At 69.8% G+C, this 461,373-nt stretch carries 295 protein-coding genes, 4 tRNA genes and 1 pseudogene (2 of these 300 only partly in view); 185 read left to right on the plus strand and 115 right to left on the minus strand.

The genetic code is table 11. The features are described 5' to 3' along the window. The 11 genes from rplO to rplQ form a co-directional block, all read left to right on the plus strand. Positions 1 to 467: the 3' portion of a 50S ribosomal protein L15 gene (gene rplO / locus VZQ01_RS38300; protein WP_046714288.1), read on the plus strand. 61 nt of this gene lie to the left of the window's left edge; the window shows 467 of its 528 coding nt (coding positions 62-528); its start codon lies beyond the left edge, outside the window; its stop codon occupies positions 465 to 467. Positions 468 to 601: 134 nt separating this feature from the next. Continuing rightward, complete coding sequence (gene secY, locus VZQ01_RS38305) at positions 602 to 1,948, plus strand: preprotein translocase subunit SecY (RefSeq protein WP_046718097.1); 1,347 nt, start codon at positions 602 to 604, stop codon at positions 1,946 to 1,948. Between the two features lie 162 nt (positions 1,949 to 2,110). Beyond that, on the plus strand, positions 2,111 to 2,764 hold the full coding sequence (locus tag VZQ01_RS38310) for an adenylate kinase (RefSeq protein ID WP_074951662.1): 654 nt from the start codon (positions 2,111 to 2,113) through the stop codon (positions 2,762 to 2,764). A gap of 97 nt (positions 2,765 to 2,861) precedes the next feature. Beyond that, positions 2,862 to 3,620 (plus strand): type I methionyl aminopeptidase, encoded by a 759-nt coding sequence (gene map, locus VZQ01_RS38315; RefSeq protein WP_223747257.1) that lies wholly within the window; start codon positions 2,862 to 2,864, stop codon positions 3,618 to 3,620. Positions 3,621 to 3,810: 190 nt separating this feature from the next. Continuing rightward, on the plus strand, positions 3,811 to 3,990 hold the full coding sequence (gene infA, locus VZQ01_RS38320) for a translation initiation factor IF-1 (protein WP_426749021.1): 180 nt from the start codon (positions 3,811 to 3,813) through the stop codon (positions 3,988 to 3,990). Between the two features lie 76 nt (positions 3,991 to 4,066). Further along, positions 4,067 to 4,186 (plus strand): 50S ribosomal protein L36, encoded by a 120-nt coding sequence (rpmJ, locus tag VZQ01_RS38325; protein ID WP_074951669.1) that lies wholly within the window; start codon positions 4,067 to 4,069, stop codon positions 4,184 to 4,186. 51 nt (positions 4,187 to 4,237) lie between these two features. After that, the gene (gene rpsM, locus VZQ01_RS38330; protein WP_141327449.1) at positions 4,238 to 4,621 is read left to right on the plus strand and encodes a 30S ribosomal protein S13; all 384 of its coding nucleotides are present in this window, start codon (positions 4,238 to 4,240) and stop codon (positions 4,619 to 4,621) included. 60 nt (positions 4,622 to 4,681) lie between these two features. Further along, positions 4,682 to 5,122, plus strand: a complete 441-nt coding sequence (rpsK, locus tag VZQ01_RS38335) for a 30S ribosomal protein S11 (protein ID WP_141327448.1) — start codon at positions 4,682 to 4,684, stop codon at positions 5,120 to 5,122. Between the two features lie 72 nt (positions 5,123 to 5,194). Further along, a complete protein-coding gene (gene rpsD / locus VZQ01_RS38340) occupies positions 5,195 to 5,821 on the plus strand; it encodes a 30S ribosomal protein S4 (protein WP_015350163.1) in 627 nt (208 codons plus the stop codon). A 160-nt stretch (positions 5,822 to 5,981) separates the two neighbouring features. Beyond that, positions 5,982 to 7,004: a DNA-directed RNA polymerase subunit alpha gene (locus VZQ01_RS38345; RefSeq protein ID WP_141327447.1), complete on the plus strand. Its 1,023-nt coding sequence runs from the start codon at positions 5,982 to 5,984 to the stop codon at positions 7,002 to 7,004. A 191-nt stretch (positions 7,005 to 7,195) separates the two neighbouring features. Then, positions 7,196 to 7,615 (plus strand): 50S ribosomal protein L17, encoded by a 420-nt coding sequence (rplQ, locus tag VZQ01_RS38350; protein ID WP_046714281.1) that lies wholly within the window; start codon positions 7,196 to 7,198, stop codon positions 7,613 to 7,615. Positions 7,616 to 7,707: 92 nt separating this feature from the next. Here rplQ and VZQ01_RS38355 read toward each other — a convergent pair whose 3' ends face one another. From VZQ01_RS38355 to VZQ01_RS38365, 3 genes are read right to left on the minus strand one after another with little or no spacing between them, the layout of a single operon-like run. Beyond that, a complete protein-coding gene (locus VZQ01_RS38355) occupies positions 7,708 to 8,367 on the minus strand; it encodes a hypothetical protein (protein WP_223747258.1) in 660 nt (219 codons plus the stop codon). Positions 8,368 to 8,404: 37 nt separating this feature from the next. Continuing rightward, entirely contained in the window at positions 8,405 to 9,787 is a 1,383-nt protein-coding gene (locus VZQ01_RS38360) for a tetratricopeptide repeat protein (protein WP_426749022.1), read from the minus strand. Positions 9,788 to 9,803: 16 nt separating this feature from the next. After that, positions 9,804 to 10,592, minus strand: a complete 789-nt coding sequence (locus VZQ01_RS38365) for a lysophospholipid acyltransferase family protein (RefSeq protein WP_223747259.1) — start codon at positions 10,590 to 10,592, stop codon at positions 9,804 to 9,806. 237 nt (positions 10,593 to 10,829) lie between these two features. On the opposite strand from VZQ01_RS38365, the gene VZQ01_RS38370 reads away from it, so the two are divergent. The 3 genes from VZQ01_RS38370 to VZQ01_RS38380 are packed head-to-tail and all read left to right on the plus strand — an operon-like array spanning position 10,830 to position 14,386. Then, positions 10,830 to 11,444 carry a deoxynucleoside kinase gene (locus tag VZQ01_RS38370; RefSeq protein WP_426730968.1) on the plus strand — a complete coding sequence of 205 codons (615 nt, stop codon included), beginning with the start codon at positions 10,830 to 10,832 and terminating at the stop codon, positions 11,442 to 11,444. Further along, the gene (locus VZQ01_RS38375; protein ID WP_223747260.1) at positions 11,444 to 12,616 is read left to right on the plus strand and encodes a DUF2314 domain-containing protein; all 1,173 of its coding nucleotides are present in this window, start codon (positions 11,444 to 11,446) and stop codon (positions 12,614 to 12,616) included. The genes VZQ01_RS38370 and VZQ01_RS38375 overlap by 1 nt, the downstream gene beginning before the upstream one ends. Positions 12,617 to 12,670: 54 nt before the next feature. After that, positions 12,671 to 14,386: an FHA domain-containing protein gene (locus VZQ01_RS38380; protein WP_426746100.1), complete on the plus strand. Its 1,716-nt coding sequence runs from the start codon at positions 12,671 to 12,673 to the stop codon at positions 14,384 to 14,386. 261 nt (positions 14,387 to 14,647) lie between these two features. Here VZQ01_RS38380 and VZQ01_RS38385 read toward each other — a convergent pair whose 3' ends face one another. Further along, positions 14,648 to 15,556 (minus strand): DMT family transporter, encoded by a 909-nt coding sequence (locus VZQ01_RS38385; protein WP_426746102.1) that lies wholly within the window; start codon positions 15,554 to 15,556, stop codon positions 14,648 to 14,650. A gap of 101 nt (positions 15,557 to 15,657) precedes the next feature. On the opposite strand from VZQ01_RS38385, the gene VZQ01_RS38390 reads away from it, so the two are divergent. After that, the gene (locus VZQ01_RS38390; RefSeq protein ID WP_408890146.1) at positions 15,658 to 16,569 is read left to right on the plus strand and encodes a pseudouridine-5'-phosphate glycosidase; all 912 of its coding nucleotides are present in this window, start codon (positions 15,658 to 15,660) and stop codon (positions 16,567 to 16,569) included. A 25-nt stretch (positions 16,570 to 16,594) separates the two neighbouring features. Here the strand turns inward: VZQ01_RS38390 and VZQ01_RS38395 are convergent, their stop codons facing one another. After that, positions 16,595 to 17,080, minus strand: coding sequence for a free L-methionine (R)-S-oxide reductase MsrC (locus VZQ01_RS38395; RefSeq protein ID WP_141327440.1), 486 nt, complete (start codon positions 17,078 to 17,080; stop codon positions 16,595 to 16,597). A 102-nt stretch (positions 17,081 to 17,182) separates the two neighbouring features. On the opposite strand from VZQ01_RS38395, the gene VZQ01_RS38400 reads away from it, so the two are divergent. After that, positions 17,183 to 17,926: an SIR2 family NAD-dependent protein deacylase gene (locus VZQ01_RS38400; RefSeq protein WP_426746103.1), complete on the plus strand. Its 744-nt coding sequence runs from the start codon at positions 17,183 to 17,185 to the stop codon at positions 17,924 to 17,926. Positions 17,927 to 17,982: 56 nt separating this feature from the next. On the opposite strand, the gene VZQ01_RS38405 is transcribed toward VZQ01_RS38400, so the two are convergent. Then, a complete protein-coding gene (locus VZQ01_RS38405; protein ID WP_426749023.1) occupies positions 17,983 to 19,551 on the minus strand; it encodes a serine/threonine protein kinase in 1,569 nt (522 codons plus the stop codon). Between the two features lie 255 nt (positions 19,552 to 19,806). Between VZQ01_RS38405 and VZQ01_RS38410 the strand changes: the two genes are divergently transcribed. Beyond that, a complete protein-coding gene (locus tag VZQ01_RS38410) occupies positions 19,807 to 21,774 on the plus strand; it encodes an ABC-F family ATP-binding cassette domain-containing protein (protein WP_223747266.1) in 1,968 nt (655 codons plus the stop codon). A gap of 55 nt (positions 21,775 to 21,829) precedes the next feature. On the opposite strand, the gene VZQ01_RS38415 is transcribed toward VZQ01_RS38410, so the two are convergent. After that, a complete protein-coding gene (locus tag VZQ01_RS38415; RefSeq protein ID WP_426746104.1) occupies positions 21,830 to 24,073 on the minus strand; it encodes an ATP-binding protein in 2,244 nt (747 codons plus the stop codon). Between the two features lie 107 nt (positions 24,074 to 24,180). Here VZQ01_RS38415 and VZQ01_RS38420 point away from each other — a divergent pair, with 107 nt between their 5' ends. Then, entirely contained in the window at positions 24,181 to 26,577 is a 2,397-nt protein-coding gene (locus VZQ01_RS38420; RefSeq protein WP_408890149.1) for a transglycosylase SLT domain-containing protein, read from the plus strand. Between the two features lie 413 nt (positions 26,578 to 26,990). On the opposite strand, the gene VZQ01_RS38425 is transcribed toward VZQ01_RS38420, so the two are convergent. The 3 genes from VZQ01_RS38425 to VZQ01_RS38435 all read right to left on the minus strand — a co-directional run bounded on the left by VZQ01_RS38425 (position 26,991) and on the right by VZQ01_RS38435 (position 35,538). Further along, entirely contained in the window at positions 26,991 to 30,452 is a 3,462-nt protein-coding gene (locus VZQ01_RS38425; RefSeq protein ID WP_426746106.1) for an Ig-like domain-containing protein, read from the minus strand. A gap of 469 nt (positions 30,453 to 30,921) precedes the next feature. Next, complete coding sequence (locus VZQ01_RS38430) at positions 30,922 to 34,500, minus strand: Ig-like domain-containing protein (protein WP_426746107.1); 3,579 nt, start codon at positions 34,498 to 34,500, stop codon at positions 30,922 to 30,924. Between the two features lie 171 nt (positions 34,501 to 34,671). Continuing rightward, entirely contained in the window at positions 34,672 to 35,538 is an 867-nt protein-coding gene (locus tag VZQ01_RS38435) for an alpha/beta fold hydrolase (RefSeq protein ID WP_141330542.1), read from the minus strand. Between the two features lie 212 nt (positions 35,539 to 35,750). Between VZQ01_RS38435 and mltG the strand changes: the two genes are divergently transcribed. The 5 genes from mltG (at position 35,751) to VZQ01_RS38460 (ending at position 46,937) form a co-directional block, all read left to right on the plus strand. Continuing rightward, a complete protein-coding gene (gene mltG / locus VZQ01_RS38440) occupies positions 35,751 to 36,767 on the plus strand; it encodes an endolytic transglycosylase MltG (RefSeq protein ID WP_426746108.1) in 1,017 nt (338 codons plus the stop codon). A 237-nt stretch (positions 36,768 to 37,004) separates the two neighbouring features. Next, a complete protein-coding gene (locus VZQ01_RS38445; protein WP_426746109.1) occupies positions 37,005 to 39,908 on the plus strand; it encodes a CBM96 family carbohydrate-binding protein in 2,904 nt (967 codons plus the stop codon). A gap of 285 nt (positions 39,909 to 40,193) precedes the next feature. After that, positions 40,194 to 43,049, plus strand: coding sequence for a CBM96 family carbohydrate-binding protein (locus VZQ01_RS38450; RefSeq protein ID WP_426746110.1), 2,856 nt, complete (start codon positions 40,194 to 40,196; stop codon positions 43,047 to 43,049). A gap of 301 nt (positions 43,050 to 43,350) precedes the next feature. After that, complete coding sequence (locus VZQ01_RS38455) at positions 43,351 to 46,224, plus strand: CBM96 family carbohydrate-binding protein (RefSeq protein WP_426746112.1); 2,874 nt, start codon at positions 43,351 to 43,353, stop codon at positions 46,222 to 46,224. 173 nt (positions 46,225 to 46,397) lie between these two features. Then, positions 46,398 to 46,937, plus strand: coding sequence for a hypothetical protein (locus VZQ01_RS38460; protein WP_223747276.1), 540 nt, complete (start codon positions 46,398 to 46,400; stop codon positions 46,935 to 46,937). 60 nt (positions 46,938 to 46,997) lie between these two features. On the opposite strand, the gene VZQ01_RS38465 is transcribed toward VZQ01_RS38460, so the two are convergent. After that, positions 46,998 to 47,336, minus strand: a complete 339-nt coding sequence (locus VZQ01_RS38465) for a tellurite resistance TerB family protein (protein ID WP_426746113.1) — start codon at positions 47,334 to 47,336, stop codon at positions 46,998 to 47,000. Between the two features lie 90 nt (positions 47,337 to 47,426). Here VZQ01_RS38465 and VZQ01_RS38470 point away from each other — a divergent pair, with 90 nt between their 5' ends. From VZQ01_RS38470 to VZQ01_RS38500, 7 genes are all read left to right on the plus strand, one after another. After that, positions 47,427 to 47,936: a GNAT family N-acetyltransferase gene (locus VZQ01_RS38470; protein WP_223747278.1), complete on the plus strand. Its 510-nt coding sequence runs from the start codon at positions 47,427 to 47,429 to the stop codon at positions 47,934 to 47,936. A gap of 106 nt (positions 47,937 to 48,042) precedes the next feature. Further along, complete coding sequence (gene selA, locus VZQ01_RS38475) at positions 48,043 to 49,440, plus strand: L-seryl-tRNA(Sec) selenium transferase (RefSeq protein WP_223747279.1); 1,398 nt, start codon at positions 48,043 to 48,045, stop codon at positions 49,438 to 49,440. Further along, entirely contained in the window at positions 49,437 to 50,030 is a 594-nt protein-coding gene (locus tag VZQ01_RS38480) for an HNH endonuclease (protein ID WP_015350138.1), read from the plus strand. The genes selA and VZQ01_RS38480 overlap by 4 nt, the downstream gene beginning before the upstream one ends. Before the next feature lie 217 nt (positions 50,031 to 50,247). Continuing rightward, the gene (locus tag VZQ01_RS38485) at positions 50,248 to 51,198 is read left to right on the plus strand and encodes a P-loop NTPase (protein WP_370640343.1); all 951 of its coding nucleotides are present in this window, start codon (positions 50,248 to 50,250) and stop codon (positions 51,196 to 51,198) included. Continuing rightward, positions 51,195 to 53,081, plus strand: a complete 1,887-nt coding sequence (locus VZQ01_RS38490; protein ID WP_426746114.1) for a helix-turn-helix domain-containing protein — start codon at positions 51,195 to 51,197, stop codon at positions 53,079 to 53,081. The genes VZQ01_RS38485 and VZQ01_RS38490 overlap by 4 nt, the downstream gene beginning before the upstream one ends. 84 nt (positions 53,082 to 53,165) lie before the next feature. Further along, the gene (locus VZQ01_RS38495; RefSeq protein WP_046714254.1) at positions 53,166 to 53,429 is read left to right on the plus strand and encodes a hypothetical protein; all 264 of its coding nucleotides are present in this window, start codon (positions 53,166 to 53,168) and stop codon (positions 53,427 to 53,429) included. 10 nt (positions 53,430 to 53,439) lie between these two features. Then, entirely contained in the window at positions 53,440 to 54,474 is a 1,035-nt protein-coding gene (locus tag VZQ01_RS38500; protein ID WP_223747282.1) for an RluA family pseudouridine synthase, read from the plus strand. Here VZQ01_RS38500 and VZQ01_RS38505 read toward each other — a convergent pair. Further along, the gene (locus VZQ01_RS38505; RefSeq protein ID WP_223747283.1) at positions 54,455 to 55,765 is read right to left on the minus strand and encodes an HD-GYP domain-containing protein; all 1,311 of its coding nucleotides are present in this window, start codon (positions 55,763 to 55,765) and stop codon (positions 54,455 to 54,457) included. The genes VZQ01_RS38500 and VZQ01_RS38505 overlap by 20 nt on opposite strands. Before the next feature lie 3 nt (positions 55,766 to 55,768). Then, the gene (locus tag VZQ01_RS38510; protein ID WP_223747284.1) at positions 55,769 to 57,532 is read right to left on the minus strand and encodes a HEAT repeat domain-containing protein; all 1,764 of its coding nucleotides are present in this window, start codon (positions 57,530 to 57,532) and stop codon (positions 55,769 to 55,771) included. A 249-nt stretch (positions 57,533 to 57,781) separates the two neighbouring features. Between VZQ01_RS38510 and VZQ01_RS38515 the strand changes: the two genes are divergently transcribed. The 3 genes from VZQ01_RS38515 to VZQ01_RS38525 are packed head-to-tail and all read left to right on the plus strand — an operon-like array spanning position 57,782 to position 59,239. Then, complete coding sequence (locus tag VZQ01_RS38515) at positions 57,782 to 58,180, plus strand: hypothetical protein (RefSeq protein WP_223747285.1); 399 nt, start codon at positions 57,782 to 57,784, stop codon at positions 58,178 to 58,180. 8 nt (positions 58,181 to 58,188) lie between these two features. Then, entirely contained in the window at positions 58,189 to 58,755 is a 567-nt protein-coding gene (locus VZQ01_RS38520; RefSeq protein ID WP_408890157.1) for a hypothetical protein, read from the plus strand. A gap of 58 nt (positions 58,756 to 58,813) precedes the next feature. Then, positions 58,814 to 59,239 carry a hypothetical protein gene (locus tag VZQ01_RS38525; protein ID WP_223783735.1) on the plus strand — a complete coding sequence of 142 codons (426 nt, stop codon included), beginning with the start codon at positions 58,814 to 58,816 and terminating at the stop codon, positions 59,237 to 59,239. 52 nt (positions 59,240 to 59,291) lie between these two features. Here the strand turns inward: VZQ01_RS38525 and VZQ01_RS38530 are convergent, their stop codons facing one another. The 7 genes from VZQ01_RS38530 to VZQ01_RS38560 all read right to left on the minus strand — a co-directional run bounded on the left by VZQ01_RS38530 (position 59,292) and on the right by VZQ01_RS38560 (position 68,779). Further along, positions 59,292 to 61,754, minus strand: a complete 2,463-nt coding sequence (locus VZQ01_RS38530) for an OPT family oligopeptide transporter (RefSeq protein ID WP_426746115.1) — start codon at positions 61,752 to 61,754, stop codon at positions 59,292 to 59,294. Positions 61,755 to 61,915: 161 nt separating this feature from the next. Continuing rightward, a complete protein-coding gene (locus VZQ01_RS38535) occupies positions 61,916 to 62,803 on the minus strand; it encodes an RNA polymerase factor sigma-32 (protein ID WP_141329544.1) in 888 nt (295 codons plus the stop codon). Positions 62,804 to 63,403: 600 nt separating this feature from the next. Then, positions 63,404 to 65,461 carry a transglutaminase TgpA family protein gene (locus VZQ01_RS38540; RefSeq protein ID WP_223783734.1) on the minus strand — a complete coding sequence of 686 codons (2,058 nt, stop codon included), beginning with the start codon at positions 65,459 to 65,461 and terminating at the stop codon, positions 63,404 to 63,406. Next, complete coding sequence (locus VZQ01_RS38545; protein ID WP_426746116.1) at positions 65,458 to 66,426, minus strand: DUF58 domain-containing protein; 969 nt, start codon at positions 66,424 to 66,426, stop codon at positions 65,458 to 65,460. Before VZQ01_RS38545 ends, VZQ01_RS38540 begins: the two co-directional genes overlap by 4 nt. Beyond that, entirely contained in the window at positions 66,423 to 67,406 is a 984-nt protein-coding gene (locus VZQ01_RS38550) for an AAA family ATPase (protein WP_223747291.1), read from the minus strand. Before VZQ01_RS38550 ends, VZQ01_RS38545 begins: the two co-directional genes overlap by 4 nt. Before the next feature lie 90 nt (positions 67,407 to 67,496). Further along, entirely contained in the window at positions 67,497 to 67,817 is a 321-nt protein-coding gene (locus VZQ01_RS38555) for an STAS domain-containing protein (RefSeq protein WP_223747292.1), read from the minus strand. A gap of 224 nt (positions 67,818 to 68,041) precedes the next feature. Further along, positions 68,042 to 68,779 carry a lytic transglycosylase domain-containing protein gene (locus tag VZQ01_RS38560; protein WP_223783732.1) on the minus strand — a complete coding sequence of 246 codons (738 nt, stop codon included), beginning with the start codon at positions 68,777 to 68,779 and terminating at the stop codon, positions 68,042 to 68,044. Positions 68,780 to 69,080: 301 nt separating this feature from the next. Here VZQ01_RS38560 and VZQ01_RS38565 point away from each other — a divergent pair, with 301 nt between their 5' ends. The 15 genes from VZQ01_RS38565 (at position 69,081) to VZQ01_RS38635 (ending at position 87,286) form a co-directional block, all read left to right on the plus strand. After that, positions 69,081 to 69,239 carry a lmo0937 family membrane protein gene (locus VZQ01_RS38565; protein ID WP_143097068.1) on the plus strand — a complete coding sequence of 53 codons (159 nt, stop codon included), beginning with the start codon at positions 69,081 to 69,083 and terminating at the stop codon, positions 69,237 to 69,239. Continuing rightward, on the plus strand, positions 69,236 to 69,805 hold the full coding sequence (locus VZQ01_RS38570) for a hypothetical protein (RefSeq protein ID WP_046714240.1): 570 nt from the start codon (positions 69,236 to 69,238) through the stop codon (positions 69,803 to 69,805). The genes VZQ01_RS38565 and VZQ01_RS38570 overlap by 4 nt, the downstream gene beginning before the upstream one ends. A gap of 44 nt (positions 69,806 to 69,849) precedes the next feature. Further along, positions 69,850 to 70,935, plus strand: coding sequence for a HupE/UreJ family protein (locus VZQ01_RS38575; RefSeq protein ID WP_223783731.1), 1,086 nt, complete (start codon positions 69,850 to 69,852; stop codon positions 70,933 to 70,935). A 58-nt stretch (positions 70,936 to 70,993) separates the two neighbouring features. Then, positions 70,994 to 71,467: a hypothetical protein gene (locus VZQ01_RS38580; protein ID WP_074951744.1), complete on the plus strand. Its 474-nt coding sequence runs from the start codon at positions 70,994 to 70,996 to the stop codon at positions 71,465 to 71,467. 65 nt (positions 71,468 to 71,532) lie between these two features. Continuing rightward, the gene (locus VZQ01_RS38585; protein WP_223747295.1) at positions 71,533 to 72,303 is read left to right on the plus strand and encodes a hypothetical protein; all 771 of its coding nucleotides are present in this window, start codon (positions 71,533 to 71,535) and stop codon (positions 72,301 to 72,303) included. Positions 72,304 to 72,450: 147 nt separating this feature from the next. Beyond that, positions 72,451 to 73,125, plus strand: coding sequence for a 50S ribosomal protein L3 (gene rplC / locus VZQ01_RS38590; protein WP_074951747.1), 675 nt, complete (start codon positions 72,451 to 72,453; stop codon positions 73,123 to 73,125). A 368-nt stretch (positions 73,126 to 73,493) separates the two neighbouring features. Beyond that, positions 73,494 to 74,315, plus strand: a complete 822-nt coding sequence (locus tag VZQ01_RS38595; protein WP_223747296.1) for an outer membrane beta-barrel domain-containing protein — start codon at positions 73,494 to 73,496, stop codon at positions 74,313 to 74,315. A gap of 14 nt (positions 74,316 to 74,329) precedes the next feature. Then, on the plus strand, positions 74,330 to 75,589 hold the full coding sequence (locus VZQ01_RS38600; protein ID WP_223747297.1) for an outer membrane beta-barrel domain-containing protein: 1,260 nt from the start codon (positions 74,330 to 74,332) through the stop codon (positions 75,587 to 75,589). 25 nt (positions 75,590 to 75,614) lie between these two features. Then, positions 75,615 to 77,150, plus strand: a complete 1,536-nt coding sequence (locus VZQ01_RS38605) for a tetratricopeptide repeat protein (protein ID WP_426746117.1) — start codon at positions 75,615 to 75,617, stop codon at positions 77,148 to 77,150. A 212-nt stretch (positions 77,151 to 77,362) separates the two neighbouring features. Beyond that, on the plus strand, positions 77,363 to 81,016 hold the full coding sequence (locus VZQ01_RS38610; protein ID WP_426746118.1) for a tetratricopeptide repeat protein: 3,654 nt from the start codon (positions 77,363 to 77,365) through the stop codon (positions 81,014 to 81,016). After that, entirely contained in the window at positions 81,013 to 82,530 is a 1,518-nt protein-coding gene (locus tag VZQ01_RS38615) for a tetratricopeptide repeat protein (RefSeq protein ID WP_223747300.1), read from the plus strand. Before VZQ01_RS38610 ends, VZQ01_RS38615 begins: the two co-directional genes overlap by 4 nt. Before the next feature lie 181 nt (positions 82,531 to 82,711). Beyond that, complete coding sequence (locus VZQ01_RS38620) at positions 82,712 to 82,996, plus strand: hypothetical protein (RefSeq protein ID WP_063789782.1); 285 nt, start codon at positions 82,712 to 82,714, stop codon at positions 82,994 to 82,996. Positions 82,997 to 83,046: 50 nt separating this feature from the next. Continuing rightward, positions 83,047 to 85,128: a TonB family protein gene (locus VZQ01_RS38625; RefSeq protein WP_223747301.1), complete on the plus strand. Its 2,082-nt coding sequence runs from the start codon at positions 83,047 to 83,049 to the stop codon at positions 85,126 to 85,128. A 170-nt stretch (positions 85,129 to 85,298) separates the two neighbouring features. After that, entirely contained in the window at positions 85,299 to 85,901 is a 603-nt protein-coding gene (cglE, locus tag VZQ01_RS38630) for an adventurous gliding motility protein CglE (protein WP_141323891.1), read from the plus strand. A gap of 53 nt (positions 85,902 to 85,954) precedes the next feature. Beyond that, the gene (locus VZQ01_RS38635; RefSeq protein WP_426746119.1) at positions 85,955 to 87,286 is read left to right on the plus strand and encodes a hypothetical protein; all 1,332 of its coding nucleotides are present in this window, start codon (positions 85,955 to 85,957) and stop codon (positions 87,284 to 87,286) included. Between the two features lie 181 nt (positions 87,287 to 87,467). Here the strand turns inward: VZQ01_RS38635 and typA are convergent, their stop codons facing one another. From typA to VZQ01_RS38650, 3 genes are all read right to left on the minus strand, one after another. After that, entirely contained in the window at positions 87,468 to 89,315 is a 1,848-nt protein-coding gene (gene typA / locus VZQ01_RS38640) for a translational GTPase TypA (protein ID WP_223747304.1), read from the minus strand. Between the two features lie 205 nt (positions 89,316 to 89,520). Further along, positions 89,521 to 90,459 (minus strand): alpha/beta fold hydrolase, encoded by a 939-nt coding sequence (locus VZQ01_RS38645; RefSeq protein WP_223747305.1) that lies wholly within the window; start codon positions 90,457 to 90,459, stop codon positions 89,521 to 89,523. Further along, a complete protein-coding gene (locus VZQ01_RS38650) occupies positions 90,456 to 92,039 on the minus strand; it encodes a sigma 54-interacting transcriptional regulator (RefSeq protein ID WP_223747306.1) in 1,584 nt (527 codons plus the stop codon). The genes VZQ01_RS38645 and VZQ01_RS38650 overlap by 4 nt, the downstream gene beginning before the upstream one ends. A gap of 107 nt (positions 92,040 to 92,146) precedes the next feature. On the opposite strand from VZQ01_RS38650, the gene VZQ01_RS38655 reads away from it, so the two are divergent. Both VZQ01_RS38655 and VZQ01_RS38660 read left to right on the plus strand, forming a co-directional pair. Beyond that, the gene (locus VZQ01_RS38655; protein ID WP_223747307.1) at positions 92,147 to 93,154 is read left to right on the plus strand and encodes a cation diffusion facilitator family transporter; all 1,008 of its coding nucleotides are present in this window, start codon (positions 92,147 to 92,149) and stop codon (positions 93,152 to 93,154) included. 237 nt (positions 93,155 to 93,391) lie between these two features. After that, positions 93,392 to 94,759: an SH3 domain-containing protein gene (locus tag VZQ01_RS38660; RefSeq protein WP_426746120.1), complete on the plus strand. Its 1,368-nt coding sequence runs from the start codon at positions 93,392 to 93,394 to the stop codon at positions 94,757 to 94,759. A 553-nt stretch (positions 94,760 to 95,312) separates the two neighbouring features. Here the strand turns inward: VZQ01_RS38660 and VZQ01_RS38665 are convergent. Next, positions 95,313 to 96,770 carry an ELWxxDGT repeat protein gene (locus VZQ01_RS38665; RefSeq protein WP_426746121.1) on the minus strand — a complete coding sequence of 486 codons (1,458 nt, stop codon included), beginning with the start codon at positions 96,768 to 96,770 and terminating at the stop codon, positions 95,313 to 95,315. Between the two features lie 84 nt (positions 96,771 to 96,854). Beyond that, complete coding sequence (locus tag VZQ01_RS38670; protein WP_426746123.1) at positions 96,855 to 98,159, minus strand: hypothetical protein; 1,305 nt, start codon at positions 98,157 to 98,159, stop codon at positions 96,855 to 96,857. A 397-nt stretch (positions 98,160 to 98,556) separates the two neighbouring features. On the opposite strand from VZQ01_RS38670, the gene VZQ01_RS38675 reads away from it, so the two are divergent. From VZQ01_RS38675 to VZQ01_RS38685, 3 genes are all read left to right on the plus strand, one after another. Next, the gene (locus VZQ01_RS38675; RefSeq protein WP_426746124.1) at positions 98,557 to 99,459 is read left to right on the plus strand and encodes a TIGR02996 domain-containing protein; all 903 of its coding nucleotides are present in this window, start codon (positions 98,557 to 98,559) and stop codon (positions 99,457 to 99,459) included. Positions 99,460 to 99,488: 29 nt separating this feature from the next. Continuing rightward, entirely contained in the window at positions 99,489 to 100,973 is a 1,485-nt protein-coding gene (locus tag VZQ01_RS38680; protein ID WP_426746126.1) for a hypothetical protein, read from the plus strand. 111 nt (positions 100,974 to 101,084) lie between these two features. Beyond that, positions 101,085 to 102,314 carry a cytochrome P450 gene (locus tag VZQ01_RS38685; protein ID WP_426746127.1) on the plus strand — a complete coding sequence of 410 codons (1,230 nt, stop codon included), beginning with the start codon at positions 101,085 to 101,087 and terminating at the stop codon, positions 102,312 to 102,314. A 161-nt stretch (positions 102,315 to 102,475) separates the two neighbouring features. Here VZQ01_RS38685 and VZQ01_RS38690 read toward each other — a convergent pair whose 3' ends face one another. Further along, positions 102,476 to 104,065 (minus strand): hypothetical protein, encoded by a 1,590-nt coding sequence (locus VZQ01_RS38690; RefSeq protein WP_426746128.1) that lies wholly within the window; start codon positions 104,063 to 104,065, stop codon positions 102,476 to 102,478. A 240-nt stretch (positions 104,066 to 104,305) separates the two neighbouring features. Between VZQ01_RS38690 and VZQ01_RS38695 the strand changes: the two genes are divergently transcribed. Next, complete coding sequence (locus VZQ01_RS38695) at positions 104,306 to 105,403, plus strand: energy transducer TonB (RefSeq protein ID WP_426746129.1); 1,098 nt, start codon at positions 104,306 to 104,308, stop codon at positions 105,401 to 105,403. Between the two features lie 333 nt (positions 105,404 to 105,736). Beyond that, complete coding sequence (locus VZQ01_RS38700) at positions 105,737 to 106,567, plus strand: hypothetical protein (RefSeq protein WP_426746130.1); 831 nt, start codon at positions 105,737 to 105,739, stop codon at positions 106,565 to 106,567. Between the two features lie 49 nt (positions 106,568 to 106,616). Here the strand turns inward: VZQ01_RS38700 and VZQ01_RS38705 are convergent, their stop codons facing one another. The 3 genes from VZQ01_RS38705 to VZQ01_RS38715 all read right to left on the minus strand — a co-directional run bounded on the left by VZQ01_RS38705 (position 106,617) and on the right by VZQ01_RS38715 (position 109,008). Further along, positions 106,617 to 107,882 (minus strand): cytochrome P450, encoded by a 1,266-nt coding sequence (locus VZQ01_RS38705; RefSeq protein WP_426746131.1) that lies wholly within the window; start codon positions 107,880 to 107,882, stop codon positions 106,617 to 106,619. Positions 107,883 to 107,947: 65 nt separating this feature from the next. After that, the gene (locus VZQ01_RS38710) at positions 107,948 to 108,430 is read right to left on the minus strand and encodes a hypothetical protein (protein WP_426746132.1); all 483 of its coding nucleotides are present in this window, start codon (positions 108,428 to 108,430) and stop codon (positions 107,948 to 107,950) included. Between the two features lie 116 nt (positions 108,431 to 108,546). Beyond that, complete coding sequence (locus VZQ01_RS38715) at positions 108,547 to 109,008, minus strand: nuclear transport factor 2 family protein (RefSeq protein ID WP_426746133.1); 462 nt, start codon at positions 109,006 to 109,008, stop codon at positions 108,547 to 108,549. 80 nt (positions 109,009 to 109,088) lie between these two features. Here VZQ01_RS38715 and VZQ01_RS38720 point away from each other — a divergent pair, with 80 nt between their 5' ends. Further along, positions 109,089 to 109,691, plus strand: coding sequence for a TetR/AcrR family transcriptional regulator (locus tag VZQ01_RS38720; protein WP_426746134.1), 603 nt, complete (start codon positions 109,089 to 109,091; stop codon positions 109,689 to 109,691). Between the two features lie 63 nt (positions 109,692 to 109,754). Here VZQ01_RS38720 and VZQ01_RS38725 read toward each other — a convergent pair whose 3' ends face one another. Beyond that, the gene (locus VZQ01_RS38725) at positions 109,755 to 110,663 is read right to left on the minus strand and encodes an NAD(P)-dependent oxidoreductase (protein ID WP_426746135.1); all 909 of its coding nucleotides are present in this window, start codon (positions 110,661 to 110,663) and stop codon (positions 109,755 to 109,757) included. A 132-nt stretch (positions 110,664 to 110,795) separates the two neighbouring features. Here VZQ01_RS38725 and VZQ01_RS38730 point away from each other — a divergent pair, with 132 nt between their 5' ends. Continuing rightward, entirely contained in the window at positions 110,796 to 111,146 is a 351-nt protein-coding gene (locus VZQ01_RS38730; protein WP_223747324.1) for a winged helix-turn-helix transcriptional regulator, read from the plus strand. Between the two features lie 92 nt (positions 111,147 to 111,238). Further along, positions 111,239 to 111,415: pseudogene (locus VZQ01_RS38735) on the plus strand (lyase family protein); the annotation flags it as partial. Positions 111,416 to 111,516: 101 nt separating this feature from the next. Here VZQ01_RS38735 and VZQ01_RS38740 read toward each other — a convergent pair. The 3 genes from VZQ01_RS38740 to VZQ01_RS38750 all read right to left on the minus strand — a co-directional run bounded on the left by VZQ01_RS38740 (position 111,517) and on the right by VZQ01_RS38750 (position 115,384). Further along, positions 111,517 to 111,918 (minus strand): hypothetical protein, encoded by a 402-nt coding sequence (locus VZQ01_RS38740; protein ID WP_426749048.1) that lies wholly within the window; start codon positions 111,916 to 111,918, stop codon positions 111,517 to 111,519. A 66-nt stretch (positions 111,919 to 111,984) separates the two neighbouring features. Further along, on the minus strand, positions 111,985 to 113,262 hold the full coding sequence (locus VZQ01_RS38745) for a fibronectin type III domain-containing protein (RefSeq protein WP_426746136.1): 1,278 nt from the start codon (positions 113,260 to 113,262) through the stop codon (positions 111,985 to 111,987). 241 nt (positions 113,263 to 113,503) lie between these two features. Next, on the minus strand, positions 113,504 to 115,384 hold the full coding sequence (locus tag VZQ01_RS38750; protein ID WP_426746137.1) for a Vps62-related protein: 1,881 nt from the start codon (positions 115,382 to 115,384) through the stop codon (positions 113,504 to 113,506). Between the two features lie 277 nt (positions 115,385 to 115,661). On the opposite strand from VZQ01_RS38750, the gene VZQ01_RS38755 reads away from it, so the two are divergent. Beyond that, complete coding sequence (locus tag VZQ01_RS38755; protein WP_426746138.1) at positions 115,662 to 117,059, plus strand: FAD-dependent oxidoreductase; 1,398 nt, start codon at positions 115,662 to 115,664, stop codon at positions 117,057 to 117,059. Between the two features lie 420 nt (positions 117,060 to 117,479). Here VZQ01_RS38755 and VZQ01_RS38760 read toward each other — a convergent pair whose 3' ends face one another. After that, a complete protein-coding gene (locus VZQ01_RS38760; protein ID WP_426746139.1) occupies positions 117,480 to 119,264 on the minus strand; it encodes an ATP-binding protein in 1,785 nt (594 codons plus the stop codon). Positions 119,265 to 119,961: 697 nt separating this feature from the next. Here VZQ01_RS38760 and VZQ01_RS38765 point away from each other — a divergent pair. The 4 genes from VZQ01_RS38765 to VZQ01_RS38780 are packed head-to-tail and all read left to right on the plus strand — an operon-like array spanning position 119,962 to position 123,351. Further along, on the plus strand, positions 119,962 to 120,999 hold the full coding sequence (locus VZQ01_RS38765; protein WP_426746141.1) for a hypothetical protein: 1,038 nt from the start codon (positions 119,962 to 119,964) through the stop codon (positions 120,997 to 120,999). Between the two features lie 24 nt (positions 121,000 to 121,023). Continuing rightward, entirely contained in the window at positions 121,024 to 121,581 is a 558-nt protein-coding gene (gene rsmD, locus VZQ01_RS38770; RefSeq protein ID WP_223747330.1) for a 16S rRNA (guanine(966)-N(2))-methyltransferase RsmD, read from the plus strand. Positions 121,582 to 121,626: 45 nt separating this feature from the next. Continuing rightward, positions 121,627 to 122,109 carry a pantetheine-phosphate adenylyltransferase gene (gene coaD / locus VZQ01_RS38775; protein WP_046714191.1) on the plus strand — a complete coding sequence of 161 codons (483 nt, stop codon included), beginning with the start codon at positions 121,627 to 121,629 and terminating at the stop codon, positions 122,107 to 122,109. 51 nt (positions 122,110 to 122,160) lie between these two features. After that, on the plus strand, positions 122,161 to 123,351 hold the full coding sequence (locus VZQ01_RS38780; RefSeq protein ID WP_426746143.1) for a pyridoxal phosphate-dependent aminotransferase: 1,191 nt from the start codon (positions 122,161 to 122,163) through the stop codon (positions 123,349 to 123,351). Between the two features lie 52 nt (positions 123,352 to 123,403). Here VZQ01_RS38780 and VZQ01_RS38785 read toward each other — a convergent pair whose 3' ends face one another. Next, the gene (locus tag VZQ01_RS38785; RefSeq protein ID WP_426746144.1) at positions 123,404 to 124,225 is read right to left on the minus strand and encodes a hypothetical protein; all 822 of its coding nucleotides are present in this window, start codon (positions 124,223 to 124,225) and stop codon (positions 123,404 to 123,406) included. Between the two features lie 153 nt (positions 124,226 to 124,378). Between VZQ01_RS38785 and carB the strand changes: the two genes are divergently transcribed. Continuing rightward, positions 124,379 to 127,633: a carbamoyl-phosphate synthase large subunit gene (gene carB / locus VZQ01_RS38790; protein ID WP_141323461.1), complete on the plus strand. Its 3,255-nt coding sequence runs from the start codon at positions 124,379 to 124,381 to the stop codon at positions 127,631 to 127,633. 100 nt (positions 127,634 to 127,733) lie between these two features. Here the strand turns inward: carB and VZQ01_RS38795 are convergent, their stop codons facing one another. The 3 genes from VZQ01_RS38795 to VZQ01_RS38805 all read right to left on the minus strand — a co-directional run bounded on the left by VZQ01_RS38795 (position 127,734) and on the right by VZQ01_RS38805 (position 131,485). Further along, positions 127,734 to 128,138: a hypothetical protein gene (locus VZQ01_RS38795; RefSeq protein ID WP_141323460.1), complete on the minus strand. Its 405-nt coding sequence runs from the start codon at positions 128,136 to 128,138 to the stop codon at positions 127,734 to 127,736. A 314-nt stretch (positions 128,139 to 128,452) separates the two neighbouring features. Next, positions 128,453 to 130,252, minus strand: a complete 1,800-nt coding sequence (locus tag VZQ01_RS38800) for an SIR2 family protein (protein ID WP_223747333.1) — start codon at positions 130,250 to 130,252, stop codon at positions 128,453 to 128,455. A 24-nt stretch (positions 130,253 to 130,276) separates the two neighbouring features. After that, positions 130,277 to 131,485, minus strand: coding sequence for a type I restriction endonuclease (locus VZQ01_RS38805; protein ID WP_426746145.1), 1,209 nt, complete (start codon positions 131,483 to 131,485; stop codon positions 130,277 to 130,279). A gap of 292 nt (positions 131,486 to 131,777) precedes the next feature. Here VZQ01_RS38805 and VZQ01_RS38810 point away from each other — a divergent pair, with 292 nt between their 5' ends. Then, positions 131,778 to 132,935, plus strand: a complete 1,158-nt coding sequence (locus VZQ01_RS38810; protein WP_223747335.1) for a fatty acid desaturase family protein — start codon at positions 131,778 to 131,780, stop codon at positions 132,933 to 132,935. A 7-nt stretch (positions 132,936 to 132,942) separates the two neighbouring features. Here the strand turns inward: VZQ01_RS38810 and VZQ01_RS38815 are convergent, their stop codons facing one another. Next, positions 132,943 to 133,443, minus strand: a complete 501-nt coding sequence (locus VZQ01_RS38815; RefSeq protein WP_141323456.1) for a hypothetical protein — start codon at positions 133,441 to 133,443, stop codon at positions 132,943 to 132,945. Positions 133,444 to 133,571: 128 nt separating this feature from the next. Between VZQ01_RS38815 and def the strand changes: the two genes are divergently transcribed. The 3 genes from def to VZQ01_RS38830 all read left to right on the plus strand — a co-directional run bounded on the left by def (position 133,572) and on the right by VZQ01_RS38830 (position 135,872). Next, positions 133,572 to 134,186, plus strand: coding sequence for a peptide deformylase (def, locus tag VZQ01_RS38820; RefSeq protein WP_223747336.1), 615 nt, complete (start codon positions 133,572 to 133,574; stop codon positions 134,184 to 134,186). 118 nt (positions 134,187 to 134,304) lie between these two features. Continuing rightward, on the plus strand, positions 134,305 to 134,949 hold the full coding sequence (locus VZQ01_RS38825; protein ID WP_223747337.1) for a glutathione S-transferase family protein: 645 nt from the start codon (positions 134,305 to 134,307) through the stop codon (positions 134,947 to 134,949). Between the two features lie 74 nt (positions 134,950 to 135,023). Further along, entirely contained in the window at positions 135,024 to 135,872 is an 849-nt protein-coding gene (locus VZQ01_RS38830; protein ID WP_267700705.1) for an MBL fold metallo-hydrolase, read from the plus strand. Between the two features lie 232 nt (positions 135,873 to 136,104). On the opposite strand, the gene VZQ01_RS38835 is transcribed toward VZQ01_RS38830, so the two are convergent. After that, positions 136,105 to 136,698: an HD domain-containing protein gene (locus VZQ01_RS38835; RefSeq protein WP_426746146.1), complete on the minus strand. Its 594-nt coding sequence runs from the start codon at positions 136,696 to 136,698 to the stop codon at positions 136,105 to 136,107. A gap of 183 nt (positions 136,699 to 136,881) precedes the next feature. On the opposite strand from VZQ01_RS38835, the gene VZQ01_RS38840 reads away from it, so the two are divergent. Then, positions 136,882 to 139,083, plus strand: a complete 2,202-nt coding sequence (locus VZQ01_RS38840; RefSeq protein ID WP_426746147.1) for an MltF family protein — start codon at positions 136,882 to 136,884, stop codon at positions 139,081 to 139,083. Between the two features lie 16 nt (positions 139,084 to 139,099). Here the strand turns inward: VZQ01_RS38840 and VZQ01_RS38845 are convergent, their stop codons facing one another. From VZQ01_RS38845 to VZQ01_RS38885, 9 genes are all read right to left on the minus strand, one after another. Continuing rightward, positions 139,100 to 139,816 (minus strand): hypothetical protein, encoded by a 717-nt coding sequence (locus tag VZQ01_RS38845; protein WP_426746148.1) that lies wholly within the window; start codon positions 139,814 to 139,816, stop codon positions 139,100 to 139,102. 9 nt (positions 139,817 to 139,825) lie between these two features. Continuing rightward, positions 139,826 to 141,388 carry a DUF4139 domain-containing protein gene (locus VZQ01_RS38850; RefSeq protein ID WP_426746149.1) on the minus strand — a complete coding sequence of 521 codons (1,563 nt, stop codon included), beginning with the start codon at positions 141,386 to 141,388 and terminating at the stop codon, positions 139,826 to 139,828. Continuing rightward, positions 141,388 to 143,616: a DUF4139 domain-containing protein gene (locus VZQ01_RS38855; RefSeq protein WP_426746150.1), complete on the minus strand. Its 2,229-nt coding sequence runs from the start codon at positions 143,614 to 143,616 to the stop codon at positions 141,388 to 141,390. The genes VZQ01_RS38850 and VZQ01_RS38855 overlap by 1 nt, the downstream gene beginning before the upstream one ends. A 53-nt stretch (positions 143,617 to 143,669) precedes the next feature. Further along, positions 143,670 to 144,191, minus strand: a complete 522-nt coding sequence (locus tag VZQ01_RS38860) for an SCO6045 C-terminal-like domain-containing protein (RefSeq protein ID WP_426746151.1) — start codon at positions 144,189 to 144,191, stop codon at positions 143,670 to 143,672. Beyond that, positions 144,188 to 145,132, minus strand: coding sequence for an MbnB/TglH/ChrH family RiPP precursor modification enzyme (locus tag VZQ01_RS38865; protein ID WP_426749024.1), 945 nt, complete (start codon positions 145,130 to 145,132; stop codon positions 144,188 to 144,190). Before VZQ01_RS38865 ends, VZQ01_RS38860 begins: the two co-directional genes overlap by 4 nt. 2 nt (positions 145,133 to 145,134) lie before the next feature. Beyond that, a complete protein-coding gene (locus VZQ01_RS38870) occupies positions 145,135 to 146,031 on the minus strand; it encodes a TIGR04222 domain-containing membrane protein (protein ID WP_223783695.1) in 897 nt (298 codons plus the stop codon). A gap of 179 nt (positions 146,032 to 146,210) precedes the next feature. Further along, entirely contained in the window at positions 146,211 to 146,717 is a 507-nt protein-coding gene (locus VZQ01_RS38875) for a M15 family metallopeptidase (RefSeq protein WP_223783694.1), read from the minus strand. A gap of 138 nt (positions 146,718 to 146,855) precedes the next feature. Continuing rightward, complete coding sequence (locus VZQ01_RS38880; RefSeq protein WP_223783693.1) at positions 146,856 to 147,260, minus strand: MGMT family protein; 405 nt, start codon at positions 147,258 to 147,260, stop codon at positions 146,856 to 146,858. Positions 147,261 to 147,304: 44 nt separating this feature from the next. Continuing rightward, on the minus strand, positions 147,305 to 147,835 hold the full coding sequence (locus VZQ01_RS38885; protein WP_141323443.1) for an FHA domain-containing protein: 531 nt from the start codon (positions 147,833 to 147,835) through the stop codon (positions 147,305 to 147,307). Between the two features lie 183 nt (positions 147,836 to 148,018). Here VZQ01_RS38885 and VZQ01_RS38890 point away from each other — a divergent pair, with 183 nt between their 5' ends. The 4 genes from VZQ01_RS38890 to recG all read left to right on the plus strand — a co-directional run bounded on the left by VZQ01_RS38890 (position 148,019) and on the right by recG (position 152,843). Then, entirely contained in the window at positions 148,019 to 148,423 is a 405-nt protein-coding gene (locus VZQ01_RS38890) for a helix-turn-helix domain-containing protein (RefSeq protein ID WP_426744686.1), read from the plus strand. A gap of 29 nt (positions 148,424 to 148,452) precedes the next feature. Then, positions 148,453 to 149,001 carry an IS630 family transposase gene (locus tag VZQ01_RS38895; RefSeq protein WP_408891716.1) on the plus strand — a complete coding sequence of 183 codons (549 nt, stop codon included), beginning with the start codon at positions 148,453 to 148,455 and terminating at the stop codon, positions 148,999 to 149,001. 171 nt (positions 149,002 to 149,172) lie between these two features. After that, positions 149,173 to 149,691, plus strand: coding sequence for a transcription elongation factor GreA (gene greA / locus VZQ01_RS38900; protein ID WP_141323442.1), 519 nt, complete (start codon positions 149,173 to 149,175; stop codon positions 149,689 to 149,691). A 125-nt stretch (positions 149,692 to 149,816) separates the two neighbouring features. Then, positions 149,817 to 152,843: an ATP-dependent DNA helicase RecG gene (recG, locus tag VZQ01_RS38905; RefSeq protein ID WP_426746152.1), complete on the plus strand. Its 3,027-nt coding sequence runs from the start codon at positions 149,817 to 149,819 to the stop codon at positions 152,841 to 152,843. 6 nt (positions 152,844 to 152,849) lie between these two features. Here the strand turns inward: recG and VZQ01_RS38910 are convergent, their stop codons facing one another. Further along, positions 152,850 to 154,307 (minus strand): tetratricopeptide repeat protein, encoded by a 1,458-nt coding sequence (locus VZQ01_RS38910; protein ID WP_426746153.1) that lies wholly within the window; start codon positions 154,305 to 154,307, stop codon positions 152,850 to 152,852. Between the two features lie 116 nt (positions 154,308 to 154,423). Between VZQ01_RS38910 and VZQ01_RS38915 the strand changes: the two genes are divergently transcribed. The 3 genes from VZQ01_RS38915 (at position 154,424) to thrC (ending at position 157,065) form a co-directional block, all read left to right on the plus strand. After that, positions 154,424 to 155,065, plus strand: coding sequence for a protein-L-isoaspartate(D-aspartate) O-methyltransferase (locus VZQ01_RS38915; protein WP_426746154.1), 642 nt, complete (start codon positions 154,424 to 154,426; stop codon positions 155,063 to 155,065). Between the two features lie 102 nt (positions 155,066 to 155,167). After that, on the plus strand, positions 155,168 to 155,731 hold the full coding sequence (locus VZQ01_RS38920) for a hypothetical protein (protein WP_141323439.1): 564 nt from the start codon (positions 155,168 to 155,170) through the stop codon (positions 155,729 to 155,731). Beyond that, positions 155,728 to 157,065, plus strand: a complete 1,338-nt coding sequence (thrC, locus tag VZQ01_RS38925) for a threonine synthase (RefSeq protein ID WP_223747352.1) — start codon at positions 155,728 to 155,730, stop codon at positions 157,063 to 157,065. Before VZQ01_RS38920 ends, thrC begins: the two co-directional genes overlap by 4 nt. Before the next feature lie 67 nt (positions 157,066 to 157,132). On the opposite strand, the gene ribB is transcribed toward thrC, so the two are convergent. Further along, positions 157,133 to 158,284: a 3,4-dihydroxy-2-butanone-4-phosphate synthase gene (gene ribB, locus VZQ01_RS38930; protein WP_324289193.1), complete on the minus strand. Its 1,152-nt coding sequence runs from the start codon at positions 158,282 to 158,284 to the stop codon at positions 157,133 to 157,135. A 214-nt stretch (positions 158,285 to 158,498) separates the two neighbouring features. Between ribB and VZQ01_RS38935 the strand changes: the two genes are divergently transcribed. The 3 genes from VZQ01_RS38935 to VZQ01_RS38945 all read left to right on the plus strand — a co-directional run bounded on the left by VZQ01_RS38935 (position 158,499) and on the right by VZQ01_RS38945 (position 160,368). Further along, positions 158,499 to 158,837, plus strand: coding sequence for a hypothetical protein (locus VZQ01_RS38935; protein WP_223747354.1), 339 nt, complete (start codon positions 158,499 to 158,501; stop codon positions 158,835 to 158,837). Then, on the plus strand, positions 158,834 to 159,490 hold the full coding sequence (gene tmk, locus VZQ01_RS38940) for a dTMP kinase (protein ID WP_426746155.1): 657 nt from the start codon (positions 158,834 to 158,836) through the stop codon (positions 159,488 to 159,490). The genes VZQ01_RS38935 and tmk overlap by 4 nt, the downstream gene beginning before the upstream one ends. A gap of 140 nt (positions 159,491 to 159,630) precedes the next feature. Continuing rightward, positions 159,631 to 160,368: a competence/damage-inducible protein A gene (locus tag VZQ01_RS38945; RefSeq protein ID WP_223783689.1), complete on the plus strand. Its 738-nt coding sequence runs from the start codon at positions 159,631 to 159,633 to the stop codon at positions 160,366 to 160,368. A gap of 25 nt (positions 160,369 to 160,393) precedes the next feature. Here the strand turns inward: VZQ01_RS38945 and VZQ01_RS38950 are convergent, their stop codons facing one another. Continuing rightward, entirely contained in the window at positions 160,394 to 165,466 is a 5,073-nt protein-coding gene (locus tag VZQ01_RS38950) for a UDP-N-acetylglucosamine--peptide N-acetylglucosaminyltransferase SPINDLY family protein (protein ID WP_426746156.1), read from the minus strand. A 260-nt stretch (positions 165,467 to 165,726) separates the two neighbouring features. Between VZQ01_RS38950 and VZQ01_RS38955 the strand changes: the two genes are divergently transcribed. Beyond that, entirely contained in the window at positions 165,727 to 166,593 is an 867-nt protein-coding gene (locus VZQ01_RS38955; protein ID WP_426746157.1) for a DNA alkylation repair protein, read from the plus strand. A 39-nt stretch (positions 166,594 to 166,632) separates the two neighbouring features. Here the strand turns inward: VZQ01_RS38955 and VZQ01_RS38960 are convergent, their stop codons facing one another. The 3 genes from VZQ01_RS38960 to VZQ01_RS38970 all read right to left on the minus strand — a co-directional run bounded on the left by VZQ01_RS38960 (position 166,633) and on the right by VZQ01_RS38970 (position 182,993). Further along, entirely contained in the window at positions 166,633 to 167,937 is a 1,305-nt protein-coding gene (locus VZQ01_RS38960; RefSeq protein ID WP_223783686.1) for a hypothetical protein, read from the minus strand. Positions 167,938 to 167,968: 31 nt separating this feature from the next. After that, positions 167,969 to 179,995, minus strand: a complete 12,027-nt coding sequence (locus tag VZQ01_RS38965; RefSeq protein WP_426746158.1) for a non-ribosomal peptide synthetase — start codon at positions 179,993 to 179,995, stop codon at positions 167,969 to 167,971. Between the two features lie 202 nt (positions 179,996 to 180,197). Beyond that, positions 180,198 to 182,993 carry a beta-propeller fold lactonase family protein gene (locus tag VZQ01_RS38970; RefSeq protein ID WP_426746159.1) on the minus strand — a complete coding sequence of 932 codons (2,796 nt, stop codon included), beginning with the start codon at positions 182,991 to 182,993 and terminating at the stop codon, positions 180,198 to 180,200. A gap of 263 nt (positions 182,994 to 183,256) precedes the next feature. Here VZQ01_RS38970 and VZQ01_RS38975 point away from each other — a divergent pair, with 263 nt between their 5' ends. The 3 genes from VZQ01_RS38975 to VZQ01_RS38985 all read left to right on the plus strand — a co-directional run bounded on the left by VZQ01_RS38975 (position 183,257) and on the right by VZQ01_RS38985 (position 186,601). After that, positions 183,257 to 184,204 (plus strand): pirin family protein, encoded by a 948-nt coding sequence (locus VZQ01_RS38975; protein ID WP_223783683.1) that lies wholly within the window; start codon positions 183,257 to 183,259, stop codon positions 184,202 to 184,204. A 255-nt stretch (positions 184,205 to 184,459) separates the two neighbouring features. Next, positions 184,460 to 186,223, plus strand: coding sequence for an alpha-keto acid decarboxylase family protein (locus tag VZQ01_RS38980; protein ID WP_426746160.1), 1,764 nt, complete (start codon positions 184,460 to 184,462; stop codon positions 186,221 to 186,223). Positions 186,224 to 186,325: 102 nt separating this feature from the next. After that, positions 186,326 to 186,601 carry a hypothetical protein gene (locus tag VZQ01_RS38985; protein ID WP_223747364.1) on the plus strand — a complete coding sequence of 92 codons (276 nt, stop codon included), beginning with the start codon at positions 186,326 to 186,328 and terminating at the stop codon, positions 186,599 to 186,601. A gap of 76 nt (positions 186,602 to 186,677) precedes the next feature. On the opposite strand, the gene hutH is transcribed toward VZQ01_RS38985, so the two are convergent. Continuing rightward, positions 186,678 to 188,204, minus strand: coding sequence for a histidine ammonia-lyase (hutH, locus tag VZQ01_RS38990; protein WP_267700727.1), 1,527 nt, complete (start codon positions 188,202 to 188,204; stop codon positions 186,678 to 186,680). A gap of 108 nt (positions 188,205 to 188,312) precedes the next feature. On the opposite strand from hutH, the gene VZQ01_RS38995 reads away from it, so the two are divergent. Together VZQ01_RS38995 and VZQ01_RS39000 are read left to right on the plus strand one after the other, a co-directional pair. After that, complete coding sequence (locus tag VZQ01_RS38995; protein WP_141323427.1) at positions 188,313 to 189,590, plus strand: aspartate kinase; 1,278 nt, start codon at positions 188,313 to 188,315, stop codon at positions 189,588 to 189,590. Between the two features lie 4 nt (positions 189,591 to 189,594). Further along, positions 189,595 to 190,011: a ComEA family DNA-binding protein gene (locus tag VZQ01_RS39000; protein WP_408890204.1), complete on the plus strand. Its 417-nt coding sequence runs from the start codon at positions 189,595 to 189,597 to the stop codon at positions 190,009 to 190,011. 1,133 nt (positions 190,012 to 191,144) lie between these two features. On the opposite strand, the gene VZQ01_RS39005 is transcribed toward VZQ01_RS39000, so the two are convergent. Next, positions 191,145 to 191,276, minus strand: a complete 132-nt coding sequence (locus VZQ01_RS39005; protein ID WP_426749049.1) for a hypothetical protein — start codon at positions 191,274 to 191,276, stop codon at positions 191,145 to 191,147. A 397-nt stretch (positions 191,277 to 191,673) separates the two neighbouring features. Here VZQ01_RS39005 and VZQ01_RS39010 point away from each other — a divergent pair, with 397 nt between their 5' ends. Continuing rightward, positions 191,674 to 192,318 carry a hypothetical protein gene (locus tag VZQ01_RS39010; protein WP_426749051.1) on the plus strand — a complete coding sequence of 215 codons (645 nt, stop codon included), beginning with the start codon at positions 191,674 to 191,676 and terminating at the stop codon, positions 192,316 to 192,318. A gap of 168 nt (positions 192,319 to 192,486) precedes the next feature. Then, entirely contained in the window at positions 192,487 to 193,671 is a 1,185-nt protein-coding gene (locus tag VZQ01_RS39015; RefSeq protein ID WP_223747367.1) for a glycosyltransferase family 2 protein, read from the plus strand. A 60-nt stretch (positions 193,672 to 193,731) separates the two neighbouring features. Here the strand turns inward: VZQ01_RS39015 and VZQ01_RS39020 are convergent, their stop codons facing one another. Next, a complete protein-coding gene (locus VZQ01_RS39020; RefSeq protein WP_426746161.1) occupies positions 193,732 to 194,598 on the minus strand; it encodes a CHAP domain-containing protein in 867 nt (288 codons plus the stop codon). 134 nt (positions 194,599 to 194,732) lie between these two features. Here VZQ01_RS39020 and VZQ01_RS39025 point away from each other — a divergent pair, with 134 nt between their 5' ends. From VZQ01_RS39025 to VZQ01_RS39050, 6 genes are all read left to right on the plus strand, one after another. Continuing rightward, positions 194,733 to 196,424 carry a HEAT repeat domain-containing protein gene (locus tag VZQ01_RS39025; RefSeq protein ID WP_223747369.1) on the plus strand — a complete coding sequence of 564 codons (1,692 nt, stop codon included), beginning with the start codon at positions 194,733 to 194,735 and terminating at the stop codon, positions 196,422 to 196,424. A gap of 55 nt (positions 196,425 to 196,479) precedes the next feature. After that, positions 196,480 to 198,567 (plus strand): ATP-dependent helicase, encoded by a 2,088-nt coding sequence (locus tag VZQ01_RS39030; RefSeq protein ID WP_426746162.1) that lies wholly within the window; start codon positions 196,480 to 196,482, stop codon positions 198,565 to 198,567. A gap of 90 nt (positions 198,568 to 198,657) precedes the next feature. Next, positions 198,658 to 200,289, plus strand: a complete 1,632-nt coding sequence (locus tag VZQ01_RS39035) for an Hsp70 family protein (RefSeq protein ID WP_223747371.1) — start codon at positions 198,658 to 198,660, stop codon at positions 200,287 to 200,289. A 10-nt stretch (positions 200,290 to 200,299) separates the two neighbouring features. Beyond that, positions 200,300 to 200,725 (plus strand): SCP2 sterol-binding domain-containing protein, encoded by a 426-nt coding sequence (locus VZQ01_RS39040; RefSeq protein ID WP_046714145.1) that lies wholly within the window; start codon positions 200,300 to 200,302, stop codon positions 200,723 to 200,725. A 17-nt stretch (positions 200,726 to 200,742) separates the two neighbouring features. Next, positions 200,743 to 201,015 (plus strand): hypothetical protein, encoded by a 273-nt coding sequence (locus VZQ01_RS39045; protein ID WP_141332022.1) that lies wholly within the window; start codon positions 200,743 to 200,745, stop codon positions 201,013 to 201,015. A gap of 72 nt (positions 201,016 to 201,087) precedes the next feature. Further along, positions 201,088 to 201,159 (plus strand) — tRNA-Val (locus VZQ01_RS39050). 148 nt (positions 201,160 to 201,307) lie between these two features. Here the strand turns inward: VZQ01_RS39050 and VZQ01_RS39055 are convergent. Next, positions 201,308 to 202,291, minus strand: coding sequence for a TerC family protein (locus VZQ01_RS39055; protein WP_223747372.1), 984 nt, complete (start codon positions 202,289 to 202,291; stop codon positions 201,308 to 201,310). A gap of 352 nt (positions 202,292 to 202,643) precedes the next feature. Here VZQ01_RS39055 and VZQ01_RS39060 point away from each other — a divergent pair, with 352 nt between their 5' ends. The 7 genes from VZQ01_RS39060 to VZQ01_RS39090 all read left to right on the plus strand — a co-directional run bounded on the left by VZQ01_RS39060 (position 202,644) and on the right by VZQ01_RS39090 (position 212,126). Then, on the plus strand, positions 202,644 to 203,678 hold the full coding sequence (locus VZQ01_RS39060) for a carbohydrate-binding protein (RefSeq protein WP_223747373.1): 1,035 nt from the start codon (positions 202,644 to 202,646) through the stop codon (positions 203,676 to 203,678). A 237-nt stretch (positions 203,679 to 203,915) separates the two neighbouring features. After that, positions 203,916 to 205,514 carry a Rieske 2Fe-2S domain-containing protein gene (locus VZQ01_RS39065; protein WP_223747374.1) on the plus strand — a complete coding sequence of 533 codons (1,599 nt, stop codon included), beginning with the start codon at positions 203,916 to 203,918 and terminating at the stop codon, positions 205,512 to 205,514. Positions 205,515 to 205,812: 298 nt separating this feature from the next. After that, a complete protein-coding gene (locus tag VZQ01_RS39070) occupies positions 205,813 to 207,069 on the plus strand; it encodes a carboxypeptidase-like regulatory domain-containing protein (RefSeq protein WP_223747375.1) in 1,257 nt (418 codons plus the stop codon). A 372-nt stretch (positions 207,070 to 207,441) separates the two neighbouring features. Then, the gene (locus VZQ01_RS39075; RefSeq protein ID WP_223747376.1) at positions 207,442 to 208,026 is read left to right on the plus strand and encodes a hypothetical protein; all 585 of its coding nucleotides are present in this window, start codon (positions 207,442 to 207,444) and stop codon (positions 208,024 to 208,026) included. Between the two features lie 150 nt (positions 208,027 to 208,176). After that, positions 208,177 to 209,745, plus strand: coding sequence for an LVIVD repeat-containing protein (locus VZQ01_RS39080; RefSeq protein WP_426746163.1), 1,569 nt, complete (start codon positions 208,177 to 208,179; stop codon positions 209,743 to 209,745). 80 nt (positions 209,746 to 209,825) lie between these two features. Further along, complete coding sequence (locus VZQ01_RS39085) at positions 209,826 to 210,920, plus strand: hypothetical protein (RefSeq protein WP_426746164.1); 1,095 nt, start codon at positions 209,826 to 209,828, stop codon at positions 210,918 to 210,920. Between the two features lie 159 nt (positions 210,921 to 211,079). Then, positions 211,080 to 212,126, plus strand: a complete 1,047-nt coding sequence (locus VZQ01_RS39090; protein ID WP_223747379.1) for a ferritin family protein — start codon at positions 211,080 to 211,082, stop codon at positions 212,124 to 212,126. On the opposite strand, the gene VZQ01_RS39095 is transcribed toward VZQ01_RS39090, so the two are convergent. From VZQ01_RS39095 to VZQ01_RS39115, 5 genes are all read right to left on the minus strand, one after another. Continuing rightward, positions 212,104 to 212,979 (minus strand): hypothetical protein, encoded by an 876-nt coding sequence (locus VZQ01_RS39095; RefSeq protein WP_223747380.1) that lies wholly within the window; start codon positions 212,977 to 212,979, stop codon positions 212,104 to 212,106. The two genes, VZQ01_RS39090 and VZQ01_RS39095, sit on opposite strands and share 23 nt — an antisense overlap. 24 nt (positions 212,980 to 213,003) lie before the next feature. After that, a complete protein-coding gene (locus VZQ01_RS39100; protein ID WP_223747381.1) occupies positions 213,004 to 214,668 on the minus strand; it encodes a phospholipase D-like domain-containing protein in 1,665 nt (554 codons plus the stop codon). Between the two features lie 270 nt (positions 214,669 to 214,938). Next, positions 214,939 to 215,415, minus strand: coding sequence for a hypothetical protein (locus VZQ01_RS39105; protein ID WP_426746165.1), 477 nt, complete (start codon positions 215,413 to 215,415; stop codon positions 214,939 to 214,941). A gap of 193 nt (positions 215,416 to 215,608) precedes the next feature. Continuing rightward, on the minus strand, positions 215,609 to 216,391 hold the full coding sequence (locus tag VZQ01_RS39110) for a DUF4384 domain-containing protein (protein ID WP_223747383.1): 783 nt from the start codon (positions 216,389 to 216,391) through the stop codon (positions 215,609 to 215,611). Next, a complete protein-coding gene (locus VZQ01_RS39115) occupies positions 216,388 to 216,930 on the minus strand; it encodes an RNA polymerase sigma factor (RefSeq protein WP_426746166.1) in 543 nt (180 codons plus the stop codon). Before VZQ01_RS39115 ends, VZQ01_RS39110 begins: the two co-directional genes overlap by 4 nt. Before the next feature lie 210 nt (positions 216,931 to 217,140). Between VZQ01_RS39115 and VZQ01_RS39120 the strand changes: the two genes are divergently transcribed. Further along, on the plus strand, positions 217,141 to 217,971 hold the full coding sequence (locus tag VZQ01_RS39120) for a class I SAM-dependent methyltransferase (RefSeq protein ID WP_426746167.1): 831 nt from the start codon (positions 217,141 to 217,143) through the stop codon (positions 217,969 to 217,971). Positions 217,972 to 218,107: 136 nt separating this feature from the next. On the opposite strand, the gene VZQ01_RS39125 is transcribed toward VZQ01_RS39120, so the two are convergent. Next, positions 218,108 to 219,373 carry a carboxypeptidase-like regulatory domain-containing protein gene (locus VZQ01_RS39125; protein WP_426746168.1) on the minus strand — a complete coding sequence of 422 codons (1,266 nt, stop codon included), beginning with the start codon at positions 219,371 to 219,373 and terminating at the stop codon, positions 218,108 to 218,110. A 133-nt stretch (positions 219,374 to 219,506) separates the two neighbouring features. Between VZQ01_RS39125 and VZQ01_RS39130 the strand changes: the two genes are divergently transcribed. The 3 genes from VZQ01_RS39130 to VZQ01_RS39140 all read left to right on the plus strand — a co-directional run bounded on the left by VZQ01_RS39130 (position 219,507) and on the right by VZQ01_RS39140 (position 221,759). After that, on the plus strand, positions 219,507 to 219,737 hold the full coding sequence (locus VZQ01_RS39130) for a hypothetical protein (protein ID WP_426746169.1): 231 nt from the start codon (positions 219,507 to 219,509) through the stop codon (positions 219,735 to 219,737). A gap of 112 nt (positions 219,738 to 219,849) precedes the next feature. Next, positions 219,850 to 220,452, plus strand: coding sequence for a hypothetical protein (locus VZQ01_RS39135; protein ID WP_426746170.1), 603 nt, complete (start codon positions 219,850 to 219,852; stop codon positions 220,450 to 220,452). Between the two features lie 158 nt (positions 220,453 to 220,610). Next, positions 220,611 to 221,759, plus strand: coding sequence for a mannosyltransferase family protein (locus tag VZQ01_RS39140; RefSeq protein ID WP_426746171.1), 1,149 nt, complete (start codon positions 220,611 to 220,613; stop codon positions 221,757 to 221,759). 45 nt (positions 221,760 to 221,804) lie between these two features. On the opposite strand, the gene VZQ01_RS39145 is transcribed toward VZQ01_RS39140, so the two are convergent. The 6 genes from VZQ01_RS39145 to VZQ01_RS39170 all read right to left on the minus strand — a co-directional run bounded on the left by VZQ01_RS39145 (position 221,805) and on the right by VZQ01_RS39170 (position 236,072). Then, on the minus strand, positions 221,805 to 230,042 hold the full coding sequence (locus VZQ01_RS39145; protein ID WP_426746172.1) for an Ig-like domain-containing protein: 8,238 nt from the start codon (positions 230,040 to 230,042) through the stop codon (positions 221,805 to 221,807). 445 nt (positions 230,043 to 230,487) lie between these two features. Then, complete coding sequence (locus tag VZQ01_RS39150) at positions 230,488 to 231,024, minus strand: hypothetical protein (protein WP_426749025.1); 537 nt, start codon at positions 231,022 to 231,024, stop codon at positions 230,488 to 230,490. Positions 231,025 to 231,119: 95 nt separating this feature from the next. Continuing rightward, positions 231,120 to 232,250 carry a DNA repair protein RecN gene (locus VZQ01_RS39155; protein WP_426746173.1) on the minus strand — a complete coding sequence of 377 codons (1,131 nt, stop codon included), beginning with the start codon at positions 232,248 to 232,250 and terminating at the stop codon, positions 231,120 to 231,122. Between the two features lie 35 nt (positions 232,251 to 232,285). Then, on the minus strand, positions 232,286 to 233,371 hold the full coding sequence (locus VZQ01_RS39160) for a hypothetical protein (protein WP_426746174.1): 1,086 nt from the start codon (positions 233,369 to 233,371) through the stop codon (positions 232,286 to 232,288). Then, positions 233,368 to 234,618, minus strand: a complete 1,251-nt coding sequence (locus VZQ01_RS39165; RefSeq protein WP_426746175.1) for a glycosyltransferase family 2 protein — start codon at positions 234,616 to 234,618, stop codon at positions 233,368 to 233,370. The genes VZQ01_RS39160 and VZQ01_RS39165 overlap by 4 nt, the downstream gene beginning before the upstream one ends. A 239-nt stretch (positions 234,619 to 234,857) precedes the next feature. Further along, a complete protein-coding gene (locus VZQ01_RS39170; RefSeq protein ID WP_426746176.1) occupies positions 234,858 to 236,072 on the minus strand; it encodes a phosphatase domain-containing protein in 1,215 nt (404 codons plus the stop codon). 83 nt (positions 236,073 to 236,155) lie between these two features. Here VZQ01_RS39170 and VZQ01_RS39175 point away from each other — a divergent pair, with 83 nt between their 5' ends. Next, positions 236,156 to 236,962: a 4'-phosphopantetheinyl transferase family protein gene (locus VZQ01_RS39175; protein ID WP_223747393.1), complete on the plus strand. Its 807-nt coding sequence runs from the start codon at positions 236,156 to 236,158 to the stop codon at positions 236,960 to 236,962. Here the strand turns inward: VZQ01_RS39175 and VZQ01_RS39180 are convergent. After that, complete coding sequence (locus tag VZQ01_RS39180) at positions 236,934 to 237,719, minus strand: thioesterase II family protein (RefSeq protein ID WP_223747394.1); 786 nt, start codon at positions 237,717 to 237,719, stop codon at positions 236,934 to 236,936. The two genes, VZQ01_RS39175 and VZQ01_RS39180, sit on opposite strands and share 29 nt — an antisense overlap. Before the next feature lie 165 nt (positions 237,720 to 237,884). Between VZQ01_RS39180 and cysD the strand changes: the two genes are divergently transcribed. From cysD to cysC, 3 genes are read left to right on the plus strand one after another with little or no spacing between them, the layout of a single operon-like run. Beyond that, positions 237,885 to 238,790: a sulfate adenylyltransferase subunit CysD gene (gene cysD, locus VZQ01_RS39185; RefSeq protein WP_141328026.1), complete on the plus strand. Its 906-nt coding sequence runs from the start codon at positions 237,885 to 237,887 to the stop codon at positions 238,788 to 238,790. Beyond that, on the plus strand, positions 238,790 to 240,046 hold the full coding sequence (locus tag VZQ01_RS39190) for a sulfate adenylyltransferase subunit 1 (RefSeq protein WP_223747395.1): 1,257 nt from the start codon (positions 238,790 to 238,792) through the stop codon (positions 240,044 to 240,046). Before cysD ends, VZQ01_RS39190 begins: the two co-directional genes overlap by 1 nt. 7 nt (positions 240,047 to 240,053) lie before the next feature. After that, positions 240,054 to 240,605 (plus strand): adenylyl-sulfate kinase, encoded by a 552-nt coding sequence (gene cysC, locus VZQ01_RS39195; protein WP_046714122.1) that lies wholly within the window; start codon positions 240,054 to 240,056, stop codon positions 240,603 to 240,605. 7 nt (positions 240,606 to 240,612) lie between these two features. On the opposite strand, the gene VZQ01_RS39200 is transcribed toward cysC, so the two are convergent. After that, a complete protein-coding gene (locus VZQ01_RS39200; RefSeq protein WP_141328022.1) occupies positions 240,613 to 242,199 on the minus strand; it encodes an MBL fold metallo-hydrolase in 1,587 nt (528 codons plus the stop codon). Between the two features lie 216 nt (positions 242,200 to 242,415). On the opposite strand from VZQ01_RS39200, the gene VZQ01_RS39205 reads away from it, so the two are divergent. After that, complete coding sequence (locus tag VZQ01_RS39205) at positions 242,416 to 243,618, plus strand: aminotransferase-like domain-containing protein (protein ID WP_426746177.1); 1,203 nt, start codon at positions 242,416 to 242,418, stop codon at positions 243,616 to 243,618. A 6-nt stretch (positions 243,619 to 243,624) separates the two neighbouring features. Here VZQ01_RS39205 and VZQ01_RS39210 read toward each other — a convergent pair whose 3' ends face one another. Further along, on the minus strand, positions 243,625 to 245,118 hold the full coding sequence (locus VZQ01_RS39210) for an amino acid adenylation domain-containing protein (protein ID WP_426746178.1): 1,494 nt from the start codon (positions 245,116 to 245,118) through the stop codon (positions 243,625 to 243,627). Beyond that, on the minus strand, positions 245,115 to 246,251 hold the full coding sequence (gene pigA, locus VZQ01_RS39215; RefSeq protein ID WP_426746179.1) for a prodigiosin MBC biosynthesis dehydrogenase PigA: 1,137 nt from the start codon (positions 246,249 to 246,251) through the stop codon (positions 245,115 to 245,117). The genes VZQ01_RS39210 and pigA overlap by 4 nt, the downstream gene beginning before the upstream one ends. 209 nt (positions 246,252 to 246,460) lie before the next feature. On the opposite strand from pigA, the gene VZQ01_RS39220 reads away from it, so the two are divergent. From VZQ01_RS39220 to VZQ01_RS39280, 13 genes are all read left to right on the plus strand, one after another. Next, positions 246,461 to 248,662 carry a beta-ketoacyl synthase N-terminal-like domain-containing protein gene (locus VZQ01_RS39220; RefSeq protein ID WP_426749026.1) on the plus strand — a complete coding sequence of 734 codons (2,202 nt, stop codon included), beginning with the start codon at positions 246,461 to 246,463 and terminating at the stop codon, positions 248,660 to 248,662. Beyond that, positions 248,659 to 253,197, plus strand: a complete 4,539-nt coding sequence (locus VZQ01_RS39225) for a type I polyketide synthase (protein WP_426746180.1) — start codon at positions 248,659 to 248,661, stop codon at positions 253,195 to 253,197. The genes VZQ01_RS39220 and VZQ01_RS39225 overlap by 4 nt, the downstream gene beginning before the upstream one ends. Further along, positions 253,194 to 262,088, plus strand: coding sequence for a non-ribosomal peptide synthetase (locus VZQ01_RS39230; protein WP_426746181.1), 8,895 nt, complete (start codon positions 253,194 to 253,196; stop codon positions 262,086 to 262,088). The genes VZQ01_RS39225 and VZQ01_RS39230 overlap by 4 nt, the downstream gene beginning before the upstream one ends. Positions 262,089 to 262,127: 39 nt before the next feature. Then, on the plus strand, positions 262,128 to 267,554 hold the full coding sequence (locus tag VZQ01_RS39235; protein ID WP_426749027.1) for a type I polyketide synthase: 5,427 nt from the start codon (positions 262,128 to 262,130) through the stop codon (positions 267,552 to 267,554). Positions 267,555 to 267,561: 7 nt separating this feature from the next. Then, entirely contained in the window at positions 267,562 to 273,057 is a 5,496-nt protein-coding gene (locus VZQ01_RS39240; RefSeq protein ID WP_426746182.1) for a type I polyketide synthase, read from the plus strand. After that, positions 273,054 to 277,349, plus strand: coding sequence for a non-ribosomal peptide synthetase (locus VZQ01_RS39245; RefSeq protein WP_426746184.1), 4,296 nt, complete (start codon positions 273,054 to 273,056; stop codon positions 277,347 to 277,349). Before VZQ01_RS39240 ends, VZQ01_RS39245 begins: the two co-directional genes overlap by 4 nt. After that, on the plus strand, positions 277,349 to 278,449 hold the full coding sequence (locus VZQ01_RS39250) for a patatin-like phospholipase family protein (RefSeq protein ID WP_223747404.1): 1,101 nt from the start codon (positions 277,349 to 277,351) through the stop codon (positions 278,447 to 278,449). Before VZQ01_RS39245 ends, VZQ01_RS39250 begins: the two co-directional genes overlap by 1 nt. After that, positions 278,449 to 279,588 (plus strand): ArsA family ATPase, encoded by a 1,140-nt coding sequence (locus tag VZQ01_RS39255; protein ID WP_426746185.1) that lies wholly within the window; start codon positions 278,449 to 278,451, stop codon positions 279,586 to 279,588. Before VZQ01_RS39250 ends, VZQ01_RS39255 begins: the two co-directional genes overlap by 1 nt. A 2-nt stretch (positions 279,589 to 279,590) precedes the next feature. After that, positions 279,591 to 280,073 carry a hypothetical protein gene (locus VZQ01_RS39260; RefSeq protein ID WP_426746186.1) on the plus strand — a complete coding sequence of 161 codons (483 nt, stop codon included), beginning with the start codon at positions 279,591 to 279,593 and terminating at the stop codon, positions 280,071 to 280,073. 95 nt (positions 280,074 to 280,168) lie between these two features. Next, on the plus strand, positions 280,169 to 282,970 hold the full coding sequence (locus VZQ01_RS39265) for an SDR family NAD(P)-dependent oxidoreductase (RefSeq protein ID WP_426746187.1): 2,802 nt from the start codon (positions 280,169 to 280,171) through the stop codon (positions 282,968 to 282,970). Positions 282,971 to 282,990: 20 nt separating this feature from the next. Further along, complete coding sequence (locus VZQ01_RS39270) at positions 282,991 to 285,015, plus strand: RiPP maturation radical SAM C-methyltransferase (RefSeq protein WP_426746188.1); 2,025 nt, start codon at positions 282,991 to 282,993, stop codon at positions 285,013 to 285,015. A gap of 9 nt (positions 285,016 to 285,024) precedes the next feature. Further along, a complete protein-coding gene (locus VZQ01_RS39275; protein WP_426746189.1) occupies positions 285,025 to 290,499 on the plus strand; it encodes a type I polyketide synthase in 5,475 nt (1,824 codons plus the stop codon). Between the two features lie 21 nt (positions 290,500 to 290,520). Beyond that, on the plus strand, positions 290,521 to 293,358 hold the full coding sequence (locus tag VZQ01_RS39280) for a type I polyketide synthase (RefSeq protein ID WP_426746190.1): 2,838 nt from the start codon (positions 290,521 to 290,523) through the stop codon (positions 293,356 to 293,358). A 6-nt stretch (positions 293,359 to 293,364) separates the two neighbouring features. Here the strand turns inward: VZQ01_RS39280 and VZQ01_RS39285 are convergent, their stop codons facing one another. After that, a complete protein-coding gene (locus tag VZQ01_RS39285) occupies positions 293,365 to 293,628 on the minus strand; it encodes an acyl carrier protein (RefSeq protein WP_223747410.1) in 264 nt (87 codons plus the stop codon). A 108-nt stretch (positions 293,629 to 293,736) separates the two neighbouring features. After that, positions 293,737 to 294,732 carry a peptidylprolyl isomerase gene (locus tag VZQ01_RS39290; protein ID WP_426746191.1) on the minus strand — a complete coding sequence of 332 codons (996 nt, stop codon included), beginning with the start codon at positions 294,730 to 294,732 and terminating at the stop codon, positions 293,737 to 293,739. Between the two features lie 295 nt (positions 294,733 to 295,027). Between VZQ01_RS39290 and VZQ01_RS39295 the strand changes: the two genes are divergently transcribed. The 6 genes from VZQ01_RS39295 (at position 295,028) to VZQ01_RS39320 (ending at position 344,834) form a co-directional block, all read left to right on the plus strand. Further along, the gene (locus VZQ01_RS39295) at positions 295,028 to 295,801 is read left to right on the plus strand and encodes a peptidylprolyl isomerase (protein ID WP_426746192.1); all 774 of its coding nucleotides are present in this window, start codon (positions 295,028 to 295,030) and stop codon (positions 295,799 to 295,801) included. A 65-nt stretch (positions 295,802 to 295,866) separates the two neighbouring features. Next, entirely contained in the window at positions 295,867 to 296,763 is an 897-nt protein-coding gene (locus VZQ01_RS39300) for a peptidylprolyl isomerase (RefSeq protein ID WP_426746193.1), read from the plus strand. Between the two features lie 5 nt (positions 296,764 to 296,768). After that, positions 296,769 to 311,507: an RHS repeat-associated core domain-containing protein gene (locus tag VZQ01_RS39305; RefSeq protein ID WP_426746194.1), complete on the plus strand. Its 14,739-nt coding sequence runs from the start codon at positions 296,769 to 296,771 to the stop codon at positions 311,505 to 311,507. Beyond that, positions 311,504 to 311,833, plus strand: coding sequence for a hypothetical protein (locus VZQ01_RS39310; protein ID WP_426746195.1), 330 nt, complete (start codon positions 311,504 to 311,506; stop codon positions 311,831 to 311,833). Before VZQ01_RS39305 ends, VZQ01_RS39310 begins: the two co-directional genes overlap by 4 nt. 288 nt (positions 311,834 to 312,121) lie before the next feature. Beyond that, positions 312,122 to 312,508, plus strand: a complete 387-nt coding sequence (locus VZQ01_RS39315) for a hypothetical protein (RefSeq protein ID WP_426746196.1) — start codon at positions 312,122 to 312,124, stop codon at positions 312,506 to 312,508. Between the two features lie 247 nt (positions 312,509 to 312,755). Further along, positions 312,756 to 344,834: an Ig-like domain-containing protein gene (locus tag VZQ01_RS39320; RefSeq protein WP_426746197.1), complete on the plus strand. Its 32,079-nt coding sequence runs from the start codon at positions 312,756 to 312,758 to the stop codon at positions 344,832 to 344,834. 51 nt (positions 344,835 to 344,885) lie between these two features. Here VZQ01_RS39320 and VZQ01_RS39325 read toward each other — a convergent pair whose 3' ends face one another. Continuing rightward, positions 344,886 to 345,341, minus strand: coding sequence for a hypothetical protein (locus tag VZQ01_RS39325; RefSeq protein WP_223747414.1), 456 nt, complete (start codon positions 345,339 to 345,341; stop codon positions 344,886 to 344,888). 492 nt (positions 345,342 to 345,833) lie between these two features. On the opposite strand from VZQ01_RS39325, the gene VZQ01_RS39330 reads away from it, so the two are divergent. Together VZQ01_RS39330 and VZQ01_RS39335 are read left to right on the plus strand one after the other, a co-directional pair. After that, a tRNA-Arg gene (locus VZQ01_RS39330) sits at positions 345,834 to 345,907 on the plus strand. 547 nt (positions 345,908 to 346,454) lie between these two features. After that, entirely contained in the window at positions 346,455 to 347,993 is a 1,539-nt protein-coding gene (locus VZQ01_RS39335; protein WP_426746198.1) for a hypothetical protein, read from the plus strand. A gap of 231 nt (positions 347,994 to 348,224) precedes the next feature. Here VZQ01_RS39335 and VZQ01_RS39340 read toward each other — a convergent pair whose 3' ends face one another. The 9 genes from VZQ01_RS39340 to VZQ01_RS39380 all read right to left on the minus strand — a co-directional run bounded on the left by VZQ01_RS39340 (position 348,225) and on the right by VZQ01_RS39380 (position 358,233). Beyond that, positions 348,225 to 348,452: a hypothetical protein gene (locus VZQ01_RS39340; protein ID WP_426746199.1), complete on the minus strand. Its 228-nt coding sequence runs from the start codon at positions 348,450 to 348,452 to the stop codon at positions 348,225 to 348,227. Between the two features lie 2,081 nt (positions 348,453 to 350,533). Further along, entirely contained in the window at positions 350,534 to 350,968 is a 435-nt protein-coding gene (locus VZQ01_RS39345) for a hypothetical protein (RefSeq protein WP_426746200.1), read from the minus strand. Positions 350,969 to 351,735: 767 nt separating this feature from the next. Then, positions 351,736 to 352,950, minus strand: a complete 1,215-nt coding sequence (locus tag VZQ01_RS39350; protein ID WP_426746201.1) for a methyltransferase — start codon at positions 352,948 to 352,950, stop codon at positions 351,736 to 351,738. Between the two features lie 39 nt (positions 352,951 to 352,989). Continuing rightward, the gene (locus VZQ01_RS39355) at positions 352,990 to 354,468 is read right to left on the minus strand and encodes an FAD-dependent monooxygenase (RefSeq protein ID WP_426746202.1); all 1,479 of its coding nucleotides are present in this window, start codon (positions 354,466 to 354,468) and stop codon (positions 352,990 to 352,992) included. Between the two features lie 191 nt (positions 354,469 to 354,659). Continuing rightward, entirely contained in the window at positions 354,660 to 355,385 is a 726-nt protein-coding gene (locus tag VZQ01_RS39360; RefSeq protein ID WP_426746204.1) for a hypothetical protein, read from the minus strand. 781 nt (positions 355,386 to 356,166) lie between these two features. Then, the gene (locus VZQ01_RS39365; RefSeq protein WP_426746205.1) at positions 356,167 to 356,718 is read right to left on the minus strand and encodes a DUF1579 domain-containing protein; all 552 of its coding nucleotides are present in this window, start codon (positions 356,716 to 356,718) and stop codon (positions 356,167 to 356,169) included. A 112-nt stretch (positions 356,719 to 356,830) separates the two neighbouring features. Continuing rightward, positions 356,831 to 357,208: a hypothetical protein gene (locus VZQ01_RS39370; protein ID WP_267700777.1), complete on the minus strand. Its 378-nt coding sequence runs from the start codon at positions 357,206 to 357,208 to the stop codon at positions 356,831 to 356,833. Between the two features lie 314 nt (positions 357,209 to 357,522). Beyond that, positions 357,523 to 357,678, minus strand: a complete 156-nt coding sequence (locus tag VZQ01_RS39375) for an ATP-binding protein (protein ID WP_267700779.1) — start codon at positions 357,676 to 357,678, stop codon at positions 357,523 to 357,525. 135 nt (positions 357,679 to 357,813) lie between these two features. Continuing rightward, positions 357,814 to 358,233: a hypothetical protein gene (locus VZQ01_RS39380; RefSeq protein ID WP_223747423.1), complete on the minus strand. Its 420-nt coding sequence runs from the start codon at positions 358,231 to 358,233 to the stop codon at positions 357,814 to 357,816. 309 nt (positions 358,234 to 358,542) lie between these two features. Between VZQ01_RS39380 and VZQ01_RS39385 the strand changes: the two genes are divergently transcribed. The 8 genes from VZQ01_RS39385 to VZQ01_RS39420 all read left to right on the plus strand — a co-directional run bounded on the left by VZQ01_RS39385 (position 358,543) and on the right by VZQ01_RS39420 (position 366,554). Beyond that, positions 358,543 to 359,514 (plus strand): M91 family zinc metallopeptidase, encoded by a 972-nt coding sequence (locus VZQ01_RS39385; protein ID WP_223747424.1) that lies wholly within the window; start codon positions 358,543 to 358,545, stop codon positions 359,512 to 359,514. Between the two features lie 111 nt (positions 359,515 to 359,625). Continuing rightward, positions 359,626 to 361,152, plus strand: a complete 1,527-nt coding sequence (locus VZQ01_RS39390) for a Kelch repeat-containing protein (protein WP_426746206.1) — start codon at positions 359,626 to 359,628, stop codon at positions 361,150 to 361,152. A gap of 93 nt (positions 361,153 to 361,245) precedes the next feature. After that, positions 361,246 to 362,517 carry a CCA tRNA nucleotidyltransferase gene (locus VZQ01_RS39395; RefSeq protein WP_426746207.1) on the plus strand — a complete coding sequence of 424 codons (1,272 nt, stop codon included), beginning with the start codon at positions 361,246 to 361,248 and terminating at the stop codon, positions 362,515 to 362,517. 327 nt (positions 362,518 to 362,844) lie between these two features. After that, entirely contained in the window at positions 362,845 to 363,891 is a 1,047-nt protein-coding gene (gene mnmA, locus VZQ01_RS39400; protein WP_223747427.1) for a tRNA 2-thiouridine(34) synthase MnmA, read from the plus strand. 29 nt (positions 363,892 to 363,920) lie between these two features. Then, entirely contained in the window at positions 363,921 to 364,688 is a 768-nt protein-coding gene (locus VZQ01_RS39405) for a hypothetical protein (protein ID WP_141323298.1), read from the plus strand. A 77-nt stretch (positions 364,689 to 364,765) separates the two neighbouring features. Further along, the gene (locus VZQ01_RS39410; protein ID WP_223747428.1) at positions 364,766 to 365,131 is read left to right on the plus strand and encodes an integration host factor subunit beta; all 366 of its coding nucleotides are present in this window, start codon (positions 364,766 to 364,768) and stop codon (positions 365,129 to 365,131) included. Between the two features lie 135 nt (positions 365,132 to 365,266). Then, entirely contained in the window at positions 365,267 to 366,163 is an 897-nt protein-coding gene (locus VZQ01_RS39415; RefSeq protein ID WP_426746208.1) for an SPOR domain-containing protein, read from the plus strand. A gap of 28 nt (positions 366,164 to 366,191) precedes the next feature. Continuing rightward, on the plus strand, positions 366,192 to 366,554 hold the full coding sequence (locus tag VZQ01_RS39420) for a cupin domain-containing protein (RefSeq protein WP_046714085.1): 363 nt from the start codon (positions 366,192 to 366,194) through the stop codon (positions 366,552 to 366,554). Positions 366,555 to 366,596: 42 nt separating this feature from the next. Here the strand turns inward: VZQ01_RS39420 and VZQ01_RS39425 are convergent, their stop codons facing one another. Beyond that, positions 366,597 to 367,220 carry a hypothetical protein gene (locus VZQ01_RS39425; protein ID WP_223747430.1) on the minus strand — a complete coding sequence of 208 codons (624 nt, stop codon included), beginning with the start codon at positions 367,218 to 367,220 and terminating at the stop codon, positions 366,597 to 366,599. A gap of 94 nt (positions 367,221 to 367,314) precedes the next feature. On the opposite strand from VZQ01_RS39425, the gene VZQ01_RS39430 reads away from it, so the two are divergent. From VZQ01_RS39430 to VZQ01_RS39475, 10 genes are all read left to right on the plus strand, one after another. Next, complete coding sequence (locus VZQ01_RS39430) at positions 367,315 to 367,494, plus strand: ribbon-helix-helix domain-containing protein (RefSeq protein WP_046714083.1); 180 nt, start codon at positions 367,315 to 367,317, stop codon at positions 367,492 to 367,494. 28 nt (positions 367,495 to 367,522) lie between these two features. After that, positions 367,523 to 368,479 carry a UDP-glucuronic acid decarboxylase family protein gene (locus VZQ01_RS39435; RefSeq protein ID WP_223783748.1) on the plus strand — a complete coding sequence of 319 codons (957 nt, stop codon included), beginning with the start codon at positions 367,523 to 367,525 and terminating at the stop codon, positions 368,477 to 368,479. A gap of 71 nt (positions 368,480 to 368,550) precedes the next feature. Next, complete coding sequence (locus tag VZQ01_RS39440) at positions 368,551 to 369,492, plus strand: NAD-dependent epimerase/dehydratase family protein (RefSeq protein ID WP_223747432.1); 942 nt, start codon at positions 368,551 to 368,553, stop codon at positions 369,490 to 369,492. Positions 369,493 to 369,705: 213 nt separating this feature from the next. Next, on the plus strand, positions 369,706 to 371,517 hold the full coding sequence (lepA, locus tag VZQ01_RS39445; RefSeq protein ID WP_141323305.1) for a translation elongation factor 4: 1,812 nt from the start codon (positions 369,706 to 369,708) through the stop codon (positions 371,515 to 371,517). Between the two features lie 3 nt (positions 371,518 to 371,520). Then, on the plus strand, positions 371,521 to 372,777 hold the full coding sequence (lepB, locus tag VZQ01_RS39450; protein WP_223747433.1) for a signal peptidase I: 1,257 nt from the start codon (positions 371,521 to 371,523) through the stop codon (positions 372,775 to 372,777). A 74-nt stretch (positions 372,778 to 372,851) separates the two neighbouring features. Beyond that, positions 372,852 to 374,099: a signal peptidase I gene (gene lepB, locus VZQ01_RS39455; RefSeq protein ID WP_426746209.1), complete on the plus strand. Its 1,248-nt coding sequence runs from the start codon at positions 372,852 to 372,854 to the stop codon at positions 374,097 to 374,099. An 85-nt stretch (positions 374,100 to 374,184) separates the two neighbouring features. After that, on the plus strand, positions 374,185 to 375,078 hold the full coding sequence (locus tag VZQ01_RS39460; protein ID WP_426746210.1) for an aspartate carbamoyltransferase catalytic subunit: 894 nt from the start codon (positions 374,185 to 374,187) through the stop codon (positions 375,076 to 375,078). After that, positions 375,075 to 376,379, plus strand: a complete 1,305-nt coding sequence (locus VZQ01_RS39465) for a dihydroorotase (RefSeq protein WP_426746211.1) — start codon at positions 375,075 to 375,077, stop codon at positions 376,377 to 376,379. The genes VZQ01_RS39460 and VZQ01_RS39465 overlap by 4 nt, the downstream gene beginning before the upstream one ends. Then, positions 376,379 to 377,503: a glutamine-hydrolyzing carbamoyl-phosphate synthase small subunit gene (carA, locus tag VZQ01_RS39470; protein ID WP_223747436.1), complete on the plus strand. Its 1,125-nt coding sequence runs from the start codon at positions 376,379 to 376,381 to the stop codon at positions 377,501 to 377,503. The genes VZQ01_RS39465 and carA overlap by 1 nt, the downstream gene beginning before the upstream one ends. Positions 377,504 to 377,518: 15 nt before the next feature. Continuing rightward, positions 377,519 to 378,184: a DUF7986 domain-containing protein gene (locus VZQ01_RS39475; RefSeq protein ID WP_223747437.1), complete on the plus strand. Its 666-nt coding sequence runs from the start codon at positions 377,519 to 377,521 to the stop codon at positions 378,182 to 378,184. A gap of 19 nt (positions 378,185 to 378,203) precedes the next feature. Here the strand turns inward: VZQ01_RS39475 and pyk are convergent, their stop codons facing one another. The 3 genes from pyk to VZQ01_RS39490 form a co-directional block, all read right to left on the minus strand. Further along, on the minus strand, positions 378,204 to 379,604 hold the full coding sequence (gene pyk / locus VZQ01_RS39480; protein WP_426746212.1) for a pyruvate kinase: 1,401 nt from the start codon (positions 379,602 to 379,604) through the stop codon (positions 378,204 to 378,206). A 149-nt stretch (positions 379,605 to 379,753) separates the two neighbouring features. Next, positions 379,754 to 380,539: a bifunctional nuclease family protein gene (locus tag VZQ01_RS39485; protein ID WP_223783641.1), complete on the minus strand. Its 786-nt coding sequence runs from the start codon at positions 380,537 to 380,539 to the stop codon at positions 379,754 to 379,756. A 102-nt stretch (positions 380,540 to 380,641) separates the two neighbouring features. Then, complete coding sequence (locus tag VZQ01_RS39490) at positions 380,642 to 381,019, minus strand: hypothetical protein (RefSeq protein WP_194869028.1); 378 nt, start codon at positions 381,017 to 381,019, stop codon at positions 380,642 to 380,644. Between the two features lie 81 nt (positions 381,020 to 381,100). Between VZQ01_RS39490 and VZQ01_RS39495 the strand changes: the two genes are divergently transcribed. Further along, positions 381,101 to 382,915, plus strand: a complete 1,815-nt coding sequence (locus tag VZQ01_RS39495) for an AMP-dependent synthetase/ligase (protein ID WP_223747440.1) — start codon at positions 381,101 to 381,103, stop codon at positions 382,913 to 382,915. An 89-nt stretch (positions 382,916 to 383,004) separates the two neighbouring features. On the opposite strand, the gene VZQ01_RS39500 is transcribed toward VZQ01_RS39495, so the two are convergent. The 8 genes from VZQ01_RS39500 to aroF all read right to left on the minus strand — a co-directional run bounded on the left by VZQ01_RS39500 (position 383,005) and on the right by aroF (position 391,195). After that, a complete protein-coding gene (locus tag VZQ01_RS39500; protein ID WP_223747441.1) occupies positions 383,005 to 384,306 on the minus strand; it encodes a citrate synthase in 1,302 nt (433 codons plus the stop codon). A gap of 77 nt (positions 384,307 to 384,383) precedes the next feature. Then, the gene (locus tag VZQ01_RS39505; RefSeq protein WP_426746214.1) at positions 384,384 to 385,673 is read right to left on the minus strand and encodes a 3-phosphoshikimate 1-carboxyvinyltransferase; all 1,290 of its coding nucleotides are present in this window, start codon (positions 385,671 to 385,673) and stop codon (positions 384,384 to 384,386) included. Then, positions 385,670 to 386,740 (minus strand): 3-dehydroquinate synthase, encoded by a 1,071-nt coding sequence (locus tag VZQ01_RS39510; protein ID WP_426746215.1) that lies wholly within the window; start codon positions 386,738 to 386,740, stop codon positions 385,670 to 385,672. The genes VZQ01_RS39505 and VZQ01_RS39510 overlap by 4 nt, the downstream gene beginning before the upstream one ends. Continuing rightward, on the minus strand, positions 386,737 to 387,756 hold the full coding sequence (gene aroC, locus VZQ01_RS39515; protein ID WP_267700792.1) for a chorismate synthase: 1,020 nt from the start codon (positions 387,754 to 387,756) through the stop codon (positions 386,737 to 386,739). The genes VZQ01_RS39510 and aroC overlap by 4 nt, the downstream gene beginning before the upstream one ends. After that, complete coding sequence (locus VZQ01_RS39520; RefSeq protein ID WP_426746216.1) at positions 387,753 to 389,024, minus strand: shikimate dehydrogenase; 1,272 nt, start codon at positions 389,022 to 389,024, stop codon at positions 387,753 to 387,755. Before VZQ01_RS39520 ends, aroC begins: the two co-directional genes overlap by 4 nt. Further along, a complete protein-coding gene (locus VZQ01_RS39525) occupies positions 389,021 to 389,566 on the minus strand; it encodes a shikimate kinase (RefSeq protein ID WP_223747446.1) in 546 nt (181 codons plus the stop codon). The genes VZQ01_RS39520 and VZQ01_RS39525 overlap by 4 nt, the downstream gene beginning before the upstream one ends. 37 nt (positions 389,567 to 389,603) lie before the next feature. Then, positions 389,604 to 390,293 (minus strand): bifunctional demethylmenaquinone methyltransferase/2-methoxy-6-polyprenyl-1,4-benzoquinol methylase UbiE, encoded by a 690-nt coding sequence (ubiE, locus tag VZQ01_RS39530; RefSeq protein WP_141323327.1) that lies wholly within the window; start codon positions 390,291 to 390,293, stop codon positions 389,604 to 389,606. Continuing rightward, positions 390,290 to 391,195, minus strand: a complete 906-nt coding sequence (gene aroF / locus VZQ01_RS39535) for a 3-deoxy-7-phosphoheptulonate synthase (protein WP_223747448.1) — start codon at positions 391,193 to 391,195, stop codon at positions 390,290 to 390,292. Before aroF ends, ubiE begins: the two co-directional genes overlap by 4 nt. Positions 391,196 to 391,311: 116 nt before the next feature. Between aroF and VZQ01_RS39540 the strand changes: the two genes are divergently transcribed. The 6 genes from VZQ01_RS39540 to VZQ01_RS39565 are packed head-to-tail and all read left to right on the plus strand — an operon-like array spanning position 391,312 to position 399,007. Next, positions 391,312 to 392,622, plus strand: a complete 1,311-nt coding sequence (locus VZQ01_RS39540) for an isochorismate synthase (protein WP_426746217.1) — start codon at positions 391,312 to 391,314, stop codon at positions 392,620 to 392,622. Then, entirely contained in the window at positions 392,606 to 394,375 is a 1,770-nt protein-coding gene (menD, locus tag VZQ01_RS39545) for a 2-succinyl-5-enolpyruvyl-6-hydroxy-3-cyclohexene-1-carboxylic-acid synthase (protein WP_426746218.1), read from the plus strand. The genes VZQ01_RS39540 and menD overlap by 17 nt, the downstream gene beginning before the upstream one ends. Continuing rightward, a complete protein-coding gene (menH, locus tag VZQ01_RS39550) occupies positions 394,366 to 395,226 on the plus strand; it encodes a 2-succinyl-6-hydroxy-2,4-cyclohexadiene-1-carboxylate synthase (protein ID WP_223747451.1) in 861 nt (286 codons plus the stop codon). The genes menD and menH overlap by 10 nt, the downstream gene beginning before the upstream one ends. Then, on the plus strand, positions 395,223 to 396,146 hold the full coding sequence (locus tag VZQ01_RS39555; protein ID WP_223747452.1) for a 1,4-dihydroxy-2-naphthoate polyprenyltransferase: 924 nt from the start codon (positions 395,223 to 395,225) through the stop codon (positions 396,144 to 396,146). The genes menH and VZQ01_RS39555 overlap by 4 nt, the downstream gene beginning before the upstream one ends. Positions 396,147 to 396,155: 9 nt before the next feature. Further along, positions 396,156 to 397,316 (plus strand): mandelate racemase/muconate lactonizing enzyme family protein, encoded by a 1,161-nt coding sequence (locus VZQ01_RS39560; RefSeq protein WP_223747453.1) that lies wholly within the window; start codon positions 396,156 to 396,158, stop codon positions 397,314 to 397,316. Beyond that, positions 397,313 to 399,007 carry a class I adenylate-forming enzyme family protein gene (locus tag VZQ01_RS39565; protein ID WP_426746221.1) on the plus strand — a complete coding sequence of 565 codons (1,695 nt, stop codon included), beginning with the start codon at positions 397,313 to 397,315 and terminating at the stop codon, positions 399,005 to 399,007. Before VZQ01_RS39560 ends, VZQ01_RS39565 begins: the two co-directional genes overlap by 4 nt. Here VZQ01_RS39565 and VZQ01_RS39570 read toward each other — a convergent pair. The 3 genes from VZQ01_RS39570 to VZQ01_RS39580 all read right to left on the minus strand — a co-directional run bounded on the left by VZQ01_RS39570 (position 398,994) and on the right by VZQ01_RS39580 (position 402,990). Then, positions 398,994 to 400,682, minus strand: coding sequence for a DUF6311 domain-containing protein (locus VZQ01_RS39570; RefSeq protein ID WP_426746222.1), 1,689 nt, complete (start codon positions 400,680 to 400,682; stop codon positions 398,994 to 398,996). The genes VZQ01_RS39565 and VZQ01_RS39570 overlap by 14 nt on opposite strands. A 44-nt stretch (positions 400,683 to 400,726) precedes the next feature. After that, the gene (locus tag VZQ01_RS39575) at positions 400,727 to 402,475 is read right to left on the minus strand and encodes a DUF6311 domain-containing protein (RefSeq protein ID WP_426746223.1); all 1,749 of its coding nucleotides are present in this window, start codon (positions 402,473 to 402,475) and stop codon (positions 400,727 to 400,729) included. Positions 402,476 to 402,777: 302 nt separating this feature from the next. Continuing rightward, complete coding sequence (locus VZQ01_RS39580) at positions 402,778 to 402,990, minus strand: hypothetical protein (RefSeq protein WP_223747456.1); 213 nt, start codon at positions 402,988 to 402,990, stop codon at positions 402,778 to 402,780. A gap of 571 nt (positions 402,991 to 403,561) precedes the next feature. Between VZQ01_RS39580 and VZQ01_RS39585 the strand changes: the two genes are divergently transcribed. Beyond that, a complete protein-coding gene (locus VZQ01_RS39585) occupies positions 403,562 to 405,184 on the plus strand; it encodes a bifunctional 3-(3-hydroxy-phenyl)propionate/3-hydroxycinnamic acid hydroxylase (protein ID WP_223747457.1) in 1,623 nt (540 codons plus the stop codon). A 103-nt stretch (positions 405,185 to 405,287) separates the two neighbouring features. Here VZQ01_RS39585 and VZQ01_RS39590 read toward each other — a convergent pair whose 3' ends face one another. After that, the gene (locus VZQ01_RS39590) at positions 405,288 to 406,031 is read right to left on the minus strand and encodes a hypothetical protein (protein WP_074952194.1); all 744 of its coding nucleotides are present in this window, start codon (positions 406,029 to 406,031) and stop codon (positions 405,288 to 405,290) included. A 19-nt stretch (positions 406,032 to 406,050) separates the two neighbouring features. Next, a complete protein-coding gene (locus VZQ01_RS39595; protein WP_194869358.1) occupies positions 406,051 to 408,195 on the minus strand; it encodes a hypothetical protein in 2,145 nt (714 codons plus the stop codon). A 645-nt stretch (positions 408,196 to 408,840) separates the two neighbouring features. Between VZQ01_RS39595 and VZQ01_RS39600 the strand changes: the two genes are divergently transcribed. From VZQ01_RS39600 to rsmI, 17 genes are all read left to right on the plus strand, one after another. Beyond that, positions 408,841 to 409,155 carry a histidine kinase gene (locus VZQ01_RS39600; RefSeq protein ID WP_426746224.1) on the plus strand — a complete coding sequence of 105 codons (315 nt, stop codon included), beginning with the start codon at positions 408,841 to 408,843 and terminating at the stop codon, positions 409,153 to 409,155. Positions 409,156 to 409,333: 178 nt separating this feature from the next. Further along, complete coding sequence (icd, locus tag VZQ01_RS39605) at positions 409,334 to 410,632, plus strand: NADP-dependent isocitrate dehydrogenase (protein ID WP_267700801.1); 1,299 nt, start codon at positions 409,334 to 409,336, stop codon at positions 410,630 to 410,632. Positions 410,633 to 410,665: 33 nt separating this feature from the next. Next, positions 410,666 to 411,610 (plus strand): malate dehydrogenase, encoded by a 945-nt coding sequence (gene mdh, locus VZQ01_RS39610; RefSeq protein WP_141328680.1) that lies wholly within the window; start codon positions 410,666 to 410,668, stop codon positions 411,608 to 411,610. Positions 411,611 to 411,829: 219 nt separating this feature from the next. Beyond that, a complete protein-coding gene (sdhA, locus tag VZQ01_RS39615; RefSeq protein WP_267700802.1) occupies positions 411,830 to 413,707 on the plus strand; it encodes a succinate dehydrogenase flavoprotein subunit in 1,878 nt (625 codons plus the stop codon). Positions 413,708 to 413,790: 83 nt separating this feature from the next. Next, a complete protein-coding gene (gene sdhB / locus VZQ01_RS39620; RefSeq protein WP_426746225.1) occupies positions 413,791 to 414,597 on the plus strand; it encodes a succinate dehydrogenase iron-sulfur subunit in 807 nt (268 codons plus the stop codon). Positions 414,598 to 414,864: 267 nt separating this feature from the next. Beyond that, positions 414,865 to 416,025 (plus strand): ADP-forming succinate--CoA ligase subunit beta, encoded by a 1,161-nt coding sequence (gene sucC, locus VZQ01_RS39625; RefSeq protein WP_046714051.1) that lies wholly within the window; start codon positions 414,865 to 414,867, stop codon positions 416,023 to 416,025. A gap of 36 nt (positions 416,026 to 416,061) precedes the next feature. Then, positions 416,062 to 416,958, plus strand: a complete 897-nt coding sequence (gene sucD, locus VZQ01_RS39630; protein WP_141328676.1) for a succinate--CoA ligase subunit alpha — start codon at positions 416,062 to 416,064, stop codon at positions 416,956 to 416,958. A 30-nt stretch (positions 416,959 to 416,988) separates the two neighbouring features. Next, a complete protein-coding gene (gene ndk, locus VZQ01_RS39635; RefSeq protein WP_046714049.1) occupies positions 416,989 to 417,432 on the plus strand; it encodes a nucleoside-diphosphate kinase in 444 nt (147 codons plus the stop codon). 225 nt (positions 417,433 to 417,657) lie between these two features. Next, the gene (gene rlmN, locus VZQ01_RS39640) at positions 417,658 to 418,794 is read left to right on the plus strand and encodes a dual-specificity RNA methyltransferase RlmN (protein WP_426746227.1); all 1,137 of its coding nucleotides are present in this window, start codon (positions 417,658 to 417,660) and stop codon (positions 418,792 to 418,794) included. 89 nt (positions 418,795 to 418,883) lie between these two features. Continuing rightward, positions 418,884 to 419,147, plus strand: coding sequence for a 30S ribosomal protein S16 (gene rpsP / locus VZQ01_RS39645; protein WP_141328672.1), 264 nt, complete (start codon positions 418,884 to 418,886; stop codon positions 419,145 to 419,147). A 26-nt stretch (positions 419,148 to 419,173) separates the two neighbouring features. Further along, complete coding sequence (locus VZQ01_RS39650) at positions 419,174 to 419,458, plus strand: KH domain-containing protein (RefSeq protein ID WP_046714046.1); 285 nt, start codon at positions 419,174 to 419,176, stop codon at positions 419,456 to 419,458. Continuing rightward, a complete protein-coding gene (gene rimM, locus VZQ01_RS39655; RefSeq protein WP_141328670.1) occupies positions 419,455 to 420,018 on the plus strand; it encodes a ribosome maturation factor RimM in 564 nt (187 codons plus the stop codon). Before VZQ01_RS39650 ends, rimM begins: the two co-directional genes overlap by 4 nt. Beyond that, positions 420,015 to 420,758 carry a tRNA (guanosine(37)-N1)-methyltransferase TrmD gene (trmD, locus tag VZQ01_RS39660; RefSeq protein ID WP_223747466.1) on the plus strand — a complete coding sequence of 248 codons (744 nt, stop codon included), beginning with the start codon at positions 420,015 to 420,017 and terminating at the stop codon, positions 420,756 to 420,758. Before rimM ends, trmD begins: the two co-directional genes overlap by 4 nt. 121 nt (positions 420,759 to 420,879) lie before the next feature. After that, on the plus strand, positions 420,880 to 421,263 hold the full coding sequence (gene rplS, locus VZQ01_RS39665) for a 50S ribosomal protein L19 (protein ID WP_223747467.1): 384 nt from the start codon (positions 420,880 to 420,882) through the stop codon (positions 421,261 to 421,263). Positions 421,264 to 421,356: 93 nt separating this feature from the next. Further along, positions 421,357 to 423,252, plus strand: coding sequence for an AAA family ATPase (locus tag VZQ01_RS39670; protein ID WP_426746228.1), 1,896 nt, complete (start codon positions 421,357 to 421,359; stop codon positions 423,250 to 423,252). A gap of 46 nt (positions 423,253 to 423,298) precedes the next feature. Further along, on the plus strand, positions 423,299 to 423,670 hold the full coding sequence (locus tag VZQ01_RS39675) for a YraN family protein (protein ID WP_046714041.1): 372 nt from the start codon (positions 423,299 to 423,301) through the stop codon (positions 423,668 to 423,670). Positions 423,671 to 423,678: 8 nt separating this feature from the next. Further along, on the plus strand, positions 423,679 to 424,509 hold the full coding sequence (gene rsmI, locus VZQ01_RS39680) for a 16S rRNA (cytidine(1402)-2'-O)-methyltransferase (RefSeq protein ID WP_248543550.1): 831 nt from the start codon (positions 423,679 to 423,681) through the stop codon (positions 424,507 to 424,509). A 69-nt stretch (positions 424,510 to 424,578) separates the two neighbouring features. On the opposite strand, the gene VZQ01_RS39685 is transcribed toward rsmI, so the two are convergent. The 5 genes from VZQ01_RS39685 to VZQ01_RS39705 all read right to left on the minus strand — a co-directional run bounded on the left by VZQ01_RS39685 (position 424,579) and on the right by VZQ01_RS39705 (position 429,929). Further along, positions 424,579 to 425,886 carry a hypothetical protein gene (locus VZQ01_RS39685; protein ID WP_426746229.1) on the minus strand — a complete coding sequence of 436 codons (1,308 nt, stop codon included), beginning with the start codon at positions 425,884 to 425,886 and terminating at the stop codon, positions 424,579 to 424,581. A 96-nt stretch (positions 425,887 to 425,982) separates the two neighbouring features. Further along, positions 425,983 to 427,029: a M23 family metallopeptidase gene (locus VZQ01_RS39690; RefSeq protein ID WP_426746230.1), complete on the minus strand. Its 1,047-nt coding sequence runs from the start codon at positions 427,027 to 427,029 to the stop codon at positions 425,983 to 425,985. 75 nt (positions 427,030 to 427,104) lie between these two features. Beyond that, positions 427,105 to 428,529, minus strand: a complete 1,425-nt coding sequence (locus VZQ01_RS39695) for a sigma-54-dependent transcriptional regulator (RefSeq protein ID WP_223783627.1) — start codon at positions 428,527 to 428,529, stop codon at positions 427,105 to 427,107. 11 nt (positions 428,530 to 428,540) lie between these two features. Beyond that, positions 428,541 to 429,407: an encapsulin nanocompartment shell protein EncA gene (gene encA, locus VZQ01_RS39700; RefSeq protein WP_141332916.1), complete on the minus strand. Its 867-nt coding sequence runs from the start codon at positions 429,405 to 429,407 to the stop codon at positions 428,541 to 428,543. A gap of 45 nt (positions 429,408 to 429,452) precedes the next feature. Then, positions 429,453 to 429,929, minus strand: a complete 477-nt coding sequence (locus VZQ01_RS39705; protein WP_426746231.1) for an encapsulin nanocompartment ferritin-like cargo protein EncB — start codon at positions 429,927 to 429,929, stop codon at positions 429,453 to 429,455. A 104-nt stretch (positions 429,930 to 430,033) separates the two neighbouring features. On the opposite strand from VZQ01_RS39705, the gene murJ reads away from it, so the two are divergent. The 6 genes from murJ to VZQ01_RS39735 all read left to right on the plus strand — a co-directional run bounded on the left by murJ (position 430,034) and on the right by VZQ01_RS39735 (position 442,515). Beyond that, complete coding sequence (gene murJ / locus VZQ01_RS39710; RefSeq protein WP_223783626.1) at positions 430,034 to 431,734, plus strand: murein biosynthesis integral membrane protein MurJ; 1,701 nt, start codon at positions 430,034 to 430,036, stop codon at positions 431,732 to 431,734. Positions 431,735 to 431,971: 237 nt separating this feature from the next. After that, positions 431,972 to 433,966, plus strand: a complete 1,995-nt coding sequence (locus VZQ01_RS39715; RefSeq protein ID WP_223747475.1) for a S1 RNA-binding domain-containing protein — start codon at positions 431,972 to 431,974, stop codon at positions 433,964 to 433,966. Positions 433,967 to 434,069: 103 nt separating this feature from the next. Further along, positions 434,070 to 434,143: transfer RNA gene (locus tag VZQ01_RS39720), tRNA-Met, on the plus strand. 68 nt (positions 434,144 to 434,211) lie between these two features. Next, positions 434,212 to 434,285, plus strand: a tRNA-Met gene (locus VZQ01_RS39725). 496 nt (positions 434,286 to 434,781) lie between these two features. Further along, positions 434,782 to 439,854 carry a myxosortase-dependent M36 family metallopeptidase gene (locus VZQ01_RS39730; RefSeq protein WP_426746232.1) on the plus strand — a complete coding sequence of 1,691 codons (5,073 nt, stop codon included), beginning with the start codon at positions 434,782 to 434,784 and terminating at the stop codon, positions 439,852 to 439,854. A 333-nt stretch (positions 439,855 to 440,187) separates the two neighbouring features. Further along, positions 440,188 to 442,515 (plus strand): cation:proton antiporter domain-containing protein, encoded by a 2,328-nt coding sequence (locus VZQ01_RS39735; RefSeq protein ID WP_426749028.1) that lies wholly within the window; start codon positions 440,188 to 440,190, stop codon positions 442,513 to 442,515. Positions 442,516 to 442,528: 13 nt separating this feature from the next. On the opposite strand, the gene VZQ01_RS39740 is transcribed toward VZQ01_RS39735, so the two are convergent. After that, complete coding sequence (locus VZQ01_RS39740) at positions 442,529 to 443,587, minus strand: patatin-like phospholipase family protein (protein WP_426746233.1); 1,059 nt, start codon at positions 443,585 to 443,587, stop codon at positions 442,529 to 442,531. Between the two features lie 108 nt (positions 443,588 to 443,695). On the opposite strand from VZQ01_RS39740, the gene VZQ01_RS39745 reads away from it, so the two are divergent. Then, positions 443,696 to 445,351 carry an amidase gene (locus VZQ01_RS39745; RefSeq protein WP_426746234.1) on the plus strand — a complete coding sequence of 552 codons (1,656 nt, stop codon included), beginning with the start codon at positions 443,696 to 443,698 and terminating at the stop codon, positions 445,349 to 445,351. Positions 445,352 to 445,367: 16 nt separating this feature from the next. On the opposite strand, the gene VZQ01_RS39750 is transcribed toward VZQ01_RS39745, so the two are convergent. The 3 genes from VZQ01_RS39750 to VZQ01_RS39760 form a co-directional block, all read right to left on the minus strand. Further along, complete coding sequence (locus tag VZQ01_RS39750; protein WP_141323122.1) at positions 445,368 to 445,739, minus strand: DUF1330 domain-containing protein; 372 nt, start codon at positions 445,737 to 445,739, stop codon at positions 445,368 to 445,370. A gap of 207 nt (positions 445,740 to 445,946) precedes the next feature. Further along, complete coding sequence (locus tag VZQ01_RS39755; RefSeq protein ID WP_267700810.1) at positions 445,947 to 448,235, minus strand: zinc-dependent metalloprotease; 2,289 nt, start codon at positions 448,233 to 448,235, stop codon at positions 445,947 to 445,949. Positions 448,236 to 448,392: 157 nt separating this feature from the next. Further along, the gene (locus VZQ01_RS39760) at positions 448,393 to 449,097 is read right to left on the minus strand and encodes a 2OG-Fe(II) oxygenase family protein (protein ID WP_267700811.1); all 705 of its coding nucleotides are present in this window, start codon (positions 449,095 to 449,097) and stop codon (positions 448,393 to 448,395) included. Positions 449,098 to 449,290: 193 nt separating this feature from the next. Here VZQ01_RS39760 and VZQ01_RS39765 point away from each other — a divergent pair, with 193 nt between their 5' ends. Next, complete coding sequence (locus VZQ01_RS39765; protein WP_141323119.1) at positions 449,291 to 450,268, plus strand: methyltransferase; 978 nt, start codon at positions 449,291 to 449,293, stop codon at positions 450,266 to 450,268. A gap of 23 nt (positions 450,269 to 450,291) precedes the next feature. Here the strand turns inward: VZQ01_RS39765 and VZQ01_RS39770 are convergent, their stop codons facing one another. Further along, complete coding sequence (locus tag VZQ01_RS39770) at positions 450,292 to 451,380, minus strand: DNA topoisomerase IB (protein WP_426746235.1); 1,089 nt, start codon at positions 451,378 to 451,380, stop codon at positions 450,292 to 450,294. 181 nt (positions 451,381 to 451,561) lie between these two features. Between VZQ01_RS39770 and VZQ01_RS39775 the strand changes: the two genes are divergently transcribed. The 3 genes from VZQ01_RS39775 to VZQ01_RS39785 all read left to right on the plus strand — a co-directional run bounded on the left by VZQ01_RS39775 (position 451,562) and on the right by VZQ01_RS39785 (position 460,333). Then, the gene (locus VZQ01_RS39775; RefSeq protein ID WP_223751787.1) at positions 451,562 to 452,383 is read left to right on the plus strand and encodes a hypothetical protein; all 822 of its coding nucleotides are present in this window, start codon (positions 451,562 to 451,564) and stop codon (positions 452,381 to 452,383) included. 129 nt (positions 452,384 to 452,512) lie between these two features. Continuing rightward, positions 452,513 to 454,675 (plus strand): hypothetical protein, encoded by a 2,163-nt coding sequence (locus VZQ01_RS39780; protein WP_141323116.1) that lies wholly within the window; start codon positions 452,513 to 452,515, stop codon positions 454,673 to 454,675. Positions 454,676 to 454,819: 144 nt separating this feature from the next. After that, complete coding sequence (locus VZQ01_RS39785; RefSeq protein WP_426746236.1) at positions 454,820 to 460,333, plus strand: DNA repair ATPase; 5,514 nt, start codon at positions 454,820 to 454,822, stop codon at positions 460,331 to 460,333. Between the two features lie 51 nt (positions 460,334 to 460,384). On the opposite strand, the gene VZQ01_RS39790 is transcribed toward VZQ01_RS39785, so the two are convergent. After that, on the minus strand, positions 460,385 to 461,086 hold the full coding sequence (locus VZQ01_RS39790; RefSeq protein ID WP_426746238.1) for an expansin EXLX1 family cellulose-binding protein: 702 nt from the start codon (positions 461,084 to 461,086) through the stop codon (positions 460,385 to 460,387). Between the two features lie 164 nt (positions 461,087 to 461,250). Between VZQ01_RS39790 and VZQ01_RS39795 the strand changes: the two genes are divergently transcribed. Next, on the plus strand, positions 461,251 to 461,373 hold the 5' end (the start) of the coding sequence (locus VZQ01_RS39795; protein ID WP_426746239.1) for a hypothetical protein. It continues 450 nt past the right edge of the window; 123 of the gene's 573 nt are visible here — the first part of the coding sequence; the start codon lies at positions 461,251 to 461,253; its stop codon lies off the right edge, out of view.

Genomic DNA, 461,373 nt, shown 5'->3' on the forward strand with positions numbered 1-461,373 from the left:
GCCGCGGTCAGGGTTCCGGCCTGGGCAAGACGGCCGGCCGCGGTGGCAAGGGCCAGAAGGCCCGCACCGGTAACATGCGGTTCGAAGGCTTCGAGGGTGGCCAGAGCCCCCTGCAGCGCCGCCTGCCGAAGTTCGGCTTCAACTCCCCCAACCGCACGGTGTACGCGGTGGTGAACCTGTCGGATGTGGACACCCACTTCGACGCCGGTTCCACGGTGGATGAGGCCTCGCTGAAGAAGGCGGGTCTGGTGAAGGGCCGCTATGACGGCGTGAAGCTTCTGGGTCGGGGCGCGCTGACGAAGAAGGTGACCATCCGGGTGCACAAGGCCTCCGAGACCGCCAAGTCGGCGGTCGAGAAGGCGGGTGGCGCGGTGGACGTCCTTCCCCTGATGGCCCACAAGCCCGAGGCGGCCGCCAAGGCGCACGCTGGCAAGGGCGTCAAGGCCCCTCGGCAGCCGAAGGCCTGAGCATGTCCGACGCGCATCACTTGTCGGTGGTGCGCGTCATTTCGCTTGTGTAGGCTTCTGCGCCCCTTTCCCATCCGTGGAACAGGGGCGTTTTGTCGTCCTGGCAGAACCCTCACGAAGAGGATGGCTACCCCGTGGCTCTCAATGCCTTCGCCAACGTCTTCCGCATCGCGGAGCTGCGCAGCCGGCTCGCGTACACGCTAGCCCTGCTGGCCGTCTACCGCATCGGCATCTTCATCAACACGCCCGGCGTGGACCGGGCCGCGATGAACGCCTTCATGGACGCCCAGAAGCAATCGGGCGGTCTGGTCTCGCTGTTCAACCTCTTCTCCGGCGGCGCGCTGGAACAGATGTCCATCTTCGGATTGGGCATCATGCCCTACGTCAGCGCCTCCATCATCATGCAGCTCCTGGCGGTGGTCATCCCCAGCCTGGAGCGCCTGCAGAAGGAGGGGGCGGCGGGCCGGCAGAAGATCAACCAGTACACGCGCTACGGCACCATCGTCCTCTCCGTCATCCAGGGCATCGGCATCTCCCGCTGGCTGGCGTCGCTGGGGCGCTCGGACGCGGGGCAGAGCGGCTTCAACCAGGTGGTGGTGCCGGACGACAGCGTCTGGTTCACCTTCATGACGGTGGTCAGCCTGACGGCGGGCACGGCCTTCATCATGTGGCTGGGTGAGCGCATCACCGAGCGCGGCATCGGCAACGGCATCTCGCTCATCATCTTCGCGGGCATCGTGGCGGGTGTGCTCCCCGGCGCCAGCACGCTGCTGGACCTGACGCGGCAGGAGGTCATCGCGGTCGCCGAGGTCCTGGCGCTGCTGGTGTTCATGCTCCTCATCATCGCGGTGGTGGTCTACGTGGAGCGCGGCATGCGCCGCATCCCCATCCAGTACGCCAAGCGCATGGCGGGGCGGCGGATGTTCGCGGGCCAGGCCACGTACTTCCCGATGAAGGTCAACACGGCCGGCGTCATCCCGCCCATCTTCGCGGGCGCGGTGCTGTCGTTCCCGGCGACGCTGGGCACGTGGTTCCCGTTCCTCCAGGACGTGCAGCGGGCCATCGAAGGCAACCTGTGGATCTACAACGGGCTGTTCGTGCTGATGGTCATCTTCTTCGCCTACTTCTACACGGCGCTGACCTTCCGTCCGGATGACGTGGCGGACAACATCAAGAAGCAGGGCGGCTACATCCCGGGCATCCGCCCGGGCCGGCAGACGGCGGAGTTCATCGAGCGGGTGCTGAACCGGCTCACGTTCGGCGGCGCCATCTACCTGGCGGTCATCTGCGTGATTCCGTCGGTCATCAGCGGTCTGCTCAACGTGCGCTTCACGTTCGGCGGCACGGCGCTGTTGATCGTCGTGGGCGTGGCCCTGGACACGGTGCAGCAGATCGAGGGTCACCTCATCAGCCGCAACTACGAGGGCTTCGCGGGTCCGCGCGGTCCCCGCATCCGCGGCCGGGTGCGCGTGGCGGCCTGAGTCACGGCGACAACGTCACGGGCGCCTCTCCTCGTCGTGGGGAGGGGCGCCTCGTCGTTCCGGGGCGCAGTCATTCGAGTTATTCGGTGGTGCACATGGGGGGCGCGTGAAAGTTTCGTGGCTGACGACTTCCGTGCCTTCCTTGGGAGCTGAGAGGAGCACATGAACCTGATCCTGTTGGGACCGCCGAACGCGGGGAAGGGTACCCAGGCGAAGAAGCTCTTCGCCGACTTCCACATCCCGCAGATCTCCACCGGTGACATCCTCCGCAAGGCTGTGGCGGAGAAGACGGAGCTGGGGAAGGTCGCGGGGCCGCTGATGGCGGCGGGCCAGTACGTGCCGGACGAGGTCGTGATTGGAATCGTCGAGGAGCGCCTGAAGGAGGCGGATGTCGCTCAGGGCTTCGTCCTGGACGGTTTCCCTCGCACTCCGGGCCAGGCGGACGCGCTGGACAGGATGCTGGAGCGGCTGGGCAAGAAGCTCGACGCCGTCGTGTCGCTCGAGGTGCCGCACGAGACGCTGGTGAAGCGTGGCTCGGGACGGCGCGTGTGTCCGAAGGACGGCAGCGTCTACCACGTGGAGACGAGCCCGCCGAAGCGCACGGGCTTCTGCGACAAGTGTGGCGAGGGCCTGGTGCAGCGGCCGGACGACATGCCGGAGGTCATCGAGAAGCGCCTCCAGAAGTACGACGCCGAGACCAAGCCCCTGAAGAACTTCTACGAGAAGAAGGGCGTGCTCAAGAGCGTGGACGGCGTGGGCTCTCCGGAGGGCATCTACGAGGAGATCAAGGCCGCCGCGGGTCGGAGCAAGGCCTGATGGACGGACGGGCTGGCGAGCGGAGCTCGGGGGCTTGCGGTGCCTCGAGTCGCTGGCCACCCGTGTCCCGTGCAGGTGAGGTTGGCGCGGGACTCCGATGAGCCAGGTGGAGATCAAATCCCGGGAGGAGATCGCGCTCATGCGCGAGGCCGGTCGCATCGTGGCCGACGTCCTGGATGCGCTCGAGCAGGCCGTGGCGCCGGGCATCACCACCTGGGAGCTGGACGCGCTCGCGGAGAAGATGACCGCGGAGCGGGGCGCCAGGCCAGCCTTCAAGGGCTACCTCGGCTTCCCGTGTGTGCTCTGCGCCTCCATCAACGACGAGGTGGTGCACGGCATCCCCAGCCGGAAGCGGAAGCTGGTCGAAGGCGACCTGATGAAGCTCGACTTCGGGGTGTCGTACCGGGGGTGGTTCGGGGACTCGGCGCGGACGGTGCCGGTGGGGAAGGTGTCCCCGGAGGCGCGGTCCCTGGTGGAGACCACCCGGGAATCGCTCCAGAAGGCCATCCAGGCCATGAAGCCGGGCAACCGGCTGGGGGACATTGGCCACGCCGTCCAGCGGCACGTGGAGGCGCGGGGATTCTCCGTGGTCCGGGATTTCACGGGCCACGGGATTGGCCGCAAGCTCCACGAGCACCCACACGTGCCCAACTACGGGCAGGCAGGGGCGGGGATGAAGCTGCGCGCGGGCATGGTGCTCGCGGTGGAGCCGATGGTGAACGCCGGGACCTCGGACATCGAGATCCTGGAAGATGACTGGACGGCGGTGACGGCGGACCGGAAGTTGTCCGCCCACTTCGAGCACACCATCCTCATCACGGATGGGGGGCCCGAGGTGCTCACCCGAGGGCGTTGAGGACGGCCGGGACTGCGGGTGAAATAGGTCCTTGTTACGGTGGGTTGGTAGGAATCCGAGTTTTGCTGCGCGGGACGCTTGCCACTTGCGGACCAAAGTGCTACTCCGCCGCGCTTCCAAGAGGTTCGTGGTCCGGGAAGAGGTTTGACGCTTGCCGAAGGATGATTCCATCGAAGTTGAGGGGACGGTGATGGAGCCCCTCCCCAACGCGATGTTCCGTGTGGAGCTGGACAACGGCCACAGGGTGCTCGCGCACATCTCGGGCAAGATGAGGATGCACTTCATCCGAATCCTTCCCGGTGACAAGGTGAAGGTCGAGCTGTCTCCGTACGACCTGACGCGTGGACGGATCACGTACCGGGCGAAGTAACGAAAAGGGCGGCCCGCTGATGTAGGGGTGGGTGGCCCGCTGGCTTTTCTCTGTTCGAAGGAAGGAAGTTCGCTCCATGAAGGTTCGGGCGTCCGTCAAGAAGATCTGCGACAAGTGCAAGGTTGTCCGCCGCAAGGGTATCGTGCGCGTGATTTGCGCCTCCAACCCCCGGCACAAGCAGCGCCAGGGCCGATAGCCGCAAGGCTGTTGGCTTCAGACCAACTCCACTCCAGAAGGAAGACCGAAGATGGCTCGTATCGCCGGCATCGACCTGCCGCCCAACAAGCGCGCCGTGATCTCGCTCCAGTACATCTACGGGATCGGCAACAAGTCCGCGCAAGACATCATCGCGGCGGCGGGTATCGACCCCACCACCCGGACCAAGGACCTCACCGAGGATCAGGCTCGAAAGATCCGCGAGATCATCGAGGCCAGCTACAAGGTCGAGGGTGACCTCCGGCGTGAAGTGACGATGAACATCAAGCGCCTGATGGACCTGGGCTGCTACCGGGGCCTGCGTCACCGCAAGGGTCTGCCCGTCCGCGGTCAGCGCACCCACACCAACGCGCGCACCCGCAAGGGTCCGAAGCGTGGCATCGTCCGGGCGAAGCCGGCGGCTCCGGCTCGGTAAACCGCAGCGCTGGCGCCATGAGGCGCTGGCGTCGATCACCTCTCAGGAGCAGCAACTCACATGGCTGACGAGACCAATACTTCGGCTGCGGCGCCCACGGGTGCCGAGGGCGAGGCCCCGGCCGCGAAGAAGTCCAAGCGCAAGGGCAAGAAGAGCATCCTCAACGGCGTGGTCCACATCCAGTCCACGTTCAACAACACCATCATCACGATCACGGACGTGTCCGGGAACGTGATCTCCTGGTCCTCGGCCGGGGCGCGTGGCTTCAAGGGAAGCCGCAAGTCCACCCCGTTCGCCGCCCAGGTGGCCGCCGGCGACGCCGCCGCGAAGGCGATGGAGCACGGCCTGAAGAACGTGTCCGTGTTCGTGAAGGGGCCGGGCGCGGGTCGTGAGTCGGCGCTGCGCGCGCTGGCCGCCGCTGGCCTGAAGATCAACCTCATCCGCGACGTGACGCCCATCCCGCACAACGGGTGCCGTCAGCCCAAGCGTCGTCGCGTCTAAACCCTTCGTCCGGGTCGCCCCGCGTGCTCACGCGCGCCGGGGCGGCTCCAGATCATCTCCAAGGACAAGACCATGGCCCGTTATACCGCGAGCGCTTGCCGTATCTGCCGGCGCGAAAACCTCAAGATGTACCTGAAGGGCGACCGCTGCTACACGGACAAGTGTGCCATCGAGCGCCGCCCGTATCCCCCCGGCCAGCACGGCCAGGGCCGCGTGAAGTTCTCTGGTTACGGCGTGCAGCTGCGCGAGAAGCAGAAGGTCAAGCGCATGTACGGCCTGCTGGAGAACCAGTTCCGCGGCTACTACCACCGCGCGTCCGCCGCCAAGGGCAAGACGGGTGAGAACCTCCTGCAGCAGCTGGAGCTCCGCCTGGACAACGTGGTGTTCCGCATGGGCTTCGCGGACACGCGCAACGAGGCGCGCCAGCTGGTGCGTCACGGTCACTTCCAGGTGAACGGCCGCAAGGTCAACATCCCCTCGTTCTCCATCAAGCCGGGCACGGCCGTCGAGGTGGTGGAGAAGAGCCGCAAGGTGCTCCGCATCTCCGAGGCGCTGGAGACGGTGGACCGCCGTGGCGTTCCGCAGTGGATCGACCTGGACAAGAAGGCGTTCAAGGGCACGGTTCGCACGGTCCCCAACCGCGAGGACCTGACCATGCCCATCCAGGAGCAGCTCATCGTCGAGCTGTACTCGAAGTAATCGTCCACGCCAGGCGCAATCTGGCGCCTGGAAGTGGAACCCAGCGCCCTGGCCGACGAGGCCGGGGCGTCGTGCTTTATCGCAGTCCCCTACGTGTCCATCCTCCCGCCGTGCTGGTGGGTAAGTCGGTGGTGGCGCACGTCTTCAGGAGCCGTACACCATGGCAGATACGTTCGTTGCGAAGAACTGGCGTGACCTCATCAAGCCGCGCCGGATGGAAGTGGACCAGGACAGCCTGACGCCCACCTACGGCAAGTTCGTCGCGGAGCCGCTCGAGCGCGGTTTCGGCACGACGCTGGGCAACTCGCTGCGCCGGGTGCTCCTGTCGTCGCTGCAGGGCGCGGCGATCACGTCCGTGAAGATCGAGGGCGTGGACCACGAGTTCACCACCATCCCCGAGGTGTCCGAGGACGTCACGGACGTCGTGCTGAACCTGAAGGAAGTCCTCCTTCGGATGCACACGAACGAGACGAAGACGCTGCGCATCGAGGCGGAGGGCCCCAAGGAGGTCAAGGCGGGTGACATCATCGCCGACGCCGACGTGGAGATCCTCAACCCGGGCCACCACATCTGCACCATCTCCGAGGGTGGCAAGCTCCGCATGGAGCTGACGTGCCGCCGGGGCCGTGGCTACGTGCCGGCCAACTCGAACAAGGTGGCGGGCTCGCCCATCGGCACCATCCCCATCGACTCGCTGTTCTCGCCCACGCGCAAGGTGAACTACCAGGTCACCAACGCCCGCGTCGGTCAGGTCACCGACTTCGACAAGCTGTCGCTCGAGGTCTGGACGGACGGCTCGGTGTCGCCGCAGGACGCGGTGGCGTACGCGGCGAAGATCATCAAGGAGCAGCTGACCGTCTTCGTGAACTTCGACGAGACCGAGGAGCCGGTCATCGCCGAGGCGCCGAAGGAGGAGGCGAAGCTCAACGAGAACCTGTTCCGCTCGGTGGACGAGCTGGAGCTGTCGGTTCGCTCGGCCAACTGCCTGCAGCAGGCGAACATCAAGACCATCGGCGACCTGGTGCAGCGCACCGAGGCCGAGATGCTCAAGACGAAGAACTTCGGCCGCAAGTCGCTCAAGGAGATCAAGGAGATCCTGGCGGAGATGGGCCTGTCGCTGGGCATGAAGCTGGAGAACTGGCCGCCGAAGCAGGCCCCGGCTCCCGCGGCGCCCAAGGCGTAGGTCTTTCGCGGTACGTGGTACTTTCCCCGCGCGCCCGCGACATGGCGGCAGGCGGCGCGCGGCGGGAAGGAGCCCGGTGAAGTCCTCCGGGCTCGACGAGCAGTGGTGGGCCTCGTGTCGGGTCCACCCTTCCCACCCGGTACCTGATACGGCCGGAGTGGTGGGTCCCCACGGGGGCCCGGAGCACGACGATGCGTCACAGGGTAGGACAGAGGAAGCTGCACCGCACCACGAGCCACCGTCTCGCGATGCTGAACAACATGGTCACCTCGCTGCTCGAGCACCAGGCCATCCGCACCACGCTTCCCAAGGCCAAGGAGGCCCGGAAGCTGGCGGAGCGCATCATCACGCTGGGTAAGCGTGGTGGGCTCTCCAACGTGCGCCTGGCGGCCCGGACCGTGAAGGACCGTGACGTGCTGAAGAAGGTCTTCAGCGAGTACAAGGACCGTTACGCCAACCGCCCCGGCGGCTACACCCGCATCGTTCGTCTCGGCTTCCGCCGGGGTGACGCCGCGGAGATGGCCCTGCTGGAGCTGGTGGATCGGCCCGAGAAGAAGGCCGCGCCCGCCGCCGAGGCTCCTGCGTCCACCGAGGAGACCAAGGCCGAGTAACGGCCGCCAGCCGCGCCCCTTCGCGAGGAGGGGCCGGTGGCAACGCGAGGGCGCTCTTCCCGCTGGGGAGGGCGCCCTTCGCTTTTGCGGGGCTACTTCTTGGGGCTCAGCAGGCGCTTCCACTCGTTGCGCAGGTCCTCGGTGAGGTTCGCGCTGTCGTCGTGGCTGCGCATCTCCAGCGTCTCGAAGCGCAGGTCCGCGGGGGCCGCGCCGCTGGTGCCCATGAGCTGCTTGGGGGTGATTGTCATGAACTCCCCCGCGCCCACGGACGCCACCGCCGCGCGGTACTGGCCGTTGACGATGAGGGTGACGTCCTTCCACTCCTCCTTGCTCTCGTTCCAGATGGTGATGGACGGGCGGTCCAGCTTGTCGCTGAGCACCAGGCGCGCGTCCATGTCACCCGTCTGCACGGAGCTGCCAGGGCAGGCGATGGCGAAGCTCGCCGCCGTCATCACCAGCCACCCGGCGACGATGGAGGCCTTGTACTTGAAGAACCTGTCGCGGTTGCTGAAGTCCGCCGCGAACTCCTTGAGGACGGAGAGCGCGTTGAGGGCCTGATTGGAGGCCTCGCCCGCGAGCCGCTTGCCCAACGGCCCATCCTGCTTCGACTTCTCCAGCGGCGCGGTGCGCGCGGCGGACATCACACGCATGCCGGGGCTCGTCGGCGTGCGCGGCATGCCCGGATTCGTCGGAGTGCGCGGCTGGGAGCCCGTGGGGGCGGCCGTGCTCGGAGACTTGCGACCTTCGCTCATCGGAACTCGAAGTGTAGAGGGCCGGGCCCGTCGGTGGCTACTGGCCCTTGAGGCTTTGCAGCGCGCGCGAAGCCATTGCGTTCTCCGGCTGCGCTTCCAGCACCTTGGAGAGCCAGCGCTCCGCCTCCTCGGCCGCCGCCTTGCGCGCCTGCGGGCGCGTGGCCTTCAGCGTCTGCTCGGTGAAGAGCAGCCCCAATCGCAGCGTGAACTCGACGTTCTCCGGGTCCTTTTCGACCACGTGGCGCAGCTCGCGCTCGGCGGAGGGGTAGTCACCCTCGAGCTGGTACACGAGGGCGAGCTTGCCGCGCGCGGGGAGGGAGTCGGGCGTGAGCGACACCGCGACGGTGAACGCCTCGCGCGCCGCGGGCAAATCCCGCCGCTCCAGGTGCAGGTCTCCCAGGCGGAACCACGCCGCGTCCAGGAGAGGGTGCAGCGCGACGGCCTTCTCGAACGAGCCGCGCGCCGCGTCGGGGCGCTGGCGGGCCGCGTAGAGCTCGCCCAGGTACAGGTGGTTCTTCCCGTCGCGCGGGGCGCGCTCGATGGACTGCTTGAACTCGTCCACCGCGCGGCCCGCGTCGTCCAGGCGCTGATAGGCCAGGCCCAGCAGCGAGTGGAGCACCGCCAGGTCCGGGTAGTCGTGCAGCACCTCCTCGAAGGCGAGGATGGCGTGCTGCGGGGCGTCCAGGTCGTTGAGGTAGCGCAGGCCCTCTTCCAGCTTGGCCTCGGCGGCCTTGGGGATGCCTCCGAAGGGGTCGCTGATCTGCTCCATCAGCGCGCGCGCCGTGGCCACGTCCGCGGCCGAGGGGCGGCCTCGCACCACGACGCCGAGCGCCTCCACCGCGCCCGGGGAGTCCCCGGTGCGATGCAGCGCCTTGGCCAGCGGCAGGCGCCACGCGGTGCGCTCCGGCGCGAGCAGGGCCGCGCGGCGCAGCGGCTCCACGGCGGCGGGGTACTGCTCGGACTCGAGGCGGGCGACGCCCAGGCGGTAGTGGTACTCGGCCGTGTCCGGGGCGAGGGCGATGGCGCGCTCGAAGGCGGCCACGGCGGGGGCGCCGGCGTCCCTCGCGCGGGAGAACAGGGCCAGGCCCAGCATGTACTGGTCCACGGCGCGCTCACCCGTGGCGATGCGCCCCTGCAGCTCCTGGATCCACGCGTCCGCGCGGCCCGCCTTCACCTGGGCTTCCGTCAACGTGCGCGCGACATCCAGGTCCTCGGGGGAGCGGGCATGCAGGTCCGCGAGAATCCCGAGGGCCTTCTGGGGCTGGTTCTCCTCCAGGTAGGCCCGCGCGCGGGAGCGCTCGTCGGTGGGGGCCTCGGCGCCCGTCTTCGTGGCGGAGGTGTGGCCGCAGCCAGCGGCGAGGAGTCCCAGACCCAGCACGGCGGCGCGAGCCCAGGGGCGGAAGCGGAAGGCGGGAGTCATCGTCACGGAGCGTGTCTCAGGGAATGAGGGAGGCGTGGGCGGAGCCGACGCCCTCGTGGCCGGCGGAGGCGATGGCGTCCTCGCGGTCGCCGCCCTTGCCGCCCATCGCCAGGTTGTCCGCGATGATGGCCTCGCGCACGGCCCGGGCCAGGCCCTCGCGATCATTCTCCGCGAAGCCCGTGGTGTCGATGGGCTTGCCCACCCTCACGCGGATGGGGCCGGGGGTGATGTTCCAGCTGTCCTTGGGCATGAGGTCCCCGGAGCCCTCGATGGTGACGGGGCAGATGGGGACGCGGGCCTTGAGCGCGAGCGCGAAGGGGCCCTTCTTGAAGGGCAGCACGCGGCCATCCGAGGAGCGGGTGCCCTCCGGGTACAGGAAGATGCTGGTGCCCCCGCGAATCTTCGCCGCGGCCGCCTCCAGGGAGCTGATGGCCTTGGCGCGGTTGGAGCGGTTGATGAAGACGTGGCCGCCCAGCGCCAGGTACCAGCCGATGAGCGGCACCCACTTGAGCTGATCCTTGGCCACGAAGCGGAAGGGCACCGGCACCGCCATGAAGTGGGCCGGGATGTCGATGGTGGACTGGTGGTTGCCCACGTAGATGGTGGGGCGCTTGGGGTCCACGTTCTCCTGGCCGGAGACCTCCAGCCTCGCGCCACCGGCCCACAGGAGCACCGGGGACCACAGCTCGCGGACGACCCACAGCGCGCTCGAGGAGCGCAGCGTGACGAGCATCGCGACGAGGGTCAGGGGAAAGCAGACGAGCGTCCAGACTCCAGCGGTCAACATGCAGAAAAGCTTGCGCATCCCTCGGCCCCCTCCTCGGGGCCGGCTCGACGCCCAGGCAGAGGCCTGGACCCGAGGGCAGTCCCGCCGCGAGATGTCCTGTCCCGAACGTCCAGACGGGCGGCCGCACCCTGGGTGGTGGCGGCTCCCGGGACGTGGCGGGACGGTGAGGGCGGGGGCATGCACTTCTTCTACCACGAGCCTTCCGTACCTTGTTGCTGGTGTGCTCCGCTCGCCGGGGTTACAAGCAGGGGTGGCTTGGCCAGGAAAAAGTTCATCGCCATCGCGGGCAACATCGGCGCCGGGAAGACGGAGCTCACGTCCTTCTTGTGCCGGAAGTACGGGTTGACTCCGTCCTTCGAGCCCAATGACCAGAACCCCTATCTCGCGGACTTCTACAAGGACATGAAGACGTGGGCTTTCCGCTCACAGCTCTTCTTCCTCACGCACAAGTTCCGCCTCCACCGGGAGTTGGAGCGCACGTCGGGCACCGTGTTGCAGGACCGCACCCTCTACGAGGACGCGGAGATCTTCGCGAAGAACCTCCACCGCCAGCGGCTCATCGACAAGCGGGACTGGAAGACGTACTGCGAGCTGTACGAGACCCTCTCCGAGTCGCTGCGGCCCCCCGACTTGATGATCTACCTGCGCTGCCCGGTCCCGACGCTCAAGGCGCGCATCCGCCTGCGCGGCAGGTCCATGGAGAAGGACATCCCCACCCGCTACCTCCAGCGCCTCAATGCCCTGTATGAGGAATGGTTCGGTGCCTACCGGTTGTCTCCAGTGCTGGTGCTGGCCACCGACAAGCTCGACTACCTGACCAACCTGGTGGACCGCGTGGACCTCTTTCAGCAAATCGAGAAGCACCTGTGATGGAGGTCTACCTCCTGGCGACCGAGCAGGAAGGGCCCGTGCCGTTGGATGCCCTGCGGGCCTCGTTCGCGACCGATGAGGTGGAGTTCACCCCGGACGAGGATGCGCAGGGGTTCGTGCTCCGGGCGGACAGCTCGGAGGTGCGGGTCCGGCTGACCGTGGGCCCCCAGGAGCTGCCGAAGTTCAACAAGGCGGCCTATAGCGGCAGTCCGGAGGCCTTCGCCAGGCTGGGCAAGGCGCGCGCGTACTACCACCTGTCCCTGGAGCCCGGTGGGGCGCAGCCCACGCTGCCGGTGTTCGAGGCGCTCTGGGCGGTGCGCACGCTGCTGGAGCACGTGCCCGGCGTCCTGGTGGACCTGGCGGCCTACAAGCTGCACGAGCCCGAGGACGTGGTGGAGATCACCGAGCTGGACTTCGACATCCGGGACCACGTCCACCTGCACGCGGTGGAGGTGACCGAGGGTGACACCCCGCTGTGGGTGCACTCGCACGGGATGGAGAAGTTCGGGGCGAGGGATTTGGAGATCTTCCACCTGGCGGAGCAGGACCTGCTGCCGGCGGAGAGCTTCCTGCACGAGCTGTGCACGGACCTGGCCTTCGGGCAGGGGCCGGCCTTGCGCTCGCAGGTGGGCACCAGCGAGGGCCAGGCTTTCATGGTGGTGCCGTCGGAGGAGGCCCGGGCGAACCTGCTCGGCGTGCCGCTGGAGACCTTCGAGGGGCATGAGGGGCTGTTCCTCACGGTGGTGTCACCCCTGGGGCGGCACAACACGTCCCAGCTGTTGGCACCCTACCGGGAGCGCTTCTCGCAGGAGCCGGAGGAGCAGACGGAGTCCATGCGCCGCGAGGCCCAGGCGCTGCTGCCGGCGTTCCTGGCGCGCTTCCAGCGCCGGGGGCTGATGGAGCCGCTCACCTTCCTCGTGCGGGCGCCGTTCGACACCCACCCGGATGGGAACAAGGTGGTGGAGAACCTGTGGCTGGAGCTGATGGCCCGGGACGACGGCAGCCTCGTGGGCAAGCTGGTGGATGGCGCGGTGCACACCACGGAGTGGCGCAAGGGCGCCCACGTGGAGGTCGAAGAGACCCAGGTCAACGCGCTGGCGCTCAGCCGCGAGGGCCGGGCCCTGGACGAGTCCGAGATCCGGGCCCTGCTCAACGCGGAACGACCGATGTAGTGCGACGCGGCTCCGCTTGCCCGCGTCGTCCAGGGCGCTAGGCTCGCGCGCCGCATGCCCGCACTCCTGCTGCTCACCGGCCCGTCCGCGGGGCGCCATTACGAGGTGCTCTCGGACATGGCCATCGGCCGCAGCCCGTCCTGTGAAATCCCCCTGCGGGATGACCAGGTGTCGCGCAAGCATGCCCAGCTCACCGTGCACGAGGGGCAGGTCCGGCTGACGGACCTGGACTCGCGCAACGGGACACTCGTCAACGGCGCTCGCATCAGCGGGCAGGTGGTGCTGCAGCCGGGAGACCGCGTCCGCGTGGGCTCCACGATGGCCGTCTTCGAGCCGGCGCCGGTGACGCTGGTGGAGGGCGGGCCGACGTCACCAGGGCATGTGCCCATCGAGGAGGTGCTGCCTCACGTCGGCGCGGCGGCGGCGCTGTACTCGGCGGGCACCGCGCTCCTGGGCGCCACCAGCGAGGCCATGGTGCTGCGCAGGCTGGCGGACGAGACGGCGCGCGCGCTCAGCGCGGACCGGGCGGCGGCGCTGCTCGGGAGCAACACGGGCCTGCTCACCGCGGCGGTGTCGGGCGCGGACGCGGTGGCGGTGCCCCGCTCGCTCGCGCAGGTGGCGCTGGACCGCAAGGAGCTGGTGCAGGCGGAGACGGAGATGTGCGCGCCGCTGGTGGCCTCGGGGGGCATGCCGTTCGGCGTGCTCTATGCGACGCGGGCGGACTCGTCGTTCACCGGTGGAGAGGGACAGTTGCTCGCCGCGCTGGGGCGGTTGGGGGGCGAGGCGTATACGGCGGTGCGCTCGCGGGTGGAGGCGGAGGCGCCGGTGCCCTTGCTGCTCGGCACGTCCAGGCCGCTGCGCGCGCTCGCGGATGCGGCGCGACGGGCCGCCAACAGCGCAGCGCCAGTGGTGCTGTATGGCGAGCCGGGCACGGGCAAGACGCTGCTGGCTCAAGTCATCCATGCCCGCTCTCCGCGCGCGCTGGAGCCCCTGGTGACGGTGGACTGTCGTCTGCCACAGGCCGCCGTGGAGGAGGCCCTGTTCGGCCGCGCCAGCGCGCCGGGACAGCCTCCGGTGGCGTCCGCGTTGCTGCGCGCGGACCGGGGCTCGCTGCTGCTCCAGCACGTCGAGGCGCTGCCTCGCGCCACGGCGGAGCGACTGGTGCGGCTGCTGGCCCGGAGGACGGCCCCCGCGCGGCAGGGCGGCGAGGAGCCCGTGGACGTGCGGCTGCTCGTCACGTCGTTGGCGCCGGTGGCGGCGCTGGGCTCCAAGGGCGAGGTGGACGCGGCCCTGGCCCGGGCGCTGATGGGCTTCGAGCTGGAGGTGCCGGCGCTGCGGGAGCGGCGCGCGGATGTGCTGGCGCTGCTCGAGGGGTTCCTCGCGCGGGCCTCGCGTCGGGTGCGCCGTGAGCCTCCGACGCTGGGGCCCGATGCCCGCCGGCTGCTGACGGACTACCCCTGGCCCCACAACGTGCGGGAGCTGGAGCTCGTGGGCGAGCGGCTGGGGTTGCTGTACGCCGGTGCTCGCGTGGGCGCGCTGCACCTGCCGCCCGAGGTGCAGCAGGGCGCGGCGGCGAGTGATGCGCAGACGCTCCAGGCCCGTGTCGGGAGGCTCGAGCGCGACGCCATCGCGGAGGCGCTGCGTGAGGCGGGCGGCAAGAAGGTGAAGGCCGCGGCGCTGCTCGGCATCAGCCGGCCCACGCTGGACAAGAAGATCGAGGAGTACGGCCTGTCGGTGGAGCGCGGACGGCGAGGCGAGGACGGGCGCTGACGGCCGGCGCGGCTTGGTTTCCGGCCCCGCGCTGTCAATCCTCGACGCGAACCAAGGCGAAGGGCCTCAAGCGGGCCGCGAGCCGAGGACGGACGCGGTGCTGCCTCGAGGTGGAGGGGCGCTCAACGACTCACGGGTATCGCGATGTGGCTGGGGCCGAGGCTCCGCGGCTCACTCCAGCAGGCGCCCTTGCTGCCTCGGAACCCTCTCGGTCGCGCCGAGGGAACGGGAGATGCGTCGAGGGGCGTGATGCTCGTCCGCTCACTTCCTGCGGCTGAGCAGCACGCCCCCGAGGATGAGCACCGCGCCCAGGGCCTGGAGCCACGTGGGCCGCTCGCCGCGCACGCCCCACGCCGTGAGCGCCGCGACCACGGGCACGCCCGTGTTGTAGAGCGACGCGCGGGCGCTGCCGACCTGCTGCACGGTGCGGCCCCAGATGAAGTAGCTGAGCACCAGCGGCACCAGCGCCGAGTACACCACGCCGGCCCACGCCCCGAAGCCGATGCTCCCGACGTCCAGCGCGAGCACCTCCGGCACTCCCGCGAGCACCACGCCCGGCGCCCCCGTCAGCATGGTGATGGCGGTGATGCGCAGCGCCGACACCTCGTTGCCCACCGAGCGGATGCCCACCGTGTAGAGCGCCCAGCACGCGCACGCCCCCAGGATGAGTCCGTCGCCCAGTCGCGTCCCCATTCCCAGCGACGGGCCTCGCGCGGCGACCACCAGCACCATCCCCACCACCGCCAGCGACATGCCCATCACCAGCGGACGGCCTGGACGCTCCACGCCCAGCACCGCGCCCAACGCCGCCACCAGCACCGGCGTCACCGCCGTCAGCAGCCCGCTGTTCGCCGCCGTGGTGTTCGCCAGGCCCAGGATGAAGCACAGCTGGTACAGCGTGTTTCCCACCAGCCCCAGCGCCGCGAGCTTGAGGAACACCGGCCGGCTCAGCGGCTTCCAGCCCTCCACCACGAGCAGCAGCGCGGCCATGGCCACCGAGGCGATGGCGAAGCGCACCGCCATGAAGGCGAGCGGCGGAATCGTTCCCAGCGCCTCCTTCACCACCGTGTAGTTGGTGCCCCAGACAACGACGACACACAGGATGGCCACGTCGTTCGCGGAGAAGGTGCGAGGCGGCGCGGCGGGAGCGCTGGCGACAGTCGTGGACACGGCGCGCGAGGGAATAAGGCCCGGCACTCCCGCGTGCAAGCCGACGTTTCCGCGCGCGCCTGGCTTGTGCCCCAACGACAGCCATGGCTTAACCGCGCGTCATGGACCTACGCTTTTCGGACGAGGTGCGTCGCGCCCTCGACTCGCGCCAGCCTGTGGTCGCGCTCGAGACGAGTGTGGTGGCTCAGGGGCTTCCCTATCCGGACAACCTCGCCGCCGCTCGCGCCTGTGAAGAGGCCATCCGCCGCGCGGGCGCCGTGCCCGCCGCGACCGCCGTGGTCGATGGTCAGGTGTGCATCGGCCTGGAGGACGCGCAGCTGCGTCGGCTCGCCGAGGGCAAGGAGAAGCTGCTGAAGCTCGGCTCTCGTGACCTGGCCATCGCCGTGGCCACGCGCGCCACGGGCGGCACCACCGTCAGCGCCACGTGCGAGCTGGCCGCCGCGGCCGGCATCCGCGTCTTCTCCACGGGCGGCATCGGCGGCGTCCATCGGGGCGCCTCCGAGCACTGGGACATCTCGCAGGACATCGCCGCGCTGGCGCGCTTCCCCGTGGCCGTGGTGTGCGCGGGCGCCAAGTCCGTGCTGGACCTGCCCAAGACGATGGAGCTGCTGGAGACCGCGGGTGTGCCCGTCATCGGCGTGGGAACGCGCGAGCTCCCGTCCTTCCACAGCCGCGAGTCCGGCATCCAGCTGGAGCACAGCGTGGGGGACGTGGCGACGGCCGCGCGCATCGCTCGCGCTCGCTTCGAGACGCTGGGGCAGGGAGGGGTGCTCTACACCGTGCCGCCGCCGGAGGAGACGGCGCTGCCCAAGCACGAGGTGGAGCTGCAGATCGCCTCCACGCTGGCGGAGGCGGAGCGTCAGGGCATCCGTGGCAAGGACGTGACGCCGTTCCTGCTGCGCGAGCTGGGCAACCGCACGGGGGGCAAGACGCTCAAGGCCAACCTCGCGCTGCTCGCCAACAACGCCCGTTTCGCCGGGCAGCTCGCCGTGGCCTACGCGCGCGGGGACTGAGCCCGCGCGCCTGGGCCCGCGTCGTCTACTCCTGGAACCAGCGCATCATCGTCTCGAGCTCGCGGCGGTCCACCTCGTCGAAGGTGGACTTGCTCGCGGAGTCGATGTCCAGCACGGCGATGAGCTCGCGGTTCTTCCCGTACACGGGCACGACGATCTCCGACGCGGAGCGCGCGTCACAGGCGATGTGCCCCGGGAAGGCGTGCACGTCCGCCACCACCTGCGTCTCGCCCTTCTCCGCGGCCGTGCCACACACGCCCTTGCCGAACTTGATCTCCAGGCACCCCAGCGTGCCCTGGTAGGGGCCCACGCGCAGCAGCTTGCCCGGCGTCACCACCCGGTAGAAGCCCGTCCACAGGTGGCCGAAGGCGTGGTGGATGAGGCAGCTCATCGTCGCCATGCCGGCGATGGGGTCGTCGATACCCGCGAGCGCGGCCTTCACGTGCTGCTGAAGCTCCTCGTACGCCTGCGCCTTGGGAACCGCGGTCAGGTTCAGCGTGATTTCCGCCATGATGGGCTCCTCGAGCCAAGGGCTTGCGCACCCACGAGTCAGCCCCGGGTGCGGTCAACGTCCCGCTTCATAACCTGAATCCCATGTCGTGCAGGAGGCTCCATGGAAACGCTCCTTCTTGATGCCAATACCTGGCTGCTCGTCCTCACCGGCGCCGGTGTCTCCGCCGAGAGCGGAGTGCCGACCTTCCGAGGAATGAACGGGTTGTGGGAGGACCAGCCCGTGACGGAGGTGGCCTCGCCGCGGGGCTTCGCCAAGGACCCGATGCGGGTGTGGCGCTTCTACTCGCAGCGCCGGGCCGGAGCGGCCGACGTCTCGCCGAACCCGGGCCACGACGCCCTGGTCGCCTGGGAGCGCCACCTGGGAGACCGCTTCCTCCTGGCCACGCAGAACGTGGACGGCCTGCACCGCCGCGCCGGCAGCCAGCGTGTGGTGGAGATGCACGGCAACCTCTTCACCACCCGCTGCAGCAACCCCGACTGCACGCGCGCGCCCTTCCCGGACACCACCGTGTACGCGTCCGGCACCGTGCCCGGCTGCAAGGAGTGCGGAGCCCTGCTGCGGCCTCACATCGTCTGGTTCGGGGAGCAACTGGACCCCGACGACCTCACCCGCATCGAGTCCTTCGCCGTGAAGGCGATGCGCTCGGGCGGGCGCCTCGTCTTCCTCGCGGCCGGTACGTCCGGCGCCGTGTATCCGGCGGCGGGCATGGTGGACAACGTGCGGGCCGCGGGCGGAGAGACGTGGCTCGTGAACCTGGATGCGTCCGAGAACGCCTCCAGCTTCGAGCACTTCGTCCAGGGCAAGAGCGGTGAGGTGCTGCCGAAGCTGGGCCGGCTCGTCTGAAGCCCCCGTCGTGCGGCGCGGCTCCCCGTGAGGTGACGGGGAGCCCGGGCCACGACTCACTCGAAGACGTTGATCTCCTGCCCGGAGTTGGTCGGCCGGGTGGGGCGCGGCTTGGGCGGCGTGGCGGCGCGGATGGGCTCCAGCGACACGTCCACCGTCTGGCTGTCTCCCGCGACGCGGCTGAAGTTGAGCGAGCGCTCCTCCGACTTGTGGTTCGCCAGCCGGAAGGTGAGCTGGTGCGACTTGTCGCGCGGGAGCATCAGCTCGATGGGCGTGGTGCCGATCTGCTCCTCACCCTCGAAGATGGCGGCGCCCGCCGGCGACGAGTTGAACTTCACCCGGATGGACTGCGCCGCGGCCTGCGTGGGCGGCGTGTTCGCCGTCGTCGGCGGAGGGCTCGTGGGACGATCTCTCGGGACCTCGACGACCTGCGTGGGGGGCGTCTTGGAGCCGCCCTGGCCTCCGATGACCACCGCGGCGGCGATGCCGATCAGCAGCAGCGGCACCACCACGAGAGCCGCCTTCTTGCCCGTGGACATGCCCTCCGGCGCGGGGAGCTCGGGAGGCGGGGCCTGGACCGGCGCGGGGCGAGGCGGGCCCTGGCGGACGCGGCTGGGAGATGAGCCGCTGCCTCCAGGCACTCCCGCCTGGCTGCGGGCCACGACGACGTTGGACGGCGTGGAGCCCCGGCCCGGTGCGCCGCCGGCGCGAGACCGCACGCCACTGCCGCTGCCCGCGGAGGGACGTCCGGCGCGGCTGCTGGCCCGGCTGCCGCTGCCGCGCTCGTTGACGCCGGAGGAGGAGCCGCCGCTGGGCATCGCGTCGAACTGCTCGGGCGTCGCGTCCGCGACCGAGTCCATCATCGCGTCGATGAACTCCTGCGCGTTCTGGTAGCGGTCGTCCTTCTCGGGCGCGAGCGCCTTGCGGAAGAACGCGTCCAGCGCGGGCGGGACGGGGGCGCCCTGGCGCTTGGTGTTGACGGCGGGCACCTGCTGCGTGAGCGACGCGGTGAGCGCCTTGCGCACGGTGTTCGCGCCGAACGGCGAGCTGCCCGTGAGGCAGAAGTAGAGCACGCCCGCCATCGAGTACAGGTCCGAGCGCTGGTCCACGGACTCACCGCCGGCCTGCTCCGGCGGCATGTACTGGGGCGTGCCCAGCACCTGGCCGGTGGAGGTGAGCTGCTCCTCCTCCTCGGCCTCGAGCGCCTTGACCAGACCGAAGTCCAGCACCTTGACGAAGTCCCGCCCGCCCAGGTCCTGCACCATGATGTTGTGGGGCTTCAGGTCGCGGTGGACGCAGCCCTCGGCGTGCGCGTGCGCGAGACCCTGGGTGGCCTGCTCCAGGAGGCTCGTCGCGCGGCGCAGGGACATGGGCCCCTCTCGCTTGACGACCTCCTTGAGGCTCTCGCCCTGGAGCAGCTCCATCACGTAGTAGCAGGTGCCGTCGGGGGCGCGGCCGAAGTCGAAGATGGTGATGACGTTCGGGTGGCGCAGGCGGCTGGCGATCTCCGCCTCGCGGCGGAAGCGCTCGAAGAACTGGGGCGCGGCGGCGAGCGACGGGTTGAGCGTCTTGACGGCGACGGGGCGCTGCACCGACGTCTGAGTGGCGCGGAACACCATGCCCATGCCGCCCTGGCCGAGCACGCTCTCAATCTTGTAGCGGCCATCGAGCACCTGGCCGATGAGCTGGAGGCTCTGGCCTGCGCAGAGGTGGTCGACGCCGTCGGTGCTTCCGCAATGGGGACAGGGGGCAGCCATGTGGGGCCGGAGTATAGGCAGGCCCCGGGCGGGTCCGGAAAGGGGGCGTTGGGCCGCAGGGCCTCCGGGCAGGCATCTGCGCCATTTCCCGAGGCGCCGGAGGCTGTTACATCCCCGCCCGCCATGAGCCTCGTCATCGCCCAGGACCTCAGCCTCTCCTATGGGAAGAAGGTCCTCTTCGACAGCGACAACTTCACCCTCGGCCCCAAGGACCGTGTAGGCCTCGTGGGGGCCAACGGGACGGGGAAGAGCACCCTGATGAAGATTCTCGCGGGGGTGCTCCAGCCGGACTCGGGGACCTTGACGTACCGGCGCCGCGCGCGGTGGGGGTATCTGCCCCAGGAGATCGCCGGCCTGCCGGAGGGCACGGTGGTGGAGGCGGTGATGAGCACCGTCCCCGGGCGCGACTCGCTGGAGGTGCGCCTGAAGGACACCGAGGAGGCGCTCGCGGCGGCCACCGACGAGGAGGAGCAGCTCGAGCTGGCCCAGTCCCTGGCGGACCTGCACGCGGAGCTGGACGACTTCGAGAACCGCTTCGGGAAGCACCACGCCGAGCGCATCCTCAAGGGCCTGGGCTTCAGGGACCTGGACCTGGCCAAGCCCACGTCGGCGCTGTCGGGCGGCTGGCGGATGCGCGCGGCGCTGGCGGGCCTGCTGCTCCAGGACCCCGACTTGCTGCTCCTCGACGAGCCCACCAACCACCTGGACGTGCCCACGCTGGCCTGGTTCGACGGCTTCCTGCGCCGCTCGAACAAGGCGCTGGTGCTCATCTCCCACGACCGCGACTTCCTCAACCGGCAGATCGACCGGGTGGTGTCGCTGGAGCTGGAGGGCGTGCGCGAGTACGCGGGCAACTACGACGACTACAAGCGCCTGCGCGCGGAGGAGAAGGAGCTCCTGAAGGCTCGCGCCGAGAAGGTCGAGGCGCGGCGCGCGGAGCTGCAGGGCTTCATCGACCGCTTCGGCGCCAAGGCCACCAAGGCGAAGCAGGCGCAGAGCCGCGCGAAGATGCTGGAGAAGCTGGAGAAGGTGCACGTCCTGGAGGAGCGCTCGACGATGCGCTTCCGCTTCCCGGAGGTGGACCGGAGCGGTCGGGACGTGGTGACGCTGGAGCGCATCACCAAGAAGTACGGCGCGCAGACGGTGTACGACGGCCTCACGGGCCGGGTGGAGCGCGGGCAGCGCATCGCCGTGGTGGGCGCCAACGGCGCGGGCAAGACGACGCTCCTGAAGATGGTGGCGGGGGAGCTGGCGCCGGACACGGGCACGGTGACGCTCGGGCACAACGTGGTGGTGGGCTATTACGCGCAGCACCACGCGGACAAGCTCGACCGGCAGAACACCATCATCGAGGAGGTGCGGCCCCTGGCGGCGGACAAGCCGGAGAGCTACGTGCGCGGCGTGCTGGGCGCGTTCCTCTTCAGCGGTGACGACGTGGACAAGCCCATCGGCGTGCTCAGCGGTGGTGAGCGCGCACGCGTGGCGCTGGCCAAGCTGCTGCTGGTCCCCTCCAACTTCCTCTTGATGGACGAGCCCACCAACCACCTGGACCTGGACTCGTCCGAGATGCTGATTGAAGCGCTCAAGGGCTACGGCGGCACGCTGCTGTTCGTCAGCCACAACCGCAGCTTCATCAACGGGCTGTCGTCGCACGTCTGGGAGGTGGCGGAGGGCAAGCTGACCCCGCACCCGGGCAACCTGGACGACTACCTGTACCACCAGGAGCAGCAGCGACTGGAGGCGGAGGCCGCGGCGGCTGGCGCGTCACGCGGAGGGGAGAAGGTGTCCTCCGGGCCCGTTTCGGAGAAGGACCGCAAGCGACTGGAGGCCGAGGCGCGCCAGCGTCGCAGCGTGGTCGAGGGGCCGCTCAAGAAGGAGATCGCGAAGCTCGAAGAGCAGATCGCCAAGGTGGAGGCGGAGCAGAAGGAGCGCGAGGCGCAGCTCGCGGACCCCGTGCTCTACAACGACTTCGCGCGCGCCAAGCCGCTGATGGATGCGCACCGCGCGGGCAAGGAGTCGCTGGAGGACCTCTACGCGCGCTGGGAGGCGGCGCAGGAGAAGCTGGCGGAGGCGACGGCGTCGTTGGGCTGAGCCGTCCGTGAAACGCGGGTCCGCGCGCGGGCCGCGTCACCCCGCGACGTGAGCCTCAGCCGGCCTTGCGCTTCCGCTCGCGCTTGCTGGCGCGCGGGGCGGGGGAGGGCGGCTTGGGGGGCTCGCGCAGCTCCTCGGGCACGGGAATCGACTGGGAGATGCGCGTGGCCGGAGGCGGCGTTCCCGTTCCTTCCGGCAGCGCCTCCACGGGCTTCTCCACCGGCAGCGCGGGCATGCGGATGATGAACGTGGTGCCTTCGCCCGCCTTGCTCTGCACGGAGATGCTGCCTCCGTGGTTCTTCACGATGCGCTGACAGATGGCGAGCCCCAGCCCCGTGCCCTTCTGCTTCGTCGTGAAGAACGGCACGAAGATGTGCGGCTGCTGGTCCAAGGGGATGCCCGGGCCGGTGTCGGAGACTCGCACCTCCAACAGCTCGCCGCCCGCGTTGCGGAACTCACCGAAGCGCTCCGGCCGCTCCGTGCGCACCGTGATTCGCCCCTCGCGCGTGTCCAGCGCCTGCACCGCGTTCTGCACCAGGTTGATGAGCACCTGCTTGAGCTGCTCCGCGTCTCCGTCCACTCGCGGGAGCTGCAGGTCCAGCTCCACCGCCAGCGCGACGCTCGACGGCACGTCGTTCTGGATGAGGCGCATGGTCCGCGTCACCACCTCGTTCAGGTCCGTGGGCCCGAAGCTCTGCTTCATCGGCCGCGCATAGTCGAGGAACGCCGTCACCACGCCGTTGAGCCGGTTGACCTCCTCGACGATGACCTCCAGGAACTCGCCGTCCTCGCCCGGCAGCCGCCTGGGGTCCAGGCACTGCGCCGCGCCCTTGATGGCCCCCAGCGGATTGCGGATCTCGTGCGCCAGACCCGCCGCCATCTCTCCCAGCGCCGCCAGGCGATCCCGCTCCCGGATCTTCTCGTAGAGCTTCGAGTTCTCCAGCACCGTCGCCAGCTTCTCCGCCACCTCCAGGATGAGGGCGATCTCGTCGGACGCGTACGCCTCCGGCACCCGCTCGTCCCATAGGTTCAGGAAGCCGATGACCCTGTCGTTGCCCACCAGAGGCACGCTGATGCCCGCGCGCATCTGCACCAGCGCCGCGCGCGTGTCGTTCAACCGCTTGAGCTCGTCGCGATACCGGCGCCCCTCCACCGACTGGAGCCGCATCGTCGCGCCCCGGCGCTCCACGTTCTCCAGCAGCACCGCCTTCTGTCCGCTCGCCACCGCGAACAACAGGCCCCGCGCCGCAGCCGTGTCGAGGAACGCCACCGGCAACGGCCCGCGTGAGTCGAGCAGCCGATACCCGGGCCGGTCCTCCGCGAGCAGGTACACCGAAGAGTGCGTCACGCGCCCCGTCTCGTGCAGCGTGTCCAGCACCAGCGTGGCCAGCTCGGAGATGTCGATGACGTTCGCCATCCGCGCGCGCAAGGTCCCCAGCGCGTCCAGCAGCGCGAAGCGCTCGCGGAAGAAGATGCGCACCACCATCTCCTCCACCTTTGTCCGCAGCGGGTCCAACAGGATGAGGATGACGAAGGCCGCCACCACCGTGTTGAACAGGAACAGGCCCGTGTCCTCGTCCACCCACGCCGTCAACACCGTGAAGACGGCCGCGAGGATCACCGCCAGCACCGTCTGCGACGCAATCTTCCCCAGCAGCTCGTGCAGGTCCATCAGCCGCAGCCGCAGCAGCGTCTGCGCGAGGAAGAACAGGTACAGCGTCGTGAAGACCGGCCCCAGCGTCGGCAACGGCACCGAGCTGCCGATGAAGTCCAGCGCGGAGAACAGGATGCCCGCCGCCGCGCCGATGGCCAGGTACATCAGCCTCAGCTGCTCGATGCGCGAGTCGTTGCTGCGGACCCGGTGGAGCAGCAACGACACCGAGGCGAGCAGGGAGCCGTGCACCCAGACGCCCATGGCCACCCGGGCCCACAGCTTGTCAGCCAGGGGGGTGACCGCCACGGCCAGGCCCAGGAAGACCGACAGGAGGGCGAGCCGGCGGCCCACCAGGTGTGTTCCCTTGCTGACATCCAAGAACTCGAGGAAGAACCCCACGGCGGCGCCCGGGATGAGCGAGGCGACCAGGACGGTGATGCCCAGGGTGATGCGGTGCGCCCAGGGGTACGTCACCTCGGGGAAGAGGCTGTGGAAGAAGAACGAGAGGTAGTACCCGGCCACCGTCAGGGCGAAGACGGAGTACAGGGTGAGCACCTTGGGCCTGGCCGGGCGCAACAACATGGACACGCCAAGGGCGAGGCCGATGATGGATGCCAGCAGCGCGCTCTGAGTCCGGATGTCCATGGGCGGGCGGACAGTCTAACCTGTGACAGCCTCCGGAAATTTTCCATGCACCCCCGGTTGTCCTGGGGCGAGCCCGCGCCCACCTCCCAGGCTCCCCAGCCCCGCGTATGAAGCCCTTCCTGCCCAAGCTCGCCGTCATCGCCTCCGCGCTCATGCTGTCCGCGCAGGCTCCCTCGTCCCCGGCCCCCTCCGGGACGGAGGCCTCCGAGGCCCCCACGACCCACACCGAGAACGCGCCTCCGGAGGCGCAGCTCTCGCCGCCGCCGGACGCCGAGAAGTCGCCGCTGCCGCCTGGCTTCGTGGAGGTGTTCAACCCGGCCTTCCCCAACGCCGCGCCGCCCGCACCCGTCGTCCACCGGGGCCGCCGCTACGCGCTGGAGGACCTGTCGCCGTACTTCGGTGAGGGCAAGAAGAAGGAGGCCCGCGCGGCCTTCGACAAGGGGCACTTCGCCCGCGCCCGCGAGCTCTTGAAGGACGAGGGTGACAGCCCGCCGGTGCGCTACCTGCGCGCCCTGGCCGCGCTGCGCTCGGGGGACGAGGAGACCGCCGCGAAGGAGCTGGCCGCCCTGGCGCCGGACTACCCCGCGCTGAGGGACCGGTGCCTGACCCACTCGGGCGTGGCGCTGGAGGGGCTGCGCCGCTACGACGAGGCCGCGGTGCAGCTGGCCCAGGTGCCGCCCGAGTCACGGCTGTACGTGGACGCACGGCTGGCGCTGTCCCGGGTGCTGCGCAAGAAGAAGGACGCGGAAGGGGCCATGGCGGCGCTGGAGCCGCTCACCTCGCGCGCGGCGCCCAGCTGGGGGCGCAACGTGGGCGCCGAGGCGCTGATGGCCATCGCCGACATCGCCGCGGAGAAGAAGGACAAGGCCGCCGAGCGCGCCGCGCTGTGGCGCCTGTGGGGCGCGCACCCGTTGTCACCGCTGGCGGTCCAGGCCGACAAGCGGCTCAAGGGGCAGACGGCGCCGCTGGAGGCCCGGGTGGCTCGCGGCGAGGCGCTGGTGGAGCTGCACCGCAACAAGCAGGGCCTGGCGCAGCTGGAGCCGCTGCTCACGCAGCTGAAGCTCCCGGACGCGCTGGCGTGCCGCGCGCACTTCTCCTACGGCAAGGGCCTGCGCAAGGAGCGCGAGCACACGCGCGCCATCCAGATGCTGTCGCCCGTGGTGGAGAAGTGCACGGACAGAGACCTGCTGGCGCGAGCGCTGTACGTGCTCGGCTCGTCGCGCTCCATCGTCGACTCGTCGCGCGGCACGGAGACGTACGAGCGGCTGGCGCGCGAGTTCCCGGACCACAGCTTCGCGGACGACGCGCTCTTCTACGCGGCGGACCTGTACGTGAAGACGGGCCGTCCCAAGGAGGCGATGGCGCGGCTGGACGAGCTGGCGCGGCTGTATCCCCAGGGGGACTTCCTGGGCGAGGCGCTCTTCAAGGCGTACTGGATTGCGCGCACGAGCAAGGTGGAGGACGCGGGTCTGTCGTTCCTGGACCGCATCGAGCAGCGCTTCGCGCAGGCGGACGAGAGCTACGACGTGGAGCGCGCGCGGTACTGGCGGGCCCGCACGTTCCAGGACCAGGGCAACATCCAGGGCGCGGCGGAGCTGTTCGAGAAGATCTCCGTGGAGCACCCGGCGACGTACTACGGGCTGATGGCGCGCTCGCAGCTGTCCGCCCTGGACCCGCAGCGACTGGAGCGAATCTCTCCGGAGATCTTCGCGGTGCCGGCGGCGGCCAGTCCCTGGCCGCTGTTCGCGGGCCCGGTGGGTGAGGACCCGCACTTCCGCGCGGGCGTGGAGCTGTTGCGCCTGGGCTTCCCGGAGGCGGTGTCGTCGGAGCTGCTCGCGGTGAGCCGGACGAACCAGCCCGCGGAGGCCATCCGCTTGTTGGTGCTGGTGCTGCACGAGGCGGGCGATGAGCGCGCCGCGCACGCGGTGGCCCGGTTGGCGCTGCGCAAGGACCTGAGCGGACGCATCACGAGCGAGACGCGCGTGGTGTGGGAGGTGGCGTATCCCAACGCGTTCCGCGACCTCATCGAGAAGCACACGGCGGTGTCGGGCGTGGAGGCGGACCTGCTCCAGGCGCTGATGCGCGAGGAGAGCGCGTTGGACCCGAAGGCGCTGTCGTGGGCCGGCGCGCTGGGGCTCACGCAGCTCATGCCGTCCACCGCGAAGGGCGTGGCGCGCGAGCTGAAGCTCAAGCGCTTCACGGTGGACCAGCTGCTCCAGCCGGACCTCAACATCCGCTTCGGCGCGCACTACCTGGGCGGGCTGCTCAAGAAGTTCGGCGGGCACACGCCGTACGCGGTGGGCAGCTACAACGCGGGGCCGGGCGCGGTGAATCGCTGGCGCGCGGACAAGCCGGACCTGCCGCTGGACGCGTGGGTGGAGGAGATCCCCATCTCCGAGACGCGCGGCTACATCAAGCGCGTGCTGCGCTCGTACAACACCTACCAGCTGCTCTATGGCCGGGCGCCCAAGCTGCCCGTCATCAAGACCGCGAACCGGGAGTGAGGGCACAGCGGCTCGCTCACGCTGCAGGGCCGTGAGCGAGCATGGCGCGCCGCCAGGGGCGCGAGGGCACGTGGGGCGCATCCGTCGATCGCGTTGCTCGCAATCCGGTACGTGCTCCGGCGCAAGTGTGACTCCGCCATGGGCATCGGCCTGTCTGTCCGCGCAGTCGAAGCGGAGGCTGCCTGTGCGTGGCTGCGCCCCTCCGGCATCGGGTCACGACGCATCCAGGCCGGACGTCGCCGCGCCGACCTCCTCCTCATCCCAGGACCTTCGTCAACGCGCCCCCACGCCGGACCATCGCGAGGGCCCGAGGCCGATACTCAGTCGAGTCGCTTCAGGGCGCGCCTGATGGACGTGCCCTTGCTTCGCCGCGCGAGCCCCGCGCCAGCGCGAAGCACGCGAAGAGGACGGCTTCAGCCGGGTCGCTTCAGGGCGCGCCCGATGGATGTGCCCTTGTTCCGACGCGCGAGCAGCGTCAGCGCGAAGCACGCGAAGAGGACGGGGACGGAAGACGTGCCCGGTGACGCCGAGCAGCCACCGGATGACGGAGTCCTGGGCGGAGCCGGGGGCGCCTGCACTTCGATGCGCACCCGTCCCATGACGGTCTCGAGCCCGTCGGACGCCGTGTACGTGAACGACGCCTCACCCGCGAACGAAGAGCTGGCGCGATAGGTCAGCGTCGGCGCCTCCCCCGTGAGCGTGCCCGACGCGGGCGCCTGGGTGATGGCATACGTCAATGCATCGCCGTCCGGGTCCTCCGCATCCAGCACGATGTCGATGGACGCGCCCTGCGGGACGACGAAGGTCTGCTCCCGGATGACAGGGGCCTGGTTCCTCCGCTGGGTGACATCCATCGTCACCATCGCCGTCGCGCCGAGCGAGCCATCGCTGACGGAGAACTCGAACGAATCCTCCCCCGGCTCCGTTTCATCCGCGCGATAGACGAGGCGAGGCGGTGTGCCCGAGAGAGCTCCCCTCATGGGCTGCCGGGTCACGCGGTACGCCAGCGTATCGCCATCGATGTCGCTGCCCTCCAACATCACCTCGACGCTCCCCGCCGCGGACACCGTGAAGCGGCCGGCCCGGGCGATGGGGGCGTCATTGACGGGTGTCACCGTGAGCGACGCGGCGACGGGCGTCGAAGCCTGCCTGCCATCGTTCGCGACGAACTCGAAGGCATCCACGCCATGGAAGTCCGCGTGTGGCGTGTACGTGAGCCTCGGCGGTGTGCCCGTCAGCGTGCCGTGCGCGGGTTGCGCCGTGACGGTGAACATCAGCGGGTCTCCATCTCCATCCGAACCGTCGAGCACGAGCTGCGCCGCCGTGTCCTCCTGGAGTGAGAGCGTGAGCGCCTTCGCGACGGGGACATCCTCCTTCGATGTCACCGTCAGCGACACGGTGGTCTCATCCGAGGGCGCGCCACGGTCCCTGACGAGGAACCGGAACTGGTCCGTCCCATGGAAGTTCTCGTCCGGCGTGTAGACGACCTTCGGCGGCGTGCCCGTCAGCGTGCCGTGCGCGGGAGGCTCCGTGATGGCGAATCCGAGCGCATCGCCCTCCGGGTCCGTGCCCGTGAGCGTGATGGGCCGAGGCGTGTCCTCATCCAGCACGGCGTGTCCCGATTCGGCCTCGGGGCCCGCGTTGTAGGCGACCTCCCGCGTGTGGACCCTCGGTGCGGCGTGGGGCTCGCCCGTGAGTCGAGAGGAGACCAGCATGAAGTGCCCCGGGCCCACCGAGGCGATGCTCGAGCCTTGAGGCGCGTGTGGGTCCTGGTCCGGCGCCACCTCCATCAGGTCTCCCGAGGCTTCGCCCGAGGGCAACACGCGCCGGGCCCAGACCCGCCAGGGGTGGTGCCACGGTTCCCCGGACAGCCTGCTCACGATGCTGACGAGAAAGCCCTCTCCATCGAATGCAAGGTTCGGCGTGCTCGGACCCTCGAGCCCGGAGGCGAGCACCCGTGGCTCCAGGTCGAGGAGGGTCCCGGACCTGCTCACGCGCTGGCTCCGCACCGTCGTCTGCTCGCCCCAGACCATGAGGTGGTTCTGCCCGTCGAACGCCAGCCCGGGCCGGCTCACCAGGTCCTTGTTCGGCTCCCCGAGCACGAATCGCCCCGGTTCCAGGAGGAGTCCATCCTTGTCGACGCGAACTCCCTCCAGTTGATGGACCCCGTCTCCGAGGAGGTAGCGGTTCCAGATCACCATGAAGTCCGCTCCGTCGAATGAGACGGAGGGCGCGGCCATGACGTTCCACACGTCCGGCGTCAGGACGATGGGCTGAGGATCCAGGACCACGCCCGCCGCGCTCACGCGCGCCGCGAGGATCTGGTAGCCGCTCCCCCAGGTCACCAGGCATGCGCCACCGCCGCAGGCGACCTGCTGGTCCATGTTGTACTCGTACTCCGTCGAGATGGGGAACTCGGCTCCGAGCGCTCCGTGGCGAGGCGGCGGAATCCTCCGACCGTAAAGCTTGGGCTTCTGGGGCGTGGCGCGCTCGTCCTGCCAGACCACCAGGTACTGCGTCCCATCGAACGCGACGGTGGGGGACCGCTGGACTCCCACGGCGTCGCTGATGACGAAGCCTCCAGGCGTCAGCTCCGTGCCCGCCGCGCTCAGGAAGGTTCCATGGATGTCCTCGAACCGGGGCGTCCGGGTGCGGTTCGTCCAGACGACCAGGTACCCATGGCCATCCGTGGCGATGGCGGGGAAGGTCTGCGTATTCGTGGAGCTGCTGAGCCGCTGCTCTGATTTCAGGACGGTTCCCGACAGGCTCATCACCGAGGCCCACGTGTCCTGCTCATCACTCGCGTGGGAGGCGTCGTGCCACGCGACGAGCACGGAGCCCTGGCTCAGCGCCAGCCCGGTGGCCTGACGTGCTCCATCCACGGTGTTCCTCCGGAGGACGATGCTGGCCGGGGTGAGCACGGCGCCCGCGCGACTGATGCGCGTGGCGCGCAGGCCACCCGAGTCGTAGGGCTCGCCCCCCGCGTAGTCAGTCCAGGCCACCACGTGGTTCGTGCCGTCGAACGCCACGCCCACGGGCCGTCGGTCACCCGCGCCGGAGAAGAGTGTGACGGCGGTCGCCATCACGCCCGCGGCGCTCACGCGTGCTCCCATGACCGCGACGGCGGTGCGGTTGACGTCGTGGGCCTCGCTCCAGGTGACGAAGTACCCTTCGCCGTCTGAGTCGATGGCGGGATGCCCCAGGATGCGCCCCTGGGGCCGCTCCAGGAAGATGCGCTCGATGAGCGCGCCGCTCGCGTCCAGCCTCGCGCCCCAGAGGGCGTTGTTGGAGAGGAAGACCCCATTGGAGACGACGAGATACTCCGAGCCACTCCAGGCCACCCTCGCGTCACCCCCGTGGTACAGCTCGTGGCCGACGGGGGTCGCCGGGAGCCCGTCCAGGCTCACCCGGGTCGTGCGAAGCTGAGGCGTCTCGGAGGAGGCGACCTCCCGCTCGCCCCAGACGAGGAGGAGGTCCACCCCGTTGGAGACGAGCGTCACTTCGACGAACTCCCGATGGGACGCGGAGGGGGCGGGGACGATGACCTGCGGTGTGGCCTCGACAAGAGTGCCGTCCGGACGGACCCGGACGCTGTTGAGGAACGTTCCTCCCGTCGGGGCCTGGCCCACCCAGACGACGCGGTAGTTCGTGCCGTCGAAAACCACGGCGGGCGGATGCCGGGTCTCGCTCCCCGGCAGCGCAATCCCGAGCGGGTCCAACAGCTCTCCCGACGGACTCACGCGTGTCGCGCGAAGCTGGCTCGCGTTGCGTTCGTCCCGGTCGTCGATCCACACGACCAGGAAGTTCGTCCCATCCGACGCGGCCCTCGGTGTGGACTGCGTCCTGCGTGCGGGGCCGAGCTGCCGCGCGCCCACGTCGCGCTCCGATGAGAGGAAGGGCGGGGTGCCCTGGGCCGGAACCGGGTCCAATCCGTGCGATGGGGCCAGGAAGTGCCCGAGCTGCCCTGCGGACCAGGCGTCGTGCGTCGCGGTGTCGGGCCCGCGAGATACAGCCGCGCCGGACACATTCCTCGATGAGGTGGTGCCCCATGCAGGGCTCGGCCTCATGCACATCCCAAGACACACCATGAGCGCGGCGATGGCTCGCGCTCGCATCCACGATGAAGACATGTCTGACCTCGCTGGGAGTCGAGGCCGGGGGGGTGTTTCGTCGGTGGCACTTCAACCCGAAGGGGCGAAGGCGCTCATCACGGAATCATCATGACTTCCGCATGCGTGGGGCACCGTCGCGCCCGCGGGACGGCTGAAGCCAGGCTTCCATGCGGTGGGCTCGAATGCCGCGCGTGGGCCCGAAGCGACGCGGGCCCACGCATGACTCCCGGTTTCAGCCGAGGTGCTTCGTGGCGCGTGCCCTCACGAGGCCGAGGGCGCGCTGTCGCCGCGCGAGCAGAGCGAGGACGCCGAGCACCAGCATCAGCGACGGTGCGCCGCCGGACGACGAGCATCCTCCCGACTTCCCGGCGGGCGGATCCACCGGTCTGGCCAGAGACCGGATGAACACGCGGCCGGTCGCTGACTCCAGACCATCGCTGACGACGTAGGTGAAGGACACCTGGCCGGTGAACGAGTCGCTCGCCTGGAACCGCAGGTGGGGCGGCTCGCCGGACAGCGTGCCCGAGGCGGGCCGCTCGGTGAGCTCGTAGGTCAACACGTCACCGTCCAGGTTCTCGACGTCGAGCTCGATGTCGATGCTCTCGCCGGGGTTGACGGAGACCTGTTGATCCACGGCGAAGGGCGGCACGTTCAGGAACCGGACGTCGATGGTGACGGTGCCCGTGGCCACACGCTTCCCGTCGCTCACGGTGAAGACGAGCGACTCGTCCTCCCGGGCATGGGGGAAGGGTGTGTAGACGAGGTCCGGCGCGGTGCCGGTGAGCGTCCCATTCCGCGGCTGCGCCACGGAGTAGGTGAGCGCGTCTCCATCCACGTCGTGGGCCTTCAGCACGATGGCGACGGAGGCGTCCCGGTCCACGACATAGGACGAGTCCTCGGCGACCGGCGCGTCATCGATGGGATGCACGGTGATGCTCACCCGGACCCGCGCGGACTCGAGGCGGCCGTCGCTCGCGGCGTACTCGAAGAAGTCGGTGCCGCTGAAGTCCGGGTGCGGCGTGTACGAGAGATCCGGCGGTGTCCCCATCAGCGTGCCGTGCATGGGCGGCGGGCCGAGCAGATACGTCAGCGCGTCGCCGTTCTCATCCGTGGCCCGCAGGCGGAGGGTGACGCTCGTGTCCTCGTCCAACTCGATGCCGAGCGGCTCCACCTGGGGGGCCACGGGCGCGCGGAGGACCTTCACCCGGACGGTGGCGGTGCTCGCCATGCCCTGGGCATCGGTCGCGGTGAACTGGAAGCGGTCCTCGCCCCGGAACCCGGACTCGGGCGTGTACGTGACGTCGGGCGGCGTGCCCGTCACCGTTCCGTGCACCGGCCTCTCGCTGATGCTGAACGTGACGTCATCACCCTCCACGTCGCGCGCCGTGAGCGTGAGGTCGAGCGGCGTGCTCTCCACCAGGTCGAACGAGCGGTCCGTCACCTGGGGCGCGGTGTTGTAGTGGGCCTTGCGTGTGAAGAGCCGATGCGTGCCATGCGGCGGTCCCTCGAACCGCGAGTACGCCACGAGGAACTGCCCGCGCTTCACGGAGGCGCCCGCCGCGAAGGTGTCGCTCCACGGCGCGGAGGCCAACACCTGGGGCGTGCCCGGGGTGCTGTCGAACGCCATCGTCCGGGTGCCGTGAATCGTGTTGAGCGTGGAGCCCTCTGGAGGACGCGAGGCCCAGAGCACGAGCGAGGAGATGCCGTCGGAGACGACCGTCGGGCGCTGCTCGAGCGAGGACTCCACGGGAGACAGCTCCCAGGGCGTGGTGTCCAGCACGGTCCCACCGGGGCTCACGCGGGCGCCGCGGACCTGCGAGCCCTCCATCCACGCGACGACATGGTTCGTCCCATCGAACGCGACGGATGGAGCGCGCAGTCCCGGTGACTCTCCGCGAATGGGGAAGGAGCTGGCGGAGGGCAGATCGGGGGCCGCTGGCATCGGCTTGCCTTCGACGCGCCTGAGGTTCGTGCCCGTGCTGCCGAAGCCCGTGCTGTACACCACGAGGTAGTTCGTTCCATCGAAGGAGACCGACAGGTCCTTCTCCAAGGGGCCGCGCCCCAGGAGCCTTGACACAGCACCACTGGGCAGCACGGCGTCATTCGCGTCCACGTAGTTGCCGACGATGGAATCCCACGCAGGGTCGGAGGACGCGGAGTACCACGCCACGAAACACGTCTTCGGGCCGCACGCGAGCTGTGGTCGAGCGGCGGGAGACTCGAGCTGGCGGAGGCGGAACTCGGGGCTGACGGGGGCCCCGAACGCGGGGACCCGTCGCGCCATGACACTGACGGTGTCGGACACGGTCTCCGTCCAGGTCACCAGGAAGTTCGTGCCGTCGAACGCGACGGCGGGGTGTTGTTGGTCCCTCGCGGACTGGGTGATGGGAAAGCCGCCCGGTGTCACCTCGATGCCCGCGTCATCCAGGAAGGTGCCGAAGATGTCCGAGCCCTGCGGGAGCGCGTTCGGCTCGCTCCAGACCACCAGGTGGTGATTGCCACCCGCGGCCGTCGCGGGCGAGAGCTGGGTGTTGGACGACGACGAGACCAGGAGGTGGTCCGTCGCGAGCGCCCCCACGCTGTCCAGCCGCGAGGCGTGGAGGGTGATGCCGGGAGCCGCGAAGTCGCTCTGCCAGCCGAGGAGGAGGTCCGTGCCGGAGGCCGCCATCCCCTCCAGGAAGAGGTAGACGTTGCCCGGGTTCCTCCGCACGAGGTAGCTGTCGGCATCGAGCACCTCGCCCGAAGGAGCGACCCGCTTGGCGTGCACGCTGCTGACGCGTGCGCCGTCGATCGCCCGCTCGTCCTGCCACGCCACCACGAAGTTCGCGCCATTGAAGGCGACCTGCGGAAGGGGCTGGAAGGCGGGGTCATCGTTGATGACGAAGGGCGCACCGAGGACGCCCTGCGTGGCGCTGACTCGCGCGCCCAGGATGTTCTGTCTCACGCTGCCTTCCGAGTCCGGCTCGGACCAGATGACCAGGTGGTTCGTGCCGTCGAACGCGAACCGGGGGCTGCCAGTCCCCTCTGCGCCGGGCGCGCTGATGCGGAACGCGCTCCCCTGGGCCTCTCCACGCGCGTTCACCCGGACGCCCCAGACTCCCTGGGCCGCATAGACGATGAACCCGCCCTGGGGTGTCCAGGTCACTCTCGAGGACCCTCCCTCTCCCAGGTCCACGCCCCTGGGCTCGAGCACCGTTCCGTCGAGCTCCACCCGAGCCGCGCGAATGCGTCGTCCCGGCCCGCCGTCCGGTCGTTCGTTCCACACCAGCAGATAGCCATCTCCCGTGAAGGCCAGGCTGGTCAGCGTGGAGGTGCCGGGCCTCGGGCGGAGCAGCTCCCTGCCGGCCCAGAGCACCTGTCCATCCGCGCCCACTCGCGTGCCGCGGAAGGGAGCGTCGGTGATGCCGTCGAGCGAAGCGTCCTGCCAGACCACGAGGAAGCCCGTGCTGTCCCCGGCGATGGAGAGGCCCTGGTGATACAGCGGCACATGGGAGCCCGTGCTCAAGCGGATGCCCGCGGGGTCCAGCACCTCGCCCGAGGTGTTCAGCCGGGTCGCGTAGACCTGCGTTCCCTCTCCGCCCTCCCCATGGATGCCGTGGCGCGCGTCCACCCAGGCCGCGAGGTAGCTCGAGGTACCCCAGGCCAGGGCGGACTCGGTCTGGCTCAGGTGCGCCGGGCCCGTCCGGGTGGCCCCCATCGGCCGCTCCGTGGAGAGCTCGGGCCCCGACTGGGGCGTGGCACCCCACGCGCGCTCCTGTACGCCCGACACCCCGAGACAAAGGACGAACGCCGCGATGGCTCGCGTTCGCATCCGTGACGACCACATGATTGACCTCGAAGGGAGCCGAGGCCGGGGGGGTGTTCGCGTCGAGAACGGACGTCGGACGTCCGGGTCGCACATTAATTCCGGTCGGGTGCCGTTCCCTCTCGAGAAGACGACGGGCCGCGCGAACGGGGCGTGTCCGCGCGGCCCGTGGTGGCGTCAGCCCTGGATGAAGGCGAGCAGGTCCTCGTTGATGATGCCCTTGTTGACCGCGCACATGCCGTGGCTGAAGCCGGGGTAGACCTTGAGCTTCGCGCCCTTGACCAGGGTGGCGGTGAGCTTGCCCGCGCCCTCGAAGGGGACGATCTGGTCGTCATCACCGTGCATGACCAGCGTGGGCACGTCGAACTTCGCCAGGTCCGCGCGGAAGTCCGTCTCCGAGAAGGCCTTGACGGTGTCGTACTCGGCCTTGATGGAGGCCATCAGCCCCTGCATGACGAAGGTGTCACGAAGTCCCTCGGAGACCTTCGCGTTCGGGCGGTTGAAGCCGAAGAACGCCAGGCTCAGCTCGCGGAAGAACGACGCCCGGTCCGTGCGCACGCCCGCGCGGATGTCGTCGAACACCTTCATGGGGAGCCCGTTGGGGTGCCAGTCCGTCTTGAGCATGATGGGGGGCACGGCGCCAATGAGCACCGCCTTCGCCACGCGCGAAGTTCCGTGACGGCCGATGTACCGGGCCACCTCGCCACCGCCCGTCGAGTGGCCCACGTGCACGGCCTTGCTCAACCCCAGCGCCGAGGTCAGCTCCGCGAGGTCGTCCGCGAAGTGGTCCATGTCATGTCCGCTCCACGGCTGTGACGAGCGACCATTGCCCCGCCGGTCATGCGCGATGGTCCGATAGCCGCGGTCCGACAGGAACATCATCTGGTCCTCGAACGCGTCGGCCGACAGCGGCCAGCCGTGCGAGAAGACGACGGGCTGGCCATCCCGGGGGCCCCAGTCCTTGAAGTAGATCTGCGTGCCGTCGCGGGTGGTGAGGTAGCTGCCGGAGATCTTCCCGGCCCCTGTGGACGCTTGTGTCGCCATGGCGTGTCCTCGCGTTTCGGGTGGGTGCAACCGTCGCGAAGATGGGGACCTGAATCAGGGGACGCCATGGAACCCGGGCGCGCGGACGGACGGCGATTCGGGTGCCAGGCGGAGGGAGCCGACCAGGCTGGCCAGCAGGGGAGCGCCTGGGAGCGGACATCCGATGACACGGAAGGATGCAGGCCGCGTCGGCGGTGCTACCCTGCGCCGCGATGAAGAAAGTCCTCGCGGCTCTGGCAGTGGTCATCGTGTTGGCGGTGGTGGCGGGTGTGGGCGCCTTCGTGGTGATGGAGGGGGCGGTCAACAAGGCCGTCGCCGCTCCGGGTGCGCCCGTGGTGGAGTTCACCGTCCCCAAGGGAACCTCGGGCAGGGGCCTGGGCGGCCTGCTCGTCACGCAGGGGTTGCTCTCGGACACCAAGGTCTGGCGCTACCACCTGTTCCGTCGGGGTGGGTTTTCGCCCAAGGCGGGGCGTCATCCGGTGAGCCCGTCCATGACGGTGGCGGAGCTGGCCAAGGCGCTGGAGGGCAACCCGCTCCCGGACGACATCCCGTTCGTGGTGGTGGAGGGCTGGCGGCTTCGGGACACGGACGCGGCGCTCGTCGCGGCGAACCTCATCAAGCCGGGCGAGTACATCGCGGCGGCCAGCAACCCCAGCCGCTTCAAGGCGCCGTTCCCGCTGCCCGTCACCACGCTGGAGGGCTACCTCTACCCGGAGACGTACGGCATCATCCCCGGGGACGTGGACGTGGAGGACCTCATCCAGCGGCAGCTGGACGCCTTCGCCGCGCGCTTCTACACGCCGAACAAGGACGCCATCGCCAGGAGCGGACGCTCGCTGCACGAGGTGGTGGTGATGGCCTCCATGCTGGAGCGCGAGGAGCCGGTGCCCGCGCAGCGTCCCCTGGTGGCGGGCATCCTCTGGAAGCGCGTGGACAAGGGCTTCCCGCTCGGCGTGGACGCGACGTCACGTTACGTGCTGGCGCAGTGGAACGACCGCAAGGAGTTCCTCAAGCGCCTGCGAGACCCCGAGGACCCCTACAACACGCGGCACCGCAAGGGCCTGCCGCCGGGTCCCATCGGCGCGCCCACGGTGGAGTCGCTCCAGGCCGCCATGGCGCCGAAGCCGAGCGAGTTCTGGTACTACCTGCACGACGCGCAGAAGAACCTGCACCCCTCGCGCAACGCGGACGAGCACGAGGCGCTGCGCAAGAAGTACAACGTGTACTGAGCCTGGATGGCGCCCCCCTGCCGAGGAGGCGGGGGCGCGGTGCCTCGGCTCCATCTGTCCTCGGGTGGCCAATCGCTGGCGCACCTGTTGCTCAGCGACCTCCCTCGTTGAACACGAGGGAGAGGTGCCGTGCGGCGCAAGACAGTCGGGGCGGTGGGGTGGGGGCTGGGTGTGGCGCTCGGGCTCCTCGGTGGGTGCGGGCCTTCCCAACCTGGGGAACGGAGTTCCACTCCTCCGGTGGAGGCGTCCCCGGACACGCGCCCGGAGTCGAGTGACGAGGAGCTGGTCACCCGGACGGTGACGTTCGGCGCGGGCGCGGACACGCACGTGGTGGCGACGTCGCCGACGACGAGCTTCGGCTCCTCGCCCACGCTGGAGGTGGACCGCGCCCCCGAGTCGGAGGCCTACCTGCGCTTCTTCATCGAGCCCTTCACCGGCACGGTGACGACGGCGCGGCTGCGGGTCTTCGCGGTGGATGGCTCGGTCGATGGACCCACGGTGTACGACCCGCCCGGCGTGCGTTCCTGGAACGAGCTGACGACGTGGAGCAACCGCCCGGACTGGGGCGGGTACTGGGGCGTGGTCAGCGCGGGCGCCGTGGCCAGCGGCACCTGGATGGAGCTGGACGTCAGCGACATGTCCATCTCCCAGGGCAGCTACGTGGACGTGTTCCTGCGCGCGGACAGCACGGACGGCATGACGCTCGCGTCGAGCGAGCACCCCGACCCGGCCCTGCGTCCCCAGCTGGTGCTCACGTTGGAGTCCGCGTCGGACCATCCGCCGCCGCGCCCCGTGCCGCTGACGGTGTCCGGTGCGCCGGTGTCCTTCGCGCCGAGCGCGGACACGTTCGTCTCCGAGGATGCGCCGGGCTCCTCGGAGGGTGGCTCGGCGCGGGCGCTGCGCGTGGGCACGAGTCCGGGGCGCGAGGCGCACCTGCGCTTCTCCGTGACGGGGTTGACGGAGACGGTGCAGCGCGCGGTGTTGCGCTTGCGAGTGGCCGCGGACGGTACGGAGGGCGGTCCGTCCGTCTTCGGGACCCAGGGCACGTGGAGCGAGTCGGGCCTGACGTGGAGCACGCGTCCGGCGCGGGTGGGGGGCACGTTGGACCGGGCGCCGTTCCTCGCGCCCTATGGCTTCGTGGAGTACGACGTCACGAACCAGGTGCGTGGCAACGGGGACGTCACCTTCGGGCTGTATGGCAATTCCGGGGACGAGGTGACGTTCCACTCGCGCGAGGCCGCGGACCTGGAGCCTCGGCTGTTCGTGTGGGCGGGTGCGTCTCGGAGCGAGCCGGGCGATGACTGCATGACGCGACAGGAGGTCATCGCGACCACCATCCCTCCGCTCCATGACACGTATGCGACGCCGGAGACGCCGTCGACGACGTACCACCGCGAGGCCTCGTTGCGCGTGGATGGGGCACCTCGAGCGGAGGGCTTCCTGGACTTCGACGTGCAACTGGGCACGCAGCCCGTGCGCCGGGTGCTGCTGCGCCTGTATGCGCTGGATGCGTCGGCGAATGGACCGCAGGTGTTCTCGGCGCAGCCGTTCGACGAGGCGACGACGGACTGGGCCCATCGCCCCGTCGTGAGCGGGAGCGCCCTCGCGAACCTGGGCGCGGTGACGCGGGACTCCTGGGTGGAGATCGACGTGACCGATGTGGTGACGACGTCGGGGCGTCATGCCTTCGCGTTGGTGCCGGACTCGGCGGATGGGTTGCGCTTCGCCTCGTCCGAGGCCAGCGAGCGCGGCATCCTCGACGCCGCGCCCCAGCTCGTCGTCGTCAAGGACGCGGCGCCGCGCTGCTCGTACCGGGGCACCCGGCCCTCGGGGACGACGGCGTGGGTGAAGCAGTCCACGGCGGCGGAGGCGGAGCGCTCGCACCACACCGCGCCCGCGCCAGGCGGGGGCTTCGTCGTCCTCAGCCACCAGGAGCAGACGCGGGATGCCCCTCCGTCTGCCGAGCGGACGGACGTCGTCACGCTGCACCGCGCGGACGGGAGCGTCGTGTGGACGCGGGCCTTCACGCAGGCGCAGGTCTCCTTCTCGAGGGTGGCGGTGACGGCGCGGGGACACGTGCTCGCCGCCGGCTCCTACGCCGGGACACCGGACCTGGGGACGGGCGCGCTGCCCCAGGGCACCGGCATGTTCGTGCTGGAGCTGACGGCGTCGGGCGCGGTGGCGTGGGCGCGGGGCTACACCGCGTGGTTCCAGCGGGCCGACGAGCGGCTCGACAATCCGATGCAGGTGCTCGACCTGGCCACGGACGCGCAGGGCGGCGCGGTGCTGGTGGGCACCTTCTGGGGCTACACGGACTTCGGCGCCGGGCCCGTCTACTCCGGCAAGCCGTTCCCCTATGACGACACGTATCCGAACTCGTACGTGCTGAAGCTGGACGGGCAGGGGGGCTATCAGTGGGCGAAGCTGCTCCTGGCGGACACGCTGCGCGGCACGGAGGCGACGAGCGTGGCGGTGGACGCCGGAGGGCAGGTCACCGTGGGCGGCTGGGCGGGGAGGGCGACGGACTTCGGCGCGGGACCGGACGCGCGAATCGGTCCGTTCGTGGCGCGGTGGGACGCGAGCGGTGCGCTCGGCTGGGTGCGTGTCATCCCGGTCTACTTCAGCAGCCTGCGTGCCCTGGCCGTCATGCCGGACGGCGGTGTCGCGTTCATCGGAGACTTCGGTGGCCGCTTCGACTTCGCGGGCCAGCCCTACGCCAGCCGCGAGCCGGACGAGTACGACGGCGGGCCTCGGGACACGATGCTCGGTCGGCTGGGCGCCACGGGGGCGGACGTGGTGCTGCGCACGTTCCGTGAGCTGACGTTCCAGGACCTCATCGTGGACGCCCAGGGGCACCTGGTGACGACGCAGGCGGGCGGCGGGAGTCTGCTGGGCCTGGGAGACGTGGGCCCGTCGGAGTCGGAGGCGCCGTACCGGCCCACGGTGGCCAGCTTCACGGGCGCGCTGGAGACGCGCTGGGTCCGGGTGTTCGACCTGCTCCCGTCGAACCTCCTGCTCACGCCGCAGCCGGGCGGCATCCTCTTCACGGGAGACCTGGTCAGCGCGTTCGAGGTGGATGGCGTCTGGTACACGCCGACGTCACGCCGCTCGGACGTGCTGCACCTGCTGCTGCGGCCCTAGCGAGGCTCGAATCTTCGTTGCGCGGGGGACGGGCGCGGGCACCCACGGTGGGGCTCGCGCCCGCACGCGTTGGCGCACCTGTTGCTTTCCCATCGCAATGGCAGCACGCGAGGGAGAGATGACGTGAATCGGTGGACAGTGGGAGCCGTGGGTGGGGGTCTGGGAGTGGCACTGGTCTTCCTGGGTGGGTGCGGGGGTGCCCAGGAAGGTGTTTCGGTTTCACAGACGGAAGTCATCGAGCAGGAACGTGACGCGCTGGTCACGCGCACGGTGAGCATCATCGCGATGGCTGACACGCACGTGTCCTCCGCGCAGCCGACGTCGAGCTTCGGCTCATCACAGACAATGGTCGTGGGGCGCGCTCCCGAGTCGGAGGCGTACCTGCGCTTCTTCGTCGACCCCATCCCGGAGGGGCGCATCACCACGGCGAGGCTGCGGGTGTATGCGATGGAGGGCTCCTCGGATGGGCCCACCGCCCATGGGCCGGGCGTGTACCGGAGCTGGAACGAGGAGACGACGTGGAACACGCGGCCCGTGCACGCCACCTCGTGGCTCGCGACGTCGGCGGTGGTGCCGGATGGCTCGTGGATGGAGTTCGACGTCACCAACGTCCACGTCGGTCCCAACGCCTTCAATGACCTCTTCTTGAAGGCGGATGGGGACGACGCCGTCACCATCGCCTCCAGCGAGCATCCCGACCCCGCGCTGCGCCCCCAACTGCTGCTCACCGTCGAGAGCGCGCCGGACCACCCCACGAACCCGCTGGTGCCCCTCGCGGTGGCCACCCCTCCGCTGACCCTGGTCGCCGTCGCCGACACGTTCGTCTCCGCCGACGCGCCGACGTCGTCCGCGGGAGGCAGCGCCGACACGCTCGTGGTGGGCAATGCCCCGGAGCGCGAGGTGCACCTGCGCTTCAACGTCCAGGGGCTGCCGGAGACCGTGCAGCGCGCGGTGCTGCGGCTCCACCTGGGGTTCGACGGCACGACGGGCGGCCCGTCCGTCTTCGCGACCCAGGGCCCCTGGAATGAGGCGAGTGTCACCTGGAGGACCCGCCCGACGAAGACGGGCCGTGAGCTGGACCGCATGCCGTTCCTGGAGCCCTGGGGCTATGTCGACTACGACGTGACGGCGCACGTGCGCGGCAATGGGAGCGTGACGCTGGGGCTCTACGGGAGGTCCGCGGACGCGGTGACGTTCCACTCGCGCGAGTCCGACCTGTCGTCGGCGAATCCTCCCCAGCTCCTCATCTGGACGGGGACTCCCCGCGAGGCGCCGATGGATGCCTGCCTCACACGCCGCGAGCTCCAGACGACGACGGTGCTCCCGCTGCATGACACCTATGTCGACGCGCTCCACGGCACCCGGACGTTCCATCGCGAGGCGACGCTGCGCGTGGACGCATCGCCGGGAGCCGTCAGCTACCTGGACTTCGACGTGCAGCCGTTCCCGGGACAGGTCCGCCGTGTGCTGCTCCAGCTCTACGCCCTGGAGGCGACGGGCAGCGGCCCGCGCATCTTCAAGGCCCGGCCCTTCGACCCGTACACCATCAACTGGCACCAGCAGCCCACCACGCTCTACCCCTTCGGAGACCTGGGCCCGGTGAAGAAGGACCAGTGGGTGGAGTACGACGTGACGAGCGAGGTGACGGCGCCGGGTCGCCACGCCTTCGGGCTGGTGCCGGACTCGTCCGACGGGCTGAGCTTCGCCTCGGTCGACGCGCACTGGGGCTATATCCTGCACGCCGCGCCCCGGCTGGTCATCGTCACGGAGAGCGAGCCGTTCTGCTCGTATCGCGGCACGAACCCCGCGGGAGGGACGCTGGAGGGCACGCAGGCCGGCCGTCCGGAGGCCGAGCGTTCGAGGGACACGGCGCCCGTGCCCGGTGGCGGCTTCGTCGTGTTGAGCGCGGTGGAGCAGACGCTGGACAGCACGCCCTGGTCCTCGCAGACGGACGTCGTCACGCTGCACCGTGAGGACGGCGGCGTCGCGTGGTCGCGCGAGTTCGCCCAGCCGGGTGTGGAGCTCCGCAAGGTGACGGTGACGACGCTGGGCAACGTGCTCGTCGCCGGTGAGTACCGGGGCGCGCCGGACCTGGGCAAGGGCCCGCTGCCCCTGGCCGGGAACACGGGCCTGTTTGTGATGAAGCTGACGCCGTCGGGAGCGGTGGACTGGACGCGCGGCTACACCGCCTGGTTCGACGACGGCACGGTGCGCCACGAGAACCCGATGGCGGTGTTCGACCTGGCCACGGACGCGCATGGCAGCGCGGTGGTGACGGGCAGCTTCTGGGGGAAGACGGACTTCGGTGGCGGGGAGCTGCACTCCGGCAAGACCTTCCCCTACGACGACTCCCGCCCGAACAGCTTCATCGTGAAGCTCCAGTGGGATGGGGCCTATGCGTGGGCCAGGACCCTCAAGTCACCGGGCATCCGAGGCGCCCAGGCCACGGCCCTCACGGTGGACGCGCAGGAGAACATCACCGTGGGCGGCACCACGGGGCAGGGCATCGACTTCGGTGATGGCCCCGTCTACCGCAATGGCCTGTTCGTCGCGCGATGGAGCCCGAGCGGCGCCTATCAGTGGTCCCGGGTGATGGGCGTGAACCACTCCAGGATGACGGGGGTCGTCGTGCTTCCGGACGGAGGCGTGGCCTTCGCCGCGAGCTTCGAGGGAGGCCTCGTCTTCGGTGGGCGCACCTACCTCAGCAAGGAGCCGGACGAGTACGAGGGAGGTCCCTGGGACGCGGTCCTCGGCCGCTTGAGCGCCACGGGCGAGGAGGTGTCGCTGCGGCACTTCCAGCAGACGCCCGCTCACTCCAGCTTCTTCCACGACCTGGTCCTGGACGGTGCGGGCAACCTGGTGGTGTCGCTGGGGGGCTTCGGCGGGCTGCTCGGGCTGGGCGAAGTGGGGCCGCCGGGCGTCACCTCGCCGCCGCGTCCGACGGTGGCGAGCTTCACGGCCGCGCTGGAGCCGCGCTGGGTCCGCGTGCTCGACGTGCTCCAGTCGGACCTTCGCCTGACGCCCGCGGGCGAGGGCGTCATCGTCAGCGGTGACTTCGCGGGGGCCTTCGAGCTGGAGGGCACCTGGTACACCTCCACGGCCCAGCGCTCGGACCTGCTGCACTTCAAGCTCCGGCGCTGACCCGCAATCCCTGACGTGATGTTCGCGACCGCTCGGTCCGCTGACCGGGCGGTCGCATTTTCATGTCAATCGTAGACACTGCGAGTGGCCCAATGACTCGCACGCGTTGGCGCACCTGTTGCTTTCCCAATTCAGTGGCAGCACGCGAGGGAGAGGTCACGTGAAACGGTGGACACTTGGCGCAGTGGGTTGGAGTCTGGGAGTGGCACTTTTCTTCCTGAATGGGTGTGGAAGTGCCCAACCAGGAGCAGGGGTTGACCCGGAGACGGGGAGCCACGAGCAGGAGCTCGTCACGCAGACGGTGGCGATCGTGGCGGCGGCGGATACGTATGTGTCGGCGGCCTCGCCGGCGACGAGCTTCGGCTCGCAGCCGACGATGGAGGTGGACCAGTCACCCGAGTCGGAGGCGTACCTGCGCTTCTATGTCGCTCCGGTGGACGGCACCATCACCACGGCCCGGTTGCGGGTGTATGCCTTGGATGGCTCGGCGGACGGGCCCACGGCGCATGACCCTCGCATCGGGGGGCGGGCCTGGAACGAGCTGACGACCTGGAACACGCGGCCGACCCGGGATGGGTTCTCCGCGTTGAGCAGCGCGGGGGCGGTGGCCAGCGGCACGTGGATCGAGCTGGACATCACCGGGATGCACATCTCCACGAGCGCCTTCACGGACGTCCACCTGGTGGCCGACAGCACGGACGGCGTGACGATTGCGTCGAGCGAGCATCCGAACACGTCACTGCGCCCCCAGCTGGTCCTCACCGTCCAGTCCGCGGACGACCACCCCCCGCACCCCGCGCTGCCCATCACGGTGTCGAGCCCTCCGGTGGTCTTCTCCGCGAGCGACGACACGTATGTCTCCGCCGACGCGCCGACGTCCACCGAGGGCGGTTTCGCCACGGACCTGCGGGTGGGGCAGTCGCCCGACCGCGAGGTGCACCTGCGCTTCGACGTGCTGGGCCTGACGGAGTCGGTGCAGCGCGCGGTGCTGCGGATGCACGTGGGCCTGGATGGGACGACGGGGGGACCGGCGGTCTACGCCACGCAGGGGCCCTGGAGCGAGATGAGCGTCTCCTGGAACACCCGCCCCACGAAGGTGGGCGCGGAGGTCGACCGGCTGCCCTACCTGGCGCCATCCGGGTACGTGGACTACGAGGTGACGGACCTGGTGCGTGGCAACGGCAACTTCACCTTCGGCGTGTACGGGACGTCGGGTGACGCGATGCTCTTCCACTCGAAGGAGTCCTGGTCCGGGGGCGGAGGCCCGCGGCTGCTGGTGTGGACGGGGGCGCCCAGGGCCGCGCCGACGGATGCGTGCATGACGCGCCGGGAGCTGGTCTCGAAGGTGAGCGAGCTGCGGCACGACACCTATGTGAGCGCCGAGCGTCCGACGACGACGTTCCACCGCGAGGCGTCGATGCGCGTGGATGGCTCGCCGGGCATGAACGGCTTCCTGGAGTTCGACGTCCAGCTCGACGCGACGCCGGTGCGCCGCGTGCTGCTCCAGCTCTACGCCCTGGAGGCGACGGACAACGGGCCGCTGCTCTACCAGGCGCAGCCGTTCGACCCGGCCGCCGCGACCTGGCAGCACCCGCCCGCGGTGACGGACCTGGTGGGGGACGCGGGCGCGGTGAAGAAGGACCAGTGGGTGGAGTACGACGTGACGAGCGTGGTGACGGCCTCGGGGCGGTACGCCTTCGGGCTGCTCGCCGACTCCTCCAAGGGATTGAGCTTCGCGACGGGGGACGCGAGCGCGAAGGGGCTCCTGGACGCGGCGCCCCGGCTGGTCGTCGTCACGGAGAGCGCGCCGTTCTGCTCGTACCGGGGCACGCAGCCCTCGGGGACGACGGCGTGGGTGAAGCAGACGAACAACGCCTCGGCCGAGCGCGCGCGGGACACGGCGCCCGCGCCGGACGGTGGCTTCGCCGTCGTGGGCACGCAGGAGCAGACGCGGGACGGCGAGTCCTGGGCCGAGCAGACGGATGTGGTGACGCTGCACCGGGCGGATGGCTCGGTGGCGTGGCGACTGACGTTCGCCCAGCCGGGCGTGGCGTTCCGCAAGGTGACGGTGACGACGCTGGGCAACGTGCTCGTCGCTGGTGAGTACCGGGGCACGCCGGACCTGGGCAAGGGCGCGCTGCCCCGGGGCACGGGCATGTTCGTGATGAAGCTGACGCCGTCGGGCGCGGTGGACTGGACGCGGGGCTACACGGCGTGGTTCCGCATGGACGACGAGCTGCTCGACAATCCCATGTTCGTGCACGACCTGGCGACGGACGCGCACGGCAGCGCGGTGTTGACGGGCGGCTTCTGGGGGAAGACGGACTTCGGTGGCGGTGAGGTCGACTCCGGCAAGCCGTTCCCCTACGACGACGAGTATCCGAACTCCTTCGTCCTCAAGCTCCAGTGGGACGGCGCCTACCAGTGGGCGCGCGTGCTGAAGACGAACGCCATGCGGGGCACCCAGGCGGTGAGCGTCGCGGTGGACGCGCAGGAGAACATCACCGTGGGCGGCTGGGCCGGGCCGGGCACCGACTTCGGCGCGGGCGCGCTCGCGCGGGGTGGGGTGTTCGTGGCGCGCTGGAGCGTGACGGGCGACCACCAGTGGCACTGGCTGCTGCCGACGTCCTACGACACGGTGTTCGCGGACCTGTACCAGGTGGCGGTCTTGCCGGATGGGGGCGTGGCCTTCACGGGCGACTTCGACGGCCGCTTCACCTTCGCGGGCACCCCGTATGTCAGCGCGGAGCCGGACGACAACTACGACGGACCGCGCGAGGCCATCCTCGGCAGGCTCACCCCCTCGGGCGCGGAGCTGACGCTGCGGCAGTTCCCGCCGAGCGCGACGAGCTCCTATGGCCTGGGCTCGTTGGTCGCGGACGCCAACGGGAACCTGTTCACGGTCCAGGCGGGGCACGGCGGCCTGTTGGGGTTGGGCTCCGTGGGGCTGCCGGAGACGGTGGCGCCACAGCGACCCACCGTGGCCAGCTTCTCGTCGACGCTGCAGACGCGTTGGGTGAGGGTGTTCGAGCCGCTCCAGTCCCCCCGGCTGACGGCGGTGACGGGCGGGGTGGTGCTGACGGGGGACCTGGGGGGGGCCATCGAGCTGGATGGCACCTGGTACACGCCGACCTCCCGCCGTCTGGACCTGCTGCACGTCAAGCTGCGGCCGTGAGCGACGGGTGACTCCGGGGCTGTGACCGTCCGTGCTTGTCCGGGCGGGCGGTCACCTGCCCGGGGTGCGACGAGGCGAGCCACCTGTCCATTGGCGCGCGTTCGTCATGTTCGCGGGGGATGGTCTCTTCCTGCTTCCCGGGAGCGGGATTCGCGATATGGACGGAGGGGTACATGACTCCTTTCCCCAAGAAGCTCCAAGATCGTGCAGAGGCCCTCGAGGCCGCGGATGAGCAGCTCACCACGTTGGACGAGGACGGCCTGTTGGCCGCGCCCGTCGATATCTTCTCGATGCTGCGGGATGGCATCGACCTCCACGAAAACCTGAAGGACACCTCCCGGACGTTCGCCTCGAACGACTGCGTGGTGGTGACGGGGAACGTGGATGTGGAGACGCTGGTGTTGAAGGGGCCGGGCGGGATGCTCGTCCTCGGTGACCTGCGGGTCGGCACGGCGGAGCTGCACGCCAACGTGCTCGTGCTGGGGAACTGTGAAATCTCCGAGCGTGTCGTCGGACACGACGAGCCGCACACGCTCACCGTCCTGGGCGAGGTCCAGGGTGGCCGGGCGGAGATGCAAAAGCAGTTCATCATGCAGTTCCTCGGCGGCGGCAAGCTGACGGCGCTGGTCGACAGCGAGGGTGGCGCGGCGGAGCTGCTCGAGCTGCTGAGCGGCGCGGGCAGTGAGCTGGAGGTCGACGAGGTCGACCCGTAGTCGTCGTGCAGGCAGACCGCCGGGACGCGCAATGCGTCCCGGTGGCCCCGCTCCGAGGTGTCAGGCCGCCACGCCGAGCAGCTCGCGGAGCTGACGCAGCATCTCGATTTCGCTCGGGTGGATGTGCCCGTCGCTGGCGATGAGGTCATGCGCCGCTTCGATGACGGCCTTCGGGTCGGCCTTGAGGATGCCCAGGTTGGGCGCGGGCAGCGGCGTCCCGTTCTGCAGGCACTTCGCCAGCTGCTCCAGGTCCGGCAGGGGAACGCTCATCCCCCGGGCCGTGGCCATGATGTGGTCGATCTCCTCCCGGCTGACCCCCTCGTCTCCGCTGGCGACCTGGAGCAGCAGCTTGAGGACTTCAATCTGGAAGCGGGCGTCGGGGCTTGAGGCGGTGGACATCCTTGGTACATCCTCCGAGGTGGGCTCGCGAGTGGGCGCGACACATGTATCGCTCCTACAAGTGCACGGGCTTCGCGGAGAAAGCTTCTCATGAAAGTGGTGGAGACGGAGCGGCTCGTCCTGCGTCGGGTGACGCATGAGGACGCCGCCTTCATCCTGGGGATGTTGAACGAGCCCGCGTGGCTGCGCTTCATCGGAGACCGTGGCGTGCGCACTATCGAGGGCGCGCACGACTACATCACCAACGTACCCCTGACGCAGTACGCCCAGCTGGGCTACGGGCTGTACCTGGTGGAGGGCCGGCAGGACGGCGTGCCCATGGGGTTGTGCGGCCTGCTCAAGCGCGACTCGCTGGAGCACCCCGACATCGGCTTCGCGTTCAAGCCCGCCTACTGGAGCCAGGGCTACGCGCGGGAGGCCGCCGAGGCGGTGCTGCGCCACGCCCGGGAGGACCACAAGATTTCGCGCGTCGCCGCCATCGTCTCCAAGGACAACGTCAGCTCCATCAAGCTGCTGGAGCGGATGGGCCTGCGCTTCGAGCGGCACATGCGCCTGCCCGGCGCCACCGAGGAGATCAGCCTCTATCTGACGGCGCCGTGAGTCGAGCGGGGAATCCAGGAAGACGCCCGCGCGTGAGCGGGACGTCACCTGGCTGACACCGCCGCTGGCTTGGCGTGCGGGGCGTGCGTCTCCTAGACTCGCGAGCGTGGGCCCACCGTCGAACAGCGTAGACGGCGGGAAGAACGCGCTGCTGCGCGCACTCCCCTCCATCGAGCAGCTCCTGCGACGGCCGTCGCTGGAACCGCTGCTGTCTGGTGTTCCCCGCGCCAGGGCCGTGTCCGCGCTGCGGCTGGCCGTGGACCGCGTGCGCGCGCGCCTGCTCCAGGGCGACCCGCGCCCCTTCGACGACGCGGACGTGGGCGAGGCGCTCAGCACGCTGTCCACGCCGGGGCTGCGCGCGGTGCTCAACGCCACGGGCGTGGTGCTGCACACCAACCTGGGGCGCGCGCCGCTCGCGCCGGAGGCGGTGGCGCGGGTGGCCCAGGTGGCGCGGGGCTATTCGAACCTCGAGTACGACCTGGACGAGGGCGAGCGGGGCAGCCGCTACGCGCCGGTGGTGGGGCTCTTGCGTCAGCTCACCGGCGCGGAGGACGCGCTCGTCGTCAACAACTGCGCGGGCGCGGTGCTGCTCGTGCTGGCCGCGCTGGCGTCCGGCCGCGAGTGTGTCGTGTCGCGCGGGGAGCTGGTGGAGATTGGCGGAGGCTTCCGGGTGCCGGACGTCATGCGGCAGTCGGGCGCGCGGCTCGTGGAGGTGGGCACCACCAACCGCACGCGGCTGTCCGACTACGCGGCCGCGGTGGGCCACGACACGGGCCTGTTGGTGAAGGTGCACCGCTCCAACTTCGCGGTGGTGGGCTTCACCGAGGAGGCGAGCGTGGGAGCGCTCGCGACGCTGGGCCGGGAGCGCGGGGTGCCCGTGTTCCAGGACCTGGGTTCGGGGGCGCTGGTCCCCATGGTGGGAGAGGGGATGGGACAGGAGCCCACGGTGGCCGAGGTGGTCGCCGAGGGAGCGGATGTGGTGGCGTTCTCGGGGGACAAGCTGTTGGGCGGGCCGCAGGCGGGCGTGGTGGTGGGACGCTCGGCGTTGCTCGCGCGCATCAAGGCGCATCCGCTCACCCGGGCGTTGAGGGTGGACAAGCTGACGGTGGCCGCGTTGGAGGCCACGCTGGAGTTGTATCGGGACGGCAAGCCAGGGGCCGTGCCCACGTACAGACTGCTCGCCCAGTCGTCCCAGGAGCTGCGCGCCCGCGCGCTGCGGCTTCAGGACTTGCTGGCCGAGCAAGGCGTGAGTGCCCGAGTGGACGGGGTGGTGGGACAGGTGGGCGGGGGCGCCATGCCGCTGGCCCGGTTGCCTTCCTTTGCGTGCATCCTCAACGTGGGTGCACCGGAATCTTTCCTCGAGCGCCTGCGCGCCGGCGGGATGCCGGTTATTGGCAGGATCGCGGATGGCGAGGTGGTCCTCGACGTCCGCTGTCTCGCGGAGGAGGAGCTCAGGTCGGTCGCCGAAGCGGTGGCGACCGCAAGTCCCGGGAAACCACCATGATCAACAGCGCCGTCCTCGTACTCAACCGGTATTACCAACCGGTGCATGTCACGTCGGTGAAGCGGGCCTTCAGCCTGTTGTATCAGGGCGTCGCCAAGGCCATCGACGCGCAGTACCGGCTCTACGAGTTCGATGATTGGGCGGCGCTGAGCGCCACCAATGACTGCATCACCACCATCAACCGGACCATCCGCGTCCCCCGGGTGCTGGTGCTCAGCGCGTATGACCATCTGCCCCGAGGGCGGGTGCGCTTCTCCCGGCTCAACATCTACGCGCGCGACGCGGACACCTGTCAGTACTGCGGCAAGAACCTGCCGCGCAGCGAGCTGAACCTGGACCACGTCATGCCCCGCACGCAGGGGGGCAAGACGACGTGGGAGAACGTCGTGTGCTCGTGTGTGCCCTGCAATCTCAAGAAGGGGGGCCGCACGCCGGAGCAGGCGGACATGCGGCTCCTGAAGAAGCCGGTGCGCCCGCGCTGGACGCCGTTGTTCCGGGGCGCCACGCGCAAGGTGACGTATCAGGAGTGGCTGCCGTTCCTGCACCTGGCGGATGCCTCGTATTGGAACGTGGAGCTGCTGGACGAGTAGGGCGCCCGAGCGCTTGCTCACCGGCCTGCCCGGCGAACCCTGTAAAATGGGGTGTCGCGGGGGGAGTCATGGCTCGGGTTGATCCACGAAGTGGCCACGGATTGGCGGGGAGTCGACTCGGGCGGTAGGACGGGCTTTGATGCCCCTGCCCATGTCCAAATCCACGCGAGCGCCCCAGGCCGATGCCCGTGCCCTGGGGACCCCGACCGCCGAGCCGGTGGCCCCAGGGCCTGGCGGCGCTCGGCAGCGGCCCCGGCGCATCATCGCCGTGGGCGGTGGCAAGGGCGGCATCGGCAAGTCGATGGTGTCCGCCAACCTGGGCGTGGCGCTGGCCCAGGCGGGGCTGAACGTGCTGCTGGTGGACGCGGACCTGGGCGGAGCGAACCTGCACACGTGCCTGGGGGTGGGGCAGCCCGAGGCGACGCTGTCGGACTTCCTCAGGCGCAACAAGTCTCGGCTCGAGGACGTCATCGTCCCCACGGGGGTGCCCCGGCTGTCGCTCATCGCGGGCGCGCAGGACGCGCTGGACGCGGCGAACCTCAAGTACGCGCAGAAGCAGAAGCTGCTCAAGACGCTGATGGGCGCGTCGGCGGACTACCTCATCCTGGACCTGGGCGCGGGGACCAGCTTCAACACCATCGACTTCTTCATCCTGGCGGACCACGGGTTGTTGGTGGTGCTGCCGGAGCCGACGTCGGTGGAGAACGCGTACCGCTTCGCGAAGGCGGCGTTCTTCCGGCGGCTGCAGCAGATGGAGGCGGAGTACGGCATCCAGGACCTGGTGGACAGCGCGCTCACCACCCGGGAGGGCTCGCTGCGGACGCTGCATGACGTGCTGGCGCAGGTGCGCAACAAGGACCCGGTGGGTGCGGAGCGACTGGAGCGGGAGCTGTCCGAGTTCCGCATCCGGCTGGTGGTGAACCAGGCGCGCACGGACGCGGACCTGAATGTGGGTGCGGCGGTGGCCTCGGCGTGGAAGAAGTTCTTCGGCATCGCGATGGATGACCTGGGCGCCATCCGGTATGACGATGAGGCCTGGCGCGCGGTGCGCAAGCGGCGCCCTGTGCTCATCGAACGACCCGACGCCCCGGCCGCCCTGGCCATCCAACGTATCGCCTCACGACTGCTCGCCCTCGACGCGACCCCCGACCCTTCCTCGTCACCATGAAGCCTTTCGCGCAGCAGACCTATTACGAGCTCCTGGAGGTCCCGGTCACAGCGCCCATGGAGGAGATTCGCGCCGCGTACTCCCGACTCATGGAGCTGTATGCGCCGGACTCCATCGCGGTGTACGCGCTGGTGGAGCCGGACCAGGTGGATGCGCTCCGCGCCCGGATGACCGAGGCGATGGAGATCCTCACCGATGGCGACCTGCGCGGTGAGTATGACCGCGACCTGGGGCTGCCGGCGCCGTGGGGCACGGTGAAGGCGGCCGAGGCGCTGGCGAGCGCGGTGGCGGAGGGGAAGAAGAAGCGCGCGTCCGAGGACGAGGCCCCGGCCCTGAGCGGGCCCGAGGCGTTCCGGGCGAGCTTCGTCAGCGGCTACTCGCTGTCGTATGTGACGAGCTCCCTGCAGACCGCGCCGCTCGTCGGTGGGCTGGTGGATGTGCCCGCCTCGCTGAGCGTGGGCGCGGAGGCGCAGGCCCCGGCGGCGGAGCCGGGGCCCGTGTCGTCCAGCTCGAAGGCCGTGGGCGCCATGGAGCAGGGGGGCGCCTCGGTGGAGTCGGCTCCAGTTGCCGCGCCCGGGGTCGCGCAGTCGGTGGGGTCCGCTCCTGTCCCCGCTGCCCCGTCGGCGCCTGTCGCCCCGATACCGACCGAGTCCTCTCCGTCGGCGGCGTCCGTCCCCGTTGCCTCGGTCTCGACCGGGGGCTCGTCCTCGGTCCCCGCGCCTGTTGCCTCGGCACCGGCCGTGGTGGCGCCACCGGTCGAGTCTGTCCCTGTGGCCGCGCCGCCGGTCGCGTTCTCCTCGCCTGTGAGCTCGGCGCCGGTTGGGGACGTCCCTCCCGTGGAAGCGGCCCCTGTCGTGGCTCCGGTTGCCTCGGCGCCGGCCGTGGTTGCGCCGCAGGTGGGGGCGACGCCTGTTGCCTCGGCACCGGTCGCGGTCACGCCGCCCGCGGAGCCGGCGCCCGTTGTCGCAGCACCGGCCGTGGTCGCGCCGCAGGTGGAGGCGACTCCTGTTGCCTCGGCGCCGGTTGTGGTCGCGCCGCAGGTGGAGGCGACTCCTGTTGCCTCGGCACCGGCCGTGGTCGCGCCGCAGGTGGAGGCGAATCCTGTTGCCTCGGCGCCAGCTGTGGTCGCGCCGCCGGTGGAGTCGACGCCCCCCGTCGCCTCGGCTCCGGCCGTGGTCGCGCCGCCGGTGGAGTCGACGCCCCCCGTCGCCTCGGCTCCGGCCGTGGTCGCGCCACAGGTGGACGCGACGCCCGCTGCCTCAGCGCCCGAACCGTCGCCGGCTCACGTCGCCACGGTGAGCCCCGCTCCGGCCCCCGTCGCCGTGGCCGCGAGCCCGGACGTCCCCGCGTCGGTGCCGACCCAGCCCTCGGAGCCCGGGACGTCCATCGTCGTGGCTGGAACGCCCGCCAGGGCTCCGGAGCCCGCGCCGCCCCCCGTGACGCGTCCGGTCGGACCGACGGCGCCGCCGCCCGTGGCCCCCTCGCAGAACCGTGTTCAGACGGGGCGGCAGTTGAGCGAGGCCCAGGTGCTCGCCCAGGACTCCGCCATCGCCACGGCGGAGGCCGCGCTGGCGCAGGTCGCCGCCAGGACTCGCGAGCCTCGTCCCCGTCTGCCGGACATCCCCGCCGACGCCGAGTTCAACGGCGAGCTGCTGCGCCGCGTCCGCGAGACGCGGGGCTACACGCTCCAGCAGGTCGCCGACCGCACCCGCATCTCCTCGCGCCACCTGGAGAACGTGGAGGCGGACCGCTACACGGCGCTGCCCGCGCAGGTCTACCTCCGGGGCATCCTCATGAACCTCGCCCGCGAGCTGGGGTTGGATCCGCTCCGGGTGTCCAGGAGCTACCTGGCCTTGGCTTCTGAGAAGTCAGGCAAGAAATGACGCCGCCCTGGAGGGGTGCCGACTTTTGCTCGTACCACAAGGAAAGTTGACTCCCCTCCGAGCGGTGCCTATGTAGGAAAGACGATGACGGACGAGGAAAAGATCAAGGCGATGCGGCTCGCCCGTGCGATTGCCTCGGATATCTCGCTCTACAACGAGCAGAAGATCATCAAGGGTATCGAGCAGGACAACCTCTTCGAGGTCCTCAAGGAGGAGCTGGAGGAGGGCCGAGAGCTCTACAAGAGCCGCGTCAGCCAGGAAGTCTTCACCACGGCGAACTTCTTCGAGCGCGCCATCAACGACATCGTCCTGCGCTCCAAGGCGCACGTGAAGTCGAAGATCTGGTAGTCCGCCCCCCGTGGCAGCGCCCGACACGCGAGAGCATCGCGCCCCGCCGGAAGCCCGCGGAGAGCGCATCGACCAGTATCTCGCGGGCGTCTTCACCGACCTGACCCGCTCCCGCATCCGGGGACTCATCGACGACGGGCACGTGCTCGTCGCCGGCAAGCCCGTGAAGGCGGCGATGCGGCTGCGCGGTGGCGACACGCTCACCCTCCATGTCCCGCCGCCCGTGGCCGCCCTTCCGGAGGCCGAGGAGCTGCCGCTGTCCCTGCTCCACGAGGACAAGGACCTCGTGGTGGTGGACAAGGCCGCGGGCATGGTGGTGCACCCCGGCGCGGGCCACGCCTCCGGCACCCTGGTCAACGCGCTCCTGCACCGCGTGAAGGACCTGGCCGGCGTCGGCGGCGAGCTGCGCCCGGGCATCGTCCACCGGCTCGACAAGGACACCACCGGCTGCCTCGTGGTGGCCAAGAACGAGCAGGCCCTCGTCGCGCTCCAGAAGTCCTTCAAGGGGCGCGAGGTCTCCAAGACGTACCTGGCCCTCGTGCACGGCGTCCCCCCGGCGGAAGGCCGCATCGAGACGCTCTACGGCCGCCACCCCGTGCACCGCCAGCGCTTCACCGGCAAGGTGCGCGAGGGCAAGCCCGCCATCACCCTGTTCCGCGTGCTCCAGGCCTTCGACGGCGCGGCCCTGGTGGAGGTGGACCTGCTCACCGGCCGCACGCACCAGATCCGCGTGCACCTGGCCGAGTCGGGCCACCCGCTGCTGGGAGACACCCTCTACGGCGCGGGCCGCAAGCCCAAGGGCGAGGCCGCCGCCGCGCAGGAGCGCCTGGGACGTCAGGCCCTGCACGCGTGGAAGCTGGCCTTCGCGCACCCGCGCACGGGCAAGGCGCTGTCGCTGGAGGCGCCGATTCCGGAGGACTTCGCCGCGGCGCTCACGCTGCTCGGAGGCCCGGAAGCGCCTCCGGTGGCGGAGGCGAAGCAGAAGGCCCCCGCTCGCAAGAAGGCGGCGACGAAGAAGCGCGCGGCTACAGCCCGGAAACGCTGAGCGACTGCTGGCGCTTGCTCAGCACCTTCACCGGCTGGATGGCCATGACGCGCATGAAGACCTCGAGCAGCTCGGGGTCGAACTTGTTGCGCATCTCCGTCCACATCAGCATCAAGGCCACTTCCGGTCCGTAGGCATCCCGGTACGGGCGCTTGGACGTGAGCGCGTCGTACGCGTCGCAGATGGCGATGATCTTCGCGTATGCCCCCAGGTTCGTCTTGGGGATGATCATCTGGATGTTGCCGCGTGAGTCGCGCACCGCGGTGCCGAAGTCCGTCTTGTGCTCGAACGTCGTCACCACGCGCAGCAGCGTGGAGCGGCTGAAGCCCTTCTCCATGAGGATGTTGCGCACGGAGATGAGCGGCGCGCGCTGCACCGCCACGCGCTCCTCGGGCGTGAGCGCCCCGCGCTTGGTGGCCAGCTCCTCCGGCAGCGTCGTCATGCCCGCGTCGTGGAACAGCGCGATGTAGCCCAAATCACGCAGCTGCGGCTTCGTCAGCCCCAGCTCCGCGCCGAAGACGATGCTCATCAGGCACACGTTGACCTGGTGGTACACGAGGTACTCGTCCTCGCGCCGCATCGTCGTCATGCCCAAAAAGTGCGTGCGCTGGTCGTAGCTGATGTCCACGAAGTCCTGCACCAGCCGCAGCGCCTTGGAGGCGTTGATGGGCTTTCCGGCGCGCACCGACTCCAGGTACTTGCTGAGGAAGAACACCGAGCGGGCGTAGACGGTCATCGCGTACTTCTTGCGATCGACCTTCTGGTCGCCCGGGTTGTTCATGTCCTTGTCCAGCTTCTCCTTGAGCTTGGAGAACTTGGCCACGCGCATGTTGAGCAGCTTGCGGCCGGACAGTCCGTCCTCCTCAGACTGGGCCGTCTGCTCCTTGCTGAAGATCCAGATGAAGTTCTTCAGCTCCGGCACCGTCACCGGCTTGGTGAGGGTGAAGCCGCCCACGTCCTTGCCGCGCATCTCGGCGAGCAGGTAGCGCTGGTTCTCGATGGAGTTGAGGTCCACCTTCACCAGCATGCCGTTCAGGTAGAACGAGTCCTTGACGCCCGCGAGCTCCAGCCGGCCTTCCTTGCCGATGATTTGATTGATGATGTCCTGGAGCTGGTGCAGCGGCTTCTGGAAGACGGCGTTCTCGGGGTCATACATCTTCACCGAGCGCACGAGCATGTAGAGGCCAGCCACCATGGCGCGCGAGAGCGACTGGAGCTTCTCGTTGTGCTCGCGCCCGAACTCGCTGGTGTTCTCGTCCTGGCTCTGGGTGATTTTCAGATTCTCGGCCATCGCTCAGTTCTCCTCCGGCAGTGCCGAGTCCCCGAACAGCGCCTTGCGTGTCTGATACATCGCCTTGCGACCCGCGGTGAGCAGCTCCACCGGCTGGTTGCGGTCCTCGACGACGGCCTGCAACATCTTGTAGCTCTGGATGGAGCACGCGCCCGCCAGCCCCGCCACGGCCAGCAGCTTGTCCTCCAGCACCCGCTTCTTGTTGAGCAGGGACGGCTTCACGGCGAGCAGCTGCTGCATGTGCGAGAGCGCGCCCGGCGTGCCCGTGGCGCCCACCGCCGCGTAGAAGGCCGTGCGCTCGTCGGGCGTCTTCTTGTCGAAGGCCGGCTCGCGGATGAGGCGCATCAGGTCCGAGTACGCCTTGTCCCGGTCGAACTCCGGCAGCATCCGCGCGGCGAGCATGCGCACCTGGGAGACGGGGTCCGCCAGGGCCTCGGCCACCAGCCGGCGCGCCTCGCCGGTGCGGCCGCGGCCGATGATGCCGAGCACCTCCAGCTTCACCACCAGGTTGGGGCTCTTGAGCACCTGGCCGAACATCTTGATGCGCTCGGGGTGGTTGCTCTTCTCCAGGATGTAGACCATGTCGCGCACCGTCTGCGGACGGTCCGACGTGAGCCGCGCCACGAAGGGCTCGGGCGTGTCCCGCGCGACGATGGCCAGCGCGTCGCAGAGCAGCGCGCGGTTCTCGGGAATCTCCAGCGTCTCCAGCACGGTGAGCAGCGGGATGACGGAGTCACGCCCCAGGGCCTGCAGGTAGCGCGTCACGTCCTGCGGCTGCTTGGGCCGCGCGCCCTTGAGCGACTCGCCCAGGCGCATCAGCCGCTGCTCCTCGCCCATCCTGTGCAGGAAGGACTCCAGCAGCTTCTCCAGCGACTGTCCTCCGTCCTTCTGCGACAGCGCGCGCAGCTTGAGGACGATTTGATTGATGGTGCCGAAGTCGTCCTGGAGCAGGAGCATGTCGAGCAGCTGCACGAAGATCTCCTCGAGCAGCGTGCCGTCCTCCACGCCTCCTTCGACGACCTGGAACACGGCGCTCACCAGCTTGGGGAACAGCCGCGAGCCCTCCTCCTCCATCACCTCGCGCTGCAGCCGCGCCTTCAGCTCGTCCGACGCGTGGCGCCCGCCGACGACCAGGCCGCGGATCTGCTCCACGCCGTCCATCTTCGCGTCCAGGTCCTCCGCGGACACGCGCGCGAAGCGCAGGTAGTCATCCGAGTTCGTCTGCAGGCGCGAGTAGAGGTAGCCCACCACCTTGTCCACCTCGACCTGCACCTCCTCCTCGCTGGCGTTCTCCATGGAGAAGCCTTCCACCACCACGTACTCCACGTGCTCCATGCCCGCGCGCCACAGCTGCGCCAGCACGTCGTCCGCGCCGCGCTCGGGCTCGGACAGGGAGATGAGCGTGAAGGTGGTCAGCTCCTCCACCGTGAGGCCGGGGCGGAAGATGAGCTGACGGATGCCGTCGCGGTAGAACTTGTAGGGGAGCGGCGTGTCTTCCGAGAAGAGCGAGTCGTTGTGGAGCGTGAGGTTCTGCTGCTCCACCTTCAACGACAGCGGTCCGAACTTCTCCGTGTACTGGGAGATGGCCTCCAACGCCTTCGAGAGGAACTCGGGGAAGCGAGCCTCGTTGTGGCGGTACATGCCGATCTGCTTGATGCCCTTGAGGAGATGGAACGCGAACGTGCGCGCCATCTCCACCTTCTCTCGGACCTCCGGGGACTGCTCGGCGTCCGTGCTCGCGTCCTGGGTCTTTTGGGGCTGGGCCATGCGTCTGCAACTCTCCGCTCGGGCGGTATCACCAGCCTACTCCGAAATCCTCCGAACCCCCAGCCGGCGGCGGTAGGAACTACGAGGACTTGGAGGGAGATGGGTCTACCCCGACACGCGCGCACAGGGATTCCCGAGTAAGAGCCGGGTGCCGGGCTCCGTGGCCTTGCTCCGAAGCAGTGCGTCAGACGTGCTCGCTAGGCTTCCTTTCGAGGGGCCAGGGAACTGGCCTCCATTGGAGGAGTTCACATGCATCGTCTCTTGAAGCGCGGAGCCTCGGCCTGCTGTGTCGCGACGTTGCTGGCCGCGCCCGCGGTCCTCGCTGGTTTCACGACGGAGTCAGCCCATTGTTACAAGAACGCGGATGGCTCTGGCCGGTGCCAGGGCAGCCTCCTCGGCTTCCGCAATCACGCCGGCGCCAACACGCAGGCGCTCTTCTCACGGTCCAGCAACGCGGCGCCGTACTTCTACGCGGCGCTCACCACGGGCGCGACGACGGAGTACTTCAGCTGCACGCCCGACGCGGTGACGGGGGCTCACTGGAACAAGGCCATGAACCACGAGGGCTTCTTCTCCATCTACTGGTCGGCCGGGGGGAGCTGCTATTCGTTGTTCCTGATCAACGGCAGCCAGTACTCGAATTTCTGAGCCATCTCATGAACACCCAGGTGTTTCAGGGCTGGCTTCCGAGCCTGACCACGGCGGTGGGGTGCGCATTGGGGTGCTGGCTCGCGGTGAGCCAGGCGCAGCAGTTCCAGGAGCAGCGCGTGGAGCAGCTCACGGATGAGGTGGGGGCGCTGCGCCGGGCAATGGAGTCTCGTGCTCACGCCGCGGGGGCTGGCTTGATGGTGGGCGCGTCCTCCCCAGCGGCCTCCGGGCAGGGGCGCCTCTCCGGGGAAGAGCTGGAGGCCATGGCCCTGCGGGTGGCCACGTTGCTGAAGGCGTCAGGAGGGGCCGTCGTGGGGGCCCATGAGCCCGAGGCGTCCGCGCCTTCCGTGCCGGAGCTGTCCTCCGAGCAGCGCGAGTCGGCAACGCGGGTGGGCACGATGGTGGACCGGGTGGTCTCCAGCGGACGCATGACTGCGCAGGACGTGCTCGAGATTCGGCGCGAGCTCGCCCACCTTCGAGGCCGTCCCGAGGCCGACGCGCTCCGCAAGCAGCTCATCGTCGCCATCAACCAGGACCGGCTCATCCCCGCTCCGGATGCCGATGGTCTTCCGTAGCTCTCGCTTCACTTCGCTTCGAGCAGTCGAACGTCACACGGCTCAGGAGTCACAAAACATGAAGCAGCTCTCTTCTTCGAGGTCCCTTGTTCGCAAGGGCCTGTTGCCTGGTATTGCGCTCGCGGCCCTGGCGCTCGCTCCCGTCGCGTGGGGAGGACTCCAGTCGCAGACCCTCTTCTGCCAGAAGAACACGGATGGCTCGGGGCATTGTTTCGGCAACCTGGTCGGCTTCCGCCAGGACGCGGTGACGACCTCCTCCGCGTCCTTCCGGGATGACATGGTCGGCGGTCGCCTCTTCCAGTCCTATTTCACCCCGGCGGGGGCCGCCACCCACACCATCTACAGCTGCGTGCCCGACGCGGTCGTGGGCGAGCTCTGGGAGCAGGCCCTGAGCACCCGGGGCTTCTTCCGGGTGGAGTGGGACGCGACGGGCACCTGCAAGTACCTCCGGCTCGTGAACGGCTCGCAGAACACGAACTTCTGATGACTGGAGGGACGGCGCTCCCAGCAAAGGGGAGCGCCGTCGCCTCACGGGGCTACTTGCCGGCGGGCGGCGGAGACACCGCGGCGCTGGGGCCACGCAGGGCCGAGCGCAGCAGGAACAGCGTCAGGCCGCCGAAGAAGAGCAGGCCCCAGAGGTTGGACCAGAGCGGATGCGCCAGCTCGCTCTCGCCCACCGTGTTGAGGAAGCCGCCGATGGCGCCCTCGTGGCCGAGCACTGCCGGCAGGTTGATGGCGCGCGAGCCGGCGCCGTCCGTGGCGATTTCCAGGAAGGCGATGAGCACGCCCGCGATGGAGCCGCCGGCGATGTAGCCGGAGGAGAGCAGGGTGCCCGGGGAGAAGTCGGACTCACCGCCGCGCACGCGGTCCACGAAGTAGCGCACCATGCCGCCCACGAAGAGCGGCGCGCTGCTGCTGATGGGCAGGTACACGCCCACCGCGAAGGGCAGCGAGGACACGCCGCACAGCTCCAGCATCAGCGCGATGAACACGCCCAGCAGCACCAGGTCCCACGGCAGCCGCTGCGTGAGGATGCCGTCGATGATGAGCGCGAACAGCTGCGCCTTGGGCGCCGCGTAGCGGGTGAGGGCCTGGCCCTCGTAGGTGCTGATGCGGCCGCCGATGCCCGGGTCCACCACGTACTGGATGGTGCCGGCGCCGTCGACCAGGTACTTGCCCGCGGGCACCGGCGTGTCCGCGCCGCGCACGTAGCCTTCCTTGAAGGTGCGCTGGGGGCCCTCGGTGACGGCGCCCAGGTCGGACACCTTCACCTGCGAGCCGCCCGTGGGGCTCAGCGTCACGCCGCCCACGTCCTGCGTGCCCACCTGCCGCCAGCTGCGCAGCTCCAGCGCGCCGTTCGTGTTGGCCAGCTCGTAGCCCTGCGCCCAGGCCGCCTTGCGCAGCGCCGCCTCGTCCAGGTTGCGGCTGGCCAGCGCGTCCGCGGACACGCTCCAGGGGAACACGTACTGGGTGCGCGTCTCCTCGGTCAGCTCGGTGACCTGCACGTTCGGGTGCGGCTCCGGGATGGTGACGGTGGCGCCCTTGTTGAGCGTCACCAGCACCAGGCCGATGAACATGGCGCTGGTCAGCACGCCCACGAAGAGCGCCGTCTGCTGCCGCCGGGGCGTGCCGCCCACCAGGAAGGCCGTCTTCAGGTCCTGCGCGGTGGTGCCGCCGTTGGACGCGGCGATGCCGACGATGGCCGCCGTGGTCAGCGCCATGAAGCGGTCATTGGAGTTCGTCCAGCCCAGCATCAGGTACACCAGGCACGTGACGAGCAGCGTGGCCACCACCATGCCGGAGATGGGGTTGGAGGAGCTGCCAATCTCGCCGGTGATTCGCGCGCTCACCGTCACGAAGAAGAAGCCGAAGACGATGATGAGCAGGGCGGAGATGAAGTTGACGTGCAGCGGGGGCGCCAGCCAGATGGTCAGCACCAGCATCAGGCTGCCCACCAGCACCACGGTGATGGGGAGGTCCTGCTCGGTGCGCAGCAGCTGCGGCGCGCCGCCGTGCGCGCGCGAGGCCTTGAGCGACTCCACGCCGCGCTTGAACGCGCCGATGATGGTGGGCAGCGACCGGATGAGGCTGATGAGGCCGCCCGTCGCCACCGCGCCCGCGCCGATGTAGAGCACGTACGCGTTGCGAATCTGGTCCGGGGACATGTCCCGGATGAGCTGCCCGTTGTGCACCAGCAGCGGCTGATCCAGCCCGCCGCCGAAGAAGGAGATGGCGGGGATGAGGATGAGGTAGCTCAGCACGCCACCGGCGAAGGTGATGGCCGCCACCCGGGGACCGATGATGTAGCCCACGCCGAGCAGCTCCGGGCTCACCTCGGTGGAGAGCGTGGCGCTCTTGAGGCCCTTGAGCGGGGTGCTCAGCACCTCGCGGAACAGCTTCATGCCGGAGTAGGCGAACTTGTAGATGCCGCCCACCAGGAAGCCGATGATGACAGTGCGCGCGTTGGTGCCGCCCTGCTCACCGACGATGAGCACGTCCGCGCTGGCCGTGCCCTCCGGGTAGGGCAGCTTGCCGTGCTCCTGGACGATGAGGCCCTGGCGCAGCGGAATCATCATCAGCACGCCGAGCACACCGCCCAGCGCCGCCGTGAGGAACGCGTGCGTCAGGCTGATGTCGTAGCCCAACAAGAGCAGCGCCGGGAGCGCCGCCGCCACGCCGAAGGCCAGCGACTCTCCCGCCGAGCCCGTCGTCTGGACGATGGTGTTCTCCAGGATGTTCGACTTGCCCAGCGCCCGGAAGATGGCGATGGAGAGCACCGCCACCGGAATCGACGCGGACACCGTGAGGCCCACCTTGATGGCCAGGTACACGGACGAGGCGGCGAACACGATGCCCAGCACCGAGCCGAGCACCAACCCGCGGATCGTCATCTCCGTGGGGGACTGGTCGGGTGGGATGTACGGGGAGTGTTGGTGGGGCGCGTGCGATTGCGCGAGCGGAACACGCTCGTCGACGACCGGCGGGGTACCGTGGGCCAAGCGAAAGGCTCCTTACGAGGGAATCGGGCCCCTTCTAGCAGGGCCCCGCCCGGCGCGCGAAGCAATGCCCCTCAAATGGCAAGCGCCCCCACCCCGGGAGGGATGGAGGCGCTCGGGGGGCCCCCGTGGAACCGGGGCCGACCTGCCGCGTCAGGCGGGGACTACTGCTGCAGCGCCGCCGCGTCCGGGTCCACCTCGGCCATCAGCGCGGCCAGCTCCGCCTTGAGCTTGTCCTTGGCGCGGATCTCCAGCTGGCGGGCGCGCTCGCGCGAGAAGCCGAAGTGCTCGCCCAGCTCCTTGAGCGTCATGGGGCGCTCGTTCATCACGCGCTGCTCGATGATGAAGCGCTCGCGCGGGTCCAGGCGCATCAGCGCGGTGCGGACGCGGGCGTTGATGAGGCCCGCCTCCTCCTTGTCGGCGAACTCGTCGTCCTGCGGGGCCGCGGCGCTGACCACGAAGTCCACGTGGCTGTTGCCGCCGTCCTCGCCCATGGGCGCGTCGAGCGAGAGGTCCCGCCCGCCCATGCGCTGCTCCATCTCCCGCACCTCGCCGGGCTTCACGTGCAGCCGGCGGGCAATCTCCTCCACGTTGACCACGGCCTCGCCGTTGCCGAACTTCTCCAGCTCACGGCGCGTGCGCGCCAGGCTGAAGAACAGCTTCCGCTGCGCCTGGGTGGTGCCGAGCTTCACCAGCGACCAGCTCTTGAGGATGTAGTTCTGGATGTACGCGCGAATCCACCACACCGCGTAGGAGATGAGGCGGATGCCCTTGTCCGGGTCGAACTTCTGCACGGCCTTCATCAGGCCGATGTTCCCCTCCTGGATGAGGTCCGACATCTTGATGCCGTAGGAGCGGTACTCATAGGCGACCTTGACCACGAAGCGCAGGTTGCTCGTGACGAGCCGGTGGCCCGCGGCCAGGTCTCCCTGGATGAAGCTGCGCGCCAGCGCCTGCTCCTCCTCCACGGTGAGGAGGTTGTAGTGGTTGATCTCCGAGAGGTACATCGCCAGGGAGCCGGAGTTGGACGACTGCTCGGTGGACGCCTGCATGGATGGTTTCTCCCGACGTGGGGCCTCGTGGAGGCCGCTAGGTTTTTTCGGACCGCTTGACGACTGAACGAGGGCTGTCATGAGCAACCCGGATGCCAGCGCCACCCACACCACCTTCCCCTGTGTCTGCGGGGGGTTGGCGGAACCGTCGCTCATGTACAAAGAAGGAGGGCTGTAACCGTTACGGCCGACCTGGGAACTCGCCGGGACTTCGCGGCTGTAGAATGTGCCCGTCTGTGCACGTGACGCCTCCAGGGAGGAGCACCTGGGCCCTGTCGAGGAGCCGAGGTGCCGAGCGAGCGCGGAAGCTCCCTTGCCCGCCTGGCAGGTGAGCCCCCTTGGACGAGAGGGCCGCGCACGGCGCCTTTCGCCTTCCCGTGGATGAACGGCTAACGACTCCGGCGGCCGCTGTCCGGCGCGATTTTCCGCGCCCGGGGGGACGCCCGGAGGGCCACCCGCCACGCGAGCCCATGGCGCCCGAGGCGGGCAGGGCGGTGAGGCTCAGCCGCGCCGGGCGCGCCCCCCCGGCGGGAATCCCTGGGGTCTGCCGCCGTGCCGGGGCTCGCCGTTCGAGGCGGGCGCGTGCCGGTGCGCGCTCCCTCAGGAGGCGCGGGCGCGACGCTCATCCGTACGGGCCCGAAGCTGGGCCTCCAGGCGGACGAAGTCGGAGACGGCGCTCTTCAAGGAGCGCAGCAGCGTGTCTGCTTCGCCCTGGCGCAGCGGACGCCCGCCGAAGCGGGCCTCCAGGTAGCGCCGGGTGATGGGCGCGAGCGCGGGCGCCAGCGCGTGGCCGTCCGAGGCCATCCGCGCGTGCAGCTCCTCCAGCGTCTCGTCGTCACCCCGCGCGATGCCCGCCGAGGCGAGCTGTGCCTCCACCGCGTCCACGAAGCGCGTGGCCTCCAGCGGACGAGGCCGTCCCGACAGCCGCTCCACGAGCCGCCACCCGGCATAGACGAGCATGCCCACCACCAGCGCCGCGCCCCAGGCCCGCGCGGGGGGCAGCTGGCTGCGCTCGTTCTTCTCGGAGCCCTTGGGCGGACGCACCAGCGCGCGCGCCACGTCCACCTGGTCCCGGAACGAGTAGTCGACGACGGAGTTGCGCCACCGCGACTCGATGGCCTCGTACAACCCCAGCAGCCGCTGCATCCACTTCGAGCCCTGGCCCGGACGATTCGCGGGCGGCGTCGCGTCCACGGTGACGAAGCCGCGCTCGGGCACCAGCACGTGCGTCCACGCGTGGGCGTCACCGGCGCGCAGGATGTAGCCCTCGTTCACCCGCTCGCCGCCGAAGAAGCCCGTGGCCAGCCGGGCCCGGATGCCCTGGGTGCGCAGCATCAACGTGAGCGCGGTGGCGAAGTGCTCGCAGTGCCCGGCCTTGCGCTCGAAGAGGAAGTCCGCCAGCGGGTCATCCCTCTCGCCGGCCTGCTCCAACGTGTACGAGTGCTCGCGCTGCAGCCACGCGGCCAGCTTCTGCGCGGCGGCCATCGGCTCGCGCTCGCCGTCGAGCACCCGCGCCGCCGTCTGGGCCACGCGTGGGTCGATGTTCTCGGGCAGCGCCAGCAGCGCGTCCTGCTCCACCGGGGGCAGCTTGCGGAACCGGTCGCCACTGCCACCCGGCGGCAGGCTGTACGCCTCATAGGAGTAGGAGATGCCCGGCTCCAGGAAGCGCGCCTCGCCGCCGGACAGCTCCTGGAGCGAGGTGCGCCGGCCGCCCGTGCTCGTGTTCGCCACCGCGTTGCCCAGCCGCGACGGCGTCTCGAGCGCGATGAGCGTGCGACCGCCGTAGGCCGGCAGGAGCTCCACGCGCTGGTGCACCAGGTTGTCGCCGCCCGGACGCAGCGTCAGCAGCGGCTCGCGCTCCTTGCGCACGCCGCCCGCGTTCGTCCACTCCAGCCCGTCGAAGATGTCGTAGGTGCGGCCCACCCAGTACGCGCCGAGCGCATCCACGCCCGGGTCCGGGTTCAGCGTCGCCCGCAGCACGACGCGCGGGTTGTCCTTGATGGTCCCCGTGCCGCCCAGCCGCACCGTGTTGGAGAAGCCCGTCGTCGCGGGGCCGATGCCCGGCGACGCGCGAGGCCCCGTCATGTTCCAGTTGAGGCGGGGGAAGAGGATGAAGAAGGCCACCGCGCCGGCCACCGCGAAGCTGACGCCCGTGCTCAGGGGGCGCAGCACCTGGCGCACCGGGATAGGCTCACCCTCGGGCACCGCCGACTCCACCACGCCCAGCGCCAGCGAGACGCTGGACAGCACGCTGAAGGCGACCAGGAACAGGCCGTAGACCAGCTCACCGGACAGCGCCGCGCCGCCCGCCACCATCAACAGACCGGACAGGTGCACCTGCCCATCCGTGGCCGGGTCCGGCGTGGACAGCAGCCGGTGCGCGGAGATGAGGCCCGCGAAGGCACACGCGGCCACCACCAGGTTGAGCGAGCCCGCCGTGACATTGACGGCCAGCACCGCCGCCACGCCCAACAGCAACAGCGCGGTGAGCTTCGCGCGCCGGGCGAACAGCCGCTTGCCCAGGAGCGCCGCCACCAGCGAGAAGCCATAGAGGCCCAGCGTCCACAGCGGCAGCTGGCCGGACACGGCCATCGACCCGAACGCGCAGCCGGAGGCCACGTCGCGCAGCACCAGTCGCAGTCGCGAGCCGCGCGTCATGCCGCCGCCTCCTCGTCCCGCGGCCGCTCGAAGCCCAGCCACGCCAGGGCCCTGAGGATGCGCCGCTCCTGCGCCGCGCCCGTGCCCGCGCGCAGCCGCTCCTCCGCGGTGTGGAGGCCCACCTCATGGCCCTCCTCGAGCAGCCGGTGGGCCAGCGCCGCGACCTCCTCGCAGCGCCGCTCCAGCGCCTCGCCCTCCAGGCCCGGCTCGATGGGCAGCATCCACGTGCGGCGCTCCTCGCGCTCGCGCTCCACGCGCAGGAGCTTCCCCATCGACGCGCTCTTGAGCCAGTGGATGCGGCGCGCGTCCTCGCCCTCGGCCAGCTCGCGCAGGCCCGTCACGTCGCCGCTGCCGTCGTTGCGGCGCGGGTTGCCCGCGTCCCCCACCGGCCCTCGCTCGGCGTCGCCCGGGTCCATGCAGGCATAGCCGCGCTTGGGATAGACGAGCAGCAGGCCGTCGAGGGAGAGCACGCGCGTCTTGGCGAACAGCCCCAGGGGCCACGTCGTCGTCACCTGCACGCCCGTCAGCCGCACCGGCCCGCGGCGGGGCGCGACCAGGTCCGCGCGGACGATGTGCTCCACGCCGGAGGGCAGGTAGCCCACGCCGCCCGCGCCCGTCAGCGGCGAGTCCGCCTCCGCGAGCGCCAGGGCGAAGGCCTGCCCCTGCTTGCGCGACACGGCCCAGCGGAAGGCGAAGGGCTCACCCGCGAAGGCCGCGTCCGTGCCCACCCGGCGCACCGACAGGTCCCGGATGCACCGCTCCGACAGCACGCCGGACACCACCACCATGCTCAGCAGCAGGCCCAACAGCAGATAGAGCAGGTTGTTGCCCGTGTTGAGCGCGCCCAGCCCCACGCCGAACGTCACCACCAGGTACGTGCGGCCGATGCGCGTCACCCGGAGGGTCCGCGGCGGACGGAGCCTGGCGCGAAGCCGCGCCCAGCGCTGCTTCCACGGGGACTTCACCGCGGCGCCGGGACCTTTCGGACCAGCTCCTCCAACAGGTGCGCCGCCTCGTCCCGCGCCGCCACGCCCTGCACGGCGCTGCGCAGCAGCACGCGGTGCGCCCAGCACGGCACCAGCACCGCCCGCACGTCCCCGGGCGTCACGAAGTCCCGGGCCTCCCAGAGGGCCTGCGTGCGGGCCGCCGCGCCCAGCGCCAGCACCGCGCGCGTGGAGGCGCCTCGCTCGATGTCGCCGTGCTCCCGCGTCGCCCGCGCCAGCCGCACCACGTACTCCGCCACGGACGCGTCCAGCCGCTGCTCCGCGGACAGCGCGCGCAGGGCCGCCAGCTCCTCGGGGCTGGAGACGCCCTTGACGGCCTCCAGGGGCGGCGTGCGGCCCCGCGTGGCCAGCAGCCGCGCCTCCACGTCGGCGGCGGGGTGCCCCAGGGACAGGCGCACCATGAAGCGGTCCAGCTGCGAGTCCGGCAGCGGGTAGGTGCCGGAGAAGTCCACCGGGTTCTGCGTGGCCACCACCGTGAAGGGGGAGGGCAGGGCGTGCGTGCTCCCGTCGAGCGACACCTGGCCCTGCGCCATGGCCTCCAGCAGCGCGGACTGCGTGCGCGGCGGGGCGCGGTTGAGCTCGTCCGCGAGCACCAGCTGACGGAAGAGGGGACCGGGACGGAACTGGAAGGTGGCCGTCTGGGCGTGGAAGACCTGGGCGCCGAGGATGTCGGCGGGCATCAGGTCCGCGGTGAACTGCACGCGCGCGAAGCTCAGCCCACAGGCCCGGGCCAGGGCCTCCGCGAGCGTCGTCTTGCCGACACCCGGCACGTCCTCCAGCAACAGGTGCCCACCGGAGACCAGGCACGTCGTCACCAGGCGCGCCTGGGCCTCCTTGCCCTCGACGGCGCGCCCGAGCTCGGCGGCGATTCTCTCCATCGCCGGGCGCGCGGAGGCGGGGGACGGTACGTCGGCGGCGAGGACGCGGGCGGGCTGGGTCATCCGCCGTCACTCTAGCCGACTCCCCCGGGGGCCGGCACCGCCAACTCCAGGGCACCCTCCAGGGGCGCCCGCCTGCTCGGCCTCCCTCGACTAGAGGGAGAGCACGTCCTCGGGCGTGTAGTACGGACGCTGCACCACCACGCCCGTCGTCACGCCGAAGTAACGGAACATCCGCTCGTGGTGCGACGCCAGCCCGCGCAGCTTCACCGAGTTCGCCAGGTTGCGCGTCAGCACCCCCACCGCGCTGTCCTTGAACTCCCGCAGGTGGGTGAAGTCCACCACCACGTCCTGGCCCTGCAACGTGTCCAGCGACGTCTGCACCTCCTGCGCCGTCTTGCCGTCCAGAACCCCTTCCAGACGCAGGGTGATGCGACCTGCGACGTCCTCACGGTGGATCTGCAAACCCGCCATTGCTGTGCTCTCCCAATCGATGCGTGTGCGCGCTGTGCCGAAGTCTCGGGCACGGCGGCAGGAGCACATTCCGGGCCAATGTCGCACCCGGAAAACCCATGGAATATCCATGGGGTGCACTGCCAGGCGCGAACACTGCCTGGAGATGGGAAGGAATTTCAGCCGCCGGGATGCAACATCTACACGACTGTCAGATGGCGGGCGTCCTGGTTGTCGCCTGCCGATCAACCCTGCCGGTCAATCGTCTTCTGCTGATCTCGCAGGGTCAGCTCGCGCTCCTGCTGGGCCTTCAGCTTGCGGAACTCCTTCACCACCTTGGTGGGGTAGCCCGCCATGAACTTCGTGCGCGCGTCCTTCTTGGCGAGGATGCGCCGGGCCAGCCCCGGGCCCGCGTTGTAGGCGACCAGCGCCTTCTCCACGGAGCCGAAGCGGTTGATGAGGTCCGCCAGGTAGGCCGTGCCCAGCGTCACGTTCGTCTCCGCGTCGAACAGGTTGGTGGAGCGGCCCAGCCGGAAGCCGGCCTTGTCCGCCAGCCACGTGCCCGTGTCCGGCATCACCTGCATCAGGCCCATGGCCCCCACGTGGGACACCGCGTAGTTGTTGAACGAACTCTCGCAGCGGATGACCGCCACCACCAGCAGCGGGTCCACGTTGTTGCGCTGCGCCTCGCGGACGATGGCCACCGCCAGCCGGCGCTGCTGGTGCACCGGCAGCCCCGACGCCTTCACCATCTCCACCACGCCCAGGCGCTCGGCCTGCGCGAACATCGCCTCATCCTCGTACTTCTCCAGCTTCGCCAGCGCCGCCTTCAGCTCCCGCTCCCGCTGCTCCAGCGAGGCGCGCAGGTACATCATCTCCGCGGGCTCCCCCTGGGGCCCCGTGGGCACCTGCACCGGAAACGCGTACGCCCCCGCGCTCAACAGCATCGCCGCCGCCGTCACCGCCACCGTCCAGCCCCTCATCCCACCCTCCCCGGCAACCCCATGCCCACAAGCCCACGGAAGTCGCGCTCATTCACCCGACTTCGACGAGGAGGCACCCAAGCAGGCGCCGTGCCAGGGCCCAGGGTGCCCCTTGCGCGCGGGTATCTCCTTTAGATCTCTTGGAACACCGAGTTCCTGGTGGGTACGCCGGCTTCTCGGGCGTCGGAAAAAATGCCCGGACAGGGAACTTTGCTTCCTGTGAAAAGCACTGGGTTGCCGGTGGGCAATCGCGTTCCTAGTTTGGGCCGCTCCGGGATGGGGATACGGGGGAGGTGCCGACGTGTACTGGACCATGGGGATGATCCTGCTCGTGCTGTGGGGCACGGGCCTGACGGTGGGCTCCACGGAGGGCTACTGGGTCCACCTGTTGCTGCTGTTCGCGCTGCTCACGTTCGTGTTGGGCGTGGTGGCGCGGGGCCGGAGGACGGCGGTGTCATGAGCGCGGTCCGAGGTCCCAGGGCCGACGGGGTGGAGCTGCCCCGGGACACCGCGGGCTTCACCCGCCGCGAGTGTCCCAGCTGCATGCGCGCGTTCAAGACGCGCCCCGGCCCGCATGACGCCCGTGCGCTGCTGCACAAGCTGCAGGCGTTCTTCACGCTGGAGAACGCGCACGAGGGCGAGGAGGGGCTGCCGGTGTGGCGCTGCCCCTACTGCGGCCACCGCGCGGAGGCGGACGGCTTCCTCACGCCCGCCCAGCAGACGCATCTGGAGTCGGTGGCGCGCGCGTGGGCCAACCACGTCCGCTACGAGCAGCTGGCGCACGTCTCGCGCACGCTGTCGCTCAACCCCCGGCCCACCTTCGTCGCCGTGGAGCCCGAGTCGATGCCGGGCCCCATGGACCCGGAGCCGGATGAGCTCCTGCGTGTGATCCCCATGCTCTGCTGCGGCGAGGACGTGAAGCTCCTGTGGGAGTGGGATCAGCTCATCTTCTGCCCCCGCTGCGGCGCCCGTCATGGCGGGCTGAGCGGCCGGCAGCAGATCCAGCTCGAGGTCATCCAGGAGTAGGGCGGGGTGGACTCGGGCGCCGCCCGGCGGCAGGCTCGCGCGCCATGAAGAGCTTCCCCTGGTGGGGGCTTTGGGCGGGCCTGCTCCTCGGCGCGCATTCCGCCTCCGCCCACGACGCAGACATCCTCTACACCCAGGTGCGTCGCACGCCGGACGCCCGCGCGTCCCAGGTGCGTCAGGTCCTCACCATGACGGCCACGACGCTCGGGCGGCTGGCCCCGGCGGGCCTGGACGCGGACTCGGATGGTGCCCTGTCGCAGGCGGAGCTGGACGCGCGCCCCGATGTCCTCTCGAGCGGCGTGTGGGACGTGCTGCCGCTCACCGCGGGCGGCGCTCCTTGCGCGCGCACGGCCCAGGCGGCGCGGGCGCGGGCCACGTTCGTCGAGCTGACGGCCACCTTCACCTGTCCCGAGGGACGGATGCGCCAGCGCTACGGGGTGTTGTCCGTGCTGCCCTCGGGCTACCGGGTCATCCTGGGCAGCGTGGGGGAGGGCGGGGCGCCGGGCGCGCTGTTCGCGGAGGCGGGCCAGCCCTCGCTCGACATCCCCGACCCCGGGGAGGTGTCCTCGTCCGCCATCGGAGGTTTCCTCGGCTGGGTGGGGCTGGGCATGCGCCACATCGTCGAGGGCGTGGACCACCTGGTGTTCCTGCTGGCCGTGCTGCTGGTGGGCGGCGGGTTCAAGCGCGTGCTGCTGCTGGTGACGTCGTTCACCGTGGCGCACTCGCTGACCCTGGGGGCCACGGCGCTCGGCTGGGTGGTGCTGGATGGCGAGCGGGCGCGGTGGGTGGAGGCCGCCATCGCGCTGTCCATCATCTACGTCGCGGTGGAGAACCTGGTGCTGCGCGAGCACCGTCACCGCGCGCTCGTCACGTTCCTCTTCGGGCTGGTGCACGGCTTCGGCTTCGCGAGCGTGCTGGCGGGCTATGGCCTGGGAGACTCCGTGGTGAAGGGGCTGCTCGGCTTCAACCTGGGCGTGGAACTGGGCCAGGCGCTCGTGGTCGCCGTGCTGCTGCCGCCCCTGCGGATGCTCCAGCGCCGGCCGCGCGCGCACCTGGGGACCGTCCGCGTGTTGTCCGTGGGCATCCTCGCGGCTGGTGGGTACTGGATGGTCCAGCGCGCACTCGGTTGAATCCCGCGGACCCCGTCCCTACGTTGGCCTCGAAGAGGGTAGGGATCGGGGGACGTAGATGGGTGCGAGGCATACCCGGCTGGCCGCGGCACTGGCGGCCGCGTGGGAGGCGGAGGTCGTCTCCGCGCGGCGGATGACGATGCTCGCCGAGCGGATCATGGATGCGCGCATGCGCGCGAGGCTGATGGTGCTGGCCGCCTTCTGCCGGGCGCATGCCTCCAGGTTGCTCGCGCGACTGGCGGCGCTGGGACGGGGGCCGCTGCCGGTGCCTCCCGAGGAGATCATCCTGGACCCGGACACCCTGTTGGAGCTGCGGCGCGAGGGGGCCTTCGCCCGCGCGTCCGCCGCCCGCTACGAGGCCACCGCGGAGCTGGCGCGCCAGCAGGCGGACCTGTCCTCGGCCTGGGTCTGCGAGCTCAACCGCACCGAGGAGCAGGACCGCTCCCGCGAGCTGCTCACCATGGCCGAGGGCGCCCTGGCCGGCGCCACCATGGCGAGCCCCGCCCAGGCCGCCGCGCCCGCCGACTCCTGAATTCGAGCGCCGGGGGCGCGCTCTCCCGGTGACAGTCCGGGGGCCTTGGGCGTAGAAATCCGCCCATGGCGAAGGAGAGCTACGACGACCTCATCTTCCAGCTGGGAGACCTGTCCCGCGACAGGCTCCCGGGCAAGCCGACCTGCCCCCGCTCCATGGACCGCGTCTACAAGGCGGAGGAGGCGGTGGTGGCGCGCCGCGAGGAGCTGGCCGCGTTCGAGCAGGAGATGAACGACGAGGATGCCGCCTACCAGGCCTTCCTCGACGAACAGGAGCAGGAGAAGGCCGGCCACCAGGCCATCGTCCGCAAGTGGAAGAAGGCGGTGGATGCCATCGACGGCAAGGTGAAGGACCTGCGCAAGACGCTCGCCAGCCGGCGCGCGGAGCTGCGCTACGCCGCCGACGGCCTCATCAAGCTGGAGAAGAAGATCGCGGACATGGAGCTGACGCGGCAGGACCCCGCCCGCATCGACACCGCGCGCACCAACCTCAAGAAGAACCGCCTCACCCAGATGCGGCTCGGACGGGAGGTCGAGGACCTGGACGCGCGCCTGGCCACCGCCCTCACCCCGGAGCCCGGCCAGCCCGGCGCCCCCGGCATCCTGGCCCACAAGCGCCTGCTGGAGATGGAGGACGAGGCCGAGGCCCGCAAGGAGGAGCACGAGGCGCGCATGGCGGAAATCGACCAGTCCATCGCCACCCTCGAGGAACAGGTGAAGGCCGCCGAGGATTATCTGGACCAGGCGCTGTTCCTGCTCGGGGAGGACGTGTACGCTCAACGCATCGCTGATCCACAGCTGGCCGCTTTCTACCCCCGGCTCGATCGCGCGCAGTGAGGGACCCTGGCTCCCGTAGTGCTTGACGTCAGGGGTATGTCTGCTACATTGCGCCGCTTCCTGGGGACCGCAGATTAGTTCGCGGGCCAGATCATTGATTTTATTGGGTTTTTCCGCGCCTACGCGCGCTGGCAGTGTGAGGACGACGTGAAGGGTCTGATTGGCAAGAAGATCGGAATGACCCAGGTGTTCACCGACGAGGGCAACCTCGTTCCCGTGACGGTCATCGACGTGAGCACCTGCCAGGTGGTGGGCAAGCGCACTCCCGAGAAGGATCAGTACTCCGCGGTCACCCTGGGCTTTGGTGAGATCCGCGAGAAGATCCTGAACAAGTGCGAGCGGGGCTTCTTCAAGAAGAACAACGCCCCCTACCGCCGGCACCTGAAGGAGTTCCGCGTCACGGTGGAGGAGGCGACCTCCTTCAACGTGGGCGACGCCGTCAAGGCGGACCTGTTCTCCAAGGGCCAGCTCGTGGACGTCACGGGCGTGACGAAGGGCCGCGGCTTCTCCGGCGTCATGCGCCGCTGGAGCTTCAAGGGTTCGCAGACGAAGACGCACGGTACGCACGAGTACCAGCGTCACCCGGGCGCCATCGGTCAGCGTAAGACGCCGGGCCGCACCTACCCCAACAAGAAGATGCCGGGTCACTACGGCGTGGAGCAGGTCACCACGCAGAACCTGACCGTCGTCGACGTGGACCTGGAGAAGGGTCTCGTCCTGGTCAAGGGCGCCGTCCCGGGCCACAACAACGCCATCGTGTACGTCCGCCCCAGCATCAAGGTGGCCATGCGCGAGCAGCACAAGGCCGCGCGCCGCGCCTGATCCGCTGTCCGAGCGGCTTCGCCTGAAGCCCTCATGACGCCCCGCCTCCGGGCCCGATTCGTCGGGCATCCGGGCGGGGCGTTCGCTTTTCCGCCTCTGGTTCCCCCGCGGTGAGTGGGCACAGGTGTGTCCCGCCGTGGGAAGCGTGGTGGACCGTCTTCCGTCCTCGGGGGCTGTCGGGCATCCGGAAACGTTGAGAGGTGGTCGGCGCGGGAGCCTCGGGGTGAAAATAATTCCGCCTCCTGGGCTCCGTGGCTTGTCTGGCGTGGAAGGCGTGTGCACATGGATGCGCCATGAAGGGGCCTGGCCGTCGGTGACGCAGGCGCCCTGGCACACGTCGGCCCAACACCTTGGGCCGGGCAGGAACCATGAACGCACGCACGCTCCGCGTCTTCGCACCACTGGTGGTCTGGCTGGCGGCCTCGGCGGCCGCCGCGCAGGATGACGAGGCCGTCCTCGACAACGTCGTCGTCCGCAACCGGCTGTACGAGCCGGGCGGCAAGCTCGAGGTGTCCCTGGGGGTGGGGCTGCCCCTCCAGACGCACCTGACGGCGCACTACTTCTTCAACCTCGGCGTCGCCTACAACCTCTTCAACACCTTCGCGGTGGAGGCGCGCGCGGGCTACGCGGCCAGCCGCCACACGGGCCTGGCGCGCTCCATCTCCGAGAGCTTCCTGGCGCGCGAGGACAAGCGCGTCACGGACGAGCTGGAGGACCTCTGGGAGATGAACCTCCACGGCGTGGCGGGCATCCGCTGGGCGCCCATCTACGGGAAGCTGAGCCTGGTGTCGGACCTGCCCGCGCACTTCCAGGCCTATGTGTGGGCCGGCGGCGGCCTGGGCAGCTTCCAGCGCAACTCCGTCATCCAGTGCTCGCAGGTCGTCAACCGCCAGGCGGGCGTCTGCGACAACCGCACCTCGCTGGATGACCGGGGCAGCGCGTCGGAGGACTACTGGGTGCGCGAGACGCGCGTGGCGCCCATGGTGTCCGCGGCGGTGGGCTTCCGCTTCTTCATCCTCGACAAGCACGGGCTGCGGCTGGAGGTGCGCGACTGGGTGTTCCGCGACAACTACCGCGTCAACCTGGTCCGCGAGGACTGGGAGGCGGGCCGCGTGACGGGTGAATCCGCGTCCAGTCCGGGCCTCACGCACCTGGTGCAGTTCGACCTCGGCTACACCTACTCCTTCTAGGGCACCTTCGAACCATGCGACCGATTCTGTCCCTCGCGCTCCTCGTCGCCGCGGTGGCCCAGGCGGCCCCGCGCTTCCCGACGTCCGCGGCCTTCCTCGCCCAAGCCGAGGAGGCGCCGTCCGTGCCCGCTCCGGGCGCGGAGACCTCCGTGCCGCCGCCTCCCGCCGCGCCCGAGCCGAAGCTGGAGGCGCCCCGCGCGCCGACCTCGCGTCCGGAGCCCACCGTTCCCACGCAGTCCGCCGAAAAGCCCTCGGTGCAGCCCGCGCTCGCGCCGGTGCAGGAGGAGCTGCCTGCCCAGGAGGACACTGAGCCCGCGGTGGCCGAGCCCGCGCGCGAGCACGACGTGGACGCGCCGGTGACGCCGGATGACGCGCCGGTGCTGGCCTCGTCCGACGAGGCGCCGCGCACCACGGACGCGCAGCAGCAGCGCCTGGTGAACGGCGCGCCGCTCTACAACCCCAACGTGTCGCTGCACATCGTCCAGAAGAAGCGCTTCGCGGACGAGGGCAAGCACGAGCTGGCGCTGTACCCGGCGGTGGTGCAGGTCAACGGCAAGTACACCAACCACGCCGGCACCGCGCTGCAATACATCTACCACCTGCAGGAGAACTTCGGCCTCCAGGTGACGGGCCAGTACAACTGGCACACCAACGAGAGCGGCTTCAACCTGGAGCTCATCGACAAGGTGCGTGAGCAGGCGCAGGCGGCCTCGTCGCTCTTGCTGGTGTGGGGCGCGCAGGCGGGCGTGGAGGTGACGCCGCTGTACGGCAAGTTCGCGTTCCTGGACAACAAGCTGGCGCAGTTCAGCCTGGTGCTCAGCGGCGGCGCCGGCATCGGCTCCACGCGCCACCTCATCCGCCCCGCGGTCTCCAACGAGGTGGACGGCCAGCGCTACGACGTGCCGGCGCGCTTCGGCGACACGGGCACCAAGTTCCTGGGCTCGGTGGGCGGCGGCTTCCGGCTGCAGTTCGGTGAGTCCTACGCGTTGCGCCTGGAGGTCCGCGACCTCATCTACACGGCCCGCGTGGACAAGGTGGACGGCTGCAACCTGGCGGACTTCGAGGCGCTGGAGGCCGCGCGCTCCACCGGGCAGGACTTCGCCGCGCTGCAGCTGAGCGGCAGCTGCAACTACCAGAAGTTCGACGGCGTCGACCCGAAGACGAAGAAGAACTACCGCGAGGACATCATCCTCGGACGCGACCTGGTGGCCGAGCCGTCCTCCGACGTGCTCAACAACATCAGCTTCTACGCAGGCTTCTCGTTCCTCTTCTGATTGCGCCATGAAGGCACGACTCGCCATGAAACGACTGCTTCCTCTCCTCGCCGTCCTGGCTCCGCTCGCGGCCAGCGCCCAGGACCCGGGCGGCTACAACCGCGCCCTGGCCGCCTTCAACGCGGGCGACATCGACACCGCCGCGCCGCTCTTCTTCCAGGCCTCCGAGGCCGGCGGCGACGCGCAGACGCAGGGCAAGGCGGAGTACTTCCTCGCCCAGTCGCTCGCGAAGAAGGGCCTGCCGGTGGCGGCCTTCATCTCCTACGCGGCCATCGTCAACGCCGGGCCCTCGCACCCCTCGTACCTCAAGGCGGTGGAGGGGCTGGTGGACATGCAGCAGCAGTTGGACGAGCAGAACCTCATCCCCAGCATCCTCAACCAGGCGTACTCGGACGAGGTGAGGGACCAGTGGGTGACGCTGCCCAAGGAGGTGCTCGCGCGCATCAACTACCTGGTGGGCACGGTGAGCCAGCGTCGCATGCGCTTCGAGGAGGCGCGCTCGCTGCTGGAGGCGGTGCCCAGGGACAGCCGCGTGTACGCCAAGGCGCGCTACCTGCTGGGCGTGGTGCTGGCGGACCCGCGCTTCCCCGGCCGTCCCGGTGAGGGCGAGGCGCTCGACAAGGAGGCGCTGGCCGCCTTCAACGTCGCGCTGGCCTCCCAGGAGCCGCAGGTGGAGCTCAAGGCGACGCAGCACCTGGCGCTCATCGGCCTGGGGCGGCTGCACTACCGCCGGGGCGAGTACGCGGAGGCGACGGCCGCGTACGAGCGGGTGCCGCGCTACACGCGCTACTGGGACCAGGCCCTGTTCGAGAACGGCTTCGCGCGCTTCCAGAACGAGGACTTCGGCGGCGCGCTCGGCAGCCTCCAGGCGCTGCACGCTCCGCAGTTCGCCGGGGCCTTCCAGCCCGAGTCGTGGATCCTCAAGTCCACCGTCTATTACTACTCGTGCCTCTACGACGAGGTGAAGACGACGCTGGCGGCCTTCGACGAGTTGTACGGCCCCATGGCCAGGCAGCTCGAGCCCTTCACCGCCGAGGACGGCGACCTCATCCAGGCCTACAACCTGGTGGCCGCGGAGAACCGTCGCCTGCCGCGCCCGGTGTACCTGTGGCTGCGCAACAACGAGCGCATCCGCGAGGTGATGCGCGTGCTGGCCCGCGTGGACCAGGAGAAGCGCGAGCTGTCCTCCGGGCCCTGGCGCGGCACGCCCCTGGCGACGCAGACGGTGGCGTCGCTGGAGGAGATTCGCGGCACGCTGCTCCAGGTGGGTGGGACGCTGGCCCGAAGCCGCATCCGTGAGGCGGCCGACAACCTGCGCACGTTCTCCGACCAGGCCGAGATCATCCGCGTGCAGACGGCGCTGGACGAGAAGGACCTGCTGCAGGCGGGCCTGGACCAGAAGGCGCTCCTGACGCGCCAGTCGCTCTACCGACCGAAGATGCCGGGCGCGGCGTGGAACTACTGGAAGTTCCAGGGCGAGTTCTGGATCGACGAGATTGGCTACTACCAGTACACCTTGAAGCGGGGCTGCCCGGCGAAGACGACGGACGCCCAACCGTGACATTCCGGGCACACCGTGCCCGGCCTTCGTACCCAAGGGGACCTCCTTCGCGCACATCGTGTGCCGGGGTGGTCCCCTTCGTGTTTCCTGCGTCGCAAGAGCCGTTCCACACCACTTCTCATTCAGGGTAGGCGCGTCTACTTTCGTTCGTCCCTCGTCGCCGGGTGAATGACTGCTCGGGGGGCGGGGCGGCGTCACAGGCGGGAGCTCGCATGAAGGTGGTGCTTCGTTTCGGTGCGCTGGCGGTGGGCGTGGCGCTCGCCACCAGCGGGGTGGGGGAGGCGGCGGAAGCGCCGGCGCGCAAGGCGGCGAAGAAGCCCGCGGCTTCGGCGTCGAAGAATCCAGGGGCGGACAAGGGCAGGAAGGGCGCCCAGGCGAAGAAGGCCGAGGAGAAAGCTCAGCCTCCGCCCGGCGTCGCGCCCGAGGACGTGCGGCGGGGCCCCGCGCGCGTGAAGCCCGCGACGGCCAAGTTCGCGGACATCCCGCGCATCGCGGACTCGCGAAAGAACGCGCTGGCGGACAAGAAGCGCGACGAGGCGATTGAGGCCTTCAAGCGCCTCATCCCCAAGCTGCAGGACGGCAACCAGCAGAAGGCGGAGATGCTCTACCGCCTGTCGGAGCTGTACTGGGAGAAGTCCAAGTACCTCTACCAGCTGGAGATGGACCGCTTCCTGGCGGAGGAGAAGAAGTACGACGCGGCCGTGGCTCGCGGCGAGAAGGCGGAGCCGCCCAAGCAGGACCATCGCGACAGCGAGCGCTACCGCACCGAGACGATGGGCATCTACGAGGACATCCTGCGCGGCTACCCGCAGTACCCGCAGCGCGACGAGGTCCTCTTCTCCATGGGCTACAACCTCTACGAGCTGGGCCGCCGCGACGACGCCGTGGCCCGCTACGAGGAGCTCATCAAGGAGTTCCCGCGCTCGCAGTTCGTGCCGGACGCGTACATCCAGCTCGGCAACCACTACTTCGAGTCCAACAAGCTCATCCCCGCCAAGGCCAACTACGAGAAGGCCCGCGACTCCGGCGTCCCGAAGATCTACGCGTACGCCGTCTACAAGCTGTCCTGGTGTGACTACAACACCGGCGACTACGACGCGGGCCTGGCCAAGCTGCACGAGGTGGTGGACTACGCCGCGAAGCAGCCTGAGCTTGGCGACCTGCGCACCGAGGCGCTCAACGACCTGACGGTCTTCTACGTCCAGCTGGACCAGCCCAAGCAGGCCATCGCGTACTTCCGCGAGAAGGCGCCGGCGAAGCGCCAGGGACGGCTGCTCGCGAAGACGGCCGCGGGCCTGGTGGACGCGGGACACTTCGACAGCGCCATCCTCCTGTACCGCACGCTGGTGGATGACGAGCCCATGGGCGCCAACGCGCCGGAGTACCAGCAGGCCATCGTCCGCGCCTTCGAGGGCTTGAGGAACCGCCAGCAGGTCCGCAAGGAGATGAAGCGGATGGTGGACCTCTACAGCCCGGGCGGCGAGTGGTGGAAGTCCAACGAGGGCAAGGCCCCCGTGCTGCGCAACGCCTTCAACGTCACCGAAGAGGCGATGCGGGTGATGGTGACGGAGTACCACCAGGAGGCGCAGAAGACGCGCCAGGTGGAGACCTACCGGCTCGCGCGCGACATCTACAAGCAGTACGTGGACGCCTTCGCGTCGAACGCGAACCCGGAGTTCGTGGCGGACTCCGCCTTCAACCTGCGCTTCTTCTACGCGGAGATCCTCTGGGCGCTCGAGGAGTGGCAGGCCGCCGCGGCCGAGTACGACGCCGTGGTCGCCTTCCAGATTCCGGACCGCGACTCGGCGCGCGAGGTCTCCAACGAGAGCTACCGCAAGAGCGCCGCGTTCAACGCCATCCTCGCCTACGACAAGCTGGTGAAGATTGAACGGGGCCAGCTGGCCAAGAGCGACCTCAAGGACGGCCAGAAGGTCGACGAGAAGAAGGACAAGGGCGACGTCGCCCGCCAGAAGATCGTCAAGCGCGACGCGAAGGAGAAGCAGGAGGAGGCGCTCACGAAGTTCGAGGAGCGGCTGGTCTCCGCGTGCGACGTCTACGTGAAGCTCTACCCGGGCACGCAGGATGAAATCGACCTGCGCTACCAGGCCGCCGTCATCCTCTACGACCGCAGCCACTTCGTGGACGCGGCGCGGCGCTTCGGAGAAATCATCGAGAAGTTCCCGGAGGAGCGCCGCTCGCGCGACGCCGCGGACCTGACGATGTACGTGCTGGAGAGCCGCCAGGAGTGGCTGGAGCTGGCCACGCTGTCGCGCAAGTTCCTCGAGAACAAGAAGCTGTCCAAGCCCGGCTCCGAGTTCGCCGCCCGCGTCGCCCGCGTGGTGGAGGGCAGCCACTACAAGTGGGTGGACGAGGTCGTCTACAAGCAGGAGAAGAACCCGAAGAAGGCCGCCGAGGAGTTCCTCAAGTACGTCAAGGAGTTCCCCAAGTCGGAGAACGCGGACCGCGCCCTCACCTACGCCATGTCCATCGCCCAGGAGGCGGGGGAGCTGGACCGCGGCATCGAGGCGGGCGAGCGCGTGCTGGCCGAGTACCCGCGCAGCCCCTTCGAGCTCAAGGCGCGCTACACGCTGGCGGGCCTCTACGAGAAGGTCGCCGACTACCGCAAGGCCGCGACCCTGGCCGAGTCCTTCCTCTCCAGCTACGACGCCGCGCTGAAGGCGGGCGATGCGGAGGGCAAGAAGGGCAAGGACGCTCGCGCGAAGACGGTGGCGAAGAAGGGGGACACGCCGGGCGCGGAGGAGGACGCGGACTCGCGCCGCTCGCAGAAGGCCGCCGAGCGCAAGGCGCTGGTGGCCGAGGCGGGCGCGTGGGTGGCGGATGCCCAGTTCAACGCGGGCGTGTGGTGGGAGAGCGCCGGCGAGGCCCAGAAGGCCGTGGCGGCCTACAACGCCTACGTCGCGCGCTTCCGCGACCGCAAGGACGTGCCGCAGGTGGCGTACTCCGCGGCGCTCGTCTGGGAGAAGGAGCGCAAGTGGAGCGAGGCGGCCCGCGCGTTCGGCGCCTTCGCGGACGGCTATGGCCGCGACTCGCGCGCCACGCCCTCGCAGCTGTACCTGGCGCGCTACCACGAGCTGCTCGCGTGGCAGCAGCTCAAGAACGTCCGCGAGCAGGAGCGCGTGCAGACGGAGCTGGTGCGCGCCTGGGGCCGGCTGCCCGAGGCCACGCGCAAGGAGGACGCGGCGCTCAACGCCTACGCCCACGCGCGCTTCCTGGCGCTGGAGCCGGCGTGGAAGCGCTACACGGACATCCGCTTCTCGCGCGTCGCCACCATCCGACGGGATTTGACGGCCAAGCAGCGGGAGATCCAGCGCGTGGAGAAGGAGTACCTCGCGGTGCTCTCCACGGGCTCGGGTGAGTGGGGCATCGCGGCGCTCACGCGCATCGGCCTCGCGTACGCGGACTTCGCGCGCAACATCATGGACTCGCCGGACCCCACGGGGCTCGACGAGGAGCAGCTCGGCATGTACCGCTCGGAGCTGGAGAACCTGGCGCTGCCCCTGGAGGACAAGGCCAACGAGGCGCTCGAGAAGGCGCTGGAGAAGGCCTACGAGCTGGGCATCTACAGCCCGTGGACGCTGGCCGCCCAGGACCAGGTCAACCGCTACCACCCGGGCACCTACGCCCAGGTGCGCAAGGTGGGCTACCGCACGCACGACTCGCTCGCGGCGGCGGAGCTCGCGCGCGAGCCCGGTGGCCCCTCGGGCGCGACGGCCACGCCCGCGGTGACGCCGGAGCCGGGCGCTCCCTCGATTCAGCTCCCGCCGGTGGAGGGCGCGCCGAAGACGCCCCTGCCGGAGGACAGGACGCAGGCACCCACCGCCCAGGTCCAGGAGGTGCGGCCATGACCCGCGACGCGAAGAACGCCTTCACGCCTCACACCGGAATGATGCCGATGAAATGGTTCCGCTCGCTCGTCGTCGGCTCGCTGGCCTTCACGGCCGCGTGCGCGACGGGCCCCCAGACGAAGCCCACCACCACCAGCGCGCTGCCGGAGAAGCCCACGGCCGCCGCGCCCTCGACGACTCCGGAGGCGACCCCCGCGGCGCCCAAGGAGACGTCCACCATGGCCGAGCAGTTCGCGGCGGCCATCAAGTCCTACGAGGCCGGTGACCTGGACGCCGCGCGCCAGGGCTTCGAGAAGGTGCTGGTGATGTCGCCGCAGACGCTCAACGCCCAGTTCAACCTGGGCGTCATCGCCGAGCGGCAGGGCCGCGTCGACGACGCGCGCACCGCCTACGAGAAGGTCCTGCTGCTGGACCCGGCCCACACGCCGTCCGTCGTCAACCTGGCGGGCGTGTACCGCGCGCAGGAGCGGGGCGATGACGCGATTGCGCTGTTCGAGAAGGCCTTGAAGACGCCGGGCCGCGCGTACGACGCGTCGCTGCTCAACGGGCTGTCCGCGACGTACCGGCACCTGGGCAAGCTGGACGAGTCCGAGGCCACCGCGCGCCGCGTGCTCGAGCGCAACAAGGACCACCCCGGCGCGTACAAGAACCTGGCCTACGTGGCCTACGCGCGGGAGAAGTACCGGCAGGCGGAGCTGCTCGTCGGCACCGCGCGCAAGCACGCGGAGAAGGACCCGTCGCTCTACAACCTGCTGGGCATGGTCTACCTGAAGCTGGATGAGCGCTCGCGCGCGCTGGCCCAGTTCCAGAAGGCCGTGTCGCTCGATGACCGGTACGCGCCGGCCTACGTGAACCTGGGCGCGCTGGCGCTCAGCTACCGTGACTACGCGGGCGCCGAGAAGGCCTTCACCCGCGCCACGGAGCTGGAGCCCGACTCCGCCGAGGCGCGCCTGTCACTGGCGTGGGCGCTGGATGGCCAGAAGGGCAAGGACCCGAAGAAGGGCATCGCCGCGGGGGAGACCTTCGAGAAGGTGCTCGCCAACCGCGCGGACCTGCCCGAGGCCGTGTGCGGCGCGGGCTGGGCCTATGCCTCCGACCGCACGGGCTGGGAGCGCGCCATCGGCTTCCTGGACCGCTGCAAGACGCTGGAGTCCACGTCTGAACAGGACCGGCAGATGATCACCGCCAAGGTCACGGGCCTCACGAACATGCTCAAGGCCCCGCCGCCCGAGGCCGCGACGGCCGGCGCGGAGGGCGACAAGAAGGACGAGGCCACCGGCGGTGGGGGCAACATGCTCAACAGCCTGCCGCAGGACGCGAACGCTCCGGAAGGCGCACCGGCCGACGGCGCGCCCGCCGAGGGCACCGACGCCGCGGAAGCGACGCCGCCCGCCGACGAGCAGGCCCCCGCGGGCGCGTCCAACGCCGTGCAGCAGGGAACGGACGCCCAGGCGCCCGCGCCCGTGCCCACGGCCCCGCCGCAGCAGGACGCGAAGCCCGCGCCTGCTCCGTAGGACGGCAGTCCCTACAGGGCCGGGAGGAAGTTTTTTCCTCCCTCCGGGCCCTGGTTTGGAAGGCGGCGAGCGAGTTCCATAGGATTCAGGGACTTGGGTGTGGATCGCCTCGTGCAAAGAGTCGCGGGTACCCAACTCGGAACCCGCTGTCACACCCGAGGAAGCAAGAGGAGGTCTGGAGATGCGGCGACTGGCAGCGACGGTGACGATGATGGGCCTGCTCGCGGCGCCGGCGGTGATGGCGCAGGAGCAGTCAAAAGACTCGGTGAAGATCATCCAGGAGGAGGACCGCACGGTCTTCCGGAAGAAGACGGTGATCGACTTCACCGATGTCGCGGTGGAGGGCGAGCTGACGAAGCCGGAAGGCTCATACGTGCTCCACCGCAAGAAGACGGACTTCCAGAGTCTCATCAAGGTCCGGGAGAACTTCGACCCGGAGCTACAGAAGTCCGTCGACAACCTCTAGCGGCGGCGGTCAGGCGTTTTCGGGAGCGGAAGGGAAGAAGGAAGAACTTCATGGCGGCGGCGAAGAACAACGGCTTGACCCTTCGAATCACGGGGCCTGATGGCTCCACGGTGGAAACCGTGTCGGAGGCGGAGAGCGTTATCGTGGGGTCGGGCGCCCAGGCGGCGGTGAAGGTTCAGGATCCGCGGGTCTCCAATCTCCACGTGATGCTCAAGGTGGACAAGGATGGTTCGGTAACGGCCATCGACCTCGGCAGCGAGGGCGGCACGGAGGTGAGCGGCCAGAAGCTGGTCATCCCCACCGCGCTCAAACCCGGGGATGTGCTGCGCGTGGGAGGCACGCGGGTGGAGGTCCTCTTCGGAGGCTCCGACGAACCCGAGCGTCTCGCACCCGCGGGCGCGAAGGTGGCGGGACCGCGCTTCCAGGGCTCGTTCCAGGGCTCAGTGACGCAGCGGACGCCCACTCCGCCGCCCGTGAACCGGACGGTGCCGGAGGTGGTCACTCCTCCGTCGGCGGCGGGCGGCAACACGCGAGGCGGCTTCGTCTTCACGAATCCGCGTCCTGCTCCCTCGGCGAACGTCGGCGGCCTGCGCACCGAGCGCGTGGCTCCGCCCGGCCTCAACCGCGTGGGACCTCCGCCTCCGCCGCCCATGGCGCGCGAGGAAGCGCGGCCCACGCCCCGGGTGGACACGCCTCCCGTCGCGGCGGCCCCGCGTCGCGCGGTGCTGCCTCACCTGCAGGAGCAGCTCCCGCCGGAGGCCATGCCCACGGCGCGGGAGAAGGTGCTCCAGGTGTCCATGCTGTGGGGCGACACCCTGTTGCAGGTGCAGCACTTCAAGGACGGCGTCCCCGTCACCATCGGCGAGGGCAAGAAGAACTTCTTCCACGTCTTCGCGCCGACGGTGGGCAAGCGCCACGAGCTGGTCATCAGCCGCGGTGACGTGCTGGAGGTTCACGCGCCGCAGGGCACGGGCGTCATCGTCACCGAGCGCGGCAACGTGAAGTCGAAGGACACGCTGCGCGCCGCGGGGCTGCTCACGGGCACGCCCGAGGACAAGGAGCAGGTCTTCAAGCTGGGCCTGCATGACCGCGTCGAGGTGTCGTTCGGCACGGTGGCCTTCGTCGCCCGGTACGTGAAGCCGTCGCCGGCCATCGCCGCCACCTCGTTGGCGGAGGCCGACTACACGTTCTTCAAGATCGTCAGCATCTGCCTGCTCGCGGGCGCGGCGGTGGTGGCGGCCATGGCGCTCACGCCCCGCTCGGAGCAGGCGCCGGCGAACGACATCTTCGAGTCCCAGCAGCGCGTCGCGAAGTTCCTCATCACCCCGGAGAAGAAGCTCGAGCAGAAGAAGCTCCAGCTGTCCGGCGTGGAGGAGGGCGCGAAGGCGAAGGACGAGGAGGGCAAGTTTGGCAAGGAGGAGGCCAAGCAGGCCGAGGCCGCGCCGTCCAAGCCCGGCACGCCCGTGGTGGACAAGACGAAGAAGGAGAAGGACCGCCAGGTGGTGGGCAAGGTCGGTCTGCTCGGCGCGTTCAAGGGCCTGAAGGGCGGGGCCTCGGACGTGTTCGGCCCCGGCGGCTTCGGCACCGGCCTCAACAACGCGCTGGGCGGCCTCAAGGGCGGCGCGGCGATGGGTGACGCCCAGGGCGTGGGGGGCCTGGGTTCGCGTGGCTCCGGCACCGGCGGTGGCGGCACGGCCATGGGCATCGGCGGCCTGGGCACCAAGGGTGAGGGACGCGGCGCGGGAGGCTCGGGCGGCATCGACCTGGGCGGCCGTGGCAAGTCCATCACCAAGGTCATCCCCGGCAAGACGACGGTGGTGGGCGGCCTGGACAAGGACGTCATCGCCAAGGTCATCCGGCGCCACCAGAACGAGATCAAGTACTGCTACGAGTCGGAGCTGAACAAGGACCCGAGCCTCGCGGGCAAGGTGGCGGTGGCCTTCACCATCGACCCGGCTGGCATGGTCTCCGACGCGACGGTCTCCGAGTCGACGCTGGGCAACTCCCGCGCGGAGCAGTGCATGATCTCCCGCATCCGTCGCTGGAAGTTCCCGGAGCCCAAGGGCGGCGGCGTGGTGGCGGTGACGTACCCGTGGATGTTCTCGCCGGCGGGCTCCGAGGGCGAGGGGTAGTCACGCGGGTGTAAAGCCCGGGACGGCGCTCCGCCGTCCCTCCAAGTGGCGTGGACGGAACGGTCCACGCCATTTTCATTCCCGCCCCTCATTGCCGGAACGAGGGGGGCGTCATTAACGTCCGTCGCCACTTCCGGTTGGACCGGAGGGGCACCGCGTGGGGAGGACCCGTGAAGAAGTCCCAGCTCGTTGCCGCGCTCGCCTTGCTGTCGTCTCCGGCCCTCGCGGCCACGCCGCCGGAGGGAGTGGAGTTCCAGCCGCGCCGCGGCTTCTACACCGACACCAACGTCGGCGTGTTCTTCACCGTGGGCGGTGAGAACGCGTACTCGAACGCTCAGACCTATCTGCAGCTCGGCATCGGCTACGACCTGACGGAGCGCATCTCCCTGGGCGCGCACTTCGGCATGGGCTCGTCCGCGCAGAACTGCTTCGCGGGCTACCTGCCGGGCACCGAGACGTGCTCGCTGTCCGACAACTTCACCATGCAGTTCCTGGACGTGTCGGCCGCGTACCACGTGCCGCTGATGAACCGGCTGTACCTGACGCCCAAGCTGGTCGCGGGCTACACGCGCATGGACCCGGCGCCGGTGGACCCCGACGAGAACGATCCGGGCCGCGCCGTCAGCTCGCCCAACGCGGGCGTGGGCGTGGGGCTGGAGTACGCCACGGGCATGGACCACTTCACCGTCGGCGCGGACCTGCTGGCGCGCTACGTCATCGGCCCCAACATCACGTCCTTCGCCATCTTCCCGAAGGTGAAGTACACGTTCTGAGCGTGGGCTGAGGGCTTCACGGGAAGAAACGCCGGGGCCGTCGTTGTCCCGGCATGTCCCCTGGAAGGTCCCTGCCTCCGCGCTGGCCGACGCGGGGGCTCGTGCTGTTGTCGATGTGCGGGGTGCTGGGCGTCCTGTGGGGACTGTCCTCGCGCATCGCGCCCTCCCGGCCTGGAGGACCGCTCCCCGTGTCCCTGCCGGTGTCCCCGGGCTGTGAGGGCCTGGAGGTGGACCCGCGCCCCCAACATCATCCCGCGTCGTCGTGGCGGCCATGTGGCGAGGGCTGTCAGGAGCTGGCACCGGACCCGGGCTCGGGGCACCGGTACTTCGCGCTCTTCGGCGCGGCTCGCGATGGGACGCGGATGCTGGGCTACTCCCAGGTTCGTGACTCCGCGCTGGAGCTGAGAATCGAGAACCTCTCGCTGGGGCAGGTCCTGTTCCTCGCCCGCGTGCTCGATGGGGCGAAGGGCTGCGACTTGCGGCTGCGGGACCTGCGCACGGACCAGGCGCTGTTCGAGGGCAACGCCGTCGACGGGCGCACGCGTCCGCGAAGCCTCATCGGCGTGTTGTTCGAGGGCGCGGGCGCTTCGGTCCGGGTGTGGCCCCGGCCCGAGGGCGCGAGCCCCCTGGAGGCCGTCCTGGGGCCTGGATGGATGGCGAGCACCCCCACGCGTCGCCGGGTCTGGAGCGCGCGTTGGGAGGGCGACGGCGGGCCCGTGGAGGCATGGAGCGCGCCGGACCGGACCGTGACGGCGCACCTGACCGTGGGCGGCGACGCGCTGCTCTTCAGCGCGTTGGACGAGGGCCGCGCGTCGCTGTGGTCCTGGAGGGAAGGGGAGCCCGCGCAACCGCTCGTGGTGCCCTCGATGGGCGGCGGCGCGGCCTGTCCCCGGACGGATGGCGAGCACCTGGTCTGGTTCGAGGGCCACGGCTACGACGCCGAGCGCCACGCCTTCACGCGCATGGACCTGATGACCTCTCCGCTGGCGCACCACGCGGAGGACCTGCGCCCGAGGCGTCTGCGCGCCTCGCGGCAGGACTTCCTCACGGAGGTCTCCGCCGTCGTGGGCGGAGGTCACGCGCTGCATCTGGAGACACGCAGAGGCGAGCCGCAAGGGACGCTGGTCCTCACGCGCCTCTCCGATGGCGCCACGTGGCACCTCCCGCCGAGACCCGGCTTCCACTGGGGCGCGCCGCTCTACGTGGACGCGGAGGAGCTCGCGGTGGTCGAGGACGCACCCGAGCGAGCCTTCGCCTCGGGCGAGCTGGGCCCCGGCGAGTCCTGGACGGTGGTGCGCCGCACGTTGGCCTCGCTGGGCCCACCGGACCTCGAGCCGGTGACGCCTTCGGGCATGGATGCCTCGTGCAGCGCCACGTCCGACTGAGAAGCAGGCCAGCCGGGCCCCGCGAGACCCGGTGCCTCGTGGGTCGAAGCCGTGGACCAGGAAGCCACCCGGAGCCCGCGGCCGGCGATGCCCCTCGAGGCGGAAGGCCCGCCCCTGGAAACACGAAGGGCCCGCTCCCAGGAAGGAACGGGCCCTCGTGCATCAAATCAACTCAGCGCGACTACTCGGCCTCGGCCGCGCGGTCCTCGCGCTTGCGGTCGCGCTCGGCGCGGTAGCGCTCGCCCACGGAGAGGGCCTTCTTGCGCATGCGCACGGACTTGGGCGTCACCTCGACGAGCTCGTCGTCGGCGATCCACTCCAGGGCCTTCTCCAGCCCCATCTCGCGCGGCGGGACGAGGATGACGTTCTCGTCGCGGCCGGCGGCGCGGATGTTGGTGAGCTTCTTCTCGCGGCAGCAGTTCACGTTCAGCTCGGACGGGTGCGAGTGCTCGCCGATGATCATCCCCTCGTACACGGTGGTGCCCGCGCCCACGAAGAGCTGACCGCGCTCCTGGATGCTGAACAGCGCGTACGGCACCGTGTCGCCCAGGCGGTCGGAGACCATGGCGCCGTTCTGGCGCTTCGCGATGTAGCCGAACCACGGCTCGAAGCCGTCGAACTGGCTGCTCATGATGCCCTCACCGCGCGTGATCGTGAGGAACTCCGAGCGGAAGCCGATGAGGCCACGCGCGGGGATGCGGAACTGGAGGCGGGTGCGCCCCGAGCCCAGCTGCCCCATGTCCGTCATGCGGCCCTTGCGCGTGCCCATGCGCTCCGTCACCGAGCCGACGCTCGTCTCCGGCACGTCGCAGAACACCAGCTCCATGGGCTCGTGCAGCACGCCGTCCACGGTCTTGGTGATGGGCTCCGGGTTGGAGGCCGTCAGCTCGTAACCCTCACGGCGCATGTTCTCGATGATGACGGCCAGCGCGAGCTCGCCGCGGCCCACCACGCGGAACGCGTCCGGCGTCGCGGTGTCCTCCACGCGCACGGCCACGTTGCGGTAGGCCTCGCGGTACAGGCGCTCGCGCAGGTTGCGCGACGTGACGAACTTGCCTTCCTTGCCGGCCAGCGGTCCGTCGTTGACCTTGAAGATCATCATCATCGTGGGCTCGTCCACGGTGATGCGCGGCAGCGCCACGGGCTTCTCCGGGTCGCCGAACGTGTCGCCGATGGACACGTCCTCGATGCCCGCGATGGAGACGATCTCACCCGGGCCGGCGTCCTGGATTTCGACGCGCTTGAGGCCCGAGAAGCCGTACAGCTTGACGATCTTGCCAGGCTCGACCTTGCCCCCCTCGCGAACGACGGAGATGGGCATGTTGGGCGTGAAGCGACCTGCCTGCACGCGGCCCACCGCGAGACGGCCGACATAGTCGTCGTAGTCCAGGTTGGCCACGAGCAGCTGCGGCGTCGTCTCCTGGGAGGCCGGCGGGGGCGGGATGTGGTTGATGATGGCGTCGTACAGCGGCTCCAGCGTCGTGCCCGGGACGTCGAGCTTCGTGGACGCCTGCCCCTGACGGGCAATCGTGTACAGCACGGGCATCTCGAGCTGCTTATCGTCCGCGCCCAGGTCGATGTAGAGCGAGTAGACCTGGTCCAGCACCTCGGGGGCGCGGGCGTCCTGACGGTCGATCTTGTTGATGACCAGCACCGTCTTCAGGCCCATCGCCAGCGCCTTGCTGAGCACGAAGCGCGTCTGGGGCAGGGGACCTTCGGCGGCGTCCACCAGCAGGATGACGCCATCGACCAGGCGCAGACCACGCTCCACCTCACCACCGAAGTCGGCGTGACCCGGGGTGTCGATGATGTTGATCTGCATGCCCTTGTAGGAGACCGCGGTGTTCTTCGCGAGAATGGTGATGCCCTTCTCGCGCTCGAGGTCGTTGGAGTCCATCACCCGTTCGGCGACGTGCTCGTTGCTACGGAAGGTGCCCGCCTGCCGCAGCAGGTGATCGACGAGCGTGGTCTTGCCATGGTCAACGTGGGCGACGATGGCGACGTTACGGATGTTTTCGCGAGGAATCATACGAACCGAACTGAGGTGAAAGGGCGGGGGGGATGCCCCGAGAAAGACAGGTCTCCCGAACCCCACCGGAACCCGGAAGGCGGGGGCTTATATGCCGTGAGTGCGTCCCCTGCAATGAGCGCGGACGGCCCCCGGGCGACTGGACGGCCGGCACACCCCTCCCGACAGGGGCTCCCAGGGGGGCCTTGTCACCCCGTCGTCACTCTCAAGAACCCGTGGTGGGGGCCCGGACGGACGCGGCGAGGGGACGGCCAGCGGAGGGCCCGCCCAGCCGCTCCCGGAGGAAGCGCTCGACGCGGACCTCGACCAGCCCCGGGGCCTCCAGGGGGGCGGTGTGGGTGCCGTCGGGGATGAGGACCAGCTCGGCCTCGGGGATGCGGGAGGCCATCTTCCGCGACAGCCACCCCGGGGTGAACTTGTCCCGGCCTCCGGCCACCACGAGCGAGGGCACGTCCACGTGGAGCAGGTGGTCCCACGCGCTGTGCTCGGACAGCGAGTCCAGCGTGCGCACGAACACCACCGGGTCCATGCGGGCCAGGTGCTCGAAGTAGGGGGCCAGGTCGTTCCGGGCGATGCGCTCGCGGTTCATCTCCAGGGAGATGGCCAGCTGCACCGCCAGCTCCGTGCGCAGGGCCGCGTGGATGAGGCGCGCGGACTGCTCGGGGAAGCGCTCCACCACCCGGCGCAGGGACGGGAAGAGCTTCTTGAGCACGTTGGAGTCATGGAAGGTGTCGAGCGGGTTGCCGTAGCTGCCGCAGATGAGCACCAGCCCCGCGACGCGGCTGGCGTAGCGGCGGTGGAACTCCAGGGCCACCTGCACGCCCATGGAGTGGCCGAAGAGCACGGCCTTCTCCATCCCGGCCGCGTCCATCACCCGCTGCAGGTCGTCGCAGGTGTAGAGCATGCCGATGCGCTCGCGGTCCTCGGGGATGCCCGAGCGGCCGTGCCCGCGGTAGTGCCAGCGCAGCACGCGGTGGCGGCGCGACAGGTACGGGGCCAGGTACTTCCAGGCGAACCCGTCACAGCCCAGGCCGTCGCACAGCACCACGCCCGGCTCTCCGTCGCCGGTGACCTGGTAGTACAGGTCGGCGCCGTCGGGGACGCGCAGGTAGTCCTGGTGGAAGTAGACGGCCTCCGCCTTCATGCCTCCACCTCGGCCTCTTCGTCCTCGGGCAGGCCCCGGTCCAGCCCGTAGCGGGCGATCTTCAGGATGAGGTTGGAGCGGCTGATGCCCAGCTCGCGCGCCAGCCGGCTCTTGTTGTTGCGCGTGCGCAAGAGGCCCTGGTGGATCATCTCCCGCTCCAGCGCCTCCACCGCCTCGTGCAGCCGGCCGTGCGCGCGCGGCGGGATGAAGGGGCCACCGCCAGGCACCACCGCGTCGCGGATGCGGCTGGAGAGCAGCTCCGCGGGGAGCATCTCCAGGTCTCCGCCGAGCACGAGCAGCCGCTCGATCTCATTCTCCAGCTCGCGGATGTTCCCCGGCCACGCGTAGGCGCCCAGGATGGCGAGCGCCTCCGGGGACAGGCCTCGCGTGCGCTGGCCCTCGCGGTGGTGCTTGCGCAGGAAGTGGTCGATGAGGACGGGCAGGTCATCGCGGCGCTCGCGCAGCGGGGGCAGCTGCACGCGGATGACGTTGATGCGGTAGTAGAGGTCCTCGCGGAACTCGCCGCGCTTGACCAGCTCGCCCAGGTCCTTGTGCGTGGCGGCCACGACGCGGACGTTGACCTCCTTGTGGTGCGTGCCGCCCACGGGGAGGAAGGTGCCCTCCTGGAGCACGCGCAGGAGCTTCACCTGGAGGGCGGGGGACATGTCGCCCACCTCGTCGAGGAAGAAGGTGCCGCCGTCGGCGACCTCGAACAGGCCCTTCTTGTCGCGCAGCGCGCCGGTGAAGGCGCCGCGCGTGTGGCCGAAGAGGGCGCTCTCCAGCAGGTTGTCGTTGAAGGCCGAGCAGTTCTGCACCACGAAGGGCTGGTCCTTGCGCGGGCCGTTGTGGTGGATGGCGCGCGCGACCAGCTCCTTGCCGGTGCCCGACTCGCCGTTGATGAGCACGGTGGAGTCGGAGTTGGCCACCTTCTCCATCAACCGGAAGACCTCCATCATCGGCCCGGAGCGGCCGATGATCTTCTCGAACCGGTAGCGCTCCTGGACCTCGGGGGATGGCGGGGGCAGCTGCTCCTCGCGCCGGGCGAGCTCCGACTCGTGGTTGGCGATCTCCAGCGCGGCGAACTCGAGCAGGTCGGACAGCTTCGCCAGCTCCGCGCCGTCGAGCACGGGGACGCGCTCATCGGCGCGATCCAGGTCGGAGAAGGGCGGGGCGAACTGGAGCAGGCGTGAGCGCAGCACCTCCACCTCACGCGCGTTGAGCATCTGGCGGGAGAAGCCCTCGACGAAGAGGCAGCCGGCGTACTCGTTGTCGACGTAGAGCGGGGCGCCCACGATGCTGAAGTTGAGGTGGCAGTCGTGGAAGAGCGAGCGGCGCAGCTTCTTGTTCCCGCGGAACTTCTCGTGGAGCACGCGCACGGACTGGCTGCAGCGGCGCAGGCCCTCCCTCGAGAACAGGGCGATGCGACAGAACGGGTTGGGAGGCGGGGAGATGTCCCCCCGCTGCCACTCGTGCACCACGCCGTGGCGATCCGCGAAGGAGAGCTCCATCTGCCACCACTTGCGGATGACATCTCTCAGCATGATGATGGTGTGCAGGCTCTGGTGCTTCTCGAAGTCCATCCCTACCTCCGTCCGGCCCCGCGCTCCGGGGAGGGACCGGGCCGTCGGAATCGCGTTTCTCCCCTCTCTTACCCCAGGACCCGGCTGTATCCTCACTTCTCTCTCCCGTGACTACCTCCACTCACACACGCGGCGGGGCGGGGCATGGGCATGACCACGACCACGGGCATGACCACGGCCATGGGCATCACCACCATGGGCATGGGCACGGCCATGGGCACGGTCCCAAGCGGGGGGGCCTGGCGGAGGAGCGGCGCAAGGACCGTCGGCGGCTCATCTTCGCGCTGGTGCTGACGGCGACCATCGCGTTGGCGGAGGCGGTGGGGGGCTGGCTGACGCACTCGTTGGCCCTCATGTCGGACGCGGGTCACATGTTGACGGACGTGTCCGCGCTGGCCCTGAGCCTGGTGGCGCTGTGGTTCGCGGGCAAGCCGGCGGACGTGAAGAAGACGTACGGCTACTACCGGATGGAGATCCTGAGCGCGCTGCTCAACGGCGTGCTGCTGCTGGGCATCACCGGGTTCATTCTCTACGAGGCCTGGGAGCGCTTCCACTCGCCGCAGCCGGTGGACGTGAAGCCGATGGCGTTGGTGGCCACGGTGGGTCTGGTGGCGAACCTGGGGGCGTTGGGGTTTTTGCATCGCACACACTCGATGAACGTCCGTGGCGCGTTCCTTCACGTGCTGGGGGACACGTTGTCCTCGGTGGGCGTGTTGATTGGCGCGGGCATCATGGCGTTGACGGGGTGGTTCGTGGTGGACCCCATCATCTCCGCGGTCATCTCGGTGGTCATCGTGGTGGGCGCGGTGCGGCTGGTGCGGGACGCGGTGGACGTGCTGATGGAGGCGGTGCCCTCGCACGTGGACATGCCGCAGGTGCGCGAGCTGATGCTGCGTGTGCCGGGCGTCACGGCGGTGCACGACCTGCACGTGTGGACGATCTCCAGCGGCGTGTACGCGCTGTCCGCGCACCTGGTGGTGCTGGACCCGATGGTCTGCAACAACGACGAGATTCTCTCGGCCGTGAAGCACGACCTGTACGACAAGTTCGGCATCGACCACACCACCATCCAGATCGAGAGCGAGAGCTACGCCCATCTGGGTGAGGTGCACTGAGGGCGGTCGGCGCGTACGAGCGCGAAGTCAACCGAATATCATGACAGACCGGATGGGTACGGTCTGGCGCGTGCTGGGAATTGCCAGCGCGATAGAGCGGCGTAGGGGTGTCACCGCAAGAGGTGGCATTGGCCGTCAGGATGGACGACGAGGCACTGACCACCCCGGAGTGCCTCACCCCGCGTCAGCGCAGTCGCTGCCTTGCCTGTCGCGGCGGCAATGCATCAGAGTCGCCGCATGCTCAACGCAGGCGCCCTCGTGCTCGCCGCCGTGCTCACTGCTTCACCCACGAACAAGGCCGACGTGGACCTGGATGGTGACGGCACACGCGAGCACCTCACGCTCGAAGTAGCGAAGCCCGGCGCCTTCCGGCTCACCGTGGGCACTGCCGTCACCGAAGGCGAACTGCCCGGAGTGTGCGGCGTCACCGTGTTGGACCTCGACAGCAGCGACAAGCAGCGCGAGGTGCTCGTCCACGGCGAGTCACGCTTCCGCCTCTTCCGCCAGGAGGGCACGGCGCTCCGGGAAGTGCCGCTGCCTCCCGGAGTACCGAGCGCCTCCGGCAATGGCATCCTCCTGTGCGACGTCCCCATGTCCGACGGCTGGGCTCGCCGCGACAAATACCTCTACGACGCGAAGCAGCCGGGCTTCACCGAGGTGCCGCAGGAACTCTACGCCGTGGGCCGCGACCTCCCGCCTCCAGGGTGGGTGTCGCTCCAGCAGACGCCCGGCAGCAAGGACGTCGTCACCCTGGCCGGCCCCGAGAATGCCCTCTCGCTGCACGCCTTCAAACCAGACTTCGCGGACCGTGATGGCGGCTGGTACCTCGCGGGACTCGCGCGCAAGTCCGAAGACGCGCTCGGCTGGGTTTCCGCCCGGGAGCTCCGGAAGAAGGTGAGCGTCGACGACGGCGCGATGCTCGGGGCCATCGTCGTGTTGCCAGAGCTCTACGCCTCGGGCGCCAGATCGAAGGTCGCCACCTCCTTCCCGCTCCTGCGCACGCGCCAGGACGACGCGGAGCCCGTGGCGAAGCTGCGCGCGGGCAGCACCGTCACCCTGCTGGCCACGGACGGTACGTGGTATCTCATCCAGTCGGAGACGCGGCTGCTCGGCTGGGCCCGAGCCGGTGCGCTGTCCGCACTGAAGAAGGCCCCGGTGCCCGACAAGCGCGCCCAGCTCTCCACCCTGCAGCACCGCCTGCGCTCGGCGATGCCGAAGCCCACCGCGAGCGGAGACTGGCGACCCGACGCCGCGGGACTCATCCTCGAGAACGAGTACGCCAGCACACTGGACACCTACCACTTCTGCCCAGACGGCCGCGTGGTGCTCGAGTTCCTCGTCGACGACTACAAGAAGCACGGCACCTGGACGCTCGACAGGGACACGCTGAAGCTGGCCTTCACCCGCGAGACGAAGCAGCTCGGCGTGGGCGAGCCCATCGGGCCTCCGGAGGGCGTGGAGGGGGTGCGCCAGTACCGCGAGACCACGCCGCACGAAGCCACCCTGGCCGAGACCCAGACACTCGACTGGAACGAAGTGCTGGAGGACGTGAAGACCCCTTCCTCCAGCTACAAGCCGAGGCGCGGCAACCCGAGCTGCCGCTGAACGCAGACGACACACCCGGGACGCCAGGTCACACTGCCAACAGCGACCGCGTCGATAGACGCCTCGCGTCCACACGGCAGGCGCGCATTCTCCTGGCACCCCTGGAAGTGCACGCAAGGGATTGCGTACGTTGAGTCCGCCATGGTCGAGCGTGCTCAAGAAATGCGGAGTCCCGCCTCGAACGTCGACGAACTGCGCCGCCAGCTGGAAGGAGGGAGCGAGTCCATCGAGTCGGCCTCCTCCAGCTACGCGCGGCTGGTGAGCGCGCTGCGCCGCTCGAAGTGGCGCGCGCTGCTATGGGCTCAGCCAGCCCTCGTGGCCGAGGTGCTCGCCCAGGACGCCGCCTGTGTGGAGGCACTGGAGCGGGGCCTGCGCCGCGCGGAGCAGGAGCGATGCGCTCCGCTCCGTGTCGCCACAGGAACCCACCTTCCTTGTGTGCGTGCCTCAAGCGCTCCCGACGCGGCGAGCGAAGCTCGGTCAGGCACACCCGTCGCGACGTGGCTGTGGCTGTCTGCCACTCGGACCGAGGGGAGCGCGCGCGGGCTACCTCGCGCTAGCGCTTCTTCGTGCAGCGGGCGTCGGGACGGAAGGGCAGGGCATGCAACTCGCGCCCGGTGCTTTGCTCCGCGGTGAAGAACACGTCCCAGCCAGAGCGGATGAAGTCGCGGGGGGAGGAGGAGGCCGGGCCTGGCGCGACCTCGTCGAGCGCCCGCGTGCCAGAGGCCGTGCCGTCACTCACCCAGGGTTTGGCCCCACGTCCTGGCGTCGTCGCGCTGAAGAACAGCCAGTCCTGAAGGGCCGTCACGCTCGCGGGAGCGGCCCCCTGGGCTCCGGGCACGATGTCCTTGAACAGCCTCGTGCCGGAGGCCGTGCCGTCGCTCATCCACAACTCGCGCCCGTGCGTGCCATCATCCGCGGCGAAATACAGCCTCCCTCCGGCGACCGCCAGGGCGGTGGGCTCCGACCCAACTGCACCCGGGCGCACGTCTTTCACCCGCCGCGTGCCCTCTGTCGTGCCGTCGCTGACCCAGAGCTCCTCACCCTCGGGCAGGCCCGAGCCCGCGCTGAAGTATAGCTTGCCGTGAAGCGCCACCAGGTCGTGGGGAACTCTCCCTGGGAAGAAGCGGAGGTTGCGCGTGCTCGAAGCCGTGCCCTCGGTGACGTAGAGGTGAGCCCCGCCGTCGTTGAGGTCCACCAGGAAGAAGAGCTTCCTGCCTACCGACTTCATGCGAAAGATGAGCGCGTCCTCCGTGAGCGTGCCGTCGTGGACCTTGAGCATCGGAATGATGCTTGTTCCGCCGTCGCTGCGTACCAGCCAGTTCTCATCCCCCATGCTGATGACGAAGAAGAGAGATCCGTCGTGGACGATGAAACGGCGCGGGAAGGAGCTCGCCTGTCCGGGAGCGATGTCCTTCACGCGATAGGTGCCCGCCTCGGTGCCATCGCTCGTCCACAACTCGTACCCATCCGTGCCATCTGGAACGACCGAGGAGAAGTAGAGCCGGTTCTTGTAGGCGACCAACGTCTGGCCCTCACCGAAGCTTGCGTCGATGGGGAGCACCCGCTTCACCAGGACGGTGCCCGCCTCGGTGCCATCGCTCGTCCACAAGGCGCGGCCTCGCACGTCGTCATCCGCGACGAAGAAGAGCCGGTCCCCCACCATCGTGAGCTCCGTGGGCCCCGAGCTCTCCAGCCCTCGCGCGATGTCTCGCACCATCACCGTGCCCGCGCCCTCGGTACCGCTGCTCATCCAGAGCTCGGTGCCATGGACGCCATCGCTCGCGGCGAAGAAGAGAACGCCATCCCCGTGGACGAGGTCGTAGGCGTAGACGCGCGCCGAGCCGAGATTCCTCAGCCTGCGGGGCGTGAAGCCACAGGGCGCCCACTCACGACGGCTGAGCGCCGCCACCTCCAGGCTCTCACTGGATGGCTCGGCCTCGTCGGCCATCGACGGCGCGCAGCCCACCAGCAGGCCCAACGGGAGGAGAAGGGCACCCAAGGGCTTCATCATGGCTCGCTGTCCTGTTCTGGAGTCCAACCCGTGTATCGAGATGAATGGCATCGACGGCGCTCGCTGTCGGCGCCGGGCTACTCGTCATGGAAGCTTCCTCGTGCCGGGCCTTGGCTCGAGGGTGAGCGGCAGGGCGGGCGAATCCTCGATCTCGGCATCGTGGCCCACCCGAGTCCCCAGCACGAAGCGGGGCAGGCCAGGCGTCGAGCTCTCCCCCGCGCCGTATATCGCGAGGAAGCGGTTGCCTCCGTAGGCGACCGCCGGTCCGAAGGCCTGTGAAGTGTCATTTCCCGAGACAGGGAAGCCCGCTGGGTCCCACGTCGAGCCATCCTCGCCGAGGCGCGTCCCCCAGACACGGTGCGAGCCTTCACGCGTGTCATCCCAGACGACGAGGGACTTCGAGCCGTGGTGGGCCAGCCGAGGGTCCCGCTGTTGTCCTGGAGCCACGGAGACGTCGAAGCCCGCGGGAGTCTCGACCGAGCCATCCCGGCGCACGAGCGCACCGCGGATGTTGGCGTCCATCCCCTCGAGGTCGGACCAGACGACCTGGAACCTGCGCCCGGTCCACGCCACGTCCGGAGTCACCTGGAGCCCTGGAGACGTGGAGATGGCGAACCCGGTTCCGTCGAGGATGATGCCGCTCTCGCTCACCCTGTTGCCGTAGATGTCGTTCTCGTCCTCCGTGTCACCACGGGCGTCGGACCAGACGACGAGGAACTGCTGCGTGCTGGGGTTCCAGGTGACGGCGCTGTCGAAGGCGAAGGCGAACCCCTGGCTCACGGTCTCGTCCGGAGAGGGCTGGACGACGCCCTCACGGCTCACCCGCTTGAAATGGATGACGGACTCATCCGTGCCGATGACCGTGAAGGTCACCAGGCAGGCCTGGGGGGAGCACGCGATGCGGACGGGGCCGAAGGTCTCACCCGAGCTGATGACGGAGAAGACCTTCCCCTTCACTGTACCGTTCGTCCCGACGCGGATGCCTTCGATGCCACTGCCCGTCTCCCAGACGACGAAGAAGTGGGTGCCATCAAAGGCGATGGCGGGGGCGCGGCCCCTCGTCGTCCCCACGTTGATGCGGATGCCTTCGGGGTCCAGCACGGTGCCGTCCCGCGCCACCCGGGTGCCGTAGATGCCTCCCTGGCGAATGTCTCCCCAGACCGCGAGGTATTTGCCACCACCCGAGGCGACCGCCGCACCACCGCGGGCCAGCGGCGCCGCCTGGAACGCCTTGTTCGGCGCATGCCTGTTCGCGAGAGGGGACTCCTCTACCGCGCTCGGCTTCTCTCGAATCGTCGTCTCCCCTTCCTCCCGAACGGGTCCACATCCCGCAGGAAGTGCACCCGCCAGGATTGCGCTCCCCAGGACCATCGTCCACGTGCGTCGCATGGGCCCTCCCGTTCCGTGACTCCGCGAAGGTGGGGGCCGTGCGGCGCCTCGGGCCATCCGCCCGGGGGAGGGCAACAAGGATGAATTTCAGCGACGGGGCATCCCCTTCAACCGATGCCTCGACCTGGTTCCGCCTGTGCTCGCGGCGACGTGCGAGGGACTCGCTTCAGCCGAGCGGGAGGGACAGGTAGCCGAGCGGCTGGTCGGAGTCGCCGCATCGAGCATTCCGGACACCGCTCGCGGATGGACACCCTCGGCTGCCGCGGAATCGAGTCAGTGTCTCCTGCGGATGAACCTGCCGCCCCCGCGTGTGCGGGCACAGCTTCGGCTTCATGCGGCTGCGCGGCTTCTACCGTGGCATCTGCTTGGTGCCGTAGGGTTTCGATATGCTGGCGACGTGAGCGAGGCCCATGACGTGTCGCGGAGCGCCCGCATCCTGGATCAGTGGTTGCCCCGCGTCCATGCGAACCCCGAGGACGAATCCACGCGGCTGGTGATGGCGGACCAGTTGCTGGAGGTGGGCGACCCCCTGGGCGAGTTCATCGTGCTCCAGTGCTCCGCCGCTCCGGACCCGACGCGCATCGACGCGTTGCTCGCGAAGCACGTCCGGAGCTGGGAGCTGCCCCTGGGTGGGCTCGTCGAGCCCGGGACGACGCGCTTCGAGCGGGGCTTGCCCGTGGCGGTGCGGATGTCGGGAGAGGCGGCGCGCCGGATTCCCCCCGAGCCAGGACCGGCCTGGTGTTCGGTGCGGGAGCTCGACTGGGCGGGCGTCGCATGGTCGGTGGTCCATGGACAGTGGCTCGCGCATCCGCATCTTTGGGGCGTGACAAGGATGCGGAGCGTGGAGCTGTTCTGGGCCCGGTTGATGGGGCAGCCGCCTGGCGTCACTCGACTGGAGCTGTGTGGGCCTGTCGTGCCCCAGGTGCGCGGCACGCCCGTGGCGGCGGATGTGTTCGACAGGCTGGCCCTGCTGCCGAGCCTGTCGTGGCTGGAGCTGCGTGACGCGCACCTGGACGATGTGAGCCTGTGCGCGGGATCCAGGCTGGCGACGAAGCTGGCGCGCATCGACATCGTCGGGCAGGGACGTTGGTCGCTCACGGTGAGGCCGGGCGCGGAGGTGCCCATCGAGGCGACGCTCATGAGCGAGCGGGCCATCGATGATTTCGAGCGGGTCCTGCGCGCGGCGGAGGGGTTCGGGTCCCGGGGCCTGCGGGTGCGCCGGGAGCACAGCCTCGATGCCGAGCGCGTCGAGCGCCTGCGCCGGGCCGCGTCTGGGTTCTCCCACGTGGAATGGATGTGAGCGTGTCCACGTCGCGGTAGAGTGGTGGTGTGGAAGACAGCGTGTTGGGTCACCTGGAGCGCGCCGCGGAGTCCTTTGCCCGGTACGACGAAGACGAGGCGCTCGGCGCCCTGTTGGCCGCCTGGCGGGTGTGTCGCTCACCGGCGCTGGTCAAGCTGTGTGAGGAGGTCGAGCAGCGCCTGGTCGCGAGTCGTCTCGACGCGGAGGGCAACGAGAAGCCGTCGCCGGACGGGACGCGGGAGGTCACTCCCAGAGCCATGGCGTCGACCCTCGTGTCGGAGACAAGGCGGTCCTCGACACTGGAGATGTTCTACCTCGACCAGGTCCTGCGGATGTCCCCGAACCCGCAGCTCGGGCCCGCGCTGGTGAGCCTGGCCGGGCGGCCCGAGTTCCAGGTTCCGCTGAACCTGACGAAGCTGTGTCTGGCGCTCAAGCACGTGGGCCCGCCCTTCGACATCGCGCCGCTCCAGGCGCTGCAAGCCAGACTGGCGCCGGACAACGAATCCGCCGGTCGGCTCGCCTTCATCATCCGGATGGGGCGTGAGTGGGTGCCTCCGGTCCTGGGTGCGCGCGCCGAGGCCGTGCTGCGGGACGTGCGCAACGCGCTCGACGCGAGAGGGGACCATGAGCGGCGCCGCGCGAGCATCCGGGAGCAGTGGCTGCCCCAGGTCTACGCCCAGCTCGACGACGATGCCGCGCGGCTGGTGATGGCCGACGAGCTGGTGGCCCTTGGAGACCCCTGGGGCGAGTTCATCGTGCTGCAATGCTCGCCCGCTCCCGATGAGGCCCGGGTCGACGCGCTGCTCGCGGCGCATCGAACGAGCTGGGAGGAGCCTCTGGGGCTGCTCGTCATGCCGGGCACGACGCGTTTCGAGCGAGGGTTCCCAGTGGCTGTCCAACTGGGTGGGAGAGCCACCCTTCAACCGCCCTGGCCCGAGCCGGGCGTCGCGTGGAGCACGGTGCGGGAGATTGATTGGGGCGGAGGTTTCGACAGGGAGTGGTTCATGCATGCGCACCTGCGCGGTGTCCGACGGATTCGTCGGATGGCTTTCGCGGCGGCGCACGACCTGGACCTCCATCCTTCCGTGAGCAGGCTGGAGTTGTGTGAGTGTGGAGGGCACGGGGCCCATCTGGTCGCCGGGCCTGGGGTTGGCTGGTCGAAGACGTTCGAGAAGCTGGCGCTGCTGCCGAGCTTGTCGTGGCTGGAGCTCCGCGACGCGGACCCGGTGGGCCTGCGCCACTGCGCCAGCTCGTCCCTGGTGAGGAAGCTGGAGCGCCTGGATGCCGACAGGCAGGCCGCATGGCGGCTGACGGTGCGGCCCGCGGAGCAGGTGCCCATCGAGGCGACGCTGGTGAGCGAAGAGGCCGTCGGCCGTTTCGTGGACGTCCTTCGCGCGGCGGAAGGATTCGGGACGCGAGGGCTTCGCGTGCGCTGCGAGCGCAGGCTCAAGCCCTGGCAGATGCAGGACCTGAAGCAGGCCACGGAGGCCTACGCTCACGTCGAGTGGGGGTGAGGCCCGCTGGGCCCAAGGACAATTCATCTGTCCGGTGGCGGACTGCCCTCCCGCGCTCGCTTGAGCAATGTCTGGCAATCCCTACCATCTCCAGGTGGAGGTCCCACGCCCATGGACACCCGACTCGATCTCCTGTCCCGCGAATACCTGGAGTCGCCTCACGCTCATCTCGCGGAGCTGCGACGCCGTGGCCCCGTCGTCCAGGTGGACCCCGGTGGCATGTGGCTCGTCACCCGCTACGACGAGGCGCAGCAGGTGCTCAAGTCCGCGAGCCTCTTCTCGTCCCAGGGGCTGCGATTGACCGCGCAGCCGCCGTGGCTCCAGCGCGTCAACCCCTTCGCCGACTCGCTCCTCTTCCTGGATCCGCCCCAGCACGGGCGACTGCGCGCGCTCATCAGCCGTGCCTTCACTCCCGCGGCGCTGGCACAGTTGGAGGCCCGCCTGCGCGGGGTCGCCCGGCGGCACGTGGCCGACATGATGGACAAGAAGCACGTGGACTTCGTGGACGCCTTCGCCATGCCCATTCCCGCGACCGTGATGGGCTGGCTCCTCGGGCTGGATGCCTCGTTGCAGCAACACTTCATGCGCTGGACCCATGTCCTCGTCACCATGAATGGAGTCCAGCCGGAGGGCGCAGTGGGGATGGAGCGCCAGCACCGCACCCTCGATGAGATGGAGCGGTATTTCCAAGGCGTGCTGGACGAGCGGCGGAGCGCTCCGCGGGATGACATGGTCAGCGACCTGCTCCGGGCGCGGATGGACGGGGTGGCGCTGACCCATCACGAGTTGATGAGCTTCCTCTTCCTGCTGCTCGTCGCGGGGCTGGAGACCACCGTCAACCTGCTCAGCCAATGCGCGCGGGTGTTCTTCCAACATCCGGAGCTGCTGCTCCGCCTGCGCAAAGACCCCACTCTCATCCCTCGCTTCGTCGAGGAGACCCTGCGCTACGAGCCCAGCGTGATGTCCACGCTGCGCCTGTGCACCCAGGACGTGACGCTGGCCGGAGTGGAGCTGCCCCAGGGGGCCCTGGTCCTGGTGTCGCTGGCCTCCGCCGCCCGCGACGAGAAGTATTTTCCGGACGGCGACCGGTTCATCCTGGAGCGGGAGGGCCCGCCGCGCCTCTCCTTCGGACATGGGGCCCACTACTGTCTGGGGGCCATGCTCTCGCGGATGGAGGCGCGCGTCGCCCTGGAGGAGCTCGTCTCCCGGGTGGAGCGGCTGGAGCTCCGCACGGAGCACATCGACTGGACGACCTCCCTCATCGTCCGTGGGCCGGTCACGCTTCCCGTCGAGGTCTTTGCTCCCGCGACGGGACAGCCCCTGCCGGCGCGCCTCGCGTGACCCAGGACCTGTCCGCCAGTCTCGTCACCCTGGGGAGCCTGGAAGGGGAGGGGAGACCAGTTCCAGTGGTCGGACGAAGCGCGGGCCGCGAGGGAAGGCGGGGTGGGTGGGGCCCAGGGCCAGGATGGCCACCAGGGTGATGAGCGACTGCTGCTCCCAGCTCAGGGCCCCTGCGGAACGTAGCGCAGGCGGGTGCCTCCGATGCCGTGCTCGAGGAGCACCTGCTCGAGCGGGGAGGAGAGGTCTCCGCCCGTGGCGGTCCGCTTCAGTTGGTCCTTCTGTCGGTTCTCGACCTTCGTGGGCGGGTGGGCGGCCTTGTTCGCGAAGAGATTTCTCTCGGACTCCTCTGCCTTCCGTCCTGCCTTCGCGGTGCCTCCGCCGGTCATCGGATACAGGCCGTCGTCCGGGAGCATGTCCGCGAATTTGTGGGTTCCGTTGGCGATCTCCTGGAGACTCAGCACGCTGTTGAAGATGACGGAGCGGTGTCGGGCGGGCTCAGCGACCATCCAGGTGACGAGCATCTCCCTCAGCAGGTCGTGGAAGCTGGCGAGCGCGTCAGGAGGATCCTCGGCGGGGTTCTTCACCATCGCCAGCATCGCCTGGGCGAGCACCGGGTCGTCCACGCTCTCTGCTGCCTGCAGATGGGTCAGTCGCTTGAGGAACTCGGGATAGCTGACCTTGTGCTCCGGTCCGGCGTTGCCGGGCGTTCGCAATCCCTGCTGGTTGGGGTTCTCGTCGTAGGCAATCGGCGCGCCATGTCCGAGAACGATGAACTCTCCCTTGGGCAGGCTCTTGCTCGGGCCCTTCACGCCAATGGGGATCCTCCCGGAGCCCACCGGCAGGCTGAGCAACTTGCTTTCTGTCTTTTTGCTCTCCGCGACCTCGCGCAGGCCCTGGGCCGCCGAAGCCCACCAGATGAGCCCGTCACCACTGGGCGTCAGCTCGCCAGTGCTGACGGAGCGGGTCCGGCCGGTGGGATCTTCGGATATCGCGGAGTCGATGACGTCCACGTCAATGGGGGCCCCGGGCGTGTCGGTTCCAGGCTTGACGTGGTCATGGAGCCTGTTGGCCGCGCCGCCCAGCGCCAACGAGGCCCTGGCGCTCTCGTTGTCTGGGGGGAGGGTCGGCTGTTCACGGAGCACGGGGCGGCTCTTGATGGCTTCGATTCGCGCCTTGAGCCTGAGGCCCGCCATCTCCTCCTCGCTGCCCGGAGGCGCCTCTTTGGCCATCCACGCCCCGATGTTCTTGGACAGGGTGTTGAGCTTGGGGAGATAGTTCTTGAGAACGTTCTTGCTCGCGGCGGGCGGACCCCCGCTCAGCATGTCGAACTGCGCTTGCAGGTCCCCTGGAACCAATGCGTCTCCCGGCTGGGGCACGTGATGGTTGGCGCGAAGCAGCCCGGTGGCGCCGTCGTAGATGTTGTTCGTGGCGTCATCCCAGATCTGGTGCTCCAGCAGTCCCGGAGGAATCAGTGCGAGGTCGGGCGCCGGGCCGGCGTAGGTGGTGTCCTCCGGGACGACGCCCGCTCCCTGCCTTCGCCATTCCATCCGCTGGATGGGCGCGGCGGAGCTCGGTGCGCCCGGGTTGAGCGAGGTGTCGACGCGCGACAGCGCCCGCACGCGAGGACTCTGGTCGAGCTCTCCCTGACGCGCTCTCAACTGGCTGACGTGGGGGGAGTCCGTCGTGTGCCCCGCGCGCATCACGGGCTGCCTGGCGCGCTCGTGGGTTGACCGGGCCATCTGGGTCCGCATGAGGGGCTCCTGTCCATGCCACGTGGAGGCCAGGGATTGTGGAGGGCTCCCCGGGGCGAAGGAAGGAGCGGGGACGTTCGGCCCTGTCCCAGGACTCGCTGGGGCGGTGGGATGCACCGCCGCTGACCTTGTCAGGTCCACGAACTCCATGACGGGTTCGAGCGCGAGTGGAAGACGGAGGGCTGACGAAGCCGCGTGGGCGGTGGCCCCAGGGGCGGGCTGAGGGTAGCGTGACCGTCCATGCGTCACACTCTCATCGTGTCCTTGTCGGTCGTGCTGTGGGCGACGGGCTGTGCCCATTCGGGGGCTCCGTCACTCCCGGCGAGTCATGGACAGCTCTCCCTCGCGATGGCGTACCAACTGGACCCGGAAGGCAATCCGCGCGAGGCCTCGGAGCTGCCACCCGCGTCGTTGTTCAACCCGGGGGCGAAGGGAGGCGTCGCGCCGGAGAGGGCGCGTGAGGCCTTCGCCGAGGCCGTGGCGCTGTTGAAGGGCGCGCCCACGGAGGTGCAGGTGCGGCAGGCCTCCGCGACGCTGTCGGCCGCTTGCGCCGTCGACCTGTTCGACGCCTGTGAGTTCCTGCTCACGAACTTCCAGCCCGTGAAGCGGGTGGAGGGGCCGTCGATGCCGGACATCCCGAGGGAGGCTTTCCTCCTCCGCAAGCCGCAGGTGGTCGTCCTCCGGGGCCGGGTGGACACGGACGGACGCGCGCGGGAACTCCAGGTCGTGGAGTCTCTCTTCCCGAAGTTCGGCGAGGAGCTGGTGAAGGTCTTCGCCGCGACCCGGTATCAACCGGCCATGCTCGCGGGGCATCCCATCGCGACCTCGCGCCTCTTCCGGATCCAGTTCCAGATGCCCCTCGAGAACCGGACTCCCGAGGCGGAGCTGGAGTGGGTCCGGATGCGCGTCGCCCGCTTCCCCGGGAGCGCCGACGCCTGGTCGCACCTGGCGAAGTTGCTGGGCTCACAGACTCCCGAGGCCCCTGGCTATGTCGAAGCGCTCGAGCGGTTGAACGCGTTGGCACCGACGTACTGGTGGGCCGCGAACGAGCTGTCATGGCACTACGTCCAGGCGGGGCGCCACGCGGAGGCGGAGCCGAGGGTGCGGGTGGCCCGGCAACTGGCGCCGCGCAACGCCTATGTGCTGGAGACCTCCGCCGCGGTCCTTCGGGGGATGGGGCGGTGCGAGGAGGCGCTGGCGGACCAGCGGCAAGCCGTGGCGAGGCTCCAGGAGCAGTGGCCGCGAGAGGAGCGGGAGCGGTTCGAGCGCACCCTCGCGGACTACCAGCGGGACTGCCCGGGTGGGTCCCCGCCCGCGCCGAGCCCTGTCGCGCCCTGAATCGTCGCGTCGTCGCCCTGCCTCACGCGACCTGGCCGGTGCCGGATTCTCCCGGCGCCGCCTACGCGTGAAGAAGGAAGCCGCGAGCGACAGGCCGCGAGGATGTGCGGTTCGATGATTCCTCTCATCCGCGAGCGTCCAGGCCCACCTCGCGGGAGGCTCCCGCTTCAGGCTCCACCGCACCGAGGAGGTGGGGGCGCCACGGCGAAGCTCCCGCTGCCTCGCGTGGTCGTGGACGTGCGTGGCGTGACAGCCGCGTGGAGGTTGGAGATCATCTCGTGAGCCCATGCACCTGCGCGCGGGCGCCGTGAACCCTCACGAGGTCATCCAGCGATGCACACCGTCATTCAACGGGTCGAGTCAGCACGGGCTTTGGAGTCGCATGCGGCGAGGCCGGTCGCGCAGCGCTTCTCCGCGGGAGGGAGCGGGTTGGGGATGCTGGCGGAGCGCCTCAATCAGCGCCCCTCGGTCCAGGCGCTGCTCCAGCGTCAGCGCGGGTACGACGAGGGACCTCGTGCGGCGCCGGTACAGCGGATGTCGTGGGGCGGGAGCGGCGTCGTCCAGCGCGAGGGTGACAGTGACAGCGAGGACGTGGTGGACGCGGACCCGTCGAAGTACGCGGACTTCGACCGGAGGGCGCACGAGGAGTTCCTGCGCAACCCCATCTATCAGCAATGGGTGCAATCGATTCTCGAACAAGGCTCAGTCAATGTCAGCACCGGGAACACGGACCCATATGCCCCGCTCGCGGCCTGGCGCCCGCTGGCCCGGCAGATTCTCATCCAGGAGCGGGTGACGCCGTCGCCCCGGCGCGCCAGCATGATGGCGTTCGAGATGACCAATGCCTTGCAGACGCCACGGACGGATGCGTTGAAGGCGCGGGCGCTGGCGGGCGAGTTCGAGGACCCGTCCGATGTGAACGCGGGAGAGACACGCTATGCCCACGAGGCGGAGCGCTCCGAGTACGACGGCCTGTCCATGCACCACCAGATGATGGCGCATGGCATCCAGAACCTGGGATGGCCCGCCGCGCTCGACACCTACGGGCCGAAGCTGCAGGAGGGTGGGGTCTGGGACACCTTCGAGAAGTACCTGGCGCAGCAGGAGCAGCGCGGGCACACGAACATGCATCGCTCCAACTACAACCAGTGGCGCGGCCCCTGATATCGGAGGAGCTGTCGGTCCCAGGTTCCTCGCGACAGCAGCACGGCCGTCAGCGAGGCTGGGTCGCGTGGACCTCCCACGCGACCTCCAGGCTCTCGTGCCGCCGGACGGTGACGCTCTTCAAGAAGCCCGGCGTCTGCCCTGGCACGAGCCGGAGCCCTGGGAGGCTCCGGAGCAGGGCCTCCAGCGCCAGGCGCGCCTCGAGCCGCGCGAGCGGGGCGCCGATGCAGAAATGCAGCCCCTGCCCGAAGGCGAGGTGCTTCTTGACGTCAGGCCGTCGGACGTCGAAGCGCTCCGGCTCGTGGAACCGGGCCTCGTCGCGGTTGGCGGACGCGTAGACGATGCGGATGTGGGCGCCCTGGGGGATGGGGACGCCCCCGAGCTCCACGGGCTCCAGCGCGGTCCGGAACATGGCATGCACGGGGGAGGTCATCCGCACGGCCTCCTCGACGGCGCCCGCGATGAGGGCCGGGTCCTCCCGAAGGGCCTGGAGCTGCTCCGGATGTTCGAGCAGGAGCTCGACCGCGCCCACGATGAGGCCCGCGGTCGTCTCGTGCCCCGCGAAGTGGACCTGCATCAGCATGCTGACGAGCTCCGCCATGCTCATGGGCGGCGTCATCTCCTTCGAGCCGGTGACGATGTCGCTCAGCAGGTCCTCCCGGGGCGCTGTCTTGCGTTCCTCGAGCGCCTGGGCGAGGTAGCGCTGGAATTCGACCACGCCCCGGGCGCAGGCGACCTGGTGTTCGATGGAGCCATGGGCGGCGAGGACCGTGGTCAGCTCGTCGGACCAGCGCCGGAACCGGTGGATGTCCGCGCGGGGGATGCCGAGGATCTCCGCGATGATGCTGGCCGACAGCGGATGGGCGAACCGGAGGAACAGGTCCGCCTTCCCTTCGTGCCGGAAGGAGTCGATGAGCTCGTCCACGAGGGCGCGGATGAAGGGCTCCTTCTCCGCGAGGCGCCGCCCGGTGAAGGCCTTGCTGACGAGGCCGCGGAAGCGCGAATGCGCGGGTGGATCATTGTCGACGAGGCTGGGGACCAGGGGGTAGCCGTCCATCAGCGCGGCGACGACTTCGGGAGGCGTGGTCGCGGCGCCCACGGTGATGGATTCAGCGGAGGAGAAGCGCTCGGTATCGGCGACCACGGCGCTGATGTCCGCATGACGCGTCACCACCCACGCCCCCAGCGCCGGGCTGAAGAACACCGGCGCCTCCCGCCGCGCACGCGCGAGGAACGGGTGGGGGTTCTCGAGTTGGGGAGAGTCGAGCGGGCGGTACTCGGACCCGAGTCCTGACGCGGCGCTGTCCTTGAACATGCGTGCTGCCCTCCCTCGAAGATTGGTCGGAGGGCTGAAGCCTAACCCAAGGGAGGGCCGCCAGCTCAGGGCTCGGAGAAGCCGCCGCGCACCCAGGCGTTGGCGGTGTCTCTGTTGAACTTGAAGTTCATCGGCACGCGATGCTTGGCGACCGTGGCGCCCGCGTCGTCGATGGCCGAGAGCAGGGCGTGGGGCTCGTACTCATCGGCGACCAGCTCCATGCGGACCTCGTACCAGCGCCCCTCCCAGGCGATGGAGAGCTTGCGGGTCATGGCCTGGTCGCGCTGTCGGGCGGAGCGGTCGAGGACCTCCGAGGCCGTCTTCACGAAGGTCGCGAACGCGGGCGCGTCGAAGGGCTTGGGGTTCTTCTTGTCGCGGCCCATGACCCACGGGCTGATGAGGACGGGCTCGGGGATGCCCTGCTTGCGGATCTCCACGGCCCAGCCGTCATCCTCCTCGTTCTTGATGACGCGGGCCGACCAACCATTCTTCCGCCAGAACGTGGGCTCCATCACTTCGGGTTCGGCGGGCGTGCGCTCTTCACTCATGCGGTTCTTCATACCCTCCGACGGCGGTGGGACGGAGCGGAGAATGCGCCTTCTCCGCGCCCCGGCAGTCGACCGCGCGCTCGACGCCCTCGCTGTCGAGCGCCGCGCGTCTGCGCTCAAGGGGGCGCGCCGGCTCCGCCAAGGTCCTCGGGCGTGAGTTTCAGCGCCTCGCTGATCGCCAGGACATCCTGGTACTCGCGCCAGTGCTGGATCAGTCCGTCGCGGACCCGCAGCACGGCAATGAGGACCGCCGAGGCGCGCCGGCCGGTGGTGGTGACCGTCCCAGCCAGCTCGTATTCGACGACGATGACCTCGGGGTCGCGGGTCTGATGCGTCGCCAGCTCGCGGAACTGCTCGAAACGCACCGGCAGGACCGCGCTTCGGGCCCGGTAGAACGCCAGCCACGCCTCGCGGCCCTCATGACGTCGCATGCCTGGCGGGGAGAACGGAGTCTCGACCACGACATCCTCGGCCAACAGCTCCGCTGGGAGCAGCGTCGCCTCGTCACCGAGGAGGGCTTCCTGCATGCGCCGGTAGAGGGTGAGCGGACCCGCGGCCCCCGTCGCCGTCTGTGACATGGTCGTGCCTCCTGAGATAAAGTGAGTGCGACTCAGGATTGATAGTGAGTCCGACTCACTTTTTCAAGGAGGAACGGCGGATGGAGAGAAAAGGTGGGCCGCCCGCGGGCGGTGGTGCGGGTGAACAACCCGTTCGTGCGGATGCCCGCCGCAATCGTGCGCGCATCCTGGATGCGGCCGAGGCCGTGTTCGCCGAGCAGGGCGCGTCAGCCTCGACCGAGGCCGTGGCCGCGCGCGCCGGCGTCGCGATTGGCACCGTGTTCCGGCACTTCCCAACCAAACCCGAGCTGCTCCAGGCCGTGGTGATGCACCTGCTGGACCGACTCATCACGGAAGTCGATGCGATGGTCGACAAGCAGGACGCAGGCACCGCCCTGTTCGAGTTCTGCGCCCGCGTCATGGCCATCAGCGCCCGCAACAGGGCGGTGTTCGCCCGACTCGCCGAAACCGGCGTCCGGGTCCGCGTCGGCGATGCGCTGGCCCGCCTCCGGCCCGGCGTCGATCTGCTGCTCGAACGCGCCCAGAAAGCGCGCACCGTCCGCGACGACCTGCGCCCCGCCGAGCTGATCGCCCTGCTCGCGGCCATCTGCCAGGAAGCGCTCGCGGATGAGTGGAGCGAATCATTCCGCAAGCGCGCGCTCAGCCTCCTCTTCGACGGCCTGCGGCCGACCGCGAGACGTTGACCGCCATCCCGCGCCGGACAGGGCCGCCGCCTCGGCGTCCAGGGCCGTTGGGACGTGGGGGCCTCAGGCCGCCGTCGCCGGCTTCCTGAGCAGCTCGACGAGGGCGGAGATGCTGTGTTCCCCGTGGCCCCTCGCGACGGCCTCGCGAAGCAGGTCGTGCATGGGCTCGTGCCACGAGACGTCGAGGTTCCCCTCGGCTCCTATCTCGTGGTCGTAGGGGATGCCCTCGTGGAACAGCCCCAGCGATGAAGCGGGCTTGCTGTAGTCACCCGTGTCGATCTCCTCCGCCAGCGAGGGCAGCACAGCGCAGATCATCTGCAGCCATTTGACGGTGTAGGGCACCAGCGTGCTCGCGCTCTTGCCTCGACTCGTGACGAGGGCTGCTCCCTGGAAGAAGCCCAGGAGCGCGGGGAGGAGCGTGCCACCCACGGCCATCTCGTACAGCTTGGCGAGGTCGGGTTCGGTGCCGAGGTGGACGGTGTCTCCGCCGAGCACCTTCAACACGGCCTGGTGCTCGTCGAAGACCGCCTTGTCGCCGCTGTAGAGGAGTAGGGTGTCCGGCTTGCCTACCGCGTCCGGGACGTTCTTCACCGCGCCGTCCAGGAAGCGGAGGTCATGGCGCGTGGCCCACTCGGCCAGTCCGCGAGCGTTGGCGGGTGTTCCGGAGTTCAGCGTGACGAGGGTGCGGCCCGCCAGGGCGGACGCGGCGGGGGCCAGCACCTGGAGCGTGGCGTCGTAGGTCGTCAGGCAGGCGATGACGAGCGGGCTCGCGGCGACCGCGGCTTCGATGTCGCGGACCTGCGTGGCGCCCCTCGCCACCAGGGGTGCGGCCTTCTCAGCGGTGCGGTTCCACACCGTGGTCGGGTGCCCGGCGTCGAGGAAGGCCCCAGCCAGCGCGGCCCCCATCGAGCCGAGCCCGATGACGCTCACCGCGATGCGGTGGTCGTCCTGTGAAGTCTTGTTCCTGTGCATGGTCAGCTCATCCGAAGGAGAAGGTGGCCCTCGCGCTCGCGGAGGACGGTCCTTATCTGGTGGGATGCTGACGATTTGACAAGTACCGGCATTTTTATCGGGTACTGATGTTTTTGTTCGGATGGAGCCGGAATGAAGCGACGCAAGTACACATGTGGATTGGATGCGGCCATCGACGTGATGGGCGGAAAATGGAAGGCCCTCATCCTGTGGGCGTTGCAGACCGGAGCGATGCGCTTCGGTGAGCTCAAGCGCTCGGTGCCGGGGCTCAGCGAGCGGGTCTTGATTGCTCAGCTCAAGGAGATGGAAGCCAGCGGGCTGGTGCATCGCGAGGTGTTCCACCAGGTGCCCCCGAAGGTGGAGTACTCGCTGACGGAGCTGGGCCACTCGCTCATCACCGCGCTCCTTCCGCTGGGGGAGTGGGGCGAGAAGAACATGGCGCGCATCGAGGCCATCGCACGCCGGGCCCAGCCGCGCTCTTGATGGGGGAAGGCTGGACAGGCGTGCCACGATGACACCCGCCTGGGTTGCCTTTGTGATCGTGCGCGCGGCTGCGGTAGGGGTTGTTGCTCGCCGTGGAGCGCCTGCTCGGGGAGTTGAGCCGGCTGGAGCACGCCTTTCGCGCCAAGGGGAGGGCGCTCACGGGCCTGCTCAAGGTGGGGCGCACCCAATTGCAGGACGCGGTGCCCATGACGGTGCGCCAGGAGCTCGATGGGTTCGCCACCACCCTCGCGGAGGAGCACCCGCGCTACGCGGTGGCGATGTCCGCGTTGTGCTCGATAAAGCTCGTCCCTTCTTCGTGGGTGCTCTCAGCGAGGAGCGCGGCTGCCTCCAGTGTCCTGTCGCGGTGGTGTCAGTGCCTCACCCGCGTGGCGAGCCACGCCATCGGCAGGTACGCGACCACGATGTCGAGCACGATGAACCACGTCGGCGCGGGAATCATGAAGCTCGCGGCGATGCCGCCGGCCAGGAAGAGCGCGCCCACCGCGAACGCGAAGACCGTGCGATGACTCCCAGCGACGAGGAACGCGACCAGCGCTCCGGCGAACGAGCCGAGCGCGTGGGCCAGGAACGGAAACACGAAGTGCTTCGGCTCGAACAGGTGAATCGCGGCGGCGAGGCTCTCGGCGTTGGAGGTATCGACACCGGCGGGGGCGGGAACCACCCGTGGGCCGAGTATCACGAGCGCCATGTTGACGACCGAGCCCACCGCGAAGCCGACGATGACCGCGAGGATGTTGCGGATGATTTTCATGGGGCAGGCCGCGCAGTGTGACATGCCGCTGCGCGGCTGTCCCTCTATCGGCGACGCTTCACGTGGCTACGGGGTCGTCGTACAGGCGTACGGTGTCCAGGCGGAGGCGCCCGCCGCGTTCTGGGAGCGGATGGCGAAGCACATGTACGTGCCGGACGCGAGGCCACTCCAGGTATACGTGGTGGTGTTGGCGCCGAGGTTCAGCGTGGTGACACCGTTGGTGAGCTGGAATCCGGTCTCGTTGCCGGAGGTGTCCGTCCAGTTCACCCGGATGCTGGAGCTGTTGAGGGCGGTGGCTGTCGGGTTCGTCGGCATGGCGGGCACCGTGGGCGTGGTGGTGCATGCCCACGGCGTCCAGGGGGAGGTGCCCGTGGCGCTGTAGGCGCGGATGGCGAAGCACATATAGGTGTTGGGCGACAGGCCCGCCCACGTGTACGTGGTGGTGTTGGCGCCCAGGCTGACGGTGGTGACACCGTTGGTGAGCTGGAATCCGGTTTCATTGCTGGACCTGTCGGTCCAGTTGACGCGGATGCTGGTGCCATTGAGCGTGGTTGCCGTCTGTCCGGTGGGCGCCGCCGGAACGGTGAAGAATGCGCTCTTGTTCGTGGCGAGGGAGTTCCGGTCGTAGTCGTTCAGTCCGAGGGTGGGGTAGTCCCACCAGAAGCCCATCACGGAGGTCTCCATCGCCCAGCCCACGCTATCGGGGTGGGGAAGGCCGAAGCCGTGGCCGAGCTCGTGAGCGACGGCGCCGGTCTGCTTTCGCTGGCCGGACCACCAGTAGGCGCCCTCCGACACGTGGCCCTGGAGGCTGTCGATGGCCCAGTCGCCGACGATGGCCTGTCCGCCGTTGCCGCCGGTGTACCCACGGCCTCCCGCGAAGCCGCCGGCGCCCTTGAAGAAGATCATCGTGACGTAGCCGCTCTGATTCTGAGCCGGAGGGGTGGGGTACCCGCGGGAGTGCAGCTCCGCCATGACGGCCCCCTCCATGTTGCCCGTGATGGTGATGACCCCGTCGTCGTAGATGTTCCCCGGCCCCCAGGAGATGCCGTACGACTCCTTGTTGCCGTTGGCCTGAACCACCTGCACCGGGTTGAGCACGAAGGTCGCGCCGTTGTTGTAGGTCGCATAGAAGCGCTGGATGTCGGCCATCGCGTTGTTGATGGCGGTGGCCTCTGCCTGCACCTCGGCACTGCTCACGCTCCAGTCGGTGGGCACGAACAAGACTGGCACCACCGAGTAGTCCGGCCAGGGATACGGAAACGTCGGGCTGGCTGTCGCGACGCCTGGCCCCAGCGAGCTGGAGAGGACGAGGACCGCGCAGAGGATGCTGAGACATCTGTTCATTGAATGCTCCTGAATCAGGCTTGCCCCGGTCAGGGATTGATTCTGGCCGAGGAGGGGTGTGGCGCACGGGAGTGTAAACCGCGCATGTGTTGCCCGATAGGACACCCGGAAGGCGGAGCGGACTTGTTGTGGTGCGTGTTTTATAATCGCAATGCGATTGTTCGGTGAACCCATCCTGATTGGGGCTTCGGGTTCGGAAGTGCGCGCCTTGCCTCGCTACCGAAGACAGTGCATCCCCAGCTCAGTCGAGGGGCAGGAAGTCCGGCCGGGACGCGCTCTTGGACATGGGCCCGGTGGGCCCGTCGTTGAGGATGCACTCGCCAGCGATGGGCTCGGACACTTCGCAGCCCGACTTCGGGTTGCCCCAGCGCTCGAGGCGGTTCAGCCAGGACAGGCTCCCCTCGAAGGTCCCCGGCGTGCGCCAGTCGAAGGGGACAAGCGCGCTCCACGTGTCCCAGGCGATGCCGCGGCCGGTGTCGTCCGCCAGGAAGTCCCCGTTGGGCAGGTTCCGATAGATGTGCCGCGCGGCATCCGCGTAGAGGCCGTGCGAGCCCTGCGCGGAGAAGAGCTCCGGTCGCCAGCCCAACAGGCCCAGGCCCTTGTCGCCATACGTAAAGGTCTGCCCGCTGGCGTGCTGGCTCAGGTAGACCTGCGACGGGCGGCCGTCCACGAATCTCACCGTGGCGTGCTCCCAATCCCCCACGTGGTTGCCGAAGGTGGAGTACCCGCCCACGCAGCCCCAGGGCGAGTACCAACCGATGCAGACCCGCTTGCCATTGTTGTATGGATAGAACATCCAATACACCACGTCGGTGGTGGACGTGGGCTGGCCATTCACGGTGCGGGTGATGAGCTCCGCATAGACAGGCACCGGCGTCTGGTTCGGTCGCTGCCCGTCCAGGAACTGTGGGTCCGTGCAGGAGTCGCAGCCCAGCGCCTGGTTCGTCACCTGATGACCGCCCTCCACGTGCACGTTGGCGAGATGGAACTCGGTGGAGGAGGGGAAGTAGGCCTCGCTCGGGTGCAGCCACACGCGAGGGGCGAAGGCCGCCGCGGTGGCCGCGCTCACGGGCAGCCCCTGGAGCTCCGGGTGCGCCGTCGCGCTCTTGTTGATGGCCCAGTAGCGGCTGCCCCCCGTGTCCGAGTGACTGGGACGCGCGACGAAGGTTGAGGCGGGCAGTCCCCGGTGATCCCTGGCGTTCGGCTGCCAGAGTCCCACGTCATTGTCCGCGCCGGAGCCGCTGTCATTCCACAGGGCGACCGGAGCGGCGGCCACCACGTACTCGCTCTTGAGGCAGCGGATGAGGTCCGTGGAGGGCTTGCCGTAGCCCAGCACGCCGACCGCGCCCAGGCAGGTGTAGCCAGCGGGCGCCACGGGCTCCCAGAACGAGCCGTCATGGGTGCCGCCGGAGCCCTTGTCGTTCCAGACCCAGACGTAGTCCACGGGCCGCGCGAGCAGGTCTCCCTCGCCTTGCACCACGAGCGCTGTCGAGGGGGCGGGGCCTCCGCCGCCATTGGGCATCGCGACATCGCCCAGGGAGTAGTAGCCCGGAGCCTGGGCGAGGTTGGGCCGCCAGATGGAGATGTCGTTGTGCGAGCCCGTGCCGCTGTCGTCGTAGATCCACTGGAAGGCGGAGACGGACTTGAGGAGGAGTCGCTGGCTGAAGCGCAGCGGCGCCCTGTCGGAGGTGAGGGTGAGGTCCGCGCTCTGGCCCGGTGAGGCGGTCGCCGCGACGAGCTTGTACGTGCCGGGGGCCAGGGAGACAGCGAGCCGCGCGCCCAGGTTGCCCGCGCTGTTGTCGTCCTCGGCGAGCACGTTGCCGCTGGCGTCGAGGAGATAGAGGTAGGCGTCCACGGACGAGGTGAGCGAGAAGGTCACCGTCGCCGAGGGGCCCGCATGGTCGACGATGAAGGTGCGATTGCCGGGATGCGTGGGATTCCTGCCACCCGAGCCGAGCCAGCGCCCATACACCGTGTTGCCCTGGAGTCCCGCGAGGGACGCCTCCGTGTCGCGGAGCACGGTGTCTTCCACGGCCTCCAGCGGACCTCCACATCCCAACGCGCTCACTCCCAGCGACGACAGCACGAGCCAGCGGCGTGAACCCAGACGTCCAGCGAGCATATGGGCCTCTTCATGATCCTGCGTGAGCGCGCAGGATACACTCGATGCGGAACGCGACCATCGCTGCCCCAGGCTCCAGGCAGCGGGCCTGGCATTCGAGCCCCGGACCCGAGAGGGCATGTCAGACCGGTGATGTGCAATCTCCTCGGCGGGCGCGCGCGGCCCAGGGGACGGCGGACCCCTCTGAGCAGCGGCGCCACGACATGAACCCGTGGAGGCTTGGGACTTGGAACCCTCTGGACGCAGATTCGGAAGCGCCGTGGTCATTGGCGGCAGCATGGCGGGACTCCTGAGCGCCCGGGTGCTCGCGGACCACTTCGACACGGTGACGCTGGTGGAGCGGGATGTCCGGGGGGAGGGGCCCGCAGCGCGCAAGGGTGTTCCGCAAGGACCGCACATCCACGTGCTGCTGGACGCGGGCCGGCGCATCCTCGACAAGTACTTCCCAGACCTGTTCGAGCAACTCCAGGTCCAGGGCGCCGAGCTCATCGACTCGAGCGGGGACCTCGCCTGGCACCACTTCGGGGTGTGGAAGCTGCGCCGCACCAGCGGCATCCCCGGGTTGCTGTGCACCCGGCCCCTGCTCGAGTGGAACGTCTTGCGCCGGGTGAAGGCGCGGCCCAACGTCGTGGTGCGCGAGGGCTGCTCCATCGAAGGGCTCATCCACGACGAGAAGGGCACGGGACGCATCACGGGCGTCCGGGTCAAGACACCCCAGGGTGAGGAGTCGTGGGCGGCGGACCTCGTCGTGGATGCCAGCGGCCGGGGCTCGCGGATGCCTCAGTGGTTGGAAGCCATCGGCTACGCGCGCCCGGAGGAAGAGCAGGTCATCGTGGACCTTTCCTACACGACGTGCCTGCACGAGCCGCCGCCCCACTTCCAGAAGGAATGGAAGGCGCTCTTCCTCTATCCAAATCCTCCCAAGGCCTGGCGCGCGGGTTTCATCTCACACGTCGAGGGAGGCCGGTGGATCGTCACCCTCAATGGCTACTTCGGGGAGCACGCGCCCACCGAGTACGCGGGGTTCCTCGAGTACGCGCGCTCACTGACGCGTCCGGACCTGTACGACTTCCTGAAAGAGGCCACGCCGATAGGGCCCATCTCCCAGCACAAGGTGAAGGACTGCCGGTGGCGGCACTACGAGAAGCTGCCCCGCTTTCCCGAGGGGCTGGTCATCCTGGGAGACGCCGCGTGTGCCTTCAACCCCCTCTACGGGCAAGGCATGTCGGTGGCGGGGCTTGGCGCTGAGCTGCTGGACGCCTGCCTTCGCGAGCAGACCGGACGAGGCGAGCTGTCGGGCCTGGCGCAGCGCTTCCGCGAGCGGCTGCCTGAAGTCATCCGGCTCCCGTGGCTGTTGGGCACGGGCATGGACCTGCTGTATCGGCAGGCCGTCGGGAAGCGGCCCTTCGGGCTGGGCTTGCTGCACTGGTACATCCTGCGGCTGATGGAGCGCACGTCGACGGACGCACACGTCCATCGCCAATTCTACCGGATACTGCACCTGCACGCGGGGTTGGAGGCGGTTCTCCAGCCCTCCGTGGTCTTGCCCGTGTTGGGTCATGGCGTCATGTCGCTCTTCCGCCCGCTCGAGCGGCTGGCGAATACCGAGACACGACCTCCCACTGTCACGCCCCCGCGTCCAGGCCCTGTCCCGGTCGAGAAGTCCACCGGGTAGCCGCCGCGGCCCGGGCCCTCGATGCCTCACGAGGGACTCGGAGATGCCCGTGGAGAGGGTGGAAAGCGAAGTCGGCCTTGACCACGTCGAAGGGCGCACGTGGCGTGGCTTCCACCACCACGCCACTCTCTGCGCCGTCGCCCATGGATTCCTGGCGCTCCGTCGGGCGCTTTTCCCCCGGAGCCGAGTGCACTGGACGCTGTCGATGGTGCATCGCGCGCTTCAGCCCCTGCTCCAGCAGATTGGCACCCGCCCGCTCTGCAGCAATGCCATCAGGCCCAGAGCTCCGCCTGAGCTGCCCTCACTGATGTGACCAAGTCATATCAGTTCCGTGTCTCAATAGGTGTAGGTCTGCCCGCTGGCGTGCTGGTTCAGGCGGATCTGCGACGGCCGGCCCTCCACAAGGCGCACCGTGGGCGTTTACTTGCTGTTTTGCGAACTCGCCCAGGCTTTAGTTTTGTTTCGAATCTGCTCTAAGCGTTTGCGATCAGAGATTCCTAGTGCCTCATTCTCTATTAAGTCCTCAAAGGCGTCTGCGAACTCAGAGCGAAGCTTGTTGATGTCTTTGATGATGTGCTCGTCGTAGTCTGCGAGTTCGCTGGCGATTAGGGAGAGTGAGAAGTGCTGAAAGCTGCGATTTTTCCTCCAGGAGTTGATGATTTGATGAATAGTTGGAGATTTGAGGACCATCGTCAAGGCACTTGGCGCCCGAACGATTGCGTGAGCGAATGCATTCTCATCACCACTCTCGATAATGTCTTCAATCGCTTGGCGCTGTTTTTCGTCGGAGACCTGTGCCAAGGTTTCATCGTATTCTCTGGCCAATTCTTGCCAGATGTCATGGGAATCGGAGTAGTACATTCGAGCAGATCTGTCGAATGAGGCGTCGAGGAGTCTTGCTTGAGCTATTGCTTTCCGCTTGAATAGTTCTTTCGTTTGATCGGATGGTGCCTGGTCTATTCGTCGAAGCGTTTGCGCGAGGTGAATGTAGAGCGAGAATAGTTGGATGCTGTTTTTTGGTTCTGGTGAAGTAAGTGCTGCTTCAATTCTTGTGGAGAATTCTGCAAGCTCGGTATCTCCCCAGAAGAGCGAGATGCCGTTTCTGCTGTCGTGCAAGATCTGTTCTGTTGCGGAGAGTTGCCGGGTCAGGGGCAAGAGTTCCTCGCGGGTCTGTTTTTCTGTGAAGTACCCATTTCTGATGAAGTTGTATGTTGCAAGATTGAAGCTGTATTTTGCTTTCGAGATTTTGCCGTAATATCTCTCGATAAAAGCGATTCGACTGTCGTTTAATTGTGTGCGGCTCTCCTCGGATAGCCCGAACGCTGTTAGTTTGTTGAAGTCATAGAAATCGCCTGCCTGTAGCGAGCCGCTGTCTGACTCTATTCGCAGTGTCGCCAGGAGGAGTGTGTGTTCAGTTTTTATGTTGGCCGCCCCAATGACTCGGGCTAGTTCTGAAATCCCGGTCATGATTTTTGATAGAGTGCGAAGGTTGGTCCATTTTGATTGGTTGAAAATCTCCATGATGCCGAATTGATCCCGGATCAGTAGTGCGTGGATCTGGGGGTTGGATTCCCAGTGTTTGGCGAAGAGTGTGTAGGTTGTGTCGATGTCGGCCTCTAGTGTTATTTGGTACTGGGCGACTCGCTCTTTGTATTGCCGAAGAACCGTATCGGATTCTTTGTCATTCTCTGCGAGTGCGGTCTCGTTGGTAATGAGAAGAACCCTTGCCTTCTTTGTCTCTGTTAATAGTGCCGTAAATCCAAAGATTTCTTTAAGGGAGAGCGATGAAGGAGCTCTTTCGAGATCGTCAAGGCAGATGATGAGTCCGTCCTCGACAAGATGGACTGGGTCGAGATGTGAAGATAGAAATGTAGTGCCCAGGAAGAGGTCAACGCCTTTGCGAATGCCTGCTCCAAGCAGTTTGCCGAAATCCTTCTTGAGCGCCGCTTGGTATTCCTTGGCGTTCAGGGATGCGGCCCTGCGAATAAGGCTTGCATTCATCAGTGCGACCTTCAGGGCAGCGAGAGAGTCGATGCCAAATAGCGAGAGCGTTATTGGTCTTTCTGTCTCGAGCTTGGGAGCAACTCGTGTGCTCCAAAGGAAGGTCTTTCCGCAGCCCCATGGGCCTGAGAGAAGTATCGTCTTGCCGGCCTTGTCGAGAAGGTGGTGTTGTAGGATTTGTTCAACCTGGTCTTGGTTTTTCATTCTTTTCCTCTTCCTCTGCTGGGCAAACGGTGTCACAGCTTGCTGGAAGTGAGTTCGGAATTGCCTCAGTGAGAATTAGGCTACGCTGGCGGCGGAGAAGTCCGAGAATGTCCACCACCTTCGCCTCGTAGCACGTCACGAAGCGAAGAAAGTTCCGGAGCCAAGCGAAGAGTCGCTCCATTTCCCAACGTCGTCGATGCCAGAGTCGCTTGCGTCCGTCCCGCCTCTTCTGTTTTTACGCCTGCGGCAGCGTAGGGAAGTCATCTTGATTTTGCGATCGTGGCACAATCGCTCGTTGAGTTTGTTGGCGGTGTAGGCATTGTCATCGACAGGTCGGTCGGGGATTTGGTAGTGGAGGCTTTCGTCGAGGGGCGCCTGGGATTTTGGTTTCGCGGAAAGTGGCGCTTGCCGCGCCAATGGCGAGATGGAGACATGTGCTGTCTGCACCTGCTATGATCTTCATCGGGCCTGACATCTAAGAGTGCGGTGCCGCAACTGATCTTCCGCATCGCTTGGGCGAACACTGGCTGATGGGCCTGGTAAGAATACACAGGGGCGCATGGTCAACCCAGTCGTCTCGGAGATAGGATGGGTTCGCAATTGCAAGGTGTATAGTGCCCGAACCAGTACGCCAACCGACGCTTTCCTCAGCTTCGCCTTGCCATCGGGCCCACAGGCGGACGATTCTCCGCGCCCCATGAGTGTGCTCGACAAGGTGCTGTCATTGCGGCCCGGCAACACGGTGGCCCGGGTAGGCGCGAGCTCGCGCGTGCCGCTGCTCAACCCGCGTGAACCGCTGCGCGCCCTCGAGCGTCTCCCGGTGGCCCTGGCCTGTCTCCCCGTCCAGTCGAACGCCGCTCTGCCGGGCCTGCTCCGCGCCGCGCGCTCCGAGGACGCCGTTCTCGGACTCGCCTGTCCGCACCCCACCGCCGACCGTGGCGCCGCCGAGCGCTTCATCGCGGCCGTCCACGAGGCCGCCGCCGAGGCCGAGCACGCGCGCCCCCTGTTCCTCCAGGCCGGTCCCATCCGCGTCACCGGCTCCGACGAGGACTCCCTCGCCCCCCTGCGAGAGGGCCTCTTCCGCGTCGTCGACGCGGGCTTCACCCTGGTCTCCCTCGACCTGTCCCGCCTGGACTCCTACGCCGCCGTGGAGGCCGTGAACGCCCTCGTCGGCCCCGTGACGGAGCGCGAACTCGCCCTCGAACTCAGCGCTCCGACGCCCGCCTCGGGCGGCCTCATCGACGCCTACCGCACCCTCCTCGAGGGACTGTCCCAGTGGAAGGTCCCCCTCCGCTTCGTCCGCGTCTCCGAACGTGACCTCGGCGGCGCCGAACCCGACGTGGGCACGCTGCGCTCCATCGTCGACCTGGCCACGGACTACAACGCCTCCGTCTGCGTCGGCGACGTCCGCGAGGGCTTCCCCCGCATGCTCCCCACCTACGTCGCCGCGGGCGCGAAGAAGGTCGACTGCGTGGGCCCCTTCGAGCGGCTCGCGCTGACCTCCTGGCCCCCCGAGGTCCGCGAGAGCCTCGAATCCAAATCCACCGCCTCGGGCGTCGCCGCCGGAGAGCTCCTGAGCGTCGTCGAGGACTCCCTGCCGCCCCTCGACCCCCAGGCCCGCGAGCGGCTCGAGGCCCTGTCCTTCGCCGAAGCCGCCGAGGTCCTCGCCGCCCTGGGCGCCGCCGGCACGGGCCACTCCGTCATGCGCTTCCTCGCGCAGAACCAGGGCGAGTAGCCCCCGCGCGGTGTAGAAGGCCCCATGCGAATCGTCTCAGGCTCCGCGAAGGGCAGGGCGCTGGCCGGCCCCAAGCCCACGTCGCAACACATCCGCCCCACCGCGGACCGTGTGCGGGAGACCGTCTTCAACGTCCTCGGCCAGTTCCTCGACGGCCAGCGCGTCCTCGACCTCTACGCCGGCACCGGCGCCCTGGGCCTCGAGGCCCTGTCCCGCGGCGCGGGCGCCGTGGTCCTCGTCGACCAGGACCGCGAGGCCCAGGCCCTGTGCAAGCAGAACACCCAGGCGCTCGGCTTCTCGGCCCAGGTGGAGCTGCTCTCCCAGCCCGTGGCGCGGGGGCTCGACACCCTGGGCCGCCGGGGCGACCGCTTCGAGCTCATCTTCGCGGACCCGCCCTACGCGGCGCGCGTGGTGGAGACGGTGCTGGAGGCCGTCATGGCGGCGAAGGTGCTCGCGCCCGGCGGGATGCTCGTCGTCGAGCACGACAAGCGCGAGGAGGCCCCCGAGTCGCACGCCGGGCTCACCCGGGAGGACCAGCGCCGCTTCGGGGACACCCTGGTCAGCTTCTACCGGGCGCCGTGAGCATTCCTTGACCGGCCCTCGGCCCCGTCCGAGACTCCCCGTCGCATGCCTGTCGCCATCTACCCAGGTTCGTTCGATCCGCTCACCAACGGGCACCTGAGCCTCATCCAGCGCAGCCTGAAGATGTTCGACAAAGTCATCGTCGCCATCGCGGTGAACCCCAAGAAGACCCCCCTGTTCACCGAGGACGAGCGCCGCGACCTCATCCGCGACGCCGTGAAGGACGACCGTGTGGAGGTGGACGCCTTCCATGGTCTGCTGGTCGACTACGTCAAGCGCCGCGGGGTGAACGTCATCGTCCGCGGGCTGCGCGCGGTGTCGGACTTCGAATACGAGTTCCAGCTCGCGAACATGAACCGCAAGCTGGCGCCCACCGTCGAGACGGTCTTCATGATGACAGGTGAGGACTACTTCTACATCTCCTCCCAGCTCGTGCGTGAAGTCGCCTCGTTCGGAGGGGACGTCACGGGGCTGGTCCCGCCCAATGTCCACGCGGGGCTGCAGGCGAAATTCGCGCGGAAGACGTAGCGGCCCGACAGCCCTTGTCGGGCCGGCCCTGGCGCGCTACGCATCCGGGCCATGAAACTTGCCCGCCGGCTCCAGGCCATCAAGCCCTCCCCGACGCTCGCTCTCAATTTCCGCGCCAAGGCGCTCGCGGCCCAAGGCGTGGACATCGTGGTCCTGGCGGCGGGCGAGCCCGACTTCGACACGCCCGACTACATCAAGCAGGCCGCGGTCGACGCCATCAACGCGGGCTTCACCAAATACACCGCCACCGCGGGCATCCCCGAGCTGCGTGAGGCCATCTGCAACAAGCTGGAGCGCGACAACGGGCTGCGCTTCACCCCTGAGCAGGTGCTCGTCACCTCCGGCGGCAAGCAGGCGCTCTACAACTTCTGCCAGGCGGTGCTGGACGAGGGTGACGAGGTCATCATCTTCGCGCCCTACTGGGTCAGCTACCCGGACATGGTGCGGCTGGCCGGCGCGACGCCCGTCATCGTCAACACGCGCGAGGAGGACGGCTTCGCGCCGGACCCGGACGCCATCCGCCGGGTGCTCACCCCGCGCACGCGCGCCATCATCATCAACAGCCCGGGCAACCCCACCGGTGCGGTGTACTCGCGCGCCGCGCTGGAGGGCATCGCCGACGCCGTGCGCGGCCACGACTGCCTCATCGTCACCGACGACATCTACGAGAAGCTCCTCTACACGGGCGAGCGGCTGGGCCTCAGCGACGTGGCCCCGGACCTGGTGCCCCGGCTGGTCGTCGTCAACGGCATGAGCAAGGCGTACTCCATGACGGGCTGGCGCCTGGGCTACGCGGCGGGGCCCCGGCCCGTGCTGTCCGCGATGCAGCTGGTGCAGGACCAGTCCACGTCCAACACCTCGTCCATCGGCCAGAAGGCGGCGCTGGCGGCGCTCAAGGGCCCGCCGGACACCATCACGGCCATGGTGAAGGAGTACCAGGAGCGCCGGGACTTCTTCGTGGGCGGCCTCAACGCGCTCGACGGCGTGCGCTGCCGGATGCCCGAGGGCGCCTTCTACGCGCTCGCGGACGTGCGCGGCCTCTACGGGCGGCCCTACAAGGGCAAGGCCGTGGCGGGCTCGGTGCAGCTCTCCGAAATCCTGCTGGACGACTTCCGCGTCGCCGCGGTGCCGGGAGATCCGTTCGGCGCCGAGGGCTACATCCGCATGAGCTTCGCGACCTCGCGCCAGGTGCTCGGCAAGGGGCTGAAGCGGCTGGGCGAGCTGGTCCAGGCGCTGCGCTGAAGTCCCTAGAGCGCTCCGGTGTCGCCCGAGCGCGACGCCGGAGCGAACGGGCTCAGTCCGTGTAGGCGAAGGCGCGGTGCTCCTCGCCATAGGGGCGATAGACGAGCACCGCGGCGCGGCCGGAGAGGTTGCCCACGGCCACCCAGATGTCCTTCGTGTTGCGCAGGTCCAGGCCCAGCCGGGCGGGGGCCTTGCCGTACTTCTTCTCCATCGCCTCGAGCGTGAGCACCTCCACGTCGTAGAGCGAGATGAGGTCCGTGCGCTTCACGCGCAGCTGCTTCACCCACGCGGCGACGAGCTCCTCGGGCGTGGCGTAGCGCTTGTCCTCGAGCTGGAACGGGTAGAACAGCTCGTTGGCGGTGCTGCGCACGTCGCCGGTGAGCAGGAACTGGAAGAGCACGCGCGCGCTCGTCTGGATGTCCTGCCGCTTGAGCTCCTCCGCGGAGGTGGGCGGAGGGGGCGCCGTGTCGAGCCCCGCCTGGAGGTTCGTGGGCATGGCCGGCACAGGCGTGGCGGCCGTCGGGGGCGCCGTGGTGGGCTTCTGTGCGGGCGCGGGGGCGACGGGCTCGGCGCGCCTGGGCGGCGGAGGCTTCGCGTCCGCGGCGGGCTTCTCTGGCGCGGCGGCGGCGGGCTTCTCTGGGGCGGCGGCGGGCTTCTCCGCGGCGGCGGCGGGCTTCTCCGGGGCGGCGGCTTCGGCCGGCTTGGGGACGGGGGCGGGGGGCGGCTCGGCCTTCACGGGAGGCGAGGCGGCGGGGGCCTGGGCGGCGGGCTCCTGGGGGGCGGGGGGCGCGGCGGTGGGCTCGGGCGTCTCCTGCGCCAGGGCGAGCGCGGGCGAGGTGAGGGAGAGGATGAGGGCCAGGGACCAGCGACGCATGCGACCTCCGAGAAGGGGCGGAGCGTAGCAGAGCGGGGCGCCCTGGCGCGTGCCGGGTGTGGACCCGGCGCACCGGGCGGCTGGGCGGCCGGCAGGACACGGCCACATAACATCCGTGCATGCCGGGGCAGAGGTTGGTATGGGGGCGCCCCGATGCCCAAGCGTACCGATATCCGCAAGGTTCTGGTGATTGGCTCGGGCCCGATTGTCATCGGGCAGGCCGTCGAGTTCGACTACTCCGGTACTCAAGCCATCAAGGCTCTCCGGGATGAAGGCGTGGAGGTGGTGCTGCTCAACAGCAACCCCGCCACGGTGATGACGGACCCCGAATTCGCCTTTCGCACCTATATCGAGCCCATCACCGTCGACGCGGCGGAGCGCATCCTCGCCGCCGAGCGGCCGGACTCGCTGCTGCCGACGATGGGTGGCCAGACGGCCCTCAACCTGGCCAAGGCGCTCGCCGAGCAGGGCATCCTGGAGAAGTACGGGGTGCGACTGATTGGCGCGTCGCTGGAGGCCATCAACAAGGCCGAGGACCGGCAGCTCTTCAAGGCGGCGATGCAGAAGATCGGCGTGGCGCTGCCCAAGAGCGGCTACGCGACGACGCTCGACCAGGCCATGGCGCTGGTGGAGGAGATCGGCTTCCCGGCCATCATCCGGCCCTCCTTCACGCTCGGCGGCACCGGCGGCGGCATCGCGTACAACCGCGAGGAGTTCGAGACCATCTGCCGCTCGGGCCTGAAGGCCTCGCCCACGTCCACCATCCTCGTCGAGGAGAGCGTGCTGGGGTGGAAGGAGTACGAGCTGGAGGTGGTCCGCGACACGGCGGACAACGTCATCATCGTCTGCTCCATCGAGAACCTGGACCCCATGGGGGTGCACACGGGTGACTCGATTACGGTGGCGCCCGCGCAGACGCTGACGGACCGCGAGTACCAGCGGATGCGTCAGGCGTCCTTGGCCATCATCCGGGAGATTGGCGTCGACACGGGTGGCAGCAACATCCAGTTCGGCATCCACCCGAAGGATGGCCGGATGGTGGTCATCGAGATGAACCCGCGCGTGTCGCGCTCCAGCGCGCTGGCGTCGAAGGCGACGGGGTATCCCATCGCGAAGATCGCCGCGAAGCTGGCGCTGGGCTACACGCTGGACGAGCTGCGCAACGACATCACCCGCGACACGCCGGCCTCGTTCGAGCCGACGCTGGACTACGTGGTGGTGAAGGTGCCGCGCTTCAACTTCGAGAAGTTCCCGCACGCGGACCGGACGCTGACCACGAGCATGCGCTCGGTGGGCGAGGTGATGGCCATCGGCCGGACCTTCCCCGAGGCGTACATGAAGGCGCTGCGCTCGATGGAGCTGGGGCGCGTGGGGCTGGAGCCGCCCGAGCTGCCGCAGGAGAAGGAGGAGCGCGAGAAGGTGCTGCGCGAGGCCCTGCGCATCCCGCGCCCCGAGCGGCCGTGGTTCGTGGCCCAGGCCTTCCGCGAGGGCCTGACGGTGGCGGACGTGCACCAGCTGTCCGCCATCGACCCGTGGTTCCTGCGCTACATCGAGATGCTGGTGCGCGAGGCGCAGTCCATCCAGGAGTACGGCCGGTTGGATCAGCTGCCGGACGAGGTGCTGCGGCAGGCGAAGGCGCACGGCTTCTCCGACAAGTACCTGGGCAAGCTGCTCGGCTACCCGGAGGAGGAGGTGCGGGCGCACCGGCACTCGCGCAACATCCGTCCGGTGTTCAAGCGGGTGGACACGTGCGCGGCGGAGTTCGAGGCGTTCACGCCGTACCTGTACTCGACGTACGAGGAGGAGGACGAGGCGCCTCCGACGGACCGGCAGAAGGTGCTCATCCTGGGCAGCGGTCCCATCCGCATTGGTCAGGGCATCGAGTTCGACTACGCGTGCGTGCACGCGGCCTTCGCGCTGCGCGAGGCCGGGTACGAGACGGTGATGGTCAACTGCAACCCGGAGACGGTGTCGACGGACTACGACACGTCGGACCGGCTGTACTTCGAGCCGCTGACGATTGAAGACGTGCTCGAGGTGTCGCAGCGCGAGAAGCCGGTGGGGGCGATTGTCCAGTTCGGTGGGCAGACGCCGCTGCGCATCTCGGTGCCGCTGGAGAAGGCGGGCCTGCCGATTCTCGGGACGCCGCCGGACGCGATTGACCGGGCGGAGGACCGCGAGCGGTTCAGCGCGCTCATCGAGAAGCTGGGGCTGACGCAGCCGGAGAACGGGGTGGCGCGCAGCCACGCGGAGGCGTTCAAGGTGGCCGAGCGCATCGGCTACCCGGTGATGGTGCGTCCCTCGTACGTGCTGGGTGGGCGGGCGATGGAGACGGTGTACGACGCGGCCAGCCTGGAGCGGTACATGCGCGAGGCGGTGAGCGCGTCGCCGGAGCACCCGGTGCTCATCGACCGGTTCCTGAAGGACGCCATCGAGGTGGACCTGGACCTGGTGGCGGACCGGACGGGCGCGGTGATGATTGGCGGGGTGCTGGAGCACATCCAGGAGGCCGGGGTGCACTCGGGTGACGCGGCGGCGACGCTGCCTCCGCACTCGCTGTCGCCGGACCTGGTGGAGCGGATGAAGGACCAGGCGATTGCGCTGGCGCAGGAGCTGGGGGTGGTGGGGCTGATGAACGTGCAGTTCGCCATCCAGGGGAAGACCATCTACATCCTGGAGGTGAACCCGCGTGCGAGCCGCACGGTGCCGTTCATCTCGAAGGCCACGGGTGTGGCGATGGCGAAGATCGCCGCGCTGTGCATGGTGGGCAAGACGCTGGCGGAGCTGGGGGCGACGCAGGAGCCCCAGATGAACCACGTCGCGGTGAAGGAGAGCGTGTTCCCGTTCGCGCGCTTCGCGGGGGTGGACGTCATCCTCGGGCCCGAGATGAAGTCGACGGGCGAGGTGATGGGGCTGGCGCAGGACTACGCGTCGGCCTTCGCCAAGAGCCAGCTGGCGGCGGGGGTGAAGCTGCCGAAGAGCGGCAAGGTGTTCATCTCCGTGAAGGACGACGACAAGCCGGCGGTGGTGGACCTGGCGCGGCGTCTGCGGGCGATGGGGTTCACGCTCATCGTGACGGCGGGGACGCACAAGTACCTGGCGACGAAGGGCATCGAGGCGCAGGTGGTGCAGAAGGTGAAGGAGGGCCGGCCGAACATCGTCGACAAGATCGTCGACGGGGAGATCGTGCTGGTCATCAACACCACCTTCGGCAAGCAGGAGATTGCGGACAGCTTCTCCATTCGCCGTGAGTCGTTGATGCACTCGGTGCCGTACTACACGACGGTGCAGGCGGCGCGCATGGCGGTGGGCGCGCTGGAGTCGCTCAAGCGGGCGGACCTGGAGGTCAAGCCGCTGCAGGAGTACCTGGGCGTTACGAGCACGGTGCCGGGCAAGGCTCGCCGGTAGGGTTCAGGGCGCTCGGTCCTGAGATGAATCGCGGCCCCGTTCCCCTGAGTTGGGAGCGGGGCCGTGGTGCTTCCGGGGGAGGAATGCCTCGGTTGAATGGTTACCGAGCCCGAGACAGCGTCACCGTCAGCGAGGTGATTGCCGGCGGCAGGGAGAGGGAGACAGTGCCTGCCTTGAGCTCATCCTGGGTGAGCTGGTGCTTGATGGTTCCAATCTCGTCGTCGAGGAGCGTGTCGATATCGAGGACCTTGAACTCGATGGGCTGGGCGAGCAGCACCTCCGCGGAGGTGGAGCAGCCACCCGTGCTCCACTGGGGCGTCCAGCTGGAGATCTCGGGTGTCCGCGTCACCAGCGGCTCGCCAGCGACGGAAGTCGGGCACCGCAGCTCGACGACCACATCCGGCGCCGAGCCATCGACGTCCCAGTCAAGGTTGTCGTTGGGATCCTGCGCGGAGATGGTGGCCTGAGAGGGCTGGATGGCCACCAAGGAGGAGACATCCAGCACGCACTCTCGTCGCTCGACATTGCAGGAGTTCAAACCCACGCACGCGGAACAGTAGAGGCCGCTGTTCCCACAGGCGTTCGTCGTGTTCCCCGCGATACAGGTGGTTCCCTGGCAGCAGCCCGAACACGACTCCGGGGTGCATTCCACCAGCGGGGGCGGTAGCGGCTCGGAGGTATCTCCGCAGCCACCTTCATCCGCTCCCATCAACACAACGGCGAGTACAGCCAGAAACAGGGATTTGTGCATGAGCTTTTCAGGTGATGCGACGTGAAGGATTCAACGAGGCGCGGTGGGCTGCGCCTCGGATGTGAAAGTCAGCGAGGTGCTTCGCTCAGCGACACCAGGAGGACTCTGCTTCCTCCGTCCGAACGCAGCCCCAAGGAGGAAATCCGCTGAAAGGGGACACCGAGGAGCTGCTGTCGTTCCGAGTCAGGACGCGGAGCGAGCACGAGGTTCATGGCTCGCCCTTGGTCGAAGGCCGTTCGGCTCGCAGGCTGGACGTAGCCGACCAGGGTGAAGGTGTCGTTTCGAAGGCGGTGGAATTCGAAGGATTCGCCCGTAGGGGTGGCGACGACGGTGGCTGCTCTCAACTGATAGACCGTCTCTGTTGGCGCGAAACCGTAGGAACCCTCGGGCATGTCGTTCGCACGTTGAGGTCTGTTGCTTCGAGGGATGAGACTGACCTGGTTCTTGCTGCGGAGCCCCTCGATGGTGGAGGGGTGCGTTGAAGCACCGACAAGGCCGCTGATGGGAACGGCTCGCGGTGGTGCGGGCTGCTGCGCGACTGGAACGATCGGCAGGTCGGGGTTGCTCCCTCTCGACTCCCGCTGGCGCTGGGACCTTCCGCGCTCTGGAGAGGGCGTGGTGGGCTCGGGGCGGTGGGGCGTCGACTCGGACTCGCGCAGGTACAGGAATCCCACTGCGACCAGTAGCAGAGGGACCAGCAGTCGTGGCCCGAAGCGCGTTCTTGAAGGTTCGACTTTCGTCGGGGGGAGGCTCGCTGTCGGAGCCACGGGTGGATCGACTCGCCCGGCGGTGGTCGCAGGGGGCGCTGGAGGCACGGCCTTCACGACGTCGGCCGGACTCGGGCGAGGTGGGGCTGCGACCGGAACGAGGACCTCCTTGGGCACGGAGGGGGGCGGAGCAATGGACGTAGGTGTTGCCAGACGTTCAATTTCCCTATGGAGGTCCTTGAACATCGTGTGACAGTTGATGCCTCCGTACATGCGGAACCGGCCGCGTCCGGAAATGGAGCCAATGCTCGAGATGAGAGACTTGTATCGAAAGTGGACCAGGGCACTATCCGACTCATAGAAGGCCCAGACGATGTCCACATTGGCGTGAGTGTCATGGCCACACTTCGCCAGGGCCTGCGTGACGATATCGTCCCATCCGCCGTAGCCAACCACCACCAGGATGTACTCACGCAGAAGTGACTGGAGTGATGCGTCAAGATTCGGGCGTTCCTGGGTCAACTGTATCGGGGTGTGAAGCGTATCCGAGCGGGTCCAGTACCCATGCAGATGGACGACGCGATGGTCGCCCCGCTCGGGCCGCACGGCATCCAGTCGTCCGTCTGCGTGAAGAATGACCTGCGACACCCGGCCCCCCGCTTGCCGAATGGCAACGGAGATGAGGGGGTCGAAATTGGTCGTCAGGATGGGACCGAATCGCTCGGGGAACGATACGACCAGCTTTCCGAGATCTCGCGTCGCGGCAGGCAGGTACCAACCGTGGTGGTCTTCGTCGAAGCGCTGGACGTCAGCGGTCTCGGCGGAGGATGCAGTCAGCCTGGCTTGCAACACGGCTTCGCGAATGACCCGATTGACCGCCTCCTGATTGCTCCAGCTCCGAAGGAGCTGCATCGCGAGTTGGTACTGCCGTGTGCTGTCCGCCGTCGCAAGAGTGGCATCGAACTCGGCCTCTGCCTTCGCGCCTGCTGCCGCCCTGGCGCGCCTGACCATCTCCGCGGTGCCTGGGACACCGGGGGATCCGGGTGTGTCCGGCATCGACAACGGAGAACCCACAAGAAAGGCAATCTTCTTGTCGCTGTTGCTCAGCGAGTTGAGCAGGGAGTTGGGTGACGCGAGTCGTTCAAGGGCTTCAACGGGCATGAGTGGGGCGGGTTCCTGAGTAGGTCAAACTGACGTCGCGTTCTCGGAGGAGCCACCATCGGCGTTACCGCTGCTCTGCCTCCTGGCTTCCTCCTCGTAGGCGACGAGCACCAGCGTCCGGAGCTTCTCGATGTCGCCAGACGCGTTGAAGTAGATGCGGCTCCTACCGATGCCGTCCGGCGCCGCCTCCACCTCGAACCCTGGGGCGAGCATCGCCGCCTGTTCCGCGGGTAGCCGGGTGACGAGCGATTTCTTCTTCCCGTTGGTGAAGGCCCGGATGAACCAGGACGTCACCTTGCCCAGGTTGATGCCGAAGTAGGTGGTCGAGTCCTTGTAACTGATGGACTGCCTGAGCGCGGATTCGGCGCACTGCTTCTGGACGATTCGGAAGATCTCCAGTTCGAGCTCCGTGGTCTCGATCTGTGGCACCACTGGCCCATCCGCGACCTCTGCCGTTCGCTGCAGCGCCTCCGCGGGACTCGGCGCGGCGGCACTGGGGGCGTTGGGCTGGGCGATCTCCTGCTGGATCGACTTCGTCATCATGTCCAGGAGCGTGGTCTGGATGGACTTCTTCACGATGGGGACGAAGCGCTCGACCACGTTGCGTGTGACGCGCCCGGAAACCAGCTCGACCTCCGCCAGCAGGAACCGAACGAAGCTCTCGGAGGGGTTGCGCAGCAGCTCGTTGATGAGCGCCGTGACCTTGCCGACGAAGATGATCTCCTCTGCGTGTCCCTGGATGGACGTCGCATCGAAGAACTCCTTCGTGAAGGGGCGAAGCAGGTCGACATCCCGATCGGTGAAGTTGAGGACGTTGAACTCCATGAACGGAGTCGCATCCATCATGTTGGAGGACTGGAGGTCGGTGAAGAACCGGTAGCGCGTTCCATTTGTCACGACGCCGATGCGCACGGACGGCGTGGCGTTGAAATAGCGCGCCAGTTGTCCGTCGTGGTCCTCGGGAGTTGCGTCCGCGGCCTTGCACTCGATGAAGAGCGCGGGTTGCCCCTTCAGGTGCAGCGCATAGTCCACCTTCTCCATGACGCCGCCGCGCTTCTTGGCGAAGTCCGCGACGTACTCCGGCTGCGTCTCCGTGGGATCGTAGATGTCGTAACCCAGCGCTTGGATGAACGGGAGGATGAGAGCCTGCTTCGTGGCCTCCTCCCCCTTGATGAACGCCTGCCGCTTACGAACCTGCTCGGACAGCAGTCGCAAATCTTCGCCAAGGCCCATGTCGTTCCCCCACTTCGTGCACGGCGCACCGCCGCATCCCTTACACGCTAACGCATGGCGCGAATCACTCAAACACCTCTCGGTATCGGCTGTTTGAGCAAGGTCAAGGCAGACCCTGTGTCACGCTTTGACCCTACTACCGTGGTGGTATTGCATCTGGCATTGGGTTCGCTCGCGGTGTGCTCTGCCTTCGTCGCCGGACGGAAGCGCTTCCCGTCCCACGCTTGGGCGGCTACCCTTGACGCGCTGCTTCCGCCCCTGGACCTACATCCTCCCCCGAGGAGCTTCACGCATGTCGTCGTCTCTGCCCCCCGCCTTCAACATCGCCTCCGTGGACGTGGAGGGCTTCCACCGGGACCTGAAGGCACTGCGCGCGGAGCTCGACGCCAATCTGGGCGAAGCGGATGCGAAGCATCTCCGCAAGATCGAGCGCTGGGGCCGCATCGGCACGCTGCTGGGCATCGCCACCTGCTGGATCGCCCCGAACCCGTTCAGCGCCGCCGCGCTCAGTGTGGGCCGCTCGACGCGCTGGCTCCTCATGCATCACGTGGGACACCGCGGCTATGACCGCGTCCCCGGGCTCCCCGCGTCCCGTACCGGCAAGGGCTTCGCCAAGGGCGCACGTCGCTATCTCGATTGGCTCGACTGGATGCTCCCGGATGCCTGGGTGTTCGAGCACAACGTCCTCCACCACTCGTACACCGGTGAGGAGTCGGACCCCGATCTCCTCGAGCGCAACGCGGAGGGCACGCTGCGCAACCCGGCCCGGCCACTGTTCCTGCGCTACGTCCAGCTCACCCTCCTGGCCCTCACCTGGCGCGCCTCGTACTACGCCCCCGAGACGCTCAGCGCCCTGCGCCGCAAGGGCCGTCGCGATGGTGGCTCGCTCTCCGGCGCCGAGTGGAAGGAACTGCTGCTGCGCTGCTACCTCCCGTACGCCGCCGTCCAGTTCGTCCTCTTCCCGGCCCTGTTCCTCATCATCGGTCCCTGGGCGGCGTTCAGCGCGTTCTGCAACTCGCTGATGGCGGACGTGCTCACCAGCGTCCACACGTTCCTCGTCGTCGGCCCCAACCACACCGGCGAGGACCTGTACCGCTTCGACACGTCCCCTGCGAACAAGGGCGAGCGCTACGTCCAGCAGGTCATCGGCAGCGCGAACTACCGCACCGGCGGAGACCTCAATGACTTCGCCCACCTCTGGCTGAACTACCAGATCGAACACCACATCTGGCCCGACCTGCCGATGCTCAAGTACCGCGAGGCCCAGCCCAAGGTCCTCGCGCTCTGCCAGAAGTACGGCATCCCCTACGTCCAGGAGAGCGTCTGGACCCGCGTCCGGAAGATGGTGGACGTCGTCGTGGGCAAGCGCTCCATGCGCAAGCTCACCCCGCGCGAGAGCGCGGAGACCGCTCCGGTCGCCCCCGAGTCACTCCAGGCTCACGTGGCGTGACTCCAGCTCAGCTCGGCGACGCGCGACGCTGGCGGGGCGGCATGGCCCGCGTCAGCGTCTTCTCCGCCGTGCCACCGTTGTCCTCACGGCGCAGGACCTCCGCATCCACCACCCGCGCACCATCGGCGGAGACCGGCGGCCCGAGCGTCACCACGAGCACCCGGTAGGACTCCTCCAGCCGCTTGTGCAGCTTGATGAAGTTCACCTGCGCCGTGCCCGGCATGTCCTCGGTGTACGTGAAGTACCAGCGCAGCTCGTCCAGGTGCGTGTAGTACCGGTCCACCACCGCCTGCTCCTGCTCGGGCAGGTGGATGAGCTGCTCGAAGGCCCCCTCCGCGTACCGCGAGGCGATGGTCTCCAGTAGCGGCTCCCGGCTGCGCAAACGCGAGAAGAGCGCGAACATCTCGTCGCGCCTTGCTTCCAACCGGCGCATGATTCCAGCCGCGTCCATCGCAATCAGGTTGCGGACACGCGCGGCGATCTCATCGGCCTTCTTGCGACGAGCCATGGGACCGCAGCCTAACCTCTGCTCACAAGCCAGGCCAATGGGGGGCGAACAGCGTGGCCTGACAGACGAATCGCGGGCCGCCGTTTTTCGGCGGCAGGGGACTCCAGTTCGCCTGCTACGCTCGTCGCATGGTGCTCAAGATCGTCCAGGCGGGAGAGCCGGTACTTCGTCAACAGGCGCGAGACCTGACGCCCGAGGAGATTGGCAGTCCGGAGATTCAGCGGCTCATCGTGTTGATGCGCGACACGATGCGAGACGCCCCGGGCGTGGGGCTCGCGGCGCCCCAGGTCGGCGTGGGCCTTCGGCTGGTCGTCATCGAGGACCGCGCGGAGTACCAGGCCGGCGTGGCACCCGCGGACCTCGCGGCGCGCGAGCGGCAGCCGGTGCCCTTCCATGTGCTCATCAACCCGAAGCTGACGGTGGAGGACGCGACCCCCGCCGAGTTCCACGAGGGCTGCCTCAGCGTGACGGGCTTCGCGGCGCTCGTGGCCCGAGCACGTGGCGTACGCGTGGAGGCGCTGGACGAGCAGGGCCGCCCCGTGACGATTCGCGCCTCGGGCTGGTACGCCCGCATCCTCCAGCACGAGCTGGACCACCTCGACGGTACGCTCTACGTCGACCGGATGGCCACTCGCAGCTTCACGACGGGGGAGAACCATCGTCGCCACTGGGCCGGGCGCTCCACCGCCGAGGTGCGGTCCGCGCTCCGGATTGCCTCCGACACCGACGCGTCCTCGGCCTGAGGAGCACAGCTTCGACAGTCCCCCAGCGGTACAGCGCGAAGTCGAGCCCTCCTCGCGTTGTACCCGGGGAGGGGAGCGCCTACGGTGACCTCCGTCAAACCCTGACGGGGGTACACCGATGACTGTCGCGAACGAAGACCTCACCCGGCCCATCCTGATTGGCCGCTCGAGTTCTCACTTCACCCGCATCGCGCGCATCTTCGCGGCGGAGCTGGGCGTCGCCTACGACTTCCACATCCTGCGCGACATCATGTCGCCCAATCTCCAGGATTACGGCGGCAATCCCGCGCTCAAGATTCCCGTGCTGCGCACGGCCCGAGGCTCGTGGTTCGGTACGCTCAATGTCTGTCGCGAGCTGCGGCGCCACTCCACCCACAAGGCACGCGTGCTGTGGCCCGAGGACCTGACCGAGTCCCTGTCCGCCAACATGCAGGAGCTGGTCCTCCAGACCATGGCCACGGAGGTGACGATCGTCATGTCCAAGGTGGGGGGCGGGGCCCAGTCCGGGGCTCACCACGACAAGCTGCGCACGAGCCTGCTCAACATGATGGCGTGGCTGGAGCAGAACGTGGACGCCGCGCTCGCCGAGCTCCCCTCGGAGCGAAGCGTGAGCTTCCTCGAGGTCTCCCTCTATTGCCTCGTGATGCACCTGTCGTTCCGCGAGGTGCTGGACACCACTCCCTACGCGGCGCTCACCGCGTTCTGTCAGCGCTTCGGCCAGCGCGCCTCGTGCGTCGAGACGACCTTCCGCTTCGACACCTGAGCACTCGCGTCATGCCCGGGGCCTGCCGTGCCCCGGGTTGCGACGTGACACGAGTCGCGCGATAAGCGACGGCGATGATCACCGAGGTCCAGGCAGGTCCCTATACCGTCCGAGGCATCTCCGTCGGCGGTGTCTACACCTCCCTCCAGGTGCCCGAGCTCGACGTGGTGCTCGACGTCGGCATCCCCATCCGCTCGTTCGCCGGGTGCGATCGCATCTTCCTCAGCCATGCGCACCCGGACCACGCCAGCGCGCTCGGGGCGCTGCTCGGCATCCGCCGGTTGATGGGGAAGGGCGCTCCGCAGCTCTTCATCCCCGCCGAAATCGAGGCGCCCGTCCACGAGGCCCTCCAGGTCCTCTCCCGGCTCCATCACACGTCGATGGAGGTGACCACCGTCCCCATGCGGCACGGAGATGCGCAGCCCCTGGGGCAGGGGCTCCACGTGCGCGCCTTCCGCACGCATCACCCCGTGCCTTCGCTCGGCTATCAGTTCTTCCGCCGCGCGACGAAGCTCCGCCCCGAGTTCCTCGCGCTGCCGCCTCAGGAGATCGCCCAGCGCCGCAAGGCCGGTGAGGACCTCTTCACGCAGGTGGACCACCTGGAGCTCGCGTACGCGACGGACACGCTCTCGCGCATCCTGGAGACCGAGCCGACCTTGTTCGACTCGCGCGTGCTCGTCATCGAGTGCACCTTCGTCGACCCGAAGCGCTCCGTGCAGGACGCGCGAGATCGCGCGCACCTCCACCTCGACGAACTCCTCGCCCAGGCTGACCGCTTCCGCAACGAGGCCCTCGTGCTCATGCACTTCAGCCAGGCGCTCGGGCCGCAGGAGGTGCACGCCCTCGTTCGTGAGCGGTTGCCGCCCACCCTCGCGGAGCGCGTCCGCATCTTCGCGCCCGAGTCGGGCCGCTGGTTCGGTTGAGCGCCCGGCTTCGCCTGGAGCCCGTCTCGACTTCTCCTCGCGGCTGTATCGGGTCCGCTGCCTCGCGAGTCCGTCGCCGAGCGTCCACAGCCCTTCCGCGAGACCGTTGAGCCAGCGCGCAGGTCCACTTCAGCTCCCGCCGTGCTTACCTCGCCCGACGAGGAGGTGTCCCGCCCGAGATCCACGGAGTCGCGAGGGTGGTGAGGACGGGGCATCCATTCGGGTTGCCGCGTCAGTCCGGCCGCAGTGCCGCCAGCTCCGCGAGCACCGCGCGCAGCTCGGGCGCCTCCAGCACCTTCTCCACCGACGCGAAGAATTCGGACAGGTCTCCCGCGCCCTGGTGCTCGTAGACGCAGGCCTGCAGCCCCATCTCCAGTCGGTCCACCTGCCGCACGAGCCGCGCCTCGAACGACGTGCCCTGCTCGTACTCATCCCAGAGCGCCAGGTACTCCGCGCCGCGCGGCAGCTTGCCCACGAGCTGCTCCATGGCCCGCCGCTCCAGCGCGTGCTTGTCCTCACGCCCCACGCCGTCGTGCGGCGTCAGGTCTCCCACGTACGCCTCACCCAGGTCATGCAGCAGCGCGATGCGCACCGCTCGACCCGCGTCCGCCTCCGGGAAGTGGCTGTCCGCGATGAACAGGCACAGCAGCGCCACGAAGAGCGAGTGCTCGGCCACGCTCTCGCAGCGCTCGGCTGGAATCCCCACCCGCAGCCAGCCTTGCCGGAAGAGCTGCTTCAAGTGGTTCAGCTCGAAGTACGTCTCGATGAGCGGGAGCGTCTTGCGTCCTCGCAACAGGGCCACGGGCGGCGAGCTCTTCGTCTTCATGTCGCCCTCCACGGTACACCGGCCCGCGTCCGTACTCCGGGTGGGTCGCCGTCCCAGGTCCGGGAACCCTCCGTGTGCGTCTTCGCTGGGCCCACGTGCGTTCACCCGTCACCTCGGGTAGAGGGGAGGCGAGGGGAGCGTGTCCACGCATCCGGACATGGCTCCGAGGAGGGGGAAGCACCCATGGAGTCGTCTCGTTGGTTCGTCGCCGCGCTGCTCGTGTGTGTCGTCGCCTGCAAGCAGGAGCCTCCCGCGCCCCCGCCGGCGCCCGTGGCCGCGCCCGTCATCACGGAGCCCGAAGACCTGCCGTTCCCCGAGACACCCCTGCCGCTCGTCGCCGAAGCCGCGCCGCCCGACGCCGAGCCCGCGAAGCCTCCCGAGCCCCCGTTCACCGGTGACCTCCCGGCCCTGCGCAAGCGCGGCGTCCTGCGCATCCTCGTGGAGACCACCGATGAGAGCTCCCTGCCTCGCCAGGGCACGCCCCGCTCGCAGGACCGCGAGCTGCTGGAGCGCTTCGCCGAGAAGCACGGCGTGTCCGTCGAGCTCATCGCCGTGGAGCGCTTCGACCAGCTCATCCCCCTGCTGAAAGAGGGACGCGGGGACATCATCGCCGCCGACCTCACCGTCACCCCGGAGCGCTCCCGCGAGCTGTCCTTCACCCGCCCCATTGCCCTGGTCAACGAGGTGCTCGTCGGCAAGAAGGGCGCCACGGACCTGCCGCGCAAGCCCCAGGACCTCGCGGGCCGCGCCGTGCACGTGCGCGCCAGCTCCACCTTCGCCACGTCCCTCGCCGCGCTCGCGAAAGCCCAGGCCCCGGGCCTCACCGTCCATCCCGAGCCCGAGAGCCTCGACTCCGAGGAGCTCGTGTGGAAGGTCTCTCGCGGCGAGCTGCCCCTCACCGTGGTCGACAGCCACCTGCTCGCGGCCATCCAGACCTACAACCCGGACGTCGAGGCGCTCTTCCCCGTCGCGGAGAAGCGCGCCCTCGCCTGGGCCGTGCGGCTGGAGAACCCCCTGCTGCGCACCGCGCTGGACGCCTTCCTCGTCGAGCGCGCCCTCACCGACCACCGCGAGCAGCGCTTCACCGGAGACCTCGACGGCATCCGCAAGCGCGGCGTGCTCCGCGTCCTCACGCGCAACAGCCCCGTCACGTACTTCCTCCACCGCGGCGAACAGGCGGGCTTCGACTACCAGATGGCGAAGCTCGCCGCGGACGCGCTCAAGGTGCGCCTGGAGGTCGTCGTTCCGGACACGTACGAGGAGCTGCTCACGTGGCTCAAGGAAGGCCGGGGCGACGTCATCGCCGCCGCGCTCACCGTCACACCCGAGCGCCAGCGCGAGGTCGCCTTCAGTCGCCCGTATCTCTTCGTGGAGGAGGTCCTCGTGCAGCGGGTCGGCTCGCCGCGTCCCGCGTCCCTCGCGGACCTGAAGGGCCAGTCCATCCACGTGCGTCGCACGTCCAGCCACTTCTCCAATCTGAGCACCCTCGCGACCCAGCACGGGTTCACTGTCGTCGAGGAGCCCGAGGACCAGGACACCGAGACGCTCATCGACCGCGTGGCGCGCGGCGAGATTCCCTTCACCGTCACGGACAGCCACATCCTCGCCGCCGAGCGCGTCTATCGCGAGGACGTGGAGGCCGCTTTGACGGTACCGGGGCAGGGCGCGCCCGCGGGCAAGGACGGACACCACGGCATCGCCTTCGCCGTGCGCCCTGGGAGCGTGAAGCTGCGCGCCTTCCTCGACGGCTTCGTGCAGAAGACCTACCGCGGCACCGAGTACAACCTGGCCCGCCGCCGCTACTTCGAGGGCCGCCGCGCCGAGGCCCCCGCGACCACCGAGGCGGCCGTGGCCGCGGGCACCATCTCCCCCTATGACCTGCTGGTGCGCTCGTACTCCTCGCGCTACGGCATGGACTGGCGGCTGATGGTTGCGCAGATGTTCCAGGAGAGCCGCTTCGACCCCACGGCGCGCAGCTGGGTGGGCGCGCAGGGCCTCTTCCAGGTCATGCCCGCCACGGGCCGCGAGCTGGGCTTCCGCAAGCTCGAAGACCCTGAGCAGGGCATCCACGCGGGCGTGAAGTACATGCACCAGCTCCTCGGCCGCATCGCCCCGGAGATTCCCTTCAAGCAGCGCCTGCGCTTCGCCCTGGCCTCCTACAACGCGGGTCTGGGCCACGTGCTGGACGCGCGCCGGCTCGCGCAGGAGCAGGGCCTGGACCCCAACCGCTGGTTCGGCAACGTGGAGAAGGCCATGCTCCTCCTGGAGAAGCCCAAGCACTACCGCCGCGCGCGACACGGTTACTGCCGGGGCTCGGAGCCCGTGAAGTACGTCTCCGAAATCCAGACGCGCTACGGCGCCTACGTGTCCGTCGTCCAGCACTGACGGACACGGGACGGAGTCACAGCCCCACGCCCACGTAGGCCGCGGCCCACGGGCCGCTGAGCGAGACGGAGAAGCTGTCCGGGCCCTTCACCGGGCTCACCTGGAAGTTCTTCGCCTGCGACACGAACTGCGTGTAGCCGACCTGCATCCGCGTGTGGAACCAGCGGTTGAGCTGGTACTGCAGCGCCGCGCCCGCGCCTCCGCCGAAGATCCACTTGCGCGAGCGCGCCTGGAAGTACCGGCCGTCGATGACCGGATCTCCGCCGCCCGTCCCCGGGATGTTCGCGGAGATGCGGCCGGTGGCGAGCGACACCTCCGACGCGGCGCCGAACAGGCTCACGCCCAGGCTCAGCGAGTCCGTGATCGACAAGCGCTTCTCCAGGCCCGGCCGCAGCGCCAGGACCTGGACGTCGTCACCCAGCAGGTACCAGTCCACGCCATTGGTCCACCACCAGTCCGTCCGACCGGAGCCGCGCACCATGTTGAAGTGGATTCCTCCGGCCAGTCGCACCGCGTTGGCCCGGGCGCCCACGGTGCGCACCTCGTTCCTCAGCCCGGGGATGTCCGTGGTCGGGTGCTGCATCCGCCCCCAGCCGCCGCCCACGTCCACGGCGACCTGGGGGATGCGCCGCTCCTGCTCGGGCTCCGGAGGAGGAGGCGGCGTGTCGGCGAAGGCCGGGGACACCGGCCCCCACGCCATGAGCAACCCGAGTCCATACAGGGACGTGCGCATGATGGACCTCTAGAGCCCCGCCACCTTCGCGGCGCTGCTCACCGTGTAGACCAACGTCAACTCCTGCTGAGAGCGCGGCGGCGCCGTCAGCTCGAAGCGGGCGATGCCCTCCGCGCTCACCTTCGTGGGCGCCGGGCGGGTGGTGTCCTTCTGGAGCGTCACCTCCACCGACTCCACCTCCGAGACGGGGATGCGCTCCTCCAGCGCCACCGCCGCGGGCTGGGCGCTCATGTTGGAGAGGAACATCTTCACGTGGTGCGTCTTCTGCTTGCGCCCCGACAGCCGGCTCGTCTCCTCCTGGATGTCCGTCAGTCGGGCGACGCGCAGCGAGTCCTCGCTGCCGAAGCCCAGGCGCACGCGCTCGCCCTTGCCCGTGAAGCGCAGCTGCGAGCGCCCCACGTAGCCGCTGGTCCGCACCAGGTCCACCGGCCCCGCGAGCAACACGGACGGGCCCACGTTGTCGAACCTCGCCACGCGGTGCACCAGCGGCGACAGCTCCGGGCACACCACCAGCTCCGATGCCGCGGGCGCGGTGAAGTGGAACAGGGGGATGCGGTGCGGCTCTCCGTCCGCGGGGATGTTGGCGCGGTGGGGCGCGGTGAGGGACAGCGCCTCGCCGCCGTCATCCATGCCTGGAAGGCCCTCGTCGCGTCGGGCACCGGCGCCCTCGCCCGTGTTCTGGATGACCTCCTCGCGCACCGAGACGTCCACCACCTGCTTCTCGCGCTCCGTCTTGTCGCGCAGGAAGAGCCAGTCCGACTCCAGCCGGGGCGGCGCCGCGCCCAGCGTGGGACGCGCCGTGGACAGCGCCAGCTCCACGTCCTTCCACTCCTCCTCGGTGCGCTGCCACACCACGGCCTCGCACTCCAGCCGCACCGTCGGGCCCTGGGTGCCCTGGGCCGGCTCCAGCGTCGCGCGGTACGCGGGGCGCCACGCCGCGCAGGGCACCAGGTAGGTGATGGACAGCAGCGCCGTGCCGCCCGCTGGGTGGCCCACCTCGAGCTCGGCGTGCACGTCCAGCTTCGTCTCGGACTTCTGCGTGTTCGACAGCGCGCCGCGGGCCTGCGCGAGCTGCTGTTGCAGGCGCTGCTCCTCCACGGCCGCCAGCCGCCGGGCCGAGTCCACGGCCTCCAGCGCCTCGCGCACGCTGTCGAGCTGCTGCTTCCACGTGTCGGGCTGCGCGACGCCTCCGCCGGACTGCTCGGAGATGGCGCGGTACACGTCCGCGTGGGCCGCGGTGAGCAGGCCGTGGCGCGTGTTCAGCCGCTCCCGGTCCGCGCGGGCCTGACGCTCCAGTCGCTCCAGGTCCGCGACGCGGCGGCTCAGCTCCGTGGCGTGCTCGCGCAGCGCCTCCGGAGGCTGGGCGCGCGTCACGCGGCGCACGCGGGCCTGGGACACGGTGCCTCCGGAGAGCTTCGCCTGGAGCGAGCGGTCCACCGCCAGCGGCGACAGGCCGGCGATGACCAGCCGCTGCGCTCCGGGGACCAGGGGGACTTCGCCGCGACGCTCGACGAGCGCGCGATCTTCCAGGACGGTGACCTTGACCACCGGCAGGGTGAGGGGCGTGCTCATCAGGTCCTCCGGTTTCCGCCGCCCAGCATCTTGCTGGCGGGAATCTTCACGGTCCACGTCGCCTTCAGGGTCTGCGCCTCACCGGGCTGGAGCACCACGCGCCAGGCCCGCTCGCCTTCCACGGGTGTCTCGCCCGGAAGCGGCGTGCGCTTCTGCCAGGGGGGCGCCGTCTCCGTCTCGTCCACCTTGATGTCCTTCTCGTAGCCGGTGGGCACGGCGGGCACGCGCTCGCAGACCTCCACGAGGATGCGGTTGGAGAGCCGGTTGGCCAGCTCCACCGACACGTGGTGCGTGAGCATCGTCGCGCCGCCGAAGATGCCGCCGGTGGCCTCGTCGAAGCGTGTGTTGCGCGCGACCTTGATGGACTCCTCCACGCCCAGGCCCAGGCGCTGGGTGGCTCCCGGAGGCATGGTGGGCAGGGGCGAGGTCATCAGGAACTCGTCGCCGAGCGTGACGTCCACGGGGCCCGCGAGCAGCGGGTAGGGCGTCCGGTTCTCCACGCGCACCGTGCGGAAGGCCCTGGGCTCCACGGAGGGGACGATGACGTACTCGGCGGACAGGCCCACGGGCACCGACAACACCGGCAACGTGTGCCAGGCCGAGTCCGAGGGCACGTCGACCCGCGACTCCAGGTCGAACTTCGCGTCGAAGTGCATCGCCGACTCGCGCGGCGGCACGGACCACGTGGGCAGGGGCAGATGCCGGAGGCTCGCCACCTGCTGCTCGCTCACGGCGATGAACGAGAGGACGTTCACCTGGATCTGCATGGCCTGCAGGGCGATGAGCTCCCGCGTGACGTGGGTGGGGCGCGAGCGCAGGCGGCCTCGGCCCTCCAGGTCATCGGCGGGAGTGAGCGTGAGCCGGTCGTAGTCCAGCAGGCTGTCGGAGGGCTCCAGGCGCGGCGCCGAGGAGAGGCGGTCCACGCTCGCGCCGCCACCTCCCATGGCCCCGTCGAGGTCCGCGAGGTCCATCGAGGCCATCGGCATGTCGTCGGAGTCGCCCGGCGCTTCGGCCAGGGCCTCTTCCTCCATGGGCGCCTGGTTCCTGGCGAAGCCGCCTCGCGAGCGCGACAGCTCTCGTTGGGGCGCGGCGGCGGGGCGGGGCGGGGCGGACGGAGCGGAGCCCGCCATGAGGCGCTTGGCCTTCGCCATGGATGGCGCGGAGCGCAGGGCGCCACCAGGGGCGCTGCGGAGCTTCTCCATTCCCGAGTCAGTGCTCTCGTGGTCCGCGACGTACGGCGCGGGCGCGGGGGGCGGAGGTGGCTCCATCGGCGGCGGCCTCGGCTTGGCGGGCGCCGGAGCGCGCCGGGCGTCGTAGCCCGCGAACAGCTCGTCGAGCCCCGGGGGCGGCTCACGCCAGCCCGAGCGCGGTGGCGGCGGCTGGCGACGGCCGATGCGCAGCGCCTTGAGCTCGGGAACCTCGGCCCGGCGGTCCAGGGCCGCGGTGGAGACGGACAGCTTCACGCCGGTCCAGTCCTCACCGGTGTTCTGGCTGACGGTGGCCCGCATGCGCAGCGTGCCTTCCTCCAGCGTGCGAGGCAGCCGCAAATCGTAGGTCGGGACCCAGAGCGCGCCGGGCACGGCGTACTCCAGCGCGATGAGCGCGGGCGTCTCGCGAGGCCAGGGGTTGCCGGACAGCGTGAGCACCGCGGCGCGGTATACGCGGGCGCGCTCGCCGCGGACGGACGAGGAGGCCTCGTGCAGGCGCTGACGTCGCAGGCGGACGTCGCTCTCCGCGTCGCGCAGCTCCCGCTCCAGGTCGAGCAGCCGCGCGTTCAGCGTGGCCAGCTCCGTGTCCACGAAGGACGTGAGCGCCAGCAGTGAGTCGAGGGGCGTCTGGTGGGGCGTGTAGCGGGCCTTCTTCTGCGGCGGGAAGGTGGGCTTGAGCTTGCCCACGGCCTGCAGCTCGCGCCGGGTGACCTCCAGGCGTGCCGTCACGTCCGAGACGCGCGAGAGGGCTTCCTCCAGGGCGCGGTGCTCCTGGGGGACGTCGACCTCGGGAGGGAGCTGGACATCGAAGGTGGGCCGGATGGCGCGGATGGTGAGGCCGGGCGGGCCCTGTCGCACCGCGGCCCGGAGCGTCCCGGTTCGCAGCGAGAGGGGAAGTCCGTTGAGCTGGATTTCATTGGGGACGCGGTCCTCCACCAGCTGGAGGGTGGCGATGCGCGTGCAAAGCGCCCCCTCCGCGTGAACGGTGACCGCATCCAACATGGATGGCACGACGAGCATGCGCCCCCTCGGCTCAGGTGAGGGCGCAAGGGTAGTCGAGATGGGCTCCGGAATCATGTCCCCCTGGGGACATCGACCCCGGGTGGGGCCGTGGGGGCCTCTTCCGGGGCCCACCGCAGCACGCGTCCACCGGGCAGTCGCAGGGCCCACTGGCGCCGCCGCGTCGTGTCGTGACGCCGGGCGATGAGCACGAGTCCCCAGCGTCGCACCAGCTCGCCCGAGGCTGTCACGCGCCAGCTCGCGTCGAAGTCGAGCAGGTCCCTGGACAGCGAGCCCGGCAGTCGGCCCTCGTCGCGCAGGGCCTGGGCGAAGCGTCGTCCCTCCACGCGCGCGTCGGGCTCCACGGACATGGGGTTGGACCGGGCCCATTGCTCGAAGCGCGGCGCGAAGTCGGGACCGAGCGCGGAGGCCAGCAAGGGCCACGCACGCTCCACGCCCCGGCGGCGCTTGCTCATCAGGGACTGCGCGGCCGCGAGCACGCGGGCCTCGTCGAACCCTGGTGGAACAGGCGCGCCGACTCCGAGCGCGCGCACGAGCTCCGCCTGGGCGCGGGCCTGTCGCTCACGGGCGCTCATGCCATGCCCTCCCGATTCGCGTCGGTGGCGCCGCGCTCCTGCGTGGCACTCCGCGTATCCCGCTGCTCATGGACCCCGCGGGGGACACCCCGCTCGGGCGTGCTTCGGTGGGCCTCTCGGCCATGTCGCTCCGTGCCGCGCAGGAGCGCCTGCTCCATCGCGGACAGCTCCGCGGTGAGCTCCGCCTCGGGCGGGAAGCGGTCATCGCGCTCGAGCATCACCGGAACGGGCCCCAGTCGCGCGGCCAGTCGCTCCAGCAAGGTGAGCGGCCCCGGGGGGAGCGGATGCGCATGCGTGTCGTGATACAGCCCGCCGCGCTGGACGCCGCCGGCCACGTGGACGTAGGCCAAGCGCTCACGAGGCACGGCCGCGAGCACCGCGTCCGCATCCGTGCCGTGATTCAGCACGTGGGCGTGGAGGTTGGCCACGTCCAGGAGCAGCGAGGCCCCGGTCCGCTCCAGCACGCCGCGCAGCAGGTCCTCTTCCGAGAAGGCCGCGTCGGGCCACTCGAACAGCGAGGCCACGTTCTCCAGCGCGAGCGGCACGGGCAGCGCGGCCTCGGCCATCCGGATGTTCTCGGTCAGCACCTCCAGCGCCTCCTCGGAGCGCTGCACCGGCAGCAGGTGCCCCGACTCGAGCCCTCCCGCGCGGACGAACGCGAGGTGCTCGCTGACGCACACCGCGCCCAGCCGCTCCGCCAGTCCCGCCAGCCACGCCAACCGCCGCGGGTCGGGCGGCTCCGCGGAGCCCAGACCCAGCGAGACCGCGTGCAGCACCACGGGGACACCGCGCTCGCGCAGCCGTGAGAGCGGCTCGGGGACGGGGCCCTTCGGCGAGAGGTGCTCGGCGAGCACCTCCACGAAGCCGAGCCCGGGGTGCCGGTCGATGAAGAGCGCCAGCTCGCGTCGCCACCCGATGCCGACTCCCCGAAGACCGGGCACCGTCAATCGCCACCTCCACCGCAGCCGCCGCAACCACCACCGCCGCCTCCGTCGCCGCCGCTGCTGCAACTGCTGGAGCCGCTGCAGCCGCTCGAGCTGCTCACGCCGCCGAAGGAGGAGCCCGAGGGGTCGATGTGCCGGCGCATCAGCTCGAAGTCGCTCATCGCCACCGCGCCCAGGCCGAAGAGGGCCACCGCCACCCCCAGGTCCTGGCTGTTCATCACCTGGGAGTTCTCCGTGCTCATGACGGACGTCTTCAGCGGCTGCTGATTCCAGCGCAGCGCGTGGAGCAGCGCCGAGCCCCGGCGGCTGGTCCACACGGGCCTCGTGAGGAAGAAGAGGGTGACCGCCGTGACGAAGCAGAGGAAGACCAGGAAGGACACGGGCTTCTCGCGCTCCAGGCCCACGTTGATCTTGGCGAGCCCCAGCAGGAGGACGCCGAGCAGCGGCAGCAGCGGCAGCCACCGGGCCCGCGTGGCCTGTCCTTCGTCGACCAACCAGCCGCGCTGTTGCAGGGGATGCTTGAGCCGCTCCAGCGCGGGCTCGATGCTGGCGACCAGCTCCGCGTTGCTCTTCTTCGACTCATGGACCGCGGCGTAGACGAGCCGCTCGAAAGGGGACGCGAAGTCGGACCGCTTGCCCGTCGTCGTCAGGGTCGTGCCGTCCATGACCAGGGCCTTGTCGTGGAGCAGCCTCGCCAGGGCCGTGTGCGCCACGGCCTTGGGGCCGGAGAGCATCGCGAGCTCATACGGGTCCAGCTTCTGCGGCAACACGTCCGGGCCGCCTCCCGGTGTGCGCAGCATCCAGCGCAGCAGCAGTCCGAGCGCCACGGCGCCCATGGCCAGCAGGACATACAGCGCGAGGAAATCCGGGCCCGACAGGTTCAAGGGGTCCATCATTGCGCCCTCCCACGGTGGGTTCGCCCCTTGATGAAACGCTGCCGGGCGCACGTGACAGCCCGGTCCCGTGACGTCTTCGTGACGTCCGGGTGTCACCGGGGCGCCATGTGTCGGGACCTGTCGGCCAGCCTAGCGTGGAAGCCTTTTCGCTGGGGAGGTGCGGCCTGCGCGACCCAGGGTCAGCTCGCGTCCTGACGTGCGACGGGCTCGGGCGTGGGCTTGGGGCGCTTCACCTCCTTGCCCGTGCAGTCGTGTCCGACCACGGGCGGGAAGGTGCTGCTGGGGCGGTACTCCCAATGCCACGGCTCGGAGGGCACGGTGCGGCGGAAGCCGAAGCGACAGGCATTGGCCTGGAGCCATTGATAGCGCTTCGACGTGCGCTTGCCGATGACCAGGTCCACCGCGAGCCCGCGCTGATGGTTGGAGCGTCCGGGCCGCGCCGCCTTGTTGCCCCGACCCCGGCGGTACTGCTCGTACAGGAGGCGTTGCTCGGGCAGGGAGCGGTAGCCGCTGGTGACCCGGAGGGCGATGTCGTGCTTCGCCGCGTCCAGCGTCATGCGTTGGAGCGCGGAGGCCGCGTCGCGGTGGAGACGGTGGCCGCCATCGATGTGGACCAGCTTCGCGGCCTTCGCCTTGCGACGAGGACGGGCCTCGGCCGCGAGGACGGCGGTCGTGAAGAGGCACACGAGGAGAACGGCACTCCAGCGGAATAGCGCGAGCGACATGGCGGAATCCGGCCCGGGGGTTGGGGCCTGACTTTCGCGCGTCCATTCCCGCAGGCAAGCAGCCGGGGAGCCGAGCCCTCGACGGACGGTTTCGCGTCGTCAGAACAACGAGAGCTGCGCGGCGGCGGGCTTGGCCGTCGGCGCGGGCAATGGTTGGAAGCCGCGGGCGCGCGCCCAGTCCTCGCTCGGGCCGGACCAGTGGTGCAGGTCCATGCGCGCCTGGCCTCGCTCGTCGAACCCGACGCCCTCTGCCTCGAGCAGCTCCTTCTGTCCGTGGCCCGTCAGGCTGATGCCGCCCGTGCGGTTGATGATGCGCTGCCAGGGCACCGTGGCCGAGCGTGCGCCCAGCGCGCCCAACGCATGGCCGACCACCCTCGCGTCGCAGCCGTCACCGACGATGGTCGCGATGTCGCCGTAGGTGGCCACCTTGCCGGAGGGGACGGCCTGGACGACGGTGTAGATGCGCTCGAAGTAGTCGCGCTCGTCGCGCGCGGGCTGCGTCATGGGGGCGTTGCTCCTGTCGAGGACACTGTCACCCTGTGGGGCCTTCAGCCGCTGCGCGAGCCCAGGCCCGTGGCTTCGCCCGCCTTCAGGCGCTCGTGCAGCGTGCGGGCCTCCAGGTACCAGAACTGCACGTTGCCGAAGCTGAGGATGTCGCCGTCGCGCAGCGTCGCCTCGCGCAGGCCCAGGGTGCCCGCGTTGAGGAACGTGCCGTTGGTGGAGCCCAGGTCCTGCACCGTGCAGCGGTGCTGGGATTCGTTCCAGCGCAGCTCGGCGTGCAGCTTGGAGACGGACGCGTCGTCGATGACCACGTCGCAGTCCATGCGCCGGCCGATGCGCAGCCGGTCCGTGGCGTGCAGCGGCGGGAGCGTGGCGACGCGCAGGTGTTCGAATTCGAACAGGAGGGTCATCATGCCCAGGCTGATGTCCTCGGGCGCGGCCATGCGGGTGGGCGCGAGCACGGCGGCCGAGGCCTCCGAAGGGGGACGCTGGATGAGGGCGAAGGGCCCCAACTGGCGCTCGAAATCCCTGGCGGGCAGTGACGCGGCGAGCGCGCGCAATTCCTGGACGGACAGCACGGAAGGCAGCCTAAGTAGGTCGCCGGAAGTTCCGAGACAAATGCCGGTCGCATGCGCATTTTCTGGACCATGCGACCGGCAAGGAGCCCTGCCGAACTGGGGCTGACAGCAGAGGACAGGCGGAAGCTGGAGCATGCGCTGCGAAGCGTGCGCGACGCCCGCCACTTCCGTCGACTACTGGCAGTGAGACTCCTCGCAGAGGGCAAAGGCCCGGGCGAGGCTGCGCATCTGGCAGCCCTGAGCCGGCCAGCCGTCTACTTCTGGCTGGAGCGCTATCTGGCGCAGCGTGACCCCGAAGCGCTGCGAGATGCCCCGCGGCAGGGGCGGCCGAGGAATGCGCCGCGCCTGACGGCCGAGCGCCTGCGCGAAGTCGTCCGAGGCAGCCCAGAGAAGCAGTCCTGGGCGAGCCACGGCTGGACGGTGCCGCTGCTGTGCACGCACCTGAAGCGACAGGGCATCGAGGTGTCGCCCCGTACACTGCGCCGCCGGCTGCACGAGGCGGGCCTGGCGTGGAAGCGGCCACGGTACGTGTACGCCACGGCGGCGCCCCATCCAGGGCAGAAAAAGGGGGCCTTGTCCGCCGTCTGAAACGGCTCAAACGCCTGTTCCCCCGGGCCGTGCTGCTCGTCATGGACAGCACGGTGCTGCGGTGGTTTCCGCCGCTGCGCGCCGCCTGGGCCCCCAGGGGAGAGCAGGCCGTGGTGCCGATTACAGGCGAGAACGCCAAGCGCACACTGTGGGGCGCCATCAACCCTCGCACCGGCAAGCGCGTGCTGCTGGCAACCCAGCGCGCCAGACGCGAAGACTTCATGGATTTTCTGCGCGCCCTGCGTGCCGCCTACCCCGGTCGCCCTCTGCTGCTGGTGTTGGACCGCGCCAGCTGTCACACGGCCCAGAAGTCCCAGCAGCTCGCCGCTCGCCTCGGAATCCACCTGCTGCTGTTGCCCAAGCAGCGCTCAGAACTCAACTGCATGGACCACTTGTGGCGCTCCCTGAAGCAACGCGTTTCCGCCAACCGTCAGTACCCCACGGTCGAGCAGCACGTCGGCGCCGCCATCCGATGGGTGCTGGGCCTTTCTGCACGGGACGCCCTCCGCAAGGCCGGCTGCCTCGCCGAGGGCTTCTGGCTACGCGATTTGTTAGAGAACTTCTGGCGACCTACTTAGCGGCTCACCCCGCGTGCGCCCAGCGTCCGCGAGGGTCCCTGTACGGCTTTCATTGACCTGCATGTCACGGGTTCCCTACATTGGGACCTTCATGGAGGGGGCCGGGCTCCGGGAGGAGCGCCGGCCCTCGACTTTTTCGTGAACCTGGGAGTGGTGGAAGGAGCTGTGTCGATGGCTAGCGGGAGCGACAACATCCCGATGACCCCCTCCGGGCTGCGCAAGCTCAAGTCGGAGCTCAAGCACCTGCAGTCCGTCGAGCGAGGCAAGATCTCGCGAGAGATCGAGGTCGCCCGCGCCCACGGGGACCTGCGCGAGAACGCGGAGTACCACGCGGCGAAGGAGAAGCAGTCCCACATCGAGGGCCGCATCCTGACCCTCAATGACTGGATTGCGCGCGCGGAGGTCATCGACCCCAGCAAGCTGGGCGGTGACAAGGTCATCTTCGGGGCGACGGTGGACCTGCTGGACACGGAGACGGACAAGCCCGTCACCTACCGCATCGTCGGGGAGATGGAGGCGGACCTGAAGAAGCGCTGGCTCGCCGTGACGTCGCCGGTGGCGCGGGCGCTCATCGGCAAGCGCGTGGGCGACATCGCCACGGTGCAGAGCCCCGGTGGCACGCGCGAGCTGGAGATCCAGGAGATCCGCTTCGAGGATCCCCAGGACGAAGCCCCGGCTGGCGAGGGCTGAGTCCGCCGTCCGACGGGAACAGCTGAGGACAGCCGACGGGGGAGCGGGCCTTGGCTCGCTTCCCCGGTCGCGTTTTCTGGGAGACGTCACCCCCGTTCCGTAGGATGGATGGACGTGACTCACGCGTGAACCATCCGCTCGCCAGTCTTGTAGGGCCCCTGCGCTACGCGTGTCAGCGCGACTTCGCCATGCTCGCGACGGTGAAGGGGCTGACGCCCGTCCTGGAGCGCGCGCTGGCCGGAGCCAGCGGCGTGAACGCCGAGGCGCTGGGACACCTGCGCGCGGCGCTGCCGTACGTGGACCACCCCACGCCCGAGCGCCGCAAGGCCGCGCTGCGGCGGGTCGTCGCGGGCCTGAAGCTCAGCGGCGTCGCGCTGCCGGCGGAGCTGGAGGGGCTCGCGAGCGGGGAGGGGGCCGCGGACGCGGGGCACGAGTCGCGAGGGACGCTGGCCTCGGAGCCGCGCGGTGAGGCGTCAGGCGCGCGGCGCGCTCCTTCTGGCGAGCCGAACCCTCCGCGAGGGACGTCGGAGTCGGAGCCTCGCCAGGCCGCGTCCGGAGCACGTCCTCCGGCGTCGGGAGACCAGGCGCGTGGAGGGGCCGACACGGCGCGGACGCCTCGCCCCCATCCGAACGCGGGACGGGTCCAGGAGGGGCAGTTGGGCCCGGTGGTCCGGGGGGCGAGCGGACGCGCCTCGGTGGACGGCGGACAGGGTGGGCCGCCTCCGGGCTACGTCCAGATTCCACCGTGGAGGTCGAACGAGCCCGTGCCGACCTCTGCCCGGGCGAAGACCGCGGCGCCCCGCACCGGGGGCGCGGAGATGGGGAACGCGCCCCGCGCTTCATACGGCGCGCAGACGGGACTCGCGCGTCCTGGTACGCCCCCAGCCCCGCGCGCCGACGGACGTCCGGGCCGACAGACCTCCATCGACACGGGCCCCGCGAGCACGTCCCCGGCCAAGGCGCGCAAGGAGAAGGAGCAGCGCAAGAAGAAGCGCGCCGTGGCGGCGGAGGCCTCCCGCTCCGAGGCGAAGCTCTTGTCCATCGCGCCGCGCTCGGGGCCGTTGTCCTCGCCGCTGAAGACGCTGGGCAAGCGGCTGGGGCCCCGGCTCATCTCCGCGTTGGACAAGAAGGGCCTCCGGCGGATGGGCGACATCCTCTTCCTCCTGCCTCGCTGCTACGAGGACCGCAGGCGGCTGCTCACCATCGCCGAGCTGGAGCCCGGCGCGCGCGGCGTCACGGTGGGCATCGTCAAGGTCGCCGACTTCGTGCCCGGCAAGCAGGGACGGCGGATGTTCCGCGCGGTGGTGGGGGACCGCTCGGGCAGCATCGCGGCCACGTATTTCAACGCCGGCCCGTGGCTCAAGAGCCGCTTCACCGTGGGCAAGCGCATCGTGCTCTCCGGCGAGGTGCGCGCGACGATGAGCGGGCGCGAGATGGCGCACCCGGAGATCGAGCCCGCCGAGGACCTGGACTCCGCCGGCTCCGTGCACTTCAACCGCATCGTCCCCGTGTACCCGGGCTTCGAGCGCGGCGAGCAGCGCTCGTTCCGAGAGCTGGCCTCGCGCGTCGGTGAGCAGTACGCGCACGAGCTCGAGGACCCGCTGCCCCCGGAGCTGCGCCGTCGCCTGGAGCTGATGCCGCTGCCGGAGGCGCTGCGCTTCATCCACTTCCCGCCGGACTCGGCCGACCTGGAGGCGCTCGACGTCCACCAGAGCCCGGCGCACCGTCGGCTCGCGTTCGACGAGCTGTTCTTCCTCCAGCTCGGCATGGCGCTCAAGCGCCAGGGCGTCAAGGCGGAGCTGGGCATCGCGTTCGACGTGTCCCCCACGCGGATGGACAAGGCGCGCGCGGCGCTGCCCTTCCAGCTCACGGGGGCCCAGGCGCGCGTGGTGGAGGAGCTCGCCCGGGACATGGCTCGCGAGGAGCCGATGAACCGGCTGGTGCAGGGCGACGTGGGCAGCGGCAAGACGGCGGTGGCCATGGTCGCCGCGATGGTGGCGCTGCAGGCCGGCTACCAGGTCGCGGTGATGGCCCCCACCGAAATCCTGGCGGAGCAGCACGAGCGCAACTTCCGCAAGGTGCTCGGTCCGCTCGGCTTCCAGGTGGGGCTGGTGAGCGCGTCCGGCACGGCGAAGGCCAAGCGCCAGGTGCGCGACGCCGTCGCCCGGGGAGACATCCACCTGGCCGTGGGCACGCACGCCCTCATCCAGCAGGACATGTCCTTCGACAAGCTGGGGCTGGTGGTCATCGACGAGCAGCACCGCTTCGGTGTGCTCCAGCGTCACTCCCTGATGAGCAAGGGCCCCAAGCCGGACGTGCTGGTGATGACGGCCACGCCCATCCCGCGCACGCTGGCCATGACGCTCTATGGAGACCTGGACCTCTCCATCATTGACCAGCTCCCGCCTGGCCGCACGCCCATCAACACGCGCGTGTTCAACGACAAGCAGCGCGCGCGCGTCTACGAGTCCATCGCCTCGGAGCTCGCCAAGGGCCACCAGGCCTACGTCGTGTATCCGCTGGTGGAGGAGTCGGAGAAGCTGGACCTGGAGGACGCGACGCGCGGCGTGGAGAAGCTGCGGGCGGCCTTCCCCCAGGCGAAGGTGGGCCTCCTGCACGGGCGGATGAAGGCGGAGGAGAAGGACGCGGTCATGGAGGACTTCCGCGAGAAGCGGCTGGACGTCCTCGTGTGCACCACCGTGGTGGAGGTGGGCGTGGACGTGCCCAACGCCTCGGTGATGGTGGTGGAGGCGGCGGAGCGCTTCGGCCTGTCCCAGCTCCACCAGCTCCGTGGGCGCGTGGGACGTGGCGCCGCGGCCAGCTACTGCTACCTGGTGGCGAGCAGCGCGCGCTCGTGGGAGTCCACCGAGCGGCTGTCGGTGATGGAGGCCAGCAGCGACGGCTTCGTCATCGCGGAGAAGGACCTGGAGATTCGCGGGCCGGGCGAGTTCCTCGGCACGCGGCAGAGCGGCCTGCCGGAGCTGGCGGTGGCGAACCTCGCGCGGGATGGGGACCTGCTCTCCATGGCGCAGGCCGAGGCCCGGCGCATCCTCGCCAGGGACCCGGACATGAAGTCTCCCGAGCACCAGGGCCTGGTGAAGGCGCTCGAGGAGCGGTGGGAAGGCCGGCTCGCGCTCGCGCGGGTGGGGTAGCGCGCGTCAGGGCTCCGCGTCGGGGCTCTTGGGCTTCGGGAGCGGCTCGTAGCCGCGCTCCTCCACCCAGGCACGCTTGCGCGTGGCCGTCCTCCCCTCCGGTCCGGCGAGGACGCCCTCGCCCTCGGTGCAGGCAAGGCCCAACCTCCGCTCGCACGGGTCCACCGCGACGACCGTGCAGCCCTTGAACGAGTAGATGCCGGGGCTGTCGTCCGAGGTCCCGGCGAAGGTGTCCTGGCTTCCACCCAGGTCGATGGTCGTACAGCCCCCACCCTCCGAGGACTGGGGCTCGGAGCACAGGAAGACCGCGCTGTAGGAGCCGCCCGAGGTCTCCCCGGACGTTCGATAGAGGTCCGAATACGGGTCGGCGCAGAGCCAGGCGGTCTCGGCGCACGCCGGCAGGTGGGCCTTCTTGCAGGGGGCGTCGTCCCCATCGCGGGTGAACACCCCATCCTCCCCGCCGAACTTGTCCAGGTTGAAGTAGGTGCTCTTACGGGTCTTCTCATCACCCCAGCGCACGGCGTGGCGCGCGGCGTCGAGGGCCGCGGGCTTCTTCTTCGCGCGGAACAGGCACAAGGACAGGTCCGCCCACGCGGCGCCGTCCTGGGGTGACAGCTGGGTGAGCTTCTCGAACAGGGGACAGGCCTTGGCGAACTGCTTCGCGTCATAGGCCTTCTGGGCCTGGGCACGCAGGGTGGCGGCGTCCGGGGGCGCGGCCGTGAGCAGCAGGAGCAGGGGTGTCAGCATGGAGGGCGTCCGCGTCAGAGGCGGGTGGCGGCCGTGACGTACACCGGGAGGCGGAAATTCACTTCCAAGGTCTCTTCCTGCTCGGTGACGCCCCAGACCTCGAGCTCCCAGGAGACCTCCTCGCCCAGCTGTCGCCAGGTGGAGGAGCGCGCGTCGGTGATAGCGTCCGAAGACGCGGCGTGCCTTCCAGCGGCGATAGAAGGCCCGCAGCAGGAATCGCCAGGTCACGTAGAGCCCCAAGGTCGTCAGCGCGAGCATCATGAACCCACCGCCGAGCCGCTGCTTCTGGGGCGTGTCCGGGCCCAGGACCTCGGGGGCGAGGTGCCCGAAGGCGCCGAGCAGCCCCACGATGGCGAGGCCCCCGAGGAGGGGACGCAGGAGCGGCCCGGTCGCGAGCTGGGGGGCCACCGTCTCCTGGGTCCAGGGGTGGTCCCAAAGCCAGGGCTCGGCGCGGTGCGCCTTCGCGAAGGCCCGCAGCCGCAGCGAGCGCCGCATGCGGACCGCGCCCCAGACGCCACACACCAACGTCCCCACGAGCAACGCTCCCTGGAGGCTGACCGGCTCGAGCGTGGTCGTCCGGAGGCCGAGGAGCTGATACCCGCCGACGAGCGCCAGCAGCAGCGGGATGATTCCCTGGACGAACGGGAGACGCGTGGGCGGAGGTTGGATACCGCCTGGGGATTCGACTCGCCCGAAGATGTACGCCGGCTCGGCCATCGCGCGAGCGTAGGGTGGGGGGCCTTGCCTTGGATAGCGTGCCGCCGGGGAAATTCCCGCGAGGCTTGTTGGACCCGCCCGCTGCTGCGAGCGCCTCGCGTGGTTAGGCTTCGGGCATGGGAGATCTGGAGCGCGCCGAGTATCTGTCCCGACAGGGCATCCATGATCCTCGGGTGCTGGAGGGCATCGGCCGCTTGAGCCGGGCGGAGTTCGTGGCGGAGCACTCGCGCTCGGAGGCGGGCGTCGACGCGCCGCTGCCCATCGGCCATGGACAGACCATCAGCCAGCCCTATGTCGTGGCGTTCATGACTCAGGCCCTGCGCCTGGAGGGGCATGAGCGGGTGCTGGAGATCGGCACCGGCTCCGGCTACCAGACGGCGCTGCTGTCGCTCTTGTGCCGCGAGGTGTTCACGGTGGAGATCATCCCGGAGCTCGCCCGCTCGGCGCGCGAGCGGCTCCACCGGCTGGGCTTCGAGAACGTGTACTTCCGTCAGGGCGACGGCGCGGAGGGCTGGCCGGAGCAGGCGCCGTTCGACGCCATCATGGTCACCGCCGCGCCGGTCGAGGTGCCCTCCATGCTGCTCGCCCAGCTCCGGCGCGGGGGCCGGATGGTGGTCCCCGTCGGACCGCTGGAGGGCGCCCAGCAGTTGCTGCTCATCCATCGGGCCAAGGAGGTGGGGCAGCTCCCCCGGGTGGAGACGCTCTTGCCCGTGCGCTTCGTCCCCTTGACGGGGCCGACGGGAGTCCCCCGGCCCTGACGGACCCGAGAGGGGAGCGGTCCGCCCGGATGCCTGGAAGCCACCACGGGCCGAGAAGTCGCGTTGCCCCCGAACGTGGCCGCCCGCTAACGTCCCGGCATCATGATCATCTGTCCGGTCTGCGACCACGTACAGCCCGAGGGCACCGAGTGCGATGTCTGCGGGAAGCGCTTCCCGGTGGACGCCGCGGGCGCGACGCCCCCGGTGGCCCCGCTGCCGGAGCTGGAGCTGACGCCGCACGCCGGTGGCCGCGACGCGGTGAACGCGCAGCCATTGCCGGAGCTGGACATCACGCGCCTGCGCAGCGGGCCGGACCTGCCGCCGCAGGTGGTGCAGGACCTGGAGCTCACGCGCTCGGCGCCCACGGGGGATCTGCCGGTGGCGGTGCTCCCCGAACTGGACACGGGCCGCGCGCCGGATGACGGCGTGCGCACCGCGGCCCCGCTGGGCGCCGTGGTCTGCCGCTACTGCCGCAACGTGCAGGCGCAGGGGCTGCTCTGCGACAACTGCGGCATGCGGCTGCCTCGCGCCCGCGTGGCGCCTGTCGTGGTGGCCGGGAAGCCGGGCGAGGACAACGACTGGATGGCCTGCCCCTCGTGCCACACCCGGGGCCGCCCGGGTCGGGCCTGCTCCGAGTGTGGCACGCGGCTGGTGGAGCAGACATGAGCGCCTCGGAGTCCGGCTTCAAGGCGGAGTATGCGTGCAGCGAGGGCTGCGACTTCCGGGCCTCGCTCCTGGACGTCGTCTATCGCTGCCCGCGCTGCGAAGGCCTGCTGGAGGTGCGTCACGACGTGGACGCCCTGCGCGCGGTGCCCGCGGCGGAGTGGAAGCGGCGCTTCGAGTCGCGCTTCGGTTCATCGCGCCTGCCGGAGGGCTCCGGCGTGTGGGGCAAGCGCGAGTGGGCCTACCCACAGCTCCCCGTGGAGGACATCGTCTCGCTGGGCGAGGGCCGCGTCCCGCTCAAGCCCCTGCCGCGCATGGCGTCCGAGCTGGGGCTGTCCGCGTTGGACCTGAAGGAGTGCGGCGTCTCGCCCACGGGCAGCTTCAAGGATTGGGGCATGACGGTGCTCGTGTCCGCCGTGAAGCACATGCGGGCCCGGGGCGTGCCCCTGCGCGCCGTGGCGTGCGCGTCCACGGGAGACACCTCCGCGGCGCTGTCCGCCTACTGCGCGGCGGCGGGGATTCCCGCGGTGGTCTTCCTGCCGCGCGACAAGGTCTCCCTCGCGCAGCTGGTGCAGCCCATCGCCAATGGCGCGCGTGTGCTGTCGCTCGACACGGACTTCGACGGCTGCATGCGCCTGGTGCAGGCGGTGACGGCGGACACGGGCCTGTACCTGGCCAACTCGATGAACTCGCTGCGCATCGAGGGCCAGAAGATGGTCGCCGTGGAGCTGTGCCAGGACCTGGGCTGGGAGCCACCGGACTGGGTGGTGATTCCGGGCGGGAACCTGGGCAATGCCAGCGCCCTGGGCAAGGGCTTCGAGCTGATGCTCGAGCTGGGCCTCATCACCCGCAGGCCGCGCATCGCCGTGGCGCAGGCCCAGCGCGCCAACCCCCTGGCCCGCGCCTTCCGGGGCGGCTTCCAGGAGCTGCGGCCCATGCAGGCCGAGAGCACGCTGGCGTCCGCCATCCAGATTGGCAACCCGGTGTCCTTCCGCCGCGCGGTGCGAATCCTCAAGGCCTTCGACGGCGTGGTGGAGGAGGCGACGGAGTCGGAGCTGGCCAACGCCGCCGCGCGCGCGGACCGCGAGGGGACGTTCACCTGTCCCCAGACGGGCGTGGCGCTCGCGGCGCTGGAGAAGCTCGTCGCCCAGGGCGTCATCGAGAAGGGCTCGCGCGTGGCGGTGGTGTCCACCGCGCACGGGCTGAAGTTCGCGGACTTCAAGGTGGGCTACCACCGGGGCACGCTGGCGGACGTCACCAGCCGCTACGCGAATCCTCCGGTGCAGCTGCCCGCCAACCTCGAGGCGGTGCGCTCGGCCCTGTCGGACCTGGGCTGACGTCGCGAGGGAAGGGCGGGGCTCACCTCGAGGGGAGCCGCCGCCCCCGGAGACGGCGAGGCGCGCGTCAGTCCGCGAGCAGCGGGACGCGCTTGTCGATGGTGAGCCCGAAGCCCGCGAGGCCCCGGTAGGTGATGTCCGTGTTGGTCATCACCTGCAGCGTGCGCACGTTCAGGTCATTGAGGATCTGGCAGCCCATGCCCAGGTCGCGCGTCTCGTGCGGGCCGCTGCGCAGGTCGGCGCTGCCGTCCGCGTTGCGCTTGTGGTGGATGCCGAAGTCGTCCCCGTGCATGCCGGGCAGGTACACCAGGACGCCGGTGCCCTCACGCGCGATGCGGGCGAGCGACTGGTCCAGCAGCGCGTTGCAGTTGCACGTGGGCGAGCCGAACACGTCGCCCATCGTGCAGGCCGCGTGCAGGCGCACCAGGGCGCTCGGGCGGGCGGCGGGGTCTCCCTTCACCAGCACCAGCGACTTGGCGCCGTCCGGCAGCCACGTGTACGTGAGCGCCGTGAAGTCGCCGTAGCGGGTGGTGACGGTGTGCTGGCCCGGCTCGCGGCGCACCAGCCGGTCCTTGCGGCGGCGGTACTCGATGAGGTCCGCGATGGTGATGACGCGCAGCTTGTGCTCCAGCGCGAAGGCCTGGAGGTCCGGCATCCGCATCATGGTGCCGTCGTCCTTCACCAGCTCGCACAGGATGCCGGAGGGGCCCAGGCCCGCCAGCCGGGACAGGTCCACGGTGGCCTCGGTGTGGCCCGCGCGGCGCAGCACGCCGCCCTCGCGGTAGCGCAGCGGGAAGATGTGCCCGGGGCGCAGGAAGTCGTTGGCCTGGCTCTCCGGGTCCGCCAGGGCCAGGATGGTCTTCGCGCGGTCCGCCGCGGACACGCCCGTGGTCGTCCCGTGCCGGTAGTCCACGGACACCGTGAAGGCCGTGCGGTGGGACTCGGTGTTGTCCGACACCATCTGCGGCAGCCGCAGCGCGTCCAGCCGGTCCGCCAGCATGGGCATGCAGACGATGCCGCTGGTGTGGCGCACCATGAAGGCCAGGTGCTCGGGCGTCACCTTCTCCGCGGCCATGATGAGGTCGCCCTCGTTCTCGCGGTCCTCGTCGTCCGCGACGATGACGAACTTGCCGTCGCGGATGTCCTGGATGGCATCCTCGATGGAGGAGAGCTTGGCGTCGTGGCTCATGGTGGCTTCGGTCCGCTCGCGGGTCTGCATGTGCAGGCGCATGTAGCGTCTAGGTCCGGGGCTGGCAAGCCAACCCGCCTCCCGGCGTGCGCCCGGATGATGGGCCGGAGTAGGTCCTCCAGGGGCGCTCCTCCGACTGCCCGTTTCGGTGTGGGCGGAATCGTGTGCGACCTGGAAGGTTGGAGTCCCCAGGGACGATGACTCGACGCGTGGGACGGGCTGCTGTAGGGTGCCCGGTTCCGAGATGAGCGCCAACACCCAGGACTTGAGGACGCGGCTCGACCAGCTCCAGGAGAGCCTGTCCGTCCGCCAGAGCACCACCCACTTCGCCCACACCGGGGTCGCCACCATGGTGGCCCTCATGTTCGGTGGGGCGGCGGGCAAGCTGTTCTACGACTCCCTGCGCACCCCGCTGCTGGCCTGGGGCGTGGCCCTGCTGGCCGTGGTGCTGCTGGGGTACGCCTTCCGCCGCTACGTGCTGGGACGCCGGGTGCTGGCGGACGAGCTCCAGCGCTACCAGACGATGCTGGAGCTGCGCAGCCAGCTCCGGCTGGACGAGCCCTCCGCGCTGCTGCCCCAGTGAGCGGGGCGCGCAAGGTCTCCCGTCGGGGCCGGTTCATCGTCCTGGAGGGACTGGACGGCGCCGGCACCACCACGCAGGCGGAGCGGCTGGCGGCCGCGCTGCGGGCGGAGGGGCATGGGGTGCTCACCACGCGTGAGCCCTCGGACGGGCCGGTGGGCACGCTGATTCGCCAGGCCCTCACGGGCCGCCTGGGCCTGCCCCAGGGCGCGGGGCCCCTGACGCCCCAGACGCTGGCGCTGCTGTTCGCGGCGGACCGCACGGACCACCTGGCGGCGCGCGTGTTGCCCTCGCTGGAGGAGGGCAAGCTCGTGCTGTGTGACAGGTACGTGCTGTCCTCGCTGGCCTACCAGGGGGCGTCCCTGCCCATGGGCTGGGTGGAGCAGGTGAACGATTACGCCGTGTCGCCGGACCTGACGCTGTTCGTGGGCGTGGCGCCGGAAGTCGCCGCGAAGCGACGGGCGGCGCGGGGTGGGGCGGCGGAGCTGTTCGAGGCGGACGAGGCGCAGCGGCGCATCGCGAAGCAGTACCTGGCCGCCATCCGCCGCCGCGCGAAGAAGGAGCGCATCGTCCACATCGACGGTGAGCAGGGCATCGAGGCGGTGACGCAGGCCTCGCTGGTCCAGATTCGCAAGCTGCTCGGCCGCAAGCGCTAAAGGGGGCCTGAAGCCCCACGTGGTCCGGTGCGCCCCAGCCCCGAGGGGCGGGGCCCGGCCCTTTGAATTCGGACATCGCGGACAGTCCCCCCGACTCGCGCCACGGAAATCCGAGCCGTTGCGGTAGAGTCCGCCGCTCCATGGAGCGCACGGGCGCGGCGGCGATCATCATCGGCAACGAGGTCCTGACGGCGAAGGTCCAGGACCAGAACGGTCCGCACCTCATCAAGAGGCTGCGCGAGGTGGGCATCCCCCTGCGTTCGGTGGAGACCATCCTGGACGACGTGGACGCCATCGTCGACGCGATGAACCGGGCGCGGCAGCGCGCGCGCTACGTGTTCACCAGCGGCGGCATCGGGCCCACGCACGACGACGTCACGGTGCGCGCGGTGGCGATGGCGCTGGGCAGGTCCGTGGTGCGCCTGCCGGAGATGGTGTCGCTCATCGAGGCGCGCGCGCCCGAGGGCAAGGTGACTCCGGAGGGCATGCGCCTGGCCGACGCGCCCGAGGGCGCCGTGCTGCTGCCCCAGGCGGGCACGTGGTACCCGGTGCTCACCGTCGGTGACGTCTACCTGCTGCCCGGCGTGCCGCAGCTCTTCCGGATGCAGCTGGAGACGGTGCTCGCGCGCTTGAGCGGCAGTCCCGTGGTGCTCCAGAACCTGTTCCTACGCCTGGGCGAGAGTGAAATCGCCGCCGTGTTGGACCACGTGGCGCTGAACATGCCGCACGTGGCCATCGGCTCGTATCCGGAGTTCGACCCGGCCAAGGACTACCGGGTGAAGATCACCGTCGAGGCCGGCGAACGTGGCCCCGTGGAGGAGGCCGTCGCGCGCATCATCGGCGGCCTGCCCGACGGCGCGGTGCTGCGGCGGGAGTGACGAAGCCTCCCGCCGCGCCCGGCGACTACAGCGACAGCCCCAGCCGCTGGCGCAGCCGGAAGAAGTCGTCGGTGAAGGACCAGGACACCAGGGTGCGCAGCCGCTCACCCTCGCGGACGGCCTGGATCACGGGCTCGGCCGAGTCCAGCTTCGCGCCCGCGAAGTTCGGGTCCTCGCGCAGCACCATGCCCAGGCCCACGGACACGTCGCCCGCCATCAGCAGGCCCGCGCGGTCCGCCGAGTAGTCCAGCGCGTCCAGCCACGGCGCCAGCTCCAGCTTCTGCACGTCGCCCAGCGACATCGCGGGGCCCTCCAGCGCCTTGATGGCCTTGCGGGAGAACGCCTTGCGCAGCTGCTTCACCGCCTCGTCGTTGCGCCGGCCCAGCGCGGAGAAGTTCTGCGCGTGGATGCGGATGGCGTTGCCGAACAGGTCCGCCGTCTCGCCCTGCGACAGCTTCTCCAGCACGGCCGCCTTGTTGAGCAGGCCCAGCGCCGCGCGGCCCAGCAGGAACTTCTGCTCGCGCGCGTTGAAGCGTCGCACCACGTCCTGGCCGATGCACACCGACATGGGCTCGGTCGTCTCCAGCACCGTGAGCCCGCGCCGCGCCTGGTACGCGTCGAACTCCTCGACGCCGAACACCTGCGCCACCGCGCGCACGGCCTTGTACACCGCGCTGTCCGGCTTGAGCTTGTCCGTCTTCGGGTTGACGCCGACGATGTCGAAGCTCGGCGGGTAGACCTTCTCCAACTGGTCGCCCATCGCCCGCAGCACCTCCAGCAGCGGGCCACGGACGCCCGGGTGCAGCAGCACCGTGTCCACGTCCGTCGACGTCAGCGCCTCGCGAGCCTCCTGCGCCAGCCGCGCGCGGCCCTCCGTGTAGAAGGCCAGCTCCACCTCGTTCGTCGAGCGCAGGAACTGGAGCACCGACGCCACGCAGAACGCCTTGTCCAGCTGCTTGAGGCCCTCCCACAGCTTGAACAGCGCGTGCAGGCTGTCCACCCGCGTCGGGTCCTGGCGGAGGATCTGCTTGTGCTCCTCGATGGCCATCGGCACGGACGACGTGTCGCGCGCGTACAGGCCGGCCAGCGCGAAGCGGGCCGTGAGGTTCGTGCCATCCGCGTCCACCACCTGGCGGTACAGCCCGGTGGCGCGGGCGGGCTCGGACAGGGGGCCCGCGTACAGCTCCGCCACCCGCACCCGCAGGGCGCTCGCGCGTCGTGGGTCCGTGGACGCCGAGGCCTGGGCCTCCAGGAGCTGCGCCAGCTCCGGCAGGTTCCTCGCGCGCTCGTACAGCGTCACCAGCTTGTCGATGAGCGTGGTGTCGCCGGGCGACAGCTCCAGCGCGCGGCGGTACAGCGGCGTGGCCGCGGCCGCGTCACCCAGGCCCTCGTCGTACGTGCGCGCCAGCTCCAGCGTGAAGCGCGCGCGGGCGTCCGGGGGCAGCTCCTGCTGCAACAGCTTGTGCAGGCAGTCCACCGCGCCCGCGTAGTTGCGCGCCTGCGTGTGCAGCGTGGCCAGCCGCTCCAGCGCCTCCTGGTGCCGGGGCTGCGAGGCGAGCACCGTCATCAGATACGCGATGGCGCGCGTCGCGTCGTTCAGGTGCGTCTGGTACAGCGTGCCCAGCGTGAGGTGGAAGGGCGCGAGCGTGCGCACGTCTCCGCCCAGCTGCACGCGCTGGGTCAGCATGGCCGCGGCCTCCGCGTACTGCTGGGCCTCCAGCAGCAGGGCGGCGCGCAGCTCCAGCGCCTCGATGTGGCCCGGCTGCGCCGACAGCGCCTTCTCCAGCAGCGCCACCGCGCGCGGCTTGTCTCCCAGCGCCCCGTGGTGCAGCCGCGCCGCGCTCACGAAGCCCGTGGCCGCGGCGACGTGGTCCTTCTGCGCCAGCTTCGCCTCGGCGCGCCGCTCGTGCAGCGCGGCCAGGTCCGCCGAGCCGCCCCGGTGCGCCAGCAGCTCCTCCAGCCCCGCCTGCGCCGCCGGGTGCAGCGGGTCTCTCTCCAGCGCCTGCTTGTAGAGCGCCGCCGCGCCGTCCGTGTCCTTCTGGATGAGCGACGCCAGCCGCGCCGCGCCGATGAACGCGTCGATGGCGCCGCGCGGGTCCTTGCTCAGCCGCGCCTCGGCCTCCAGCGCCGAGCGCGCCTCGGCCGCGTCTCCGCGCCGCATCGCCACGCGCCGCGTCCCCTGCAGCGCCGGGATGCACTGCGGCTGCAGCTCCAGCGCCTGCTTGTAGAGCGCCGCCGCGCGCTCCAGGTCCCCGAAGCGCGTCTCCGCGAGCTCGGCGGTGCGCAGCAGCATCTCCAGCGCCTCGTCCGCGTCGCGCGCGTGCGCCAGCCGCAGCGTGTACAGCCGGGCCAGGCCCGACACGTCCCCCGCCAGCTTGAGCGAGCGCTCCAGCGCGAACGCGAGCCGCGCGTCACCCGGGTCCGCCTCGAAGGCCCGCTTGTACGCCTCCAGCGTGCCCTCCGCGGGGCCCTTGTCCAGGTCCACCACGGCGGACAGCCGCAGCGCGGTGGCCAGGCGCGGATCATTCACCCGCTCGGCGATGCGCTGACGCAACTCCGCGCGGCGTGGCCGGTCCGAAGCGCGGATGCGCTCCAGCAGGGTGAGGGCGGTGAGGTTGCCCGCGTCCAGGCCCAGCACGGCCTCGCAGCACAGCGCCGCGCGAGAGGGCTCCTGGAAGCGGTCCAGGTACAGCCGCGCCAGCTTCAGGTACGCCGTCACCTTGGCCGCGGGCGTGTTCCCCACCTGCGTCTCGCGGTCCAGGATGGCGACCAGCTCCTTCACGTTGTCCTGCGCCAGGAACAGCCGCTCCAGCGCGCGCAGCGTGGCGGCGTGCCCCGGCGTCAGCCGTAGCACCTCCTGGTAGGTCTCGATGGCCAGGTCCGGGCGGCGCAGCGCGTCCTCCCAGATGACCGCGGCCTGGAACAGCGCGTTGGCCCGCTCCAGCGGGTCCGTGCGGTTGGCGGCCTCCTCGCGCAGCATCGCGACCAGGCTCTCCCACGCGCCCTGGGCGCGGTAGATGCGGGCCAGCGCGCGCAGCGCGGGGAAGTAGCTGGGCGCCAGCATCAGCGCCTCCTGGTACGAGGCGATGGCGTCGTCCTCACGGGACAGGCGCTGCTCGTACAGCTCACCAATCTTGTAGATGAGCGCGGCGGCCTGCTCCGTGGACTGCGAGCTCTCCGACTCCGCCCGGTACATGTCCACCAGCTTCTCCCATCGGCCGTCCTGGGCGTACAGCCGGCCCAGGGCCTTGAGCGCGGGGAGGTACGAGGGGGACAGCGCCAGCACGCGCTCGTACGCGGTGATGGCGCCCGCGCGGTCCTTCAGGTTCTCGTCGAGAATCTCGGCGTTGCGGTGGAGCAGCGACAGCACCTGCTTGGTGTCGCCCGCGAGCGACGCCTCCAGGTCGTGCGTCTCCAGCAGCTCCCGGAAGCGCTGCGCGCGCTCGTACAGCCGCGCCAGGTTGCGGATGGTGGGCAGGTGGTCCGACGCCAGGTCGAGGATGCGCTTCATGCACTCGATGGCGTGGTCCAGGTCTCCCAGCCGGTCCTCGTACACCCCGGCCATCTTGTTGAGCGTGGTGATGAGCTGATCCCGGTCCGACGTCTGGAGCAGGTCCTGCTCGAACATCGCCACCAGCTCCGCGAAGCGGCCCTGGCGCTCGTAGAGGCGGGTGAGGGCCTTCTGCGCGGGGAGGTAGCCGGGTTGAAGCTGCAGGCAGGAGTTGTAGCGGGAGATGGCGTCCTCCTGCCGTCCCAGCCGCTCCTCGAGAATCTCCGCGGCCTTGTACATGCGCGCGGCCTTCTGCTTGGCGTCCTCGGCGGCGGCGACCTCCGCGTCGAAGACGGAGACCAGCCCCTCCCAGTTCTGCATCCGGTAGTAGAGCTTGCCCAGGCCCGCGAGCGCCGCGGCGTGGCCGGGGATGCGCGCGACGATGGCCTGATAGCGCGCCGCCGCGTCGGCCTCGCGCTTGAGGACCTCCTCGTACAGCGCGGCCAGCCGCAGGTTGGTGGCGACCAGCTCGCTCTCGTCGTTGAGCGAGCCCACGCGCGCGAGCAGCACGTCCGCCAGCTCCTCGAAGCGGCCCTGCGTCTCGTAGATGCCGGCCAGCTCGCTGAGGATGAGCGGATCATTGGGCGCCGCGTGGCGTCCGTCCAGGAGCGCCGCCAGGGCCTCGCCCTTCTGACCCATGCGCTCGTGGACCTTGGCGATCTGCAGATAGGCCGGCGCGGCCTGGGGCCCCAGCAGCGTGGCCTCCGCCGTGAGCGCCTCCAGCAGCTCCTCGGTGTGGCCCTCGCGCTCGGCGGCGCGCTTGAGCGCGGCGAGCAGCAGCGGGTCCGCGCGGTCCAGGGCGAAGGCCTCGCGCAGCAGCGACGCGGCGGGCTCGCGCTGCTTGAGGCGCTCCTCGAGCAGCAGGCCCGCGGACGTCAGGTAGTGCGCGCGCAGCGACGGCTGCTGCATGGTGGCGGCCAGCAGCCGGTAGACCTCCACCAGCGCGGCGGCGTCATTGCGCGCGGCGTAGACGGACTCGAGCTGCGTGAGGACCACCACGTCGGTGGGGCGGCGCTCCAGGCACTGGCGCAGGCACGCGGCGGACTCCTCGTCGCGGGACAGCCGCTCCTGCAGGACGATGCCCTTCTCGAACAGGAGCGCGGCCTGGTGGCGCGCGTCGTCGGTGGCGGCCAGCTCCGCGTCGAGCAGCTGGATGACCATCTGCCAGTTGCCCACGTCCGCGAAGAGCCGGCGCGCGGCGCGGATGTTGACCAGGTAGCGCGGCGCGAGCTTGTACGCGTTCTGGAACGCGACGGCCGCGTTGCGCGGATTCTTGAGCGGCTCCTCCCAGAGCAGGCCGACCTCGTGGAAGAGCTGCGCGGCGGTGGTGGCGTCCGTCGCGCTGAGCGTCCGGGCCTCGCGCTCGAGCGAGGCGATGCGCTCGCGGGCCTCGTCCTCCATGCTGGGCGTGGGCGCCGCCTGGGGCGCGGCCTGGACGGACTGCGTGAGCACTTCCGTGGCGGAGGGGCCCGTCTTGCCAGACACGACGGCGGTCGGAGGAGGGGCGGCCGTGACAGGGGGTCGCGGGATGTCGTTGCGCTCGCTCATGAAAGGCCGGCTCCGGGGGCCAGGGATGATGAGGGGAGAATGGCCGGGAGCGGTCGTAACACGCGCTTGCCCGGTCCCTCAACTTCCCGACTTTCCAGGCGATTTGGGTGTCCGGATACCCGGGGAGCAGCCGTGCGCCTGCTCGGGAATCCGGGGGGAGGCGGTGGTGACACGCCCACGAACCGGCCAGGCGATGGAACCGCCGCGGCGTTGTGGTGGAGTTCGTGGTGAGCAGGGGTTCCCACGAAGGAGAGACACAGGTGCCGACCCAGATGACGCGGTCCCAGGTGATGAAGGCGCTCGAGGCGGCCGGCGACCCGAGGGTGCGAGAGCGCTATGTGCGCGACGGCGCCGGGGAGAACGTGTTCGGCGTCTTGATGGGGAAGGTTCGCGCGCTCGCCGGCCAGGTGGGGCAGGACCACGCGCTGGGCCTGGAGCTCTGGGCCACGGGGAACCACGAGGCCCGCCTCCTCGCCTGCATGCTGCTCGACCCGGAGGCCCTCACGGAGAAGGCGGCCCGCGAGCTGGTCGAGCCGCTCACCCTGCCGCTCCTGGTGGACGAGCTGGTGGGCCGGGTGCTCGTGAAGGCGCCGGTCGCCGAGGCCCTGGAGAAGCGCTGGCGAGACGGCGATCAGGAACTGCCGCGCCGCGCCGGCTGGAAGCTCCTCGCCGGACGGATTCCGGCGGGACTGGCGAAGGACCTCGATGTCGGGGCGACGCTCGCTCGCATCGAGAGGGAGCTTCCGGGCGCGCCGTACCGCGTGAAGGAGGGACTCAACTATTGCCTCGTGTGGATCGGCCTCCATCTGCCGGAGCACCGCGCCGAGGTCATCGCCATCGGTGAGCGGTTGGGTCGCTGGGACACGAGGCCCATCCCGAAGGGCTGCACGTCCAGCTACGCGCCGGAGTGGATCGCCGCGGTCCTCGCGCTGCGCAAGGGCGAGAAGACCGAGGCGCGCAAGAAGATGGAGGCCGCGGCCGGGAAGAAGAAGCCCGCCCCGGCGCGTGAGAAGCCCTCGACGAAGAAGGCGGCACCCGCGAGCAGGAAGAGCGCGTCGAAGACGCCAGCTCCGGCGAGCCAGAAGCGCGCGCCGAAGAAGGTGGCGGCCCGGAAACGCGCGGGCTGAGCGGTGGGCGGAGCGAGGCTCCGCCGAACCGGACTGGCCCTACAGCAGCTCGCTCAGGTTGCTCTCCGCGATGCTCGTCAGCAGGGAGACGCGCTTGTGCAGCCACGACCCGAACGGCTGGATGCGGCCGACGGGCGTCTTCTTCGGCAGGTCGGTGATGCTCTCGTCGAACGCGACGATGGCCCGCTCCCCGGCGGCGTTCACGGAGCGGTTGTCGAAGGCGAAGGACCGGTCGACATGCCAGCCGCCATGGAAGGGCTGGAGGTCCTCCAGCGCCTCATTGCCCGAGGCCTCCACCAGATCGTTGATGTCGTAGACGTCGTCGGCGATCTCCATGCAGCTCCAGCCACCACCGGTGACGTTGCCGGCGTGGAAGCACGGCAGGTCCTCGTCGGCGTTCGCGGAGATGATCCACGTGATGGAGCCGTAGACGCGCAGGAAGTAATCCCAGCTCGACTCCTTCTTCCTGGGCTTGAGCGGCCTGGCCTTCAACCACTGCCCGATGCGCGGCTTGTGGAAGCGCACGAAGAACGACACATGTTCCTCGGCGGACGCGATGCGCTGCTTGTCCTTCTTCGCGTCGACCAGCTCCGCGATGAAGTGCCCCGAGGGGATTCGCTCATGGAGGTCCTTGAGCATCGCCACGGCGAGGTCCACGGCCTCGAAGGCGTCCTGGGGCTTCGGGAACTTCGTGCCCTTGGGCCGCGAGGGCTTCCTGGGCGCGCCCTTCACGGGCTTGGGCTCCGGATTGGGGTACTTCGCTTTCCAGAGCTCCTGGTTGTACTGCACGAAGCCCTCCTTCTCCTTCGCGCGGACGCGCTTCTCCGCGTAGGCGACGGCCGCCTCCCAGCTCTCGTGCGCCTTCTCCTGGCGATCCTCGAGCGTGTGGTTCCCATCGACATGGATGGACCAGTACTGCTTCCCACCCTTGAGGTACTGGCGCTCGAGCACCTTCTTCGAGTTCGGGTTCCAGGCGTTGCCGTCACGGAAGCCCAGCTTGCGGTAGCGAGCCAGCAGGTCCTCGACCTCGGAGGCGTCGACGAGCGCGACGTGGTGGTGCCCGTTCAACGTGCCACGGCGAACCTGGGCCTTGTCCCCGCGCACCGAGATATCGACGTAGAGGAGCCAGCCTCCCCGATACAACACGTGCCGCGCCGTCACGGGCGCGGAGAACTTCTCCGCCTTCGGGTCCCGCTTGTAGAGCCTCCCGGCGCTCGAGACGCGCAGCTCACCGCCCTCCGAGTAGAGCCAGAGCTCATCCTTCACATCGAGCTGCGGGTCCGAGTACCAGATGGCGTCACCGCCATTGAGCTCCTGGAGTCGCTTCCAATCAGGATCAGCCATGGATGGGTTCTCGCCCGGGGCCTGGAGGACGTCAATGCCTCGGGCATCCGCTCCCTGTTTGCCTGGAATCCTCGCGCTGCTCGAGTCGGCGCATGAGGTCATTCAGGTGTCGCGCCATCGTCGTGACGTGCGGTGGTTCGATCATCGTCTGGTGGTTTCCGGGGACGCCGATGAGCTCCAGCCCGCCGCGCACCAGCTCCTGCCATGGGCGCTCGGGATGGAGCGGATGGGGCGGGGTGTACTCCTGGGCGCGCAGATAGATGGCGCGGCCCTCGGTGGGGCCGGGCTCGTAGCTGAACAGCGCGCGCATGTGCGCCTTCCAGACGGAGAGGAAGATCTGCAGGTCCACCAGGGAGAACGACTCCGGCACCGTGGCGCCATCGCGCGCGCGACGCAGCACCTCGAGCATCTGTGCCCGCGGCTCCAGTCCGCGCAGCAAGGTGATGAGCGCGGGTGACGAGTCCCCGAAGATGGCCGCGAGCAGCTCCGCGTCATCCTCGAAGCGCGTGGGGAGCTGCCCCGGGCCCGGCGTGTCGAGGAAGACGAGCAGCTCGGGAGGGACGCCGAGCCGAAGCAGCCGCTGCGCCATCTCGTAGACGATGGTGCCGCCCATGGAGAGGCCCACCAGGTAGTAGGGCGGCTCGGGGCGCAGCTGGAGCAGCGCATTCAGGTGGATGGAGGCGAGCTGCTCGACGGTCTGGAGGGGCTCGCATTCTCCGTTCACGCCGGGCGCCTGGAAGCCGTAGACGGAGCGCTCGGGACCGAGTGCCCGGACCAGCTCCTGATAGCAGAACACCGTGCCGCCAATCGGGTGCATGCACAGCAGCGGCGGCAGGCGGTCGTCACGTCCTCGTTGGAGGAGGACGACGCCGTCGGGCAGTGACGGCGCCTTCGTGGTGGAGGCCACGGGCGCGCGTTGCTCCTCGAGCCACGCGGCGAGCGCCGCCACCGTGGGGCTCTGGAAGAGGACCTGCAGCGGGACCTTGAAGCCGAAGCGCTCGGACAGCTTCGCGACGAGCTGCGCGGCGAGCAATGAGTGCCCACCCAGGTCGAAGAAGCTCGCCGTCACGTCGCGGACCTCGCGGCCCAGCACCTGAGCCCACAGCGCTGTGAGCGCTTCCTCGAGGGGCGTGCCCGGCGCCACGCGCGTCGAGTCGTCGGCGGACGCGGTGGGACGAGGCAGGGCGCGATGGTCGACCTTGCCATTGGCGGTGAGTGGCAGCGCGGGCAGCACCACGAAGTCCGAGGGGACCATGTGCGGTGGCAAGCAGCCCTGGAGGAAGTCGCGGAGCGCGCGAGGCGCCAGCTCCGGCTCACTCGCGACGTAGCCGACGAGGCGCCGGTCGCCGGGGATGTCCTCGCGGACGAGGGCGATGGCGTCACGGACTTCGGGATGGGCGCGCAGCGCGGCCTCGACTTCGCCCAGCTCGATGCGGAAGCCGCGCAGCTTCACCTGGTTGTCGGTCCGGCCGATGAAGTCCAGCGCGCCGTCCTGGCGAAGCCGGACGAGGTCTCCGGTGCGGTACAGCCGCGCGCCGGGCGTCGTCGAGAACGGATGCGGGACGAAGCGCTCGGCGGTGAGGTCGGCTCTGTCCCAATAGCCCCACGCGAGCCCGTCGCCGCCGACATACAGCTCGCCCGTGACGCCCGTGGGCACGGGCCTCAGGTGAGCATCGAGGACGTAGGCGGTGCTGTTGGCGATGGGCCGCCCGATGGGAACGGAGTATTCCTGCGGCGTGCTCACGGGGTGCCAGGAGCTGAACGTGGTGTTCTCCGTGGGACCGTAGACGTGGAGGAGCCTTTGAGGCGCGCCGGCGGAGAGGACCCGGTTGACGCACGCGAGGTCGGCGTTCTCCCCACCGAAGAGGAGGAAGCGCAGGTCGCAGAAGGCCGAGGGCTCCGTGCGTGCGACGAGGTTGAAGAGCGCGGTGGTGAGGAACAGCGCGGTGATGCGCTCCTCGCGCAGCCGGCGGGAGAGCATGGTCGGGTCGATGACGTCGTCCTTGTCCAGGATGACGAGCGTCGCGCCATTGAGCAGCGCGCCCCAGAGCTCGAAGGTGGAGGCGTCGAAGGCGATGGTGGCGGCCTGGCCGACGCGGTCGTCCGGTCCGAGCTGGACGTAGTCGGAGCCCAGGACGAGCCGGAGGACGGCGCGGTGGGGGATGCAGACCCCTTTGGGCCGGCCCGTGGAGCCCGAGGTGTACGTGACGTAGGCCAGGTCGTCCGGTCCGGTGTCGCGTGTGGGTCGGTCCGTCGCTTCCTCGTCGGTGAGGGAGAGGGCGTCGATGCACAGCGGTGCGGCGATGCCCTTCGGCACGCGGGACACGAGCGAGGTCTGCGTGACGATGCACTGGACCTGCGCGTCCCGGGCCATCAACTCCAGCCGTTCGGAGGGATAGTCCGGGTCGAGCGGCACGTAGGCACCACCGGCCTTGAGGATGGCGAGCAGCGTGACCACCAGCCGAGGCGAGCGGGGCAGGCACACGCCGACCCGAGGCAGTGCACGGCTCACGCCCTGGGCACGAAGCAGGTGCGCGAGCTGGTTGGCCTGTCGTTCCAGGGCCGCGTACGTGAGCACCGTGGTGCCATGCTGGAGGGCGATGGCCTCGGGCCGTCGGGTGGCCTGGGCCTCGAACAGGTCGACGATGGAACTCTCAGCCGGGTAGTCGCGAGCGGTGTCGTTCCACTCGACGAGCCATTGCTGTCTCTCTTGTGCGGAGAGCAGGTCGAACGCGTGGATGGAGGCATGGGGATGCCGGACCACATGCTCCATCAGCGCGCGGAGATGCCGCGCCATGCGCTCGATGGTCGCGGGTGAGAACAGGGCCGTGGCGTACTCGAAGACGCCCACGAGCCCATCCGCGGACTCCTCCAGGGAGAGCGTGAGGTCGAACTTCGACGTCCCGGGATGCAGCTCCACCGCGTCCACCGTGAGGCCCGGGAGTTGAAGCTGACCGGTGGGCGCGTTCTGGAGAGCGAACATGACCTGGAGGAGAGGGCCATGAGAGAGGGAGCGCTCGACGCGGAGCTCATCGACGAGCTTCTCGAAGGGAAGCTCCTGGTGGGAGTAGGCGGAGAGGCAGACGTCGCGGGTGCGGAGGAGGACGTCGAGGAAGGAAGGGTTGCCGGAGAGGCGAGCGGGGAGGGGGAGCGTGTTGACGAAGAAGCCGATGAGGGATTCGAGCTGGGGGCGAGTGCGATTGGCGATGGGAGAGCCGACGAGGAAGTCGAGCTGGCCGGAGTAGCGGGAGAGGAGGAGCTGGAAGGAGGAGAGGAGCGCCATGAAGAGGGAGGCGCCGTGGTGACGAGCGAGGGAGTCGAGAGAGGAGCGGAGGGAGAGGGGGAGGAAGAAGCGGTGGAGGGCGCCGTCGAAGCGCTGGAGGGAGGGGCGAGGGAAGTCGGTGGGCAGCGAGAGGAGGTGGGGGACGCCGTCGAGGAGGCGAGTCCAGAAGGAGAGCTGGGAGGAGAGGAGGTCGCCGGAGAGGTGGGAGCGCTGCCAGGAGGAGAAGTCGGCGTACTGGAGGGAGAGGGGAGGCAGCGAGGGGGAGGAGAGCTCGCGGTAGAGGACGCCGAAGGACCAGCCGTCGGAGATGATGTGGTGGAGGTTGAGGAGGAGGACGTGGCGCTGGGGAGCCAGGCGGAAGAGGCGAGCGCGGAAGAGCGGACCCTTCTCGAGGTCGAACGGCGCCGCGGCTTCGAGTCGCACGCGTCGCGTGGCCTCCTCATCGGGCGACTCCAGGGCGGAGAGGTCGAATCGCTCCCAGGACAGCTGCGCTGAGTCCTGGATGTGCTGGAGGGGAGCACCGTGGCCTGGGAAGGTCGTGCGAAGAGACTCGTGTCGGTCCACGAGGCGCTGGAGGCGCGCGCGGAGCGCCTCGGCATCGAGCTCGCCGTCCAGTCGGAGCGCGAAGGGCATGTTGTAGACGCCCTGTTGCTCGTGGAGCTGGCTGAGAAACCAGAGTCGCTCCTGCGCGAAGGAGAGCGGAGGCGCCGTGTCCCGAGTCCTCCGGGGAATGAGCCCGGCGTCTTGTACCGAGGGCGAGGTTCCGAGGAGCTTCTCCACGGCACGCGCGAACCGTTCGAGCGTCGGCGCCTCGAAGAGCAGCTTCACGGGAACGGTGACACCGAGCGATTCCCGCGCACGGGAGACGACCTGTGTGGCGAGCAGGGAGTGCCCGCCCAGCTCGAAGAAGTTCGCCGTGACACTGAGCTGTTCGAGCTGGAGGACCGAGGACCAGATGGCCGCCAACGCCACCTCCAGCCCGGTGCGAGGCGCCACGAAGTCCTCGACGGTGCCTCCCTCCGGGGCCGGGAGCGCGCGTCGGTCGACCTTGCCGTTCGGTGTCAGGGGCAGCGCATCGAGCACGACGAAGGCCGACGGCACCATGTGAGCCGGGAGCTGGCTCCGCAGGTGCTCACGAAGTGTCGTCGCGGTCGTGGAGGTCGCGGCGTAGGCCACGAGGCGTCTGTCTCCGGGAGAGTCCTCGCGGACGAGGACCGCGGCGTCGCGGACCTCGGGATGTGCACGCAGCGCAGCTTCAATCTCACCCAGCTCGATGCGGAAGCCGCGCAGCTTCACCTGGTTGTCGGCGCGGCCGACGAACTCCAGCTCACCGTCCTGGCGGAGTCGGACGAGGTCCCCGGTTCGATAGAGCCGAGCCCCTGGAACCGAGGAGTCCGGATGCGGAACGAAGCGCTCGGCGGTGAGGTCGGGTCTGTTCCAATAGCCCCACGCGAGCCCCTCGCCACCGACATGCAGCTCGCCGGTGACGCCCAGGGGAACGGGTTGCCCGTGGGCATCCAGGACGTAGGCCGTGCTGTTGGACACGGGGCGACCGATGGGCACCGAGTGCTCCTGTCGCTGACGCACCGGATACCAGGCGCTGTAGGTGCTGTTCTCCGTCGGGCCGTAGAAGTTCGCGAGCTGCACGGGGGCGCCATGGGTGAGCACGTCGTTCACACAGGACGGGTCCGCGGCCTCTCCGCCGAACCCCAGCCATCGCAGACCCTTGAAGACTTCCGGCTGGGAGCGCGCGACGAGGTTGAACAGCGCGGTGGTGAGGAAGAGGGTGGTGATTCGCTCGTCCTGGATGCGGCGGTTGAGCAGCACCGGGTCGAGGACCTCGTCCTTGTCCAGGATGACGAGCGTTGAGCCATTGAGCAGCGGAGCCCACAGCTCGAAGGTGGAGGCATCGAAGGCGATGGTCGCGGCCTGTCCAACGCGGTCGTCAGGGCCGAGCCGGATGTGGTCGGCCTCGCGAACCATGCGCACCACGCCGCGATGGGGAATGCAGACACCCTTGGGAAGGCCCGTGGAGCCCGAGGTGTAGATGATGTGCGCCAAGTCCTCTGACGTGCTCTCACGAGGAAGCGCGCTCTCATCGGACCTCGTCGGTTCCTCGGCAGGTGACTCGAGACTCAGCACCGGGATGTCCGAGGAGAACGTCGAGCGGAGCGCGTCGAGGCTCACGATGGCGACGACCCGAGCGTCACGGACCATGAAGTCGAGTCGCTCAAAGGGATAGTCCGGGTCGAGCGGCACGTAGGCGCCACCGGCCTTGAGGATGGCGAGCAGCGTGACGACCAGTTCGGGCGTGCGAGGCAGGCAGACGCCGACCTGAGGACGCGCACGGCTCACCCCCTGGCCACGCAGGCGTCGCGCGAGACGATTGGCGCGAGCGTCGAGTTCTCCATAGGTGAGGCTCGTCGACCCGTGCCGCACGGCGATGGCGTGGGGACGCAGGGACACCTGCTCCGCGAACAGGTCGATGATGGACGCACCGGCCGGGAAGGCGCGGGCCGTGTCATTCCACTCGACGAGCCACCGAGTGCGCTCCTTCGCGGAGAGCACGTCGAGAGAGTGGATGGGCGCGTGAGGGTTTCGCGCGACCTGCTCCATCAGGTTCCGGAGATGCTCGGCCATCCGCGCCACAATGTCCGGTGAGAACAGCGCCGTGGCGTACTCGAAGACGCCGTTCAGTCCGTGCGGCGTCTCCTCGATGAAGAGCGTGAGGTCGAACTTCGACGTCCCGGGATGCAGCTCGAGATGCTCGACCGTGACGCCCGGCAAGGTGGGCGGGACACCGGGCGCGTTCTGGAGAGCGAACATGACCTGGAGGAGAGGGCCATGAGAGAGGGAGCGCTCGACGCGGAGCTCATCGACGAGCTTCTCGAAGGGAAGCTCCTGGTGGGAGTAGGCGGAGAGGCAGACGTCGCGGGTGCGGAGGAGGACGTCGAGGAAGGAGGGGTTGCCGGAGAGGCGAGCGGGGAGGGGGAGTGTGTTGACGAAGAAGCCGATGAGGGATTCGAGCTGGGGGCGCGTGCGATTGGCGATGGGAGAGCCGACGAGGAAGTCGAGCTGGCCGGAGTAGCGGGAGAGGAGGAGCTGGAAGGAGGAGAGGAGCGCCATGAAGAGGGAGGCGCCGTGGTGACGAGCGAGGGAGTTGAGAGAGGAGCGGAGGGAGAGGGGGAGGGAGAAGCGGTGGAGGGCGCCGTCGAAGCGCTGGAGGGAGGGGCGAGGGAAGTCGGTGGGCAGCGAGAGGAGGTGGGGGACGCCGTCGAGGAGGCGAGTCCAGAAGGAGAGCTGGGAGGAGAGGAGGTCGCCGGAGAGGAGAGAGCGCTGCCAGGAGGAGAAGTCGGCGTACTGGAGGGAGAGGGGAGGCAGCGAGGGGGAGGAGAGCTCGCGGTAGAGGACGCCGAAGGACCAGCCGTCGGAGATGATGTGGTGGAGGTTGAGGAGGAGGACGTGGCGCTGGGGAGCCAGGCGGAAGAGGCGAGCGCGGAAGAGCGGACCCTTCGCGAGGTCGAACGGCGCCGCGGCCTCGCGTTGGAGGCACTCCTGGAGGTCGTCAGGAGACGAGGTCAGGTCGACGACCCGCCAGTCGAGCTCCATGTCCTCGGAGATGACCTGCGTGGGAGTGCCGCCCCCAGGAAAGCGCGTGCGCAGAGACTCGTGACGAAGGACGACGGCTCGAAGACGCTCACGAAGCGCAGGGACATCGAGCTCACCTTCGAGTCTCAGCCCGAAGGGCATGTTGTAGACGCCCTTCTGGTCATGGAGCTGGCTGAAGAACCAGAGTCGCTCTTGAGCGAACGACAGGGGCAGCGCCGAGTCCCGGCTCACCGTGGGAATGTGCGTGGACCCGGTGGGCTGGGGTTCGCCGAGGAGCTGCTCCAGCACGCGCGCCAGGGACTCGATGGTGGGTGACTCGAAGAGGGCTCGGACGGGGACGTGGACACCGAGCGTGTCCTGGAGGCGGGAGACGACCTGGGTCGCGAGCAGTGAATGCCCACCGAGGTCGAAGAAGCTCGCGGTGACACTGACGCGCTCCAAGGACAGCACCGTGCTCCAGACGTCGACGAGTCGCGACTCCAGCTCCGTGCGAGGCGCGACGAAGTCCTCGGCGTCGAGCAGGCCGAGGCTCGGAGGCGGAAGCGCGCGTCGGTCCACCTTCCCGTTGGGCGTCAGCGGAAGCGCGTCGAGGACGACGACCGTCGAGGGGACCATGTAGCTGGGGAGTCGGCGTCCCAGCGCCTCGCGAAGCCGGGTCCCCGCCACCTGCGTCACGGCATAGGCCACGAGGCGTCTGTCCCCCGGAGTGTCCTCCCGGACGAGGACGGCGGCGTCACGGACCTCGGGATGCGCACGCAGCGCGGCTTCAATCTCGCCCAGCTCGATGCGGAAGCCGCGCAGCTTCACCTGGTTGTCGGCGCGGCCGATGAACTCCAGCTCTCCATCCTGGCGGAGTCGGACGAGGTCTCCCGTGCGATAGAGCCGAGCCCCCGGCACCGAGGAGAACGGATGGGGAACGAAGCGCTCCGCGGTGAGGTCGGGCCTGTCCCAGTAACCCCACGCGAGGCCGTCACCACCGACATGCAGCTCACCGGTGACACCGACGGGGACGGGTTGCCCGTGGGCGTCCAGGACATAGGCCGTGCTGTTGGACACAGGTCGCCCGATGGGCACCGAGAGCTCCGAGGATGGCCGCGCCCGATACCACGTGCTGTAGGTGCTGTTCTCGGTGGGGCCATACCCGTTCACGAGCGCACCAGGGGCGCCATGCGTCAGCACGCTCTGGAGACACGTGGCATCCGCGGCCTCGCCACCGAAGATGACCCAGCGCAGGCCGGAGAACGCATCCGGGTGCACGCGCGCCGTGTGGTGGAAGATGGCGGTGGCCACGACGAGCGCGGAGATGCGCTCCTCCCTCAGCCGGCGAGCGAAGACCGAGGGCTGGAGGAGCTCGTCCTTGTCGAAGATGACCAGCGTGGCCCCGTTGAGCAGCGCGCCCCAGATCTCCAACGTGGAGAGGTCGAACGTCACGGTGGTGACCTGGGCCACCCGGTCGTCGGGCCCCAGGCGGACCTGGTCCGGGTCCAGCGCCATGCGCACGACGCCTCGATGTGGAATGCAGACGCCCTTGGGGCGCCCCGTGGAGCCCGAGGTGTAGATGATGTGGGCCAGGTCCTCCGCGGTGCTGTCGGTCGGCAGCGGCGTGGCCTCGGTGCACTCCAACGTGTCGAGCTTCACCGTGCGCCACGGACCCTCGGGCAGCCGCTCACTCAACGCGCCATGGGAGACGAGGGCCGTGAGGCGTGCGTCGTGGGCCATGAAGGCCAGCCGTTCGGTGGGGTGCTCCGGGTCGAGCGGGACGTAGGCCCCGCCCGCCTTGATGGTCGCCAGGAACGCGACGATGAGGTCCGCGGACCGGGGCAGGCACACGCCGACCTGCGGACTCCGACGGTCGACGCCTCGCGCGCGCAGCACCCGGGCGAGCGCATTGGCGCGGGCATCGAGCTGGGCATATGTCAGCTCGGACACTCCGTGCCGCACGGCCACGGCGTCGGGGTTGCGCGCCACCTGCGCGTCGAAGAGCGCTCCGAGCGGTGTCTGCGACGGGTACGCGCGCGTCGTGTCGTTCCACTCGACCAACCACCGTTGCTGCTCATCCTCGGAGAGCAACGAAGCCCGGGCGCAGGCACGTTCCGGCGCACGGACGAAGGTCTCGGCGAGCCGGACGAAGTGCTCCGCCATCCGCGCGACGGTGGGCTCGGAGAACAACGCGGTGGAGTACTCGAGGGTGCCTCGCCATCCGTTGGACGAGGGCTCCACCGAGAGGAAGAGCTCGAAGCGCGCCGTGCCGGTGTCCACCTCCAGCGGCGCGACCTGGACACCTGGAAGGCGAAGCTGTCCCCCCGGTGCGTTCTGGAGCGCGAACAGCACCTGGACCAGCGGGCTGCGTCCCGGCTCCCGTTCGACTTGGAGCTCGTCGACGAGCCGCTCGAAGGGATGCTCCTGATGTGCGTAGGCGCCGAGGCACGCGTCACGGGTGCGATGGAGGACGTCGCGGAAGGACGGGTTGCCGGAGAGGCGAGCGGGGAGGGGGAGCATGTTGACGAAGAAGCCGATGAGCGATTCGAGCTGGGGCCGCGTGCGATTGGCGATGGGCGAGCCGACGAGGAACTCGAGCTGGCCGGAGTAACGGGAGAGGAGAACCTGGAAGGTGGCCAGCAAGGCCATGAAGAGCGTGGCGCCTTCATCCTGCGCGAGTCCTTCGAGGGCCTCGACCAGCGGCAGCGGAAGCGAGAAGCGGTGGAGCGCGCCCTCGATGCGTTGACGTGGCGGGCGAGGGAAATCGGTGGGCAGCGCGAGGACGTGAGGCACACCGTCCAGCAGTCGCTTCCAGAACGTCTGCCGCGTCGCGAGGGCCTCACCCGCGAGCCGCACCCGCTGCCACGATGAGTAGTCGGCGTACTGGATGGAGAGCGGAGGCAGCACCGGGGGCGTGCCCCCGACTCGCGCGGCGTACTCGGTGGACAGCTCCCGGAAGAGCACTCCGAAGGACCAACCGTCGGAGATGATGTGGTGCAGGTTGAGCAACAACAGGTGTCGCTGCTCGGCCCACGTCACGAGCATCGCTCGAAAGAGCGGACCCCGGGCCAGGTCGAAGGGTCGTTCCGCCTCCGTCTGCACCCGTCCTCGCGCCTCCTCCAGGGACGCAGCGGACCGCCGCTCCAATGTGATGGACCATGACTCCCGGACCGCTTGCTCGGGCGCTCCTTCGCCGGGGAAGCACGTGCGCAGGGATTCGTGCCGGGCCACCAGGGCCCGCAGGCTCTGCTCCAGCAGGGAGGCCTCGAGTGGCCCGTCCACCTGGAACGCCATCGGGAGCGAGTAGACCGCGCTGCCCGGCATCCATCGGTCGAGGAACCACAGTCGCTGCTGGGCGAACGAAGGGACTCGACGCTCGGCACCCACGGCACGTGGGATGAGGCCTTCATCCTCGTTGTCCGACGGAGCCTCCTCGAGGCCCGCGCACAGCTCGCGCAGGACGGGCTGGTCGAAGAGGGCACGCAGGGGGATGTGCCGCCGGGTCGCCTCGCGCATCCGGGTGACCGCCTGGGTCGCGAGCAGCGAGTGTCCTCCCAGGTCGAAGAAGTTCGCGGTGGCGCTCACCGCGTCCAGCCCGAGCACCTCCGCCCAGATGCGCGCGACGGTCTGCTCGAGCCCCGTCTCCGGCGCGACGAGCTCCGAGGCCGCCTGGGGCGCGGGCAGCCGCGCGCGGTCCACCTTGCCATTGGGGGTGAGCGGCAGCGCCTCCATCACCACGATGGCGGATGGGACCATGTGCCCGGGGAGCTGGCGCTGGACGTGCTCCCGCAGCTCCGACGACGAAGCCCTCGCGACGACATACGCGACCAGTCGGCGGTCTCCGGGCGAGTCCTCGCGAACGAACGCGAGCGCCTCCGTCACCCCCGTGTGCTGGCGCAGCGCGCTCTCCACCTCGCCCAGCTCGATGCGGAAGCCTCGCAGCTTCACCTGGTGGTCGCGTCGCCCGATGAACTCCACCGCGCCATCCGGACGCACACGGGCGAGGTCTCCCGTGCGGTACATGCGACCTCCAGGCGTGTGGCTCCACGGGTCCGGCAGGAAGCGCTCACCCGTCAGGTCCGCGCGCTGCCAGTAGCCCCACGCGAGCCCGCATCCTCCCGTGTACAGCTCTCCCACGTCTCCGTCTGGGACGGCGCGGAGCGACTCGTCCAGCACGTACATCCGGGTCCCCGAGATGGACCGGCCGATGGCCACGGCCGAGGAGTCCTCCTCCGCCAGCGCGCCTCGCATGGGGTGGAAGCTGGTGAAGGTCGTGTTCTCCGTGGGCCCGTAGAAGTTGACCAGGCGCACGTGGGGAAGCTGCGCCAGGGCCTTGCGCGCATGGGGCACGGAGAGGACCTCGCCTCCCGTGAGCAGCTCGCGCACCTTCGCCGTGCCGGGCAACCCCAGCTCCACCAGCTGGTGGAACAAACCCGTGGTCATCCAGACAATCGTCACACCCTGCGCTTCGAGGAACGGCCCCAGCTCATCCAGTCCCGCGGCGCCCTGGGTGAACACCGCCAGCCGCGCCCCGTTGAGCAGCGACCCCCAGATTTCGAACGTCGACGCATCGAAGGCGACGGGCGCGAGCTGCAGCAGTACGTCCTGGGGCGTCACGTCGACATAGTTGGCCCCCAGCACCAACCGCAGCACTCCGCGATGCGGCACGCAGACGCCCTTGGGCCTGCCCGTGGAGCCCGAGGTGAAGACGACATACGCCAGGTCATCCGGGCACACGTCTCGCGCGGGAGGATGGTGGGGGAGCACGGCCAGCGCGTCGCCGAGGACATCCAGACACAGGCGCACGCCCTCCGAGGGCAGGCGCGGCAGCAGCGACGTGCGCGTGATGATGACCCGAACGTCCGCGTCCTGGGCCATGAGCGCCAGGCGCTCGGAGGGGTAGTCCGGGTCGAGCGGTACGTAGGCGCCACCGGCCTTGAGGATGGCCAGGAGCGAGACGAGCAGCTCCGCCGAGCGCGGCAGGCAGACGCCCACCCGGGGGTTCTCGCGTCCGACGCCCTCGGCGCGCAGCCGCCACGCGAGCTGATTGGCCCGCCGCTCCAGCTCCGCGTACGTCAGGCTCACGCCGTCACTGGTGAGCGCCAGCGACTGGGGCCGCAGGGCGACCTGGGCTTCGAAGGCCTCCGCGATGCTGGCCGGAGCGGAATCCTGCGGGAGGGTCGACAAGGAGGGGGCGTCGAGCATGTCAACGCGTCGCCCCCAGGAGATGAGAGACGGTGGCTGCCGCGTGCGACACGGCAGCCGATGGGACAGGGCGTCACGCGTGAGACATGTCTAGGAGGCCTGGCCAGACAGACGCAAGATTGGCTGGCCCTCCCCGCCCTGGTGAGGCGGATCTGAAACTGAGTTGTGTTTCAGGCCGTTGTTCTCACGGGTGACTCGTCGGGTCCGCCGGATTCGTCCCGGCCGCGCGCTCGTCCCCGTCCCGCGCGCCGTCGAGGTCCCGGTCGATGCCGATGCGCGTGCCCGAGCCGAGTGGCACGCAGGTGTACGTCAACACGCCGCCGCTCGCGGTGGTGGCCGTACGCACCGTCGCATCCGTCACCGCCGGCAGGGCCTGCCGGTCCGACGTGAACTTCCCACCTCCCACGTAGAGCAGGCCCACCTCGTGCGAGCCCACCCGGCCCTTGGCCACCAGGTCACACTCGCCCGCGTTGGCGCGCGCCAGCAGCAGGTCGATGCGCGGCCCCGCCACGGCCGCGCGCGCGGCCGTCAGCGTCACCTGCTGCCCGACGATGGGCGCCAGGTTCGTGTCGAACGCGAGCATGAACTGCTCCATGTTCAGCTTCGCCGTGTGGCCCTCGGGCGTGTTCGGGATGCCCACGGAGTTGAAGATGGGGTGGAAGTCGAAGCCGCTGTTGAAGGTGAGCAGCGTGGGGACGCTGCCGTCGCTCAGGAAGCCGAAGCCCCGGACCTGGTCTCCCAGGAAGGGGTCGATGGGAGAGTTGCCGCTGACGAACGGCGCGCCGAACATGCCCACCTTCTGGTACGCGTTGCGCAGGTGCGGCACCTTCGGGAACTGCGGCTCCACGTCGAAGGAGGACTGGCCCGCCGTGCCGAAGAAGCCCTTGAACGCACCCTCGGACGGGTTCGCCTCCGGGTCGATGACGTGGCACGCGCCGCAGGAGCCGTGGAAGAACGTCGTCGTGTTCAGGAAGAAGTCCCGCCCCGCCGCCTGCGCGGGCGTCAGCGAGTTGTCCAGGTGGCGGATGGGGTTGGGCGGATAGACGACCTGGAGCACGAAGTCGGTGAACTTCTGCATCTGCGCCGGCGTGAGCGTCGTGTCGCGGCCCAGCAGGTCCACGAAGGCCGGGTTGAACTGCTTGAAGGCCGCCGCCTCGTCATGGGAGCCCGAGTTGGGTTGCGCGGTGGCCGCGTCGAAGCCGCCGTTGCGGTCGCCTCGCCAGTGCATGGGGCCCTGGTTCGCCATGCCGCGCAGGCTCTGCGTCGCCATGGGGCCCTTGAGCGGATGGAACGCGGTGGACTGGCCGAACGTCGGGTCGTCGCCGAACTCCGGGAGGATGGGAACGATGGGGCTCGGGTTGGCCTTCACCGCGCCGTCCGGGTTGCCCAGGTCCCACGCCAGGCTGTCGAAGTCGCCGAAGATGTGGCAGCTGCCGCACGACGAGTCACCATGGCTGGAGCTCAGCCGCGCGTCGTAGAGGAAGGGCCGGCCTTCGACGACGCTCGCGGGCTCCGGGTTGTACATGGGCAGGTGCGCGATCTCCTGGCGCGTCGTCGTGTTGATGACGGAGATGGCGTTGTCGAAGCGCGTCAGCACGTAGATGCGCCGCCGGGCCTCGTCCAGCACCATGCCCGTGGGCCCGCCGCCGGAGAGGAGGATTTGATTCGCCGTGCTCGGCACGAACGTCCCGTTCTCCAGCGCGGCCGTGGAGTAGACGCCCAGCTTCGACGAGCCGAACGCCGCCACGAACAGCGTCGAGCCGTCCGCCGTCACCGCCATGCCCAGCGGCTGCGCCAGGCTCTTCTCACTCTCCGCGTTGGGCGTGGGCGCGCAGCACACGTCGTAGTCAATGTGCTTGTTGAGGTGGCGCGGCGTCACGCTCGAGTTTCCGAGCACGGTGATGCGGCTCTCGTGCAGGTGGCCGCGCAGCGAGCTGCCCGCGAAGGTGCCCGGGCCCTCGAAGCGCAGGTCGTTCCGCGCCTCGGTGTTGCTGACGTACACCTTCCCGTTGACCGGGTTGACGGCCATGTTGAACAGGATGGTGCCCACGCCCGAGTACACGCTCCCGGGGCCGTGGATGGGCGCGGGAGGGTTGGCGTTGGCGTTGAGGGTGAAGACGTCCTTGTCCGGCAGCGAGAAGCGCACCGACGACGTCCAGGAGCGGTTCAGCACGTCCACCCAGTCCTGGCCGTTGTGCTTGAGCAGGACCCCGACCTCCGGGGCGCGGACGCCCGCGAAGTTGGTGTTGGGGCCGGGGACTCCGCCCACGGCCTCGCCGCCGTCCGGCACCGCCAGCTCATGCATCACCGTGGTGCGGTTGCCGGAGTGGAAGGCCGCCGCGTACACCCGCGAGCCGTCCGGCGTCACCGCCAGCGCCCGGGGCGTGTCCGCGAACAGGGAGACGATGGTGAGCGGCGTGCCACCCAGCGTGGACCCCAGCTGCTCCGAGTCGAACACCCACACGTCCGCGCGGCCGATGCCCGGCGTGGTGAGCTTCGGGTCGAACGGCGCGTTCTGGCCGCGGTGCGCCGCGGTGATGAACGCGCGCCGACGCCCAGGACCGGCGAAGACCAGGTCCCGGGGCTCGTCGCCCACGAGCAGCGTGCGCGTCACCACGCCGCCCTGTCCGTCCGCGTCCACGCGCACCACGCTCACGCTGTCCGACAGGTGGTTGACGACCCAGACCTCGTCGTTCGTCCGCGCGGCCACCGCCACGGGCTCCAGGCCCACGGGCACCGAGCCTCGGTGGGTGAGGCCGTTGTTCGCGACGCGGAAGATCTCCAGCCGGTTGTCCGGCGTGTTGACGGCGAAGAGCAGCTTGCCATCGGGGGACAGCGCGAGCGGCCGCACCTGCCCGCTCTCGAACAGCGTGAAGGACGAGGCCTGGGCTCGGGGGCCCACCACGACTCCCGCCACCAACAACAGCGCGACGACGCTTCTTACGGCACCAGCTCGAACAGCCGTACACGAGGCTTTCACGATGATGCGCTCCAGGGGATGGGTGACGCTTCCCTCCCTCCGCCAGGGGAGTGACGGCCGGGTGGGAATGGGCAATCTTCCGTGGTTCCGCACCGTGACGTAAATGCTGACATCACGACGCGTGAAGGTTTGACACGCGGGCGGGCCGCGCTTGACAGACGCCATTCGTTGAGTCGCGAAGGGGGCGGGTGGTTGGGACTGGAGCGTCCGGACCGACCCATGGCATGTGTGGACGCGCAGGACCTTGACAGGAGTGTGAGCGGATGGCCTGGAAGATGCCCGAGGAACCCTTTGTCGACGCGGAGCCCGACTCCCTGCTGGAGACCGTCATCGTCCCACGCACGCGGGATCTGGGAGACGGCTTCGAGGTGCGCCGCGCGCTGCCGTCGTCGCGCCGGCGCATGGTGGGCCCGTTCATCTTCATGGACCAGATGGGCCCCGCGGTGCTCCAGGCCGGCAAGGGGCTGGACGTGCGGCCCCATCCGCACATCGGTCTGGCCACGGTGACGTACCTGTTCGAGGGTGAGGTGCTCCACCGCGACTCGCTGGGCGTGGTGCAGCGCATCCGCCCCGGCGCGGTGAACTGGATGGTGGCCGGGCGCGGAATCGTCCACTCGGAGCGTACGCCTCCGGAACTGCGGGTCGCGTCCAACCGCATGTTCGGCATCCAGTTCTGGGTGGCGCTGCCCGGCAAGCACGAGGAGGACGCGCCGTCGTTCGTCCATACGCCGTCGGAGGCGCTGCCCGTCGTGCAGGATGGTGGCGTCGAGCTCAAGCTCATCGCGGGGGAGCTGGCCGGTGCGCGCTCGCCGGTGACGACGCAGTCGGCGCTCTTCTACGCGGACGTGAAGCTGGACGCGGGGGCGCGGATTCCCGTGCCCGCGGTGCACGAGGAGCGCGGCCTCTTCGTCGCCGAGGGACAGGTGGAGGTGGGCGGCGAGAGCTTCGGCCCCGGTCAGCTCCTGGTGCTGCGTCCGGGCAAGGAGGTGGTGGCGCGGGGCGGCGGGACCACGCGCTCCAGGCTGCTGCTCTTCGGCGGCGAGCCGATGGATGGGCCCCGGCACATCTGGTGGAACTTCGTCTCCAGTTCGAAGGAGCGCATCGAGCAGGCGAAGGAGGACTGGACGGCCCAGCGCATCGGTCAGGTCCCCGGTGAGTCGGAGTTCATTCCGCTGCCGGAGCCCGAGCCGAGCGTGCCCCGCTATCCCTGACGTGCCCCGCAGGACGGGGCTCGCGGGCCCCGCAGGCGTCTCGCGTCTGCGGGGATTCCGGTGGCCCGCGAGTTGTTCGAACCCTGGACAGACATGCCAACCTCCCGTGAGTCGCCGCTCGGACTGAGGGGAAGCCGACGGGCGAGGGGTCTGGTTGTGTTTGGATTGTGCCGTGAGGCATTCGGTGTAATTGCTTGCGTGCCGGCCCGGGGCGGTTGTCGCCGCCCGGAGAGGTCCGCATGCGGGGGAGTCGCCGTGAGCCTTACTTGTGCCAAGGTCCAGGAGAAGACGGTTTCCGTGGGGGATTATCTGTGGCTCCGTCTCCAGGAGCTGGGAGTCCGTCATGTCTTCGGCGTGCCCGGAGACTTCAACCTGGGGATGCTGGAGCAGCTGTTGAAACAACCCAGGCTGACCTGGGTGGGGTGCTGCAACGAGCTCAACGCCGCCTATGCCGCGGATGGGTATGCGCGACTGAAAGGCATTGCCGCGCTCGCGACGGCGTATGGCGTGGGCGAGCTGAGCGCCGTCAACGGGCTGGCGGGCGCATATGCGGAGCGGGTGCCGGTGGTGGCCATCACCGGGGCACCCCCGTTGTCCCATATGCAGCGGCGCAGCTGGATACACCACACGCTGGGGGACGGTGAGTATGGCAATACGCTCGCCAGCATCGCGCCGTTCACCGCGGCGCGGGCGGTGCTGACACAGGCCAACGCGGCGATGGAGATCGACCGGGTGCTGCGCACGTGCCTGCGTGAGCGGCGGCCCGTGTACCTCCAGCTCCCCACCGACGTGTGCTTCCAGCAGGTGCCCGCGCCAGTGGCGCCGCTCGAAACGGAGGCGGCTGTCAGTGACAGGGCCAGCCTGCGCGCGCTGCTGGAGGAGCTGGTGCCCCGGCTGCGAGGGGCACGGCGCAGCGTGCTGCTGGTGGACAGCGACGCCCAGCGCTTCGGGCTGGGGGCCCAGGTGGTGGCGCTGGCGGAGTCCGCGGGGATGCCCATCGCGTCGCTGGGTTCGGGGCGAGGCCTCCTCGACGAAGCTCACGGGGCCTTCCTGGGCTTCTACGGGGGACGGCTGTCGGACCCGTACGTGCGGGAGTGGGTGGACGGGGCCGACTGCGTGGTGGGCCTGTCCACGCGCTTCATGGACCTCAACACGCACTCCTTCACCCAGCGGCTGGAGCCCTCGCGGTTCGTGGACCTTCAGCCCACCACGGCGGCGTTGGGGCGGGCGGAGTCTCCGTGGCTGCCCTCGCTGTACAGCGGGCTGGTGCTGGGCGAGGTGCTGGAGGCCCTGCGCGAGGCGGTGGGCAGTCGGAAGCGGCAGGACTTCGTGCCCCGCTCGCTGCGACTCCAGTCCCAGGCGGCCGCCAAAACAGCGGCCCCGGCGGCGAGGAGCGAGGGGCCCCTGACGCACGCGCAGCTGTGGCCCGCGCTGTCCGCGCTGCTGGAGCCGGAGGATGTGCTCGTCGTCGAGGCGGGCAGCCCCATGGTGGGCTTCGCCTCCGCGCAGCTGCCACGGGGAGCGAGCTGGGTGGCTCAGCCGCTGTGGTGCTCCATCGGTTACACGCTGCCTGCGGTGCTGGGCACCAGCCTGGCGGCCCCGGAGCGGCGTCAGCTGCTCTTCATCGGGGACGGCTCGTTCCTGATGACGGCGCAAGAGCTGTCCACGTTGCTGCACCTGAAGCTCAAGCCGCTGGTGTTCCTCCTCAACAACGCGGGCTACACCGTGGAGCGCCTCATCGTCGGTCCGCGGTCCGTCTACAATGACATCCCGAAGTGGAACTACCCGGCCATCTGCGATGCGCTGGGGACGCCGGGGCAAGCGCTGACCCTGCTCATCGAGAAGCCCGAGCAACTGGCGCCGGTGCTGGCGGAGGCCGTGCGTGCCCAGCAGGAGGGACGTCTGGTGTTCGTGGAGGTCCGGCTGGCGCCGCTGGATGCCCCCGCTGGCCTGGCCCAGCTGGGCGCCTCCGTCTTTTCGCTGTCATACCGGGAGGACAGCGGACTGCCTCGCCCCTGACGCTGGTGGCATTCCCTCTCAGGGGGTGTCCATGGGCAAATCCCTCTCAGGCTGGTAGCCTGGGAGGGCCGTACAACCCGTGGAAGTTCCCTGGAGGCACGAATGCAGGCTGGAAGGTTCGTCAGCGGTGCGTTGCTAGCGGTGGGGTTGATGCTGGTGGGCTGCGGTGGTCCCGTGGTGGAGGACGCCGAGGCGCAGGACCTCGCGTCGCGCGAGGATGCCGCCCCCAATTGCAATGGGGTGTTCTACGAGCACACGTACTACAGCGACGCCACCTACTCGACGGTCGTGGGCTTCCGTGGCTGTGACTGTGCTTTCTGGTTGAACTACGGCCGGACCTCGGCGTTCGTCGAGTCCTACTACGGGACGTGTCGCTAGCACGTCTTGCTGAAACGACGACGGCCCGCCCCGGAAGTGCTTCCGGAGCGGGCCGCGGTGTCTGTGAATGACAGGCTCAGGCCGTGGCCGCGCGCACCGCCGCGAGCAGCTCGCCGGAGTCGACCAGGTCGCTCACGGCCTGGATGTCCTTGTGCAGCTCGCGATCCTTCTCCATGTGCGGCACCTTGGAGCGGATGAGCTCGTAGGCCGCCAGCGCGCCCTTGCCGGGCTTGACGGGCAGCCGGAAGTCCAGCGCCTGCGCCGCCACCAGCATCTCGATGGCCAGACACGAGCGGGCGAAGTCCCCCACCTGACGGCCCTTGAGCGCCGCCGTCATGCCCATGGACACGTGGTCCTCACGGCCCGCGGACGACGGAATGGAGTCCACCGACGCGGGGTGGCTGAGCACGCGCGACTCGGCCACCAGCGCCGCGCTCGTCACCTGCGCGATCATGAAGCCCGAGTTGAGCCCGGAGTTCTTCGCCAGGAACGCCGGCAGCCCCGACAGCGCCGGGTTCACCAGCTGCTCCACCCGCCGCTCGCTGATGGAGGACAGCTGCGTGAGCGCCATCGCCACCACGTCCATCGCCAGGGAGATGGGCTGGCCGTGGAAGTTGCCGCCCGAGACGATGCGCTCGGTCTCCGTGAAGACCAGCGGGTTGTCCGTGGCGCTGTTGACCTCCACCTCCAGGATGCGCCGCGCGAAGGACAGGCCCTCGCGCGCCGCGCCGTGCACCTGCGGCATGCAGCGCAGCGAGTAGGGGTCCTGCACCTTGCTGCAGTTGACGTGTGTCTCCACCAGCTCGCTGTTCACCAGGATGCGCCGCAGGTGCGCCGCGCACGCCTTCTGGCCCGGATGGGCTCGGACGTCGTGAATCTCCGGGATGAACGGCTTGTGGCTGCCGAGCAGACCTTCCAGCGTCATCGCGCCGGCGACGTCGGCCAGCTCCGCCAGGGACTCGGCGCGCAGCTGGAGCAGGGTGCCCACCGCGCACATCGCCTGGGTGCCGTTGACCAGCGCCAGGCCCTCCTTGGCCTCGAGGATGACCGGCTGCAGGCCCGCCATCTCCAGCGCCTTGCGCGCCGGCAGCCGCTGGCCCTGGTGGAACGCCTCGCCCTCGCCGATGAACACGAGCGCCAGGTGCGCCAGGGGGGCCAGGTCACCGGACGCGCCCACGCTGCCGCGCTCGGGCACGACGGGGACGACGTCGCGGTTGAGCATGTCCAGCGCCAGCGTCAGCGTCTCCGGACGGATGCCCGAGTAGCCCTTGGCGAGCACGTTGCAGCGCAGCAGCAGCAGCGCGCGCGCTTCACCGTGGGGCAGGGGCGTGCCGACACCACAGGCGTGGGAGAGGATGAGGTTGCGCTGCAGGTCGCGCAGGTCCTTCTTGTCGATGCGGACCTCGGCCAGGGTGCCGAAGCCGGTGTTGATGCCGTAGGACGGGGTGTCGCCCGCGGCGACCCGGTCCACCAGGGCTCGCGAGGCGCGGACCCGGGCGGCGGCCTCGGGGGCCAGCTCCACGGTCACCTCGTTGCGGGCGACCTGGAGGATCTGCTCCAGCGTCAGGGTGTCACCGTCGATGAGGATACGGGGGCGCGACATTGGGGGCTCCAAGGGGTGGTGGAATGCGAGACAGCGGCAGCGGGGCTTTACACCGGGGAGTGGGGCTCGTATAGGTCCGCGCGACTGAAGAGGGAGGTCACGGTCCCCGTGGCGCTGATCGTCCAGAAGTATGGCGGTACCTCCGTTGGTGACACCGAGCGGATGAAGAACGTCGCCCGCCGCTGTCTGGCCGCCCAGCAGGCGGGCCATGACGTGGTGGTGGTGGTCTCGGCGATGTCGGGTGAGACGAACCGGCTGCTCAAGCTGGTGGCGCAGATCACCGACCGGCCGGACGAGCGTGAGCAGGACGTCGTCGTGGCCACCGGGGAGCAGGTCTCCATCGGGTTGGTGGCGATGGCCATCCAGGCCCAGGGTGGCAAGGCGACGAGCTTCCTGGGGCACCAGGTGCGCATCGTCACCGACAGCACCTTCTCGAAAGCGCGCATCAAGAGCATCGACGCGCAGCCCATCCGACAGGCCCTGTCCAAGGGGCACATCGTGGTGGTGGCGGGCTTCCAGGGCGTGGACGAGGAGGGGAGCGTCACGACGCTGGGGCGCGGAGGCTCGGACACCACGGCGGTGGCGGTGGCCGCGGCGCTGAGCGCGGATGCGTGTGAAATCTATACGGACGTCGACGGCGTCTACACCACGGACCCGAACATGGTCCCCGCCGCGCGCAAGCTGGAGCGCATCGCCTACGAGGAGATGCTGGAGCTGGCGAGCGTGGGCGCGAAGGTGTTGCAGATCCGCTCCGTCGAATTCGCCATGAAGTACAAGGTGCCGCTCTGGGTGAAGTCGTCGTTCACCCAGGACCCGGGCACACTCGTGTGTGAGGAGGACAAGTCCATGGAGGACGTGCTGGTCCGCGGCGTGGCGTATGACCGCAACGAGGCGAAGATCACCATCTGCGGCGTGCCGGACGTGCCGGGCGTGGCGGCGAAGATCTTCGGTCCGCTCGACGAGAAGCACATCGTGGTGGACCTCATCGTCCAGAACCAGTCCCGCGAGGGGCGCACGGACCTGACCTTCACGGTGGGCAAGTCGGACTTCCTCAAGGCGCAGGAGGTGGTGCGCGAGGCGGTGAAGGACATTCCCGTCTCCGGCATCGAGACGGACGACAACGTGGCCAAGGTGTCCATCGTCGGCGTGGGCATGCGCAACCACTCGGGCGTGGCGGCGCGGATGTTCACGGCGCTGTCGGCCGAGGGCATCAACATCCAGATGATCTCCACGTCGGAGATCAAGGTGTCGTGCGTGGTCCACTCCAAGTACACGGAGCTGGCGGTGCGGGCGCTGCACACGGCGTTCGGGTTGGATCAGCCGCTGCCGCCCGAGGGCGCGACGACGGTGTCGGAGACGGCGGCGCTCAAGGGCGAGAAGGTCTGAGCCGGTGGCGGGGCGGACGGCCGCGCTCGCCGTCGTCGCGTTGGCGGTGATGGGCGTCGGGGCGGTGGCCCGCTGGCGCTGGCCGGATTCCCGGTCAGCGTTGGATTGTCCTCCGGAGGCGGTGCGCATCCGGGAGGACGGCGTGGCGACGTGTGGTGAGGGCGAGGAGCCCACGGGGGCGGCGGCGCTGGCGTTGGGGCGCAGGCTGGACCTGAACGTCGCCACGGCGGAGGAGCTGGCGTTGTTGCCGGGGGTGGGGGCCTCGCTGGCGCGGGCGCTGGTGGAGGCTCGGGACGCGGCGGGAGGGTTCCGGAGCTGGGAGGCGGTGGACGAGGTCCCCGGGGTGGGTGAAGCCCGGTTGAAGACCCTCCAGGCGGCCACGGTGTTGGGCTCGCCTCCGGATGCCGGGCCCGTGTGGTAAGCACGCGGCGTGCAGATCGCCTGCCCTCAGTGCTCGATGCAGTATGCCTTGGATCCCCGCCTGCTTCCGCCGGGAGGGGCGTCGGTCCAGTGTACTCGCTGCAGCCATGTGTTCCTGGCCTCGCCGCAGGCGCAGACTCCGCGCCCCGTCGCCGCGGAGGGAGCTGGCCCCAAGACGCCGAGTGGCTCGTGGGGTACGGCGCCCGGTGGCAATCCCAGCTTGATGCGCACGCAGATCTTCGGCTCCGGGAAGGCGTCGGAAGGCGCTGGCGGTGCGCAGGTCGCGGGTGCCTCGGGCGTGCAGGGGACGACACAGCGCTTCGGCGCGGTGGACGGGGCGCACGATGCCGTGAGCGGGCAGGGCGGGACGCAGGCCGCGGGTGCTCATGGGGCCACGCAGACCTTCGGCGCGGTCGGCTCCCAGGGCGCGCCATCGACCGAGGGTGCGGGCGCCTACAGGGCGACGCAGACCTTCGGTGCGGTGGGCGGGGCGCACGATGCCGTGAGCGGGCAGGACGGGACGCAGGCCTCGGGTGCTCATGGGGCCACGCAGACCTTCGGCGCGGTCGGCTCCCAGGGCGCGCCATCGACCGAGGGTGCGGGCGCCTACGGGGCGACGCAGACCTTCGGCGCAGTCGGCGCTCCCGGAATGACGCAGGCCTCCGGCGTGGGGGCTCAGGGTTCGACGCAGACGTTCGGAGCTGTGGGTGCCCCTGGCATGACGCAGCCTTCGGTGGCGGGCACTCACGGCGCAACGCAGACCTTCGGCGCGGTGGGCACACCTGGAATGACGCAGGCCTCGGCGGGGGCTCACGGCTCGACGCAGACCTTCGGCGCTGTCCCTTCGTCGGGCCCGGCCCCCACTTCAGGAAGCCCGATATTCCCCAGCCACACGGGCGGAAGTCCTCGCCAGACCACGCAGGTCTTCGGTGCGGCCACGTCAGGCCCCCCTCCGTCGCCTCCATCGATTGCCCCCGTGACGCTCGGAGCTTCGGGCACGTCAGGCACGAGCCCGTCCTCACCCGCGAGCGGGACTCCCGCCCATATCGGGCGCACGCTCACGTACGGAGCCGTGTCTGACCCGGCCGATGCGGGAGCCGTCCCCGAGCTCCCCGCCGAGAGGTCCACGAGCCTCTACGGCGAGGCCTCGTCGTCCACCGAACTCTTCGGTGCCGCCAACGCGCCCGGGTCTCCGGTCAATCGCAAGACCTCCGCGTACGGCGCGGCCACCGACGCCGGGTCGCACGGCGTGAACCTGCCGCCCATGGAGCTGCCGGGACTCGGCGCCCTGGGCGCCGCCGGTGGCCAGGGACCCAGCACCTCGGAGCCCGCCTACCGCCGAGGCGCCGTCTCCCTCCCACCGGAGCTGCTGTCCGCGAACCGCGAGTCCGCGGACCTCGTGGCCTCGACCCCTTCGAGCTCTTCCTCGCGGCTCTGGCTGGGCCTGGTCGTGGCGGCCGGGGTGCTGCTGGCCGGAGTGCTCGCCTATCCCGCGTGGAAGAACCGTGACGCGGACATGCCGGCCACCGCGGTGACGGAGAAGGAGCGGGCCTCGGTCCTGCTGCGCAGGGACGACTCCGTCTCCAGGGACCAGGCCATCCAGAGCCTCAAGGCCCTCACGGCCACGTATCCAAAATACACCGAGGCCCAGGCCGAGCTCGTCGTGGCGCTCTCGCTGCGCCTGGGCGAGCTCCAGGCCGAGGCCGAGCGGCTGCGAACCCAGGGCGAACTCCTCCAGCGAGACATCGACGAGCGCGCCGCCGCCCAGGCCACCGTCGACTGGGAGAGCCGGGTCAACGCGCTGAAGGCGCAGCGCGAGGACGTCATCAAGCTCGGCGGACCGCTGCGCATCGAGATCGACCGCCTGCGCAAGGAAGTGGACGTCCTGGCCGAGGCCCTCGAGGCCGCGCCCGAGGTGGAGCCCACGCCGGCCCTGGCCGCGCGGGTGAAGGCCCGGGCCCTCCACGCGGGGGTGACGGCGGCGCCGGATGCCCTCGCGCTGGCCGAGCGCCTGCGCAACGTGGAGGGCGCCCCGAAGGCGTGGAGCACCGTGGCCCGCGCCGAGTACGTGCTCAGCTCCGGCTCTCCGCCGGAGTCGGTGGCCCAGTCCGTGTCGGAGCTGGAGGCGCTCCGTCAGGCGGATGGCACCCTGCTGCGCCCCTACGTCCTGGCTGCCCGACTGGCCCTGCGCCAGAAGGACCCGGCGGCGGCGCGTTCACTGCTGGACGACGTGCTGGCGCTCAACAAGAACCACGAGCTGGCGCGAAAGCTGCTCGAGCAGGTCTCCACGAGCGCCCCGCGGCCCTGAAACGACGTGCGTCCCACCCGGGCGGAGGACTGGAGAAAGTCCAGTCCCACCCGGCGCTGATCCCCACGCCTGCCTCCGCGCTCCGAGCGGAGCGGGCTGCTCGCGCGGGGCATGCCTCTTGCTGAACCCAGGGCCGATTCGAGGACTGGGTCTTGGGAGGCATGGTCGATGGCGGAGGTCTTCTTCTGGTGTGCCGCGCTGCTGCTGGCGCACACGTATTTTCTCTACCCATTGAGCCTGTTCGTGCTGGATGGGGCGGCGCAGGTGGCGCAGAACATCCGGGCGATGCGAGGCGGGGACGCGCGCCGTGAGCTGCCGGGCAGGCGCGGGGCGGCTCCATCGGTGAGCCTGGTGGTCGCGGCGTACAACGAGGCGTCCTGCATCGGGCAGAAGCTCGAGAACAGCCTCGCGCTCGACTACCCGGCCGACCGCTTCGAGGTGCTCATCGGCTCGGACGGCTCCACCGACGGCACCAACGAGCGCGTGCTGGAGTGCCGGGACGAGCGCGTGCGCCTGTCCCCCGCGCCCCGCGCGGGCAAGACGACGGTGCTCAACCGCTGCATCCCCATGGCCAAGGGCGACATCGTGGTCCTCTCGGACGCGAACACGATGATCGAGCCCGACGCCATCGAGAAGCTGGTGCGCCACTTCGATGACCCGGAGGTGGGGGCGGTCTGCGGCAAGCTGCGCCTCTACAACCCGACGAAGAAGGACTACGAGGAGAGCGCGTACTGGAGCTACGAGTCCCTCATCAAGATGTACGAGGGGCGCCGGGGCGCGGTGGTGGGGGCCAACGGGGGCCTGTACGCCATCCGCCGCACGCTCTACACGCAGCTGCCGCCGTCCACCATCGTGGATGACTTCGTCATCCCGCTGCGCATCCTCGAGAAGGGCTACAAGGTCGCGTACGAGGAGAAGGCCGTCGCGCACGAGGAGACGACAGAGGACTACGGCAAGGAGTTCGGCCGCCGCGCGCGCATCGCCGCCGGCAACTTCCAGAGCCTGCGCATGGTGCCGGGCCTCCTGCTGCCCACCGCGGGCTTCCCCGCGTTCGCGTTCTGGTCGCACAAGCTCTTGCGCTGGTGCGCGCCCGCGCTGATGGGCGTGGCGCTGCTGGCGAACCTGTTCCTGCTCGACAGCATGTTCTACCGCGCCACGCTCTTCGCCCAGGGCCTGTTCTACGCGCTGGCGTACCTGGGGAAGGTGGGCGTGCTCAAGCGCGGCGCGGCGAAGCGGGTGGCCTCGGTGGCCTACTACTTCGTCACCATGAACCTGGCCATCGTCGTGGGCTTCTGGCGCTTCCTGCGCAACTCGCAGCGCGCCGCGTGGGACCGCACCGCGCGCGCGTCCTGAGACGAAGTCCTCGCCGCTTCACCGGCGCCCGGCTCTTCCTGGAGTCGGGCGCCGCTCGTTTCAGCGCAGGGCCACGGGGATGGGCGCGGGCTTCTTCTTCGCCGGGGCGCTCGCGGGGAGCACGCTGCCGTAGGCCGCGAAGAGCTGCCCGGTGAGCACCGGGGCCTTGTTCGGGCCGGGGTGGCGCAAGAGGTCGTTGAGCACCTCGCCCGTCTTCGGATCCCTCGGCAGGTGGGGGCGCGCCAGGTTCATCCGGTAGCGCACCACGCCCCGGTTGACCCGGTGGATGACGGTGACGGTGCCCTGCGCGTCCACGCTGTCGACGATGCCCACGTGGGTGAGGCCATCGTTGCGGCGGCCGTCCCGGTTCTGGTCGTACGTCTCGTGGAAGAACACCAGGTCCCCGGGCACGGGCCGGCCGTCCTCGTACACGCGGCCATGGGCGCGGGCGTAGCGGTACAGCGCGGTGACGCCGTTGTCTCCGGGCTTGAGCGTCCCGCGGAAGGACAGGCCCGCCTGCGCGTAGACGCCCTCGATGAGGCCCGTGCAGTCGGACGGGTACTTGCGGCCGTCGAAGGTCACCTGCGGCTTGCCCACCACCGAGCGCGCCGCGGCCAGGACCTTCTCGCGCGCATCGGCCGAGACGGGGCGCGCGCCCTGGGTGCTCACCTTCGTGGTGGCCGGCTTGCCCTTCGCGGGCCGGGACGCGGTGGCGCGCGCGGGCATCTTCGCCTTGGCCGGCGCGGGCTTCTTCTCCGCTTGCGCCGTCGCCACGGGCGTGGAGAGCGACTCGCGGGGGAAGGCCGGCGGCGAGGCCGAGTGGTAGCGGACCGCGTACGAGTCCAGCCAGGGCTCCAGCCGGCCGGACGGGGTGGCGCAGCCCGTCGCGAGCATCGAGAGCATTCCCATCAGCGTGAGCCACCGCATGCGCGACCTCCCTGTAGCGTCCTGGGGCACCATGCTGGCCCCGGCTTCGTGTGTCGTCAAAAAACCTACCCAGGCAACCGTCCGTGGCGGCGCGTGTTTCCGGGGGGAGCGGGGTGCGGTATTGCTCCAGGAGAATGTTTTCACTCCGCCGAGCCTTCCCCGTCCTCCTGCTGGCCACCGGGTGCCTGCCCAATCCGTATGACCGCGCCGCCAGCACGGACACCGTGGAGGGCTATCGCGCCTTCCTGCGGGAGAACCCGACGCACCCGGATGGTGACGCCGCCGAGGCCCGGCTTGAGGAGCTGGAGTTCGAGGAGGCGAAGCGGCTGCACACGGTGCTCGCCTACAAGCGCTTCCTGGAGGCGTACCCGGAGGCGCCGCACACGCGCACCGCGAGGACGCTGCTGGAGGGCCTGCGCTTCAACGCCGCGAAGGAGGCCGACTCCGTGGCCGCCTGGAAGCAGTTCCTCCAGGAGCACCCGGACGGCGCCCAGCGCGACGAGGCGAAGCGGCTGATGCTGGAGGCGGAGTCGCGCGAGCTGGCGACGACGGAGGACCCGAAGCGGCTGGCCGAGTACCTGCGCGAGAAGCCGGATGATCCACGCCGACTCCAGGTCGAGTCGCGGCTGGACGCGCAGGCCTTCGAGCAGGCCAGGGGCTCCGGCGCGACGAAGCTGTTCGCCTACCTCAAGGACTTCCCGGCCGGCGTGCACCGCGAGGAGGCGCGCGTCCTGCTGCTGGGGCTGGAGGTGGAGGGGCTGCTCGTCTCGGGGCTGGTGGACGAGGCCGAGGCGCGGGTGAAGGCGCATCCGCTGGGGCCCAAGCTCACGGACTTCCCGGCGCGACTGACGCGCGCCCGCGCCGAGCAGGCCGCGCTGGCGCATCCGGATCCGCTCGTGCGCGCCGCGCACGTGGGCCACTACCTGCGCGACCTGGAGGACCTGAAGCGCTCGCTGCTGGCGCCGGACGCGCTGGACCGCTGGCAGGCCGCGGAGGAGCTGGGCCAGCACGTCTCCGTGCGCGCGGTGGATCCGCTCCTGGACGCGCTGCGCTCGGCGCGCAACCCGTTGATCCGCCAGAACGCGCTGGAGTCGCTGCGCACGGTGCTCACGTCGCTGCCGCGCCCGGTGGCGGAGTACGAGGTGGCCTCCCGGCTGGACGCCCTGCGCGAGCGGGCCAGCAGCGCGGAGATGTACCTCACCGTGGCCGTCCTCCTGGACCTCTCCGGGCAGCTGCCGCAGGCCTCCACCGAGTACCAGCGCGCCTTCGACTCCGGCGTGCCGGACCCCGTGGTGCTGCGCCGCTGGGTGGACATCCGCGAGGGGCGCAAGCAGCCCTTCTCCGCCGCGGTGGCCGCGCGCCAGCTCGCGGTGTGGGCGCTGAACGTGGCCCGCGACGAGACGGTGACGACGGAGGGCCGCGTGCCCCTGGCCTCGGCGCGGCAGCTGTGCGCGGCGGCCGTCAACGCGAGATTCGCCCAGGAGGCCATCGCCCGCGCGCGCGCCGTCTCCACCGAGTTCCCCGAGGACCTGGCTGAGTTCGAGCGCCGCGCCGAGGAGGCCCGCCGCCTCACCGAGGCCCGGCTGGCGGACGCGGAGCTGATCCTCCGCGAGCAGTCGCCCGGGGTGCGCACCTGCGCGGACCGCGGCGTCACCGAGCGGCTGGAGGGCGGGGTGAAGGAGCGCACCGCCGCCCTCGCCACGGTGAGCACGAAGCTGCCCCAGGTGGGCCGGGTGCTGCTGGAGCTGGCCCGGGAGAGGGATCCTTCCGCCCAGGTCCGCGAGGCGGCCTCGGCGCGGCTGACGGCGCACAAGCCCGTGCCGTGAAGTCCGGCTGATCCGTTCGTCCCGGGCGGGCGGGGCGGTTAGAGTTCCGCGCCCCATGGTCTCCCCGCCCACCCCCAGGCCGCTCGGTCCGCCGAGTGGCCCGTCGCGCATCGACTACGCCCGGCTCCTCAACGAGGAGCAGCTGCGCGCGGTGGAGGCGGACGCGGGGCCGGTGCTGGTCATCGCCGGCGCGGGCTCCGGCAAGACGCGCACGCTCACCTTCCGCGCGGCGCGCAGGCTGGAGCTGGGCCTCTCGCCCGACCACCTCCTGCTCTTGACGTTCACCAACAAGGCCGCGCGCGAGATGACCCGCCGCCTGGCGGAGCTGGTGGGCGGCTTCGTGGACGTGGGGCGCGTGACGGGCGGCACGTTCCACCACGTGGCGCATGCGCTCCTGCGCGAGCACGCGACGGCGCTGGGCTACTCGGAGCGCTTCACCGTGCTGGACCGGCAGGACGCGCGGGACCTCATGGTGAGCTGTCTGGCCGAGCGCAAGCTCAAGAGCGACAAGCGCTTCCCCCGGCCGGAGCTGGTGCTGGAGCTGGTGTCGCTCGCCACCAACCTGCAGCAGGCCGTGTCGGAGGTGCTGGTGGACCGCCGGCCGCAGTTCGTCCCGCTGGCGCCGGAGGTGCTCGCCACGGCGGCGCTCTACCGCCAGCGCAAGACGCGGCTGCACCTGATGGACTTCGATGATCTGCTCCTCAACCTGAAGCGGCTGCTCGTCGAACACCCCCGCGTCCGCGCCCTGCTCGCCGAGCGCTTCCACGCCGTGCTCGTGGACGAGTACCAGGACACCAACAGCCTCCAGGGCGAGCTGGTGGATCTGCTCGCCGGGGAGCGTCAGGACCTCACCGTCGTGGGGGACGACTGCCAGTCCATCTACAGCTTCCGGGGCGCGGACTTCTCCAACATCATGGGCTTCCCGGAGCGGCACCCCGGCTGCGCCGTCTTCACCCTGACGCGCAACTACCGCTCGACCCCGGAGGTCCTCCAGCTCGCCAACGCCGCCATCGCCCAGAACACGCGGCAGTTCCCCAAGGCGCTCGTCTCCGAGCGCGCCTCCGGGCCCCGGCCCCTCGTCGTCCCCACGCTGGACGCGGCCGAACAGGCGACCTGGGTGGCCGAGCACATCCAGACGCTCCGCGCGCGGGGCGAACCCCTGGAGTCGATGGCCGTCCTCTACCGCGCCCACAACCACGGCCTGGAGCTCCAACTGGAGCTGACGCGCCGGGGCCTGCCGTTCCGGGTGCGCTCCGGGGTGCGCTTCTTCGAGCAGCCCCACGTCAAGGACGTGCTGGCCCACCTGCGCTGGGTGAACAACCCCCGGGACGAGCTGGCGTTCCGCCGGGTGGTGCGCGCGGTGCCGGGCGTGGGACCCACCACGGCGGAGCGCCTGTGGACCTCGCTGCGCGCCCTGCCGGAGGGCCTGCCCCTGGGGGAGCGGCTGGTCCACGAGGACGTGCGGCGCCACGTGTCGAAGAAGTCGCTTCCGGCCTTCGAGCGGCTCACGGCGCTGATGGGGCGGCTGGGACGCCCGGAGGCCACGCGCGACCCGGGGGGGCTCATCGAGGACGTGCTGGCGGGTGGGTACGCCGCCCGGCTCGCCCTGGAGGCCATGCCCGAGGACAGCCGGGAGGACGACCTGCGGCGGCTGGCGGAGCTGGCCCGGCGGTTCGAGGACCTGCCGCGCTTCCTGTCGGAGCTGGCGCTGGTGGCGGAGTTCGCCGCCAAGGAGGCCCTGGAGGGCGATGCCCCCGGGGACGTCCTGACGCTCAGCTCCGTCCATCAGGCCAAGGGGCTGGAGTGGCGGAGCGTCTTCGTCCTCTGGCTGGTGGACGGGCGCTTCCCCATGTCCCAGGCGACTCGCTCGGCCGAGGAGGAAGAGGAGGAGCGGCGCCTGTTCTACGTGGCCACCACCCGGGCCCGGGACCTCCTGGCGCTGGTGTACCCCCTGTCGGTGCTGCCCCGGGAGGGCGAGCGCATCGTCCTGCGCCCGTCCCGCTTCCTGGACGAGCTGCCGACGGGGGAGGGGGGGCCGTATGATCGCCTGGTCCTGCCCTCCACCGAGGCGGTCCGAGGGGTGCTCCCACCCCCCCTGGGGTGGAACGAGCCGGGTCCGGAGGGCTCCGAGGTGGAGGACTGAGGGCTTCGCCCAGAAACGCGCGCGCGAAGTCGCGACGTGATACAGAGTGGGACGGGGGCGCGCGTCTGGTGGCCCGCGCCCGTGAACTTCATGGCGGACAGACCTCGCATCGTCGGGATTGACCTGGGCACCACCAACACGCTGGTGGCGTCCGTGCGCAACCGCATCCCGAAGATCGTCCCCACGGATCGCGGCAACCTCATCCTCCCCACCGTCGTCGCCCTGTCGGCCAAGGGAGACCTCCTGGTGGGCGGGGTGGCCAAGGACCAGATGGTCACCAACCCCCGCAACACGCTGTGGGGGACCAAGCGCCTCATCGGCCGCAAGTACCACTCCAAGTCGGTGGAGGACCTGCGCGGCTCCTTCCCGTACGACATCGTCGAGGGCCCCAACGGGGACGCCGCGGTGATGATGGGCGGCAAGCTCTACACGCTGCCCCAGGTCTCCAGCTTCGTGCTCTCGCAGCTGAAGACCATCGCGGAGCAGTTCCTGGGCGGCCCCATCGACGCGGCCGTCATCTCCGTCCCGGCCTACTACAACGACAACCAGCGCCAGGCGGTGAAGGAGGCGGGCCGGCTCGCCGGCTTCGACGTCAAGCGCATCGTCAACGAGCCCACCGCGGCGGCGCTCGCGTACGGCTTCAACCGGGGCCTGGACCAGAAGGTCCTCGTCTACGACCTGGGCGGCGGCACCTTCGACGTCTCCGTGCTGCACCTGGCCGGCAACGTCTTCGAGGTCCTGGCGACGGGCGGCGACACCTTCCTGGGCGGCGCGGACTTCGACACGCGCATCATGGAGTACGTGCTGGAGCGCTTCCGGGAGGAGACCAAGGTCGACCTCACCGAGAACCCCATCGCCCTGCAGCGCATCAAGAACGCCGCCGAGGCGGCGAAGATCGACCTGACGCTCATCCCCAACGTCGTCATCGACCTGCCCTTCATCGACGAGCGCAAGGGCAAGCCGGTGGACCTGCGCATCCCCCTGACGCGCGAGTTCCTCAACAGCCTCACCGGCGACCTGGTGGACCGCACCTTCGAGATCTGCGACCGCGTGCTCGAGGAGAAGGGCATCGCCCGCTCGGACATCGACGAGATCATCCTCGTCGGCGGCCAGAGCCGCATGCCGCTCGTGCAGCAGAAGATCCAAGCGCACTTCGGCAAGCCGCCCAGGAAGGGCGTGCACCCCGACGAGTGCGTGGCCCTGGGCGCGGCGCTGCTGGGCGACTCGCTGGGCAGCATCGACGCGGTGACGCTGCTGGACGCGGTGTCCATGCCCATCGGCTACGCGCTGCCCAACGGCCGCGTGAAGCGCATCATCGAGAAGAACTCGCTCATCCCCATGGTGAAGAGCTTCCGCCTGCCTCCGCCGAAGGAGCCGGGCTCGGCCTACATCGAGCTGGACATCTTCCAGGGGGACAGCGACCTGATGGTGGACAACGAGTACCTGGGCACCGTCCGGGTCCCGTCCGCCGCGGCCGGCAGGAAGATCGACTTCCGCCTCACCGAGGAGTGTCTGCTCCAGGTGACGGTGGAGGAGGCCAGTGGTACTCCGCGCCGGGTGGACCTGGCCACGCGCGATACCCCGGAGCAGCTCAAGCGGGCGCTCTCGGATGTCCTGCGCAACAACGTCGACCATCAGCCCGTGGCGAGCGGCTCCAACGGCGCCAGCGATGACGAGCGGGGCCTGCTCTCCAGCATCAAGAGAGTCTTCCGAAGAGGATAGGTAGCAGCTCATGGCGAAGTTCCCGTCGAAGGAGTGGCTGGACGAAGCGGTCCGGCTCACGAACGAGGACCCCGAGTGCGCCGTCGCCGGCAAGGGATGGAAGGGCGACTTCGGGGCCATCATCGAGGCCGAGCCCGGCAAGCTGGCGAAGTCCTTCGTGGTGCATGTCGTCCCGGGCGACTGCCGCATCGAGAAGGCCCGCGTGCTCGCGGACCCGGATGACCTGGACGAGCTCGAGCCCGTCTACCTGGCCCGCGCCCCGTACACCGTCTGGAAGCAGCTGCTGCAGGGGACGCTGGACCCCGTGGAGGCGGTGCTCAAGCGCCGCATCTCCATGAAGGGTGACCTGCAGCCCCTCATCGAGCGCATGAAGTACAAGGGCATCGCGGACCGCGTCTTCGCGAAGCTGCAGACGCAGTACATCGACGAGCCGTAGGCCGGGGGCAACGAGCCATGGGTATCCGTGACGACTTGAAGAAGCAGGCGCTGGAGCTCTCCAGCAAGGCCGTGGAGAAGCTCATGGCCGACGAGAAGCGCGCCATGGCCATCGCCAACGCCATCGGCAAGGCCCAGCGGGGCAAGCAGGCCCTGGACCGCGGCCAGGAGGAGCTGCTCAAGGCGTTCCACTTCGCGCCGAAGAGCGAGTTCAAGGCCGTGGGCAAGCAGCTGTCCGGCCTCAAGCGTCGGCTGCGTGAGCTGGAAGAGAAGCTGGATGGGCTCTCGTAGAAATTGCGTTGACACCCGAGGGAGCAGATGGCATCTAGCTCCCCGTCGCGACGCGGTGGCAACACGCAGCGCGGGCGTATAGCTCAGCGGTAGAGCACTGCCTTCACACGGCAGGGGTCGCAGGTTCAAACCCTGCTGCGCCCAACCAGAAGAGGCCGTGAATCCAAGGGGAAACCCAAGGGTTCACGGCCTCTTCGCTTTCCGGCGCATGACTTTGGCGGCGCCCGGCTCCGGCGCGCCCGGCATGAGGTCCGGACGCGCCCTGGCTTCGGGGGATGTGCTGCGGGCTGCTTCAGCTCTCCGACGGTTTGACGAGCGTGTCGGCGCCCGTCTCCGGCGTGTGCGGCGGCAGGTTCTTCGCCTTGATGAGCGAGGCGACGATGCTGGCGCCCAGCAGCGTGGCGATGACGCCCAGCGAGACGGCCGGGTGGATCTTCACGAAGTCGATGAGCGCCATCTTCGCGCCCACGAACACCAGCACGCCCGACAGGCCCACCTTCAGGTAGCTGAACTTCTCCACCGCGCCGGCCAGCAGGAAGAACAGCGAGCGCAGGCCCAGGATGGCGAAGATGTTGGACGTGAAGACGATGAACGGATCTCGCGTCACCGCGAAGATGGCGGGGATGGAGTCCAGGGCGAAGAGGATGTCCGACGCCTCCACCAGGATGAGCGCCATCAGCAGCGGCGTGGCCAGCCGGCGGCCGTTCTCCATGGTGAAGAAGTGGTGCCCGTCGAAGCGCGTGGTGGACGGGATGCTCTTGCGCAGCATCCGCATCATCCACCCGTCCTCCGGGTGGTCCTCCTTGTTGCGCTGCACGAACAGCTTCAGGCCGGTGATGATGAGGAAGCCGCCGAAGACGTAGATGAGCCAGTGGAAGCGCTCCAGCATGGCCACGCCGGCGAAGATCATGATGGCCCGGAGCACGAGCGCGCTCAGGATGCCCCAGAAGAGCACCCGGTGCTGGTACAGCGCGGGGATGCGCATCGCCGAGAAGATGACGACGAAGACGAAGATGTTGTCGACGGAGAGCGACTTCTCGATGAGGTAGCCGGTGAGGAACTCCAGCCCGGGCTTGCCTCCGAACTTCCACCAGAGCCCCGCGTTGAACAGCAGCGCCAGGCTGATCCACACCGTGCTCCAGCCCAGCGCTTCCTTGAAGCTGACCGTGTGGGCCTTCCGGTGGAAGACGCCGAGGTCCAGGGCGAGCATCGCGATGACGAAGGCAATGAAGCCGCCCCACAGGACGGGACTGCCGACGGTTTGTAGAGGTTCCATAGGTGGGGTTCAGATAAGAGCCGCCGTTCTCTTCGACAAATAGGGATTACAGACTCACTCCTTCGGAAAAACCGAAGGATGGCTCCCGCAAGCGCTCCAGGGCTGTCCCGGGAGGGGGCGGCCCGGGGAGGGCCGGAGCGGGCGTCACTGGCTGGGGAAGGGTTGCGGGACGTGGTGGGTTTCGGGCCGTCCGGTTGGAAAAACGACAGTCACCGGGCCGCTGAGACCAGCCAGGCGTCGACGCCCCGAGGCAATCCTGGCCTCGGGGGAGCGGCGCGGCGAGGGCCCGCAGGGCGATAGGCGTCCGCGGCTCCTCCGCCACTCTCGCGGCCCCTCGCAGAAGGACCGCCATTTGATCCGGAACCGTGTTCTCTCATCCCTGTGTGGCGCCTTGTTCCTCCTGTCCGCCTCCGCGTGCGGCGCCGACCCGGGCGCTCCCGGAGCCCAGACGCCCGGCGGCACCGAGTCGCCGTCCGAGCAACCCCAGGTCCCGAGCCCCGACCCCACGCCGGGCAACCCCGCGCCGGAGCCCACGCCCGGGGTGACTCCGACACCTGAGCCGACGCCCGAGCCGACGCCCGAGCCCACCCCGGAGCCGACTCCCGAGCAGCCCTCCGTGGACAAGTTCGGCGTGACGCGGCTGTACCCGTCCAAGGCGGGCGGCGAGTCCTGGGCGCTGGCGGACGACCCCACGTCGGACCCCCGGTTCGACCCGCAGCGCGCCATCACCCGCAACGCGGACGGCTCGTGGAAGATGAAGCACAGCCAGGTGCGCATGGGCGTCACCACCTCCACCGGCTACTCCGCCGCGAAGATTCCGACGTATGACCGGGATGTGCTGGCCAGCCGGGGCTACATGCAGGCGCCCAACGACTGGAAGAACGTCGAGATGACGGGCTTCGTGAAGCTCAACGCCGCGTCGGACGGCTCGGACAACTTCGACTGGTACGCGCGCGGCGGCAAGCACAACAACAACAACTCCGGCTGCGAGGGCAGCAGCTACAAGGGCGGCCTGCACTACGACGGCCGCGCCCGCTGGCAGAAGGAGACGTGGCATGTCTCCTACGACCAGGCGCCGTACAAGCCCGCCACCTCCGCGCTCAAGGGGCGCTGGGTGGGCTTCAAGGCGGTGATGCGCAACACCACCGTCAGCGGCAAGGAGGCCGTGCGGCTGGAGATGTACGTCAACGAGAACGCCGACAAGGTGACGTGGAAGAAGGTCTACGACTGGGTGGACGCTGGGGACTGGGGCGGGGACGCCGGGCACTGCGGCGGCTCCGTGGGCGCCATGCCGATCACCTGGGGTGGCCCCATCGCCACGTTCCGCTGGGACAACGCGGAGGACGTCGACTTCAAGTGGCTGTCCGTCCGTGAAATCCAGCCGTAGTCGCTGAGCCGTCTCCACCGACGACGACACCGGGGCGCGGGAGGTCCTCCTTCCGCGCCCTTCGTGTCTCCCGCCCGGGGCCGTGTCGGGACGCGGACGCGAGCCGGGACTGGAAGGCCCCTGGTCCAGGTGACACCCCGTTCGCAGCCTACTTCACGCCGGCCGTGAGAGCGGGCGGCGACTCGGGTGTGTGCGGCCTCGGCGCGTCGTCGGGCCGCTTCGGTGGGGGGCGGGGACATGCGAATCACTTTCCTGGGCCATGCAGGCTTCGCCGTGGAGTGCGCGGGGAGCGTCGTCGTCATGGACCCGTGGCTGTCCCCGCGCGGGGCGTTCGACTCGGCGTGGATGCAGCTGCCCCGCAACCACCACCTGGCCCCGCGCGTGCGCGAGCTGTTGGAGACGCCCGGCCGCGAGCGCTACCTGTACGTCAGCCACGAGCACAAGGACCACTTCGACCCGGAGTTCCTGGCCAGCCTCCGCACCCGGGACTTCACGGTGGTGATTCCCCGCTTCCAGCGCTCGGAGCTGCAGGACATCTTCGCCCGCTACGGCTGCAAGCGCGTCATCGCCTGCGAGGACGGACGCGAGGTGCCCATCAAGGGCGGCTACCTCAAGCTCTTCGTGTCCGAGCAGGGCACCAACCGCGACTCCGCCATCATGGTGCGCGGCGACGGCCAGTGCTTCGTCAACCTCAACGACTGCAAGCTGCATGACCGGCTGGCGCGCATCAGCGAGGAGGAGGGGCCCATCGACCTCTTCACCGCCCAGTTCTCCGGCGCCATCTGGCACCCCACCTGCTACGAGTACACGCCGGAGACGTACGCGGCCATCTCGCTGAAGAAGCGCGAGAGCAAGTTCGAGGCGGTGGCGCGCGCGCTGGAGGTGGTGAAGCCGCGGGCCTACCTGGCCTCGGCCGGCCCCGCGTGCTTCCTGGACCCGGCCCTGTTCGCGCTCAACCTGGAGAAGGTGAACATCTTCCCCAACGCCACCACGCTGTTCCGCTTCCTCGAGCAGCGGCTGCCCGGCGCCGACACCCGCTTCCTGGAGCCCATGCCGGGGGACGTGCTGGACGCGGCCTCGCTGGAGTACGTCTCGCTGGACGGCGCGCGGCTGACGGAGGAGGGCTTCGAGTCCTACCTGCGCACCTACGCGGCGGACATGGCGCACCTGTTCCGGGAGCGGCGGCGCAACATGCTGCGCGCGGAGGTGGATGAGATCCACGCCCGGCTGCGCGTGGAGCTGCAGCGCAAGCTGGACCTGTTGGACCTGCACGAGCGGGTGGGGATGCCGCTGTACGTGGAGCTGACGGAGCTGCCCGAGCGCCTCTTGCGCGTGGACTTCAAGGGCCGGCGCGTGGACGAGGTGGCGGAGATTCGCGAGACGACGCGCTACACCATGAAGGTGAGCGCCGCGGACATGGTGCGCGTGCTGGACCGGAAGCTGACGTGGGAGGACTTCCTCTTGTCGTTCCGCCTGCGGCTCAGCCGCTTCCCGGACGTCTACGAGCCCATCCTCCACGGCTTCCTGGGCGTCGAAATCGAGGACATGCGGGCCTTCTGCGAGGGCGTGCGCTCCACCGAGTCCCAGCGCGAGCGCACCGTGGTGACGGTGGGCCACCGGCGCTTCTCCGTGCAGCGCTTCTGTCCGCATCAGGGCGCGGACCTGTCCGAGGGGTGGGTGGAGGAGGGCAGGTACCTGGTCTGCCCGCGCCACCGCTGGCAGTTCGACCTGGAGGACGGAGGCCGGTGCGCCATGAACGGCTCCACCCTCTGCGCCGAGTCCGTGTCGGAGAAGCCCGCCACGCCCGCACCGGCCGAGGAGCCGCTCGCGCTCTGAAATCCTCGTGTGTCGACGCCATGGCACACCGGGCCATGCGGGAACCCCGTATGTGTTTCGCACCCTCCTGTGACATTCCAGGCTACATGGGTGGGTCGAGAGCCTTTGATTTGTAGCGCGGGGTGTCACACGTGTGGTCGCCGTCGCCTCGGGTCTTTCGTGACGTGTCTGTGTTTGATGAACATTGGTGCTGGGATTGAAACATCCGGCGCTGCCGTGTCAATGTCAGATGAATCACATACCATGCGAGGAGGTGACGCTCTCGGGGTGTCGCCTTTCTTCAACGGGGAGGTATGTGATGTCTCTGTCGGCAATGGTCAGCAAGCGGTGGATGTGGCTGTGTGGCGCGCTGAGCGGCACGATGCTGCTGGGCGCGGCCTGTGGTGCGCCCGAGGGTGAGGCGGAGGCTCCCGCGGCGGTGGAGCACGTACAGCCGCTGGTGACGTGTACGCCCGCCAGCTCCGGCACCACCATCTGTGGCGTCGTCACCAACGCGGCCGGAGCCCCGCTCGCCGGGGCGAGGGTGAGCGTCGGCAGCGCCGCGGGGACGTCGGCCTCGGACGGCTCGTTCTCGGTGACGGCGGCGGTGCCCATGGGCACGCCGGTGACCATCGATGTTCCGGGCTACATGCCCTACGTGGGCGCCGTCACACGCAACGTGCTCGGGGCGCGCTTCGTGTTGCACTCGCTGCACCGGCAGACGTTCAGCGCGTCGGGCACCGTCGTGGTGACGGACCCGCGCAACGGCGCCTCCATCCAGGTGAACCTGTCCGCGCTGCGCGGCCCCTCGGGTGAGCAGGTGCAGGGCCCGTTCACGGTGGGCGTGCGTCACATCGACACGGGCCTGTTGTCGATGCCGGGCACCGACGGCGCCGTCAACCTGTCGGGCCAGCAGGTGTTCCTGGAGTCGCGCGGCGCCATCTACACGGAGGTCCGCGACGGCAGGGGGCAGCTGCTCAAGCTGGCCCCGGGCGCCACCGCGCGTGTCTTCATCCCGCTGACGAATGACCTGGCCCCCACGGCCCCGGCGAACATCGCCTTCTGGTCCATGCCCGTGGGCTCCAACCAGTGGCGGCAGCAGCCCACCAGCGGCACCCGCACGAGCAACCCCGTGCAGTGCAACAACCGCGAGACGGTGAGCTGCAACGCGGATGACTGCGCGCGCATCTCCAACAGCGGCTTCACGGCCAACACCAATGAGGTCGGCTTCATCAACGCCGACATCGAGAAGACCAACCCCGCCTGTCTGCGCATCGACGTGAACGCGGCCTCACTGCCGCCGGGCACCACGCTGCCCATCTGCCTGGAGCTGGAGATTCCGCTCCCCACCGGTGGCAGCCAGACGCGCAACATCTGCGTGGGCGCGGGCACGGACGTCCTCTACAACCTGCCGGCCAACGCCAACATCGTCGTGCGCCAGGCCCAGGGCTACGGCTGCCCGCCGCCTCCGGGTGGCAGCGTGGTGGTGAACACCGGCGCGCCCTGGGGCGGCACCGGCGTGCCCTCGACGCCTGGCCAGTGCAACGGCGTGCTGACGCTGCCGCCGCTGCCGTGAAGTCCCTGACACCCTGAAGTCCAAGGGCCCCGGTGCGTCCAGCGCGCCGGGGCCTTCTTCGTGGGAGGACGGGGACGCGCCTTGGTCGTGCAGGCGACAGCCATCCGGGACCGGCAGGCGATTACGAGCCCCGGCCCGAGCGGACACCATCGGCCACCCCCATGAGAGTCATTCCCAGAGGCCGCGCTTTCGACCGGCGATTCCGAGTGGCTGTCCTTGGCGCGGGAGTCGGCGGCGTCGTGTCCGCGGCCGAGTGCCAGCGGGCGGGGCACGAGGTGGAGCGGGACTCTCGCCGCGAAGCGGCCCGCTGGCTCGCGCCTGCTGAGCGGCCGCGGGCCGTCTGGTTTCACATCGTCGTTGGAGGAGTTCCACATGAGGGAAGTCGCGCACACCACCCCGCTGCATTCGGAGCCCCGGGGGCCCGCCGAGCTCGTCCGCAGCTTCCTGCCCATCCTCTATGGTTGTGATGAGCACCGTCCCCGCGCCGCCGCGTCGAGGCACTATCACCCGGACACCACGTTCCATGACCCACTCGTCACGGTGCAGGGGCTGGAGCGCGCCCGGCGGCTCGTGTATGTCAACAGGACCTTCCTCTCGGATTGTCGCATGGCCTTCGGCGACGTCACCGAGTCGCGGCGTCCGGATGGCTCCCATGTCGTGATGGCCGAGGTGAAGACCTCGCTCGTCTTCAAGCACTTCCTCGCCCTGCGGCCCTGGCAGGCGCTGGTGGGGGATACCTTCACGTACCACGCCGTGCACAAGGTCGTGCTCGACCAGGACCTGAAGGTCACCGAGCACGAGGAGATCTGCAGCGTCCGCTCCGTGCTCGACTCCTCGCCTCTGGGGCGGGTGTTGTATGGCCTGGTCCGGAAGCTCAACCACGCGTGCACGTCCGACTTCGGCTACACGCTGAACCAGTACATCGCCGGGGACCGGAGCGTGCGGACCATCTTCTGACGCCCCAGGGCCCGCGCGGATGTCAGGGATTGAACGGCGTCCGCGGACCCGCGATATGAGGAGGGCCCCTGTTCGTTCGAGGGATTCCGGGTCGGCCTTCCTCCGTGCACGTCCATCCCGCTCGCGCCGGCCCCATCCCCGGGGGCAGACATGGTGAAGTGGACGTGGGTCGTCGTCGCAATGGTGTGGTGGCTCGCTGGCGCGGGCGGGTGCGACAGCCCGGACCGTGAGGTCATCGAGGTGCCGGTGGATCTGTCTCCCGGCACGCCGCTGCCGGACCCGGGAGACCTGGGGCCACCGCCGGCCGTGAGCTGCGCGCTCCGGGTCTCCGTCAGCACCCCGGATGACTGCGGCAAGCTGGAGTCCTACGACCTGACGGGCTGTGATCTGGAGAGCCTGAAGGGCGTGGACACCTCGGGCCCCTTCAACGCGCGCTTCCACGACACCTCGACGGGGCCGGGGCGCGCCACCGAACAGCTGCTGGGCCGGTACTACTTCCTCGAACCGGAGGCGGCCCACCCGATGTTCCTGGTGTCGACCGCCAATATTCCCGGCCGTCCCTACAGCGTGACGGCGGAGCTGGGGTGCCGGGCGGTGGGGACGGACCGCGTGCTGGGCTGTGACGTCTACTGCGAGGCGGGGAAGCCGCCCCGGGTGCTCAGCTTCGAGAGCGTCCGGACCCGCCGCCGGCCCGGGGAAGCAGAGTCCTCGGGCGGGCTGCGACTCATCGGCGAGGCCTCCACGGGGGCGAACACGGGCATGGGGGTGGATGTCTACGTCACCAAGGGGCACGCCTACGTGGTGAACATCGAGGCGGGCTTCCCGGGCGAGGGAGGTCTGTTCGTCTTCGACCTCGCGGACCGCACCGCGCCGCGTCTGGTGGCGTCCATCACGCACCCCGATGATGCCTATTGGAACGGGGTCTGGGCCAAGGACGACGCGCTCTATGTCGCCAGCGCGGCCCGGGGCGTCCTGGTGTTCGACATCTCCGACCCCGCGTCCCCCAGGCTCATCCAGGACCTGTCGGGCGGCATGCGGCGCAGCACCCATACCCTCTTCGTGAATGGCAATCGGCTGTATGCCATGGACAACGGGGACGTCCTCATCTTCGACGTCACCCACGCGCGCGAGCCCGTGTTGCTGGGCAGCTACCGGGACGAGAGCTCCCGGATGCCGGGGCGCAACTCCTATCCCCACGACGCCACCTCCCTGAACCACCTGCTCTTCGTCAACCATTGGGGCGCGGGCCTGCTCATCCTCGACGCGCGCGACCCCGCGAACGTGAAGAAGCTGGGCGCGTACGAGTATCCCAACGCGATGAGCCACTACTCGCGCGTGGCGTACTTCCAGAACAACCTCATCGCGTTCGAGGGCGGCGAGGGGTGGGGCGCCCACCTGCGGGTGCTCAACCTGAACGACCCGGCGAACCCCACCCTCATCGGCGAGTACAAGCTGTCGCCGGAGGTCTCCATCCACAACATGGAGCTCGTCGGCAACCGGCTCTATCTGGCGCACTTCCAGCAGGGCGTGCGCGTCCTGGATGTCACCGTTCCGAGCCGTCCCCGGGAGATCGCCTATCACCACACCTGGCGGGAGCACGACCCCGTGTTCCTCAACGTCTCCTCCTGGGAGGGCGCCGTCGGCATCCGCGTCCCAGGGGACGGCTATGTCTACGTGGTCGACTCGCAGCGAGGCCTGCTCGTCTTCCCGGAGCTGTGAGCCCGCCAGGGGCCCGGGTGTCCCCCGCACCGGGCCTCTGGTAGCCTGGATGCCAATGCAGTCCAGGAGGGGGAAATCCGATGAAGGCGCTGATGATTCCGCTCGTGACGTCGTGTGTCGTGGTGGGCGGCTGTCGCGAGAACAAGGTCGAGGGTGACACACCGGGTCCTGGGGCACCCGAAGTCGAGAAGCGACTCGAGGTGCCACCCAACGGCAAGGTCGTGATGCACAAGCTGTTCGACGACAAGTTCATGGAGATGGCGGCGATGCCGCTGCCGGACAACTGGATCGTCAACAACGGCAAGGCGGTCATCAGCGGACCGGGCAACGTGAATGTCTACATGGTCCCCATGAAGACGTTCATGTTCTCGGGCGACCCGATGATGCAGCAGGTGGCGGCGCGCAGCGGCCAGCCGATGCGGCGCTTCGAGTCCATCGACCAGGTCATCCAGCAGGACCTGGTGCCCATTGCACGCAAGGAGGGCGCGAAGCTGGTGAAGCAATACGACGCGCCGGACATCGCCGCGTCCGACAAGGGCTTCTCGGACCTGCTCTACAAGGTCGCCCCCATGCGCCAGCTCTTCCTGGCGAAGGTGACGGAGTGGACCGACAAGCGCGGTGAGCCGTACATGATGGTCGTCCACCTGAGCGCCACGGACCTGGGCAACATGGTGTCCTGGAACTACTACACGCACGCGCTCGACGCGCCCAAGGAGCGCTACGAGGAGAGCAAGAAGGTCGTCCTCCAGGCGCTCGCGGGCACGCGCTACAATCCGCAGTACGTCCAGGCCTACAACCAGGGCGAGATGGCCCGGGAGCGCGCGAGCTGGGCGGCGCACCACCAGCGCATGCAGGCCAACAAGGCCGCCTTCGAGGCGCAACAGCGCGCGTTCCACGAGAAGAACGACGCCATCAACAGGTCCATCGCGGAGACCTACGCCAGCCGCGACGCCGCGTCGGACCGCATGCACCACCGCTTCGTGAACTACATCAAGGACGAGGAGACGGTGCGCAACACCGCCACCGGCACGCGCCACCAAGTCCAGACGGGCGCCAATCAGTACTGGATGAACGGCAACGGCCAATACGTCCCGTCGAACGACCCCAACTACGACCCGAACCGCGACCCCCACCTCAACCACCAGCAGTGGGACGAGGCGGAAGTGGAGGACTGAGCCGCCCCTTCCACCGTGCAGCCGGTTGCACAGCTTCGCCCGTCCGGCGTGCCGTCCCCTGCACGGTGGTGCCCCTGCTTCACGCGCGGACGCCCTGACACCCTGGTGGGCATCCGGAGTGCATGACATCCTGGGCTGACTTCCAGGAAAGGGGATGTGATGGCCTTGGAGCTGGCGGTAATCCTCGGTTGTGCGATTGCCGTGTCCTTCATCCTGGGGATTGTCTTCGCGCTCCCCAGGACCCACTCGAAGAAGACGCGTCGGCTCGGAGCCGGGCTGCTGATCGCGGGCGGGGTGTTGTCGGCTGGCGGGATGGCGTGGCTCGTCTGGAGCGTCGTCGACTTCTTCTCCAACACCAACTTCTCCAAGGGGCGGGTGCTGCGCCTGCGCGGGCGTGCCCGCGTGGCTCGCCGGGCGCTGGGGGCGGGCTGGGCGGATGACGCCGTGCCGGAGGTCTCGGGGCTCACGACGTGGCAGCGGACGGTGCTCGGGGAGGCGTGGATGACCTCGGCGCGGATGGAGCATGCGTCGGTGCCAGCCTTCGCGAAGCTGTCGCTCCGGCTCTCCGCGATGGGGGCGCCGTCGGCGCTGCTGGAGGACTGCCACCTGGCGGCGCTGGACGAGGTCCGCCACGCACGCAGGTGTTTCGCGCTCGCCCGGGCCTTCTCGGGAGTGGACTGGACGGCGGGGCCCATTCCGGAGCTGGAGCAGGAGGGCGTGAAGCCCATGGCGACGGGCTCCGAGGAGGCCTGGGCGCGGCTGGCGCGCGGCTCGTTGCTGGACGGGTGCCTCGCGGAGGGCGTGGCCTCCCTGGTGGCCGCGGAGGGCGCGCGGCGTGCCGCGGACCCCGTGGTGCGCGAGACGCTGTCGGTCATCGCCGAGGACGAGGCGCGGCACGCCGAGCTGGGCTGGGAAGTCCTCGACTTCGCGCTGGAGCGAGGCGCCGGGAGCGCGGAGGCCGGCCTGCGGCGGGCCCTGTCGGAGCTGGACGCGCGGAGCACGCCTTCGCTCCCGCCCATCCCGGGCGTGGACGAGGACTTCCTGGCGCGGCACGGCCTGCTATCCCAGGCGGAGCTGGGGCACTGGACCCGCGAGTGCATCCAGCGGACGCGCGCCCGGGCGCTGGCACTGCTCGAGCCGGGCCTCGCGCCTCGGGCGGATGACGGAGGAGGCGGGGCCCCGCTCAAATCGCCTGCCACGGTATGACGGTCTTCAGGTAGCCCTGACGGTTCGAGCGCAGCCCGGAGCGGTTGTAGTCGGTGACGCCCGCGACGTGGAAGAAGAAGTCCCAGGTGTTCACGGCGGTGCGGATGCCGAAGACCAGGCACATCGTCTCATGGAGCGCGACGTTCGTGCGGCCCTGTCCCTGCTTGTAGTTGCGGTAGGCCAGCGTCACCGGGGATTCGACCTTCGCGCCCGCGATGGGGTCCCAGACCCTGGCCAGGTAGTCGTCCTTGCGCATCTGGTGGGTGATGACCTCGTTGGGGCCCTGCGCCGCCGCCATCAACCCGTCCATGTAGGCCTCGGCCAGGTCCGGCCGATTGTGGTCGGTCGACATGCCAATCTTGTTGGCGTTCGCGTGATGAACCCGGACCTGGTTCGTGACGGTGTCCTGCGTCACATAGAAATGACAGCCGTTGAACGGGCCCGACATCATCAGGGGCGGCCCCACGTTGGAGAGGTCCATCGAGACGATGCAGGAGTCCTCCCAGCTCAAGTACTGGCAGGCCAGCGCCCCTCCTGGATTGACTTGATAGGCGTGGAGCTCGTTGGCTGGCGCGTTGCTGAAGAAGGCCTGTTTCCCCGCCGTGATGTCCAGGTAGATGTCGATGTTGTTCTGTTCGATGACGGCGTTGTTGGGCGCCCCGACGACGCCCCCGACGACCATCGCCGCGACGTCGGTCGCGAGCAGGTGCACGAACGGGGCGTTCCCGGCCAGGGGCTTGGTGCGGTTGTACCAGCCGGGCGCGGGCCGGTGGGTGTGGTGGAGGAACAGCGGCTTCTTCTGGAGGAGGTTCAGCCGCGTGCCGTTGTTGTTGAACTGTCCGATGAGGGTCATGTGTGGCTCCTGGCGTGACTGGCTTCAGAGCCAGGTGAACTTCAACTTCTTCGAGCTGCCCACGTTCTCGAACATGGCCCAGAGGTCCTTGGGGTCCCTGCGCGCGAGCCCCACGCAGTTCGCCTGGTGGCGCTCCTCGGCCGAGTCATTCCAGCACGCGCGCGGGACTTCATACATCCCGTGGATGCCGTAGTGGTTGACGAGCCTCGCCTTGACGGTGGTCGCGAAGGCCGCGTCGTCGATGTGCACGTCCAGCTCACCGTCGTAGTCCATGGCCCGGCAGTCGAAGTTCGCGCTCCCCAGCACCACGTGCTGGCTGTCGATGATCATCAGCTTGGTGTGCAGGTAGACGGTCTCCGGTGCCTGGTTGATGCCCCCGTAGCGGTAGGGGAAGTAGACCTGGATCTTGGGCGCCACGTCGTCGTGCTTGGGCTGGGCCTTGCTCTTCTGGCCCGTCCCCTTGTGGATGAACCTCAGGACGGCGTCGAGCCGCACCTCCGTCCTCGCCTGGGTCTTCTTGTGCGTCAGCCGCAGGCGGTAGTCCTGCTGGGGCCAGTCATGCAGGTTGATGGAGGGCTCGTACACCTCCCAGACGTAGTCGTCCTTGGAGTACGTCTTCGTCCCCTGGGTCCGCGGGTCGACGTGCGTCGTGATCTCGCCGTCGATGACCTCCACGGCCAGGCAGTTCTCGTCCAGGTAGCCGCTCTCGATGGCCATCATCGCGTACGTGATGCGCGTCAGGTACGTGACGCCCTTGTCGGAGTCATGGAGGGGATCCGGGATGACCAGCACCACCTTGAGCTGCTTGGCGCCCATCTGCTTGATGCGCGTGCGCACCGCCTTCACCAGCTCCGGATTGAAGAACTGGAAGTTCTCGATGTAGATGTATTTGTTCGCGTGTGAGATGAGCTCCACCAGCTTGTCTCGGATGTGTGTCTGGTTCGAGAACGACTCGCTGTTGGTGGTCAGCGCGGTGATGGTGAGGTTGCCGCCCTGGATGACCTGGTCATTCGCGGTGGCCTGGAGGGTGGAGCGGGCGGCGGCGGGGTGCGGCTTGCCGAACAGGCTGAGCGTGGGGAGCTGCTTCCTCCAGCGGCGCAGCCACTCCGACTCGATGTCGAGCGTGACGGGGCCCTGGAGCAGCACGCCGGTGTCGTGGCAGGAGTGTCCGTAGGGCCGGGAGTGCGCGATGTTGTCCCAGTACTCGTGCTCGATGTTGAAGCCGCCCACGAGCACCTTCAGCGTGCCGGCGATGGAGAAGATGGCGATCTTCTGGTGGAGCGAGTAGCCCACGCCGGCGCCGCTGTGCTTCTCCAGGTAAACCTGGATGCGCTGGTTGTGGTTGTGCAGCAGGGCCTGGGTGGCCTTGTTCTTGGCCAGCGTCTGCAGGGAGAAGTGGTCCGACATCTTCGCGAGCTCGAGCCCCTTGACGGTGAGGTCGTCGGGTTGCCAGAGGCAGATGTCGATGGGGTGGCCCGCGTCCGCGACCTCCTTGAGGACCTCTCCGAAGTTCCGGTTCGCGTGGCGGTCGAGCAGGGTGTCGTGCTGGAGGCACCACCAGCCCAGGCGCACATAGGTCTTCGCGTGGGGCTGCGCGTCCCGCACCTCGTAGAGGCAGTCGCGGAACATGTCGAAGTACTCTTCGCCGTCCATCAGGAACACGGCCGTGTTGTTCTGGGTCGGGGGCATGGACCTTCCTCGAGGGGGACCTCGAGACCGAGCCCTGACGAGGACATGGCCGCGGAGAACGGCGGGTGACAGGTCGGCGCTTCCGGGGGGGCTTTCCCGGAGACCTCTCGCGGAGGGACTTCGTCAGGGATGAGTCACGAGGCGGGCTCCCACTGAGCAAGGCACGTACCAGTGGGAGCCCGCGGACTTCTGGAGCGAGGAGGACCCTGGTGGAGGCCCGCTGCTTGCCCCCGGGACGCAGGCGCGTTGCACGGGGACGCAGGGCGGGTATCAGGGGACGGTCGAGGTCGCGCAGGGCCACCAGGCGGGCGGCGTGGCGCGGTCATCCCAGGTTCCGTCCCAGTCATCACGCAGCGTGTAGACCTCCGTGTTCGCGGAGACGCAATAGCGCTCCGGATGCCTGTTCACGTAGAGGGCCGGCTCCTGGATGTTGAAGCTGGAGTTCCTGCAATACGTCTCGCTGCCCGACGGAGGCGGCGTCGCGGTGGCGGCGCGCACCTGTGTGCGCAGGGCGCTCGTGTTGTGCTCGCAGACGTACCCGCGGAATCTCCCGTCCAGTTCGATGAAGAGGTCCATCTTCACGCGGCCGCTGTCGACGTCGCAGCCGTCGAAGTAGGTCTGACCCGGTGGCAGCGCCGGGTCTTCCTTGTATCGATACGAGACCAGGGAGTAGCCCTGCGGCGGCTCGGGGCACTGCGGGAACATGGCGTTGTAGAAGGGGTGGAGCGCGCCCTCGCGATACACCACGTAGTGGTAGACGCAAGGCGTCGTCCTCGCCCTCTTCTCCGAGGAGGCCGCCGCAGCCCATCGATGCGCCGGCCAGCAGTCCCAGGCACAACACCCCGTGTCGCCATCGTCTCGTCATGCTTCGCTCCCGTGGTGGGTTCATCCCGGAAGACGCGGCACGGTGTGGCGTGGGACATGTCGAAGCGACGAGAGGTCAGGGCTGCTCCCGGCGCAGCTCACGCACCACGTGGCGCAGGGACGGGAGTGGCTCGAGGGTGGGAGGGAAGCGGGTGGTCCGGGCCGCCTGCTCCAGCCACCGCCGCACGGCTGTCGGTGAGGGGGCCTCGGGGGAGGGTGCCGTCAGCACGAAGACGAGCGCCTCGCGCTCCGGGCCCGCATCCAGCTCCAGGCTCCCGGGGAGCGCCATCCGTCCAGGCTCCAGCCGGAGCGCGCCGCCGGTCTCCGCGAAGCCATGCAGCGGAGTGACCTGGCCCCGGCTGTCGACGGCGAGCACGTACAGCGCGCCGCCCACCGGGTCCTCGACCTCCAGGCGCACGCGGTCTCCGGGGCGCAGCGCCACATCCAGGGCCTGCTCGAAGACGGCGTCGCCGCGTTTGACATGCAGGCGCGTGGTCAGTCCTCCGCGCACGCGGATCCGCTCCTCGACGTCCGGCGCGGGGCGCAGGAGCGGCAGGCCCAGGGCGAGCAGCGCACAGAGCGCGAGCGCTGGCTGGGCCCAGCGCAGCGGCCTTGCCCAGGGGTGGACGGGGGCGGGCTCGAGCTCATGCAGGCGTGCCGCGATGACGGTGAAGGGGCGCCGCCGCACGAAGGCACTCTGGGCGGCGCGACGCTCCTCCAGGTGGGCCGCGAGCAGGGGCATCTCGCGCGCGGCCTCCTCCATGGACCGGGCCTCCTCGGGGGTCACTTCACCGCAGAGGTAGCGTTCAATCAGGAGATCCGGGACGCCCGGGAAGCGGGGCAGGGGTGAGGGGCTCATGCGGAGGCGGGTCCTTTCCACGAGACGGCGCTCTCAGAGACCTCGAGGAGGCGCCGGGCGGTCTCGAAGAAGGTCTGGAGCTTTCGTTGCACGGTCTTGCGCGACACGTCGAGCAGGGTGGCGATCTGCTCCTGTTCCAGCTCACCGAGGAACCGGTGCGCGACGATGCGCTGGACGTCCTCGGGACAGTGGGCGAGCACGTGTCTCAGCAGGTCCGCGTCGGTGACGAACCGCTCCATCGAGGTATCCAGCTCGTCGTCCATGGGGGCGCGCAGGGTGATGGCGGAGGTGCGCTCGGTGCGACGGCGACGCAGTAGCGAGAAGCTCTGGCGATCCGCCACGATGAGCAGCCAGGAGAGCGCGGAGGTGGCCTCGCGCACCTGTTTCAGGTGGACGTGGACCCGCAGGAACACCTCCTGTGTCACGTCCCAGGCTTGCGCGTCGTCCCCGAGCAATCGCTGGCAGCGCCGGTACACGGCCTCGCCATAGCGGTGGTAGTAGCCTTCGGTCCGTTCGACGTCCTCGTCCTTCGGTTGCACGTACGACCTCACGTGGCCCCCGGCCAGTGTCTCCGAGCCGCGCGGTGGATGGGATGGGGTTCCTCGGTGCGAGCCACATGGTCATCACGGCGTGGGGCATCTTTCCGGGACAGGCTTCACCTCTTGACGCGCGGGGCTGTTGTTGTTCCCGCGATGTCTTTGGGGATGGGGCTTGTCTGTGTGGCGGAGGTCTGCTGGGGTGTCTGTCTTATGTCGACCCTGCAAGAGCGGATCGCCGCGTTCTATGACTTCCTCTGGCCATTCCTGGAGGAGGAGGGGACGCGGTATGCGTATCTGGACGCGTCGCCCGGTGGACGGCCGATGTCGGAGCTCCTCGATGCGATTCCCTCGCGGCGGGGCGTGGGGAAGGGCTCGCGCGTGGTGGACGTCGGGTGTGGCAAGGGGCGTCAGGTGGTGGCGCTGGCGCGACGGCTGGAGGGGCACGTCGTCGGGGTGGACCCGTTGGAGCAGAACCTGTCGCTCGCGGCGGAGCGGGCCCGACGGGAAGGGGTGGAGGGGCGGGTGAGCTTCGCGCGGGGCGGAATCGAGCGGCTGCCGCTGGAGACGTCTTCGGTCGACTTCGTCTGGTGTCTGGACATGCTCAACCACGCCGAGGACCTGGAGGGCGCGATGAAGGAGTGCGCGCGTGTCCTTCGCCCGGGTGGTTCGATGATGAATTGCAGCGCGCTGGCCACGGAGCTGCTGGAGCCTCGCGAGGCGGAGCGCGTCACCTGGCGGTTGGGGTTGAACTCCGCGACGCTGTCACGTGAGCGGATGTCGGCGGCCTGCGCTGCCGCCGGGCTGCGTATCGTGGAGTTCGGCACGACGACGGACGAGGGCTCGCCGTACCTGGAGGAACTCGACGAGGGGATGGCTCGCCACGCGCTCCGGCTGGCGAAGGTGCGGCGGGCGCGCAAGCAGATGGAGTCCCGGCTGGGGGCCGACGCGCTCGATGTGCTGTGTGCCTATGACGAGTGGAACATCTTCCTGTTGCTCGGGAAGGTGACCTATGGCGTCTGGGTGCTGGAGCGCGCCGCGTGAGGCCCGGAGTACCTGGCCATCTCCCCGTGCTCCTCGGCATCGACACGGTGGCCCTCGGCTACCAATGCACCGAGCACGTGGCCACCGCCCATGCGACGCACGGGGTCCTGACGAAGTCGAAGCAACGCGACGGCCCCTACTGGGAGACCTCGTACCGCAGGTGTCCCAGGTCCGTTCGCTGCCCGGGATGGATGACGAAGGCATGCCGCTTGGGGTCCTGCTCCAGGCTCAACGCGTGGTCGCCCGGCGGAAGCCCCGCGATGATGAAGCGTCCGTCCCCGGTGATGCGCTTGAGCGGGCGGTCGTCGTCATCCCAGACACGAACGGAGGGCCACTGTGCGAAGTAGGGTTCGGCCGGCGGGTCGAGGCTGCCCACGACGGCGCCCGTGTCCTCCAGGCGGATGTCGGCGACGATGCGCTCGCCCTCCTTGCCCTCCACCGTCACGCTTCCGGAGCGACCATCGTCGAGCCACGCATGGACGGTCCGATGTCCGGCGGCGGGCTTCACCGCGAAGCCGGAGCCCTCGAACCGGACGTGATGGTAGGTCGGAGTCGTGTTCCCGCAGCGGAGCCAGTACGTCGGCGGCTGCGCGACCGCGATGCGCGCTCCCTGCGCCGGCGTGCCGTCGGGCAAGAGGACGTGTCCGGCGAATTCGAAGTACCGGGGCGTGGGCGCATGCGGTGGGCCGATGACGTGGAATGAACTCGGGTCGTAGGGAACCTGCACGACCGCGGGCTCTCCGGGTTTCAGCGCCACCTCCTTCCCGCCGTGGAAGTCGCGCCACCCGTGGTAGCCCGTGACGGCGACGGTGTGGTTCCCGGCCTCGACCAGGCCTGTCCACGTGCCGTCGTCCTGTCGTCGCAGGGGAACGCCCACCGACACGGCATCGATGGCGTCGTCAGCGGCCGGCTGGAAGTGGCGCCACCTGGCGCTGCGGCTGCGCCGGGGCTTCACCGTCACCGGGGTGAAGCCCGCGAGCTGGATGTCCAGCGTCGCCCACGCCTCGGCCTGGACCTCCGCCTCACGCGGATGGGCCTGGGCCTCGGCCGTGAATGGATGGATTCGCACCGTGCCTGGAGTGACGCCGTCCAGGATGTAGCGGCCATTCGCATCCGTCACCGCCTGGGTGGGCATCTGCCGGGGGTGGGATGGAACGCTGAGCGCCATCAGCCTCACGCCCACCGCGGGCGTGCCATCCAGGTTGCGCACCTGTCCGCTGAGCGTCGCCCCTGGAGGCAAGGCCAGCACCGTGGAGATGCTCCCGCCCGCGACGAGCCCGAGGTCGTGCTCACAGGCCTCGCCGTGTCCGACACCTCGGGCGCACAGGTGGACCACACCCGTCGGCGCCTCGGAGAAGAGCGCGATGCCCTGGGCGTTGGTGACGGCCGTCTCCATTGGCATTGAGACGTCGATGGGATCTCTCAGCAGCGCCACCGTGGCGCCTGGGAGCGGTCGCTGATCCTTCGCCGAGACCACCCGGACCTGCGCCTTCCCCCTGCCGTCCAGGGATGGAGGAAGGCGCGGTGGAGACTCCTTGGGGACGGAAGGCTTCACCGGCGCGGGGAGCGGCGCGGGGGTGGACGCGGGCGGAGGCGCGGCGCGGGTCAACTCCTGTCGCACCAACGCCGCCGCGCAGAGCGAGACCGCCAGCCCGGTGACGGCAATCCATCCACCTCGTCCTCGCATGACGCGGACCTCCGAGCGCTTCGTGGGCGCGAAGGTCCACGGTACCACCGCCCTGAACGAGGCAGACAGGCGCCCCTGAATATTTCCAGGGAGAGCGCGTTTTCAGCGCACTCACTGGCCACGAGTCCCCCCGGCCACATCCCCCGGAGCTGACATGTCTTCGCGCGCCCCAGGACGTCATCGAGGTCGCCGTGTTCGAGACCTCCGTCTCCGAGGAGCTCTCCCAGTCGGTGGACCGCAAGAAGCTGGAGGCCATGCTCCTGGGCGAGCTGTCCCATGACTCGCGGCTGCGCATCGTCCCCGTGAAGGGCCTGCCCTCGACGAGCCTGCGCCCGGGGGCCTCCGCCGAGGAGCGCATCGACGCGGCCCGTGGGAAGGGAATCTCCCCGGACGTGTGGGTCTTCCCGGCGGTCTTCCTCTCCGACGCGGTGGGCACGAGCGGCGGCAAGCTCGTCTCCATGAAGGCCTTCACCGTGCGCGGCGAGGTCATCTCCGCATACGGCACCGGTACGTCGCAGGCCGAGGACAAGGGCACCCTCTTCCAGAACGAACAGGTCGTGAGGAACACGGCGGCGAAGACCCGCTCCGTGGTCCTCGACCAGCTCGGGCCCAACCTGCCTTCACGCGAGGCCGTGGCCGGGCTGCAGAAGGCGCGGATGCAGAAGAAGGTGGCCACCATCGAGGAGCAGGCCGGCATACTCCCCGAGGACGACGCACAGACGCGCCTGCGCAAGATCCTCGAGGCGGCCAAGAACGGCCCCAAGCCCGCGCCGCAGGCGGCCGCCCAGGAATAGGCAGACAGGTGTGCCACCCACAAGGACTGACGCGGGTTGCTTCGGACAAGAGGGGGCTGGGGACGCAGCCTGCTTCCGCGCGGAGCGGAGGCGCTGCCATGGGGGCCGGAGTGGGGTAGGGTGTCGCCCCTTCTCGCACCTCGGGATTCCTCGACCGCATGTCCACGGACGTTCCTGTCACCGAAGAGGCCGTGCGTCCCGCGCCCTGGCGGGTGAGACTCCGGGCCCTGGGCTCGGAGCTGGCGTTCCCCGTCAGCCTCTTCTTCTTCAGTCGGCTGGCGTTGCTGCTGCTCGCGCGGGTGTCGCTGGTGTTCGACAACCGGCTGCACCGCCCACCGTTCCAGCAGACCGGCCCGGCGGGACTGGATGCGTTCTGCCGCTGGGACTGCGGCTGGTACACGGAGATCGCCCGGCAGGGTTATGAGCGCCCCCAGGCCACCAACTTCTTCCCGCTGCTGCCCATGCTGGGGCGGCTGGTCCATGAGGCGACAGGCCTGAGCATCCAGGTGTCGCTGGTGCTGGTGGCCAACGTGGCCGGGCTGCTCGGGCTCATCGTCCTGTATCGGCTCTTCCGCGCGCTCGAGGACGAGGACACGGCCCGCGCGGCCCTGCTGGTCTTCACCGCCTATCCGTTCGCCTTCTTCCAGTCCGCGGGCTACCCGGAGTCGTGGATGGTGTTCCTCACCGCGCTCGCGGTGCTGCTCAGCGTGCGAGGGCGACACTGGTGGGCGGCGCTCGCGCTGGGCTTCGGCGGACTGTCACGTCACCTGTCCCTCGTGGCGGGGCTCTCGCTGCTCTATCAGCAGCTGCGCTCCCGCGGCGGCGGGCTCAAGGCGTGGTTCCACCGCGACATCCTGGCGCTCGCCGTGCCGCTGGTCGTGACGTCGCTCTACTTCGTCTTCCTCGCGTGGAAGTTCGGCGACCCGCAGCTGTGGTGGAAGGTCCGCGCCGGCGAGTGGTCGGGCGCGTGGTCGGGGCTCGGGACGTGGTGGCTCCGAGATGACTGGGCGCCCGAGGTCAGCCTCTACGTGGCGGTGTCCTTCATCCCGGGCATGGGGGCGCTCCTGCTCACGCGTCGTCGCCGGTGGTGGCCGCTGGCCGCGTTCGGCATTCCGTTGATGCTGGTGCTGTGGACGGTGGGCCTGGTGGGCCTGGGGCGCTACAGCGCGGCCGTGTGGCCCGCGTTCCTGCCGCTGGGCGCGTGGCTCGCGCGCCGGCCCGCGCTGCGAGGGCCCGTGGTGCTGGGCATGGCCCTGTTCCAGGGCATGCTCGTGTTCCTCTTCGTGCACTCCTATCCCATCAACTGACGTCGAGGGCCCCGGTGGCGCATGGCCGCCGGAGCCCTCGGTGGCTCATCCGTCGCGACGCGCCCGGCGACGCAGCGGCAGGGCGAGGAGCAGCAGGGCCAGCGGCGCGAGCGTGGCCGCGCCGCCGGTGCTGCAGCCGCCTCCGGCGATGAGGAAGTCATCATTGCCGTCCAGCGGGTTCGAGCCGTCTGCGACCTCCACGCCGTCACTGGCGCCGCCCCCATCCGTGTCGGGGTTGTTCGGGTCCGTCTCGCGTGGGTCGACGCGGCCGTTGTGGTTCGCGTCCTCCTCGCCGTCCGGCAGGCCATCCCCGTCCGTGTCCGGATTGAGCGGATCCGTGGGGTTCTCGCCCTTCACCTCGATGCCGTCGGGCAGGCCGTCACCATCCGTGTCGGGGTTGTTCGGGTCCGTCTCCCGCGCGTCGACGCGGCCGTTGTGATTGGTGTCCTCCTCGCCATCCGTCAGCCCGTCGCCATCCGTGTCCGGGGTCTTCGGGTCGGTGGTGGTGCTCGGGTCCTCGTCCGGACGGAAGTTCGGCGAGGTCTGGTCCGTGTGCGGGTGCGCCGTCTCGCGCGTCACGCCCAGCTCCGTGCCGTCCAGCACGCCGTCGTTGTCGCTGTCCGGGTCCAACGCGTCGATGAGGCCGTCCCCGTCCGTGTCGGTGATGCCATCCACGCCATCCGGCACTCCGTCGGAGTCGGAGTCCGCGTTGCGCGGGTCGAGGCCCAGCGCGAGCTCCGTCGCGTCATCGATGCCGTCCATGTCGGAGTCGACGTCGTCGGGGGCGAAGAGCGGGTCCGTCTCGCCGGCGTCGACGCGGCCGTTGTGGTTCGCGTCCTCGATGCCGTCGCGCACGCCGCCGCCATCCGTGTCGGGGTTGAGCGGGTCCGTCTTCGTCGAAGGGTCCGCGTCCGGCGTGAAGCGCGCCGGGTCCGTGTCGGTGCCCTGCGGCTCGGTGAGGCCCAGCTCCAGGCCGTCCGTCAGCCCGTCGCCGTCCGTGTCCGCCTTCTTCGGGTCCGTCTCACCGTCATCGACGAGGCCGTTGTGGTTGGCGTCCTCGTTGCCATCCAGGAGACCGTCGTCATCCGTGTCGTCATCGAGCGGGTCCGTGCCAGCGACCTTCACCTCGATGCCGTCCGGCAGGCCGTCGCCGTCCGTGTCGGCGTTGTTCGGGTCCGTGCCGAGCGCGACCTCCTCCGCGTCCGTCAGGCCGTCACCATCCGAGTCGGCCGTGATGACCCACGCGTAGGAAGCCGGCGAGCCATCCACGTTGCCCGCCGCGTCCACCGCGCGGACCTCCAGGGTGTGCGCCCCGAGCGCCAGGTTCGTGAAGGCCACAGGGTTGGTGCACGGCGTCCAGGTCGCGCCGTCCAGGCTGCACTCGAAAGTGGAGCCGGGCTCGGTGGACTCGAAGACGAACGTGGCGTCGGCGGGCGCCTCCGTGAGCGGTGGACCACTGACGATGCGCGTGTCCGGCGCCTGGGTGTCCACCGTCCACGTGTACGAGGCGGGCGTCGGGTCTACGTTGCCGTCCTCATCCTTCGCGCGGACCCCCAGCGTGTGCTCGCCGTCGGTCAGGTCCGTCAGCTCGGAGGGGTTCTGGCACTCGCCGAAGGGAGCGCCGTCCAGGCTGCACTCGTACGTCACCGGGGACTCGTCCGAGCTGAAGCCGAAGGTGGCCGAGGACTGACGCGTCAGCGTGGGCGGCGTCTGGGTGAACGCCGTCTGCGGCGGCTCGGCATCCACGGTGAAGGTGTGGACGACGGGTGTGCTGGTGTTGCCCGCCTCGTCCGTCGCGCTGACGGAGACGGTGTGCGAGCCCTCGCCGAGCGGCGCGCTCCCCGTCAGCGTCCACATACCCGAGCCATCCACCTCGAAGGTGCCCAGCACCGTGCCGTCCACCGTCACGGTGACGGTGCTGCCCGGCTCCGCCGTGCCCGAATACGTCACCGTCGCGACGCTCGACACCGAGCCCTCGGCGGGCGTGTCGATGTCCACGGCGGGCGCCTGGGTATCCACCGTCCACGAGTGCTCCGCGGGCGTCGCGTCCGCGTTGCCCGCCGCGTCCACCGCGCGCACCGCGAGGGTGTGCGCGCCGTCCGCGAGGCTGTCGAACGTCGCCTGGGCGGAGCACGCGAGGAAGGCCGCGCCGTCCAAGCTGCACTCGAAGGTCACCGGCGACTCGTTCGAGGAGAAGACGAAGGACGCGGAGGCCACGTTCGTCAGGGCCTCGGGACCGCTGTCGATGACCGTGTCCGGCGCCGTCGTGTCCACCGTGAAGGTGACGCTCGTCGGCCCGCTGGTGTTTCCCACGGCATCCGTGGCGGTGACGACCGCCGTGTACGTGCCGTCGCCCAGCGTCACGGGCGGCGTGAAGGTCCACCCACCGGCGCCATTCACGGGGATGGGACCGTAGGTCGTCCCTCCCACCGTCACCATCACCGACGTCGCGTCCGTGGCCGTGCCCGTGAGCGTCACGACGCCGTCATCCAGCACCTCGCCCTGGGCGGGCGACGCGATGAGCGGAGCGGCCGGCGGCGTCAGGTCCACCGTCCACGTGTACTCGGCGGGCGTGGGGTCCACGTTGCCCGCGGCGTCCACCGCGCGCACCGTCAGGGTGTGCTCGCCCTCGGCGAAGCCCTCGAACAGGGCCGGGCTGGTGCAGGCGACGTACGTCGCGCCGTCCACGCTGCACTCGAAGGTGGAGCCCGGCTCGCTGGCGGCGAGCTCGAACGAGGCATCCACGGCGCGGGTGGGCGAGTCCGGACCGGACACGATGAGCGTGTCCGGCGCAGTGGTGTCCACCGTCCAGGTGTGGGTCGCGGGCGTCACGTCCACGTTGCCCACCGCGTCCACCGCGCGCACGCGGAGCTGGTGCTCACCGTCCGCGATCCCCGAGTAGCTCACGGGTGAGGTGCAGGCCACATAGGCCGCGCCGTCCAGGCTGCACTCGTAGCCGACCGCGCCGCCCTCGGAGCGCAGCTCGAAGGTGGCAGAAGTCTCACGGGTGAGCGCGTCCGGTCCGGACTCGATGAACGTCTCCGGCGGCGTCAGGTCGATGGTGAAGCCGTGGGACGTCGCATCGGAGGTGTTGCCCGCGGCGTCCACCGCGACGGCCGTGAGCGTGAGGGGGCCTTCGGGCTGCGCGGTGGGGAAGGTGAAGGTCCACGTGCCGGACGACGTCACGGAGATGGGGCCGTAGGTGGCGCCGTTCACCTCCAGATAGACCTGACTGTCCGACGCGGCCGTGCCAGTGATGGTGGGCGTCGCGGTGCCCACCGTGCCGCCATTCGCCGGCGAGACGACGACAGGAGCCGAGGGCGCCTGCAGGTCCACCGTCCACGTGTGCGTCGCGGGCGACGGGTCCACCGTGCCCAGGGCGTTGACGGCGCGGACCGCGAGGACGTGGGTGGCCTCGGAGAGGCCGGTGATGCTCAGCGGGCTGGTGCAGGGCGTGAAGGCCGCGCCATCCAGGCTGCACTCGAAGGAGACGCCGCCGTTCTCCATGCGGAGCACGAAGGTGGCCGCGGTCTCGCGCGTGAAGACCGCGGGGCCAGAGTCGATGAAGGTCTCCGGCGTGGACAAATCGATGTCGAACCCGTTGGACGCCGTCTCGCTGGTGTTGCCCGCGGAGTCCGTCGCGGTGGCCTCGACCGTGTGGAGACCTTCGCTTAGCGCGGTCGGGCTGGGCAGGCTCCACTCGCCGTCGATGTTCGCCGTCACCGTGCCAATCACGTCCCCGTCCACCTCCACCGTCACCTGAGCGAAGGGCTCGGCGGTGCCGGAGTAGACGGGCGTCGCGGTGGCGATGGTGGTGCCGTCCGCCGGCGTGGCGATGACCGGGGCGTCGGGAGCCACCGTGTCCACGGTGAACTCGGAGCGCGCGCTGTCGTCACTCACGTTGCCCGCGGCATCGGTGGCCGTCGCCGTGGCCGTGTGGAGCCCCTGGCCCAGGTCCACGGCGGGGGGGTACGTCCAGCGGCCCTGGGCATCCACGGGCGCGGTGCCCAGGACGATGCCATCCACGCTCACCGTCACCAGCGTGCCCGCCGTCCCCGTGCCGGAGATGACCGGGCGCTGCGTGGGCACCACGACGCCGTTGGCGGGCGTGTCGATGACGGGCGCATCCGGCGCCGTCGTGTCCACGGTCCAGGTGTATGTCGCGGGCGAGGCGTCCACGTTGCCCGCCGTGTCGCGAGCGCGGACCGCCAGGGTGTGGCTGCCTTCCAAGAGGCCCGTGAAGGTGCGGGGGTTGGAGCAGGTGATGAACGTCGCGCCGTCCAGTGAGCACTCATACGTCACCGGGTCCGTGTCGCTGCCGAAGCCGAAGGTGGCGGAGGTGGCGTTGGTGATGGAGGGCGGGGTGCTGGTGAACGTCGTGGTGGGCGCCACGGTGTCGACGGTCCACGTGCGGCTGGCCGGCGTGGGGTCCACGTTGCCCGCGCTGTCACGGGCGCGCACGGTGAGCGTGTGGCTGCCCTGGGACAGGTCGTCGAACGTCACGGGGTTCGAGCAGGCGACGTACGTGGCGCCGTCCAGCGAGCACTCGAAGGTGACGCCGGACTCCGTGCTGTCGAAGCCGAACGTCGCGCTGTCGCTGTTCGTCAGGCCGGAGGGCCCGCTGGCGATGCTCGTGTCCGGCGCGGTGGTGTCCACCGTCCACGCGTACGTCGCGGGCGTCAGGTCCACGTTGCCCGCGCTGTCACGCGCGCGGACCGCAAGAGTGTGCGCGCCGTCCGAGAGGCCGGGGAAGGACTGCGAGGCGGCGCAGGTGGCGAACGTCCCACCGTCGAGCGAGCACTCGAACGTCACCGGCGTCTCGGTGGCGCTGAAGGTGAACCCGGCGTCCGCCGAAGCGGAGAGGCTCGGCGGGCCGCTGACGATGGTCGTGTCCGGCGCGAGGGTGTCCACCGTCCACGTGCGTGTGGCCGGCGTCAGGTCCACATTGCCCGCGGCATCCACGGCGCGAACCGCGAAGGTGTGCGAGCCATCCGCCAGGTTCGAGAGCGACGTCGGGCTGGTGCACGCGGTGAACGGTGCCCCGTCGAGCGAGCACTGGAACGTCTGAGGGCTCTCGGTGGACGTGAAGGTGAACGTCGCGCCGGTGTCCGAGGTCGTCCCCGCCGGGCCGCCCGAGAGGGTGGTGTCCGGCGCGGTGGTGTCGATGGTCCACGTGTAGACGGCGGGCGTGGGGTCCACGTTGCCCGCCGAATCCACCGCGCGGACCTCCAGGGTGTGGCTGCCCTGGACGAGCGCCGGGAAGCTCTGCGACGCGGAGCACGCGGTGAACATCACCGCGCCGTCCAGGCGGCACTCGTAGCTCACGCCGCTCTCGTTGGAGCTGAACTGGAAGTGGGCCACCGCGGAGTTGGACACGGCCGGGGGCGTGCTCGCGAAGGCCGTGTCGGGGGCCACCGTGTCGACGGTCCACGTGCGGGTGGCTGGCGTCGCGTCCACGTTGCCGGCGCTGTCGCGCGCGCGGACCCGCAAGGTGTGGCTGCCCTGCGACAGCCCCGTGTACGTCATCGGGTCCGTGCAGCCGGTGAAGGTCGCACCATCGAGCGCGCACTCGTACGTCACGCCGCTCTCGTTGGAGTCGAAGTCGAACGTCGCCTCGGTGGAGGCCGTCGTCCCGGATGGGCCGCTGACGATGGTCGTCTCGGGCGCCACGGTGTCCACCGTCCACGTGCGCGTGGCCGGCGTTCCATCCACGTTGCCCGCGCTGTCACGCGCGCGGACCGCCAACGTGTGGTTGCCCTGGGACAGGTTGTTGAAGGTCGCGGGCGTGGTGCATGCGGCGAAGGTCCCACCGTCCAGGCTGCACTCGAAGAGGGCGGGCGACTCCGTGGAGGTGAAGGTGAACGTGGCGCTGTTCGAGTGGGTCGTCCCCGTCGGGCCCGAGGTGATGCTGGTGTCCGGCGCCACGGTGTCCACGGTCCAGGTCCGGCTGGCGGGCGTGGCGTCGAGGTTGCCGGCGGCGTCCACCGCCCGCACCTGCAAGGTGTGGCTGCCCTGAGACAGACCAGGGAAGGTCACCGGGTCGGTGCACGCCGCGAAGGGGGCCCCGTCCAGCGAGCACTGGTACGTCACCGCGAGCTCGTTGGAGTTGAAGTCGAACGTCGCGCTCGCGCTGTTCGTCAGGCCGCTCGGGCCGCTGACGATGGTCGTATCCGGCGCCACGGTGTCCACCACCCAGGTGCGACTGGCGGGCGTCGGGTCCACGTTGCCGGCCGCATCCCGGGCCCGCACCTGGAACGTGTGGGAGCCCTGGGCGAGCCCCGTGTAGTTGGTGGGCGAGGTGCAGGCCGTGAAGGCCGCGCCGTCCAGGCTGCACTCATACGTCACGCCGCTCTCGTTGGAGTCGAAGGTGAAGCTCGCGCCCGGCGCCGCCACCGTGCCCACGGGGCCGGTGAGGAGGCTCGTGTCGGGCGCGGCGGTGTCGGTGGTGAAGCTCACCGTGGTGGCGGGGCTGGTGTTGCCGGCCGGGTCGCTCGTGGTCACCGTGGCGGTGTGCGCGCCGTCGGGGAGCGCGCTGCTCGTGCAGGACCAGGCGCCCGTGGTGGGGTGGGCCGGGGCGGTGCAGACGACCGCGCCTCCAATCACCACGCTGACGGTGCTGCCGGGCTCCGCCGTGCCGGTGAACCCGGGCTGGTTCGTCCCCAGGGTGCTCCCGTTCGAGGGCGCCGTCACGACGGGCGCGGGCGGCACGGACACGACGATGTTGGTCGGGCCGGTGGTGCTGGGGGAGGGGGAGCTGCTCGCGGAGCTGGCCGGCGCGCCGCGCTCGCCCTGGGCCGTGATGGTGGCCTGGTTGGCGATGACGCCGGAGGCCGCGGGGTTCACCACGGCGCGGAAGCGGATGCTGGTGCTCTGGTTGAGCTGCAGGCTGCCACCCAGCGTGCTCGTCGCGCCCGTGCCCAGCCGCACCGTGATGACCCCCGTGGGGCTGACCTCGCCCACGTCGTCACCCTGGATGTCGGTGAGGGGGCCCGCGTTGGGGCCGGTGAGGACTTCGAGCGAGCCCGGGACATAGGCGAGCTGGGCGGGGAGCGGGTCCCGGAGAATGGTCTCGATGCTGACGTCGTCACCGGTGTTGGTGGTGACGATGGTGTAGTCGATGAGATCGCCGCCGCGCAGCGAGCCGTCCGCGCGAGGGTTCACCGCCGTGGCCGTCTTGTACGTGTTGGTGAAGTCCGGACGCAGCGTGGCGATGGACGTCGCGAAGGCGCCGAGGATGTACGAGTCACCCGAGGACGTCGCCGTGACGGTCATGGACGTGGCGCCGCCGGAGACGTGGTTGGTGATGTCCACCACGTCCATGTCCACGCCGGACATGCTCGCCGACGCGCCCGTCAGCCGGGGCAGGTCGTCGGCGTGGCTCGCGGGCGTGCCGAGCACCGAGCGCGTGCTGTTGAAGAAGTTGTTCACCGGGTTGGCGCCGTCGGAGATGTTGCTGCCGTTGACGCGGAACTGGTCGCCGGTGCGCGTCGCGTCGCCCTCGAAGGCCAGCACGCCCAGCTTGGCGTCGAAGCCCGAGCTCGGCACGTTGAAGCCAGACAGCGTCACCGTCTGGGGGTTGCCATTGCTGACGTAGTCCATGCCGTCGAACAAGGTCAGGTTGCGGATGGGCGAGTCCGGGTGGCGGTAGAACACCACCAGCGCCCAGGCGCTGAACGTGTCCGTGCTGTTGACGCTGGCGAGGGGCGCGGAGTCGACGTCGCTCACCTCGTAGACCCCCGAGCCGTTCGTGGCGACCAGGGTGGTGACGTCCGCGGAGGACTCGTAGATGTAGCGGCCGCTCGGCGCGTAGCTGTGCGAGACATCCGCCGTCAGCATCTGCGTGAAGACGCCGGGCCGGCCGAACTCGGCGGTGGTGTCCGGCGTCCGGGCGTTGGTGCTGGTGGACAGGTGCGCGGCCCAGTACAGGCGCGCGTACGTCACCACCGCGCCCGGGGGAATCACCAGCGCCGCCCGGCTGCGCGCCTGCGTGGCCGTCACCGAGGTGTTCGCCTGGGCCACGCCCGACTGGAGGGTCCAATAGACATCCACCGCGTCATCGGAGGTGTTCGAGCCGCAGTTCCCGACGGTGCCCACCACCGGCCCGGGGACGTTGGAGGCGCAGTCGTGGGCGAGCGTGTTGCCCACCATCAACAGGTCGCCGCGCTGGTCCGCCGTGTGGCGAAGCACCGGCGCCGCCAGCGCCTGTCCCGCGAAGGCGGTCATCAGCAGCGGCAGCACCCAGCGCGTTCGCGACGCGGCGCCGCGAGTGGAGGTCTTGGACATGGTGGGGATACCTGAAGGAGCGGGAGGAGGGGACGGATGCGCGAGGTCCGCGACGACCTGGGGCCGGAGGCCATGAGCCCGGGAATCGCCGGGGGGCATGGAATCCCAGTCAGTTGTGGCTCGCCGGGGGGACGGCTCGGAGGCGGGGGGGGCTCGCTCTGTCACGGACCGTCGAAAAAGCAACCGGGGTGCCAGCGTGAAACACAGGATTCACGGCTGGGTTGGCGGTTTTCGAGGCCGCGTGAAACACACGCTCGACGTGTCTGTCTGGGAGCTGGATCCAGATTCTGGAATCCGGACGAGCGTGTTTCTGCGGGGCCGCGCAGGTGCGACGGGTGGATGTCTTGGATTGCTGATTCCTGGCGAGAGAAATCACGCGTCGTGTCGACACTCGCAGCAGCGAAGCCGCTGGCACGCGTCGGCAGGGTCAAGCTCGACGCAGGGCCTACGGAGGTGGGACGCGGAGCTGGAGCGTCAGGCGCACGTTGTCGGAGCGGAGTCCCACCGGGCCGTCGAAGGAGAAGGCCTCGGCAGGCAGCGCTCCCTCCCACGCCAGGGTGTCATCGGCCCAGACGCGCAAGGTGGGGCGGGCGAGCTCGACGCGCAGCACGTGCTCCTCTCCCCACGCGGGGGCGCCGAGCGCGACACGGCGGGTGGGGCGCACGGTGACATAACCCGCGTTCCCGCAGTCGGCGCTGCGGTGCAGGTCCGGGTTGCGCTTGTAGTTGACGACGAGGCCAGGCTTCGGCGTGAAGCGCCACATCACATACACCACGTTGCAGCCATCCCGGGCGCGCAGCTTGAGGCCCACCTGCTGGCGCTGGGCTCCGGACTGCAACGCGCGCTGCTCCTCGGACGGAGCGTGGGGTGTGAAGCGCAGCTCGGCCCGCGAGGAGTCGGAGCCCGGGAGGATGGCTCGCAGCCGTGCGCCGTCCACGTCGAGCCGACCGTCGGGCCGCTGCCGGGTCGCTCCCTCCGTCACCTTCAGCAAGGGCTTGTCCGCCTTCCTGGGCGCGGCCGCGAGCGCCCCCGACCCCAGGCAGGCCGTGAGGAGCCAGGTGAGCGCGCGGGTCCGCCTCAGGGCTGGGTGTTCCCGAGGAACGAGGTGAGCGCCTCCACATGGGCCGTCAGGTAGGCCTGCTCGGCGCGAAGCCTCGCCAGCTCCAACAGGAGGTAGTCCCGGAAGCGGCGAATCTCTCGCGTCTGCAGCGCCTCCACGTCGCGCAACTGGCCCTCCAGGTCCGTCACCAGCGCGGAGACCTCGCGCAGCCGGGCCTCCTCCGTCCTGTGCCGGGAGCGCAGGTCCACCAACAGCTCGGAGACCTGCTGGTCCATCCCCTCCACGTCATGCAGCGTCGCGCGGCGGCGGCCGTCGCGCGCGCGGGCGTTCGCCTTGCCCTGCCACAGGTGGCCCAGATCGTACGTGAGCATGACCTGCCCGAAGAGCGGCACGTCCTGGTCCACGTCGAAGACCTCGTCGTACCCGCCGCGCACGCTGAGCTGCCAGGCGCGGGCTCGACGCAGGCCACCGGCGGCGGACTCCACCGCGTCATCGGCCGCCCGGAGCTCCTCCAGCAGCGTCTCCAGCCGCTGCCCCCGGGCGAAGGCGGGACGTGCGGCCAGCCGCTCCCGCGCCAGCGCCGTGTCCGTGCTCAGCGAGCGCAGGTGGTCCAGCCGCACCTGGACGGCGTTGAGCTCCTCGAGCGTCGCGCGGCCTTGCTTGAGGTCCTCGCGCAGCGCGGTGACGAGCGCCTCCGCGCGGGGCAGGGCGTCCTGGAGGACACGGGCACGGGCCTCCAGCGCCGAGTCCTCGCCCAGCCCCGAGCCCTGGCGCACCGCCGCCTGGAGCGACGAGAGCGCCTGGTAGCGTCGGCACTCCGCCGCCGCGCGCCGGTGGATGGTGCGTCCGCGGTACATGCCCACGAAGTCGTAGCTCAGGCCCGCGGTGACGCGCAGCTTGGGCTTGCCCAGGGCGGTGCCGCCCTCGGCCTCGCCGGTGTTCACCGCGCCGAAGCTCCCGAACACCTCCGGCGCCAGCTCCAGCGCGGCCTCCGCGTCACCCATCCCCTGGACCCAGTCGCAGTAGCCCGCGGAGCGCTCCTCCAAGCGAGCCTCCAGCGTGGTGGCCTCGGGCGTCGACTGGGCCCAGGAGACGGGAGTTCGCGCGGCGAGCAACAGCAGCGCGCCGCAAGTCAGGCTCTTCCGCATGGGACTTCTCCACCGTGTCGTCATGGGCGCGCGGCTCACAGCACCAGGGGCGCGCGGCCCAGGTGCAGCAGGTCCTCCCGGGCCGACGCGGCGTCCGTGAGCTTCAGCTCCACCATCACCCCGCGCAGCAGGTGCTGACGGATGGGGTGCTTGATGGAGACCTCGCCCTCCAGCACCCGCCCCACCACGCCCACCTCGCGGCACCAGACGACCTTCAGGGCGCAGGCGAACAGGGGCGCGCCCTCCGCCGCGTTGCCCAGGTTCTCGTACGGCACGAAGGCCACCGTCAGGTCCTTCTCGATGGCGCGCAGGTACGGCGACGCCTTGAGCGACGCGATGAGCGCCTCGTAGCGCTGGGCCACGTCGTCGAGCGCCTTCGCGTCGTGCTCCAGGCTGCGCAGCGTCGCCTCCGCGCGCGCCTGCTCCAGCATCGAGTGCGTGTACTCGCGCTCCAGCAGCAGCACGTCCGACGTCATCCCGTCCGGCGTGCCGTCCTGCACCGCCGTCAGCCCCGCGATTTCACGGTGGATGCCCTCCACCCGCGTCTCCAGGTCCACCGTCGTCTGCGCCAGCGACAGGTTGCTCTGCGCCAGCTGCGCCAGGTGGTGGTTGAGGGTGAGCTTGTCCTCTTGTTGCAGCAGCCGGGCGCCATACAGCGCATCCGTGCGCGCGCGGGACAGGCCGGCGTAGGCCCGGTTGGACTCGAGGATCTCCTTGCGCGCCTCCTGGTACTCGCGGCGCAGCGTGGACAGGCGCTTCGCCGTGCGGTCCTTGGAGGCGCGCTCTCCGCGCAGGGCGACCAGGAAGCGCTGCTGGAACGAGCGCTCCGCGGCCACGGTGCGCTGCGCGTCCGTCATCCGGTTCTCCACCGCGCGCTTCTCCGCGAGCACGTGGTCCCGCGACGACGTCTGCGCGGCGAGCTGGGTGTTGAGCGTGAGGATCTGCGGGTCGGTGGGCGATATCACCGTCGGCGTCGCCCAGGAGTGGCTCAAGAGGAAGAAGCCCTGCACCGACAGGAACGAGATGAGGGCCGTGAGGATGAGTCCCAGCAACACCGAGCCCATCATCTTGTAGAGCGACACGGCCACGGCGTTGATGCGATTGGCGACGCGTTGGTTCATGGAGAGCCCTCACCAGCGGGGTCGGTCGGAAGCTCGCCGCGGTTGGCCACGGGACCGGGCGCCGGCACGGCGCTGGGACTGCCCCGCGTCTCCCAGCTGCCGGAGTCCAGCGTCAGCAGCGCCAGCGGCGTGAAGAGCGCGTACGTCACCGGCATCAGCAGGGCCATGGGCAGGAAGCACGCTCCATGCACCCGCCGCTCCTCCGGCAGGTGCCGCGTCTCCAGCCGGTAGATGATTCCCAGCAGGCCGATGACCAGGAAGTGGAACGCGAGGATGTCCAGGAACTCCCCCGTCAGGACGTTGTGGACGATGACGACGGGGTAGGCGAGCAGCAGCGCGAGCTGCGACACGTAGTGGATGGTGATGACCGGGTGCAGCCGCCACGCGTGGGACAGGCCGCCCAGCAGGTCCACCAGGTTGGAGCGCCGCCAGCGCAGCTGCTGGGAGAAGTAGCCCGCGAGCGTCGCTGGCGCGGCGGTGAAGCAGAACGCGTCCAGCGTGTAGACCGTCTCGTAGTCGTGCTTGACGATCTGCCGCGTGAGGAAGCGGTCCTCGCCGTACTTGATGGGCACGCCCGCGATGGCGCGCGCCTCCAGGATGGGCTCCAGCTCCAGCAGCACGTCGCGGCGGTACGCGGTGAGGCAGCCCGACAGGCACATCACCTGACGGAAGCTGCGCTCCAGGTCCTTGAGCCACTGCTGGGCGAAGTGGAACTTGATCTCCACCATGCGCGTCAGCCAGTTCTGGTGGCGGTTCGTCACGTAGGTGCGGCCGCCCACCGCGGCGATGCGCGAGTGCGTGAAGCGGCGCACCAGGTGGCGCACGGCGGCGCGGTCCACGATGACGTCCGAGTCCACCGAGACGATGATCTCCGCGTCCACCGCGGCCTTCACGCCCCGGTTGATGCCCTTGCGCTTGCCCAGGTTCTCCGGGTTGCGCATCACGAGCACGTTGGGGTGGCCCTCGGCGGCCTTCATCGCCCACGCGTAGCTGTCATCCTTGGAGCAGTCGTCCACCACGACGATCTGCAGGAGCTCGCGGGGATAGTCCTGCTCCAGCAGGCTGCGGACGGCCTGGAAGATGCCCTGGCCCTCGTTGAAGAGGGGGATGACGATGGCGACGCGCGGCCGGTACGACTCGTCCACCTGGTCGATGCTCCGGCCCCGCACGCGGCGCAGGAACGGCCCCAGGATGTAGCGGTTCATCAGCACGACGATGAACAGCAGGTGGATGGGAAAGAGCTCCATCAGACCCCGCCCCCCATCACGCCACCCTCCCTCGCCACGGGGGCGCTCCGCCCCTCGGCCCCCATGAGGGAGCGGTGGGAAAGTTGGCGATGCGGGGGCCCGCGCCAACTGCCCCCAGGGACGGTGGAAGGGGATTGCCCACCGGAGCGAGCGCGCGCCCCAGCGGCCGTCCGGAACACGTCAGCCGGCCCGCCCCCGCGCCGAGGGGAGCTTCCGCCAGCCGACGCTCCTTGGGGACGTCAGTGCGCCGCGGGCGGGGAGGGCGACGTCAAGGCATCCGCGCGTTGCAGGTCGCGCAACAGCTCCGTCTTGCGTGCGTCACGCTGGGCCGCGGAGGTGAAGGCGATGCCCTCCATGGACTCACGCGCCGCCAGCGCCACGCGGGCCAGGCCGTCCCGGGAGATGAGGCCCACCGCGAATGCGTCCACCGCCGCGCCCACGTAGGTGTCGAAGAAGTGGATGCGCTTGTCGAGCCACGCCCGCCGCGTCGTCTCCGGGGTGTCCACCACGTCATGGATGAAGACGGCGTGCACGGCCTCCGGCGCGTGCTGGAGCATCTTGTCTCCGAACTCCACGTCGCCCTGGCCGCTGTCGCCCACGAAGACGAAGCTGTACTCGGGGAAGCAGCGCACGTAGCGCAGGAAGTTGTCGAACTTCTTCGCGGCGATGCGCGAGTTGCCCAGCAGGTGCGTGAGGCTGCCGGACAGCACCACGTGCGGCGGAACGCCGTGCTTGCGCAGGCTGTCGAACGTCAGGTTCTCCACCGCGCCCAGCGGGTCCATGGGGCGCGCGGTGACGAAGGTGAGGTCGCCCTCGCGTCCGGGGATGATGCCCGGCCCCCGGTCCAGCTCCGCGTAGAAGGCGAGCACGCCCGGGTACACCGTCTTGGGCGGGTACCGGCTGTCCTTGAGGTTGGCGTAGAAGGTGTCGTCGATGTCGCTGAGCACCTTGCTCTCGCCGCTGGGCGCCAGGCGGGCCTCGTGCTGGATGTGGCCGAGGATCTCCTCGCGCAGCGCCACGTTGTCCACGTCGTCGAAGAGCAGCTTCTCCAGGTCCTGGTGGTTGTTGCCGGCGTCGAGCAGGTTCTTGAACGCCGTCAGCTCGCGGCCCCGCACGCCGAGGAACAAATCCTTGATGCACTGCTCGGCGGTGTAGGGCGTGCCGCCCCTCTGGATGGCCGTCACCAGGCTGGCGCGCACGGGCAGCGCCAGCTCCTGCGCCCGCTCCCGGCACAGCAGCTTCATGAGGAGGGTGTGGTGGTCCGGGCCGAAGACGCGGTCGTCCAGATCGCCCAGGAGCGACTCCAGGTCGACGTTGGCCAACAGGTAGTTCAGCTCGGCGGGCGTCGCGTCACCGAGCAGGTCCAGGATGCGGCGCTCCTCGCTGGCGTCGGTGTGACCGGCCATGAGCGTGCGCAGGGTCTCCAGCTTCTTCGTCGCGGCGCGTGGATCCATGTGGCTCCCCCCGTCCGGCGCGAGGCCGGCCTGGAACCTGGGGAGCCTACGCGGGGGTGGGGTGGGCGTGGTAGAGCAGGCGCATGTCGACTGTCGCGCCGCTGGAACTGGGTCCGGACGAAGTCCACGTGTGGATTGTCGAGCCCGAGCGCATCCTGGAGCGGCACCTCCTGGACGCGTACTGGGGCCTGTTGGACTCGGCCGAGCGCGAGAAGCAGCAGCGCTTCCGCTTCGAGCGCCACCAGAAGCAGTACCTGGTGAGTCACGCGCTGGTGCGCCTGACGCTGTCGCGCTACGCGCCGGTGCCGCCCACGGCGTGGAGCTTCTCGACCAACGCCTACGGGCGGCCGGAGATTCGCGGCGAGCACGGCGCCCGGCTGCGCTTCAACCTGTCCCACACCGACGGCATGGCGCTGGTGGCGGTGGGGCTGGACGCGGAGCTGGGCGCGGACGTGGAGGACGCGGAGCGCAAGGGCGAGACGGTGGAGATCGCCGACAGCTTCTTCGCCGCGCCCGAGGTCGCCGCGCTCAAGGCCCTGCCCGAGGGCGAGCAGCGCGGCCGCTTCTTCGAGTACTGGACGCTCAAGGAGTCCTACATCAAGGCCCGGGGCGCGGGCCTGTCCCTGCCGCTGGACCAGTTCGCCTTCCACCTGGAGGCGGGCAAGGAGCCGCGCATCTCGTTCGATGCGCGGATGAAGGACACGCCCCAGACCTGGCGCTTCATGCAGCTGCGGCCCTCGGCGCGTCACCAGGCCGCGGTGGCGATGCGCCGGCCGTGGGACCAGCCGTTCCGTGTGCGCTGGCAGTTCACCGTCCCGCTGGCGTCGGATGCGCCGCCCCGGTTCGAGGCGGCGCGGGGCCTCACGCCGGGGTCGACATCCACCGGGTGAGGTCCTCGCCCAGCGCGGCGAGCAGCGCGGCCTGCTGCGCGCGCAGGAAGAAGTGCCCGCCGTCGAAGTGACGGATGCGGAAGTCCGGGCTGCGCGTCTCCTCGCGCCACGTCTCCAGCCGGGCGAGCGACACGTGCTTGTCCGTGGTGCCGCCCATGACCGAGATGGGCACGTCGAGCTTCACGGGGGAGACGCCGTTCTCCCACCACGCGAGCGCGAAGTCCGCGCGCAGCGTGGGCACCAGCAGCTCCAGGAGCTCGCGGTGCTGGAGGATCTCCTCCGGCGTGCCGTCGTAGCGGCGCAGCTCCTCGATGAACTGCTCCTGCGGCAGGTGGTGGATGGGCTTGCGGTCCGACTCGCGCGGGGCGCCGGACGCGGCCAGCACCAGCCCGCGGGGCATGGGGCCGTTGCGCGCCTGCAGCCGCCGGGTGAGCTCCAGGGAGATGCGCGAGCCCATGCTGTAGCCGAAGAAGGCGAAGGGCTTGTCGAGCAGCGGCGCCAGCACCGGCAGCAGCGTGTCCACCAGCGCGGGCAGGCTGTCGAAGGGCTTCTCCATCAACCGCCGCTCGCGGCCGGGCAGCTGCACCGCGCACAGCTCCACGCCCGGTGGCAGGCCACCCTGCCAGCCGCTGTAGATGGAGGCGCTGCCGCCCGCGAAGGGCAGGGCGAACAGCCTCAGCCGAGCGTCCGGCAGGGGCTTGCGGGAAGGAAACCAGCGTTCGGGAGCGTTCGGATTCGAGGTGGGCGCACTGGGCATGGCGGTACGGTTCTGTCGCACAGCCGAGGAAAACGGGTCAAGCCCTGGCAACTTCGAGCCCGCTGCAGACTTCCACCCCGCGTACATGCCTGACTTGTTACGCGCGTATTTCGTGAATGAGTGGGCTGGCAGGACTCCGTGTGAGGCGTGCTAGCGTTTTCTCCCGTGAGCTACGAGCTTTCGCACCTGGACGCCCTCGAGGCGGAGTCGGTGTTCATCCTCCGGGAGGTGGTCGCCGAGCTGGACAGCCCGGTGCTGCTGTTCTCCGGCGGCAAGGACTCCGCGGTGATGCTGCACCTGGCGGTGAAGGCCTTCGCGCCCGCGCCGCTGCCTTTCCCCCTCATGCACGTGGACACCGGGCACAACTTCCCGGAGGTGCTCGCGTACCGGGACGCGCGCGTGGCCGAGCTGGGCGCGAGGCTGCTGGTGGCGTCCGTGCAGGAGGCCATCGACGCCGGGCGGGTGGCGGAGGAGAAGGGGCCCCGCGCCTCGCGCAACCGGGCGCAGACGGTGCCGCTCCTGGAGGCCATCGAGAAGCACCGCTTCAACGCCGTGTTCGGCGGCGCGCGCCGGGACGAGGAGAAGGCGCGCGCGAAGGAGCGGGTGTTCTCCTTCCGCGACGAGTTCGGCCAGTGGGACCCCAAGCACCAGCGCCCGGAGCTGTGGAGCCTGTACAACGGCCGCCACCGCCGGGGTGAGCACCTGCGCGTCTTCCCGCTGTCCAACTGGACGGAGCTGGACGTGTGGCAGTACATCGCCCGCGAAGGTGTGGCGCTGCCCTCCATCTACTTCAGCCACCGGCGCGAGGTGTTCCGTCGGGACGGCATGTTGATGGCGTGGTCCCCGTACCTGCCGCTGCTCCCGGGCGAGGAGGTGACGACGGCGGCGGTGCGCTTCCGCACGGTGGGCGACATGACGTGCACCGCGTGCGTGGAGTCGGAGGCGGTGAAGGTGGAGGACGTCATCTCGGAGATCGCCGCCTCGCGCGTCACGGAGCGGGGCGCGAGCCGCGCGGACGACAAGTTCAGCGAGACGGCGATGGAAGACCGCAAGCGCGAGGGGTACTTCTAGTGGAACTGCTACGCTTCGCGACCGCGGGCTCCGTCGACGACGGCAAGAGCACCCTCATCGGCAGGCTGCTCCACGACACGCGCTCGATTCTCGAGGACCAGCTGGCCGCGGTGGAGCGCACCAGCCGCGCGCGCGGGGACGAGTACGTCAACCTGGCGCTGCTGTTGGACGGGCTCAAGGCCGAGCGCGAGCAGGGCATCACCATCGACGTGGCGTACCGCTACTTCGCCACGGCGAGCCGCAAGTTCATCATCGCGGACACGCCCGGGCACCTGCAGTACACGCGCAACATGGTGACGGGGGCGTCCACGGCGGACCTGGCGCTCATCCTGGTGGACGCGCGCAAGGGCGTGCTGGAGCAGACGCGGCGCCACGCGTTCCTCGCGTCGCTCCTGCGCGTGCCGCACCTGGTGCTGTGCGTGAACAAGATGGACCTGGTGGGCTTCGACGCGGCCGTCTTCGAGGCCATCCGCGAGGAGTTCCGCCAGTTCTCCATGAAGCTGGACGTGACGGACCTGACGTTCATCCCCATCTCCGCGCTGGGCGGGGACAACGTGGTGACGCGCTCGGAGAAGATGCCCTGGTATCAGGGGCCGACGCTGTTGCACCACCTGGAGAACGTGCACATCGCGTCGGACCGCAACCTCATCCACGTGCGCTTCCCCGTGCAGACGGTCATCCGGCCCATGTCGTCGAGGTTCCCGGACTACCGCGCGTACGCGGGGCAGGTGCTGGGCGGGGTGCTCAAGCCCGGCGACGAGCTGATGGCGCTGCCCTCCGGGTTCACCACGCGCATCCGCTCGCTGGACCTGGCGGGGCGGGAGGTGGCGCAGGCGTTCCCGCCCATGTCCGTGAATGTGTCGCTGGCGGACGAGCTGGACATCAGCCGGGGCGACCTGCTGTGCCGTCCGGGCAACCCGCCGCACGTGGGGCAGGACCTGGACGCGATGGTGTGCTGGCTGGCGGAGGGCGTGTCGCTGCAGACGGGCTCGCGGCTGGCGCTCAAGCACACCACGCGCTCGGTGCGCGCGCAGGTGAAGCAGCTGCACTACCGGCTGGACATCAACACGCTCAGCCGCGACGAGCAGAGTCCCCGGCTGGCGCTCAACGAGATTGGCCGGGTGACGCTGCGCACCACGGCACCGTTGTTCTTCGACGCGTACCGCGACAACCGGCACACGGGCAGCTTCATCCTCATCGACGAAGCGACGAACGCGACGGTGGGGGCCGGGATGATCAACGGCCCCGCCGTGTGAGGTGTGCATGAACCGGCGGGGCTTCATCCTCTGGCTGACGGGCATGTCGGGCGCGGGCAAGAGCACGCTGTCGCGGGCGCTGCGCGAGCGGCTCTCCCCCGAGCGCGCGGTGGAGGTGCTGGACGGCGACGAGGTGCGCACGTGGCTGACGCGGGGCCTGGGCTTCTCGCGCGAGGACCGCGAGGAGAACGCGCGGCGCATCGGCCATGTGGCGCGGCTGCTCGCCCGGCACGGCGTGGGCGTCATCGTCGCGGCCATCTCCCCGTACCAGCGCTCTCGCGCGGAGGTGCGCGCGCTGGCGGCGGAGGCCCAGGTGGACTTCGTGGAGGTCTACATCGAGGCGCCCCTGGACGCGCTCATCACCCGCGACGTGAAGGGGCTCTACAAGAAGGCGCTGGCGGGGGAGCTGCCGCACTTCACCGGCGTCTCGGACCCCTACGAGGCCCCGGAGTCGCCGGACGTCACGGTCCGCTCGGCGACGGAGCCGGTGGAGGCGGGGGTGGAGCGCGTGCTGGACGCGCTCCGGGCGCGGGGCCACCTGTCACCCCGCGCCGCGTGAGCGCTCGCTAGAGCACGCGCTCCATGCGCACGTACGGGCGCTCGGCCTGGATGCCCTTGGCGCGGCAGTGCTCCAGGTACTTGTTGGACTCGATGAGCTGGGGCGCCGTCTCGTCGTAGACGAGGATCATCACGTGGCGCAGCCAGGGCTCCTGACCCATGGCGTAGACGTAGACCTCCTTGGGCGTCAGGTAGTTGGAGATCTCCGACGCGCGGGCGCAGTCGGAGCCGTTGAGGCGCCGGGCCTGGTCCATCTTCCGGGGCAGCGGGTTGGTGAGCAGCGGGCCGTACATCCAGCTCATCGGGCCGCCCTCGCACTCCATGCCGAGGAAGAGGATGTCGATGGGCCCGATGATTTCGCGCAGGTGCTGGTACATCCGCGGCTCGAGCGCGTTGGAGTCCGCCGCCATCAGGATGGACTTGCCGCCCAGCCGCACCAGGTGCGCCGTCTTCGCCTGGATGGCCAGGTCACTGTGCTCGCCGATGAAGGGCAGGCCGGTGATGGAGCCGCCGGGGATTTGAATCTCCTGCAGGTCGTCGATCTCCACCACGTTCTTGAAGCCCGTGGCCTGGAGCATCAGCCGCAGCGAGGGGTCCGCCAGCGAGTTGCCGTTGTTGCGCGGGACGATGATGGTGCCCACGCGGTGACGCAGCTGGATGAGCGTCTCCATCATCAGGTGGTCGGCGTGTCCGTGGGTGATGACCACGTAGTCCACGTGCTCGGGCAGGTCCGCGTGGGTGTAGCGCGGCAGGTCCGTGGGGAACTCGTAGCTGATGACGGGGTCGGTGAGGATGCTCACCTCCTTGGTCTCCAGCAGCACGCAGGCATGGCCGAAGTAGCGCACGCGCACGCCCTCGCCGTCATAGCGGGCGGCCTTGCGCGGCACCACGTCGGTGAACAGGTCCGCGAACGCGGCGGCGGCCTTGGACGGCACGCCGAGCATCTCCGCCACCTGGCCCGGGGAGCCCGGCGTGTGGCGCATGCGGAACAGCGCGTCCAGGCCCTCGTGACGGAAGGGCACGTTGAGCCAGATGGGCGTGTCCTCCTCCAGGCGCGGCGTGCTGAAGATGTACGGGCGCCAGTCGCCGTCCACCTGGGACAGCGTCACGCTCTGCGAGGACTCCTGGTAGAAGCGGCTCTTGTAGAGCAGGGGCTCGATGAAGCGGGCGCTGGCGCGGTTGCTCAGGTCGTACGTGAGCTCCACGTAGCCGCGCAGCAGGTCGGGCACCTTGGCGTAGAGCGCCTCGAGCGAGCCGCCGTTGTTGGGCGCGAGCAGCTGCTCCAGCTCGCCCACCGCCTTGGTGTAGGCGAGCATGTGGGCCTGCTCCTTCTGCGTGCGCTCCAGGAGCTCCTTCACGCGAGGGGCCTTGGCCGTGGGGTGGTTGATGAAGGGGCCGCCCATCAACATGGGGTTCTTCAGCGCGGCCACGTGCACGTCCGGGTTCGCGACGAAGGACTGCATCAGCTTCTGGTGCAGGTTCGTGACGAACAGGGGCGCGGTGGCCGGCGAGAGCAGGTACCACCACGCGTACCACTGGTTGTACAGCGGCTCGATCGCCACGTTGGGCTTGAGGTACATCGGTCGGTCCAGCATCGGTTCTCCAGGCGAGCTTCGATTATCGAGGAGGGCTCGGAGACTGGGAAGCCCCAGGTGACGGCTGGCCGCCCGCCGAGCGCGAGTGGGGCTCCAGGCCCACGCGGGGTGCGTCTTCCGGGTGTGGCTTCCTGCTCGCTCGGCTTTCCCGTGCGCTACGATTGCGGCGGAGTTTCAAGAGTGCGCAGGTTTTGCGCGTCATCACGTGGAGACATCGTGAAGGCTCCGTCGAGTGTGGCCGAGTTGCCGGTGGCGTCGTGGGCGCGAGGGCTGGGGCCGTCCGCCATCCAGGACATGTTGCAGAAGATCACGCGGCCGGGGGTGTACTCGCTGGCCCTGGGGTTGCCGGCGGCGGAGCTGTTCCCGACGGAGGGGATGGCGGAGGCGGCGGCGCGGGTGCTGGCGGAGGAGGGGCAGGCGTTGCAGTACTCGGCGACGCTGGAGCCGTTGCGCGAGCAGGTGGCGGCGCTGATGGCGAAGCGGGGCGTGAGGTGCTCGCCGGAGCAGGTGTTCCTGACGACGGGGGCGCAGCAGGGGATGAACCTGCTCGCGCGGCTCTTGTTGGAGCCGGGGCGCAGCGTGTTGTTGGAGGACCGGGTGTATTCGGGGTTCCAGCAGGTGCTCGCGCCCTACGACGTGCGTCGGGTTCCGGTGCGGCGGGATGCACGCGCGGGGTTGGACCTGGATGGGATGGAGGCGCTGCTCGCGGCGGGTGAGCGGCCGGCGCTGTTCTACACGATGAGCGACGGGCACAACCCGCTGGGGACGAGCCTCGCGCGGGAGGCTCGGGAGCGGCTGGCGGGGCTGGCGCGCGAGTACCGGATGCCGGTCATCGAGGATGACGCGTATGGGTTCCTGCACTACGAGGAGGGCGGGGCGCTCGCGCCGGTGAAGGCGTGGGAGTCGGAGTGGGTGTTCTACGTCGGTTCGTTCTCGAAGATCCTCGCGCCGGCGCTGCGGGTGGGCTGGGTGGTGGTGCCGGAGTGGATGGTGTTCCGGCTGGCGACGGTGAAGGAGGCGAGCGACATCGACACGACAACCTTCCCGCAGCGGATGGTGCTGGCGTTCCTCCAGTCGGGGCACTTGGAGGGGCATCTGGAGACGCTGCGGCGGGAGTATCGGCTGCGGCGGGACACGTTGCTGAAGGCGCTGGAGACGCAACTGCCCGAGGGGGCGACGTGGACGACGCCCACGAGCGGGATGTTCGTCTGGGTGGAGCTGCCCGAGGGGATGGACAGCACGGTGTTGCTGTCACGCGCGCTGGAGACGCAGCAGGTGGCGTACCTGCCGGGACAGGCCTTCGCGGTGAGCGGTGGACGCTCGGCGTCGCATGGCCTGCGGTTGAACTTCTCCGCCTGCGCGCCGGAGCGGATCACCGAGGCGGTGCGCAGGTTGGGTGAGGTGCTGCGGGCGGGGTGAGCTCCGTCAAGTGCGTCGCGGCGCCAGGTCGCGGAGCGCTCGCCGGTCGAGCTTGCCGTTCTGGGTCCTTGGCAGCTCCGCCAGCACGCGGAGCTCGTCGATGATCATGTACCGGGGCAGTCGCTCGGCGCAGTGTTTCTTGAGCTGGAGGAGGGTGGGCTTCGTGCCGTCGGTGGCCACGACGAAGGCCACCAGTCGCGCGTCCAGGCCGGACTCGGTGGTGACGACCCCTGCCTCCCGCACTGCTGGATGGGTCAGCAGCGCCGTCTCGATCTCGCCCGGCTCGATGCGCCGCCCTCGCACCTTCAGCATGTTGTCGCGCCGGCCGAGGTACTCGAACCCGCCATCCGGAAGCTGACGGCAGAGGTCCCCCGTCGCGTAGGGCCGCGCCTCCTGTGGCGGCTGACCCCAGTATCCCAGCATCACCGTGGGCCCCTCCACCATCAGCTCTCCGACGCCCGGCTGCGTCGCTTCGTCCGCCAGCCAGACGCGGTTACCACAGCTCGCATGTCCGATGGGCACCGGCTCGGTGCGCTCGGGGGCGATGTCGCCCACTTCGTAGGCGGTGCAGACGTTCGTCTCCGTGGGACCGTACAGGTTGAAGAACCGCGCGGTGGCGAGGCGCTCTCTCAGTGGGCGCAGGTGGCGGATGGGGAAGGGCTCGCCCGCGAACAGCACCGTCCGGAACGGGAGGTCTTCGTGCTCCAGCAGTCCTCCCTCCGACATCATCAGGATGAGCGCGGAGGGCACCGAGTACCAGACGGTGAACCGCTCGCGCAGCACCAGCTCCACCAGCTTCTTCGGCGTGAAGGCCAGCGCCTCCGGGATGAGCGTGACGGAGGCGCCCCCGAGGAACGCCGCATAGAGGTCCAGCACCGAGAGGTCGAAGAAGAACGGCGCGTGGTTGCTGAAGCGGTCCTCCGGCGTGGTGCCCAGCAGCGCATGGCTCCACTCGATGAAGGCCAGGGCGTTGCGCTGGCTGATGCACACGCCCTTGGGAGTGCCCGTGGAGCCGGAGGTGTAGAGGATGTAGGCCAGCGCGTGGTCGTCCAGGCCATGCCCCGGCAGCGACTCCGGGGAGACGTTGCCCAGGTTCGTCCATGCGCGCGCAGGACCCGTGTCGTCCACCAGCAGGAAGCGCAGACGGTCGAGGCCCCCGTTGCGCAGCTCGGATGCGCGCGCGGCGCTGGTCACCACCACGTCGATGCGGCAGTCGTCGAGGATGAGCCGCGTGCGCGCGGCCGGGTTCAGTGGATCCAACGGGACATAGGCGGCGCCCAGCCGCGCGATGCCCTGCATGGCGGCCACTGCTCGCGCCGACTTCTCGGTCCACAGGCCCACCCGGTCGCCGCGCTGGACCCCCAGTTCCTGGAGGACCCGCGCCACCTGGTTGGCGAGCGCGTCGAGCTGTCCGTACGTGAGGATTTCATCGGGCCCCCTGACGGCGATGGCCCCGGGGTTCCGCGCCGCGGCGCGCATGACAATCTGGTCGAGCGTCATAGGCCCAGGTGACTGGCGATGATGTCGCGTTGCATCTCCGAGGTGCCGGAGAAGAGGGCGCTGGGAATGGCGTCACGCAGCACGCGCTCGATGCCCACCTCGGCCACGTAGCCCAGGCCTCCGTGGATCTGGATGGCATCCAGGCCGCATTGGATCGCCCCCTCACTGATGGCCAGCTTGGCGAGGGACACCTCCATCGCCGCGTCCTGCCCGCGGTCCATCAGCCAGCAGGCCCGGTGCAGGAGCAGTCGCGCCGCATCGAGCCGCTGCTTCATGTCCGCCAGCCGATGGGAGATGGCCTGGTTCTTTCCGATCGCCCGCTTGAACTGCTTGCGCTGTCGGGCGAAGTCCACCGTCTGCTCCAGCACCCGCTCCATCAACCCGACATAGGCGCCGAACAGACACGCCCGCTCCCACTGCATCGAGCGCTTGAACATCGGCGCGCCCTGGCCTTCCTCTCCGAGCCGCGCGGAGGCGGGCACCCGACAGCTCTCCAGATAGAGCGGGGCGATGGGGGAGGTGGACAGGCCCATCTTCTGGAAGGGCCGTCCCACCGAGAGCCCCGGCGTGTCCTTCTCGATGAGGAAGGCGCTCAAGCCCATGTAGCCGTGTGAGGGCGAGGTGACGGCGTACACCAGGAACACGTCGGCGACCGGCCCGTTGGTGACGTAGCTCTTGCTCCCATCGAGCACGTAGTCGTGGCCGTCGCGCACCGCCCGCGTCTTGAGCGCGAAGACGTCCGAGCCCGCCTCCGGCTCCGAGATGGCGTTGGCGCCCACCCACGCTCCCGCGCACAACCGGGGGAGGTAGCGCTGCTTCTGCGCCTCGTCGCCGCACTCCAGCACCGGCAGCACGCACGCGAACAGGTGCGCCCCCACGGAGAAGACCAGCCCCGTGTCCGCGCATCCGCGTCCCAGCGCCTCCATCACCCGCGCCGTCGTCAACGTGTCCAGCCCGAGCCCTCCGTGGTGCTCGGGCACGGGCAGGCCCAGGAAGCCGAACTCACCGCATCGGCGCCAAAGGTCCCTCGGGAATCCCTCATGGCCGCTGGCCTCCGCGCTCAACTCCGACTTCGCGAACGACAGAGCGCTGTCGTACAGCTCCACCTGTTCACTCGAAAAGCTGAAGTCCATGCGGTCCTGAGTCGTCAGGGGTTGATGGGCCAGCCGCGCCGTGAGATTCGTGGGCGTCTGAAGACTTTCACCCTGGTGTGTGTGAATCGTCAAGAATCCCCCGGGTTGCCTTGGCTTGCATGTGTGCCGGGTTGGGTCTGTTTTGATTGTCTGGTATGTGATTCGCAATGTTTGACCTGGAGATTCCGGGTGCGTTAAGGGTTTGTGCAATGCGACACGAGGCAATCGCTGTCGTGGGCATCGGCCTTCGATTTCCTGGGGCCGAGTGTCCGCGGAGCCTGTGGAGGCTTCTGTGCGAGGGATTGGACGCCACCCGAGAGATCCCGACCTCCCGCTGGGAGAAGGGCTTGCTCCATGACCCCACCCCGGCCACTCCGGGGAAGGTGCGCCACTGGCGCGCTGGACTGCTGGAGGACGTCGCATCGGCGGATCCCCAGGCCTTCCGTCTGTCGAAGCGGGAGCTGCGGCAGATGGATCCCCAGCACCGCGTGCTGTTCGAGTGCGCGTGGCACGCGCTGGAGGACGCGGGCATCCCCCTGGATTCCCTCCGAGGCAGCCGCACCGGGGTCTTCGTCGGGGTCAACTTCAATGACTTCCAGCGGATGCTGGCGCGGGACTGGGGGGCGCTGGATGGGTACTCCGTGCTGGGCACCACGCCGTCCTTCGCGGCCAATCGCATCTCCCATGCCTTCGACCTCCGGGGGCCCAGCACCTGCTCCAGCGTGGGCTGCGCCTCGTCGACGACGGCCGTACATGAGGCCTGTAGAAGTCTGATGTTGGGAGAAGTGGACTGCGCGCTCGCAGGTGGTGTGGAGCTGATGCTCTCTCCGGACAGCAGCATCATGCTCTCCCAGGCCGGGGTGCTGTCGGCGCGCGGGGAGTGCCGGACCCTGGATGCCGGAGCGGATGGCTACATCCGTGGCGAGGGCGCCGGGATGCTCGTCCTCAAGCCGCTGTCCCGGGTGGACCCGACTGATCGCGTGTACGCGGTGATCCGCGGCAGCGCCGTGAACCACAACGGCCGGAACGAGTGGATCATGGCGCCCAGCATCGAGGCGCAGACGGACGTCATCCGTCAGGCCTGCTCACGGGGCGGCGTGGAGGCCGCCAGCCTGGACTACGTGGAGCTGCACGGCTCGGCCTTCCTCAAGGGCGACGCGGCGGAGGCCATCGCCATCGCCGAGGCGCTGGGTGGCGCGCGCTCGGAGCCCTGCCGGCTGGGCGCGATCAGCAACAACCTGGGCTATCTGGGGGCGGCGGCTGGCATCGCGCAGCTCATCAAGGTCTGTCTGTCCTTGTACCACCGCACCTGGCCGCCGACGATTCATGTGGATTCCCCTAATCCCACACTCGCTTTCGACGAGCTGGGGCTGCAAATCCAGTCACGCCTGGAGGCCTGGTCAGACCGCGGGGCAGGTCGACCCGCACGCGCTGGCGTCGTGTCTACCTCCCTGGGTGGGTCCAATGCCTTTGTCGTCCTGGAGTCCGCCCCGGAATTCCCTCTCATGCAAGGGCTTGCGGCCATCTCGTCGAACCACCTCCTGGTGCTCTCCGCGCTGACCCCGGAGGCACTCAGGCAGCAGTCCCAGCAGGTTCTGGATTTCCTTTCGGAGAACGCAGACTCTGCTGTCCGGCTCGGGGATGTCTGCTTTACCGCGATGTTCAAGCGGCAGCACCATCGCCATCGTGCCGCGATGCTCGCCGGGGGGCGGGAAGGATTGATGCGAATGCTGAAGGCATTCATCGGTTCTCCGGAACAGACCCTCTGGGTGGAGGAGGGCCTGCCGAGCCACTGGGTCGAGGCGGCGCGGACCTATCTGGAGAAAGGCAGGGTTTGCCGCGAGGCCTTCCCAGGGCTCGAAGGACGATGTGTAAGTCTTCCGGCCTATCCCTTTCAGAGACAGCGTTTGTGGCCGGAGTGGCTTTCGCCCGAGGTGGTGTCTCGTGCTCCCTCGCGTTCGAGGCCGGAGTCCGCCGAGGCGCCCGTGCCCAGGACGGCCACGGGAATGGACTTCCGGGAGGGAACCACACCAGCGCGCGAGGCCCGGCTGCTGGAGCTCCTCCAGGGGCAGGTGGCGGCGGTGCTGGAGGTGGAGCCCGCGGAGCTGGACTGGCGAGGGCGGACGCTGTTCGAGCTGGGAATGAGCTCGGTGTCCCTGGTGATGCTCTCGGGTCGGCTGACGCGGGAGCTGGGCGTGGCGGTGGCGACGACCTTCCTCTTCGAGCATCCACGGTTGGACTCGCTGGCGACGGGCTTGCAGGGGCTCCTGGATTCGCGGGCGGGGGGCGCTCGGGCGTCTGACGAGGACGCGGGGCTGGTGGAGCGCATCTCCGGGTTGTCGGAGGCGCAGGCCCGCGAGCTGATTGCGCGGAAGCTCGCGGAGCTCGACCACGAGGAGGTGGAGGGATGAGCCGCGAGGACGGTGCGGGCGTGGAGTTGACGCCGCTGCAGCAGGCCTTGCTGACCATCGAGAAGCTCCAGCGCAAGCTCGGGGCTGTCGCCCGGGCTGACGACGGCGCCATCGCCATCATCGGGATGGGCTGTCGGTTTCCAGGCGGAGCCTCGAATCCCGCACGTTTCCGTGAGCTGCTATGGAGTTCGGGTGACGCGGTGACGGACGTCCCCGCTGAGCGTCGAGCGCTGCGGGGCGCTCATGACGCTGAGCCGTCCGCGCCTGGCAGGACGACGATGCGCCGGGCGGCGTTCGTGGAAGGCGTCGACCGGTTCGACGCGGAGTTCTTCCGCATCTCCCGACGGGAGGCGGAGGGGATGGACCCGCAGCAGCGCTTCTTCCTGGAGGTGAGCTGGGAGGCGCTCGAGGACGCGGGGCTCTCGCCGCACCGGCTCGCGGGGACGCGGACAGGCGTGTTCGCCGGCATCCACGCTCGGGATTACGCGCTGATCGCGGACGGTGGGTTGGAGCGCGTCGACGCGCACTACTCGACGGGCGTGGACGCGAGCTATGTCGCCGGGCGCCTCTCGTATCTGCTGGGCCTGGAGGGGCCCTGCATGGCCGTGGACACGGCTTGCTCGTCCTCGCTGGTCGCGGTGCATCTGGCCTGCCAGAGCCTGCGCGCGGGCGAGTCGACGGTGGCCATCGCGGGCGGCGTGAAGCTCCTCCTGGCGCCGCATCTGAGTGTGTTCCTGGCCAAGGCGGGGGCGCTCTCTCCTCGCCAGACCTGCCGCGCCTTCGACCGTGACGCGGACGGGATGGTGCAGGGGGAGGGATGTGGCGTGATCATCCTGAAGCGGCAGCGGGACGCCGTCCGGGATGGAGATCGAATCCTCGCGACGATTCGAGCCACGGCGACGAACCATGATGGCGCGAGCGGTGGGCTGACGGTGCCCAATGTCCGAGCGCAGGAGTCGCTGTATCGGCTCGCGCTGGAGCGCGCGGGACTCGAGGCGGGGCAGGTGGACTACCTGGAGGCCCATGGGACGGGGACCCGGCTCGGAGACCCCATCGAGCTGGAGGGGATTGCCAGGGTCTACGGGCGTGGGCGGGGCTCGGCGCGGCCGCTGTGGATCGGCTCTGTCAAACCGAACATCGGTCACACCGAAGCGGCGGCGGGAATCGCGGGGCTCATCAAGGCGGTGACGGTCCTGCAGACGGGGGAGGTCCCGCCCGCTGTGCACTTCGAGCACCCGACGCCCGAGTTCACCTGGGAAGGCTCCGGTCTCGAAGTGGTGCGCGAGCGCAGGTCCCTCCCGGAGCTGGGTCGTCCGCATCGGGTCGCCGTGAGCTCGTTCGGGATGAGCGGGGTGAATGCTCATGCGCTGCTCGAAGCGCATCGGGAGACGGTGGCTGCCGCTCCGGATGTGGGGCCCTACCTGTTGCCGCTCTCGGCGCGTGGCGAGGCCGCGCTGAGGGAGTTGGCTGGGGCGTGGTCGCGTCAGTTGCCGGGGATGAACCTCCGGGATGCATGCTTCACGGCGGGGGCGGGACGTGCGCACCACGAGCGGCGCCTCGCCTTGGTTGCCAGGACGCGCGAGGAGCTGCAGGCGCTGCTGCGCCGCGCTTCGGAGGGGCGTGAGGGGGAGGGGGCGTTCCAGGGGCGGCTCAAGGGCTCGGGCGGACGTGGCGTGGTCTTCGTGTTGGGAGATGACGTCTCCGCGGCCCGTGGGCGCATGCGCGCGGAGCGTGGCCAGGAGCAGGCATTCCTTCGCCACGTCGAGCAGCTCGACGGCGTCTTCCGGCAGGTGGCGGGCGTGTCCGTGTTCGAACTTGCGCGTGAGCGTGAGGCCGGGCACCTGCGCTCCGCCGACCAACGCGACGGCCTCGCCCACGAGGTGGCGGGCGAGTCGGTGGCCGAGCAGGAGCGCACGAAGGCGGCTGCACGCCTTCGCCCTATCGACGGGCGCGATGGCTTCGTCGGCGAGGCGGGCGATTCGGTGCTCGCGCAGGGGCGCGACGAGGTGGCTGCGCGCCGTCCCCATGGCGAGAGCCGCGATGGCCTCGTCGGCAGAACGCAGGGTGAGTCGGTGTTCCAGCCGGTGGGTGGGCACGAGGGGGATGCAGCGCTCCTCCTCATCTGTCAGCTCGCCCTGGCGGAGATGTGGCGCGCCTTTGGCGTCGAGCCGTCCGCTGTCGCCGGTCATGGCGTGGGTTCAATCTCCGCCGCCGTCATCGCGGGCCTGCTCACCGTGGAGGAGGCGCTCCGGAGCGTCCTGGGGCTTCTCCCGCCTGGCTCGCTTCCTGTCCGTCCGGCGAAGTGCGCCTTCCTGTCCTTCCGAGAGGAGGCGTGGCTGGACGCGGGAGCAAACGGGACAGCTGGCGACCTGGCGAACCGGGATGCTCCCGACGTGGACCTGTCCGCCGAACAGTTGATGGAGCGGAGCGCCTCCGTCTACCTGTCGCTGGCGTGTGAGGCCTCTCTCGGCGAAGCGTTGGAAGCGGCAGCGCAGCGCCGGGGCCGGGACGTGCTCGTGCTGCAGGCCGGCTTGGGGACCCGTCAGGAGCTGCTGACCCTCGCCGCGAGGCTCTACTGTGCTGGAGTCCCTCTCCGCTTCGAGCACCTCTTCCCGGAGGGGAGGAAGGTCGTCGCTCCGACCTACCCGTGGCAGCGCGAGCGCTTCTGGTGGGACGGCGAGATCGCGCCCGTGGTGGTCGAAGATGCCGCCGCGGGTGCGGAGTTGTTTCACGAACTCTCGTGGAGCCCTCGTGAGTCGGAGCACGCGCAGGCCCGACTGGATGGCACCTGGCTCATCGTCTCCGAGGAACCGGAGGCCACCCAGTCGCTCCGTGATGCACTGGCCGATGCGGGAGGCGAAGTGGTGCTGGCGCGTCCAGGCGCTGCCTTCGAGCGCGTGTCGGATCGCGACCATCGTCTCGACTTCACCCAGGTCGCGTCCTTCTCGATGTTGCTGCGCGAGCTTTGCTCCGCTGACCAGCCGCTTCGCGGAGTGCTCTTCCTGGCTCGCGCCGGAAACCCCGAGTCCTTGCCCCGAGATGTCCGGGCCCAGGCCGTCGCCCTGACCTCGCTCGTTCAGGCCCTGGCCCGCGCGACGCTGGAGAAGCCCCCTCGGCTGTATCTCATCACCCGAGGCTCGCAGGCCGTGGGCGGAGGCTCGGAGTCGGTGTCTCTCCTGGGCGCCTCCCTCTGGGGGCTCGGGCGGGTCATCGCCTACGAGCACCCCGAGCTGCGGTGCCTCCGCATCGACGTCGACTCCGTGTCGGGGGTGGATTCGTCGCGGTTGCTCGTGGACGAGCTCCGTCGCTCCTCCTCGCCCGGCGCGGAGGACGACGAGGTCGCGCTGCGCGGAGACAGACGGCTGGTCCCGACGCTCACCCAAGGACGTCGTCCCTCCACGAAGCCGTTCCGTCCGCGAGCGGACCGCACGTACCTCATCACGGGTGGGCTCGGCGGCATCGGGCTCAGGTTGGCCTCCTGGCTGGTGGACCACGGCGCGCGTCACCTCGCGCTCTGCGGCCGGATGGGAGAGACGCCGGAGGCGCGTCGGGCCCTGGCTCCCTTGCGCGCGACGGGAGCGCGGGTGGACGTCTTCTCCGTCGATGTGAGCCAGTCCGAGGCGGTCGCGGACCTGTTGCGCTCGGTGCGCAGTGGAGGACCTCCCCTCGGCGGGCTCTTCCATTGCGCGGGTGTGCTGGCCGACGGCTCCCTGCTCCAACTGGAGCCCCGGAGCTTCGACCGCGTCATGGGCCCCAAGGTGGACGGCGCCTGGAACCTCCACACACTGGCCACGGATGACTCGCTGGAGCAGTTCGTCCTGTTCTCATCGACCGGCTCGTTGCTGGGCGCTCCGGGGCAGGCCAACTACGCCGCGGCGAACGCCTTCCTCGATGCGCTGGCCCACCTTCGTCGCGCACGGGGGCTGCCCGCCATCAGCCTCCAGTGGGGAAGCTGGGCGGAGGTCGGCATGGCCGCCGCGGACGCCAGGCGCGGTGCCCGACTCGCCGAGCACGGCATGGAGCCCATGTCCGTCGACGCCGCGCTGTCCGCCATGGCCCTCACGCTCGCTGAAGCCCCCGTGGTCCGCGCCATCGCCCGCTTCGATGCGGAGCGCTGGGCACGCAGTCACCCATCCGTGGCGCGCTCGTCCCTGTTCCGTCCCCGGGTCCACGCGCCCGCCGCGGAGGCTGAGCCGCGCAAGCTCCGCGAGGTGCTGCTCTCGCTGGAGGGCTCCGCGCGCTCCCAGATGATGGAGGCCCGGCTGAAGGACATGGTGGCCCAGGTCTGCCGACTGGCTCCCGAGCGTCTCGCGGCGACGGATTCGTTCGAGTCGCTGGGCCTCGATTCCATCATGGCGCTGGAGCTGCGCGACCTGGTCCTGGGCGAGCTCGAGGTGGGGCTGCCCCTCAAGCGCTTCGTGGATGACGGCTCCATCGGGCAGGTGGCGGCCGAGCTGCTGGAGAAGCTCGCCGTCGCCAGCGTGATGGGCGGCGTGTCCTCGGCGCGCACCGACACCAAGCGGGTCCTCCTATGACGCTGGCGGAGCTCCTCCAGTCGCTGGCCGCTCACGGCATCACGCTGAGCGTGGACGGCGAGCACCTGGCCGTCGACGCGCCGGACGGGGTGCTTCCCCCGCACCTGCGCGAACAGCTCATGGAGCACAAGGCGGCGCTCCGCGCGCTCCTGTCGGAGCGGGACGAGCCCCTGGCAGGCACTCCCTTGGAGGTGGTGCCTCGGCCCGAGGAGCGGCACCTGCCGTTCCCGATGACCGAGCTCCAGCAGGCCTACAGCGTGGGCCGACAGGCCGAGCTGGAGATGAACGCGTCGATGCACGCGTACAACGAGCTCGACTGTCCCGGGCTCGACCTCGCGCGCTTCGAGGAGGCGTGGAACCGGGTCGTGGACCGCCACGAGATGCTGCGCGCCGTGGAGGCCCCGGGCTTCCAGCAGCAGATCCTCCCCTCCGTCCCTCGCTACCACCTGCCCGTTGAGGACCTGCGCGGGCGCGGCCAGGAAGAGGCCGAGGCACGCCTCGTCGCCATCCGCGAGCGGCTGTCCCAGCAGGTGCTCCCGCTCGACCAGTGGCCCTTGTTCGAGCTGCGCGCGTGTCTGCTCGACGGCGACCGCGTGCGCCTCTTCATGAGCATCGATGGGACCTTCATCGATGGGTACAGCTTCCAGCTCCTCTACCGGGACCTGGTTCACTTCTACCGGCACCCCGAAGCCACAGTCGCGCCCCTCACGCTGTCGTATCGGGACTACTCGCTCGCCGTGCACCATGCCCGAGGTGCCCGCTACGCGCGCTCGCTCGAATACTGGCGCGCACGCCTCCCGCACCTTCCGCCCGCGCCCGACCTCCCGCTGGAGAAGGACCCCCGTACGCTCCGGCGCCCGCGCTTCCGCCGCTGGTTCGCGCGCGTGGACGCGGAGGTGTGGCAGCGGCTCAAGCAGCGGGCCCGTGCACGCCGGCTGACCGAGCCCGAGCTGCTGCTGGCCGCGTACGCGGAGGTCATCGCCCGTTGGAGCCGTGGCCCGCGCTTCACGCTCAACGTCCCGCACTTCAACCGGCTGCCCGTCCACCCCCAGGTCAACGACATCATCGGCACCTTCGCCAGCTTCACGCTGGTCGAGGTGGACCACCATCCGGAGCGCAGCTTCACCGAGCGCGCGCTGGCGATTCGCGAGCAGCTCCTCCTCGCGCTCGAACATCGCGAGGTGAGCGGCGTCGAGCTGCTGCGAGAGCTGTTCCGCGCCCAGGGGCGCATCTCCGGCGCCATCATGCCCGTGGTGATGACGAGCTTCGCCTCCCACTCCCGGAGCGGGGACTCGCATTGGGTGGACTTCCTGGCGGAGTCGTTCGGCGGGCTCGTCGAGGCCCTCACGCAGACGCCACAGGTGTGGATCGACCTTCAGATCGTCTACCAGCGGGGCGGCGTCTTCCTGAACTGGGACGTGGCGGAGGAACTCTTCCCGTCCGGGATGCTGGAGGACATGTTCGCCAGCTTCCACGCGCTGCTCCTCCGATTGGCGGAGGACGACGCGGCCTGGGAGCGCGCGGACCTGGACCTGCTTCCGCCGCGCCAGCGCGAGCTCATCGCCCGCGTCAACGACACGGCCCGTCCGCTGAGTGGTGAGCTGCTCCACACGGGCTTCTACCGGAACGCCGCCGCGCGTCCCGACGCACTCGCCCTGGTCGCCGAGGGGTGCACGCTGAGCTATGGCGAGCTGGCCCGCCGCGCCAACCGCCTGGGCCATGTGCTGCGCGAGCGTGGCGCCGCGCCCAATCACGTGGTCGCGGTGGTGATGGAGAAGGGGTGGGAGCAGGTCGTCGCGGTGCTCGGCGTCCTGGCCTCGGGCGCCGCGTACCTGCCCATCGACGCGGGCCTGCCGCTGGAGCGGCGCTCCTTCATGATGCGCAACGGCGGCGTCGAGCGGGTGGTGACCCAGCCGAAGTTCGCCCGGGACTCGTGGCCCGGGTCCGTCCAGGTGCTGGTCCTCACCCCCGAGGCCTTCGGTGAGTACCCCGACGCGCCGTTGTCGACCGCGCAGCGGCCCGAGGACCTCGCGCACATCCTCTATACGTCCGGATCCACGGGCCAGCCCAACGGGGCGATGCTCACGCACGCGGGGATGGTCAACGCCATCGAGTGGACGAACCGCAAGTACGGCGTCGGGCCGGATGACCGGCTCATCGCCCTGAGCGCCCTCCACCACGACTTCTCCGTCTACGACGTTTTCGGAACGCTGAGCGCGGGCGGCACGGTGGTGATGCCCGATGCCTCCCGGCGCAGAGACCCCTCGCATTGGGTCGAGCTGATGGCCCGTCACGGCGTCACGCTCTGGAGCACCGTGCCGGCGATGATGGAGATGCTGCTGACGTACCTCGAGGGAGGCAACGTCCGGCTCGCGTGTCCGCTGCGGCTCGTGATGTTGGGGGGCGACTGGATCGCCGTCACGCTCCCCGGGCGCCTGCGCGCGCGCTTCGGCGGTGTGAAGGTGGTGAGCGTCGGCGGACCGACCGAGACGTCGCTCTGGAACATCACCCATCCCGTCGAGGAGGCGGACGAGCGTCGTCGCAGCATTCCGTACGGCAAGCCCATCGCCAACACCCGGTACTACGTGCTGGACGAACGGCTGGAGGAGCGGCCTGTCTGGGTCCCCGGCGAGCTGTGCTGCGCGGGCATTGGCGTGGCCCTGGGCTACATCGGCGCGGGGGCGGGCTCGCGGAAGTTCACCGTCCACCCTCGCACGGGCGAGCGCATCTATCGCACCGGAGATCTCGGCCGGTATCTGCCCGATGGCACCATCGAGTTCCTCGGCCGCGTCGACTTCCAGCTCTCCATCCGTGGACAGCGCATCGAGCCCGGAGAAATCGAAGCGGCGCTGCTCCGTGCTCCGGACATCCGCGCCGCCGTGGTGGGGGCCGTCGGTGAGCACCATGAGAAGCGACTCGTCGCGTATGTCGTCCTCGCGGACGGAGCGCGGGAGCTCGACACGCGGCGCGTCCGCGAGTTCCTCTCTCGCGTGCTCCCCGAGCACATGGTGCCCGCGACGTATGTCGTGCTGGACGCCCTTCCGCTGACCCGCAACGCCAAGGTGGACCGCCGGGCGTTGCCTCACCCCGACGAGGTCGCCCAGGCGAAGCAGGACACCGCATCGCGGCCGCCCCCGGCGATAGGGGGCGGGGAAGGGACGCGCGCGCTCCAGGACGCGCTGTCCAAGGCCGTCGGGGCCGTGCTGGGGATTCCGGCGGTCCATCCGGATACCAACTTCTTCGAGCTCGGCGCCAACTCCGTGCACCTCATCCAGCTCCACCTGCGCATCAAGCAGGCCCTGGCGCTGACCATCCCCGTCGTCGAGCTGTTCGGGAACCCGACGGTCCGCTCGCTCGCGGCGCGACTCGGCGCTCCGGGGACCGCGGCGCGTACCACGCCCGTCGTCGAGGCACCTCCGACGCAGGAGGACCGGGACATCGCCATCATCGGGATGAGCGGACGCTTCCCCGGCGCGGCCACGCTCGATGCGTTCTGGCGCAACCTGGTGGAGGGCGTCGAGTCCGTCGGCACCTTCACCGATGACGAGCTGCGGGCCGCGGGCGTGAGCGAGCCGGCGTTCCGGGACCCGCGCTACGTCCGCGCCTCGGCGGTGATGGAGGACTTCGACGCGTTCGACGCCGACTTCTTCTCCCTCACGCCCCGGGAGGCGCGCTCGTTGGACCCTCAGCAGCGCGTGTTCCTGGAGTGCTCGTGGGAGGCGCTCGAACACGCGGGCTACCCACCTGGCGCGGGCGACGCCGTCGTCGGTGTCTACGCGGGCAAGAGCGTCAGCCACTACCGCTATCCGTATCCGGACCTCACGCGGCCGCTCAGCTTCTTCCAGGACCTCGTGTCCCAGGACAAGGACTTCCTGGCGACGCAGACGTCCTACAAGCTCGACCTGCGCGGTCCGAGCCTGAACCTCCAGACGGCCTGCTCGACGTCGCTCGTCGCCGTGTCGACGGCCTGCGACGCGCTGCTCGACGGACGCTGCGACATGGCGCTCGCGGGCGGGGTGGCCATCAAGGTCCCGCACAAGGTCGGCTACCTCTACGAAGAGGGCAGCATCTTCTCGAAGGACGGCCACTGCCGGCCGTTCGATGCCCGGGCCAGCGGCACCCTCCCTGGGAGCGGCGCCGGCGTCGTCGTGCTCAAGCGCCTGAAGCGAGCGCTCGCCGATGGGGACCGGGTCCTCGCGGTCATCAAGGGCTCCGCCATCAACAACGACGGGCACCGGAAGGTCGGCTTCATGGCGCCCGGTGTCGAAGGGCAATCCGACGTCGTCCGCCGGGCGCACCAGCGCGCCGGCATCGACCCTCGGAGCATCTCCTACGTCGAGGCGCACGGGACGGGGACCGCCATGGGCGACCCCATCGAGGTCGCGGCGCTGACCCGGGCCTTCGGTGAGCAGGCGGAGTCCCGGTCCTGTGCGCTGGGCTCGGTGAAGAGCAACATCGGGCACCTGGACAGTGCGGCGGGAATCGCCGGGCTCATCAAGGTCGTGCTGTCCCTCCAGCACCGCACCCTCGCGCCCTCGCTTCACTTCGAGGCGCCGAACCCGCGCATCGACTTCGAGCACAGCCCGTTCTTCGTGGTCGACAAGGCCACGCCGTGGAATGTGGCGAGCGGCCCGCGCCGCGCCGGAGTCAGCTCTTTCGGCATCGGCGGCACCAACGCGCATGTGGTGGTGGAAGAGGCTCCCGCGGCACAGGTGCCCGAGGCCTCCGGCGCGGATCGCCCCCGTCATGTCCTGACGCTCTCGGCGCGCAATGACGCGGCGCTGCGGTTGCTCGCGGGCCAGTACCAGGCGCTGTTGGAGGGAACCGACGTGTCGCTCGCGGACGTGTGCTTCTCCGCGAACACGGGCCGCGTCGCCTTCGAGCATCGGCTCGCGGTGGTGGCCTCGGAGCGCGGTGCCATGGCCGCCTCGCTCGGCGCCGCGGCGAGGAGCGAGGAGCGTCCGGGGTTGGTACACGGCGTGCTCGACGCGAGGTCGTCGCCGAAGGTCGCGTTCCTCTTCTCGGGGCAGGGCTCGCAGTACGTCGGCGCGGCTCGCGAGCTCTATCCGACGCATCCGGGTTTCCGCCGCCGCATCGATGCGTTCGATGTGCTGCTGCGTGACGTCTGGGGACGCTCGCTCCACTCCGTGCTCTATCCGGAGCCGGGACACGACTCGCCCATCGACCAGTTCGACTACGCGCAGCCGGTGCTCTTCGCGCTCGAGTACGCGCTGGCCGAGCTGTGGATGTCCTGGGGCATCCAGCCCGATGTCCTGCTCGGACACAGCACGGGAGAGCTGGCGGCGGCGTGCCTCGCGGGGGTGTTCAGCCTCGAGGACGGACTGAAGCTGGCGCTCCACCGTGGCCGACTGATGCATCAGCTCCCAGAGGGAGGAAACCTCGCGGTCTCCACGGGTGAGGCGGAGGTGCGCGAGGTCCTGGCGCGAGGCGGATGGAGCTGCTCCATCGCCGCGCTCAATGGTCCCGACAACGTGGTCGTCTCCGGTCCCCCTGGCGAGCTGGGGGAGGTGGCCTCGGCCCTGGAGTCGCGCGGCCTCAAGGTGCGCCGCCTGAACATTCCGCGCGCGGCCCACTCGGTCATGGTCGAGGCCATCCTCCCGGAGTTCAGGGCCGTCGCCTCCACGCTCTCCTACACGCGGCCCGCCATCCCCATGGTCTCCGGGATGACCGGCGAGCCCATCACGGACGCCATCACCACGCCGGACTATTGGTGCCGCCAGCTCCGAGACCCGGTGCGTTTCGCGCAGGGCGTGGAGCACCTGTACCGCGACGGGGTGCGGGTGTTCATCGAGATGGGGCCCAAGGCGACGCTGCTCGGCATGGCGGCGCGGTGCGTTCCGGAAGGGGAGTGCGCGTGGCTGCCGAGCCTGCGGCCCGAAGACGGCGGCTGGCAGCAGATGTTGGAGAGTCTGTCGGCGCTGTATGTCCGAGGCGTCCGCGTGGACTGGACGGCCTTCGAGGCGGGCTTCACCCGGCGCAAGGTGGCGCTCCCCACGTATCCCTTCCAGCGGCAGAGGTACTGGGAAGAGGGCGCGGGGCTGCAGCGGCTTCAGGGCACGAGCGTCACCCGGGAGGAGCACCCCCTGCTCGGCGCGCGCCTGCCGTTGGCCGTGCTCGGGGCGGACGCGCTGCTGTTCGAGTCGACGCTGGGTCCTTCGTCGCAGGCCTTCCTGGGGCAGCATCGCGTCTTCGGGACTCCGACGTTGCCCGCGACGGCCTACGTCGAGATGGCGCTGGCCGCGGGCGCGCGACTGCTCGGCACGAAGGCGCCGCGGTTGGAGAACCTGTCCTTGCTCGCGGCGATGACCTTCCCTGGAGACTCCAGTCGCAGGGTGCAGTGCTCGGTGAGCAAGGACGAGGCTGGCACGGCGACGGCGCGCATCTTCAGTCGCGCGATGGATGACGCGGAAGGCGAGTGGGTCCTTCATGCGACCGCGACGCTCCTCGCCCCACGCGAGGGAGAGGCGCCTGGTGAGTCAGCGGGCTACGACGCGGTGCTCGCGATGCAGCGGGCCGCGCTGCTCATCCCAGACCCTTATCGAAGGGCGCGGGAGTCCGGGGTCGACTTCGGCGCGGAGTTCCAGGGCATCACCGAGCTGCGCCGACAGTCGGAGCAGGTCCTGGCCCGAATCGAGAGGCCCGCCGTGCTCGGGGACCACGACGCGTTCTTCGCGCACCCGGCGCTGCTGGATGCGTGTCTCCAGGTGGTGGGCGGCGTGTATCCGGAGTCGAGCGGCTCCGAGCTCTATGTGCCGATGAACGTGGAGAGCCTCGAGCTGTTCGGAGGACTCGACGCGCGGATGTGGAGCCACGCGGTGGTGCTGCCCCTGGATGCCACGTGGAAGCGGCTTCGCGCCGATGTCCACGTCTTCGGGAGGGAGGGGAGGCTGTGCGCGCGAGTCCTCGGACTGGAGCTCCAGTGGACCCGTCGGGAAGCGTTGAGCCCGGCGACCCAGTCACCGCTGGATGGATGGCTCTACGAGCGCCGGTGGGAGCCGCTCGCGCTGGAGGCGGCGGGCACCCCTCCGACGGAGCGCGGACCGTGCCTGATTCTCGCGGACGAGCGTGGGCTGGGGCTGCAGCTCGCGCGAGCACTCGAACGGGATGGACGGACCTGCTTCATCGCGTTCCGCGGCCAGACGTTCCGTGCCATCGGCGACACGCGCTTCGAGTTGCCGGAGGACCCCGAGGTGCTCGCGGAGGCCCTGCGGACCCTGCGGCTTCCGGCCTCGCTCTCGGACGTCATCCTGCTGTGGGGGCTGGACGGCGCGGATTCGGAGGACCTCGACCCGGCGAGCCTCGACGCGGACGCGCGGCGCGGATGCGGAGGCGGCCTCGGGCTGCTGCGCTACCTCATCGAGCGTGGATACTCCCAGGCCGTGTGGTGGGTGACGCGGGGCGCGCAGGCCGTCGTCACCGGGCAGTCACTCCCTGGGATTGCACAGTCGCTGCTCTGGGGCCTGGCGCGACCTGTCGCCATCGAGTCCTCCGAGCTGGATGTCCGGTGCGTCGACCTTGATCCACGGAGCGCACCGGATGCGCAGGTGGAGGCGCTCACGCGGGAGCTCCACGCGCGAACAGAAGTGGCGGACAACCAGGTCGCCTTCCGCGGTGGCCGCCAGGTCGCACGGCTGCGCAGGGTCTCTGCTCGCGAGGTTCTGCCCGCGTCCTCGCGGCGGGCGGGCGCTGACGCTGTCCGGGAGGATCGCACCTATCTCGTGGTGGGTGGGCTCGGTCGGCTGGGGTTGCTGACGGCGGAGCTCCTGGCGAATCGGGGCGCGCGGAGCCTCGTGCTGACGGGGCGTGGCGCGGTGGGGCCGGAGGCGGCCGAGCGGCTGGCGCGACTGCGCACGCTCGGGATGCGCGTCGAGTACCGACAGGTGGACGTCGCGGACGAGGACGCGCTCGCGGCAGTGCTCCGGGAGATCTCCGACGAGCTCGCGCCGCTGGGTGGCGTGTTCCACTCGGCGGGTGTGCTGGATGACGGAGTCCTGCGCCAGCAGCGCTGGGCCCGCTTCGAGAACGTGCTCAGGCCCAAGGTGAGGGGAGCGTGGAACCTGCACCGGCTGACCTCGAAGCTCGCGCTCGACCACTTCGTGTTGTTCTCGTCCGTGGCCTCCCTGGTCGGCTCCGCCGGACAGTCGAACCACTGCGCGGCGACGGCGTTCGAGGACGCGTTGGCGCATCACCGCCGAGCCCTCGGACTGCCGGGGCTCAGCATCAACTGGGGTGTGTGGGCGGGAGACGCCGGAGCCCGCGTGGACGTCGGCGCGCGCTCCCACACTCCGGGCTGGGGGAGCCTCCCCGTGCGCGAGGGGCTGGCGGCACTGGAAGCGCTGCTCACGAGCCCTGTCGCGCAGGTGGGCGTCGCGGAGATCGACTGGGCGGTGTTCGGCGGTGGCCGCTCCTCGCCCTACGACGCCGAGCTGCGCGACGCGGCCCGGGGGCGGACCGTGGAGCGCGCGCGCTTCCTGGAGACACTCGCACGCTCGCCCGTCACGCAGCGTCGCAAGCTGCTCCTGGACTACCTGCGTGAGCAGGTGGCGTGGATTCGCGGCGCGGCCTCCGGTGCGTCGGTCGACCCCTCGCAAGGCTTCAGCGAGATGGGCATCGACTCCCTGGCGGCGCTGCAGCTCAAGAACCGGCTCCAGAGCGGCTTCGGGCTCTCGCTGCCCGCCACCCTCGTCTTCAACTACCCCACCACCGAGAAGCTCGCGGAGCAGCTCGCCACCGCGTTCCTTCCCCTGGAGTTCGCCTCGCCCACCATCGCCCCTCCCGAAGCCCCGGAGCAGGGCACGTCCGAACTGGAGAACCTGTCCGAAGCGCACCTCGCCCACCTGCTCGAAGAGCAGCTCTCGAAGATGAACTAGGAGCCCGCCGTGTCCGCCCAGGCAGACCATGCGGAGTTGATGAAGCGCGCGCTCCTGAAGCTCCAGGAGGCGCAGGCACAGCTCGACGCCCACGCACGCGAGCGGCATGAGGCCCTGGCCATCGTCGGCATGGGATGCCGGTTCCCGGGCGGCGCCTCGACTCCCGGTCGCTACTGGCGACTGCTCCTCGACGGTGTCGACACCGTCACCGAGGTCCCCAAGGAGCGATGGGACGCGGAGGCCTTCTATCACCCCGAGCCCGACCAGCCGGGGAAGGTCTACTGCCGTCACGGCGCGTTCCTGGAGGACATCGACCAGTTCGAGCCCCGGTTCTTCGGCATCTCCCCGCGCGAGGCGGCGCGGATGGACCCGCAGCACCGGCTGCTGCTGGAGGTCGCCTGGGAGGCCCTGGAGAGCGCGGGGCGCGACCCGAGCTCCCTGCGAGGAAGCCGAACGGGCGTGTTCATCGGGATGATGGGGCAGGACTACACGCAGCTCGTCACCCAGTCCCCCGAGCTCATCGACGCGCACACGGGGTCGGGCAATGGCGCGAGCGTCGCCTCGGGGCGGCTGTCGTACACGTTCGACTTCCAGGGGCCGAGCCTCACGGTCGACACCGCGTGCTCGTCGTCGCTGGTCGCCGTCCATCTCGCGCTCCGCTCGCTGCGCCAGCGCGAGGTCGACTTCGCGCTGGTGGGCGGGGTGAACCTGGTGCTGTCGCCGGTCGCGACGTTGATTGAGTCGCGCGCGCACATGCTCGCCGTGGACGGGCGCTGCAAGGCCTTCGATGCGGCGGCCAATGGGATGGGAAGAGGGGAGGGCTGTGGCCTCCTCGTCCTGCGGCGGCTCTCGGATGCCCTCGCGGACAAGGACCCCATCGTCGCGGTGATTCGTGGCTCGGCGGTCAACCAGGATGGCCGGACCAGCGGATTGACGGTCCCGAACGGACTCGCGCAGCGACAGGTCCTCGCGGAGGCACTGAGGGATGCGCGCGTCGATGCGGCGCGCGTGGGCTACGTCGAAGCCCATGGGACCGGGACGGCGCTCGGTGATCCCATCGAGCTGGAGGCGCTCGCCGCGGTCTACGGGGACAGGGCGACGCGCGAGCAGCCCCTGATGGTGGGCTCGGTGAAGACGAACCTGGGCCACCTGGAGGGCGCGGCGGGCATCGCGGGGCTGATGAAGGCCGCCCTGTGTCTGGCGAACGAGGCGATTCCTCCCCACCTCCACTTGCGGACCCCCACGCCGCACGTCGACTGGAGCCGGCTCTTCGTCGAGGTCCCCACCGCGCGGCGCGACTGGCGAGCCGAGGCGCCGCGCTTCGCGGCCGTGAGCTCGTTCGGGTTCTCGGGCACCAACGCGCACGTCATCCTCGAGTCCGCGCCGCGTCTGGAACAGGCGGCCGTCCAGGCCACCGCGCGCCTGCCGCAGCTCTTGACGCTCTCGGCCCGCACGAGCGGCAGCCTGCGCCGGTTGGCGGCGTCGTTCGCGGACGCGCTCGGCGGGGCGCGCGAGGATGCGCTCGCGCAGGTCTGCCACACGGCGAGGGTCAGCCGGAGCTCGCTGGAGGAGCGCGTGGCCTTCGTGGCCTCGACCTCCGAGGACCTGGCCGCCGCCCTGCGCGACTTCAGCCGTGGCGAGTCCCGAACCACCGGCGCTTGGGTCGAAGGGCAGCGAGGCCCGGAGGCGCCGCGCGTCGCGTGGCTCTTCACCGGGCAGGGGGCCCAGTACGTGGGCATGGGGCGGGAGCTGTTCGAGACGGAGCCGGGCTTCCGGCGCGACCTGCTCCACTACGAGGAGATCCTCCGCCCCCATCTCGACCGGCCGCTGACCGAGGTGCTGTTCCAGGGCGACGCGGGCGCGCTGGACGAGACGCGGTACACGCAGCCGGCCATCGTGGCGCTCGAGCTGGCGGTGGCCGGTCTGCTGCGCTCGTGGGGCCTCCACGCCGACGCGGTCCTGGGGCACAGCGTCGGTGAGTATGCCGCCGCCATCTTCGCCGGCGCCCTGACCGCCGAGGCCGGGCTCCCGTTGGTGGCCGAGCGCGCGCGGCTGATGCAGGCGCTGCCCGAGCGCGGCGCCATGCTGGCCCTCTTCACCGACGAGGCGCGAGTCCTCCGAGCCGTGGCGGGGCATGAGCGGGTGTCGCTGGCGGCGCTCAATGGGCCAAGGAACACGGTCATCTCCGGAGCGCGGGAGTCGCTCGACGCCATCGCGCGCGAGCTGGCCGCCGAGGGCATCGAGAGCCAGCGCCTGAAGGTCTCCCATGCGTTCCACTCGCCGCTGATGCAGCCGATGTTGGAGGCGTTCGCGCGCGTCGTCGGCGGTGTGCGCCTCCAGGCGCCGCGGGTGTCCCTCATCTCCAACCTCGACGGCACCGAGGCAGGGGAGGGCTTCACGTGTCCGGACTATTGGGTCCGGCATTGCCGCGAGCCGGTCCGCTTCGCGGAGGGACTCCGCACGCTCCTCCAGCGTGGGGTGCGCGCCTTCCTCGAGGTGGGCCCGAAGCCGGTCCTGTCGAACCTCGCGCGAGACCTCGCGGCCTCCGAATCCGCCCTGTGGCTGGAGACGCTGCACCCGCGTCGCTCGGACCGGATGGGACTGCTGCGCGCCGTGTCGGAGCTCTACGTGCGTGGCGCGACGGTGGACCTGGCGCGCGTCGATGGCGCACGCGGGCGCATCGCCCTTCCGACCTATCCGTTCGAGCGGCAGCGGCACTGGCTGGACGTTCCCGCGCCCTGGTCACGTCCCACGAGGCCCGCGGTGCATCCACTGCTCGGTGAGCGGTGGGACTCCGTGGCGCTGCGTGAAGGCACCGCCGTCTTCTCGCGAGAGCTGGAGGCGCGGGCCCTTCCACTCCTGGAGGACCACCGCGTGTTCGGCAAGGCGGTGGTCCCCGCCGCGGCCTTCGTGGAGATGGTGGCCTCGGCCGTGGCGCAGGTGTCGGGCTCGGAGTCCATGACGCTGGAGGCGGTGACGCTCCACCAGCCGCTCATCCTGCCGGAGTCGCGCACGCGCGTCGTCCAGACGCTCCTGGAGGAGCAGGGCACCGCGGGCTTCACGTGCACCGTGATGAGCCGGGAGGACGAAGGGCGGGGCGAGCGCTCCTCCTGGAGCACCCACCTGACCTGTCGGGTCCACGCGCCCGGTGCGACGCCGCCGCCTCGGGTGGCGCTGGAGGCACGACGGCAAGACTGCCCCAGCCCCGTCGACCTCGAGGCCTTCTCCGAGGCGATTCGTCAGCGCGGGCTCGACTACGGCCCCTCGCTGCGAGTGCTGTCGTCGCTGCACCGGGGGCCTGGGGCCGCGTGCTCCTTCAGCGAGGTGGAAGCGCGTGGCGTGGGCTACCGCGCCCATCCGGCGCTGCTCGATGCGTGCCTCCGGACCGCGGCCGCCGTCACGCCCCTGTCGCCAGACGACGCGCTGCTGCTCCCGGTCGCCATCCACCGCCTCGACCTCTACCAGCGCCTGCCCGCGCGCCTCTGGACCTTCGCCTCGCAGCGCGCCCAGGCCGGCTCGACGGAACACCCCACCACCGACATGACCCTCTGCGCCGAGGACGGCAGCGTGGTCGCGTCCCTCACCGGGCTCTCCGTCCGCAAGGCCGAGCGGGAGGTGTTGCTGCGCGGCCTCGATGTGGACTGGCAGGACTGGCTGTACCGCGTCACCTGGCGCCCGTGTGCCTCCCAGGGCGAGCTGCGCCCGGCGGGGCAGCACTGGGTCGTCTTCATCGGCGATGAGGACGTCGGGGACTCGCTGGCCGCGCTGCTCGAACAGCGGGGTGCCCGAGTCACCCGCGTACGCAAGGGCCCTTCCTTGGACCCCGCGAGGCCCGACCACTTCGACCACCTGTTCTCGCAGTGGCACGGCGCGGCTCCGCACGGCCTCGTGTACCTGTGGGGTGACGATGAAGAGGGGGCGAGCTGCGAGGGCGCGCTGCACCTGGTGCAGGCCCTGGCGCGAGTTTCCTGGACGCCCCGGTTGATGCTCATCACCCGAGGCACTCAAGCGCTGTCCTCCGATGCCCACGAGCCGCGCATCGCGCAGGCGCCGCTGTGGGGCCTCGGGCAGGCGGTGTCCACGGAGCTGCCGGAGCTGCGCTGCCTCCGGGTCGACCTCCCCGGTGCGCCCGTCAACGGGGAGGCCGAGGCCTGCCTGCGTGCGTTCGCGCTGGCCGAGCAGGAGCAGCAGGTCGCCGTGCGCGCGGAGGGCTTGTCCGTCGCTCGCTTGGAGCGCGCCCGCGCTCGCGCGGTGACGCGGAAGCTGGAGCTCTCCTCGGACGCGTCCTACCTCGTCGCGGGTGGACTGGGCGGGCTTGGACTCCGACTCGCGGGATGGCTGGCGGACCGGGGCGCGCGACACCTCATCCTGCTGGGGCGGCATGGGCCATCGGCGGAGACCCAGCGGAAGCTCGACGCGCTGACGGCGCGAGGCGTCCACATCCGTGTGGCCCTGGCGGACCTGGCTTCTCGCGACGAGCTCGCGGCGGCCCTGGCCCAGCTGAACGACGCTCCTCCGCTGCGAGGACTCTTCCACGCCGCGGGAGTCCTCCGCGACGGCACCCTGGCCCATCAGACGGCGGAGCGCTTCCGCGAAGTGCTGGCACCCAAGGTCCAGGGCGCGTGGAACCTTCACGCGCTCACCGCCGGGATGCCGCTGGATTTCTTCGTCTGCTTCTCCTCGGCGGCCTCGGTGCTGGGAACGCCGGGGCAGTCCAACTACGTCGCCGCGAACGCGTTCCTCGATGCACTGGCCCAGCTCCGGCGCGCGCAGGGGTACCCCGCGCTGACCCTCAACTGGGGCTCCTGGGCAGAGACGGGGATGGCCGCGCGAATGGGCCCGGCGTCGGCGAGGTCGCCCGCTGCCCTGGGCTTCGGGACGATTCCGGTGGAGCGGGGGCTGGAGGTCCTGGAGCGCCTCATGGGGGGAGCGAACACCTCGCTCGGTGTCTTCCCCATCGACTGGACCCGGCTCGCGGAGCAGTGGCCGGGACTCTCGCGTCAGGCCTTCTTCCAGGGCCTGCTGGGAGGCGCGCCGATGGAGCCGCGGGCGCCTTCCTTCCGCGCGCGACTGGACGCGGCCGCGCCGAACCGGAGGTTGGAGCTGCTGCGCCAGCACGTGGCGGAGCAGGTCGCACGCACGTTGGGGCTGGCGGAGTCGGAGCGGCTCTCCGGTGGCGAGCGGCTCTTCGACCTGGGCTTCGATTCACTGCTGGCGGTGGAGCTGAAGAACCGGCTCGCGAGCAGCCTCGGCAAGAGCCTGCGCTCCACGCTGGTCTTCGATTTTCCCTCGGTGTCGGGGCTCGTCACGCACCTCGCGGGAGAGCTGGGGCTGGGCGAGCCCACCCAGCGGCCACTGGAGGGCCCGACGCGGGAGGACGCATTGACCGCGGAGATACAGGCGCTGTCGGAGCAGGAGCTCACCTCACTCATCGACCAGGAGCTGGTGAGCGCGCTCACCCGCTGAGGACCGGATGGCGAAACTACCGACACGCATCAGCGAGCTGCCGGCCGTCAAGCTCGCCTATCTCGCGAACCAGCTCCGCGCCAAGAAGGACCTCCTGGCCGCGGAGCCCATCGCCGTCGTCGGCATGTCCTGCCGCTTCCCTGGCGGAGGCGAGCTGCCGGAGACCTTCTGGCAATTCCTCCGCGAGGGAGGCGATGCGACCCGCGAGGTGCCTCCCGAGCGCTGGAACATCGACGAAATCTACGACCCCACGCCGGGCGCGAAGGGGAAGGTGTACACGCGCCGGGGCGCCTTCATCGAGAACGTCGACCTGTTCGAGCCCGCGTTCTTCGGCATCCCTCCGCGCGACGCGAAGGACATGGATCCGCAGCAGCGCATGCTGCTCGAGGAGTGCTGGCGCTCCCTGGAGCGCGCGGGCATCCCCCCAGCGGGGCTGTCCGGGAGCCGCACCGGTGTCTTCGTGGGGCTGATGCACAACGACTACAACGTGCTCGGCATCACCGCGGGCGTGGAGATGCACTCCGCGTCCCTCAACTACCCGTCCATGGCGGCGGGGCGCATCGCCCACACGCTGGGCCTCCAGGGGCCGGCGCTCACCGTGGACACCGCGTGCTCGTCCTCCGCGGTCGCCGTCCACCTGGCGTGCCAGAGCCTGCGCAACGACGAGAGCGACCTGGCCCTCGCGGGAGGCGTCAGCCTGAGCCTGTCCCCCATCACCATGATGTTCGAGTGCCAGAACCGGATGCTGGCGGTCGATGGTCGGTGCAAGACCTTCGATGCGTCGGCGGATGGCTTCTCGCGCGGGGAAGGGTGCGGCGTCGTCGTGCTCAAGCGCCTGTCGGACGCGCTGGCCCAGGGCAACCCCATCCTCGGCGTCATCCGGGGCTCGGCGCTCAACCACGATGGACGCAGCAGCGGCTTGATGGTGCCGAACGGGCGCGCGCAGGAGCGCGTCATCCGCATGGCGCTGGAGGGCTGCGGCGTGGAGCCCGAGCAGGTGGGCTACGTCGAGGCCCACGGCACGGGGACGTCGCTCGGCGACCCCATCGAGATGGAGGCGCTCCGCTCGGTCTTCGGCCGCGCGCCCGCGCGAGCCTCGCCGCTGTTCGTCGGCTCCGTGAAGACGAACATCGGACACCTGGAGGCCGCGGCCGGAATCGCGGGGCTCATCAAGGTGCTGCTGGCCTTGCGGCACGAGGCCATCCCCGCGCACCTCCACTTCTCGCGGCCGAACCCGAACATCCGCTGGGAGGACCTGCCGGTGGTCATCCCCACCGCGCTGCGGCCCTGGCCGCGAGGGGAACAGCGGCGGCTCGCGGGCCTGAGCAGCTTCGGCTTCAGCGGCACCAACGTGCACCTCGTGGTGGAGGAGGCCCCGCTGCTGCCTCGCCCTCCGGTGGTGCGTGAGCGCCCCGTCCACCTGCTGACCCTGTCGGCCAAGACCGAGGCCGCGCTCGAGGCGCTGGTGGAGGTGCATGCGTCCACGCTGCCCGACGAGGGCGAAATGCTCGGAGACTGGTGCTACACGGCCAACGTCGGTCGCTCCCACTTCGAGCACCGCGCGGCGGTCTCGGGCGCGAACGCGGCCGAGCTCCGGGCGGGCCTGTCGCGTCTGGGCGCGGGGAGGACCCAGCCCCAGCGCGAGCCTCGACGGGGGACGGAGGGCCCGAGGCCGGTCTTCTTGTTCACGGGGCAGGGCTCGCTGCGTCCCGGGGTGGGGCGCGAGCTCGCGCAGACCTGGCCCGTGTTCCATGCGGCGGTGCAGCGGTGCTCGGAGGCGCTGAAGGGGCTGCTCGAACCCAGGCTCGAGGACATCCTGCATGGCGAGCAGTCCTCCTCCTTGCTCGCGGACACGCGCTACGCCCAGCCCGCGCTCGTGGCGCTCGAATACGCGCTCTGCGAGCTGTGGTCGTCGTGGGGCATCGTCCCAGGAGCGGTGGTCGGTCACAGCCTGGGCGAGTACGCGGCCGCCGTGGTCGCCGGAGTCCTGTCCATCGAGGACGCGCTGAAGCTGGTCGTCGCGCGCTCCCGGCTCATCCATGAGGCCCCGGGCGAGGGCGCGATGCTGGCCGTCAACGCCACGCTGGAGGTGCTTGCTCCGACGCTCGCGCCGCTCTCCCAGCTCATCTCGCTCGCGGCGGTCAACGGTCCTCAGGACCTGGTCATCTCCGGAGACCGCGCGGCGCTCTCCGAGGTCGCGGCGCGTCTGTCGCGTGAGGGCATCGGCTGCAGGCCGCTGTCCGTCACCCACGCCTTCCACTCGCCGCTCATGGAGCCGGTGGTGACGGCATTCGAGGCGTGCTTCGACGGGGTGGCGCTCGCCGTGCCACGGCTCCCCTTCGTCTCCACGCTGGAGGGCGGGCTCGTCTCGGAGGCGCTGACCCGCCCCGCGTACTGGTGCCGCCACCTGCGCGAGCCCGTCCGCTTCGCCGACGCGCTGGAGACATTGCGTGAACAGAAGCACCGCACGTTCCTGGAGGTGGGGCCCACGCCGGTCCTCACCGGCCTCGGCCTGCGCAGCTACCCCCACGAGGAGGCGCTGAGCTGGCTTCCGAGCCTGCGTCCCTCCTCTGGCGAGACAGCGCAGCTGCTCACCGTCCTGGGCGCTCTCTACGAGCGGGGCTTCGAGGTGGACTGGAGCGCGTTCGATGCACCCTTCGAGCGGCGGTCCGTCACCCTCCCGACGTACCCCTTCCGTCGCGAGCGCTATTGGATCGACTCCCCGACGGGGGGCTCCATGGCGGAGCGGAGGACGGCTCGCGCCAGTTCCCCTCTGCTCGCGGGCGCACCGTTGTCACTCGCGGGGACGAAGGGGACGCGCTTCGCGGCGCGCCTGGGTATCCGGGAGCCCTCGTTCCTCGCCGAGCATCGGGTCTTCGGCGCGACGGTGCTGCCGGCCGCCTGCTACGTCGAGATGGCGCTGGGGGCCGCGCACTTCACGGCGTCGCCGGAGGCGTCGTTCGACGTGCTCTCGTTCGAGCTGGAGCGCCCGCTCGTGCTCGGCGAGGCCGAGGGCCGTGAGGTCCAGACGGTGCTGACGCCAGGGGAAGGGCGCACGCACTTCGAGATCTACAGTCAGGAGACGACGGGCGCCGAGGGCGACTGGGCCCGCCTCGCCCATGGTTATCTCGCGGAGCATCGCGAGTCCGCGCGACACGTCGAGCTGGAGGCCGGGCTGCTCGCGCGCTTCTCCCCGCCGCGACCGGTCGAGCCGTTCTACGCGCTGATGGCGCGCCATGGCATCGAGTACGGCCCGTCGTTCCGTGCCATCGATGCGCTGAGGTTCGGGAAGAACGCCTGCCTCGCCCATGTGCGGCTGCCCGACAACCAGGTCATCGGGATGGGCGAGTACCGGCTGCATCCGCTCATCCTCGACGCCTGCTTCCAGACCGTCGCGGCCCTGTTCATGGAGGAGGCCAGCGAGGCACGGGACCACCGCCAACGGATGCCGGTCGCCATCCAGCGCCTGCGCTGGTTCAAGAAGCCCGGGAGCAGCGCCTGGGTCCACGCACGCCACGACGAGCGAGCCTCCGCCTCCGATGAGCTCTTGAGCATCGACCTGCGCATCCTCGGGGAGACAGGGGAGGTCATCGCCGAGGTCGAGGGGCTGCTGCTGAAGCGCATCGACCGGCGAGCGCTCTCGACGTCCCTCTCCGGCTCCACGCGGGAGCTGCTCCTCGAGCTGGCGTGGCGCGAGCTGGATTCTCCTCCGACCCGGACACCGGCTTCCCTCCAGACCCAGCGTTGGTTGTTGCTCGCGGACTCGGGCGGCGTCGCGGAGGGCCTGAAGGCGCAGGTCCACCGTCACGGTGGAACATGTGTCTGGGTGACGCCGGACGCGAGCGAGGAGCCGGGCCACGTCCATGTCGACCCGAGCGATCCAGACGGCTTCGTCCGACTCCTCCAGGCGCTGTCCGATGAGGGGGCCGCGCCGACGACGGTCGTCTGCCTCTGGGGGCTCGACGAGCGCCGGGCCGAAGCGCTCTCACCGGATTCCCTCATGGGGGCAACCGCACGGAGCGCGACGGGCGTCCTCCACCTCGTGCAGGCCATGGCGCGCGCGAGATGGGCCCAGCGGCCGGCGCTGTGGCTGGTGAGCCGAGGCGCCGTCGCGGCCGCACCAGGGGACACCGTGGATGGCCTCGCGCAGTCGATGCTCTGGGGACTGGGACGCGCGGCCGCCATCGAACATCCGGAGCTGGGGTGCCGGTTGGTGGACCTGGACGACGGCGAGGACGCCGCCTCGCGGTTGTTCGAGCGGATGACCCGCGTGACAGGGGAGAACCTGCTGGCGCTCCGAGGCGCTCGGCTCCTTGGCGCTCGGCTCACGCGGCCCGTCGCGCCGTCGAACACCCCCCGCCCGATGGGTGTGCACGCCGATGGCGCGTATCTCATCACCGGAGGCTTGGGCGCGCTCGGGCTCGCCACCGCCGCGTGGTTGGTGGAAGCCGGCGCCCGTCACCTGGTCCTGGTCGGCCGAGGCGCACCGACAGACGCGACGAAGCCGCGACTCGACGAGCTGGGCGCGCGCGGCTGTGAGGTCACGGTGGCGCGCGCGGATGTCTCGCGCCTGGACGACGTGCGGCGCGTCCTGGAGGACCTCGCCGGGAGAGGCACCCGGCTGCGAGGCATCTTCCACGCTGCGGGCGTGCTGGAGGACGGCGTGTTCCTGCGGCAGGACCGGGAGCGTCTGGAGCGTGTGCTCGCGCCCAAGGTGATGGGCGCGTGGAACCTGCATCACGCGACGGTTGGGCTGCCGCTCGACCTCTTCGTCCTGTACTCGTCCGCGGCGTCGCTCGTCGGCGTCGCCGGGCAGGCCAACTACATGGCCGCCAACACCTTCCTCGACGCGCTGGCGCACCACCGCCGCGCGAAGGCGCTGCCCGCGCTCAGCGTCAACTGGGGACAGTGGGCTGGCGAGGGAATGGCCCAGAAGGCGAGGGGACGCACGGCGACAGCGGATGTCACGGGCCTTCAGCCCCAGCGGGCGTTGCGTTTGCTCGAGGAGCTGCTGGGCCGGGAGGTCGCGCAGGTGGGGGTGCTGCCCTTCGACCCCTCCACGCAGGGGGCTTCGCTCTCCGAGGTCCACGGCCCCCTGTTCTCCGAGCTGGCGGCGCGTGAGAAGGCGCCCTCCGCCGGCACGGGCCGGATGGTGGAGCTGCTGGAGGAGTTCACGCGCTCGGATGGCGCGCGTCGGCGAGGGCTCCTGACGCACTACGTGCGGGGCCGGTTGGCGCCGTTGCTCGGGTTCCCGCCGGAGCACGAGGTGCTCCAGAAGAAGATCTCCCTCAACGAGATGGGGCTCGACTCGCTGCGCGCCGTCGAGCTGAAGAACCGCATGGGTCGCGAGCTGGGGGTGGACCTGCCCATGGCCCGCTTCATCGACGGCACCGGTGTCGCCGGAATCGTGGAGGCGCTGCACGAGCAGCTCGAGCTCAGCGAGCTGCTCGCGCGTGTCCCCGTCTCCGCCGCGCAGTCCGAGGTCGAGGAGCTGACGCTATGAGGATGGGTGAGCTGCTCGCCGAGCTGAATCGGCGGGGCCTCGAGGTCCGTGCCGAGGGCGAGCAATTGAAGCTCCGAGGCCCGAAGGGGGCCGCGGGCGAGGAGCTCCTGAAGGTGCTCGCCGAGCACAAGCAGGAGCTGCTGGCGCTGCTGAGAGAGCGCCAGCGGGTGGACGAGGAGCGCCCCATCACCCCCGTCGAGCGCACGGGGCCAGCCCCGCTGTCGTTCGGACAGCAGCGGCTGTGGTTCCTCGATCGGCTCGAACCCGGAGGCGCCAGCTACAACCTGGTGATGCCCATGCGGGTCGAGGGACATCTCGACGTGGGGATCCTGGAGCGCTGCTTCGTCGAGATCGTCCGCCGTCACGAAATCCTCCGCACGCGCTACGCCGAGCAGGAGGGCGTCCCGGTGCAGCTCGTCGACCCCGAGCCACGGCTCGAGTTCGAGGTGATGCAGGAGGCGGAGGTGTTCGCCCACGAGCCCTCGGGCACGGAGGTGTTCCTGCGCCGCGAAGGGGAGCGGCCCTTCGATTTGTCCCAGGGCCCGTTGATCCGCGTCCTCGTGGTCGACCGGGGGCCCCAAGGCCAGTACGTCCAGGCCTGCCTGCATCACATCTCGGCGGATGTCTGGGCGCGCGGCCTCATCATCCGCGAGCTGACGGCCCTCTACGCGGCCTTCGTCCAGGGGCGGCCCTCTCCTCTGCCTCCCTTGCCGCTGCAGTACTCCGATTTCGCCATCTGGCAGCGGGGGCACCTGCGGGGCGAGGTCCGCCGCGAGCTGGTGGACGCCTGGAAGCGGCGACTGGCCGGGATGCCTCCGCTGCTGGAGCTCCCCACGGACCGCCCGCGTCCCCGGGTGCGGACCTATGCGGGAGGCGAGGTCCGCCTCGAGGTGGAGGCCCCGCTCACCGAGGCGCTGAAGACCCTGAGCCATGCGGCCAACGCCACACCCTTCATGGGCATGCTGGGCGCCTTCTTCGTCCTGCTGCACCGGCTCACCGGACAGGAGGACCTGGTCATCGGCGCGAACTCCATCAACCGGACCCGCACCGAGCTGGAGCCGCTGGTGGGCTTCTTCGTCGACAACCTGGTGATGCGAGTGGACCTGGGGGGCCGTCCGGACTTCTCCACCGTGGTGAAGCGCGTCCGGGAGGTGGTGCTCGACGCCTTCGCTCATCAGGACCTGCCCTTCGACCTGCTCGTCGAGGAGCTGAAGCCCCCGCGCAACCCCGGCTACAATCCCCTGTTCCAGACCGTGTTCTCGTGGACGCGGGCCATGGAAGGCACGCCGGCGCCGAGCGGGATGAACATCCTCCCGCTCGAGTTCGAGACCACCACCTCGCGCTTCGACCTGGACCTCTTCGTGGAGGACCACGGCGACCGGCTCACGGTGCGCTTCGTGTTCAACCGGGGCCTCTTCGACCAGGGCACCGTCCAGCACTACGCGGACTGCTTCCAGCAACTGCTGCGGGGGTTGCTCACCGAGCCCCAGCGCCCGGTGGGCGAGCTCCCGTTGCTGCCCGCGGACGCGCGCGAGCGCCTCCTCCGGCAGTGGAACGACACGCGAGGGGAGGGCGCGGACGGGCCGTGCCTGCACGCGTTGTTCGAGGCCCGCGCGGCGCGGACGCCGGACGCCTGCGCGCTCGTCATGGGGGACTGGGAGCTGACCTATGGCGAGCTGGACCAGCGCGCGGACCGACTCGCGGCGGCGCTGCAGGCGCTGGGCGTGGGGCCCGAGACGCGGGTGGGCCTCTGCATGGAGCGCTCGCCCCGGCTCATCGTGAGCCTGCTGGCGGTGCTCAAGGCGGGCGGCGTGTTCCTCGCGCTCGACCCCGACGAGCCGCACGCGCGACTGCGGCGCATCCTCGACGACGCCCGTCCGCGGGTGCTGCTCACCTCCGGGACACACCCGGAGCTGGAGGCCGGCATGACGGTCCTCCACGTGGACGCGGCGGCGGAGCGGCTCCCGGACGCCACCGGTGTGTGCCTGCGCCGTGACGTCACCCCGGACCACCTGGCCTACGTCCTCTACACCTCCGGCTCCACGGGCCAGCCGAAGGGCACGGAGGTCACGCACCGGAGCATCGTCAACTATCTGAAGTGGAGCGTGCGGACGTACCGGCTCGACGAGGGCACGGGGAGCCCGGTGCTCGGGTCCATCAGCTTCGACGGCACGCTGACCAGCCTCTTCGCGCCGCTCATCTCGGGCCGCGCGCTGTTCCTGCTGCCACGGGGGCGGGAGCTGGACCTGCTGTCCTCCAGGGACTACCCCGAGCAGGGCTTCAGCTTCATCAAGCTGACGCCCTCGCACCTGCGCGCGTTCGACGGGCTGGGGCGGCTGCGCGAGGTGCTGGAGCGCACCCATGCGGTCGTCCTCGGTGGCGAGGGACTCCACGGTGGAGACCTGGAGACGTGGCGTGGCCTGCGCCTCCCCACGCGCGTCATCAACGAGTACGGCCCCACGGAGGCCGCCGTGGCGTGCTGCTTCCACGACGTGCCCGCGGACGGCGGCGCGCTCCCCGAGCGCATCCCCATCGGCAAGCCCATCTCGAACACCGCGCTGTATGTCCTGGACCGCTGGGGGCAGCCGGTGGCCGTCGGCGTGTCGGGGGAGCTGTACATCGGCGGCGTGGGGCTGGCCCGGGGATACCTGGGGCGCCCGGACCTGACAGCCGAGCGCTTCGTGCCCGACCCCTTCGAGGCGGGCGCGCGGCTGTATCGCACGGGAGATCTGGCCCGGTATCTGCCGGACGGCACGCTCGAGTTCCTGGGGCGGTTGGACGACCAGCTCAAGATTCGTGGTCACCGCGTCGAGTCCGGAGAGGTGGAGGCCGCCCTCGCGCGGCACCCGAGGGTCACCCACGCCGCCGTGGTGTTGCAGCGCGCTCCGGGACAGGAGCCGCGCCTCGTCGCCTACGTCCAGCCCTCGGAGCCGCGAGCGCCGGGTGAGGACCTGGAGCGCGTGCTGCGCGAGTTCCTCCAGGGAGAACTCCCCGAATACATGCGCCCGTCGGTCCTCCTCATCCTCGACGTGCTGCCGCTCACGCCCAGCGGCAAGGTCGACCGCAAGGCGCTTCCCAGCGCGGAGGCAGGGCCACGGACCCGGGGCCTCGCCGTGCGCGAATCCGGCGTGTTGACCGACACGGAGCGAAAGCTCCAGGCCCTCTTCCGCGAGCTGCTGGGGCTCGACGCCGTGGCTCCCGGCGACAGCTTCTTCGACCTGGGTGGGCACTCGCTGCTCGCCGTCACCCTCATCGCGCGCATCCGGAGCGTGCTGGACGTGGAGGTCCCCCTCAACGAACTCTTCGAGCGGCCCACGGTGGAGGGACTCGCCCGGTGGGTCGACGCGCAGGCCGGAGTGCTCGCGCCGCGCCTGCCCGAGGGCGTGGTGGCGCTGAGGCCCCAGGGGCGCAACCCGCCGCTGTTCGTCGCGCCGCCCTCCGCGGGCAATCCCGCCGTCTATGTCTCGCTCACCCGCCACCTGAGTCCCGAGCAGCCCGTCTTCGGCTTCCAGATGCCGGGGCTGCTGGACGACAGCGCCCCCAGGGCCACCATCGAGGAGGCGGCGGCGCACTACGTGGACATCATGCGGCGGATGCAGCCTCGGGGGCCGTATCGCCTCGCGGGGTGGTCCTTCGGCGGCATCATCGTGTGCGAGATGGCGCGCCAGCTCGAGGCGCAGGGAGAGCAGGTCGCGCTGCTCGGCCTGATTGATGGCGCCTCGCTCGACCGCAAGGCCGCGCAGGACAGTCAGGACCTCCGGCAGGCGGTCTCCACGGGCTCGCAGCTGGTGAAGGTGCTGGCGCAGACGCCGCTGCCGCGGGACTACGAGAACCTCCGGCTCGTGGGCGAGTGGATGGGCATCAGCCTCCCGGAGACGCCCAAGGACCTCTGGCGCAAGGACTCGGGCGGGCAGCGCACGTACCTGCGCAGGTTCCTGAAGGACGTGTCGCGAACGGCGCGGAACATGTTGGTCACCCTGCGGGCGGAGCGCTCCTACACCTTCACCGCGTACGGGGGCCGCGCCACGCTCTTCCGGGCCGAGCCCCCGAGCCAGGGGCGGGATTCGCTGGTCGACAGCGTGCGCAGGTTCGCGCCCAATGGCTTGCAGGTCATCGTGGTCCCCGGCAATCACATGACACTCGTCATGGATGAGAAGAACGCCGCGGTGCTGGCCTCGCGACTCCAGCAATGCCTGGACGCGGCCCTGCCCGGAGTGCCCGGACAAGAACCTTCTCGGGCGCTCCTGCCCGCGAATGGGTGGAAGGCGCAGTTCTCGAAGGAGGTCGCGTGATGCCGCACCGGATCCTGTCAATGGATGGTTCCTCCATCAGTGGAGGGGAGGGCTACGTCACCACGGGCATGCTCGGAGCGCTCCGACAGACGCTCGACGCGGGAGGAGACCGACGGGCCCTGCTCAATCAGGTGGACCTCTTCGTGGGCACCTCCGCGGGCTCGTTCAACGCGGCCTTCTTCGCCAGCGCGGCGGACCCGGACAGCGCCTACGACAAGAGCCTCCAGTTCTGGGGCGAGGCCGTCGCCATGAACAGGAAGGGCGTCTCCCTGGGACGCACGCTGCTGGCCCTGACGGGCGCCAGCTCCTTCCTCGACTCGAACTACATGCGCGACTTCCTGGGCGGCTACTTCGGGATGACGACGCGGCTGGGCGATCTGAAGCGCAAGGTCGTCATCCCGAGCTTCCAGCTCGACGGACAGCGCAAGGGCGTGCGGACGTGGAAATCGAAGATCTTCCACAACACGGGCCCGGAGAACGACCCGGACATGAATGAGCTGCTCATCGACGTCCTGATGCGCAGCGGCTCGCCGCCGCTCTCCTATCCCATCTATCAGGGGCTCAAGGAGCGGGGCAGCGGCTACGTGGATGGCGGGCTGTACGCCAACAATCCCTCGCTCGTGGGGCTGGCCCAGGCCATCAACAACAGCTCCCGCAAGAACAAGCACGAGCAGGTGGACACGCTGGCGACCGAGCCGCCCAGCCTGGACTCCATCCTGGTGCTGTCCATGGGCAACGGCATCATGTCCTCCTTCCTCTCGCCCACCTTCCGGAGCGGCGAGTCCAACTGGGGCTTCGCCCGGTGGCTGTTGGACACCCGAGACCCGATGGTGCTGGTGAAGATGTTGCTGGAGGCGGGCTCGGACGCGGTGAACTACCAGTGCCGGATGATCCTCCGGAAGAAGTACTTCCGGCTGGACCCCATCGTGGAGCAGCGCATCTCCGCCTACGACGCGAAGCATGTGGAGGCGGCGCTCGTCCAACTGCTGAGTCAGCAGTCCACCATGGACCAGCTCCAGCGCACGCGGCACTGGCTCGAGAAGTCCGGCTGGCTGGGCGACTCGCGGCAGGACACGCAGCCCTCACAGGTGGGGACCTGATGGCTGAGACGACGCAAGTCCTCCTGGTCTCGGGGAGCGGCGGCGCGGGCCGGACGACGGTGGCGGCGGCGACGGGCCTTGCGGCCTCGCGTCGGGGCCAGCGCACGTTGGTCTTTTCCTTCGACTCCTCACGAGACCTGCGTGGGGCCTTCGGCCTGGTGGCGCCGGTGCTCCCGGAGGCCCGGGGGCTGCCCGTTCGCGTCGAGGACCGGCTGCACCTTCAGGAGCTCGACGTCACGTCGGAGCTGAAGCGCCGCTGGAGCGAGGGCCGCGGCGAGGTGGCCGCGCTGCTCGGTGGTGGCCTGGAGGGCGTGACGGCGGAGGAGGTGGCGCTCGCTCCGGGGGTGGAGGTGCTGCTGGCGCTCCTCCTGCTCGGCGAGCACAGCCGCGCGCGGACGTACGACCTCATCGTCATCGATGCGGGAGACGCGCCGCGCTTCGTCGGCGGCGCGGACGCCGTGGGCTGGTATGCGCGCAGGTCGAGGGCTCCGGAGCAGAGCGCTCGGCGGGCACGGCCGTCGCGCGTGGACCCGGATGTCCTCCACGCGGTCAGCGACAAGCTGACGGACGTGGGCGCGCTGCTGCGAGACCCCACGGTGACGCGCGTGCGGTGGGTGACGACGCATGACCACCGGACCGAGCAGGGCCTCCGGAGGGCCTGCTCGGCGTTCGGTCTGCAAGGCCTTGCCCTGGATGGAATCATCCTCAATCGCCTCGCGCTGGTGGGGGAGGATGCGGCCCTCGCCCGGCACCCGGCGGTCGAGAACCTCCAGCACCTGGTCGGCTCCATCCCGGTGACAGGGATTGCGCTCCAGGGGCGGGACATCGTCGGGGAGGAGGCGCTCGAGGCCTTCGCGACGCTGCTGTACCGAGGCGAAGACCCGGCGCGGCTCGGGAGCACGCCTCCCAGCGTTGGCGTCGGCAAGCAGGCCGTGGATGTGTACAGGCTGGAGGTCCAGCTCCCCTTCGCGCGCAAGGAAGAGGTCTCGCTGTCCCGGCGCGAGGCGGAGCTCGTCATCCAGGTAGGTGCCCTCCGGCGCAATGTCCTGCTCCCCAGGATGGTCGCGCCACTCGCCACCGCCGGGGCGAGCCTGGAGGGCGACAGACTCGTCGTCGAGTTCAAGAAAGAGAGGGTTTGAACATGGTCTGGCAGAGCAGACGTTTGCCGAAGGACTTCTTCCGGTTGGAGACGCAGCCCGAGGAAGGCGCCCGCGTCGCGGAGGTCGTCGATGCCTTGATTCCAGGAGGGAAGGGCTTCATCCAGCAGCTCTTCCGCGCGAAGAAGGACGTGCTGCAGGGGGTCTCCCACCTGCTCCAGGCGCAGATCCACGAGCTGGAGCACATCGACTCGGCCATCCGGGGCGAGTACCGGCCGGGCGTCGCCGGTGCGGCGGCCTCGTGCGCGGAGTCGCCGCTCAGCCCGCGGATGATGACCATCAAGCAGATGATGGAGGAGGCCAGCGCGAAGCTCCGCGGAGAGCGGGTCGCTCACGCCCATGGGCCCGACGCCGCGTGTCCTCCGGCTCACACCACCCATGGCACGGTGGAGCGCCCCAGGAGCACGGAAGGTGAGCCGGGCAGCCGTCCCGGCACCACGGGTCCGGAGAAGATTTCGCTCACCTGAGTCCACGTCGTCCGCGTCGTGCATCCACGGTCTTCCTCGCCACGTCGGTGGGCGCTGTCCCACCACGGGCGAGGTGTCGTCGAGGAGGCGGTCTCATGGAACAAGAGGGACAGGGACGTATCCTCGCGGAGCGACTCGCCGCGCTTTCACCCGAGCGCAGGGCGCTGCTGGAGCTGGCGCTGAAGCGGGCCCCGGCACCTCGTGCGGTGGGTCCGCGTCCTGGCCTGGACGTGTTGCTCCAGGAGGGGACGGAGGACTTCGCGACGTTGGCGCCGTTCCCGGAGGTCGCCGCGGAGTTCTCCTGGGTGCTCGCGGCGCGAGGGACGCGGACGTACGAGCAGGCCCGGCTCCTGGAGGACGCGCACCGCGAGCTGCGCGGGGTGCTGTTCCGGTCGGTGGACCTCACCGCGTGCGAGCGGGTCCTCGGCTTCGGCGGCGGTGAAGGCCGCGAGTGGGTGTCGCTGGCCCGACGGCCCGGGACGTTCCGCATCTTCGGCCATGCATCCTCGTCCCGAGAGGTGGAGGCGGCCCGCGAGCGCGTGCGTGCCCAGGCGCTGGAGGGCCGCATCGAGGTCGTGACGGGCGGGCTCGACTCCGACGCGCTGGAGCCGGGCTTCGATGTCGCCTTCGGACTGGAGGCCCTCGGTCCTCCGGAGGCGCGGGGCGCTCTCTTTGCGGCCCTGGGGAAGAAGGTCCGCGAAGGGGGGCGACTGGTCCTCGGGGACGTGTTCCTGAAGACGGGCCTGGCGCCGCCGCACGTCGAGCGACTGTCGCTGCCGCTCATCGAGGAGCTGGCCGTCTGGCTCACCACGAATGGCTTCCTCGTCGTGGACTGCGTGGACGCGGCCCGTGAGATGGGGAACTTCCTCCACGAGCCCCAACTGGACGCGCGGCTGTCGCAGCTGGGCTGGGGGGGCGAGGATGCGCGTGCGCAGGTGGCCCGCGCGTACGAGGTGATGGGCGGTCTGCTCCGTGGCGGCGCGGCCGCCTATCTGCTGCTGACCGCCGAGCGGCGCGGTGGGATGGAGTCAGGGCAGTTGGAGGCGCTGAACCGCGAGAGGCTGACGGCGGCGACTCCCTACGCCGAGCTGCCACACACGTGGGTGTATGCGCCCACGTGGCGGCCCGTCGCGAGCCCTCCGCCCGCGGAGGAAGCCACCCCGTCGCCCGGGCACTGCCTGGTCTTCGCGGACAAGGGAGGGGTGGGTGAGGCGCTCTCGCGGCGCGTGAGCGAGGCGGGGGGACGCTGCACCTTCGTCCACCGCGGCGAGGTGTTCCGACAGCGCGAGGACGGCGGTTACGAAGTGCCCCCGCGGAACCCGGAGTCCTTCCTCCGGTTGATGGAGGCGCTGTCCGCCGCCGGGCTCGTGCCTTCCCAGGTCGTCTACCTGTGGAGCCTCGAGGTGCCGGAGCCGGAGGGGCTGACCGTCGCGCGGCTCCAGGACGAGACCCTCGATGCGTGCGGCGGCCTGCTGTACCTCGCCCAGGCCCTGCTCACGGCGGGCGCGAGCCACCCGGCCTCGCCTTCACTCTGGATGGCCACGCGGGGCGCCCAGCGCGCCGACGACACGGGCGGGCTCCCGGGCCTGCTGGGGGCTCCACTCTGGGGCTTGGGGAAGGCGATTGCCTATGAGCACCCGGAGCTCGACTGCCGCCGGGTCGACCTGGATCCGCGGCGCGACCTCGAGGACGGAGCGCAGGCGCTGTGGACGGAGCTGTGCTCCCGCGACGACGAGGACCAGGTCCTGTTGCGCGAGGGGCGTCGGCACGTGCTGCGGCTGGCCCGGCATCGGCGGTGGGACTGGGAGGGCGCGGGACGCCTCCAGTTCAGGGCGGACGCCACCTACCTGGTGACGGGAGGGCTGGGCGGACTGGGCCTCCAGGTGGCGCGGTGGATGGTGGAGCGCGGGGCGCGCAACCTGGTGCTCCTGGGGCGCAAGCGGGCGAGCGACGTGTCCGCCGAGGAGGTGAAGGAGATGCGCGCCCGGGGCGCGGCCATCATTTCGCTCGCGGGTGTGTCGGTGGACTCGGACCTCGACTTCGTGATGGCGGGCATCTCGAAGCGCATGCCGCCGCTGCGAGGCATCATCCACGCGGCGACGGAGGTGGACGACGGCATCCTCGTGCACCAGACGCGCGAGCGCCTGGGCCGGGTGTTCGCGGCCAAGGTCGCCGGTGCGTGGAACCTGCACCGGTGGCTCGCGGGCACGCCGCTCGACTTCTTCTTCTCGCTGTCCTCGTCCACGTCGTTGATGGGCGCCTCGGGGCAGGGCAACCACCTGGCGGCGACAGCCTTCCTGGACGGGCTCGCCGAGTACCGACGCTCCCAGGGCCTGCCAGGGCAGAGCTCGAGCTGGGGCGCCTGGACTCAGCCCGGCGACGAGGCCCAGGCGGCGCTGGACGCGCGCATGCGCAAGCGCGGCGTGGGCCTGGTGCCTGCGAGGCAGGCATTCGCCATCCTGGAGCAGGTCTTTGGTCCGATGCCGGCGGTGGTGGGGGTGATGCCCATCCACTGGCCCACGTTCCTCGGCGGCCTTCCGGGGGACGGGCCTCCGCCGTTGTTCGCGGACTTCGGTGGGGATGCTGGCGCGGGTCACGCGGGCGCGGAGCTCAGACGCGAGCTGCTGCGCCGCGTGCGCCAGGGCTCCGCGGAGGACGGGCGGAGCGCGGTGCTCGAGTGGTTCCGCGCGCGGGTGGCGAAGGTGCTGGAGCTGGGCGTCACCCAGCTCCCGGAGCCGGAGCAGTCGCTGCATGAGCTGGGGCTCGACTCCCTGATGGGCGTGGAGCTCAAGAAGCTGCTGCACGCGGAGCTGCGGGTGGAGTTCCCCCTCCAGGAGCTGTTGGGGGGCAAGAGCATCGGTGAGCTGTCGGGTTCTCTCTACGAAGCCCTGCGTTGAGATTCGCAAAGGAGTGGAACGTGTCTGGTGATTCCGTTCAGGTCCGCTTCGTCGTTGCTCCCTTCCTCCCCGAACATCAGCCCGCGCTGGGCGTGAGCACGCTGATAGGGGTGCTCGGCAGGAGCGGCATCCAGGCGGATGTCCGCTACCTCAACGTCCAGTTCATGCGGCAGATCGGCTGGGAGCTCTACTACTACCTCTCCTACGCCACGCCCCCGGAGATCCTCGCGGGGGAGATGGCCTTCCTGCCGGCCTCGCCGGACCTGCTGCTGGGGGAGATGGTCTTCGCTCCGGCGCTGTGGGGCGACGCGGCCTCGAACTGGGAGGAGTACGCGGACCGCCTGACGCCGCTGCTGGAGGTGAAGCAGCACACGGAGGGCGCCACCTCGGGCGGCGCGCGGCGTGAGCAGGCGCTGCACTGGGGGCGTGCCCGCGAGCTGATTCGCGCCCTGCGCGAGGACAGCCCGCGCATCGTCAGGCAGTGGGCGCAGGACATCCTCGTGGACAATCCGCGCGTCATCGGCTTCACCTCGACGTTCCAGCAGAGCGTCGCCTCGCTCGCGCTGGCGAAGGAGCTGCGCCGGCTGCGCCCGCGCGAGGAGCTGACGCTCATCATGGGCGGCGCCAACTGCGAGGCCGACATGGGCAAGGCGCTCTCGGACAATTTCCCCTTCATGGACCACGTGGTCTCCGGAGAGGGCGAGGGCGTCATCGTCGACCTGGTCAAGGGCGTGTTGGATCGCCGCGGCGGCCGCCCCCAGCCTCGCTACGTGGCCGCGCCGCCGTTCGAGGCCATGGACACGCTGCCGATTCCGGACTTCGACCACTACTTCGAGGCCATCAAGGACATGCCGATGGCCAAGCGCGCCAACCTGACGGCGGAGTCGTCACGTGGCTGCTGGTGGGGAGCGAAGTCGCACTGCACCTTCTGCGGCCTCAACGGCTCCGGCATGGCGTACCGGAGCAAGGACCCGGGTCGCTTCGTCCAGGAGCTGCGCACGCTGGCGGGTCGCTACGGCTTCAACTTCTTCATGATGGCCGACAACATCCTGGACCTGAAATACATCAAGTCGGTGTTCCCCGCGCTCATCGAGCAGGGGGACGAAATCACCATGTTCTATGAGACGAAGAGCAACCTCCGGAAGGAGCAGCTCGAGCTCATGGTCGCCGGGGGGGTCACCGAGCTGCAGCCGGGCATCGAGAGCCTCAGCACGTCCATCCTGGAGCTGATGGACAAGGGCACCACGCGCCTGCAGAACATCCAGCTCATCAAGTGGTGCGAGGAGTTCGACATCAACGTGAACTGGAACATCCTCTTCGGCTTCCCGGGTGAGGCGCCCGAGGAGTACGCGGAGATGGCCCGGCTGATGCCCTCGCTCGTCCACCTGCCCCCGCCTGGAGGATGCGGGCGCATCCGCATGGACCGGTTCGCGCCGTATTGGAAGACGCCGGAGAAGTACAACCTCAAGAACGTCCGCCAGAAGTGGGCGTATGACTATGTCTACGCCGCGCTGCCCGCCGAGGAGCGCCGGCGCATCGCGTACTACTTCGACTACGACCTCGAGGGCGACATCGACCCGACGGTCTATCTCCAGGACACGCTGAAGCGGACCGAGGAGTGGCGCGACGGGTACAGCCGGGGCGTGACGCTCGAGCTGAAGACGCGCGATGGCGCGACGTACGTGCTGGACACGCGGGATGGGGCGTCGCGGGAGACGGAGGTGACGGTGGACGGCGTCCGGCTGTTGAAGGCCATGGACTCCATCCAGAGCGCTCGTGTCGGGCTCGAGAAGGTGAACGAGTCGCGCGAGGGAGGCCCGATGCCGGCGGCGGACTTCGACGCGATGCTCGCGCGGTTCCTGGAGTGGGGTTGGGTCATCCGCGAGGGCGCGAAGCACCTGAGCCTCGTGCTGGACCGCACGGAGCGCCAGCGCATCATCGACCTGAAGATGGCCGCGCAGCTGGGCACGATCGACTGGGCCCGTCTTGGGGCCAGGCCCGCGGTGAGCCCCGGTCCCGCGCAGCTCGTCGCCTCTTCGACCTAGGCCCACGCGATGCCCGACGACTCGACGTCCTCCCCCACGGAGGAGCTGACGCCCCTGCAGCGGGCGGCCCTGGCCATCAAGACCCTCCGCGCGAAGGTGGAGGGGTTGGAGCACGCGCGCTCGGAGCCCATCGCCATCATCGGCATGGGGTGCCGCTTTCCTGGAGGCGCGGACACGCCGGAGCGGTACTGGGAGCTCCTGCGCGCGGGAGTCGACGCGGTGGGGCCGGTGCCCGCGGACCGCTGGGACGCGCAGGCCTATTTCGCCGAGGACCCCGATGCCGCGTGGAAGATGGTCGTGCGCGAGGGAGGCTTCCTCTCGCAGCCCATCGCCGCGTTCGACTGCGAGTTCTTCGGGCTGTCGCCGCGCGAGGCGAGCTACGTCGACCCCCAGCAGCGCTTGATGCTGGAGGTCGCGTGGGAGTCGCTGGAGGACGCGGGCATTGCCCCGGGCTCGCTGGCGGGGAGCGACACGGGCGTATACGTCGGCTTCCTCAGCAGCGACTACGGGCGCGTCCCGTTCAACGCGCTGCCGACGAGAGACCTGCCCTACATGGGGACGGGGAACGAGCTGAGCTTCTCGGCGGGGCGCGTCTCGTATGTGCTGGGCTTGCAGGGCCCGTCGATGGTCGTCGCGACGGCGTGCTCCTCGGCGCTCGTCTCGGTCCACCTCGCGTGCCAGGCGCTGCGTCAGGCGGAGTGCTCGCTGGCACTCGCGGGGGGCGTGAACCTCATCCTCCATCCGGACAACAACATCGTCCTGTCGAAGATGCGGGCGCTGGCGCCGGATGGGCGCTCGAAGACCTTCGATGCGTCCGCCAACGGGTACGGGCGAGGCGAGGGCTGCGGCGTCCTGGTGCTCAAGCGGCTCTCGGATGCGCTGCGGGACAAGGACCGCATCCACGCCGTCGTCCGGGGCTCGGCGGTGAACCACGACGGGCCCAGCGGTGGGCTGACGGTGCCTCATGGGCCCGCGCAGGAGAAGCTGCTGCGCAGGGCGCTGAGGTCCGCGAGCCTCTCGCCGTCCGATGTGCGCTACGTGGAGGCGCATGGGACGGGGACGCCGCTGGGAGACCCCATCGAGCTGCGGGCCCTGGACGCGGTGCTCGGGGAGGGGCGAGGTACAGAGGCGCCGCTCCTGGTCGGCTCGGTGAAGACGAACCTGGGCCACCTGGAGTCGGCCGCTGGCGCCGCGGGGCTCATCAAGGTCGCGCTCTCGCTGCGCCATGGCGCCATTCCTCCGCACCTGCACCTGCGCAATCCCAACCCGGCCATCGACTGGGAGCAACTGCGGCTCCGGGTGCCCACGGAGATGACACCGTGGCCCGCGGGGCCCCGGGTCGCGGGCATCAGCGGGTTCGGCCTCAGTGGGGTCAACGCCCATGTCCTCGTCGCGGAGGCCCCGCCCGAGGCCCCCAGGGGCCCGGAGGAGTTCCCGAGGCCCGTCCACGTCCTTGCGTTGTCGGCGAGGAGTCCGGAGGCGCTGGGGGCGCTCGCGCAGCGCTACGACGAGGCGCTCGGGAGCGCGGAGCTGACCGCAACACCCGTGGAGGATGTGTGCTTCACCGCGAACACGGGGCGCACCCATTTCCAGTACCGTCTCGCCGTGCTCGGGGACTCGCACGAGGGCCTGCGCGAGCAGCTCCGCGCGAGACGTGACGTGCAGCGCGTCCAAGGCGCTCCCCGCATCGCGTTCCTGTTCACGGGACAGGGCTCGCAGTGGCTCGGGATGGGCGAGGAGCTCTTCCGGACGGAGCCGCTCTTCCGTCAGACGCTGCAGCGCTGTGACGAGGTGCTGGCTCCGCTGCTGGGACAGTCGCTCCCCGGGCTGCTGTACCCGTCCGAGCGCGACGAGGCCGCCCGCGCGCGACTGGACGCGACGGGCTTCACGCAGCCGGTGCTGTTCGCGCTCGAGTACGCACTGGCGCGGGTGTGGATGTCATGGGGCATCGTCCCTGACTTCGTGATGGGGCACTCCGTGGGCGAGCTGGTGGCCGCGTGCGTGGCCGGTGTCTTCACGTTGGAGGAGGGTCTCCAGCTCATCGTGGCGCGCGCCCGGTTGATGCAGTCGCTCCCCTCGGGGGGCGCGATGGCCACCGTGTCCGCGGACCCGTCGATGGTGGAGGCGCTGCTGCCCCGGTACGCGGGACAGGTCTCCATCGCGGCGCTCAACGGTCCGCGCAGCGTCGTCATCTCGGGTCGCGAGGGCGCGGTGCGCGACTGTCTCGGCGAGCTGGACAAGCAGGGCAAGCGCGGCTCGCTCCTGCGTGTGTCCCACGCCTTCCATTCGGCGCTGATGGACCCCATCCTCGACGCGTTCTCGCGCGAGGTGGCCAAGGTCCGCCTCCAGCCTCCGGCCATCCCACTCATCTCCAACGTGAGCGGTGAGGAGGCCCGTGGTGAGCTGCTGGAGCCCCGGTATTGGGTGGAGCAGCTCCGGGGGCCCGTGCGGTTCGCGCGGAGCGTGGAGACGCTGAGCCGGGCGGGGGTCCAGGCCTTCGTGGAGGTGGGGCCCAGGCCGACCCTGACCGCGATGGGGCAGGCGTGTGTCTCCGGGGAGGGAACGCTCTGGTTGTCGAGCCTCCGGCCGGAGCGCTCGGATTGGCGGCAGATGCTGGAGGGGCTCGCCTCGCTCTATTCGGCGGGCGCGACGGTGGATTGGCTCGGGCTGGATGCAGGCCGGGAGCGACGCAAGGTCTCGCTGCCGGGGTACCCCTTTCAACGCAAGAGGCACTGGATGGAGCTGGCCGGCACGGGGTGGGATCGTCAGGGCGTGCGAGCCCGGAGCACCGCGGGCGTCCACCCGCTGCTGGGGAGCCGACAGGACTCGCCGGCCCGGACACGACAGTTCGAGTCCTCGCTGGGGGCCTCCTCGCCCGCGTTCCTTCGAGACCACGCCGTATACGGACAGCTCGTCGTGCCAGGAGCGGCGTACGTGGAGATGGGGCTCGCCGCGGGTCTGGCGCTGTTCGGAGCGGACGGAGGTGTCGTCGACGAGCTCGGCTTCTCCCAAGCGCTCTTCCTCCCTGACGAAGGGGAGCGGCGCGTGCAGTTGCTCTACACGCCGGAGGGAGACCGCGCGGGGCGGTTCGAGATCTTCAGCCAGGAGTCGACGGCAGGTGAGCCCGAGCCATCATGGACCCTCCATGCCCACGGCAGGCTCCGCGCGGCGACGCGAGAGTCGAATGGACGTGTCGACCTCCAAGCGCTGCGGACCGCGCTCGGCGCCGAAGTGGCCGTGGATGGCTACTACGACAAGCTGGGCAAGGCGGGTCTCGCCTATGGCCCCAGCTTCCGAGCCATTCGCGGGCTGTGGAGTGGTGGGAGCGAGGTGTTGGGGCAGCTCGCCCTGGCCGGTGAGGCCGTGGTGGATGCGGAGCGCTATGTCCTTGTGCCCGCGCTCCTGGATGCCTGCTTCCAGATGGTGGGGGCCGTCCTGGAGGAGGAGGGCGATGCCGCCTATCTGCCGGTCGGCGTCGGAAGGGTCCAGGTGTGGAGCGCGGGGGCACGTGAGGTCTGGGCGCACGCGCGGATGTCGCGTGACGAGGAGGCGAAGGGGTCCGGCTACACGTGTGACCTGGAGCTGTTCACCGCGGAGGGGGAGCTCGTGGCCGTGGTGGAGCGGCTGCGACTGCAGCGTGTCGGTCGCGACGGATTCCTGGGAGCAAGGAGCAAGCGCTTGCAGAACTGGCTCTATGAGCTGGAGTGGCGGGACGCTCCGTCAGTGGCGGCGTCCCGGTCTGTCGGCTTCGGCCTCATCCTCGATGACGGGACAGGGGTGGGGAGCCGCCTCGCGGAGGGGCTCCGGGCACGAGGCTGGCGCGTGGAGACGGTGGCGCGAGAGCGTGCCTTCGACCGCGAGCGCGCCGAGGCGCTCCTCGCGATGCGTGAAGGCCCGGCACCGGTGCACGTCATCGACCTCTGGAGTTTGGATGGCGCGGGGACCGATGTGCCCGGTGCGGCCTTGGAGCACGGCACGCGGGGGCTGGAGCTGGTGCAGGCCCTCGTCCGGGCCCCGATGGGGTCCACGTCGCTCTGGCTCGTGACACGAGGGGCGCAGGCCCCTGTCGAAGGAGGGCCGCTCTCCGGGCCCGCGGGCGCGGTCCTGTGGGGACTCGGCAAGGCGATTGCTCGCGAGCATCCGGAGCTTCAATGCCGCCGCGTGGACCTGGACCCGAGTGCTCCCGAGCACGAGGTGGAGCAACTGCGGGACGAGCTGCTCGGCGGGAGCGAGGAGGAGGTGGCCCTTCGAGGTCGGAGCCGCCGCGTGCCACGACTGGTGCGCAGCCGTCGACTGCGGCTGTCGAGCGGCGAGACCGAAGCCTCGCTGCGTCCGGATGCGAGCTACCTCGTCACGGGGGGGCTCGGCGGGCTGGGGCTCGCCGTGGCGGAGCGACTGGTGGAACGTGGGGCGCGGCATCTCGTCCTGCTGGGGCGAAGGGCTCCGGGGGAATCTGCACGCGCGCGACTGGCGGGACTGGCGGAGCGGGGCGTGGAGGTGCGGACGCTCTCGTGCAACGTGTCCGTGGCTTCCGAGCTCGAGCGTGCCCTCGAGGGATGTCAGCCGCCCATCCGTGGCGTGGTGCATGCGGCGGGTGTCATCGACGACGGGCTGTTGATGCAGATGACGCCCGAGCGGTTCGCCAACGTGTTCGCCGCGAAGGTCTCCGGCGGATGGAATCTGCACTGTGTGTTCCAGGGGGCGGCGCTCGACTTCTTCGTCCTCTTCTCCTCGGCGGCGTCGATGATTGGCTCCGCCGGTCAGTCGAGCTACGTGGCCGCGAATGCATTCCTGGACTCACTGGCGCACCTGCGTCGTGCCGAGGGGTTGCCCGGCCTGAGCCTCGACTGGGGCGCCTGGTCCGAAGTCGGCGCCGCCGCGGAGGAGTCACTCCAGCGGCGCATGGAGCAGCTGGGCTTCGGCGTGATTCCTCCCGCGGACGGGCTGCGCGTCTTCGAGCAGGCGCTGGGGTTGGGAGGTCAGCTCGGCATCCTGCCGGTGGACTGGGCCGTGCTCGGGCGCCGGGGGCGCGCCGCGCTGTACGAGGACTTCGTCGCGCAGCCGGGCCCGGCCGCGAGCGAAGACCTCCGGGCGAAGCTGGAGCGCCTGCCGCCCGCCGAGCGCCGGGCCGAGCTGCGCGTGCACGTGGGCGGCCTGGTGAACGGTGTGTTGGGGCGACCTCTGACGGAGGCGCTGGACCCGGGCCAGGGCTTCTTCGACCTGGGCATGGACTCGCTGATGTCCGTGGAGCTGCGCAACGTCCTCCAGCGAAGCCTGGGCGTCTCGCTGCCCGCGACGGTCGCCTTCGACAACCCCACGGTGAACGCGCTCGTGGACCATCTGGCGAGGGAGGTGCTGGGCCTGCCGGAGCAGGCGGCACCCGCGAGGGAGCGGGTCGAGGACGCGGACCTGGAAGCGCTCCTGTCCGACGTGGATGACCTGGCCGATGGCGACGTCCAGGAACTGCTGCGCCGTCGCCGCTGAGCCGAGCCCTTCGAGGACACCATGACGACGGATTCCACCCCCCGCCTCAGTGACCTGCCGCCACTCAAGCTGGCCTTGTTGGCGCGCAAGGTCGAGTCGAAGCTGTCGCTGGCGTTGAGCGAGCCCATCGCCATCATTGGGATGGGCCTGCGCTTCCCTGGAGGCGCGGACACGCCGGAGGCCTTCTGGGAGCTGTTGAAGGAGGGGCGGGAGGCCATCGCTCCCATCCCTTCTTCGCGCTGGGATGTCGACGCGTACTACGACCCGGCGCCGGGGACGCCAGGGAAGATGTACACGCGGCACGGCGCTTTCATCCGGGGAGTCGAGGACTTCGACCCGCAGTTCTTCGGCATCTCTCCGCGAGAAGCGTCCCGGATGGACCCGCACCAGCGATTGCTCCTGGAAGTGACCTGGGAGGCGCTGGAGCGCGCGGGCCTGTCGGCGGCGGACCTCAAGGGCAGCTCCACGGGCGTCTTCGTCGGCATGATGAACGAGGACTTCTCGCACCTGATGACGGATGCGACGCAGATCGACCTGCACACCGCCTCGGGCTCGGGGTTGAGTGTCGCGGCGGGGAGGCTGGCCTACAGCCTGGGACTGCAGGGGCCGACGATGGCCGTCGACGCGGCCTGCTCGTCATCGCTGGTCACGGTGCACCTGGCATGTCAGAGCCTGCGGACGCGCGAGTGTGACCTGGCCCTGGCCGGTGGCATCAGCCTCATCCTGTCGCCGCTGACGTCCGTGGTGAACTGCGCGATGCGCATGCTCTCCGCGAAGGGGCGGTGCAGCACGTTCGACGCCTCGGCGGATGGCTTCGTGCGAGGCGAGGGCTGCGGGATGCTCGCGCTCAAGCGACTGTCGGACGCGGTCGCGGACAGGGACCCCATCCTGGCGTTGCTGAGAGGCTCCGCGACCAACCACAGCGGTCAGTCGAGCGGTCTGACCGTTCCCAATGGCAATGCGCTGGCGAAGGTGATGCGCGCGGCGCTGAAGTCCGGCGGTGTCGAGCCCGAGCAGGTGGGCTACCTGGAAGCCCATGGCACGGGAACGGCCATCGGGGACCCCATCGAGATGGAGGCGCTGGGCCGCGTCTTCGGGCCCGCGCACTCGCGAGAGGCGCCGGTGGTCGTCGGCTCCGTGAAGACCAACATCGGCCATACCGAGGGCGCGGCGGGGGTGGCGGGCATCATCAAGGTCGTGCTCGCGCTCCAACACGAGGAGATCCCCGCGCACCTGAACCTGGAGACGCCCAACCCCAACATCCGCTGGGATGCGCTGCCCGTCGTCGTGCCGCACGAGCGCATGCGCTGGGCGCGAGGGGCGAAGCGGCGAATCGCCGGAGTGACGGCGTTCGGCTTCAACGGGACGAACGCGCACGTGCTCGTCGAAGAGGCGCCCCTCGTCGAGTCCGCCCCGATGGAGGTCGCACCGTCACCCCAGCTGCTGCTGCTGTCGGCCCGCTCCGCGCCAGCGCTCCAGTCCCTGGCGCGGCGCTACGTGGAGCACTTCTCGGCGGAGACGGCGCACCGGCCCTCGTTCGGGGACGTCTGCTTCACGGCCAACACGGGCCGGGTCGCGTTCGCGCATCGGGTCGCTCTCGTGGCGTCGAGCGACAGCGAGGCCCGCCAGAAGCTCACGGGCTTCATGCAAGGCGACCAGGTGCCAGGTGTGTGGACCGGCTCCGGGCGACAGCGGCCCCGTCTGGCGTTCTTGTTCGCGGGCTGGGCGTGGGAATGGCAAGGCTGGGGACGAAGACTCTTCGAGTCCGAGCCTGTCTTCAGAGAAGCCATCCTCCACTGCGAGGGCGCGCTGGGCCGGCCTCTGGTCCCGGGGCTCTTCTCCGTGCGAGGGGCGGACTCGGGCCCGCTGGGACCAGGCCTCACGCTTCCGGGGATGTTCGCGGTGCAGTGTGGACTGGTTCAGCTGTGGAGGGCGTGGGGCATCGCGCCGTCGGCGGTGTTGGGCGTCGGCGTAGGAGAGTACGCGGCGGCCTGTGCCGCGGGTGTGCTCACCTGGGCGGATGGAATGGCGCTCGTGGCGACGCTGGGTGAGCAGCTCGAGCGCGCGGCCCCTGGCGCCGAGCTGAGGGTCGAGCAGCCCGAGCATCTCTCGGATGTCCTCCCGAGGTTTCCGGACGTGTGCCTGTTGGGGCTCGATGGCGAGGGGCGCGGCATCCTCTCAGGCACTCGCGCGGCCATCGAAGCGGCGCGAGCGGAGCTGCTCGAGCAGGGGATTCATGCCGAGTCGCGCGACACGTCACACGCCCTCACCCTGACGGCCTGGAGCGCCGCGCGCGAGGCGGTGGCCGCGGCGGCGCGCTCGAAGGTGCACGAACGACCCCGCGTCCCCTGGCTGTCCGCGCTCACGGGAAAGGTGATGGAGGCGCCGAGCGCGGAGTGCTGGCGAGAGCGCCCGGGGGCCCCTGGGCAATGGCTCACCGCGATGGACGCGTTGAGGGGGCACGGGGTGAGCGGCTCTCTGGACGTGGGCCCCGGCGCGGGCTGGATGGCCCTGGGGCTGCGTGTCCGTCCCGTGCCAGCGCACCCCTGGTTCCCCAGCCTGCGTGCACCGGACGATGACAGGACCGTGCTCGTCGAGAGCCTCGCGGGCCTGGTGGCCGCGGGGGCCGAGGTCGCGTGGTCGGAGGTCTATCGGGACAGGGCCCACGACAAGGTGGTGCTCCCGACGAGCTGCTTCCAGCGCAGTCGGTACTGGTTCGATCGCCCCGCGACGCCCGAGGTGCCCACCGCCTTGCCAGGAGGGGACCTGGAGGCGTTGGCGGGACAGCTCGACCTGCTCGAACAGCTCACGGACGAGCAGGTCCAGGCGCTGTTGGAGGGCCAGCAGCGAAGAGGCTGAGGGGCGCTATCGCTGGGACGCCTGCGCGCAGGCCTGGACCATGGCTGTGATTGCGGACAGGGTGGCGAGGTTCTCCACGCGCATCGCGTCCGCGGGGATGGTGATGCCGTATTGCTTCTCGATGAAGCTCATCATCCGCGCTGTCTCCAGCGAGTTCAGGATGCCGAGCTCGAGCAGGGGCGTGGAGGGCAGGAGCTCCTCCGCCTCACCTTCGAGAATCTCTTCGGCGATGTACCGGGTCAAACTGGCGAGAAGCTGAGTCTGATTCACGGCGTCGACCCCCCATGAGCAGGCAGGGTCGACGGTAGAGCATGTGCCGTGGACCCACCAGCACGTCATGGGTTCCCTCGTGCACTGCATGACGCGAGGGCCGCAGCGCTACGGCTGCGCCGTCGGAGCCGTCGCGGGCTCGGCGGCCTTGTTGTCCGCGCCTTCGATCTTCACCTGCTCCAAGGCCGCGTCCTTCACTTCGATCTTCGCCTTCGACTTCAGGCCGTCGATGAAGCCCTCCATCGCCTTGGAGCGGCGCTCACCCAACAGGCGCGCCTCGATGCGCGGCCGGGCCTGCTCGAAGGACAGGTCCATTCCCACCTGACGGCTCTGCAGCTTCACCAGGTGGAAGCCCTTCTCCGTCTCCACCACCTGGCCGATGTCCGCCGGCGTCTTCAACCCGAAGGCCGCCTCCGCCAGCGTGGCGCCCCAGCTCTGCGTCAGCTCCTCCCGGCTGCGGAAGCCCAGGTCTCCACCCGAGGACTTGGATACGGGGTCCTGCGACTGCTCGGACGCGGCCAGCTCGAAGGCGCTCTTGGTGGGGCCCGCCTCCTTGCCCTTCAGGTCCGCCAGGAGCTTCGTCGCCGCGGTGCGCGCCTGGGCCCGCCTGGCCGCGTCGGCCTGCGGGGCCTCCAGGAAGATGTGGCTCACCCGCACGCGCTCGGGCCGGACGAACTCCGACTGGTGCTCCTCGAAGTACTTGCGCAGCTCGGGCTCGTCGAGCTTTCCGGCCGCCGCCTCCTGCTGCTTCCGGAGCAGCTTCTGCACCATCACCTTCTCCACCGTCGCCTTGATCTCCGGGTCGTCCTCCAACCCCTGACGTCGGGCCTCCTGCACCAGCAGCTCGAAGCGCACGAGGTTGTCGACGAACTCCTTCTTCTTCTCGAGCGTGGCGTAGCGGTTGCGAACGAACAGGGGCTGCTCGTCCAGCTTCGCCTTCACCTCGTTGGCGGTCAGGTTGCGGTCATTGATGACCGCGACGACGGGGCTCGAGTCCTGGGGCGCCTGCTTCGAGGGGCCCGCGCTTCCCCCCCCGCAGGCGGAGAGCGCGAGGACGGCGAGGGCGGCGGAGAGGACTCGGGTTCGGATGGAGCGCGTGTGCATGGGTGGAATCAACCTCGGGGCCTTCACCTTGCGTGTGGGAGCTCCGCGTTCTCGAGCGGAAGCCGCAAGCAACGCGTGAAGCGACAACCAAGAAGTGGCGCTGAATCGTATATCCAACATGGCGCAAGGTGCGAATCCCGTCGTTCCTCGTTTTGGGTCCAACGGGCGGAAGGAAAGCGTCCCTCCAAGGACGATACGGACGCGTCGGGTCCTGCTGGTCGCGTGGGCGCTGTGCGCGGCCTGCACGAAGCCGGCCCCCGTCGCGAGTCCCTCCCACGCGGGGGAGGGCCCCGTCGTGGGCCGCTTCGATGGTGGCGTGGTGACGCAGGCGGAGCTGGCCGAGGAGTCGGCCCGGCTGCCCTCGCCCCTGCGCGAGCAGTTCGAGCGCCCCGCCGGTCAGCGCGAGTTCGTGCGCTCCATGATCGACAAGCGCCTGTTGGCCCAGGAGGCCCGGGTCCGTGGCCTCCATCAGAAGCCGGAGATCCACAAGCAGGTGCAGGCCCTGGAGGAGCGGCTGGTCATCCAGGAGCTGCTCGCGGCGGAGGAGAAGGCGGCGGGCACGCCGGGCGAGCAGGCGCTGCGCGAGTACTACCAGCAGCACCGCGACGAGCTGGCCCAGCCCGAGCGCCTGCGCCTCGCGCGGGTGCAGGTGGTGGTGTCGCCCGGTGCGACTGCGACGCAGCGCGCCCAGGCGAAGCAGAAGGCCGAGCGACTGGCGCAGCGCCTGAAGTCCGGCGAGGCGCTGGAGAAGGTGGCGGCGGACGGGGATGGGCGCAGCGGGGAGCTGGGCTGGGTGGCGCGGGGAGACCTGCCGGACCGCGAGCTGGAGAGCGCGGCGTTCGGCTTGAAGAAGGTGGGGGACACCAGCGCGGTGGTGGCGGAGGCGAAGGGGTACTCGGTGGTGCGGCTGCTGGAGCGCAGGGAGGCAAGGGTGCCCGCGTTCGAGGAGGTGAGGGCGGAGGTGGAGGGGCGGGCGCTGCCGCAGTGGAAGCGAAAGGTTCTGGAAGGATTGCTGGCCCGGCTGCGTGAGACGGGCTCGGTGAGCATCGACATGCCTGGGACGCCCTGAGGGCGCAGGCGGGAGGGGTTGTGCATCTCTTTGTCTCGGACGGCTTGGGCGCCGTCGACGGCGTCGTGTGCCCTGAAGACCGAACCGCGCTGCGCCCGGGGCTCCGGCGCGCATGGCGTTGCTGCGCGTGGGTCCTGCTCGCGCTCACCCTGGGCGCCTGCCAGGACGAGAGCCTCGTCGCCGAGGTCGGCAAGCGCGACATCTCCAAGGCGGACGTCTCCGCGCTCATCGCCTCGCGCAGCTCGCGCGAACGCCCCACGTCGGGCGAGGCGCTGGACGCGCTCGTCGAGCGCTCGCTGCTCGCCGAGGAGGCCCGTCGCTCGGGGCTGCATGAGGACGCGGCCGTCCAGGCTCGCCTGCGCAGCGCCGAGCGCGAGGTGCTGGCCCATGCGCTGCTCGACAAGCACCTGGCGGAGGTCACCACCGAGGCCCGGCTGCGGGAGCGCTACGCGGCGACGCGGGAGCAGCTCGGCCGCCGCGAGGTCCACGTGCGGCAGCTCCTGGTGCGCGTGCCTCCGGGCGCGGACGACGAGACGCGGGCCCGGGCGCAGTCGCGGATGAACGCGCTGTTCGCGCGGCTCGCGGGCGGTGAGCCCTTCGAGAAGGTCGCGAGCGAGACCTCCGAGGAGACGGTGAGCGCGGCGCGAGGCGGAGACCTGGGGCCGGTGCTCGAAGGCCAGGTGGACGACGTGTTCTTCACCGAGGCCGCGCAGCTCTCCAAGGGCGAGCGTTCGCGGCCGTTCTCCACGGCGTATGGCCTGCATCTGCTCGAGGCCGTCGCGGACATGAAGACGGTGGTGCCGACCTTCGAGGAAGCGCGGGGGCGGCTGGAGTCGGACGCGCGGCGTGACGCGCAGGCGCAGCTCATGAAGGCGCTTCGTGAGCGCATTGCCGTGAAGACCCACCCGGAGCGTCTGGACGCCGCCGCGTCCGTCGCCACGAGTCAGACGGGCAAGGAATAAATTCCATGAATGGTCGTGGCGTGTGGGTGGTGGCCCTCCTCGGCTTGTGGCTGGGGTGTGGCCAGGAGCGGTCTCGTCCCGAGACCTCCGCCGCGAGTGATGCGCCTCGCGTGGAACAGGTCCGTCAGGCGGTCGCCGGAGATGCCTCGCCTCCGACCATCGTCGTGAGCGGGGTGGCGCCGGACGCCTCGGTGAAGGTGCCGCCCACGCTGTCGTGGGTCGTCACGGACCAGAGCGCCACGCGCGTGGAGGCGTGGCTGGACGGCAACCCCGCCACCAGCGGCGTGACGGTCTCCAGCCAGGGCGCGCACACGCTCGTCGTCCGCGCCACGGACACCATGGGGCTCACCACCACGGTGACGCGGAGCTTCCGCCTCGACACGACGGCGCCCGTCGTCACCGTCTCGGGGGTCGACGCGGGATGGGAGCGCGACGTCCCGCTCACCATCACCTTCAGCGCCACGGACGACACAGGGACGCCGCCCACGGTGGTGGCGACCCTGAACGGCCAGCCCTTCACCAGCGGCACCACCGTCTCGACGGTGGGGTCCTACACGTTGATCGTCACCGCCACGGACGCCGCGGGCAACGCGACGACCCGGGAGATCCACTTCATCCTCGACTGGACGGCGCCGGTGGTGGCCGTCAGCGGCGTGGCGAACGGCGGCCGGTATCCCAGCGCCGTCATCCTCTTCAGCGTCACGGATCTGACCCTGGACACCGTCGTCTCGACGCTCGACGGCGCACCCTACGAGCAGGGGACCACCATCTCTGCCCATGGGGCCCACACGTTCCAGCTCACCGCGAAGGACCGCTTCGGCCGCACGTCCATCGTGACGCGCAACTTCTTCGTGGATGCGCTGGGACCCGTCATCACCATCACCGGGGTCCACGAGGGCTTCATCAGCAAGCTGTCCTCGGTGGTCATCCACTACAGCGCGACGGATGACTCGCGAGGTCCCGTCGACGTGCGCGCGCGGCTGAATGGCGAGTCGTTCAACAGCGGGGATGCCACACCCATCTGGGGCAACCTGACGCTGGAGGTCACCGCCGAGGACGACCTCTTCAACCTCTCCCGCGAGGTGGTGAACTTCATCCTCGACCCGGTGCCCCCCGTCCTCACGGTGACGGGCCTGCCGAGCAGCCCCGTGGTGGATGTCGAGGAGGTGGTTCCCAGGTTCGAGGCCACGGACTCGCTCACGAGCGTGTCGATCTCCGCCACGCTCAACGGGAATCCCATCGCGAGTGGTGACCCCATCACCCTGCAGCGGCTGCACACGCTCATCGTGGAGGCCACCGACCAGGCCGGAAACGTCACGCGGCAGGAGCACACCTTCACCATCGACCGGACGGACCCGTCGCTGACGGTGACGGGCGTGGAGGAGGGGGGCCGCTACGCCGCGCCGGTGGCCATCACCTTCTCCGCCACCGACGCGAACTTCCTCTCGGTGACGGGGACGCTGGACGGAGCGCCGTACACGTCGGGTGACCCCATCACCACCCATGGGCCCCATGTCTTCGTCGCCGTCGCGCTCGACCAGGCGCAGAACCGCACGGAGGTCCGGCGCGAATTCCGCGTGGACGCCCAGGCCCCGGTCATCACCATCACGGGTGTCTCCGAGGGTCTCATCACGAAGGAGACGGTGACGCCGAACTACACCGTCACCGATGAAGGCACGGTGACGGCGTCCGCGACGCTCGATGACGCACCCTTCGAGCGTGGGACGCCCGTGACCGGGGAGGGCCCTCACACGCTGGTCGTCACCGCCTCGGACGACCTGGGCAACGAGGACTCGCGGACGGTCTACTTCACGGTGGACCGCTCGGCCCCCGTGGTGACGCGGGTGAGCCCCGCGGATGGCACCAGCACCCCCCAGGAGAGCCTGGAGCTGGTGCTCCAGGTGACGGACACCTGGTCGAACGTGACGGTGGAGCTGGGGGCCACGGAGCTCTCCCCTGGCGGCGACGGGCGCTATCGGACGTCGCTGGCGCTGGTGGAGGGGACGAACCTCTTCGAGGTCGTCGCGACCGACCAGGCCGGCAACGTCACCCGACATGCCGTCTCGCTGATTCGCGACTCGAAGAAGCCCGAAATCATCGTCACTGCGCCGGAGGACAACGTCCAGGTGGCGGAGCTGTTCACCGACGTCATCGGCCGCGTCGTGGACGCGTCCTCGGTGACGCTCACCCTCAACGGGGCCCCGGTGACGCTCGCGTCGGATGGGAGCTTCTCCCACCGCGTGACGCTGACCGCCGGAGTGAACACGCTGACGCTCGTCGCGACGGACGCCCACGGGCACGTGGAGACGGTGTCCCGCACCGTCCGCGTCAGCGCCACGAAGCCCACGCTCGTCGTCACCTCGCCCGCGGAGGACATGGTCGTCACCACGGCCACGGTGACGGTGGTGGGCAACGCCAAGGCTGGTGAGCCGCTGGGCACCGTCACCGTGACGGTGGATGGCGCGCCAGCGACCGTCTCGGCCTCGGGCGATTTCTCGCACGTCGTGTCGCTGTCCCCGGGCCAGACGCGCTCCATCTCCATCATCGCGCGCGACAACCATGGCGCCACGGAGGAGGTCGTCCGCACGCTCACGCGCGCGGAGGCGGACGGTGGGACGCCGGACGCGGGCGCTCGCCCGGATGCTGGCGGTGGCGCGTCGAGTGATGGCGGCACGGCCTCTCCGGATGGTGGCGGCCAGGGTTCGCCCCAGGACGCGGGGCCCGGCGTGGAGCCCGACCCGATGCTGGTGGTCGAGGCGCCGGTGGAGGGCGGCGTGTACGGCGGCGCCCGCTTCGTCGTCAGCGGTCATGTCGAGGGTGGAACGCTCCCGCTGCGCGTCACCGTGCAGGGCGTTGGCGTGGCGGTGAACGGGCGCGACTTCACGGGCGCGCTGACGCTCGATGATGGAGACCACGACCTCCAGTTCAAGGTGACGGATGCCCGGGGGCGCAGCCACACCCAGACGCGCGCCGTGGCGGTGGACCGCACGCCGCCGCACCTGGTGCTCACCGAGCCCACGCCTCCCGAGGCGTGGAATCGCCTCTCACGCTCGCCCTACCTGCTGCAGGGCACCGCCGGAGACCGGCACCTGACGGAGGTGCTGGTCAATGGCACCCCCGCGCGCGTCATCGCGGGCGCGTTCAGCGCGTACGTGCAGCTGGTCCCCAACACGCCGACGCCGGTGGTCGTCACCGCGTCCGACGTCGTGGGCAATCGCAGCCAGCGGTCCGTGGAGCTGACCCTCCGGGGCGGCGCGCCGCGCGTCACCATCCTCGAGCCCGCGCAGGGCTCGGAGTCCGAGGACGCGGTGGTGACGGTGCGCGCCCGCGTCGAGAGCGCCGCGCCGCTGCGCGAGGTGCGCATCGGCACGAGCACGGTGACGTCGACGACGGACGTGTACTCGGCGGAGGTGCCGCTGTCCCACGGGGAGAACGTCATCCACGTGACCGCCGAGGACAGCCAGGTTCCCGAGGGCGAAGGCAGCGGCATGGTGGGCTCGGCCAGCGTCACCGTGCGCTACCTGGAGGCGAGCAAGGCCCCGCTCGTGGTGACGGGTGTGTCGCCCCGCGCCGGTGAGCAGGGCGTGGAACCCGACGCGCTCATCAGCGTGTCCTTCAACAAGCCCATCCTGGGCACGGGCCTGTCGGAGCGCTTCCTCGTCCGTGTCCAGGGGCAGTCCACGCCGCTGCCGGGTGGCTACTCGGTGGTGCCGGGCTCCCAGACGGTCTCCTTCATCGCGAGAGATCCTCTCCCCGAAGGGGCCCGCCTGACGGTCGAGGTGAAGCAGGGCCTGGCGCCCGAGACTCCGCCGGGCATGGGGGGCGACTTCTCCAGCGACTTCACGGTGCGCAGGCCGCTCACGCGCGTGCGCGGCTACGTCGTCGACGCGGACTACCGCCCGCTGCCCGGGGTGAAGGTCGCGATGGAGGGGACGAGCCTCTCCACCGTGACGGGCCCCGACGGCAACTGGACGCTGTTCAGCCCCCGGGGTGGGGAAGTGGTGATGCGGTATGAGGGCGGCCTGACGTCCGAGGGCGCCACGTACCCGAGCCTGCGTCGACGCCTGTTCGTCAACCACGAGGCCGACACGCTGGACGCGCCCCTGGTGCTCACCGCGGTGGACATGGCGTCCGCGCAGGTCGTGGACGCGCTGCACCCCATGGCGCTGCGCTTCGCGGACCGTCAGCCCGACCTGCACATCGACGTGCCCGAGGATGGGCTCTTCTTCGAGGACGGCATGACGCGTGGGCTCGTCACCGCCACGGAGCTCCAGCCGTATGCGCTGCCGCTGCCCATGGATGGACGCGCGGCGCTCGGCGCGCTGTGGCAGATAGGCCCCGCGGGCGTGCGGCTGCAGAAGACCGTGTCCGTGACGTTCCCCAACCGCGCCCAGCTCCCCGTCGGACGGCTGGCCCTGGTGCTGGGACATGACCCGCAGCGCCACGTGCTCAAGCGCGTGGGCTTCGCCCAGGTGTCGCCGAACGGCAAGACGCTGGAGCCGCTGGCGCCGCTGGGGCTCACGTCGCTGGAGTTCATCGGCTACGTGCCGCTCAACGACGAGCAGCATGTCGCCGTCGCCCAGGCGCTGGGGCTCTCTCTGCCGGATGCGGGCACGGAGGAGGGCGAGGGATTCCAGGGCTCGAGGCCGCGGAGCACTCCGACCGAGCCGCTCTGGAAGAAGTTCATGACGAACTTCATGGTGACCCAGGCGCATGCCCAGCTCGGTGGGCTGGACCTGGCGGGGTACAACGCCTTCGACACGATGCTCGGGATGGCCGTGCCCGGCGCGGTGCTGGGCTCGGTGCGCGCGCCGCTGGAGCGGCAGCTCGAGCTGGAGGTGCGTGCGCCCGCGCTGCCCGCGGTGGGACAGCCCGCGTCCGAGCAGACGGTGGCGATGCCGTACACGCTGGCGCTCGACTTCCGCTCGCAGTTCGTCTCCTCGGACCCGTATGACGTCGAGAATCCGGAGACGGTGCTCGTCAAGCTCGTGGCGCAGGGGCCCTCGGGCAACCTGCCCGAGCCCACCGCCGGCGCCTGGCAGTCGGAGGGCGAGGGTGAGGCCGCGCTGGCGCCTCGCGTCGCGCTCCCCGTGGGCAAGACGACGCTGACGCTGTCCGCGCAGTCGAAGTCCACGCACCGCTTGATGAAGTTCGAGGCGGAGCTGGTGGTGGAGCCCTCCGATGGCGGCCCGGCGAGCGCGAAGCTGCGGCTGCGCACGCTGGAGGACACCTTCTCCGAGGCCGGGGACGAGGCGGTCCACAGCCCGGTGCGCTTCAAGAACCTGCGCGTGACGCTCACGGGGCCCGGCAGCGGTTCGGCGGGCACGACGGGTGAGTCGGGCGGCTACGGCATCCCCGTGCCGGGCTTGATGGGCGGAGAGATGGGCATCTCCTGCACCGAGATTCCCACCGGCCCGCGCATGGTGGAGCGCCTGGGCGAGGACGGGGTGATGCACTACACGCCCACGCTCAACCAGTTCCCCGTCTGCTCGCAGACGTACTGGCTGTACCCCGGCAGGACGACGCGCGCGGACATCCTGGTGGACGTGCGCATGCTGTACGGCGCGCTGACGTTCGTGGACCGCCACGGCGAGCCGCTGGCCCTCAACTGCGACCCGGAGGCCCACAGCCAGAAGGCGCCCGTGCAGGGCGAGTACACGGACATCGCGCTCAAGGACGTGAAGTCGACGGAGGTCCACTTCTTCCGCGCCGATGACCTGGAGCATCCCATCGCGACGTTCGCCGCGGGCACGCCCAACGGCGTGGCCTGCACGCAGGGCCCCACGGAGGATTCGCCGCACGGCTACTACGCGCGCGTGCGCACCGGCCCGGCGGCTCGCATCCGGCAGATGGCGCGTGAGCGCTGCCGTGAGCTGGACAGGCAGCTGGGCGGGGCGGATGCCGGTGGGCTGAGCGCCGAGGACCAGGGCTATTACGACGGCAACTGCCGCGACAACCGCACCAACACCCTGCGGCTGAACCCGGGAGACCGGCTGGTGGTCTTCGCGGTGAACCACGCGACGGGCTACTCGGGCATGACGTCCGTCATCGTGCCGGCCATCAACCGCGTGAGCCGCACGGAGACCGGTGGATGCCAGGCCGACGACGAGGCCGGCGGACCGCTCCAGGTGACGGAGCTGGGCGAGCCGATGACGCTGTCCCGGTGCACGCAGACCGAGCTGGGCATCCCCGCGGACCTGAAGCTCTTCCCGCCCGAGATCGATGTCCGCGTGGCCCGACGCATGACGCCCGAGGGTGTGCAGGTCGCCATGCGCCCCACGCTCATCCGGCACGGCGGCGCGGCCACGACGCGCGATGACTTCCTGCAGATGGCCACGCACTGGCGCGTGCGTCAGCTCCCCGAGCCGCACACGGATGGCGGCGTGGTGGATGCCGGCGCGTCCGGTGGCGGCGATGGTGGCTCCTCTGGCTCCGAGTGCACGGACGCGGGCTTCCTGGCCGACGGTGGCATCTGCGAGCCCGACATCTTGAGGGACCGTGGCGAGCCGGGCGAGGAGCTGGAGCAGTTCTGCTCGGAGCTGCCGCCCACGTCGCCCCAGCGCCTGCAGGGGCGGTGCGACACGGGGACGCCGCGCGTGGTGGACGTGCCGCCGGGTGTCCCTCCGCTCGCGGGCCGGCTGGTGCAGGTGACTCAGACGGCGGTGGAGCAGCCGGTGGTGGTGGCCTTCCCGGTGCGCCCGGGTCGCCACACCGCCTCCGTGCAGGCGTCGCTGACGTACCAGAACGAGTCCGGGGCGATGGTGTCGCTCAGCTCGCTGACGCGCGCGAACTACTATCTGCACGTCGTCGGTCACCCGATGTACGAGCGGGACCGGAACGACGACGGCTTCCTGCAGCCGGACGAGGTGAACTCGCCGCCGCCGAACTTCTGCGAGCCCGGCGAGTGCCAGAACCGCGACGGCGAGGTGGAGCCCGACGAGGAGTCGGAGACGAACCCCGACAAGCTGCCCAAGTGGGCGGTGGGGCTGAAGAACGTCTACCGTCACCGCGAGTCGGATGGCTCGGCGCTGGAGCGGTATGACCGCGCCCGCGAGCACGAGTTCCGCGTGCTGGAGCTGGGCAAGGTGACGGTGAGTGCCCGGCCAGGTGACGAGGCGGGCGCCGATGGTGGCAGCCCGGACGCGGGGCGGGTGCTGACGGGTGTGCCGAGGCCCTCGGCCAGCGAGGATGACCTGGCGTACCAGTTCCTCATCGACGGCCTCCAGGAGCCGGACGTGCCGGGCCGCGCGGGTACGGTGAGCGGTGAGTACCGCCTGCGACTGGGCACGGACGACTTCGGCATCGAGTGCCCGGTGGTCATCGAGGGCGGCCGCATCCGCGGCACGTGCGACGGGGAGTTCCTGCCGGAGGTGCTCTCGGCGGCGGACATCCTGTACTTCGAGCTGTACCTGAGCGGGAACGCGGACAACGTGCTGTACCGCTTCAACTTCCACGGAATCTCACCGCGCACGGACTTCGTGACGGCGGGCAGCGAGGACACGCTGGAGCGCTCCATGGCGCGGGCGACGTCTTCGTCCCCGTCGCTGACGAGCCTGGCGTCACCGGAGGTCGCGCGTCCCATCTCCGTCAAGGCGATGGCTCACTTCGCCATTGAACCGGAGACGATGACGAACGGCATCGTCCGACTGTGCGAGGGGCCGGACTGCAATGCGAACACGCTGCTGAAGGCGGCGGAGCTGAAGTACAGCCGGAACGCCGACACGGGCGTCGGGACGTACGAGGTGGTGCGCTACCTGGATGAGGGCAACGCGCGCGTCAAGCAGCCGCTCATCCTGTTGACGAAGCCCGGGGCGAATGGCGCCCGCCGCTTCGCGCTGCCGCTGTCGAATGACCTGGGCCGCATGCACGACATGCTGTCGAGCGGGCGGGAGCTGTTCCTGGTGCTGGAGCCGGAGCCCGGCATCTTCGGCGCGAGCGCGCCGGTGAAGATGGCGCTGGGCGAGCCGGTGGGACGCTACAGCTTCGTCAACGCGCGCGCGGCGGGACAGTCGGTGGTGGAGAACGTCAACCTCGCCGGTGGGCACCTGAGCGTGACGCACGAGGACTTCTCCGTGCCGCACCTGGCGGAGTCCGTGAGCTTCGCGCGCACGTACAACAACCAGAGCAACGAGATGACGCCGCTGGGCGTGGGCTGGTCCCATGCGTACGAGGGCTTCGTCGTGGAGGAGGAACTCGGGCGCTACATCGTCGTCCTGAGCGGCCAGTCGTATGACTTCCCCCGGTGCGAGACGGTGCTTCGTCAGGACCAGTCCGCGAGCGACTGCCGGACGGACAAGTCACACGGTGGCAGCCTCACGGTGACGCGCGCGGGCGCGGAGTTCGTGACGCCGCGAGGCATGGTGTACCGGTTCCTGCGGCCCTCGGTGCTGGACACGGGCATCGCGGAGCAGCGCCGGTGGGTGCTCTCCGAGTACTCGGACGGATTGGGTCAGGACAGCCCGAAGCAGGGCTGGACGGCGCTGACGTACGCGCAGGACTCGGACCGCGTGCTTCGCGTGACGCGGACGCCCGGGCATGTGTCGCTGGCGTTCGAGTACGAGGAAATCGACGAGGACGAGGCCTCGGAGAAGCTCCAGCTCCTGGCGCGGACGCAGGGACTGAAGTTGCTGTCGGCGGTGGGCGTGTATCTGAACGAGCACCTGCCCACGGACCCGGAGGATGCCCCCGATGACGACGCCATCCATCGGGTGGAGTTCGAGCACGACAAGTGGGGCAACCTGAAGCGCGCGGTGCGGCGCACGGGCCTGCCGCAGCAGGCATGGGTGTACGAGTACGCGCCGCTGCCCGAGACGGGCTCGGGGTACAACAAGTGGCGCCTGGTCAACGAGCTGCGCACGGCGCGCTACCAGGTGACGGCGGTTCCGGTGCCGGTGCTGGGCGAGCCGACGTTCCACGACCAGTGGGTCGCCGACTACGCGAGCAGCGGGACGTCCCGCACCTACGAGCACGTGCAGTCCGCGGAGGTCATCGACTCGGCGACGAGCTCGGGCAAGGGGCCCCGGCCGTACCAGTACGTCTACGCGAGCGGCGGCAGCCGCACGGTGACGCGGCCCGATGGCGTGCAGGTGCTCTACACCCTGACGAGCTACGGCAGCGCCGAGAGCGTCACCGTGGGCTCGTTCAACGAACACAAGACGGTGTGGCGCTCGGATGGACAGGTGTCGCCGAAGGAGGTGACGCTGCCCAACCAGTCGAAGCTGGACTACGACATCGACGCGTCGCACCGGCTGCTGTCGCTGAAGGTGACTGCGCCTGGGGGCAATGAGTACCAGGGGCCCATCGCCCCCGGCACCCAGGCGGAGGTGGTCCGCCAGACGTTCCCGAACCCGGCCAACCAGAAGTTCGGCATCCCGGACCAGCGCATCACCCCCGCCACGACGGGGACGCAGTCCCTCACCACGCGCGTCACCCCGCAGGGGCAGGTGGAGGGGGTCACCGTCACCAACAGCAACGGGACGACGGCGCGCAACACCGGGACGCGGCGGTTCAAGACGGACGGCTCGGGTGTCCTCGAGTCGGAGACCGACGCCGAGGGACAGGTGACGACGTACAGCAATCCCAATGCCTTGGGGTTGTCGCAGCGCATCGTCGTGACGAACCCGAACGCCACGGATGGGCTGGGGCTGGGGACGCTGACGCGCGAGCTGACGTACGACGACTTCGGCCACGTCACGAAGCTCACGGAGGTGGAGACCGGAACCTGGGAGGAGTGGAGCTACGACAGCCTGGGCCGTGTCACCCGTCACCGCGTGCAGTTGTCACCCACGCAGGGCTGGGCCTGGACGTACACGTACACGCCCGCGAACCGTCGGGTGACGATGACCGAGCACCTGGATGGCTCCGCGCCCGTTCGCACGGTGGACACCTGGGAGGTGACGGAGGGCGAGGAGTCGACGCGCGGGCTCTTCGAGGAGGAGCGCACGCCTTACGGAGCTCCCGGCCATGAGGCCATCGCGGTGCGCAAGCGGCACCTGCGCAACGGCCGGTGGGTCTCCTCGACGGACGCGTCGGGTGTGGAGCGCGAGTACGACTACGACACGTCGGGTCGGCTGCTGGAGGTGCGCATCGTCAGCGCCGGGACGACCACCGGCCCCGCCACGGCCGTGGAGAAGAGCTTCTCGGAGTTCGACACGAACGGGAGCGCGCGGAAGCTCACGGACCACAACGGGCTGGTGACGCGCATCGGTCACGACTTCCTGGGTCGGCCCGTGTACTGGGACTACACGGGCGCGGACGGACTGAGCGGAGATGCCAGCACCGAGGAGTGGCGCCGGAACTTCCAGGGCGACGTGGTGTCACGCTCGTTCGGCAACAGCGCGTCCAGCCACGTGCTGGACATCGCTCCGGACGCGCTGGGCCAGGTGCGCTCGACGAAGACGAACCTCGCGGGGGGCGCGGCGACGAGCGTCGATGTCACCACGGACTATGACGACCTGGGGCGCGTGACGCGGCAGCAGGACCACGTCATGGAGACGGACGAGCACTTCGAGTATCGCGACGTGCTCGGTCGCCAGACGCGCTACACGCGGACGATGGCGACGGGCTCGGCGCCGCTGCAGCTCGTGGAGACGCGTCGCTACGAGGACGGGACGCATTCTTCCGAGTACCGCCGGAAGGTGACGATTACGCGGACCATCGGTCTGCCGGGCGGCGGGACGCCGCGCACCGAGGTGGAGGAGGAGTACTACGACCTGGCGGGACGGCTGGTGGAGCAGTCCCGCACGCTCTCGGGGCAGGTCTCCCGGTGGCGCTACACGTACAACCCCCGGGGCCAGGTGCTGACCGAGGTGGTGCCGACGGATGCGTCGGGTACCGAGACGACGACGTACCACTACGACTCCGCGGGCAACCTCTACCGCAAGAACGAGCCCGGGGACGCGGCCAACCCCGCCGCCGTCACGGAGCTCTTCGTGGACGGGGAAGGGCGCACCGTGCGCCAGGTGGGGCCGCATCCCGATGTGGACTGGCGCTACCGGTACGACGCCTTCGGACAGCTCTCGCGCAAGGAGCTGGTGGCCGCGGGGGAGAACACCGTCGGCGCCACGTGGACGTATGACTATGGGTTGAGTGGGAAGCCGGGCGCGGATGGCTCGGTGCCGGACTCGGCGACGGTGGAGACGGACCCGCTCGGGTACAAGACCTATCGCTACTTCAACGCGCGCTACCAGGTCCTCAAGGAGGTGCGCGAGGACAAGCTCGAAGTCGCCGGTGGCGGGACGAGCACGAGCGGGAACACCCGGACCACGACGTACAGCTACGCGGGGCCCTGGCTGCAGAAGCAGGTGACGACGGAGCAGACGGCGGGTGGCACGGGCTCTCCGACGGTGCTCACGTTCGAGCACAAGAAGTTCGATGACCGGGGCCGCTCGCTGGAGGCGCGCGAGCACTGGCAGCGGGGCTCGGACTCGTATGAGTACGTGACGAAGTCGCCGTGGATGGGGCGCACCGTGACGGTGCTCCAGACGGGGACGATGAGCGCCTCGCCGCCTGTCACGCTGCCTTCGCGGCAGTTCGAGGTGGAGACGAACGGCCTGGGACAGATGGAGTCCCGGACGCAGGGCGGGCTGACGGACACCTGGGCCTATGACGCCGTGGGCCTGATTGCCCGCGAGCAACCCGCGGGGCAGCCGTCGAAGCGCTACACGTACGAGCAGGGCTTGCTGACCGAGCTCGTCCTGGGCACTGGCGCGGACTCGGAGCCCACCCACCTGGCGTACCGGCAGGACGGTCGGCTCAAGAGCGTGACGGACCCGGCCGAGCGCGTGCGGGCGTACTTCTATGGGCCGCGTGGCCTGCTGGTGCGCGAGTGGTTCGGCAAGGGCGGCGAGTCGACGGAGACGAACCTCTCCTACGACGCGGGTGGCTTCCTCGCCAAGGTATGGAAGGACCCCGCGAAGCCCGCGGAGGCGTGGGAGTACAAGAACGGCCCGTTCGGTGAAGTGCGCCGGGTGACGCCGCCGGGGCTCGCGGCCTTCAACTACGAGTACGACGCCGCGCGGCGACTGACGGCCATCCAGCGGCCTTCGGGTGGGGTGCCCTTGGAGTCGTTCGAGTACGACTACCTGGGGCGGAGCACGAAGCGGAAGCGCGGGACCTCCGAGTGGGTGTCGTCGTGGGTGAACGGCGTCGTTCATTCGACGAGCCCGAGCAACTCGGAAACGTCGGGTGGCAGTGATTGGGACATCACCGAGACGCTGGTGGATGGCCGGGGACGGCCGGTCTGGAAGGCCATCACCGCTGGGGCTTCGTCGGAGGACCAGCAGGACATCAGCCGTGTGGGCTTTGCCTACGACGCGCTGGACTCGCTGGTGCAGGCGCACGAGACGCGTGGTAGCGGGAACGTGCTGAACCGGTTCAGCTACGACGGACGCGGACGCATCGAGTGGCTCGAGCGCGGCAAGGACCACGCGACGGACAAGGATGACCGGGTCGACTTCACGTATGTGACGGGGAGCGATCTGCTCCACCGGAGCACGTCGGGTCGCGCGGCGGATGGGGCTCGGCTCGAGGAGGAGTTCAGCTACGACGCGCTGGCTCGCATCAACGCCGTGCGGATGCGCGTCGATGGCGTCCAGCAGAGCGAGCGCACCGTGGCGTGGGAGCCGGGTGGGAGTCGGCTCTCGCGTATCGCGGACGGCTCACTCGTCGAGCGCAACTGCTACGACGGCCGTGGTTGGCTGACGTCGGTCCGGGCCACGACGGTGGCGATGGATGTGGAGTGCAGCCAGTCGCCCAGCGCGCCGCGGCTTGCCTTCGAGTACACCTATGATGCTCGCGGCAATCGCATCCGCGAGGACGCTCGACGCCCGGACGCGCTGGGCGCCCTGGTCAACGAGCCGACGGAGTATGGCTATGACCTGGCGGACCGGCTGACGGGAGTCCGTTACCCGGGTGGCGCGGCGGAGCTGTACAGGCTCGCGGCGGATGGAACGCGGCTGGGGGCGCGGTTCGCCACGAGCCACTCCGGCTCGCTGTCGACGGAAGGGTACGACCTGGCGTCGGGGGCGCAACGGCGCCTGGTGTACGGCTTCGACGGCGCGGGTGGACTGAAGTCCATCGATGACCAGGCGCTTTCGAGCGGACAGCGCGTGGCGGAGTACTTCACGGATGGCTCGGGACGTGTGCGGCGCGAGAAGCGCTCGGACACGGACGTGACGAACTACGACTGGGATGCGGAGGGGCGGCTGGCCCAGGTCCGCGACCAGAAGCCCGGTGTTGGCGGTGCGCCGCCGGTGACGACGGCGACCCAGTACCGCTATGGCTACGACGGCCTGCGGCGGTCGAGGACCACGTCCTCGGGCACCACCCGCTACGTGTGGGCGGGGGAGCAGCTCGTCGAGGAGCAGCTTGTCGGGCGCACGCGGCTGCACCAGGAGGTGCTCGCGGGGCTGACGCTCTCTTCGGGTGGAGAGCGCATCGTCCACGATGGACTGGGCAGCGCGGTGGGGCGCGTTGACGGGACCGGAAACCTGACGACGCAGTCCCGGTTCGATGCCTGGGGTGGATACCGGGCGGGCCATGTCCCGGGTGAGAGCCAGTCCAGTGTCGGCTTCACGGGGCATGCATGGGACGCGGCGGCGGGGCTCACCTATGCCCAGCAGCGCTGGTACGACGGAAGGACCGGACGGTTCCTGTCCGAGGACTCCGTGGGCGCGGAGTCGTATCTGGATGAGCCGATGGGCATGCAGCCCTGGGGCTATGGCAACGCCAATCCTCTCACGCACACGGACCCCGACGGACGCTCCTCCTGTATCAGTGGTGAGAGCCACAGTGCTTGTGAGATGCGCCTGGCGTTGTCTGGCCGATGGGGTTCATCGCCCTTCTACCAGGGGGACTTGACCGACTTCCGCGGGCCCTATGAACGGATGGAGGAGGAGCGGCAGCGCGAGCTCCAGAAGAGCGTCCGTGGAGCTTTTGCCGTGGTGGGAGTCGGGCTTTCGCTCGCTGCACCTCCCGTTGCACTAGCCCTGCTTGAATCAGGAACGGTGTCCGGGACGACGGCTGCAGTCGGCCTCTGGGCCGTCGAGACCGGTGCCAGCACGGCCGTGGACTATGGCGCGTTCGGCCATGTCACCCCAGGCGGAGTGGCGTTCAATGCGGCGACCGCGGGACTTGGAGCGTGGTTCCTCAAGGCCCACAGCAAGGCCCTGCACGCGGGCTCGGGGGTCGAGCGGCGCATGCTCGACGATGCGATGCCCTCGGTGGTTCCGCCGCGCAAGGCAGAGCCCGTCGACCCTGTTCTTGATAGTGACGTCGTGATGATGGCATTCAAGGCGCACAGGGGAAGCACCAATCCGAGACACGTCGATGCGCTGAAATTGCTTGGGAATGACAATTATCTCTGGGTCATCACGCCGACCGGTTATCGCGAGATCCTCAACATCAAGAGGAGCCAGGCAGCGCATCGACGCTTCTTGAGAAAGTTCAAGAATGTCGTGGTGTTGACGGGAGAGAACGCCAAGAATCTCAGGAACACGGATCGCTTCAAGGAGGTCGAAAAGATCCTTCGCGACGCCGCGAACAAGAACAAGCCAGGTCTGGGGGACCGAGCCAGACGTGGTGACCACTCGCATTACAACGACATCATCCACAGTGGGTTCGCCGAAGCCCTGGGAATCCCCTTTGTCTCCTCGGACGGAACCTTCTTGCGGTTCGCGGGGAACCATGGGAGGAAGGCGAAAGTCAACGGGATTCACTACCAGTCGGTGCCGGAGGTGCCATGAGCCAGACCAACGGTTTTGTTTGGGATGGTACTTGTCCGAACTGCCGGGCCGAAGTGAGGGTCGTCTTCCAGTCCCATGTCGGCCTGCTGGATGATCAAGTCTTCGAGCGAGGAGACGATGTCTTCGGTCGCGAGACGAACAAAAAGCGCCCGGTCTATGCGCCTCGATACGAGCTTCGGAACGGCAGTTTCTGGGCCTATGGCGTTGACGTCTGTCCGAATTGTCGGACGGAATTGTGGTGTCGTGTGATTGTAAGGAATGGCCGCTACGAGGCATCCGTGCCCGTTGCGCCCCCTGAGAACCCTCTCTTCTGGGACGAGTTGTGAGCCTCTTCCTGAGGTGGGAGGAGAGTGTCCTTGGAAGAGGGCTCCTATCGCATTGCAGAGGGCAGGGGGCGAAATGAACCCTGATGAGGCGGTGGTTTTTCTGCGGGGGCTGGTTTTCGGGCTCATTTCAACGAGAGGCGAGTGGGTTGGGGGAGGATCATGAGATGGCGTCTCTCGATGAGGCCGTCGAGAGGGTTCGTGGGTATTTGAAGTTGGGGTGACGAGATGACTTCGGGGAACGTGGTGGCAGGGAAGTCGTGAGTCGCGAACGCCTGAGGTGATTCGTTCATGGAACCCCCCACCTATTTCGGTGCGTGGTGCCGGATGCGGCCAGGCACTCGCACGGACGTCGTGAAGTGGTTGATGAAGGCGCGTCAGGTGAACGTCGCCGAGGCGCTCGAGACCGCGCGCTGGATCGATGGACTCAGGGGATGGGTCCAGCTCTGCTCCACGTGTGGCTGGACGGAGGCGACCGAAGCCGTGAGGAACCTTCCGTTCTTCGCTGCGCCTGGCTCGGGCACCGTCATGGAGCTGGATTACGCCCCGTGGGACGGCATCGGCCGCTGTGAGAATCATGGTGTCGGCCATGTCAGCGACCGTTGTCCCGTCTGTTCCGGCCGGTATGCGATGTCCTCGTCCGGCGGCGCGTTCTTGGTTCGTGAAGGCGAGCCCTGAACGGGCGCTTCCGCGCTGAAGAATCTCGAGAGCCCCGAGGCGTGAACGCAGTCGCGGTTGACCCGCGACGCCACGCCGGAGGTGTGTCCGCGCGCCTCGATTCCCGCTCCCGTGAGGGAAAGCGGAAGGCCTGACGACCTCAATTAATGGGTGGCCCCGTATGTGGGTAGGTGCGTCTCGATTGTCGGGAAGTGGGCGGCGTGCAGGTGGGGGTTTCGGAGTTCGTGGTTCGTCGGTGGGAGGGGCTGTGAACAGTCAGGGTTGGAGCGGTGTTCGCGCGGTGCTCACGGTGCTGTGTCTGGGGTTCGCTCTGGTGGCCCGGGCGGAGCCCCCCGTGGTGACGGCGGCCTATCCCCTCGCGCCTCTGCGCCCCGGCGCCCAGAGTGTCGAGATCGGCTTCGACATCGAGCAACAGGTCTCCCAGGTCCTCGTCACCCTCGAGGGCACCTCGGACTCCCACGGCTCCTTCGTCGCCACCTCCAACCTCCGGGTCGAGCGTGACTTCGCGGGCGCCGTGCCCTTCCACGTGCTCGTGCCCCTCAAGGTCGCCTTCCCCGACGACGGCGCCCTGAAGGTCACCGCCACGCCCATCGGGTCCGACTCCGTTCCGGGCACCCCCTTCGTCACCACCTTCAACGCCAAGGGCAGCCCGCCCGGCTTCGCCGCCACGCCCGTCACCGTCCGCTCCGACGCCACCGCGGGCGGCATCGTCCTGCAGGTCGCCTACACCGGCCAGGTCGCCTCCGCCGAGCTCTCCATGATGGGCGCCTCCGCGCTCGCCCTGCGCACCGTGCACGGTGACCTCGGCGAGGCCGAGGCCCAGGCCTTCGTCACCGCGCGCCGGCTCGTCGGCCGTCCCCACGTCGCCACACCCGGCCGCATCAGCTTCTTCATCCCCACCACCGACGGAAGGCTGCCCCCTGACGGCGTCGTCATCGCCGACGTCGCCCTCCAGGACCCCTTCGGCCGCACCGTCCACACCTCCGCCGTCGAGTTCACCAGCTCCACGTCCTTCGATCCGCTCGTCGACATCACCGTCCAGCCCAGCTCGCTCCTGCTGGAGCAGGTGGGCCAGCGCGAGGACCTCAAGGTCTTCGGCAACTTCGCCGTCGCCGGGCAGGCGGACCTCTCCGGCGGTCGCCGCGGCGTCCTCTACGAGTCCAGCAAGCCCGCCGTTGTCGCCGTCACCCAGTCCGGTGAGGTCATCGCGCTCGCGCAGGGCGAGGCCACCATCAAGGTGACGTATGCCGAGCGCACCCGCGAGGTCCCCGTCATCGTCACGGACCCCTCGCGCATCGCGGGCGTGAGCATCCTCCCGGACACCGTCACGCTCGCGCGCGTGAAGGACAGCCTCCAGCTCCAACTGCAGGGCCGCCTGGACCACCCCGTCACCGGCCGCGTCATCGACCTGACCCCGAGCACCCTGCGCACCACCTGGAGCTCCTCGCACCCGGCCATCGTCGCCGTCAGCTCCGAGGGCAAGGTCACCTCGCTCGCCCCCGGCAGCGCCACCATCACCGCCACCCACCTCACCTCGGAGAACGAGCCGTGGACGGACACCCGCCGCGTCGAGGCGAAGGACGGCGTCCCCTCGGTGCGCCTGTCCGGCCCCACCTCCATCGCCGCCGGCGCCAGCGTGGAGCTGCGCGCCGTGGCCTCCGACGACGTGGCCGTCAAGCACGTCAGCTTCCTCGTCAACGGCGTGCCCACCGTCATCGACGACACCGCGCCGTACACCCTGCGCATCCAGGCCCCGCCGAACGTGGGGGCGACCTTCAAGCTGTCCGCCATCGCCGTGGACTCCGGTGACCAGGAGTCCACGCCGGCTGTGCTCCAGGTCAAGGTGACGGCGCCCCCGGGCCCGAGCACCCGACAGGTCGTCTACGAGCAGCCCGTCTCCGGCGCAAACCTCATCGAGGGAATCCCGCACATCCTCCGGGTGACGAGCGGCGACTGGACGTCCGGCACGCTGTCCCCGCTGGACTTCCAGGTGGTGCGCTTCACCGTGGACGGGGCCCCCGTGGGCGCGTCGTCCACGGCCCGCATCGAGCTGCGCCCCATCCCCGACAAGGTGCCGCAGGAGATCGTCGCCGTCCCGCTGTGGGAGGTGAGCTACGTGCCACCGCCGGGCAGCGCGGGCACGGGTGCCTCCATCAAGGCCATCGCCGTGGACCGCCATGGCGCCACCGCGGAGGGCTCCGCCGTCCTCGTGCGCATCGTCGGCAACGCGCCTCCGCTCATCACCCGGCGCGCCCCGCTGGGCAGCACGGTGGAGGTGACGGAGAAGGTGCCGCTCGCCGTCGAGGGCACCGTGGGGGACGACGCGCTGTCCTTCGGCGTCAAGGTGGCGCTGCTGGTCAACGGCAACGCCGTGGCCACCACGCGGCTGGACGAAGGAGGGCAGGGCGGCACCGCGCAGGGCTCGCAGAACTTCCGGCTCCTGTGGACGCCGCCCGCGGGCTCCGCGGGCAGTCGGCCTCGCGTGGAGATTCAAGCCATCGACCACGGCGGGCTCGAGCGCCGCGTCGGCTTCGAGGCCGTCGTCGTGCAGGACGGCCCTCCCAACGTGGCCATCCAGACGCCCACCTTCACGGACTCGTACGTGGGGGGCACGCAGGTGCTCCTCACCGCCGCCGCCTCGGATGACAGCGGCGAGGCGCCGCAGGTGACGTGGAAGGTGAACGGCGTGCCCGTGGGCCAGTCCTCCGTGCCGCCCTACCGGGTGACGTGGCGCACGTCCGTGGTGACGACGGCCACCACCTATCGCCTCATCGCGACCGCCCGCGACGCCCAGGGGCACGAGCGGGAGAGCCACCACGTGGACGTGGTGATTCGCCCGGACCTCAACAAGCCCAAGGTCAACATCCTCACGCCGCAGCACCTGGTGAAGGTGCCCAACTCGCAGGGGCTGCTCGTCACCATCGCCGGCTTCGACGACGTGGGCGCCAAACGCGTGGAGCTCTTCCTGGGCGAGGAGCTCAACACGCCCGTCTTCACCGACACCTCACCCGGCGACAACGCGGGCGTGCCCGGCTCGTTCATCAGCTACACCGTCATCCCCACCGAGCACTTCTTCGACGGCGCGGTCCCCAAGACGAGCCTCAAGCTCACCGCGCGCGCCTACGACACCTCGGACAATCACGACGAGGTGAGCCACACCGTCACCCTCCAGGGGGACCTTCCGCCCACCGTGGAGTTCCTCAGTCCGAGCCCCGGCTTCGTCGGCACCGCGAACACGCTCGTCCCCATCGTCCTCCACGCCGAGGACGACGTCGCCGTTTCCAGGGTGGAGCTCTTCGAGTACCGCGGCGCCGCGCGCCACTCCGCCGGTGTCGCCACGCTGCCGCCGTACCGCTTCGACCTGCGCCTGCCCTCGACGGCGGGGAGCGTGCGGTTGGAGGCCGAGGTCACCGACAGCAACAACGAGAAGAACACGAAGACGGTGAGCCTCACGCTTGACGTGAAGGCGGACGAAGAGCCGCCCATGGTGGCCTTCCGGAGCCCCGCCGAGGGCACGCGCGTGTTCGCGGGCCCCAACCGGAGCGTGGACGTCGTCGTGGTCGCCACGGACAACGTCCACGTCAAGAACGCCCGGCTCTTCCTCCAGGACCCCCTCCAGCCCAAGAACCCGGACGCTCCCGAGTCGCCCGTGGGCTCCGTCAACGCCGGGACGGAAGAGGGGCTGTACCAGGTGTTCAAGTGGAAGCTGGACGTGCCGGCCGCGTACGCGGGCCATCCGCTGCGGCTGCGCGCGGAGGTGGTGGATGACGGGGACCGCTCCGCGGAGCGCCGGCTGGTGCTCCAGGCGGTGGAGAACACCGCGCCCGTGGTCAACCTGATGCTGCCCGCGCCGAGCTCCGTGGTGAAGGAGGGCCAGGACGTCACCATCACCTTCACCGTGTCCGACGACGAGGGCGTGGCGAGCGTCGCGGGGCGCTCCGGCGGCGTGACGCTGGAGCCGTTCATCGGTCCGGTCAACACGGCCATCCAGCAGAAGCTGGTGGTGCGCGCGCCCATCGTCACGTCAACGACGCCCGCGTCCGAGCGCTCGGTGGGGGTCGTCGCCAAGGACGTGAGCCCCGTGCCCCAGCTCGGCCACGAGGACGTGCTGCTCGACGTCATCGACGACGTGGAGCACCCCACCGCGCTGCTCCTGTCGCCGATTCCCGGCACGGCCACGCAGCCCCTGCAGGTCGCCAACCGCAGCAGCCTGGGGCTGCGCGTGGACGTCTCCGACGACGTGCGCGTCTCGCGCGTCGCCGTGGTGCTGGACGGCGTCGAGATCCGGCCCGAGCCGCAGAAGGACTACCTGCGCGCAAGCCACGAGGACTTCGAGGAGGTCCGCGCCCCCAACCCGCAGGGCCCCGGCGACATCCTCGTCAGCCGGCGCTACGTGGGCACCTACTCGGGGACGATTCCCGTCCAGCGCACTGGCACGGACCCGTCCAACACCGCGCCCGAGAAGCACGTCGTCTGGGCCCGCGCGTATGACCCGGCCGGCAACCCCACCGACACGTCCAAGGTCGAGTTCGAGATCATCACCCCCGAGGACAAGCTGCCGCCGGTGGTGCGCATCTCGCTGCGAGGCGTGCCCGACGCGAAGACGTGCGTGTCCGGTTCGGAGGTCACCCTCCAGGCGCAGGCGTCCGACGACAGCGCGGTGCAGTCGCTCGCCATGAGCTTCGATGATGGCCTGGAGGAGCCCGAGGGCATCGAGGGGCTCGAGCAGCGACCGGAGACGCTGCCCGCGGCCTCGGTGAGCTTGAGCGGTCCGTTCGTGATGCCCACGCTGACGAGCGGCGCGTCGCGCACGGTGAGCTTCGAGGCCACGGCGACGGACACGCTGGGCCGCACCACGGTGTCCGGCTACTCGTGCCTGCTGGTGCCCGACGCGGCGCCCGTCGTCCGCTGGGTGTCGCCCACGAGCGGGGACCTCATCGAGGAGCAGCGCTACACCGGCTCGATGGAGCTCCAGGATGACGTGGGGCTGCGCGCGGCGTGGCTCGTCGCCTCTACCTCCGAGGTGAAGTCCGCGACGGCCACGGGCCTGGCGCTCGATGCCCCGTTGCTCACGGGCACGCCGCAGGTGCCCTTCTCGCTGTCGAACCACGCGGTGTCGAGCGCGACGCTCACCTTCGGCGCCCAGCCCGGGAGCGGCACGTCGGCGGGCACCCCGTTCACCTTCGTGGTGACGGGTGAGGACGGCGCGGTGCGCGTCACGCCGCACGCGGCCCATCCCTCGGACAACGGCCCGGGGCAGCTCCGCCTGAAGGTCGCCGCGGACTCGCACGGTGCCCAGGCGCACGTCTCCTACCACCTGCGGCCGAAGACGCAGCTGTCGACCGAGGCGCAGGCGGAGCTGGCGGCCTTCAAGGCCCTGTTCCCCTCCGGTGATTTGACGCAGACGCGCGTGCTCACGCTCGACGCGGGCAACCTGTACGAGGTGGACCTCGGCTTCCCGAAGAACGCGGTGGAGGTGGAGCAGGTCCTCGTGTCGCTGCACGCCGTCGGTGGAGACTCGCGCCCGGTGCTGGTCTCCGAGCTGGCGCTGCGCTACCAGTCCGGCCAGCCGCACCAGGTCCGCGTGGCCGCCGCTGGCCAGCGCCTGACGGTGGACCCGCTGTCCGCGACGCTCACGGCGGGCCAGCTGAGCGCGCGCCAGGCGGGCTTCCGCATCCCGGCGGCGTGGACGGCCACGGACACGCGCCTCACCACCGTCGCGGTGGACACGGCGGGCGTGGTGGCGAAGGACGCTCGCGTCCTGAAGGTGGTGCCCGACACGGTGGACCCGACGGTGGCCTTCGTCGGCTTGGGGGAGGGAGCCTCGGCGGTGACGGGCCAGCCCTTCAAGGTGCGCCTGCGCGCCGCGGACAACGCGAGCCTGGCCAAGGTCCAACTGCTGGTGAACGGTGAGCCCCAGGGCGACACCCTCCTGGTGGGGACCTCGCAGGACGTGGAGCTCACCTTGCAGCGCACGACGCTGGGGCCCGTCAAGCTCGACGCGCTCGTCACGGACCGCGCGGGCAACGACGCCGTGTCCCATCCGGTGTTCGTGCAGATCGTCCCCGACGCCGCGCCGACGCTCCAACTGGACCGACTGGTGGCCACGGGGGAGACCATCCACCGCGCGGAGCTGGAGAACGGCTTCGTCAGCCTCCTGCAGGGCAAGGAGGCGACGCTGCACTTCACCGTCAAGGACGACGTGGGCGTGGCCTCCGTCACCACGACCTACGGAGACGGCCTGCCGGATACGCGGCCCTTCACCCCGGCGGCGACGGGCAGCAGGTCGCTGAGCGTGAAGTTCACGCCGCCCATGGGCGCCGATGGCCAGCCCACCGTGTTGACCCTCACCGTCAAGGACACGGCGAACCAGGAGAAGAGCGCGCGGCTGGTCATCGAGAGCCGCAGGCCGCGCGCGCCCCAGCTCGCCTTCCTGGAGCCCGCGGCGGATGCCTACCTGGTGGAAGGCAGCATCCAGCTGCGCCTGGGCGCGCTGGCCGCGGACGACACGAAGGTGACGGGCGTGGAGTTCTTCGTCAACGGCAAGCCCGCGCTCCAGCTCGCCGAGCGCGACGGCACCGTGGTGCCCACGCTCTTCGACCCGGAGGGCAACCCCGTCGCCGCCGACGTCACCGTGCGCGACACGCTCGCGGCCCTGCGCGTGGCGCCCGAGGACATCTCCCGCTTCCGCATCTTCCGCGGGCTGCTGTCGCTGCCCCCGGGCTTCGTGCGCCTGGACCCCACGCGCACGGAGAGCCACGTGCTCCTGCGCGTCGAGGCTCGCGACCTGGAGGGCAACCGCTCCTCCGTCGAGCGGCGCATCCGCATCGCCGAGGACACGGCCCTGCCGGTGGCGAACGTGCTGCGCCCCAGCCTGGGCCGCGACGTCATCGAGAACACGCCCGTGCTCATCCAGGTGCAGGCGCACGACAACGCCTTCGTGGACCGGGTGGAGATCTACGCCGGCCCGAGCGCGGAGGGGCTGAAGCTCATCCACGTCGCCGGAGGCTTCCCGTCGGAGAACGGGCTGCCCGGCTCGCCGTTCGACGTGTACTCGCCGGTGGTGACCTTCCAGTACTCCGTGCCGAGGCTCTCGGAGCTGGGCGGCCTGGACCTGGTCCCGTACTTCATCGCCACGCGCGCCCGTGACGTCTCCGGCAACCAGGGCGAGCTGGAGTACCAGCAGATCGACATCGTGAGGGACCGCGAGCCCGCGCTGGCCATCCTCTCCCCGTCGGATGGCACCACCGTGGTCGCGGACAACCCGCTGCCGGTCATCCTCTCGGCGGAGGACGACGTGGGCGTCACGTCCGTGTCGCTCTACCTGGATGACCAGACGGCGCCCGTCGCCACGCTGAACCAGCCGCCGTTCCGCTTCCTGGTGCCGGTGCCCGCGTCGACGGGGGGCACCCTGCGCCTGCGCGGCCACGCGGTGGACAGCTTCGGGCATGAGGTGAGCTCGCAGACGGTGGTGCTCTCCGTGGTGGGCGACCAGCCTCCCACGGTGGCCATCGCGCAGCCGGCGCATGGCGCCATCGTCACCGAGGGCCGCGACTTCGCCGTGCTGGTGGCCGCGCAGGACGACGTCGAGGTCCAGCGCGTGGAGGTCACCGTGGAGGGCGGGGTCGAGGGGCCGCTGCGCTTCGCCAGCGCCACCCGTCCGTACTCCTTCCGCGTCCCGCTGCCGCATGGCTCGGCGGGGCGTCACCTGACGATTCGCGCCAACGCGCGGGACTCGTCGGGCAGGACGGTCCAGGCGCGTGAAGTGACGGTGCAGGCGAAGGCGGACACGCAGGACCCGGTGGTGAAGCTGGTGTCCCCGGCGAACGGCTCGGCGATGGTGTCCGGCCTGCGGATGGATGTGGAGGCGCGCGCCGAGGACAACGTGGGCGTGGCGAGCGTGACGTTCTTCGTGAAGGTGGGCGACGGGGCGGAGACGCAGCTGGCGCAGGTCCCCGCGCCGCCGTATCGCTTCTCCTACCTGGTGCCCAAGAACCTGGTGACGGAGGCCGGGGTGAGCGTGCCGCTGCGCTTCACCGCCCGGGCCGTGGACCTGAGCAACCGGACCTCGTCGGACGTGGTCACCGTGAGCGCCATCAACGACAAGCCGCCGTCGGTGTCGCTGCGAAACCCGCCGTTCAAGGTGGTGGCGAAGCTGCCGAGCACCTTCGCGACCGAGACGGGCGACGACGTCGCGGTGTCCTACGTGACGTTCCTGGTGGGCCCCGCAAGGGACCAGCTGGCCGAGGTGGGGCGCCGCTTCCAGCTCCCGTTCGAGCACATCTACGTGGCGGACCCGGCGGACGTGGGCAAGCGGCTGTGGATCGCCGCTCGCGCGGTGGACACCGCCGGACAGGCGACGCAGTCGGAGCCCATCGCGTTCAGCGTGGTGGCGGACCAGCTCCCCACGGTGGAGCTGACGCGGCCGGAGCCCGATGGCACCGTCTTCGCCGGCGCGCGGCTGCGGTTGGAGGCCAACGCCTTCGACGTGGACAGCGGCATCGAGGCGGTGTCGTTCTTCGTGGACGGCCGCAAGGTGGCCACGGCGCTGACGCCCGCGGGCATCCCCGGCCGTCCCCATGCCTACGTGGGCAGCTTCGTGGCGCCCATCGGCAGCGGCAGCCGTGAGTTCTTCATCAAGGCCGTGGCGGTGGACAAGGCGGGGCAGGAGGTGGAGACGCCCGAGCGCAAGGTGGGCACCATCCCCGACACCACCGTTCCCGAGGTGGAGCTGGTGGACCCGCCGCACCTGGACGTCGTCACCGAAGGCGACCCGCTGCTCCTGTCCGCCTTCGCCGAGGACAACGCCGGCATCCACGAGGTCGCCTTCCACGCGGCCTACACCAACGTCGCCGGCCAGCCGGTGTCCGAGCAGGTCGGCGCCTCCGTGGTGCCGGTGACGAGCAGCGCGAACCGGCCCCAGTACCGCTATTCGTGGCTGGTGCCCACGCCGATGGCCGGCAAGGCCATCACGCTCCATGCGCTCGCGAGCGACCTGTCGGGCAACCCGAAGGCGACGCCCGTGGTCCAGGTGGAGGCCGGCATGCGGCCCTCCCGCGCGCCCTACAAGCCCTTCGGTGGCTCGGGTGAGAGCACGCGGCTGTCCGCCCTGGCGGTGGACGGCGAGGGGCTGGGCATCGTCGGCGCCACGGGCCTGCCCAAGGGCGCGCCCTTCTCGCGTGGCGTGGAGTTCTTCCGCGTGACGGACGCCCCCCTGGCGGCCCTGGTGGGACATGCCCTGCAGGGCGCGCCGGTGGCGTCGGCGTTCCACGACGGCCTGGCGCTGGTCAGCGTCCGCCACGACTCGGCGGCGCGCAACGGTGAGCTGGTGCTGTTCAAGACGAATGACGCGGCCCACATCCTCCAGCAGGGCAGCATCGAGCTGTCCGGTCCCGAGGTGGGCGGCGTGGTGGCGGCGGGGCAGCTGGCCTTCGTGGCCAACGGCGCCGCGGGCGTGGTGGTGGTGGACCTGTCGGACCGCGACTACCCCCAGCGCGTGACGACGCTGCCCACGCCGGCGCCGGCGCGCGACGTGGCGGTGCTCGGCGACAAGCTGCTGGTGGCCGCGGGGACGAGCGGCCTGCGGGTGTTCGACCTGCTGGACCCGAAGCTCGGTGAGCTGGGGTACGCGGCGGTGCCGGGTGGCGCGGAGACGGTGACGGTGGTGGGCGAGCGCGTCCACGTGGGCTGCCAGGGGGCCTCGGCCTCGCTGGCGGTGGTGGACGTGCGCGCCGCGCCGCGCGTGCTGTCGCTGCTTTCCCACGCGCCGGGACGCGCGGACCTGCTGGCCACCGGCCAGCGCTCCGTGTCCGGCCTGGGCAACGTGTCGGTGTCGACGGTGCAGCTCATCGACGCGACGAACCGTCCGGTGAAGGGCCTGCTCACGGCCTCCATCGTGGACGCGGAGGGCGTCACGACGACGTCCGTGCGCGCCAACGTCCCCGCGGCGGGCGACGTGGAGATGACGTCCGGCGGGCCGATGACGCTCTTCGGTCACCAGGGCGTGGCGGAGTTCACCCTGCCGCGCTACCTGGTGACGGACGTCACCCCGGCGGACGGCGCGGAGCAGGTGTCGTTCGAGGCGCCGGTGTTGTCGGTCGGCTTCTCGCAGCCGGTGGACGCGGCCACGGTGAGCGCGTCGCGCGTCATCCTGCGCGAGGGCCTGCTGAATGGCCGCGTGGTGACCGCCGACGTGCGCGTGAGCGCGACGGATGCCTTCCGCGTCGAGCTGGTGCTGCCCGCGGGCGTGAAGCTGGCGCGCGGCAAGGAGCACTCCATCGCGGTGGAGGCGGGCCTGGGCAGCACCTTCGGCCAGACGCTGGAGCGGCGCTACCTCTCGCGCTTCCGCACGCGCACGACGGAGGGCGAGCTGCCCAGCGTGGACCGCGTGGTGCCTCGCGCGGGCCCGGTGGATGGCGGCACGCGCGTGACGATTCACGGCGAGCGGTTCGCGCAGGGGGCGCGCGTGTACTTCTCCAACGCGGAGGCGACGGAGGTCTCCGTCGATGAGACCGGCACGCGCCTCACCGCGCGCACGCCGCAGCAGGTGGAGGGCCCCGCTCGCGTCACGGTGGTCAACCCGGGCGGGCTGCAGGGCAGCCTCCTGGGCGGCTTCATCTTCATGGACATCCTCCAGGTGAGCCATGCCTCGCCGGCCTCGGGGCCGCTGGCGGGCGGGCAGTTGGTGGAGCTGTCCGGCGCGGGCTTCCAGCACGGCGCGGAGGTCTTCTTCCGGGGGCAGGGCTCGCAGACGGCGCGGGGGCGCCCGGCGCGCTCCGTCACGGTGCTGTCGCCGGGCCGCCTGCTCGTGGAGACGCCCGAGGGCGGCTACGGTCCGGCGGACGTCTTCGTCGCCAACCCGGACGGGCAGCTCGCGGTGGCCGAGAGCGCGTACCTCTACACGAACCTGTCGACGACGAAGCGCATCGGCCGATACCAGCCCTCCATCGATGGCACGGACGGCCGCCCGTCGGACCGGATGCCGCAGGGCCGCCCCGGGCCGCTCGTCATCTCCGGGGGCCGGGCCTACGTGCTCTCCGAGGCGTCCATCCAGCAGGGCGTCGACGTCATCGACGTGCTCAAGCGCAGCACGCAAGGCGCGCTGTCGGTCATCGACGTCTCCGTGCCGGAGAACGCCGGGATGATGGGCGGCGTCTCGTTCCCGCCGCCCTACGAGCCGAAGGCGCTCACCGTGCGCGGAACCGTCGCGTACGTGGCGGCCGACGCGGCCGAGCTGACCCACGTGGACATGGTGGGGGAGGGTGGCCCGTCGCTGCTCGTGGTGGACGTGAGCAAGCCGACCGAGCCCAAGCTGGTGCAGGCGCTGCCCTACGAGGGCGAGGCGCTGGATGTCGCGGTGGTGGATGACCTGGCGCTCGTGGCCGCGGGAGACAGCGGCCTGGCGGTGTTCTCGCTGGTGGAGCCGCTGCGCCCCATGCTGCTGGGCGCCGTGAGGTCGTTCGTCATGAACGGCACCGTCAAGACGCCCTCCATCGAGCAGGTGCGCATCCTCGGCCGCCACGCGGTGCTGCGGGCCCGGCTGGGGAACGCCGCGGCCACCCTGACGGTGGACCTGGCGCGCCCGGGCTTCCCCGTGGTGGGAGAGACGCCGGACGTGGGGGACCTCGCCATCCACTCGGGCCGGGGCCTCGCCTCGCTCGAGACGGCGGCCACGGTGTCGCTGTCTCCGCCCACGCTGCCGCGCAAGGTGGCGTCCATCCCGTCCCTGGTGGGCACGCGCTTCTTCCAGTCCGCGCTGGGGCCGCACCTGGGCGTGAACGCCGGCGCGGGCGTGCTCCAGCTGTCGGCCGCCTCCGAAATCGACGCTCCGCTCGCCGTGGATGCGGTGGACCTGTGGCCGGCGACGTCGCTCGCCGACGTGGGCATCGACCGGGGCGTGGTCGTGGCCAGCATCAACGGCGTCTTCTCGCCGAGGAACCTGCCCACGCCGAATGACGGGTTCGCAGTCGTCGCGGTGCCGTTCCCCATGGTGACCGCGATGCGTCCGGCCGCTTCCGAGCTGGGCGTGTCCACGCTGGAGACGCTCGTCGCCGAGCTCAACGTCCCCATCCGGAACGTGTCGTCGGTGAACGCGCGCCTGTACGCGCTGGATGGCTCCGCGCTGGGTGAGGAGATCCCCACGGAGCTCCGGACGCCGGTGGAGGAGGGCGTCCAGAAGCTCGTCATCGACCCCGTGAGCGCGCTCGCGGGAGATGCGCGCTATCGGTTGATCATCTCCGGCCTCCAGGCCGACGACGCGGACGGCTCGCTCATGCCCGGGCGCTTCGTCACCGAGTTCCGGACGTCCAAGGACACCGTGACGCGGCAGGTGGTGGTCGACACGCTTTCGCCGCGCGAGGGCCCGGTGGCGGGCGGCACGCTCGTCACGCTGAAGGGGCGTGGCTTCGAGGCCGGTCTGGAGGTCCGCATCGGCGGCCTCCCCGCGGACATCCAGTCCTTCTCGGCGAACGAAGTCACCGTGCGCACGCCCGTGTCCACGGTGGACGGCGCGGTGGCCATCGAGGTGCGCAACCTCTCGGGCACCTCGCTGACACGCGCGGGTGCGTTCATCTACACGCGGCCGCTGTCGCTGGTCTCGATTTCGCCGGGGCGTGGCCCGTCGTCGGGCGGCACGAAGGTGGTGCTCGAGGGCAACGGCTTCTCCACCAGCGGCACCGTCCGGGTGCTGTTCGGCACCACGCCGGCGCTGCGCGTGCGCGTGCTGGGCATGAAGCGGCTGGAGGCGTACACGCCCAACGGGCTTCGTGGGGCGGTGGACGTGTCGGTGGTCCAGGACGGCGCTGCGCCCGCGGTGCTCGAGGATGCGTACATCTTCGACCAGCCCACGGACGCCTCGGTGGCGTTCCAGGGCGAAATTCGCGACATGGTGGCCATCGGCGACCACGTCTACATGGTGGGCGCGGGCGGGCTGCGCATCGTCGACCTGTCAGGCCTCTACCTGAAGGGGCGCCTGGCCGGGACGCCGATTCCTCCCGAGCGCCGCAGCGAGCTCATCGACGAGGACAATGACCGGCTGGACGACCGCATCATCGGGAAGTGGGACTACCTGGGCGCGGACCTGCTCTCCATCGCGTACGCGTCCGAGTGGAATGACCGCCTGTTCCTGGGCTCGGGCTCGATGCGGGGCCAGAGCTCGTACTCGGCGGCCACGGTCCTGGAGCTGGACATCTCCAACCCCGCGCGGCCCCAGCTGGTGCGCACCACGCCCGCCGGTGACGGCGCGGCCTTCGGCCTGGACCTGCGCGGAGATCGGCTGCTGACGGCGGCCGGCAAGGGCGGTCTGCTCGGCTTCGACATCACGAACGCGGCCTTCCTGCTCCACACGCTGAAGTCGCCGCTGGTTCCCGAGGTCAGCGCGCTGGCGGTGGAAGAGGACCTCGCGGTGGTGGGCACGGGCACGTGGACGCCGGGGCACCGCTTCACCGGGGGCCAACTGCACACGGTGCGGGTGGACAAGCGTCCGTCGCAGCGGGGCTCGCTGGCGCTGGATGTCCAGCGGGTGCGCCTGCGTCGGGACCACTGGGCCGTCGTGGCGGCGGGCAACGAGGGCCTGGTGTTGGTGAACGTGTCGAACCCCGATGACCCCCAGCGGGGCGCATCGGTGGGGACGGACGTGCTCAAGGGCTTCGCCTCGGATGTGCGGGTGGTGGGGGACGTGGCCTACGTCGCGGTGGGCGCGGCGGGCGTGGCGGTGGTGGACCTGAGCAACCTGGCTGCGCCTCGGCTGATGCACCATGTCGCGGGTGCGAACGGTGGCGCCGCCGAGCGGGTCGCGGTGGCGGGGGGCCGTGTCGTCAGCGCCAGGAACCGTGGCGCCGCGGGCTGGGCGCTGGAGTTCGGTCAGGCGGCGGAGCTGACGCTGGTCTCCGCGAGCGTGAAGTCGGGCGACGTCGTCCCGCTGGACCTGTCCTCGATGATGCTGTCGTTCTCGACGACGGTGACGCCGGAGAGCGCGAAGCAGGCCGTGTCGCTGAGGGTGGACGGCGTGGAGTGGCTGGGCCCGGATGCGCCCGGCGCGGACCTGGAGGCGGGGAGCGCGGAGCAGCCTGTCAGCACGGTGCTCGTGCGCTTCCGTCCGGAGAGGCCGTTGCCTCCGAGCGCGGTGCTGCAGCTCTCCGTGTCCACGGACCTGCTCACGCCGGACGGCCAGCACCTGCTGACGCCGTTCTCGGTGGTGCTGGATGCCGCGGCCGACGACGGCGCGCGTCCGGAGATTTCGCAGGTGGTGCCTCGCGTGGGGCCCACGGGGGGTGGCTCGTTCGTCCAGATCCTGGGCCGCAACTTCGCGGAGGAGACCACCGTCCTGATTGGCGGCGCGAAGGCGACCGTGCTCCCGTCGGACGGGCCCGCGTCGTCGGAGCGGCTCGTCGTCATGGTCCCGGGCGGAGAGCCGGGGCTCGCGGACGTGGTCGTCATCAACGGCGTCGTGAACGACGCGGGCGTGCTCGTGTCGGGCTCGGGGTTGTGGGACCGCAGGGCGGGTGGCTTCCTGTACAAGGCGCCGCTCTTCCTCTCGGCCGCGACGCCGCGCTTCCTCAACCCGTTCGGCGGCAGCCCCATGCGGCTGCGCGGTGACGGCTTCCTGCCGGCGTGGGCCTATGGCGCGCTCGGACCGCCGAAGGTGTATGTCGGCACGTTGCAGGCCACGGGTGTCCAGGTGGTGTCCACCGAGGAGCTGACGCTGACGGCGCCCCTGGGCTCGTTCGGCGAGGACGGCTTCGCCGAGGTCCGCGTGACGTCGCAGCTCCCGGACAACCGGGGCTCCGAGACGGGGACGGACCTGTTCGAGGACGTGCGCCTGGCGCGCAAGGTGGGCTACGGCCTGGAGCGTGGACGTCCTGAGAACGCGACGGGACCCGTGCTGCCCTCGGACGGCGTGGTCTCCGTCAACGACTTCAACACCCGCGCCCTGGTGGCGGACCTCGACTCGCCGCTCTACCTGTACTCCGCCGCCGGCGCCTCCATCCGGGGCAACCGTCAGCGCAAGGAGTTCCAGGGGACGCACGTCGACGAGGGGTACTTCTTCGACGCGTTCACGGCCGCCACGTTCGACGTGCGGATGCCCGGTCAGGCCCTGGCCTCGATTGGCCAGACGCTGAACCCGAACCCGGCCCGGGTGGACCTGCTGCAGGCCATCCTGTTCGGCTACCTGCCCGCGCAGACGCCGTGGCCGGAGCTGGAGCTGACGCCGGACTCGCTCGACGTGGCGACGCTGCCGGGCCAGGTCCTCATCGCCAACGGCGCGTCGGGCCTCGCGGTGACGACGGCGAATGACCGCGCCATGACGGAGCTGGGGCGCGCGAAGTTCGGAGGCTGGGCGGACCCCGAGTTCGCGACGCGCCTGCTGCCGACGCCCATGGGCAGCTGGGTGGCCTTCAACAAGATGGTGCCGAATCCTCCGCCGGACGCGGGGCCCTGCAAGGGCTTCGAGCCCGCGGCGGGCAACGGCGGTGTCCTCCGGTTGATGGACACGCGCTACCCCGCGGACCCGCTGCTCGTGGGCAGCCTCAGCCCCGGCGGCGAGCCGTACGGCATGACGGTGCACGGTGGCCGGCTGTTCGTGGCCACGGGGCACCACGAGGGCGTGCACTACTGCAACAACCCGGAGGGCGCGCTGCCCCCGCCGCCCGAGTACTCCGTCGGCGGAGGCCTTGGTGGTGGTCAGCGCACGACGTACCACGCGAAGTCGTCCGAGGCGGGCCCGCGCGGCAGCCTGGTCATCTACGACTCGGCGCGCCCGGACGCCTCGGTGGTGAAGCGGCTGGACTACGACGCGAACCTCACCGACGTGGTGGTGGTGGGCGACACGGCCATCGTCGCGGCGGCGGAGCTGGGGCTGCTCTTCATCGACATCAGCAACCCGGCGACCGCCGAGGAGCTGGAGTCGCTGCGCATCGACTTCGACGAGACGCTCTCCAACACGCCGGGTCAGCCGCAGCGTCTGCGGCTGGTGGGCGACATGCTCTTCGTGTCCGCGAAGGATGGCGGCGTGGTGCTGGTGAACGTGGCGAACCCGCGTGAGCCGGAGCTGGTGAGTGGCGGCAACACGGAGTCCGCGCTGGACACGGCGCTGGCGGGAGACCGGCTGCTGCTCGCGGGGGGCGACAAGCTCACGGAGCTGGAGATTCCGTTCTCCTTCGTCACCGACGTCTCGCCGGAGCGTGGCGCCATCATCACCCCCGACAGCCCCGTGCTGGCGGTGCGCCTCAACCGGCCCGTGCATGGGCCCAGCGTGACGCCCAGCTCCGTGTACCTGCTGGGCGAGAACGGGCAGCCCGCGCTCGGCGCGAACGGCCAGCCGGTCTCCCTGGACCTCACGGTGGAGCGCGTGGATGCGAAGCGGCACTACACGGTGAAGGCCACCGTGCAGGGCACGCTGAAGCCCGAGGAGGACTACACGCTGGTGCTCACGAAGGACGTGACGGATGAGCGCGCCGGACGGCTGCTGTCCGAGTTCCGTGCCACCTTCACGACAGGCAAGGCGAACGCCCGGGTGCCGATGCTGGTGTCCGTGTCGCCCACCTCGCTGCCGCGCACCACGGGCGGCCGCATCACCCTGGCGGGCTCGGGCTTCACGGGCACGGAGGAGGTGCGCGTGGGGACGGACGTGGTGAACTGCGCCCTGGTGGCGGGCACGTGTCTGGTGACGGAGAGCGGCACGCGGATGTCGCTGACCGCCAGGGCGGCGGCGCAGGCGGGCCCCGTGGACGTGTCGGTGAAGCACCCGGGGGGCCCGAGGTCCGAGCTGCCCTTCGCGCTCTTCTTCGTCGATGACCCGGGCCAGGCGGTGGCCACCCTCTCGCCGAACCATGGTCCGGTGGGCGGGGGCACGCGCGCCACCCTGACGTTCGACAAGTCCGTCCTCGAGCCCGGCATGAAGGTCCGCTTCGGCGAGTCGCTGGAGGCGGAGGCGGTCGACATCGTCGACCTGCGCACGGTGCGCTTCACGGTGCCCGCGGCGACCGCGCCGGGACTCGCGACGGTGACGCTGGTGCGCCCGGGCTCCACGCCGGAGACGACGCACACGTGGAACGTGGCGACCTTCGCCTACGACCTGCCGTTCGGCTCGAACCTGGGGCTGCCCGGCTACCCGCCCAAGAGCATCTCCGAGCTGCGGCTCTCCGGGAACACGCTGTACGTGGGCGTGGGCGGGCCGGCGAACGCGGTGGGGCTGGACATCTTCGACGTGACGCTCGAGGAGCGTCCCATCCGCCTGGGCGGCGTGCGGACGGACAACCCGGTCAACGGGCTGGACGTGAGCGGCTCGCTGGTGCTGCTGGCCGAGGGCTCGGGGCTCACCGTGGTGGACGCGAGCAGGAGCCGGCTGCCGTACATCACCGGCCGGGTGAACACCGGTGGCCTGGCGACAGGGGTGCGCATCGAGGGCTCGATGGCGTACGTCAGCATCACCCAGCCCGGCGTACCCAGCGGGCAGATCCAGGTCTTCGAGCTGCTGGGACCGCAGCCCGAGTTCGACCACGCCATCCTGCTGTACCCGGAGGACGGGCTCGCGTTGGACCTGGGGCCTGACCGCTTCTACGTCCTCACGTCGAACATCAACGCCTCGGGTGGAAACGGCCTGCGCCTGGCCATCCATGACCGCGCGGGTGCGCGGCTGGGCGGTGTCACCGTGGACGCGAACGCGACGCTGGAGCAGATGCTGCGCGCCCGCATCACCGTGCGCGCCGGCCGGGCCTACGTCACGGTGGGCACGCGCCTGTACGTCTTCGACGTGACGACGACGAACGAGGGCCAGCCGAAGCTGCTCCAGTCCACGTTGCTGGAGGCGGAGGGCTCGGGCCTGACGTGGTTCGGCGGCGCGCTGTGGGTGGCCACGCGCGGTCAGAATCGCAGCGTCGTGGAGGTGCCGTCCTCGGAGCTGCTCGCGGTGGGCTCGGCTCCCGCGGATGGGGCCATGGCGCCGGTGGGCACGGACGTCCGCATCGACTTCACGATGCCCGTGGCGCTCAACACGCTGCAGCCGGGCGCGCTCGTGGTGGAGGCCGTCTCCGACGCCCACCCGACGGGGCGCATCGTGCAGGGGACGCTGAGGGTGGAGGCGACGGGGCTGAGGACGTCGTCCCTGTTCTTCACGCCCGACGCGGGCCATGTCTTCGAGCCGGAGGAGGAGGTCGAGGTGTCGCTGACGGCGGGAGGCGTGCGGTCGATGCTGACCGAGGCCGGCCTGACGTATCCGCTGGCGACGCCCGTGCACTTCCGCTTCAAGGTGGACAAGGCGGGCCGGGTGCGGCCCTCCATCACCCAGCTCACCCCGTCCAGCGGCCTGAAGACCGAGACGACGACGGTGCGCATCGACGGCACGAACCTGGGCAGCCCGGGGCTGGTGGTGTTCGTGGGCGAGACGCCCATCACCGGCGCGGGTGACGTGGTGTACGACTCCGAGACGGAAGCGCTCACCGTGCGCATTCCTCCCTCGACGAACTCCGGCCCGGCGGCGGTGCGCGTGGGGTACGCGGATGGCATGACGGCGACGCGGCTGGGGACGTTCACCTACCGCGAGGCGCTCCAGTTGAGCGCGCCCGTTCCCGACAACTCGGGTCAGCAGGGCGGCGCCGAGGTGGCGCTGCGCGGCACGGGCTTCCTGCCCGACATGAAGGTCTTCTTCGGTGACGCGCGCTCCTTCACGGTGCACGTGCGCTCGGCCAACGAGGCCACGGCGGTGGCGCCGCCTCACGGCGCGGGCCTGGTGGACCTCACGGCGCGGCTGGAGCTGCCCATCTACTCGGGCGGGACGCAAATGAAGGAGGGTGTGCGGCCCGACGCGTTCCTCTACGGCGCGGGCGCCATGGCGCGGCTGGAGACGCCTCCGCTGCGGCAGGTGCTGGTGGACCGGGGCGTGCTGTATGGCGCCATCGGCGGACAGGTGGAGGTCACCGGGCCCAACGGCGCGGCGGTGGAGGGGGGCGGCTCGCGTGCGCAGTCGCAGGGCGGCCTGTACATCGCGGACCTCTCCGAGCAGACGGCGGTCCGGCAGATGGCCCGGGTGATGTTCACCGACAGCGGGACGTCGGGGGCGTACCAGCTCGCGAAGCAGGGCAGCACGCTCTACGTGGCCGCGGGCACGGCGGGCGTGAAGGTGGTGGACGTGGCGCGGCCCTCCGCGGCGAGCGTGAAGTACACGCTGCCGGGAACGGGGGCCACGGTGGGCGTGGCCGCCGCGGGAGACATGCTCTACGCGGCGGACGCCTCGGGCATCCGGGCCTATCGGACCACGGAGAACCCGCAGCCCCGTTTGACGTCGCAGCGGCTCATCCCGGGCGGCGTGACGGCGATGGCGCTGCATGGCCACCACCTGCTCGCCGCCACGGAGGGCGCGGGCGGCACGCGCCTGCTCGTGCTGGACGCGCGGCGCGGAGACCTGGCGCAGGTCGGTGAGCACGCGCTCATCGGCGCCGCGCGCCACATCGCGATGGACGGCTCGCGAGCCTTCGTGTCGCTCGGCGCCAAGGCCCAGGTGTCCATCATCGACGTGAAGGCGCCGGACGCGCCGGTGCTCCTGGGGGCGCTGGTGCTGGCGGACGTGACGGGCCGTGGCCGCGTCTCCGCGGAGCAGACGCGCGTGGCGGCGGGCATCGCGTACGTCGCGTCGGGCGGCGGCAAGGTGCAGCGCTTCCGGGTGACGCACGCCGGGGCTGTCACGCCGCTGGAGCATGCGCTCGTCCAGGGCGACGCCACGTCGCTGGCGATGATGGACCGCTACCTGATGGTGAGCACGCTGGTGCTCGACAAGAACGGTCGCGCGGTGGAGCTGCCCGTGCAGCCTCCCGACGACGGGCGCGGCGAGCTGGCCGGCACCCTGGCCTCGGTGATGCTCGACCACCTGGAGGTGCGTGGCTCCATTCCCGAGGACGGCGAGACGGTGCCGGTGGGCACGCGCCCGGCGGTGCTCCTGTCGGAGCTGCCGAGCACGGACACGCTGGATGAGCTTCGCCTGGAGACGCTGTCGGCGTCGCCGCAGACGGTGGCGGGCACGGTGGAGGCCCGCTCGGACGAGGGCGGCGCCAGGGCCACGTTCATCCCCGCGTCCGCGCTGACGGTGGGCACGCGCTACGTGCTCAAGGTCGGAGCCGGCCTTTCGGACCTGCAGGGCGGCGCGCTGGGCGCGGACACGGAGGTGCGCTTCCAGACGGCCACGCGCAACACCGTGGAGCGCCCGACGCTGGGCGAGGTGAGCCCGGGGTATGGCCTCACGGCGGGCGGTGAGACGCTGACGATCCACGGCACGGGCTTCGAGTCCGGCTGCACGGTGCGCATCGGCGGGCAGCTGGCGGGCGCGACGTCCCTGGGTGCCTGCGCGGTGTCGCAGGGTGGCAAGGTCATCACCGTCCTGGCGCCTCCGGGCGTCGCGGGCGCCGCGGCGGTGGAGGTCATCAATCCGGATGGCCTGTCCGTGTCGCGGCTGGGGGCCTACCGCTACCTGCCGGTGCCCAAGCTCACGAAGGTGGAGCCGGCCTTCGCGGAGACGATGAGCCGCGCGCAGGTCCGCCTGTCGGGCGAGGGCTTCTACGCGGGCTCGAAGGTGACGTTCGGCGGCGTGCCGGCGCTCACCACGACGGTGGACGTGTCGGGCACGCTGACGGCGACGGTTCCGGATGGAATCGTCGGTCCGGTGGACGTGCGCGTGGAGACGGGCTCGGGCGGCAACGCCCAGGGCAGCTCCCTGGTGGCGGGCTTCACCTTCACGCTCGCCCAGCGCGAGAGCCTGACGGTGGGCGGGGCCGCGAGCGCGCTCGTGGGGACCACGCTGCTGCAGGCGCGGGACAAGGACCTGGTCGCCATCGACCTGTCGACGTCCGGCAACAAGCTGGAGCTGGGCCGCGTGGCCGGTGTGGAGGGCGCGCTGTCGCTGGCGGTGTCGGGCGACCACGCCGTGCTGCTCGGGACGAACGTGGTGGTGCGCTACGACCTGGGGACCTGTGGCAGCGGTCCGGGTGTGCCTTGCGCGCCCGAGGAGCTGGACCGTGTCCCGTTGGTGACCGGCGCGCCCCTGTCGACGGTGGCCGTGGGACCCGGCGCGACGACGGTGGTCGTGGCGGGGGGAAGCGAGCTGGTGGTGCTCGGTGAGCTGCGCGAGGGCGCGCAGACCCGGGATGCGCTGGTGGTCGTGGCTCAGCACTCGGTGGCGCCCGCGCGGGTCGTCGCCCTGGGCGTGGTGGGCGAGGCGCTGGCGGTGCTGATGGACGAGGGCCAGGTGTCGCGCATGGAGCTGCGAGACCTGAGCGACGGCGAGCTGGAGCCGCTCTCCGTGGTGAGCGGGCTGGCGGGCGTGGCCCAGGCCCTGGCCGTGGATGGCAGCCGCATCGCCGTGGCCACGGGCCGCACGGCCCATGTCGTGGAGGTGTTGGACCCGAAGCTCCCGAGGCGGCTGGGCTCGTGGACGTCGGCGGATGAGTCGACGAGCACTCCGCGCACCGTGGCGCTCGCGGGCCCGTGGCTGCTGGCCGCGGGGACGAACCGCGCGGCGTGGATCGACACCACGACGGCGCCGGGCTTCGTGGAGCGCACGTTCTTCATGCACACGGTGTCGTCGCTGCCGAAGGCGCTGCTGGGAGACGGCATCGCGCTGCTCGCGGGCGCTTCGCGCACGCAGCTCTTCGACACGCTGCCGTATCCGACGGTCCGGCACACGTCGCCGCCTCCGGGAGGCGCGCTGTCGCCGGAGGCTCCGGTGACGGTGTCCCTGGCCAGCGAGCTGCCGCTGACGGTGGCGGCGCAGTCCTCCATCCTCCTGCTGGAAGGGGAGACGGAGGTGCTCGCGAGCGTGGAGCGTTCGGGCTCGGTGGTGCGTGCGCTGCCCGAGGACACGCTGGTGTCCTCGCGTGACTACACCGCGCGCGTCACCCTGGGCGCGACGCCGTACCGTGGCGGAACGGTGCTGAGCCCCTGGTCCTTCTCGTTCAAGGGCGGCGCCGGCGAAGCTGGCGTGCGCGTCAGCCACATCAGCCCGGACCACGGGCCGGTGGCCGGTGACACCGTGGTGACGCTCACGGGCCAGGGCTTCTCCGCCGCGTCCCAGGTGTACTTCGGCGCGACGCGGGCGGAGGCCGACCCGACGCACACCGCGAGCAGCACGGAGCTGCGGGTGCTGGCGCCGTCGACCCTGTTCGCGGGGCCGGTGACGGTGCGCGTGGTCGACGGTGGTGACGAGGCGCGTGTCCCGGGCGGGTTCGTCTACACGGCCCCCATCACCGTGTCGGAGGTCACCCCGAACCGGCTGGACTTCGCCGGGGGCTGGGTGACGCTGAAGGGCACGGGCTTCACCCGGGGCCTGGAGGTCCGCTTCGCGCCGGGTGCTCCCGCCGCGAAGCTGTCCGGCTTCACGTCGACCCGCGTGGATGTCCAGGTCCCCGCCGGAGTGGCGGGCTGGGTGCCGCTGTACCTGTCGCAGCCCGGCGCGAGCCTGGTGCTGCCCGAGTCCCTCTCCCGAGGCGACCTGAAGCCGCCGACCTCGCGGCCCGTGTACGCGCCCGTGGGCGCCGTGCCGCTCGCGCAGAAGGTGTTCAGCGCGACGTTCGACGAGCCCATCCGGATGCACACGGGGAGCGAGTCGGCCACCACCGCGGTGCTGACGAACATCGCCACGGGTGAGGTCCTGCCGGGCACGGTGAGCGTGTCGGGCTCGACGTTGACCGTGACGCGCGGCACGACTCCGCCGACCCTCGCGTCCAACGGCGCTTACAAGCTGACGCTGAAGAACGTCTACGACCTGGTGGGCAACGTCCAGGCCTCGCCGGACGCGCACTACTACTACGCCCAGGACACCATTGACCCGACGGTGGCGCTGGCCTTCGTCGGCCGCGCGATGCCCGTGCACAACGCCACGCTCGGCATCGGCACGGAGTACGTCTTCGCGGTGTCAGGCACGGACGCCAGCGGGACGAATCTGGAGATGGAGTTCTTCATCGACGGCGAGGAGGTGTCGCGCGTGGACCGCTGGACGCCGCACTTCCGCTACACGTGGCGGAGCATCCCGCCCAGCGGCCAGTCCACGCTCGTGGCCCGGGTGACGGACCCCAGCGGCAACGACGCCGAGCTGTCGGCCACCGTCTTCCTGACGAATGACCGGGTCCCCTCGGTGCGCTTCCTCGAGCCCACGCTGTCCGCCGTGGAGCGCACGGAGGGGGGCACGCTCCCGCTGGTGGTCCGCGCGGAGGACCCCGACGCCCTCAACGCCCTGGAGCTCAGCCTGGACGGTCAGCCGCTCCGGCGCGTCACGGGCCTGTCGGGTCAGCTGTATGACTTGACGGAGTCGCTTCCGCTGACGCTGTCGGGCTCGACGAGCGAGGTCCACGAGCTGGTCGCGGTGGCGACGGACTCGCGGGGCCAGACGTCTCCGCCCGCCCTGTTGCAGGTGACGGTGACGCCGGACGTGCAGGACCCGACGGTGGCGTGGTTGTTGCCGACGGCGGGCGCGAAGCTGCCCTCGGGCGCGGGGCTGGACCTGCGCGTGAAGGTGACGGACGACAACCGCGTCGCTCGCGTCACCATCGAGGAGCTGGTGGGGACCGGCGCGGCGAAGCAGGTCGCCTCGTTCACGGGCGTGCCCGGGGCGGTGCGCTGGGTGGCGCCGACCGTGTCCCAGGACACGCAGGTGAAGCTGCGCCTGCGGGCCTACGACGCGCGCGACAACGACGCGGAGGCGACGGTGGACGTCACCGTGCTGGGCGCGAGCTCGAGCGCGACGCGGCCGATGGTGAGCCTGCGTGAGCCCGCCGTGGGCAACACGCTCGCGGAAGGGGCGCTCGTGGACGTGCTCGTGGACGTGAGCGCGCCCGCCGGCATCGAGTCCGTGCGGCTGGAGATGGACACGCAGTCGGTGACGCTGACGAACGCGCCGTGGCGGCACACGTTCAAGGTGCCCGTGCTGGTGAAGGACGCGCCGTACTACGTGCCCGTCCGGGCGATGGCCACGGACGTGGACGGACTTCAGAGCGAGCAGTTGGTGCACTTCTTCTCCGTGGTGGACGCGCTGCCGGACCCGGTCATCCAGGTCGCGACGCGCCCCGCGGGGCCGATGTGGCTGGGAGGCTCGTTCCTGCGCGTGGGCGCCGAGGCGGGCAACATGACGCCCGTGCCCTCGCTCCAGGTGGGCTCGGTCGCCCTCACGGAGACGGCGCCGGGCGTGTACCACCTGCCGTCCGGGCCGGAGTCGGCGCCGGTGGTGGCGAGGGTGGAGGCGCTGGAGACGGGCTCGCAGCGGCTGGCGAGCACGAAGTCCGGAACGCTGGCGGTGTTCGCGGGCACGGAGGCGTCCGTGGTGCGGGAGCCGTCGCTGCCGGTCATCGCGGTGGCGGCGCGGAGCGACGCGTGGGCGGTGGTGCGTGAGGACCCGGCGGGCGAGAGCCTGGTGGAGCTGCGCTCGCGCGGCGCGCTGGGGGTGTTGGCCGAGCGTCGGGTGAAGGGCCGCGCGGTGGGCCTGGCCTTTGTCGAGGACTCGCTCGCGGTGGCGGTGCGTCGCGACGGCGCGGGCGTCATCGAGCTGATGTCGCTGCCCGACCTGACGGTGACGACGGTGCCCGTGCGGCGCACGCCCACGGCGCTGGCCTCGGTGCGTGGCGCGCTGTTGATGGTGGGCACGGACGAGGGCGTGGAGGTCCTCACGGCCTCGGGTGCGCTCGCCGCGCGGCTGTCCGGAGCGCCGGTGAAGTCCCTGTCGGCGAACGGGACGCGCGCGCTGGTGCTCGAGTCCACCCGACTGGTGTCGCTGGACCTGTCCACGCCGCACGCGCCCACGCAGAAGGCGTCGGCGCCCGTGTCGGATGGGCAGCTCGTCGTGGGCGTGGGCGCGGACCAGGCCTGTGTGATGGGGACCCATACCGTGCGCTGCTTCGAGGAAGCCGGGAGCCTCCTGGAGCAGCAGGGGACGGGGGCCGGCGTGGATGCGCCGGTGCGCTCGGCCTCCGTGCTCGGGCCGTGGCTCGCGGTGGGGACGGACCTGGGCGTGCGCGTGTTCGACGTGCGCTCGGAGCCGGTGTCGGGTGGGGTGTATCCGTTCGGCGCGGGTGACTTCCCCGCGCTGACGGGGGCGGCGGTCCTGGCGGCGGGAGACCTCCTGTCCGCGGAGGCCGGGACGGTGGCGCGCCTGCCGCTGGTCCGTGGGCCGGCCAGGCCCGAGCTGTCGCTCCAGGTGGCATCGTCGACGGCCGTGGCGGGGAGCCGCCTGGCGCTGACCGCGTCCATGACCGACGAGGCGGACACGTTCGAGGCCTTCGTCTCGGTGCTGAAGGTGAACGGCCGCACGGTGCAGGTGCTGGACGGACGGCTGCCGTCCGCGGTGGACCTGCCGTTGACGGGGGCCACCGCTCGCCTCGAGCTGTCGGTGTTCGACCAGGCGGGCAGGTCCGACGCGAAGGTCGTCGAGGTGGGGCTGACCCCGCCGACGACGGGCCCGGAGTTCGTGTCGCTGGACGCGCCCGCGCAGGTGTACGAGGGCACGCTCATGACGGTGGTCCCGAGGTTCGTGGACCCGTCGCGGGTGAAGCAGGTGACGGTGACGCTGAAGGATGGGGCGACGGTGCTCGACAGCGTCACCGTGAGCGCGCCCTTCCTGCGGGCGGTGCTGCGCGTGCCCATGGTGGGCACCGGCGTGGGCCATGGCGTGACGGTGGAGGCGACCGCGACGGACGACGTCCACACGGCCATCTCCGCGCCCACGCCCGTGCTCGTCTTCACCAACCCCCAGCCGGTGGGGACGGCGTTCACGCTGACTCCCGCGGTGGCCCAGGTCGTCGAGGGCCAGCCGGTGCAGGTGACGATGGCCTTCGGCAGCGGGGTGAGCGCGCCGGAGCGGTACACGGTGAGCTTCTCGGTGGGCAGGACGACGATGACGCAGACGGAGCAGCAGGTCATCGTCGCGCCCGCCACCGTGGCCACGCCCCGGATGCCGAACCTGGCCCAGGGAGAGGTCCAGGCGCAGATGCTCATCACCGCGCGCCTGGTCGATGGTGACGGCCGCGAGTCGGTGGCGAGCACGCAGGTGCTGGTGCTGGAGGATGTGTCGAACCCGACCATCTCCGACATCGTGGTGACGCCGACGGGGACCGAGGTGTCCGCGGGCTCGACGGTGACGGCGAAGCTGGTGGCCGCGGATGGGACGTTGCCGCTGGCGGAGCAGGTGCTGCGCGTGAAGCTGGGCGGGGCGCTGGTGGCCTCGGGTGGGCCGGCGCTGAGCTACACCGTGCCGGTGGGCACGCCCTCGGGCACCGTGCTGCGCGTGGAGGGTTGGGTGAAGGACCTCCAGGGCCGCGTCGGCGAGGCGTTCCGGGAGCGGACCGTGAGCGCGCCGGTGTTGTCCGACGGCGCGGTGACGGTGGCGGGCATGTTCGCCAACGCGGTGGACCTCGCGGTGCTCGGCGACCGGGTCCTCGTCGCCACGCCCTCGGGAGTGGCCGTGGGTCTCCGGGTGGAGGACGCGCAGGGCGTCACCGTGACGCCCGTGGGACAGGTGCGCGTGGAGGGCACGCCCCGCTCGCTGGTGGTCCAGGGACATCACGCCCTGGTGGCGGTGGAGCAGGGCGGCCTGTGGGTGGTGGACGTGTCGAGGCCGGAGGCCCCGCGCGTGGTGGGCCGGCACGAGACGTCGTTGGTGATGTCGATGGGCGCGTCGAGCCGGGCCTTCGTGGCGCACGAGTCCTCGTACAACGTCGACGAGGTGCACCTGACGGAGCCCTCGGCGCCCGAGCTGCGGCGGTACGTGGAGCGCTACAACCCGTGGCTGAACACGCCGCTGCTGGGCGTGTCGAACGACCGGCTGTTCTACGCGTCCGCGCAGACGCTCTACTCGCACAAGGTGGAGTCGGAGTCGGTGCCTTGCTGCGGTGGGCCCATGTCCGTGGGCCTGCAGTCCACGGTCCGGCAGGTGGACGTGGAGGGGGGCATGGCGGTGGTGGGCACCGCGCGGGGCATCCACGTGGTGCACCTGGGCGCGTCGAACATGGTGGCGCTGGGCGAGGCGCAGCTGGGCATCGGGACGCGGGCGCTGACCGTCAGTCGGGGTCTGGCCTACGTGGCCGGCGACGACGACGTGCTGCGCGTGGTGGACCTCCGCGAGCCCACGGCGCCGCGAGTGCTGGGGCAGCTGCCGGTGGCGGCCCGTTCGCTGCGCGTGTCGGGTGGCGCGCTGCTGGCGGCGACCCCGCGGGGGCTGGTGGTGCTGAAGCTCGTCGACCGGGTCTCGGAAGGGACGCAGCCGCCGATGCTGGGCGAGGGCTGGTCCACGACCGATGCCGTGGTGGGCGTGGCTGCGGCGCGGCGGGGTGTCATCGTGGCGGCCGGGCTGGGTGGCGCGTCGCTGCTGGACCTGGCCGACCCGTCGCACCCGATCTTGAATCGCGCGGTCTCCACCACGCTGAAGGCGGTGCGGCAGACGGAGCGGCTCGGCGGAGACACCTTCCTGCTGAACGACGCGACGCTGTCCGTGCATACCGACGCGAACACCACGGGAGCCTTCACCGTGGACTCCACGCGGGGAAGCCGGCTGGGCGGCATCGGGAGCGTGGAGCGGTTCGCAGTGAGCACCGGCCGGCTGTGGACGGTGGGCGGCGGAGTGCTCGCCACGGCCAGCCTGCCCACGGTGGAGTCCATCAAGAAGCTGGACCTGCAGGGGCCCACGCTCGACGTGGCGGGTGATGAGCGCCGCGCCGTCATCGCGCAGGGCACCCTGGGCTTCACCTGGGCGGAGCGTGACAGCGCCGGAGACATCCTCCGGAGGGCGAGCGTGTCCGGTCAGGCCGCGAACGTGGTGGCGCTGGAGGGACAGCGACTGCTGGCGGGCAACGACGACGGCTTCCGCGTGTACACGCTGGACGCGGCGGGGAGCCTGCGCGAGGTGGGCACGGTGCCCACCGAGGGGGCCGTGCGCCGCATCCGGATGGTGGGCCTGCTGGCGCTGGTGTCGACGGACGAGGACGTGCAGCTCTGGGATGTCTCGTCCCATACGCCCGTGCTGAGGGCCACGCTCGACGCGCCGGACGCGCGCGACGCGGTGCTGGCCGGCGACCAGGTCGTCGTGGCGCGGGGCTTCCAGGGCCTGTCGGTGTTCACGGCGCCCGCGCAGCTCGCGCCTCCTTCGGCGACCCTGCGGTTGGCGGCCGCGCCGCTCATCGTGGAGCCGGGCACGCTGGTGTCGTTCGACGCCCGCACGTCCGGGGCACGGCTGGGGAGCGCGACGCTGTGGGTGGACGGGGCGCCCTTCGCGCACCTGGAGACTGGAGCGGTGTCGGGGCAGTGGTGGGTGCCGGAGTCGGCGCTGCCCGGCTCGGAGTGGTTGCTCCAGGTCCGCGGACGGACCGCCAGCGGCGCCGAGGCGCAATCCGAGGCCCAGGTCATCCGCGTGAGCGCTCCCGAGGAGGAGTCGCTGTGGGTGTCGATGCAGGAGCCGTATGCCTATCAGGAGTTCGCCAGCGGTCAGCTGGTCCCGGTCCGGGTGGACGTGTCCGGCGGCGCCCGGCCGTACACCGTGACGGTGAGCATGGAGGACGTGTTCGTCGGCGTGCTGTCGCCCGTCGTGGGCGCTCCGAGAAACTACGCGGGGGTCGTCCGGCTGCCGGCGCACCTGGTGGGCAACCCCGAGGTCCATGTCGACGTGGTGGACGCCCTGGGCCAGTCGGTGCGTGGAACCCTGCCGCTCCAGGTGCGTGACTCGTCGAGTCCGCCGACGCTGCTGTCGGGTCTGCCGCCGCGCCTGTTCGCGAGCCCCGCGAAGAACCCGCTCTACCTGTCGGCGTGGGACGACGGGCCGTCCGTGCTGCGCTTCTCCGTGGACGGTGTGGTCGTCGCGAGCAGCGCCTCGGACGAGCAGGGCGGCGAGCACGGCTTCGAGCACCTGCTCGAGTTCCCGACGAAGCAGGCGGGAGACACGGTGACGCTGCGGCTGGTGGTGGAGGACACCCTGGGCCAGCGCGTGGACACGGGTGAGCGCAGCTACACGCTGCTGGAGCCCGTGGCCCTGCCGGACATCGAGTACGTGTCGATGTACGAGACGCGAGCGGAGGGGACGTCCACGAACATGAGCGCCGAGGCCAGCGACGTGGACGGAGACCTGGACACGGTGAGCGCGTGGATCATCTACGGCGCGACCTGGGTGAGCCCCACGCACATCGTGGGAGGCGGGACGCCGCAGCACCTGGCCACCAGCACCGACGGCTATGTCGAGGCCACCTTCCCGGTCCCGCTGCTGTCGGACCCGGTGTTGGCGGGCAAGACGTCCCTGGTGGTGATGGTGGTCGCCCGGGATTTGATGGGCCACGAGAGCCGGCGCTACACCGAGCTGAACATCAGCGAGAACGAGGTGCCCGAGGGCACCTTCAACTTCGGCTCATGGCCGTGGGGCCGGGAGCTGGTCGCGGGCCATCCCGTCGAGGCGGGGGTCAGCGCGTGGGATGACGTGGGGCTCCAGTCGGTGTCGCTGACGGTGACCGATTCCACGGGCGCGGTCTTCACCGCGTCGACCACCTGCTCGGGCACGAACAACTGCTACGTGGCGCTTCCGTCCAGGGCCTTCCCGGCGGGTGCGCTGCACCTCGAGGCGGACCTCACCGACGTCCGGGGGATGTCCGTGTCCATCGAGGCCACGCACCAGGTCGCGGTGAACCGCGCGCCGTGGTTCTACCTCTCCTCACGTGAGAGCTATGCGCTGGCCGGCCGTCCCATCCAGGTGCGGGCGACCGTCTACGACGAGAAGCGCATCGCCCTGATGTCGCTGACGGCGGACGGCGTCACGCTGGGCGGCAACGGTGGGATCGACGTGAGTCCGTACTCCGGTTACACGCTGACGGGCACGCACACGCCGTCGGCCCCGGGGACGATGACCGTCACGTCGTTCGCGGCGGACTGGCTCGGCGCGACCGCGACGTCCGCGCCGCTCCAGGTGCCTGTCTATCCGTCCGACCGGGGCGGGGCGTGCCAGTCCTCCATCACGATTCCCACGGGCGTGGACTTCTTCCCGCTGAACGTGGCGCATGCCACGACGGTGCAGCAGCCCTGCGGGTATGGCTCCAGCTCGGGCAGCGGGACGTGGTTGTCGCTGCCGTTCGATGGCCCGGTCGAGCGCCTGGAGGTGTCGGGGAGCTCGGGCTACTACCTGCCGCTGGCGTTCTTCATCCAGGACATGACGGGCGAGGAGGGCTGCACGCCGGTCCCCGAGCGCGCCACGTGCCGGACGACGGCGGTGACGAGCCTCACGACGGGGCCGCTGTCGAAGGACGCGAAGATCTACTTCCCGAACTCCGGGCCGGGCGTGGGGCTGCGGCTGGCGAGCGCCGTGCTGGGGGTCGGGGCGCGGTGCACGCCCGGGAACGCGAACTTCGTCTGCGGCCACGGTGTCTGCGGCGAGCAGGAGGACGAGCAGGACCCGGATGGCTCACCGGTGTACCGCTGCCAGGCGAACGCGTGTGACGACGGCAAGAACAACGCGGACGGAGACCTGGTCTACGACTACCCGAGCGACCCGGGCTGTGAGTCGCCCGAGGACGACGACGAGACGGACCTGCTGCCGCAGCCCGCCTGTGCGGATGGCGATGACGACGACGGGGACGGTCTGGTGGACTGGCCGGAGGACCCGGGGTGTGGCAGCGCGGCCGGGACGTCCGAGTCGGGTGAGGGGGAGAGCTGCGAGGCGCCCATCGACCTGACGACGGAGGCGAGCGTGGGCCTGGAGCCGCGGGCCGTGCTGCCGCTCGACTTCACCGAGGCCGTGGATGACCACCGGTTGAGCTGCTCGACGGCGGGGCAGGTGGACCGGGTGGTGGGCATCCGGGTGCCGGGGCCCGGGTCGGTCTTCGTGGTGGGAGACCCGCAGGTGCAGGGCATCTCGCTGCGGGATGCGTGCGCGCTGGACTCGCGGACCCGGACCTGTGACGTAGCGTCGGAAGCGCAGGTCACCGGCTACACGTACCTGCCGGAGGCAGGCGTGGTCTTCGCCGTCGTCGAGGGGACGGGCCTGGGACGCATCGACGTGTCCGGCCTGCTCGATGACGACGCCGCATGCGACCCGCTGCAGCCCTGGTTCCAGTGCTCGGAGACGCAGGTCTGCCGGCCGAAGGAGCTGGAAGGGGGAGGCGTGTCCTCCACGTTGTTCCAGTGCCGGCTGCCCCGGTGCTCGGACGGGGAGGACTCGGACGAGGATGGGAAGAACGACTTCCCGTACGACCCGGGGTGCGAGAGTCCGATGGACGATGACGAGACGGACCCGACCCCGGTGCCGGCGTGTGGTGACTCGGTGGACAGCGAGCCGGTGGGCTTCACGGATGGGTTGATCGACTTCGCCCTGGCGCCGGGGGGAGACCCGTCCTGCACGAGCGCCGCGGATGACAACGAGGTCGCGTGTGGACAGGTCCTGCCGGCGCAGAACCTTCCCACGGCGCCGCTGGCCCTCGCGGGGAAGACGGCGCGGGCGGGGCGGTACGTGGCGGCGCAGTGTGGTGGGATGAGCGGGGCGTCCATCAACGCGGTGGCCTATGACCTGGTGGCGCCCATCGCGGGGACGTACCGGTTCGCGGTGGAGGGGCGCTCGAACCTCTACCTGTCCCTGCGCCAGGAGAATTGCCGGGGTGGTTTCGTCGCGAAGTGCAGCCGGAACAACTGGCCGGACGGCGTGATGGGCGAGGTGACGCTCGCCGCGAACGAGCGCGTGGTCGTCGTCCTGGAGAGCTACGGCCCGCAGGACTTCACGCTGAACGTGGACATGCCGTACGCGTGCAGCAACGGGCGCGACGACGATGGTGACGGGCGCGTCGACTACCCGGATGAGCCCGGGTGCGATTCGCCCAAGGACGAGTCCGAGGTGGACCCGGCGGTGCTGCCCACGTGCTTCGACGGCGTGGACAACGACGACGACGGGGACGTGGACTATCCGCAGGACGCGGATTGTCAGGCGGCCTCGGGCCGGACGGAGCGCGCCAACTGCCAGGGCGTGGAGGGGGTGACGCTGACGGGGGCGCTGCCCCTCTGGACGGCGGGGAGCACGTCGGGGGCCGGTCATATCGACCACGATGTGCCGGCGTGCCGCTATCCCTCCTCGGCGCCGGAGAAGGTGTTCTTCTGGGAGGCGCCGGCGGCGGGCACGTATGTGATTGATACGGCGGGCTCGAGCATCGGCACGGTGGTGGCGGTGTACCCGCGCACGTGCGAGCCGAGGCAGGTGCTCACGTGTGATGGGAACTACCGGGGCGAGGGCGTCTCGGAGGTCCGGATGCCGCTGGCGGCCGGTCAGGCCATCTCCATCGTCGTGGATGGCTACAGCGACTGGGACGTCGGCAGCTTCCAGCTCAGCATCCGACAGGAGTGAGTGGAGGGAACACGGCCCGCGCTCGAGGAGGAGCGCGGGCCGGAGCGTCGCTCAGCAGTGGCCGAAGTCGAAGGTGAGGTACCAGTTCGTCTCGACGCCGGATTTGTAGCCCACGCCGCAGCGGCAGATGTCGGTGCCGACCGAGTAGGTGTAGTACCCGTCGCTGTAATAGGTCGTCTCGACGTTGAGGAAGTAGGGGCAGATGTACGGGCCGTTGGGGCCGCCAGGGTTGGTGGGGCCGCCGCCCGTTCCAGCGTCCTCATCGGTGCCGGCGTCCTCGCTGCCCGCATCCTCGCTCCCGGCGTCCTCCTCGCCCGCGTCCTCCTCGCCTGCGTCCTCTTCTCCCGCGTCCTCGGACGCTCCGCCATCCGGGTCACCTCCGGCGTCTTCGAGGAGGAAGCGGTCGTCTGCGAAGGGGAGGGCCTCGGGGGCGGCATTGCCTCCGCAGCCCGTCAGGGCGAGCAGGGTGGAGAGCAGTGCCACACGGCAGGACGGTCCTGGTTGCATTCACGACTCCTCGAGGGGCTGCGTGGGTGCGGGGGCATCCGCGTCGCGACGCCCCAACCAGGCCGCGACGAGGTGGCGCAGGAGCAACGCGAGCGTCAGTGGAGCCAGCATGGTGCCTTCCCCCGGGAATCCTGGCGGGTGCTCCAGGGACTGAGCGCTGGTGACGCTCCTGGGTGGAGACCCAGCGTGAGCGAGGCCTCACGGGCAGGTCCATCCCAGGAATGTGGGGGCGCCCGGCCTCTGCGCGGTTCACGCCGGGTCCCGTGGCCCACGGCGTGGACGGGCGATCTGTTGATGGGTGGACGGAGCCCTGGCGGTCGGTGCCGCGAACCCGTACGTAGGGTCCAGCAGGGACGTACCCGGTGTCGAACTGCCGGAATTCGACCGGATTCGGTGCGCTTGGGCAGCCGGGCGAGGGGGGACGTACGTGGTGCTTGAGGTACCCCGGGGCTCTTGCTAGAAAGCGCCGTTGTTTCAGGCGTTTGTTGGCACGACCCCGTAGCTCAGTTGGATAGAGCGGCGGTTTCCTAAACCGCAGGCCACAGGTTCGATTCCTGTCGGGGTCACTCGCCAACTCCCTGGAACCCCAGCGGTTTCCTGGGGCGGCGGAGGATGTCGCCGGTGAAGTGGCTCCCGGCGTGGCGTCCACGTGGCGTTGGGCCTGCGCGGCGGCGAGTTGGAACGCCCAACGCAGGACCACCGGTCCAGGAACCATCGCCTTTCGCGCTGCCTTGGAGCCTCCCGTCCGGATGTCAGCGCAATGCCTGACATCCGGACCGACAGACGGGTAGGGCAGACGCTGCTGCTTGACGAACTGCGCGACCTGGCGCTCGTTCGCCTCGGACACGGGAAGCCCCCGCGCCATCGCATCGAAGACTTTGATTCGGACCCACTCCACGACTCGGACGGAAGCGGGAGTTCAGGAATGCCGCTGCCCTCCGCGACATGCTATCCGAGAACAGCTGCACATCGAAGGTCGATGAAGGATGACATTTCGAGCAGGGCTGGACCTGGACATCAATCACATTCTCGCTCAAGCTCGGAATCCTCCCATCCCAGGAGCATTCAATGAGAGGCATATCTCCGTGGGGCCTAGCGAAGACACTCGCGCTCGTGGCCTTGCTGACGACCTCAAGCGCCCTCGCGCAGAGGACCATCACCTACAACAGCTCAAGCGGACTCTCGACCGGCATCTGCAACGTCTTCAATCTCTCGACGCCTGCGAAAGTCAACGACATCATTCATTACCCGGTCTCTGGAGGGGCCAGATTCAATGGCAGCGCTGTCATCCTCGAAGCCCAGGCAGGAAACACCTCCGCCTCGAACCTGGGAACGGCCTATGCCCTGAAGGTCGGGTTCAAGGCCGGACGCAAGTACACCCTCGCGGTGACTGCGTCGAAGATCTCAGATGATCCTGTGTCCAGCCCCCATCTCATCTTCTCTGTGCGCACGTCGCTCCCTGCGCCCAATGAGACCCAACCCACGAGCTGCGGGCCCGTTGGCGCGGACCGCTGGTCGATGCTGCTGAATGACGTCGTGGGGGCGGCCTACATCAGCTCGGCGACCGCCAGCAACTACCCCCTCACCGAGTGGACCGCCAGCGAGGACCTGGACTACCTCTTCGTCTTGGCGACCCAGGGCTCCAGCACGAAGTCGACGCAGGTCTTGATCAACAAGATCTCCATTACGGAGACGATTCCTCCCGTGTTCTCCCTCACCCCTGCGTCCATCGCCCTGGCGTGCGGGGACACGTCGGCGCGGACCTTCACTGTGAACAACCTCGGAGGAATTCCGAACGTCACGGCGTACGAGTGGGACCTTGGCTCGGCGAGCAATGGCTGGCTCCACCAGGGCGGACCAGCACCGGCCACGCTGACGACCTCCGAACCGTCCCTCACGTTGACTCCCAACTGCGGAGCTGCTCAGTCGGGCATCGCCGTCTCGGTGAAGGCCGGGAGCACCACTCATGGGCCCTATCGGTCCAGCGTGGCGAACTCTGGCTACCCCACGATGGCTATTGCAGGCCCCGACATCCTTTGCGCCGCGACACCCCAGGAGTATCGAGTTACAGGGCTGCCTTGTGGTGCCTCCGTCTTCTGGAACTCAAGCAACCCGACCTTGGCGACGGCGACCACCCACGGCAACAACACTGGAACGCTCGCTCGAGGTCCTCAAATCGGCGATGTCGACCTGACCGCGACCATCTCCGGTGCCTGTGGAACCAGCACCCTCACCAAGAGGGTCCGTTCTGGCCCCTACTCATTGACCCGGCCCTACGGAACCCTCACTTTCGAGACCAATGCAGGCTCCTACAGGACGGTGGAGCTGGTGACCGGGACGGACTTCTACGGTTGGACCTACGGCACGAATGGCTTGCTGCTGCGGGCCTCCGTGACCAGCCCAGGCATCGGTGGGTACTGGCTCCTGGGGGAGCCCACGGGATCGAGCGCCGAGGTCCTGTCGTTTGAAACGACGGATGTAGGCAGGACCGCCATCGTGCGATTCAACCCATTTGCGCCGGGGGACAAGGTCGTCCATATGACGTTCTACACGACCGCCAATGGCTGCAGCAGTGGCGGCGCCAACAGCCACTGGCTCTTCTATCGAGGAAGCAGCGGTCTCGCGCCAACAGGCGCGTCTACCCCCCGGTGACGCGCGGGGCGAAGGCCTTGGGCCACGAGGAAAAGGAGTCTCCCTGGTCCCAGCATGAGATTGCCCAGATATGACATTCACGCTCCATGATCACCGCAGCGATGCTCCCATCCATCCGCGAGACGGCCTCTGCGGTGCTGGGCTGGCCGGCATCGGCGCTCGCTGGACGTTCGGCCAGTAGTGGCGGGCAGCTCGCTATGGCCTCAGAGCGGGCTGCCCTCTCCCATCCGGCTAGTCCACCCCTCCAAGGTCACAATTTGGCACGCAGCGCGCGGGAGAGCCGCAGCACTGCATTCCCGCTGGGCAGGTGACAGTCTTTCCGCAGATGGCGGGCGCGTGATAGCTCTGTTCAATTTCAACGAGTTGCGCTTCCGACGCGTTCTCGGTGTCATCGACGGGCCCACCACACCCGAACATCAATCCAAGCGCCAGCAGACCACCAGTCATGAGCAACTTCATGGATTCCCCTCCGTTGCAGTGGTAATGCAGTGGCGGAATCTAGCACTCAGTGTGAAGGCTGCGAATAGGGGCTCCGGTGGCGATCGACTCGGTAGCCCTTCGGGTCGCTCCCGAACACCGGGGCGTCCGTCGGAGGTGCGGGCGGCTGCGGCGAAGCTCTACCCCGGCGGAACACGCGCATGGGGCGTCTTCGCGGGCACATAGCAGCCGCCCTCGTGAACGTAGCCAACAGAACCGCAGTCTCTGATCCACAACTCCACCTTCTCCCAGCACCCGCCGTTAATGCTAACGGGCCCTCCAGTGCACGGGGGCGTGGCCTGGCCCTGGCGCGCCCCGTGCTCGCCCATGAGCACGTGAACGTGGTTGGAGACCTGTCCGAACTGGGGCCGGGCCTCGCCCTGCCACGCCTCGAGCGCGCGCAGGCGCTGGTCCACCAGCCGGAGTTCCGCGCGGTCCGCGGCCTGCTCGTGCTTCACCTGCCGACGCGACAGGAGTCCGTTGAGGCGTGGCACCAGGAGCTGGCCGACGGCGAGGGCGAAGATGGGGTTTTCAATCGTGGGTTCATGAGGGCCAAGAAGGGGCGGTTGTTACTTCTTGGCCATTGGTCACTCGGACGTCACCGCGACGGCGCCATGCACTGTGGGCGCTGCGAAGCAGTTGGCCGGTCCTCGTTTGGCTGTGCCTCACACAGTGTGCTCAGCTTGTCATGCAACTGCTTGAGCTGGCTCCGCACCACGACAGGAGAGCGGGTGTCTTGGTATGCAGCCTTCAACTCCTCAAGGAGAGGCTCACAGAAGTCGATGCTACAGTCTTCGCATGATGTGGGAATGGGCTCCGGTAACGGCTCATACTCTCCACAGAGGTACGGAGACAGTGACGAGAAGGCAATGATGTCATTGCAAATCGCCAATTGCGTCTCAGAGTCGCAGGAGCCGTCTCTACACGCAGCCACTCGCTCGTCGAGGAGCGCGCAATACGGCTGCTCGGGCTCCGGATCACGACAACCCAGGGTTGACAGCAGCGCTCCAAGCCCAGCAAACCACGATATTCGAATCATCCCGAGAACCCCTGAGAGAGGACTCACCGTCGCAGGACAGAAAGGTGCCAGCCATCAGTCGCGAGGGAGGCCGGCAGTCCACTGCCGAGCAGAACTCTCCTGCACGCCGCGTGTCACGACCGTGCCAATGCCCAGGGGCGATAGGGGCATGGTGTGTGTGGCCGGGAGAACGGGCGGACCCGAACCGTCCACCCCTTCTCGCGGGCATGCACGACGCCGACGTACGTCCCGCGCTCCTCGCCCACGTCCGGGCCAAGCGCCCTCACGCACGGGTGGTCGAGGTGGCGCCCCAGTCGTTCCTTGGATTCAACGCCGGGACGCGCAATGCGAGCGGTGATGCCGCGCAGGCGCAGCCCACGTCAGCTCCTCTTCGATGCGTAGGCCTTGTCACCATGCAGACGACGACGAGGTTGACGACGGCAGCGCCGACGTCCCGGTCATCGGCGCATCAACCCTGATTCCAGCGCCGCCCTTGGATGTCCATCGCTTGTCCGACTGCTCCGGACGGCGTGGCTCCGCCGTCCGGAGTGAGTCGGTAGGCTATGGCGACCAGCGAACGCGCCGAACGCCGCCGTGGTTGCTACACCTGCCCTGAGCCCAATCCAGACAGTTGCCACAGACCTGGTAGGAACTGTCCAGGTCTCCATCACAGCAACGGACTTCGCACGTGCGCCACCCGGGAACGCAGGCTTCCGCGAACTCGAAGCACGCGAGGTCCGCACCTGGCTTCTCGACCACCTCCGCCGACTCCTCGCGGGGGGCCGCCTCGACTCCCTCCTGCTCCTCCGGGAGGGGGCCTCCACACGCGGTCATCAACGTGAGCCCAACCCACAAAACATAACGGCGCAGTCCAACAGCTGTCATTGCGGCCTCCACTTCGTTTGTGTCTGTGTGCAGCCTGAATGACGGACATGTGAAGGGCAAGGTCGTGGGGCGCGGTTCTGACGCTGTCAGGGGTTCGGGTGTGCTGGAGTTGACGGATGGGTGTTTGTGGTTGGAATGGAAAGTTCTGGTTGCTGCTTTGTCAGTCGTGTGCAGGGATGTGTCTATGGGTCTTGGTTGCAATCCCCTGTCCAGGTTGGACGGACACGTCCTCGAAGTACGTCGGCTCCGGGAACACATCCTTCCATCCGTAACGCTCACAGGACATGTGAAAGTAGATGTAGCCCTTCATGTAGTTCTCAAGGAGTGAGCGCATCCGCTCCGCCCCGGGTGGGGCCGCTGCCAGGATGAACCCGCGGGCACCCATTTCCGCCTGAATCGTGGCGACCTCACGGTCGATGCTCGCCAGGTCCACCCGTGGCACATAGCGCAGGTCGGCGGGGGCGCTTGGAGCCGCACCCATCACCTGAAGCAGCTTCCACAGACAGCCCGCATCGAGGACCCGCTCCACGAGGGCTCGGTATCCCTCGTTCTCGATTCCGCTCAGCCCGGGCGCGCTTCGGTCATTCGCATACATGGATGTCGGGTCCTGGCGATGGGGTTCGTTTCGGGCATCCAGCGTCCAAAACTCCACGCTTCGTCCTGGGCACGGGCTTTCGACAAGCGCCCCAGTTCCTGGGGTGTCCGCCATGCGTCAGTGTCATGCCCTCGAGGAGGAGCCGAAGAACGTCTCCGGGGACTCCTCGAATGCCCAGGTGCGTCGCGACGAGTCGCTCCAGGATGGCTCTTGCGATTGGGTATGGTTTGCCCTGGGCCCTCAAATCTCGGAGGATGTCCGTGGCCCGGTGGTCCCTCGCTCGCACACGCTCACGACAGGGGAACCCTCATGAAGAGTTTGAAGCTGCTGTGGGTGGCTTTCGCCGTCATGTTCGCACTGGGGTGTGGCGGAGCCGCGACAGAAGTCGTCGGCGAAGAGGCATTGAGTGAAAGCTCGCAGGAGCTGGCGACGTGCTATGCCAACTGCGCCAACGGGCCCATCAGCTGCTCGGGAACGCCGTGTCAGGCCGTCGACTACTCGGGAGTGACATGCAGTGGGGTCTTCCACGCGTGTCCTCCTACGAATCCTCCGGATCCCACGTGCGCGTATGCGCCGTGCAGTTCGGTCACCAGTCAGCAGTGCTGGGGGGGAGAGAGTGTCCTCTGCTGCAACAGCGCTGGAGGGAAGAGTCAGTGCACGTGTCTGGGCGGATGGTCCTGCGTCGACGTTGATTGGTAGGCCGCCATCGGGGGCTCCTCCAGTCTCCTGGGCTGGGGAGCCCCGTCGTGGTGCTCCTCCTGCTTTCCTCAGGTGTTCCGTGACGCGATGAGCGCGAGGTTTCGCGGCGACACGTCGGGCTCGAAGAGCTGGAGCAGCTCGACCTGGAAGCCCAGTCCCTCTAGGAACATCGCGCGATCGAGCAGGAGCACGACCTCCAACGCCCTCGCGAAGCGGTCCCTCAGCAGATGGCAGAGCAGGAGCTCCCGCGTCTCGGCGCGAACGGAGACCTCGAAGGCATTCAGTTCGGCCTCGGTCATTCCCGAGGAGAGCCCCAGGCGCTCCAGGCGGTCGAGCGCATAGATGGCGAAGGGGCCGTCATAGAGCGCCCGGGGCGCGTCTCCCGCCCTCACGAAGTCTCGCTCGGGAAACCGCCGCTTCGACAGGAGATGGAACGCGAAGCGCCACGCGTACACCTGCTTCATCCGCGCGAACTCCGCCTCGGTCTTCCGCGGCCGTCCCCGCGTCGTCAGTGCCAGGGCATGCGGTGTGAAGGGCAGGGGATGTTCGCGGCCGACTCGGGAGACGGGGTAGTCCCTGGGGACCTCGAGCTTGTCGTAGCAACAGCCGATGTTCAGGACGAAGCCCGCTTCCAGACTCTTGCGGAGCTGCGTGAGCGCGAGCGGCCCGCAGGTGTGCAGACCGATGGACGCGCGGTCTCGACCGGAGAAGAGCGGATCGATCCCCGGTTGGGGAGCGTCCTCGACGGAGGCCTGGATGAAGTGCAGGGTGTCTCCGACCGAGGCTCGGGTCCTCTTCAGCCACTGTCGGCCCTTGTCCTGCAACGCGGCGTCCCTGTCGATGCTGTGGAAGGTCCAGCCGAACGTCCGCGCACAGAGGCGGGCCAGGTGCCCCATGCCGCCGCCGATGTCGACCGCCTGCTGGATGAAGCGCGTTCTGGGGCCCATCAGGGCCAGCACCCGTTCGAGCTCGTGGGTCTTCTTGTCGCTGAGTCCCTGCGTCTCCGTGACCGTCAGCGCGTGACGGCCGTCGTGCCAGGGAATCGCCGTCAGCTCCTGGAGCGCGCCCAGGAGCGCAGCCAGGGAGGGAGGCGGCACTCCCTGGAGCACTCCTTGGTCCAAGCTCCGCTCGCCTGCTCCATCGAGTGACCGGGCATAGGCCCGCCACTCCTCGGGATAGGCGGCGCCGGACTCGGGCCAGCCCTGGAGGATGGAGCGGGACCAGAGCGCGGACCAGGGGCGGAGTTGGTGCGTGAGCGCCTCGAGCCGCGCCTGGAAGTCCATGGGGGCGCATCCTATGCGCCACCCGGGGTCGAGCACGTGTTACGTCGTGCTCGGCGCCCCGAACCAGCGGGCCAGGGCTTCATGCAGTCCCTGGTCCGAGCCCTCGCCGACCCACGCGACGTGGCCGTCCGGACGAATCAGCACCGCGACGGGTGCGGGGACCACGCCGAGCACTGGGAGCACCCACTCGCCCGGGTCGCGAGCCGAGACCCGTTGAACCCGGTCCGCCCAGGGCGCGATGTCGAGGGCCCCTGGTTCGCCCAGGTCGAGCAGCACCGGTCGTGCCTCGTGCAGCAGTTGGAACACGCGGCGTGGGCCGTCGGCGGTCACCAGGTCGAGGTCCGGCACGCGCCGCCCGAGCAACGGGTGTCCAGCGCCCAGGTCATACTGGACGTCCAGCCCCGACATCATCGCCGCGTACTGCTTGCGAGGCTCGTCCATCCGCAACAGCTCCGACAGCGTCTCGCGCACGGCATCCATCCGCGCGTCGCCGCGACTGAGCGCGGTCTGCGCCATGGTCTTGCGTAACGCGCGGGCCGCGACGGGGTGTCGCTCGGCCTGGTACGTGTCGAGCAGGCTCTCCGGCGAAACGCCTCGCACGACCTGCGCCAGCTTCCACCCCAGGTTCACGGCATCCTGCACTCCGAGGTTGAGCCCCTGTCCGCCCATCGGCGAGTGCACGTGGGCCGCGTCTCCAGCCAGCAGCACCCGACGGTCCCGGTAGGACGCCGCCTGCCGCGTCATGTCGGTGAACCTGGAGAGGTACGTGGCGCTTCGCAAGCCGAAGTCCGACCCGTAGAGCCTGACGAGGCCCTCGCGCAGCGTCTCGAGTGTCGGCGCCTCGCCCGTGTTGACCAGTTCCTCTCGCAGCACGACGCCGACGCTTCCGTCCGCCTGCTTGCCCATGGCGAACGTGCCCTTCTCGTCCCGGCGGATGCCGAACGCGGGGGCTCCCGTCATCTCGACCTCGGCGATGAGGTAGCTGATCGACGCGTCCCAGCCCGGGAACTCGATGCCGGCTGCCTTGCGGACCAGGCTCCGGCCCCCATCGCATCCGACGAGGTACTTCGCCCGCAGCGCGCGGCCGTCGGACAGCGCCACGTCGACGCCCGTGTCGTCCTGCGCGAAGCCCGTCACCTCGCATCCTCGGTAGATGGGCACCGCGAGCTCCTCGACCCACTGCGCCAGGATGCGCTCGAAGCGCTCCTGCAGGAGCGCGAGCCCGTGGTTGTGACGCGTCGGGAAGTCACTGAGGTCCAGCGGCGTCTGTCCGAACGCCACGTTCTGGACCGGCTGCCCTTGTGAGACGAAGCGCTCGACGACTCCGCGCTGATCGAGCACCTCCAGGCTGCGCGCGTGCAGGCCTCGCGAGCGCGAGCCGGCGACATCCTGACTGGCACGACGCTCGACGATGGCCACGTCCACCTTCGCCAACGCCAGCTCCGCCGCCAGCATCAGCCCGGTCGGGCCTCCTCCCGCAATCACCACGGCGTGTTGCGTTATCATGTCCCTGTGCATGGCTCGGTCCTCCCGCTCCTGGGTCGAAACGGGCGAGGGTGGACCATGACCGGGGGGGCTTGCGGCAATACCCGGGGTCTGGCATTTGCTGATGGTGGAAGGAAGGCGGGCCCGCGCCGTGGCGGTCGGCCAGGGCGAGCGCCGCGAAGAAGCGCCACGCAGCGGCCAGGTGATTTCCTGCCCGGAGCCCTCTATGTGACGGTGGGGAGTCCGCCCTCTGCTGCTGGGAGCGGCGGGCCGTACCATTGCCTCCCAGCGACCCGTCCAATCACATAGAGGCAGATGTTGAAGGGCAGCAGATACGTGAAGAAGAAGGGCATCGTGAGGAACTCGGAGCCCGAGACCTCATATTCGATGGATGCGATCTCTTTCTCCTCGCCTTGGGTGAACAGCACCTCCCGATAGGCAAAGAGGTCATTGCTGAGTTCTCCCGACGTGCAGGTGATCAATCGCATCTGCCCCGAGTCGCCTTGCACGGTGATCGCCTTACCTCGTCGTGACGAGGCCCAGTTCCCGCAGACGCTCTCAATCTGCGGACGAAGTTCTTCCACCGACTCCGTCCGAGAGAGGTCTCCCGGTAACGTGATCACCGCCGCCATCAGCCGGTCATGCATGCACCTGGACGTGAAGTCGAAGAGCGGGCATCCGATGAACTCGCTCGGCACGATGGGCTGAGTCGGACGCAGCTCCACATCCCCGTTCGGGTCGCTCCTGAAGGACGTCAGTGCTTCGAGTCGGCGCGAGGCGGCCAGCACGCCCGCTCCACTTGGCGGCGTGATGAAGTAACCCCAGAGGCTGTAGCAGAAGACCGAGGCCTCGAGATCGCTGATGAACACCAGCGCGAGGACGACGAAGGCCTTGTTCAGCATGGCGTCGAATCCCTCCAGGGATTCCGGGTGACGCGCCGGCAGCGCCACACAGAAGAATCCCTCGCCATCCTACCTGGAAGACTCGTGCACCGCCGCCCCTCCCGTGTCCGGCATGGGACGGGAGGGGCGTGATTCCAGCCATCCTCGAGCGGAATGGAGGACGGCCGTCAATGCGCCGCGACTAAGTAGATCGCCAAATGTTCCTGAGCGAATCCGAGGCGGAGCGGGAACGGGCAAGGTCCCTGCATTTGTCTCGGAACTTGTGGCGACCTACTTAGAACGCGCAGGCCCACCGGTAGGGAGGCCGCGTCGCGCCGGCTCGGAAGCACACGCAGGAGCTCTCCCACGAGCCGGACGTCTCCACGATACAGCAGGGCGTCTCGGCGTTGAGGGAGTTGCAAAGCTGGCCCTGAAGCGTCGTGCAGAGCGGCAGGGAAGGGTCGCACTCCTGCGGCTCCGGCGGAGGGCACGGGATGTCAACGCCGTCGCACGTCACGCCCACGTAGTGGGTCGCGGAGCACGTCGTCGACGCGGCCGGACAGCTGACCGTGCCCTGCTCGCAGGTCGCGGTACATCCAGTCAGCTCCTGGGCAGAGCCGGTCGCGTCCTCGACGGCGAGTTCGTCCGACGGAGTTCCGCAACCGAATGCGAGCACGGCGACGCATCCCAGCAACAACAGCTTCAAGCGGTTCATGGAGAATCCCCTGATGTGAAGATGTGCGAGCGAAGGACGACCGGGCCGCGCGCATCGTCGGGAATTCAAGTGCGGGGAGCAACCTGGGTCGATTCCAGACACCTGAGTCGTCCCGGCCCCGCATCCCGTGACTCGTCACTTCTCGCAGGTCAGGTCGTAGCCGGTGTTCCAGCTCATGCCATCCATCGAATACTGGCCGCGCAGGGTCAGCATCCCAGGCGAGACGAGGTGCTCGGTGTCCTGGATCTTCATCCTGCCCATGGGGCCGGTCGACTCGCCGACCCAGGTGACGCCGTCCGTGGACGAAGACGTGGCATCGCCTCCCATGTTGTCGAGGATGACATTCCTCCAAGTGCGAGCCGTTGAATCGAACGTCCGGTACGACGTGAACTTGTAGGGGTACTCACCGGACACCGCCACGAAGTCGGTGCGCAGCCAGGCCTTGTCGAGCTCGAGCCGGGCCTCGAATCGGACTTTGCTCGGGCTCGCACCGCCGGGTCCGTGGATGGAGCCGTTGCAGGTCCAGGTCCCGATCAGCTCCCTGGCGGCGTCAGACACTGCTGACGCCGCAGGGGCCGCGGATTCGGCCATCGAGGGTTGCACGGAGGCGGTGTTCGAGGACGTGCCTCGACAGCCCATCAGGCAGACAACGGTGACGAACACGGTGAGGGTCGGACGCGCGAGCAAGAGATCCTCCGGGAAGGCTGCTGTGAATGCACAGGGCATCTAAAGCAGCCTCGCTCCATGAGGACAGGGCGCCGTTTACGCGAGGATCGGCGGATCCGAGGGTGGGTTCGGATTAGAGGCCGTTGATGTACAGGCGGCCTGCTCCGCAATCGCCGCTGTAGCCGTCGACGATGATGAAGAGTTTGCGGCCCTTGGGTTGGTCCCGGAGCACGACTCGAGACCGATAGTTGCCATCCGCCCAATCGTCATTGCAGGCATAGACAACGCCCGTGTCCGCGGCCCTGCGGACCTCCAAGATCGTGTCGTACGACGACCCGTAGGTGGTGATGGAGTAGTCCCCGGTGACAGGAACCGTCCACGTGTACGACATGTCCCGCGCCGCGCCCGTGCCGCAGGTCGTGCGCCACTCGTTGTTGGCGGCGCAGCTATCGAATGAGGCGATGTGGCCCAGCGCACTGCCCAGATGCCCCCCGAACGTCGCCTGCGACACGCTGCCGTCCTCTCCTGGCTCTTCGACTTCGGGCGAAACGTCCTCCGACCGAGAAGGAGCGCCGACGTCGCCTTCGTAATTGGGGCCGCAGGCGCTCAACAGCAGGGCACAGCTCAACGACGAAAAGACTGCTCTGAGTGGGATGGGCATGTCTGGACCGGCGGGGGTGAGCGCCCAATGCTTGTCATGACAGGCTGGGCGGTCAGGCACCAGGGAGTGTGCCTGGCTGCTCTATCCTTGGGTCCACGGCTGGAGCCGGCCACTGTCTCTGTCGGGCAGGTCTCCGTCCGCTGATGGACGCTGGTGGCAATCACTCACCGAGCGAGCGTCGGCGCCTGCTGGAACGGCCGCGCGTCCTTGGGAATGTCGATGGTGAAACGGGTGCCACGCTCGGGAAGGCTGTCCACGGTGATGGTGATGGGCCGCTCCGAAGAGCCGTACTTCACCGCGTTGCTGGTCAGGTTCTCCACCGCCCGCCGCAACGGCTCGGGCGCGGAGTACCTCCGGACCTGTGAACGCCTGGCTTCAAAGCCGGGCGCCAGGCCGAGTCCCAGGCAGGCCCGACGAGCTCCTGTCCGCAGGGCTCGCCGACGGAGCGTCTCGGCTCACCGCTGTAGTCCTGGCAGCAGCGGCCCGGCGCCGAACTCCGGCGTCGCCGCGAGCCTGCGCAACGCCAACGTCAACAACCCCAGCACCTCCAGGCGCGTCAGCCCTTCCTCATCGCTCCACACCGTGAGGCTCAACGGCGGCGCCATGTTCCGCCGCGCGCTCTCACACGCCTCATCCCAGAGCCGGTGCTCGACGACCTGGGCCGCCGATGGCTCCGCCGGGAAGGGCCGCCGCAGCTCCTCGCGACTCGACTCCTTGCGCGTCTCGGCCAGAAGCTTGTCGAGGTACGCGTGGGCCTCCGGGGACATACGCACCTGTCGCTCGACCAGGTGCCGCGCGGCCTTCAAGTCCGGGTCCCCCGAGGCAATCCGGGTCCGGAGCTCCTTCAAGGCCTGCGTGAGCGTGTGGCGAAGCATCCGTGAGCCTCCCGCGACTGGTGGGGACCCGCTCCAACACCAACACCCTGGCCATGCGCACGCCGCACGGCCACCGCCCAGCGTGCCACGTCCGAGCCCCGCGCCTCCAATCCCGGCCCCGCCCCTGATGACGACCGTCATCACCCCCTTGCCCCCAGACATCACCGCCCCCTCCCGAAATCGTCCCCTCAAAACCGCAACCCACTGGAATCACGAGCCCCAGGTGACGGAGTCGGAGTGGGGAAGGGTCGGCACGGCGAATGCTCCAGGGCTTCCACGTCACCGACTCCCACTCCGAGGCGATCCCCCATGAAGCTCCGCTCCCGCCCGTCGTTCTCCACGCCGGCCCCCAAGACGGACACGACGTCGCGCCCCCGCTCCAACAGCACCCCGGCGAAGCCCGAAACGACGTCGCTGCCCAAGGCCCGTCCGTCCGCCACGGAGCTCCAGGATGGGAAGAACCACCTCAAGCCCACCGACTACGGCGTCACGCACCCGGACCTCCCGGGCATCCGGACCCGCCGCGATGGCGGCCAGAGCGGCGCCCAGTTCGCGGACTTCACCCGCGACACGCGCGAGTCCACCCACACGTTGATGAACCGGCCCACCGGCAATCGCATGTTGACGGAGCTGGACGGCCGCACCCAGGCGCTCAACCCCGGCCAGACGGGCACCGTGCGCAACCCCATCACCTCCACGGACATCTACTCGGGCCGCAACGCCGACATGCCCATGTCGCACCTGCCGCGGCACCAGGGCACCTACGAGTCCATCCGCCCGGCCTACCGTCACGATGGCCAGCCCAGCGCGGGCCTGCCCAGCCGCATCAACTACGATGAGACGGCCCCCGGCAACATGCGCTTCAACAGCCTGGGCCACGAGTCGGTCCACGCGTGGCGCGCCTCCAACGGCCTCCAGGTGGGCTCCATCGAGTCGAGCAAGCACGCCAACGCCGACGTCTTCAAGCGCTACCCCGACTTCGCCGACAACATGAAGGCGAACCTCAACCGTCGCACGATGCTGACCGAGGAGTTCGAGACGGTGGGCCTGAAGCCCACGCCGCACACGCCCGCGGGCTGGGCGCCCACGGAGAACAAGATCCGCGCCGAGCACGGCCTGCCCAGCCGCAATGACTACTCGGGCCGCGCGCCGAACCTGCCCAACCCGACGAACGAGGCCATCCAGCGCTACGACGAGGGCTCCGACAACCGGAGCGTCTTCCAGAAGATGATCGGCACCCCGACCCCCATCGGGAAGATCCTCGGTGACATCGAGGGCTGAGCCCCCCGACGCCCGGCTCCCACAAGGGGCCGGGTAGGGGAATGCGAGGAGGCAACTGCCGGACTTCCGGGCCCGCTCCGTATACGTCACGGACTGTTCTCCGGAGGCGTCGTGAGCCAGCAGGCTGGGATGAAGAGGGGCGCCGCGCTCCTGGGAGTGTTCTTCGTGATGGCGTGCGGCTCGCCCGCGCCGAAGAGCGCCGAGCCCGCCGCGCTGGTGTCCCAACAGACGCGGGTCCTGACGGCCTCGCCCACGTACAACCGGACGGGCTTCACGCAGACGACGCTCGCGGATGGGCGGGTGCTCGTCGCCGGAGGCACCGCGCAGGGCGCTCCCGCCGACTTCCGCGCCACCGAGCTCTACACGCCGGGCGCCTCGACGCCGTGGAGCGCCACCGGGGACATGGTGGTGGCGCGGTACGAGCATGCCGCCACCCGGCTCCAGGACGGGCGCGTGCTCGTGTCCGGAGGCATCACCCCCCTGGGAAATGGCCGCGACGCGGAGCTGTATGACCCGGCCACGGGGACGTGGACCGCCACCGGCTCGCTCATCGCGGCGCGGGCCCGACACACCCAGACGCTGCTCCAGAACGGCAAGGTGCTGGTGGTGGGCGGCGACGGCACCGCCACCACGCAGGGCCTTGGCTCCGCGGAGCTGTATGACCCCGCCACCGGTACGTGGACCCTCGCCGCCTCGCCTTCGAGGGGCGGGTACTCCGGCCACACCGCGACGCTGCTGCGCAATGGCGACGTGCTGCTCCTGGGAAACCGCAACCAGCACGAGCGCTATCGGCCGAGCACCAACACGTGGATCGCCACGGCGAACAGCGGCGCGGTGCTCGCGGCGGGACACTCGGCGACGTTGCTGACGACCACGGTCAATGGCGAGGTGCTCGTCGTGGGACCGCAGTGGCAGAGCGATGTGCCCAGCCAGATGGCCTCCCGCTACGACCCTGTCGCGAACACCTGGACGACCGCCATCTGGGCGCCGTTCCCTCGCGTCGGACACGGCGCGGTGGAGCTGAGCAACGGCTCGGTGCTGGTGGTCGGCGGATATCACCCGACGACGGGCGCGCCGGCGCAGTGGGTCTCGCGCTACGACATCGGCACGGGCGGCTGGACCGCGTTGACGGCGCTCGCGCTGGCGCGGCGGGACTTCGGCATGTCGCTCGTTGGAAACGCGCCGGACCAGGTGCTGCTCAACGGCGGGTGGAACGTCGACTCGAATGGCGTGTGGTCCCGCCAGCCCAGCGAGCTGTACTCGACGGGCTGCGTGCCGAAGACGTCGTGCCTGGCGAACAACTGGCAGTGCGGCAGCCCCTCGGATGGCTGCGGCGGCAAGCTGGAGTGTGGCTCCTGCGGGGTCGGCTACGAGTGCAACCCGCTGAACTACTGCGAGTCGAGCTGTGTGCCGGACCCCCTCCTCACCACCTGCCAGAACCGCTGCGGCTGCGTCGCCAACAACTGTGGGACGTCGGTGAACTGCGGCCCGTGCCCGGACGGTGGCGCGTGCCCGACGGGGCAGCAGCTGTGCTGTGACGGGGTGTGCCGCTCCAAGAACGAGTGTTTCATCATCGCCTGCGCCAACTCCGCGCAGCCCCACGAGTCCGTCGGACTGTCCTGCGCGCCGGAGTCCTGAACACGACGGCGCATCCTGGGCCTGGATCCAGAGCGGGGGGCGCAAGTACAACCCAGGTGTCAGGCGGGCACGACGCCCGCCGACCTGGGACGCATGCTCGCCAATCTCCATAACGCCGACATTCCCCGCCCCGTGCTCGACGTCATCGCGCGGCTGCGGGAGCTCAACCACGCCGTGTACCTGGTGGGCGGCTGCGTGCGGGACATGGTGCGCAAGGTCCCCCCGAAGGACTTCGACGTGGCCACCAGCGCGCTGCCGGAGGAGGTCCAGCGTGCCTTCCGCAAGGTCATCCCCACCGGCATCCAGCACGGCACCGTCACCGTCGTCCAGGGCGGCACCCATGTGGAGGTGACGACGTTCCGCTCGGAGGGGGACTACCTGGACGGGCGCCGGCCCAGCTCCGTCGCCTTCGAGCGCGACATCGTCAAGGACCTGTCCCGCCGCGACTTCACCATCAACGCGATGGCCTACAACCCGTTGGACCGCGACCTGGTGGACCCGTTCGGCGGCCAGACGGACCTGCAGGCCCAGCTCATCAAGTGCGTGGGCTCCGCGTTCGAGCGCTTCTCCGAGGATGGCCTGCGCCCCATGCGCGCGGTCCGCTTCGCCGCGGTGCTCGGCTTCTCGCTGGACTCGGCCACGCGCGACGCCATCCCCGCCACGCTCGGCGTCTTCCGCAAGGTCGCGCTGGAGCGCGTGCGCGAGGAGCTGGTCAAGCTCCTGCTGTCCCCGCGCGCCGAGGGCGGGCTCGTGTTGCTGGTGGAGACGGGGCTGTTGGACGTGTTCCTCCCCGAGGTGGCCCGCGCCGCGCCCGAAGAGGCCCGGCTCGCGCGCGCCGCCGTGCAGGCCGCGCCGGCGGAGGTGGAGGTCCGGATGGCCGCGCTCCTCGCGGACCTGGTGGACCGGAGCCAGGCCCGGGACATCGGCCTGCGCCTGAAGTTCCCCAACAAGGTCGCGGACCTGGTGGCGCTGCTCGTGGAGACCGCGAAGCTCGAGGAGCGCTTCGCGGACCCGGACCCCGCGCTGCGCCGGCTCCTGGCCCGGGTGGGGCTCGCGCAGCTGCCCGCGCTGCTCACCGTGGCCCGGGCCCGCGTCCAGGCTCGGGCGCCCGAGCGTTCGGCGGAGCTGGAGCGGCTGTGCGCCCGGCTGGAGGCGCTCGCCGCCGCGAAGCCGCCCCTGGTGGCCAAGGACCTGGCGCTCACCGGCGGCGACATCATGTCCACGCTCGGGGTCGGCCCGTCGCCCATCGTCGGAGAGGCCACCCGCTTCCTCATGGACTCCGTGCTGGATGACCCCGCGCTGAACACCCGCGAGGCCCTGGCGCAGCGGCTCAAGGACTGGCACGCGGCCCGCCCGAAGGCTTGAGGCGGGGACTGCTCGCGCGGCGGTGCGCGGGCTGCCACCTGGCTCGGTCGAAGGCCCGAGGTGAGCCCCTCGCGCGGCGGCGCATGGCTTGTCAGAGGGGCCCCGAGGTTGGCGGCCCGGCGTCCGAGCTGACACGCGGCTTGCCAGAGCCGCCAGGGGCGGCTCGCTTCCCCTGTCGGGCGTGGGCCCACCGGGGCGCACGAGGGCGCGCCTGCTCTCGTGTCGGCCGGGGCTGCCCTGTCCAAGGGGGGCTCCCGGTCGGGTTCCGGGGGCATCCAGCGTCCTGCCGCGTGCGCCCGGAGGCCGGGGCGTGTAGGAAGGGACACCATGCGAGTCGTCGTTGCGATGAGCGGCGGGGTGGATTCCTCGGCCGCTGCCGCCCTGCTCAAGGAGCAGGGCCACGAGGTCATCGGCATCACCCTGCGCGTCTGGTCCTACGAGGGCAAGGCGAAGTGCGGCAGTTGCTGCAGTCCCGACGACATCGATGACGCGCGCGCCGTCGCCCAGGCGCTGGGCATCCCGTACTACGTCGCCAACGCGGAGGAGATCTTCCAGGACCGCGTCGTCAACCCCTTCGTCCAGTCGTACCTGGGCGGACGCACGCCCATCCCGTGCGTGGCCTGCAACCGCGACGTGAAGTTCAACTTCCTGCTCAAGCGGGCCCGGGCGCTCGGCGCCAGGTTGGCCACGGGCCACTACGCGCGCGTCGAGGAGCAGGACGGCCGCTACGTCCTGCGCCGCGCCGCGGACCTGGCCAAGGACCAGAGCTACTTCCTCTTCACGCTGGGCCAGGACGAGCTGCGCGACATCGTCTTCCCCGTGGGCGACATGACCAAGGCCCAGGTGCGCGCCGTCGCCGAGCGCCACGCGCTGCCCACCAGCCACAAGCCGGAGAGCATGGAGATCTGCTTCGTGCCGGACGGCGACTACGCGGGCTTCGTGGAGAAGGTCGCCGGCCCCCAGCCCGAGGGCGACATCGTCGACGCGGAAGGGCAGGTGCTCGGCAAGCACCACGGCATCCATCGCTACACGGTGGGCCAGCGCAAGGGCCTCAACCTGGGCGGCGGCCAGGTGCGCTACGTCCAGCGCCTGGAGCCGGACACCCACCGCGTCGTCGTGGGCAACGCCGAGGACACGGGGCGCGATCGCTTCGGGCTGCTCCAGCCCCACTGGGTGGACGCGCCCCCGTCTCCCGAGACGCCCGTGGAGGTCCGCATCCGCCACCGCCACGCCGGCGCCGCCGGGCGCGTGGAGATCTCCCCCCACGGGCTCGTTTCGGTGAAGCTGGAGGCGCCGGCGCGCGCCGTCACGCCGGGACAGGCCGCCGTGGTCTACGCTCAGGACCGGGTCCTGGGTGGTGGGTGGATCGTCTGAGCTCGAGTCAACCGGGAGGAGTACGGGACATGGCGCAGCGCCTCGTGGGATGCCTGCTGGTCGCGGCCAGTCTCGTCGCCGGCTGCAAGGAGCGCTCGGACAAGCCCATCGCCGGACTGCTCGCGGCCGGTGCCCCCGTGGTGCGCAAGGAAGGCAAGGCCGAGTACACCATCGCCGTGGGCGCGCAGCTCCTGGGCGACGTGAAGCTCACCGCCACCGGGCCCGCGGTGCTCGAGTACTTCGGCGGCGGCCTGCGCTTCCTGGAGAAGGGTGACACGCTGGAGGTGGGCGACGCGGACGAGGCGAAGCTGCACGGCTCCAACCTCCCGTCGTACCGCTGGGCGGACGGCGGCGTGCAGGAGGCGCCCCGCGCGCTGCGCATCGTCGCCGCCCGCTACACCAACGTGCAGGTGACGCCCAAGAGCGCGCACGAGGACGCGTACACGTCCACCCAGTACTTCGTCGCCTTCTTCACGCCCAACGGCCTGAGCCGGCTCGGCTCCGACACGAAGCACGAGGGGCCCCACCAGCCGCTGCCCGCGCCGCCGTTCCGCCCCAAGGTCCCCTTCATCCACGCCGGAGACCTGGGCGAGGGCGGGCTGGTGGCGGTGGTGGAGGACGGCTTCGCCGTGGCGGAGACGGATGACCTGGCCACCGCGGTCCTGCTGGAGGGACGCGAGGTGCCGCTGGGCCGCACCGTGCGCCTGCTGGTGCCGGACGGCGCGGAGGTCACCCTCAAGGGCGCGGGCGGCGTCGAGGTGGAGGTGGAAGGGCCCGCCGACGTGCGCCTGCGTTGAGCCTGGACCCGGGGACGGTTTGTCCTCGCGGGGCCGGCTTCTGTAGAGTCCCTCGTCCCTCTCGGCCGGGGTGTGCCATGACGAGGAGTGAGCTCATCGAACGCATCGCGGAGCGTGCGCCCCACGTACCGCGACGTGAGTTGGAGTCCATCGTCCACGCCGTCTTCGACTGCATGGCGGAGGCCCTCGTGGCCGGCCGGCGCATCGAGCTGCGCGGCTTCGGCGTCTTCTCGCTGCGCACCCGGCGCGCGCGCACCGGCCGCAACCCGAAGACGGGCAAGAGCGTCGCCGTGCCCGAGCGCCGCACGCTCTCGTTCGCCGCGGGCAAGGAGCTGCGCGCGCGCCTCAACGCGCCAGCGCCCCGACAGGAGCCCGTGGGCTCCGTGCTGCCGCCGGGGGTGCTCGCCACGCAGCCGCTCGCGTCGACGTCGCTCGCCCCTTAGCGGGGCGCGGGCGCGCGGCTTTCCGTGAATTTGACCGTGTGGGAGGTGGGGCGTACCTTCCCTCGACGCCGACGCTACAGGCCGCAACACGGACTCGTGTGGCCCGCTCTGTCCGCGCGCGAGGATTCCTGAGTCATGCGTGATGCCCACCGGATGAAAGAGAAGTTCGATGTCTCTCTGGACAACCGGCAGATTGTCAGCCTGTTGATCGCCGGCATCGTGGTGCTCGGCGCCGTCTTCGTGCTGGGCGTCGTCGTGGGCAAGAAGCTCGCGGGCGATGCCCAGACGGCCAGCGCCCCCGACCTGCTCTCCGCCCTGGACGCCAACGCCCAGGCGCTGCAGGCCGTGCGCAAGGAGCCGCAGCTGACGTTCCAGGACGAGCTGACGCGCAAGGCCAGCGCGGAGCCCATCGCGCCTGTCGCGCCCAAGCCCGCCCCCAAGGCGCCCGTCGTCGCCGAGAAGCCCGTGGCGAAGCCCGCCGAGCCGGTGAAGACCGCCGCGCTCGCCCCGACGCCGGACCCTGACACCGGTGAGCTGCCCCCGGAGGAGCCGGCCGAGGAGCCCAAGGCCGTCGCCGAGGAGCCCAAGACCGTCGTCGAGGCACCCAAGCCCGTGGAGAAGCCCGCCGCCGAGAAGCCGGCCGAGAAGCCCGCGGCCCTCGCGGTGAAGCCCGCGGTGGTGTCCGGCAAGGTGGAGGTGGCGGCCGTCCCCACGCGCACGACGCAGAAGGAGGGTGGCGGACTGAAGGAGGCCATCGCCCGGGCCGCGCAGCTGCCGGACCCCGCGGTGAAGGGTGGGGCGTTCACGCTCCAGCTCTCGGCGTTCCAGGACAAGCAGGAGGCCGAGCGTTTCATGGGTCGGTTGCGCGACCGCGGCTATGCCCCGTATATCGTCACCGCGGAGGTGGCCGGCAAGGGCACCTGGTACCGCGTGCGCATGGGCACCTTCGCCTCGAAGGACGCTGCCACCCGGTATCTGTCAGACTTCAAGCGAGAGACGCAGCTCGACGCGTTCGTGGCCGGCACGAACTGAAGAGCGGCCGAGGAAGACAGGAAGCACCATGACGACGACGAGGCGGGTGGAGAAGCCCTGGGGCCACGAGCTCATCTGGGCCCACACCGAGCGCTATGTGGGCAAGCTGCTGCACGTGAAGCAGGGCCACAAGCTCAGCCTGCAGTACCACAACCAGAAGGACGAGACGATCCACGTCCAGAGCGGCAAGCTGCTCTTCGTCGTCGACGAGGGACAGGGGCTCATCGAGAAGGAGATGAACCCGGGCGAGAGCTACCACATCAAGCCGCTCACCAAGCACCGCATGGTGGCCCTCACCGACTGCGACATCCTCGAGGTGAGCACCCCCGAGCTGGATGACGTCGTCCGGCTGGAGGACTCCTACGGTCGCACCGGCACCAGCAAGCCGTAGCCGTCCTCGCCGCACCCGGAAGGTGGACGCGGCCCGGCGCCTTCAGTCGCTGGCCGCGTTGTTGGGATTGCGGGTCCACTTGTCGACGGTGCCGTCGCCGTCCAGGTCCTCGCCGATGCGGTCCACCTGGCCCTTCTCCCAGTACTCCCAATAGTCCACGCGGCCGTCGCCGTTGGTGTCGCGCTCCTTGCGCACCAGCACGCCGCGCTCGTAGTACGTGACGCTGTCGGGCTTGCCGTCCCCGTCGAAGTCCCGCTCGCGGCGCGTGTTGGCCCCCTTCTCGTAGAAGTAGGTGGCGTCCACCTTGCCGTCGTAGTCCAGGTCCATCACCTCGCGCATCAGCGCGCCGGACTCGTCGAAGAAGCGCGTCAGGTCCACGCGCCCGTCCCAGTTCAGGTCCAGCTCCTGGCGCACCTTGCGCAGCGTGTCCGAGCCCTCCACGTCCACCGTGTACGTCCACACGTCGGGCTTGCCGTCGCCATTCACGTCCTGCGCCGTGACGTGCTCGCCGCGCGCGCGCTCGGGCTGCACGGACTCGCCGGTGGTGGTGGGTGAGGATTGACCCGAGGCGCCCTGCTTGGGCCCGGAGGCCTTGTTCCCGGCACAGCCCGCGAGCAGGCCCGTGGTGACGAATCCGAGGAAAATCCAGCGCTTGCCGACTGTCATCCGGGGCTCCCGCGACGATGGGGCGTCTGGGCCAGGACATGTGCACGAGATGCTTCCGCGCGCCACGTCATTCCATATATTTTCACATATCGCCATGGCCCGAAAGAAAGTCAGCACCACCATCTACATTACCCCGGAGCAGAACGAGCTCCTCAAGGCGCTGAACCAGAAGACCAAGGTGCCCGTGGCCGAGTACATCCGCCAGGGCATCGACCTGGTCCTGGAGAAGTACAAGGCGCAGCTGCCGGGGCAGGCGACCTTCGACGAGATTTGAGAGAAGAAAGAGGCGGCACGTGAAGAGCATGCAGGGGAAGCGAGTGGTGGTCCTGGGCGGCGCGGGCTTCGTTGGCTCGCACCTGTGTGAGCGCTTGCTGGATGACGGCGCGGCCCGGGTGACGGCGGTGGACAACCTGATCACGGGCAATGAGGAGAACCTGCGCACGCTGAAGGGGCGCCCGGGCTTCTCGTACGTGAAGGCGGACATCACCGAGGGCATCCCCGTGGAGGGGCCGCTCGACTACGTGTTGAACCTGGCCTCGCCCGCCTCGCCCATCGACTACGCGAACCTCCCGCTGGAGACCTTGCGCGTGGGCTCCATCGGCACGGAGAACGGGCTGAAGCTGGCGGAGAAGCACCACGCCGTCTTCCTGATGGCCTCCACCTCCGAGGTGTATGGAGACCCGTTGGTGCACCCGCAGCGCGAGGACTACTGGGGCAACGTCAATCCCATCGGTCCGCGCTCGGTGTACGACGAGGCCAAGCGCTACTCGGAGGCGATCACCGCGGCCTACGGGCGCAAGGGCGTGCAGGTGCGCATCGTGCGCATCTTCAACACCTACGGCCCGCGCATGCGCCTCAACGACGGCCGCGTGGTGCCGGCCTTCGTGGGCCAGGCGCTGCAGGGCGAGGACTTCACGGTGTTCGGGGACGGCAGCCAGACGCGCTCGTTCTGTTACGTGAAGGACCTGGTGGACGGCCTGGTGCGGCTGGCGCTGTCGGACGAGCCCAACCCGGTCAACATCGGCAACCCCCGGGAGATGACCATCCGCCAGTTCGCGGAGGCCGTGCGCACGGCGGCGGGCGGGGGCGGGAAGATCATCGAGAAGCCCTTGCCCAAGGACGACCCCAAGCAGCGTCAGCCAGACATCACCCGGGCCCGCACGATCCTGAACTGGGAGCCCAAGGTGCCGCTGGAAGAGGGTTTGCGAGAGACCATCGCGTACTTCCGCGAGGTTGCCGTGCGACGCTCCCCGGCATAGGTTGCCGCCGCGAGTGATCCTGGATGTGAAGACGGGTCCGGCCACGGCCGGATGGCGGGGAGAGCGATAGCGTGAAAGTCCTGGTGACGGGTGGCGCGGGCTTCATTGGCTCGCACGTGTGTGACGAGTTCCTCCGGGGTGGGCATGAGGTCATCGCCCTGGATGACCTGTCCGGCGGCCGGAAGGAGAACCTGGACCCTCGCGTCCGGCTGGCGGTGCATGACATCCGCAGCCGGGAGGCCTCGGAGCTCATCAAGGCGGAGAAGCCGGACGTCCTCTGCCACCTGGCCGCGCAGATGGACGTGCGGCGCAGCGTGGACGACCCGGGCTTCGACGCGGACGTGAACATCCGCGGCATGCTCAACCTCCTGGAGGCCGCGCGCGTCTCCGGCGTCAAGAAGGTCATCTTCAGCTCCACGGGCGGCGCCATCTACGGAGAGCAGGACGTGTTCCCCGCGCCGGAGTCCCACGCCACGCGGCCGGTGTCGCCGTACGGCGTCTCCAAGGCGGCCGGCGAGCTGTACCTGGGCTACTACAAGGCCCAGTACGGCCTGCCGTACGTCGCCCTCCGGTACGCGAACGTCTACGGCCCGCGCCAGAATCCGCACGGCGAGGCGGGCGTGGTGGCCATCTTCTGCCAGCGCCTCTTGTCCGGGCAGGGCTGCACCATCTTCGGCGAGGGCAAGCAGACGCGTGACTTCGTCTTCGGTCCCGACGTCGCCCGCGCCAACCGGCTGGCCTTCGAGAAGGACTACGTGGGCGCCATCAACATCGGCACCGGCGTGGAGACGGACATCAACCGCCTCTATGGTCTGCTGGCCGAGGCGGCCGGCTCGTCCGCGCCCGCGGCCCACGCCCCGGGCAAGCCGGGTGAGCAGCTGCGCTCGTGCATCGACAACTCGCTCGCGAAGAAGGTCCTGGGCTGGGAGCCCACGGTGGACCTGCGCGAGGGCGCCCGCCGCACGGTGGCGTTCTTCCGCGAGAAGGCCGAGCCCGGCCGCGCCCACGGCTGAAGCCCGCCGGGTCGCAGGGCAGGGGAGTCCGGGAGGGGCCCTCGGGGTGCCTCCCGGGGTCCTGTCATGGCCTGGGGCGTGCCTCGGGCGGCATGATGCTTGGGGAACAATCGAGCGCCCCTGACGGGTTGCTCGTCGGGCAGTCGTTCGCGCGTAGATTTTCGCGCGGTTCGATGTTACTCACGCCCGCTTCTTTCGACGAGCGCCCCGAACATGCCGGCTGAAAACGCGCACATCCGCAACTTCTGCATCATCGCCCATATCGACCATGGGAAGTCGACGCTGGCCGACCGCCTCCTCGACAAGACGGGGACGCTGAGCAAGCGCGAGGCGCAGGCCCAGTTCCTCGACAACATGGACATCGAGCGCGAACGGGGCATCACCATCAAGGCCCAGTCCGTGCGGATGAACTACACGGCGAAGGACGGCAAGCAGTACGTCCTGAACCTCATCGACACGCCGGGGCACGTCGACTTCGCCTACGAGGTGAGCCGCAGCCTGGCCGCGTGCGAGGGCGCGCTGCTGGTGGTGGACGCGTCGCAGGGCGTGGAGGCGCAGACGCTCGCCAACGTCTACATGGCGTTGGATCACGACCTGGAGATCATCCCGGTCATCAACAAGATCGACCTGCCCAGCGCCGACGTGGACCGCACGCGCGCCGAGATTGAAGACGTCATCGGCATCGACGCGTCGGTGGCCGTGCCCGCGTCCGCGAAGGAGGGCATCGGCATCCACGAGATCCTCGAGTCCGTGGTGGCCCGCGTGCCCCCGCCGACGGGCATGCCGGACGCGCCCCTCAAGGCGCTCGTGTTCGACTCCTGGTACGACAACTACCGGGGCGTGGTGACGCTGGTGCGCGTGCTCGAGGGCACGCTGAAGCTCAAGCAGAAGATCAAGCTGTGGAGCAACAACAAGGTCTTCGAGGTCCAGGAGCTGGGGGTCTTCAGCCCGTTCTCCCGTCCGGTGCAGCAGCTGATGGCCGGCGAGGTGGGCGTGCTGGTGGCCAACATCAAGGAGCTCCAGGACGCCAAGGTCGGTGACACCGTCACGGAGGAGGCCCGTCCCACGGACGCGCCGTTCCCCGGCTTCCAGGAAGTCAAGCCGATGGTGTTCTCCGGCATCTTCCCGGTGGACTCGGACCAGTACGAGAACCTGCGCGACGCGCTGGCGAAGCTGAAGCTCAACGACTCCGCCTTCACGTACGAGCCCGAGTCCTCCACGGCGCTCGGCTTCGGCTTCCGCTGCGGCTACCTGGGCCTGCTCCACATGGAGATCGTCCAGGAGCGCCTGGAGCGCGAGTACAACCTGGACCTCATCACCACGGCGCCCAGCGTGGTGTACCGCATCACCACCAGCAAGGGGGACGTCCTGCTCGTGGACAACCCCGCGAAGCTGCCGCCGGTGCAGAGCATCGAGAAGTTCGAGGAGCCCATCCTCACCTGTCACATCCACGTCCCGAATGATCACCTGGGCGCCATCCTGAAGCTGTGCCAGGAGCGCCGCGGCGTGCAGAAGGACATGAAGTACCTGGGCAGCAGCGGTCAGCGCGTGCAGGTGACGTACGAGATGCCGATGGCCGAGGTGGTCTTCGACTTCTTCGACAAGCTCAAGAGCGTGTCGCGCGGCTACGCGAGCCTGGACTATGAGCTGACGGGCTACGAGGAGGCGGACCTGGCGCGCCTGGACATCCTCATCAACGGGGACCCGGTGGACGCGCTGAGCGTCATCGTGCACCGCGAGCGCGCGTACCTGCGCGGCCGCGAGGTGTGCCAGAAGCTCAAGGAGGTCATCCCGAAGCAGATGTACGAGGTGGCCATCCAGGCGGCCATCGGCGCGAAGATCATCTCGCGCGAGACCATCTCCGCCATGCGCAAGAACGTGCTCGCCAAGTGCTACGGCGGCGACATCAGCCGCAAGCGCAAGCTCCTCGAGAAGCAGAAGGAGGGCAAGAAGCGCATGAAGCAGGTGGGCACGGTGGAGATTCCGCAGGAGGCCTTCCTCGCGGTCCTGAAGACGGAGCAGTAGCCCATGAACGCCGCCAGTCCTTCGGCCACCCCTCCCGCGAAGCTGGCGTCCGTGATGGCGGCCCGGCGCACCCCCGAGCAGGTGCGCGCCCGGCGCACGCTGGTGTGGCGGGAGATGCTCACCAGTCTGTGGGCCCCGCTGTGCATCATCGCCATCGTCCTGTTCCCGTACACGGTGCTCATCGAGTACGTGCCCACGGCGGCCTCGTGGGCGCAGCCGGCGATGAAGGGGCTGGGGCTGTTGATGGTGGCGTACTTCGCGGCGCTGCTCGTGTGGCGCAACGTGTCGCCCAAGGAGAAGCAGCTGCGGCGCCTGCGGCACGAGGCGCATGAGCTCATCTCGGAGAACGAGCGCATCCTCCAGAAGCCGGGCGTGCGGGAGAAGGTCTCCCCGGCGGTGGCGGAGCAGATCGCCGAGCAGGCGCTGAAGGTGGAGGGCGCGTCGGCGGCGGGTGACTCGGACGCGCTGGTGCGCGAGGTGAAGGCGCTGGAGGCGCTGACCACGCAGCACCTGGGGGCGTTCCGCAAGGAGTCGGCGGCGGACTTCGTGGGCGGCTTCGTGAAGATGCTGCTGGTGGCGCTGGTGTTCCGCACCTTCATCGTGGAGCCCTACCGGATTCCGTCCGGCTCCATGCTGCCCACGCTGCAGATCGGCGACCAGGTCTTCATCAACAAGTTCATCTACGGCGTGCGTGTGCCGTTCGCCAACGTGGTGCCATTCGTCATCGTCCGCCCCCCCGCGCGCGGCGACGTCATCGTGTTCAACAACCCCGTCAACGAGGCCACCGACTACATCAAGCGTGTGGTGGGCGTGCCGGGCGACACGGTGGAGATGTACGACGGCGTGGTCCACATCAACGGTCAGCCGCAGGCGCGCCAGCTGGTGGACGGCGAGTACATCGTCCACAACATCACCGACAGCGGCCAGTGGTACGACCAGCAGGAGGCGCTCTACCAGGAGAGCCTGAGCGGCGTGCCGCACAGCGTGCTCCAGACGCCCACGCGCATGCCCCGCCACGAGGGCCCCTACGTCGTCCCCGAGGGCCACGTCTTCGTGATGGGCGACAACCGGGACAACAGCTCCGACAGCCGCCACGGCCTGGGCGTCACCGGCTACGGCCGCACGGAGTTCGTGCCGTACGGCCACATCAAGGGCAAGGCCATGGTGGTGTGGCTGTCCCTGGGCTACCACGGCCTGTTCCACGGGCTGTTCGGCGGCACCGGTCTGCGGTTGGACCGCTTCTTCGAGCCCGTGCGCTGACGTCGCCCGTCCCGGGCTGACGGGAACTCCTGGCAATCGTTCCCCTCGTGGTTCGTAGAGGGGAGCGGTCGACCATGCGCTCCTCGAGTCCCTCCGCTGTGTCCGTGGTGTCGTTGCCCTCCCTGATGGCGGCCCGGCGCACCGTCGCGCAACGGCAGGCCTACCAGCGGCTCCGGTGGCGAGAGCGGCTCACCAGCCTGTGGGCCCCGGTGCTCATCATCGCCGCGGCGCTGTTCCCGTACATGACGCTCATTGCGTTCGTGCCCTTGGCCGCGAGCTGGGCGCAGCCGCTGATGAAGGGGCTGGGGCTGCTCATGGTGGCGTACTACGTCGTCCTCTGGGTCCGGCGTGGCGTCCAGCCCACCTGGTTCCAGGCCCGTCGCGCCGCGCGCGAGCAGCTCGACGAGAGCGAGCGGGCCCTGGCCCGGGCGCAGGCGAAGCAGGCATTGGCCGTGGGGACGGGCGAGCTCTTCGCCGAGCAGGCGCTGAAGGTGGAGTCAGCCTCGGTGCGCGGGGACGCGGACGTGCTGCACGGCGAGGTGAAGCTCCTGTCGGCCCTCACGGAGCGGCACCTGGGCGCCTTCCGCAAGGAGTCCACCGTGGAGCTCTTCGGCGGCGTGGCGAAGTTCCTGCTCATCGCCCTGGTGTTCCGCACCGCCTGCGTGGAGCCCTATCGGATTCCGTCCGGCTCCATGCTGCCCACGCTGCACATCGGCGACTTCGTCCTCATCAACAAGTTCATCTACGGCGTGCGCGTGCCGTTCGCCAACGTGGTGCCGTTCGTCATCCTGCGTCCCCCGGCCCGCGGGGATGTCATCGTGTTCAACAACCCGGTCGACACGCCCGCCGACTACATCAAGCGCGTGGTGGCCGTGCCGGGGGACACGGTGGAGCTGTTCGACGGCGTGGTGCACATCAACGGCCAGCCGCAGGCCCGCCAGCTCGAGGACCTGGAGTTCGTCGTGCACGACCTCGCGGAGGGGACGTGGTTCGAGCGGCGGGAGGCGCTCTACCGGGAGGACCTGGGAGGTGTGTCGCACGCGGTGCTCCAGACGCCCACGCGGACGCCTCGCCACGAGGGGCCCTACGTCGTCCCCGAGGGCCATGTCTTCGTCCTGGGGGACAACCGGGACAACAGCGCGGACAGCCGCCACGGGCTCGGCAGGCCCGGGGGCTACGGCGAGCCGGCCTACGTCCCGTATGGCCACATCAAGGGCAAGGCGCTGGTGATGTGGCTGTCGGTGAGCCACGGCGGTCTGTTGCACGGACTGTTCGGCGGCACCGGTCTGCGGGTGGACCGCTTCTTCGAGCCCGTGCGCTGAACCACACCCAGGGGGCGAGCGACCCGCCGTCCCTCGGACGGTGCTTGACGCGCCGCACGGCCCGGGGTACGCGGCGGCCCCGGCCATGAGACACCTCCTTGGAATCGAAGGCTGGCGCCGGGACGAGCTCGAAGCGGTGCTCGACAGGGCGCGTGCGCACCTGCCCGGTGGCCCGGATGCCACCCACACCCTGCGCGGCAAGGTCGTCGCCAACCTCTTCTTCGAGGACTCGACGCGCACTCGCACCTCGTTCCACATGGCCGCCCGCGGCCTGGGAGCGGGCGTGCTCAACTGGAGCCCCTCCGGCTCGTCCACCTCCAAGGGCGAGACGCTGCTGGACACCGCCCGGAACATCGAGGCGACGGGCCCCGTGGCCATCGTCATGCGGCACCGCTCGTCGGGCGCGCCGCACCTCGTCGCCAGGCACGTGCGCTGCGCCGTCATCAACGCGGGCGACGGCACCCACGAGCACCCCTCCCAGGCGCTGCTGGACGCCTTCACCCTGCGCCAGCGCTGGGGCGGCCTGGACGGCCGCACGGTGCTCATCGTCGGCGACATCCTCCACAGCCGCGTGGCCCGCTCCAACCTCTGGTGCCTGAAGGCGCTGGGCGCGCGCGTGGTGTTCTGCGGTCCGCCCACGCTGATGCCGCCGGGGCTGGCGGAACTGGGCGCGGAGGTGACGCACAACCTGGACGCCGCGCTGCCCCTGGCGGACGCGGTGATGTGCCTGCGGCTGCAACTGGAGCGGATGGGCGAGGCGTTCCTGCCCTCCACGAAGGAGTACTCGCGGCTGTTCGGCCTCACCGCCGCGCGCGAGGAGCGGATGAAGGCGGGCGCGCTGGTGATGCACCCGGGCCCCATCAACCGGGGGCTGGAGCTGGCGCCCTCGGTGGCGGACGGGGCGCGCAGCGTCATCCTGGAGCAGGTGTCCAACGGCGTCGCCGTGCGGCGGGCCATCCTCGAGGTCTGCACGTCATGAGTGCCACGGTGCTTTTCCGCAGAGGCCGCGTCATCGACCCGCGCAACGGCGTGGACGGCGTGCGCGACGTCCTGGTGCAGGACGGCAAGGTGGCCCAGGTCTCCGACGCGCCGCTGTCCGCGCCCGCCGGGGCCGAGGTGGTGGACGCCGATGGCAAGTGGGTGCTGCCGGGCTTCATCGACCTGCACGTGCACCTGCGCGAGCCGGGCGAGGAGGGCAAGGAGACGGTGCTCACCGGCTGCCGCGCCGCCGTGGCCGGAGGCTTCACCGCCGTGGTGGCCATGCCCAACACCAAGGTGGTCAACGACAGCGGGCTCGTCACGGAGCTGGTGCTGTCGCGCGCCCGCGCCGCCAACCTGTGCCACGTGTACCCCGCGGGGGCCATCACCAAGGGCCTCAAGGGCGAGGAGCTGGCGGAGACGGGCGAGCTCATCTCCTCCGGCTGCGTGGCGATCACGGACGACGGCCGGCCGGTGATGAACGCGGCCCTGATGCGCCGCGCGCTCCAGTACGCCACGCAGTTCGGCGTGCCGGTGATGGTGCACGAGGAGGACCTCACGCTGTCCGCCGGTGGCGCCATGCACGAGGGGCCCACGTCCACGCGGCTGGGCCTGCGCGGCATCCCCGCGTCCGCCGAGGTGGCCATGGTGGCGCGCGACCTGGTGCTGCTCGAGGAGACGAAGGGCCGGCTGCACATCGCCCACGTGTCCTGCGAGGGCAGCGTGCGGCTCATCCGCGAGGCCAAGCGCCGGGGCCTGCTCGTCACCGCCGAGGTGACGCCGCACCACCTCATCCTGGATGACCGGGCGGTGGGGGACTACGACACGCACGCGAAGATGGCGCCGCCCCTGCGCGCGGACCGGGACGTGGAGGCGCTGCGCGAGGCCATCGTCGATGGCACCATCGACGCCATCGCCACGGACCACGCGCCCCATGGCGTGCTGGACAAGCAGGTGGAGTTCGAGAAGGGCATCAACGGAATCGTGGGGCTGGAGACGGCCCTCGGGCTGACGATGGAGCTGGTGCACGCGGGGCGGCTGGACGCGAAGCGGGCGGTGGAGCTGCTGTCGCATGGCCCGGCGAAGGCGTTCGGCCTGCCGGGCGGCCACCTGGCCCCCGGGGCTCCGGCGGACATCACCGTGGTGGACCCCTCGGAGGAGTGGACGGTGGATGCCCACCGGTTCTATTCCCGCAGCCGGAATACCCCCTTCCATGGCCGTAAGCAGAAGGGACGCGTGGTGCAGACCTGGGTTTCTGGCCGGAAGGTGTACGCCGACGGTCAGGTGAAGGAGTCGCGGTGATGACGAAGCGGGCAGTGCTCGCCCTGGCGGATGGCACCACCTTCGAGGGTCGCGCTTTCGGCGCGGTCGGCGAGACGGTGGGTGAGGTGGTCTTCAACACGTCCATGTACGGCTACCAGGAGATCCTCACGGACCCCTCGTACGTCGGGCAGATCGTCACCATGTCCTACCCGGAGATGGGCAACGTCGGCACGACGCCGGAGGACGAGGAGGCGGGCAAGCCGCACGCGGTGGGCATGGTGGTGCGCGCCCTCGCGAGCCAGCCCTCCAACTGGCGCTCGAAGGAGTCGCTGGACGCGTACCTGAAGCGCCACAACGTCGCCGGCATCGAGGGCCTGGACACCCGCCGCCTGGTCCGCCACCTGCGCACCCATGGTGCGCAGATGGGCGTCATCTCCAGCGAGGGCCTGTCCCCGAACGCCCTGGCCGAGCGCGCCCGCACGGCGCACGGCATGGAGGGCCTGGACCTTGCCACCGGCGTGTCCACCAAGACGCCGTACACCTTCACCGCGCCCTCGCCGGACGTCTTCACGGGCATCGGCGAGGCCCACCCCCAGGGCGAGCCCCGCTTCGACGTCGTCGCGTACGACTACGGCCTGAAGAAGTCGATGCTGCACTTCCTGGTCGACGTGGGCTGCCGCGTGACGGTGGTGCCGTCCCACACCACGGCGGACGAGGTGCTGGCCCGCAAGCCCCACGGCGTCTTCCTGGCCAACGGCCCCGGAGACCCGGCGGCGGTGAAGGGCGCGGACCGCACGGTGGCGGCGCTGCTGGGCAAGGTGCCGGTGTTCGGCATCTGCCTGGGGCATCAGATCATGGCCCTGGCGCTGGGCGGCCGGACGTACAAGATGAAGTTCGGCCACCGCGGCGGCAACCAGCCCGTGAAGGATTTGACGACGGGCAAGGTGGAGATCACCGCGCAGAACCACGGGTTCGCCGTGGACGACGCCAGCCTCAAGGGCAAGGCCGTGGTGACGCACATCAACCTGAATGATGGCACGGTGGAGGGTCTGGCCGTCCCGGACGCGCGGGCCTTCAGCGTGCAGTACCACCCCGAGGCCTCTCCGGGCCCCCACGACGCACGCTATCTCTTCGGCCGCTTCGCGAAGCTGATGGCGGGGTAGGATCTACCACCCAATATGGACTCCCCGCTGTCACCGCTCTCCTACCAGCCGTACCTGGACCAGCTCATCGCCTTCGGCAGCGCGGAGTCCCGGAAGGAGGACCTCCTCGCGGCCAAGGCGGAGTACTTCCGCCTGACGGGAGAGGTCTTCGAGGACGACAAGCTCTTCGAGCTGCGCATGGCGTCGTTCCTCGACTTCTACCTCTACGACCGCGTCTCGCCGCTCACTGGCAAGACGCCGGCCGCGGAGTTCTACGAGCAGCGGCTGGCCAACACCCCGCCCGAGGAGGCCAACGCCTTCCGCAGCTTCACCGAGACGGTCCACGGGCTCTTCGAGGTCCGCAAGCTGGCCAAGGGCCTGGTGCGGCTGCGCGAGCTGTACTCGGGCAAGGACTTCGACGTGACGGAGCGCCGCCACATCGCGGGGCTGGAGACGGGCGACATCCTGGAGGCCCGGCTCATCCCCTTCGGCGGGCACCTGCTGTTCTCCGCCGCGTTCTGCTACCACCCGCGCGTGGCGCTGAAGTCCATCAAGGCCGAAGTCAAACGCCGCAAGAAGAAGGAGCCGCAGCGCACCCCCAACGAGCTCGTCTGGGAGTGCGCCCGCCGCGCCCTCAACATGGACCGCTACCGCCAGCTCTCCGTCGAGAAGATCTACGACTTCGAGCAGAAGGTGCTCTGACGACGCGCGTCCACCGCGCTCACACGCGGTGGATGCTCATCAGATTGGTGTTCCCCGGGATGTTGAGCGGCACGCCCGCGACGACGACGACGGGCGCGCCCTCCTCGCAGATGCCCTCGCGCAGGCACAGCTTGCGCACCTGGCCCAGCATCGCGTCGGTGGTGCGCACCCGGCGCACCTGCAGCCCCGTCACACCCCAGTACAGCGACATCCGGTTGACGGTGGTCTCGCTCGGCGTCAGCGCGATGATGCGCGCGTTGGGGCGGAACTCGGAGATGAGGCGCGCGGTGTGGCCGCTCTCCGTGTACGCGACAATCGTCCCGATGTTGAGCTGACCGGCCGCCGCCACCGCCGCCGCCGCCACGCCCGTGCCCAGATCCTCGGAGCGCTCGAAGGGCGAGTGGTGCTGGTGGCGCGTCACGCCGCGCTCGGTCTCCTCGACGATGCGGGCCATGGTGGCCGCGGCCTCCGTGGGGTAGCGCCCCGCGGCCGTCTCGCCCGACAGCATCACCGCGTCCGCGCCGTCGAGAATCGCGTTGGCCACGTCGGACACCTCCGCGCGCGTGGGGCGCGGGTTGCCCACCATGCTCTCCAGCATCTCCGTGGCGACGATGACCAGGCCGCCCATCTGGTTGACCACCTTCACCATGTGCTTCTGGATGGCGGGCAGCTGCTCCAGGGGCATCTCCACGCCCAGGTCTCCACGCGCCACCATGATGCCGTCCGCGGCGCGGGCGATGGCCTCCAGCTGCTCCACGGCCTGCGGCTTCTCAATCTTGGCGATGAGCGGCGTCTTGTTCTTCGCCACGTGCTTGCGGGCCTTGTGGATGTCCTCGGCGGTGCGCACGAAGGACAGCGCCACGTAGTCCACGCCCACGTCCTGACCGAAGGCGAGGTCCGCCTCGTCCTTGGCGGTAATCGTGGGCACGGACATGGGAGAGCCGGGCAGGTTCAACCCCTTGTGGTCCTTGAGCAGGCCGCCCACCTCCACCTCGCACAGCACGTCCTGGCCGGACACCTTGCGCACCCGCAGGCGCACCCGGCCGTCGTCCAGCAGGATGGCGTCCCTGGCCGCCACGTCCTTCACCAGCGACTTGATGGGGGTGGGGATGATGGAGCCCTGGCCCACCACGGCCCGGGTCGTCACCGTGACGCGTTGACCCGGCTTCACCACGAGCTGTCCACCCTCGAACTTTCCCAGGCGGATCTTCGGCCCCTGGATGTCCTGGAGGATGGCCACCGGCAGCTTCAGCCGCTGGGCGGCCTTACGGATGAGGGACACCCGGTGGCGGTGCTCGTCATGCGTGCCGTGCGAGAAGTTCAGCCGGGCCACGTTCATGCCCGCGCGGATGAGGCCCTCGATGGCCTCCAGCGAGCTCGTTGCGGGCCCCAGGGTGCAGATGATCTTCGCCTTGCGCATAGGTGCGCGCATCCTAGGCGCCCGGGTGCGTGGCTTGACAGCTTCGCGCTCGGGGGACTAACTCTTCGCGTCCAAGTACCGAGCTTCAGCAAGAAAGCCCGGCTTCCCTGGGAGGGGGGGCCGGGCTTTCTCGCGTCCAACGGGGCGCGTCACAGCTCGAGGGTCTTCCCCGAGCCCTTGGGCGCGCCCAGGGGCGGGTGGCCCGGCGGCAGCACCTCCGCGTCCATGTCGATGGGAGGCGCGCTGCCCGGGGCGGGCATGCCGGGAGGAGGCAGCGGGGCGGGCTCGTCCATCAGGCCTCCCGGGCCGCTGCCACCCACGCCGGGGCCACCCTCCTGGAGGGATTCGATCTCCTCGCGGCTGATGCCCGCGAGCGTGAGCACCTTGCGCGTGACGCGGATGCGCGCGTGGCTGGTGAGCGCCATGGCGATGGAGTCCGAGGGTCGGGCCTCCAGCGTCATCTTCTTCGCGCCCTGCTCCAGGAAGACGCGGCCCGAGTAGACGTTGTCGCGCAGGTCGTCGATGCGGACCTCCGTCACCTTGCCGCCCAGCTCGTCCACCACGTTGTCCAGGAGGTCCTGGGCCAGCGGCTGCGGCGGCTCGCGCTTGGCCAGGCGGAAGGCGATGGAGACGGCGGAGGCCTCGTCCACGAAGACGGGCAGCACCACCTGGCGATCCTTGGTGGTGAGGACCACCGCGTGCGTCTGGGCCTCCATCAGCGGCACGACGTCCTGGACTTCCAGTTCGACCAGCTCCGAGCAGGCCTTGGGGTCGCCCCCGTGCTCGGTGATGCAGGGTTGCTCGGTGGCGCCAGGCAGGGTGGCGGCGACAGCACCGGGCGCCGTGAAGGCGGGGAGCAGCAACGTCCCCCCCAGCGCCAGCAACAGCGCCGAGAGGGGGGCGAAGAAGAAAGTGGCGCGGTTGGGTGTTCTCACACCCTGAAGCTACGCACCCGCACCCCTGTCGGGAGGGTACGGCTTCCGCCCGGTTGCCCTGGGCGCCACGAACCGGCCGCCCGGAGGGCAAGGGAGCGAACGTCAGCGGCGCTCGTCGTCCTCGTCCTCGTCGTCGTAGTCCTCTTCGTCGTCGACGTCCTCGTCCTCATCCTCGTCGAGGTCGTCATCCTCGTCCTCGGAGTCCTCGTCCTCGTCTTCATCCTCGTCGTCGAGGGTGTCCGCGACGTCCTCCGACTCCAGCGTCATGGAGACGGCGAACTTCTTGTCGAGCACGGCGATCTGCGCGCGCATCTCCGAGAGCGCGGCGACGAAGTCCTCCGTGAGATTCGCGGGCGCCTTCGCGTCGCAGTGGGGACAGACGATCTTCTCCGTCCCCTCGATGAGGTCTTGAACGTCAAGCTCGAAGCTTGCCTCGCACTTCTGGCAGGTGAAGTCGATGCTCATGGTCGGGCGCGGCATACAAAGCCCTCCAACCAGCTGTCAACGTCCGCGAAAAGGGGGCGTGGTGGTGAGGGCCCTACATCCGGTAGCGTCCGTCGGATGGACCTCCCGAAGACGATGGTGCATGCCCTCCATGACCGGGCCGCGCAGCATGAGCATCGGCCGGCCCTCTGGACGCGTCGAGGACGCGCCTATGTCCCCACCTCCTGGTTCGAGTACGCCCAGAAGGTCAAGGCCTTCGCCCTGGGCCTGAGGAGCCTGGGCTACGGCGCGGGCCAGCCGCTGGGCATCATCAGCTTCAACCGCGAGGAGTGGCACGTCGCGGACCTGGCCGCCATGGCCATGGGCGGGGTGCCGGTGGGCCTGTACACCACCAGCGCGCTCGAGCAGCTCGAGTACATCCTGGGCCACTGTGAGGCCACCGTCCTCGTCGTGGAGAACGAGAAGCACCTGGCCACGGGCCTGGCGCTCAAGGCCCGGCTGCCCAAGCTGCGCCACATCATCGCCCTGGACGTGCCGGAGGGGCCCCTGCCCGAGGGCGTGTGGCGCTACTCGGAGGTGCTGGCGCGCGGCACGGGCGTGGACGACAAGCCCTACTGGGACAGCGTCAATGCGCTCCAGCCGGAGGCGCTGTGTACGCTCATCTACACCTCCGGGACGACGGGCCACCCCAAGGGGGTGATGCTCAGCCACCACAACATCGCCTGGACGTCGCGCCAGCTCATCATGGCCGTGGAGTTCGGCAAGCAGGACGGCGTCATCCTCTCGTATCTGCCGCTGTCGCACATCGCCGAGCAGGTCATCTCGCTGCACAGCCCGCTGATGCTCGGCGTCCAGGTGTACTTCGCCGACTCGGTGGAGGCGATGCCGGGCAACCTCAAGGACGTGCGCCCCACGTTCTTCTTCGGCGTGCCCCGCGTGTGGGAGAAGTTCCGGGCCAAGGCGGAGGAGGGCCTGCGCTCCCAGCCCCCGCTCAAGCGCCGCATCGTGTCCTGGGCGCGCGGCGTGGCGTCCGAGTACCACTCCCGGGCCCAGCGCCACGAGCGCATCCCCGTGACGCTGGACGCGCAGTACAAGCTGGCGCAGCGGCTGGTGTTCGAGCCGCTCAAGGCCCGCATCGGCATGGAGCGGGTGGACTTCTTCGCCACCGCGGCGGCGCCCATCGCCCGGGAGGTGCTGGAGTTCTTCGCCTCCATCGACATCTTCATCCACGAGGTGTGGGGCATGACGGAGGTGTCCGGCCCCGGCACCGTCAACACCCAGGAGGCCACGCACCTGGGCACCGTGGGGCGCGCGATGATCGGCGTGGAGGTGCGCATCGCCGAGGACGGGGAGATCCTCGTCAAGGGCGGCAACGTGTGCATGGGCTACTACAAGAACCCGGAGGCCACCGCGGAGCTGCTGGAGGGCGGGTGGCTGCACTCGGGGGACGTGGGGCAACTGGACGGCGAGGGCTACCTGCACATCACCGGCCGCAAGAAGGAGATCATCGTCACCTCTGGCGGGAAGAAGACGGCCCCGGGAAACATCGAGGAGCTGCTCAAGTCGCTGCCCGCGGTGGGCCACGCGGTGGTGGTGGGCGAGCGGCGCAACTACCTGGTGGCCCTGCTGGCGCTGGACGTGGAGAAGGTGCGCGCCCTGGCGAAGGAGAAGGGCTGGCCCGAGGACGTGGGCACGCTCGCCCGCGACGCGCGCCTGCGCCAGCTGCTCCAGGAGAAGCTGGACCGCGACATCAACCCGAAGCTGTCCCGCTTCGAGACCATCAAGCGCTTCGCGGTGCTGGAGCAGGAGCTCTCCGTGGACGCCGGTGATTTGACGCCCACGCTGAAGGTCCGCCGCAAGGCCGTGGAGCAGAAGCACGCGGCGCTCATCGAGTCGCTCTACGCGGAGCTCGGCGCGGCCCACACGGGCTGAGGCGGTGCGGGGCAGGGTGGCCCGCAAGCAGAAAGGGGCGGGAACCTCTTGGGTCCCTCGCCCCTTCTCACATCACGGAGGACCGCGGCCTACTTCGCGGCGCGCTTGTCCATGGGGACGTAGTCCCGGCGCTTCTGGCCCGTGTAGACCTGGCGCGGACGGGCGATCTTCTGCTCGGAGTCCAGGACCATCTCCTCCCACTGCGCGCACCAGCCCACCGTGCGGGGGATGGCGAAGAGGACGGGGAACATCTCCGCCTGGAAGCCCATCGCCTCGTAGATGAGGCCGGAGTAGAAGTCGACGTTCGGGTAGAGCTTGCGCTTGACGAAGTACTCGTCCTGCAGCGCGATGCGCTCCAGCTCCACGGCCAGCTCCAGCAACGGGTTCTTGCCCGTCACCTCGAAGACCTCGTCCGCCACGCGCTTGATGACCTTGGCGCGCGGATCGTACGACTTGTAGACGCGGTGGCCGAAGCCCATCAGCTTCTTCTCGCCCTCGCCGCTCTTCACCGACTTGATGAAGTCCGGGACCTTGGAGATGTGGCCGATCTCACGCAGCATGCGCAGCACCGCCTCGTTGGCGCCGCCGTGCAGCGGGCCGTAGAGGGCGCCGATGCCCGCCGTGACGGCCGAGTACGGGTCCACTTCCGACGAGCCCACCGTGCGCACGGACGTCGTCGAGCAGTTCTGCTCGTGGTCCGCGTGCAGGATGAAGAGGACGTCGAGCGCGCGCTCGAGCACCGGGTGCACCTTGTAGGTGGTGGTGCCGATGCGCTTCACCATCGCCAGGAAGTTGGCGACGTAGGACAGGTCATTGTCCGGGTAGATGTAGGGCAGGCCCATCGTGTGCCGGTAGGAGAACGCGGCCAGGGTGGGCATCTTGGCGATGAGCCGGGTGATCTGGATGCGGCGGCTGAGCGCATCCTTGGTGTTCTTCGCGTCCGGGTAGAAGCTGGACAGCGCGGCCACGGTGGAGCCCAGCATGGACATGGGGTGCGCGTCGTAGCGGAACCCGTCCATGAAGGACTTCACGTTCTCGTGCACGAACGTGTGGTGCGTCACCAGGTGGACGAACTGCTCCAGCTCCTTCGGGGTGGGGAGCTCACCGTTCAGCAGGAGGTAGGCGACCTCCAGATAGCTGGACTTCTCGGCCAGCTGCTCGATGGGGTAGCCGCGGTACTCCAGGATGCCCTTGTCACCGTCGATGAAGGTGATGGCGCTCTTACAGTTCGCGGTGTTGAGGAACGCCGGGTCGTAGCCCATCAGACCGAAGTCATCGTCCGAGACCTTGATCTGGCGGAGGGCGTTGGTGCGAATACAGCCGTGCTCGACCGGGACCTCGTACGTCTTGCCGGTCCGATTGTCGGTGATCGTCAGCGTGTCCTTGGGCATGGGCGGAGATTTCACAGGGCGCAGATCGCTTTCAACAAAAAAGAACGATAAGTCGGTGAGGGAGACACTGATGTTTCCTACGGGGACGCTGAAATGCGGACGCCCGAGCGGGTGAGCTGACGCCAGAAGCCCGGAAAGCTCTTCTCGACACACTCGGGGCCGGTGAGGACGAGGGTCACTCCGGACAGCACGCTCAGGGTCGCGGCCGTCATGGCGAGCCGGTGGTCACCCCGGCTGTCCATCTCGAAACGGGCGGGCGGCGTGGACGGGGGCGTCACGAGGAGGGTGTCATCCTCCAGCTCCGCCTTGCCGCCGAAGGCCGTCACCAGGTCCCGGATGCCTTCCAACCGGTCGCTCTCCTTCAGTCGGAGGATTCCGACGTCCGTGAGCGTGGAGGGCGCGGGGAGCACACAGGCGAGCGCCGCCAGGGTCGGCAACAGGTCCGGGCACTCCTTGCCCGAAGCCCGCAGGCCGCCCGTGGGCCGTCCCGTCACCTTCAGGACGTGCGCCTCCGACGCGGGTTCGGTCCTCAAGCCCACCTGCTCGATGAGCCGGAGGATGGCCTGGTCCGGATGGGCGCTGGCCGTGTCCGCGCGCTCCACGGTGCCGCCGGCCTTCCAGGCCACGAGCAGCAGGTAGCCCAGCGAGGACCAGTCGCCCGGGAGCGTGGGGACGCTCGGCGGCGGGGTGTAGCCGCAGACGGTGTAGCGGGAGGCGGACTTCTTCAGCTCGAAGCCGAAGCGCTCCAGCCACGTCAGCGTGAGGTCCAGGTAGCCCGCGCTCGTCAGCGTGCCCTCGATGTCCACGCTCCACGCGCGGCGCTCGCGCAGGTACAGCGCCGCGCAGCCCAACAGGAGGCTGGAGGCGTACTGGCTGCTCTGCGAGCCGGGGACACGGAACACGGGCTCGACGGAGGACGTGTCCGTGGGCGCGGTGATTTCCACCGGCCAGGGCTGTCCCTCGGTGAGGGTGAGCCCCGCGGGGCCGAGCGCGTCCTTCAGCGACGTGAAGAGCGGCCCGTGGGGACGCTCGCCCAGGCGAGGGGTGCCGCTGAGGCGCACGCGCGCGCCGGGCGTCACCGCGACCTGGGTGGCCAGGATGCGGAACGGGGCGCCACCGTCGGCGCAGTCCACGTCTCGCACGGGGCCGGCCGGAAGGCGCAGGGCCTCCACGCCCCGGCGCAGCACGCGCACGTCGGCGGGCAGGTCCTCGTCGGACTCGGCCTGCACGGAGGGCAGCGGCCAGGAGCCGGTGAGGTGGCCCAGCACCAGCGCCCGCTGCGCGTCCGACTTGGACACGGGCGGAGTGAGGGGCGAGGCCTTCAGGCCCGAGGTCTCCACCACGATGCGATGGGTGCTGGCGCTCACGGGCGCACCCCCTTCGCCCACGCGGGCCACAGCGCGCGCCACGTCTGCGGGCCCACGTCGCGGACCTCGGTGGCGCCGATGGCCGTCAGCAGCACCATGCGCAGCTCGCCCTTGGCGCCGGCCTTCTTGTCGGCGTCGAGCAGGGTGGTGATGGTCTTGAGCGATGCGGGGCGCAGCAACTGGGCCACGCGCTCGCGGCCGAGCACGCCGGGGCCGTTCTCCAGCGCGGCCTCCGCCTGGGCGGCGATGGGCTCGGGGGTGACGCCCAGGTGGCGGCCCACGTCCAGGGCCAGCAGGATGCCCAGCCCCACCGCGTCGCCGTGCGACAGCTTGAAGTGGGACACGCTCTCCAGCACGTGGCCGAAGGTGTGGCCGAAGTTGAGCACCCGGCGCAGGCCCTGGAACTCGTACGGGTCCTGGGCGCAGACCTTCTCCTTGAGCCCGCGCGCGTGCTTGACCAGCCTCTCCAGCGCGGGGGGCGTGCGCGTGTAGCGGCGGAACAGGGCCGCATCCAGGCTGATGACCATCTTCCACGCCTCGAGCGAGCCCTCACGCACCTGCGTGGGCGACAGCGAGGCGAACAGCTCCGGGCAGATCCACGACTCGTCGGCGTAGTGGAAGACGCCGGCGGGGTTCTTCACCACGCGGCCCTTCACGGTGAGGTCCACCGCGCCCTTGCCGCCGAGGCTGCTGTCGACGGCGGCGAGCAACGTGGTGGGCACCTGCACCAGCCGCACGCCGCGCTTGAGCAGGTGCGCGGCCACGGTGGAGACATCGCCCACGGTGCCGCCGCCCACGGCGACGAGCGTGCCCGAGCGCGGCAGGGACAGGCCCGCGGCGAGCACCTTCTCCAGCGCCGCGAAGCTCTTGGCGCTCTCACCGCCCACCAACTGGACGATGGCGCGAGGCGCGCGGGCCTCGAGCGCGGGGAGGAGCGTCGGGTGGAGCCTGGCGACGGTGCGGTCCACCACCGCGAGGCTTCCCTCGGGGAGGCGCCTGGCGAGTCGGGTGAAGGGTCCCCAGCGATCGTTGGGTGGACGGTAGGCGCCGGGAGGGTAGGGGGTCATAGGGTGTTGGGGCGTGCGTTCATCTGTTGGACGAGGTCTGCGATGACCAGGGACACCATGGACTCCAGCACCGGGACGGCGCGGGGCATGATGCACGGGTCGTGACGGCCACCCTTCGCGTGGTCCGCCAGCGTCGCTGGGGGTTTGAAGTAGGCGCGGACCTGGAGCGGCTCGCCGTTGGTGAGACCGCCCTGGATGCCGCCGTAGACGTCCTTCACGGAGTGGAACTGGGTGCCCGGCTGACCGATGCGCTGCATCAGGTCCGGCGGTCCCCAGACGACGCCGGTGACGGCGCCCACGCTGCCCAGGGCCTGGGCGATGAGCGCCTTGATCTTCCCGAAGATGGGCTCGCCCAGTCCCACCGGCAGGCCCTCCACGCGGATGTCGATGGAGCCGCCCAGGCTGTCTCCGGCCTCCTTGGCGGCGAGGATGCGGCGGGACATCTCCTCGCGCACCGCCTCATCGGGGCAGCGCGTGGGGTGTGCGTCCACCATGGCGCGCGTCAGGCCCGGGGCGGGCACGGAGGCGACGAGGTCGCCCACCTGCGACACGTACGCGACGGTGCTCAGGGTGGGCATGTCCCGCTCCAGGTACGCCTCGGCGATGGTGCCGCCGATGACGCGGCAGAGCGTCTCGCGGCCGCTGGTGCGCCCGCCGCCGCGGTGGTCGCGGTGCTTGTAGCGCTCGCGCCACACGGCGTCCGCGTGGCCGGGCCGGTCCACCTGCTTGAGCTCCTTGTAGTCACCGGAGCGCTGGTTGGTGTTGCGGACGATGGCGGCGATGGGCGTGCCGAGCGTCTTGTCCTCGAACACACCGGAGAGGATCTCCACCTGGTCCGGCTCGTTGCGGGGTGTGACGAGCGCGGACTGGCCCGGGCGGCGGCGGTCCAGCGCGGCCTGGATGCGCGTGCTCGTGAGCGGCACACCCGCGGGGCAGCCGTCCACCACCGCGCCGAGCGCGGGGCCGTGGCTCTCGCCAAAGGTCGTCAAGCGAAAGAGGACGCCGAAGGTGTTCATGTCGCGGTCTCCCAAAGCTGGCGCTGTCGCCGGGCCTGCGCGACGAACCACGCCGCACCCAGCAGGACCGGGGTTCCGCCGCGCCGCGTGATCTCCGCCGCGATGCGTCGGCCGGGCGCACCGTACGCGATCACCGCGACGCGCGCTCGCTCGAATCGCAGGGAATCCGGTGGAGCCACCCGGTCCGGCCAGGTCCACACGACGGCCCCCGTCACCGGCCCCTGGATGTCGGCGCGCCGCAGGACTCGCAGCGCCTGGCCACGCTCGGCGGCCACGGTGCGCAGCGCGGAGGTCGCCCCGCCGTCGCCCAGGACGATGATGTCCTTCGCGTCCAGGCGCTCCAGGACCTTCCGGGCGCCCTCGGTGTCGGTGTTGAAGGACTCCCACTGGGAGCCCCGGCGGACCAGGGTGTTGATGGCGTCCAGCGACGAGCCGGTGTGCTTCGCGAGCCGCAGCTTGAAGGGGCTGGTGACGGCGAAGCCGCCGTAGTGGGGCACGAGCGAGTCGAGCACCGCCTCGACGGGTCCGTCCTCGGGGAGGTCGATGCGGTCGAAAGGCTGGCGGTGGATGCGGGGCGAGCGGGAGTGGGTGATGGCCGTCCCGAAGATGCCCAGGCGCAGGGGGGCGGGGAGCGTCGTGCGGTCCGCGCCCCTCCACTCGCGCACGGCGTCGTCGAGCAGCCGCTGTCCCGGCGCCGCGGCCCAGGAGCCGCCCGCGGCCACGTAGTCGAGCAGGTTGTTGCGCGCCAGCACCGCGCGCGCCGGCAGCGCCACCGCGCCCATGCCGAGCACGGTGACGCGCGACACGCCGAAGCGCTCGCCCAGCTGTCGCTGCGTCTCCAGCAGCACGGAGAGGTGGGCCGGGTCCGTCATGGGCTCCACGTGCTTCACCAGCGCGTCGGCGGGCAGCTCGCGCGACCACAGCGCGAGCGCTTCATCGGTGGTGAGCTGCCGGTCCGCGTGGTGCGACGCGAGCAGCTTGCCGGAGGGCGCGTCGAGCGGGCCCTTCTGCCCGGTGGCGTCCATCAGGTCCCGGTCCACGCGCCACGCGGCGGCGACCCAGGCGGGAGGAAGGGGCTTGCCACGCTCGGACACGAGCAGCGGGAGCACGTCCGCGAGCGCGGCGGCGTCCACGGCGTCGGGGGCGTGCAGGTCGGTGCGAATCTCCAGCACGTCGGCGCCGCGACGCTGGCACCCCCGGGCGAAGTGCACGGCGTCGGGGCCGAGCAGGGTGGGGGGCAGCGTCACGATGCGCCGGGCGGGCGTCACAAGACCTCCTCGGGATGCAGGCAGCCCCGGAGGAAGTCCACCAGGGCGACGGTGGGAACGCGGGCGTGCAGCGCCTCGCGCTCGCGGAAGATGGAGGCGATCTCCTCTTCCAGGGAGACCTCCGGTCGCAGCCGGGGGCGCGTCCGGTCCGTGAGCAGCCGCTCGCGGTAGGTCTCGAACGTCACGGGGATGATGAGGGTGAAGGTGCCGGCGAGCGCGTCCGGGTGATGCGACAGGAACCCGCCGCCCACGGCCACGAGCCCCCCGGGGGGCAGCTCCAGCAGCGCGCGGCGCTCGGCGGCGCGGAACTCGGCGGGGGCCTGGGCCACCCAGGTGCGCAGCGGACGTCCGTGCGTCTTCTCCAGGTGCGCGTCCAGGTCCACGCCCGTGCGCCCGAGCAGCCGGGCCACGCGGGGCAGCAGCGTGGACTTGCCGGCGCCCCGGTGGCCACCCAGCACCACGGTCTGCCCCGCAGCGGGACGGGGCGTGGGCCCCGGGCGCGTGAGGGCGTCCCTCAGTGCCGGCCTGAGCCGGGGATCCACCGAGGAGAGGACATGCTCGACGAGGTGTTGCCGCGGCTCAGCGGACGAGGCCGACATACACGTTCGCCGTTCCGAACGTCAGCGGATGCGCGCTTCGCTCCGCATAGGCGCCGGACTGGTCCATCAGCGACAGGAAGCGCTCCCCCGCGGGGAACGCCGCCGACGTGCGGGGCAGGTACTCATACGCCGCGCGGTTGCCGGTGAGCAGGCCGCCCACCGTGGGCATCACCGTCTTGCTGTAGAAGCGGAACAGCGCGCCGAAGACGCCCGTGGGCTGACCGAACTCCAGCACGACGACGCGGCCGCCCGGCTTCACCACGCGGCCCATCTCGCTCAGGCACTTCACCGGGTCATCCACGTTGCGGATGCCGAAGGCGATGGACGCCACGTCGAAGCGGTTGTCCTCGAAGGGCAGGTCCATGGCGTCGGCCACCTGGAAGTCCACCTGGAGCCCCGCCTTCGCCGCCTTGGCGGGGCCGCTCTCCAGCATCTCCGCGCAGAAGTCGGTGCCAATCACGTGGCCCGTGGCGCCCACCTTGCGCTTGAACGCGAGCGCCAGGTCACCCGTGCCGGAGGCGCAGTCGAGGACGCTGTCCCCCGGCTTCGCCTGGCTCAGGCGCACCGCGGTCCGTCGCCACAGACGATGGATGCCGAACGACAGGACCTCATTCGTCACGTCGTACTTCGTGGCGATGGAGGAGAACATCTGACGGACTTCGGTGCTCATCTCGCCCTCACGACCTGGGCCGGACTCTCCGGCCGCCAAAGATGTCGACCCACCGCGTCTAGCACGGGTGGTAGCCGCTGCATCAACGTTTGGAAGCGCTCCGGCGTCAGCGCCTGGTTCCCATCGCACAGCGCCTGCTCGGGCCGGGGATGGACTTCAATCAGCAGCCCGTCCGCGCCCGCCGCCGCGGCGGCCAGGGACATGGGCAGGATGAGGTCCACCTGCCCCGTCGCATGGGACGGGTCGACGATGACGGGCAGGTGCGTGCGCTGCTTGGCCCAGGCGACCGCCGCCAGGTCCAGCGTGTTGCGCATCTCCGTCTCGAACGTCCGGATGCCCCGCTCGCACAGCATCACCTGCTCGTTGCCGCCCTCGAGCACGTACTCCGCCGCCAGCAGCCACTCCTGCAGCGTCGCCGACAGGCCCCGCTTCACCAACACCGGCCGGCGCACCTTGCCCAGCGCGCGCAGCAGCGAGAAGTTCTGCATGTTCCGCGCGCCCACCTGGAGGATGTCCGAGGACTCCGCCATGAAGGGAATCTGCGCGGTCTCCATCACCTCACTGATGATGGGCAGCCCGTGGCGACGGCCCGCCTCGGCCAGCAGGTGCAGGCCGGGCTCGCCCATTCCTTGGAACGCATAGGGACTGGTGCGGGGCTTGAACACGCCACCCCTCAGCACGTGGGCGCCCGCCTGGGCCACGGCGGCGGCGGTCCGGTCCACCTGCTCCAGACCTTCGACGGCGCACGGCCCCGCCATCACCACGAACCCCGGTCCACCCACCTCCACCGAGCCCGCACGCACCCGCGTGCCCTCGGGACGGAAGGCTCGGAGCACACGCCGCGCGCCCGTCTCCTTCCCGGCCACCGCCGGCGCGGATTCGTCTGGCTGCTTGCCTCCCACGAGCCCTCCCATCCACCGAGTTCAAGAGGTTTTGAACTCCTTGGTGCATGTATAGCCGTTATGGCTTAGAAGACAACCGAAGGTGATTTCAGGGCAGTCGCGGATGAGGACCGCTGATGAAGACGCTCAATCCCGTTGAGGGCCAGCGCTGGGTGGCCGGAATGATGCCCCTGGCGGCGGTGGATCCACTCTCCGGAGCGGATTCGCTGGGCGTTCCGACGGTGTATTGGGAGCGGCCCCTGGCGCGCGAGGCGGCCGCGGGCTGGGGCGAGGCGGCGGTCGTCGAGGCGACCGTGCCCGCACAGGTCCCCGCGGTGCTGGGCTCCTTGGGTGTCCTCTCGTTGCGGTGGTTGGGCCCATCTCCGTCCGACATGCCGGGGCCCTGGTTCGGCGGGCTCCGCTTCGGCGCGGCGGGGGTGGTGGACGAGGCGTGGGCCGCGCATGGCGTGGCGCGCTGGACGCTGCCGGAGGTGCTGGTGTGGCGCACCGGGAGCGGGCTGGCGGTGGCCGCGTTCGCGCCCGAGGAGCGAGGGGGCGAGGACGTGGTGCGCTCGCGGCTCGAGCGGGTCCGCGCGCGGTTCTCCGCGGGGTATCGCCACGCGCGGGGCGCGGACGTCGCGCTCACGGTGGTGTCGTCGCGGCCGGAGTTCGAGGCGCGCGTGGAGCGGGCGCTGGAGGCGATTGCCTCGGGACAGCTCCAGAAGGTCGTGCTGGCGCGGCCCGTGGATGTGGAGGCCGCCGAGGCGTTCGACGTGGTGGACGTGCTGGCGAGGCTGCGTGAGCAGAACCCGCGCTGCGCCACCTTCCTTTTCCGCGCGCTGGACGGGACGTGCTTCCTGGGCGCGACGCCGGAGACGCTGTGTCGGGTGGAGGGCCGGGCGCTGGAGACGGAGGCCCTGGCGGGCACCGCGGCGCCGCGCGAGGCCGAGGGGTTGCGAGGACAGGACAAGGACGCGCGTGAGCACGCCGCGGTGGTCCGCTACATCCTCGCGGCGCTGCGCACGCTCGCGGACGAGGTCCACTCCGACGCGGAGCCCCAGTTGCTGGCGTTGAAGAACGTGGTGCACCTGCGCACGGGCATCGGCGCGCGGCTGCGCGAGGGGGTGTCGGCCGCGCAGGTGGTGGAGGCGCTGCATCCGACGCCGGCGGTGGGCGGGACGCCTCGGGAGCGCGCGTTGTCCTTCCTGGTGGAGCACGAGGGGCTGGACCGGGGCTGGTACGCGGGGCCGGTGGGGTGGGTGGGGCCCAAGCGGGCGCACCTGATGGTGGGGCTGCGCTCGGCGCGGGTGCGGGGTGCTCGCGCGCGGTTGTACGTGGGTTGCGGAATCGTGGCCGGCTCCATCGCGGAGGCGGAGTGGCGGGAGACGGAGATGAAGAGTCTGGCCGTGTTGCGTGCGTTGGGAGGCGGGGATGTCGGGCGACAGTAATCTCAACCTGCTGTGGGCTCGCGCGCTCGTGGAGGAGCTGGTGCGCGGCGGCGCGCGACACGCGGTGGTGTGTCCGGGGTCGCGCTCCTCGCCGCTGGCCATCGCCTGCGCGCGCGCGGAGGGCCTTCGCACCTGGTCCGTCATCGACGAGCGGAGCGCGGCCTTCTTCGGGTTGGGGCTCGCGAAGCAATCGCGCACGCCGGTGATCCTGGTCGCGACGAGCGGCACCGCGGGCGCGCACTTCTACCCGGCGGTCATCGAGGCCTCGCTGTCCCAGGTGCCCCTCATCGTGCTCACCGCGGACCGACCGCTGGAGCTGCAGGGGTGGGGCGCGGCGCAGACGGTGCCGCAGGCGCGCTTCTATGGTGAGCACGCGCGCAGCTTCACGGACGTGGGCGTGCCGGAGTCGAGCGACGTGGCGCTGTCTCACCTGCGCGCGACCGCCGCCCGCGCCGTGGCCACCTCGCTGCGGGCCCCTCGGGGCGCCGTGCAGCTCAACGTGCCCTTCCGCGAGCCGCTCGCGCCGGTGCCCGAGGCATATGGTGAGGAGCGCCTGTCCGCGCTCGCGAAGCGCGGTCGCCCGGGGATGCCGTTCACGCGCATCGCCGCGCCCGCGCCGGTGCCGGACGCGGCGGTGCTGGAGTCGGTGCGTCAGCGCATCGCCGCGACGGAGCGGGGTGTCATCGTCTGCGGTCCTCGCGACGAAGTGGACGGTTTCGCCGAGGCCATCTCCGCGCTGTCGCAGGCCACGGGCTACCCGGTGCTGGCGGAGGCCACGTCCCAGGCTCGTTATGGCGGCGGTCCGCTGACGCTCTCGCACTACGACGCGATGCTTCGTCACGCGCCGTTCGCCAGGGCGCATCGGCCGGAGCTGGTGCTGCGGTTCGGGGGGGGGCTGACGCCCAAGGTGCCGCAGCAGTGGCTGGACGGCTCGGGCGCGGACATCGTGCTCTTCAGTGACGGGGGGGCGCTGTTCGACCCCGCGCACCGCGCGGCCACGGTGGTGGAGGGCTCGGCAGTGGCGGCGTGTGCCGCGCTGGCGAAGGGCGTGAAGCGGAGCGTGGGCCGGTGGACCCAGGGCTTCCTCGCCGCGGAGCGGATGGTGCGCGGCGCGTTGGAGACGGCCTTCGCCGAGCGACCGGACTTGCTCAGCGAGCCGCGCATCGCTCGCGAGGTGGTGGCCGCGCTTCCGGCCGAGGTCCCGCTGTTCGTCTCCAGCAGCATGCCCATCCGGGACGTGGACGCGTTCGCCCCGGCGAGTGGTGTGCCGCTGCGCGTGCTGGCCAACCGGGGCGCGAATGGAATCGACGGCATCATCTCCAGCGCGCTCGGTGTCGCGGCCGCGGCGTCGCGTCCCGCCGTGCTGCTGACGGGGGATCTGGCGCTGCTGCACGACGTGGGCGCGTTCGTGACGGCGGCGCGCTCGCGCGTTCCGCTCACGGTGGTCGCGGTGAACAACGACGGCGGCGGCATCTTCTCGTTCCTACCCATCGCGCAGGCGGCGAAGCCGGACGAGTTCGAGGCATTGTTCGGCACGCCGCACGGCGTGGACCTGTCGCACGCGGCGGCGCTGGGTGGGGCTCGGCTGCATCGGCCCACGACGCCCGCGGCGCTGCGAGCGGCGGTGCGTGAAGGACTGGAAGGCGGCCTGCACCTGGTGGAGGTGCGCGTGGACCGGGCCGCGAACGTGGATGACCACCGGCAGCTCTTCGCGAGAATGGCCGCCGCACTCGGAGAGGGACCATGGGCGTGACGCTGGCGTACGAGACGTGGGGCGAAGGCCCCCGACCGCTCGTGCTGCTCCACGGCTTCACCGGGAATCGCGGCTCGTTCGACGGGCTGAAGCCGCTGATGGGCCGCTCGGTGAAGGCCATCGCGGTGGACCTGCCGGGCCACGGCGCCACGCCGCTGCCCGAGCGGCGCGGACGCGATGGCTTCCTCGATACGGTGGACGCGCTCGTGTCCCTGGTGGACTCGCTGGGGCTGGGCACGGTGGACCTGCTGGGGTACTCGCAGGGCGCGCGCGTGGCGCTGGCCGCGGCGGTGCGCGCGCCGGACCGCTTCGGTCGGCTCATCATGGAGAGCGGCTCGCCCGGGCTGCACCGTCGTCAGGAGCGCGCCGAGCGGCGGGAGTCGGACGGGCAACTGGCGGCCTTCATCCGCGCGAAGGGCGTCGACGCCTTCGTGGAGCGCTGGGAGGCGCTGCCGCTGTTCGACTCCTTGCGCGCCATGCCCGCGGAGCGGCGGGAGCGACTGCGGGCCCATCGCCGGGCCTGCACGGCGGAGGGGCTCGCCGGAGCGCTGGAGTGCCTGGGGCTGGGCGTGCAACCCGATTACTGGTCGGAGCTGCACCATCAGCGCCTGCCCACGCTGCTCTTGACGGGGGCGAAGGACGAGAAGTTCACGCAGACGGCGCGGCGGATGGCGGCGGAGCTCCCGGTGGTGTGGCGACATGCCTTCACGGACTGTGGCCATGCGCCCCATCTGGAAGCGCCGGAGGAGTACGTCCGCGAGGTGCTGGGCTTCCTGCAGACGCCCTGGTACGAGGCGCCCCAGTTCGAGGCGGCCGCCACGGGGGCGGACCCTGGGAGGATGAGTCCGTGAGCACGTCGGTTCCTGGCGCACCGGTGTCCCTGTCGAAGCCTCGTCCCACGGTGAAGACGTGGTTGATGGCCGTGCGTCCGAAGACGCTGACGGCGGCGCTGGTGCCCGTGCTGGTGGGGACGTCGCTCGCGTTCGGCCTGGGCGTGGGGCGACTGCTCCCGGCGCTCGCGGCGCTGGTGGGCGCGGTGCTCATCCAGATCGGCACCAACTTCATCAACGACTACTACGACTTCAAGAAGGGCGCGGACACCCACGAGCGCCTGGGCCCCGTGCGCGTCACGCAGAGCGGGCTCATCGCGCCGGGCACGGTGTTGATGGGCGCGGCGGTGTGCTTCATCGCGGCGACGGCGGTGGGCGCCTATCTGGTCGCGGTGGGCGGCTGGCCCATCGTCGCGATTGGACTCGCGTCGCTGCTCTGTGGCTACGCATACACGGGTGGGCCGTTCCCCTTGGGGTACAACGGCCTGGGAGACCTGTTCGTCTTCATCTTCTTCGGGCTGGTCGCGGTGACGGGGACGTTCTACGTGCAGGCCGGCACGGTGCATCCGGCGGCGTGGTGGGCGGCGATCCCCGTGGGGGCGAGCGGCACCATGCTCATCGTGGTGAACAACCTGCGCGACGTGACGACGGACGTGAAGGCCGGCAAGCGGACGCTGGCGGTGCGCTGGGGCACGACGGCGGGCAAGGCGGAGTACGTGTTGTTGCTCGCCGCCTCGTTCGCCACGCCTGTCGCGATGTACGCGCTGGGGTACGCGGCACCCTGGGTGTTCCTGTCGTTCCTGAGCCTCCCGTTGGCGGTGCCTCCGCTCCAGCGCGTGATGCGCGAGCAGGGGGCGGCGCTGAATCCCGCGCTGGGCGGCACCGCGCGCTTCCAGCTCATCTTCGGAGTGCTGTTCGGGCTGGGCCTGTACCTGCGATGATGTGAGTCCATGCGCATCGTCAAGGCAACCCTGACCCCGCTCCGACTGGAGCTGCTCCAGCCCCTGAAGACGGCCCGAGGCACCTATTCCGCGCGCGAGGGTTTCCTCGTGCGCCTCGAGGACGAAGAGGGGCGGGTGGGGCTCGGTGAGGCGATGCCGCTGCCCGAGTTCGGCACGGAGTCGCTCCCCGTCTGCGGCGAGGTGCTGGCGGCGTGGCTGTCCTCGCTCGAAGGGCAGTTCCTGGGCGACACGGTGCGCGCCGTCGAGGACACGCTGTCTCCGTTCCCGCCGACAGTGGCGAGAGGAGAGGGTGTCCGGGTGCGAGCCCGTCATCCCGCGCCCCCGGGGCCGGTGCCCGCCGCGGAGCATGCGCTGGAGCTGGCGCTGTTGGACCTGCTCGCGAGGCGGCAGGGGGTTCCGCTGTGCTGGCTCCTGGCCGAGGAGGCGCGCCCCGAGGTCCTGGTCAATGCGCTGCTGGGCGGTGAGACGGCGGAGGCGCTGGTGGATGAGGCGCGAGTGGCGGTGGCCGAGGGGTATGGGACGCTCAAGCTGAAGGTGGGCGGTCGCGCGCTGGAGGAAGACGAGCAGCGCGTGAAGGCGGTGCGCGAGGCGGTGGGGCCGGACGTGAAGCTGCGGCTCGACGCGAACGGTGGCTGGTCGGAGCTCGAGGCGAAGCGCGCGTTGGACAAGCTGGGCTGGTACCAGTTGGAGCTGGTGGAGCAGCCGACGCCGGCGGACGACCTTGCCGCGTTGTGGCGCGTGCAGCGACGTGCGCCGTGCATGGTGGCGGCGGACGAGTCGCTCGGTTCTCCGGAGACGTTGCGCGCGCTGCTGGGTTCGGATCCATTGTTGGGCGGTGGGCCGGCGGTGGGCGCGGTGGTGCTCAAGCCGATGGTGTTGGGAGGGCTGCTGCCCGGGCTCGTGGTGGCGATGCGCGCCGCTCGGCTGGGCATGCAGGCGTATGTGACGAGCTCGCTGGACGGCGTGGTGGCTCGGGCTGGGGCGGCGCACCTCGCGGCCGCGTTGCCTTCAGGGGCGCTCGCGTCGGGGCTCGCGGTGGGGAAGCTCTTCAAGAGTGAGCCCGCCGTGCATGACTACCGGCCGCTGCATGGGCGCATCCGGTTGCCGGAGACGCCGGGGCTCGGGCTGGATGCCGGAGCGGTGGTGTGACGACGTTCGGTTGTCCCATCCGCGAGGGCGCCCGCGTTCATCCGGAAGCGGAGGCGCTCACATACGCCGGGCGCTCGTGGAGCTACGGAGCGTTGGACGCCGAGGTGAATCGGTGGGTGGCCGCGCTCGAGGCCCGGGGCATCGGCGCGGGAGAGCGGGTCGCGCTGCTGTCGACGAACCAGCCGGCCTGTGTGTTCCTGTTCTGGGCCCTGGGGCGGCTGGGAGCGCTGCTGGCGCCGCTGAACGCGCGCCTCACTCGCGCTGAGTTGGCCCCGTTGGTCGAGGACATCGCGCCCGCGCTCACCTTGGCGATGGGGGCCTTGCGAGAGCGTCTGCCAGGGGCGGAGCCGCTGGAGACCTTCGCGTCGACGGCGTGCGTGGCGTCGGGGGAGAGTCTCCCACGCGAGCGGACACAGGAGACCCGCGCGTCGTCGGAGACAACGACGCCTGAGCTGGCGTCGGGAGGGCAACTGCCGAATGCGCAGTCGCTGAAGTCCTCTGTGGCGTCGGCAGTACGACCGCCAGACGAGGAACTCTTGGTAACGGGTGCGTCGCTGACGCCGTCCACGGCCTGTGCGTCGTCGACAGGGCGACCGACGGAAGGCGAGCCCCTGGCTCCCTCGGAGCCCTCGACGACCTGCGTGCCGCTGGTTGAGGACGCACCGCGCGTCGTGCTCTTTACAAGCGGGACGACGGGCAGGCCGAAGGGCGCGGTGCTGACGGAGGGCAACTTCCGTGCGTCGTGCCGAGCCTCTGCGGAGAACCTCGGAGCGCATCCCGCGCCGCGCTGGCTCGGGACGTTGCCACTGTTCCATGTCGGTGGTCTCGCGATGTTGACGCGCACCGCGTACGAGGGAGGCTGTCTCGTGCTGCACGAGCGCTTCGACGCGGAGGCCACCAGTCGAGCCATCGACGAAGGCGTGACGCACGCGAGCCTCGTCGCCACGACGCTGGAGCGGGTGCTCGACATCCGAGCCGGTCGCCAGGTGCCGGAGACCTTCAAGCTCGCGCTGATTGGCGGTGGGCCCGTGCCAGTGTTCCTGTTGGACCGGGCACGCGCAGTGGGGCTCCTGGCGCTCCAGACCTACGGTCTCACCGAGGCCTGTTCCCAGGTGACGACGGAGTCTCCCTCCGAGGCGGATGGGAAGACCGCGGGACGCTCTCTGCCGGGGACCCAGGTGCGCATCGTCGGAGATGACGGCGCTGCACGAGGCCCTGGCGAGGAAGGCAACATCGAGGTCCGAGGCCCCACGGTGATGGCGGGCTACTGGAATCGTCCCGACGCGACGCGCGAGGCGTTCCGTGACGGATGGCTCCACACGAAGGACCTCGGGGTGCTGGACGCGCGAGGTCGCCTCACGGTGCTCTCACGTCGAACGGACCTCATCGTCAGGGGAGGGGAGAACATCTACCCGGCGGAAGTGGAGGCGGTGCTCGCCAATCATCCCGCGGTGCAGGAGGCCGCGGTGATTGGCGTCCCCGACGCGAGATGGGGCGAGGTCCCCGTGGCCTTCCTCGCGCCACGCACCGGCCAGCAGCGTCCGGATGCACCGGTGCTGGAGACCTGGTGCCGTGACTCACTCGCGGGCTTCAAGCTGCCCACGCGCTTCATCTGGCTGGACGCGCTGCCCCGCAACGCGATGGGCAAGCTCGAGCGCACGGCGCTGCGCAAGGGCATCACGGAGGGGTGATAGGACTTTCCGCCGTGGGAGGCAGTGGCGCACGGGCCGAGGACTTCAGGAGCACCTCCCTGAAGCGCCCATTACGACCAGCCACGCAGACGTTGAACCCGTCCACGTTGCCGCAGCTGACCAGCTCGCCCAGGCGCTGGAACAAAGCCAGCTTCGGTGGGTCCACGACGTAGAGCGTATCCGCCGAGAGTCGGCCTTGCTCGACATCGGCCTTCAGCTCCTCACAGACCTGCTGGACATGTCGTTCATTGAAGCGCGCGGCGTATCCGCTGTTCGTCGACATACCCTTGCGATACGCGAGGTCCCCCCATCGCACGTAGTCATCCCGGGCGAAGGTGTTCTCGGTGCACGGCAGCTCCGAGTCATGGATGTAGGGTGGATACAGCACCACGTGCCGGTAGAACGAATCGAGCTGGGTCCACTCCGTCGCGCGCAGCCGGGGCCAGGGCGCCGAGCGAAACCGTTGCTGTGCCCAGAGCTCCTCGGTGTCGACCACCTGGATGAGCAGCGCACCGAGCAACACGCTCGTGATGACGACGGGGCGCTCGCGCCAGCGCCAGGTGACGAGCGCGAGGATGCCCGTGAGCACGACATAGTGCAGGGGCCAGATGAAGCGCCCCGAAGCGCGGAACATGCCCAGGACGGGCATGAACGGCTCGGCGACCTTCCGCATCGACAGCACGGTGGTGCCACCGAGGGTCATCGTCGTGGAGAACGCGAGCAACGCCAGCTGCCCCACCACGGCCAGGAGCGGCCCGTGTGCTCGAGCACGTGCGCGCGCCTGAGGCCACCAGGCGGACGGCCTGCCCAGCAGCGCGACGAGCGCGAGCACGAGGACGCCAGTGCCGAGATAACCGAAGCCCTCGTATTGGCCACTCCGCGCGGGCAGCCACGGCAACACCCGTGACCACCCCATGGGATTGATGAGCGACAACATGTCCGCGCTGTAGACACCGAATCCCTGTGTGCCTCCGCGTACGTCCTGGCCCACGTATCCGAACGCGAAGAAGACGCCACCCACGGCCAGGCATCCAGCCAGGAGCGCAAGTCCCGCCTGTCGCCAGGTGAGGTGTCTCTCCTGCCACGCCATGCTGACGAGCAGGGCCGTCGAGAGCGCGAGGACCATGACCGCCAGGTACGGGTGGACGCCAGCCGCGAGCACGTTGATGAGCAGGGCACCGCGCAACGTCCGCCACGCGCTTCGCGCATCCGGCCGCGGACGCAGGTGCAGCCACAACAAGGCTGTGAGCATCCAGTGCGCGCAGAGCGCGTCGTGCCCGAACCGGAAGACGAGCACGGGCGCGAGCACGAACAGCGCGGCCCCCAGGAGCTGATGCGAGGCCCGAGGCGTGAACAGCGCCATCAGCTTGACGCCCATGAACCCCTGGAGCGCCAGGCACGACGCGAGCCACAGCCCGATGAACTGGAAGTCCTGAGGCAGCCACCCGGAGAACGGCTTGAGCACCAGCGAGACCCACGGTGTCGAGTCCGTGAAGCCCACCGTCGTCGTGAGCGGCGCCATGTAGCCGGGCGTCCTGCCGAGGGGAAACCCCCAGGGGGCCTCACGGAAGAACCACCAGCCGAGGATGCTCTTCGTCCAGTCTCCCCATCCCAACCAATCCAGGTAGGTGGGGTCCAGCGCGCGTACACCGCCCAGCGCGACGAACCAGAGCACGCCCAGAAGCGCTCCGGCCCAGGGGAGATGTCGTGAGGCCGCGCTCATGGAAGGGGCCTCTGTGCGCGATTCGAGGACCTCAAGAGCGCCTCCCTGAACCGACCGTCACGAGCGGCGACGCAGACATTGAACCCATCCACCGTGCCGCAGGTGACGTGCTCTCCCAATCCCTGGAACAACCCCAGCTTCGGAGTATCGACGACATAGAGCGTGTCCGACGAGAGCCGGCCCTGCGCGACATCGGCCACGAGTGCCTCGCAGCTCTGCTCGACGTGTCGCTCATTGATGCGAGCGACATAGCCGCTGTTCGTCGACAGGCCCTTCCGGTACGCGAGGTCCCCCCAGCGTACATAGTCATCCCGGCGGAACGTGTTCTGGGTGCATGGCAGCTTCGAGTCATGGATGTACGGCGGATACAGCACCACGTGCCGGTAGAACGAATCCAATTGCGCCCACTCCGGTGCACCGAGCCGAGGCCACGGCGCCGGTCGAAACCGCCTCTGCGTCCACAGTTCCTCGGTGTCGACCACCTGGATGACCACCGCGCCCAGCAGGATGCCCGTGAGAACGGCGGGACGCTCGCGCCAGCGCCAGATGACGAGTGCCAGGATGCCGGTGAGCACCAGGTAGTGGAGCGGCCAGATGAAGCGGCCCGAGGAGCGGAACATCCCCAGCACGGGCATGAACACGTCGGCCATCTTGCGCGCCGACAGCACGATGACGCCGCCGAAGGTCAGCGTCGTCGAGAACGCGAGCAGCGTGAGCAGTCCCACCGCGACCCACAGTGGCTGATGGGCTCGGGCCCACGCTCGAACCTCGGGCCACCAGACAGAAGGTCGCCCCAGGACCGCGCCGAGCGCGAGCACTCCCGTGCCGAGATAGCCGAAGCCCTCGTACTGGTCCTTGCGCGTCGGGAGCGCCGGCAACATCCGTGACCACGCCATCGGGTTGATCAACGTGAGCATGTCGGAGCTGTACGCCCCGAAGCCATGCGCCGCGCCTCGTACCCCCTGGCCCACATAGCCGAACGCAAAGAAGAGCCCGCCCAGCATGAGCGTGCCCCCCAGGAACGCGAGTCCCGCCTGCCGCCGCGTGAGCAGCCGCTCCTGCCACGTCATGCTGACGAGCAGCGCCGTCGAGAGCGCGAAGACCATGACCATCAAGTACGGGTGGACGCCAGCCGCGAGCACGTTGATGAGCAGGACCTCGCGCAGCGTCCGCCACGCACTTCGCGCATCCGGCCGCGGACGCAGGTGCAGCCACAGCAAGGCCGTCAGCATCCAGTGCGCGCAGAGCGTGTCGTGCTCGAATCGGAAGACAAGCACCGGCGCGAGCACGAACAGCGCGGCCCCCAGGAGCTGATGCGAGGCCCGGTACGTGAACACGGCCATCAGCTTGACGCCCATGAACCCCTGGAGCGCCAGGCACGACGCGAGCCACAGCCCGATGAACTGGAAGTCCTGGGGCAGCCAGCCCGCGAAGGGCTTGAACGCCAGCGCGAGCCACGGATTCGAATCCGTGAAGCCTACCGTGGTGGTCAGCGGCGCCATGTAGCCGGGGGTCCTGCCGAGGGGAAAACCCCAGGGGGCCTCACGGAAGAACCACCAGCCGAGCACGTGCTGCGCCCAGTCCCCCCATCCCAACCACTCCAGAGACGTGGGGTCCAGCGCCCGCGCGCCGCCCAGCGCGATGAACCAGAGCACCCCCAGGAGCGCCCCCGCCCAGGGGACAAGTCGCGTCAGCGCCGTCTCGGGGCGCGCTGCGAGGCCAGGGCTGCGTGTGTGGGTACCCACCGACGTCCTCTTCCGCACACCAGGACCGCGACGAGGCGCGGCACTCGAAGTGGGAGGGGAGCAATACCCCGGGCGAAGGACCGGAACCAGCCCGCCGATACGCGGGAGGAGGAGCCACCGTGGATTGACAGGTCAATCAAGTGCGCGGCGAACCGCGAGGTCCCTGTCGTTTCCACCGGAGGGAGGCGGGCATGGAGCCCTCGAGGGCCCTTCATGCGCTCACCGTCGACGGTGGAGCAGGGTGTGTCCCGAGCATCACGAGGTGCCGGAGCCCCGGGGCTCACGGCGGCCCCGCCTGGGGCTCAGGACTCCGAGACGGGGTGGCCCCAGGGGTTGGTGCGCGGATACTCGCGGAGCATCGCGCTCAAGCGGTACGCCGCCGCCACCGTGGCGCTCATCCGGACCCGCCGGGTCAGGGAGGCTCCGCGGGCCGCCGTGTCGCCCAGCCGCGCCGCCTGCTGCGCGAGCTGACGCTCCACCTCGGGAGACCAACGGGAGAATTCGAGCCATTCCATGGAACTGCTCCTTCGCGAACCACGCGTGAGGGGGAAGCGCCACCTAACCACTGGCGATCTCCGAATGCACGACGCCGCGCGTTGCCCACGACGTCAATGCGGTGTTTCCGACAGCGATTCCTTCTGCCGTTCGACAACTGTGATTCGGTGTGAGTGCAATGTTGAAGTCCGTAAGGAATGTCTGCCCACCTTGACTCCTCGCGGGAACCCACCGGGTGGGGAGTGCACCCCCGCCTGCAACCGCGAACACCCAGGGGCTGATTCCAGAGGCTCGCCGAGGGGTGAAACTCAAACATGCAAGGAATTTTCCCCGGGGCGTTCTTTGAATCGAGAGGCACGGGGTCGGGGTGACGGGATGGGTCGCACGCTCGCCGGTGGAGTTGGCGAGGACTCGGGGCCGCATTGTTTGCGTGGGCCGAGTGAAAACGCGACGGCGGCGCCTTTCTGGAGTCCACTCGCGTGAGGGGACCGCGCGAGAGCGAGGGTGAATGGCCCGCTGATAATTCCAGCCATGGCCTGGGGGATGAATCATCAAAGGCAGCTCAACAACGAGACGACCCGGAGGGCGGACGTGGCTCCAGAAACTGTTGATGTCATCATCGTGGGATGTGGACCGGTCGGAGCGATGGCGGCCAACCTGCTCGGACTGCAGGGCGTCAGGACGCTCATCGTGGAGAAGGAGCTGTCCGCGCATGCCCAGTCGCGCGCCATCAGCCTGGATGACGAGGCGCAGCGCATCTTCCAGTCCGCGGGCCTGGAGGGAGAGCTGGGGCCGGGCTTCCATCCCTGCAAGACGCTGCGCTACCTGGATGACCGCCTGCGCGTGCTCGCGGAGGTGGACTTCACGAAGCTGGACCGCCCCTACGGGCATGACGTGGCCACCTTCTTCCAGCAGCCGCGGATGGAGGCGATGCTGCGCAAGGGCATGGCGCGCTTCGAGCACGTGGAGCTGTGGCAGGGCCACGAGGTCGAATCCTTCGTGCAGGACGCAGAGGGCCTCACGGTGCGCGTGCGCGAGCTCGCCAGCGAGCGGGTGCTCACCGTCCGCGCCCGCTACCTGCTTGCGTGCGACGGCGCGCACAGCCCCATCCGACGCAAGCTGGGCCTGAAGCTCGAGGGCACCACGGGCCTGGAGCACGCGCTCGCCATCACCGTGAGCACGTCGTCGCCGGAGCCCGACTACACCAGCTACCTGTGTGGCCCGAAGCGCCGCGGGTTCATCGCGCGCACCGCGCGGGACGAGATGCGCTTCGACATCATCGTCGACCCGGACGCGGACCTGGAGGCGGTGCGGCAGCCGGACCACGTGCGCACGCTCATCGCGCCGTACATCGACCCGTCGACGGTGAAGATCCGCTCCATCAACGTCCACTCGTACCACTCGCGCCTGGTGGACCGCTGGCGGGTGGGACGCGCCTTCCTGATGGGGGACGCCGCGCACCTGATGCCGCCGTTCCTGGGCCAGGGCCTGTGCGCGGGCTTCCGCGACGCGGCGAACCTGACCTGGAAGCTGGCGCGGGTGCTGGACGGCTCGGCGGACGACTCGCTCTTGGATACGTACGAGCAGGAGCGGCGCGGCCACGTGGCCGAGGTCATCAAGAGCTCGGACGCCATGGGCCGGGTGATGATGTCCGGAGGCCAGGTGCTCTCGCGCGTGCGCAACGCGCTCATCCAGCTCCTCTACCGCCTGCCCGTCACCGGGGAGTTCATCCGCCAGTTCAAGGTGAAGCCCGTCTTCGCGCTGGAGCAGGGGTTCCTGCTCGGCGCGCGACGCAAGAAGGCCGCGCCGGAGGGCACCTACTTCCCGCAGCCGCGCGTGGAGGTGCTCGAGGGGCAGCGGGTCCTGCTGGACCACGTGCTGGGCGATGGCTTCGTCGTGCTCACGCGGCCGGGCGCCTCGCAGGACCTGCAGCGGGAGGCCCGTGCGCTGGCGGCGGAGCTGGGCGCGCGTGCGTGGACCGTGCTCTCCGCGGAGCGCATCGGCGAGCCTCCGCCGGAGGCGCTCGTGGACACGGAGGGCCGGCTGGTCGCGTGGTTCGCCCGCCACGGCAAGGACGTGGTGGTGCTGCGCCCGGACCGCTACGTGTTCGGCACGGCGACGGGGCCGGAGCTGGAGGGGCTTCGCCGCTCGCTGCGTGGACGCATCCGTCCGCGCGCGCGCACGGCGGACGCGGTGGTGCGTCGCGCGGGGTAGGTCGGTGGAACACGACGGGGCGCCCAGGCCGATTCCTCGGCCCGTGACGCCCCCGGGGCATGACTGAGCGGGGCTCGCCTTCCGAGCGGGCCCCGGTGGGACCTCAAGCCGCGGCGGGCTTGATCATCTGCTGGGCGCGCTCGACACAGTCGCCCATGAAGCGCAGGTAGATGTCCAGCGCCTGCGCGCCCGTCTTGCCGATGACCGCGGTCTTCTCCGGGACCTGGTCCAGCAGCTTGCCGAGCATGACCTCGTTGAGCGCGGTGTGGCCCACGTCCAGCTCCGCGTGCTCCTTCACGAAGGACATGGCCTCCATGATGTCCTCGCCACAGACGCGCTTGGCCTGCTCCATCAGCCCGGGCGCGAACACGACGGACAGGTTCTCGATTTCATATTCGATGGCCACCTGCGCCGCCGGCATCTCGCCGACGATGGTGTCCTCGTGGATCTTCCGGTACTCGACCATCGCCTGCGTGGGCGTCTGGCTCAAGAGCGCGTTCACGTCCAGCTGCGGAGAGCGGCGCGAGTTCCACCGGGCCACCAGGTTCTTGGTGTCCTCGATCATCATCAGGTGGTGGCCCTCCTCGTGCTTCGCGTGGGTGATGAGCTTCTCGCCCACGTCCTTGAGGCCCATCTTCACGGAGGCCTCGCCCGCGCGGCGGATCCACTTGTCCACCGGCTCCGTCATGTAGACACCCAGCGAGTTGAGCTGGATGAGGAAGCCCTCCACGAGCGCCGGGTCCACGTTGGGATCCAGCAGCGCCTTCAGGGCGGGGGACGTCTTGAGGCGCTCGCGCACGGGGGCCACGTGCGGAACATAGTTCTGCTCCACGAATTGCTTGCTCATGTGTCTACCTCTGGGGCGTTTAGCGAGGGTTGTGGGCGCCGCGGCGCCCGATGGTCAGCTCACTGATGTGCTCGAGGAAGTCCGGAATCAGCTTGGAGGAGATGATCCACATGTAGGGATCGGGCCCTCCGTGGATGCCGGCCTCCTGCACGTAATCCCCCCCCTCGTCCTCACATAGGAAGTGGAACGAGGTGCGGCGGCGCGCCGCGTACCACCGGCGCGCGGCGTCCACCAATGCGACATAGGTGGACGGTCCTTCTTCGGTCAGCGGGAACAGGCGGGCCATGTCCAGCAGGCAGTACAGGTTCGTGCCCCGCTGACCCAGCTCCAGCACCGTCGCGGCCACGGGGACTCCGTTGCGCCGCGCGACCAGGATCTCCCGCTCACGCTCGAGATTGAACTGCTTCCAGCGCGCCTGCACCGGACGCATGTCGATGCGCTCGCGCGTGAAGTCCAGCGCGTCCACGTAGCAGGCGGGGCGGGTGCGCGCGATGGTGTCCGCCAGCAGCGTCAGCTCCTGCGCCGTCGCGAGGCCAATCTGGATGCCCTCGTGCGCGCGGCCCGTCTGCTCGTGCGTGTACACGTCCAGCATGTGCACCTTGCGCGTGAAGGCCAGGCCCTGGCCCGTCTCCATCTGCCGCTCGGCGTAGCGCACGTGCGCCTTGGCGATCCACGGGTTGAGCGCCTCCACGTAGGCCACCACCCAGCGGAAGTCCGGGTCGCTCTGCGGATGCTCGAAGGTGCGCACGTACAAGTCGCGCATGATCTGCCCCGGCTCCTGCACGCTCGGGGGCGGCTTGCCGGGACGCTTGGCGACCTGGTGCCCCATCCACGCGTGGCGGTAGGGCTTCATGAAGGACAGCGTCGCCTCGGGGCCGCGCTCGGACGGCCACACCGCCTGGCAGAACAGCTGCGGAATCTCCGCGCCGCGCTTGGCCATGCTCCGGAAGGCCAGCCGCTGCTCCTCGAACTCCTCGGACGTCTTGCCCGCGAGGCTGAAGAAGCCCGAGCGGGTGAACAAATCCCACAGCCCGTCCTCCATGTTCTCGCTGGTGCGAGTGGCGGGGGACGTCGTCTGCGACACGAAGCGCACCCAGCGCGCCTCGTCCACGGAGTAGGGCTGCACGCTCAGGCCGCACAGCATGTAGCCATCCGCGCGGGGGCTGGTGACGTAGCGGATCTCCCCGCGCAACGTCAGCGTCTGGCCCTCGCCCGTCTGCAGCTCGATGTGCGGCGGCAGCAGGCCGGGGAACATCAGGTCCTCGGGCTTGCAGCGCAGGCACAGGCCGGAGAACGACAGGTCCACCACGTCGCGCTGCAGCTCGCCCAGCTCCCGCCACAGCGGGTGATGGAAGCGCACGTTCGCGCCCGCGGGGGCGGGGACGCGGCGGTGCCAGCGGTGACGGATGCGGGAGATGCGCGTGGGCAGCTGCGTGTAGAGCCGCTCGCCGTCGCCGCTGCCGCCGTCCAGGCGCATGCGGTACGCGCTGTTGTAGCCGATGACGTCCACGTCGAAGGGCGCCTCGCCCCACTCGGTGACGGGCTCCTCGGAGCGCCACTCCAGCTGCGACGTCGCCGTGTTGAAGCGCTCGAGCACCATGCGCACCGAGCGGCCCTTGCGGCGCAGCACGCCGTTGTTCCCGGACGCGCAGATGGCCACCAGGATGGAGCGGATGCGCTCGGCCTGCTCGATGGTGTCCTGCACCGGCAGCACCGACGCCGCCGGCTCCGCCACGCCGTTCTTCAGCGCGTCCGCCAGCAGGGAGAGGATCTGCCGGCCCTGCTCCACCGTCACGCCCACCAGCTGCAGGCCGACGGGCGCGCTCGCCGTCTCCGCGTCCGCGCGGATGAACGCGCCGACCAGGGGACCGATGGTGAGCCCACGGCCCTTGAGGAAGACGGGAAGGGTGGGGCCCTCGGCGTGCGTCACGGGACCGCGCGGCATCACCCAGACCACGGTGGGGCTCAGTCGCGTCACCTCACCGAGCGTCGCGTCCAGCGTGCCCAGCGAGCACGTGATGGCGTTGGCGCCCCGGCCGTGCAGCGAATAGCCCGAGTCGTCCAGCGCGGCTTCCGCTGGCGGCAGCGGAATCACATTGATGAAAGCGTCGCGGCTATCGAACTCGACCGTCCGCCGGTCGGAGAGCGGGTTTCCCCCTTCCATGTCCAGGAGCCCCCTTCTCCGGTAGTGAGGAACGCCTGATGCGGATGGCGAAGTTGCAAGCACAACAGTTCCTCCCTGCTCCAGCGGTGCTGCGGTGGGCGGCATTTCGCTATGGGTCCGTATCATACGGAGTCGAGAGGAACAGTCAAATCGAATTTGTGCAGCCTTGCTGTTTTCGTCAAGGCCGGAATCTAGGGCACTGGGTCAACCGTGACAGGCCATTTCTCCAAGTTTCACGAACTGCATGCCCGGCACCCGACAACGGCACGGCCAAGATGTCGCGAAGCTGTAATGTCTCCAGTCAACCACGCCCTGCGTACTTTCTCGTAGTGAAATGGAGCGCGTCGGATTCCGCCAGTAAAGTCCCTCTGTAGGGCCAACGGGACGAGGTGCGGCATGAGCGCGGCGCGGGATTGGGTGGACAGGACGTCGGGTGAAGCCGGGGCGGCGCCCCAGGCTGCTTCCCCGAGGGCCTTGCTGGCGTCGGTGGAGGGTCCGGATTCCCAGCAAGTGGATGTCGCGGCGCTCATGGAAGAAGCCCTGGAATTGCTGGAAGCCACGCGAAGAATCCACGGCATCGAAGTGAAACTGGAACTTCCAGGGGAAACCGTTCTGGCGCGGACAGGGGCGCGACGTACACGGCAGGTGTTGCTGCTGTTGCTGTCGCACGCGGCGGACCACGCGGGGGAGGGAAGTGTGCGCGTGGTGCTGGACGCGCCGGATGACTTCGGTGACGAGCCGCCGCGCTTCCAGGTGGTGACGTCCGCGGCGCGGCTGTCCGCGCGCGAGCTCCAGGCGGTGTTCCTGTCGCCCATGCTGGTGGGGCCCGCGCATCGTCGGCTCGCCCGGGCGCGGGAGCTGGTGGAGTCCGTGGGCGGGGCGCTCGGCGTGGAGCGCGGCGATGGCGAGGGCCTCACGGTGACGGTGGAGCTTCCCGCGCCGGGCCTCGCCTGCTGGTAGGTCGGTGCGCAGGCGCGGTCCTCCAGGCCTGGCGCGCGTGCCCGAGCGCATGCGGCGCCGCTGGGTCCGATAAGTCCTGCAACCTGGAGGAGCGGCCAAACTCCTTGACGGGAGGGGGGCGGGTTCTCGACTATCCCGCGCCAATTCTTACACGGCCACACCTTCCAGGAGTACGTCCATGGCTCCCCCGACTTCCGGCGAGAAGATCACCCTCCAGAACGGCAAGCTGTCCGTGCCGGACCATCCGATCATCCCCTACATCGAGGGCGACGGCACGGGCCGCGACATCTGGCGCGCGTCCCAGGCCGTGTTCGACGCCGCGGTGGAGAAGGCCTACAAGGGCAAGAAGAAGATCGCCTGGCATGAGGTCCTCGCCGGCGAGAAGTCCTTCAAGCAGGTCAACAACTGGCTTCCCGACGAGACGGTCGAGGCCTTCCGCACCTACCTGGTCGGCATCAAGGGCCCGCTGACGACGCCGGTGGGCGGCGGCATCCGCTCGCTGAACGTGGCGCTGCGCCAGCTGCTCGACCTGTACGTCTGCCTGCGCCCCGTGCGCTACTTCAAGGGCGTGCCCAGCCCGGTCAAGTCGCCGGACAAGGTGGACATGACCATCTTCCGTGAGAACACGGAGGACATCTACGCGGGCATCGAGTTCGAGGCCGGCAGCCCCGCGGCGGCGAAGTTCCTGGACCTGCTGAAGAAGGAGTTCCCGAAGGAGTTCGGGAAGATCCGCTTCCCGTCCGACATCGGCCTGGGCGTCAAGCCCGTGTCCAAGGAGGGCAGCGATCGGCTCATCCGCGCGGCCATCCAGTACGCGGTGGACCACAAGCGCAAGAGCGTCACGCTGGTCCACAAGGGCAACATCATGAAGTTCACCGAGGGCGCCTTCCGCAAGTGGGGCTACGAGCTGGCCGCCCGGGAGTTCGGTGACAAGGTCTACACGTGGGACCAGTGGGAGGTGACGAAGGCCGCCAAGGGCGAGGAGGCCGCCAACGCCGAGCAGAAGGCCGCCGTGGCCGCCGGCAAGATCGTCATCAAGGACTCCATCGCGGACATCACGCTGCAGCAGGTGCTCACGCGTCCGGACGAGTTCGACGTCATCGCCACGCTGAACCTCAACGGCGACTACCTGTCGGACGCGCTGGCGGCGCAGGTGGGCGGCATCGGCATCGCCCCGGGCGGCAACATCAACTACGTCACGGGCCACGCGGTGTTCGAGGCCACGCACGGCACGGCGCCCAAGTACGCGGACCAGGACAAGGTGAACCCGGGCTCGGTCATCCTCTCCGGTGAGATGATGTTCCGGCACCTGGGCTGGCACGAGGCCGCGGACCTGATGATCCAGGGCATGGACCGCGCCATCGCCGCCAAGACGGTGACGTACGACTTCGCCCGCCTGATGAAGCAGGAGGGGCAGTCCGGGGTGACCGAGGTGAAGTGCTCCGAGTTCGGTCAGGCCATCATCAAGCACATGTAGTCCCCTCGCGGGGAATTGGGAGACGGCGAAGCCATGGCTCAGAATCGCAAGAAGAAGATTGGCCTCATCGGTGGCGGGCAGATCGGCGGCAACCTCGCGCTGCTGGCGGTGCAGAAGTCGCTCGGTGACGTGTTCCTGTACGACATCCCGGCGGCCGAAGGCCTGGTCAAGGGCAAGGCCCTGGACATCAACCAGCTGGCGGCGGTGGACGGCTACGACTGCCGCGTCACCGGCACCACGGACTGGAAGGATGTCGCTGGCTCGGACGTGATCATCATCACGGCCGGCATGCCCCGCAAGCCGGGCATGAGCCGCGAGGACCTGCTGGAGATCAACCTCAAGATCATGACGGACGTGGCGGGCAACATCAAGCAGCACGCCCCCAACGCCTTCGTCATCAACGTGGCGAACCCGCTGGACGCGATGGTGTTCGCGCTCCACAAGATCGCCGGCCTGCCGGACAACATGGTCGTGGGCATGGCGGGCGTGCTGGACACCAGCCGCTTCAAGTGCTTCGTGGCCGAGGCGCTCGGCTGCTCCATCCGTGACGTGGAGGCGCTGGTGCTCGGCGGCCACGGCGACGACATGGTGCCCCTGGTGCGTCACAGCACCGTGGGCGGCGTGCCCCTCACGGAGCTCATCGCGAAGGACAAGCTGGACGCCATCGTCAAGCGCACCCGCGAGGGCGGCGCGGAGCTGGTCGGCCTGTACAAGACGGGCAGCGCCTACTTCGGGCCCGCGGCCTCCTCCATCGCCATGGCGGAGAGCTTCATCTTCGACCGCAAGCGCATCCTGCCGGGCGCGGCCCTGCTCAAGGGCCAGTACGGCATCAACGGCTACTTCTTCGGGACCCCCGTGCAGATCGGCGCGGGCGGCATCGAGAAGGTCATCACCGTCGACCTGAACGACGCCGAGAAGGCCGAGCTGGAGAAGTCCTTCCAGTCGGTCAAGAAGACGGTCGACTCCGTCAAGCTGTAGGCTGTTCCAGTCAGAAGCCCGTCGGGAACCCCCGGCGGGCTTCTTGGCTGATGCCGCGAATGACGCGGGCTTATCGAGTTTCTCGCCGCCGTTGCGGCGTGCTTCCAGCAAGTTAACTAGCCTGTAGAACTCGCACGGAGATGTCCGGAGCGTGGCGCGCCGGTTGTGGCGGGCCGGCTGACGGCAGGCGCCCTGGATCCGGCGGTCAAGGAGACGATGATGGCAGCAGCAGCGCGGTTCACAGTGGTGGGCGGCGGTCTCGCCGGGCTGATGACGACGATCAAGCTCGCGGAGGCGGGCCACCAGGTGGATGTGCTCTCGCTCGTCCCGGTGAAGCGCTCTCACTCGGTCTGCGCGCAGGGAGGCATCAACGGCGCGGTGAACACCAAGGGAGAGGGTGACCACCCGGAGATCCACGTCAAGGACACGCTGCGCGGCGGCGACTTCCTGGCCGAGCAGATCTCCGTGAAGGGCATGTGCTACGCGGCCCCCGGCATCATCTACCTGCTGGACCGCATGGGCGTGACGTTCAACCGCACGCCGGAGGGCCTCTTGGACTTCCGCCGCTTCGGCGGCACGCTCCACCACCGCACCGCCTTCGCCGGCGCCACGACGGGCCAGCAGCTGCTCTACGCGCTGGACGAGCAGGTCCGCCGCTACGAGGCCGAGGGCAAGGTCACCAAGTACGAGTACTGGGAGTGGCTCGGCACGGTGAAGGACGAGGGCGGCCGCTGCATCGGCAGCGTGGCCGTGGACCTCCGGACGATGGAGATCCGCACCTTCCCGGCGGAGGCCGTGTGCCTGGCCACGGGTGGCCCGGGCATCGTCTTCGGCCGCTCCACCAACTCCGTCATCAACACCGGCACCGCCGCGGGTCGCGCCTACATGGAGGGCGCCATCTACGCCAACGGCGAGTTCATCCAGGTGCACCCGACGTCGATTCCGGGCGAGGACAAGCTGCGCCTGATGAGCGAGTCGGTGCGCGGCGAGGGTGGCCGCGTCTGGGTGCCGCGCAAGAAGGGCGACACGCGCGGGCCCCGGGACATCCCGGAGAGCGAGCGCTGGTACTTCCTCGAGGAGAAGTACCCCAAGTACAAGAACCTGGTCCCCCGCGACGTCGCCACGCGCGAGATCTTCATGGTCTGCCGCGACCTGGGCCTGGGCGTTGGCGGGCGCGACGGCGTGTACCTGGACGTCACGCACATCCCGGCCAAGACGCTCGACGCGAAGATCAAGGGCGTGATGGAGATCTACGAGAAGTTCGTCGGAGATGATCCGCGCGTCACGCCGATGGTCATCTTCCCGGGCATGCACTACTCGATGGGCGGCCTGTACGTGACGTTCGAGGCCGACTCGAAGACGCTCACGCCGCTCGAGGGCAGCCCCAAGAACCAGTCCACCAACATCCCGGGCCTGTACGCCGCGGGCGAGGCGGACTACGCGTTCCACGGCGGCAACCGCCTGGGCGCCAACTCGCTGCTCTCCTGCATCTACTCGGGGATGATCGGCGGCCCGGCCATGGCGTCCTTCGCCAAGAGCCAGACGACGAGCGCGGCGGCCATGCCGGAGAAGTACTTCCAGGACGCCAGGCGCTACTGGGAGGACCGGTTCGCCACCATCAAGAAGATGGCGGGCCCGGAGAACCCGTACGGCCTGGCGCAGGAACTGGGCGACGTGATGACGGAGAACTGCACCGTCGTGCGCTACAACGACCGCCTGAAGAAGACGGTGGAGAAGATCCGCGAGCTGAAGGGCCGCTGGAAGAGCGTCAACGTGCTGGACACGGGCAACTCGTCCAACCGCTCGATGTCGTTCGTCAACCAGCTCTGGAACATGCTGGAGCTGGGCGAGGTCATCGCCACGAGCGCGCTCTTGCGCGACGAGAGCCGCGGCGCGCACTACAAGCCGGACTTCTCGCTGCCCGAGCCGAAGACGAAGGATCCCAACGACGATCCCGCCTGGATGGCGCTGTGGCAGGCGCGCCACGACAAGTGGGCGAAGACGACCATCGCGAAGTACGCGGAGCAGGGGCCGAACATCTCCTACGAGGATGTGCCGACGCCCGTGCTGAAGCCCGAGCCGCGCTGGTACGCGTAAGGCACCGGGGAACTTTCTGGGCGTGCCCGCGCCTGAATCGCGCGGGCCCCCGTAACTGACTTGGAAGCGAAGGGTCGAGCGACATGGACACCGCACAGGCAGGCGCCGTCAGCAGCCAAACCATCTCCTTCCGCATCTGGCGGCAGGATGATCCGAACCAGCCGGGCCACTACGAGGAGTTCAAGGTCCCGTATCGCAAGGGCGCCAACGTCATCTCGTGCCTGATGGAGATCCAGCGCAACCCCGTCACCGTGGAGGGCAAGAAGGTTGCGCCGGTGGTGTGGGACGCCGCGTGCCTCGAGGAGGTCTGCGGCAGCTGCGCGATGAACATCAACGGCCGCGTGCGCATGGCCTGCTCGGCGCTCATCGACAAGCTGGAGCAGCCGATCACGCTGGAGCCCATGAGCAAGTTCCCGGTGGTCCGGGACCTGGCCGTGGACCGCAGCCGCATGTTCGAGGCCCTCAAGAAGGTGAAGGGCTGGATCCCGACGGACGGCACGCACAACCTGGGCCCCGGCCCGCGCCAGTCCCCGATGGACCAGTCCACCATGTACGTGCTGTCCACGTGCATCACGTGCGGCAGCTGCCTGGAGGCGTGCCCGCAGGTGACCCTGGGCAACGACTTCGTGGGCGCCGCGGCCATCAGCCAGGCCCGCCTGTTCAACATGAACCCCACGGGCAAGCTCAACTCCGAGGAGCGCGTGCGCGCGCTCATGGGCCCCGGCGGCGTGCAGGACTGCGGCAAGGCGCAGAACTGCGTGAAGGTCTGCCCGAAGGAGATCCCCCTCACCACCTCCATCGCGATGATGAACCGCCAGGTGACCAAGCTGGTCATCAAGGACCTCTTCTCGCAGGAGGAGGAGAAGAAGGGCCACAGCGGTCCAGGGTGACGCTCGCGCGGGCGCTCCGCCGTGTCCTCGGCCCCGCGCCGGTCTCCCTCGTGGAGCCCGGGCGGGGCTGTTGACGTTCCAGGGGCAGGGGCGCGGTGAAGGGCGCCTCATCTGCCCGGACATTCCTGGTTATCAGCGGTCCACACCGTGCCGCACCGCGGTGCCTGTCGGGTCAAACGGCCTTGCCATCCGTCGGTTTCTGCGCAATGAGGGCGACGCGCTGACGCCTGTAAGGGGTCGTCCCCCTCGTCTCCACATGGAGCCTCGATGAAGATCCACGAGTACCAGGGCAAGGAAATCTTCCGGAAGTACGGCGTGCCCACGCCGAAGGGAATCCTCGCGCTCTCGCCCAACGACGCGGAGGCCGCGGCGAAGACGCTCGGCACGCCCGTCGTGGTGGTGAAGGCCCAGATCCACGCCGGTGGTCGTGGCAAGGGCGGCGGCGTGAAGCTCGCCAAGAGCCCCGCCGAGGCGAAGGAGCTGGCCAAGCAGATGCTTGGCATGAAGCTCAAGACCATCCAGACCGGGCCCGAGGGCCAGACGGTCCACAAGGTCTACATCGAGCAGGGGCTCGACATCGGCCAGGAGCTGTACCTGGGCGTGACGCTCGACCGCGCCACCAGCCGCGTTACCTTCATGGCGTCCCGCGAGGGCGGCGTGGAGATTGAGGAAGTGGCGGAGAAGCACCCGGAGAAGATCCTCCGCGAGACGGTGGATCCGGCGGTGGGCTTCCTGGACTTCCAGGGCCGCAAGCTGGCCTTCGGCCTGGGCCTGACGGGCCCGACGGTGAACAAGTTCGTCCAGTTCTGCACCGCGCTCTACAAGATGTTCGTGGAGACGGACGCGTCCCTGGTGGAGATCAACCCGCTGGTCATCCTGAAGGATGGCGGCGTGGTGGCGCTCGACGCGAAGGTGACCTTCGACGAGAACGCGCTCTACCGGCACAAGGACCTGCTCGAGTACCGCGACCTCGCCGAGGAGGAGGCGCGCGAGACGCAGGCCAAGGAGTGGGACCTGGCGTACATCGCGCTCGATGGCAACATCGGCTGCATGGTGAACGGCGCGGGCCTGGCCATGGCCACCATGGACACCATCAAGCTGGTGGGCGGTGAGCCGGCCAACTTCCTGGACGTGGGCGGTGGCGCGACGAAGGAGAAGGTGACGGCGGCCTTCAAGCTCATCCTGGCCGACCCTGCGGTGAAGGCGGTGCTGGTCAACATCTTCGGCGGCATCATGAAGTGCGACGTCATCGCCGAGGGCATCATCGCCGCGGCGAAGGAGGTCCAGCTCAAGGTCCCGCTCGTGGTGCGCCTGGAAGGCACCAACGTGGAGCTGGGCAAGCAACTGCTCAGCAACTCCGGCCTCGCCATCACCCCGGCGGACAACCTGCGTCAGGCGGCCGAGAAGGCCGTCGCCGCGCTGAAGTAGTCCGCGCGCTTCATTGCCCACACCTTAAGGAGCGCCATGAGCATCCTCGTCAACGAAAACACGAAGGTCCTCTGCCAGGGCATCACCGGCTCGGCGGGCTCGTTCCACTCGAAGCAGATGCTGGAGTACGGCACGAAGCTCGTGGCCGGCGTGACGCCGGGCAAGGGCGGCACCCAGTTCGAGGGCAAGGTTCCCGTGTATGACACGGTCGCCGACGCCGTGAAGCAGACGGGCGCGAACACGTCCGTCATCTTCGTCCCGCCCCCGTTCGCCGCCGACTCCATCATGGAGGCCGCCGACGCGGGCGTGTCCCTCATCATCACCATCACCGAGGGCATCCCCGTCCTCGACATGGTGCGCGCCAAGCGCTACCTGCAGGGCAAGCCGGGCGTGCGCCTCATCGGCCCGAACTGTCCTGGCGTCATCACCCCCGGCGCCAAGTGCAAGATCGGCATCATGCCGGGCCACATCCACAAGCCGGGCCGCATCGGCGTGGTGTCGCGCTCGGGCACGCTGACGTACGAGGCGGTGCACCAGCTCACCCAGCTGGGCCTGGGCCAGTCGACGGCCGTGGGCATCGGCGGAGACCCGGTCAACGGCACCGACTTCGTGGACGTGCTGAAGCTGTTCCAGGCGGACCCGGACACGGACGCCGTCATCATGATCGGTGAGATCGGCGGCAGCGCCGAGGAGGCGGGCGCGGAGTACGTGGCCCGCGAGTTCACCAAGCCCATCGCCGGCTTCATCGCCGGCCAGTCGGCGCCCCCGGGCAAGCGCATGGGCCACGCCGGCGCCATCATCTCCGGCGGCAAGGGCACGGCGACGGAGAAGATCAAGGCGATGGAGGCCGCGGGCATCCTGATGGCCGCCAGCCCCGCCGAGCTGGGCACCACCCTCCAGGAGGCCGTCAAGCGCGGCCCCAAGAAGCGCTAACACCCCTTAAAGGGAAAAGGAGCCAGTCACATGGCCATCGAGCGTACGCTGTCCATCATCAAGCCGGACGGTCTGCAGAAGGGCGTCATCGGGAAGATCATCAGCCGCTTCGAGGAGAAGGGTCTGAAGCCGGTCGCCATCCGGCTCCAGCAGCTCTCCCAGAAGGAGGCCGAGGGCTTCTACGCGGTCCACAAGGCCCGGCCCTTCTTCAAGGACCTGGTGCAGTTCATGATCTCCGGCCCCGTCGTCCTGATGGTGCTCGAGGGCGAGAACGCCGTCCTGGGCAACCGCGACATCATGGGCGCCACCAACCCCGCGCAGGCGGCCGAGGGCACCATCCGCAAGGACTTCGCCACCAGCATCGACCAGAACACGGTCCACGGCTCCGACAGCCTGGAGAACGCGAAGAACGAGATCGCGTACTTCTTCCGGGAGACGGAGATCCAGCCGTACGAGTACACCGCCAAGAAGTAGGCGACAGGGCCCTTCCAAGGGCTCCTGACCCGCGGCCCGGTGTCGGCACCCGTCATGGGGCTGGCCCGGGCCGTTGGTTTTCGAGCGGGGCGGTGTGAGGATGCGTAGGGTTGGGGGAGGGGAGTGCGTTCCCGTGTCGACCTGGCGACCAGGGCCTCCTTTGACACCTCGACCCCAGGTGTGGGAAGGGACGCCCCCGGGCCCCCGTTTCACTGCGCGACGACGATGACCGAGACCTCCGCCACCGCCACCCTTCCCGTCACGGAGCCCTTGCCGGCGCCTGCTCCCGCGAAGCTCGTGGACGTGGCCAGCCTGTCCATGGAGGGGCTCACCCGCTTCGTCACCGAGCAGCTGGGCGAGCGCGCCTTCCGTGCCCCGCAGATCTACCGCTGGCTGCACCAGCGCGGCGCCACCTCGTTCGACGAGATGACGGACCTGTCCAAGGCCTTCCGCGAGAAGCTCAAGGTCGCCGCGGAGATCATCCCGCTGGTGAAGGACCTGGAGCAGCGCAGCGTCGACGGCACCATCAAGTACCGGTGGAAGACGCGCGACGGGCGCTACATCGAGTCCGTCTACATGCCCTCCGAGGACCGCCGGACGCTGTGCGTGTCCACCCAGGTGGGCTGCGCCATGGCCTGCGGCTTCTGCATGACGGGCACCATGGGGCTCAAGCGCAACCTGACGCCCAGCGAGATCGTCGCGCAGGTGCACGCCGTCAATCGCGAGGTCCGCAAGAACGAGGGCCACGAGACGCTGCGTCCCTTGAGCAACCTCGTGTTCATGGGCATGGGCGAGCCCCTGCACAACTTCGAGAACCTCAAGACGGCGCTCGCCATCCTCCAGTCCGAGGACGGGCCCAACTTCAGCCACCGCCACATCACCGTCTCCACCGTCGGCCTCGTCCCCATGATCGAGCGCTTCGGCCAGGAGACGGACGTGAAGCTGGCCATCTCGCTCAACGCCAGCACGGACGAGCAGCGCAGCAAGACGATGCCCGTCAACCGCAAGTGGAACATCGCCGCGCTGTTGGACGCGTGCCGCAAGTTCCCGCTGCGCCAGGGCCGCCGCATCACCTTCGAGTACGTGCTCATCCAGGGCTTCAACGACAGCGATGAGGACGCGCACCGGCTCATCCAGCTGCTCAAGGGAATTCCGGCGAAGGTCAACCTGATTCCCTACAACGAGAACCCTGGCCTGGGGTTCCTCACCACCGCGGAAGAGCGGGCGGAGCAGTTCCGGGCCATCCTGTCGGACGGCCACGTGGCCGCCTACATCCGGAAGAATCGGGGCCGGGACATCGCGGGGGCCTGCGGGCAGCTCGCGAATCGTGGCGAGGCCACTCCGGCCGAAAGCACGACATAAAGTCCCGAGCTTCCTTGACAATCCCGCGGGTGCGGCGTTAAGAGCGCCACCCCGTTTACATCGTCGTTTCCTGTTCGCTGGAGCACTCCATGGCCGTCGTCCTCCGTCTTGCCCGCGCGGGCGCCAAGAAGAAGCCCTACTACCACGTGGTCGCTACCGACTCCCGCAACCCCCGGGATGGCAAGTTCATCGAGGCCGTCGGCGCGTACGACCCGAACCTCAACCCGCCCAAGGTGGAGTTCAACGAGGAGCGGCTGAACTACTGGCTGAAGACGGGCGCGACCCCCTCCGAGACCGTCGCGGACCTCATCAAGGTCAACGCGAAGGCCGTGAAGTCCACCCCCGCGGCTTGATCCGCGACCGGCTTTACTGAGCGGACGTGGAGCAACTCCTCACGTATCTGGCGCGGGCCCTGGTCGATCAACCTGACCAGGTGGGCCTGCGCATCTCCGAGGTGGACGGCGCACGGCTCTACGAGCTGAAGGTCGCCCCCGAGGATGTCGGCAAGGTCATCGGCCGTGACGGGCGCACCGTGAACGCCCTCCGGACGCTGCTCAATGCCGCCGCCCAGAAGTCTGGCCAGAAGGTCCGGCTGGAGATCCTGGACGACCGCCGCAACGCCGCCGGCACGCCGCCCGCCGCCGCACCGGACGCGTCGCGGTGACGCAGAAGCCCCTGCTGGAGCTGGGCTTCATCTCTCGCGCGCACGGGCTGCGGGGCGAGCTGGCGGTGCGTCCGTTCGACCCGGGCTCGCAGACGCTCTCCACCGTGGACCGGGTCCGCGTCCGCACCCGTGCGGGCGTGGAGCGGGACCTGGTGCTGGAGTCCCTGCGCCCCACGCCGAAGGAGGACATCGTCGCCTTCGAGGGCGTGGAGTCCCGCACCGAGGCCGAGGGGCTGGTGGGCTCCACGGTGTTCGTGTTCCGCGAGGACCTGGAGCCGCCCGAGGAGGGTGAGTTCTTCCAGGGAGACCTCCTGGGCCTGTCCGCCGTGGACGAGGCGGGGACGCCGCTGGGCAAGGTGGAGGAGATCTGGGCCACCGGTGAAGTGCCGAACCTGGTGATCCGCGCCGCGGGCCGGCAGGAGCTGGTGGTGCCGTTCGCGGACGAGTTCGTCCCGACGGTGGACCTGGCGGCCCAGCGCATCGTGATCCGTCCTCCCGAGTACGTGGAGGTCGGCCGGCGCGACGCCGACAAGGACGCCCCGGACGGGTCCGAGTCGTGAGCCCGCCGTATCCGGTGGAGCTGCTCACGCTGTTCCCTGGGATGGTGTCCGGCTACCTGGGCGCGAGCATCCTCGGCAAGGCCCAGGAGAAGGGCCTCTTGTCCGCCACCGTGACGGACATCCGCGAGTACGCCGAGGGCAAGCACCGTGTCACCGACGACGCGCCCTACGGAGGCGGTGCGGGCATGGTGATGAAGCCCGAGCCGCTGGTCGCGGCGATCAGCGCGGCGCGGGCCCGACTGCCCGGGGCGAAGGTGCTCTTGATGAGCCCTCGCGGCGCGACCTTCACCCAGGTCACCGCGCGCGAGCTGGTGGCGCACACCGCCGGGCTGATCCTGGTCTGCGGCCGCTACGAGGGCGTGGACGAGCGGGTGATGAGCCACCTGGACGGCGAGCTGTCGCTGGGGGACTTCGTGCTCACTGGCGGGGAGATCGCCGCGATGGCGGTGGTGGACGCGGTGGCGCGGCTGGTGCCCGGGGTGCTGGGCAACGTGGCGTCCTCGGTGTCGGAGAGCTTCGAGGAGGGGACGCTGGAGCATCCCCAGTACACCCGCCCGCCCGTGTTCCAGGGCGTCGAGGTGCCGGCGGCCCTCCAGTCCGGAGATCACGCGCGCATCGCCCGGTGGCGCCGGTGGAAGTCGCTGGTGCTCACGCGCGAGCGACGGCCGGACCTGTTCGCCCGCCTCACCCTGTCCAAGGCCGACGAGAAACTGCTGGCCCGACGGGAGGAAGAGCTGTAACCCTGGGGGTTCTTTGGGAGTCGGGCCTCAGCGGGCTTGTCCGACACCGCTCTCTCTGCTAGTACGGCCCGCTCTTTCACGCGTTCTCATCGCGTCAGCTTCCGCTTCACTGGAGTCCGAAATGCGTAACGCCGCCATTCAGCACGTCGAGGCCAAGTACCTGCGCCAGGACGTCACCTCGTTCCGTCCTGGTGACTCCGTGCGCGTCTTCTGGAAGGTGAAGGAGGGCGAGAAGGAGCGCGTTCAGGCGTTCGAGGGCACCGTCATCCGGAAGACCTCCGGCAGCCACCGCGCCACGTTCACCGTGCGCAAGATGTCCTTCGGCGTCGGCGTCGAGCGCATCTTCCCGCTGCACAGCCCCCGCTACGAGAAGATCGAGGTCCTCTCGCGCGGCCGCGTGAACCGCAGCCGTCTGTTCTACCTCCGCGACCTCAAGGGCAAGGCCGCCCGCGTGGACGTGCAGGAGGAGGCGGACACGACCCAGGGCAAGGGCGCGAAGGCCTGATTCCCTGAGTCCTCGTCGGCCCTCGGGCCGTCGTGAGAAGGAGCGTCCGATACCGGGCGCTCCTTTTTTCATTCGCGCTAACATGGACGCGCCATGCAATTCGTCGAGGTCGCCGTCCAGAATGTCCGGGGATTCACTGCCGCGGGCCGCTTCGCGCTGAAAGCCGGGTACCTCGTCCTCAAGCCGCCCTCGGCGGAGGCGAGTCCCTTCGCGGGCGTGCTGCTCGCGCTGCTCTACGCCGACGGGCGGGGCGGGGATGCGTCCTTCATCGCGCCGGGCGCGAAGTCCGGCAAGGCCGCGCTGACCTTCGTGGGCATCGACGGCGCCACGTACCGCGTGCTGCGCGAGCTGGGTGGCTCCGGGACGCTGCACCGGATGAACAAGACGACGCAGCAGCCGGAGCTGGTGTCGTCGGACGCCTCGGAGATGAACCAGTTCCTGCGCGGACAGGTGGGCCTGCCGCCGCGCACGAGCTTCGAGCAGCTCTACTGTCTGCAGCCGGGGCAGCTGCCGTCACGGCGCCCGCGCAAGGCCGTGGCGAAGGCGGCGGATCCGAAGACCTCCGGCAAGTTCCCGTCGCTGGCGAACGCGTCCTCGGTGGCCGCGGCGGAGGACATCCCCGCGGCGGAGGCGAAGGTGCGCGCGCTCGAGGCGGAGCTCGTCTCCGCGCGCGAGGTGGATCAGCTCCAGTTCAAGGTGGATGGGCTGTCGTCGCAGATCTTCGACGCGGACCAGCGCCTCAAGGGCACCGAGGGCCTCAAGGCGGCCATCCACGAGGCGGAGAACGCGTGGCGGGCCGCTCCGACGCCGCAGACGCTCGGCCTGCCCCAGGACATCCTCAACCGCGTGCAGCGCTACCCCAAGGCGCTGTCCCGGCGTGACGAGGCTTTGAATCGGCTGGGCGCGGACCGGGACGCGGACGCGGCGGACGTGCCGGACGCGGTGGAGCCGCTGACGCAGGACCGGATGTTCTGGTTGGGCATCGTGGTGGGCGTGTTGTTCCTCGGGTTGTCGTTGGGCCTGGGGCTCGGCGTGCACCGCGCGTTCCGCTACCTGGCGCTGCTGGACATCCCGGCCTTCGGCTTCGCGGCCTTCCTGGCGCTGCGCTACGTGGACGAGCTCCAGCGCGCCTCGCGCAAGGGCAGCAAGGAGGGGCGCTTCGACGCGCGCGAGAAGAAGATCCACGAGGAGTTCGAGGCCGAGGCCGCGCCGGTGCGCATGGCGCAGAAGGCGCTCGGCGTGGAGAGCCTGGACGAGATTCCCGCGGCGCTCGAGCGCAAGGAGCTGCTGGCCGCGCGGGTGGTGGAGCTGAAGGATCAGCTCGCGGCCGTGGAGGCCGACCCGGAGTTCGTGGCCGCGTCCACCCAGCGCCAGGCGCTCAAGGAGCAGATGGACGCGCTCAACGCGGAGCTGACGCGCAAGGGCTCCTACGTGCGCGACATCCGCGAGGTGGAGCGCGAGCTGGGGCGCGTGAAGGAGTCGATCACCCTGGCCAAGGCCCCGCCCGCGCCGGTGACGCAGGCGGATGGCTCGCCCGCGCCCGTGGAGCCGCTGGAGGACCCGTCTCCCGCCGTGTTGTCCCAGGCGGCGGACATCTTCACGACGGATGTGCTGAGCGTGCAGGGGATGCTCAAGGAGCGCTGCGTGCAGTACCTCACCGCGCTCACGGACCGGCGCTACCAGGGCGTCGAGTGGGACAAGGAGGGGCGGGCCTTCGCGCTCGCCTCGGGGCGCCGCGTGCCGGTGGGTGAGCTGCCGCCGAAGGACCTGGACCTCTACTACCTGGCGCTGCGGATGACGGTGGTGGAGAAGGGGAGCGCGCGGGTGAAGCGGCCCTTCGTCCTGGAGGACGTCTTCGCGGGCATGGACGAGGTGAAGCTGCCGCTCATCGCCCGCATGCTCAAGCACCTGGGCACCCTCACGCAGGTGGTCCACGTCACGTCGCACCCCGGCTTCGCCCAGATGTCGGACGGCACGGTTAACGTGTAGTCCGATGTGGCGGGTGCCCTCCATGGGGGAGGGAGCGGGAGGCGGGATGGGGCGTGGGGTGCGGCGGGAGTATGGGGATGAGGCGGAGGCGGCGGCGGTGCGGTACCTGGAGGAGCGGGGCTGGCGCGTGCGAGCCCGCAACTGGCTCTGTCGGTATGGCGAGCTGGACGTGGTGGCCGAGCGCGAGGAGCTCCTGTGCTTCGTGGAGGTGCGGATGCGCTCCACGGCGGTGTGGGGAGACCCGGCGCACACCGTGTCGTTCGCGAAGCAGCGTCGGGTGGTGAAGGCGGCGCTGCACTATCTCTTCGCGCATGAGCTCCAGGGGCGGATGATGCGCTTCGATGTGATAGCCGTTGTCGGGCGCGGCGAGCGGGCCACCGTGGAGCACATCCCCGGCGCCTTCGATGCGGGCATGTGAGGGAAGGCATGGCTGGAACGCTGTACCTGGTGGCCACGCCCATCGGGAACCTGGGTGACATCTCTGCTCGCGCGTTGGAGACGCTCCGCGCCGTGCGCTTCATCGCCTGTGAGGACACGCGGCACTCACGCGTGCTGCTCGACCACTTCGGCATCGGCGGCAAGGACCTGGTGAGCCTGCCCGCGTTCGCGGAGGGGCAGCGCGCCGGGCGCATCCTGGACCGGCTCGGGGAGGGCGAGGACTGCGCGCTCGTCACCGACGCGGGCAGCCCGGCCATCAGCGACCCCGGTGAGCGGCTGGTGGCGGAGGCGCTGGAGCGGGGGCTGACGGTGGTGCCCGTGCCGGGCGCCACGGCGCTCGTCGCGGCGCTGAGCGCCTCGGGGCTGCCCACGGGCCGCTTCCACTTCCTGGGCTTCCTGCCGCGCAAGGGGCCGGAGCGGCGGGCCATGCTGGAGGAGGTGGCCTCGCTGTCCGCCACGTTGGTGCTCTACGAGTCTCCCCGCCGCCTGGGTGAGACGCTCCAGGACCTCCAGGAGGCGTGGGGAGACCGCCGCGCATGCGTGGCGCGTGAGCTGACGAAGCTGCACGAGGAGTTCGTCCGCGCGCCGCTGTCCGAGCTGTCCGCGCGCTACGCGACGGAGGAGGCCCGGGGCGAGGTGGTGGTGCTGGTGGAGGGGCGCACCGGGGAGCGGCGCTGGTCCGAGGAGGAACTGCGCCGAGCGCTCGAGGACGGGCTCGCGCGAGGCGACAAGCTCAAGCCCCTGAGCACGGAGCTGGCCCGCCGGGCGGGGTGGTCGGGACAGGACGTGTACCGACTCGGGTTGTCGCTGAAGAAGTAGAAGAAGTAGGTGGTCCGGAACCGGGAGGCGCGTGCTCGAGGCCCGCGTCTCCCGGGGACTTCCCTGGCGCTAGAAGTTGAAGGACGCGCTCAGGTCGAAGCGGAACGTCGTGCTGCCGATGGCGCGGAAACGGCGCGACACCAGGTCGTAGCGCCAGTCGAACGTGGGGTTGAGCTCGGGCGAGCCGAGGCTCGCGTCGATCTCGCCGTTGCCGTCCAGGTCCTTGCCCAGCTCCTCGTTCGTGAGCGTGTGGTCCGTGTTGTAGAGGAACGTGCCGCCCGCGCGAATCTTGAAGGTCTCCGAGGCGCTCGCGGTGACGCCGAGCATGCCACCGACCTGGAAGTACTCCTCCGAGGTGAGCAGCTTGCGCAGCGCCGCGCTCAGCTCGTTGTGGTAGCGGCCCGCGCCCACGTAGTTGCCGATGGCGCGCAGGTCCAGGGTGAACTTCTGGTGCTTCTGCGGCCGGTCGAACGGCACCAGCTCCACGCCGGCGAGGATGCCCATCATCTTGGGCGCCTTGATGCCCGTCTCCTTGCGGTCCCACGGCCCGGTGCCGCAGTTGTCAGGAGCACCCAGGGTGGCGGGATCCGCGTCGCGCTGGTCGCAGTTCGAATAGAAGACCGGACCGCGCACGGGGATGGTGTAGCTGGCCTTGAAGTACGGCTCGGCCACGCCGATGCGCCGCGAGAACGACGTGTAGAGCTGGTACTTGTGGACGCGGTCACCGATGTTGCCGCGGTCGTCCGAGTTCGTCGTGTCGACGCTCGGGTCCCGCTGCTTCGCCGTGGGCGCCTCGTAGTCGATGCCGACGATCCACGTGGGCTTGGTGACGTCCTTGTCCTGGTTGAAGAACGCGTAGGCCAGGCCGAAGTGCAGGTTGCCCAGACCGCCGCGGAAGCTCTCCTGGGGTACCCCGAACAGGGGCACGCCGTTGGCATGCGGGTCGTCGAGGCACCCTGGATCGTTGTTGACGAACGTGCCATCGGGGTTGATGCAATTGCCCGTGATGGTGGACGTCCCTTGCGACGACTGGGAGGTGAAGTCCCAGCGCTCGTTCTGCTGGAACACCAGCGGGAGCGTGAAGGACAGCTCCAGGTCGCGGTAGAGGCCGACGGCCATCCTCAGGTTGAGGCGTGCGTCCACGCCCTTGTACCAGAGCTCCGAGGCATCACCGCGCCCGGGCTCACTCCCCACCGGCGCGAGCTGCTCGCGGATGATCTTCGCGCGAGTCTGGGTGCGTTCGAACCCGACGTCGATGAACAGATCGAACGGGTCATCGTCCTCGAAGGACGAGGCGATCCGGGTGATATCCGCCGCGCTGGCGGCGAACGGCGCGCCTAGCGTCAGCGCGGCGAGTACGGCGCGAAGCCTGTGCATCCGACCTCCGACGGCGAAACGACCGGGCCTTCCGGCAAGCCCGGGGGGCTTCCAGCTAGCCGCGCCGTCGGAGGAGTGTCAAGAATCGGGTTGCTTTTACTTCCCCGCGACGGACGTCCCGAGCAGCCCTTCCAGGCGGCGGACCTCGTCGTCGAAGGCCGTCTTGTGGTTGGCGGCCAGGGTGCGGCGGTAGGTCTTGTGCTGGTCGAAGGGGTCCAGGACCTTCTCCTCGCCCTGCATGAGCTGGTAGTGCAGGTGGGGCGCGAAGGAGCGGCCCGTGTTGCCGCTCCGCGCGATGACCTGGCCCACGTTGAAGCGCGTCCCGGCCTGGATGTCCTTGGACACCTCGTCCAGGTGCAGGAAGAGCGCGCGGCGGCCCTTGCCGCCCGTTTCAATCAGCTCCAGGCAGTTGCCGTTGCTGCTCCAGTTCCAGTTCTTGCGCTTCACCACGCCGGAGAAGGGCGCCTTGACGGGCGTGCCCACCGGGGTGCGGAAGTCCACGCCCTTGTGGCGGCGGCCATCGCGCAGGAGCGACGTCACCTGCTCGTAGTCGTCCAGCGGGGACTTCTCCAGCCGCAGCTCCAGCTCGTCGCCGGAGGGCAGGTAGTAGCGCGCCGTGTTCTCCGCGGAGCCCTGGAAGCGGTAGGCGCTCATCGTCTTGCCCAGCTTCGCGCTGGTGAAGCGCACCGCGTGCACCAGCGGCTCCTCGTTGGGGCGGCGCTGGAAGAGCACGTCCAGGGTGTCCCCGCGGAGGATTTCGTTGGGGACGGCCACCCACCACACCAGCGTGCGCGTCACCACCTGCGCCAGCGCCGGGCCCACGTCCGCGCCCGCGGAGTTGACGAACGCCGTCTCCAGCGGCCCGTCGATGCGCATGGAGGCGCGCTCCATGCCCGCGGCCTTCACCGGGTCGGTGGGAGCGGCGGGGGCGGTGGGCGCCGCGGCCAGGGCGCCCGCGTCGGGCGTGGCGGCGGCCTCGGCGGTGGCCTGGGTGACGGCGGCCTCCTGCGTGGCGGTGGCCATGCGCTGCTTCCACCACCACACGCCCCCGGCAGCGCCGCCGAGGATGAGTGACACGGCGACCACGGGCCCGATGGGGCTCCGCTTCGGAGGTGCACCGAGGGTGGGAAGGTTCGGCCGCATGCTGGCTCCATGAATCGGAAAGAGTGAGCGGGCGCGAAACCAGCGCCCGCGACGAGGAATTCCGCCAACCGAGGGTCAATCCTCGGGGCCGTCCTCTTGCTCGTCAGGCGTGGTGTCTCGCAGACCGAATTCCTTCATCTTCGTCTGCAGGGACTTCCGGCTGATCTGGAGGAGACGCGCGGCGCGGGTGACGTTGCCGCCCGTCTCGTCGAGCTTCTTGACGATGAGGTCCCGCTCCAACTCCGCGGCCTTCATCCGGACGATGTCCTTCAGGCCCACCTCGCCCGCGGGAACCTCCAAGGCGGGCAGGGAGGGCGCCGAGGTGGGGCTCGCCTGGACGCCCGCTCCCTGACGGATGGGCTCGGGCAGGTCCTTGGCGGTGATCAACGGCCCGTCCGCGAACAGCAGGACGCGCTCGATGAGGTTCTCCAGCTCGCGGATGTTGCCCGGCCACGAGTACGCCTGGAGCAGCGCCAGGGCGTCGTCGGTGATGCCCTCGATCTTCTTGTTGAGGCGCTTGTTGTACTTCTCCACGAAGTGCCGCGCGAGCATCAGCACGTCGCTGCGGCGCTCGCGCAAGGGCGGCAGGGACAGCGGCACCACCGCGAGGCGGTAGTACAGGTCCTTGCGGAAGCGGCCCGCTTCGATCTCCGCCTGCAAATCGCGGTTGGTGGCGGCGACCAGGCGCACGTCCACGCGCGTGGTCTTGATGCCCCCCACGCGCTCGAACTCGCCCTCCTGCAGCGCGCGCAAGAGCTTCACCTGCATCTCGACGGGAATCTCGCCAATCTCGTCGAGGAAGAGCGTGCCCTCGTCGGCCAGCTCGAAGCGGCCCGGCTTGGAGGTGACGGCGCCGGTGAAGGCGCCCCGCTCGTAGCCGAACAGCTCGCTCTCCAGCAGCGTGGCGGGGATGGCCGCGCAGTTGATCTTGATGAACGGCTTGTCGCGGCGGCTGGACGCGCCGTGCAGCGCGGTGGCGATGAGCTCCTTGCCGGTGCCGCTCTCTCCAGTGATGAGCACCGTCGACGGTGTGTCCGCCACCTTGTCGATGACCTTGTAGACCTCCTGCATCTGCGGCGCCTCGCCGATGATGGCGGCGCGCGCCTTGAGGTCCGGACGCACGGAGCGACGGGCGCTCTCGTTGGTCTTGGCGGCCTTCGCGACGACGGAGGACAGCTCCACCTGGTCGAAGGGCTTGGTGATGTAGTCGAACGCGCCCGCCTTGATGGCGTCCACGGCGGAGTCCACCGTGCCGTGCGCGGTGATGATGATGACCGGCACGTCCGGGTTGGCGGCGCGGATGGTGCCGAGCACCTCCATGCCGCCCACCTTGGGCATCACCAGATCGGTGACGATGATGTCCGCGCCGTTCTTGTTGAACTCGGCCAGGCCCTGCTCACCGTTCTCCGCGACGGTGACGTCGAAGCCGTCCCTGCGCAGCATGGCGGCGAGCACCTTGCGCAGGTTCACCTCGTCGTCGATCACCAGGACCTTGGCCATGGGGGGCTGGACTACCGACGGGCGGCAGCCGCGGGAGCGCCCTCGAGGGTGCAGATGGCGTCCGGGTGCTTGATGCGCAACAGCAGCGCCTCCAGCACGCGGAACGGGTGGTTCATCCTCGACGCGCCCAGGTACGCGGCCACCATGTCCATGGAGACCGCCAGGTCCATGTTCTCGCGGCCGGTGGACACCACCACGCCCGAGTCGCCGCGCAGGCGGTTGGACTGATAGACGCCGTCGGCGGCCAGCTGCTTGATGGTCTCGATCTCCAGCACGCCCGTCTTCTCGTAGATGCGGTGCAGCTGCGAGTAGAGCTTGGGCGACAGCACCACGGCGTAGGGGCCGAAGTGGCCGTGCTCGTTGAGCGTGCGCGTGGCCTCGACGATGGCCTGGAACCCGCCACCCGCCGCCGTCCAGTCGCCGAGCGGCACGGTGAGCCGGCCATTGGCCGTCATCAGGCCCTCGTAGCCCAGGCGCGCGTCGCCGTAGAAGATGAGCTCGTCCTCCTGCTGCGCGCACAGCGCCGCGGCGCCGGCGGCGGCCGAGACATCCAGCGGCATGTTGTGCGTGCGCGCCGCCTCGATGTCCCGCCAGTGCAGCAGGAAGTCCTTGTAGATGATGGGGATGGTCTTGAACTTGCGAGCGTCCGTGAAGACCATCGCGGTCTCCTGCTCGCCGACGATGTCCACAGCGCCCGGGGACACGCCCTGGAACTCGTCGTAGGGCACCGTCTGCACGCCCGCGCCCAGCGGACCGTAGATGTCGAGGATGCGGCGGCCCACCAGTGAGCGGCGCGCCACCTGGATGACGGTTTCATTCAGGCGCGCCCACTCCTCCTCACGGAGCGGGTTCTCGGCATGTCCAAGGAAGTCAGGCATCGAACAATCTCCGGATCAACATCTAGGGAGAAAAGGGGAACGTCGTCAGCGATTACCGCCACCACCACCGCCACGGCGCAGCGAGCCCACCGTGAGGGGGTGGGACTCGACGGCGGGCGGCGGGGCGGGCAGGCCATACATGAGCCGCTGCGGGGGCAGGGCGGTGAGGGGCTCCACCGGAGAGCGGCCGTTGAGGACCTGCTTGGCCGGAGGCGGAGGAGGCGGCGGCGCGAGCACGGCGGCGGGAGGTGGCGCCTCGCCCACGGCCTGCTGGAAGTGACCCGGCGCGATGGGCGTGGTGAAGCGCGAGTCCTGGTGGGCGTCGAGCATGCGCAGCATGTGGACCGCCTCGGACACGTGCTCCTTCTCCTCCGTCGCCAGGTGGAGGAAGAAGGCCCGCACCTCGGGGTGGGAGGACGCCCGGGCGAAGGCCTCGTACTCGTTGATGGTCTCGAGCTCGCGCGCCAGCACGAGGCGGATACGCGCCACGTCGTCCAGGTCGCTGTCCGGTATGTCGGCCATTGAGGACGGACCCTCGCAATCCGCCGGGGGCACCGTCAAGAGAAACAGGGGCCATGGGTTTCCCGCTTCATGCCACTTGACGTCACGCATAGAGTCCCCGGCCCGTGACCGCCTCCGCGCCCGAGCCTTCCCCGACTCCTCCCGCCCCGTCAGGTCGGACCGAACGCTCGGGGGGCAAGGGCGCGATGCTCGTGGCCACGGGCATCCTCGCCTCGCGCCTGATGGGCCTGGTGCGCGAGCGCGTCTTCGCCCACTACCTGGGCAACGCGGAGGCGGCCGCCGTCTTCAAGGCCGCGCTGCGCATCCCCAACTTCCTGCAGAACCTCTTCGGTGAGGGAGTCCTCTCCGGCTCCTTCATCCCCGTGTACGCCCAGCTGCTGGGCCGCAAGGACACGGAGCAGGCGGACCGGGTGGCGGGCGCGGTCTTCGGCCTGTTGTCCCTGGCGACGGCGCTGCTGGTGTGCGCGGGCATGCTGTTCACGCCCGTGTTCGTGGACCTCATCGCTCCGGGCTTCGAGGGCCACGCGCGAGAGCTGGCCATCCGCGTGGTGCGCATCCTCTTCCCCGGCACGGGCTTCCTGGTGCTGAGCGCCTGGTGCCTGGGCATCCTCAACAGCCACCGACGCTTCCTGCTGTCGTACCTGGCGCCCGTCGTCTGGAACGGGGCCATCATCGCCACGCTGCTCGTCGTGGGCGGCCGCTACGAAGAGGACCGGCTGGTGGAGCTGCTGGCCTACGGCGTGGTGGCCGGCGGCTTCCTCCAGTTCGCGGTGCAGGTGCCCCGCACGCTCCAGCTGCTGGGGAGGTTCCGCCCGTCGCTCTCCACGGCGACGGAGCCGGTGCGGCAGGTGCTCCGCAGCTTCGGCCCGGTGGTGCTGGGGCGCGGCGTGGTGCAGTTCAGCGCCTGGGTGGACACCGCCTTCGCCACGCTCATCTCCGAGCGCGCCATGTCGTCCCTTGTGTACGCGCAGACCATCTACCTCATCCCGGTGAGCCTCTTCGGCATGGCGGTGTCCGCGGCGGAGCTGCCGGAGATGGCCCGCGCGGCGGACGGCGCCGGGTCGGAGGAGGTCGCCGCGAAGCTGCGTCAGCGCATCGACGGAGGGGCGCGGCGAATCGCCTTCTGGGTGGTGCCCTCCGCGGCGGCCTTCCTGTTCCTGGGCGACATGGTGGCCGCGGCGCTCCTGCAGACGGGCCGCTTCGACGCGGCGGACTCGCGCTACCTCTGGTACCTGCTCATGGGCGCCGCCGTGGGGCTGGTCGCCTCCACCGTGGGCCGGCTGTACGCCTCCGCCTTCTACGCCTTGAAGGACCCCAAGACGCCCCTGCGCTTCGCCATCGTCCGCGTCGCGGTGGGCTCGGTGGGCGCCTGGGTCCTGGGCCTGCATCTGCCCGGGTGGCTGGGACTGCCCTCGGAATTGGGCGCGCTGGGGCTCACGCTCGCCAGCGGGCTCGTGGCCTGGCTCGAGTCGTATCTCCTGCGCCGCAAGCTGACCCGGCAGCTGGGGCCCGTGGGCGTTCCCCCGGGGCTCCTGCCCCGGCTGTGGGGCGCGGCCGTCATCGCGGGCCTCGTGGCCCTGGGCGTGAAGCTGGGGCTCGCGGCCGTGCTGGGCCCCATGCCGGGAGTGCAGGCGGAGTGGGGCGGGGCCTTCCTCGCGCCTCCCAGGCTGCACCCCGTCCTGGGCTTCCTGGCCGTCGCCATCCCCATGGGCGGCATCTATTTCGCGGTGGCCGCCGCGCTGGGTGTCCCCGAGGCCGGCGCGGTGTTCCGCAAGGTCTCCGGACGGCTGCGCCGGGCGCGCTAAGTGCTCGCCGATGCTCGGCTCCTCACGGAGCGGGCAGGGGGTGGTTGGAGCAGCAAGGAGGGGGTGGGCGGGATGGGCTGGCGGGGGGCCTCCGTTGAGGTCCTTGCGGTGGTGTGGGCCGCGTGCCTGTCTTCGGGGCTTCCTCCGGACGGGGCGCGCGTGTAGAGTGCGCCGCCTTTTTCATGGGCCCGGCTTCACGGGAAGTCTGGCTGACTTCGTCTCAGGAAGGTCTCGGCAGTGAGCGACGAGAAGAACGGTTCCAATGCGGGCGGTCCGGGTGGGATGGGCGGCCCCAAGAAGCCGAAGGCCACCTTCGGTGACGTGATGCTCGGCATCCCTTCGGGCGGCAGCGGCCGTGGCGAGGGTCCTCGCGGCGGCGGCGAGCGCGGCGGTCCCGGTCAGGGCCGTGACGCGCGTCCGCGCTCCGAGGGAGGGGCTCCGCGCGACGAGCGCCGTCCTCCTCGTGGCCAGGGCGGTCAGGAGCGGGGTGGAGGCGAGCGCCGCGGTGGCGGCGAGCGCCGTCCGTCCGGTCCCATGGTCGTCGTGAAGCGCGCGTCGGGCGCCATCGAGACGCGAGGCCCGGTGGGGGAGAACCCCGCCGAGGCGACCGCGACCGCCGAGGCGACCACCGCGGAGGCCGAGGCCTCCGGCGCGCCGACGACGACCTCCGCGCCGCGCCCTGTGACGCCGACGCCGGCGCCTTCCTCCGCGCTGTACGAGGAGGTTCCCGAGTCCGAGTCCTTCGCCGAGATGTTCGAGGCGCAGGCCAAGGAGGGTGGGGCGCCGGGCCGCCGGGGCGTGCGCCTGGGCGAGAAGGTCAAGGGCACCATCTTCCAGCTTGGCGCGGACACCGCGTTCGTGTCGCTGGAGGGCGCGTCCAAGAGCGAGGCGATGATCGAGCTGCGCGAGCTCAAGGACGACGAGGGCATCCTGCGCTACGGCGTGGGTGACAGCCTGGACGCGCACGTCATCGAGGTGGGCGCCAAGGGCATCGTGCTGAGCCGCGCGCTGGCCAAGGGCAGCGCCTCCATGGCGATGCTGGCCGAGGCCCGCGCGTCGGGCATGCCCGTCGAGGGCATGGTGCTGAGCGTGAACAAGGGCGGCGTGGAGGTCGCCATCGGCGACGTGCGCGCGTTCTGCCCCATCAGCCAGCTGGACCTGCGCTACGTCGAGAAGCCGGACCAGTTCATCGGCGAGAAGCTCAAGTTCCGCGTCACCGAGGTCCGGGACCGCAACGTGGTGCTCTCGCGCCGCTCGCTGCTTGAGGACGAGCAGCGCCAGCTGGCCGCGGAGACGCGCAAGAACCTGGGCGACGGCAAGGTCGTCAAGGGCAAGGTCACCGGCGTCCGGGACTTCGGCGTGTTCGTGGACCTGGGCGGCGTGGAGGGGATGATCCCCGTCTCCGAGCTCTCGTACACGCGCGTGGGTCACCCCAGCGACGTGGTGAAGGTCGGTGACGACGTGGAGGTGGAGATCCTGCGCATGGAGGCCGCGCAGCCCAACTCCCCCGACAAGAGCAAGCAGAAGGAGCGCATCACGCTGTCCATGCGCTCGCGGCAGGAGGACCCGTTCAAGAAGGCCATCTCCGAGATCAAGGAGGGGGACCGTCTGCAGGGAAAGGTCGTCCGGCTCCAGCAGTTCGGCGCCTTCGTGGAGCTGCGTCCGGGCGTGGATGGCCTGGTGCACATCTCCGCGCTGAGCGACCGCCGCATCGCGCACCCGCGCGACGTGGTGAAGGAAGGCGAGACCATCTGGGTCGCCGTCGAGAAGATCGACGAGAAGGACAAGCGCATCGGCCTGCGCCGCATCTCCGAGGAGGAGGCGCAGCGTCCCCCCGAGGAGCGTCCGGCCGCCTCGGCGGAGAAGGCCGCGCCCGCGGCTCCCGCGGCGCCCCGTCCCAAGGTGGGCCAGGTCGTCGTCGGCAAGGTGGACCGCATCGAGCCGTACGGCGTCTTCCTCGTGTTCGCCGGTGGCAAGGGCCTGCTCCCCGCGAGCGAGACGGGCACCGAGCGCGGCACGGATCTGCGCAAGCACTACGCGCTGGGCCAGGAGGTGAAGGTGGCCATCCTGGACATCGACGCGTCCGGGAAGATCCGCCTGTCCGTCACCGCCGCCGTCCGCGCGGAGGAGCGCGCCGAGGTGGAGGCCTGGCAGAAGACGCAGCAGCCGCAGGGCGCGGGCAAGAAGGGCTTCGGCACGATGGCCGACCTCTTCAGCAAGCTGCGCAAGTGATTCACACCGCGCGCTTGAGCACGTGTTGGATGCGTGCTCGGGTTCGCTCGAAATAGATGTTGCAGTCCCCGGCGAGGGGCGGTACTACCTCCCTCGCCGCTGACGCGGGGTGGAGCAGCCTGGTAGCTCGTCGGGCTCATAACCCGAAGGTCGCAGGTTCAAATCCTGCCCCCGCAATTCAGGAAGCCAGAGGTCCGGTGAATCAAAGCCGGACCTCTGGTGTTCAAAGGCAGACATCAACATGACGCGGGGTGGAGCAGCCTGGTAGCTCGTCGGGCTCATAACCCGAAGGTCGCAGGTTCAAATCCTGCCCCCGCAATGATGTTTCAAGAGACCCCATCCTCCCGCTCCGGAGGATGGGGCTTCGCTTTTCAGGCGTCCTGCTCCGCGAGTTCCGCGTGCCGTTGCCCAGGCTCGCGTCGAGCTTTCGCCAGAGGGGCTCCGAGTCCCGCCTGTCTCCGCCGCGACACTTTGTCCGCCGTGCGGGTCATCACTGACTTGACTCTGGAGAAACTGGGTAGGTCCGTCCTCAGTGGAATGTGTGCCAGGGACATTGCAACCCTCTGTCCTTGCTGGAGAAATTTTGCGCTGGGTCTCCCGTGCCCATGAAAATCTCCCGCGAGCGTAGAAAAAACGGCTTTGTCGCCTTTCAACCTACATCAGTAAAGGCACTAATCTCTTCAACAGGTGACAATTTGTCACCTGGGGGCCTTCCCGAAGAGATCCGTGTACCCGGTGAGCTGTCCGGGGCGCGCAATACCCGTCTCTTCGGGGTGGCTTCCTACCCCCGCGCTTTCCCAAGGGAGCACCCCCACGTGAGAAGGTTGGTTGCCAAGCTGTCCGGCCTGGCGCTGGTACTTTCGGGTACCGGTTCCTTCGCTCGGACGCTGCCGAACTACGACGCATACCTGGAAGCCAAGCCCGCGGAGCCCAAGTCCGCGAAGCTCAAGTCCGCGGCTGGTGACACGAGTGCGCGTGTCTCGCTGCCCGCGGCAGGCTCGAGTGCTCCTCGCTTCATCTGGGCCCGGACCACGGACGCGCAGAAGGCGCAGCGTGCGAAGCTCGCGAAGATGTCGCCCGAGGCCGCGGCGCTCTCGCAGCTGAAGGACTACGCCTCCGACTTCGGCCTCCGCTCCTTCGAGGAGGCCGGCGCGCGCGTCACCTCCGTGAAGCTGCTCGGCAACGCCCGGCTCGTCACGCTGACGCAGGAGTTCGGCGGCGTCGAGGTGTTCCGCAACAACGTGACGGTGCTGCTCGACAAGGGCAACTCCGTGGTGGGCCTGTCCGGTGCGCTGTCCGAGCACGTGTCCACCAGCGCCGTCCCCGAGCGCCTGGCGTTCAAGGGGAGCGCGAGCGCCGCCATCGCCGCCGCGTACCAGGACGTCACCGGCACGCGCCTGGACGCGAGCCTGCTGGCGCAGGTCAAGAGCGCGCGGCCTGGAGACCGGTACACGCACTTCTCGCTCGCGACCTACGCGCGTCCCCTCGAGGAGGGGCTGCGCGTCCCGGCCCGGGCCCGGCCGGTCTACTACCCGTTCGAGGACAGGCTCGTCCCCGCGTACTACGTGGAGGTGCAGAGCGGACGCGAGGACAGCCTCGAGTGGGATGCGTACTCGTACGTCATCTCCGCGGTGGATGGGCAGGTCCTCATGCGCAAGAACATGCGCGAGGAGGCCGCCTTCAGCTACCGCGCGTTCGCGGACACCACGCCTCCGTACACGCCGCATGACGGCCCCGCGGGCACCAACGCGAGCCCGCACCCGGACGGCGCGCCCACCGGCTTCCGCCCGGCCTTCGTGCCCCCCGCGCTCATCACGCTGCAGAACGCGCCCTTCAGCCGGAACGACCCGTGGCTGCCCGCGGACGCGACGGTGACCACGGGCAACAACGTGGACGCCTACGCGGACCTGGTGGCGCCTCCGCGCTTCTCCGCCGGAGATCTGCGGCCCACCGTCACCGCGCCGGGCGTGTTCGACCGGACGATGCAGTTCGACATGCGGCCCAACATCAACGACGAGCAGATCGCCGCGGCGACCACCAGCCTGTTCTTCGTGAACAACTGGCTGCACGACTGGTACTACGACTCCGGCTTCGACGAGGCGTCGGGCAACGCGCAGACCGACAACTTCGGTCGCGGCGGCATCGGCGGTGACCCGGTCCTCGCGGAGGCGCAGGACTACAGCGGCACCAACAACGCCAACATGTCGACGCCGGCGGACGGTGCCTCGCCCGTCATGCAGATGTACGTCTTCAACGCGGAGCGCATCGCGACGTTGACGGTGACGGCACCTTCCGAGGTCGCGGGCAGTGTCCCCGTGGGCATCGCGATGGACATGGGGCCGCAGGGCTTCGACCTGACGCGGCCCGCTGTCAACGCGCTGGACGCGGCGGGTCCTGGCTCGACGGACCGTGATGGCTGCAGCCCCCTCACCAACGCCGCGGAGGTGGCGGGGAACATCGCCATCATCGACCGTGGCGGCCCCCCTGAGTGCTCCTTCGTCGTGAAGGTGCAGAACGCGGAGGCGGCTGGCGCCGCGGCCGTCATCATCGCCAACAACGTGGCGGGCGCGGTCGCGAACCTCGGTGGCTCCTCGAGGACCATCGGCATTCCCGTGGTGCTCATCACCCAGGCGGATGCGACCCGCATCCGCAACGCGCCGGGCCTGACGCTGCACCTCAACCGCACCGCGACGTACCGGCCGGACGGCACCGTCGACAACTTCATCGTGGCCCACGAGTGGGGTCACTACATCAGCAACCGCCTCGTCCAGAACGCCGCCGGCCTCACCAACAACCAGGGCCGCGCGATGGGCGAGGGCTGGGCGGACTTCCACGGCCTGCTGATGATGACGCGTCCGGAGGACATCCAGGTCGAGTCCAACGCCAACTGGATGGGCGCCTACGGCCCGGGCGAGTTCGCCACGCGCGCCATCTCCCTGGACAGCGCCTTCTACGGCATCCGCCGGGTGGCTTACTCGTCGGACATGGCGAAGAACGCGCTGACGTTCCGCCACATCATGAACGGGGTGCCGCTGCCCACCACCGCGCCCATCTCTCCGAGCGCCAGCGTCAACTCGCAGGTCCACAACTCGGGTGAGATCTGGGCCACCATGCTCTGGGAGGCGTACACGTCCCTGCTGCGGGTCCACCCGTTCGAGGAGGCCCAGGCGCGCATGAAGCGCTACCTGGTCACCGGCTACATGCTGACGCCGGCCGCGCCCACCTACAACGAGGCGCGCAACGCCCTCATCGCCGCCGCCGAGGCGAATGATCCCGAGGACGCGCAGCGCTTCTGGGTGGCCTTCGCCAAGCGCGGCATGGGCCCGGGCGCCATCTCCCCGCCGCGCGGTTCCACCACGCATGCGGGCGTCGTCGAGAGCTTCAAGGTCGGCGCCTCGCTCGAGTTCGTGGCGCTCACGCTCGCGGACGACTCTCCGACGGGCTCGTGTGATCGCGACGGCGTGCTCGACAACGGCGAGACGGGCCGCCTGGTCCTGACCGTCATCAACAATGGCTCGGTGCCGGCGAACGCGAGCACCGCCACGGTCATCTCCCCGACGCGGGGCATCACCCTCGGCAACAATGGTGTCGTCGCCATCCCCGCGCTGGGCTCCTTCGAGCAGGCGACGGTGTCCGTGCCGGTGACGCTGACGGACGCGGCGCCCAGCACGGTCGCGGAGTTCACCGTCGCGCTCCGGGATCCCGACAGCGCGAACCCCGGTGACGTGGTCGCCTCGATGGCCGCCACGACGAACTACAACGAGGCGCCGGCGACCAGCACCACGGAGACGGTCCAGTCCAACATCCTCCTGCTGCCATGGGAGATGGAGTCCGCCGAGGGTGGAGGCATCACCGAGCAGTACTTCTCCTTCACCACCTTGGACACGCGTGGCCTGAACCGCGCGTTCCTCGGGCAGGCCGCGGGTCGACCCACGGACTTCTGGCTCAAGACGCCGGAGCTGAACGTGGCGGAGACGGGGGACCTCATCGTCCGGTTCGACCATGCCTACCAGTTCGAGACGGGCACCAACCCCACCGTCTACTACGACGGCGCTGTCATCGAGCTGACCCAGGATGGCGGGCAGTCATGGGTGGACGTCGGCACTCCGCTCTATGGCGGCACGCTGAACACGGCCGCGGGCATCATCAACAACCTGCAGGGCCGTCAGGCCATCGTCGGCACGAGCGCGGGCTTCCCGAACCTGGTGGCCGCCACGCTGAACCTGGGCACCACGTACGCGGGCAAGACGGTGCAGCTGCGCTTCCGCATCGGCACGGACAACGCGACGGGCACGACGGGTTGGGCCATCGACAACATCGCCTTCACGGGCATCACCAACACCCCGTTCACCAGCCTGGTGGCGGACACGGGCGTCTGCTTCAACCGTCCCCCCGTCACCAACGCGGGCCCTGACCTCACGGTGGACGAGCGCACGCTCGTCACGGTGGCGGGCAGCGGCACGGACGCCGACGGCGATTCGCTCACGTTCCAGTGGACGCGCGTGTCCGGCGCGGCGGTGGCGCTGTCTGGCGCGACCACGCCGACGGTCACCTTCACGGCGCCCGAAGTGGCCGTCGACTCGAACATCGTCCTGCGGCTGACCGTCAGCGACGGCACCCTGACGACCTCCGACAACGTCACGGTGCGCGTGCGCAACGTCAACCGCGCTCCCACGGTGAACGCGGGCGCGGATGGATCCGCCGACGAGCGCAGCACCGTCACCCTGTCCGGCGCCGCGACGGACGCGGACAACGACCCCCTGACGTACCTCTGGACCCAGGTGTCCGGTACGCCCGTGGCCATCGCGAACTACACGACGCCGACGGCGACCTTCGTCGCGCCCGAGGTGACGGGGGACGAGACGCTGTCCTTCCGCCTCACGGTGTCCGACGGCAAGACGAGCGTGAACGACACGGTGAACGTGGTCATCCACCCCGCGAACCGCGCGCCGGTGGTGACGGCGACGTCCGTGACGGTGAACGAGCGCAGCACGGCCACGCTCACGGCCGTGGCCTCGGACGCCGACGGCGACACGCTGACGTACGCCTGGACGCAGCTGACCGGTACGCCGGTGACGCTGGACAACGCCAACACGGCGACGGCCACGTTCGCCACGGGTGAGGTGGCCGCCAACGCCGTCCTCACCTTCCGCGTGACGGTGTCCGACGGGACGGCCAGCGCCACCCAGGACGTGTCGGTGGACGTGCTGAACGTCAACCGCGCGCCGACGGTGAACGCGGGTCTGGATGGCACCGTGGCCGCGCGCGCCACGGCCACGCTGAGCGGCTCGGCGACGGACGAGGACGGTGACACGCTCTCGTACACGTGGGTGCAGACGGCGGGTACGGCGGTGGCGCTGTCCAATGCCACCTCCGCCGTGGCGACATTCACCGCGCCGGACCTGTCGGCCGCCGAGACGCTGACGTTCCGCCTGACGGTGAGCGATGGCAGCGTCATCGCCAGCGACACGGTGGACGTGCAGGTCACCCCGTCGCCGATTCCGAACCAGGACCCGGTGGCGAAGGCCCGCATCATCGTCAATGGTTCCCAGACGTCGCTGACGCTCGACGGCTCGGAGTCCAGCGACCCCGATGGTGACGCCCTGACGTACAAGTGGGAGCAGACGGGGGGCCCGAGCGTCACGCTCAACGAGTCCACCCGCGCGGTGCTCAGCGTGGACGTGCCGGACCTGGACGGCGAGAGCGCCACCTTCTCCTTCAAGCTGACGGTGAAGGACCCCAGCGGCGCCTCGCACAGCGTCACCGTGCAGGCGACGGCCAGGCCCGACGAGGGCGGGGGTTGCTCCTCCACGGGCGCGGGTGCTCCGGCGGGCATGATCGCCCTGGCGCTCCTCAGCCTGCTGCACCGTCGTCGCCGCGTGAGCTGATCCGGACGCCGCCTCTCCTCGGAGAGGTGGCACCCTCCGGGGCCGGGTGCCTGACAGGCCCGGACCCGGAGTCGCTCGAGACAGTCTGAAGCAGTCCGACGGCCGGCATCCTCGCGCGAGGGTGTCGGCCGTTGAGCTTTCGCGCTGCAGCGGGCGCTGACTGGTGCACGAATGCTCCCGTGGGGCATGAAGCCCGGACGCGGGCCCGGAGCAGGCTGGAGGCACACGGCGGGCCCATCGTGGGGCCTGCGTGTCGCGCCCATGCCCCAGCTCGCCACCGCCACCGCGCCGTTCCTGCAGGAAATCGTGGTGCTGATTCTCGCAGGCGCGCTCATGGCCTATGTCGGCCATCGCTTCCGGCTGGTGCCCATCGTCGGCTTCCTGCTCGCCGGCGCGCTGATTGGTCCCAACGCGCTCAAGCTGGTGAAGGACCTGGAGCTGGTGAACTCGGCCGCGGAGCTGGGCGTCATCCTGCTCCTGTTCAGCATCGGCCTGGAGTTCAGCCTGGAGAAGCTGGTGCGGCTCCAGAAGCTCCTGTTCGGCGGCGGCGGGCTCCAGGTGGGCCTGTCGTCCGTGGGGATGATGGGCCTGCTGATGCTGTTCGGCGTGGCGTGGCGGCCCGCGCTCTTCACGGGCTTCCTGGTGGCGCTGTCCTCCACCGCCATCGTCCTCAAGCTGCTGGGAGATAGGGGCGAGACGTCCTCGGACGTGGGGCAGGTGTCGCTGGGGCTGCTCATCTTCCAGGACCTGGCCGTGGTGATGATGGTGCTGCTGGTGCCCGTGCTGGCGGGGAAGGGCGATACGCCGCTCCACTTCCTGGGGGCCTTCGGCAAGGCACTGGGCATCATCGTCGCGGTGCTCGTGGTGGCGCGCAGGTTGATGCCCAGGCTCCTCGAGGTGGTGGCGCGCACGTGCTCACCGGAGCTGTTCCTGCTCACCGTCATCGCCGTGTGCTTCGGCACCGCGTACCTCACCAGCCTCGCGGGTGTGAGCGTGTCGCTGGGCGCCTTCCTGGCGGGGCTTGTGGTCAGCGAGAGCCGCTTCAGCGAGCACGCCTTCGGCGAAATCCTCCCGCTGCAAATCCTCTTCAGCGCCACGTTCTTCGTCTCCGTCGGCATGCTGCTCGACGTGGGCTTCCTCGTGGAGCACCTGCCCGAGGTGCTCCTGGCCATCGTCGCCGTGCTCCTGGTGAAGGTCCTCACCACGGGCATCGCGGTGCTGGCGCTCGGCTACCGCGTGCCGGTGGCGGTGGAGAGCGCGCTGCTGCTGGCCCAGGTGGGCGAGTTCTCCTTCGTGCTGGAGCGCAGCGGCCGTCGGCTGGGCCTGTTCCCCGCGGGGCTGGAGGAGGGCTCGCAGGCGTTCATCGCGGCCACCGTGATGTTGATGGTGCTCACGCCGCTGCTGTCACGGCTGGGCGGCTGGGCCCAGGGGCGGCTCACCCGCAAGGTCCATCGCGCGGTGGCGCAGGCGGGCCCCACCACGGACGAGGCGGAGGCGCTCGCGGCCGAGTCCTTCGCCCGCTACGAGAACCACGTCATCATCGCGGGCTACGGAGATGGGGCACGCAGGCTCGCGCGGGTGCTGCGCGGCTCGGGCATTCCGTTCCTCGTCTCCACGCTGAGCCCTCCGGGCGCGAACGAGGCGGAGGCCGAGGGCATGGCGGTGCTCCGGGGGGACTACGCCCGACAGCGCACGCTGCGCGTCGCGGGGGTCCAGCGCGCCAAGCTCCTGCTCGTCGTGGATGATGACGCGGCCATGGCCCACCGCGTGGTCGCCGTCGCGCGGATGGAGAACCCGACGCTGCGACTCGTCGCCCGCGTGCGCGCCGTGGCGGACGTGGAGCCGCTGCGCGAGGCCGGCGCGGACGTCGTGGTCTGCGAGGAGCTGGAGAGCCTGGTGGCCGTGCTGTCCTCGGTGCTGGAGGACTACCGTCAATCCCCCGAGGACATCGAGGACCACGAGGACTCCGTGCGTCGCTCGGGCTACGCGGCGCTGCGCAGCTCCGGCGCGCTGGAGAAGCCGCTGCTCGTCTGCGCGCTGGAGAAGGACTGCCTCGGCTCGCGCCGCGTGTCGGTCCGTCCGGGCGCGCCCATCGTCGGGCTCTCGGTGGCGGCGCTCATCGAGCGCGCGGGCGGCGCCCTCGGAGTCCTGGAGCTGCGACGAGACGACGTGCCGCTGACCGTCGTCACGCCCCACACCGTCTTCGAGGCCGGGGACGAGCTGGTGCTCAAGGGCGCCGCGGACGCCTTCGAGCGGTGCGCCGAGCTGTTCCGCACCCCCGCGCCCGAGGGGCTGGAGATGGAGCCCGTGCCCGCCGCGCCTCGCACGTCGGCGGAGCTCATCGACACGCAGGCGACCCTCGAGTTCCTGCCGAAGCCGGGCACAGGGCCTTGTGGCCACCTCGACCGGCTGCGACCCGTGCGACCGAGGACCCGCGGGTGCGAGGAGTGCCTGAAGCTCCACGACACCTGGGTGCACCTGCGGCTGTGCATGACGTGCGGCCACGTGGGGTGCTGCGACGACTCGAAGAACAAGCACGCGACGCGGCACTTCCACGAGTCGGACCACCCCATCATCCGCTCCCTGGAGCCGGGCGAGCGCTGGGGCTGGTGCTACGTGGACAAGGTCCAGCTCGACAGCGAGCCACCCGCGCGCACGTAGCACCGCTGTCGCTTCAGAGCGGCCGCACGTGCTCGGCGAGTCGGCCCGTGGTCATCAACTCCTGGAGCTCGTCGCCCATGCGCTCGCTCTCGGAGACCACCTGGTTCCAGGCGCGGATGCGCGCGGTGTCGCTCATGCGCTCGAAGTCGGAGCGGTCCGGAATCCGTCCTCCGGGCAGGCGCGCCACCAGCTCCGGGGAAGGGGAGATGAGCAGGGCCCTGCGGAAGTTCAGCGGCTTCGCCCGTCGCCAGCGCAGCGCCTTGTCGAACCAGCCCGGCACCACGTATGGATAGAAGTGCGGATAGAGCACCAGGCCCTCGCCCGCGCCGAAGTCCAGGTCCAGGTGGTAGTCGATGACGCCGCCGTCCCGGTACACGCCCGTATGCGCCCCGGGGATGCGCACGCCGCTGAGCACCAGCGGGATGGAGCCCGACGCGATGAGCGCCGGCTTCAGGTTCTCCTTCGTCAACGGCAGGTGGACCGAGGGCAGGTCCTTCTGTCCCACGAAGGGGCTGGTGTCGCCCGCCGTGTCGAAGATGACGCGCCGCAGATGCAGGCTCAGGCTCCGGCGGCTCACCACGTTGCCCATGGCGCACAGCGCCAGCCCGAGCAGTTGCACGCGCGGATGCTCCACGCCCAGCGGCCCCTTGCACAGCGCGGTGACCACGTGCAGCCGGGCCCACGGGTGGCGGAGGATCTCCTCCACGCCGTCATCGCCCAGGAGCGCGTCGAGGATCCGCTCGCTCGTCTCGCTCACCAGGGCGGGGGAGGGCTTGGGCGGATAGCGCTGGTCGATGTACGCCGCCTCGAAACGATGCAGCGCGGCGACCGGGTCCTTCTGCGCCAGACACGCCAGCCGCCAACTGCCGATGGAGCTGCCAATCAGGTGCAGCGGACGGGTGCGCCCCTGGAAGAGCCCACCGAAGAGCGCCCGGTCCAGCCCCGCGAGCACCAGCCACTTGGGACCTCCGGAGGCCCCAGGAACGACGTCCACGTCGTCACCACGCAGGCCCCGCGCGCGCAGGAGCCGCAGTGCGTCGGGGCCGGCCAGAAGCGTCAGGTTCGATGCCATGTCGACCCGGTACGCTAACAGGGCGACGCGTCGTGCGCGGGACTTCCTCCAATCGTCCCACCCGGGTTGCGGCCGTTCATGCACCACTGCTGTAGTGCGCGCGACGCCATGAAAAAGCTCCCGCCCTCCGAATGGAATCTGAGTCGTCGCGCCTTCCTCGGTGGCACGGCCGCGGCCACCGCGCTGGCCACGCTCGACGCCTCGGCGAGCCCCGACGCGACGAAGTCCCTGCCCGCGCCGTTCGAGCTGGAAGAGGCCACCGTCGCCGACCTCCAGGCCGGCATGCGGGAAGGGAAGTACACCGCGCACGGCCTCACCCAGCGCTACCTGTCGCGCATCGCCGCCCTGGACCGCTCGGGCCCGCTGCCGCTGTCGTCCGTCATCGAGGTGAACCCGGACGCGCTCGCCATCGCGCAGGCCCTGGATGAAGAGCGCAAGAGCAAGGGCGCGCGCGGACCGCTCCACGGCATCCCCGTGCTGCTCAAGGACAACATCGCCACGACGGACCGGATGCAGACGTCGGCGGGCTCGCTCGCGCTCGTCGGCGCGGTGCCTCCTCGCGAGGCCTTCCTCGTCACGAAGCTCCGCGCGGCCGGCGCCGTCATCCTCGGCAAGACGAACCTCAGTGAGTGGGCCAACTTCCGCTCCACGCGCTCGGCCAGCGGCTGGAGCGGACGGGGCGGGCAGTGCCGCAATCCCTATGCGTTGGACCGGACGCCGTCGGGCTCCAGCTCCGGCTCGGGCGCGGCCACCTCGGCCAACTTCTGCGCCGTGTCCGTGGGCACGGAGACGGATGGCTCCATCGTGTCCCCGTCCTCGGCGTGCTCACTGGTGGGCCTCAAGCCGACGGTGGGGCTCATCAGCCGCGCGGGCATCATCCCCATCTCCCAGAGCCAGGACACCGCGGGGCCCATGACGCGCACCGTGGCGGATGCCGCCGCGCTGCTCACGGTGCTCGCGGGCATCGACCCCGCGGACGCGGCGACCGCGCGCAGTGAGGGCCACACCGGGCTCGACTACACGAAGTTCCTCGACGCCAACGGGCTCAAGGGCGCGCGCATCGGCGTCCCGCGCGAGCACTACTACGGCTACCACGCCGCCACGGACGCGCTCGCGGAGCAGGCCCTGGAGGTCATGCGCTCCAAGGGCGCCATCATCATCGACCCGGCGCCCATCCCCAACGTCGAGAAACTCCAGGAGCACGAGTTCGAGGTGATGCTGTACGAGTTCAAGGCCGGCACGGAGGCCTGGCTCGCGAGCCTGGGCGACCAGACGAAGCTGCGCACGCTCGCGGACCTCATCCGCTACAACGAGGAGCACTCGGACCGGGAGCTGCCGTACTTCGGCCAGGAGCTGTTCCGTCAGGCCCAGGCGCGCGGGCCGCTCACCGACGCGAAGTACCGCAAGGCGCTGGCCGCGTGCCGCAAGCTGTCGCGTGAGCAGGGCCTGGACGCGGTGATGCGCAAGCACCGCCTGGACGCGCTCGTCGCCCCCACCGAGGCGCCTCCCAGCCTCATCGACCTGGTGAACGGAGACCACTGGCTGGGCAGCAGCTCCACGCCCGCCGCAGTCTCCGGCTACGCCACCCTCACCGTGCCCGCGGGCTACGTGCGCGGGCTGCCCGTGGGGCTGTCCTTCATCGGTCAGGCCTGGAGCGAGCCCACGCTGCTCAAGCTCGCCTACGCCTACGAGCAGGCCACCCGCCACCGACGTCCGCCCGGCTTCCTGCCCACCGCCGAGCTGCGGCTGCTCGCCGGGCGCTGAGTCGGCGCTACACCGCTCAGGGCGACGCGGCCCACGGCAGCGTCGCCTGCATCACCGCCTCGTGCAGCGCGGCGGTGCGCAGGTGGTTGAAGCGCTGGTACTCCGGGTCGCTCACCATCTGCAGGAAGGCGGCGCGGCTCGGATAGCGCACCAGCATCACCGCGTCCCACGTCTGGCCCGGCTCGGCCACCAGCGGAGTGGAGCAGTCGCCCGCGTACAGCGGCTGCGCGCCTGCCTTCAGCATGAAGGGCATCACGGCGTTCGCGTACTCGGCGAACGAGGCGCGGCCACCCTCCTTGAACTTCACCAGGTTCATCATCACCAGGGGACCGCCGGGGTCTTCCTGGAGAAATCGCTCGATGTCGTTGCCCTGCGGATCGACAGCCACGGTGATGCCTCCTCGCTCCTGTGAATCAATCCGCCCCCCATCGAGACGGCGGGCCATTGTCTCCCAGACGCGCAGTGTGGTGCACCTGGCGCGCCGGCGACTCGGGCCTTTCAAACACTGGGGCCCCCGCCACCCACGACGAGCACGTCGCGAGCGGCGGAGGCCCCGGTCGGAAGCCCGGCGCACCAGGCCCCGGGCTTCACGGCATCAGCGGTAGTACGGCGACAGCGCGGCCTGGATGCGCGCCAGCAGGTCCTCGGCCTGGATGAGCTCGGTGCCGCTGAGCGTCCCCAGCTGGGCCTGGACCGCGTCGCGGCCCTGGCGCAGGGCCACGTAGGCCGGCAGGCTCTGCATGTTCTTCAGGATGTCCACCATGGCGCGGCGGGACTGGAAGCCGCGCACGCCGTCCACGTTGATGAGGATGCCGTGGATGTCCGCGAGCACCTGCGGCGTGATGGCGCTGTCCTCGCCGGGCGTGGCCGTGAAGCTGCCGCGCGCCGCGAGCGGGTCCAGGTACAGGCGGGACAGCACGCGACGGGCGAGGTCATCGGCCACCGCGCCGTAGCCCGGGCCCGCGTCCGGCGGAACCGCGAGCGGAGGACGCACGGCCGCGATGGCGACGTCGTACGCGTACGTCTGGTCGACCTCCACGCCCGAGCGCGCCCACTGCAGCGTCGCGTTCAGGTAGTAGTCGAACGAGCCCGCGAGCAACGGGAAGGGGAGGACCTCGTACAGCAGCAGCTCCTGCACCAGCGCGTACGTGGAGCCGTAGAAGGCGCCCAGCGGGTCGGAGTAGCGGTCATACGGGTTGCAGTACGGCTCGAGCTCCGTGTCCTCGTCCGTGCAGAACAGCTCCGTGGGCTCGTCCGGCGACAAATCGTACAGGTAGCGGACGGCCTGCACGTCGTAGGACTGCGGCGTGTCCACGAAGATGGCGTCGGGATCGTACACGTACTCCATCACCGAATTGGAGCGCGGGCTGTTGGGCGCGCCGGTGTACACGAGCGAGCCGGCGAAGTTGTGGCGCAGGCCCAGCGTGTGGCCCACCTCGTGGAGGATGACGTGCGTCAGGTACGCCTCCACCTTCTCCTTCTTCGTGCGCTGCGTCTCCGCCGCGGGCCCCGGCAGCTTCTTGTGCTTGGCCAGCGCGTCGTCGCGCATGGGGGGCAGGGGCATGGCGCACAGGTGGTCCTTGTCGAAGCCGCCCCACGACATGCGCACCGGCTTGCGCGCGTTCTTCAGCTTCGCCGCGACGGCGGCCTGCGCGTCGTCGCCGAACTCACCGTCGGCCAGCTCCAGCCACAGCGCGTTGACGTAGACGGTGGCGCCGCGAATCTCGCTGGTGTTGGGGTTGAGGCGCCAGTCGGCGAAGGCGAAGCCCGCGGACGCGTCCGGGTCGAAGATGATGACGTTCTTGTCGTCGTCCGCGAAGCCCGACGTCGCGCCCACGGAGGCCTCGAACACCTTGAAGCCGAACGCCTGGTTCCAGCCCTCGACGCCCCGCTTCACCGCCGCCACCACGTCGTAGTTGGCGAAGCGCGGGTCGGCCTGCACCTTGTTCACCGTGTCGGTGATGATCCACTTGATGGGCTTCATGCCCGGGCGGATGTTCCACTTCGCCGCCGTCTGGGTGACGTAGCCCGTGTTGGGGAGGATGCGCGGCTCACCGCGGAAGTAGTGCTCCAGCCACGGCAGCTCCGTGGGGGTGTAGCCCTGGCCCTCCTTGTACTGGCGCAGGGCGATTCCCAGCGTGCCGGAGGTGCGGAACAGGTTGTCCTCCAGGAAGTCCGGCGCGGACGGGTCCGGCACGTCCGCGTAGCCGGTGAACACCTGCTCGAACGTGACGCCGTCGGAGATCTTCCGGAAGCGCTGCGCGAAGCTCAGCTCCGTCTGGAAGCGCACGCCGGTGGCGCCGTAGGCCTCGCCCATCACCCCGTAGCGGTTGAGCCCCGCCGTCGGGTCCACCAGGATGTAGCTGTTGGAGCCGCGCAGGACGTTGAAGGCGCCGTAGTCGTTGACGATGGGCCACGCCTCGATGAGCACCTCCGGGTCGAACACGTCGCTCATCGTCTTGCGGTCATCCGCGTCGAAGACGAACAGCTTCCCGTTCTGCTCCTTGAAGCTCACCACGCGCGTGCCCAGCGAGGACGCCGCGCCGTAGTACACCGCGCCGGGGTGCAGCTGCTTGAGGTACGCCGACATGAACCAGCGCTGCCCCAGCTCGCTCTTGCGGATGGCCAGGTAGAAGCTCTCGCCGGAGTTGGACACGGAGCCGTCCAGTCGCTGGACGACCCGGCCCTGCTCCTCGGCGCTCACCTTGCGCGGAACGGCGACGAACGCGTCATCCAGCTCCACCTGCAACGACTCGGCGGGTGCTTCAGGGGTCGGGGGTTGAGGCTCGTTCGCGTCGGATGCGGGACCGCAGCCAACGCCCAGGGCCAAGATGGTGGTGACGGCGCCGAACAGGCCGCGCCGCAGCGGGGAATTCCACCTCATTGTTGCCTCCATGGGGTTTCGCCACTTCGCTTCGCGGCTTCCCCTTTGCTCAAGGAGATGCCGCAAAGAGTCATCCGCGCAGCCTGCCTGGAAGTTGCTCCTCACATTGATTTCTTGGTTTCGCGCAATCCGGTGACACCAGCAGTACGGATGCGGGTCAGCCGTCGGTGCGCTCGCGCTGCGAGTCCAGGTAGGCCGCGAAGCCCGCCTTGGACTGGATGCGGAAGGGCGGCAGGCGCGCGAGGGCCTCGGGCGCGAAGACGTACTGCTCGCACACGAGGCTGGCGCGCTGGGTGTCGTCGCTTGCGCCGATGAAGGGCTGCACCTCGTGCTGGAGGTGTCCCTGGAAGTGCACCAGCAGTCCCGGGCGCGGCCGCACCTCACCCAGCGGGCGGTTGTCCTCGAGCAGCCGCAGCGCGCCGCCTCGCGCGCCCGGAGGCACCTGGAGGTAGAGCACGCTGACGTGGCGGGGCGTGGCGTCCGGCACGCCGCTGGGCCCCTGGAGCGTGGCGTCGATGTGCCGGCCCACGCCCATGCCCGCGTCGAGCAGCAGGAGGTTCAGATAGAAGGCGTTCGGCTCGGCTCGGGGCTGTCGTCCGCTGAACAGTCGCTCGCGCCACGGCAGCAGGCCCCGCGCGCTTCCGGGCTCCAGCACGCGCGCCAGGAAGGGCGTGAGGAAGGGGAAGCGCGCCTCAAGCGTGGGGCGGCCCTCCCGGGTGAAGATGAGGGCGAAGCCCCGGCTGCCCTGGAACGTCCCCATCAACGGGCTGCGCGCCACGAAGCGCGAGCCGAGCAGGGCGTCCCGGAGGGCCTCCAGCTCACCGGGAGGCAGGGCTTGACGGTGGGTGATGTAGGCGCTCAAGACGAGAAATAACGGAGTTTCAGGGGGAGCGGATCAATTGGCTTTTACTGCCTACCTTTTAGGTTCCAGAATTGCGGGGCCGTCCCTCCCCCCCGCGCAAGGTCCCCCCTGCATGAGCCAGCAACCTCGTTCCGTCAACAGTGCTCCCTCCGCTGCTCCCAGCTCTCCGCCGGCCGCGGCGGTGATGACCCAGATGGTCTACGGATTCTGGATTTCTCGCAGCCTGCAAATCATGGCGGAGCTCGGCATCGCCGACATCATCGGTGACGTGCCCAAGACGGCGGAGGAGCTCGCGCAGGCGAGCGGCACGTATGCCCCCGCGCTGCGCCGCATGCTCCGGCTGCTCAGCGGGCTGGGCGTGCTCATCAAGGACGAACAGACACAGGCCTTCGGGCTGACGGAGCTGGGGGAGATGCTGCGCAAGGACAGCCCCGGCTCGGTGTACGGCTCGCTGCGGGCGCATGGCCACCTGCTGTCGTGGTCGGCCTGGGGTGACCTGGTGTCGTCGCTGAAGACGGGGCAGCCGTCCGTCGAGAAGTTCATGGGGGACAGCTTCTTCGGCTACCTGTCGAGTCATCCGGAGGACGCGGCCATCTTCAACGGCAGCATGGCCGCGTACCAGAGCCTCAACGCGCCGGCGGTGGTGGGCGCGTACGACTTCTCGCAGGTCCGCTCGGTGGTGGACGTGGGCGGTGGCACGGGCACGCTCCTGGGCCACATCCTCCAGTCGCACCCGCACCTGAAGGGCGCGCTGTTCGAGCTGCCGCACGTGAAGGCGGAGGCGACGGCGCGGCTCAACGGGATGGGGCTGGGCAACCGCTGCCAGGTGCTGGAGGGCGACTTCTTCGCCAAGATTCCGGCGGGCCACGACGTCTACATCCTGTCGCAGATCCTCCACGACTGGGACGACGAGCGCAGCCTGAAGATCCTCACCAACATGCGCGAGGCGATGGGCCCGCAGTCCAAGCTGCTCATCGTGGAGACGGTGCTGCCGGGCGACAACGTGCCGCACTTCGGCAACCTCTACGACATGGCCATGCTGGTGCTGGTGGGCGGCCGCGAGCGCACGGGGCCGGAGTACTCCGCGCTGGTGGAGAAGGCGGGCCTGCGCGTGCACCGCGTGCTGCCCACGTACATGCCGCCGAGCGTGGTGGAGGTCGTCCCCGCCTAGGCGCGGGACGGGCCCGGCCCGGCTCACGCGTCGGGCCGGCGCCGGGGCGTGTCGAGCAGGTGCAGGAGCGCCTTCTCGGAGCAGTGCAGCCTGTCGCCGCGCGACGACGTCAGCTCGTCCACGGAGTCGAAGTAGCGGTCCACCACCTGGCCCCGCTCGAACAGGGCCAGCACGGACGGGTAGATGTACGAGGAGCGCGCGACGGCGGGCGTGTTGCCCAGGTGCTCGGCGACCTCCTTCACCGCGGCCACCATGCTCTTCTTGAGCGCGGGGCCCTTCGCCTGCTTCGCGCGGGCCCGGGCCCGGGCCAGGGCGCACGCGCAGATGAGGGTGCCCGCCCAGGTGCGGAAGTCCTTGGCGCTGTAGTCCTCGCCCATGACCTCCTGGATGTACGCGTTGATGTGGCGCCGGCGGACGTCCACCACCAGCCCGTCATCCAGCACGAACTTGAACACGTCCCGCCCGGGCACCTTCAGGAGCTTGCGCACGAGCGTGGCGACGCGCCGGTCGGTGAGCTGGCGGTGCTGCTGCTTGCCGCTCTTGCCCGGGAAGTCGAACGACACCGTGTCCCCGGACACGCGCACGTGGTTCCTCCTCAGGGTGGCGATGCCGAAGCTCGCGTTGTCCTCCGCGTAGCGCTGGCTGCCCGGGCGGATGAAGCACGTGCCCAGGATGCGCAGGGTGGCGGCCAGCACCTTGTCGCGCCCCAGCCCCTGGCGCCGCAGGTCCGCGTTCACGCGCCTGCGCATGCGCGGCAGGGCCCGGGCGAAGCCGACGATGCGCCGGAACTTCGCCTCGTCCGCCTTCCTCCGGTACGCGGCGTGGTAGCGGTACTGCCAGCGGCCCGCGGCGTCGCGGCCCACGGCCTGGAGGCTCGCGGTGGGGGAGGGGGAGATGAACACGTCGCGCCACGCGGGCGGCAGTCGCAGGGCCTCGATGCGCTCCTTCGTCCTCGCGTCCACGCGCCTTCCGCTCGCGTCCACGTAGCGGAAGCCCCGGGCCGGTGAGCCCACGCGGCGCAGGCCCTCTTGCTGGAGCCGCTCCAGCCGCGTGAGACCCCGGCTCCGGGCGGGGGCTCGAGGCGGGCGGGCAGTGGCGGCGGTGGCTTGCATTTCGCGGCTTCCGGGTGGAGGTGGACCCCGGGAACCCTTGGGTCCCGGCCCTCTGGAGGTGCCAATCCCGAGCGCGCGCGGCAACGAAGGTCGCCTCTGCTTTCCCGCCCGTGGAGCAGGCAGGAAAACGACCCCCCCGGTTTTCGCAGGGAATGCCCGTGGATTAGAGTCCGGAGCGCTGATGACGCCCTTCTTCGACGCCATCCTCGCGTTCCCCACCGCCCTCTTCACCACCGCCATGGGCGTGGTGCTGACCTATTGGCTGTTCGTCATCGTGGGCGCGGTGGGGATCGACCTGCTGGACGGCGGGCACGTCGACTTCGAGTCGGGCGGCAAGGCGCTGGGCGCGGCCATCGAGGGTGGCGGCAAGGCGCTGGCGGGCTCGCTGGAGGGCGGGGCGAAGGCGGCGGGCGAGGCGCTCCAGGGCGGCAAGGCGCTCGCGGGGCATGACCACGACGCGCACGTGGACGGGGGCATCCTCTCCACGCTGGGCTTCGCGGGGATTCCGCTCACGGTGTCCGTGAGCCTGGTGTCGTTCTTCTCGTGGTTCCTGTCGCTGCTGGCCACGCCGCCGGCGCACGCGCTGCTCGGCGGGGCGCTGCCATCGTGGCTCATCAACTCCACGCTGGGCATCCTGTGCTTCATCGCGGGCCTGGTCATCTCCGGCTTCGCGGTGCGGCCGCTGCGGCCCGTGTTCGTGGCGCACAAGGCGCCCGGGCGCGACTCGCTGCTCGGCCGGGTGTGCACCATCTCCAGCGGCAGCGTCACGGACAGGAACGGCCACGCCACGTTCGAGGACGGCGGCGCGGGCATCATCTTGAATGTCATCTGCGCCAAGGCGAACGGCCTGAAGCGCGGAGACCCGGCCCTGGTGCTCGCGTACGACGCCGAGCGCGACGCGTACGAGGTGGAGCCGGTGGATTGGTTGTTGCCGGAGGAGATGGATCAGCTTCGCGACCCGGTGCGGGCCGCGGCGCTGGCGCGCTCCCGGGCACGCGCATGACTTGAGTCGAGGCACGGGTCCGCTTCAGAGGGGGGCGGGCCGTGAATGGATTCGACGCCAGGGGGCTTTCGCGGGGGATCCCTGGCGCCTGATACAAGGCCCGCCGTCAATACTTCACAGGAAAAGGCCATGGATCCCATCACGCTGGTAGCCGCCGTCGGCGGAGGTGTCATCCTCCTGACCGGCATCATTCTCACCATCGTCCGTCTCTACCGGCAGGTGGACCAGGGCAAGGTGCTCATCGTCAACACGCTCAAGAGCGAGCCGCTGGTGACCTTCTCCGGCGCGGTGGTGTTCCCCATCATCAACCGGGCGGAGGTGATGGACATCTCGCTGAAGACGGTGGAGATCGACCGCCGCGGCAAGGAGGGCCTCATCTGCCAGGACAACATCCGGGCGGACATCAAGGTCACCTTCTTCGTGCGCGTGAACAAGACGCGCGAGGACGTGCTCAAGGTCGCCCAGTCCATCGGCTGCGTGCGCGCGAGCGATCAGGAGACGCTGGAGAAGCTCTTCGAGGCGAAGTTCTCCGAGGCCCTCAAGACGGTGGGCAAGAACTTCAACTTCGTGGACCTCTACACCAAGCGCGCCGAAATCAAGGACAACGTGGTGGAGGTCATCGGCCGCGACCTCAATGGCTACATGCTGGAGGACTGCGCCATCGACTACCTGGAGCAGACCCCGGTGGAGATGTTGGACAAGGACAACATCCTGGACGCCGAGGGCATCCGGAAGATCACCAAGCTCACCACCGAGCAGAACATCGTCACCAACGAGCTCAAGCAGACCGAGCGCCAGGCGGTGACCAAGCGCAACGTCGAGGCCGACCAGAGCATCTTCGAACTGGAGCGTCAGCGCGAGGAGGCGGCCGCCAAGCAGAAGCGCGCGATTGAATCCGTGCAGGCCGAGGAGTCCGCGGAGGCCGAGCGCGTCAAGCAGGAGCAGTACTCCAAGGCGCAGCTGGCGCGCATCAAGGCCGAGCAGGAGATCCTCGTCCAGGAGCAGAACAAGACGCGCGACATCGAGGTGGCCCAGAAGCACCGCGAGCGCGAGGTGAGCGTGGAGGCGGAGAACGTGGAGCGCGCCCGCTCGCTGGCGGCCATCGGCCGGGAGCGTGAGACGGAGCTGGAGCGCATCGCCAAGGAGCGCGCGCTGGAGGAGCAGAAGAAGGACATCGCGGACGTGGTGCGCGCGCGCATCGCCGTGGAGAAGACGGTGGCGCAGGAGGAGGAGCGCATCAAGGACCTGCGCGTGGAGTCGGACGCGCTGCGCAAGAAGCAGGCGCTCATCATCACCGCCGAGGGCCAGGCGCAGGAGAAGACCGTCAAGGACGTGAACGCCGCCAAGGCCAACAGCGAGATGGCGGTGTACATGGCGAAGGAGAAGCTCACCCTGGCCGAGGCGGACCTGGAGGCCGCGGACAAGACGGCCAAGGCGAAGACGCGCCTGGCCGAGGGCATCCAGGCGGAGGCCGCCGCGACGGGCCTGGCCGGCATCCGCGTGAAGGAGGCGGACGCCGCGGCCACGGAGAAGCTGGGCATGGCGCAGGTGCGCGTGCAGGAGGCCGAGGCGGGCGTCATCGAGAAGCAGGGCCACGCCCAGGCGCAGGCGGTGCGCGAGAAGCTCCTGGCGGAGGCCGCGGGTGAGCAGGAGAAGGGCCTGGCCCGGGCGCGCGTGCAGGAGGCGGAGGCCGTCGCCATCCAGAAGCGCGGCGAGGCGGAGGCCATCGCGACGAAGGAGAAGCAGCTGGCGGAGGCCGCGGCCATCCAGGAGAAGCTGCTCGCCGAGGCCCGGGGCCTGGCGGAGAAGGCGGCGTCCATGAAGCTGATGGACGGCGTGGGGCGCGAGCACGAGGAGTTCCGCCTGCGGCTCGGAAAGGAGCGCGACGTGGAGCTGGAGAACATCCGCGTGCGCAAGGACATCGCGCAGGCGCAGGCGGAGGTGCTGGCCAAGGCGTTCGCCAACTCGAAGTTCAACATCGTCGGCGGCGACGGCGAGTTCTTCGAGCGCTTCGTCAAGGCGGTGTCCTTCGGCACGGCGGTGGACGGCGCGCTGGACCACAGCGAGTCGCTGAAGAAGGCGCTGGGCGGGTACGTCAACGGCGAGAAGGACCTGCCGGCGGACCTCAAGGAGATCCTCTCCAAGCCGGGTCTGAGCAACGACGCGCAGAACCTGGCCGTGGCCGCGCTGCTGCACCGCATGACGCCGAGCGCGACGGACGCGACGGCGGCGAGCCTGAAGGCCCTGCTGGGCTCCGACGGCAAGGCCGCCTCCGCCGACAAGCAGGGCTGAGGCCATCAGCAGGGGGCCGCCATCGCCGCGCGAGCCGTGCGGTGGCGGCCATGACGTCACGACGACTCCGCCCCGGGCCCTCCGGGGTGGCGTCCCCTCGATGGGGGACGGGGCGGGGTCCATGCGCAATTCCGGTGAGCACTCATGGCAACTGAAGGTGGCAAGGGCGCGGCGCCCACGGGCGAGGTCGCGCTAGAGGGGGGCAGCTACGAGGTCATCCGGACGCGACTGCTCGCGCAGGCGGAGGCGCTGGGCACCAAGGCGGCGGACCTCAACGCGCGGCGCAAGGCGTTCTTCGGTGGCACGGAGCTGGCCGTCATCGGCAACGAGCGCGTGCGCACCGAGAACAACTGCGTGGCGCGCGACATCGTCAGCGTCGGCAAGTACCTGCTCTTCGGCTACAACGTCTTCATCGGGCTGAAGAAGGAGACGTCCGTCGCGGACGTGTTCTCGCTGCACCGCTTCGAGAAGACGGCGGACGGGTTCGACCTGTCCGCGGTGCCGCACACGGAAGGCGGCGGCTTCCTGGCGGACCCGCGCTTCATCAAGGACTTCGGCGAGCTGTACCGCTACTACAAGGACGCGAAGCTCCTGCAGCTGCGGCGCAAGGACGCGCGCCTGTTGGCGGTGTTCAAGACGGGCCAGTCCGCGAGAGACCTGAAGGTCTTCCGCTTCAGCCTGGACACGGACGGCAACGCCACCTACCTCGACAACCAGGGCGACAAGGACCACACCTTCCCGCCGTCGCACGACTTCGAGTGGACGGTGGCCACGCGCGAGAACTACGTGCTGGGCGCCCACCCGCACGTCAACGTGCTGGACCAGGTCTTCGTGGAGACGGTGAAGGGGGACCTCACCGTGAAGGTGGAGGACAACACGTCCTCGGGCCTGGGCATCTACAGCGAGCCGGTGGAGGACGCGAACCAGTCGCTGGACGACGCGCGCTTCGCCTGGGCGCAGGTGGGCACGCTCATCCTGCTGCGCGTGCTGCCCTTCCGCGAGAAGGTGCAGCGCTACCTGGTGTTCAACTCGCGCACGCAGCACGTGGTGCGCATCGACGCCATCGGTCAGGCGTGCATCCGGCTGCCCGAGGACCAGGGCATCATCTTCCCCGGCGGCTACTACCTCCAGACGGGGGACTACAAGGTCTTCGACGGTGAGGCCACCGGCGAGGGCATGGAGTTCAAGAAGGTCATCCGCTCGCCGAATGGCGAGGACGTGCTCTACGTCTTCCACCAGCGCGAGGTGGGGCGCTACCTGCTCTTCCCGTACAACCTGGTGCGCAAGGAGGTGCAGAACCCGCTGGTGTGCAACGGGTACAGCCTCTTCGGGGACGGCGGGCTGGTGGTGTTCCGCGAGACGTCGGCGGACCCCACGCGCGTGCACCCGATGCAGGTGTGGCAGACGCCCTTCGCGTCGGACGAGCACGCGGCGGCGACGCCGCCCGCGCCCGGGTACCTGGGCAAGGTGGGCAACGCGGAGCTGGTGCGCGGCATCTCCGACTCGCTGACGCTCCAGCGCATCGCGAAGACGGACAAGCCCAGCCGGCGCACCTACGAGGACCTGGTCGCCGCGGCCACGCGCGCGCTGGACGCGTACTACTGGCTGGGCCACGCGGAGACGGGCCTCCAGGAGCCGATCGAGACGCTGCGGCGCACCTCCGAGCTCATCATCGACGAGTTCGAGAAGGTGCTCGCCCTCCAGAAGCGCGCCACGGAGGCCCTGGCGGAGGCGGAGCAGGCCCAGGCGAAGCTGCTCGCGCGGGTGCGGCCGGAGCTGCTCACCACCGCCGAGGAGTTCATGCTGGTGCTGGCGGAGCTGCGCCAGCAGCGCGGGCACCTCATCACCCTCAAGGACATCCGCTACATGGACCTGGGGCGGGTGGACGCCCTGGAGAAGGCGGTGGTGGAGGCGTCCGACTCCACCAGCACCGCGTGCGTGGAGTTCCTCCAGAAGGGGGAGGCGCTCCAGCCGCTGGCCGCGCGACTGGACGAACTGCTCGCGAAGCTGGAGCCGGTGCAGACGACGGCGGAGCTGCAGCCGCTGGGCGAGGACATCGAGAAGACGGCCCAGGGCCTCACCGTGCTGGGCGAGGTGGTGGGCGGCCTCCAGGTGGGAGACCCGCTCGCGCGCGCCCGCATCCTGGAGGGCATCTCCGAGCTGTTCGGCCGACTCAACCGCGTGCGCGCGAGCCTGGCCGCCAAGCGCAAGGAGCTGTCCGGCCGCGAGAAGCGCGCGGAGTTCGGCGCCCAGTTCAAGCTGCTCGGGCAGGCGATCGAGAACGCGCTGGCGCAGGCGGACGTGCCGGAGAAGTGCGACGAGGGCCTGTCGCGCCTCACCGTGCAGCTGGAGGAGCTGGAGGGCCGCTTCGGCGAGTTCGACGAGTTCCTCGGGCAGATCACCCAGAAGCGCGAGGAGCTGCTGGAGGCGTTCGGCGCGCGCAAGCAGACGCTGGTGGACGAGCGCCAGCGCCGCGCGCAGAGCCTCTTCGGCGCCGCGGAGCGCATCCTCCAGGGCGTGCAGCGCCGCTCCAAGGCGTTCAAGTCCGACGACGAGCTCAACGCGTACTTCGCCACCGACGCGATGATCCTCAAGCTGCGGCAGCTCTCCGAGCAGCTGATGGCGCTGCAGGACAGCGTGCGCTCGGACGAGGTGCAGTCGCGGCTGAAGTCCGCCAAGCAGGACGCGCTGCGCGCGCTGCGTGACAAGCAGGACCTGTTCGCGGACGGCGACAACGTCATCAAGCTGGGGACCTACCGCTTCAACGTCAACACCCAGCCGCTGGATTTGACGCTGGTGCCGCGCGACGGCGCGCTGTACCTGCAGCTCACCGGCTCCGACTACGCGCAGAAGCTGGAGGACCCGGCGCTGCTCGAGCAGAAGGACCTCTGGGACCAGCACCTGGTCTCCGAGACGCGCGAGGTGTACCGCGCCGAGTACCTGGCCGCGTGCATCCTCTCCGACGCGGAGGAGGGAAAGAACGGCCTGTCCCTGACGGGGCTGCACGCGGCGGTGATGGGCGGGACGCTGCTGGAGCCCGTGCGCGCGTACGCGGCGGACCGCTTCGACGAGGGCTACGAGCGCGGCGTGCACGACGTGGACGCGGCCGCGGTGCTGGAGAAGCTCCTGGCGCTGCACCAGGGCGCGGGCCTCTTGCGCTTCGCTCCGGTGCCTCGCGCCCTGGCGGCGCTGTACTGGGCCTTCGACACCGAGGAGGCGGCGCGGGCGCTCCTGCACCGTCGGGCGCGCAGCCTCGCGCGGCTGCGGCAGACGTTCTCCGCGGCGGGCGGCCTGCACGAACTGGGCATGGCGCTGGGCGAGGCCGTGGGGGCCTTCCTGAAGGCGCAGGGGCTTTCGCACTCGCCGGCGGAGGCGCGGCTGGCGGGTGGCTACCTGGTGGAGGAGCTGGCCGTGGAGCGGCCCCGCTTCACCACGAGCGGCGAGGCGCTGGTGCTCCGGGACGCGTTCCTGGCGCAGCTGGAGCGGCAGGGGACGCGCACGGCCTTCGAGGAGGATTTGCGCGGGCTGGAGAAGGACCTGGCGTCGCGGCTGGACATCGCGCGCGCGTGGGTGCAGGCGTGGCTCGCGCAGCGGGACGGCGGCCCCGGGGACTCCGGCTACTTCGTGCTGGAGACGGCGGTGTTGCTGCTCACCGAGCGCAAGCTGGACCGCGAGCCCGCGGGCGCGCTGACGGCGGCCGAGGTGACGGGCCTGTTGGGCAGCCACCCGCGCATCCAGGACCGCAAGCTGCCGTTGCGCCTGGATGAGTTCCTGGCGCGCCTGGGCGAGTTCCGGCAGCTGCGCGTGCCCCGGTATCAGGCCTACCGCGCGTTGCAGCGGGACCTGCTGGAGCGCGAGCGGCGCAAGCTGCGCCTGGAGGAGCTGACGCCGAAGGTGCTGTCGTCCTTCGTGCGCAACCGGCTCATCGACGAGGTGTACCTGCCGCTCATCGGCGCCAACCTGGCCAAGCAGCTCGGCGCGGCGGGCGAGGGCAAGCGCACGGACCGCATGGGCATGCTGCTGCTCATGTCGCCGCCGGGCTACGGCAAGACGACGCTGATGGAGTACGTGGCGAGCCGCCTGGGCCTCACCTTCGTCAAGGTGAACGGCCCCGCGCTGGGGCACTCGGTGAAGTCGCTGGACCCGGCGGAGGCGCCCAACGCCACCGCGCGGCAGGAGGTGGAGCGCATCAACCTGTCCTTCGAGATGGGCAACAACGTGATGCTCTACCTCGACGACATCCAGCACACGGACCCGGAGCTGCTCCAGAAGTTCATCTCCCTGTGCGACGGCCAGCGCCGCGTCGAGGGCGTCTGGAATGGCCGCACGCGCACCTACGATTTGCGCGGCAAGAAGTTCTGCGTCGTCATGGCCGGCAATCCCTACACGGAGACGGGGGAGCGCTTCCGCATCCCGGACATGCTCGCCAACCGCGCGGACACGTACAACCTGGGCGACATCCTGGACGGGAAGGAGCACCTGTTCGCGCTGAGCTACCTGGAGAACGCGCTGACCTCCAACACGGTGACGGCGCCGCTGGCCACGCGGGATTCGGCGGACACGCATCGGCTCATCCGCATGGCCCAGGGCGAGGAGGTGCCCGCGGGCGAGATGAAGCACGGCTACGCGGCGGCGGAGCTGCAGGAGATCATCGCCATCTTCCAGCGGATGTTCCGGGTGCAGTCGGTGCTGTTGAAGGTGAACATGCAGTACATCGCCTCGGCGGCGCAGGACGAGCGCTTCCGCACCGAGCCGGCCTTCAAGCTCCAGGGCAGCTACCGCAACATGAGCAAGCTGACGGAGAAGCTCGTCTCCGCGATGACGGACGCGGAGCTGGAGCGGCTCATCGACGACCACTACCAGGGCGAGTCCCAGACGCTCACCACCGCCGCGGAGCAGAATCTGCTGAAGCTGGCGGAGATGCGCGGCCGGCTCACCCCGGAGAAGGCGAAGCGCTGGGAGGAGATCAAGCAGGGCTTCGCGCGCGTCAAGCGCATGGGGGGCAAGGAGGACGACCCCGTGGCCCGCGTCACCGGGCAGCTCAGCGGCATCGAGGAGCAGCTCGGCGCGGTGCGCGACGCCGTCGCGCAGGCGGCCACGCAGCTGGCCCAGGGCGCCGCGAATGACGAGGCGGACCCCACGGCCGAGGCCCTGCCGTACCTGGAGGCCCTGCGCGACGCGGTGCTGGAGGTGGCGCGGGTGGGCCGCGAGGTGAAGCAGGCTCCGGTCGTCGCGGCCGCCGCGCCCGTCGCCGCGAGCCTGGATCTGACGCCGTACCTCAAGCACCTGGCCCAACTGCTCAAGGCGCTGACGGAGCGCGCGGCCATGCCCGTACAGGCGCCCGTCGTCCAGCAGGCGCCCGCGCAGGACTTCGGGCCGTACCTGGACCAGCTGTCGCGAGCGCTCGCGGCGCTGGCGGACCGCCCCGTGAATGTGTCGGCCCAGGTGCCGGCGGAGGCGCTCCAGCGGACCGCCGTGGCCGGACCCTCGCCCGCGGAGCTCAGCCGGCAGATCGAGCTGGTGGAGGGTGTGCTGCTGCCCCTGGAGCGGGCCTCCCGTCGCGCGGTGCAGGGCGAAGGGGAGGGCGTCAAGTCGCTCCAGGTCTGGCAGAACGTCACCGAGGCGCTGGAGCTCCTGCGCTCGATGCTGCGGCGCTGAGGTGCGGGCCGGGGCTCGCTTCGCGCGAGCCTCGGTCCGGGGTGCTCGGGGTCAGCGGAACTGCTGGGTGCCGCGCACGCTGTCGTCGTCGAGGACGCGGGGGAGGGTGTCCTCCACCTGCTCGCCGGTGGACGACGTCACGCGCACGGTGAACGCGCCTTCGCCCATTCCGCCCGACTCGACGAAGTAGTTGTAGTCCTCGCGCGGCACGTTCTTCCAGGCGCCATCGCCGCGTCGCCACTCGAGCTTCGAGATGGGCAGCCGGTGGTTGCGGACCTGGATGGCGGTCCACCACGGGTTGCTGCCGTTCTTGAAGTGGTACTCCAGGTTGCCGGCGACGTCGCAGGAGACCACCTTCCAGGTGATGTCCACGCGGCCCAGGCGCATCTCGGCGATCTTCGCGAAGGCCTCGCGGCTCAGGTCCAGGTGGCCCGCCTCGCATTCAGGGCAGCGGTCGACGATGCGCACGCGCACCGAGCCGCTGGGGCCCTGGATGTCCACACACTGGCCACAGGCGGCACTGTTGGCGTACTGGGGCGTGTTCATCGCCGCCACCATCAGGTCGTCCGGGCTGGCGTCGTAGCTGCAATTGCCCGCGCCGGTGGCGTCGTAGAACGTCGCGATGCCCTTCTGCTCCTCGCCCAGGGGCGCGCCTCCGCCGGAGGGGTCATCTTTTCCGCAGCCGCCGCAGGCGAGGAGGGAGGCGGCGAGGGGAACGAGCAGCACTCGGGAGGACAGGTGGGATGGGCGCATACGTGGCGGAGGATACCGCAAGGCGTCCTCCCGGTGCCCAGGCCCGTTGCCCGGAAATGTCGGTGCAATGACTTGCAGGCTGCTAGCGTGCGGGCGCTGTTCGCGAACCAGGGGGTTGTCACGTCATGCGAAGCTTCCGACGCGCTGTCTCTCTTTGTGCGGCGATGGTCCTTCCGGCCTGTGGTGTGGAGGAGCCCACGGGCGGACTCGATGAGGTGTTCGACGTCCGCGAGGCGGAGCTGGTCTCGGCGGTGTCCCGTGGATGTGTCTTCGAGCTCACCTCGGTG

The sequence above is a fragment of the Myxococcus faecalis genome (genome assembly GCF_050039385.1).
Lineage (GTDB): Bacteria > Myxococcota > Myxococcia > Myxococcales > Myxococcaceae > Myxococcus > Myxococcus fulvus.

Coding starts and splice junctions, on each gene's coding strand:
- VZQ01_RS38310 (WP_074951662.1), top strand. CDS start 2,111: ATGAACCTGATCCTGTTGGGACCGCCGAACGCGGGGAAGGGTACCCAG.
- map (WP_223747257.1), top strand. CDS start 2,862: ATGAGCCAGGTGGAGATCAAATCCCGGGAGGAGATCGCGCTCATGCGC.
- infA (WP_426749021.1), top strand. CDS start 3,811: ATGGAGCCCCTCCCCAACGCGATGTTCCGTGTGGAGCTGGACAACGGC.
- rpmJ (WP_074951669.1), top strand. CDS start 4,067: ATGAAGGTTCGGGCGTCCGTCAAGAAGATCTGCGACAAGTGCAAGGTT.
- rpsM (WP_141327449.1), top strand. CDS start 4,238: ATGGCTCGTATCGCCGGCATCGACCTGCCGCCCAACAAGCGCGCCGTG.
- rpsK (WP_141327448.1), top strand. CDS start 4,682: ATGGCTGACGAGACCAATACTTCGGCTGCGGCGCCCACGGGTGCCGAG.
- rpsD (WP_015350163.1), top strand. CDS start 5,195: ATGGCCCGTTATACCGCGAGCGCTTGCCGTATCTGCCGGCGCGAAAAC.
- VZQ01_RS38345 (WP_141327447.1), top strand. CDS start 5,982: ATGGCAGATACGTTCGTTGCGAAGAACTGGCGTGACCTCATCAAGCCG.
- rplQ (WP_046714281.1), top strand. CDS start 7,196: ATGCGTCACAGGGTAGGACAGAGGAAGCTGCACCGCACCACGAGCCAC.
- VZQ01_RS38355 (WP_223747258.1), bottom strand. CDS start 8,367: ATGAGCGAAGGTCGCAAGTCTCCGAGCACGGCCGCCCCCACGGGCTCC.
- VZQ01_RS38360 (WP_426749022.1), bottom strand. CDS start 9,787: ATGACTCCCGCCTTCCGCTTCCGCCCCTGGGCTCGCGCCGCCGTGCTG.
- VZQ01_RS38365 (WP_223747259.1), bottom strand. CDS start 10,592: ATGCGCAAGCTTTTCTGCATGTTGACCGCTGGAGTCTGGACGCTCGTC.
- VZQ01_RS38375 (WP_223747260.1), top strand. CDS start 11,444: ATGGAGGTCTACCTCCTGGCGACCGAGCAGGAAGGGCCCGTGCCGTTG.
- VZQ01_RS38380 (WP_426746100.1), top strand. CDS start 12,671: ATGCCCGCACTCCTGCTGCTCACCGGCCCGTCCGCGGGGCGCCATTAC.
- VZQ01_RS38390 (WP_408890146.1), top strand. CDS start 15,658: ATGGACCTACGCTTTTCGGACGAGGTGCGTCGCGCCCTCGACTCGCGC.
- VZQ01_RS38395 (WP_141327440.1), bottom strand. CDS start 17,080: ATGGCGGAAATCACGCTGAACCTGACCGCGGTTCCCAAGGCGCAGGCG.
- VZQ01_RS38400 (WP_426746103.1), top strand. CDS start 17,183: ATGGAAACGCTCCTTCTTGATGCCAATACCTGGCTGCTCGTCCTCACC.
- VZQ01_RS38405 (WP_426749023.1), bottom strand. CDS start 19,551: ATGGGCATGGTGTTCCGCGCCACTCAGACGTCGGTGCAGCGCCCCGTC.
- VZQ01_RS38410 (WP_223747266.1), top strand. CDS start 19,807: ATGAGCCTCGTCATCGCCCAGGACCTCAGCCTCTCCTATGGGAAGAAG.
- VZQ01_RS38415 (WP_426746104.1), bottom strand. CDS start 24,073: ATGGACATCCGGACTCAGAGCGCGCTGCTGGCATCCATCATCGGCCTC.
- VZQ01_RS38420 (WP_408890149.1), top strand. CDS start 24,181: ATGAAGCCCTTCCTGCCCAAGCTCGCCGTCATCGCCTCCGCGCTCATG.
- VZQ01_RS38430 (WP_426746107.1), bottom strand. CDS start 34,500: ATGCGAACGCGAGCCATCGCGGCGTTCGTCCTTTGTCTCGGGGTGTCG.
- VZQ01_RS38435 (WP_141330542.1), bottom strand. CDS start 35,538: ATGGCGACACAAGCGTCCACAGGGGCCGGGAAGATCTCCGGCAGCTAC.
- mltG (WP_426746108.1), top strand. CDS start 35,751: ATGAAGAAAGTCCTCGCGGCTCTGGCAGTGGTCATCGTGTTGGCGGTG.
- VZQ01_RS38450 (WP_426746110.1), top strand. CDS start 40,194: ATGGCTGACACGCACGTGTCCTCCGCGCAGCCGACGTCGAGCTTCGGC.
- VZQ01_RS38460 (WP_223747276.1), top strand. CDS start 46,398: ATGACTCCTTTCCCCAAGAAGCTCCAAGATCGTGCAGAGGCCCTCGAG.
- VZQ01_RS38465 (WP_426746113.1), bottom strand. CDS start 47,336: ATGTCCACCGCCTCAAGCCCCGACGCCCGCTTCCAGATTGAAGTCCTC.
- VZQ01_RS38470 (WP_223747278.1), top strand. CDS start 47,427: ATGAAAGTGGTGGAGACGGAGCGGCTCGTCCTGCGTCGGGTGACGCAT.
- VZQ01_RS38480 (WP_015350138.1), top strand. CDS start 49,437: ATGATCAACAGCGCCGTCCTCGTACTCAACCGGTATTACCAACCGGTG.
- VZQ01_RS38490 (WP_426746114.1), top strand. CDS start 51,195: ATGAAGCCTTTCGCGCAGCAGACCTATTACGAGCTCCTGGAGGTCCCG.
- VZQ01_RS38495 (WP_046714254.1), top strand. CDS start 53,166: ATGACGGACGAGGAAAAGATCAAGGCGATGCGGCTCGCCCGTGCGATT.
- VZQ01_RS38505 (WP_223747283.1), bottom strand. CDS start 55,765: ATGGCCGAGAATCTGAAAATCACCCAGAGCCAGGACGAGAACACCAGC.
- VZQ01_RS38510 (WP_223747284.1), bottom strand. CDS start 57,532: ATGGCCCAGCCCCAAAAGACCCAGGACGCGAGCACGGACGCCGAGCAG.
- VZQ01_RS38515 (WP_223747285.1), top strand. CDS start 57,782: ATGCATCGTCTCTTGAAGCGCGGAGCCTCGGCCTGCTGTGTCGCGACG.
- VZQ01_RS38520 (WP_408890157.1), top strand. CDS start 58,189: ATGAACACCCAGGTGTTTCAGGGCTGGCTTCCGAGCCTGACCACGGCG.
- VZQ01_RS38525 (WP_223783735.1), top strand. CDS start 58,814: ATGAAGCAGCTCTCTTCTTCGAGGTCCCTTGTTCGCAAGGGCCTGTTG.
- VZQ01_RS38535 (WP_141329544.1), bottom strand. CDS start 62,803: ATGCAGGCGTCCACCGAGCAGTCGTCCAACTCCGGCTCCCTGGCGATG.
- VZQ01_RS38540 (WP_223783734.1), bottom strand. CDS start 65,461: ATGACGCGCGGCTCGCGACTGCGACTGGTGCTGCGCGACGTGGCCTCC.
- VZQ01_RS38550 (WP_223747291.1), bottom strand. CDS start 67,406: ATGACCCAGCCCGCCCGCGTCCTCGCCGCCGACGTACCGTCCCCCGCC.
- VZQ01_RS38555 (WP_223747292.1), bottom strand. CDS start 67,817: ATGGCGGGTTTGCAGATCCACCGTGAGGACGTCGCAGGTCGCATCACC.
- VZQ01_RS38560 (WP_223783732.1), bottom strand. CDS start 68,779: ATGAGGGGCTGGACGGTGGCGGTGACGGCGGCGGCGATGCTGTTGAGC.
- VZQ01_RS38570 (WP_046714240.1), top strand. CDS start 69,236: ATGAGCGCGGTCCGAGGTCCCAGGGCCGACGGGGTGGAGCTGCCCCGG.
- VZQ01_RS38575 (WP_223783731.1), top strand. CDS start 69,850: ATGAAGAGCTTCCCCTGGTGGGGGCTTTGGGCGGGCCTGCTCCTCGGC.
- VZQ01_RS38580 (WP_074951744.1), top strand. CDS start 70,994: ATGGGTGCGAGGCATACCCGGCTGGCCGCGGCACTGGCGGCCGCGTGG.
- VZQ01_RS38585 (WP_223747295.1), top strand. CDS start 71,533: ATGGCGAAGGAGAGCTACGACGACCTCATCTTCCAGCTGGGAGACCTG.
- VZQ01_RS38595 (WP_223747296.1), top strand. CDS start 73,494: ATGAACGCACGCACGCTCCGCGTCTTCGCACCACTGGTGGTCTGGCTG.
- VZQ01_RS38600 (WP_223747297.1), top strand. CDS start 74,330: ATGCGACCGATTCTGTCCCTCGCGCTCCTCGTCGCCGCGGTGGCCCAG.
- VZQ01_RS38605 (WP_426746117.1), top strand. CDS start 75,615: ATGAAACGACTGCTTCCTCTCCTCGCCGTCCTGGCTCCGCTCGCGGCC.
- VZQ01_RS38610 (WP_426746118.1), top strand. CDS start 77,363: ATGAAGGTGGTGCTTCGTTTCGGTGCGCTGGCGGTGGGCGTGGCGCTC.
- VZQ01_RS38615 (WP_223747300.1), top strand. CDS start 81,013: ATGACCCGCGACGCGAAGAACGCCTTCACGCCTCACACCGGAATGATG.
- VZQ01_RS38620 (WP_063789782.1), top strand. CDS start 82,712: ATGCGGCGACTGGCAGCGACGGTGACGATGATGGGCCTGCTCGCGGCG.
- VZQ01_RS38625 (WP_223747301.1), top strand. CDS start 83,047: ATGGCGGCGGCGAAGAACAACGGCTTGACCCTTCGAATCACGGGGCCT.
- VZQ01_RS38635 (WP_426746119.1), top strand. CDS start 85,955: ATGTCCCCTGGAAGGTCCCTGCCTCCGCGCTGGCCGACGCGGGGGCTC.
- typA (WP_223747304.1), bottom strand. CDS start 89,315: ATGATTCCTCGCGAAAACATCCGTAACGTCGCCATCGTCGCCCACGTT.
- VZQ01_RS38645 (WP_223747305.1), bottom strand. CDS start 90,459: ATGAAGGCGGAGGCCGTCTACTTCCACCAGGACTACCTGCGCGTCCCC.
- VZQ01_RS38650 (WP_223747306.1), bottom strand. CDS start 92,039: ATGGACTTCGAGAAGCACCAGAGCCTGCACACCATCATCATGCTGAGA.
- VZQ01_RS38660 (WP_426746120.1), top strand. CDS start 93,392: ATGCTCAACGCAGGCGCCCTCGTGCTCGCCGCCGTGCTCACTGCTTCA.
- VZQ01_RS38665 (WP_426746121.1), bottom strand. CDS start 96,770: ATGATGAAGCCCTTGGGTGCCCTTCTCCTCCCGTTGGGCCTGCTGGTG.
- VZQ01_RS38670 (WP_426746123.1), bottom strand. CDS start 98,159: ATGCGACGCACGTGGACGATGGTCCTGGGGAGCGCAATCCTGGCGGGT.
- VZQ01_RS38685 (WP_426746127.1), top strand. CDS start 101,085: ATGGACACCCGACTCGATCTCCTGTCCCGCGAATACCTGGAGTCGCCT.
- VZQ01_RS38690 (WP_426746128.1), bottom strand. CDS start 104,065: ATGCGGACCCAGATGGCCCGGTCAACCCACGAGCGCGCCAGGCAGCCC.
- VZQ01_RS38695 (WP_426746129.1), top strand. CDS start 104,306: ATGCGTCACACTCTCATCGTGTCCTTGTCGGTCGTGCTGTGGGCGACG.
- VZQ01_RS38700 (WP_426746130.1), top strand. CDS start 105,737: ATGCACACCGTCATTCAACGGGTCGAGTCAGCACGGGCTTTGGAGTCG.
- VZQ01_RS38705 (WP_426746131.1), bottom strand. CDS start 107,882: ATGTTCAAGGACAGCGCCGCGTCAGGACTCGGGTCCGAGTACCGCCCG.
- VZQ01_RS38710 (WP_426746132.1), bottom strand. CDS start 108,430: ATGAGTGAAGAGCGCACGCCCGCCGAACCCGAAGTGATGGAGCCCACG.
- VZQ01_RS38715 (WP_426746133.1), bottom strand. CDS start 109,008: ATGTCACAGACGGCGACGGGGGCCGCGGGTCCGCTCACCCTCTACCGG.
- VZQ01_RS38720 (WP_426746134.1), top strand. CDS start 109,089: ATGGAGAGAAAAGGTGGGCCGCCCGCGGGCGGTGGTGCGGGTGAACAA.
- VZQ01_RS38725 (WP_426746135.1), bottom strand. CDS start 110,663: ATGCACAGGAACAAGACTTCACAGGACGACCACCGCATCGCGGTGAGC.
- VZQ01_RS38730 (WP_223747324.1), top strand. CDS start 110,796: ATGAAGCGACGCAAGTACACATGTGGATTGGATGCGGCCATCGACGTG.
- VZQ01_RS38740 (WP_426749048.1), bottom strand. CDS start 111,918: ATGAAAATCATCCGCAACATCCTCGCGGTCATCGTCGGCTTCGCGGTG.
- VZQ01_RS38745 (WP_426746136.1), bottom strand. CDS start 113,262: ATGAACAGATGTCTCAGCATCCTCTGCGCGGTCCTCGTCCTCTCCAGC.
- VZQ01_RS38750 (WP_426746137.1), bottom strand. CDS start 115,384: ATGCTCGCTGGACGTCTGGGTTCACGCCGCTGGCTCGTGCTGTCGTCG.
- VZQ01_RS38755 (WP_426746138.1), top strand. CDS start 115,662: ATGGCGGGACTCCTGAGCGCCCGGGTGCTCGCGGACCACTTCGACACG.
- VZQ01_RS38760 (WP_426746139.1), bottom strand. CDS start 119,264: ATGAAAAACCAAGACCAGGTTGAACAAATCCTACAACACCACCTTCTC.
- VZQ01_RS38765 (WP_426746141.1), top strand. CDS start 119,962: ATGAGTGTGCTCGACAAGGTGCTGTCATTGCGGCCCGGCAACACGGTG.
- rsmD (WP_223747330.1), top strand. CDS start 121,024: ATGCGAATCGTCTCAGGCTCCGCGAAGGGCAGGGCGCTGGCCGGCCCC.
- coaD (WP_046714191.1), top strand. CDS start 121,627: ATGCCTGTCGCCATCTACCCAGGTTCGTTCGATCCGCTCACCAACGGG.
- VZQ01_RS38780 (WP_426746143.1), top strand. CDS start 122,161: ATGAAACTTGCCCGCCGGCTCCAGGCCATCAAGCCCTCCCCGACGCTC.
- VZQ01_RS38785 (WP_426746144.1), bottom strand. CDS start 124,225: ATGCGTCGCTGGTCCCTGGCCCTCATCCTCTCCCTCACCTCGCCCGCG.
- carB (WP_141323461.1), top strand. CDS start 124,379: ATGCCCAAGCGTACCGATATCCGCAAGGTTCTGGTGATTGGCTCGGGC.
- VZQ01_RS38800 (WP_223747333.1), bottom strand. CDS start 130,252: ATGCCCGTTGAAGCCCTTGAACGACTCGCGTCACCCAACTCCCTGCTC.
- VZQ01_RS38805 (WP_426746145.1), bottom strand. CDS start 131,485: ATGGGCCTTGGCGAAGATTTGCGACTGCTGTCCGAGCAGGTTCGTAAG.
- VZQ01_RS38810 (WP_223747335.1), top strand. CDS start 131,778: ATGTCGTCGTCTCTGCCCCCCGCCTTCAACATCGCCTCCGTGGACGTG.
- VZQ01_RS38815 (WP_141323456.1), bottom strand. CDS start 133,443: ATGGCTCGTCGCAAGAAGGCCGATGAGATCGCCGCGCGTGTCCGCAAC.
- def (WP_223747336.1), top strand. CDS start 133,572: ATGGTGCTCAAGATCGTCCAGGCGGGAGAGCCGGTACTTCGTCAACAG.
- VZQ01_RS38825 (WP_223747337.1), top strand. CDS start 134,305: ATGACTGTCGCGAACGAAGACCTCACCCGGCCCATCCTGATTGGCCGC.
- VZQ01_RS38830 (WP_267700705.1), top strand. CDS start 135,024: ATGATCACCGAGGTCCAGGCAGGTCCCTATACCGTCCGAGGCATCTCC.
- VZQ01_RS38835 (WP_426746146.1), bottom strand. CDS start 136,698: ATGAAGACGAAGAGCTCGCCGCCCGTGGCCCTGTTGCGAGGACGCAAG.
- VZQ01_RS38840 (WP_426746147.1), top strand. CDS start 136,882: ATGGAGTCGTCTCGTTGGTTCGTCGCCGCGCTGCTCGTGTGTGTCGTC.
- VZQ01_RS38845 (WP_426746148.1), bottom strand. CDS start 139,816: ATGCGCACGTCCCTGTATGGACTCGGGTTGCTCATGGCGTGGGGGCCG.
- VZQ01_RS38850 (WP_426746149.1), bottom strand. CDS start 141,388: ATGAGCACGCCCCTCACCCTGCCGGTGGTCAAGGTCACCGTCCTGGAA.
- VZQ01_RS38855 (WP_426746150.1), bottom strand. CDS start 143,616: ATGCTCGTCGTGCCATCCATGTTGGATGCGGTCACCGTTCACGCGGAG.
- VZQ01_RS38860 (WP_426746151.1), bottom strand. CDS start 144,191: ATGAGCGCCCGTGAGCGACAGGCCCGCGCCCAGGCGGAGCTCGTGCGC.
- VZQ01_RS38870 (WP_223783695.1), bottom strand. CDS start 146,031: ATGATGGACCCCTTGAACCTGTCGGGCCCGGATTTCCTCGCGCTGTAT.
- VZQ01_RS38880 (WP_223783693.1), bottom strand. CDS start 147,260: ATGACGCAGCCCGCGCGCGACGAGCGCGACTACTTCGAGCGCATCTAC.
- greA (WP_141323442.1), top strand. CDS start 149,173: ATGGCTAGCGGGAGCGACAACATCCCGATGACCCCCTCCGGGCTGCGC.
- VZQ01_RS38910 (WP_426746153.1), bottom strand. CDS start 154,307: ATGGCCGAGCCGGCGTACATCTTCGGGCGAGTCGAATCCCCAGGCGGT.
- VZQ01_RS38915 (WP_426746154.1), top strand. CDS start 154,424: ATGGGAGATCTGGAGCGCGCCGAGTATCTGTCCCGACAGGGCATCCAT.
- VZQ01_RS38920 (WP_141323439.1), top strand. CDS start 155,168: ATGATCATCTGTCCGGTCTGCGACCACGTACAGCCCGAGGGCACCGAG.
- thrC (WP_223747352.1), top strand. CDS start 155,728: ATGAGCGCCTCGGAGTCCGGCTTCAAGGCGGAGTATGCGTGCAGCGAG.
- ribB (WP_324289193.1), bottom strand. CDS start 158,284: ATGCAGACCCGCGAGCGGACCGAAGCCACCATGAGCCACGACGCCAAG.
- VZQ01_RS38935 (WP_223747354.1), top strand. CDS start 158,499: ATGAGCGCCAACACCCAGGACTTGAGGACGCGGCTCGACCAGCTCCAG.
- VZQ01_RS38945 (WP_223783689.1), top strand. CDS start 159,631: ATGGAGCGCACGGGCGCGGCGGCGATCATCATCGGCAACGAGGTCCTG.
- VZQ01_RS38950 (WP_426746156.1), bottom strand. CDS start 165,466: ATGAGCGAGCGCAACGACATCCCGCGACCCCCTGTCACGGCCGCCCCT.
- VZQ01_RS38960 (WP_223783686.1), bottom strand. CDS start 167,937: ATGGCTGATCCTGATTGGAAGCGACTCCAGGAGCTCAATGGCGGTGAC.
- VZQ01_RS38975 (WP_223783683.1), top strand. CDS start 183,257: ATGGCCTGGAAGATGCCCGAGGAACCCTTTGTCGACGCGGAGCCCGAC.
- VZQ01_RS38985 (WP_223747364.1), top strand. CDS start 186,326: ATGCAGGCTGGAAGGTTCGTCAGCGGTGCGTTGCTAGCGGTGGGGTTG.
- hutH (WP_267700727.1), bottom strand. CDS start 188,204: ATGTCGCGCCCCCGTATCCTCATCGACGGTGACACCCTGACGCTGGAG.
- VZQ01_RS39005 (WP_426749049.1), bottom strand. CDS start 191,276: ATGGGCGGCAGGTTCACGCCGTGCGACCCGGCGTCGGTGGCCGCGCCG.
- VZQ01_RS39015 (WP_223747367.1), top strand. CDS start 192,487: ATGGCGGAGGTCTTCTTCTGGTGTGCCGCGCTGCTGCTGGCGCACACG.
- VZQ01_RS39020 (WP_426746161.1), bottom strand. CDS start 194,598: ATGCGGTGGCTCACGCTGATGGGAATGCTCTCGATGCTCGCGACGGGC.
- VZQ01_RS39025 (WP_223747369.1), top strand. CDS start 194,733: ATGTTTTCACTCCGCCGAGCCTTCCCCGTCCTCCTGCTGGCCACCGGG.
- VZQ01_RS39030 (WP_426746162.1), top strand. CDS start 196,480: ATGGTCTCCCCGCCCACCCCCAGGCCGCTCGGTCCGCCGAGTGGCCCG.
- VZQ01_RS39035 (WP_223747371.1), top strand. CDS start 198,658: ATGGCGGACAGACCTCGCATCGTCGGGATTGACCTGGGCACCACCAAC.
- VZQ01_RS39040 (WP_046714145.1), top strand. CDS start 200,300: ATGGCGAAGTTCCCGTCGAAGGAGTGGCTGGACGAAGCGGTCCGGCTC.
- VZQ01_RS39045 (WP_141332022.1), top strand. CDS start 200,743: ATGGGTATCCGTGACGACTTGAAGAAGCAGGCGCTGGAGCTCTCCAGC.
- VZQ01_RS39055 (WP_223747372.1), bottom strand. CDS start 202,291: ATGGAACCTCTACAAACCGTCGGCAGTCCCGTCCTGTGGGGCGGCTTC.
- VZQ01_RS39065 (WP_223747374.1), top strand. CDS start 203,916: ATGCGAATCACTTTCCTGGGCCATGCAGGCTTCGCCGTGGAGTGCGCG.
- VZQ01_RS39070 (WP_223747375.1), top strand. CDS start 205,813: ATGTCTCTGTCGGCAATGGTCAGCAAGCGGTGGATGTGGCTGTGTGGC.
- VZQ01_RS39075 (WP_223747376.1), top strand. CDS start 207,442: ATGAGGGAAGTCGCGCACACCACCCCGCTGCATTCGGAGCCCCGGGGG.
- VZQ01_RS39080 (WP_426746163.1), top strand. CDS start 208,177: ATGGTGAAGTGGACGTGGGTCGTCGTCGCAATGGTGTGGTGGCTCGCT.
- VZQ01_RS39085 (WP_426746164.1), top strand. CDS start 209,826: ATGAAGGCGCTGATGATTCCGCTCGTGACGTCGTGTGTCGTGGTGGGC.
- VZQ01_RS39090 (WP_223747379.1), top strand. CDS start 211,080: ATGGCCTTGGAGCTGGCGGTAATCCTCGGTTGTGCGATTGCCGTGTCC.
- VZQ01_RS39095 (WP_223747380.1), bottom strand. CDS start 212,979: ATGACCCTCATCGGACAGTTCAACAACAACGGCACGCGGCTGAACCTC.
- VZQ01_RS39100 (WP_223747381.1), bottom strand. CDS start 214,668: ATGCCCCCGACCCAGAACAACACGGCCGTGTTCCTGATGGACGGCGAA.
- VZQ01_RS39110 (WP_223747383.1), bottom strand. CDS start 216,391: ATGAGCCCCTCACCCCTGCCCCGCTTCCCGGGCGTCCCGGATCTCCTG.
- VZQ01_RS39120 (WP_426746167.1), top strand. CDS start 217,141: ATGTCGACCCTGCAAGAGCGGATCGCCGCGTTCTATGACTTCCTCTGG.
- VZQ01_RS39125 (WP_426746168.1), bottom strand. CDS start 219,373: ATGCCAATGGAGACGGCCGTCACCAACGCCCAGGGCATCGCGCTCTTC.
- VZQ01_RS39140 (WP_426746171.1), top strand. CDS start 220,611: ATGTCCACGGACGTTCCTGTCACCGAAGAGGCCGTGCGTCCCGCGCCC.
- VZQ01_RS39145 (WP_426746172.1), bottom strand. CDS start 230,042: ATGTCCAAGACCTCCACTCGCGGCGCCGCGTCGCGAACGCGCTGGGTG.
- VZQ01_RS39155 (WP_426746173.1), bottom strand. CDS start 232,250: ATGCGGAAGAGCCTGACTTGCGGCGCGCTGCTGTTGCTCGCCGCGCGA.
- VZQ01_RS39160 (WP_426746174.1), bottom strand. CDS start 233,371: ATGAACCAACGCGTCGCCAATCGCATCAACGCCGTGGCCGTGTCGCTC.
- VZQ01_RS39165 (WP_426746175.1), bottom strand. CDS start 234,618: ATGGAGCTCTTTCCCATCCACCTGCTGTTCATCGTCGTGCTGATGAAC.
- VZQ01_RS39170 (WP_426746176.1), bottom strand. CDS start 236,072: ATGGATCCACGCGCCGCGACGAAGAAGCTGGAGACCCTGCGCACGCTC.
- VZQ01_RS39175 (WP_223747393.1), top strand. CDS start 236,156: ATGTCGACTGTCGCGCCGCTGGAACTGGGTCCGGACGAAGTCCACGTG.
- VZQ01_RS39180 (WP_223747394.1), bottom strand. CDS start 237,719: ATGCCCAGTGCGCCCACCTCGAATCCGAACGCTCCCGAACGCTGGTTT.
- cysC (WP_046714122.1), top strand. CDS start 240,054: ATGAACCGGCGGGGCTTCATCCTCTGGCTGACGGGCATGTCGGGCGCG.
- VZQ01_RS39200 (WP_141328022.1), bottom strand. CDS start 242,199: ATGCTGGACCGACCGATGTACCTCAAGCCCAACGTGGCGATCGAGCCG.
- VZQ01_RS39210 (WP_426746178.1), bottom strand. CDS start 245,118: ATGACGCTCGACCAGATTGTCATGCGCGCCGCGGCGCGGAACCCCGGG.
- pigA (WP_426746179.1), bottom strand. CDS start 246,251: ATGGACTTCAGCTTTTCGAGTGAACAGGTGGAGCTGTACGACAGCGCT.
- VZQ01_RS39220 (WP_426749026.1), top strand. CDS start 246,461: ATGCGACACGAGGCAATCGCTGTCGTGGGCATCGGCCTTCGATTTCCT.
- VZQ01_RS39225 (WP_426746180.1), top strand. CDS start 248,659: ATGAGCCGCGAGGACGGTGCGGGCGTGGAGTTGACGCCGCTGCAGCAG.
- VZQ01_RS39230 (WP_426746181.1), top strand. CDS start 253,194: ATGACGCTGGCGGAGCTCCTCCAGTCGCTGGCCGCTCACGGCATCACG.
- VZQ01_RS39235 (WP_426749027.1), top strand. CDS start 262,128: ATGAAGCGCGCGCTCCTGAAGCTCCAGGAGGCGCAGGCACAGCTCGAC.
- VZQ01_RS39240 (WP_426746182.1), top strand. CDS start 267,562: ATGGCGAAACTACCGACACGCATCAGCGAGCTGCCGGCCGTCAAGCTC.
- VZQ01_RS39245 (WP_426746184.1), top strand. CDS start 273,054: ATGAGGATGGGTGAGCTGCTCGCCGAGCTGAATCGGCGGGGCCTCGAG.
- VZQ01_RS39250 (WP_223747404.1), top strand. CDS start 277,349: ATGCCGCACCGGATCCTGTCAATGGATGGTTCCTCCATCAGTGGAGGG.
- VZQ01_RS39255 (WP_426746185.1), top strand. CDS start 278,449: ATGGCTGAGACGACGCAAGTCCTCCTGGTCTCGGGGAGCGGCGGCGCG.
- VZQ01_RS39260 (WP_426746186.1), top strand. CDS start 279,591: ATGGTCTGGCAGAGCAGACGTTTGCCGAAGGACTTCTTCCGGTTGGAG.
- VZQ01_RS39265 (WP_426746187.1), top strand. CDS start 280,169: ATGGAACAAGAGGGACAGGGACGTATCCTCGCGGAGCGACTCGCCGCG.
- VZQ01_RS39275 (WP_426746189.1), top strand. CDS start 285,025: ATGCCCGACGACTCGACGTCCTCCCCCACGGAGGAGCTGACGCCCCTG.
- VZQ01_RS39280 (WP_426746190.1), top strand. CDS start 290,521: ATGACGACGGATTCCACCCCCCGCCTCAGTGACCTGCCGCCACTCAAG.
- VZQ01_RS39290 (WP_426746191.1), bottom strand. CDS start 294,732: ATGCACACGCGCTCCATCCGAACCCGAGTCCTCTCCGCCGCCCTCGCC.
- VZQ01_RS39305 (WP_426746194.1), top strand. CDS start 296,769: ATGAATGGTCGTGGCGTGTGGGTGGTGGCCCTCCTCGGCTTGTGGCTG.
- VZQ01_RS39310 (WP_426746195.1), top strand. CDS start 311,504: ATGAGCCAGACCAACGGTTTTGTTTGGGATGGTACTTGTCCGAACTGC.
- VZQ01_RS39315 (WP_426746196.1), top strand. CDS start 312,122: ATGGAACCCCCCACCTATTTCGGTGCGTGGTGCCGGATGCGGCCAGGC.
- VZQ01_RS39325 (WP_223747414.1), bottom strand. CDS start 345,341: ATGCAACCAGGACCGTCCTGCCGTGTGGCACTGCTCTCCACCCTGCTC.
- VZQ01_RS39340 (WP_426746199.1), bottom strand. CDS start 348,452: ATGAAGTTGCTCATGACTGGTGGTCTGCTGGCGCTTGGATTGATGTTC.
- VZQ01_RS39345 (WP_426746200.1), bottom strand. CDS start 350,968: ATGTATGCGAATGACCGAAGCGCGCCCGGGCTGAGCGGAATCGAGAAC.
- VZQ01_RS39350 (WP_426746201.1), bottom strand. CDS start 352,950: ATGGACTTCCAGGCGCGGCTCGAGGCGCTCACGCACCAACTCCGCCCC.
- VZQ01_RS39355 (WP_426746202.1), bottom strand. CDS start 354,468: ATGCACAGGGACATGATAACGCAACACGCCGTGGTGATTGCGGGAGGA.
- VZQ01_RS39380 (WP_223747423.1), bottom strand. CDS start 358,233: ATGCTTCGCCACACGCTCACGCAGGCCTTGAAGGAGCTCCGGACCCGG.
- VZQ01_RS39385 (WP_223747424.1), top strand. CDS start 358,543: ATGAAGCTCCGCTCCCGCCCGTCGTTCTCCACGCCGGCCCCCAAGACG.
- VZQ01_RS39395 (WP_426746207.1), top strand. CDS start 361,246: ATGCTCGCCAATCTCCATAACGCCGACATTCCCCGCCCCGTGCTCGAC.
- mnmA (WP_223747427.1), top strand. CDS start 362,845: ATGCGAGTCGTCGTTGCGATGAGCGGCGGGGTGGATTCCTCGGCCGCT.
- VZQ01_RS39405 (WP_141323298.1), top strand. CDS start 363,921: ATGGCGCAGCGCCTCGTGGGATGCCTGCTGGTCGCGGCCAGTCTCGTC.
- VZQ01_RS39410 (WP_223747428.1), top strand. CDS start 364,766: ATGACGAGGAGTGAGCTCATCGAACGCATCGCGGAGCGTGCGCCCCAC.
- VZQ01_RS39415 (WP_426746208.1), top strand. CDS start 365,267: ATGCGTGATGCCCACCGGATGAAAGAGAAGTTCGATGTCTCTCTGGAC.
- VZQ01_RS39420 (WP_046714085.1), top strand. CDS start 366,192: ATGACGACGACGAGGCGGGTGGAGAAGCCCTGGGGCCACGAGCTCATC.
- VZQ01_RS39425 (WP_223747430.1), bottom strand. CDS start 367,220: ATGACAGTCGGCAAGCGCTGGATTTTCCTCGGATTCGTCACCACGGGC.
- VZQ01_RS39430 (WP_046714083.1), top strand. CDS start 367,315: ATGGCCCGAAAGAAAGTCAGCACCACCATCTACATTACCCCGGAGCAG.
- VZQ01_RS39435 (WP_223783748.1), top strand. CDS start 367,523: ATGCAGGGGAAGCGAGTGGTGGTCCTGGGCGGCGCGGGCTTCGTTGGC.
- lepA (WP_141323305.1), top strand. CDS start 369,706: ATGCCGGCTGAAAACGCGCACATCCGCAACTTCTGCATCATCGCCCAT.
- lepB (WP_223747433.1), top strand. CDS start 371,521: ATGAACGCCGCCAGTCCTTCGGCCACCCCTCCCGCGAAGCTGGCGTCC.
- lepB (WP_426746209.1), top strand. CDS start 372,852: ATGCGCTCCTCGAGTCCCTCCGCTGTGTCCGTGGTGTCGTTGCCCTCC.
- VZQ01_RS39460 (WP_426746210.1), top strand. CDS start 374,185: ATGAGACACCTCCTTGGAATCGAAGGCTGGCGCCGGGACGAGCTCGAA.
- VZQ01_RS39465 (WP_426746211.1), top strand. CDS start 375,075: ATGAGTGCCACGGTGCTTTTCCGCAGAGGCCGCGTCATCGACCCGCGC.
- carA (WP_223747436.1), top strand. CDS start 376,379: ATGACGAAGCGGGCAGTGCTCGCCCTGGCGGATGGCACCACCTTCGAG.
- VZQ01_RS39475 (WP_223747437.1), top strand. CDS start 377,519: ATGGACTCCCCGCTGTCACCGCTCTCCTACCAGCCGTACCTGGACCAG.
- pyk (WP_426746212.1), bottom strand. CDS start 379,604: ATGCGCAAGGCGAAGATCATCTGCACCCTGGGGCCCGCAACGAGCTCG.
- VZQ01_RS39490 (WP_194869028.1), bottom strand. CDS start 381,019: ATGCCGCGCCCGACCATGAGCATCGACTTCACCTGCCAGAAGTGCGAG.
- VZQ01_RS39495 (WP_223747440.1), top strand. CDS start 381,101: ATGGACCTCCCGAAGACGATGGTGCATGCCCTCCATGACCGGGCCGCG.
- VZQ01_RS39500 (WP_223747441.1), bottom strand. CDS start 384,306: ATGCCCAAGGACACGCTGACGATCACCGACAATCGGACCGGCAAGACG.
- VZQ01_RS39510 (WP_426746215.1), bottom strand. CDS start 386,740: ATGACCCCCTACCCTCCCGGCGCCTACCGTCCACCCAACGATCGCTGG.
- aroC (WP_267700792.1), bottom strand. CDS start 387,756: ATGAACACCTTCGGCGTCCTCTTTCGCTTGACGACCTTTGGCGAGAGC.
- ubiE (WP_141323327.1), bottom strand. CDS start 390,293: ATGAGCACCGAAGTCCGTCAGATGTTCTCCTCCATCGCCACGAAGTAC.
- VZQ01_RS39540 (WP_426746217.1), top strand. CDS start 391,312: ATGAAGACGCTCAATCCCGTTGAGGGCCAGCGCTGGGTGGCCGGAATG.
- menD (WP_426746218.1), top strand. CDS start 392,606: ATGTCGGGCGACAGTAATCTCAACCTGCTGTGGGCTCGCGCGCTCGTG.
- menH (WP_223747451.1), top strand. CDS start 394,366: ATGGGCGTGACGCTGGCGTACGAGACGTGGGGCGAAGGCCCCCGACCG.
- VZQ01_RS39560 (WP_223747453.1), top strand. CDS start 396,156: ATGCGCATCGTCAAGGCAACCCTGACCCCGCTCCGACTGGAGCTGCTC.
- VZQ01_RS39580 (WP_223747456.1), bottom strand. CDS start 402,990: ATGGAATGGCTCGAATTCTCCCGTTGGTCTCCCGAGGTGGAGCGTCAG.
- VZQ01_RS39590 (WP_074952194.1), bottom strand. CDS start 406,031: ATGAGCAAGCAATTCGTGGAGCAGAACTATGTTCCGCACGTGGCCCCC.
- VZQ01_RS39595 (WP_194869358.1), bottom strand. CDS start 408,195: ATGGAAGGGGGAAACCCGCTCTCCGACCGGCGGACGGTCGAGTTCGAT.
- icd (WP_267700801.1), top strand. CDS start 409,334: ATGGCTCCCCCGACTTCCGGCGAGAAGATCACCCTCCAGAACGGCAAG.
- mdh (WP_141328680.1), top strand. CDS start 410,666: ATGGCTCAGAATCGCAAGAAGAAGATTGGCCTCATCGGTGGCGGGCAG.
- sdhA (WP_267700802.1), top strand. CDS start 411,830: ATGGCAGCAGCAGCGCGGTTCACAGTGGTGGGCGGCGGTCTCGCCGGG.
- sdhB (WP_426746225.1), top strand. CDS start 413,791: ATGGACACCGCACAGGCAGGCGCCGTCAGCAGCCAAACCATCTCCTTC.
- sucC (WP_046714051.1), top strand. CDS start 414,865: ATGAAGATCCACGAGTACCAGGGCAAGGAAATCTTCCGGAAGTACGGC.
- sucD (WP_141328676.1), top strand. CDS start 416,062: ATGAGCATCCTCGTCAACGAAAACACGAAGGTCCTCTGCCAGGGCATC.
- ndk (WP_046714049.1), top strand. CDS start 416,989: ATGGCCATCGAGCGTACGCTGTCCATCATCAAGCCGGACGGTCTGCAG.
- rlmN (WP_426746227.1), top strand. CDS start 417,658: ATGACCGAGACCTCCGCCACCGCCACCCTTCCCGTCACGGAGCCCTTG.
- rpsP (WP_141328672.1), top strand. CDS start 418,884: ATGGCCGTCGTCCTCCGTCTTGCCCGCGCGGGCGCCAAGAAGAAGCCC.
- rplS (WP_223747467.1), top strand. CDS start 420,880: ATGCGTAACGCCGCCATTCAGCACGTCGAGGCCAAGTACCTGCGCCAG.
- VZQ01_RS39670 (WP_426746228.1), top strand. CDS start 421,357: ATGCAATTCGTCGAGGTCGCCGTCCAGAATGTCCGGGGATTCACTGCC.
- VZQ01_RS39675 (WP_046714041.1), top strand. CDS start 423,299: ATGGGGCGTGGGGTGCGGCGGGAGTATGGGGATGAGGCGGAGGCGGCG.
- rsmI (WP_248543550.1), top strand. CDS start 423,679: ATGGCTGGAACGCTGTACCTGGTGGCCACGCCCATCGGGAACCTGGGT.
- VZQ01_RS39685 (WP_426746229.1), bottom strand. CDS start 425,886: ATGCACAGGCTTCGCGCCGTACTCGCCGCGCTGACGCTAGGCGCGCCG.
- VZQ01_RS39690 (WP_426746230.1), bottom strand. CDS start 427,029: ATGCGGCCGAACCTTCCCACCCTCGGTGCACCTCCGAAGCGGAGCCCC.
- VZQ01_RS39695 (WP_223783627.1), bottom strand. CDS start 428,529: ATGGCCAAGGTCCTGGTGATCGACGACGAGGTGAACCTGCGCAAGGTG.
- encA (WP_141332916.1), bottom strand. CDS start 429,407: ATGCCTGACTTCCTTGGACATGCCGAGAACCCGCTCCGTGAGGAGGAG.
- VZQ01_RS39705 (WP_426746231.1), bottom strand. CDS start 429,929: ATGGCCGACATACCGGACAGCGACCTGGACGACGTGGCGCGTATCCGC.
- VZQ01_RS39735 (WP_426749028.1), top strand. CDS start 440,188: ATGGCCTATGTCGGCCATCGCTTCCGGCTGGTGCCCATCGTCGGCTTC.
- VZQ01_RS39740 (WP_426746233.1), bottom strand. CDS start 443,587: ATGGCATCGAACCTGACGCTTCTGGCCGGCCCCGACGCACTGCGGCTC.
- VZQ01_RS39745 (WP_426746234.1), top strand. CDS start 443,696: ATGAAAAAGCTCCCGCCCTCCGAATGGAATCTGAGTCGTCGCGCCTTC.
- VZQ01_RS39755 (WP_267700810.1), bottom strand. CDS start 448,235: ATGAGGTGGAATTCCCCGCTGCGGCGCGGCCTGTTCGGCGCCGTCACC.
- VZQ01_RS39765 (WP_141323119.1), top strand. CDS start 449,291: ATGGTCTACGGATTCTGGATTTCTCGCAGCCTGCAAATCATGGCGGAG.
- VZQ01_RS39770 (WP_426746235.1), bottom strand. CDS start 451,380: ATGCAAGCCACCGCCGCCACTGCCCGCCCGCCTCGAGCCCCCGCCCGG.
- VZQ01_RS39775 (WP_223751787.1), top strand. CDS start 451,562: ATGACGCCCTTCTTCGACGCCATCCTCGCGTTCCCCACCGCCCTCTTC.
- VZQ01_RS39780 (WP_141323116.1), top strand. CDS start 452,513: ATGGATCCCATCACGCTGGTAGCCGCCGTCGGCGGAGGTGTCATCCTC.
- VZQ01_RS39785 (WP_426746236.1), top strand. CDS start 454,820: ATGGCAACTGAAGGTGGCAAGGGCGCGGCGCCCACGGGCGAGGTCGCG.
- VZQ01_RS39790 (WP_426746238.1), bottom strand. CDS start 461,086: ATGCGCCCATCCCACCTGTCCTCCCGAGTGCTGCTCGTTCCCCTCGCC.